We start from the raw sequence: 461,373 nt of genomic DNA, 5'->3' as shown, positions 1-461,373 counted from the left end.
GGATTTAGCAAAGGATGACCCAGGTTTTCCGCTTTTATAACAGATTTGTCGCTATGGATCTCGGGAAAACTATAGTGCGCATGATTAAATGCAAAATTCCCAAGACTGTTGTAGGCATCTATAAATTCGATGACCTCAAACCATTTTTTTACATTTACATGATGCGCCAGGATCCATTTTTCAAGTCGCAGGGATTGCCTTAGGTCCCACAAAAGAAATCCATTCCCAATAGCGATAAAAATGGCATTATTCCGCTGATCCAAAGCATCGATAGCTTTGGAAAACGATTTTAATATTTTTGAAGCTTTATTTTCTTCAGATTTTACTGCTAATTGTTGCTCTTTTAAGATTTCCGATTTAAAAGTAACAGACTCGATCATTCCCAACAACTGATAATATTGATGAAAAGTATCCTGTACTTTTCCAACATTATTTGCCATCACATTTATTTTCTTCACATAGATTGCTGTAATCCCCCAGCCAACCAAAAACCAGCCAAAAACAAACCATCCATTGATACTTTGGGTATAATATGCAGCTATTAGCAGTAAGGAAATTGCCGTAAAGGTCCAACTTAGCCAAAACATTATTTTAGGAACAAAAGTCTTATAATCAGCGAGCCATGAAAGCACGTTGCTAGAAGTGTTTTCAGTTTTAACTAGCTTAGCAACGGCAGAAAATTCCTGCCTCCAAGTTGCCTTTTCTGCCAATTCTTTGATAGCTTCTTGCTTTTCATCAATATTTGCTATAGAGTTTTCGGTAAGGATACCAGCTAATTTTTTCTTTCCATCTTTTAAGGAAGTCCTGTTTAAATATTGAAAAAAAGAACCATTTCCAAATAAATCTATATCCTGACTAAAGGGATGGTCATGATCTTCAAATTCCTGTCCGGTCGCTAAATGAGAAAAATTCCTATTTAGAACTTCAAGTTCTGTTTCATTGAGCTTTACCAGTTCGTCGATCTTATTGCGTTTGTATTTAAGATCTGAATGGCGTGAAACCAAGTATAGAAATATCCCAAATCCCACCACGCCGATTAAAGCGGCGATCTTCCAATCTGGATAAAAGTAATAGATGCCAAAAGCAGTTCCTAGAAAAAGGATCAGGCGCATCATACTCGACACGTTTAGTTGCCTGTTTGCGTTGAATAAATGTTTTTTTTGGATTGCTTTTTCCTGGGTATAAAAATCGAATGCTGTCATGAAATTTAAACGCTATGGTTAGAGTAGGTCCAGCTCCTCTTTCAGTTTTTTGGTTAAGCCTTCACGTATCAAATTATACGAGTGATCTACAAGCTCGAAGATAAGCGTTTTTTGAAGACTGCCATCTATGATCAAGGTATTCCAGTGAACTTTATTCATATGATAGCCCGGTAGAACAGTTTCAGGATACTCATCGCGCAAACTTATGGCTCTTTCCGGATCGCATTTTAAATTCACTCTTAATGGCACCTCATCTAAAGAAGCAATGGTAAAGATCTTGCCCATTAACTTAAGAACAAGGTTATCTGGTCCAAAAGGCAAACCTTCGGTCACGCCTTTCTTGGAAAGACAATAATCTCTATAAGTTTCGATGTCCATAGTTCCTAAGATTGTAGTGCTCTTTTAGAGCATGTAGAAATACCAAGATTTCTCTGCTCCGCTACCATTGACGTGTTTTTATGTATTTGTGAATCCAAGACCCTGAAACCAGTTCAGGCTGACGATGCGGAATTGTCGTCATGCTGAACTTGTTTCAGCATCCCATCAGCTTATATAAAAAACACGTCAATTTCCTACGCTGGATAATTTTTTTATCACGGATCTCGAAATGACATTCTTACTTCTTCATTTGTCATCCCGACGGCAGGAAGGATCTTTTAAAGAAGGTGTAATATTATTAAACTTCTAAGTTAGGCTCAGTTTGACAAACCTATTTCGAAATCTTCACCGGTTCTTTTGAAGAAACTTCCAAAGCTGAATAATCCAATTTCCAGCCAATAGTTTCTACGATTTTTTCCATTAGTAGAATAGTTCCCACTGCCTCTTTTTCAGCTTTTTCAAGCAAACCACTTTGAGGGATCTTATCTACAATATGCTTTTTTGAATCCCTGCTAATATCGGTAAGGTCTGAAGTTGTAAAAGGATTTGCCCAACCTTCGCGCTTGTCGTAATATTTAAAATCGGTTTCTACGGTAAGCAACTCGGGTTTTGGAAAATTGGTGAGAATAATCTTCTTGTTTTCTACATCGCTATCCATTCGCACTTTGCTAAGATCAAAACCTATATGTGCTTTCGCGGTAATAAGAATGATCGCTTTTTTCTTCCCTAAAAGCAAGCTTACATATTTATCTTTTAAATTTTCATAATGATAGATTTCAGAAAAATCTCCTTCCACAGAAATAAATTTACAAACACTCTTAATTTTATCCATTAAAATAACAGATTGCTCATCTGCCCGTGACCTGTTTTTGTTCTTATGGAGCCTGGCAAAAATAAAATACGCCAAAATAGCTCCAACTCCCAATCCAATTAAAAGATACTCCATATATCAAATATACTTAAATGTCATTTAATTATTTGCTCTTAAGACTAGCCAACAATATTCACAATCTTCCCGGGCACTACAATTATTTTCTTAGGATCTCTACCATCCATTTGTTTTTGGGTCCTTTCATCTGCCATTACTGCTGCCTCTATTTCATTTTTTCCCAGTTCCAAAGATAGTTCCATGGTAAATCGCATTTTTCCATTGAAAGAAATTGGGTATTTTTTCGTGCTTTCCATCACATATTTTTCTTCAAAAACAGGATAGATCGCAGTTGTTATAGAGCTATTATGTCCTAATTTATTCCAAAGTTCTTCGGCAATATGTGGGGCATAAGGAGCTATTAAAATAACAAGTGGCTCCAATACTTCCCGCTGATCGCATTTTTGAGCAGTTAACTCATTTACACAGATCATGAATGTTGAAACCGACGTATTAAAACTAAATTGTTCAATATCCTCAGTTACCTTTTTAATGGTTTTATGCAAGGTTTTCATGGAATCGGCTGAAGCTTTTTCTTCTGAAACATGAAAAGATGCCTCCCCTCCATTGGAGGGGTCGGGGGAGGAATGATACAATTTCCATAGCTTCTTCAAGAAGCTGTGAACTCCCGTAATTCCAGCGGTATTCCATGGTTTAGCTTGTTCCAATGGTCCCAAGAACATCTCGTACATACGCAATGTATCTGCGCCGTATTGAGAACAGATCTCATCTGGACCCACAACATTGTATTTGGATTTGGACATTTTTTCGACCTCTCTTCCAACAGTATATTTTCCATTCTCTAAAATAAATTTGGCATCTGCGAATTCTGGCCTCCAGTTCTTGAAAGCTTCCACATCCAATTCATCTGAAGAATTTATCATTGAAACATCGGCGTGTATTGGTTGTACATTTTTACCCCCAATCAAACCTTGGGAAACAAAGGTATTCTCACCTTCAATTCTATAAACCATAGCGCTCATTCCCAAGATCATCCCTTGATTGATGAGTTTTTTGAAAGGTTCTTTTACCGTCACCATTCCGCGATCGTATAAAAACTTCACCCAAAATCTGGAATATAATAAGTGACCGGTTGCATGCTCACTTCCACCGATATATAAATCTACGTTTTCCCAATATTTCTGGGCTTCTTCTGAAACAAATCTATCTTCATTATCGGCATCCATATATCTAAAGAAATACCATGAACTTCCCGCCCAACCTGGCATTGTATTCAGTTCTAAAGGATAAATATCCTCCCCTGACCCCTCCAAAGGAGGGGAAACTACTTTATTTAGCTTAGTATTCCAATACCAATCTTTGGCACGACCTAATGGTGGCTCGCCTTCTTCGGTTGGAAGATATTTTTCTACTTCTGGTAATTTTAATGGCAAATGTTCCTCTGCGATCATTTGCGGCAAACCATTTATATAATATACAGGAAATGGCTCTCCCCAATACCGTTGTCGGGAAAATACTGCATCCCGTAATCTATAATTGATCTTTCCTTTTCCGGCATTCACTGCTTCCAAGGCTTCAATTGCTTTTTGAGTAGCTTCTTTATAGCTTAATCCGCTAAGGAAATCACTATTTGCAATGATAGTCCCATCTTTTCCGGCATAAGCCTCTTCAGAAATATCTATTCCTTCAAAAATATTAGGAATTGGCAATCCAAAATGCTTCGCGAAATCATAATCCCGCTGATCCCCGCAAGGAACCGACATTACTGCCCCTGTTCCATAACCCGCCAATACATAATCCCCGATCCAAACCGGGATTTTCTCCCCACTTAGCGGATGAATAGCATAAGCACCCGTAAAAACGCCACTTATCGTCTTTACATCTGCCATGCGTTCACGTTCGCTGCGTTTGGCCGACTTTTCTATATAGGCAGCAACTGCCTCTTTTTGTGCAGAGGTAGTTATTTCCTTGACTAATTCATGTTCGGGCGCAAGCGTCATAAAGCTCACTCCAAAAATGGTATCTGGACGGGTGGTGAAAACTTCTATCCCTTTTTGGTTATCCAAATTGTTCTCATCCTCTCCCCAGCCCTCTCCAACGGAGAGGGAGTTTAGCGTGTTCACTATTTTATTTGTTACTTCATCAATATCTTTTAGTACTTGCTGATTCGTGAATCTCAGAATTTTATATCCAAGTTTTTGAACTAGCTTAAGATCACGTTCTTCATCTTTCCCTTTTTGTTGAAGATGAACTTCACCATCTACCTCAATTATCAATTTTTTAGAAAGACATACAAAATCAACTATATAATTATCAATTGGATGTTGTCTCCTAAATTTGCAATCCAGTTGTTTTGCTCTTAATTTTTGCCATAAAATAGTTTCCTCCTTTGTGGGGTTTTTACGCATTTCTTTAGCACGATGTAAAAGTTCTCCAGAAATTTGAGGATTCCCTGTAAGGTATTTTGGCTCCCTTCCCTTTGGGAAGGGTTGGGGAAGGGATGAGGTTAAGAGGGGGAACTTTACAAGCGCCCCTTTGGATCTCCCAATCCAGTTGGTTTGGGAGTCTTTTAGCGGTTGTGGCCAATCAATATCTGAAAGGTCATCCAATAATCGCTGTGCATACGCTGAAATACGCATGCTCCATTGGGTCATCTTTTTTCGAACTACCGGATATCCTCCACGTTCCGATACTCCATTTACAATTTCGTCATTTGCCAACACGGTCCCCAATTCCGGACACCAGTTCACTTCGGTTTCAGCTAAATAGGTAAGCCTGTATTTTAAAAGAATCTGTTGTTTTTCTTCAGAAGAAAAAGCAATCCACTCTTCAGCCGAAAAAGTTTCCACCTCATCATCGCAAACTGCATTTACCTTCGAATTTCCTTCAGAAGAAAATATAGTTTCCAAGTGTGAAATTTCGCGGGCTTTGTCTTCATTTCTATCATACCAGGAATCAAACAGTTGAATAAAGATCCACTGTGTCCATTTATAATATTCGGGATCACTAGTACGCACTTCCCTGCTCCAATCGAACGAAAAACCTATTTGATCCAGTTGCTCCCTATACCGTTTTATATTATCTTCTGTAGTAATCGCAGGATGCTGCCCTGTTTGAATGGCATACTGCTCTGCAGGCAACCCAAAACTATCGTAACCTTGAGGGTGCAATACATTAAAACCTTTATGGCGTTTGAACCTTGCATAAATATCGCTGGCAATATAACCTAGAGGATGCCCTACGTGCAATCCGGCTCCTGAGGGATATGGGAACATATCCAACACATAGAATTTTGGCAGATCGCTTTTATTCTTTGCTTTAAAAGTTTGGTTGTTTGCCCAATATTTTTGCCACTTGGCTTCAATCTCATTAAAATGGTAACTCATCCTCGATATTTTCTGATTACGCAGTAATATTTAACTGTAATGCGCGCAAATTTACAATATTAAACTTCTTTATAAGTCCTATTTTAGTTAGATTCTATCTGCATTCTAGCTTGTTTCTCCATTGGCAGCAAACATTCGTAGATAAATTGATTCACTGGAGTGGGAACGCCAAGTCGATTTCCTTCATTTACGATATATCCATTAAAATTTTCCAATTCCGAAGGTTTCCCTTCCATAATATCGCGCTGTGTAGAGGCGGTTGTTTTTGAGTCTAGCTTATTTATCACTTCAAAAACTGCTTTAATGTGTTCTTCATTTAAGAGCATGTTTAAAAACGATTCACAAGAATCATTCGATTCTATTGAGGATAATCTGACAATTCTGCCACAATACCCAATATTCCTGACTTTCCGGTGTTTTTTCATAATCCTTGTCCAGTCGCCTGAAGAAATTGAAGATCCCGAAGGTCCTTTCGGTGACCCATCTCCACTTTACCGGGACAAAGCCTTTCGAGGATGGCGGGCATGACGAGATCTCCACTTCCAGCCCTATTACCGTCCTCTCGACCCACTCCATGAACACCTTCTTGTAGGCATGGTCGGCCAGTATCTTTTCCATCCGGTCCAGATAGCCCAACAGGGGCTCCACCACCCTCTCGGCCACCGCCCCGTCGGCCTGGTTCGCCGCGCCTACCACAACGCCCCATACCAGGCCGAGGGTATCGGTGATCGCGTGCCGTTTCCGTCCTTTTATCTTCTTGTTCCCGTCGATGCCCTTCGACTCCGAGGTCATCGGCCCCGCCTTGACGGACTGGCTGTCGATCGACAGCATACTGGGCGTTGCCCCCTTTCCCTGCCGCTTCCTCTCCATCATGTTCAGCCCTGCGTTCAGCCTTGAAAGGGTGCCGTCCCGGCCCCACTTCCTGAAATGGTAGTAGACACTCTCCCATTTGGGAAAGCATTCCGGTAGGTTCCGCCATTGGCAGCCGGTGCGAAATATCCAAAGGATGGCGTCGGCAATGTCGCGCAACTTATAGTGGCCCTTGATTTTAACGGGAAGGAATTTTTTCATAATTTCCCACTGTTGGGCAGTCGATCGGGTGTATCTCGATTTCATAAACTCTGTTTTATTTGTGAACTACAAAGTTTATACTGCCCAACTTTTTTTACAAACTTTCACCCAAATTTGTTTTTAAACATGCTCTAATTATATATCCAATAATAAAAACACCGCATTTAAGTTTCAATAAAAAATTTCCAATAAATCACTTTCGACCTTTAAAATTCTAAAAGTAAATAATTTAAAAACCTCATAAACAACACCTAATTCAACACCCCTAAAAACAAAGCCCCGTAAACACTAGTGTTACGGGGCTTTTCAGCGGAGAATGAGGAACTATCCAAATTTTTATTTTTTGAGGTTTTACAGGACTTAAAACGACCCTCTAAAATTAGTGACACCGAATTAGCCCCTTTTTAACAAAAATTTGTGAGTTTTGGGATATTTATGCGAGTTAGGTATACAAACCCACATAAATGAGTTCAAATAAAATTATTAAGAGCGAGTTTTAGTAAATTTTCGAGTAAAGTACCAATTTTTAGTGTTTTTCTCGAAAGTTTACTAAGGTATGTAGTTGAACAATCTCAAATCGGACGAAAGTTAAAAAACCATTATAATGGTATATATGATGCTTTTTAGGAGTTTTTTACCACTATAAAGGTAGTTTTAGAAAGACACCTTCTCTTCCAAAATCGTGATCAAATCAGCATCATAGTATTTGTAGATATCTGGAATATCTAACACCTTAATTTTTGAGTAATACTTTGAGCCTGTATGCTTCTTAATTTGGTCTAAATGTTTCTTTTCCATAACATAGACCTTGTCGGCCCATTTTAATAAATCCTCAGTCAGTTCAGTTGTTCCTTCTTTTCTACAAATTTTAATATTAGTGCCTGCACTTAGAAATTCGTGCCCTGGATATTTTGAAGCCAAATAGTCTTCAGCCGTTTTTGAGCGTTGTTTGTTTGCGGAACAGATGAAGAGCGTTTTCATATAAAATTGATACTAATAGCCTTTATGGAAATCCTTTGGCAAAATTAAAAATTTTTATAGTAGAATAACGAGATAATTACCGTAAAATGGTATCTTTCTCGAAAATTTACTTTTAAGTGGATATTTCAGACTATATAAAGCAACTACAATCCTTTGAGGAATACTCGTTTTCTTGGGATGAACTTGTAAAAAAGTGTCATAAAACTGATACTGCTTTAAAGCAAGAGCTTTCACGTTTGGTAGCCAAAAAGGAAATTGTAAACTTAAGAAAAGGGTTTTATTTAATCATTCCACCAAGATATTCCAAACAAGAACAGCTACCTGTGCAGTTATTTGCACATAAGCTTTTTGATTATTTGGATAGTAATTATTACTTAGGCTTTTATTCTGCTGCAAAGTTTCACGGCGCAGGACATCAACAAGTGCAACGGGAATATGTAATGACAGATAAGTCATTCCCTAATATTAAAAAATCATCGATAGATATTCATTTTTTTACAACTTCAAAATGGCCAACAAAAAACATTTTAGAGAAAAAATCGGATGCAGGTATTTTTAAAATTTCAAGTCCAGCGTTAACAGCTGTAGATTTAATCCATCATCAAAGCAAGTTGGGAGGTATCAATAGAATGTTAGCCATTCTCGAAGAACTGTCAGAAGAAATAAACGTTCAAGATATAGAAGACTTACTTAGTTGGTATCCTCACAAAAGCACCTTACAACGTTTGGGTTTTTTGCTAGAAGACGAACTACAAGTTGAATCGAATTTGTACGATCCCATAAAAGAGTACTTAAAGACATCAAAATACTATCCGGTGTTATTGAGTCCAAAATCAAAAGAGAGACCTGGAGCCATTCATAATAATTGGAAAGTGGATGTGAATATAAAAATAGAGAGCGATTTATGATTCCGAAGCCTTATATAGCGAAATGGCAAGAACAAGCACCTTGGAAACAGTTTTATCAAGTAGAACAAGACCTTGTCATTAGTCGTGCATTGGTAGAAATTTTTTCAGATGAATTCTTAAATGAAAACTTAGCCTTTAGAGGCGATACCGCCCTTCACAAATTGTATTTGAATCCAGCGCCAAGATATTCTGAAGATATAGATTTGGTCCAAATAAAACCAGGTCCTATAAAACCAATAATGCAACGTCTTAATGAAGTAATCACATTTTTTGAGGAACCAAGAAAAACACAAGTTAAAGGACACGGAGCAAAAGCACTATATCGTTTCAATTCTGAATATGAAGAAATTAGATTGCGCTTAAAATTGGAAATCAACTGTAAAGAGCATTTTAACGTGTTGCCTTGGGTAGAGTTTCCTTTTGAAATAAAGAGTGATTGGTTTGAAGGGAAAGCCAATATCCGAACTTATAATATCAATGAATTACTGGGCACAAAATTACGAGCATTATACCAACGCAGTAAAGGCAGGGATTTGTTCGATTTGGATTACTCAAGGTTGAAAATGGAATTGAATATAGAGCAGATCATTAAATGCTTTAAAGAGTACACAACATTTTCAACAGGAAATAGACCGCCAAGTCAAAAAGAGTTTCTACTAAATATTGAAGAAAAAGAGCAAGACCCAAATTTCACCGGAGATATGGAGGCTTTATTGAGAACGGGAATAGCATATAATCAAGAAAAAGCTTTTGAATGGCTAAAGAATAAAGTAATTGCGAAAATTTAAAAAATGAAAAGTATATAGGAATTTGAAAATTCTTGAAAAAATAAAATTTGATGAATAAAAAAGACTTTTCCGAATCTGATATAAAAGCGAAATTCATTACGCCTGCAATACTTAATTCAGGTTGGGATGAGCAAACTCAAATTGGAGAGGTATATGATACCTTTAAACTCTATTTTAATAACCATAAAGATAAATTAGGAACAGAAAATATTGTAAAAAGCCTTTACGAATATTCTCAATACTATGTCGCGATTGCTTTACAGAAAGAAGAAGATAAAACCCTAAAATCTGTATACAAAGAAATTACCAAATTACGAATGGATACTTCATACCCATTCTTATTAGCAGTTTATGGCGATTACAACAATGAGCTAAGAGCATGTTTAAAAACAAATTTGGGTGAAAGTTTGTAAAAAAAGTTGGGCAGTATAAACTTTGTAGTTCACAAATAAAACAGAGTTTATGAAATCGAGATACACCCGATCGACTGCCCAACAGTGGGAAATTATGAAAAAATTCCTTCCCGTTAAAATCAAGGGCCACTATAAGTTGCGCGACATTGCCGACGCCATCCTTTGGATATTGCGCACCGGCTGCCAATGGCGGAACCTACCGGAATGCTTTCCCAAATGGGAGAGCGTCTACTACCATTTCAGGAAGTGGGGCCGGGACGGCACCCTTTCAAGGCTGAACGCAGGGCTGAACATGATGGAGAGGAAGCGGCAGGGAAAGGGGGCAACACCCAGTATGCTGTCGATCGACAGCCAGTCCGTCAAGGCGGGGCCGATGACCTCGGAGTCGAAGGGCATCGACGGGAACAAGAAGATAAACGGACGGAAACGGCACGCGATCACCGATACCCTCGGCCTGGTATGGGGCGTTGTGGTAGGCGCGGCGAACCAGGCCGACGGGGCGGTGGCCGAGAGGGTGGTGGAGCCCCTGTTGGGCTATCTGGACCGGATGGAAAAGATACTGGCCGACCATGCCTACAAGAAGGTGTTCATGGAGTGGGTCGAGAGGACGGTAATAGGGCTGGAAGTGGAGATCTCGTCATGCCCGCCATCCTCGAAAGGCTTTGTCCCGGTAAAGTGGAGATGGGTCACCGAAAGGACCTTCGGGATCTTCAATTTCTTCAGGCGACTGGACAAGGATTATGAAAAAACACCGGAAAGTCAGGAATATTGGGTATTGTGGCAGAATTGTCAGATTATCCTCAATAGAATCGAATGATTCTTGTGAATCGTTTTTAAACATGCTCTAAGGAAATTCCTTTGGCATTGGCTACATTTTTAATTTCCTCGGCAGTCTTCCTCATAACATCCATCAAATATGCGCTTTCCCTCATTTTTCCAAGACTAACTCTTGTTAATCCGCCTAATGCACTTATGGTGGATATGAACAAGAACTTCTTCCAAATTTCAAGATCAATAGCTTCGGGGATTATATTGGTGATTTTGGCATCTATAAGTACCTTTTCTAATTTTAGAACTCTAGCAGATTTGGAATTATCCAATTCCCCAAAAGTGATCTTTGGTTCAAATCCTGCATGCACGATCTTTCCTGGAGCTGATACAAAACTTACGATATGACAAAGTCCGCCCAGAATATTCTTTTTAGACAACACTTTCAATAAATTCTCCACATTATTTGCGCCATTTTGAAGTGGCAATACCATCGTGTTTTCATTAATAATGGATTTTACCTCCCTAGCTGCATCAGGGATTTGCCAAGATTTTATTCCCAAAATAATCAATTCGGGAGTTTCCACTTTCTTTACATTATCTGTGGCTAAAGTTGGGGTAACTGTAAAATTCCCATTGATGCTTTCTACTTCTAATCCGTTCTTTTTAATTGCTTCCAAATGTTTTCCACGGGCAATAATACTAACAGAATTACCTGCTTGCGCCAATCTACCCCCAAAATACCCACCTATTCCACCAGCACCATATATCAATATTCTCATAGTTTTAATTTTTTACTAAATTAATCTAATAAGAATAATTTGGAAAGTTTGAACGTTTTAAAGAAAGTGAACGCTTAACTTTCTTATTTTTACACCAAAATCTATCATTGCTATATGAGTACATCTTTTGAAAGGTATCAAAAACGCCGATTGATCTCGTCTTATTTTTCTGTAGTTATAAGTATTTCGCTAGTATTATTTTTATTGGGCCTTTTAGGCCTATTAGTCTTGAACACCAAGAAAGTAGCTGACCATTTTAAGGAACAAATCGCCTTAACAGTCTATCTTAAAGATACTGCCAAAGATGTAGAGATCGAGCAGTTAAAAAAGAGCTTGGCATTGGCAGAATATACCAAATCCAGCGTATTTGTTTCTAAAGAAGAAGCTGCCGAAGAGCATAGCAAGGAGATAGGAGAGAATTTTATGGAGTTCTTGGGGTATAACCCTTTACAAAATTCTATAGATATTCACATGAAAGCAGATTATGTCTCTTCAGATCAAATAGATAAAATTGCTGAGGATTTGACGGCTAAAGGATATGTAGATGAAGTGGTTTATGACAAACCTTTGATCTCTCTCCTAAATGACAATGTTAAGAAAATAAGCTTTTGGATTTTGGTGATTAGTGGGATCTTCACTTTTATAGCGGTGCTTCTAATCAATAGTTCCATTAGATTGGCTGTATATTCCAAGCGTTTTATAATTAAGACTATGCAAATGGTGGGAGCTACAAAAAGCTTTATCCGCAGGCCATTTATTTGGCAAAGTGTGAAATTGGGAATTATTGGAGCAGTATTGGCCTTAATTGGAATGGCAGGAGTGCTTTATTATTTGAACAATAGCTTTCCGGAATTGGAATTATTGAACGATAAAAAAATATTGACCGCCTTGTTTGTAGGGATCTTTTTAATGGGAGCGCTCATTACTTGGTTAAGCACCTTTTTCGCCACTTCCAGGTTCCTGAACCTTAAAACGGACGAATTATATTATTAAAATAACTACTGATGAACAAAAACAAAAAACCACTTCATAAACAAGACCTGAATTTTGTCTTCGGGAAACCCAACTATACTTTTATGTTTATTGGCCTAGCCGTGATTGCTCTTGGTTTTATATTGATGTCTGGCGGAGGTAGCGACGATCCTAATATATTTAATCCCGACATCTATAATTTTCAGAGAATCCGATTGGCACCGGCGTTGGTCTTGATAGGTTTCGCAATAGAAGTCTACGCCATCTTATTGAATCCCAACAAAAAATAATCTGCTTTGAACGAATTTGACGCCGTAATCCTTGGTGTTATTCAGGGACTTACCGAATTTTTACCTGTTTCCTCCAGCGGGCATTTAGAACTTGGAAAAGCCATTCTTGGAGACAACAGCATTCCTAGTGAATCTTTACTCTTTACAGTAGTATTGCATTTTGCAACCGCACTTAGTACCATTGTGGTTTTTAGAAAAGATATTATAGAAATCTTTAAAGGACTTTTTCAATTTAAATGGAATGAGGAGACCCAGTTTTCTTTAAAGATCATTCTTTCCATGATCCCGGCAGCATTAGTGGGAATCCTATTTGAAGATGAAATGGAAGTGCTTTTTGGAGGTGATTTATTATTGGTTGGTTTTATGCTAATTATAACCGCTTTATTATTATGGTTGGCAGATAAAGCCAAAAACACCGAAAAACCTGTAAGCTTTAGAAATGCATTTGTAATTGGGATCTCTCAGGCAATTGCAATATTACCGGGAATTTCGAGATCTGGCGCCACAATTTCTACTTCTGTTTTATTGGGTAACGACAAAGCAAAAGCAGCACGATTTTCATTTTTAATGGTAGTGCCATTGATCTTAGGAAAAATTGCCAAAGACGTTCTTAGCGGAGACCTTTCTGAAAGCTCTACAGAATCCTCTATTTTAGTAATTGGATTTGTGACTGCATTCTTAGCAGGAGTCGCTGCGTGTACTTGGATGATAAAATTGGTAAAGAATAGCAAACTCTCCTATTTTGCTATTTATTGCCTAATTGTTGGAATAATCGCCATTGGCTTTGGATATGCAAACTAAAATTTTCACCCCGGAAGAATTTAAAGATGGACAAATCCTATTATTTGATAAACCTTTGGGCTGGACTTCTTTTCAACTGGTAAATAAAGTGCGCTGGCTTATTCGCAAAAGTTGCGATATAAAAAAAATTAAAGTAGGCCATGCAGGAACCTTGGATCCATTGGCTTCTGGATTACTTATAATTTGTACAGGAAAATTCACCAAGCGAATAGAAGAATTACAAGGGCAAGAAAAGGAATATACCGGCACCTTTAATTTAGGGGGGGCCACACCTTCCTATGATCTGGAAACAGCAATTGATCAAACTTTTCCTACTACTGATATTTCCGAAGAAAATATTCATGAAGCAACAAAGAATTTTCTCGGGGAAATTTCACAAGTTCCCCCAGTATTTTCAGCATTGAAAAAAGATGGAAAACGCCTGTACGAATACGCCAGAAATGGAGAAGATGTGGAAATTCCATCCAGAAAAGTAACTATTTCAGCTTTTAAAATCACAAATATTGAAATGCCAAAAGTAGATTTTAGAGTGACCTGCAGCAAAGGCACCTATATTAGAAGCCTTGCCCATGATTTTGGGAAAGCGCTAAATTCTGGAGCACATCTTTCTACATTAAGAAGAACTAAAATTGGCACTTTTAATGTAGTAGATTCGCTGGATCTTGATTCTTTTGAAAAATTGCTACCTTGATCGCAGAATAATTTTAAGTTTTCGAAGTTTAAATTCTATGGATTTTTTTGACAGACATAAAGCCCTGATCATCACGCTGTTGTTTTTTGCCGTATTATTATTGAGTTTATATAATTTAAGCCTCTCCAATAATATTCAAAAAGAACGTGAGTTTTTGGTTGATCTTGATAGTTTTAAAGTGGAAGAAGTGGTTGAGGAAGAAAAGGAGCCAGAGGAATTGGCGCCCTCCAAAGCTCGAGAGAATATTGAAACCCATCAGGCCTTCAATCAAAATCAGGAGGCCAGAGATGCCAATTTCAATGAACAATTAAATGAGATCTTTCAGAAGAACAGCGCTGCCGAATTAGAATCTTCAGATGAAAATGCTTCCAACACTGTGGGTAGTTACAATCTCGCTTCAGCAAATAAAAAAGAACCCAAAAAACAATCTGATGGGGATAAATCTTCGGAAAAAGTGTCGACTCAGAAAGGTGGGATAGATAACAGTTCTATTTCTTATTCACTTAAGGGACGCACCGCTATCGAGATTCCAAATCCTATTTATACCTGCGATAGATCGGGAAAAGTGGTGATTAATATCACTGTTAATGAAGACGGACGAGTTATATCTACTAGTGTAAATAAAAGTAGTTCCTCTACCAATAATGAGTGTTTGACCGACCAAGCTGAGGAATATGCAAATCAGGCATATTTCAGCTCGATGCCGGGGCGTTCTTCCCAACCCGGAACAATTACCTATAATTTTAAGCCTTAAGCAGTATGAGCGAGAAAAAACGTTGTGGATGGTGCGAGGGCGATGCATTATATGAAGCCTATCACGATGAAGAATGGGGAGTTCCCGTTTATGATGATGCTACCCTTTTTGAGTTCTTGGTCTTGGAAACTTTTCAGGCGGGATTAAGCTGGATCACTATCCTTCGGAAAAGGGAAAATTTTAGAAAGGCCTTTGATGCTTTCGACTATAAAAAGATTGCAAACTATCCTGAAGAGAAAATTCAGGAGCTTTTGCTAGATGCCGGGATTATTCGAAATAAGTTAAAAGTAAGGGCCACGGTGACAAACGCGCAGTTGTTTATGAAAGTGCAACAAGAGTTTGGGAGCTTTAGCAAATACATTTGGGGATTTGTAGATGGAAAACCGGTAACAAATACTGTTATCGATTATAAAAAAGCGCCACCAACTACCCAAATAAGTGATGCACTAAGCAAAGACCTTAAAAAACGTGGATTCAAATTTGTGGGCTCTACCGTTATGTATGCTCATATGCAAGCCACGGGAATGATCAACGATCACGAAGCCGATTGTTTTAGATATTCGGAGGTTCAAGAGTTATAGTATATCCATTTTTCGTCCACCCGTATCGTCAGTGTGTGACCAGTAATAAAAACAATTATTGAGTTATACGTTTAGCATCTGTTTAATTTGATTTTGATAAATTGGGTTGCCATCTACCATTCTGTTGATCGTTTTATGAAAACCACGATTTTAAACAAATAGGAGAAGGATATTTGGAAGATGGAATTCCGCATATTGGTATGATAAGATCATAACGTCACCCTGCTCCGAAGCATCGGGAGTTCCAGTTCCATAAAAATATATAATTGAGATGCTGAACCAAGTTCAGCATGACGTTAATTCCGTATCGTCACCCTGAACTGGTTTCAGGATCTATGTTCACAATTAAATAAGAAAATGTTAATGGGTTACTTGGTTAAGCGTCTTACATATTATATGGAAATGAGATGCTGAAACCTCCAGGGCGCAATGTAACTTTACCCAACCATGTTTTTTACTTTAAAATCCCAGAATATCTAGAAGTATTTTTTAAAATCGCTTGAGCTTCAATAATTTCAGGATTTTCAAGTATATAATGCTGATATAAACCTTCCTGATAGAAATATCTTCTAATTATTTCATCTGTTAATAGAGTGGTTATTTCTGCTTTCTTAACATCTAGATCTGCTTTTTTAGCAACTTCAATTTCAGTTAAGGTTTGCTTATAACTATCCAATATATTTTCACTAAAGCCTTCCTCTTCAGCAGTAATTAATGCTTCTTCCAAGTCTTTTTCGGCACGGGTCTGGTAGCTAAAATCACTTGTGTTCAAATACGTTTTAAAAGCCTTATAATCTTCATCTGTAAATTTAAAAACCCGTGGACTTTCCAATTTATGGGTATAATAATATTGGGTAGCAAAATCGAAAATAGCATTGCTGGCCAACAATGCATTTGTAATAGCGCTAAATTCTGAAGTTTCTAAAGTGATATCCGGCAATACTCCTCCACCATCAAAAACGCTTCTTCCGTTCTTGGTTTTAAATTCGTTGTAATCTTCTAATTTCGTTCTAATCGCTTTTCCTTCTTCGTCCCGTTCTCTATAATTCAAAGCTTGAATGCAGCGTCCGCTTGGTGTATAATATCTGGAAATAGTGAGTTTTAATTGAGTACCATAAGCCAACTCCTTTGGCCGCTGTACCAGACCTTTTCCAAAACTTCTAGCACCTACGATTACACCTCTATCAAGGTCTTGTATGGAGCCCGCAACAATCTCACTGGCCGAGGCACTTCGTCCATTGATGATTACCACCAACGGAATTTTAGTGTTTATTGGTTCTTTCTGGGTGAAATATTCCCGGTTGTATTTTTCTATTACAGATTTTGTAGTGGTTATTAATTGCCCTTTATCCAAAAAAATATTGCTTACATTAATAGCTTCACTCAGCAAACCTCCTGGATTTCCCCTAAGATCGAGAATTATTTTTGTAGCTCCTTTTGCCTCAAGGTCCTTTAAAGCCTTTATGGTTTCTGGAGAGGCATTTTCATTAAAGCGCGAGAGCACGATATATCCCGTATTATCACTTAATAATTCATAAAAGGGAACAGCTTTTAAGGTAACCAGACCCCTTGTTAAGGTAGTAGATAGTTTTTTTCCTTGTCTTAAATAAGTAAGGGTGATTTGTGAATTAGGAGCGCCATTAAGCAAATCTGAAGCATTATCGGTAAAATCGGCTACAGGGAGCCCTCCAATGGCTATTATTTCGTCCCCCGGCTTTAAACCCGCCTTGTCCGCTGGAAAATCTTTATAGGTTTCAACAATCACAAAACTTTTTTCTTGAATTCTCACTGTCGCACCAATACCTTGATATTCGCCAGCGGTGTTCATTCTGGCAGCTTCCACATCCTGTTCGTTGTAATAATTTGTATAAGGATCCAGATCTGCCAACATCGCTTTAATAGCGGTATCCATCAATTCTGCAGGGTTGGTTTCATCCACATAATTCATGTTCAGCTCCTTAAACAGGGTAGTGAAAATTTCCAATTGTTTGGCGATTTCAAAAAAATCGGTTCTAAAGGAACTTGCCCCAATAAAGAGGGTTATGGCTATAAATACTATAGAAATTCTTTTAATGATCCTGGTTTTCATGAGCGGCCTCCTTTTCTTTTAATTTGTTCAAAAGCTGAATAATGCAATCTGAGATCTCTTGAGCTTCATATTTTTTACGTGCGGTAAATATGAACATCAACGCGTATTTCTGACTTAAGTTGCTTTCTACAAGGTACTTATTTTTCCTGAAAGCTTCCCGCATAAGCCTTTTCAAATAATTGCGCTCTACGGCTTTTTTAAAATTCCTTTTCGGAACCGAAACACCGGTCTTGCCAGTAGTAATTTCTGGGTTTTCAATAGGATGATAGAGCAGTTTAATGGGAAACTGTTTAATGGAATTCCCTTCCGTAAAAAGGGTATCTATTAAAATTTTGCTTTTCAGTTTTTCTGAAGCAGGAAAGGTTTCACTCATTATTAGCGGTTGATTTTGCTAAATTAAAAAAATCCGCTTCGGGAATTCCCAAAACGGATTTTCTTTTATTTTAAAAAGATTAAAATAGTTAAGAAATACTATTTCTCTTCTGTCGCAACTGCTTGTTTTAACGCATTATTTTCTCTGTTGATATCTGCCATTAAACCAGTAGGATCTATCTGCACATTGGAAATGGCACTTTTTGGCTTAGCGATACTTAGTTTATAAGTAGGATATGCCCAAGCCCAGTCTTTCACAACTGTTCTTTCCATGCCATCATCTTCAGCTGGTTTGTTCCAACGCATCATCTGCAATGGAATATAGATCATTTCTGAAGTTCCATCGGTATACGTAACCTTCACATCCAAAGGCATTGGCATTAATCCTTTGCGCTCAAGGTTCACTATAGTAGTTTCTCCTTCTTCAGTAAGACCTGTAACCGCATAATCTATAGTATTGGTGGTTTGTGTCCAGTCTATTAAATACCAATCCAGTTCTGCTCCGGAAACTTTCTCGGCAATTCTAATAAAATCGTTTGGGGTTGGATGTTTGAATTTCCACTCATCATAATATCTTTTCAATGTTTTTTGAAGGTTTTCCTGTCCAATGATATATCCCAACTGGGCCAAGAAAACAGATCCTTTTGTATATGCAGCAGCACCATAAGCGCCGTTAAGATTATACCTGTCTGCATGCGTGCTTTGTGGTTGCTCCACTCCAGATTTTGCCAAACCAACATAGCCTCTAAAAGAACCAGCAAAAATATTTTCATCTTTAGAATCGCTGATCTCATTTTCTGCCAAGGTTGAAATGTAGGACGTGAAGCCTTCATCCATCCACTCGTGCACACTTTCGTTGGTGGCCAATAAATGCTGAAACCAAGCGTGGGCCAACTCATGGGCGGTAACCCCAACCAAACTTCCAAAACTGCGTTTTCCGGTAATTAAGGTAGCCATTGCATATTCCATTCCGCCATCTCCACCTTGGATCACAGAATATTGCTCCCAAGGATAAGGACCAATATGTTTGTTGAAAAACAACAATAATTCTTCTGTTTTAGGCTGAAGATTTTTCCAATTTTCCTTTATTTCGGGATCGTTTTTGTACAAGAAATGCAAAACAGTACCGTCTGCAGCAGTTCTTTTATCATGAACAAACTCTGGATCTGCAGCCCAAGCGAAATCATGCACCATCGGAGCTATAAAATGCCAGGTTAACTTCTCCCCATTGGGTTGTTTTACTTTAGTGCCTTCAGCTTCATACCCATATCCAATTTCTTGTGGGTTTTGAAGATATCCGGTTCCACCTATGGTAAATTTTTTATCGATAGAAATTTTTACATCAAAATCCCCCCATACCCCGTGAAATTCACGACCTATATAAGGATCTGCATGCCATCCCTGGAAATCGTATTCTGCCAGTTTAGGGTACCATTGCGTCATGGAAAGTGCTACTCCTTCGGCATTGTTTCTACCAGACCTTCTAATTTGCTGAGGCACCTGCCCTTTAAAATCCATTTTAAAAGTCGCTTTTTCGCCAGGTAAAATCGGCTTGCTAAGTTCCACTTCCAATATGGTTCCAACCTCTTCAAAAGAAAGTGTTGCTCCATCTTGGGTTAAGGAATTCACTTTTAAATATCCTTGTTCTGCTTCGGTTAATTTAGAAATCCTGTCTCCTACCCTGCTATCTGGATCTTTAATGGTTCTAGATCTCACATCCATTTCGCTTCCCGGTTGGAAGGCATTAAAGAACAAATGATAAAAAACACGGTTTAAGGTATCTGGGGAATTGTTGGTGTATACCAGCTCTTGCTTTCCTGTGTATTGATAATTCTTCACATTCATATCAACTTCCATCTTATAGTCAACTTTTTGTTGCCAGTAGGAAGTGTTGTTTTGAGCTTGCGCCCAAACACTTGTGAAAATTGTTATTGCTAGAAATATGCTTTTCATAATTTATTGTTTGGATTCTCTTTCGGCTAAAATAAGCGCATTATATAAGTTGACCATCTTCCCGGAAACGGAAAGATCTGTGAACTTTTTGTTTAAGCTATTTTCACTAACAACTACCGATGCTTTTGTTGACACCCCACTGTTCATAATAACATTTTTAACCTGGGCAGCGGTTAATTTTGGATAAAAAGAACGAATGATCGCCGCTACCCCAGCTACCGCAGGTGCAGCCATAGAAGTTCCCTGTAAATATTCATACGTGTTATTTGGAGTGGTAGACCAAATCTTGGTTCCCGGTGCAAAAACATCTACATTCGATTTTCCATAGTTTGAAAAGCCTGCAACCAGACCAGAACCATATTCATAATTAAGAGCTCCAACCGTCAATACATTATCTACTATTTCAGTTGAATTTTGAGGGGTTTGATCGTTTGGATATACCATTTTAGTGTCCAGATCCAGTCCTTCGTTTCCTGCTGCATTTACGATTAGCACATCTTTGGAAGCGGCATATTTTAAGGCGTCTGTCACAAATTCAGGATTTGGGGAAAAGTATTTCCCAAAGCTGGTATTGATCACTATTGCGCCGTTATCTACGGCATAACGAATCCCTAACGCGATGTCCTTATCATATTCATCCCCATCTGGTACAGCACGAATTGCCATTATTTTTACATTATTGGCCACTCCATTAATTCCGATATTGTTATTCCTTTTTGCGGCGATAATTCCCGCTACGTGCGTTCCATGCTTTATATCTTCTTTATCTTTTGATGGTCCAGAGACTTTATTGTTTCCATATTTATTGTCTGTGATATCGTAAGGATTATCCCCTACAATCGCTCTGCCATCTAAATTCAAATTAAAGTGCGTATCTATTCTATTTGCATAATATTCTATTGCCTCATCCAGTTCTTTTAATGCCGTTGGAATATTTTCATCTACATTATTCTGAATTTGGGAAAGCATCGCCTTATACTGCTGCATTTCCTGCGTAGTAGCAGTCATGGCCGCTAATTCTTTCTTGGTATAATCTTCTTTTCCAAGTTTTGCTGAAACCGCTTTATGCGCAATGGTAAGCTGTTGTTTTATTTGATCGTACTGATCCTTATTTTGAAGCGTTTCATTATATTCCTTTTCGTATTCTGCCTTTGCACTTACATAAACATCATATTCTGCCTTATCTCCAGCGCTTATTGCGCTTGCCGGTTTTCCATCATATTTGGATTTTAAGCGCTTATAAATACGGGTATATTCCATATTCTCTTTTACCGCATCCCCAAGAAAATTCCAACCATGTACATCATCTATATACCCATTTCTATCATCGTCTTTTCCATTGTTGGCCACTTCTCCCCTGTTTACCCAAACAACACTTTTTAGGTCTTCGTGCCCTATATCTACTCCGCTATCCAAAACTGCAACGATCACTTGTTTCCCGGTCTTATTTTTAATAATCTGGCTGTAGGCCTTATCTATACTCATTCCAGGAATGGTATCTGTAACCAAATCGTACTGGCCCCAATTTTTTAGTTGGATATCTGTAAGGGGCATGATTTTTAAAGGAATCTCATCTATATTTTCTATCGGGGTAGAGACAAGAACAGGGTTTGTGGTACCACAGGCTGCGAACGTAAATGCAATTCCTGCAATAAATAGGGGCTTAATAAAGGGTATTTTCATTTTGGTAATTTAGTTAAAGAGTTCGTTAAAAGTAAAAGTTTTGTCCAATCGCACACTTTTTTCTGTGTTTTTCACGGTTATAATTTGGTTATGGGCATCATGTTCCAAAAATAAATAGAGGTTTTCATCTGCCGCTTTTTTCATGAACAATTCTTTTTCACCTAGTGTCAACAGAGGTCGCGTATCATAGCCCATTACGAAGGGAATTGGGACATGCCCAGCTGTTGGTAAAAGATCTGCCATAAAAACCAAGGTTTTGTCTTGATATTTGATATGCGGGATCATTTGTTTATCTGTATGTCCATCTACAAATAACACACCAAAACCAAGTTGCCCTGCTGTGATAAAACTTTCTGAGGGATCTTTTTCCAGAAAATGAAGCCTTCCGCTTTGTTCCATGGGGATGATGTTTTCTTTTAAAAACGAAGCTTTTTCGCGGGCGTTTGGCTGTGTAGCCCAAGCCCAGTGTTCTTTATTGCTCCAAAATCCAGCGTTTTTAAAAGCAGGTTCATAGCCCGTTCGTTCCTTGTTCCATTGAACGCTTCCTCCACAATGGTCAAAATGTAGGTGGGTCATAAAAACATCGGTGATGTCATCTCTATGAAAACCATGTTGTTTAAGGGATTTATCTATTGAATGTTCGCCCCATTGGTAATAGTGTCCAAAGAACTTCTCACTTTGCTTATCCCCCATGCCCGTGTCTATCAGGATAAGCTTATCGCCTTCCTCTATCAATAAACATCGAGCGGCGATATCTATCATATTGTTTTCATCTGCAGGATTGGTCCTATTCCATAACGATTTTGGAACCACGCCAAACATGGCACCCCCATCCAACTTAAAATTTCCGGCTTCTATAGGATATAATTTCATTTTACTAAATTTAAGCATGCAAAGTACTAAAAGCGCAAAACTTACTAGAGAGCTCCTCTTCAGAATTTGGCGTTTTTAACAAAAAATTGAGTATTGGAATAGGTATTATCGTTTTTTTTGGGGTTGTATGCGGTTCAAACAATTTTATTTACCAGAAACATCCTATTTTTGCAATTTTAATTCTATTTTACAAACATGCCGTAATCCGACATGGGAACCATCTTTTTGAAATAAAAAGGGATATGCTCTCTATAATGCGCACAAAAAAATAGTTGAATGTTAGAACTCGCAGGTATAATTATATTGGGAATATTGGCCCAATGGACAGCATGGAAATTAAAGATTCCAGCCATTTTACCCCTTATTTTAATCGGGCTTTTTGTAGGGCCTATTTCTACGTTGCTTTCTGAAGATGGGACAAAATGGATAGAACCCATTTGGAATGGGCAAGAAGGCCTGTTCCCGGGAGAAAGTTTGTTTTACTTTGTTTCTTTGGCCATCGCAATTATTCTTTTTGAAGGTGGGCTGACCCTGCGGAAAAGCGAAATTGGAAACGTAGGCCCTGTGATTGTGAAATTGATTAGCATTGGGGTAGTTGTTACCTTTTTTGGCGCAGCGCTTGCCGTACATTTTATCTACGATTTCTCGTGGGAAATCTCTTTTCTGTTTTCTTCCTTGATTATTGTAACCGGCCCTACAGTAATAACACCTATTCTTAGAAACATCCCTCTTAAAAAACATGTTTCTTCCATCTTAAAATGGGAGGGAATTTTAATAGACCCTATTGGAGCCTTGGTTGCCGTATTGGTTTACGAATTTATTTTGGTTGAAGGCGGACAAGATTTCACCCAAACAGCGCTTATAGAATTTGGAAAGATCGTATTGTTCGGATTCACTTTTGGATTCACTTTTGCCCATATTTTAGCATTTTCAATAAAAAAAGATATAATTCCGCATTATTTGCTGAATGTATTTACCCTAGCCACTGTGTTGGGTGTTTTTGTATTGTCGGATATTTTTGCACTTGAAAGCGGACTATTAGCGGTGGTAGTAATGGGAATGGTGATGGGAAATACCAAATTACCAAACCTAAAAGAACTATTATATTTTAAAGAATCATTAAGTGTATTGCTAATATCCATACTTTTTATCCTATTGGCGGCAAACATGGACATGAACGATTTGTTGCTTATTTATAACTGGAAAGCCTTGATCTTATTTGGAATTGTAATGCTTATAATTCGACCCTTGGGCGTGACATTAAGTTCTTTAGGTTCGGGATTAAAAATCAATGAAATTGCATTTATAAGTTGGGTGGGGCCACGCGGTATTGTAGCTGCCGGTATTGCTTCATTATTCGGATTAAAATTAGCCAGCGAGGGCGTGGAGGGAGCCGAATATATCACACCTTTGGTTTTTATGATCGTATTATGTTCCGTTTTGCTGAATGCAACCACTGCACGGTTATTTGCTAAACTTGTAGGAGTATTTATCACGGATTCTGAAGGGATACTCATTGTTGGAGCTTCTTCAGTATCTAGAATTATAGCAAAATATTTGAAGGAAAATAAAAGGCATGTCGTACTTGTAGATAATAACGCTTCAAATATTAGAAAAGCAAGGGCCCTGGGAATTGAAGCTTTAGAAGGAAGTGTATATTCCGACGATCTGTTAAATAATATCGAATTAAGTGATATTGGATATTTAATGGCAATCACAGGAAACAGTGATATCAATAAAACAGCTATCAATAAATTTAAGAAGCAATTTGGGGAACAGGGATCCTTCAGGCTTATCTCTGCCGATGAAATGAGTGATCCGGAAAGAAACCCGGAAGAAGGGCTGTTCTCTCACACAGACGATTTTATCAAGCTTACAGAAGTATCTAGAAGGTATCCAAACATTCATGAGATCGTTTTAAACAGCAGGGATCATTATGAAGGTATTATAGAGATTTCCAAAACAGAATCGGAAATGGTGCCACTATTTGTGAAGAGTGACACTGGAGACCTAAAAATCATTCCGTCGCACAGCCAGGAAGTAGAAATTAAAGAAGGTTATATTTTGGTGTATCTAGGAAAAGAAATCCCAACAAAAGAGGAACAGAAAAAAGAAGATGTAGAGCGATCGCTTTAAGCATTCCGGTGGTCGTATTTAAGAGCATGCTTTTGATCCTAATTTTGTCTAGATTTCTTATAATAATCACACAAATTTCATATTATTTATCGGTTACTCACAGTCAAGTCTGGCCCTAGTTTAGGCAAGCGGCCAATAGGCGGGCTTCCCCTGCGGGGAGTACTTCAAAACAACACTATTTTAAACTAGAGCCTTAAGTCTTTGTTCTTTTCTCTAGCAGGGAAGCGGTCTTTAATCTTTAACGGGATACTAATGATTTTAAAACTCCCAATTAAGTATAGTTGTCTTTTAATCGTTCAGTTTAAGAACTGCCATAAACGCCTCTTGGGGAATTTCTACATTTCCTACCAATCGCATACGTTTTTTACCTTTTTTCTGTTTTTCCAATAATTTTCTCTTTCTGGAAATATCACCACCATAACATTTCGCGGTAACATCCTTTCTCAAGGCTTTCACAGTCTCTCTAGAAATGATCTTTGCACCAATAGCGGCCTGGATAGGGATATCAAATTGTTGTCTTGGTATTAATTCCCTCAACTTTTCGCACATCTTCTTACCAATATCATAAGCGTTATCAGCATGTAGCAAAGCAGAAAGTGCATCAACAATACTTCCGTTAAGCAAAACATCCACTTTTACAAGTTTGGATGCCCTCATTCCTATTGGAGAATAATCAAAAGAAGCATATCCTCTGGAAACGGTTTTGAGCCTATCGTAAAAATCGAAAACAATCTCAGCCAAAGGCATATCAAAAGTCAATTCTACGCGTTCTGGAGTAAGATAGGTTTGGTTGGTGATTTGTCCCCGTTTATCAATACATAAGGACATTACAGACCCCACAAAGTCGGCTTTTGTAATAATGCTAGCCTTTATATAAGGTTCTTCCACCCTATTTAAACTTGATGGGTCTGGAAGATCAGATGGATTGTTTACCAGTATCTTTGTCTCTGGGTTTTTATGGGTAAATGCATGGTAAGATACGTTGGGGACAGTTGTAATAACCGTCATATCAAATTCACGCTCCAGTCTTTCTTGAATAATTTCCAGGTGAAGCATTCCCAAGAATCCACATCTAAATCCAAAACCTAGAGCTGCAGAGCTTTCTGGAATAAATACCAAGGAAGCATCATTTAGCTGAAGTTTTTCCATAGAAGAACGCAAATCCTCATAATCTTCGGTATCTACAGGATATATCCCCGCAAATACCATCGGTTTTACATCTTCGAACCCGGCAACGGCTTCCGTGGTTGGGTTTTTCGCATCGGTAATCGTATCTCCTACTTTTACCTCGCGGGCTTCTTTAATTCCGGTAATTAAATATCCAACATCTCCCGCTTTAATTTCTTTTTTTGGATCCTGTTTCAATCTTAAGGTACCAACCTCATCTGCGAAATAATCTTTTCCTGTAGCAACAAATTTTATGTGTTGTCCTTTTTTGATCGAACCATTTATAACTCTAAAATACGTTTCCACACCTCTAAACGGATTGTAAACAGAATCGAAGATCAATGCCCTAAGTGGGGCGTCTATTTTGCCGGTAGGCGCAGGAATACGCTCGATAATTGCAGAGAGGATCTCCTCAATTCCTATCCCGGTTTTAGCACTGGCGGGAATTACATCTTCTATTTTACACCCTAATAATTCTACTATATCATCGGTTACCACTTCCACATTTGCACTTGGAAGGTCGACTTTGTTAAGAACAGGGATAATCTCCAGGTCGTTTTCCAAAGCCAAATATAAATTCGAAATTGTTTGCGCTTGGATACTTTGTGCTGCATCTACAATCAACAAAGCACCCTCACAAGCTGCGATGGATCGCGAAACTTCATAAGAGAAATCCACATGTCCGGGAGTATCAATAAGGTTCAATACATATTGTTCCCCTTTATATGTATAATCCATCTGGATCGCGTGACTTTTAATTGTTATTCCCCGCTCTCGTTCCAGATCCATACTATCCAGTAATTGAGCCTGACTTTCACGATCGGTCACAGATCCTGTAAACTCCAACAATCTATCTGCGAGGGTGCTTTTCCCGTGGTCTATATGGGCAATTATACAAAAGTTACGTATGTTCTTCATGGGTCATTTCAAAGTAGGTATTGCCTGTAATGGGCAATTTTATTTAAGCCTACAAATATAGTTTTTTTAGAAAGCTTAAAAGAATTTATCTTAAATAGATAATTAGCACGCTGTTAGCAGGTTGACTTTTATGGAATATTCCCTTTTGTACTTTTTTCTTCGGAAAATAAACAGATGGATTTTAAGCTTTATGGCTTAAATGTATATCTTGGTTTAAATTTTAATTGTATATCCGTTTTTTGTCCTATAGTAATTTCGTCACGCTGAATTTATTTCAGGGTATCATTTACTATATTGGTTCTTGGTGTTATGCGTTTTTGAAACCCCCCCGAAGTGTCCTATCGTGTGGACACAATTATTTAATATTTTAAGGGATTAGCATTAATTTTACTCAAAAAATGAGAAGGGGGTTCACAGGCTTAGGGGATAAACGGTTGGTTTATCGGGGCAACAAGATTTTATCGGACCTGTTCAGCAAGAGCGTCCATTCGATCCGTCAGCTCAGCAGGAACGAATCAGACGCAAAGGCCGTTTACCGTTTTTTGCAGAACGATAGGGTCAGTGAAGGAGATATAGTAGAGAACTTGGTACATAATTGCCAGATGGCTTGTGCGGGCAAATTTGTTGTCTGTATCCAAGATACCACGGAGGTCAACCTAAGCAGCCATGGTAATAGGATCAATAAAGATGGCTTTGTGGGCACGACCAATGCGAAGAATTCCCAGGGACTGGGGTTCTTCATCCACCCAAGTTTGGTCTTGGATGCCGTGAGCGGCACCCCCTACGGCTATTCTGATATAAAGATCTGGAACAGGCCCTTGGAGTTCGCATCAAAGCATGAAAGACAGTACGGCAAGCTGCCCATAGAAGAAAAAGAGTCCTATAAGTGGATAGAAGTTTCCAAAAACACACAGGCCTCGCTAAGGGGCGTGGTAGCGGGAATGGTGATCGTACAAGATAGGGAAGGCGATATCTACGAACAGTTTGCAACCATACCAGATGCACAAACAGATCTATTGATAAGGGCCCGTACGGATAGGACCTTGGCGGATGGGTCAAAATTGTTTAGCTGCCTGGCGGACCAACCCTATCAAGGATCCTATGAGGTACAGGTGGATGCCTGTGCAAAGACCAGAAGAAAAAAAAGGATTGCAAAAATTGAAATCAGATATAAAGAGGTGGAACTTAAAAGGACCAGGGCGGCAAGCAAAGCAGTGGCACCCAGCATAAAACTATACCTGGTAGAGGCCAAAGAGGCGAACCGTACCGGGCCGGACAGGGTGTGCTGGAGGTTGTTGACAAGCCTGCCCATAGAGACTCTGGAAATGGCAGAAATGTGCGTGGAATGGTATAAGTGGAGGTGGACCATAGAAGAGGTGTTCAAGATATTAAAAAAAGAGGGCTACAATATCGAGGCGTCAGAGCTGGAGTATGGGTCATCGGTAAGAAAACTGAGCTTGTTGATAATGGAGGTCATCATCAAACTGTTCTTGATGCGGCTGGCGTATGCGGTACCAGAAGGAGAGATGAGCGCCGATAGCTGTTTCACGGAAGAAGAACAAACGTTTTTAGAGCACCAGATAATAAGACTGGAAGGTAGGACAGAGAAACAAAAAAACCCGTACAAGGAAAAAGGGCTAAAGAGATATGTTTGGGCGATAGCAAGACTTGGCGGATGGAAAGGCTATGAAAGCAAAAGGCATCCGGGCATAACGACCCTATGGATAGGATTGAAATATTTTAAGGCTGCCATGGAAGGGTGGACCATTCATAAAGATGTGTCCACACGATAGGAAGTGTCGGGGCAGAATGATGCTATTTATCATTTTATGATACTTTACGCAAATACATAAATTTTAAACACCTTGTTTTAAAATCATATTTTTCTGGAGATATATCTAAAAAACAACAACAAATTTATAAATGAAAGACGCTATTAATCCCAATCCCACCGAAGTAAATCCTGCCTCGCAAACCAATAGATCAATCATCATTATTGGTGCTTTGTTTTTCATTTTTGGATTTGTAACCTGGCTGAACTCGGTGCTTATCCCGTATTTAAAGATTGCTTGTGAGCTGAATAATTTTGAAGCGTATTTGGTGGCTTTTGCATTCTATATTTCCTATTTGGTAATGGCTTTGCCTTCTGCTTGGATCCTAAAACTCACGGGTTTCAAAAATGGAATGTCCTTAGGTTTGCTGGTAATGGCCGTGGGAGCTCTTATTTTTGTACCTGCAGCCTATTCCAGAACCTACGAATTGTTTTTAATAGGACTTTTTGTTCAGGGAACAGGATTAGCAATTCTTCAAACGGCTGCTAATCCATATGTCACCATTCTTGGACCTATAGAAAGTGCGGCAAAACGAATTAGCATCATGGGAATTTGCAATAAGATTGCCGGTGCTATTGCTCCAATTATTTTGGGAGCTATTGCACTTAAGGACGTGGATGCTTTAGTTGAAAATCTTAAAGTGATGCCCGCGGCTCAAAAAATAGCAGAATTGGACCTGCTTTCAGAAAGGGTGATCGTGCCTTATTTAATTATGATGGGCGTTCTTATCATACTTGCTATTATGATCTATTTTTCCTCTTTGCCCGAAATAGATACAGAGCAGGAAGATGAAGAATTGGCTCATACAAACAGTAAAAAAACAAGCATTTTTCAATTTCCACACTTATTATTGGGGGCATTGGCACTTTTTTTATACGTTGGAGTAGAGGTAATTGCGGGAGATACCGTGATAAGTTATGGAGTGGCACAAGGCATTTCTTTTGTCAATGCAAAATTCTTTACTACCTACACCCTGATTGCTATGTTGGTGGGTTATATAATTGGAATTGTAACTATTCCAAAATACCTCTCTCAGGAAAAAGCATTGAAGATCTCTGCTATTATAGGAATCATATTCGGGTTGGGAGCTATCTTCTCAGACGGTTTTGTTTCGGTATTATTTATTTCATTATTAGGATTAGGTAATGCATTGGTTTGGCCGGCAATCTGGCCAATGTCGATAGCGGGATTGGGAAGGTTTACCAAAATTGGATCTTCATTCTTAATTATGGCAATTGCCGGAGGCGCGATCATGCCGTTGGTTTATGGATATTTCGCCGATCTTTCTTCGCCACAACAAGCGTACTGGGTGGTAATTCCATGTTATTTGTTTATATTATATTTTGCTACATCGGGTTATAAAATAAGAACAAATTAAATTTGTCTAAAATAATATGCTCGGGGCAAGCCTCGGCGAATTTAATACTCCAAGAGGTATAGAAATCAATATCATGAATCAGAAAACCACAGAGCAAAGTTCTAATTACGAGGATCTGGACAAAATGAGCACTTCAGAATTGTTGAAAAACATAAATGCTGAAGACAAAAAAGTTCCGGAGGCGATCGAGAAAATAATTCCGAAGATAGAGGAGTTCGTGAACATCACTGTTTCAAAAATAGCAGAAGAAAATGGAAGGCTTTTCTATATAGGTGCAGGAACTAGCGGAAGATTGGGGGTATTGGATGCATCAGAATGTCCACCAACTTTTGGAGTATCAGACGATGTGATAATAGGTTTGATAGCAGGGGGAGATGTTGCTTTAAGAAAAGCGGTAGAAAATGCAGAAGATAACGACAATCAGGCCTGGGAAGACCTTCAAAAATTCAATATCGATAAAAATGATGTTTTAATAGGGATCGCAGCATCTGGAACAACCCCTTATGTTATTGGAGGAGTAAAGAGGGCAAGGGAGAACGGATTGGTTACTGGTTGTATTACAAATAACGCAAACTCCCCACTTTCTAAAGCAGTGGAATTTCCAATAGAAATAGTGGTAGGGCCCGAATTTGTTACCAGCAGTACCAGAATGAAATCCGGAACTTCCCAAAAATTGGTTCTAAACATGATCTCTACTGCTGTTATGATAAAACTAGGCAGGGTAAAAGGCAATAAAATGGTAGATATGCAGCTTTCCAATAATAAGTTGGTAGATCGCGGAATTAGAATGATTATGGCAGAAATGTATGTAGATCACGCAACAGCAGCAAAATTATTGAAAGAGCACAAAAGTGTAAGAGCAGTCTTTAGAGATCACAAAACCAATTTGTAAGAATAATATATGTTATTAAAAAATGGTATACCCATTTTTTGTCCTATAATTGTTTTGTCACCCTGAGACCTATGATAAAAAATTATCTAGCGTAGGGAATTGACGTGTTTTTTATATAAGCTGATGGGATGCTGAAACAAGTTCAGCATGACGACAATTCCACATCGTCACCCTGAACTGGTTTCAGGGTCTCAATTTACTGTATTGATTCTTATTGGTATGGGATTCTGAAATAATTCCGATAGCTACTTTAGGTTTGTATTTTAAAAAATTTATTTTTAAAAGCTTCAATAAAAATATATGAACAAGAACAATTTTATAATAACAGCACTGCTGTTTTGTATAATTCTTATAAGCGGTTGTGCGGCCAAGAAAAAGGGCGTTAACCCTAAGCCTAAAGCCTCCACGGAAATCAAAAATGAAATTCCGAGAGCTGCGCATCCTGAAAATAAAACTGAGGATTTGGAAGGAGGGGCGCCAGTTAGAAATCCAGCTGAAAAAGCTCCTTATCTAATGCGCGAATTTCGTGCAGCTTGGATTGCCACTGTAGCAAATATCAATTGGCCAAGTAAGTCTGGTTTGTCTACACAACAGCAGCAGGATGAAGCAATAAAATTATTGGATTTTTTAAAAGATCATAATTATAATGCTGTGATCTTCCAGGCAAGACCTCAGGCAGATGCTTTGTATCAAAGTGATTTGGAACCATGGTCTTTCTTTTTATCCGGAGAGGTTGGCAAAGCTCCAAGCCCGTATTACGACCCTCTTGATTTTTGGATAGAAGCGGCGCATAACAGAGGTATGGAACTACATGTGTGGCTGAATCCTTATAGGGCACATCATACTACCGGGGGGCAAATTAGTGAAAAATCCTTGGTTAAAAAGCACCCGGAATTTGTAGTGGAATTGAAAAATGGAATGTGGTGGATGGATCCTTCTAAACAGGCAACCCAAGATCATTCTACAGCCGTGGTTATGGATATCGTGAAAAGATATGATATAGACGGAATCCATTTCGACGATTATTTCTATCCATATGCATCTTATAATAATGGGCAGGATTTCCCAGATTCAGAAAGTTATCGAGCCTATTTAAAAACGGGAGGAAAACTTACTAAACCAGACTGGCGAAGAGATGAAGTAAATGGTTTTGTGAAGCGTATTTACAAAGAAATTAAAGCTGAAAAACCAGAAGTAAAGTTTGGGATTAGTCCCTTTGGAATATGGAGACCGGGCTACCCAAAATCTATTTCAGGAATGGATCAGTACAACGAGCTGTATGCCGATGCTAAATTGTGGCTCAACAAAGGTTGGATAGATTATTTTACTCCGCAGTTGTACTGGAAGATCAATCAAACTGCACAAAGTTTCCCTGTATTATTGGGTTGGTGGGACACCGAGAACACTCAAAAAAGGCATTTATGGCCTGGCTTGAATATAGATTATGGGGGCGATGCCGAAAACATAGATGAAACCATCAACCAAATTATGTTGACTCGAGGGATGGTTGCAGAAAGTAAGGGAACAGTTCATTGGAGTATTGGTCCGTTATTGAAATACCCAAATCTAGCTAAGGCTTTGATAGATGGTCCATATAAAAAGCAAGCCTTGGTTCCTGCGAGTCCGTGGTTGGATGAAGTCTTGCCGGAAGCTCCTTCCGTCTCATTAAAAATTGAAGGGAATACAGTAAAAATTTCTTGGAATCATTCAGAATCAGAGGAGGTAGCTAATTGGGTGGTTTTCTATAAATATGGAAATAATTGGGATTATAAGATTCTTGACAGAATGAAAAACTATATCGAATTCTCTCATTACTCAAAGGAAAAAGAGAAAAAAGATCCGTTAACCTTTATTGGTGTTACCGCGGTAAATAGAGCTGGAAACCAAAGCACTTTCAACGAAATTAAGATTGAAGCTAAATAGCTAGGAAAATATTTACAATATGACCCCATTATTGGTTTTTGGCGTAATAGCAGGATATTTTGTTTTATTACTTATTATCAGTTATTTTACCTCTCAAAAGGCAGATAATACCACATTTTTCACCGCTAACAGAAGGTCTCCTTGGTTTCTAGTAGCCTACGGAATGGTGGGTGCCTCTTTGTCTGGAGTAAGCTTTATTTCGGTGCCTGGAGAAGTGGGGAATTCCAATTGGACCTATTTGCAGTTTGTAATGGGTAATATGGTGGGATATGCCGTGATTGCCTTTGTACTTATCCCTTTGTTTTATAGACTTCAACTGGTTTCTATTTATGAATATCTCAGGGACAGATTTGGCAAGAACTCTTATTTGGCAGGTGCTTCCTTCTTTTTGATCTCACAAACGATCGGGGCTTCTTTTAGATTGTTTTTGGCAGCAGTGGTATTACAAATCGCCTTTTTTGATGCCTTTGGAATTCCATTTTTTGTCACGGTCCTAACCACTATTCTCCTTATCTGGTTGTATACTTTTAGAGGCGGAATTAAAACCATTGTATGGACAGATACGCTTCAAACCACTTTTCTATTAGCCGCTGTAATTATCAGTATCATTGTGATTATTAATCATATGGATCTCAATATAGGAGAGGTTTTTAGTTTGGTTTCAAAAAATAAAATGTCTACCGTTTTTGATTGGGACTGGAGATCTAACCGTAATTTCTTTAAAACCTTCTTGGCAGGGATATTTATTACTATTGCTATGAACGGGCTGGATCAAAATGTGATGCAGAAAAACCTTACATGCAAAAGCAAGAAGGATGCCCAAAAAAATATTTTCTGGTTCTCTTTAATTTTCTTTTTTTCAACTTTATTATTTTTAGCTTTAGGGGTATTGCTTTATCAATATGCCATAGATCAAAATATATTATTGCCAGAAAGTACAGATGAACTATATCCAACGCTAGCTCAAAATTATTTTGGCACTTTCGCCGGAATTGTATTCTTAATTGGTATTGTGGCAGCAGCTTTTTCCAGTGCAGATTCGGCATTAACTGCGCTTACCACTTCCTTTTGTGTAGATATTTTAGATATATCCAAACGAAAGACCAATCAGAAAAAAACAAGATCTTTGGTACACATAGGTTTTTCATTATTGATGTTCGTGGTGATCATAATTTTTAATTCCTTAAATGATAGTAGCGTTGTAAGTGCTGTTTTTAAAGTGGCAGGTTTTACATATGGACCGTTATTAGGCTTGTTTGCTTTTGGTTTATTATGTAAGCGTGAAGTAAAGGATAAATGGGTACCCCTTGTATGTGTGCTTTCACCAATCCTTTCTTTTATACTAGATCAAAATTCAGAAATTTGGTTTTACGGCTATAAATTCGGATTTGAAATATTGTTGGTAAATGCCGCAATTACTTGTTTGGGTCTGGCGCTTTTATACAAGAGAGAACCTGGATTTTTGTAATTTTAAACTGAAATTCATTTTATGAAAATTGAATTCTACACATATAACCTGGAGCTTAAAAACACCTTTACCATAAGTCATGGTTCCAGGGATTTTCAGGAGACCTTAATAGTTGCTTTATCCGAAGGTGAATTTACCGGGTATGGAGAAGCTGCGGCAACGGTTTATTATGGAGTTTCTACAAAGGCAATGATAGCTTCCATCAAATCTGTAGAAACTATCATTGCAGGAAATATTCATTTAAAACCCGAAGAACTTTGGGAACTCACCTTTCCACATTTACAGGACAATCCATTTGCCCAATGTGCACTGGATATTTCCATGCATGATCTTCATGGAAAAAGAAATAAACAACCACTTTATAAATTATGGGGTTTAAATCTTAAAAATATCCCCCTTACCAATTATACCATCGGAATAGATTCTGTTGAAAAAATGGTCGAAAAGATCGAGGAATTTCCATGGCCTTTATATAAAATTAAATTAGGGACAGAAGATGATGTTGCAATTATCAAAGAACTTAGAAAACATACCAATTCTGTTTTTAGGGTAGATGCCAACGGCGCTTGGACGGCAGAGCAAACCATTAAGAATTCGGAATTGTTGAAAGATCTAAATGTAGAATTTATAGAACAACCTTTAAACCCAAAAGATCTGGAGGGAATGGCAGAGGTGTATAAAAATTCGGTCTTACCATTAATAGCAGATGAAAGTTGTATTGCAGAGACCGATGTTGCAAAATGTAAAGATTATTTTCATGGGGTCAATATTAAATTGACCAAGTGTGCAGGATTAACTCCGGCACGACGAATGATCGCCGAGGCCAAGAAATTGAATATGAAGGTGATGGTTGGATGTATGACCGAATCTACAGTAGGTATTTCGGCAATTGCACAATTATTACCTTTGTTGGATTATGTAGATATGGACGGCGCACTTTTATTAAAAACGGATATTGCCGATGGGGTAAAAGTATATGATGAAAAAGTGCATTTTCCAGAGAGAAATGGAACCGGAGCAAAATTATTAATCCCTCGTTGAGGGTTTTATGTCATGAGGCTTGCCTCTAATTTTTTATGAATTTTTAGATTCATAACTTCTGTTGTTCCTCTGAGACTATAGATTTAAATAATAGAATAAAACTCAATACTATGAACGTATTTAAAAAGAGCAATTTATTAGCCTTAATAGGGCTTTTAGCAATTGCTTCCTGTAATGAGAAAGCAGAAGAAAAAAAAGACAATAAAGCTGAAGCTTATATTGCAGAGGTAAAACAGGAATATGCTCCAGATAAAAGAGTCGCCTTATTCGATGTGGAAGCCATGCAATCTAACGACACCTATATTTTAAAAGGGGAATCAAATTTACCAAATGCAGTAAAGGCCTTAAAGGAAAAATTAAATTCGGAAGGAATTTCTTTTACAGATAGTATTCAACTACTTCCTTCAGCAAATGTAGAAGGGAAGACTAACGGACTGATAAAAATATCTGTAGCCAATTTAAGGGGAGAAGGAAAACATTCCGCAGAGCTTGTTACGCAGGCTACATTGGGAACCCCAGTAACAATCTTAAAAAATAATGGTGGCTGGAGTCTAATTCAAACCCCAGAAGGATATATTTCTTGGGTAGACAACGGAGGAGTAATTGAATTGACCGATGCTGAGTTTTCTAAATGGAAGGCTGCAGATAAGATCATTTATTTAAACCCTTATGGGAAATCTTTTGAAAATGCAGATACGAAGAGTCAAGTTGTTTCAGATCTTGTGGCTGGAGACATTTTGGAAGTTTTAAGCAATAAAAATGGGTTTTTTGAGGTAATGTATCCAGACGGCAAAAAAGCTTTTGTAGACAAAGCCGATGCGACACCTTATCTTGATTGGGTGGCTTCCGTAGATCAATCTGGGGAAGATTTGGTAGCTACGGCAAAAAAAATGATGGGATTACCTTATTTGTGGGGTGGCACTTCTCCTAAAGGAGTAGATTGTAGTGGTTTTACCAAAACAATATTTTTCTTGAATGGGTTGATAATTCCACGAGATGCTTCACAACAAGTGCATACTGGTAAATTAATAGATTCTACTAAGAACTTTACAGATCTTGTTGCCGGAGACCTTTTATTCTTCGGAAGAAAAGCTACAGACTCTACTTCAGAAAGAGTAATCCATGTAGGTATGTGGATTGGAGATCAAAAATTCATTCATTCTATGGGAAATGTTCATATAAGTACTATGGATACTACTGCCGCAGATTTTGATGAATATAATTATAATAGATACTTAAGAACTAAAAGAATAACTGATCAGGAAGGAAATGGGCTATTATATCTATCCAAAAAGGATATTTTCATGACCAAAAATGATTCTACTTTGGTTAAAGGATAATTTTTAGACTTAACAAGATAAAAGAGATTATCCCATAGTATTTCTAACAGTCAAGCTGAACTTGTTTCAGCTTCAAAATAGTATAGTAAATTAATTCGTAAAGATTCTGAAATAAATTCAGAATGACAGTTCATTACTATTGAGATTACTTTTTTATTGGTCTCTTTATAAATACTTCTTATACAGATTATTCAACACTTTTAGATCATGATCTGTTAAAGTGGAGTTTACTTCCGATTGAATAAAATGCAGTTTAAAAGCCTTGATAGCTGCTGGCATATCACTTACGTCTCGGATTATGGAATAAACGTAAAGTTCTTTTAATATAGTGTGTATCATTATACCCGCCACCTTCAATGGTTTTTTTTGCCGGCTAATGATAATTTCCGAACTTAAGCGTAGTTGAAATTTTCCATTTTTCTGTTTTTATTCGTTATAACTTTTATTTTACGATATCATCCCAAAACCTATCTATAATAACTTCTACATCATCATCCCACCACCTTTTCAAAGGGGGTGTTTCAACCACATCCCCACCGTCTGTTTCAATCTTACTACGAATATCTAATTCCACTAATTGTAAACCTTCTAAATTTTTCATAACCATATATTTTAAATTTTAAAAAAATAACTTTACAAACATTTTCTATACGCATAGTAGTGTTTTGTTATTGCTAATATACTTATGCCCACTGCACAAACCTTTCAGTTGGCTTTGATTAGGATATTATATACCTTAATTCAAAAAATTCTCCAGCACCGGCAATTGTTGCTGCCATAGTTGGTAATATTTTTCTTCTTTTTTAAATAATTCTGAGTGACTTCCTTCTTCGATCAACTTTCCTTCCTCCATTACCACTATTTTATCGGCATTAATTACAGTGCTCAGTCTATGTGCAATTATAACAATCGTTTTATCATCATCTCTAAGACTTTGTACAGCCTTTTGTATATAATTTTCAGAGTTGCTATCCAAGGAAGATGTAGCTTCATCCAAAACTAAAACTTCGGGTTGTTTATAAAGCGCTCTCGCAATTGCTATGCGCTGTTTTTGTCCTCCAGATAGCGTGGCTCCATTTTCTCCTAGGTATGTTGTAAAGCCTCCAGGAAGTTTCTCTACAAAGCCCAATATGCCTATTTTTTTACATATGCCTATTACTCGCTCCATATCTGGGTCAAATTCTCCTACGGCGATGTTCTCAATAACGTTTCCAGCGAAGAGGTCGATTTTTTGGGGAACTACTGCAACCAAATCCCTCAAACTACTATTTTCAATATACTTTAAATCTGAATCCCCTATTAAAATATTCCCTTTTTGAATAGGATATATATTTTGAAGCAAGGAAATTAAAGTTGATTTTCCAGAACCACTCTCCCCAACAATAGCTGTTATTTTACCTTTGGGTATTTTTAAATTGAAATCTTTAAATACCTCTACACGACTTCCATATCTAAAATCGACATTTTTGAATTGGATATCTCCAATGTTTTCCTTTTTTAACTTCATTTTATTTTCAGATTCTTCTCTGTCTAGATCCATTATTTCGAAAAGACGATCTGCTGCAATAAGCGCATTTTGTATTTGTTTATTTGCTCCAATTAGTTGTGCTATTGGCCCAGTTAAATATCCTAGAATGGCATAAAAGGATAATAATTCTCCTGGAGTAATTTCCCTGGCTATAACAAAATAAGAACCACTCCATAAAAGGATAATTGTAAATAGGCGGGAAATTGTTTGAGAGGAAGTTCCTGAAAAAACACTATTTAAAGCCGATTTATAACCCACATGCAACAAACTTATAAATCTGGTTTCGGTTTGAATATTTGCAAAACCTTCAAGTCCGAAGCTTTTTATAGTTCCAACACTATTTAGAGATTCTACAAATTGACTTTCTAAATCCGCAGAACGCTCCATGATACTCCGCTCTGTTTTTTTATTGAGTTTATTGGTGATGTAATAAATTACTGAATAGAAGGGGATTATTAAAAGCATAATAAGTGCAAGCTTCCAATAAAATGAAAACATAAGCGCAAAGGAAAAAACAACTATCAGTATGTTTACCGTTAAACTTAATGCGACCCCATTAATGAAATTTCGAATCTTCACAGCGTCATTAATTCTTGAAATAATTTCTCCAACCCTCATAGTATCAAAAAACTGCTGAGGTAGCTTGAGAAGGTGTTTATAATACCCCAAAATTAGTCTCACATCTATTTGTTGTCCTGTTTTTATTAAAAATATATCTGTATATCCGTAAACATTCCTAATTAGTGGAAATATTCCTATATTTGATTGAATTTAAATTGATTGGATATGAATATATTTTCTTTCGGAGTTCATTTTACTGATGAGGAGAGCTGCCGCCTACATTTCAAGGAGCAACGTGATAAGGAAGGAGTTGTCTGTCATCGCTGTGGGTCAATAGATCATTATTGGCTCAAAAACAAATGGAGTTATCAGTGCAAATCCTGTAAGGCGAGGATGTCCTTGCGAAGTGGAACAATTATGGAAAGCTCCAAATTATCTTTTATGAGCTGGTATAAGACCATCTTTCTTTTGAGCACGACAAAGAAAGGTTTTTCCAGCAAGGAAATACAGCGGCAGCTGGGCCTAAAGCGCTATGAGCCGGTTTGGGCAATGGTGCACAAGTTACGCAAAGCCATGGGGCAGCGAGATGACCGCTATACGTTGGAGGGGATGATCGAGATGGATGAAGGTTATTTCACCATTGAGGCAAGCCAAAACGATCACCAAACCCAAAAGGCCGGTCGTGGCAGCAAGACCAAATCCAACGTTATGGTTCTGGCCGAGAGCACTGTCTTGGAAGATATAAAAACAGGGAAAGTGGAGCGGCATTGCAGGTATTTTAAGGCAAAAGTCCTTGACAACCATGAGGCCGGTCAAACCAGCAATATGCTCAAAAGCGCAATTGCTGATGAACACATTATCATCTTTTCCGACCAGAGCACATCCTACGTTGATATCGCAGATTACGTAGAGCTACATATTACTGAAAAATCAAGTGCAAAGACCACCAAAGAAACCCTAAAATGGGTACATATAGCTATAAGCAATGCCAAAAGGAATTTTGTGGGAACCTATCATAAGATCAAGAAAAAATATCTGCAATTATACCTCAATGAGTTTGTATACAAGCTTAATCGGAGGTATTTTGGAGATAAGTTATTCGATAGGTTAGTAATAGCAAGCATTACAGCGAGTGGACATTAAACGGATATACAGAAATATATCCTTAAAAATGCTGATCAATATTTGAAGTACTAGTAAAATGAGCATGATGATACTCAAAAGATTTAACAAATTAGTATTTCCTCCTATAAGCACATAATCTGTTATTTTTTGGATATAAATAGACGTGGAAAATCCTAATAAGGTATATATTATAGAACCTACGAAAGCTTGTACTAAAACAAATTTATGGGGTTTTAGTAAAAACCAAAATCTTTTGTAGACCGATACCTTTTCATTTCCCGTAGTAAATTCTTCTTCTGGTAACAGTAGAACTAAAACTCCGGTCCACTCTTTTTTGAATTCTTCATGGGATTTTTTGTGCATTTTACCATCCCCGGGATCCATAACTTTTATATGTTGCTTTGTAACCTCATAAATAACCACATAATGTTGTAATTTTTCTAGTACAATTATATGCGCTATGGCTGGTTTTGGAATCTTATATAGACTTTCAAAATCCCCACGCACCCCTTTGGCTTCAAAGCCTAATTTTTTTGCAGCTTCTAATAATCCTAATACATTCGTCCCTTTTTTATCGGTACTGGCATATTGTCGGATACGGGCTATTGGTAATTGTAATTTATAGTGGGCAGATATAGAGGCTAAGCATGCGGCGCCACAATCCGTAATATCGTGCTGTTTTATTTTTATTTTGGACATATAATATAATTATAGCGCATAGATACAAAACCTCTCTGCAAATATATTGCAGGGAACAAAATGATATATTTATTATTGCTTAGTTAAATAAACTGCAGAAGAAATGCAGGGAGTTTATTGTAGCTAAGCTATATTATTAATTCAAAAAATATTTATTATGAAAAATTTAAAAGAAATTTCCTTAAAAGAGCTAATAACAATTAATGGAGGAGCAACAACTCCTGGAGTTATGAGCGAACCTGGTAATGAAGGTTGTATAGTGCCAAATCCTTTAGATGATATTTTAAAAAATTAGGAGCTTAGTGATTTAATTAGTTCTTAATAAAATAAAAAAGCCATTAGAAATTCTAATGGCTTTTTTATTTCCCCTACTAAAGCGATTGAGATTCTAATTTTAGAATCGAATGACAAATTTAATCTATTTATTTTTAAATTTCCTGACTAGAGATTTTAGCTAAGAGATATTTGGCAGCTAGGGTTTTCTAGTTATAATAGTAATTGAATATTTCTGGTATGCTTACTAGAAAATTATAGAAAACATGGAGGATTAGACCTAGAAAAAACCCAAATTTTATTCTAATAAAACTAATATAACTACCTATTAGTAATGGGGGTAGGGTCAATATAGGGATGAAAAGATAGTTTAAATAACTATTGAAACTATAATTAAATATATGTAATGTTGTAAAAAATAAAATATTGAAATAAAAATAGCTACGATAATTCTTTTTTAAAAAATTTATAAATCTTCTGTATATCCGTAAACATTCCTAATTAGTGGAAATATTCCTATATTTGATTGAATTTAAATTGATTGGATATGAATATATTTTCTTTCGGAGTTCATTTTACTGATGAGGAGAGCTGCCGCCTACATTTCAAGGAGCAACGTGATAAGGAAGGAGTTGTCTGTCATCGCTGTGGGTCAATAGATCATTATTGGCTCAAAAACAAATGGAGTTATCAGTGCAAATCCTGTAAGGCGAGGATGTCCTTGCGAAGTGGAACAATTATGGAAAGCTCCAAATTATCTTTTATGAGCTGGTATAAGACCATCTTTCTTTTGAGCACGACAAAGAAAGGTTTTTCCAGCAAGGAAATACAGCGGCAGCTGGGCCTAAAGCGCTATGAGCCGGTTTGGGCAATGGTGCACAAGTTACGCAAAGCCATGGGGCAGCGAGATGACCGCTATACGTTGGAGGGGATGATCGAGATGGATGAAGGTTATTTCACCATTGAGGCAAGCCAAAACGATCACCAAACCCAAAAGGCCGGTCGTGGCAGCAAGACCAAATCCAACGTTATGGTTCTGGCCGAGAGCACTGTCTTGGAAGATATAAAAACAGGGAAAGTGGAGCGGCATTGCAGGTATTTTAAGGCAAAAGTCCTTGACAACCATGAGGCCGGTCAAACCAGCAATATGCTCAAAAGCGCAATTGCTGATGAACACATTATCATCTTTTCCGACCAGAGCACATCCTACGTTGATATCGCAGATTACGTAGAGCTACATATTACTGAAAAATCAAGTGCAAAGACCACCAAAGAAACCCTAAAATGGGTACATATAGCTATAAGCAATGCCAAAAGGAATTTTGTGGGAACCTATCATAAGATCAAGAAAAAATATCTGCAATTATACCTCAATGAGTTTGTATACAAGCTTAATCGGAGGTATTTTGGAGATAAGTTATTCGATAGGTTAGTAATAGCAAGCATTACAGCGAGTGGACATTAAACGGATATACAGTTTTAATTTTAACTACAATATTATAATTCTTCTTCCCTACTATTAAGTTTTAAAATATTGATTCTAAATTTTGAATTAAAATTCAAAATATTTTTTAGCCCTAGTAAATTTTAAAGGCACTCTAGATTGTCTGAGATTTTACAATAAAAAAAGAATCTTATTAAATGAATATTTTTCCAAAAGAAATTATTGAAAACTCAGCCGAAGTTTTCAAATTTAAGCACACAACTAATAGCAAAATCATTTATAGTATATTACTTGTGGTAATTTTAGGCGCCTTAATTTCGCTTCCATTCATTAAAGTAGATGTTTACACATCCTCCACTGGACTTGTAAAACCAAATAAAGATAGAGTCCCAATATCCTTGATTAATTCCGGTAGAGTTAAATTCTCAGCAATTAAAGATAATAAAGAAGTTAATGTTGGCGATACTGTATTTATCATAGAAAATAAAATAATAGACGAACAATTAAAATTTTCAAATTCTCAATCAGAGGAGATCCAATATTTTCTTAAGGATCTTTATTATCTAGTAAATAGTCAGACCCCGAACTTTAATTCAATAGCATCTGCTAAATATAAAGCTAGCTATTTAGAATATGAGCAAAAACTAAGAGAGTTAGGAACACGTTATAGTCAAAAGAAACAAAATTTCGATCGAAGCCAAAAATTATTTGAAAAAAGGAGTTATTGCAGCGGCTGAATTTGAACCTGTGAAATCTGAATATGATTTATCTCAAAGCGATATCCATTCTTTTAAGAAGCAACAGAATAATAGATGGCAAACCGAACTTATAAAATACCAAGATGAATTAGAAGAACTATCAAGCAATAAAACCCAATTAATAGATAATAAATCTCAATTTTTTATAACAGCACCAATTTCTGGTACTCTTATTAATACAGCTCAATTTGGAGAAGGCAGCTTTGTATCTCCCGGTACACTAATCGCTGAGATTTCACCAAATACAGATTTGATTGCAGAATGCTACGTGAGCCCAGCAGATATTGGCTTACTTAAGGCTAACCAAAAAGTTGTTTTTCAAATAGATGCTTACAATTACAATCAATGGGGATTTGCGGATGGAGAAATTCTGGAGATAAGTAAAGATGTAGAACTTTTAGAAAACACCCCTGTATTTAAAGTTAGATGTTTAATTAACCAAGATCATTTAAAATTGAAGAATGGTGTTAAAGGCCAAATTAAAAAAGGAATGACCCTCAATGCCCGTTTTCTATTAACAGAACGCTCACTTTTTGATCTCCTATATGATAATGTAGATGATTGGCTTAATCCAAGTAGAGTATAATATAATGCACCCCAATAAAATTTATTAACAATGAGCACATTAAAAAATTTAGAAAGATTACAACAATTGCATAATTTAATAAATACCGAAACCACAGGCTCTCCTAGCGAGCTTGCCAATAAAATGAATATTAGCGAACGTTTGGTCTATAATTTAATTGAACAATTAAAAGATTTTGAGGCAGCAATTTGTTATAGCCGAAAAAGCAAGACCTATTATTACTGCGAAGATTTCCAATTAGAAGTAAACATATCGGTAACCGTAATGACTAATAATGAACTTACAGAAATTTTTGCAGGAAGTTATTTTTTACAGGAAAACACTTCCCTGCAAACTTTTTACAGTGAGCAGAAGTATATTAGCAATAACAAAACATTAATATGCGCATAGAAAATGTTTTTTAAAAACTAATATTAAATAATTAAAATCTTAAATTTATGAAAAATTTAGAGCTTTTTGGAGTACAAGAATTAGAAAAAAAATGCCTTATTAGTGTAGAAGGCGGCGTCGATTCAATCTCTGAGGGATTCGGTTATGTTATTGGAGCAGTTGTCGGCACGGCGTTTGGTTTTATAGTAAACGCGGGGAAGCTTGCAGCCAGAGTAATTTAATCATTATAAATTAAAACTAGAAATTATGAAAAATTATCATATTGCAGAATTATCATCAGCCGAAATAAACCAGATTAATGGAGGATATACCTTTTGGCAACCAGCCCTTTATGTAAAGGAGAGTATAGACTTTTATGTGGGATTCGTTGATGGATTTAGAAGAGGATTGGACCGGGTGGTTAATCCTTAGTAGTTTGAAGGAATTTTTAATTTTTTTGAGTAATCCAAGGGAGAGAATTGAGAAAAAGAAAACATATTCCAATTTTAGAATAATTAAAAAATTTATTTTTTATTGTTTATTCATTTCTCTTCTTTCTGGATTATTAATATTAATAATGAATCAGTTTACTAATAGCATTAATGAGATATTAGAAAGTGAAAAAACATCTAAAAATGGCATTTTAGATGTTTTCTATTTGATAACTATTTATCCAATAATAGAAGAGTTAGGATTCCGGTTATCATTAAAAATTAGAAAAGATTTCTTATCTATTTCTTTAGCCATTCAATTAACATACCTGTGCTTGATAAGTTTCGATTCCAAATTAAGTATTGCCACAATTTTTATAACCATTCTTTTTTCTTTAATATTATGGCTTTTTATTATTAAAAAAAGATTTACTGTATATCCGTTTAATGTCCACTCGCTGTAATGCTTGCTATTACTAACCTATCGAATAACTTATCTCCAAAATACCTCCGATTAAGCTTGTATACAAACTCATTGAGGTATAATTGCAGATATTTTTTCTTGATCTTATGATAGGTTCCCACAAAATTCCTTTTGGCATTGCTTATAGCTATATGTACCCATTTTAGGGTTTCTTTGGTGGTCTTTGCACTTGATTTTTCAGTAATATGTAGCTCTACGTAATCTGCGATATCAACGTAGGATGTGCTCTGGTCGGAAAAGATGATAATGTGTTCATCAGCAATTGCGCTTTTGAGCATATTGCTGGTTTGACCGGCCTCATGGTTGTCAAGGACTTTTGCCTTAAAATACCTGCAATGCCGCTCCACTTTCCCTGTTTTTATATCTTCCAAGACAGTGCTCTCGGCCAGAACCATAACGTTGGATTTGGTCTTGCTGCCACGACCGGCCTTTTGGGTTTGGTGATCGTTTTGGCTTGCCTCAATGGTGAAATAACCTTCATCCATCTCGATCATCCCCTCCAACGTATAGCGGTCATCTCGCTGCCCCATGGCTTTGCGTAACTTGTGCACCATTGCCCAAACCGGCTCATAGCGCTTTAGGCCCAGCTGCCGCTGTATTTCCTTGCTGGAAAAACCTTTCTTTGTCGTGCTCAAAAGAAAGATGGTCTTATACCAGCTCATAAAAGATAATTTGGAGCTTTCCATAATTGTTCCACTTCGCAAGGACATCCTCGCCTTACAGGATTTGCACTGATAACTCCATTTGTTTTTGAGCCAATAATGATCTATTGACCCACAGCGATGACAGACAACTCCTTCCTTATCACGTTGCTCCTTGAAATGTAGGCGGCAGCTCTCCTCATCAGTAAAATGAACTCCGAAAGAAAATATATTCATATCCAATCAATTTAAATTCAATCAAATATAGGAATATTTCCACTAATTAGGAATGTTTACGGATATACAGAAAAATTTATAAAAAACCTAACGCAATCTGGAAATTGTCAATAAATATTTGATTAATGTCAATTTTAAATACTTCTAAGTAATTTTTATTTTCAAGGAGTGGAGATCCTAAAATGAATTCAGGATGACCATGTTATTAACTCTAAGTGCTAATTTGATCCAAAATAAAATACTGAAAACCAATAAAAAAACTCCCTCATAAATAAAAAAGACCTAACAGGTTTTGAAAACCTGTTAGGTCTAATAGATTTTCTCCGGGATCTTAAATACGAAAAAATTACGTTATTATGATGCTTAAAAATTCTATTTATTTTATTCACTAATATATAAACCAATTAAAAAAGCTCCCTCATAAATTAATATGAAGGAGCTTTTTTAATTAATGTGCCTATGGCACTAGTATCTGTAATACTCAGGTTTAAATGGTCCTTCTACAGTTACTCCAATATATTCGGCTTGATCTTTAGAAAGTTCTGTTAGTTCTACCCCAATTTTTTCCAAGTGAAGCTTAGCTACTTTTTCATCTAAATGCTTCGGAAGCATATAAACTTCGTTTTTGTAGTTATCGGCATTTTTCCAAAGCTCGATTTGCGCTAAAGTTTGGTTGGTAAATGAATTGCTCATTACAAAACTTGGGTGACCAGTGGCACAACCAAGATTTACCAATCTACCTTCAGCAAGTAAGATAATGTCTTTCCCGTTTATGGTATACTTATCTACTTGTGGCTTGATGGTGTCTTTTGTATTGCCATGGTTTTCATTTAACCAAGCAACAGCTATTTCATTATCAAAGTGGCCAATGTTACAAACGATGGTTTTATCCTTCATCGCTTCAAAGTGTTCTCCTCTAACAATATCCTTATTTCCGGTGGTGGTGATTACGATATCAGCTTTTGGAAGTACGGTTTCCAATTTTTTAACCTCAAAGCCGTCCATTGCAGCTTGTAAAGCACAAATAGGATCGATTTCCGTAATAGTTACAATAGATCCAGCTCCTTTAAAGGAGGCAGCAGTTCCTTTTCCAACATCTCCATATCCACAAACAACTACTCTTTTCCCGGCAAGCATGATATCTGTAGCTCTTCTAATAGCATCTACAGCACTTTCCCTACACCCGTATTTATTATCGAATTTAGATTTTGTAACCGAATCGTTAATATTAATAGCCGGCATTGGAAGGGTTCCGTTTTTAACCCGCTCATACAATCTATGTACTCCAGTTGTAGTTTCTTCGGAAATTCCTCTTACACCTTCAGCTAATTCTGGATATTTATCCAAAACCATGTTGGTAAGATCCCCGCCATCATCTAGAATCATGTTAAGTGGCTTACGGTCTTCCCCAAAAAACAAGGTTTGCTCGATACACCAGTTAAATTCTTCTTCATTCATCCCTTTCCAAGCATATACAGGAACACCTGTAGCTGCAATTGCTGCAGCAGCCTGATCTTGAGTAGAAAATATATTGCAAGAACTCCAGGTAACTTCAGCACCTAAAGCGGTAAGCGTTTCAATTAAAACTGCGGTTTGGATGGTCATATGCAAACAACCCGCAATACGTGCTCCTTTTAAAGGTTGTTCTGCCCCAAATTCTTCACGTAGGGACATTAAACCTGGCATTTCAGCTTCAGCCAATTCTATTTCTTTTCTTCCCCAATCTGCAAGGGAAATATCTTTAACTTTATAGGCCGTATAAGGCACTGTTTTAGTCGACATATTATTATATTTGATTTTTAGCAATTTTTCAGTCGCAAAAGTACGTAATATCTAACAGAATTTCATGCCACTTTACAAAACAATAACAGTTGATGAAGGCACTAAAGTGCTCATTTGGAAGATCGAAGAAACCCTGGATTGGCTTGTTGATGATATTCAATTGACCCCTCATTGCCAGGAACGCGTGAACGGAATGAAATCCATACTTCATAAACGTGGGTTCATGAGTATTAGACATTTATTCGCCGAAATAGGGTACACAGATCATGATCTTTACTACGATGAAAATGGAAAACCACATCTTAAAGACGGGAAATGCATTTCTATTACTCATTCCTTTAATTTCACGGCAATAATAATTTCTGAAGATGAGGTTGGGATAGATATAGAAAAACAGCGGGATAAAATCTTAAAAATCGCAGAAAAATTTACGCCATTAAAAGAATATCATACCGTTGCCAATGAAGATGCTCTTATAAGAAAATTAACCATTGTTTGGGGTGCCAAGGAATCTATTTATAAATTATATGCACAGCCAGGTTTAGGATTTTTGCAGCATATTAATATCGCTGATTTCGATTTTGATGATAAAAGAACTACCGGGAAAGTTTATTTTAAAGGTGAAAAATCTGATTATAATTTAGAGTTTTTGGAATTTGAAGGCTTTACATGTGTGTATGCAAAGCCAGTTAAAGTTGCAGTTAAAAAATAAGCTATGCACACAGCAACTATTTATGAGAACCTATCGCTCTTAAAAGACCTCGGTCAAAAGCAACTTACGGTTCTTATAGATCCCGATAAATTTGATGAATCTCAAGCTGAAAATTTTTTATATGCTCTTCCGGATGAAGTTACTCACATATTTGTGGGAGGAAGTACTGTTGAAGCTAACATGACAGATAGAACAGTAGCTGCAATAAAATGTTTTTCTGATTTACCTATTATAATTTTCCCTGGTGACTATACCCAAATAACTTCAAAAGCCGATGGCATACTTTTTTTAAGCTTGCTATCTGGCAGAAATCCGGAGTATTTAATAGAACAACAAGTAAAATCTGTGACGAGACTTAAGAATTCCAATCTGGAAATTATCCCAACAGGCTATATTCTAATAGATGGGGGTAATGAAAGTGCAGTACAGCGAATTAGCAACACTAAGCCGATGCCTCAAAATAATGTGGAAGCAATTGTAAATACAGCACTAGCAGGGCAGTATTCTGGGAAACAATTAATTTATTTGGAAGCGGGAAGTGGCGCAACTAATCATGTTTCGGTAGCAATTATCAAGGAAGTCAAAAAAGTGCTTTCAATTCCCTTAATCGTTGGTGGAGGAATTAAGAACTCGACCCAACTTAACACTATTTACAAAGCCGGGGCAGATATGGCTGTAATTGGAACCGCATTCGAAAAAGGGGCTTTTCACTGATGAGCAATTTGTATCTTCAAATTGAAACAGTTAAAGTTTAGTTCACTCAACTTTCGGTTTTTATTTTTTCAAACAAACGTTCTAGTTTAGAGAACCATTGTTGTAAGAAAATATTTGCTCCCTTCCATGGGGAAGGGCTGGGGATGGGATGATTTATATAATTTATCTTCTCATCCCCTCCTAAATCCTCCCCCTACGGGAAGGACTTTAATACAACGCAGTGCTATTATAAGCTTACAAAAGCTCCTGATGATCTTTAAGATAACGTATAGCCGATTAGTTAGCTCGTCACCCTGAATTTATTTCAGGGTCTTTATTTATTACAATGATTTACCTTGTTATAAGATGCTGAAACGAGTTGAGCATGACGGTAATTCCACATCGTCACCCTGAGACCCGTGATAAAAAAATATCCAGCGTAGGAAATAGACGTGTTTTTATATAAGCTGATGGGATGCTGAAACAAGTTCAGCATGACGACAATTCCGCATCGTCACCCTGGACTGGTTTCAGGGTCTTGGATTCACAAATAAATAAAAATCCGTCAATGGTAATTTGCTTCAGGGTCTCATTAATTGTAATGATTTTCTTTGTTATTAGATTCTGATACTCCCGAACGGTCGGGACAGAATGACGTCCTTTGTCATTATATGATACTTAACAGACAATCAATTAAAATATCTCTAAATTTGATTGGTATAAAATCAAACCTATGAAAATTTCAGTAGAACTTACCTTAACACCTTTGCAAGACAATTATGAACCTTCAATTATCAATTTTATAAAGAAATTAAGAGCTTCGGGTTTAACCGTTTTGGAAAATCCTTTAAGCACTCAGGTGTATGGGGACTATGAGGAAGTAATGGGAGTTTTGAACAAAGAAATGAAGACCGCGTTGGAATCTTTAGAACGCGGACTGCTCTATATTAAAATTGTAAAATCTGACAGAAGCGAATATGCAGCCGATTTTTGATTTCTTCTTCGGGCAATACTACGAGTACCCTACCTTATTTATATATTTGGAAATTATTGCGGTAATTTTTGGATTCCTGTCTGTTTGGTATTCTAAACAGGAAAACATTTTGGTATACCCAACGGGGATTATAAGCACCCTGATTTTTGTATATCTATTATGGCAATGGGAATTGTTGGGCGATATGATGATAAATGCCTATTATTTTTCCATGAGTATTTATGGCTGGTATATATGGACCAGAAAAGTAGATGCAACCCATTTTACCCCGGTTACAAAAATGACCAAAAAAGAACATATTTGGTCCATTTTAATATTTGTTGCCACCTTATTGTTTGTTTTTGGGGTTTATGAGTATTTTGAAAAATGGAACAATTGGACAGCGTATATAGATACCATCACCACCGCTGTATTTTTTGTTGGAATGTGGCTAATGGCAAGAAAGAAAATTGAAAATTGGATCTTTTGGATCATTGGTGACATCATTTCGGTGCCACTGTATTTTTATAAGGGCTTGACCCTAACAAGCTTTCAGTATTTACTATTCACAATCATAGCCATTTTTGGTTATTTCGCATGGAAGAAAAGCTTAAACAAAAACCTTCGGCCTGTTTTAAAGTAGTCTTGTTTGGGCCGGAATCTACTGGAAAAACCACAATGGCAAAAAAACTTGCTGCGCATTTTAATACGGAATGGGTTGCAGAATATATGAGGGAGTATCTTCAGGAAAAATGGGATGCCAAAAAAGAATTGTGCGAACCAGAGGATCTTATAAAAATTGCTGAAGGACAAATAGAACAAGAGAACCAAAAAGCGAAAACAGCCAATAAAGTGCTTTTTTGTGATACAGATTTACTGGAACTAACCGTCTATTCCAAGGCTTATTATAACGGGTTTTGCGAGCCTGCTATTCTTAAACATGCGTTAAACAATTGGTACGACCTCTACTTTTTAACTAATATTGATGTTCCTTGGGTTCCAGACGATCTTCGGGACAAACCCTACGATAGGGAACGAATGTTTAATAAATTCAAAAACGCCCTGCAGTTTTATGAAAAACCTTTTATTGAATTAAAAGGTAATGAGAACGAACGGTTTGAAACTGCGGTTTCAGCAATTAATGAACTATTAAAGTCAAAAAGTTGAAGTTTAGTCAGAAAGATATAGCCCAGATTCAAGAAAAGGGGCTTAGTGTAAAGGAAATAGAAGGTCAAATCGCCATTTTTGAGCGAGGTAATAAAGCTGTTAACATATTGGCTGCTGCTACCTTGGGAAATGGAATTACGAAGGTAGATAGCAAACAAGCTGAAAAGTTTATTGGCATTTATGAGGATCTAAAACACAATCTCAAGATCATCAATTTTATTCCGGCATCCGGTGCAGCCACTAGGATGTTCAAAGAGTTATATGTTTTTGTTGAAAATTTCAATCCCGAGACAGATGCCTTAAAGGAATACTTCGGAAGAAATGAACATAGAAAATTAAAGGAATTTTTTAAACATTTGGAGAAATTGCCTTTCTATGAAGCAGCGCTTTCTTCAGCAAAAAAAAATCATCCAAATTTTGAAAACAGTTCGGAAGCTCTTCAAAAATATGTTTTGGTTAAGGCAATGCTTTTTAACCCTGGATTAGAACTCGGGAATTTTCCTAAAGGACTGGTACCTTTCCATAATTATAAAGAAGCCACAGCTACGGCTTTTGAGGAACATCTCTACGAGGCTGGAACTTATGCTGAAAAAAACAATAAAGCCAACCTTCATTTTACGGTTTCCAAGGAACATTTGGATAAATTTAAAAAGGAATATGAGGCTATAAGAACTCGCGTAGAGGAGCAAACAGGAACAAGCTTTCAAATTGGTTTTTCTTTCCAAGATCCAAAAACAGATACTATTGCCGTGGACAATTCTAATGAAGTGTTTAGGACTGTGGATGGGGAACTGTTTTTTAGGCCGGGAGGGCATGGGGCGCTTATTGAAAACCTCAATAAGTTAAATGCCGATCTTGTTTTTATTAAGAACATAGATAACCTAGTAACGGCATCTAATAGAGATGAAGTGGCATTTCATAAAAAAATGCTCGCCGGGAATTTATTAAAGGTACAGCAAGAATGTTTTTACTATTTGGAAATTTTAGATACTGCGAATTTTTCTGAGATCAGCCTTCAACAAATCACTAAATTCTTAAAAAATAAATTATCGCTTAACTTTTCGGGCAATTTTGAATTGCTTCCACAAGCGGAACAAATCCATAAATTAAAACAACAATTGAATAGGCCCTTACGTGTTTGCGGAATGGTAAAAAATGAGGGAGAACCTGGTGGCGGGCCATTTCTTGTAGAGTTTGAAAATGGGGAGTCTTCCCTTCAAATAATTGAAGGAGCGCAAATTGATACTAAGAACCCACAACAAAATGAGATAGCACAAAATGCTACTCATTTTAACCCAGTAGATTTGGTATGTGGATTAAAAGATTATAAGGGAGGGAAATTCGATCTCAATGAATTTGTAGCTCCGGAGATGAGCTTTATTTCCTCAAAAACCAAAGACGGAAAAGCCTTAAAAGCATTGGAGCTTCCCGGTTTATGGAACGGTGCAATGGCCAAATGGAACACTGTTTTTGTAGAGGTTCCGGTTTCTACATTTAATCCGGTTAAAACAGTTGCCGATCTTCTAAAACCAAGTCATCAGGCTAAATAACTTATGCCTAATTTAGAAATTATAGCAACTGAAATAACTTACAAAGCAGTAAGAAGTTCTGGCGCAGGTGGGCAGCATGTAAATAAAACATCCTCTAAAGTGATCCTCACTTTTAATGTTGAGCAATCTTCTGGCCTTTCAGAAGAAGAAAAACAATTGTTGAATATAAATTTGAAGAGTAGATTGACCCTCCATAATGAATTGATCTTGGAATGTAGTGAAACGAGAAGTCAGCATAAAAACAAGGAACTGGTTTTTGAAAGATTTAAAGAGATCATTTTAACAGGACTTAAAAAACCCAAAAAGAGAAAAAAAACGAAGCCAACCAAAGCTTCAAAATTTAAACGGCTTCGCAAAAAGAAGATACATTCAGAGAAAAAAACCAACCGCCGTAAGCCAAAACTTTGATCCTTTTCTCATAAAACTGGGGAAAACATCCCCAAAACTGAAATAAAAATCCACACTTTTTATAAATCTCCACAAAATAAAAAGATGCTTAATGTTAAGATTTAGAGGTTGTTGCGTTAAATCTTACATAAATGGTATAATTATTCGTTAAGGTTTATCACTAAAGCTTGATATTAACTTTAAATTGTTGATTAATATGAAAAGGTTAGGATTAACATTGGCAGTAATCGGATTGTTTTTCACTGCTGCGCAAGCGCAGGGAGAAGGTGAAGTGCAAACAGAGGTTGAGGTAGAAAAAGAATTGATTGTTGAAGTAAATGAATTTGAGCAAATAGAGGTTTCGGATTTACCTGAAGCGATAAACGCAGCAATTTTAGCTGAATTTCCAGAAGCTATCCCCACAATGGTTTTTGTAAAGCAAGATGGTGAAGAAGCGATCTATAAAGTTAAATTAGATCTTAAAGGGCAAAAGAAAAAAGTTTATTTGGATGCCGCTGGCAACTGGATAAAAAAAGAAGACAAGAAAGAGGAGTCTAACTAACCAACCATCTTTCTAAATAAAAAGAGCTGACATTGTGGTCGGCTCTTTTTTGTTTTAACAAGTACCGCTCTAAAAAGAACCATAATTCGTAAATTTGAGAGATATTAAAACCAAAGCCGAATTATGGTATCCATTCTTATTGTAGAAGACGATGTGGCATTTGCCACAATGTTAAAGACATTTTTTGAAAAAAGGGGCTATAAGGTGGAGACTTCTTTCTCTGCTGCAGAAGCCTTCAAAAAAATAATAGCGAGTCCCTTTGAAGTCGTTCTTACCGATGTTAGGTTGCCAGATAGTGATGGCTTGGAAGTACTATTTGAAGTTAAAACCAATTATCCCACAACACAGGTTATTGTAATGACCAATTATGCTGAAATAAATATGGCTGTAAAGGCCATGAAAAATGGAGCTTTCGATTATGTTTCGAAACCTTTTAGACCAGAAGCCATTCTTCAGACCATTGAAAATGCTTTGGATCAAAGGAATTTAAATGGAAATAAGATCGCTCAGAAAAAGGTTCTTCCAAAGAAAAAGCAAAAGGTAAAAGTTTTGGATTCTTCTTCAGAATTCGTGAAAGGGGTGAGTGATGCTGCCAAAAAATTAAACGATTATATAGAGCTTGTGGCACCAACCAACATGTCGGTCTTGATCATGGGAGAGAGCGGTACCGGAAAAGAGCAGGTTGCCAAAAGTATCCACGATAAAAGCAAGAGGCAAAGTGCGCCTTTTATTGCAGTAGATTGCGGGGCAATTCCAAAAGAAATCGCCTCCAGTGAATTCTTCGGGCATGTAAAAGGATCTTTTACGGGTGCTATACAGGATAAAACGGGGCATTTTGAAGCAGCCACCGGCGGAACTCTATTTCTGGACGAAATAGGGAATCTAAGCTATGGATTGCAAGTACAATTGTTACGTGCATTGCAAGAACGAAAGATTAAGCCTGTAGGTAGCAACCATGAAATAAAGGTTGATATTAGAGTGGTGACGGCTACCAACGAAGATTTAACCAAAGCGGTTAAAGAAGGGAATTTTAGGGAAGATCTTTATCATAGGTTGAATGAGTTTTCCATTCAGGTTCCAGCCTTGCGCGAGAGACGTGAAGATTTGATGCTGTTTGCTGATTATTTTTTAGACGAAGCAAACGAAGACCTGGAGAAGGAAGTTGTTGGCTTTAGTGAAGAAGCTACCGATGCATTTAAAAACTATAGTTGGCCGGGAAATTTAAGGGAGCTCAAAAATATGGTAAAAAGGGCCGTATTGCTGGCACAAACCAATATCATTCCGCTTAAAGTATTGCCCCATGAGATCTCTGTTGCCAAAAGCAGCGATGAATCCTACGGGTTGTTCAAGAATAAAAATGAAGAGTCCTTGATACTTGATGCTCTGGAAAAGGCACAGGGCAATAAGAGCAAGGCGGCAAGGCTTCTAGATATCGATAGAAAAACCCTTTATAACAAACTTAAGCAGTATAATATCAAACTATAATTTCTCTCTCTAGCTTTGCTAAAAGCACTTCTATTTCGGTTATCAATCCTTGGATTTTATAATCTTCAAAAGAACCTGGCACTTCCTTTTCTAACTGCTGTAATTGAAATACAATATCTCGAGTATTTAACTGCTTGTACATTGGCAGCATTTTGTGCGCAATTGCAGCAATTCTACTTTTGTTGTTCTTTTTAGTTGCTTTTTTTATCTCTTTCAGGTTTTTTTTGCTTGCATCTATAAAGACTTTCAAAATAGTGTTTAACGCATTTTTATCATCCCCAGCAAATAATAAGATCTCCTCTAAAGAGAACTCTTCTAAACTTTCCTCTGTTTGGGTTTTGATTCCAGAGTTCGTTTCTAATTCCAGATGAAGAACATCTCCAATTTTTTGCAAGAGTTCTTGTGGTTTGTAAGGTTTCAATAAGTTCCCGGAAAACCCGGCATTTAAATAATCCTTGGTTGTAAGTGTAGTCCTGCCAGAAGCAGCAATTACTGGAATATGTTTTAGATTTTTTTTGGATTGAATTTCTTTAAGTAGTTCAAAACCATCCATTGTGGGCATTTGAATATCTGTAAGTACCAGATCATATTCTTTTCCTTCCAGTTTTTTTAGAGCTTCTTTTCCATTTTGCGCTATATCGCAATTCATCCCAATAGATTTTATGAGTTCCCTGGAAAGAGCCAGTTGAGAGGATTCATCATCTACTGCAAGTATGTTTTTCGCGTTTAGTTGAAGAGTGTTGAAAAGTGTTTCGGGAACTACTTCTAATTTGTCCGTAAGTTTTATAACGGGAATTATTAAAGTAAAAACACTTCCTTTTCCATGTTCACTTTCTAAGGAGAGTTCCCCGTTTAGTAGGTTGGTGATTCGTTGGGAAATCGCTAGGCCAAGTCCGGTCCCACCATATTTTTTTTCGATTTGCCGATGTTCTTGAGAAAACTCTTCGAAGATCTCCTTCTGTTTGTCTTTTGAAATTCCTAGACCGGTATCTTTTATTTTATAGGTCAAGATATAGCTGTCCTCAATTTGTTTTTCTAGGCTAACAGAGACTGTTATACTTCCTTCTTCGGTAAATTTATAAGCGTTATTAATAAGGTTGGAAAGTATTTGTTTAATTCTAAAGGGATCGCTTAAAACATTTACATCTGCACTTTCGTCAGCCTCCACAAAAAGTGCTAGTTTTTTGGGATCGTCTTCAGGAACAATATTATAGAAGGTTTCTTCCAGTAAATTTTTAGCATTGAAAGGCAACTTTTCAATCTGCATTTTACCTGCATCCAGTTTAGAGAGGTCCAAAAGGTCATTTACCAAATGGAGAATATATTCTGAACTCTTTCTAAGATGCCCCAAATAATGTTCTTGCTTGTTGTTAAGTGGTGTTTTGCCAATCAGCTCTGTATACCCTAAAACCGTATTAAGAGGAGATCTAAGATCGTGGGTGATGGTCGCCATAAATTGCTCCCTTCGAGCCATTAGGGACTCTGTAAACGATTTAGCCTCTTCCAACTGAATCCTGTATTGCTGACTTCTGGAAACATCCCTTATAATAAGAAACAAGAAAAATAGCACGATAAGCACACTGCTACCACCCACCAAAAGGAGTATTTGCCACACTTCATTCAGCATTTCTTGGGACCCTTTTGCCCTATTAAACGTGGTAACCCTTTCCTCTTGCTCTACTGATGCCAATAAATTTCTTAATTGATCATTTAAAGTGATATCATTGTCCAGTAATTCGTTTTCTTTTTTATTGATGATAGACCTAAACCTTTGGTTTTGACGCTCCAATTCATTTAAAACTTTTTTTACTGAAGTAACCAAAGAATCTGCACTTATGCTGGAAAGTTGTTCTTGATTTTCGTCTTTCGAGAATTCCAACAATCGTATTAAAACCCTTCGTTGATGAGGTTCTAAATTCGGAAAGCGGTTTTCGTTGTTTTGATCTTTAAAGGATTCATCAACTTTTTCCAATTCCTGAATCACTTCGGTATAAAAACTCGTGTTCCTATCCCTGGATCGTAGTTTTAATAATTCCTCTAAATTTTCGCTTTTTCTGGACAATAAGTTGGAAATACTATCCAATTCAATTTTCATAATAGAATCGGCATAGGTCATCTTAAGCACATTGATGCTTTCCTGAATTCCATCTATTTGCCTGCTATATCTATTAAGATCTGTAGTGTCGCCTGTTTGAATAAATTGGCGACCCGTACTTTCTGTTTCATAAAGAGCGGTGGCTATTTCGCTTACCAGCACCAATTGCTGATTGTTTAGATTATTGGACTGATTTATAGAAGAGAATTTCACCACCTGCGCATAGCTAAACCAAACTGCCACAGCGGCAACCGCAGCTACCATTAGATACCCGATAATTACCTTAAAAGTTATGGAGCGCTTCGTATTCTTCATCAGCAAAATATCGCTAAAATTACGCCAATTCTTTTAAAATTTGGTAATGACGTAGGAAATCAAAAAAACCTTGCTACATTTGTGCCACATCTCAAAGGGGGTGCTATTTTAAGGTTTATTTCTGAAAATAGCTGAGATTATACCCAACGAACCTGGGCAGGTAATGCTGCCAAGGGAACCGATACTCGAAAGGGCATCAAAATGGTATAGATCCCTTATTAAATCTTCAGGATAGATTTATTAAGGGTTTTTTTATACATGAATTTTAACATAAATATTAAACCAAGAATAATCGCCCCCTTTATTCGTAACAAGATCAATGTAACGAATGAAAATTTTATCTCTATTACCTACAGCACTATTAATAACCGCATTTGGTTATGCTCAACAAGAAAACGACACGCTAAGAAAGCCCGTGGAAACCTTGGATGAAGTCCTCGTTCAAGCTATCAGGGTAAATGCAGATTCCCCAGTGACCCACTCTGATCTTTCCAAGAAAGAACTCGAAAAGCGAAATTTAGGGCAGGATATTCCTTACCTATTAAATTATTTGCCATCTGTAGTAACGACCTCAGACGCTGGTGCTGGTGTAGGCTACACGTACATTAGGGTTCGTGGAAGTGATGCCTCGCGCGTAAATGTGACCCTCAACGGAATTCCATTTAACGATTCTGAAAGTCAAGGTTCCTTCTGGGTTAATTTGCCAGATTTCGCCTCTTCAGTTGAGAATTTGCAATTGCAAAGAGGGGTGGGAACCTCTACCAATGGATCTGGAGCTTTTGGAGCTAGTTTAAATTTGCTTTCCGATGCTGTTTCCGAAGAAGCTTATGGAGAAATCTCGAATTCATTTGGGTCTTTTGGGACTAGAAAACATAATGTAAAATTAAGCACTGGTTTGTTAAATGATCATATTGAAATTTCTGGAAGGTTATCCAACATAGTTTCCGATGGATATGTAGACCGTGCTTCTTCCAATCTAAAATCTTATTTCCTACAGGGTGCTTATGTAGATGATAATACCTTGATAAAAGCTATTGTTTTTGGGGGCGAAGAAGAAACCTATCAATCTTGGGAAGGGATCGATAAAGAAACTTTGAAGGAGAACAGGACCTTTAACCCTGCGGGAAAGTATACCGATGAAGAGGGAAATCCCCAATTTTATGATAATGAAGTAGATCACTATAATCAAGATCATTATCAACTTCACTGGAATCAGCGTTTTAATAATAATTGGTCTACCAATCTTGGTTTAAATTATACCTATGGAAGGGGGTATTTCGAGCAATACAAAGAAGATGAGGATTTTGAAGATTATAATTTTGCACCCCTGGAAATTGGCGGGGAAACCATTAATTCCACAGATCTTATAAGAAGAAGATGGTTGGATAACGATTATTATGTGGTAAATGCCAATGCTACCTATAAAAACTCGAATTTGGAAGTGACTTCCGGAGCATTTTATAGCCTTTATAAGGGAGATCATTTTGGAGAGGTGATTTGGGCCAGATTTGCCAGTGATTCTGAAATTCGTGACAGATATTATTTTAGCGATGCTACTAAAAATGAATTTACCGTATTCTCTAAAGCCACTTTTAAGCTTGATGATAAATGGCAATTTTTCGTTGACCTTCAGGGAAGGTTTTTGGATTATAAGACCGGTGGAATCACCTCAGATCTTGTTGGAATAGATGTAGATGAAAGCTTTGAATTTTTTAATCCAAAGGCTGGGATCACGTATCAGTTAGATTTAAACAATCAGTTTTATGGCTACTACGGAAGGGCAAATAGGGAACCCACAAGAAACGATTTTGAAGAGGGAATCAATACTGCCGAAAAATTGAATGATTTCGAATTGGGCTGGAGATACAGCAAATCTAACTTCAAGGTGAATTCGAATGTTTATTTTATGGACTATAAAGATCAGCTGGTGCTTTCAGGAGCTTTGAACGATGTTGGTGCCCCGTTAAGAACTACCAGCGGGAACAGCTATAGGTTAGGGCTGGAAATAGATGCCGATTGGGAATTATCCGACAAATGGAGGTTGATGCCAAATATTGCTTTGAGCACCAATAAAAACAAGGATTTTGTTGCTTCCATAGATGGAGGTTTGGCAAACTTGGGAAACACCAATATTTCTTATTCCCCGGAACTTGTTGCTTCTAATATGCTTGTATTTTCGCCTAAAGAAAACATACAAATAGGTTTGCTTTCTAAATATGTAGGGGAGCAGTATATGGGAAATATAGATAGCGATGCTTCCAAACTGGACAGTTTCTTTGTAAACGATCTAAATGTGGTATATGAACTAAAAAACATACCAGTTTTTAAATCCATTGTTTTGAACGCTTTGGTAAATAATATTTTTGATGTGAAATATGTTTCCAATGGCTATTTCTATACCTATGATGATGATTTCTCAACCCCAGGAATAATTACTACCGTGGAAGGGGCGGGTTATTATCCGCAATCGGGCATTAATTTCTTAGCGGGAGCAACCTTGAAATTTTAAACCCTCTTGAGGGTTTAATGAAAAGAACTTTGTGGGTTAAGGTTCAATTTTCAAGATTGAAGCACAAAAAAAGTCGCCATTCGTAGGATAGAACGGCGACCTAATTTTTTCGGAAAATAAGTTTAATTAAACACCTCTAGCACATTCCCATTTTTACTGACCCTATAAGGTTTCATCGTATATTGGCCGCTACCGTTGGTAAGCTCCCCCGTTAGAATATTATAGCTGTTGCCATCATTGCAATCACATGTTGCGATAACGCCTTGTACTCTCAATGAGGAACATTCGCTTAAAGGGTGGTTGGGATCACTTAGTTCAAAAGCAGTGAACTGGGTGTTATTAATATTATATACAACCACGCCGTTGATCCCGGTATTATAGGTAGAATAACTGTTTCCCGGAAAATTCAAACTGTTGTACTCGGGTAAGTTCAGCTCTAGGTTCAATCTAAAACTTACATTTGTTAAATTCGGGTTATCTATTCGGTCGTTGTCATTGGTGCTACAAGAACTAAATACTAAAAGAAGCATTAAGAAACTAGAAACTTTTTGGATCATTTTAAATGGCTTTTGGGCTTAAGAAATATATTGCTTTCAAAATTTAAATTTATTATATTTGTGTATATAAATCCCATATTATATGGGGTTTTTTGTATTTATTATCATGGTTTTAAAATTTAAACGCATATAAAACAGACCTAATTAGGTTTTCCAAATCCTGTTGCTTTTGGAGTTTGGAATTTATAAAATCACAATACAGTTATAGGTAATGGGGAGTGTGAGGTTAATTCCTGTAACTATTATTGATAAACGAGAAAATTATGAGTAAAGTATCTTATTATACAATTGAAGGCCTAAAAAAGCTGAAAGATGAACTTAATCAATTAAGGGATGTAGAGCGCCCTAAAGCATCCCAAGCAATTGCTGAAGCCCGCGATAAGGGGGATTTAAGTGAAAATGCAGAATATGATGCGGCAAAAGAAGCTCAAGGGCTTTTGGAAATGAGAATTTCCAAGATGGAAGAAGTGGTTTCCAATGCCCGTGTAATAGATGAATCCCAGTTGGATACTTCAAAAGCTTTGGTGCACTCCTTGGTTAAAATTAAAAATAAGACCAACGGATCGGAAATGACCTATAAACTGGTAGCCCAAAGTGAAGCCGATATCAAAACCGGTAAGATTTCTGTTGAATCACCTATTGGAAAAGGATTATTGGGAAAACAGGTTGGAGATACTGCAGAAATCAGTGTCCCTAACGGCACCATGGAATTTGAAGTGCTTAAGATCTGGAGGGAATGATTTTATATTTAAATAAAAAGTATTTAAACCTTTTTTGCGGCTGGTAATAGATGTCAGAAAAAGGTTTTTTAACCCCTCGTTGAGGGCCTGCCCCGATGTTTCCGATTTTAAATTAATACAACAGCTATGTCTACAATATTTTCTAAAATCATCAGCGGGGAACTTCCCTCCTATAAAATTGCCGAAACCGATAAATTTCTAGCTTTCCTGGATATAAATCCAAATGCCAAAGGTCATACGTTGTGTATCCCGAAAGTGGAGGTCAATAAATTGTTTGATCTGGATGATGAAACCTATCAAGGATTAATGAATTTTTCTAAAAAGGTGGCGATAGCCCTAGAAGAAGCTGTTCCTTGTAAGCGTGTGGGAATGGCAGTGATCGGGTTGGAAGTGCCACATGTGCACGTTCATTTAATTCCGTTGAACAAGATGAAGGATATGGATTTTGGCAAGAAGTTGAATTTTTCGCACGATCAATTATCAAGATTGGCAGAAGAGATCAAGGAAAATTTATAATGGATTATTCAGATTATAAACTTAGTATAGGCCTAAGGATAGATTGGAGCGATCTGGATATGTACAAGCATGTAAACAATCTTGCTTTTATTAGATTCATGCAAACAGGAAGATCACTCTTTTGGGAAGCAACTGGATTAACCAAAATTTTTGAAGAATCCAACAAAGGCCCAATGGTGGTTTCTACACACTGTGATTTTAAAAAATCCTTATACTATCCTGGGACTGCAATCGTAAAAACAAAACTGGCATTCATCAAAAATAGCAGTTTTGGACTGGATCATATTATTCTGAATAAAGCTATGGAAGTGTGTGCTGAAGGTCGTGATGTTGCTGTGTTTTACGATTTTAATACAAATAAAACCTATACAATCCCGGATGATCTTAGGGAAATAATGAAGGATTATTGAAGCTTTCTTAAGGCAATTTGGAAAGTTGTTCCCTTGTTAAGTTCACTTTCATAAACCTTGATCTTTCCATTGTGATATTCTTCAATAATCCGTTTGGAAAGGGAAAGCCCTAGTCCCCAGCCTCTCTTTTTTGTGGTAAACCCAGGATTAAAAATAGTATGGTACTTACTTTTTGGAATGCCTTTACCGCTATCTTTAATATAAATATATACCCAATGTAGATCTTGCTTTATCTCTATGCCAAGATTTCCTTTGCCCTTCATGGCATCTATCGCATTCCTCACTAAATTCTCTATGGTCCAGCTGTATAAGGACTCGTTTAAATTCACAAAAACAGGAGTGTGTGGTGTAGAAAGTTTAAAGTCGATTAGACGGGAGCTTCGGGTAAATAGATAGTTATAACTCTCTTTTGTGGCAATCACAATATCGGTTTCAGAAAGGATAGGGATGGAACCAATTTTCGAGAACCTATCGGTAATGGTTCTTAATCTCTCTATATCCTTTTCAATTTCAGAAATATAGGACTTATTAACATTTTCTTCTTTCAGAATCTCTGTCCATCCAATTAAAGAGGATAATGGGGTTCCTATTTGGTGTGCGGTTTCTTTTGCCATTCCCGCCCATAATTTGTTTTGCTCACTGGATTTCGTGGTGGTATAAAAGAAATATACCACCCCGATAAACAAAAATATTATAAGTAACAATCCTATAGGGTAATATTTGATCTTTGTTAGCAGCGGCGAATCCCCATAGTAGATCTTATGAACTTGGTTTTTTCCCAAAACCATTTCTATCGGCTCGTTTTCCGACTTTAATTCTGCGAAATATTCGTCCAACTTCTCTTGATCCCCTCTTGTTTCTATTGGAATATTTAAACCATCCACAATTTTCCCTTTTTCATTTATCCAGATGGTGGGAATGGTGGTATTGGTATTAAGGATTTTTAAAGTGAGATCGATATCCGTATCCCCGGTGGCTTTATCCAGGAATGCTTGTGCCGCAGTCCATAATTCCATTTTATCGCGCTCATCTTGTTTTAAGCGCTCAAAAAAGATGGAGGTGTTCCATAAAATAAGTGCTACAATGAGCAGGGAAGAGATAATAATGAACCAACGTGCAAAGTTTCGTTCGTTTGTAAAATTCATGAAGCCTTATTTAGAAGGATTTAAATATAACCGTTTTCTGTTGATATTATTGTTGAAATACGGTTTTTCATTCCTAGGGCTATTCGTTACCTTTGTGAAAAATTGCTGAATGCTATCTATAGATCCAAAGGAAATTAGTACTGGGAAAAGACATCAATACTTACTGGGAGCGATAGGGCCAAGACCCATTGCGTTTGCCAGTACTTTAGATGAAAATGGCAGACCAAACTTGTCTCCATTCAGTTTTTTTAATGTGTTTAGCGCGAACCCACCTATCTTGATCTTTTCTCCTGCGAGAAGGGGTCGCGATAATACTGTTAAACATACTTATTTAAATGCAAAAGCAATCAAGGAAGTGGTGATTAATATTGTAAATTATAGGATCGTACAGCAAATGTCACTTTCCAGCACAGAATATCCTGAAGGAGTTAATGAGTTTGAAAAAGCTGGTTTTACGATGTTGCCTTCAGATAAAGTAAAGCCTTTTAGGGTTGGGGAGTCTCCTGCGCAGTTCGAGTGTAAGATCTTAGAAGTAAGAGAGCTGGGAGAAGAAGGAGGAGCCGGGAATTTGGTGATTTGTGAAGTGGTGAAAATGCATTTTGACGAAGCTATTTTAGATGCTGAAGGGTTTATAGATCAGCATAAAATAGATCAGGTAGCAAGAATGGGGGGGAACTGGTATACTCGCGCTAAAAAGGGACTTTTTGAAGTGCCTAAACCTTTATCAACTCTTGGAATAGGTGTAGATCAAATTCCGGAAGAGATTAGAAACAGTAGCATTTTAACTGGGAATGACCTTGGTAGACTTGGGAATGTAGAAGTTTTACCTTCTACAGAAGAAATAAATGAATTTATAAATGAGGATAACAATGCCTGGGGCTTGGTGAAATCTGGAGATATTAAAAAGATCCATTTACAAGCACATGAATATTTAGAGAAAGAAGATCCGGCAAAAGCCTGGAAAATATTATTAGCAAAATCAAATTAAAATGGAAGTAGAAGGAAAAATCAAAATGATTGGTGAAACCCAAACATTCGGAAGTAACGGATTTAGAAAAAGAGAAGTTGTTGTGACAACTGAAGAGCAGTATCCACAACATATTATGGTGGAATTTGTACAAGATAAAACAGATCTTTTAAATAACTACCAAGTTGGGCAACCAGTAAAAATTGGAATTAATTTAAGAGGTCGGGAATGGGTGAATCCTCAAGGAGAAACCAAATATTTTAATTCTATTCAAGGTTGGAGAATAGAGAATTTGCAAGCTGCTAGTGCGGCTCCAGGGCAAACACCTCCACCTGCAGATCAATTTGAGCCTGCTCAAGATCTTAAAGATGAAGATTACGACGATTTGCCTTTCTAAGGTTTAAGGCCTAAAGAATTTTATAAAATGAAAGCTTAGCATCTTAAATTGAGAGGCTAAGCTTTTCTTTTTATTTGCTAAATTGAAGGAAGTTCCCATTAATAGTATCCTAAAATCTTGAAATCTTCAACGCCATATCAAAAATTTCCACCAGTGGAATTTGCAAACCCAGACGGTCTTTTGGCAATGGGAGGAGATCTTTCTGTGGAACGTCTATTAGATGCTTATAATAACGGCATTTTTCCTTGGTATGATGAATCGGAGCCTATTCTTTGGTGGAGCCCAAATCCAAGAATGGTCTTGTTTCCAGAGAATTTGAAGGTTTCCAAAAGTATGTGGCAACTGCTTAAAAAGGAAGCTTTTCAGGTCACCTATAATCAGGATTTTATTGCTGTAATCGAAAATTGTGCGGCTATCAAGCGAGATGGGCAAAACGGAACTTGGATCACCCAGGAGATCAAAGATGCATATTTGGACCTACATCACTTGGGAATAGTGCAATCTGTTGAGGTTTGGCAAAAAGATGAGCTGGTTGGTGGGCTTTATGGCATTTACCTAAAAGAGAAGAAAATCTTCTGTGGAGAAAGTATGTTTGCTAAAGTGAGCAATGCCTCCAAATATGGATTTATCAAGTATGTTAGAAAATTAAAAGTCGAAGGAGTTTCTTTAATAGATTGCCAGATTTATACCGAACATTTAAATAGTTTGGGAGCAGCTGAAATTCCTAGAAATGAGTTTTTGAAGTATTTGGAATAAGCACTGTTCATCTAGAATGGATACTATTAAATTTCAAATTTTCTGTTTTTCGTTTAAGATTGCCTGTAACTAGCTATAGTTAGATTTTTTGGCATGCTAAACTTGTTTCAGAATCTCAGTGAGCCCTAAGGAAACCCTGTAACCAGTTCAGGATGTCGATGCGGGATTACCGTCATTATGAACTTGTTTCAGAATCTCATAACACTAAGAATCAATACCGTAAATAGAGATCCTGAAATAAATGCAGGGTGACAAAATAACTATAGGACAATAAACGGATATACAAAGATTTAATTATGAAATTTTATTCTAAATATGGGAAACTAAAAGAGATACAATAACCGCAATCTTTTGAGTACTATTCAAATTATAAAAGTACTTATACGGGAATGGAATTTATTTCCAGAGTAGCGCAGGAAATACACTGAATGGGATTGGAAATGTGAGAGCATAAAAAACCTCCTTAACCGGAGCAAGAAGGTTTATTCATTATTTATTAAATTGTTTATTTTTCCTTTTTTAATGCCAACTGGTATACGCACGGAATCACTACCAAATTCAAAATTGTAGCCGATAACAACCCACCCAAAATAACAACTGCCATTGGACTTTGAATTTCACTACCTGTCTCGCCTCCTTTTAGGGCCAGCGGTATTAATGCCAAACCTGTGGTAAAGCTGTCATTAAGATAGGGTTTAAACGGTCTAACGCTCCATTTTTTATCGACTGAAACCCTTGCACCCCTTCCTTTCTTAAATCCTCATAATGCGAAACCAATAAAATACCGTTACGCGTAGCAATTCCAAAAAGACTGATAAACCCTATTGTTGCCGCAATACTGATGATTCCCGATGTAAAATACACAATCAAGATTCCCCCAATTAATGCCAACGGCAGATTTATCAACACTACAAAGGCCAGTTTTACATCTTTAAATTCATAATACAGTAGCAGAAAAATAATAGCTATTGCAATGATTGCAGTAAACATAAGTAATTGTGATGCTTTGGATTCGCTTTCAAACTGTCCGCCATATTCCACTCGGTAGCCCTCTGGCATATTCACATTGTTTGCTACAACTTCCTTTATTTCATTTACGGCACCACGTAAGTCCCTACCTTGAACATTGGCAGCAACCACAATTTTACGTTGCACATCTTCACGATTAATAGTGTTTGGACTGCTAACGGATTGAACGGTTGTCAATTCGCCCAAAGTGGTTTGACCCCATTTGGAAGACTGATTAAGGTGTTCCCGATGTTCTCAATATTATCTCGAAACGGTTTTTCATAACGGATCACCAAATCAAAATACTGTTGCCCTTCATAAATCTCCCCCGCTTCTTCACCTGCAAAGGCAATATCTACTTGCTCCATTAAATTGCCAACGGTCATTCCATAAGCCGAGAGAATTTGACGTTTGGGTTTGATGCGTATTTGTGGCACTTCAATTTGTTGGTCAACCGCAACATCTGCCAGTCCGTTGATATCCTTAATGTTCTGCTCTACGCTTTTACCAACTTCAAACAAACGTTGTAAATCTGAACCAAAAATCTTAATCGCAATATTGGCACGTGTACCCGAAAGCATATGGTCTATACGGTGAGCTATGGGCTGTCCCAATGTAATATTCACACCTGGTGCGATGCTCAATTTATTTCGGACTTCTTCAAAGAATTCTTCTTTGGTTTTGTCTTCGAGGACAAATGGCACATCAATTTCCGAAGCATTTACGCCTTGTGCGTGTTCGTCCAGTTCGGCTCGGCCTTGTCTTCAGGTTACGACTTCCGCTTCGGGCATATCCAATAGTATAGTCTCAATTAATTTACCAGTCTTATTGCTCTCTTCCAAGGACATTCCCGGTGGACCAACCACACTAATTACCAATGAACCTTCATTAAATTCTGGCAGAAAACTTCGTCCTAATTGCGTGACTACCAATAAACTTAATACAAATGCAATGACAGTTACGCCTATAATTGTTTTAGGTATTTTAGTCGCACGTTCCAAAAGGATGCCATAATGTTTCTGTAACCAACGGTCTACACGTGTGCCTTCTGCTTGTTTATTGAGTAGTTTTTCATTGTTCAATAAATAGGAACACAAAATTGGGGTTACCGTTACAGCGACAATCAATGAAGTTAAGACCGAAGTCACAAAGGCTATTCCCAGGGTTGTAACAAACGACCCTCCATTCCACTTAAAAAGAATAAGGGAACAAATGAGACAATAATAATCAGCGTTGCGATTATTATAGAACTTCGAATTTCAACTGATGCATCGCGCACCACAGTAATTGTCGATTGACGTTCTGCTTTTGGTTTTCTGATATTTTCACGTAAGCGTTTATATGCGTTTTCCACATCGATAATTGCGTCATCCACCAATGCTCCTATGGCAATTGCCATCCCTCCCAGACTCATTGTATTTATGGTGTAACCCAGCCATTTTAAAATGATAATGGACACCAATAATGAAATAGGAATTGCCAACAAGGAAATTAAGGTCGTTCTCCAATTCATTAAAAAGATGAAAAGGACAATCATTACAAAGAATGCCCCTTCCAATAAGGTCTGATTCAAATTGCTGATGGAAGCATCTATACAATCGGACTGCCTAAAGATTTGACTTTTGATATGGACACCTTTAGGTAAGGTTTTTTCTAAATCGGCAATCGCTTCATCCAATCTCTCAGTCAATTCCAAAGTATTGACATCGGGTTGTTTTGAGATGGTTAAAATAACTGCCGGTTTTGCATTTAATGAACCACCCCCAATTTTATCTGCAGCTCCTATTTGAACCGTTGCTACATCTTTTATTTTGATGGTTTGACCATTCACTTCCTTTAGAACAGCTTCTTGTAAATCTTCCAATGCATAGGCTCTACCGCTTCCCTTAATGATGTATTGATTTCCATATTGGTTTATCACGCCACCTGGCGCATTTTTGTTTGCTTGCTTAACGTGTTCTACCAATTCTGATAGGCTCACGTCGTAATACTTCATCTTTTCAGGATTGGCAAATACTTGGTATTGTTTATAATCGCCACCAATGACCACCACATTTGCAATCCCACCAATGGCTTTTATACGAGGCCTGATCGTCCAATCAGACAAGGTACGTAATTCCATTGGGGACAAACTATCCGAAGTCACACCCAAAAGCATTATTTCTCCCATTATGGATGAAATAGGTGCCATAGTAGGTGCTCCAACACCTTCGGGCAAATTCTCCCTTACCATCGGGATACGTTCGCTTACAATTTGACGCGCCCGATAAATATCGGTTCCCCATTCAAGTTCTACCCAAACAATAGAAACACCTGCTGCTGATGACGAACGAATTCGTCTCACGTTTGGCGAACCGTTTAAGGCAGTTTCCAGTTGATAGGTTACTAATTTTTCTACTTCTTCAGATTCCATTCCGTGCGCTTCGGTAAGAATGGTTACCGTAGGCGCTGTAAGGTCTGGGAATACATCCACGTTCATTGTGCGAGCATAATATACACCCAGCACGCTCAAGGCAACCGCTCCCAATAGAATGAGCAATCTATTTTGAAGTGAAATTGATAATATTTTGTTTAACATCTAATTCAATTTTAAATTATTAGTGTTTAGGTTTTAGTTGTTGAAGTTGTTTTCACAATTGATGTAAGTAAGCGGATGAGCTCAATACATTTTTTAGAGCTGTCTACCTAAATACTTATATTTTGTTAGGTAAAATAAAAGGAAAATGGAAAAATCCAAGGGCCAAGGGATGCTGGAATATTTTGATAAATTTAAAACCGATTTGGATTGTTTGGAATATTCAGCAAATCCTAAATGGAAGGATGGCTTCCTTTGTGTAAAATGTGAACATACAAAATTCACGATCCGTAAAGCTAATTTAGCCAGGGATTGCAATAGATGCCACCATATTGAAAGCCCAACTGCCAATACCTTGTTTCACAAAGTTGAAATTGGTGTAAGAAAAGCATTTATGATCGTCTTTGAAATGAGTGCCACAACAAAAAGCATGTCTTCAAGCCAAATGGCAAAACGATTAAATGTTAGCAGGAGCACAACTTGGTTGTTTATGCATAAAGTTCGGAGTGCTATGAAAAGCAGTGAATGCTACCCAATTACAGCCACTGTTATCGTTGATGAATTTGTGTTTGGGGGAAAAGAAGATTTAAAACCCGGAAGAAGTACAAATACCAAGAAAAAAAAAGTAGTGGCAGCTGTTGAAATCGACAAAAAAGGTGGTGTTAAAAGAGCCCATTTCAAAAGTATCAAAGATTATTCATCTACATCATTAGAAAAAATATTCGATGCCCATATTTCAACAACAGCAAAGGTGGAAACAGACCAATGGACAGGGCATGAACCATTAATGGGCTTGTATGACATAACTCAAACAAAGAGTAATAAAGGTGCTACATTTTTTGAAATGAACACGATAACCCATCACGTGAAATCTTGGTTAAGGAGCACTTTTTCATGGATGCATGAGGGGCATATTGAAAAGTATTTAGATGAGTACAGTTACCGACTTAACAGATCGAACAGCAAGGAAACAATATTTGATAATCTAATTACAGGAGGATTGAATCCAAACCACTGACTTATGAACAAATTTCAATAAGAAGTTAATTGGACACCTCTAAAAATTCATAACTTTATCCAACGCATCGTCCTACCCCATCTTGCATAAAATTGGATTGGTAAATAAGAGTTGATGTTACTGGAGAATGCCTATAAAGTTTCTGTAACATCTGAATCGGAATTTTGCTTCCTAAAATATTTCCAGCTGTGACGTGCAATATGCATGCTCAGGTTTTTTGTAGTTCCCAGCTCTAAAGATAAGAGGTTTAAAAAAACTTCGGAATTGTTGTCCAAATACAAGGAATGTATTTAGAAGTAATCTGGTCTGACCTTGCAGAAAAGCAACTTGATGAAATTTTTGAATAGTATGAAGAAAATGCTAGTCTGGGAATTGCAAAGGAAATGGTTCAAGGTTTACTGAATAAACTTAAAAGATTAGAAAAAGATCTATTTATCGGACAAACAGAAGGATTACTAAAAGGAAGAAAAATCACCTATAAATCAATACGATAACTCACATAAGAAAGGAATTACGCTATTATTATTCTTTACCCAGCATGTGGTGGATGAATTTTCGCTGATTTCGGGAGTTAATTTTCTCCTGATCGTTTTTCCAAGAGGAAAAACTAGTCTTTAAGGTGTTTTCTTTAAGCGCTTCCCCGTTCATTACAAAAGAATTAATAAGCAATTGAAAGAAGTGTTTTTTCCGATCACCATTAAACCCTTGAATACCTCCCACCAGTACTTCATCGAACAATACAAAAAGGATTCGATGATTGGCAGATTCTCCACTTTTGTTGCCTATTGTGAAATTGATGTGGGCTTGGACATTTCTCCCTTGAAGCAGTCTATTAAATTCCTTCTGAGAATTAGCATCAAGATCGAGAAGATCGTACTGAATTTTAGATTTCTTAACCCGTGTTATGGTAAAAGGATGCCGATCCTTTTGAAGATGTCTATCTGATTCATGGCGTATGGCAGGCCACAATAAAGTGATGGCCAAAAGAAAAATCAGTACTATTAAAGCAAAAGCGTTTTCTATTAATAAGGAGAATCCGAAAACCACAGATCAGTAAAACATACAGAATGAAAGAGCCATCAAAAAATAAATAATATAGCTCGAATTGCCTTGCAACTTATCTTCCACGAAATAGTTGATGCTGGATCGTATCCTGGCCAAGGCCTTGCCAGCATTGAGAATAAATTTTTTGATGGCGGCATTTGCTTCAATCTAATAAATATAACAAAAGGAAGATAAAAAGGTAATGCCCAAAATATTGTGCCCGTCGTAAACTAAGAAGGCTCCCGATCTCTCGGAAGCCTTTGTTTATTAGTGGTCCCACCTGGACTCGAACCAGGGACCACCTGATTATGAGTGCAAATTTTAGTATATCATATCATTCAAATAACCTCATATATTATTGATAATCAGTGTTTTAATAAAATTTGATCTCAATTGAAATCATCCGAAATCAAGATATTATGTGCAAATTATGTGCAAATTTTTTATGTATATTTACCTGATGCAGACCAGTTTAACCCTCAGTTTGGATAAAAGGAGACGTCGGAAAGACGACAAATTTCCGATCATAATTCGTCTTGGCCACTACCAAAAAACCACATCAATAACTACAGGAAAGGCAATTCCAGAAGAATGTTGGGACGAAAGAAAGAAAAAGATCAGGGGGTCTTATAAAGGGACTGATTCTCTCTTCCATTTAAACAATCTTATCCTTAAAGAACTCGTTTTATATCAAGATAAAGTAAACAAGCTTCAGGAAAGTGGAGAGCTGGAATTTCTCTCCATCAAGCAATTAAAAAACTGTCTGGTTGGGAAAAATAAGTATGATTCATTCTTTGAATTTGGGGAATCTAAAGTTGTTGAACTAAAAGCAACAAAACGATTTGGAACTGCTCGAAGTTATCATGGTTTAATTGGAATCTTAAGAAAATTCACAAAAGGAAGAGATGTTAAATTTAATGAAGTTAACTATGAATTTTTAGTTGATTTTGAGCGCTTTCACCTCTCTAAACCCGGTAATAGTATAAATGGTGTCGCTTCTTATATGCGTACACTTAGATCTTTATATAATAGAGGAATAAAAGAAGGTATTATTAAACGGGAAGCTTATCCTTTTTATAATTATCAAATAAAAACAGTGCCTACGGCAAAAAGAGCTATTAACCAAGGATCCATCAAGAAAATACTGCAAATAAAGTTAGATCCTTCCGACTTTATGGTTCATTATCGAAATTATTTTATTCTTTCCTATATGCTCTTCGGTATGTCCTTCGTTGATATGGCATTTTTAAAAGTAGAAAATATTAAGAAAGGCCGTGTCCAGTTCCAACGGAAGAAAACATCAAAACTCTATGATATAAAGATCACTGAACCTTTACAAAAAATTCTAAGCTTTTATACCAAAAACAAGAAACCGGATGATTTTATTTTACCCATTATTAAAAGAGATGATCTAGAGTTACAATATAAAGATGCTAAAGAGGCCTTAAAACGCTATAATAATGGATTGAGCCGTCTAGCAGATCGATGTGGTATTGATGAGAAATTAACTTCTTACGTCTCTAGACATAGTTTCGCCACTCATGCAATGTTAAAAAACATTCCCCTCATGGCTATCTCAGAAATGTTGGGCCATAGTAAATTAAGTACTACTCAAATTTATTTGAAATCTCTCCCATCTAATATAATGGATGTTTATCAAGAAGAAATGAATAAATTCTAAGCAACTATTTCAAAAATTGACATAATATCCCAAGTTGGTTCCTTTTTTACAAAATTTTACTCCTTCCTATCTAAATTTTAAACCCTCATTTCATATCAAATGATAGCTTTTAGCGTTAAATAAAAAATTACAAACATCAAATTACACTATTCTTATTCAAAACTTATTATTTGTGTTTTTTATTCAATTATTAAAAGCTTTTTGTAAATTTAATTGATAATAAATTGCAAATCACTATTAATTTTTAAAATCTAAAAATGACGAGTGCGGGCTCATATCTTAGAGTAGGAACTCAATATTATAAACTGGTAAAAACGCCAAGTATTTCCGGACAGTCAAATGAATCCTTGGTTTCTTGGAACATTGAAACCATTCGACAAGACCATGGCAAAACATTTCTAGCTAGTATTCCGAAATTCGATGGCTTTACCTGTATTCCAGACCATCTAAACTTTAAATCCACCTATAACAACTTTTACAATACCTACTCCCCACTGAGCCATAGGGTCTCGAAAGGGACTTGTACTACATCTTTAGAATTTGTAACACATATTTTCGGGGATCATTTCGAACTAGGCCTGGATTATCTTCAGCTTTTATATACCAAACCCATTCAGATACTTCCCATTCTTTGCTTAGTATCCCGGGAACGCTCCACGGGTAAAAGCACCTTCTTGAAATGGCTCAAGCAGATTTTTGAAAACAATCTGACCTATCTCACCAATGATAGCTTCAGCAGCCAGTTCAATGCTGATTGGGCGAATAAGTTGTTGATCTGTATCGATGAAGTGCTGTTCAATAAAGAAGAGCTCACCGAGCGGATCAAATATTTAAGCACGACCAATTTCAATAAACTGGAAGCAAAGGGAAAGGACAAGCGCGAAGTAGAATTCTTTGGGAAGTTTATCCTTTGTAGCAATAACGAAGAGAATTTTATTAAAATAGATCATCATGAAACCCGGTTCTGGGTGTTGAAGGTTCCCTCGATCAAAAAGGAATATACGGGATTTTTGGAGGCACTGGAAAAAGAGATTCCTGCGTTTTTGTATTTCCTTCAGAATCGATCATTGCATAGCCCGCATCAAACTCGGATGTGGTTTACTCCGAAACAGATTGAAACACCCGCCCTGACCAAACTGGTTCAGAACAATCGGAATAGGGTGGAGAAGGAGCTGGCTAGTATGCTACTTATGGTGATGGAAAATCACGATCTCGAAGAAATCAAGTTTTGTCCATTGGATATACTAAACGCCTTGAGTAAAACAAGGTTGAGAACCGATTTGACCCAGATCCGTAAAATTCTAAAGAAAGATTGGAAGCTTGAAAATATAACGAACTCGAACCGCTACCAAAAGTTCACATTGTGGGGAGATGGCAGTATGAACCTTTCAGATGCCAAAGGACGCTATTTCACCATAAATAAAAGTTACCTCTTGGAGAATTTCGAAGATCATAAATCGGACTGAATTTTAGAGAAATTGAGGAAAACGATGAAACGATGACAAAGTGATGACACGGAAACCCTTGGTTTTATAGGGGGTTTGGCGAGTTGTCATCGTTTCATCAAAATGAAACCGGTTTTTCAGGAAAAACCCCTCTTAATTCTTCATTTTTTTGATGAATGATGACAGAATCTTGTTAGGCCAGTAATAGTAAGGGATAAGGCCGTCATCATTTTGTCATCAAACTGTCATCACTTTTATTTTTGATGACAAAAAAGTTGAGAATATGGAAACTATCAAAGAGGCATAAATGCAGTTAAAAAAAATGCTGATGAAAGAAAAAAGATTAACCTGTGAAATAGCCCGTAGTATTTGCATCGTGAAAACACTCGCAAAACTAGGGCACTTTCCAAACAGGACAACGGAGAAAGAAGCTTGGTTTCTGAGTCCCCTGCGGTCAGAAACCCAAGCCTCTTTCAAAGTTTCTTTAAAACTGAATCGATGGTATGATTTCGGAATGGGCAAAGGTGGAAATGTGATTGATCTGGTATGCCTTATTTCCAATTGTTCGGTGGCTGAGGCGCTTCGATATCTTTCTGATGAATTACCTATTTTTTCATTTCAACAGCCTTCTAATATTCTGGATAATGATATCGATAAGAACATCGTTCTCGAGGCCAGAACAATTACCCAAGGCCTTTTGAAGAAGTATTTGTATAGTAGGGGTGTTTCGCTCCAGATATCACAGAAATATTGCAAGGAGGTATGGTACACTTGCAAAGGAAGGAAATATTACGCCCTCGGACTTCAAAATAATGGGGGTGGCTGGGAACTTAGGAACCCTTATTCCAAAACTTCCACCTCACCGAAAACCTACGCCTATATAAAAAACCATTCGGATAGTCTCATTCTAGTAGAAGGAATGTTCGACCTGTTATCCTTGGCTGAATTGTTTCCGAATGAATTGGAGAACAAAGATGTGATTGTTTTAAACTCGCTCTCTTTTTTAGAACAAGTAGGCCTGCTTTTTAAGAAATATAAAAGGGTTGAGCTGTATCTGGATAATGATCAATCGGGAAATAACTATTCAGAAGAGTTGATCCAAAAGTATAAGAACATCATAGATAAGAGTAACCATTTCGAAGGTTATAAGGATCTTAATGAGAAATTGATTTCAATTAAAGAAGAAAAGAAGTTTAATGAAGAAGTATAATAAGACCGGGTAAATTCCACAAGGGAGGATTTCATATTGAGTAGCAAAGCAAGATGTGTCATTGTCATGACAATCTTGCTTTGCTCCCGGAGGTTGCAAAGATTTAAAAGAAAAAATGAAACGGGAATATATCCAAATACGCTGCTCGATCTACGAGAAAAAGCTGCTCAAAAAAAGAGCGGCCAAGGCGGGAATTTCCCTTTCAGAATATCTACGTACTACTGCATTTGAAAGAAATATTGTAGAGCGGATTACCCCGGAACAGTTGGAGTGTTACCAGCTTCTGATTCAATATAAAAACAACTTTAGCCGAATCGGTAATATGTTTAAAAAGAACAATCCACAACTGACTAAGGAAGTAATTCAATTGGCGGAAGAGATTAGAGGTCATTTAAAAAACTTCAGAAAATGATAGGGAAAGGTCATTCCATAGCAAGAACGGGGGCATCTATTGATTATGGGTGGAACCAAGAGAAAGATGCGGAAGTGGTTTTTAAAGAGCACCTAGCTGGTGACTCCCCTAAAGAGATCACTGAAGAATTTAAGATCATTCAGTCGCAAAACGAGCGATGTGTCAATAATACGCTCAGTTTTATTCTAAGTCCTACCGTTGAAGATGGGCAGCAGATGAGCAAAGCACAACTACAAGAGATCACCAAACTATTCCTGAAGGAAATGGAGTTAAAAAATAGACAAGCCATTGCTTTTGTACATCGGGATAAGGCACATACCCACGTTCATGTATATGTCAATAGGATTGGTTTTGATGGTAAAGCCTATAACGATAGTTTTATTGGCAAACGAAGTCAGCTAGCTGCAGACAATGTTGCAAAACAGCTCGGACTTACAAGAGTCCGCGAAGTGCAGCAAGAAAAACTACAAGAATTAAAAGGGCAGCGATCGGCCATCAAACATATTAGTGACCGGGTTCTGGAAACCAGACCTAAATCTATAGATGAATATATCAGCAAGATGAAGCTGAACCAAGTAAAAGTGATTCCAAGTATCAACAAGTCAAATCAATTACAAGGCTTTCGGTTTGAATATAAGGGAGTGAATTTGAAGGGAAGCGACGTTCACAGATCGATGACTGGGGGTAAACTCATTGGGGAGATCACTCAAAATTCAGGATATACAAAAATGAATGAAGTTCCTAGCAGTTTGAAGCTCCTAGATAAAACAGTACAATTAAGTGCTAATATGGCAGCAGGAATAGCCAAAAACTTAGTGAAACAGGTAATAAAAAGAAGCTTAGATGTGGGAATAGGATTTTAAATTAATAAAACAATGAAAAAGCTAGACGAAATAATGGAGCTCATGACCGATGAGATGGCAGATTTTAAAGCAGCTATTATAAGACTTGAAGAGCTTTCAAAACAACTATCCAATTTTAGTATTCCCATTAGTACCGAGGCTTTGGATAACAACCTGAATGCCTTTTTGGAAAAACAGGAAGAAGAGAATAGGTTGAAAGATGACGTTCTCAAAGAGATAGAGAAGAAATTAAAATATGCACGGATAATTCCTAATTACCTTTTGATTCTGTTTTGTTCACTGGGTCTCATTTTATTAAGTCTCTTGGGTTATTTTGGATATTCCTTGAAAGAAAGACAGAACGAAAATTTTGAACTCTATCAAATCCTCATGGAAACTAACAATGAAAAATATCAAGAATATTTCTCAAAAAAACCGGAAGTACAAGATGATTTTAAGCAGTGGTTAAAGGAGAAAAAATAGGCGTTGTCATGACAAATGGCTTTGCCGCAAATCATTCTAATTTTACAGTAAATGGCTTTGAAACCCCAGTAAAATCATCATATTTTACTGTAACTAATGCGGCATAAGCATGTTGCGCCCTATGCTGTTTTTACTTTACGCTTAACTTCCCGTACGCTATAAAAACAGCACAGGAACCTCGCGCAGATTAGTTATGGTAGATTTGGGGGCAATAATGTTTATGGTATTTCTTAAAACTTATTTTCATAGGTAGATGCTCAAAAACCTGAGGTAGTGATGACCTTGCACCGTTACCGTAAATAAATGTGGCCTTTTTCAAAAATGTTACCCTACCCTTAGTCCTCCTTATTTCTTATCTCCTGTAATTTAGGTCTATCAAAATAAGAAAGCTCACGCCGTTGTATATGCTATGCGCATTCAGTGAGTGTGATTTTCCACCTCACCTTGCGGGTGTACAAGCACCCTCTTAATTAAATCATCAATCTGTTATAATCTCAGTGTAAAGAATGGTTTTATTTCCGGCCAAAATATTGGTTTCTCTCTTGGACGTTTTTAAAAGTAAGATAGACACGCCGTTGTATATGCTATGCGCATTCAGTGAGTGTGATTTGCACCTCACCTTACGGGTGTACAAGCACCCTCATATTAATTTTAATCTACAATAAGTTCAATGCCTGCCTTTTCTGCCTTGTATTTTATTTTGGTCATCAGCTCATAATAGCTCCAGTTTCTAAGAACAAATTCCTCTTCTTTAGCAATCCCAATCTTATCTTCTTGATTTAATAAAATGAGCGTCCCGGCCCGGTGTTTAATGCAAAAATCGATTAATTTTCGGCTGTATACGTGCAGGCGATGACTCACATAATTTCTTTCCAATTTGTGGTACTTGTCCACTGCTTTTGTTTTCCGTTTACGCCCTTTACCTGATTTTGTATAGGTGGCACCTTCCTGCGCCCTTTTTCGGGAGGCTTGTATGGCCAGCCTTCGATATAGAAACTCTTCCCTAGTGCCGATGGTGAGTTTGGCTTTACCGGTTTTTGCTATAATAGGAAATTCCAAGGACAAGGAAGCCTCAGCGATCACTTCCGGTTTTAGGATATGCTTTTCTTTTTCAATTTCAAATACCGCTAACAAATAGGTTTTGCCATTTTTCAACTGGATATGTGAGGCACAAAGCTTAGTTTCTCCTGCTATTACCCGCTCCAACAACCTTCGTTTATCGGTATAATCCTTTCCTAAATACGTTTTAAGGGGAATTGAAAATAAACGAAAGCAAAAAGCCTTCTTCTCTTCATTATAAGATAATCCACTAACACCTTCCATGTCAAATGGAAATGCTATATCTCTCCTGAAGTTCATTAATGAGCGTTCCCCCTTCCAGTATTGTGGCTTATTTTTATTGAAAGTACTAATTAGAGTGTGGTTCAGGTTGCCCAAAATGTTAGTAGGGATTTCACCTTTAAACCGATCGGATATGACCCGATAGGTGGAATTGATCCGGGAACGATTCAGGATGCCGTCTTCATCTTTCTTTTCATCGGACAGTTTATATTTTATTCCTTCCGTTAAATAAAAGAACTCCTTGATCATTTCCTGTACGTAGAGATGGGAAACAATAAGATTGGCTGCCTTAAAGCACCGGTTCTGCCATTGGTAAAGTTTATCCAAGGCCTCCTTCCTTTCTTCCTTGCTTGGCAGATCTACCAATAGCTGGATCTTTCGGGTTAGTTTTAGCGTATCCTTTTTCATAATTAAGCCGATTGTTGTTGCTCGTGTTTCTGCTGCATTAGCTTATAGGCTGCCATAAATTCTTTGTGTACTTCTTTTTTGGAGAGCTTAAGCTCATTGGCGATAGCGTCAAAGGAATACTTTTTTTCATAGCGTAGCTGCAATACCTTTTCCTGTTCCACAGTCATTTCGCCCTGGATCTTTATGGCAATAGCCAGCTTTTGTTTTGTTACAAGCACACTACCCTGGTGGATGATGTTTTTAATATCCTCAATAGCCCTCTTTACTTCGTTACTGGTTTCGGTGATACTGGTTCCCATCACTTGGGCAATCGCTTTATACTTAAAACCATATTTTAAACAGAGTTCAATCAGGCGTCTTCTTTCGGCACTGAGCAAAGGAAAAACGCTTCTAATCCGGTCAAAGGCTTTTTGATCTGCTTCCTGATCAATTGTATGCTCATCATCTTTTTCAGGATCATAGCCATGCATATATTCCTGATAGTTTTCATAATATTCTAACCTGTTGATGTTTCTGAAGAATTTATTTTTAGGCCGGCAATAGTAGTAGGTACATTCCCTTTTCATGACAAAACGTAGGAAAAAGTAAATATGTTCCGGTCTTTCTATCCTGTCTCTTTTCTCCCATAATTTTAAAAAGGCATCCTGAACCAGAGTTTCTATAACAAATTCATCACTGATCAACCGCTTACCCACCCAAAAGATATTTCGGTGATAACTGGCGTGGATATTCATCAAACCAGTGGGATCGCCTTTTTTTAACAATTCGAAATTAAGCTGTGACATATGAGAACTCATTTAAATTGGTGATACCTTCCACAAGAATTAAATTGGATTTATATTGAATAAATGGGCGAGTTCTTATAAATTTTAATGAGAAGATAGCTTTTGATTCAAAGCGAATGATTCTAATATTTATTTTAAGAAGTTTCGCAAAAATATTAATATGAGGTAAATATAATAATTCAAAATCACATATTACCGAATTCGGTAATGATTTTTTTTAAGTGATACTTCAAATTGCAAAAAAAGCGATTATGAAGGATGACAAAACGGAAGAAATTAAAGCACTGATAGCAAAGAGATTAAAAAATATTAAAGGAGATACTCCATATGACAAGATATCAGGAAAATGCCAAACCACCTCAGCAAGAATAAGTGATGTTGCTAATAATAATATTGATTGTCAACTTACAACCTTTATAAATATTGCAATTGGCTTGCGTGTTCATCCAAAGGAATTATTAAGTATTGACTTTGATTTTGAAAAATATTATGATGAACTAGACGGAAAATAATTTATCTCATGGTTCCGTAATCTTTTTTACATTATAATTATCTCATTAGCTATAAGTTGGGAAAATTGTTTATTGAAAGAGTAGATGAGCAAGGTTTATGTGGCGGGTGAATATAAAGAAATATATAACTACGCACACCTTACAACATTCTTATGCGACCCATATGCTGGAAAATGGCATTATCTAAGGAACATTCAGGACTTGTTGGGTCATTCCCGACCAGAAAAAACTAGGATTTACACACATGTTAGCCAGCATGATCTATTGAAAATCAAAAGCCCGTTGAATGTAGTATTAAAGCAGTTAGGAATCCAATAAAAAACCTGAAAACCTGCGTTTATCCCGGAATATTTTCGATTAAAAGTGTATATTCGATTCGATATAACACGTTGCCAACAAGCTAAAAAAAAAAACAAGAAATCCAATAATCTATCTAAATGACAAAAGTAATTACCCAACTTTCAACTAAAATAAAATCGGAATTTAAAAAAGCAGATGAAATTTGGGTAGCTGTAGCTTTACTAAATAATAGCGGATTGGAGTTAGTTTTGGATAGCCTGAAAGAAAATTGCAAAAAGAATTTTTTAGTTGGTATTGATTTACCAACTGACCCTAAAGCATTACGAAAATTATACGAACTACAATTGACTTCGGAATTTAACGTGCGCATTCATACGGACAAACAATACTTTCATCCTAAACTCTATCTATCAAAATATAAATACGACTTTACAGCATTTATTGGTTCTGCAAATTGTACAAATGGAGGATTGAATTCCAATGTTGAACTTTCATTAATGACAAAAGAAAGTCAAACGTGTGAGGATTTAAAAAATTGGTTCGAGAAAATTTTTGATTTAGGGAAACCTTTGACTTTAAAATTTCTTGCTAAATATCAAGCGGATTATGATGAGCGATTAAGAAGAAAAAAAGAAGACGAGAAAATCGCAAAAAAAGAAAAGAGAGATCTTAAAAAAGAAGTTGAAGCGACTTTTATTGAAAGAAGAGAATTTATTAAGGTTTTAAAATCATATAAGAAAAGTAAGGACTACAAAACAATTGTTTCTGACCGAAAAAAAGCAATTAAAGAGTTACGTCGCTCAATAGATTACCCGAATTTCAAAAATATCGATGTCGACTGGTTTTTCAAAATTTGGGATTTAGGACATTTAATTTCAATCCCAAAACCGACAATAAAAAGAGAGATTACAAAATTCAGAGAATTGTTGATAATGCTTTGTGATGATAAAATTGATTTAGCTCTTCGATATAATTCAGCATTGGAAGGGAAACTTAAAATTAGGGGAATCGGCGAAGGTTTGATTTCAAAGATTTTGATAATTCACAATTCAAATGACTACTATGTTAAAAATGATAAATCTACGTTGGCTTTACAAAAATTCGGAATTGAATTACCTAAAGGTTTATCCAAAGGTGAGAAGTATAAAATAACTATAAAAGTGTTGAAGGAAATAAGCGAAGAAACTTTAATAGAGGACTTGGCAGTTTTGGATTATTACTTATACGTCATTGGAAATGAGGAAACATCTGAAAAAAGCCAGTTGGCAACATCGGTTAAGCGCAAATAGCGGGTATTCTGGTGAAAAGTGCTATTTTAGACACCAAGTAAAAAGCAACTAAGCCGACAAGTACGAGACCCTACTCCACGCTACTTGCCTTAACCAAGACCGTTGGCAACAAGCTAAAAAAAATCGATGAATATTAAAAATTACGTTTTAAGTATAATAATCCTGACTTCTTTCATCAGTTGTGGGCAGGAAACATTTGAATTTAAAAGTGAAATTAATCCTGAAAAGACTTATTCACTTACTATGAATATGTCATCAACGAATAGAGTAAATTATTTGACTGAAAACTCAGAATTAAAAGGTAAAACGGCAGAAAGTAATAATTCGACCAAAATGACGCGAATTACTACTACAAAGGAAATAATGAACAATGATAGCTTTCCAGCAATAATAGAATATGGGCAAATCATAACCACAATAAATGGAAGTAAAACAACCAATCCGATTTCTGGAACAATTGTAAAAGGCACTTATTTTGACAATAAGCTCAACGTAAAAGAAGTTCTATCAAACGATTTAGATGAAAAAACGAAGAACGGAATAAAATACGCATTAGAAAATGTAAAACCTGACATTGATTTCCCCAAAAAACCTTTAAAAATCGGAGACAGTTTTGAGCATAATATGCCAATGACTATTCCAATAGAAGGAGCTAATCCAGTTAAAATTGAAATTATAAAAACCTTTACTCTCAAAAGTGTAAAAGAAAATATTGCAATTTTTATTTTGAAGGAAACAATTCAATTAAGTACTCAAATTGAACAAACAAATGTTACGGCGAATGGTGATGGAAATGGAATCGTAGAATTTGATATTAATGAAAATCAAATAATTAAAAATAATGCTTCCTTTACAATTGAGGTCAATGTAAAAATTAACGACGACATAACCGTTAATTCAATCGTCAATTCAAATTCGGAAGTTGAAACAAAGATTGAATAAAGCCAGTTGCCAACATCGGTTAAGCGCAAATAGCGGGCATTCTGGTGAAAAGTGCTATTTTAGACATCAAGTAAATAACAATAAAGCCGACAAGAACGTGTCCCTACTCCACGCTACTTGCCTTAACCAAGACCGTTGCAAACAAGAAAAACTGAATGATTTTTTATTTAGAAGAAAAGGAAAAAAGAGACCGGAAAAAAAATATAAGTACTAAAAATTGACAAAATGAGCAGTTGTTTGCTAACTAAAACTTTCATGAAAAAAATCCTGCTCCGATTCATAAAAAACAAGAATGTTTTCATTTAAAATTGCATGATAAATGACAAAAAAAGCGGACTGTTCCAAAATGATAATTTCACTTCACTATTAAGAAAAAAATCAAATAAAGTTTCTCGATAATTGACAAAATTACCCCGACTATTTCAAAGAAAAATTAAATTTAAGAAAACAACTTTTAAAAGATAAAAAAAAGAAGGAAATCTAAAAATGAGAATTTTGAACTTTAAAAACTGATTCTACTCGGATCCAAAATATTGAAAAAATGGAGAAAGATTATTTTTAGAAAGTTCAAAAAACGCTTCCTAAACTCACAAAAACTTTTAAAAAATGATCGATAAAAACAAAAATTGAGCTAATTTGTTAAGGTTTTCAAAACATCAATGGTGGAGTTTTTCCTGTTAGCAACATCGTTTAACAGCAAATAGCGGGCATTCTGCTGAAAAGTGTTATTTTAGAGACCAAGTAATAAACAACTAAGCCGACAAAAACGAGTCCTTACCCCACGCCACTTGCGTTAAACAAGACCGTTGTAATTCATGGCTCAGAATGAAAATACGCAAAAAAAATAACGGCAAATCTGAATTTAAAAACCGATCATTCGCAACTGTTACGCTGACTTTTTTAAGATTTTAGTTAAAACAAAAAACACTCATGCTTAATTTTTATGGAAAATTAAAAAGAACGAAAAATGTGAAAATTGGATGCTCTTAAAATCAGTCCGCGGATTTTGATTAGATAAAAAATAAATGAAAAGAAGAAGAAATACTCGAGAATTTTTAAAATCTGTACGCAAACTTTTACTCGGGCGTAAAAAAAAATAAAAATAGATGCCTCCAGCTTATTATTCCGACTTTTACTCAAGCATGAAAAATGGAAAAAATGAATACCTTTAGATTTACAATTCTGACATTAACCAAGACGTGAAAAATGACAAAAATAAGTAAGAACAAAAAAATTAAAAAACTGGGTCTTGCTCGGACGTGAAAAATAAAATCAAAATTCAGAAAAGAACAAAATGACTTAAAAAGGCTGGCGACAAAACAACATATTCCGAGGATCGCCACGAAATACAACATCGTTTAACAGCAAATAGCGGGCATTCTAGTGAAAAGTGTTATTTTAGAGACCAAGGAAAAAACAACAAAGCCGACAAGTTCGCGTCCTTACCCCACGCCACTTGCGTTAAACAAGACCGTTGTAACTCATGGCACAGAATGAAAATACGCAAAAAAACACTGTTGGAAATCTGAATGAAAAAACCAATCTCCCGCAACTGTTGCGCTGACTTTTTCAAGCTTTTAGACAAAAACAAAAACCACTGAAGCGCGAGTTGTATGGAAAAGTTTAAAAAAGATGAAAAATGTAAAAATTGGATGCCCTTAAAATCATTACGCGGATCCTTAAGAAATGAAAGCGAATTTGAAATGAAATGAAGAACGAAAAATCGATGATTTTTAAATGCAGGAAGCTGAATTTCTTATTCGGGTGTGAAAAATGTAAAATTTTAATGCCTTTAGATTTTTAAATCTGACTTTCTATGAAACCTAAAAAATGACCAAAAGAATTTAGAAGAAAAGAATTCAAACTGATTCTTACTCAGACGTGAAAAAAATGAATATTCAGAAAAGAAAAAAAGGCACACAACAAAATAACATAATTTCGTAGTGCCACGAGGTACAACATCGTTTAACAGCAAATAGCGGGCATTCCAGTGAAAAGTGTTATTTTAGAGACCAAGTAAAAAACAACAAAGCCGACAAAGACGCGTCCTTATCCCACGCCACTTGCGTTAAACAAGACCGTTGTAAAGCAGTGTTTAGAATGAAAAGCGCAAAACATCACGGCAAATCTGAATGAAAAAAAACCACTCTTTCGCAACTGTTGCGCTGACTTTTTCAAGATTTTTGTAAAAATAAAAACCACTCAAACGCAAGGTTTATGGAAAAGTTTAAATGATGAAAAATGTGAAAATTGAATGCCCTGAAAATCAGTGCGCAAATCCTTACGAAAAGGAAGGGAATTTGAGTTGAAATGAAGAACTAAAAATTTATGATTTTAAAGCAGTGCGCTGAATTTCTTACTCGGGCGTGAAAATGACAAAATGATAAAGAACAAAAGAATTCAAACTGATTCTTACTCAGACGTGAAAAATCGATTTGAGATTTAGAAAGAAGAAAACAAAAAAAGGCAGACAACAAAATAACATATTTCGGAGTAAACACCGCTATACAACATCGTTTAACAGCAAATAGCGGGTATTTCAGGAAAAAGTAATATTTTAGAGATCAATTAAAAAACAACAAAGCCGACAAGAACGCGTCCCTATTCCACGCCACTTGCGTTAAACAAGACCGTTGCCTATCATTGCAAATTCTGGAAAGTAGAAAATTTTTAGTCAAGAAGAATGATCTGTAAAGACTTAAACAAAATTGTAACTCGGATTTAGAAACTGACTGAAATGAACAAAAACTTTTAAGTGAAAAAACTTGAAAAACAGACAAATTTAAGAGCAAATAAATTAGCCAAAAAAAACATACCAAAAATCCTTTAATTACAAGATCCTGCTCTGACCACCAAACCGACTTAAAATTTTTGAAAATTTGACTTTAATAACAAAAATAAGATAGGAGAAAAAAGAAAATTATTGCTCTGACTAAAAAAGAAAATAGATCAAAAAAAACTTGAAAAACAAAATTTCACTCTGACTAAAAGCTAGACAGAAAAATAGCTAAAAATCAAAAATTCGAGAAAACAGAAAATTTCACAAAAATGTCTTGATCATAATTTCGCCTTCGACAAAAATATTTTCCAATCAAAATTTTATAAAAAAAGAATGATTTCAATTAATTCCGGGTAATTTCATGTTTTACCCCTACCCTATATGTGCTGCCGGAAAATCACACGTTTTCACTCATGCCGAGCAACGATAGGCAACATCGCATATTCGCAATTGCGGCCATTCTGGTGAAAGAATGTTTTTAGAAATCAACAAACAATAACCTAAACCGACAAATCCGTATATTTACTACCACAACTGACGAATATACGGGACCGTTGGCATTCATTGTTTAGAAAAATACAGATCATTATGAATTTAGAATCCGGGAATTATATTGAATTATACAATCCCTTAAAATATAATTTTTTTCCAGTACGCATTTTAGAATCGGATTCTAACAGGATAAAGGTAAAAATATTATCTACCGAAAAAGATCGATATTTCGACAATTATTATCTAGATCAATTTGGTTTTCGTATACCATTTATTTCTGAAAAATTAATAAATTATTGCGGTTTTAATAGAATTGATAAAAGCCCAATATTTAATAACAAAGATTATGATCTCTCAATTATTGAATGTTATCAGGGAAAAATAGATAGAAATCAATTTTTAAGAACTCTGGATATTGAAACTCGGTTTTTAGGATTTAAGATTTTAGAAAAAAATAAAGAAGAAGAATTTATAGAAATTTTGAAAAAACTACCATTTAATTGCGATTTTAAATCTTTTCAAAAAGAAAATAAATTAATTAATAGTGGAAACGCAAATATTCTTTTCAAAAAGTTAAATGAATTTGGGATTAATGACATCAACACCGATAAAATAATTTTGGAATCTAAATCCGAATAATATGAAGCAAGCGAAAATCACATTTATATTATTAACAGTTGCCATATTGGTTTTTAGTTGTAATAACAATCGTACTTCCAAAGACAAAACTTTGAATCAAAATATTACGAGTATTAAGTTACCCTCCACAAATTCTGATAAGGGAATTATAAAAAATTTGGAAAGTGGATGCTCTTATAATGAAGATAGCAAAGGTGATGAGATCGAGATTTATTTAGCAGATAAGAAAGAAATTGATGTAATTCAAAATATAACTTCATTTTCTGGTATTCCATTAAATTTTAAAATTTACCAAGCAGATATTGAAAATGCTGTAGCAACCATAATTAATAACGAAAGATTTATACTTTACGATAAACGACTTCTAGATTTTGCCGATTCAGAAACAAATTCCTATTGGAGTTCAATATCAATCTTGGCTCATGAAATTGGTCATCATTTATCTGGTCATACATTAAAAGAGTTGGAAGATAGTCACAAGGCAGAATTAGAAGCAGATAATTTTTCTGGTTTTGTTTTATATAAAATGGGAGCTTCACTAGATCAAGCAACTAAGGCTATTAAAAAACTTGGATCAAACGTAGAATCAGCAAGTCATCCTAAAAAGGAAGATAGAATCCGCGCAATCAAAGAAGGTTGGGAAAAAGCATATAATTTAGATTACAAATCTGCTATTCCTCCACCTTTAAGCGAAAATCCTAATGATTTTTACGAGTATACAATGGATATGCTATATAACCAAGAAAATTTAGAGTTCTATTCCAGAATCTCAGATGGTTATGATTTTATGTATGGAGTTATAACCGATTCAAATTTAGAAGATCAAATGGTGGAAAATGTTGTTATGGAAATAATAAAAACTGGTAAGAAATGGGAAACTAATTATGGGAGTTTAAATGGCAAGAGAATAAAATTTAATCTAGATTATGGTTATGGTCCAAATATGTGTAGTGCTTGTATGCGACAATTACCTGAATTATTAAAGGCTGGTCGCAGAGTAAAATTTGCTTTTGATGAAGGTCGACCAGATGGGGGAAGTTCATTAAATGGAGTATTCTTCTTATCATATGTTAAAGCAGTTGAACAAGAAGAAATTGATTTCTATTTGCGAAACAGTAATAATCTAGGTTTCAAGAAAGTTATTGAAGATTTCCTTTTAGCAGAGGAAAATCGAAGTTTTGAAAAAATAAATCAATACTACTCTAGTAATCTAAAAAGATATTGGAACACTAATTATCCAACTTCTAAAGAACTCTATACACAATACCAAAACGCTTGGAGCAATACTAAATTTGCTCAAAATATCATTCAAAAAATTCAAATAGTTAATCCTACCACATATATTCTCTACACCAATTTTAGATTTTTTGATCTTAAAGCTGGCACGTATAAAGACATTAAAAGTGAAGTGAAATTTGTATTTAACAAAGAGGGTAAAATTGTTGAAATATATGGAGTATAGAAAAACAACGAAATGCCAACATCGTATAACAGCAAATAGCGGGTATTCTGCTCAAAAGTGTTATTTTAGGGATCAAGTAAAAAACAACAAAGCCGACAAAAACGTGTCCGTACCCACGCCACTTGCGTTATACAAGACCGTTGCCCACAATAATATTTTGAAAAATTTTATTAAACAACAAATGCTGAAAAAATTCCTTCTTACAATAATGCTTATTGGATTAATATCCTGTACTCAGGAAAAAAAATCTGAGTTAGACTATGAAATAATTACCGTTGATATTGATAACTTTTGGAATGCATATGATGCTTTAGAAGAAAGTCAAGACAGTATTAAAACTTTTCAAAACCTTTATATTGACAAAGCAAGCCCTGAATTTGAAAAGTTCTTGGAATTGAGAAATTTTACTGCAAAACAGTATGTAAATTGGATAAAAGGAGCTCCAGAATTTTGGAAAACGATTAGACCTCTCACATTAAAAGTTAAGAATAAAAAGAAAGAAATTGATTCCATTTACTATAAAATGGAGGAATACTATCCTAATTTTCAAGCCCCAAATATTTGTTTCGCAATTTCTCCAATTCAATCTGGTGGCACAACGGATAAAGGATTGATTTTAATAGGTACAGAAATAGCCACAGTAAATCCCAAAACAGTAGATATTTCAGAAATAAATGGATTTATGAAAAAAGTTTTTGAAAATAGTTTCGGAGATATTAAATCCTTAATCGCTCACGAATTAGTACATACTCAACAACCTAATGGCGATAATGAGAATGAATCTCTGCTATCCCAAGCAATAACAGAAGGTTCTGCCGATTTTATTGCCACACTATTGTTAGAAAAACAATCTATGAATTCAGCTATATTTAATTATGGACAGAAAAACCAGAGAAAATTATGGTTAGAATTTAAAAATGATGTGGACGCTGGCAAAACTTTTGAAGAAACAGATTGGTTTTATAATTACAATTCTAAACGTCCAGCTGATCTAGGATATTATATTGGGTATAAAATAGCAGAATCTTATTACAAAAATTCTGATAATAAAGAACAAGCTATCAAAGACATTATAAATATGAATGAGCCGAAAGAATTTTTGGAAGAGAGTTCTTATGGTAAATCTTTCTAAGAATGTTTAGGTATAATATTACAGTGGGCAACATCGTTTAACAGCAAATAGCGGGCATTCTGGTGAAAAGTGTTATTTTAGAGACCAAGAAACAAACAACAAAACCGACAAGTTCGTGTCCTTACTCCACGCCACTTGCGTTAAACAAGACCGTTGTAGCCAATAGCCTAAAAAACAAAATTTAGGAAAGAACATATTTGTCAATTAAGTTTTGGTGAAAATTAAAATGAAATAAACTAAAGAATTATAAAATGGAAAAGATTTAGGTAATAGTAATAGCAATATCGATTTTCTTAATAGTCTCTCTAATTTATTGGAAGTTTACTCGTAGTACATCAAAACAAAATAAGGTAAATTTATAAAATATGGGGAGCAAGAACTTTTGATTGGCAAGATGCTATATATATTATTGCTGGAACTACATTTCTAATATTGGTTATTTTAAAATAGACAAATGTTTTAGATTTATAGAAGCTAAAAAAATAACCACAGAGATTAGTTGTAGACTACAACGGATTTGTATAAGAATAGTTGCGGGTTTGCGTACGAGTATTTTCCCAAGGAAAATCAGATGTAGCAAAAACGCAACTACCTTTGCTTTAGCACTTAATTGCAATTGATTTTATACGTTGTTGAACGAATCCTCCCTACTGTCGGAAGCCTGCCTAAACTGTGGCAAATAGGATCTTGTATGCATAAAAGTAAAGGATTTATTAATTTGTAGCTAAACTATAAATCCTTTAACATGTTTAAAAAAAAGTAAGACCCTTGCTGAACAAGCCTTTTTAGAGGTAGAAGGTTTTAGCACACTTCAAAACAAATTAGCACAAAGCTTTTCCATCAATGGCAAGGCAAAGAGCACCCTGAACAATTACCTCAGATGCCTGGCTCACCTTGCCCTGCACTATAATCAAAGCCCAGAAAAACTCTCGGTGGAAAATATTGAAGATTACCTTTATTATTGCCAAAAACTCCACAAGACCCCTTCTGAAAGCTTTTTTAAGCACACCATTTTTGGCCTTAGGGCCGCCTACAAAGTAATGGGCATGGAGGCCAAGCGAGTGGCCTTGCCGCAGATCAAAAGGAACCTCAAACTGCCCACTGTGTTGAGTCAGGAAGAAGTCAAACGCCTTCTAAAAGCACCAAGGTACCTCAAGCACCGATTAATCATTGGCGTGCTTTATGGCTGTGGACTCCGCAGCTACGAACTGTGCAACCTAAAATTGGCCGACCTGGACTTTGATCGCAAAACGGTCTTTGTTCCCAAGAAAAAAGGTAAGATCGATCGTTATGTTCCCTTGAGCAAACATTTGATCAGAGGACTAAAAAAGTACATTAAAACAGAAAATCCCCAAATCTATCTTTTTAACAGTCAGGTATCCAAAGATGGAAAAGCTCGGGGACTGACCACCAATGGAATCCATTGGGTGATCAAGGAAAACCGAGGCAAGATAGGCAGTTCCAAAAAGATTACCGCCCACACCTTGCGGCACAGCTTTGCCACGCATTTGTTGGAATATGGCGTTGACATTGTCAGCCTAAAAGAACTTTTGGGGCATGCGCACATCGAGATGACCCTGACCTACCTCCATGTGGCCAATTTGCCCAGTGGCTCGAAGTTTTCTCCCTTGGACAAGCTTTACCGGTAATGCGCCCCAAACATACGGTAGCTGACGTTCTGGAAATGGAACAGCTACAGCTCAAAAGTTTGAGTCTGACTTCATGGCATTACCGTGCGCTGCAGGCCATAAGAAGGTGCCGGACAAAAGCGATGGGCGGGCACATTGACAAATGCAATTGTTGCCACGGGCTGCACATTAGTTACAACAGTTGCCGGAACAGGCATTGCCCAACATGCCAAGGGCACAAGCGCGAAGAGTGGATCAAAGCCAGGGAAGGTGAACTCTTGAACATTCCCTATTTTCATTTGGTGTTTACCCTTCCAAGTGAGTTCAATAGCTATGCCCTTGGCCACGGCAAAATAGTGTACGGGAGTTTATTTAAAGCTGCATGGCAGACCTTGCAGCAGTTTGGGGACAACCCAAAACACCTGGGAGGCAGAATGGGCATGATTGCGGTGCTTCATACTTGGGGCCAGAATTTGAGCCTGCATCCGCATCTGCACTGTATTGCACCAGGAGGCGGCTTGGGCAAATCAGGGAAATGGAAAAAGGCAAAGAACGATGGTAAATATTTGTTCAATGTAAAATCCATGAGCCAAGTGTTTAGGGCAAAGTACGTGGCTGAACTTAGAAGGAGTGGGTTGAAAATCCCGCAAAAAATTTACAATAAGGTATTCAACAAAAAGTGGGTCGTGTATGCCAAACAGCCTTTTAGAAGCCCGAAATATGTCATTGAATACTTGGGCAGGTACACTCATAAAATAGCCATTAGCAATCATCGAATTGTTGCTGTCGATCGCAACAATAGACAGGTGGTGTTTGCTGCCAAAGAATATCGGCACGGGGGCAGGAAAACCAGCTTAACGTTATCAAGCCAAGAATTTATCAGGCGGTTTGCTTTGCATATCCTGCCCAAAGGATTTACTCGCATACGGCATTATGGCATTTTGAGCAGCAGCTGGAAAAAAGAGAAGTTGCCAAAACTACAAGCCGAACTGGCCACTAATAAGATGGAGCCTATCAAAACAGGGCAACCACTCTTGCACCGTCAATGTCCTACGTGTAAAAAAGGAAGACTGCATACAGTCCTGGTGTTTGATAACCGTGGGCCTCCCGTAAAGTGGAGGGTACTATTGAAAGATGAAAAATTGAGTATAGGCAGCTAAAAATTGATCTGCAAAAGCGGACAGACCGTGCTATGCCCTAACTTTTGAAATGAACGATCAAATCCAAAGATTGTAAAGGGAAATATAAAAAAACAAAAATACCGTTAGAAATTGCGTGAGTTCGATACATCTTGACAGCTTAATAATAGTTTTCTCTCCAATTATCCTACCTTAACTCCATCGTTTTACCCATAGGACAATATCCACCGGATTCGTCAACACAATATTCAGCTCTTGCCTATCGGCGAGCCGAATACTTAGTTATTACCTTTAGTTTTTTTCCTTAATTTTCATATTTGATTTATTCAACTTTTTATTTTTTATAAGTTTTTTATCTAGTTTACCGTCATTGTCAGAAGATGAGTCGTTTTCATAAATACTAATATCAATACTACCTGCTATCTTATTTACAGTGTAAGTGTTTGAGTCAATTCCACAATCAATGTAACAACCAGCCATACAAAAAACTTCACTCCATCCTTCGTAATCCTTACAAGGTGATTCGCCACCTGTTTTACAATTCTTAACACATTGTCCATAACCTTGGTCTTTCATTTGAATATACGGATTATTTGTTTCAATGCTAATAAGTTCAAAATCAGAGTTTAACCCAACGATAAAGAGTGTCTTATTTTTTACAATAGCTACTTTTTTAACGTCTATATTTTTTTGAACCTTTTTGGTTTGATAAATAGTTTTTATTTCAAAGCTATTTTTTTGGTTCTCTTGACTATTACCTTTTAAAGAAATAAAAGATAAAACTAATAATACAATAATTTGTCTCATAATAATTTGATTAAAATATGCTTACTCTATTCAGTTTTCAGCTTCCCTGCTTTTTGATATTAAATTTCTAATAATTATATTATTTGCCTTCTTAATTTCACTAATTGATGATTTCAGTCAAAATTAAAGGTAACATATTTTAAAATGATGTATTTATACTTTTGGCTCCGAGTTTTACTCGAACCTAAATGATTTGAGTTCTTTTTCTGACTTTTACTCAAGAATGTATAAAAGTTTAAATAATTTTTAATTTGAACACTAACCTTACTCAACCGTGAAAAGTGAGAAAATTAATATGGTTTAAATTGATAATTAACAACACTAGATTGCTAAAAAAAACTCTTACTCGGATAAAAGCTACTGGCCACAACATCGGTTAAGCGCAAATAGCGGGTATTCCGATGAAAAGATATATTTTAGACACCAAGTAACAAACAACTAAGCCGACAAGAACGTGTACCTACTCCACGCCACTTGCCTTAACCAAGACCGTTGTAGCCAATAGCCGAAAAACGAAATTCTGGAAAGAACATATTTTGTAAACAATTATTAGTGTAATTTCAAATTGTAAAAATTATAAATTCGACAAATGGGAAAAATTTGGATAACTGTAATAGCAATATCGATTTTTTTAATAATCACTCTAATTTATTGGAAGTTTACTCGTGGAACTATTAAAACAAAATATGACCATAATTGGAAAATATGGGGAGCGAGAACTTTTTATTGGCAAGATGCAATATACACCATTACAGGAATTACATTTCTAATACTGGTTACTTTAAAATGGACAGATATTTTAACTTTTTAGCTTGAAAATATACTCGAACTTAAAAGATTTGAGTTCTTATTCTGACTTTTACTCAGGAATGTTAGCTACAAAAAAATGAATGATTTTAAAGATAAATCGCTGAATCTACTCGGGCGTGATAACGTCAAATTAAAATGAGAATTAAAGAACAAAAATGATTTAAAAGCAGTTCGCTGAATTTTACTCAAACCGAAGATTTTAGTTCTTATTCTGACTTTTACTCAGGATTGTTAGACACAAAAAATTGAATGATTTTAAAGATATAACTAAAATCAATCAGACGATAAAAGTGAAAAATCAATGAGATTTTAAAATAATAATTTTTCAAATAAGAACGCTAAAAAAAGTTCTTACTCGGATAAAAGCTACTGGCTACAACATCGTTTAACAGCAAATAGCGGGCATTCTACTGAAAAGTGTTATTTTAGAAACCAATTAACAAACAACAAAGCCGACAAGTTCGCGTCCTTAATCCACGCCACTTGCGTTAAACAAGACCGTTGTAATGCATTTTATAAGAAAAACCTGAGTTCAATAACTTAACGCAACAAATCTAAAATCCTGATTACAAAATCAAACATGAAAAAATTATTACTTCTTATTTGTCTTATCTCTGCATTTAATATTAATGCACAAACTGAGAAAGATTCATTACTAAAGCGTGATGCTGATAATATAATTTCTGAACTAAGATTCATGTATAATCTTGATCAAGGAATACGTAAATATCTCGATTACGGAACTTTAGATAAACATTTAACAGATAGTATTGAAAGTTTATCAGAAGAGCAATTAAAAAAAGCTGAAAAGGAATTAAGCCTAACAAAACCTGTACGAAATGAAATATTTAAAAATTTTTTAAATCCAATTGACACTTTAAATACAGATCGAATGATTGAAATTATTGAAAAATATGGCTTTCCATCTTTAAAAAGATTAAAAAAATATAGCGATCAAAAGATTGAATTTTCACCATATATAATTTTAATTCATACTCCTTTTAGTTATAAAAATAGAATGATAGAAATAATTGAAAGAGAATATAAAGCTGGAAACATGAAGAATATTTGTCAGTATGGATATATACTTTGGCATCTGAATGGGAGATCTGATTTTAGTTATATGACAAATAATGGTTATAAGATGAGTCGAAAAGATGATGGTACGTTTTCATTAGAAAGTTCCTGCAAATAAAACGCATAACAACATCGTTTAACAGCAAATAGCGGGCAGTGTGGTGAAAAGTGTTATTTTAGAGATCAATTAACAAACAACAAAACCGACAAAAACGTGTCCTTACTCCACGCCACTTGCGTTAAACAAGACCGTTGTAACTCATGGCACAGAATGAAAATGTGCAAAAAAACACTATTGGAAATCTGAATGCAAAACCAATCTCCCGCAACTGTTGCGCTGACTTTTTCAAGCTTTTAGACAAAAACAAAAACCACTGAAGCGCGAGTTGTATGGAAAAGTTTAAAAAAGATGAAAAATGTAAAAATTGGATGCCCTTAAAATCATTACGCGGATCCTTAAGAAATGGAAGCGAATTTGAAATGAAGAACGAAAAATCGATGATTTTTAAATGCAGGAAGCTGAATTTCTTATTCGGGTGTGAAAAATGTAAAATTTTAATGCCTTTAGATTTTTAAATCTGACTTTCTATGAAACCTAAAAAATGACCAAAAGAATTTAGAAGAAAAGAATTCAAACTGATTCTTACTCAGACGTGAAAAAAATGAATATTCAGAAAAGAAAAAAAGGCACACAACAAAATAACATAATTTCGTAGTGCCACGAGGTACAACATCGTTTAACAGCAAATAGCGGGCATTCCAGTGAAAAGTGTTATTTTAGAGACCAAGTAAAAAACAACAAAGCCGACAAGTTCGCGTCCTTACCCCACGCCACTTGCGTTAAACAAGACCGTTGTGCGCAACCCGAGAAAAACTTCGATTGATATTCTCAATTACATTTAAAAAGTTTGTATTTTCGATATATGAAAATAATCGATAAAAATAGAGACAAGATTAAAGCTTTGTGCAATAAACATAAAGTGTCCAGATTATTTGTATTCGGATCGATACTAACGGATAGATTTAAAAAGACAAGTGATGTTGATTTTATAGTGGATTTCGAGGGAATTGAATTATATGACTACGCAGACAATTATTTTGATTTAAAAACATCGCTTGAAAAACTATTGAAAAGACAAGTTGATTTGCTTGAAGATAAAGCAATTAAAAATCCATATTTGAGACAATCTATCGACTCTTCAAAACAAATGATTTATGGATGAAGAATTAAAGACTTGGCTGTATGATATTTTACAGTCGATTAATGAGATTGATAGTTATTTTGAGGGCAGACCAAAAATTTTTGAAGATTATGTTTCTGACGTAAAAACGAAAAGGGCTACTGAGCGTGATCTAGAAATTATTGGCGAAGCTGTAAACCGAATACTTAAAAAGGATAAAAACTTCAAACTTGAAAATGCTCAAAAGATTATTGGAACACGAAATAGAATTATCCACGGATATGATATGATTTCCGATGATTTAATATGGAGTATAGTTATAAACCATCTCCCAAAACTAAAAAAAGAAGTAGAAGTTTTGTTGAATATATAATGAGGGCAGCGCACAACATCGTTTAACAGCAAATAGCGGGCATTCTGATGAAAAGTGCTATTTTAGAGACCAAGTAAAAAACAACAAAGCCGACAAGAACGTGTCCCTATTCCACGCCACTTGCGTTAAACAAGACCGTTGTAACTCATGGCACAGAATGAAAATGCGCAAAAAAAACTGTTGGAAATCTGAATGAAAAACCAATCTCCCGCAACTGTTGCGCTGACTTTTTGAATATTTTAGTTAAAAAATCACTCAACTCTGACTTATGAAACTGAATTTAAAAAGATGAAAAATGCAAAAATAAAACAGCTTTAATATCAGCGCGCAGATTCTTACTCAGATCTAAAAAAAGTCAAATGAGAAATAGGAATTAAGAACAAATAATCAAATAATTTCATTGACTTTGACTCGGATGTGAAAAAAGTAGAAAAACAGGCATTTAGATTATTATTCCGATTTTTACTCAAGCATGAAAAATGGATAATTTGAGTACTTTTAATTAAGAAGATTTATTTTAACTCAGACTTGAAAAACGGCAAAAATGATTTAGAATCAAAAAATAGAGGTTGACTCTTACTCAAACGTAAAAAAAATGAAAATTCAGAAAAGAAAAAAAAGGCATACAACAAAATAACATAATTGCGTAGTGCCACGAGGTACAACATCGTTTAACAGCAAATAGCGGGCATTCTGGTGAAAAGTGTTATTTTAGAGATCAAGAAACAAACAACTAAGCCGACAAGTTCGCGTCCCTACTCCACGCCACTTGCGTTAAACAAGACCGTTGCAAACAAGAAAAAATGAATGATTTTTTATTTAGAAAAAAAGGAAAAAAGAGACCGAAAAAAAATATAAGTACTAAAAATTGACAAAATGAGCAGTTGTTTGCTAACTAAAACTTTCATGAAAAAATCCTGCTCCGATTCATAAAAAACAAGAATGTTTTCATTTAAAATTGCATGATAAATGACAAAAAAAGCGGACTGTTCCAAAATGATAATTTCACTTCACTATTAAGAAAAAAATCAAATAAAGTTTCTCGATAATTGACAAAATTACCCCGACTATTTCAAAGAAAAATTAAATTTAAGAAAACAACTTTTAAAAGATAAAAAAAAGAAGGAAATCTAAAAATGAGAATTTTGAACTTTAAAAACTGATTCTACTCGGATCCAAATATTGAAAAAATGGAGAAAGATTATTTTTAGAAAGTAAAAAAAACGCTTCCTAAACTCACAAAAACTTTTAAAAAATGATCGATAAAAACAAAAATTGAGCTAATTTGTTAAGGTTTTCAAAACATCAATGGTGGAGTTTTTCCTGTTAGCAACATCGTTTAACAGCAAATGTCGGGCATTGTGCTGAAAAGCGTTATTTTAGAGAGCAAAAAGAAAACAACAAAGCCGACAAGTTCTCGTCCCCATTCCACGCCACTTGCGTTAAACAAGACCGTTGCAAACAAGAAAAACTGAATGATTTTTTATTTAGAAGAAAAGGAAAAAAGAGACCGGAAAAAAAATATAAGTACTAAAAATTGACAAAATGAGCAGTTGTTTGCTAACTAAAACTTTCATGAAAAAAATCCTGCTCCGATTCATAAAAACAAGAATGTTTTCATTTAAAATTGCATGATAAATGACAAAAAAAGCGGACTGTTCCAAAATGATAATTTCACTTCACTATTAAGAAAAAAATCAAATAAAGTTTCTCGATAATTGACAAAATTACCCCGACTATTTCAAAGAAAAATTAAATTTAAGAAAACAACTTTTAAAAGATAAAAAAAAGAAGGAAATCTAAAAATGAGAATTTTGAACTTTAAAAACTGATTCTACTCGGATCCAAAATATTGAAAAAATGGAGAAAGATTATTTTTAGAAAGTTCAAAAAACGCTTCCTAAACTCACAAAAACTTTTAAAAAATGATCGATAAAAACAAAAATTGAGCTAATTTGTTAAGGTTTTCAAAACATCAATGGTGGAGTTTTTCCTGTTAACAACATCGTTTAACAGCAAATAGCGGGCATTGTGGTGAAAAGTGTTATTTTAGACACCAAGTGAAAAACAACTAAGCCGACAAGTTCGCGTCCCCATTCCACGCCACTTGCGTTAAACAAGACCGTTGCCATTAATACTGACCATTCTAACTAAATAAGAGCTTTATCATCATATTATTTACTAAAAAAACACACTAAACTGTCATATTTATCAAACTATGGTAACTAAAATAGTAAAGGGAAGTATTAAAAATGGAAAAACAGAAAACCATATTTCTTTCTGCTTTGCAAGAAAATCAGGATAAGTTATATAGAATTTGCTCTATTTATTCAGTTAGTAGTGAAGATTCGAAAGACCTTTTTCAGGAAGTTTTAGTTCACATATGGAAGTCGATGAGTTCATTTAAAGGTAATTCTTCTATTGCCACTTGGATGTTTAGAATAGCATTAAATGTTTGTCTTCGTTTTAAATCTAAATACGCAAAGACCCAAAATCGATTTATAAGATTAGATAGTATGACTATTTCTAATTTAGGTTCGGAAGAGGGTAATGAAAAAAATAATGAAAAAATAATAGCTTTAAGAAAGTGTGTCAAAAAATTGAATGAAGGAGATAAAGCAATAGTTGCTCTGTACTTGGAAGGATTAGCATACCGAGAAATTTCAGATATACTTGGATTATCTGAAAATCACATAGCCGTAAAAATCAAGCGGATAAAATCAAAATTATTTAACTGCATAAATGAAATATTATGATTGAAGATGAATTAATTAAAATCTGGCAATCGTCCAGTAATCAAGAGCGTATAAAATTTGAGAAATCAAAATTAATGATTGAATTACAATCAAGTTTAAATCGTTTACACAAATGGTGGAACTATCTAGAACTTTCCGAATCGATTTTAGCTGTATTTGGAGTTTTAGTATCTATTTTTTTATTATTCAAGATTCCATTCATTCTGACAAAAATGGCAATAGCATTGATAATGATTTGTGCAGTTTATTTAATAATTAAATATCAACGTATTAAAAAATTTAAGCATAGCGATTTGGAAGAAAATTACCTAAATTATCTCAAAAAAAACAAGGAATATCTTTTAGTACAAAAAAAGTTTCTTAAAACATATTTTTATTGGGGCATTTTGCCAGTTTTCCCAATTATGATACTATTTAATATCAGTATTTGGAATAAGATACCAGAAAACTTTATAATAGGTTTAATCTTTATAAATATAGCTACAATCGGAATAGGAGTTTATGGATATTTCACAAATAAAAAAAGAGTAAAAAAAGAAATAACCCCAAGAATATCTAGAGTTAATGAATTAATAAATAAATTAGAACAATAGCCATATGATATCCAAATATAGACCTTCAAAAATTTCAAAAAACTTCTTAGAACAATTGTCAAAAATTCTGAGCTTTTCAACTTCAAAAACAAGAAGAGAAACAATCAAACAAAAGAGAAGACAAAATAGGAATAAAAAGTACTAATGGCAACATCGTTTAACAGCAAATAGCGGGCATTGTGATGAAAAGTGTTATTTTAGAGACCAAGTAACAAACAAAAAAGCCGACAAGTTCGCGTCCCCATTCCACGCCACTTGCGTTAAACAAGACCGTTGTGGTGCATTATTCAGCATGTTCAGAAAACCTAATTAAATTTTATTCATTCAAAAAAATAATGTAAATTTGTATCCAAGTAGATACAATATTTATGTTCTTTATTGAAAAAACAATTGAATTTGATAAATGGCTGAGAAAGCTAAAAGACTTAAAAGCTAAATCAAAAATCTTATTCAGAATTCAAAAAATAGAAAATGACGAGCATTTTGGCGATTGCAAACCTGTAGGCGATGGAATAAGAGAAATGCGTGTGAATTTTGCGAAAGGATATCGTGTTTATTTCAAAGAAAAGGACGGTAAAATAATTGTTTTGCTAATTGGTGGAGATAAGTCATCTCAAGAAAATGATATAAAGAAAGCAAAAGAAATCTGGAAAAAACTAAACAAATAGAAAATATGGGAACTTCAAAATTTGACATTGCAGATTATTTAGACAGCAAGGAGATGATCGCTGAATATCTCAATACTGTTTTAGAAGAAGGAGATAATGCAGATGTAATTAATGCAATCGGTCATATTGCAAAGGCGATTGGGATGACTAAAATATCAGAACAAACAGGATTGAGCAGGCCAAGTTTATACAAAGCTTTATCAGATGGAGCAAAACCTCAATTTGCAACAATAATGAAAGTTTTAAAAGCGATTGGAGGACAAATTCAGGTCAACCCAAAAATGTCTGCTTAATAAATAACGCACCACAACATCGTTTAACAGCAAATAGCGGGCAGATTGCTGAAAAGCGTTATTTTAGAGAGCAAAAAGAAAACAACAAAGCCGACAAAAACGTGTCCCTACTCCACGCCACTTGCGTTAAACAAGACCGTTGCCCACAATGGGAGCATTCTACAAAGTAGAATTTTAGTCGTATAAAATAAATAATCCGGTAACTGAAAAATATCCAACTGAATTATGAAAAAGTAGATTTTGAACATCAACTAAAAAAAATCAAGATAATTTAATTGAATAAAATTCAGCGGTGCGGAAAAGAACCAAAAAATTCAAAAAAAGATCAAAACTAAAAAAAATATAAAAAATGAAAAATGGAAAAATTTGAGATCCTTAAAATCAGAACGCGGATTCTTTAGAAAATGAGTGAAATTTGATTTGAAAAAAATAGTAATAAATAATATTCACTCGGGCGTGAAAAAAAGGTAAAAACAAACATTTTCAGTTATTATTCTGACTTTTACTCAAGAATGAAAAATGGCAAAATTGAATGCCTTTAATTTCAAAATAATGATTTTTTACTCATGCGCAAAAAAATGTAAAAATCGAGAGATTTTCAATTTAGATTATTGACAAGTATTTGATTTGAAAATGGCATTTTTGAATGTTATTAGTAAAAATAAGAAAATCAGAGCGGAACAAAACCCAGAACGGAAACCACGATACGCAAAAACCACTGTGGGCAACATCGTTTAACAGCAAATAGCGGGCATTCTGGTGAAAAGTGTTATTTTAGAGATCAATTAAAAAACAACAAAGCCGACAAGTTCGCATCCTAACCCCACGCCACTTGCGTTAAACAAGACCGTTGCAACGCATAGCTCGGAAACAAAATCTCGTAAAGAACATATTTGAAGTTTTAATTGATAAAAACCAATCTTCCGCAACTGTTGCGTTGACTTTTTCAAGATTTTAGTTAAAAGAAAAACCACTCAACCGCAAGGTTTACGGGAAAAATTTAAAAAGATGAAAAACGTGAAAATTGGATGCTCTTAAAATCAGTCCGCGGATTTTGATTAGATAAAGAATAAATGAAAAGAAGAAGAAATACTCGAGAATTTTTAAAATCTGTACGCAAACTTTTATTCGGGCGTAAAAAAAAATAAAAATAGATGCATTCAGCTTATTATTCCGACTTTTACTCAAGCATGAAAAATGGATAAAATGAATAGCTTTAGATTTACCACTCTGACAATAACCAAGACGAGAAAAATGACAAAAATAATCAAGAACAAAAAAATTAAAAAACTGGCTCTTGCTCGGACGTGAAAAATAAAATCAAGATTTGGAAAAGAACAAAATGACTTAAAAAGGCTGGCAACAAAACAACATATTCCGAGGATCGCTACGCGGTGCAACATCGTTTAACAGCAAATGGCGGGCATTCTGGTGAAAAGTGTTATTTTAGAGACCAATTAAAAAACAACAAAGCCGACAAGTTCGCGTCCCTATTCCACGCCACTTGCGTTAAACAAGACCGTTGTGGTGCATTATTCAGCATGTTCAGAAAACCTAATTAAATTTTATTCATTCAAAAAAATAATGTAAATTTGTATCCAAGTAGATACAATATTTATGTTCTTTATTGAAAAAACAATTGAATTTGATAAATGGCTGAGAAAGCTAAAAGACTTAAAAGCTAAATCAAAAATCTTATTCAGAATTCAAAAAATAGAAAATGACGAGCATTTTGGCGATTGCAAACCTGTAGGCGATGGAATAAGAGAAATGCGTGTGAATTTTGCGAAAGGATATCGTGTTTATTTCAAAGAAAAGGACGGTAAAATAATTGTTTTGCTAATTGGTGGAGATAAGTCATCTCAAGAAAATGATATAAAGAAAGCAAAAGAAATCTGGAAAAAACTAAACAAATAGAAAATATGGGAACTTCAAAATTTGACATTGCAGATTATTTAGACAGCAAGGAGATGATCGCTGAATATCTCAATACTGTTTTAGAAGAAGGAGATAATGCAGATGTAATTAATGCAATCGGTCATATTGCAAAGGCGATTGGGATGACTAAAATATCAGAACAAACAGGATTGAGCAGGCCAAGTTTATACAAAGCTTTATCAGATGGAGCAAAACCTCAATTTGCAACAATAATGAAAGTTTTAAAAGCGATTGGAGGACAAATTCAGGTCAACCCAAAAATGTCTGCTTAATAAATAACGCACCACAACATCGTTTAACAGCAAATAGCGGGCAGATTGCTGAAAAGCGTTATTTTAGAGAGCAAAAAGAAAACAACAAAGCCGACAAAAACGTGTCCCTACTCCACGCCACTTGCGTTAAACAAGACCGTTGTAATTCATGGCTCAGAATGAAAATACGCAAAAAAAATAACGGCAAATCTGAATTTAAAAACCGATCATTCGCAACTGTTACGCTGACTTTTTTAAGATTTTAGTTAAAACAAAAAACACTCATGCTTAATTTTTATGGAAAATTAAAAAGAACGAAAAATGTGAAAATTGGATGCTCTTAAAATCAGTCCGCGGATTTTGATTAGATAAAAAATAAATGAAAAGAAGAAGAAATACTCGAGAATTTTTAAAATCTGTACGCAAACTTTTACTCGGGCGTAAAAAAAAATAAAAATAGATGCCTCCAGCTTATTATTCCGACTTTTACTCAAGCATGAAAAATGGAAAAAATGAATACCTTTAGATTTACAATTCTGACATTAACCAAGACGTGAAAAATGACAAAAATAAGTAAGAACAAAAAAATTAAAAAACTGGGTCTTGCTCGGACGTGAAAAATAAAATCAAAATTCAGAAAAGAACAAAATGACTTAAAAAGGCTGGCGACAAAACAACATATTCCGAGGATCGCCACGAAATACAACATCGTTTAACAGCAAATAGCGGGCATTCTAGTGAAAAGTGTTATTTTAGAGACCAAGGAAAAAACAACAAAGCCGACAAGTTCGCGTCCTTACCCCACGCCACTTGCGTTAAACAAGACCGTCAGACTGTCTAAAAACCCCTTGCTTTCTTAATAACTATGTTGATTTCTTATTTGCTGAGCTGTTTCCTATTGTTAGGCTTAACCGTATCTTTTAGGTATGAAATTCATTATACCCAAAGACCGTAAACAAGCCAGCCTGTTCCCAGTTTCCCTGGATGAAGCCATTGACCAAGAAAACGAAGTCCGAGCCATTGATGTGTTCGTTGATGGCCTCGATCTTGAAAAGATGGGCTTCAAGGTACATTTCCCCGAAGGCGGAAGGCCGGCCTATCATCCAGCAACGCTCCTGAAATTGTTCCTATATGGATATATGAACCGCCTGCGTTCTTCCAGGATCCTCGAGCGCGAGTGCAAACGAAATATGGAGATGATGTGGCTCCTTGGCCAACTTGCCCCCGACCACAACACCATTGCCAATTTCAGAAAAAACAACCCCAAGGCCATCAAACACGTGTTCCGCGCCACGGTGGAACTGGCCATGAACTTCAAACTGATCGGCGGTAGGATCATTGCCGGGGACAGTACCAAACTGCGTGCACAGAACAGTAAAAAGAACAATTTCAACGAAAAGAAGATAAAACGCCACCTGGAATATATCGACAACAAACTCGATCAGTACAACCAGGACCTGGCAAAGGCCGATGGGGAGACTGAAAAACAAGAGGTCCAAAAAGAAATACGAAAGCATGCCCAGCGAAGGGAAAATTATACAAAGCTCAAAAAACAACTGGAGCAGACCGGGGAAGAACAAATTTCAACTTCCGATGGGGAAAGCCGCCATATGGTCCTGCGGGGGAACATTACCGAGGTGGCCTATAACGTACAGTCCACTGTGGACGGCCTGCACTGCATCCCTATTGATTACCAGGTCACCAACCGAAATGACTCCAAGGCCATGGGCGATATGATAAGAAGGTCCAAGGCCATACTCAGGAACAATACCTTTACAGCACTCTTTGACAAAGGCTACCACACAGGATCGGAACTCGAAACCGCTCAAAAGCTCGGTATCAAAACAATGGTGGCCATTCCCGCGCCCGCATCCACGGCACCACACCCGGATTACAACCTACAGAATTTCATTTACGACCAACAACAGGACCAGTATACCTGCCCACAGGGACACGCCCTGAAGACCAACGGCAACTTTTATACAAACCATCAAGGCAAGCCCAACCAAAGTAAGTTCAAACAATACAAAACAAAGGCCTGTAAGGGGTGCCCCGTGCGAGACCTGTGCACCAGGGCAAAAAATGGAAGGCTCCTTGCCCGGAATGTCTTTGCGCCATTCTACGAGGAGAACCGAAAAAACATGGAACAAGAAAAAGAACTCTACCGCCGCAGGCAGGCCATTGTGGAACACCCATTTGGAACCATGAAAAGGCAATGGGGGTTTGACCATATCCTTACCAAAAAAGGAAAGAAAAGGGCCTCTGCAGATGTAGGCTTCATCTTTATTGCCTACAACCTCAAAAGGATCATTAACCTGATAGGCCATAAAGCCCTACAAGAAGGTAGCAATACCTTGTTTGATAAAATTTTGGGCTTAATAGCGCGATTTTACCGCTTTTTAAGAACTAGTTTCCTTTTCCAATATAACGCAAAGTTTTGCTGGCACCATGCCATACAGCCTTAAAAAACGTATTTTAGGACAATAAAACCATTGTCAACCATGTTTTTAGACAGACTGCCGTTGTAACGCATTGCTCAGAATGAAAAACGCAAAACAGTACGGCAAATCTGAATGAAGAAAAACCACTCTTTCGCAACTGTTGCGCTGACTTTTTCAAGATTTTAGTAAACAATCACTCAAACGCAAGGTTTTTGTAAAAGTTTAAAAAGATGAAAATTATGAAAAATGGATGACCTTAAAATCAGTACGCGAATCCTTAAGAAAAGTTGGAAATTTGAATTGAAATGAAGAACCTAAAATCGATGATTTTTAAATGCAGGACGCGGAATTTCTTACTCGGGCGCGAAAAATGTATAATTTTAATGCCTTTAGATTTTTAAATCTGACTTTCAATAAAACGTAAAAAATGACAAAATTGATTAGGAACAAAAGAATTCAAACGGAATCTTACTCAAACGTGAAAAAAATAATTTGAGATTCAGAAAAGATCAAAAACAAAGAAAAAGGCAGACTGCAAAACAACATGTTCCGAGGATCGCAACGCGGTACAACATCGTTTAACAGCAAATAGCGGGTAATCTGCTGAAAAGTGTTATTTTAGAGACCAATTAAAAAACAACAAAGCCGACAAGTTCGCGTCCTAATTCCACGCCACTTGCGTTAAACAAGACCGTTGTAGCCAATAGCCGAAAAACGAAATTCTGGAAAGAACATATTTTGTAAACAATTATTAGTGTAATTTCAAATTGTAAAAATTATAAATTCGACAAATGGGAAAAATTTGGATAACTGTAATAGCAATATCGATTTTTTTAATAATCACTCTAATTTATTGGAAGTTTACTCGTGGAACTATTAAAACAAAATATGACCATAATTGGAAAATATGGGGAGCGAGAACTTTTTATTGGCAAGATGCAATATACACCATTACAGGAATTACATTTCTAATACTGGTTACTTTAAAATGGACAGATATTTTAACTTTTTAGCTTGAAAATATACTCGAACTTAAAAGATTTGAGTTCTTATTCTGACTTTTACTCAGGAATGTTAGCTACAAAAAAATGAATGATTTTAAAGATAAATCGCTGAATCTACTCGGGCGTGATAACGTCAAATTAAAATGAGAATTAAAGAACAAAAATGATTTAAAAGCAGTTCGCTGAATTTTACTCAAACCGAAGATTTTAGTTCTTATTCTGACTTTTACTCAGGATTGTTAGACACAAAAAATTGAATGATTTTAAAGATATAACTAAAATCAATCAGACGATAAAAGTGAAAAATCAATGAGATTTTAAAATAATAATTTTTCAAATAAGAACGCTAAAAAAAGTTCTTACTCGGATAAAAGCTACTGGCTACAACATCGTTTAACAGCAAATAGCGGGCATTCTACTGAAAAGTGTTATTTTAGAAACCAATTAACAAACAACAAAGCCGACAAGTTCGCGTCCTTAATCCACGCCACTTGCGTTAAACAAGACCGTTGTAGCGCATTAAACAAAAATCGGAACTAAGAACAAATTGCTAAAATAGCTCTGATAAAGATTAAAAATGTTCAAGTTTTGAGTACAGAATCTAAAGAGAAATGCAAATATTATTTACAAGGAGGAAAGAGAGAAGTTGGAGAGTTAATTAGAGAAATACGTGAAGAATTGAGTGTTGAAATCATACCTGACTCTTAAAAATATTTCGGAACTTTCAAAACTCGAGCCGACAGAATGGAAGAAAAACAGTAATTAAAATGATTTATTATTCTTAAAACCTAATAATGAAATTGAGAATATAAAATGGTTGAATTGCGCTAATATAAATACAGTTTCCGCAGTTGACAAAATAATATTTGATTTTCTAAAATTAAAAAAATAACAATGAAAATATATCTGACAATAATTATAATATTTCTATCAAATATGAGCTTTGCTCAAAATGCAAAAGTGGAAAAATTTGATTTTTGTGCAATAATAACAGAAATGTTTGAAAGTGATCAGAAATATCGATCAATGAATAAAATTAAAACTTTTGAGAAACAGAAGTCGACTAAAGTATATGATTCATTAATGAAGCTTCAAACTGTAATTGATAATATGAACACTGAAAAGCTTTTAAAATTGGTTAAAGAAAAAGGTTGGCCAGACCAGAGAAAACTGAATTGCGAACGAGAAATTTTTCCAATGATAATATTTCGACATTCTCAAAGACAATATTTTGATGAGATTGCAAATATTTTAGAAGAAGAATTAAAAGAAAATAGAATTAGTGATTGGGAATACAAAATGATAAATAATCATTTAAACGGAAGACCAAAAAAAATAAATTGAGTAACATAACGCGCCACAACATCGTTTAACAGCAAATAGCGGGCATTCTGCTGAAAAGTGTTATTTTAGAGACCAATTAAAAAACAACAAAGCCGACAAGTTCGCGTCCCTACTCCACGCCACTTGCGTTAAACAAGACCGTTGTAGCCAATAGCCGAAAAACGAAATTCTGGAAAGAACATATGTGATAAACATAATTAGTGTAATTTTAAAGTGTAAAAACTATAAATTCGACAAATGGAAAAAATTTGGGTAATTATAATAGCAATATCGATTTTTTTGATAATCACTCTAATTTATTGGAAGTTTACTCGTGAAACTATCAATACAAAATATGGTAAAATTTATAAAATATGGGGAGCACGAACTTTTTATTGGCAAAGCGCGATATACACCATTACTGGAATAACATTTCTAATACTCGTTATTTTAAAATGGACAGATATTTTAACTTTTTAGCTTTAAAATATACTCGAACTTAAAAGATTTGAGTTCTTATTCTGACTTTTTCTCAGGAATGTTAGCTACAAAAAATTGAATGATTTTAAAGATAAATTGCTGAATCTACTCGGGCGTGATAATGTCAAATGAAAATGAGAATTAAAGAACAAAAATGATTTAAAAACAGTACGCTGAATTTTACTCAAACCGAAGATTTTAGTTCTTAGTCTGTCTTATACTCAGGATTGTTAGACACAAAAAATTGAATGATTTTAAAAATATAACTAAAATCAATCATACGAGAAAAGTGACAAAATCAATGAGATTTTAAAATAATAATTTTTCAAATAAGAACGCTAAAAAAAAATCTTACTCGGATAAAAGCTACTGGCTACAACATCGTTTAACAGCAAATAGCGGGTATTCTGGTGAAAAGTGTTATTTTAGAGATCAATTAAAAAACAACTAAGCCGACAAGAAAGCGTCCCTACTCCACGCCACTTGCGTTAAACAAGACCGTTATACCGCATTAAAAACAGTGAGAATTGAACTTAAATTTATTTAATATTCATTATTTTTGTTAGAAATGACTTGCTTATGAATATTCAAGCTGAAAAGATAGAGTTGGCAAAATTGTTATTAAATACTGATAATCCTAAGATCATTAAGTCTATTCAACAAATTTTTAAAAAAGAAAAAACTACCGATTTTTGGGAGGATTTATCTTCTGACCAAAAAAAGGAAATAAAAGAAGCAAGGAAACAAATAGAACAAGGAAAAACCACTGACTACGAATCATTTATGGCCAAACATAGATAATGAGTAGAACTGTAGTTACATCAGATATTGCGAAAGAAAAACTAGAAGACCTATTTGAATATTTGATTAAAAAATGGTCTTACAAAGTAAAATCTGAGTTCGTTCAAAAATTAGATAGAAATATTGAAATCATAAAAGAGCAACCAGAAATATTCCCGGAATCCACAAAAGAAAAGGGGTTAAGAAGATGTGTAATAACAAAACAGACAACTCTATTTTATAGTTTCAACGAAGAAAAAATAAATATTGTTACAATATTTGACACCAGAAAAGATCCCGAAAAATTAAAGAGAGATTTGTAATTTAACGCGGTATAACAACGTATATCGCAAATGGCGGGTTTAATAGAAAAGTACTAAATTAGTTTCCATAACAAACAAAACAGTTAAGCCGACAAATCCGCATCCATAATTCCGCGCCACTTGTCGATATACGAGACCGTTGGCAACAAGCTAAAAAAAATCGATGAATATTAAAAATTACGTTTTAAGTATAATAATCCTGACTTCTTTCATCAGTTGTGGGCAGGAAACATTTGAATTTAAAAGTGAAATTAATCCTGAAAAGACTTATTCACTTTCTATGAATATGTCATCAACGAATAGAGTAAATTATTTGACTGAAAACTCAGAATTAAAAGGTAAAACGGCAGAAAGTAATAATTCGACCAAAATGACGCGAATTACTACTACAAAGGAAATAATGAACAATGATAGCTTTCCAGCAATAATAGAATATGGGCAAATCATAACCACAATAAATGGAAGTAAAACAACCAATCCGATTTCTGGAACAATTGTAAAAGGCACTTATTTTGACAATAAGCTCAACGTAAAAGAAGTTCTATCAAACGATTTAGATGAAAAAACGAAGAACGGAATAAAATACGCATTAGAAAATGTAAAACCTGACATTGATTTCCCCAAAAAACCTTTAAAAATCGGAGACAGTTTTGAGCATAATATGCCAATGACTATTCCAATAGAAGGAGCTAATCCAGTTAAAATTGAAATTATAAAAACCTTTACTCTCAAAAGTGTAAAAGAAAATATTGCAATTTTTATTTTGAAGGAAACAATTCAATTAAGTACTCAAATTGAACAAACAAATGTTACGGCGAATGGTGATGGAAATGGAATCGTAGAATTTGATATTAATGAAAATCAAATAATTAAAAATAATGCTTCCTTTACAATTGAGGTCAATGTAAAAATTAACGACGACATAACCGTTAATTCAATCGTCAATTCAAATTCGGAAGTTGAAACAAAGATTGAATAAAGCCAGTTGCCAACATCGGTTAAGCGCAAATAGCGGGCATTCTGGTGAAAAGTGCTATTTTAGACATCAAGTAAATAACAATAAAGCCGACAAGAACGTGTCCCTACTCCACGCTACTTGCCTTAACCAAGACCGTTGGCAAATATTATATAAACAAAATATGACTTACATAAAAAAGCTTCTAATACTAGTTTCTATATTTTTAATCTCTTGTAATAATAAAAATAGTTCTAGTTCAAAAGAAACTCATAGTGAAAATTATAATCTTGAATTTCAGAAAAACTTTAAAAATAAACCTAAAATTTTTTCAGCATTCTGGATTGATATGAATGAGAGGGATTTTAACAGGGTTGTAGACACTTTAATTAAACAAAGAAAAATTAGCCAAACAGAAGATTCTTTATTTTATGATCTTGATGGTTTCTCAATGTATTTCAAAGAAACTTTTGAAAATAACAAATTAAGAAAAATTACTCTTTTAGCTAAATTAGAACCGTTACTAGCCACTCAGGAATATTCACCATATAATCTTTTTTACACAAAATATAATTTACCCGCTCTAGTTCAAAAAGATAAATATTATCAAAAACAGACGGTTCCAAATTCCGATTATGATCCAGTCCATTATCTGTATCTTAACAATGGCGTTCCGGAAAATGTTCCATCTTCATTAATTGATAATGGAGTAAAAAAATACAATTATGAGCAAAATAAAGGTGAAAAAACTACTCGTTTTGGTTTAGCAAAAAAGATAGAATTAAATAAAGATGCTAGGACTAAGATTATTATAAATGAAGTTCCATCTCAAGATGAGGAGATTAATAAGGATTTAGTCTATTCATTAGAAGATTGGGAAAATTATATTCCTTCAAGAATTAAAAATAAATTCCGAATTGGCCGAAGTGAAATGGGATTATTTGCTGGAGATTATAAAAATTTTAAAGATCAAAAAACTAGAGAAACTATTGGAAATTATCTCATCCGTAAAAATTCCAAATATGTCACATATTGTTATTTTCAAAATTATGATTTAAAAATAACTTATGTGGATAAAAACTATTACGAAGATGAGATAAGGAGGCAAAAGAATTCTGAAAATTCCAAAACGGAATTCAAAGAAGAGATGGAAGAATTAAATAGAAAGGCTAGAATACAGAGTAAAGAAGAAGCTCTTGAGGATATATAACATTTGCCAACATCGTTTAACAGCAAATAGCGGGCATTCTGCTGAAAAGTGTTATTTTAGAGACCAAGTAAAAAACAACAAAGCCGACAAGTTCGCGTCCCTACTCCACGCTACTTGCGTTAAACAAGACCGTTGCCACCAATATTAAAACAGTGATTTCGGTTCAAATAACAAAATAATCTTTAAATTTGAAGTAAAAAGATGATAGTTGAACGACAAAATAATGAAATTCTAGTAAGATTTTCGGCAGGAGCGAAAGCTTCAAAGATTCAATCTATTCTTGATTATCTGAGATATGAAGAGTTGACCTCTAAGTCAACAGCTACAAAAGATGATTTAACAGATTTATTAAAAGATGCCAAAAAAGGAAGAACGGATAAAATAAAAAAAGAGCTCGGATTAAATGACTAAAATAATCGTTGACTCTAATATAATTTTTAGCACATTATTGAATATTAATAGCCGAATCGGGCAAATATTGATTAATGGAAAAAAGAATTATGATTTTTATGCACCAAAGTATGTGCGGACTGAAATCCTTGAACATCAGGAGAAAATAAAGAAAATAGCAAAGCTAAATAACGATGACTTTTTCGAGGTTTACGAATTGATATTAAGAAATATTATAATTCTTAATCATTCAATCTTACCAATTGAAAATTTCAATAAAGCGACTGAACTTTGTAAAGATATTGATGTTGATGACACCTTATTTGTAGCTTTCTCTGAATACTTAAAAGCTGATTTATGGACTGGCGATAAAAAATTATTATCAGGACTTACTAAAAAGGGTTATAGAAAAACAATTACTACCGAAAAATTATATCAAGATTTTCGCAAAAAGAACAAACTTTAGGATTTAATACTGGAGGCAACATCGGTTAAGCGCAAATAGCGGGCATTCTGGTAAAAAGTGTTATTTTAGACATCAAGAAAAAAACAACAAAGCCGACAAGTTTGCGTCCCTACTCCACGCTACTTGCCTTAACCAAGACCGTTGGCAGCAAGCAAAGAAAAAATCGAATAAAGAAGATACTTTGGAATCAAAGTTCAATTGTATTAACTTAGAAGTCGATTGGAAAATATATTTTCTAAATGAGGAAAATTTGATTTTAGTTGGAAGTGATGATTAATCTGTTTATAGAGTTTATAAAAAAAATTAAAAAAGATAATTATGAAACTAAAGTTTTTAATCTGCTTCGGAGTTTTAATTATAGCATTTGCTTGTAGTAAAGAAAACAATTCCGAATTAAATATTGATGGTAAGTATGTTGGAACTTTTGAAAGAGATGAGTTGATAACAAACGTCCAACTTGATTTGAACAAAAACAAATTTTCAGGAGAAAGTGATAGAATTAATTTTCCAGCTATTTATTTTGGAGAATTTTCAGTTCTAAATAAATCGCTAATTTTTGATAATAAACGACAAATTATTACGGCTGAATTTGATCCGAATCTTGTGTTAGATGGAAGTTGGAATTATGAATTTCAAGATAGTAAGTTAACCTTGACGAACTCTATCGGAGACATTTATATTTTAAGAAAAGAATAAAATGCCAGCTGCCAACATCGTTTAACAGCAAATAGCGGGCATTGTGGTGAAAAGTGTTATTTTAGAGACCAAGTAAAAAACAACAAAACCGACAAGTTCGCGTCCCAACTCCACGCCACTTGCGTTAAACAAGACCGTTGTAAAGCAGTGTTTAGAATGAAAAGCGCAAAACATCACGGCAAATCTGAATGAAAAAAAACCACTCTTTCGCAACTGTTGCGCTGACTTTTTCAAGATTTTTGTAAAAATAAAAACCACTCAAACGCAAGGTTTATGGAAAAGTTTAAATGATGAAAAATGTGAAAATTGAATGCCCTGAAAATCAGTGCGCAAATCCTTACGAAAAGGAAGGGAATTTGAGTTGAAATGAAGAACTAAAAATTTATGATTTTAAAGCAGTGCGCTGAATTTCTTACTCGGGCGTGAAAATGACAAAATGATAAAGAACAAAAGAATTCAAACTGATTCTTACTCAGACGTGAAAAATCGATTTGAGATTTAGAAAGAAGAAAACAAAAAAAGGCAGACAACAAAATAACATATTTCGGAGTAAACACCGCTATACAACATCGTTTAACAGCAAATAGCGGGTATTTCAGGAAAAAGTAATATTTTAGAGATCAATTAAAAAACAACAAAGCCGACAAGAACGCGTCCCTATTCCACGCCACTTGCGTTAAACAAGACCGTTGTAAAACATTTTATAGAAAGATCCGATGTCAAAAATAGAAGAAATAGTTCATGCAATTAACATTGAATTGATCAAACAGAATAAAAATTATATAACATTAGGTCAAGCTAATAAGATTTTGTTTGAAGAAGGGATAATTTCAGAAAAAGAAAAAACGTCAGGATTTTTAAAAAGTTTATTAGAGGAAAAGAAGATTGCACACGCTCAAAAAACACAATCTGCACCGAGACAATGGCGAATTTTCTCATCCGATAAAAATTGGAAAAAAGAAAAAAATCTAAATAAGGAAAAAAACAGGATTAGAAAAAGCAAATTAAAAAAGGAGGATAATCAATTCAAGGTCTCGTCTAAAGCTATTACAATTGGAATTATTGTAATCATAATTATCGGGTTTACATTTTTGGATGATGGTAAATCGAATTCAATTTTAGCTTACAATGTTGCATCACTTCAAGTTGAGCAAAGATTAAAATCGCCCTCAACAGCAGAATTCCCTGGCACTTTCGAAAAGAAAAATCATATTGAAAATTTAGGTGAAAACAATTATCTTATTAATTCTTGGGTAGATTCTCAAAATGGATTTGGTGCCACTGTGAGGAGTTATTGGTCTTGTGAAGTTTATGCTGATGGTGAAAATTTCTATGTCAATAATTTAATTATACGATAACAAGATTTACAATTTTAATAAAAATTATCCAATGAATAAATTTAAGCCCATTATAATAATAACCATTATTTCAATATTATTAATTAGCTTTAGTAGTTACGGCAATAGTGGCAATACTTTTTTAATAAAAAATAAAGCTATTAAGGATTCTATATTGATATTTAAAAGTGGAGCAACAGAGATAATAAAAATTGATTCTAATAAAAATATTGAATCTAAAACTGTTGAGACAATCAACTATCATTTTATAAATTTTGATACAAAAAAAATAATCCTTTTATTTAAACGTAAAGGAATGGAATGGAAAAGTCAATCATTTCAGTTTTATTCAACTAATGTAAGTTCCGAAACGATTGAATTTATAGCAACTTCAGCCGTTGATAATAAAATATATTTAGATATCAACCCATTTAATACAATTGTATATTCATTAAAAGATGCACCTATATTGTCTTTTAGTGGATTAAAACAAATTGATATTAAAGAATTTGATAAGCTTGGGATATATAATTGGAAAGATTCAAATGAGCAAGTTGAATCTTCAAAACAAATAATTATAAAGGAACGTATCACAGATTTTGAATATTCGGAGTATTGGAGAAAAGAATCATTCAAAAAAGCAATAGATTATATCAATCAAATTTTGAGTCAGCAAGACCCAAAATGTGAGCTGGTTAGAAGAAGTACATATAATCCAAGTATTGTCCGTTATTTAGGAAATCAGGGATTAAGAATAAAAATATACGCAGAATATGACTGCAACCAAAGCTATGTAAATGAAGCTTATTTTTGGATAGATGCATATTATTTAGGCTATGGCAAATGGAGTTTAGAATTAGAAAAACATAAATTAACCCATTAAAATTATCCTTTATATTTTCAAAATAAGTTTTGTGTAATAAAACGTTTTACAACATCGTATAACAGCAAATAGCGGGTAATCTGCTTAAAATTGCTATTTTAGAGACCAAGTAAAAAACAACAAAACTGACAAATACGCATCCTAACCCCACGCCACTTGCGTTATACAAGACCGTTATACCGCATTAAAAACAGTGAGAATTGAACTTAAATTTATTTAATATTCATTATTTTTGTTAGAAATGACTTGCTTATGAATATTCAAGCTGAAAAGATAGAGTTGGCAAAATTGTTATTAAATACTGATAATCCTAAGATCATTAAGTCTATTCAACAAATTTTTAAAAAAGAAAAAACTACCGATTTTTGGGAGGATTTATCTTCTGACCAAAAAAAGGAAATAAAAGAAGCAAGGAAACAAATAGAACAAGGAAAAACCACTGACTACGAATCATTTATGGCCAAACATAGATAATGAGTAGAACTGTAGTTACATCAGATATTGCGAAAGAAAAACTAGAAGACCTATTTGAATATTTGATTAAAAAATGGTCTTACAAAGTAAAATCTGAGTTCGTTCAAAAATTAGATAGAAATATTGAAATCATAAAAGAGCAACCAGAAATATTCCCGGAATCCACAAAAGAAAAGGGGTTAAGAAGATGTGTAATAACAAAACAGACAACTCTATTTTATAGTTTCAACGAAGAAAAAATAAATATTGTTACAATATTTGACACCAGAAAAGATCCCGAAAAATTAAAGAGAGATTTGTAATTTAACGCGGTATAACAACGTATATCGCAAATGGCGGGTTTAATAGAAAAGTACTAAATTAGTTTCCATAACAAACAAAACAGTTAAGCCGACAAATCCGCATCCATAATTCCGCGCCACTTGTCGATATACGAGACCGTTGCAACGCATAGCTCAGAAACAAAATCTCGTAAAGAACATATTTGAAGTTTTAATTGATAAAAACCAATCTCCCGCAACTGTTGCGTTGACTTTTTCAAGATTTTAGTTAAAAGAAAAACCACTCAACCGCAAGGTTTACGGGAAAAATTTAAAAAGATGAAAAACGTGAAAATTGGATGCTCTTAAAATCAGTCCGCGGATTTTGATTAGATAAAGAATAAATGAAAAGAAGAAGAAATACTTGAGAATTTTTAAAATCTGTACGCAAACTTTTATTCGGGCGTAAAAAAAAATAAAAATAGATGCATTCAGCTTATTATTCCGACTTTTACTCAAGCATGAAAAATGGATAAAATGAATAGCTTTAGATTTACCACTCTGACAATAACCAAGACGAGAAAAATGACAAAAATAATCAAGAACAAAAAAATTAAAAAACTGGCTCTTGCTCGGACGTGAAAAATAAAATCAAGATTCAGAAAAGAACAAAATGACTTAAAAAGGCTGGCAACAAAACAACATATTCCGAGGATCGCTACGCGGTGCAACATCGTTTAACAGCAAATAGCGGGCATTCCAGTGAAAAGTGTTATTTTAGAGACCAAGTAAAAAACAACAAAGCCGACAAGTTCGCGTCCTTACCCCACGCCACTTGCGTTAAACAAGACCGTTGGCAGCAAGCAAAGAAAAAATCGAATAAAGAAGATACTTTGGAATCAAAGTTCAATTGTATTAACTTAGAAGTCGATTGGAAAATATATTTTCTAAATGAGGAAAATTTGATTTTAGTTGGAAGTGATGATTAATCTGTTTATAGAGTTTATAAAAAAAATTAAAAAAGATAATTATGAAACTAAAGTTTTTAATCTGCTTCGGAGTTTTAATTATAGCATTTGCTTGTAGTAAAGAAAACAATTCCGAATTAAATATTGATGGTAAGTATGTTGGAACTTTTGAAAGAGATGAGTTGATAACAAACGTCCAACTTGATTTGAACAAAAACAAATTTTCAGGAGAAAGTGATAGAATTAATTTTCCAGCTATTTATTTTGGAGAATTTTCAGTTCTAAATAAATCGCTAATTTTTGATAATAAACGACAAATTATTACGGCTGAATTTGATCCGAATCTTGTGTTAGATGGAAGTTGGAATTATGAATTTCAAGATAGTAAGTTAACCTTGACGAACTCTATCGGAGACATTTATATTTTAAGAAAAGAATAAAATGCCAGCTGCCAACATCGTTTAACAGCAAATAGCGGGCATTGTGGTGAAAAGTGTTATTTTAGAGACCAAGTAAAAAACAACAAAACCGACAAGTTCGCGTCCCAACTCCACGCCACTTGCGTTAAACAAGACCGTTGTAACGCATATGAGAAAAATCCTAACTATAACTTTAATCGGACTAATTATATATTCATGTTCATCTTCGAAACAGGAATACATATACTTCGACATAGATAACCAAGAAATAACAAAATCAAAATTTCGACAAAAAAGATCCACTAATGAATATCTTGATATTCAAATTGATTCATTAAATCATAAGAAATTGATTGAGAGAAATGAATATGGGAAAATTGAAAAAATTGAAGTTTATCAATCATTGATTTCAAATAAATCTTTAATAAAAATTGACTTTTCTAAACCAATTATAATTGTCTACTATCCAGGAAAAGATCCCTGTAATTCAGGTGGACATGCAACAAAAGAATCACTTAAAAACTGGTTTTCTACATTAGAAAAAGGTGTTTTACAATTAAATGCAAATTCTCCTATTTATCTATATAAAGATAAAGATGGGTTAGAGAAATATGAGGGAATTATAAAATGGTTTAAAGATCCAGAAGGATTAACAGAAAAGTTGTTTTTTGAACATCATTATCCTTGTTCAAGTTTTGTTGTCATTTCACCAAATGGAGAATATGTTTCATTTTTTGGTGAATTCAGTAAGGAGTATGTTTGGAGAATAATAAATACCGTTTCGAAATAACATACGCGTTACAACATCGTTTAACAGCAAATAGCGGGCATTGTAGTGAAAAGTGTTATTTTAGAGACCAAGTAAAAAACAACAAAGCCGACAAAAACGTGTCCCTACTCCACGCCACTTGCGTTAAACAAGACCGTTGTAAACAATAGCTCTACAGAAAGTTTCGTTAAAAAGACCAATCTCCCGCAACTATTGCGCTGACTTTATCAAAATTTTTGAATAAACAAAACTTAATCAATTCCGACCGTTTTGAATAAATTTAAAAGATGAAAAATGCATAATTTTGAAGGCCTTAAAATTGGTTGGGAAAATCTCAAGCGGACGCAAAAAAGTAAATTCAAGATTAGAAAAAAGAATAAAAAAGAATAAAAACTGAACTTTACGCAGATATGAGAAAACAAAATTTGGTGCTTTTAGATTAAAAAGACAATTCTCACTCAGATTTGGAAAAGTAAATATGGAAAAAAGAAGTTAGGATTGATGATGTTTAAATGCAAAAACCTGAATTTCTTACTCGATCGTGAAAATTAAAAATAGGCATTTCAAGTTATTATTCTGACTTTTACTCAAGTATGAAAAATGACAAAAATTGAATGCCTTAAATTCTTTTTACTGACTTAACTTGGACTTCATAAAACTCTAAAAGCACGAAAAATGACAAAAAAAGGCAGTCAACTAAATAACAAATTTAGAAATATCGCTAAAGTTTACAACATCGTTTAACAGCAAATAGCGGGCAATTTGGTGAAAAGTGTTATTTTAGGGATCAAGTAAAATACAACAAAGCCGACAAGTTCTCGTCCCCATTCCACGCCACTTGCGTTAAACAAGACCGTTGTAGCCAATGCAATCAGAAATAATGAAGAATAATCCGTGGTTAAATTTAAATCTTAAAAACAAGAATAAAATACTTGAAATAGATCAGAGTGTTATTACCCAACACAATGAACAATATTCCGATAATGTCAAAAAACAAATATCAGAAATTGATTATCCCGAACCTTTTCTAGGAAACCCAGAGTCTCCGATATATTTTCTGCTCGGAAATCCAGGGAAAAGCGGAGAAGAAAAAAATGATATCAAAACTATTGAAAACGGTTTAGAGGAAATTATTGAGAAAAATCTTAAACACGATTCTGAAAATTTAGAATATCCATTATATTTTTTAGATCCGAAATTCAAAAATCACTCGGGCTACAATTGGTGGAATGAGGTATTTAAAAATCTTATTTTCGATGAGGATAAAAATAAAAATCTTTTAAAAAGGAAAACTTTATCTAAGAATATTTTTATTGTTGAACTCTACGGTTATCATTCTGAAAGTTCTGAGAAAAGGATAATTACTAATAAGGAACGATTAAAATCGATTGAATACTCATACTTTCTAATAGATAAGGCTATAAAAGAAAAGAAAACCATAATAATTGCTAGATCTATAAGTACTTGGTTGGAGAAAGTTGAGAAATTAAAAGAATATAACAACTGCTATTATTTAGGTGTCAATAGGGGAATCAAATTTTCAATAAGCACCATTCCACCGAAACCTTATAAGTTGATAAAATCTTTACTTACCAAAGCACTGGCTACAACATCGTTTAACAGCAAATAGCGGGTATTCGAACAAAAAGTGATATTTTAGAGACCAATTAACAAACAACAAAGCCGACAAGTTCGCGTCCCTATTCCACGCCACTTGCGTTAAACAAGACCGTCAGACTGTCTAAAAACCCCTTGCTTTCTTAATAACTATGTTGATTTCTTATTTGCTGAGCTGTTTCCTATTGTTAGGCTTAACCGTATCTTTTAGGTATGAAATTCATTATACCCAAAGACCGTAAACAAGCCAGCCTGTTCCCAGTTTCCCTGGATGAAGCCATTGACCAAGAAAACGAAGTCCGAGCCATTGATGTGTTCGTTGATGGCCTCGATCTTGAAAAGATGGGCTTCAAGGTACATTTCCCCGAAGGCGGAAGGCCGGCCTATCATCCAGCAACGCTCCTGAAATTGTTCCTATATGGATATATGAACCGCCTGCGTTCTTCCAGGATCCTCGAGCGCGAGTGCAAACGAAATATGGAGATGATGTGGCTCCTTGGCCAACTTGCCCCCGACCACAACACCATTGCCAATTTCAGAAAAAACAACCCCAAGGCCATCAAACACGTGTTCCGCGCCACGGTGGAACTGGCCATGAACTTCAAACTGATCGGCGGTAGGATCATTGCCGGGGACAGTACCAAACTGCGTGCACAGAACAGTAAAAAGAACAATTTCAACGAAAAGAAGATAAAACGCCACCTGGAATATATCGACAACAAACTCGATCAGTACAACCAGGACCTGGCAAAGGCCGATGGGGAGACTGAAAAACAAGAGGTCCAAAAAGAAATACGAAAGCATGCCCAGCGAAGGGAAAATTATACAAAGCTCAAAAAACAACTGGAGCAGACCGGGGAAGAACAAATTTCAACTTCCGATGGGGAAAGCCGCCATATGGTCCTGCGGGGGAACATTACCGAGGTGGCCTATAACGTACAGTCCACTGTGGACGGCCTGCACTGCATCCCTATTGATTACCAGGTCACCAACCGAAATGACTCCAAGGCCATGGGCGATATGATAAGAAGGTCCAAGGCCATACTCAGGAACAATACCTTTACAGCACTCTTTGACAAAGGCTACCACACAGGATCGGAACTCGAAACCGCTCAAAAGCTCGGTATCAAAACAATGGTGGCCATTCCCGCGCCCGCATCCACGGCACCACACCCGGATTACAACCTACAGAATTTCATTTACGACCAACAACAGGACCAGTATACCTGCCCACAGGGACACGCCCTGAAGACCAACGGCAACTTTTATACAAACCATCAAGGCAAGCCCAACCAAAGTAAGTTCAAACAATACAAAACAAAGGCCTGTAAGGGGTGCCCCGTGCGAGACCTGTGCACCAGGGCAAAAAATGGAAGGCTCCTTGCCCGGAATGTCTTTGCGCCATTCTACGAGGAGAACCGAAAAAACATGGAACAAGAAAAAGAACTCTACCGCCGCAGGCAGGCCATTGTGGAACACCCATTTGGAACCATGAAAAGGCAATGGGGGTTTGACCATATCCTTACCAAAAAAGGAAAGAAAAGGGCCTCTGCAGATGTAGGCTTCATCTTTATTGCCTACAACCTCAAAAGGATCATTAACCTGATAGGCCATAAAGCCCTACAAGAAGGTAGCAATACCTTGTTTGATAAAATTTTGGGCTTAATAGCGCGATTTTACCGCTTTTTAAGAACTAGTTTCCTTTTCCAATATAACGCAAAGTTTTGCTGGCACCATGCCATACAGCCTTAAAAAACGTATTTTAGGACAATAAAACCATTGTCAACCATGTTTTTAGACAGACTGCCGTTGGCAAATATTATATAAACAAAATATGACTTACATAAAAAAGCTTCTAATACTAGTTTCTATATTTTTAATCTCTTGTAATAATAAAAATAGTTCTAGTTCAAAAGAAACTCATAGTGAAAATTATAATCTTGAATTTCAGAAAAACTTTAAAAATAAACCTAAAATTTTTTCAGCATTCTGGATTGATATGAATGAGAGGGATTTTAACAGGGTTGTAGACACTTTAATTAAACAAAGAAAAATTAGCCAAACAGAAGATTCTTTATTTTATGATCTTGATGGTTTCTCAATGTATTTCAAAGAAACTTTTGAAAATAACAAATTAAGAAAAATTACTCTTTTAGCTAAATTAGAACCGTTACTAGCCACTCAGGAATATTCACCATATAATCTTTTTTACACAAAATATAATTTACCCGCTCTAGTTCAAAAAGATAAATATTATCAAAAACAGACGGTTCCAAATTCCGATTATGATCCAGTCCATTATCTGTATCTTAACAATGGCGTTCCGGAAAATGTTCCATCTTCATTAATTGATAATGGAGTAAAAAAATACAATTATGAGCAAAATAAAGGTGAAAAAACTACTCGTTTTGGTTTAGCAAAAAAGATAGAATTAAATAAAGATGCTAGGACTAAGATTATTATAAATGAAGTTCCATCTCAAGATGAGGAGATTAATAAGGATTTAGTCTATTCATTAGAAGATTGGGAAAATTATATTCCTTCAAGAATTAAAAATAAATTCCGAATTGGCCGAAGTGAAATGGGATTATTTGCTGGAGATTATAAAAATTTTAAAGATCAAAAAACTAGAGAAACTATTGGAAATTATCTCATCCGTAAAAATTCCAAATATGTCACATATTGTTATTTTCAAAATTATGATTTAAAAATAACTTATGTGGATAAAAACTATTACGAAGATGAGATAAGGAGGCAAAAGAATTCTGAAAATTCCAAAACGGAATTCAAAGAAGAGATGGAAGAATTAAATAGAAAGGCTAGAATACAGAGTAAAGAAGAAGCTCTTGAGGATATATAACATTTGCCAACATCGTTTAACAGCAAATAGCGGGCATTCTGCTGAAAAGTGTTATTTTAGAGACCAAGTAAAAAACAACAAAGCCGACAAGTTCGCGTCCCTACTCCACGCTACTTGCGTTAAACAAGACCGTTGTAGCGCATTAAACAAAAATCGGAACTAAGAACAAATTGCTAAAATAGCTCTGATAAAGATTAAAAATGTTCAAGTTTTGAGTACAGAATCTAAAGAGAAATGCAAATATTATTTACAAGGAGGAAAGAGAGAAGTTGGAGAGTTAATTAGAGAAATACGTGAAGAATTGAGTGTTGAAATCATACCTGACTCTTAAAAATATTTCGGAACTTTCAAAACTCGAGCCGACAGAATGGAAGAAAAACAGTAATTAAAATGATTTATTATTCTTAAAACCTAATAATGAAATTGAGAATATAAAATGGTTGAATTGCGCTAATATAAATACAGTTTCCGCAGTTGACAAAATAATATTTGATTTTCTAAAATTAAAAAAATAACAATGAAAATATATCTGACAATAATTATAATATTTCTATCAAATATGAGCTTTGCTCAAAATGCAAAAGTGGAAAAATTTGATTTTTGTGCAATAATAACAGAAATGTTTGAAAGTGATCAGAAATATCGATCAATGAATAAAATTAAAACTTTTGAGAAACAGAAGTCGACTAAAGTATATGATTCATTAATGAAGCTTCAAACTGTAATTGATAATATGAACACTGAAAAGCTTTTAAAATTGGTTAAAGAAAAAGGTTGGCCAGACCAGAGAAAACTGAATTGCGAACGAGAAATTTTTCCAATGATAATATTTCGACATTCTCAAAGACAATATTTTGATGAGATTGCAAATATTTTAGAAGAAGAATTAAAAGAAAATAGAATTAGTGATTGGGAATACAAAATGATAAATAATCATTTAAACGGAAGACCAAAAAAAATAAATTGAGTAACATAACGCGCCACAACATCGTTTAACAGCAAATAGCGGGCATTCTGCTGAAAAGTGTTATTTTAGAGACCAATTAAAAAACAACAAAGCCGACAAGTTCGCGTCCCTTCTATGTTGTATATCAAATTTTAGACAACTTTTTTCTTATATTTAACATGTTAGCCTGAAGGGGAAGTGAGCGCTGCTGGAGAGCAACTCAACAGCAATAAGGCTTTCGACAGTGAATACGGTTCCTTCTCTAAAAAGGGACCTTTTTAAATTTATTCATTGTCCTCCATGGCTAAGAAAACTCAAGGTCTTATAGCTTTATCTTAATCAGTAATTGTAATATTATAAAACAGCCTTCTATTAACAGACTCTAAGGAGCTGCATCGTCTTGTTTAGTTTATATAAATAAGTGCGCCGCAGTCTACTAAATGACAGTCGTGAACGCTGCAGGGACGCGGAAACGGTCACACTTGAAGATAGCTGTTTTATAAATTACTCTTTTAATATTATTTATATCCCAGTTCATATCGGGTTTGGTTATTCAGGACGAATCTCATCCTGCTCAATATTTTTTTGGTAATGCGTATGATCGCCTTATTGGGTTTCATTCTATGGCCAAGTTTTGAATAGGTGGCTCCCAGGGCCGGATCTTTTCCTATTGCCTTCCAGGAGGCTTCTATCATAATATCCCTGAGAATACGATGCCCTCTGGGAGTGATTTCTCCGATTCTTTCGTTTCCTCCGGAAGAATTGGTAGACGGTACCAAACCTATAAAACTGCATAGCCTGTCCAGGCTTTTGAACCTTTTTATGTTTTCTATCTCTGTGAGGAAAGTTATGGCCGTGATATAACCTACTCCCGGTATGGATTGTAGAAGTTCCATATTTTCCCTATACCGGGCAGTGACAGAAAGTGCCTTGACTTTTCGGTTTATATCGAGCTTTTGCGCATAAAAGTAATGGTACTTAGCTAAATGACCATCCAGGGTTTCCCTGAAAGGGCCAATCTCCATTTCTGTAAGCCATTTGATGAATTTCCTGGTCCAGTTATCCTTGCTCAACTCTTCCGGAATATCGATCCCGTTGCAATAAAGGAAAGATTTGATCTGCGTCTTTGTTTTTGCCAGGTCCCTGGCAATCGTTTTTCTCAAGCGAACAAGGCTCCTATCCGCCAGGGTCTGGAGCGAGGGAACATAAATTGGGGTCAATTCACCGTTCTTTAGCGAACGGGCGATTTTTTTACTATCCCTCGAATCATTCTTTTGAACCTTTTCTTTTCCGGTCGTGGGAATATCTGCAGGGTTCACCACAATAGATTCAATACCCAGGCCCATTAAACGGTAATGAGGCATAAAACCCGCAAAGCCAGCTTCATAAGCACTAAAGTAACTACCTCCGGGATAATTCTCCTGTAGATGGTTGAAGAGGGTTTTAGCATTCGCATTTTGTGAAAAGGTTTTCTGGTAATAAGGATCCATCATAACCGTTACATTCCAGCTCTTAAGGTGCGTGTCGATGCCTACATAAATTTTTTGGCCGGTGAAGTCGAATTGTGTACTTTGTGTCTGCATAGGTTTTGGATTTTAAAGTAATTAAGTGACTAGATATTACTATGTTATAATAAATATCTGAAACTTATGCTTTATCCTTTATACAAACATAGGGCCTACTCCACGCCACTTGCGTTAAACAAGACCGTTGTAGCGCATTAAAGAAAAATCCAATAAAGAAGATAAATCTGAAAAAAATAAGTGTAAAATGGAAGATAATTCATTCTGGAAAACCATTAAAAACTATATCCATTTTAAAATTTTTATTGGTGTTATAGCTTTAATTATTTTCATTATACTTTTGATAATTAAAATAATCACGGGTTAATGAAAAGTTCTGAGAAGTCTATAATTGATAAAATTGCACTTATAATAATAAAAGACGGTCAAGTTTTGAGCACTAAATCCAAAGGAAAAAGTAAATATTATTTTCCTGGAGGTAAAAGAGAAATCGGAGAATCAGATGAACAAACTTTGATTAGAGAAATTCGTGAAGAATTGAGTGTTGAAATCGTGCCAAACTCTCATAACTACATCGGAACATTTAAAGCTCAGTCTGACGGAATGAAAGACGGGATAATAGTAAAAATGACTTGTTATTCAGCAGACTTTAATGGTACTCTGAAAGAGAATAATGAAATTGAAGAAATTAAATGGTTGAACTACGCAGACATAAATACAGTTTCCGCCGTTGATAAAATAATTTTTGATTTTTTAAAGAAAAAAGGAGAGTTAGAGTAATAACGCGCAACAACATCGTTTAACAGCAAATAGCGGGTAGTGTGCTGAAAAGTGTTATTTTAGAGACCAAGTAACAAACAATAAAACCGACAAGTTCGCGTCCCTACTCCACGCCACTTGCGTTAAACAAGACCGTTGGCAAAAATGTAAAAACATCCGAACTCCGAAAGAAATTCCTTAAATTGCATAAAAATTGAAAATGGGGAGCTTAACTATTTCAAATAAAATTTTAGACAAGTACTTTGGCTACTTAAAGAATTTAGATAATACTGCTAAAAAAAATCTAATCATTAAGCTGACCAAATCCATTGAAACCAAATCAAGAAAAAAACTTGATTTAAAATCATTATTCGGTGCCTGGGAAGATAATCGGGATTCAGATGAGATTATCTCAGAAATTAAAGCATCCAGAGTAAATAAAATAAACACAGAAAGCTTCGAATGAAATATCTCTTGGATACTAATATTTGTATTCACTTCTTCCGTGGAAAGTTCAATTTAATTGAGAAATTTCAAGAAGTTAATCTTGATAATTGTGCTATTTCAGAAATAACGTTAGCAGAATTGATTTTCGGAGCTGAAAATAGTTCGAACTCAAAAAAGAACTTAAAACTAATCGATAATTTTTCGGAACAGGTAAAAATTTTACCAATTTTCAACTCGATTAATATTTATGCAAAAGAAAAAGTTCGGCTGAGAAAGAAAGGAGAAATGATTAGCGATTTTGACTTACTTATTGGTTCTACTGCGATTGCAAATGAACTGATAATGGTTACAGAAAATACCAAAGAATTCAAAAGAATAAAAGAGATCAAAATTGAGAATTGGATTAATCGTTAGCACACTTTTGCCAACAACGTATAACGCAAATGGCGCGTTTCATAGAAAAGAAGTAAATTAGTTTTCCATAGTAAACAAAATCGTTAAGCCGACAAATCCGCATCCATAATTCCGCGCCACTTGTCGTTATACGAGACCGTTGGCAAAAATGTAAAAACATCCGAACTCCGAAAGAAATTCCTTAAATTGCATAAAAATTGAAAATGGGGAGCTTAACTATTTCAAATAAAATTTTAGACAAGTACTTTGGCTACTTAAAGAATTTAGATAATACTGCTAAAAAAAATCTATTGACTTAGGCACTTTGTTATTAGTAATAAAGTCATTAAATTAGGGCAAACAACTGTTGAAATTATGGAGCAAAGATTTAAAAGCCTATCTCTTTTCGAGTTTCAGGAACGGTATTCCTCGAAAGGAGACTGCCTCGCCTATTTGGCAGAGCTAAAATGGGGCAACGGTTTTTTATGCCGTAAATGCGGGCATGGGAAATCCTGTAAGGGCGTGCCAGCTGCTTCGCGGCAGTGCACCAGTTGCAATTATACGGAGTCCCCGACTGCCAACACACTTTTTCATATGGTCAAGTTCGATCTTGTCAAGGCGTTCTACATAGTCTATTTCGTGGCCACAAACAAAAAGGGCATCACCTCTACCGAACTCAGCCGAAAATTGGAGCTTAGGCAAAAGACCTGCTGGTCTTTCAAGCGCAAGGTCATGAAGGCCATGAAAAGCTCTGGAGACCACCCCATAACCGGAACCGCCGAAGTGGACGAAACAGTCTTTGGTGGACAGGAAGAGGGGGTGCGTGGAAGAAAAAATGGGAGCAAAAAGCTCGTGGTAGTTGGTATTCAGAAAAAGAAAAAGGGCGTTTCAAGGCTCTACGCCCGAGAGATATCCCATGCCGATGCAGCATCGCTGGGTGATTTCATGAAGCATCATATCGCTGTAGATGCCAATGTGACCACTGACCAATGGTCAGGTTATGGCCCCTTGGCCAAGGTCTTCGAGAATCTAGTGCAGATCCCGTCGGGAAAGAAAGGACCCAATTTCCCCGATCTCCATAGGGCTATAATGAACCTCAAGGGATGGCTCAGGGGAATGCACCACCACGTCTGGGACCTTCAGGACTATTTGGATGAGTACTGCTATAGGTTCAACCGAAGCTTCATGAAGGAAGGAATATTCGAAAATCTTATGATACGAATGGTAAACGCATCGCCATGTCTTATAAAAAATATTAGTAATTAAGTGCCTAAGTCAAAAAATCTAATCATTAAGCTGACCAAATCCATTGAAACCAAATCAAGAAAAAAACTTGATTTAAAATCATTATTCGGTGCCTGGGAAGATAATCGGGATTCAGATGAGATTATCTCAGAAATTAAAGCATCCAGAGTAAATAAAATAAACACAGAAAGCTTCGAATGAAATATCTCTTGGATACTAATATTTGTATTCACTTCTTCCGTGGAAAGTTCAATTTAATTGAGAAATTTCAAGAAGTTAATCTTGATAATTGTGCTATTTCAGAAATAACGTTAGCAGAATTGATTTTCGGAGCTGAAAATAGTTCGAACTCAAAAAAGAACTTAAAACTAATCGATAATTTTTCGGAACAGGTAAAAATTTTACCAATTTTCAACTCGATTAATATTTATGCAAAAGAAAAAGTTCGGCTGAGAAAGAAAGGAGAAATGATTAGCGATTTTGACTTACTTATTGGTTCTACTGCGATTGCAAATGAACTGATAATGGTTACAGAAAATACCAAAGAATTCAAAAGAATAAAAGAGATCAAAATTGAGAATTGGATTAATCGTTAGCAGTCGAGTAGGTAAAGGGGAATTGCACCCCTAAACCTCTCTCAGAACCGTACGTGATGCTCTCACATCATACGGCTCTTCTTAACAAGTCTAAGGCGTAAAACCATATTGCCAATGCACAAATAGATTGGGAAACTGCTTGGCAGTCTCCTGTAACCATTTGTAGGCAAAGAACCAATGTTTACGCCTAAATCGCCGATATTTGTTGCGTACCCATTTAGCCAGTCGCATATTCAAAAAGCGGAACACATAATGTAGTTCGCTCATTCGCACCTTGCCGTAATAATGAATCCACCCTCGTACTTTGTTCGCTATAATGCCTGCCAAATCGGGCAGGCGCAAGTGAACCATACGGTGCAGTTTCATCTTGAACAAGGTTTGATTGATTCGCTTTTGACTTTGGCGGCTGATGGCGGGCGTGAAACCCAAATGAAAGTTCCCGTAGTAGCCCTTTACCATTCTTGGTTTGAATGTAAAACCTAAAAAACTGAAGGTTACATAGTGGACCTTGAACGGTGGGTGCTTCTTTTGGTTGCGCTTGCAATAAACAATATTGCTCTTGCCTTTCTTTATCTGCAACTTGCATTGCTCAAATCTGGCTTTTACCGCTTCCAAAGTCCGCAGGGCTTGTTTGAAGTTTGCACAATGGATGATAATATCATCTGCATATCGTTCAAACTTTACTTCGGGATGGTGCTGTTCAATCCATTTGTCAAAAACAACGTCTAGGAAAATGTTTGCCAATAATGGGCTTATAACACCTCCCTGTGGTGTGCCTTTGCTACGGGGATGAACACTCCCATCTTTCTTTTGGACACTGGCTTTTAACCAACGTGTCACGTACAAGTGAATGTGCTTCTCTTTGGTAAAGTGACCCAATGCTTTGAGCATTAAATCGTGGTCTATCTCATCAAAAAAACTCTTGATGTCCAAATCTATTGCCCAATCCATCGCCATACAGTTTTCCCTGCATTGCTTTATGGCTTGGTGCGCCGATTTGTTCGGTCGATAGCCAAAGGAACTTTTGCTGAACCGCTTATCTGCAAGCTGCTCCAGCTCCTCTCTAATTACCATTTGAGCCGTTCGGTCTTGTACCGTCGGGATGCCCAGTTTCCGTATCCTGCCATCTGCTTTGGGTATTTCTACTTCGCGAACGGGCTTGGGAAAGTAACTTCCACTCGCTAACCTGTTCCATACGGGATAAAGGTATTTCATAGGGCGAGCGGACACTTCGGAAATCGATACTTTATCGACACCCGATGCACCCTTGTTACTGCGTACCTTCTTAAAGGCTTCCATTACCTGTCGCTTATCTATCGGTTGCGACTTTTGTTTCTCTTTGAAAATCATCCTAATCTACATTAGTTGTAATACAAGTTAAAACTGTTAAGTCAGCCCCTTCGCTCCCATCCCATTACAGGATGCTCATCGCTACTACGGGATAATCCGTCACTAATGGCACGTATGGCTAATTTCTTCCTTGCCCTTCGGGGTTGTGGAATTTTCGCACCTGCCATTAGCTTCTCCTGTTCCGTAATTGAGCCGTAAGTAAAGCTCCTGCCCTCTTTATGCCGATTGCCACTTGACCAGTAAATAGGTTACTCCCGTCAAGTCCTGTCTCTCGGGACCGCCCATCCCTCGATTTTGACAATACTAAAGTTGTTTACGACACTTCTACAAGGGTTCACTCACATCTCGTTCAGCTTCTTTACCCCCACCATAGCAAACTACATTACCCTACAAGTGGCAGTAGCGCCTTTGACCTTATCGCTCAAGACCAACCCGTGAAAGGTAAGCCCCATAAGGCGGTTTGACCGGTATGCCTAAACATCCCAGCCGAGAGACCAATCCCCAAAACCTTCTTGCGTGTTTCCACCCGAAACAAATGCCGGGGTCGTTTCCAGAAAATTATGAGACTCTCATCTCAATTACAGTTTTGTTGCTCCTCAATTTTACTTAAATTGTATCCCGAAGCAACACAGGACACACCACTTTTGCCAACAACGTATAACGCAAATGGCGCGTTTCATAGAAAAGAAGTAAATTAGTTTTCCATAGTAAACAAAATCGTTAAGCCGACAAATCCGCATCCATAATTCCGCGCCACTTGTCGTTATACGAGACCGTTGCAAACAAGAAAAAATGAATGATTTTTTATTTAGAAGAAAAGGAAAAAAGAGACCGAAAAAAAATATAAGTACTAAAAATTGACAAAATGAGCAGTTGTTTGCTAACTAAAACTTTCATGAAAAAATCCTGCTCCGATTCATAAAAAACAAGAATGTTTTCATTTAAAATTGCATGATAAATGACAAAAAAAGCGGACTGTTCCAAAATGATAATTTCACTTCACTATTAAGAAAAAAATCAAATAAAGTTTCTCGATAATTGACAAAATTACCCCGACTATTTCAAAGAAAAATTAAATTTAAGAAAACAACTTTTAAAAGATAAAAAAAAAAAGGAAATCTAAAAATGAGAATTTTGAACTTTAAAAACTGATTCTACTCGGATCCAAATATTGAAAAAATGGAGAAAGATTATTTTTAGAAAGTAAAAAAAACGCTTCCTAAACTCACAAAAACTTTTAAAAAATGATCGATAAAAACAAAAATTGAGCTAATTTGTTAAGGTTTTCAAAACATCAATGGTGGAGTTTTTCCTGTTAGCAACATCGTTTAACAGCAAATGTCGGGCATTGTGCTGAAAAGCGTTATTTTAGAGAGCAAAAAGAAAACAACAAAGCCGACAAAAACGTGTCCCTACTCCACGCCACTTGCGTTAAACAAGACCGTTGCCATTAATACTGACCATTCTAACTAAATAAGAGCCTTATCATCATATTATTTACTAAAAAAACACACTAAACTGTCATATTTATCAAACTATGGTAACTAAAATAGTAAAGGGAAGTATTAAAAATGGAAAAACAGAAAACCATATTTCTTTCTGCTTTGCAAGAAAATCAGGATAAGTTATATAGAATTTGCTCTATTTATTCAGTTAGTAGTGAAGATTCGAAAGACCTTTTTCAGGAAGTTTTAGTTCACATATGGAATTCGATGAGTTCATTTAAAGGTAATTCTTCTATTGCCACTTGGATGTTTAGAATAGCATTAAATGTTTGTCTTCGTTTTAAATCTAAATACGCAAAGACCCAAAATCGATTTATAAGATTAGATAGTATGACTATTTCTAATTTAGGTTCGGAAGAGGGAAATGAAAAAAATAATGAAAAAATAATAGCTTTAAGAAAGTGTGTCAAAAAATTGAATGAAGGAGATAAAGCAATAATTGCTCTGTACTTGGAAGGATTAGCATACCGAGAAATTTCAGATATACTTGGATTATCTGAAAATCACATAGCCGTAAAAATCAAGCGGATAAAATCAAAATTGTTTAACTGCATAAATGAAATATTATGATTGAAGATGAATTAATTAAAATCTGGCAATCGTCCAGTAATCAGGAGCGTATAAAATTTGAGAAATCAAAATTAATGATTGAATTACAATCCAGTTTAAATCGTTTACACAAATGGTGGAACTATCTAGAACTTTCCGAAACGATTTTAGCTGTATTTGGAGTTTTAGTATCTATTTTTTTATTATTCAAGATTCCATTCATTCTGACAAAAATGGCAATAGCATTAATAATGATTTGTTCAGTTTATTTAATAATTAAATATCAACGTATTAAAAAATTTAAGCATAGCGATTTGGAAGAAAATTACCTAAATTATCTCAAAAAAAACAAGGAATATCTTTTAGTACAAAAAAAGTTTCTTAAAACATATTTTTATTGGGGCATTTTGCCAGTTTTCCCAATTATGATACTATTTAATATCAGTATTTGGAATAAGATACCAGAAAACTTTATAATAGGCTTAATCTTTATAAATATAGCTGCAATCGGAATAGGAGTTTATGGATATTTCACAAATAAAAAAAGAGTAAAAAAAGAAATAACCCCAAGAATATCTAGAGTTAATAAATTAATAAATAAATTAGAACAATAGCCATATGATATCCAAATATAGACCTTCAAAAATTTCAAAAAACTTCTTAGAACAATTGTCAAAAATTCTGAGCTTTTCAACTTCAAAAACAAGAAGAGAAACAATCAAACAAAAGAGAAGACAAAATAGGAGTAAAAAGGTCGAGTAGGTAAAGGGGAATTGCACCCCTAAACCTCTCTCAGAACCGTACGTGATGCTCTCACATCATACGGCTCTTCTTAACAAGTCTAAGGCGTAAAACCATATTGCCAATGCACAAATAGATTGGGAAACTGCTTGGCAGTCTCCTGTAACCATTTGTAGGCAAAGAACCAATGTTTACGCCTAAATCGCCGATATTTGTTGCGTACCCATTTAGCCAGTCGCATATTCAAAAAGCGGAACACATAATGTAGTTCGCTCATTCGCACCTTGCCGTAATAATGAATCCACCCTCGTACTTTGTTCGCTATAATGCCTGCCAAATCGGGCAGGCGCAAGTGAACCATACGGTGCAGTTTCATCTTGAACAAGGTTTGATTGATTCGCTTTTGACTTTGGCGGCTGATGGCGGGCGTGAAACCCAAATGAAAGTTCCCGTAGTAGCCCTTTACCATTCTTGGTTTGAATGTAAAACCTAAAAAACTGAAGGTTACATAGTGGACCTTGAACGGTGGGTGCTTCTTTTGGTTGCGCTTGCAATAAACAATATTGCTCTTGCCTTTCTTTATCTGCAACTTGCATTGCTCAAATCTGGCTTTTACCGCTTCCAAAGTCCGCAGGGCTTGTTTGAAGTTTGCACAATGGATGATAATATCATCTGCATATCGTTCAAACTTTACTTCGGGATGGTGCTGTTCAATCCATTTGTCAAAAACAACGTCTAGGAAAATGTTTGCCAATAATGGGCTTATAACACCTCCCTGTGGTGTGCCTTTGCTACGGGGATGAACACTCCCATCTTTCTTTTGGACACTGGCTTTTAACCAACGTGTCACGTACAAGTGAATGTGCTTCTCTTTGGTAAAGTGACCCAATGCTTTGAGCATTAAATCGTGGTCTATCTCATCAAAAAAACTCTTGATGTCCAAATCTATTGCCCAATCCATCGCCATACAGTTTTCCCTGCATTGCTTTATGGCTTGGTGCGCCGATTTGTTCGGTCGATAGCCAAAGGAACTTTTGCTGAACCGCTTATCTGCAAGCTGCTCCAGCTCCTCTCTAATTACCATTTGAGCCGTTCGGTCTTGTACCGTCGGGATGCCCAGTTTCCGTATCCTGCCATCTGCTTTGGGTATTTCTACTTCGCGAACGGGCTTGGGAAAGTAACTTCCACTCGCTAACCTGTTCCATACGGGATAAAGGTATTTCATAGGGCGAGCGGACACTTCGGAAATCGATACTTTATCGACACCCGATGCACCCTTGTTACTGCGTACCTTCTTAAAGGCTTCCATTACCTGTCGCTTATCTATCGGTTGCGACTTTTGTTTCTCTTTGAAAATCATCCTAATCTACATTAGTTGTAATACAAGTTAAAACTGTTAAGTCAGCCCCTTCGCTCCCATCCCATTACAGGATGCTCATCGCTACTACGGGATAATCCGTCACTAATGGCACGTATGGCTAATTTCTTCCTTGCCCTTCGGGGTTGTGGAATTTTCGCACCTGCCATTAGCTTCTCCTGTTCCGTAATTGAGCCGTAAGTAAAGCTCCTGCCCTCTTTATGCCGATTGCCACTTGACCAGTAAATAGGTTACTCCCGTCAAGTCCTGTCTCTCGGGACCGCCCATCCCTCGATTTTGACAATACTAAAGTTGTTTACGACACTTCTACAAGGGTTCACTCACATCTCGTTCAGCTTCTTTACCCCCACCATAGCAAACTACATTACCCTACAAGTGGCAGTAGCGCCTTTGACCTTATCGCTCAAGACCAACCCGTGAAAGGTAAGCCCCATAAGGCGGTTTGACCGGTATGCCTAAACATCCCAGCCGAGAGACCAATCCCCAAAATCTTCTTGCGTGTTTCCACCCGAAACAAATGCCGGGGTCGTTTCCAGAAAATTATGAGACTCTCATCTCAATTACAGTTTTGTTGCTCCTCAATTTTACTTAAATTGTATCCCGAAGCAACACAGGACACACTACTAATGGCAACATCGTTTAACAGCAAATAGCGGGTATTTTGATGAAAAGTGTTATTTTAGAGACCAAGTAACAAACAACTAAGCCGACAGGTTCGCGTCCCTACTCCACGCCACTTGCGTTAAACAAGACCGTTGTAACCCATTTTTCAGAAAACTTAAAATCCAACACATAATTTTGAATTGAAAGAACTAAAGATTTTTAAAATATTAATATTAGAGCATTTTCTGACAAGTTGTATTGATAACATTAATTATTTGGATTATTTAAATTTCAAAATTAGTTCAAACTAAATTTAAAGTTATATTTGAACTTAATCTATCCGTGAATAAATCAAATTGATAAGATTATTTAGAAAATATTTTTTTTAATGCTTATTAGTTACAAAACAAAAACTTAAACACCTAAAAATCAGATTTTAATGAAAAAATTATCAATTCTAGCACTTTTAGCATTATTTTCAATTACTTCTTATGGACAAGAGAAAAACACTTATAATACTGAAAAAGTTTGGAGAATTAATTTTCTAAATCCAGCAGTTGAATTAGAAATTCCGACAGGAAATTATTCAACCTTTTCCTCTGCTATTGGAATAGGTTACGGAGGAGCATATCCAGACTTAGAGTTTGGTGGAGGATCAGGACTAATTTATATTATTGCTCCTTTTCTTGATTTACAGCAAAAGTGGTTTTATAATTTAAATAAGAGGCTTAGTAAAGATAAATCGGTTAATAATAATTCTGGAAATTTTATTTCTTTGAGAATGATTACAAGAGGGAATTCAATTGCTGACAATGTAAATCGGACATCTGACTTTGATTTTGCAGTTGGACCGACTTGGGGGTTTCAAAGAAAATATGGAGAAAATTTCCATTTATTATTTGATGTCGGACCTCAATACTATTTTGATACAGAAGGAAACGGAAATATTTTCCCAATCATGTTTCAGCTAAATCTAGGTTTCGACTTATAAATACTAAACTAACAAAATAAGCTATTTTAAACATTTGTTATTATAATATCTGTAGTAAAAGTCGAGTAGGTAAAGGGGAATTGCACCCCTAAACCTCTCTCAGAACCGTACGTGATGCTCTCACATCATACGGCTCTTCTTAACAAGTCTAAGGCGTAAAACCATATTGCCAATGCACAAATAGATTGGGAAACTGCTTGGCAGTCTCCTGTAACCATTTGTAGGCAAAGAACCAATGTTTACGCCTAAATCGCCGATATTTGTTGCGTACCCATTTAGCCAGTCGCATATTCAAAAAGCGGAACACATAATGTAGTTCGCTCATTCGCACCTTGCCGTAATAATGAATCCACCCTCGTACTTTGTTCGCTATAATGCCTGCCAAATCGGGCAGGCGCAAGTGAACCATACGGTGCAGTTTCATCTTGAACAAGGTTTGATTGATTCGCTTTTGACTTTGGCGGCTGATGGCGGGCGTGAAACCCAAATGAAAGTTCCCGTAGTAGCCCTTTACCATTCTTGGTTTGAATGTAAAACCTAAAAAACTGAAGGTTACATAGTGGACCTTGAACGGTGGGTGCTTCTTTTGGTTGCGCTTGCAATAAACAATATTGCTCTTGCCTTTCTTTATCTGCAACTTGCATTGCTCAAATCTGGCTTTTACCGCTTCCAAAGTCCGCAGGGCTTGTTTGAAGTTTGCACAATGGATGATAATATCATCTGCATATCGTTCAAACTTTACTTCGGGATGGTGCTGTTCAATCCATTTGTCAAAAACAACGTCTAGGAAAATGTTTGCCAATAATGGGCTTATAACACCTCCCTGTGGTGTGCCTTTGCTACGGGGATGAACACTCCCATCTTTCTTTTGGACACTGGCTTTTAACCAACGTGTCACGTACAAGTGAATGTGCTTCTCTTTGGTAAAGTGACCCAATGCTTTGAGCATTAAATCGTGGTCTATCTCATCAAAAAAACTCTTGATGTCCAAATCTATTGCCCAATCCATCGCCATACAGTTTTCCCTGCATTGCTTTATGGCTTGGTGCGCCGATTTGTTCGGTCGATAGCCAAAGGAACTTTTGCTGAACCGCTTATCTGCAAGCTGCTCCAGCTCCTCTCTAATTACCATTTGAGCCGTTCGGTCTTGTACCGTCGGGATGCCCAGTTTCCGTATCCTGCCATCTGCTTTGGGTATTTCTACTTCGCGAACGGGCTTGGGAAAGTAACTTCCACTCGCTAACCTGTTCCATACGGGATAAAGGTATTTCATAGGGCGAGCGGACACTTCGGAAATCGATACTTTATCGACACCCGATGCACCCTTGTTACTGCGTACCTTCTTAAAGGCTTCCATTACCTGTCGCTTATCTATCGGTTGCGACTTTTGTTTCTCTTTGAAAATCATCCTAATCTACATTAGTTGTAATACAAGTTAAAACTGTTAAGTCAGCCCCTTCGCTCCCATCCCATTACAGGATGCTCATCGCTACTACGGGATAATCCGTCACTAATGGCACGTATGGCTAATTTCTTCCTTGCCCTTCGGGGTTGTGGAATTTTCGCACCTGCCATTAGCTTCTCCTGTTCCGTAATTGAGCCGTAAGTAAAGCTCCTGCCCTCTTTATGCCGATTGCCACTTGACCAGTAAATAGGTTACTCCCGTCAAGTCCTGTCTCTCGGGACCGCCCATCCCTCGATTTTGACAATACTAAAGTTGTTTACGACACTTCTACAAGGGTTCACTCACATCTCGTTCAGCTTCTTTACCCCCACCATAGCAAACTACATTACCCTACAAGTGGCAGTAGCGCCTTTGACCTTATCGCTCAAGACCAACCCGTGAAAGGTAAGCCCCATAAGGCGGTTTGACCGGTATGCCTAAACATCCCAGCCGAGAGACCAATCCCCAAAATCTTCTTGCGTGTTTCCACCCGAAACAAATGCCGGGGTCGTTTCCAGAAAATTATGAGACTCTCATCTCAATTACAGTTTTGTTGCTCCTCAATTTTACTTAAATTGTATCCCGAAGCAACACAGGACACACAACGGGTTACAACATCGTTTAACAGCAAATAGCGGGCATTCTGCTGAAAAGTGTTATTTTATAGACCAAGTAACAAACAACAAAACCGACAAGTTCGCGTCCCTACTCCACGCCACTTGCGTTAAACAAGACCGTTATGCTTTATATGTAAAAATCATCCAGCTATAAACAAATTGAACTGAAAAAAGGTTAAATTTGAAAATAAACATTAAAAAGATGAATTATCAAACCATATCTGTAGATTTCCCGAACGATATTCTTTTGGCGTTGAATGAATCAGAAAATGATTTAAAAAAACGCATCAAAATCATGTTGGCCATTCAATTATATAAAATTCAAAAATTGACAATTGGTAAAGCCGCTCAACTTTCGGGACTTTCTCGATTAGAATTTGAGACTGAACTTTCCAAAAATAAAATTTCAATATCTAGCTTGACAGAAAAAGATGTACTAAAAGATATTGAAAAATTAAAATAGAAATGAAAAACGGACTTGTAATTGCCGATGCAGGACCTATTTTTTCCCTTGCCATTATTGATAAGCTGGAAATTTTAAATAGTTTGTTCGATGAAATCAAAATACCAAATGCAGTTTGGGAAGAAATAACTTTAAAGAAAAACACTGAATATTATAAGAAAATCAAAAGATTTTTTGAGCCGAAAGTTGTCAAAATATCCAGTTTCAACGAATTGACTTTTATAATGGATTATGGAGAATCGGAATCATTAATCCTTTATAAAGAACTGAATGCTCAATTCCTTCTAATAGATGATAAAAAAGCACGGACAATAGCTGAAAATTTCAATATTGAGTGTATTGGAACTTTAGGTTTATTATCAATAGCAAGATCTAAAGGATTGATAGATAATTTAAGACCTTTATTTGTAAAGTTTATCCAGAACAATAGATATTATTCTATAAAATTATTAAACAAATTATTAGAGAATCACAAAGAGCAGAAGATAACATACAAAGCATAACATCGTTTAACAGCAAATAGCGGGTAATCTGCTGAAAAGTGTTATTTTAGAGACCAATAAACAAACAACTAAGCCGACAAGTTCGCGTCCTCACCCCACGCCACTTGCGTTAAACAAGACCGTTACCACACATAGCGAAAAAAACCTGCAAAACAACATCATTTTTATTGATATATCAATTATATTTGTATCAATAATCTAAGTTATGCAATTTCAGGATCCTTCAAAAACAATATTCTATCAAATTGAAAGAGCCATTAAGCAATACCGCACAATGGCACAACGGAATTTGAACGAACTCAATATTAAAGTAACAATAAATCAAATATTACTTATGATTCAAATCAGCGATAAACCGGATATAAGTCAAGTTGATTTATCAAAACTTTTGTTCAAGGACGTCGCATCAATCGCAAGAATGATAGAAATATTAGTCCAAAATAAATTAATAGAACGAGAAGAGAATAGCTCTGACCGCAGGAAAAAGGATCTGAAAATAACTAACAAAGGAAAAAAATTATTGAATGCGGCGATTCCGATAATATCCAAAAATAGAGAAACTGCTCAGAAAGATATTAGCGAAGAAGAGATAAAAACACTTTTCAGAATTTTAAATAAAATAAACAAAAATACATCGAAATGAAAAAAATCACAGTTTTAATAATGATTTTGTTGACCATAAGTTGCAAAAACAATAAAAACAAACCAAGTTTTAATGAGGATGGAAAAAAGCAGATATCTTTAAAAGAAATAGATTCATTTTTGACTTCTCAAGCTGTTAAGGATAGCCTTAATGGCGTTATTCTTATAGCAGATAATGATGAAGTTCTTTTTAAAAAAGCTTATGGATTTAAAGACCTTTCACATACAGAAAAACATTCCCTTGAAAGTAAAATAGGTCTGGCCTCTATGCCAAAAATGTTTACAGCTATTGCCATTATAAAACTTGCAGAAAGTGGAGAAATAAAACTAAATAATACAGTAGGGAACTATTTACCAGAGATTAAAAATCAATTTTTAAAAGATAGCGTAACTATCAGACAACTTTTAAGCCACACAAGTGGATTGGGGAATTATTGGGATTATACCAATGAGTCCGACCAAGAAGACTTAGACAAGCTATACCATTTAATTGTGATGAATGATTCTTTAAAGAGCCACAGAAAATTCCGATATAGTAATTCTGGATTTATAGTATTGGGAAAAATTATTGAGTCAGTTAGTAAAGTACCTTATAATGAATTTGTTGAAAATAATATTCTTACACCTTTAAGTATGAATAATACACAGTCTGTTTTACCAGATGGTGGTAGTAGTTCGACAGTAGATGATTTAATGAAATTTTCAAAAGCACTAAGAAATTTTGAATTGATTTCTAAAAGTGATTTTGACGAGATGATAACTAAACAATCCGATGCCAACTATGGGTTGGGATTTCAACTCAATGACAAAAATGATAAGGAAATTTACGGTCATCCAGGTGGTTATTTCGAAGAGAATACAATACTTGGAGTTGCCTCTGCAATGGACATAATTGATAACCGATATACTGTCATAGTTTTGACAAACCGTAACCCATCGATGGGTGGAGTTAATGCACGAAACTATATTTTAAATGATTTAACGAAACAACTTTCAGAATAACTACGTGTGGTAACATCGTTTAACAGCAAATAGCGGGCAATTTGGTGAAAAGTGTTATTTTAGAGACCAATTAACAAACAACAAAGCCGACAAGTTTGCGTCCCTACTCCACGCCACTTGCGTTAAACAAGACCGTTAGGCACTATAAAAAAACAGCGACAATGAAAAACTATATACTAATTATACTGACAATTTCAGCTTTTAATTGCAATGCACAAAATGACGTCACATTTGAATATGACAATTTCGAAAAACAATTTCTTTCATATAAACCAACTCAAAGTCCTAATATTACAGAAAAAGATTTTGATTATGCCAATATGATTTTGAAAGAAACTAAATCTAGGACAAAGAACAATCCTGAAAATTTTAATCTTGCAGATTATTTTAATATACTTTCAGCATTTCTAACATTAAAAGAAAGCGAAAAGAATATAAAAACGGCTTTTGAAAAATTTAAAAATGCTGATGATAGCTGTGAATACGTTTTGTCATTTGAAAATTCAATCACAACAAATCCAAAATATGATATAATTCGAGCAGATTATTTAAACAAATTAAAAGAATGTAAATCAAGATCAATCACAGAAACAAAATTTATAATTGAAGAATATTGTAAATCAAATTCATTGAATATTGATTTAGTCAAAAAAATCCAACAAGTTAACATTGATGATCAAAAATATAGAAATCAGTCGTCAAGAGAATTGTCAGTCGAACAAAAAAAAATGGATTTAAAAAATCAAAAAATCATTAATTCTCTTTACAAGGAATACAAAACTTATTTAGGTAAAAGTTTAGTTGGAGAAAAATTTGAACACGTGATGTGGGCAGTCATTCAACATTCAAACACTGAAATGATGTCTGATTATTTACCAATTATCCAAAAAGCCGTAAAAGAAAAAGAATTAGATCAAGCTCCTTTAAAAATGATGATTGACAGATATTATGGATTGAAATATGGTTATCAGATTTTCGGAAGTCAAAGTGGATTTGGATTTGAACTAGCTGACGAAAAGACTCGTAAAGCAATAGAAGAAAAATACAAGATTCAGTAATTTTACAGTGCCTAACATCGTTTAACAGCAAATAGCGGGTAGTTTGCTGAAAAGTGTTATTTTAGAAACCAATTAACAAACAACAAAGCCGACAAGTTCGCGTCCTAACCCCACGCCACTTGCGTTAAACAAGACCGTTGCAAAGCATTACTCAGAATGAAAAACGCAAAAAAATAACGGCAAATCTGAATGAAAAAAAACACTCTTTCGCAACTGTTGCGCTGACTTTTTCAAGATTTTAGAAAGAAACAAAAACCATTCAATCGCAAGTTGTACGGAAAAGTTTAAATGACAAAAAATGTAAAAATTGGAGCCCCTTAAAATCAGTACGCGGATCCTTACGAAAAGGAGGAACTTTGAATTGAAATGAAGAACTAAAAATCGATAATTTTTAAATACAGTACGTTGAATTTTTTACTCGGACGCGAAAAATGTAAAATTTTAAAGCCTTTAGATTTTAAATCTGACTTTCAATCAAACGTAAAAAATGAGCAAAAGAATTTAGATGAAAAGAATTCAAACTGATTCTTACTCAAGCGTGAAAAATTGATTTAAGATTTAGAAAGAAACAAAAATAATTAAAAAGGCAGTCAACAAAATAACATGTTCCGAGGATCGTAACGCTATGCAACATCGTTTAACAGCAAATGGCGGGCGTTCTAGTGAAAAGTGCTATTTTAGACAACAATTAAAAAACAACTAAGCCGACAAGTTCGCGTCCCTACTCCACGCCACTTGCGTTAAACAAGACCGTTGGCTACAATGGGAGCATTCAGCAAAAAAGAATATTAGTCGTTTCAAATTAACAATCCAGTAACTGAAAAATACAAAACTGAATTACGAAAAAGTAGATTTTAAACATAGACTTAAGAAAAATCAAGGTGATCTAATTGGAAAAAAACCAGCGGTGCGGAAAAGAATGAAAAAAACTAAAAAGATCAAAACTTCAAATAAAAAGTAAGAAATGAAATAAAATTTAAAAGATGAAAAATGTAAAAATTGGAGGTCTTTAAAATTTAGATCTTGAACTCTTACTCAAACGTGAAAAAGGCATTGAAAGTTATTATTCTGACTTTTACTCAAGTATGGTAAATGTAAAAATTGGATGCTCTTAAAATCAGTTCGCTGACTCTTACTCGAGCGTAAAAAATATAAAAATTCAATACTTTCAGTTTAAAATACTGGATTTTAATCGAATAGGAAAAAAGCTTTTTTGAAAATTATTGATAAGAACAAGAAAATCAGAGCGGAACAAAACGCAGGATAGATAAACACTTCGCAAAAACCACTGTAGCCAACATCGTTTAACAGCAAATAGCGGGTATTTCAGGAAAAAGTAATATTTTAGAGGCTAATTAAAAAAGAATTAAGCCGACAAGTTTGCGTCCCTACTCCACGCCACTTGCGTTAAACAAGACCGTTACCTGTAATATTTCAACAAAAATTAGTTTCCATATATTGAAACATTTGATTATCTTTGAATGTTTAAAACGGACAAAATAAAGAATGGAAAAGAAATTTGAGGTTATATTTTTGGACCAAGCGATTGAGTTTATGAACAATTTAGATCCGAAAACACAGAATAAAATTTATTACAATATTGATAAGGCAAAATTGATAAATGATCCCAAACTGTTTAAAAAATTGGATGATGATATTTGGGAATTTAGAACAAAATTTAGCGGACTTCAATATCGATTATTGGCTTTTTGGGATAAAACAGAGAAAACAGAAACCCTTGTTTTGGCAACGCACGGAATAATTAAGAAAGTAGATAAAGTTCCAAAAAAAGAAATAGAGAAAGCCAAGAAAATTAGAGCTGAATATTTTGAACAGTAAAATATGAAAACGATGGAAACTAAAAAGAAAAAAATGAAAATGATGACGCTCGACCAGATGAAAGATGTTCACATTGGAGAGATTGGAACAAATGATAGAGATAAATATGAATTTGACCTAAGATTGGATATCTTAGGAGAAATGATAAAATCTGTTAGAAAAGAAAGACATTTGACCCAAGAGCAACTTGGAGAATTAATAGGTGTCCAAAAAGCTCAAATTTCAAAACTAGAACGGAACGCAAAAAATGTTACGATAGAAACCATTTTAAAAGTTTTTAGAGCATTAAAAGCGAACATAAAATTTAGTGTAGTAATGAATGATTCGGAGTTTAAAGTAGCTTAGAACAAGAAATACTACAGGTAACATCGTTTAACAGCAAATAGCGGGCAATTTGGTGAAAAGTGTTATTTTAGAGACCCAGTAAAAAACAACAAAACCGACAAATTAGCGTCCCTACTCCACGCCACTTGCGTTAAACAAGACCGTTGCAAAGCATTACTCAGAATGAAAAACGCAAAAAAATAACGGCAAATCTGAATGAAAAAAAACACTCTTTCGCAACTGTTGCGCTGACTTTTTCAAGATTTTAGAAAGAAACAAAAACCATTCAATCGCAAGTTGTACGGAAAAGTTTAAATGACAAAAAATGTAAAAATTGGAGCCCCTTAAAATCAGTACGCGGATCCTTACGAAAAGGAGGAACTTTGAATTGAAATGAAGAACTAAAAATCGATAATTTTTAAATACAGTACGTTGAATTTTTTACTCGGACGCGAAAAATGTAAAATTTTAAAGCCTTTAGATTTTAAATCTGACTTTCAATCAAACGTAAAAAATGAGCAAAAGAATTTAGATGAAAAGAATTCAAACTGATTCTTACTCAAGCGTGAAAAATTGATTTAAGATTTAGAAAGAAACAAAAATAATTAAAAAGGCAGTCAACAAAATAACATGTTCCGAGGATCGTAACGCTATGCAACATCGTTTAACAGCAAATGGCGGGCGTTCTAGTGAAAAGTGCTATTTTAGACAACAATTAAAAAACAACTAAGCCGACAAGTTCGCGTCCCTACTCCACGCCACTTGCGTTAAACAAGACCGTTGTGTGCAATTAATCATGACCCAACAAAGAAGAATATTTCTGACTTTAGCTTTTATAACAGGGTTTATAAATCTTAGTTATGGACAAGTTTGGCCATATACTCCTATGATCCGATATGGAAATGCCATTTATCTCGACATAGAAAATAAGGCGTTAATTGAGCGAGAAAAAACTCCTCTCATATTTGAAAAAGGTTTGAAAAATAGATTTTTTGATATTCTAACGTCTAAAGATAGTATTGGAATTCAATTGAAAGATGAAGTTGTATTCTTTCATCAAAAAGAAAGAAATGAACCTAAAGATTCTAAAACAATTTTGTTTTATTCAAGAAGAAAACTTAAGAATCAAAAAATGACAATCAATTACTTAAAAATAATAGATGTAACTGATAAAATAATTGTCGCTGAAGCTTCTATAAAATATAAGGAATCAAAAAATAAAAAAGAAAGAATTGAAATCAACATAACTGATCTTGAAGGAATATTTATCGGTCCGGGTAAAAACTTAAGAACGGGAACATTAATTACAAGTTTGATTGCGGGAACATTATTGGTAATAGTTCTTTAGTCGAGTAGGTAAAGGGGAATTGCACCCCTAAACCTCTCTCAGAACCGTACGTGATGCTCTCACATCATACGGCTCTTCTTAACAAGTCTAAGGCGTAAAACCATATTGCCAATGCACAAATAGATTGGGAAACTGCTTGGCAGTCTCCTGTAACCATTTGTAGGCAAAGAACCAATGTTTACGCCTAAATCGCCGATATTTGTTGCGTACCCATTTAGCCAGTCGCATATTCAAAAAGCGGAACACATAATGTAGTTCGCTCATTCGCACCTTGCCGTAATAATGAATCCACCCTCGTACTTTGTTCGCTATAATGCCTGCCAAATCGGGCAGGCGCAAGTGAACCATACGGTGCAGTTTCATCTTGAACAAGGTTTGATTGATTCGCTTTTGACTTTGGCGGCTGATGGCGGGCGTGAAACCCAAATGAAAGTTCCCGTAGTAGCCCTTTACCATTCTTGGTTTGAATGTAAAACCTAAAAAACTGAAGGTTACATAGTGGACCTTGAACGGTGGGTGCTTCTTTTGGTTGCGCTTGCAATAAACAATATTGCTCTTGCCTTTCTTTATCTGCAACTTGCATTGCTCAAATCTGGCTTTTACCGCTTCCAAAGTCCGCAGGGCTTGTTTGAAGTTTGCACAATGGATGATAATATCATCTGCATATCGTTCAAACTTTACTTCGGGATGGTGCTGTTCAATCCATTTGTCAAAAACAACGTCTAGGAAAATGTTTGCCAATAATGGGCTTATAACACCTCCCTGTGGTGTGCCTTTGCTACGGGGATGAACACTCCCATCTTTCTTTTGGACACTGGCTTTTAACCAACGTGTCACGTACAAGTGAATGTGCTTCTCTTTGGTAAAGTGACCCAATGCTTTGAGCATTAAATCGTGGTCTATCTCATCAAAAAAACTCTTGATGTCCAAATCTATTGCCCAATCCATCGCCATACAGTTTTCCCTGCATTGCTTTATGGCTTGGTGCGCCGATTTGTTCGGTCGATAGCCAAAGGAACTTTTGCTGAACCGCTTATCTGCAAGCTGCTCCAGCTCCTCTCTAATTACCATTTGAGCCGTTCGGTCTTGTACCGTCGGGATGCCCAGTTTCCGTATCCTGCCATCTGCTTTGGGTATTTCTACTTCGCGAACGGGCTTGGGAAAGTAACTTCCACTCGCTAACCTGTTCCATACGGGATAAAGGTATTTCATAGGGCGAGCGGACACTTCGGAAATCGATACTTTATCGACACCCGATGCACCCTTGTTACTGCGTACCTTCTTAAAGGCTTCCATTACCTGTCGCTTATCTATCGGTTGCGACTTTTGTTTCTCTTTGAAAATCATCCTAATCTACATTAGTTGTAATACAAGTTAAAACTGTTAAGTCAGCCCCTTCGCTCCCATCCCATTACAGGATGCTCATCGCTACTACGGGATAATCCGTCACTAATGGCACGTATGGCTAATTTCTTCCTTGCCCTTCGGGGTTGTGGAATTTTCGCACCTGCCATTAGCTTCTCCTGTTCCGTAATTGAGCCGTAAGTAAAGCTCCTGCCCTCTTTATGCCGATTGCCACTTGACCAGTAAATAGGTTACTCCCGTCAAGTCCTGTCTCTCGGGACCGCCCATCCCTCGATTTTGACAATACTAAAGTTGTTTACGACACTTCTACAAGGGTTCACTCACATCTCGTTCAGCTTCTTTACCCCCACCATAGCAAACTACATTACCCTACAAGTGGCAGTAGCGCCTTTGACCTTATCGCTCAAGACCAACCCGTGAAAGGTAAGCCCCATAAGGCGGTTTGACCGGTATGCCTAAACATCCCAGCCGAGAGACCAATCCCCAAAATCTTCTTGCGTGTTTCCACCCGAAACAAATGCCGGGGTCGTTTCCAGAAAATTATGAGACTCTCATCTCAATTACAGTTTTGTTGCTCCTCAATTTTACTTAAATTGTATCCCGAAGCAACACAGGACACACTACTGTGGCTAACATCGGTTCCTATGAAAAGCAATAATCTTCTCTCTTAAAGATAATATTTTAATTTCTCTTATTTCATTCTTATAAAATTTTAACGTGTTGAATTTTTGATGAAGCTTCGCTTCAGTAAGAATTCAACACAAAAATAACCTGCTCAGCATCCTATTTGTGGTCACTTCCTGAGCGCCACCAGCATCACTATGATCATGGTTAATAAACCTGCCCACTGGCTAACAAAAAATGTGGTCCAAGATGGCCACCACCGATGTTTTGTGGTACAGGCTTGATATTTAGTTTGAGCTTGGTCATTGTATTGATTTTTATTTATGCGATCACCCCTACCTCATAAGGGATTTCGGTTTTTATCACTGCTAAAGTGCGGCTCAATAATTTATGGGCCACCTTCACTATTATTTTCTTCACATCTTTGCCCATATGCTTGCGGTAATACGCCTGAATCACAGGGTCTGTTCTTATCGCCTGCCAGGAAGCCTCCACAAAATACGATCGGATAAGCCGATGGCAACCTATCGTGTGGACACATCTTTATGAATCGTCCACCCTTCCATGGCCGCCTTAAAATATTTCAGTCCTATCCATAGGGTCGTTATGCCGGGATGCCTTTTGCTTTCATAGCCTTTCCATCCGCCAAGTCTAGCTATCGCCCAAACATATCTTTTTAGCCCTTTTTCCTTGTACGGGTTTTTTTGTTTCCCTGTCCTACCTTCCAGTCTTATTATCTGGTGCTCTAAAAACGCTTGCTCTTCTTCCGTGAAACAGCTATCGGCGCTCATCTCTCCTTCTGGTACTGCATACGCCAGCCGCATCAAGAACAGTTGGATGATGACCTCCATTATCAACAAGCTCAGTTTTCTTACCGATGACCCATGCTCCAGCTCTGACGCCTCGATATTGTAGCCCTCTTTTTTCAATATCTTGAACACCTCTTCTATCGTCCACCTCCACTTATACCATTCCACGCACATTTCTGCCATTTCCAGGGTCTCTATGGGCAGGCTTGTCAATAACCTCCAGCACACCCTGTCCGGCCCGGCCCGGTTAGCCTCTTTGGCCTCCACCAGATATAGTTTTATGCTGGGCGCCACTGCCTTGCTGGCCGCCCTGGTCCTTTTCAGTTCTACCTCTTTATATCTGATTTCAATTTTTGCGGTCCTTTTTTTCCTTCTGGTCTTTGCACAGGCATCCACCTGTACCTCATAGGACCCTTGACAGGGCTGGTCCGCCAGGCAGCTGAACAATTTTGACCCATCCGCCAAGGCCCTATCCGCACGGGCCCTTATCAATAGATCTGTTCGTGCATCTGGTATGCTTGCAAACTGTTCGTAGATATCCCCTTCCCTATCTTGTACGATCACCATTCCCGCTACCACGTCCCTTAGTGAGGCCTGTGTGTTTTTGGACACCTCTATCCACTTATAGGACTCTTTTTCTTCCATGGGCAGCTTGCCGTACTGTCTTTCATGCTTTGATTTGAAGTCCAAGGACCTGTTCCAGATCTTAATATCAGAATAGCCGTAGGGGGTGCCGCTCACGGCATCCAAGACCAAACTTGGGTGGACAAAGAACCCCAGTCCCTGGGAATTCTTCGCATTGGTCGTGCCCACAAAGCCATCTTTGTTGATCCTATTACCATGGCTGCTTAGGTTGACCTCCGTGGTATCTTGGATACAGACAACAAATTTGCCCGCACAAGCCATCTGGCAATTATGTACCAGGTTCTCTACTATATCTTCTTCACTGACCCTATCGTTCTGCAAAAAACGGTAAACGGCCTTTGCGTCTGATTCGTTCCTGCTGAGCTGACGGATCGAATGGACGCTCTTGCTGAACAGGTCCGATAAAATCTTGTTGCCCCGATAAACCAAACGTTTATCCCCTAAGCCTGTGAACCCCCTTCTCATTTTTTGAGTAAAATTAATGCTAATCCCTTAAACTAGTAAATAATTGTGTCCACACGATAGGATGGCAACGGGGGTTCATGCCAAGTGCCTTAGAAGTAGCCCCGCTTTGATAGATCCCAGGAGCCAATCCAACATAACCCGCTAAATGTTTAAGCGTGTTGAAGCGCCTTAGATCCCCTAGTTCAGCCAAAATACCTACGGCTACAATGCCTCCAATGCCCGGCACACTCCTTAACAGATAGTAATCTTTTTTGAAGTGTTTTCGGCAATAGGCTCTCAACTGACTTGAGACTTCCCGAAGCTCTTTATCAATAAACCGGAAAGTCCGCATTTTGCTAGCCATCGTTTCCTGTGCGGTGGGATAATGGAACTCTTGGCTATCCACCCAGTGACGAAAAGCATGGCTCCAATGATCATTATCGAACTCTGCAGGAATTTTAATCCCGAAATAAAGCAAGTGCATCTTGATCCTACTTTTGATCCGACGAAAGTCCTTGACCAGTTCATTGCGACGGCGAAACAGACTACGTAATCCTTCTCGTTCTATATCTGGAACAGTGATACCATCCAGACGGCCATCTTTAAGCTCTCTGCTAATGAGTTGCGCATCGATACGGTCTGTTTTAGTATAGCGCTCCTTTCCTTTACGGTGGATATCAGCTGGGTTCACAACCAGGGATTTCCAACCAAAGACCTCAAAACTGCGATGGGCAGAATAACCACAGCAACCAGCCTCATAAGCAGTAGTTACTTGGTGATCACAGAAATGTTTCTGAACGTACTCATATAACTTCTCAGGTTCTGGAGGCATCGTAAAAGATTTACCTCCAAAGAGATCGGTGCTGCAATGTATTTTCCAGCTTCTCTTGTGAATATCAATTCCTATGAATAACTTTGGTAATGCAGTAACTCGGGTTTCCATATCTTTAGTTTTTATCGTGATTATTAAAGATACTCGATTACTGCTTTTTCATGGATGCTAAGCGCAAATAGCGGGCTTAGTCGAAAAAGTGTTATTTTAGAGACCAAGTAAAAAACAATATAGCCGACAAGTTTGCGTCCCTTCTATGTTGTATATCAAATTTTAGACAACTTTTTTCCTATATTTAACATGTTAGCCTGAAGGGGAAGTGAGCGCTGCTGGAGAGCAACTCAACAGCAATAAGGCTTTCGACAGTGAATACGGTTCCTTCTCTAAAAAGGGACCTTTTTAAATTTATTCATTGTCCTCCATGGCTAAGAAAACTCAAGGTCTTATAGCTTTATCTTAATCAGTAATTGTAATATTATAAAACAGCCTTCTATTAACAGACTCTAAGGAGCTGCATCGTCTTGTTTAGTTTATATAAATAAGTGCGCCGCAGTCTACTAAATGACAGTCGTTAACGCTGCAGGGACGCGGAAACGGTCACACTTGAAGATAGCTGTTTTATAAATTACTCTTTTAATATTATTTATATCCCAGTTCATATCGGGTTTGGTTATTCAGGACGAATCTCATCCTGCTCAATATTTTTTTGGTAATGCGTATGATCGCCTTGTTGGGTTTCATTCTATGGCCGAGTTTCGAATATGTTGCTCCCAAGGCCGGATCTTTTCCTATTGCCTTCCAGGAGGCTTCTACCAGTATATCCCTGAGAATACGGTGGCCCCTGGGAGTGATTTCTCCTATTCTTTCGTTTTCTCCCGAGGAATTTGTAGACGGTACCAAACCTATAAAACTGCATAGCCTGTCCAGGCTTTTGAACCTTTTTATGTTTTCTATCTCTGTGAGAAAGGTTATGGCCGTGATATAGCCTACTCCCGGTATGGACTGCAGAAGTTCCATATTATCCTTATACTGGGGAGTGGCAGAAAGCATCTTGACTTTCCGATTAATAGCTAGCTTTTGCGCATAAAAATAATGGTACTTAGCTAAATGACCCTCCAGGGTTTCCCTGAAGGGTCCGATCTCTATTTCTATAAGCCATTTGATGAATTTCCTGGTCCAGTTTTCTTTGCTCAAATCATCTGGGATATCGATCCCGTTGCAATGAAGGAAAGATTTGATCTGCGTCTTTGTTTTTGCCAGGTCCCTGGCAATCGTTTTTCTCAAGCGAACAAGGCTCCTATCCGCCAGGGTCTGGAGCGAGGGAACATAAATTGGGGTCAATTCACCGTTCTTTAGCGAACGGGCGATTTTTTTACTATCCCTCGAATCATTCTTCTGAACCTTTTCTTTTCCGGTCGTGGGAATATCTGCAGGGTTCACCACAATAGATTCAATACCCAGGCCCATTAAACGGTAATGAGGCATAAAACCCGCAAAGCCAGCTTCATAAGCACTAAAGTAACTACCTCCGGGATAATTCTCATGTAGATGGTTGAAGAGGGTCTGGGCATTGGCATTCTGTGAAAAGGTTTTCTGGTAATAAGGATCCATCATAACCGTTACATTCCAGCTCTTAAGGTGCGTGTCGATGCCTACATAAATTTTTTGGCCGGTGAAGTCGAATTGTGTACTTTGTGTCTGCATAGGTTTTGGATTTTAAAGTAATTAAGTGACTAGATATTACTATGTTATAATAAATACCTGAAACTTATGCTTTATACAAACATAGGGCCTACTCCACGCCACTTGCGTTAAACAAGACCGTTGGCTACAATGGGAGCATTCAGCAAAAAAGAATATTAGTCGTTTCAAATTAACAATCCAGTAACTGAAAAATACAAAACTGAATTACGAAAAAGTAGATTTTAAACATAGACTTAAGAAAAATCAAGGTGATCTAATTGGAAAAAAACCAGCGGTGCGGAAAAGAATGAAAAAAACTAAAAAGATCAAAACTTCAAATAAAAAGTAAGAAATGAAATAAAATTTAAAAGATGAAAAATGTAAAAATTGGAGGTCTTTAAAATTTAGATCTTGAACTCTTACTCAAACGTGAAAAAGGCATTGAAAGTTATTATTCTGACTTTTACTCAAGTATGGTAAATGTAAAAATTGGATGCTCTTAAAATCAGTTCGCTGACTCTTACTCGAGCGTAAAAAATATAAAAATTCAATACTTTCAGTTTAAAATACTGGATTTTAATCGAATAGGAAAAAAGCTTTTTTGAAAATTATTGATAAGAACAAGAAAATCAGAGCGGAACAAAACGCAGGATAGATAAACACTTCGCAAAAACCACTGTAGCCAACATCGTTTAACAGCAAATAGCGGGCAGTTTGCTGAAAAGTGTAATTTTAGAGATTAATTAAAAAACAACAAAGCCGACAAGAACGTGTCCCCATTCCACGCCACTTGCCTTAACCAAGACCGTCAGACTGTCTAATAACCCCCTTCGCTTTTAATAACTTTGTTAATTTCTTCTATTATTGTTTTATAGCACAATGAGCTACTGTTGTATCTTCATGCCATGAGATTTATAGAAGGAAAAAATCGCAAACAATCCTCGTTGTTCCCTGTGTCCCTAGAGGACGCCATTAATCAGGAAAACGAGGTCAGGGCCGTAGATATCTTTGTAGATAGCTTGGATTTAGAAGACATGGGGTTTCGAGTAAATTTCCCAGAAGGAGGTCGTCCTGCTTACCACCCAGGTGTGTTGCTCAAGTTATTTATCTATGGATATTTGAACCGACTGCGTTCCTCCCGAAATTTGGAGCGCGAATGCAAACGAAATATCGAATTGATGTGGCTCCTTGGGCAACTCTCCCCAGACCATAACACCATTGCCAACTTTAGAAAGGACAATCCTGAGGCTATAAAGAAAGTTTTTCGTGCCACAGTAGCACTGGCCAAACACTTCAATCTCATTGGAGGGAAACTTATTGCAGGGGATGGCACCAAGCTAAGAGCCCAGAACAGCAAAAAGAACAACTTCAATAAAAAGAAGATCGACCGTCACCTTCGATATATCGATAACAAGCTTCAGGAATATAACCAAGCGCTAGAACAAGCCGATGGTACTGTAGAAAAAGAAAATATCCATAAGCAGATGGATACCCAGAACAAGCGCAAGGATACGTATCATAAACTCGAGCAGGAATTGGATCAAACCCAAGAAGACCAGATCTCAACCTCGGACAACGAGAGCAGACATATGGTCTTGAGGGGCAACATTACAGAGGTAGTCTATAATGTCCAGTCCACCGTAGATGCCAAGCACTGCATCCCCATTGATTATGAAGTCACCAACAATAATGATAAAAAAGCGATGGGAGCCATGATCAGAAGAGCAAAATCCATTATAGGGAACAATGATTTCACCGCTCTTTTTGACAAAGGATATCATACTGGATCTGAATTGGAAATTGCCCAGGGTTTAGGGATCAAAACCCTGGTTGCTATTCCTGCCCCCGGTTCCAATGCACCGGATCCCCTGTACAATGTTAAAAATTTTACCTACGATACGGGGAACGATCACTACATATGTCCCCAAGGTAATTTTCTGAAAACCAACGGCACCTTTTACGTCAACCACCGAGGGAAATCAAACGAGTCAAGGTTCAAACAGTATAAAACAAGAGCTTGTAAGGGATGCCCGGTGCGGGAGTTATGCACCACGGCCAAAAACGGGAGGCTCCTGGCTAGGAACCTATACACTCCTGTTTATGAAGAAAACAAAAGAAATATGGAAGCTGATCCTGAATTGTACAGACGCAGGCAGGCTATTGTAGAACATCCCTTTGGAACCATGAAAAGGCAATGGGGATTTGATCATATCCTTTCTAAAAAAGGCAAGAAAAGGGCTTCTGCAGATGTTGGGTTTATTTTCATTGCCTACAATCTCAGACGAATTTTGAACTTGATTGGCAAAAAGGCATGGAAGGAGTTATTGAACACCTTATGTGCTTGTTTTTATACCTTTATAAGAGCGTATAAAGTCATATTAAAGCTAATACCCATCTTTAATTTCAACATCTCTGATTCGCGTTTTATTCCTCAGCATACCATAAAAAGCCTTATTTTAGTCACAAATCGGTAAATAACCTAAGTTATTAGACAGACTGCCGTTGCAACGCATAGCTCAGAAACAAAATCTCGTAAAGAACATATTTGAAGTTTTAATTGATAAAAACCAATCTCCCGCAACTGTTGCGTTGACTTTTTCAAGATTTTAGTTAAAAGAAAAACCACTCAACCGCAAGGTTTACGGGAAAAATTTAAAAAGATGAAAAACGTGAAAATTGGATGCTCTTAAAATCAGTCCGCGGATTTTGATTAGATAAAGAATAAATGAAAAGAAGAAGAAATACTTGAGAATTTTTAAAATCTGTACGCAAACTTTTATTCGGGCGTAAAAAAAAATAAAAATAGATGCATTCAGCTTATTATTCCGACTTTTACTCAAGCATGAAAAATGGATAAAATGAATAGCTTTAGATTTACCACTCTGACAATAACCAAGACGAGAAAAATGACAAAAATAAGTAAGAACAAAAAAATTAAAAAACTGGCTCTTGCTCGGACGTGAAAAATAAAATCAAGATTCAGAAAAGAACAAAATGACTTAAAAAGGCTGGCAACAAAACAACATATTCCGAGGATCGCTACGCGGTGCAACATCGTTTAACAGCAAATAGCGGGCATTCCAGTGAAAAGTGTTATTTTAGAGACCAAGTAAAAAACAACAAAGCCGACAAGTTCGCGTCCTTACCCCACGCCACTTGCGTTAAACAAGACCGTTGCCTGCAATCCCCCTACTAAAAAATCGAGTTGAGTTTTTCTGCTAACGGGCGTATCTTTGTTTCGGCTCCTTGTTAAGGCCGGTTTCAGCATTGGTGTTTAAAAAGCCCGACCGCAATCAAGGTTTGAATGTAAAAAGTAATAGGTCATCATTACTTGCGTTTGAGTTTAGTGGCGATACTTTCATAGTAATCCCGATTGGAATAATTTCAAAATCAGTAGTTACATTTCTTGGAGCTTATTTTATAATCTTTAAAAACAAACTATTATGAAAAAAAAGCAGATTTCACTAGAAGTGGTCAATCCCAATGCGGCAGGTATTGATATTGGAAGTAGAAGCCATTGGGTTGCTGTTGGCCAAAATGCCCAGGACGTAAAAGAATTTGGTGTTTACAGCCAAGACCATCAAGAGCTTTGTGAGTGGCTCAAAAAGCACAAGGTCACGACCATTGCCATGGAAAGCACTGGAACTTACTGGCAAAATTTATTTTCTTCATTAGTCGTCTTTGGTTTTGATGTCATTTTGGTGAATGGCCGTCAAACAAAAAACATAAAAGGAAAAAAAACAGATATTTTAGATTGCCAATGGATACAAAAACTGCACACTCTAGGATTGCTCAGCAGTAGTTTTTTGCCCGATAGCACAACAGCAGTTATCAGGACCTACTCTCGCCATAGACAAAACATTTTAAAACAATCTGCCAGTGCGATCTTAAAAATGCAAAAATACCTGAGATTGATGAACATGAGACTGGATGTGGTGGTAAAAGACATCGTAGGGCTTACGGGAACAAAAATTATCACGGCATTTATCGGTGGCGAAAAATCAGGAAAAGTATTGGCTCAGAACAGACATTATAATTGCCGAAAATCGGAAGATGAAATTTCCAGAGCATTACAATATAATGGCCGTGAAGATTATTACTTTGCCCTAAAACAAGAATGGGAAACCTATTTGCACCTTCAAAAACAAATAGACCAAGTAGATATTCAAATTAAAAAACACCTCGAAGAAGTCATCAATAATGACGATGATAAAAAACAGCACATTGCAAGTAAAAAACCATACAAAAGAAAAAACAAGAACACCATTAGAAATGCCGATATGAACCAGCTCTCCTATCAGTATTTTGAAGGAGTGGATTTAATGGCAATTGAAGGTGTGAACGACGCAACACTAATGGCCTTTATAAGCGAAATAGGTTTAGAGGGAATCAACAAATTTGAATCAGCAAAGCAATTTACCTCCTGGCTCAGGCTTGCCCCAAACAATAAAATCAGTGGAGGAAGGGTATTGAGCCATCACTTGCCAAAAGGAAGCAATCGTTTAAAAGTAGCCCTCAGGCAAGCCGCAAATACAATTGGAAATTTAAAGGATGGGCATTTATCCGATTTTTTCAGAAGAATAAACTACAAAAAAGGACGGGCAACCGCCATAAGTGCCACAGCACGAAAACTAGCAGTCATTATTTGGAATATGCTCACAAGAGGAATTCCTTATCACCCACCAACAGAATATCTGTTCCTTGACCAAAAAAGAAAACTAAAACTGGTCAATAGAATTAAAAGGAATATTGCTAAATTTGACATTAAACCCGAAGATATCGGATTAACTAAAATACTGAATATCAGTACTTAATATTTGACGTTAGTTGGAATACTTTAGGAAAATTCTGCTAAAATTTTTAATTCAAAAACTTCCAAATAGTAAACTAATTAGTTAACTTTGTTTTGTGGTAAGAGAAATAATAAATTATAAAAGAAATTTCGTTGATTTCTACAATTCCCAAGATGATAAAATTCAACGAAAAATTGAATATGTTTTGGATCTGGTACGTTATGAAAAACGAGTTCCAAAGAAGTTCTATAAATTACTGACAAATACAGATGGAATTTATGAAGTGATAGTTATAACAACCTTTAAAAGTATTAGAATCTTAGGTTTTCAAGACGAGGGGAATTTAGTAGTTTTGACAAATAGCTTTATTAAGAAAACTCAAAAAACCCCTAGAAAAGAAATTAAACTTGCTGAGAAACTAAAGAAAGAATATTTAAAAGAAAAAAATGGCTGAGATGAAAAATATAACAAAATTTGAAGATTTACTTGTTGCTAAATATGGCAATAAAGGAACAGAAAAAAGAGAAAAATACGATGCGGAATCTCTTTCATTTCGACTTGGAGTAATGCTAAAAGAAGCAAGAAAATCAGCTCAATTAACACAAGAACAACTTGCGGAACGCACCGGTACAAAGAAAAGCTATATTTCAAGAATTGAACGTGGATTAAGTGATATTCAAATTACCACTTATCAAAAACTAATTGAGATCGGACTTGGAAAAGAATTAAATATTTCAATTGGATAAGGTAAAGTACAGCAGGCAACAACGCATATTCGCAATTGTGGCAATTCAAATAAAAGTGTATTTTTAGTAGTGACCAGGAATATTTAAATTAAGCGGACAAATCCGCTTACTGACCACCACAACTGACGAATATACGAGACCGTCAGACTGTCTAAAAACCCCTTGCTTTCTTAATAACTATGTTGATTTCTTATTTGCTGAGCTGTTTCCTATTGTTAGGCTTAACCGTATCTTTTAGGTATGAAATTCATTATACCCAAAGACCGTAAACAAGCCAGCCTGTTCCCAGTTTCCCTGGATGAAGCCATTGACCAAGAAAACGAAGTCCGAGCCATTGATGTGTTCGTTGATGGCCTCGATCTTGAAAAGATGGGCTTCAAGGTACATTTCCCCGAAGGCGGAAGGCCGGCCTATCATCCAGCAACGCTCCTGAAATTGTTCCTATATGGATATATGAACCGCCTGCGTTCTTCCAGGATCCTCGAGCGCGAGTGCAAACGAAATATGGAGATGATGTGGCTCCTTGGCCAACTTGCCCCCGACCACAACACCATTGCCAATTTCAGAAAAAACAACCCCAAGGCCATCAAACACGTGTTCCGCGCCACGGTGGAACTGGCCATGAACTTCAAACTGATCGGCGGTAGGATCATTGCCGGGGACAGTACCAAACTGCGTGCACAGAACAGTAAAAAGAACAATTTCAACGAAAAGAAGATAAAACGCCACCTGGAATATATCGACAACAAACTCGATCAGTACAACCAGGACCTGGCAAAGGCCGATGGGGAGACTGAAAAACAAGAGGTCCAAAAAGAAATACGAAAGCATGCCCAGCGAAGGGAAAATTATACAAAGCTCAAAAAACAACTGGAGCAGACCGGGGAAGAACAAATTTCAACTTCCGATGGGGAAAGCCGCCATATGGTCCTGCGGGGGAACATTACCGAGGTGGCCTATAACGTACAGTCCACTGTGGACGGCCTGCACTGCATCCCTATTGATTACCAGGTCACCAACCGAAATGACTCCAAGGCCATGGGCGATATGATAAGAAGGTCCAAGGCCATACTCAGGAACAATACCTTTACAGCACTCTTTGACAAAGGCTACCACACAGGATCGGAACTCGAAACCGCTCAAAAGCTCGGTATCAAAACAATGGTGGCCATTCCCGCGCCCGCATCCACGGCACCACACCCGGATTACAACCTACAGAATTTCATTTACGACCAACAACAGGACCAGTATACCTGCCCACAGGGACACGCCCTGAAGACCAACGGCAACTTTTATACAAACCATCAAGGCAAGCCCAACCAAAGTAAGTTCAAACAATACAAAACAAAGGCCTGTAAGGGGTGCCCCGTGCGAGACCTGTGCACCAGGGCAAAAAATGGAAGGCTCCTTGCCCGGAATGTCTTTGCGCCATTCTACGAGGAGAACCGAAAAAACATGGAACAAGAAAAAGAACTCTACCGCCGCAGGCAGGCCATTGTGGAACACCCATTTGGAACCATGAAAAGGCAATGGGGGTTTGACCATATCCTTACCAAAAAAGGAAAGAAAAGGGCCTCTGCAGATGTAGGCTTCATCTTTATTGCCTACAACCTCAAAAGGATCATTAACCTGATAGGCCATAAAGCCCTACAAGAAGGTAGCAATACCTTGTTTGATAAAATTTTGGGCTTAATAGCGCGATTTTACCGCTTTTTAAGAACTAGTTTCCTTTTCCAATATAACGCAAAGTTTTGCTGGCACCATGCCATACAGCCTTAAAAAACGTATTTTAGGACAATAAAACCATTGTCAACCATGTTTTTAGACAGACTGCCGTTGGCGGTAATTTTAACTGTAACAATTATAACAGAAATTGGTCTTTAATTGAAAACAAGATTAATGAAAAAAACTATTTTTTTAATTTTATTGATTTCTACTTTCTGTTTTGGACAAAAGGAACAAATTGATAGTATTATAGATAAAGAGTACGAATTGGGTCATTTTAACGGTTCAATACTTATAGCAAAAAATGGAAAAGTAATTACCAAATTAAATAAAGGATTTGCAAATTTACAATTTAAAGTTCCAATCAATAACAATACAAAATTTCCAATTGCATCAACCACCAAACTATTTACTGCAATTTTAATTTTAAAACTTCAAGAAAAAGGAGAACTCCAGTTTAATGATAAAATTACAAAGTATATTGATAGTTTACCAAAAAGATTCGGAGACATTACTGTTTCTGACCTTTTACTTCATAAATCAGGATTGGCTAACGAGCCTATAAAAGCTTATCTTTCTAAATATAAAATAGATGATTTTATTAAAAATTTTGTCAAAAAAAAGCAATCATTAGATACAATCGATTTTAATTACAACAATGTGGATTATGTTCTACTTTCCAGAATCATAGAAAAAATCACAAATGAAAACTTTTCAAAGGCAATAGAAAATTTGATTCTAAAACCTTTAAAGTTAACCAACACAGGTTTTGTTAATGAAAGTGAGGTCATTAATAACCTTGCTTACGGATATCATAATTATACTTTTGGAAGTGGAAAACCAGAGGACAAAATTTATAATGATAGGAGATTCATATCTAATTATTTCGGAGCAGGTCAAATCTATTCTACTACTCAAGATTTACATATATTAATTAAAGCATTAAGTAATGACCAATTGATTTCGAGAAAAACTCGTATTAAATATTTAACTACAAAACAGAATGAGATTTATATAGATTGGTTACAAGGTTATTCAACATATGGATTTTTCTTGGATAATAAAACTTATTCTTTTCCTGTTATAAGACGAGGAGGAAATATCGACGGTTTTAATTCAGAAATTATAATGGATAAAGAATTTAATAGAATATTGATTATTCTCTGCAACACAGACACCGCAGATTTAAAAGAAATAAGTAATAAAATATTCTGTATATCCGTAAACATTCCTAATTAGTGGAAATATTCCTATATTTGATTGAATTTAAATTGATTGGATATGAATATATTTTCTTTCGGAGTTCATTTTACTGATGAGGAGAGCTGCCGCCTACATTTCAAGGAGCAACGTGATAAGGAAGGAGTTGTCTGTCATCGCTGTGGGTCAATAGATCATTATTGGCTCAAAAACAAATGGAGTTATCAGTGCAAATCCTGTAAGGCGAGGATGTCCTTGCGAAGTGGAACAATTATGGAAAGCTCCAAATTATCTTTTATGAGCTGGTATAAGACCATCTTTCTTTTGAGCACGACAAAGAAAGGTTTTTCCAGCAAGGAAATACAGCGGCAGCTGGGCCTAAAGCGCTATGAGCCGGTTTGGGCAATGGTGCACAAGTTACGCAAAGCCATGGGGCAGCGAGATGACCGCTATACGTTGGAGGGGATGATCGAGATGGATGAAGGTTATTTCACCATTGAGGCAAGCCAAAACGATCACCAAACCCAAAAGGCCGGTCGTGGCAGCAAGACCAAATCCAACGTTATGGTTCTGGCCGAGAGCACTGTCTTGGAAGATATAAAAACAGGGAAAGTGGAGCGGCATTGCAGGTATTTTAAGGCAAAAGTCCTTGACAACCATGAGGCCGGTCAAACCAGCAATATGCTCAAAAGCGCAATTGCTGATGAACACATTATCATCTTTTCCGACCAGAGCACATCCTACGTTGATATCGCAGATTACGTAGAGCTACATATTACTGAAAAATCAAGTGAAAAGACCACCAAAGAAACCCTAAAATGGGTACATATAGCTATAAGCAATGCCAAAAGGAATTTTGTGGGAACCTATCATAAGATCAAGAAAAAATATCTGCAATTATACCTCAATGAGTTTGTATACAAGCTTAATCGGAGGTATTTTGGAGATAAGTTATTCGATAGGTTAGTAATAGCAAGCATTACAGCGAGTGGACATTAAACGGATATACAGTAAAATATTTAGCATTATCGAATAAAAAAACTACCGCCAATAACTAAGTATTCGGCTCGCCGATAGGCAAGAGCTGAATATTGTGTTGACGAATCCGGTGGATATTGTCCTATGGGTAAAACGATGGAGTTAAGGTAGGATAATTGGAGAGAAAACTATTATTAAGCTGTCAAGATGTATCGAACTCACGCAATTTCTAACGGTATTTTTGTTTTTTTATATTTCCCTTTACAATCTTTGGATTTGATCGTTCATTTCAAAAGTTAGGGCATAGCACGGTCTGTCCGCTTTTGCAGATCAATTTTTAGCTGCCTATACTCAATTTTTCATCTTTCAATAGTACCCTCCACTTTACGGGAGGCCCACGGTTATCAAACACCAGGACTGTATGCAGTCTTCCTTTTTTACACGTAGGACATTGACGGTGCAAGAGTGGTTGCCCTGTTTTGATAGGCTCCATCTTATTAGTGGCCAGTTCGGCTTGTAGTTTTGGCAACTTCTCTTTTTTCCAGCTGCTGCTCAAAATGCCATAATGCCGTATGCGAGTAAATCCTTTGGGCAGGATATGCAAAGCAAACCGCCTGATAAATTCTTGGCTTGATAACGTTAAGCTGGTTTTCCTGCCCCCGTGCCGATATTCTTTGGCAGCAAACACCACCTGTCTATTGTTGCGATCGACAGCAACAATTCGATGATTGCTAATGGCTATTTTATGAGTGTACCTGCCCAAGTATTCAATGACATATTTCGGGCTTCTAAAAGGCTGTTTGGCATACACGACCCACTTTTTGTTGAATACCTTATTGTAAATTTTTTGCGGGATTTTCAACCCACTCCTTCTAAGTTCAGCCACGTACTTTGCCCTAAACACTTGGCTCATGGATTTTACATTGAACAAATATTTACCATCGTTCTTTGCCTTTTTCCATTTCCCTGATTTGCCCAAGCCGCCTCCTGGTGCAATACAGTGCAGATGCGGATGCAGGCTCAAATTCTGGCCCCAAGTATGAAGCACCGCAATCATGCCCATTCTGCCTCCCAGGTGTTTTGGGTTGTCCCCAAACTGCTGCAAGGTCTGCCATGCAGCTTTAAATAAACTCCCGTACACTATTTTGCCGTGGCCAAGGGCATAGCTATTGAACTCACTTGGAAGGGTAAACACCAAATGAAAATAGGGAATGTTCAAGAGTTCACCTTCCCTGGCTTTGATCCACTCTTCGCGCTTGTGCCCTTGGCATGTTGGGCAATGCCTGTTCCGGCAACTGTTGTAACTAATGTGCAGCCCGTGGCAACAATTGCATTTGTCAATGTGCCCGCCCATCGCTTTTGTCCGGCACCTTCTTATGGCCTGCAGCGCACGGTAATGCCATGAAGTCAGACTCAAACTTTTGAGCTGTAGCTGTTCCATTTCCAGAACGTCAGCTACCGTATGTTTGGGGCGCATTACCGGTAAAGCTTGTCCAAGGGAGAAAACTTCGAGCCACTGGGCAAATTGGCCACATGGAGGTAGGTCAGGGTCATCTCGATGTGCGCATGCCCCAAAAGTTCTTTTAGGCTGACAATGTCAACGCCATATTCCAACAAATGCGTGGCAAAGCTGTGCCGCAAGGTGTGGGCGGTAATCTTTTTGGAACTGCCTATCTTGCCTCGGTTTTCCTTGATCACCCAATGGATTCCATTGGTGGTCAGTCCCCGAGCTTTTCCATCTTTGGATACCTGACTGTTAAAAAGATAGATTTGGGGATTTTCTGTTTTAATGTACTTTTTTAGTCCTCTGATCAAATGTTTGCTCAAGGGAACATAACGATCGATCTTACCTTTTTTCTTGGGAACAAAGACCGTTTTGCGATCAAAGTCCAGGTCGGCCAATTTTAGGTTGCACAGTTCGTAGCTGCGGAGTCCACAGCCATAAAGCACGCCAATGATTAATCGGTGCTTGAGGTACCTTGGTGCTTTTAGAAGGCGTTTGACTTCTTCCTGACTCAACACAGTGGGCAGTTTGAGGTTCCTTTTGATCTGCGGCAAGGCCACTCGCTTGGCCTCCATGCCCATTACTTTGTAGGCGGCCCTAAGGCCAAAAATGGTGTGCTTAAAAAAGCTTTCAGAAGGGGTCTTGTGGAGTTTTTGGCAATAATAAAGGTAATCTTCAATATTTTCCACCGAGAGTTTTTCTGGGCTTTGATTATAGTGCAGGGCAAGGTGAGCCAGGCATCTGAGGTAATTGTTCAGGGTGCTCTTTGCCTTGCCATTGATGGAAAAGCTTTGTGCTAATTTGTTTTGAAGTGTGCTAAAACCTTCTACCTCTAAAAAGGCTTGTTCAGCAAGGGTCTTACTTTTTTTTAAACATGTTAAAGGATTTATAGTTTAGCTACAAATTAATAAATCCTTTACTTTTATGCATACAAGATCCTATTTGCCACAGTTTAGGCAGGCTTCCGACAGTAGGGAGGATTCGTTCAACAATGGCTATAAGTAATTGCTAATGATTGTTAAAGAATGTCTCGGAAATCCTAGCGGTTTTCCTTACTGCTGTCCTTTTTTGCTATCTTAGTAGATTACGCAACTAACCATACACAAACCGTTGTGGGTAATTATGACTCGTCCGGAATAAAGGCTACATAATTCTAAACAGTTATGTATAAAAATGACAGAGTAACCAGACAGACGTCAACATGACAATAAGAAAACTCCTGGAAATACGCCATCATTAAACCCTCACAAGCATAAGAAAGGTCAATAATCACCATGACCAAGTCTAACCAACAACAATTGAGCTTAATTCATAATATTTGACTTTAATTATTGTTTTTCGATGTTAAAATAAAGTTAAACAATTAGTATGTGCAAATTATGTGCAAATGAAAAAAGGCTTCACAAGTTAAAACTCGTAAAGCCTTTGTTTATTAGTGGTCCCACCTGGACTCGAACCAGGGACCACCTGATTATGAGTCAGGTGCTCTAACCAGCTGAGCTATAGGACCGGCTCAATAGGTGTAATGAGGGCGCAAATTTATGTAATTGCTTTTTAGTGAACAAGCATTTTTAAAAGAATGTTTTTTGGCAATCCCCGCCAAAAGCACTAATCCATTTAGGTTCAGTTTAAGAATGGAAAAACTTGAGCTTTTTTCCCCGTATTTATGAACTATTCAGGGTCTTTTTCCTGACATAATTCCACTAACACCCCGTTTGCCGATTTTGGATGCATAAAAGCCACTAGTTTATTATCTGCTCCAGACTTCGGGAAATCGTTCAGCAAAACAAAGCCTTCTCCTTTCAAACGTTCTATTTCAGCTTGAATGTCCTCCACATTAAAGGCGATATGGTGGATCCCTTCCCCCCGCTTTTCCAAAAATTTCGCAATAGGGCTTTCTGCATTGGTGGCTGCCAACAACTCTATTTTACTGTCTCCTACTTTAAAGAACGAAGTATCCACTCCTTCGCTTTCTACTTTTTCTGTTTTATAACTTGCTACACCAAGAATTGCTTTGTATGTTTCATTGGCTTCCTCTAAATTTTTTACAGCAATACCAATGTGTTCTATTTTGTTCATTTTTTGATCTTTAGCTCCTATAATTACTGCTGAATTTAAGTTTCAAATTGCGGTTGACCCACGTTTTGCTTTTTCGTAACTTCTTTCATATTTCCAATTATAAAAATACTATAATCTTTAAATATGCTACTTTTGCAAGATGGAAACAAATAGACAAAAAAAAATAGGTGGGGTTTTGCAACAGGATTTAGCGGAGATCCTTCAAAATCACTTGAGGGATTCTGGTATAAAGGGTGTTTTGATCTCGGTTTCCAAGGTAAAAGTGACAACAGATCTTTCCATTGCTAAAGCATATTTAAGCGTTTTTCCTTCAAAAAATGCCGAAGGAATTCTGTATGACCTTAATGAAATTAAATATAAAATTAAGCATGAATTGGCACAGCGCACCAAAAATCAGTTGCGAAGAATGCCAGATCTGGACTTTTTTATAGATGATTCTTTGGAGTATATAGACAAAATTGAAAAATCCATGAAAGGGGAAGACAATCCCATTACGAAGCCAGATCTTTTGGACAAAAGGAAAAAATCTTAAATTGAATTTCCCTTTTTATATCGCAAAACGTTATTTGTTCACTAAAAGTTCCAATAACGCCATAAATATAATTACCATCATCGCTGCGATTGGGGTTTTTGCCGGCGCCTTCTCATTATTTATAGTGCTTTCGGGGTTTTCGGGCCTAAAGGATTTCAGCCTTTCCTTTATAAATGAATTCGACCCCGATCTTAAAATACTGCCAGAAAGCGGAAAAACTTTTTCTTTTTCTGAAGATGAAAAAACAAAATTGCTTTCTATTGAAGGGGTTCAGGCCTATTCCGAAATTGTTGAAGAACGGGTTTTTTTGGATTATAAATCTAAAAACCATACCGCCTTTATAAAAGGGGTCGATGCCAATTACCAAAAAGTAAACTCTATTGATAGCGCCATTGTTTTTGGAACTTGGCTAACGCAAAGCGAATTCCAAGTGGTTGCGGGAAATGGCATTTCCAGACTGCTTTCCCTAAACACTTTCGACTATAACAACCTTTTGGACATCATGGTGCCTAGGCCCGGAAAAGGGCAAATTACCAATGCCGCACAGGCTTTTAATAAAGAAAGTGTAATCGTTACCGGGATTTATAGCGTTAATGAAGAATTGGACAATAAATATGTATTTACAAATATCCAATTCGCTCGCGATTTATTGGAAATAGATGAAGATGAAGTTTCTTCAGTAGAGCTAAAAGTAGACCCGGCTGTGGATCAGGAATCCCTGAGAGTTAAAATTGAATCTTTGTTCAAGAATAAAGTAATCACAAAAGATCGCGCCCAATTAAATGAGACGCTCTATAAAATGCTGAATACCGAAAATCTTGCGGTATACCTCATTTTTACCTTGGTTTTGATTATTGCATTGTTCAATGTAGTTGGATCTATTATTATGGTAATTCTCGATAAAAGGGAGAATATCAAGACGCTTCACAATCTTGGTGCTACCAAAAAATCGATTCGGAATATCTTCTTTTTGCAAGGTTCCCTTATGACAATTGTAGGTGGCTTATTAGGATTGTTTTGTGGATTGATCCTGATTTATCTTCAGCTTCGGTACAATTTTGTGATGATTACTCCCAGCCTGCCCTATCCTGTAAAGATCAAGGTTGAAAATATTATATTGGTGTTCCTAACTATTAGCATTCTTGGGGTTTCAGCTTCGTATATTGCGGCAAGTAGAAGTAAAAGCGCGCTAGGGTTTTAAGCGAATTCAAATCCGGAAAATTCCCTTTCCACCTCCTCAAAAGCAGCAAAAACATCTACAGCATCATCACTGGTCACCATTTTCATGCGGAATTCCTTAAAGTGCGGAATACCCTTGAAATAATTGGTATAGTGTCTTCTGGTTTCAAAAACTCCTAGCTTTTCACCTTTCCAATCAATCGCCATTTGCAAATGACGTCTTGCAGCATCCACACGTTCTTCCAAAGTTGGAGGATCTAAATGAGTTCCTGTTTCAAAGAAATGTTTTACTTCCCTAAAGAACCACGGATAACCAATACTTGCCCTCCCGATCATCGCGCCATCCAAACCGTATTTATCGCGCATTTCCATCGCTTTTTCCGGAGTATCCACGTCTCCATTTCCAAATACCGGAATATGCATTCTCGAATTCTCTTTCACTTTGGCAATTGGAGCCCAATCTGCATTCCCTTTGTACATCTGTACCCTGGTACGCCCATGAATGGAAATAGCTGCACAACCCACGTCTTGCAAACGCTCTGCAACCTCCACGATTTTAATGGAATTGGTGTCCCAACCCAAGCGGGTTTTTACAGTAACAGGAAGATTCGTATGCTCCACCATGGCTTTGGTAAGGGAAACCATTAAATCTATATCTTTTAAAATCCCTGCCCCGGCACCTTTGGAAACCACTTTTTTTACAGGGCACCCAAAATTAATATCTATAATATCCGGACTGGATTTCTCCACGATTTCTACAGACTGGAGCATAGATTCCAAGTTGGCACCAAAGATCTGGATCCCAACTGGGCGTTCTTTTTCGTAGATATCCAACTTCATCATGCTCTTCGCGGCATCGCGAATAAGCCCTTCCGAAGAAATGAATTCGGTATATACCACATCTGCCCCCTGCTCTTTGCACAACGCACGAAAAGGGGGATCACTCACATCTTCCATTGGAGCAAGCAACAACGGAAACTCTCCTACATCTATATTTCCAATTTTTGACACTTCTATTTATTTTAAGTTGTGCAAAATTAAGAAATTAGATCGAGTTTGCTGATTATTATAAAATGAAGGAGAAGAATGTCTTTTCAGAAAAAAGAATTTCTACATCATCTTTTGTGCTTCTAACCGCTCTTTTTCTTCGGCATCCATGGCGCGCTGATTATCACGCAATTTAAAGTTTCCAAACTTGTACAAGACTCCAAATCGAATGCTTCTGGACTCTGGCTTTGCAAAAAACGAATTATCCTGATTTAAGTAGTTGGAACGTAAAGGAATATTGTAGGTATCAAAAAGGTCTTCTACATTCACCGTTGCGCTTAACCTATCATTAAAAAAGGTTTTTCTCAAGCCAAATGAAACTCCGTATTGCGGTTCTTCAAAATCGTAAGATCCCGCTATAAAATCTGGGGAATAGGTTGCTGTTATATTACCTGAAAAAGTACCATCCTTAGAAATGGTTAAATAATTGGACGCGCTTAAATAAATACTTGTGGTTTCATTTTGAACAATTTGATTATTGCTTTCATAGGCTATAAATTCATTTTCCAGTTTAAAAACCGAAGCATATAAATCTACAAACCACCAATCCTTCACATAATCGTAATATGAAACATCCAAGCTGAACTGTTGGTCGTACCTCAAATTATCTGTAACAGATCTTAAAGTTCTGTTCTGGTTGTTCTGAAAAGGCAATACAGCATTGGCATTATCTGTTCTATCCCAATAAAGGTCAAAAGACAATTTGTTTTTAAACGTATAGTTCAAACTGATTTTATTCGCGATTCCCGGCTGTAGATTAGGGTTTCCTAATTGAAAATTATTCTCGTTCAGGAAATATCTATAAGGATTTAAGCTCTGAAATCTCGGCCTTGTGATCCTTCGGCTATAGTCCAATCCAAATGAGTGATTTTCACCCACCATATGCATCAAATAAAATGTTGGGAACAATTCAAAATACTCTTGCGTATTTACTATTCCCAAGGAATTGGATTGCCCTTGAATATCTGTGTATTCCCCACGCAAGCCGGCCTTGATACTCCAGGAATCCCAGTCTTTAGATAAACTTACATAACCTGCGAAGATGTTTTCATTATAATCAAATTCATCTGAAAGGGAGTTTACAAATTGCCTGGAACCAGAATTGGTATCAAAAAAGTCCAATCCGCTCCTGGAATCTATCCCAGAATATTTAGCTCCATATTCAGAAGCAACTTTGCCAATTGTTGAAGTAAAATCCAACTGACCGGTATAGATATCGGTATTCTGATTGGCAACCGTGTAAAAAGAATTATCGTTCAATAAATTTCCGGCACTGGAAAAATATTGGGTCATTAGATCTTGAGTTTGATCATCGTTATATTTTATATAGTTGGCTTGAGCTGAGAAAGTGCTCCCGTTCTCTCCCAAACTTGTGGAATAGTTTGCATTGAACAAGAAGTTATCACGATTGTTCTCCAGCCTACTGTCTGTTGTGTACAAGGAATCCAGTTGCCTTTGCGCATTAAAGATCTCTGTTCTTCCATCGATATCAGAATCTGACTTTGGCGTTAGTAAAATATTGGCACTTAAGCTGAGGAGGCTTTTTTCTGAAAGCGTAAAATCCAAAATAGTACTTAAACTATGGGATTCTCTTTGGGTTTCTTTATTAAATTCATCGTCCCATCTGGAAACCACATTCCCGGCAGGATCAAAATAGTTGATTTCTCCTAGGTCTTGCTTCACATCTATCCTCGAATTGTAATTATAACTCGCAAAAGCATTTAGCCAATCGGTTTTGTAATATTGACTGGTTCCAACAGAATATTTCGGTTTTATTGCTAGGGTGTTGGATGCATTTATACTTCCTTTATAACCTACAGATAAGTTTTTGGAGGTAATTATATTCAATATAGATCCTCCTTCAGCATTGTATTTTGCAGGCGGATTTGTGATCACTTCCACAGATTTCACGTTCTCTCCGGAAAAGCCTTCCAATAATTGCTGAAGTTCCTGTGCGGTTAAATAAACTTTCTTGTCGTTTATATAAACATCTGCCGGCCTATTTTTTATAAGCAGTTGCCCTTGGCTCACAATAACACCTGGAGTTCGTTTTAAGATCTCGTAGGAATTCCCAGAGGAAAGCACCGAATTTTCCACATTAAAGGTGATCCGGTCTATACTTTTTGAAACCGTTGGCCTTTTTGCATTTATGGTGACTTCACCCAGTCCGGAAGCCGTTTCGATCAAAACAATTTTGTTGAGATTGACATTTCCCTTAACCTCAATTTGCTTTAAATAATTCTCGTAACCCACAAATCTAACTTCCAAGACATAGGTGTTCCCTTCTACATCTTCCAGTAAAAAACTTCCGTCTTCATTAGAGACGGCGCCTTTATAAACCGTGGTGGAATCTGTGGCCTGTAGCAGGATCACATTGGCAAATGGAACAGGGTTTTGTTGTTCGTCCATTATAATTCCTTTTATGGAATTTTGGGAGTAACTTGTGAATGATAGTAGGGGGATCAAACAAAGAAGAGCGGTAAAATAAAAATTTTTCATTCTTAAATTTTGATGGATTTCTTTGAGGATTATGTTGAATATATAAGCAAATATAACATTTCATTTAAAATACAAACCGATTTATAATTAGATTTCGCCTTATTCAAACCTTGATTTTAAAGAACTTGTTGCAAAATCTAATTTTTTAAGGGAGTCATAAAGCACTTGCTGAATCTTGGTGCGCGTATTTAATTTATACAATAACGTATTCTCCCTGGTGGGCAGCACCCGATTGGCCAGAAAGACATACAATAGCCCCTTTTCCGGATCCATCCACACCATGGGGCCCGTATATCCGGTATGTCCATAACTGGCATCGCTGGCGGAAATGGCCGTGTTTCCATTAATAATTCGCTCTCCCAAAGATGGTTTATCAAAACCCAGCCCTCTTCGATTTCCATTTTCCAAAAACTGGTATTTAGTAAATTCTTCAACTGTTTCTTCTAAAATAAACCTTTCTCCTCCATAAATTCCTTTGTTCAAATACAGCTGCATCAATTTTGCAAGATCATTGGCACTTGCAAACAATCCCGCATTACTTGAAACCCCGTTCATAAGGATGGCGCCTTCATCATGTACAGTCCCGTGAATTTCCGTTTTTCTAAAGAAATAATCGTTCTCTGTGGGAGCAATTCTGGAAATAGAAAAGCGGGCAAGAGGATTATAAGTAAGCGTAGAAGCTCCTAAAGGCTTATAAAAACTATCCCCTATATAGTGCTGAAAGTCTTCTTGGGCAATGTTTGCAACAATATCCGGAAGTAGATAAAAGGCCAAACCCGAATAGAGATATTTCTGTTCGTTCTCCAATTCAGATTTTTTGATCTGTTTTAAGATCTCTTTTTTATAGTCCTTGTAAAGCCACATGTTTTCTGAAATCTTCATAGGAAACCTAGCTGAAGAATCCCTTTTTATAGTCTTCCATTTGTAGGTGCCATTTTTTCTTGACATGGTTTTCCAATAAGGGATCCAAGCCTTAAATCTAGCTTGATGGGCCAAAATCTGCCTGAAAGGAACCCCGGCTTTATTGGAATTTCTGAAATAAGGCAAATAAGTATCTATTCCTGCATTTAAATCGAATTTGCCTTCGTCTTTTAATTTCATAAGTGCAGGCAATGCCGAGGAGATCTTTGTAACCGATGCCAGGTCGTAAAGATCGTCCAATTTCACTTTTGTGGTGTCCGAATAACTTTGGAAACCATAGGCCTTGTGAAAAACCACTTTTTGATCTTTTGCCACCAAAATCTGCCCGCCCGGGATGGCTTTTAGCTCCATTGCCTGTTGCATCAAGGAATCTATTTTTCGGTTCAACAATTCCGAATCCATTCCTGCATCTTCCGGTAGCGTATATTTAAACCGGATTCCTCCCTCTACTTCCAGTCCATCACCTTCTTTAAACTTATTCCCAACACTTACCGGCAATTTCCCATTGGCTCCTACCCCTCCAAAGATCAATTGTGCGGCTAGATCTTCAGAATTATCACTATCCTGATAAGTCAAAATTATAGCCTTGGTGTTTTCGGTAAACTCAAGGTTTTCTAATGAGTATGGATTTTTAAAGTAGGTGAGAATCGAGTTTTTTTCTTCTGAAAGTGTTTTTAGAAAGGATTGAATTTCTGTTGAAATCTTTAAATTGTTCCGAGGGTATTTACTGTCGTCATGAATTCCTATAATTAGCAGATTATAGGCTTCGAATTCAATTTTAAGACTATCCAAAACTTTAGGATCTTGCGTGTTTGAAATATTGAAATGATGGATTTCTGTATATAATTCCAGGGATTCTTGAAAAGTGGTTTTCTTTTCTTTCCCCACAGAAATATTGGCGATTTTAAGGCTTTCTAAATTTTTTAATGGCAATAGCCCGCCTTTGTTTTTTAATACGGTTAAAGATGCTTCCGTCAGGTTTCTATTTAATAAATCTGCCGTTGGAGTATTCAACTCCCCAATAATATTTTTTAGGGGAGTTGGTTGATATGTACTCAAACCTGCCCATTGTTTTAATGCCAATAGTTTGCGGCACCTCGCATCGATTTCTTTTTGAGGGATCAAACCTTTTTTGATCGCTTTTTTGATCTCTAGAATCGCTTTGGGAACATCTTCGGTAAATTCCAAGAGATCGTTCCCGGCTAGGATCGCGTCTTTATCCACTATGCCGGGGGAATTATCTTTGGTAACACCTTTCATGTTCATAGCATCGGTCACAATTAATCCCTGAAATCCCAATTCTTCCTTTAAAAGTCCTGAAATTATCGGTTTAGAGAGGGTAGAAGGAACTCCGGTGGAATCCAATGCCGGAATATCCAAATGTGCCACCATTACGCCACCAATACCAGCTTTAATAATTTCCCTAAAAGGATATAGCTCTGTTTCGTCCAGTCTTGCCCTGGAATGGGTGATTTGCGGAAGCGCATAATGCGAATCGGTATCGGTATTTCCATGTCCGGGAAAGTGTTTTGCGGTGGGCAGCACCCCATTTTCCTGCAATCCAAGCATATAGGCAATTCCCTTTTCGGCTACTTTTATCTTATTCTCTCCAAACGATCTATAATTAATTACGGGATTTGCAGCATTGTTGTTCACATCGACCACCGGGGCAAAATTTAGGTGCAACCCCACTCTTTTTATCTGCCTTGCCACCTCAGCACCCATTTTATGGATCAAGCTATCATTTTGGATTGCTCCCAAAGTCATTTGAAAAGGATAACTCACGGTACTATCCAAGCGCATCCCGATCCCCCATTCGGCATCTATGGCACCCAATAATGGCACTTTTGATGCTTCCTGATACTCATTCATCAATTTCACCTGTCTCACCGGCCCTCCCTGAAAAAAGATCAAGCCTCCAATTTTTTGATCCTTTATCAGTTTTAAAATTTCCTTCCTGTGCCCGTCTTCCTTATTGGAATAAGCGGCTACCATAATAAGTTGGGCAATTCGCTCCTCTGGGGTAAGTGATTTCATGAGAGAATCTACCCAAACGCTGTGCGTGAATTTTAAAAATTCAGGTAATTTTACCTTAGTTTCCTGCGCAGAAACATTAGAACAGATACTGATGAGGAGGAAGAGTGGGGCGTAAAATTTGATTAATTTCATATTTAATAATTTATGATTAAAGTAAACCAATGATTTTCAAAATTTAAACTTTTATATAGATCTTTTTTTTGTCTAGAATATAGCCAATAATCCACATGAACAACATAAAGCTAACGGCAAAAGCTATTGATGCATCGTAGAGAGTAAGCCAGCTTAAAAAAGCATTGTTATAAATCCAAGGCTTTATTGATCCTCCATCAATCCAAATAACGCTCATTAGCATTGCTATTAAGCCTGATAGGACAAAAATAAAGAGCGGATTTCTTCCAAAAACCACAAAGAAATAGCCCCATTTTTTTAATTTCCATATTTCTATAATCAGAATTAAAGCTGCAATAAGAAGAAGATCCCAACCTATTGAATATAGCACATAAGAACTTGTCCAGATTCCTTTAATTATTGGGAAATATAGATCCCAGAATTTTGCGACGATCACTAATAACAATCCGCTTAAGACTAATTTCCATACGGTGGGAATTGTATTTCCAGAACGTTGAATGAAAATTCCAGCTATAGCGACTACATTTACAACGGCTGGCAAAGTACTTAACAAGCCTTCAGGGTCAAATGTTATCCCGAAACCTTTCCATAGATTATTGGGATGGAATATTAAAAGATCGAATTTTAGTGCTGTATTTCCTTCTAAGCTATAAGGATCTGGTGGTGTTCCAAATCTATACATGATCCACCAATAGAATAATAAAATATTTATACTTATTAAAAGTGTAGCTTGGATTTTAATATAATGAAGCATTAAACTGGCCACTAAATAACAAAGAGCGATTCTCTGTAGCACTCCCATGATCCGTATTTGAGTAAGATCTTTAAAAATGAACTCCCCCGCTTCGTTTCTATAAACAAACGGGAAAGCACTCATAAAAAGACCTATAAAAAATATAAGTAGACTTCTTGTAAATATTTTTCGTAGAAAAAACATTTCCGGCTTCTCTTCATATTTTCTAAGACTAAAGCTCATGGCATTTCCAATTACAAATAAAAAGGTAGGAAAAACTAGATCTGTAGGCGTAAATCCTTGCCAAGAGGCATGTTTGAAAGGGGTGTAAATATTTGACCAACTACCAGGATTGTTAACTAGAACCATCAGAGCAATAGTTAATCCTCTTAACACATCTAAGGCTAAATATCTTTGTGACCTGTTTAACATAGAATGTCTATCATATTGTTAAAATATCTAATGAAATAATATTTTTTTGTATATCCGTTTATTGTCCTAATAGTATCTCGTCACCCAGAATTTACCTGCCCGTACCGTTCGGGCGGGTTTCAGGGTCTCTGTTTAATATATTCACATACAGTATTATGAGATTCTGAAACAAGTTCAGAATGAACTTATTTTAGTCAGTTTAGGATACTTTACGGACAAACACTATATTTTTTAATCTCAAAAGAATAAAAAAATCGAAGTCTCCTTATATTGAGAAAACTTAAAATATTTATTTTTTGGTTATCGTTTTAAGTTGAATTACTTTATCTCACGTAACGTCGTATTTAATTGAAGTTATTGCAGATAAAATGTGGCCAGCTATCCGTCCATAAAGTTTAGGAGTAACTAATTTTGAGAGCAATTCACAATTCACAACTCAAAAATCATCCCACTGCTATGATTTTTTCTTGCGCCTGTGACACTTTTTAAACAGTTGATTTTTCCTTCGTCTTTTAAAAAACCAAGCAGCGCAAAAACTAAGGCTTCCTTATAATTGATAATGGTTTCTTCTGGAATTTCTGGAATTATCAATTGTGTTTTTGTATACGCTTGTAACCTTTCCATGAGAAATGTATTGAAAGCCCCACCACCTGTAACCAACATTGTTTTTCCTGAATTTGAATTCATTTTTCTTGAAATTTGTATAGCAACGTGCTCTACAAATGTTCTTAGAATATCTCTTATGGTAAGATTGCATTTATCAATAATTGGAAAAATTGTGTCAACTACAAATTCGTATCCTAATGATTTTGGTTTAGCATCGCTGTAAAATACCAAAGAATTGAGTTCTTCTAGTAAATTTTTATCTAAGTTTCCTGTGGAAGCGAGTGCTCCTTTGTCATCATATTCCATCTTCAAAGGTGCAACATAGTGATTCAAGACAATGTTTACTGGACAAATATCATAAGCAATTCGTTGCTCCTTCTCAGAGAATGAAATATTTGAAAATCCGCCAAGATTTAAGCAATAATCATATTCAGAAAACAACAATTTATCGCCAATAGGAACCAGAGGCGCACCTTGTCCACCCCTAGCCACATCCTGAACCCTAAAATTACAAATTGTTTTTATGCCGGTAATTGAAGATATATAAGGTCCATTCCCAATTTGGAATGTGTAATTTTCAGCAGGATTATGGAAAATGGTATGACCATGAGAAGCTATAAAATCAAGTTTCTGAACGCTGTTTTCTTTAATAAAGTTTAGGATCGTATTTGCTAAAAATATCCCATAATCTGCATCTAATTTCACCAATTTTTCACCCGATAAATGAAAAACCTTCTTTTAACTTTAATTTCCATTCATTGCTATACGGAATTGTCGCAGCATTCAATATTTCGAAACTATAATTTTCAGTATAATTAATTTTTACATAAACAATGTCAATTCCGTCTAATGAGGTTCCGCTCATTACCCCAATGACATATTTAGTAGAATTTATCATACAGCACAAATTAATTTTTATAATTATCTAAAACATTTTTTACACTTTGATGTTTTTCTAAAAGTTTAGAAGCTAAAGCTTGATCTATATTTAGTTCATCCATAAGCATAAGGACACCCCGATTCACTAATTTTTTATTGGACAATTGCATGTTTACCATTTTATTATCTTTCACTCTCCCTAATTTAATCATCACAGCAGTAGAAATCATGTTTAATACCAGTTTCTGAGCAGTACCTGCTTTCATCCTGGTGCTTCCGGTTAGAAACTCAGGGCCTACTATTAGTTCAATTGGATATTTTGCAGCTAAGGATAAGGGACTGTTTTTGTTGCAAACAATACATCCAGTAATAATATGGTTTTTATTGGCTTTTTCGAGTCCGCCAATTACATAGGGAGTAGTTCCGGAAGCGGCAATACCAATTAAAACATCTTTTTCAGTAATTTTATATTTTAGCAAATCCGTCCAAGCCAAGTTTTCATCGTCTTCTGCATTTTCAATTGCTTTTCTTAGAGCAGAATCTCCACCTGCAATAAGTCCAATAATCTTATTATCTGAAACACCAAATGTAGGAGGACATTCAGAGGCATCAAGAACTCCTAACCTTCCGCTTGTTCCTGCACCAATATAAAATAACCGGCCTCCTTTATCCATTTTATCAAAGATAACATCTACTAATTTTTCAACTGAAGGAATTGCTTTTTCTATTGCAAATGCAACAGTTTTGTCTTCAGCATTTATATTTGAGAGCAACTCAAAGGTGTTCATTTTTTCAAGATTATTATAACTTGAAGATTGTTCGGTTGTTAGTTTGTTTTTCATTTTTGGTTTGTACAGTAATTAAACTTAAAATTGTTAATAATGCGTTTACTAAGATATTCATAAAACCTAAATCGAATGAGAACTTGGTTATAAAAATAGGTTGTGTTTTAGAATAATGTGGGAATTTATTATTTATACATCGATCAAATTTACGACAAATGGATTTACGCAATATTTTAAACGATCTGGATCGAGCCGAGAAGATCGAGCTGGCGCAGCTTCTCCATCGGGAGCTCAACGTCCCCGACCTAGGGCTTGTGGGCAGGGACATCGGCAACGACCGCCCGGTGTATTGCCCTCACTGCGAAGACTCGGACATATACGGTCACGGGCACTACAAGGGGCGCAGGCGCTACAAGTGCAGGCCTTGCCACAAGACCTTCAACGACTTTACCGGTACTGCCGTTGACGGCATAAAGAAGCTGGAAAAGTTCCAAGAATACCTGTTGTTGGTGGTGGAGAGCGTCACCATCCGGAAGGCTGCGGAAAAGATCGGGGTGAACGTCAAGACAATATTCGACTGGAGACATAAATTGCTCTCTTCTCTGGAAGTGCTCAACGGGACGGGATTTTCAGGAATCGTGGAGTGCGACGACAAGCAGTTAGACATCAACGACAAGGGGCGGCGGAACCTGGGAAGGGATCCTACAAGAGGCCCAGCGACAGGGAAGCCAAAAGGGGCGTGAGCAACGACAAGGTCTCGGTGGTGGTCGCCTCGGGCAGGAACGGCGGGAGGACCATGCTTGTGGCAAAGATCGGCAGGATAGATGCGGAAAGCGTCCAGAGCACGATAGGTGGGTTCATCGCACCGGGCAACGTACTGTGTTCCGATTCCCATCCCTCGATAATCAAATGGGCAAGAGACAACCAACTCGAGCACCATACCTTTGTGGCGTCGCGCCAACATGTAAAGGACAGGTGCTATCACGTACAGCACGTCAATTCCCGAGACAACCGCTATGAGAGATGGGTCAAGAAGTTTTATGGGGTTTCGACCAAGTACCTTCAGGGCTACTTGAACTGGTTTGTCTTTCTGGAAAAGATAAAGAAATCCGCCCTACAGGGCTTGGAACTTGCAAGGTGCGTCGCCAAGAACATCGGTGCAATAAAAATCTATAGCTCTATCGAAAGGAAGTATGAGAAATTGATAGTTCCACAACTTTCTAAAAGATAACCTTTTCAAAAAACAACCCCTGTATGTATTTTTAGAGGTGTACAATTAACTACTTATTGAAATTTGTTCATAAGTCAGTGGTTTGGATTCAATCCTCCTGTTAATTAGATTATCAAATATTGTTTCCTTGCTGTTCGATCTGTTAAGTCGGTAACTGTACTCATCTAAATACTTTTCAATATGCCCCTCATGCATCCATGAAAAAGTGCTCCTTAACCAAGATTTCACGTGATGGGTTATCGTGTTCATTTCAAAAAATGTAGCACCTTTATTACTCTTTGTTTGAGTTATGTCATACAAGCCCATTAATGGTTCATGCCCTGTCCATTGGTCTGTTTCCACCTTTGCTGTTGTTGAAATATGGGCATCGAATATTTTTTATAATGATGTAGATGAATAATCTTTGATACTTTTGAAATAGGCTCTTTTAACACCACCTTTTTTGTCGATTTCAACAGCTGCCACTACTTTTTTTTTCTTGGTATTTGTACTTCTTCCGGGTTTTAAATCTTCTTTTCCCCCAAACACAAATTCATCAACGATAACAGTGGCTGTAATTGGGTAGCATTCACTGCTTTTCATAGCACTCCGAACTTTATGCATAAACAACCAAGTTGTGCTCCTGCTAACATTTAATCGTTTTGCCATTTGGCGTGAAGACATGCTTTTTGTTGTGGCACTCATTTCAAAGACGATCATAAATGCTTTTCTTACACCAATTTCAACTTTGTGAAACAAGGTATTGGCAGTTGGGCTTTCAATATGGTGGCATCTATTGCAATCCCTGGCTAAATTAGCTTTACGGATCGTGAATTTTGTATGTTCACATTTTACGCAAAGGAAGCCATCCTTCCATTTAGGATTTGCTGAATATTCCAAACAATCCAAATCGGTTTTAAATTTATCAAAATATTCCAGCATCCCTTGGCCCTTGGATTTTTCCATTTTCCTTTTATTTTACCTAACAAAATATAAGTATTTAGGTAGACAGCTCTAAAAAACGAATAACAGAATTTTTTTATTGACTTAGGCATTTAATTACTAATGTTTTTGATATAGCAGGGTGCTGTTTTGACCATACGGTGCATCAGGTTTTCGAATATTCCTTCTTGCATAAAACTACGGTTGAAGCGATAGCAGTATTCGTCCAGATAGTCCTGCAGGTGCCATACGTGGTGATGCATGCCCCTGAGCCATCCCTTCAGGTTCATTATTGCCCTGTGCAGTTCAGGAAAATTGCTTCCCTTCTTGCCCGAGGGGATGCGTACAAGGTTGGCAAAGTCCTTTTCCAATGGGCCATAACCCGCCCACTGGTCGGTGGTGACCTTGGCGGAGGTATCGATATGATCCCTCATGAACCCTCCAAGGGATGCAGAGCTTGCATCAGGGATAACCCATAGAGCCGGAACACGCCTTTTTTCTTCTTCTCGATACCTACTGCCACGAGCCTCTTGTTGTTGTTCTTCCTGCCGCGCACGCCCTCCTCCTCACCTCCGAAAACGGTCTCGTCCACCTCGGCCGTACCGGTTATAGGATGGTTCCCCGAGCTCTTCATCGCCTTCATTACCTTCCGCTTAAAAGCCCAGCAGGTCTTCTGCCTAAGATCCAGTTTACGGCTAAGCTCAGTAGAGGTGATACCTTTCTTGTTGGTAGCCACAAAGTATACGATGTGGAAAGCTTTAACAAGGTCGAACTTGACTTGGTGGAACAGCGTATTGGCCGTAGGACTCTCGGTATAGTTGCAACTGGTACATTGCCGAGAGCCTGCCGGAACGCCCTTGCACGAATTGGTGTGGCCGCATTTACGGCACTGAAAACCATCGCCCCACTTGAGCTCTGCCAGATAGGAAAGACAGTCCTCCTTGCTGGAGAACATCCCCTGGAACTCGAACAGGGATGGGCTTTTAAATCTTTGCTCCATGATATAGATTATTGTTTGCCTGAATTTATTGCTTTTAGCTTTAATAACAAAGTGCCTAAGTCAATTTTTTTATATAACTGTAGGATCTTTCAAAGTGGCACTATTTGACCGAAATCAGTGGCCTGGTCCCACCGAAATATCCATCTTCTTCTATTACTTGAACTCTCATCCCGGTAATTCCAAGTCCCCCAATACCAGCAGCACTATCCAAAAATTCATCTGGAATCCTATAGTTAATGTTTTCATTATCGAATAAATTCTTCACAATGGCGATTTGAAAAGATTGATTGCTATTATAAACAGTAATAAAATTCATGTTTTATATCTTTTAAAAATAAGATACAAAAAAAGCCCTTTCTGTTTCCAGAAAGGGCTTTTTAATAAGTATAAAAAGATAAACTATGCTTCAAACGGTTCAATAGAAACGTAAGATTTGTTATCTCTCTTTTTTGTGAATTTTACAAGACCATCCACTTTAGCATGTAAAGTATGATCTTTTCCTCCATACACATTCTCACCTGGATTGTGTGTATAGCCTCTTTGTCTAACGATGATATTTCCGGCGATTGCGGCTTGTCCTCCAAATATCTTCACACCTAAGCGTTTTGATTCGGATTCCCTACCATTCTTGGAACTACCAACACCTTTTTTGTGAGCCATGGCTTAAAGTTTTTCTAGTTAGTATGTTATTTTTTGTTCTTAAGCAATTCTTTAGCTTGCTTTACCCATTCTTCAGATTCGATCTTCTCACGGGTAATACCATCGATAGCAGAAAGTTCCTCTCTATCGGCAGCTTTGAGCTTACTAATTTGCCCATAAGTATAAATACCTATTTCGTTCAATTTGGTTTCGTAAGCAGGTCCAATTCCGTTAATTTCTTTCAAGTCATCAGCATCAGCTTTAGTAGCAGTCCCGATACTGTGAAGAAGTTTATCGATATTGATCTCCATTCCTTCAGTTCTGTTCTCGGCACGAGTTACTAAATTTTCACTTACTTCCACTTCTTTTTTTGCTTTTGCCTTAGGAGCAGCTTTTGGAGCTTCTTTCTTAGGTTCAGCTTTGGCAGAAGAAGATTTCTTTCCCCCTGGAAGTGTAATTCCTACAATCGAAATTTCAGTCAAGGATTGGCGGTGACCATTCTTCACACGGTATCCTTTTCTTCTTTTCTTTTTAAAGACAATAACTTTGTCTCCTTTAACGTGCCTGGTGATTTTAGCATCCACCAAAGCTCCGTCTATAGCTGGGGCGCCTAAAGTAATATTGTCACCATCGCCTGAAAGAAGAACTTTATTAAAAGAAACTTTGTCTCCTTCTTCTCCCGCTAAACGGTTTACAAATACTTTTTGGTCTTTTGCAACTTTAAATTGCTGCCCTGCTATCTCTACAATTGCGTACATAGCGTATTTATTAGTTAATTATTTTAAAACAAACAACTTGCGAATTTCTCACAAGCGGGTGCAAATATACTTCTAAATAATTAATTCACAAAGTCTTTGGTTAATTTCCTAAAGTATGCTTTTTTGCATCTTTAGTATTCCAAGAATCTTTGAAGAGCTGCATATATGCTAAGGTAAGAATGAAACTGGTTGCGAATCCCATTATAGCAACCACAAATAAAATAAGCCCCACACTGGTATCGTAATCGCTACGCCACATGCTAAGCAGTTCATTAAGGAAGTCCGGATTCCATTCAGTAGAATAAAGTCCGAAGAAAATCGTGAAAATTATAGTTGCATTAAAACCGGTAAGAAGCCCGGTCATAAAGCCTTTTTGATATTTAAATTTTGTTCCACTTTTCAATCTGTATTTTTTAATGGCCTCATACATTCCAAACGCCATAATTACCCCATTGAATAAGCTGAAAACCGGATTTCTATGGGCACCAAATAGAGAAAGCACCAAAAAATAGGCAATTAACCCTGCAGCTATTGCAATGCCGTATTTAATAGGAATACTGAACTTTTTCATTGTTCCGGGGTTTTATGTTTCTAGTAAAGTTCCAAAAAAACACGCAGTATTGTCCCTTAAAAGCTGTTAATTTTAACAATTAATTGGGTATTTTTATTAAACTTAATATAACATCCAGTGTTTTATGGGTTTTCACGTAACAAAAATGCAATTTGTAATACTTATAGAGCACATTAATAAAAACCATTAAAAAATGATCAACAAAATTAAATTATCAGCCTGTGTGCTATTTCTGGGGATAACCGGATTTGCACAAGAAGTTGAATTTACAGAATACGATCTGGATAACGGCCTGCACGTTATCTTGCATCAAGACAAAACCGTACCAGTTGTAACAACCGGAGTAATGTATCACGTGGGAGCTAAAGACGAAGAAGCTGGTCGCTCAGGTTTTGCTCATTTCTTTGAGCACCTATTATTTGAGGGTACCGAAAATATTGAACGAGGAGAATGGTTCAAAATTGTTTCGGCTAATGGCGGGCGCAATAATGCAAGCACTACTCAAGATAGAACATATTATTACGAAACTTTTCCTTCCAATAATTTGGAACTAGGTTTATGGATGGAGTCTGAAAGGATGTTACATCCAATTATCAATAAAATTGGTGTGGATACCCAAAATGAAGTTGTTAAAGAGGAAAAGCGATCACGTATAGACAATGCGCCTTATGGAAAGATTATTTATTCTACAGGAATCAACAAATATGTATTTGATAAACACCCATATAAAAATTCTGTCATAGGAACTATGGAAGATCTTGATGCTGCAGAATTATCAGAATTCAATGATTTCTTCGATAAGTACTATGGACCTAATAATGCAACTTTAGTTGTTGCAGGAAATATTGAACTAGATAAGACCAAAGATTTAATAGAACAATATTTTGGGGACATTCCAAAAGGTGAAAAAGTAGAACGTATTAACATTACTGAGGAACCAATTACAGAAACTATCGTTGCTACAGAATATGATAGTAATATTCAAATTCCAGTTAAATTATTTGTTTACCGTACTCCTTCCATGAAGGAAAAAGATGCCTACGTATTAGAAATGATCTCCTCGATACTTACTGACGGAAAGAGTTCTAGGATGTATAAAAAAATGGTAGATGATGAAAAAATCGCATTACAGGTGATAGCTTTTTCCAGATCCCAAGAAGATTACGGCACCTATGTTATGGGAGCCTTAGCTTTAGGAGAAACTCCTTTGAGTGATCTTGCAACATCTATGGATCAAGAAATCGAAAAATTGAAATCTGAAATTATTTCAGAAAAAGAATACCAAAAACTACAAAATAAATTTGAAAACAATTTTGTTAATTCAAACAGTAGTATTCAAGGCATCGCTTCATCATTAGCCACTTACAACATGCTGTATGGCAACACTGATTTAATTAACGAAGAAATTAAAATCTACCAAGATATTACACGTGAGGATATTCAAAGAGTAGCCAAAGAATATTTGAATAAAAATCAAAGATTGGAATTAGATTACTTAGCTGAAAGCGCTAAAGAATAAACTTAAAATTAAAAGAAATGAAAACCAATATATTTACAATGCTATTAATTTGCTTAATGACCACCAGTGCCATTGCGCAAATAGACAGATCGAAACAACCCGAGCCTGGCCCTGCGCCTTCGATTGATCTTGGAGAACCAGAAACCTTTCAGTTAAAAAATGGGCTACGTGTTTTAGTGGTAGAAAACCATAAATTACCTAGGGTTACTGCTAATTTAATTATAGATAACAAACCTCATACTGAAAAAGATAAACCAGCAACATCAAGTCTTGTATCTGCCTTATTAGGTAGTGGTACTCAAAAAATGTCCAAGGATGCGTTTAATGAAGAGGTAGACTTTTTAGGTGCAACTATTTATTTCGGTTCAGAGAGTGTATCGGCTAGGGCTCTCTCTAAATTTTTTCCGAGAATAATTGAATTAATGGCTGATGGATCTTTAAATCCAAAATTTGACCAAAAAGAATTTGATTCAGAAAAAACCAAACTAATAGAAAGTTTAAAATCAAACGAAAAAAATGTTGGGGCGGTTGCTAATAGGGTAAGTTCAGCTTTAGCATATGGGAAAAGACATCCTTATGGAGAGTTCTCTACTGTTGAGAATACAGAAGCTGTAACCTTAAAAGATGTTGAAACTTATTATAATACATACTTCGCTCCAAAAAATGCTTACTTAGTAATTATAGGAGATGTAAAAACTTCAGAGGTTAAAGAGCAAGTTAAAAAAGAATTTGGAAAATGGAATAGAGTTGCACCAAAAGATCAACAACTTCCAGAAGTAGCTAATGTTTCTTTAACTGAGATCAACTTTGTGGATATGCCCAATGCTGTTCAAAGTGAATTAAAAGTTCAAAATACCATCAATCTTAAAATGAATGATGAAGATTACTTTGCAGCGTTAGTTGCCAACCAAATACTTGGAGGTAGTTTTGGAAGTTATTTAAACATGAACCTAAGAGAGGGTAAAGGCTACACTTATGGAGCTAGAACGTCCACTGGAGCTGATAAATATGCGTCAAGATTCATTGCTTCTGCTAGTGTAAGAAATGCTGTTACCGATAGTGCAGTGGTAGAAACAATGAAGGAGATAAATAGAATTAAATCTGAATTAGTAGATCCTCAAACATTGAAAGACGCAAAGAGTCAGTTTGCTGGAGATTTCATAACAAGATTGGAGAGACCGGAAACAATTGCAAACTATGCTCTTGATATTCAAACAAATGATCTTCCTAAGGATTTCTACGAAAACTATTTAAAAAACATAAATGCCGTTACTGCAGAGGATGTTAAACGAGTAGCAAACAAATATTACAATACTGATAATATGCGAATTGTAATTGCAGGAAAAGGAGCTGATGTTGCTGCAAATCTTGAAAAGGTGAAATTAAATGGAGTTAAAGTACCAGTTAAATATTACAATTCTTACGGTGAAGAAATAGACAGACCAGAATTCAACAAGGCAGTTGATGCTTCAGTAACACCAAAATCTATTTTCGACAAGTATATCAAGGCAATCGGCGGAAAAGAAGCTGTATCTACAGCAGAAAGCGTTTATATGGTTGCACAAGCAGATATTCAAGGTCAGAAATTGGATCTTGAAGTAAAAACTGCCAAAGGAAAGTCATCCCAAAAAATTTCTATGAGCGGTAATGTTCTAAGCAAGCAGGTTTACAACGGGGCAACTGGATTTACAATGGCACAAGGTCAAAAAATAGACTTTACCGAAGAGCAATTGATGGCCGCAAAAGCCGATGCCAACCCGTTCCCAGAATTGGATACCAAAGATGCAAAAGTAATGGGGATTGAACCAGTAGATGGTAAAGATGCTTATGCCGTTGCACTTACAGAGGACAAAACTGCTTACTACGATGTAGAAAGCGGATTGAAAGTAAAAGAAGTAAGTAAAGTTTCCCAAGGAGATCAAACCATGGAAGTTCCAATTACTTACAGCGATTACCAAGAAGTAAACGGGATTAAATTTCCATTTTCGATATCCCAATCCATGGGGCCTCAAACATTCGATTTTAAGGTGCAAACCCTTAAAGTGAATGAAGGAGTAACCGATGAGGATTTTATGGAATAATTTTTTTGTTAATGTTGAAAAAGCCGGCCCTTATTGGTCGGTTTTTTTGTTTTTAGAATATAGGTTTCTCGATCTGTTCACCAGAAAAACGCCCAATAAAATAATCAACATGGAAACTAACTGGAGGCCAGTAAACACCTCTCCATCCAAAAAGCCCCAACCCAATGCCACTACCGGAATGGTATAGGTTACAGAGGTTGAAAAGACAGGGTTTAAGATCTGGGTAAGTCTAAATCAAGAACCTCGGGGCAAGCCGTGGAGAACCTGTCCTTCCTATCAGGCGGGGTTAAGCCTTTAATACTTCAATAAGGGATTAAAACTAAAAAACAGCAAAAAAATTAAAGACAAAGGGAATTGTACATCCAATAGGAGCTATTAAAAATTTCCATTTATTGCCACCTCAACGATTCCATCAACCTCTTAATGTCTGATTTAATGTAAGATGCAGCAGGCATAATAGAATCAAAATTAGGTTTCTGATTAAAATATAGCGAGCCCGTCATAAAGTGCTTTACACTATCTGTAACATAAAATTGTGCTTGAGAAGCGGCATCCCCGTCTATTGCGTAAAACATTCCGTAGGTCTTATTCACGGGATTCACATACACATCCCCTTCTATAAAATCGGCTTTTATTGTATGCTGTAAAGGTAATTTTTGAGAGTCCATCAAGAGGGAATCCAAATTGTTATGCACTTCCTGATAGGTAATAAAAACAGAGGCATTTAATTTAGGGTAATTTAGATTGATCCAACAAGGGCTGTTCCCTTTGGGCTTCACGATTTTCGCGGTAGAATTATACTCAAAAACAAATGGACAATCCAAGTTTGTTTCCTCATAATTTACAGCAGGAAATTCCAAATCCAAAAAAGCCTTTGGCTTGGGCAGCACTTCATCTTTACACGAAACAACAACTGCAAAAACTATTAATATGAAACTTATTTTTTTCATCCTGAAAGATTATGAAACAAATTAAATGATCAAAACCTTAATCTACTCTTCTGAAGAGATTTCTGGCTCTATACTTAATTTGATTTGCTTTATTCTTTTATCATCTATAACCTCAATGGTAAAGTGATAATTCTGAAAAGATATAGTTTCGTTCTTCTTTGGAAATCCACCCGATATTTCAAGTAAAAAACCAGCAAGGGTATCAGATTCCCCTTTGTTTTCCTCAAAATTTGAAGAATCTTCCAATTTTATAATTTTGTAGAAATCCTTTAGTGGAGTTTTTCCCTCGAAAATAAAATTGGACTCATCCAATTTGGAAAACACCAAATCTTCATCATCAAATTCATCGCTTATATCTCCTACAATTTCTTCGATTATATCTTCCAAAGAGACCAACCCGCTTGTACCACCATATTCATCCACAACGATTGCCAAATGGATTTTCTTGTCCTTAAATTCATTTAAAAGATCATCCAATTTCTTGTTCTCCGGAATAAAATATGGCTCCCGCAAGAGAGAAGTCCATTCAAACTCTTTTTGATCCAGAAAAGGCAAAAGATCCTTAACGTAGAGGATTCCACTAACCTGGTCTATATTCTCCTTGTACACGGGAATTCTGGAAAACCCATGCTCTACGATCTCGGGAATTATCTCTTTATAGGTTTGATTCTCATTTAAGGCAAAAATATCCATTCTTGGATGCATGACCTGTTTAGTGTCTGTGTTTCCAAAAGAAACAATTCCCCTTAAAATCTTCTGTTCTTCATGTGTGGTATCCTCTTCCCTTGTCATTTCTAACGCCTGGGAGAGATGATCTACACTTAAAAACCCTTTTTGCTTCCCTAACTTATCATGGATATAAATAGTAACCGCCCTCATGGGGGTACTAAGTGGCGAAATCAAAAAGTCCAAAACATTTAATGGATACGCCATAAAATTGCTGAATTTCACATTGTTCCTACTTGCATAAACTTTCGGCAAGATTTCGCCAAAAAGCAAAATAAGAAAGGTTACAATTCCAACTTCAATAATAAATTTAAAATTTATCCCTAAGAAAACAGCGTTCATGTTTCCAAAGAACTCATCGGTAAGCGTATCAAACAGCAACACAATAGCAATATTTATAGTGTTATTTGCAACTAAAATTGTCGCCAATAATTTCTTGGGCTTTTCCAACAATCTGGTCACAATTTTTTGGGCATTGGTGCGCTTTCCATTATCTCCCAGAAAATCCGAAGGCGTAAGAGAGAAAAAAGCAACTTCTGCACCAGAGATAAGTGCAGAGCAAATTAATAGTGCAACAAGTATAACAAGACTTACTACTTGTGAAAATTCTAGAGAGATAAACGATAAAATTAAACTGGGAGGATCTGGATCCAAATGCTTATATTTTAGTTAGACTTAGAAAGGTAAATCATCTTCTTCCTCGTTGCCCTTGGTTTGATCGGCAAAAGTATCATTTTTAGTATTGGAAACCGGTTTTGCAGAAGCTGAATTTTGTGCTGAATTCCCGGTGGTTTCATTTTTAGGGGTCAAAAAGGTAAAATCTGTACATTGGATTTCAACCGAATAACGTTCGATCCCTTTATCGTCTGTCCATTTTCTGCTCTTCAACCTACCCTCCACATAAACCTTGTCACCTTTTTTAAGGTACTTCTCGCAAATTTCGGCAGCTTTGTTTCGAACTATAACGTTGTGCCACTCGGTATTTTCCACCCGTTGGCCCGTAGATTTATTTGTATAAGCTTCATTGGTAGCCAAAGGAAAACGTCCAATTGCCCCGCCTCCTTCAAAATAATGCATTTTTACGTCGTCTCCTGTATGCCCTATTAGCATTACCTTATTAAGTGTGCCAGTCATTATTTTTTATTTAAATTTTAGCTCGTTCTATAGTTTAAAATTAAAGAAATTTATCCAGTATCACGTCCTATTAATGTCAATATTACCAGTCTCACAATTTTTTGTTGATCCGTATAGCATCCTAAACTGATAAAGGACTTCATTCTGTTCCGATAGCTATAGGAATTGTTTTAGATTCTTATAACACTAAGAATCAATGCCGTAATAGAGACCCTGAAACCAGTTCAGGGTGACGATGCGGAATTGTCGTCATGCTGAACTTGTTTCAGCATCCCATCAGCTTATATAAAAACCACGTCAATTTCCTGCGCTAATTTTTTTTTCTTATGGGTCTACCATTGACGTATTTTGAATACTTTGTCATCCCGACGCTAGGAGGGATCTCTGGTTAAATTGATTCTGTTGTATTGAGATCCTTCAGTCCACTGCGATTCCTTCAGAATGACAATCCTTTTTTATTGTCTTCCCCACCTAGGAGGGATCTGCTCTGAGATCCTTCAATAGGCTAAATTTGAGGTAATTTTTAAACACGTCGATTTCCTGCGCTAGATATTTTTTTATCACGGGTCTCAGGGGGACGAGATAGCTATTCTGTCAAAAAAAAGACGTCCATAAATTATCTCAACTAAATTTAATATCCGCTCAATTCAAATTCATTTATAAAGTTGGCTATCAAGACCGGAACCGGATATTCTTGAATTTTGGATAAAGGAATCGCTTTTTCAAGCAAATCGGCATTTTCTATGATCCAAAATTGGGTATAAATATGTTGATGGGAAAGTTTATGTACAATAGGAGCATCATTATACAAACTAATCCCCTTTTCTGAAGCTTCATTATACTGAAGGAGTTTGGGTTCCTTTAATAATTGGTCTATTGTTATTAAAGATCCTGTTTCCAACAGGGGGAATTGGTACAAACCTTCCCAAATTCCTTGTCCAATCCTTTGTTCCAAAAGAGTTTCATTTTCTTCTGAAAGAAATACCAAATAATTAAAGAAGCGTTTTTTGACCTTGGCCTTTTTCAACTTCACAGGAAGCAAAGCGACCTTATTATTTTTCAGCGCTAAACAACTACCAGAAAGTGGACAACTCTCACACAAAGGGTTTTGGGGCTTACATTGCAGGGCGCCAAACTCCATAATAGCTTGATTATAAGTGGCAGGGTCTTCTTTATCTATCAACTCGGTTGCCAAGGCTTTAAATTCTTTAATTCCTGCAGTACTATTAATAGGGGTGTCCATATCAAAATATCTTGCCAGCACTCTATAAACATTTCCATCCACCACGGGAGCAGCTTCATTATAGCATATAGAGGCAATTGCACTTGCTGTATAATCTCCAATCCCCTTCAATTTTAATAAATTTTTGTAGTTGTCTGGAAACTTACCGTCTAATTCTTTAGCAATATATTTTGCGGTTTCATGCAAATTTCTGGCCCTGGAATAATAGCCCAAGCCCTGCCACAACTTTAAAACCTTTTCTTGGGAAGCATTGGCAAGATCAAAAACACTTGGAAAAACCTTGATAAATGCCAAATAATAAGGCAGTCCTTGCTCTATTCGTGTTTGTTGAAGCATAATTTCACTTAACCAAATACGATAGGGATCGCTGGTTTTTCTCCAAGGCAATTCCCTCTTATTGTTTAAGTACCAATTAATCAATATTTTATGAAAAATCATGAATAGCATTGTTTGCTTGCAATAATAATTCTTTATTTGGTTACTATTTAATGAATTAGGATTGAAATATTGGAGATTTAATTCTTATATTTGCCCCCTTGAAAATTAAGAACCCCAATTATAATATTAAATAGTACGAAAATGACGAAAGCAGATATCGTAGCAAAGATTTCAGAGAAGTTAGGAATGGAAAAAGGTGATGTTCAAGCTACTGTTGAAACATTTATGGAAGAAGTAAAAACTTCTTTGGAAAGTGGAGATAATGTTTACTTAAGAGGATTTGGAAGCTTTGTAATTAAAACAAGAGCTGAAAAAACCGGAAGAAACATTTCCAAGAATACTACAATAAAAATCCCTGCACACAATATCCCTGCATTTAAACCAGCACGTGTTTTTGTAGATGGTGTAAAGACTAATGTTGAAGTAAAAGAATAACTTCCTTGACCAGAAGTTTAAAGTATATTATTAATTTTAAAAAAAAGTAACACTATGCCAAGTGGTAAAAAAAGAAAAAGACATAAGGTAGCTACTCACAAGCGCAAAAAGAGAAGCAGGGCCAACCGCCATAAGAAAAAGTAGTGCTCCCACTACTTTTTTTAGTAAAAGACGTTCTTTGAAATTGAAACCGAATTTGCTTTAAAGTTTAATTCAGGTTTCTCCAGGCTTAAAAACCCTGTGAAAATTTATTGTTTAATCCATCCCGATTTCCGGGATAAAAATCTAAAAGAGTGGACAAAGAATTGATTATTAGATCTGGTTCCTCTGCTATAGATTTTGCCTTAATTAAAGATGGAAAACTAGTCGAATTAAACAAGGAAGAAGACGATAGCAACTTTGCTGTAGGTGATATTTTTATTGCCAAAATCAGGAAAGCTGTTCCAGGATTAAATGCCGCATTTGTAAATGTTGGCTATACAAAAGATGGTTTTTTGCACTATCATGATCTTGGCCCTCAAGTCCAAACTTTGTTGAAGTTCGTAAAACGTGTAAGCACAGGTAAATTAAAAGATTATTCTTTACAGAATTTTACTTTTGAACAAGATATTGATAAAGACGGCAGTGTTACTGAAGTCTTAAAATCAAATCAGTCGTTACTGGTTCAAGTAATGAAAGAACCAATCTCCACAAAAGGCCCAAGAATAAGCTCCGAGCTTTCCTTGCCAGGCCGTTATATTGTATTGGTCCCTTTTTCCAACAGGGTTTCAGTTTCTCAAAAAATTGAAAGCAAAGAAGAAAAGGATCGATTAAAGAGATTGGTAAAAAGCATTAAACCCAAGGGGTTTGGTGTAATTGTTAGAACCGTAGCAGAAGGCAAAAAAGTAGCAGAGCTAGACAGAGATCTTCAGAATTTAATGAGTCGCTGGACAGCAATGTGCAAAAAATTATATAAAGCACCCCATCCATCCAAGGTATTGGGAGAGTTAAATAGGGCATCTTCCATTTTGAGGGATATCTTTAACGACACTTTCACCTCTATTACGGTAGATGACGAAGAGCTTTATGCGCAGCTAAAAGATTATGTGGCAGAAATTGCTCCAAATAAAGAATCCATAGTAAAGCTGTACCAATCCAATGTTCCAATTTTTGAAAAATTCGGTATCGAAAGACAAATAAAAACTTCCTTTGGTCGCACCGTATCGATGAGCAAAGGAGCTTACCTGATTATTGAGCACACAGAAGCCATGCACGTTATAGACGTGAACAGTGGAAACCGTTCCAATAAAGCTAAAAACCAGGAAGAGACCGCCTTAGAAGTGAACCTTATAAGCGCCACAGAAATAGCCCGACAATTACGATTACGTGATATGGGTGGAATTATTGTGGTTGACTTTATAGACATGAACAAGGCCGAAAACAGAAAAGCACTATTTGATCATTTACGCGAAGAAATGAGCGATGATCGTGCTAAACACAAAATATTGCCCCCAAGTAAATTTGGGTTAATACAAATTACAAGACAACGCGTAAGGCCGGAAACAAATATCAAGACCCGTGAGGTAAACCCGAACGGAACAGGAGAGATTGAGGCTCCTATTATTGTTATTGATAAAATAAAAACCGATCTAGAAAGACTGATCAAGAAGAATCATAAAAAGATCACCTTAAGTGCGCACCCATTTATTGCGGCCTTTTTAACAAGAGGCTTTCCATCGCCCCGCTCCCAATGGTTTTTTGACCATAAGCGCTGGGTAAAAATTTTACCAAGAGACGCTTACACGTACATGGAATATCACTTTCACGACAAAAACGGGGAAGTATTAGAATAAACTTATTATTCTTAAAACCAACGCCTTTCATTCATTTGGGAGGCGTTTTTTGTTGATGAAATTTTGAAGAGTGACGAATTGATGAAGTAGGCCAAAATATTCAAAAGATCATAAGAAACATGCCAGCCTATAAATATGAAGGCGTTGCTTATAGAATATTTGCCGATGGAGGTTTACAACGTGGAACTATTATGGATGTAAACACATTACTTCTCGATGCGTACCAACCAATTGAAACTTCTGTTGAAAAATATCTTTTAGCCACTAAGGTTTATAATCTTGACAGATCAGATTGGGTAAAACAGCTTAATAAGCTTGACCTTAGCGCGATCAAAGTAAATTAGATTTTCATATTATAAAGCCGAGTGTATTTCAGAAATACTTCACCATATAAGGAATTGTGTGCAATTCCAGAAAAATTTTGCTAAAATACCTATTTTTGGTATATTTGAAGCAAATAGTTTTAAAATGAACAAAAACACATCAATATCACTCGGAAATTATTTTGACCAATTCGTGCAAAGTAGCATAAATGAAGGTAGATTTAAAAACGTTAGCGAAGTTATTCGAGCAGGATTAAGGCTTTTAGAAGAAGAAGAAAGTAAAGTAATTGCTTTAAAAAATGCTATTCAAGAAGGAATAGATAGCGGAATAGCTCCCGATTTTGACCCAAAAAAGCATCTTCAATCATTAAAGGCGAAAAAACACTCGAATGGCTGAATATAAGTTGACATACAAAGCTGTTGAGGATTTATCTAAGATTTGGAATTATACATTTGAGATTTGGTCGGAAAGACAAGCTGACAAATATTACGATGAATTAATTATCAATTTTCAAGAAATTGCTGAAAATTCAAATTTAGGAAGAAATTACGAAGGAATATCAAAGCGACTTGTCGGAATGAAAGCAAATCGACATATAATTTTCTACAGAACTTTGAGCGAAAATTATGTAGAAATAACTAGAATTTTACACGAAAGAATGGACTTGAAGAGAAGGATAGAGGAATAGAGCTGCACACAACATCGTAACAGCAAATAGCGGGTATCCTGGTGAAAAATGTTATTTTAGAGACCAAATAAAAAAGAACAAAGCCGACAAGAAAGCGTCCCCATTCCACGCCACTTGCGTTAAACGAGACCGTTGCGCAAAAACTATTTTTAACACCTTGCTAGATAAACAATCAAGAACCTCGGGGCAAGCCCACGAGGGATGCATTGAAAAATATTTTTAAAAATTCGAGGCAAGCCTCGGGGAATTAAACCCTCAATGAGGGATTAAATTCATCTTAAGTTTGAGTGGCAGTGTTAAAGGCTCAGCTCTATTTGTTTTTTAACACCGCTTTTGTACGCTGGCAAAAACCAAATATGTTTGACGAGATGGTTTTTTATCTTGTTTATAATAGGTTTTAAAAAGTCCTTTTCACCTTCATTATCCCGTTAACAAAAGACCTTATTTCCTTATAAGTAATCTTATAACCTATCCCTTCACTCATTACCTAATCTAAATACGGCCCATTAAACAACCCGAGAGATCTCCAGCTTTAGCCTAATTTTCATTTTCTGCTTCCTGTTCCCAACCTTTTGGGCGTTTCCATCTTACAGGAGGGGCAGGTTCTTTTTTCAGCTCTACAGGTGTTTTTTTTAGGAGTCTTAATGCTTCCTGAACAGAACGCTCCAACTGTGGGTCTCTTCCCGAAACAACATCTGCCGGAGTCATCTGTACTTCAATATCGGGGGCTACCCCTTCTCCTTCTATAGCCCAGTTCCCTTCCACATCGAAGAATCCTCCACGCGGCGCCACCATTCTCCCTCCATCTACAAAAGCAGGAGTGTCCCAAGTGCCAACAAGCCCGCCCCAAGTACGAGTACCTACAAGGGGACCTATTTCCATCTCTCTAAATAGGTAAGGTAACAGATCTCCTCCAGATCCTGCTCTTTCGTTAATAATCATCACTTTTGGCCCCCAAATTCCAGCCATAGGGGTCGTAAAGGGCTTATTCCCCTCCACCCTGCTATTAAAATATCCATGAAGTTCCCTTGCGAGCACGTCCACAATATAGTCTGCGGCAGAACCTCCGCCGTTGTTTCTTTCATCTATAATGGCTCCCTGCTTATCTTGCTGGGCAAAATAATATCTATTAAAATACTGATAACCTTGTTGCCCTGTATTAGGAACATACACATACGCCAGTTTCCCATTGGACATTTCATCAACTTTCCTTCTGTTGTCCTCGATCCAGGCAAAACTTCTCAATTGATATTCATCATCAACAGGAACAACTGTGATCAATCTTGCTCCATCTTTCGAAGGTTTATCATTCACTAATATATAAGTTTGTCTTCCTGCGGTCCCTTCAAAATAAGTATAAAGATTTTGGGAAGCTTTTACTTCTTTTCCATTTACCTCTAAAAGAAAATCCCCTTCGTTAACATTCAGCCCTGAAAGGCCTAAAGGAGCCTTTACTTCTGGGTTCCAGCTTTCACCGTTATAAATCCTGCTGAAATAATATCTGTTCGATCTCACAGCGTAATCTGCTCCCAACAATCCTACCGCAACTTCTTTGATATCTGGAAAATCTCCTCCTGAAGTATATGAATGCCCAACAGACACTTCACCTCCCAGTATATCTACCAAGTAATTGAGATCTGATCTATGGTGCACGTGCTCTACCCAAGGGGTATACCATTCCAGGATTTTATCCCAAGGAGCTCCGTGAATATTGTCCACATATAAAAAATCTCTTTGATACCGCCATCCTTCTCTGAATATTTGTTTCCATTCTTCTGTAGGATCAATTTTCAATCTTAGATTGGAAACCACCAGTTTATTGTCTTCTTCCTTAGGAGCTCCATTAGAGGTGGGGACAATCCCCCAATTAATGCCATTGCGATAGAGCATATTTTTCCGGTCATGGGAAACAGAAGCCTCATTTACTTTAGAAAGGAATGGGATAGATTCCCGCTCTTCCAGGCTATACCGACTCATTGAGAATTCAGATTCGTTTGGGATGTCTTCCATATAGAATACATAACCTTCTGGTCCTGATAACAAATTGGTATAACTTTTATCTGGAGCACCCAACACTTCAATTCGATTTTCCAATCCGTCAAAATCGATTTTTACACGTGCGACATTCTTTTCAGGTTCCTTTTTGCCCGAAGATTTCTTTTTCTCTTCCTTAGCTTTGTTATCCTCCTCTTCCTTTTGCTCCTTTTCATCAAAAAGCCTGGGCATAAGGGGAGATGGAGTATCTTTTGAAAGTACCATCATATAAAGGCTCCTTGTTATGGGCCTTTCATAACTTGTCATATCCAACCAGCCGGTATTGAGCCCGTAATTAGTAGTAGCAAGAAAGTAAAGATACTTCCCACTTGCATCCCATACCGGCGAAATGGCATCGGCCATGGAATTGGTCAGTTGATGGTTTTTACCGGTTTCAACATTATGCACTTTCACCGATTTGAACAGATTATCCATGATTCGTACATATGCAATCCACTGGCTATCTGGAGACCAAACCGGGTTAAGTGAACGATTAGGATGAGCATAACCCTCTACGTCGGCTTTGGTGATCTTTTCGCTTTCTACATTTATATACCACAGGTTATAATTTGTATCAGTAAATGCAATATACTTTCCATTTGGAGACCATTCTGGTTTAAAGAAAAAGGTTGGATTTGGTATCTTTATACTTCGGATATCTCCTAATCCTTCTTGGTTGCCAATCATAAGCTTATATTCTCCGGAAGCATCAGAAAACCATGCTATTTTAGAACCATCAGGAGACCAGACAGGAAATCGATCTGCCGCCCCGGATGAGTTGGTGATGTTTCTCCAGTTCCCTTCTTCTTTTGAAACAGTAAAGATCTCCCCGCGGTATTCAAATAATGCACGTTGCCCAGTTGGACTTAGGGACGAATTGGAAAGCCTCGTGGTTTCAACATCTTCCCATCTTGGCCTGGCCCAGTTAAAATCTCCGTTCACGTTTATTTCAAGTTGTTCACTCGTTCCGTTGGATGGGTCGAGCAAATGAAGATATCCTCCCTGTTCATAAACGATCCTTCCACCGCCTGCATCAAGGCTTTTAGCATCAAATTGCTTGTGAAAAGTTATCTGTTTAACATCTTCGGAAGCAGGATCATAAGACCAGATATTGTTGGCATAATCCCTTTCAGATAGAAAGAATATTTTACCGCTAAGCCAAACAGGATCGGTATGCCTCTCATTATCAGTTCGTAAAGTTTGTTTGAGTGAGTAATTTTTTAAATTCAGGATCCATATTGGCTGTGCCTGTCCGCCACGATAGTTACGCCATTCAGGATCCCAAAAGGAGATTGGAGTATAGGCCAGAAAATTACCATCTTCAGACAATTCTCCGTTCGCAGCTCTTGGAACTTTGAGAGCTAATGGCATACCCCCATTCGTAGCGATAGTATATAATTTAGAAACTGCCGTTGGATACCCTTCCCTTCCGGAAGAAAATAAAACCGATTTTCCATCAGGGGCCCAACCCATAACAATGTCGTTTCCCGGATGCCAGGTAAGCCTTTTTGGCTGTCCACCTTCAGTCGGAATAATATATACATCTACATTTCCATCATACTCCCCGGTAAAAGCTATCCATTTTCCATCCGCGGAAAAATGCGGATTGGTTTCAGCTCCTTCATTTGAAGTGAGGCGACGGGCATTACCAAGATTGGTCTCTCCCTGCCGTTGCTCAACGATCCAGAGATCATTGGCATGAACAAAAGCAATATGTAAATCACTAATGGTTGGCTGGCGTAACAGCCTCGTACCCTGAGCATTTACATCTACAGGACAAAATCCAAAAAAACAACAAGAAAGAAAGAAAAGCGAAAGTATTTTTGATGTCATAGAACGAATAGCTTAAATAATAAGTAGTAATATAAGGAAAAATCTTGTTGGGTTATTTACAAAATTTAGCCCCTCTCTATTAAAGTGTTGGTTTTAGACTAAAATTTTAAACCGCTATTCATTTATTTGAGTAGCGGTTTTTTTGTTGATGAAATTTTGAAGAGTGACCAAGGGACGAAGTGATGAAGTGATGAAGTAACCGAGTAACAGTCTAATAATGTCCCAGCAGCACAACGTCACATCAGCACAACATCATAACTTCATAACTTCCCAAGTTAAACCTATTTCTTATTTTTGATCTCATGAATTCAGATCCCTCCGAAAAATCCTACACCATACAAGAAGCCACAATAAAGCTGATACAGTATTGTGCGTATCGTGATCGCTCTCAAAAGGAAGTTCAGGAAAAACTTAAAGAGATGAGGATGATTCCTGAAGCTTGCGAGCAAATCACCATTCAGCTAATGCGGGAGAATTTCCTGAATGAAGAGCGTTTTGCCAGAAGTTTTGTTCGAGGGAGGTTCAGAATAAAAAAATGGGGAAGGATCAAGATCAAGCAGGAACTAAAAAAAAGGGAAATTTCTGAGCCCCTAATAAAAATCGCATTTTCTGAGATCGAGCTTTCAGAATATTACTCTACGCTAAACGAACTGGCCGAGAAAAAAATCCCACTTATCAAAGAATCCAATCCTTATAAAAAGAAGCAAAAACTGGTTTCTTTCCTACACCAAAAAGGCTATGAATTCCCCATAATCCTGGAAGTGATCGCGCAACTTAAACTTTAATATTGTTCTTTTTATGGGTTTTAATAAGGGCTTGTTCATTTTTATAATCAATCCATTTCTGCCCCCTCAACTTCCGCATATAATTATCGAAATAACGCATAAAAGCTAGATTGTACACTGCTTTGGAAAAATTGGTGATATTTCTGGAAGTCGCGCGAAGGCTCATGGAAAACCCCGGGGTCAAATAGGTCATTTGGTGCCAATAGCCTTCCGGCATATATAAGGTCTCCCCATGGTTTAGCTGCGTAATATAACCTTCGGCTTCTTTTAAAGCCGGGAATTTTTTAAAATCTGGATTTGTAAAATCGATGTCTTCCCTAGAAATCAACGCGTGTGGCACTTTATAAAGGTATTTGCTCTGTGAAGGCGGATAAAGAATACATTGCTTTTTTCCGTGGAAATGGAAATGGAGGATATTGGCAAAATCTATATCGTAATGCATAAACACCTTGGAGTTTTCTCCCCCAAAGAACAACATGGGCAATTGTTTTAAAAATAGCAGTCCCATATCGGGAAACTTAAAGTCTTTTTGCAAAGCAGGCACTTCCCTCATTAAATGATATAAAAAGATCCTGTAATTAGTAGGTTCCGATTTAAGAAGGGCGATATATTCGCTCATTTTCATCTTTAAATGAGGCTCATTGAATTTGAACTCGGGACTTATTGGCCGGTCATCGTACAAAGGCACCGTTTTTTCGCCGGCAACTTCATCTATATATTCCAAGGACCATTTTTTGTATGCCGGCCAATCTTCAATTAAATGCTCTATCACCACAGGTTTTTGCGGTTTTACATAGCTCTCAACAAAATCTGTTTTAGAGATATTTTTAATCCGTGGTATTTCAACTAATCGAAGTCTTTCTGTCATCATCCAATCCCAGCATTTTTATGCGTATTCTCCACAGCACGCTTATTTTTATAATCTATCCATTTCTGCCCTTTTAGCTTACGCATTAGATTGTCGAAATTTCTAATCACCACCACATTATTCAATACCTCCAAAATAGTTGTAGGTTTTGTTGGTAGCGAGCGAAGGGTTAAAGATAAGCAAGGAGTTTCATATTTTACAAAGTGCCACCACTTACTTGGAATAAACAATGCATCTCCGTGATTCAAGGTTACCTCAAAACCCTTTGCTTTAGCCAAGGATGGAAAATCTTCGAAATCTGGGTTATCCATATCTATAGACTCCATACTCACTATGGAATATGGAACTTTATATAAATATTTTGTTTCTGAAGGCGGGTAAAGAATAAATTTTTTAGTGCCAGCGAAATTGAAATGAAAATTGTTGGCAAGATCCATATCGTAATGCATCAAGACCTTTGCTCCTTCCCCTCCAACAAATAAAACAGGCAATTTTTTAAAGAATTTTACCCCAAGCTCCGGATACCTAAAATCTTTAATAAGATCTGGGCAATTATTAAGTAGGTTAAAAAAGAACATTCTCAAGTCTGTGGGTGCAGTTTTTAAGATGTCTATATATCTGGACAGCTTCATCTTTTGGGCTACAATATGGCTTTTCTGATTTCCCTTTGCCGGTTTTCCATCATATAGCGGAACCACAATATTCCCAGCCATTTTTCGAAAGTATTCAAAATCCCAATTCTCCCTTGCTGGCCAATCTTCACTTAAATTCTCCATGACCACAGGTTGCTGCGGAATAAAATACTCCTTTAAAAAAGTGTTTTTATCTATCGTATTAACGCGCGGTATGGGTTTTAAGTTAAGCTGCACATTTTAAAGAGATTGTTTTATGAACTGGTTTTGGATTTTTTTTGAGCTTCTAGGTTTCTCTCAATTTTATGGCCTGGCCTGGACCATTTTGGTTTTTCACCTAGGTTCTGAAATTTAGATTCGGTAGCTTCCACACTTTCAGGTTGCGATTTTTTCACAAATGGTTTTTGTGGTTGTAGGCCCAAAGCGTTGAACATTTCCATATCCTCACCAACATCGGGGTTTGGAGTGGTCAATAATTTGTCTCCTGCAAAAATGGAATTTGCTCCTGCAAAGAAACACATGGCCTGGCCTTCTCTACTCATTTGTGTTCTACCTGCAGAAAGTCTAACCTGGGTTTCTGGCATTACAATTCTGGTTGTGGCCACCATCCTTACCATATCCCAAATAGAAACCGGTGCTTGCTCTTCTAAAGGCGTTCCTTCTACGGGAACCAAAGCGTTGATGGGCACAGATTCCGGCTGCGGACTCAAAGTGGCCAAAGCAACCAGCATTCCTGCACGATCGTTGTTGGATTCCCCCATTCCAATTATTCCTCCGCTACAAACCGTAACATGGGTTTTTCTAACATTTCCAATGGTATCCAATCTATCCTGATACCCTCTGGTGGAGATCACTTCTTTGTAATATTCTTCTGAAGAATCCAAGTTATGGTTGTATGCATACAAGCCAGCTTCTGCCAATCGTTGTGCCTGATTTTCGGTAATCATACCCAACGTGCAACATACTTCCATATCCAGTTTATTGATGGTCCTCACCATTTCCAAAACAGAATCGAATTCCTCCCCATCTTTCACATTTCTCCAAGCCGCTCCCATACAAACCCTGGAACTCCCAGATGCTTTTGCTCTTAAAGCCTGAGCCTTCACTTGGTTTACACTCATAAGATCGTTCCCTTCAATAGCTGTGTGATATCTTGCCGCTTGCGGGCAATACCCACAATCTTCGGGACATCCTCCTGTTTTTATGGAAAGCAAGGTAGAAACCTGAACCACATTTGGATCGTGATTTCCCCTATGCACAGATGCTGCTTCGTAAAGCAGGTCCATAAAGGGTTTGTTGTATATTTCAAGAATTTCTTCTTTGGTCCAGTCGTGTTTAATCGTCATGAAATTGTATTTGAATTCAAAAATAGCTAAAACTAAGCTTTCTTGGATAGTTACTTTTTAAAAGTTTTTGAGTTGGTGCTAACCAGAAGCCAGAATGTATCAATTTTTATGCATATCCGTTTTCTGTCCTAAAAGCTCTTTCGTCACCCTGAGACCCGTGATAAAAAAATTATCCAGCGTAGGAAATTGACGTGTTTTTTATATAAGCTGAGGGGATGCTGAAACAAGTTCAGCATGACGACAATTTCGCATCGTCACCCTGAACTGGTTTCAGGGTCTTGATTCACATCATAGAGATGCTGAACCAAGTTCAGAATGACGACGTACTTTATCTACTTATTCCGCTTTACAACTATTAAAAAGATTTATTTCCAATTCTGCTTAAAATAAGGGGAAGGTATAAATTTAACTATTATTGATTAATATTGAAACCGCATTTCCTCCAAAACCTACGGCATTTACAAGGATGTTTTTTAATCTTTTTGGTGCTTTACTTAGTGCTGAAAATGGAACCGGTACAAACTCATCGTGCTGAAGCATTAAAATTGCCAATTCCATACTTAAAATCCCCGAAGCTCCAAAGGTGTGACCAATCTTCCATTTATTGGAAGTTATTGCCGGAAGCTCCTTGCCAAAAATGGCATTTATCGCATATAGTTCCGCTTCATCTCCCTTAATCGTTCCTGGCGCGTGCATTACAACTGCATCAATTTCGCTCAATGCCAATTCGCCAATTGCCATTTTCATGGATTTTTGAAAACAGGTTCCGTTTGCTGAAATAGAAACCGGGTGTTTCAACTCTTCGGTGGCATAACCAATCCCCGAAATCTTTGCAATACTATTTTCAGCAGAATTAGAAATACAAGCCACGCCTGCTGCTTCCCCCAAAACCATGGAATTCCTTTTCTTTTCCATATTGAGAGCTTGGCAAGGAAAATCCAAATCTTCTGAAGCATAGATCTTCATCGCGTTCATCTGTGCGATCGTAAAAGGGGTTAGAGCGGCCTCACTCCCTCCGACGATAAACTTATCTGCAAATCCAGATTGAAGCCAAACAACACCGTTTAAAACCGCATGTAAGCCAGTAGAACAGGTTACGCTGTGCGAAATGTCCGGGCCGGAAGTACGTAGATCCTGCGCCACCCATGAAGAAATATTTCCCAAAGTTGTACTTGGGGAAGCCAAAACCTCAACTTTTCCGTTTTCAATAAATTCTTTATGATGCTTTTCAAAAAGCTGAGTTGCACCACGGGAGCTTCCTATATTTATTCCGATGGAATTATTCTTTGCCCAGCCAGCTTTTTTAAATGCGCTTCGGGCTGAGAAAATGGAAAATAACACTGAGTTGTCCAAGCCTTTAAATCTGGAATCAGAATTTCTTAAGTTGGCTAATGTCTCCTTTAAGTCTGAGGACAAAAAAGCAGCAAAGGCTTCAGTTCCTGAAAAATCGTGCTTGGAAATAAAATGTTTATCGGTTTTGTAATTGTTCCAGATCTCTTCCCTTGAAGTTCCCAAAGGAGAAATAGAGGCTATGGAGTTTATATAAACGGGATTTTTCAAGAAATATACTTTTCAGCAAAAATAAAGCCTTGAAAATATTTATTCAGGTTTTTTATCTTAAAGTTAGCCGAATTATTAGGCAAGTTTTACTTAACATCTTCAGAATAATAAAGGTTCAAAATAGAATCCAATTCCTTTTTCCCAGCAAGAATTTGATTTACAATATTTCTGATATTTAGAGGAAGCAAGGTTTTTAAAGGCTGAGGAAGTTGTTTTATTTTTCTAAAGGAATTCAATAATTTGGCATCCCATTCTTTATGAAAATTCAACAAATCATCTGGATATACAGTGGTTCTGGAAGTCCCTTCATCTTTGGCTTTAAAGGCATCGGTAACATTTAAATACCCATAATCGTCGGTTAATTCTTCTCCCGGATGAATATCGCGAATGGCAATTTCAAAATCGTAAGGGGTGGAAAGGCAATTGGAATTAAAACTATGATTCACATATTTGGCGGTATCCCAGCACATCACAAAATTTCCCTTGTTATTTCTAAAGGTAAATTTATCTATCATTTCCTGAGTAAACGGCAACATGTTGGCTATTTGCTCAGCAGTATAAATTTGATCCAATTCATCCTGAACCCAAGTAATAGTGCCTTCCGGAATTAATTTTGTGGCTACAATCCCGTAACCAATTTCTTTACCTATAAATTTAACCTCGGTGTCTGGATGTATCATATAGAAATTATAACTAACTAATTTAGGAATAATAACTACTCAATTATTTCAAAAATTCGTTAAAATATATCTAGTGCAGCGCATATTGAATTGTACACTTTTCGTAATTCTTCTTGTGAAATAACATAAGGCGGCAAGATATAAATGGTATTTCCCAATGGTCTTAGAAACACGCCATCTCCCATGAAATGCTGAAAAAGCTTATTTCTTAGATTCCCATAGCGTTCCATTTCCACATTCAGTTCAAAAGCGAGGATAACGCCCAATTGCCGGGGATTTCTCACTTTTGGATGAACTTTGATCTCTTTTAAAAATTCAGAATGCGATTGTATTACTTTCTGGATGTTTTGCTGGATTTCTCCTGAATTCAACAGTTCTATTCCCGCCAAAGCAGCGGTACAAGCCAGTGGATTTGCAGTATACGTATGCCCATGGAACAAGCCTTTTGCAATATCTTCAGAATAAAATGCATCATAGATTTTTTGTGAACAAGAAGTAATCGCCATAGGAAGCAATCCTGCCGTTAAAGCTTTGGACATGCACATAATATCCGGCTGCTCGTCCATATATTCTGAAGCGAAATTTTTTCCTGTTTTGCCAAACCCTGTCATTACCTCATCTGCAACGGTTATTATTCCATTTTTTTGACAAACTTTTAATACCGCATTCAAGCCATCTACATCATGCATTTTCATTCCCGCAGCGCCTTGTACTAAAGGCTCATAAATGAATCCTGCAATGGCGTTCTCCTTTATTAATTGCTTTAACTTCTGAAGGACTTCGGTATTGTTTTTTCCATTTGGAGTTGGAATGCGAACCACTTTCAAAAAATGATGTTCGAAAGCACCATTATAAACCGAAAGCCCAGAAACCGACATCGCACCAAAAGTATCTCCATGAAAACCTTCTTCAAAAGCCAACATTACTCTCTTGTCGTTCCCGAGATTAAAATGATACTGTAAAGCCATTTTAATCCCAATTTCAGTAGCAGTAGAGCCATTATCGCTAAAAAACAATTTTTCTTGGTTCGCTGGTAAGATTTTTATCAACTCTTCAGAAAGTTGAATTGCGGGTTCATGTGTAAATCCGCTAAAAACCACCTGGTCCAGTTGCTGCATTTGCGCTGCCACCTTATGGGTAATGTAAGGGTTGCAATGTCCATACATAGCGGTATACCAACTGGAAATCCCATCTATATATTCTTTCCCATTTTCATCCCAAAGTTTCGCTCCTTTCGCTTTCACAATTGCAAGTGTGTCTGGAGAAGTTTTATGTTGGGTTAAGGGATGCCAAAGATGTTTTTTGTCTCTATTGGATAATGTCATACTATTTCTTCTGAATTTATTTTTTTGTTATCTAGGTTTTCACCCAACTCATTTTCGTCATGCTGAACTCGATTCAGCATCCCATTTACGTGGGGATGAGACCCTGAAACAAGTTATCATTGACGTATTTTAAAGATACACAAAACACTCCCTTTGGTCGATAAAGCTTCATGTAATCTTTATCATTGTTCATTTTTTTGCTTGTCCAAAAAAACGAACCAAAAAAAGGAGTTCTTAAGAAAATAAATTTGCAAGGAATCACAATATGTCAATTTCCTACGTTAGGTAAAATTTTTTATCACGGATCTCAAGGGGACCGTACGTCGTCTGGTCGCGCGAAGTCGAGACCTCTGTGAACCTAATTATTATTTAAGGACCTGAAGTTGATCCCGAAAACGATCTGCATATTCCTTGATCACATTTCTATCGAAATATGGCTCCTTATCTATTCTTCCAATGAATTTAATTCCAGTCATTTCCAAAACCACTTTTTCAGTAGTCTTGTTTTCATCACCATTAAATAGGATGCCGGCAATGCTGAATCCTTTACTTTTTAGGACTTCAATGCTAAGTAAGGTGTGGTTAATACTACCCAAATAATGCTTGGAAACCAGAATGACCTTATCTGTAGGCAGAATTAAATTTGCTATGGTTTCTTTTGAATTTATTGGCACTAATAATCCGCCAGCTCCTTCTATAACAAGATCTTTAGAAGTGTCTGGGCGTTGGATCTTTTTAGCAATTAGCTTAACTCCATCCAATTCTGCCGCCGCATGCGGGCTCATTGCCGATTTCAGTTTAACTCCTTCAGGGTAAACAAAGCTTTCTTCATTGGAAATAAGATTTTCCAGCTTCATAGAATCGCTATTCTCCAAATCTCCTGCCTGAATTGGCTTCCAATAGTCTGCTTTTAAAGATTCAGTAATAATGGCTGCGGCAATAGTTTTACCCACATCTGTCCCAATCCCGGTTATAAAATAAGTGTTATTCATTGAAATTAAATTTTTGTTTACAGGTTTCGCACCTGTATTCGTAACGTGTATAAATTGGCAAGGCCGTAGTTAAAAATGAAACCAGAAAAAAGAACATAGATTTAATTATTTGCACTCCTAAAGAGTATTGAAATACCGCTATTTTAGAGAAGGTTTCTTTCATTTTATAAAAGTAGCCAATAGTTCAAGAAGACTCTTTATCTCTTCTTTGGAATTGAAGCTATGCAAACAAAACCGAAGTCGCTCTGCCCCTTTTGGAACCGTGGGACTTAAAATCGGCTTTACATTAAAACCTTTTTTCTGAATTTTATTCGCAATTTCTTTCACCTCACTATTCCCGGAAACAATACAACAATGTATGGCAGAATCGCTTGGTATAAATGACTTCTTAAGATCCAGTCGGTTTACTTCAGCATTAAAAAATTGAATATTTTCATGAAGTTCTATCAATATTGAATTTTCTGAAAATTCCATGTTCTCCATAAATTGATATGCGGTAAAAATTGATGCGACCGAATGTGGAGCAAGTGCGGTGGTATAAATAAAACTTCTACAGAAATTCACCAAATACTGAATAAGCAATTCGCTCCCTAAAATTACAGCACCATGAATTCCAAGTGCTTTGCCAAAAGTGACAATTCTGGCAAACACCTTTTTCTCCAATTCCAATTCCTGTACCAACCCCTTTCCTTTTTCACCATACACTCCAATTGCATGCGCTTCATCTACCACCAAATGATAATTTCCCTCCTCAGCAAAATTTGCTAATGCAGTTAGGTCCGGGCTATCGCCATCCATAGAAAATACAGACTCTGTAACTATATACATTTCTGAATTTGCTTCCAAAGTAAATAAATTCAGCTTTTTTTGAAGATCTTCGAGATCATTGTGCTTGAATTTATAGCCTTTTGCATTGCTCATTTTTATTCCATCCCGAATAGAAGCATGCACCAATTCATCGTAAAAAATGAAATCCCCTTTTTGGGGAATGGCCGAGAAAAATCCAATATTCGCATCATAACCGGAATTAAAGATCAAGGCGCCTTCAGCATTATGAATGTCTGCGATCAGTTTTTCGGCAAGTGGAAACAATTTATGATTTCCAGATAGCAATCTGGAACCTGTTGCGCCATTAAGAAGCATATCCTGTTCCTCTAAAATTTGCTGGCTCTTAAAAAACAATTCTGAATTTCCTGCAAATCCCAGATAGTCGTTAGAAGCAAAATCTATTAAATTATTGTCATCGCCCAATTCCCTAAAAGCATTTTGCTGCTTTCTATTTTCAAGTCTTTTTTCTAATTTTAATGGGAATTTATGCATCGTGCTAAATTACAATATTCGTAATTCTTACATCCTTTAACCGTCATGCTGAACTCGTTTCAGCATCTATTTAATATTGATTGCTGCTCTTAAAATGAGACCCTGAAACAAGTTCAGGGTGACGATGCGGAATTGTCGTCCTGCTGTTCCCGATATACCAAGGATCTGAAAACAATACCTTTTGCCCATCAAGACCTATTTAATTTTCAAGATCGTTCATTTTTTTGCTTGTCCCAAAAAACGAACCAGAAAAAAGACACTTTTTGTAGGTGTTTCCAATTATACCAACGTATAATTTGAAATGAAAAATAACTGCTGGTCCCTGAACAAGAAATTGAGATGATGGTAGGGATCGTCTTATTTTGAGGGCTTCTTCTTAATCAACATTACTTTCTTTTTTTCCTGCTTTTTTAATTCCTCTACATCTTCACTTTTTAATTCCTGGGTGGCTTTATGGTATTTCCCTTCCAAATCGTCCATAATAGAGTTTTTCCATAATTTTATCCCAGAAAAATAACTTGCCCTTCCTATCAAATGCCCACTAATTGGAGCAGTGAGCAAAATAAAGAGTATAATGGCCAAAACCCTGGTAGTGATTGCAAAATTCTGGAAATGAATGGAGGCAGCTAACAATAATAATCCTACTCCCAAAGTAGCAGCTTTTGTGGTAACCGAAATCCTTAAATAAGCATCTGGCATTCTTAGTACGCCAATGCTAGCAAACAGAATAAAGATAGCTCCGGATAGGGAAAATATTGCAACAAGAATATCTGTCATTTTTTATTTCTTTTTTGAATATAATACGAAAATGCCACAGTACTTAAAAAGGCAATAAGTGCTACAATCATTGCAACATCTAAAAAAGAGGATCGATTGGTAAGCATACTATAACCTGCAATAAATCCTATTCCTGTTGTAACAATTAGATCCAAGGCTATAATTCTATCCACAATACTTGGCCCCTTTAAGAACCTTATCAAAATTAGCAATACCGAAATTGATAGGATAGGAAGTACGATGTAAAAAATAAATTCGTGTAATGTCATCTTAATATCTCTAGTATACGTTTTTCAAATCCGTTTTTAATACCATCTATAAATTTTTCCCTGGAAGTGATATACATGGAATGCACATATAACACTTTTCTATCGTCCGACACATCTAAACTTAGGGTTCCAGGAGTAAGGGTAATCATATTTGCAAGAAGTGTGATTTCCACATTTGTTGTTGCTGTAAGCGGCACTTTGACAATCCCCGGGCTCATATTATAATGAGGTGTCATTACCTCGTACGCTACTTGTAGATTTGCCTTTACAAGTTCATATAAAAAGAAGAATATAAATCCAATCACTTTTGGCAAGATCTTAAAATACTTTGCATTTCCCGAACCTGTGGTAATCATTCGCATCGTGAAGAAACTAAAAGCAAATCCAAAAATATAATTGGCAAGGGTGAAATCTCCCGTAAGAGCCACCCAAATACCCATTAAAATGATGTTGGATAAAAATCTATTCTTCATGACATCTAATTTATTATTTGCCCAAAACAGCTTCTATATATTGTTTATTGTTTATAAGTTCACTTGCTACTCTAGAGGATACCTGCTGTATGTGCTCTGCACCAAATCCAATATACAAAGATACTAACGATAAAAATATCATGGGCGCAATCATTTGTGCCTTTCTAACCGTTTTTAATTTATCGAAATATCTAAAATTCAACTTAACAGGTAATTCTTTCTTTTCTTTCCAGACAACTCCTGCCCAAACCTTTGCAATAACTATGAGCGTGATTAAACTCGCAAAGATAACAGCTCCTACAACCCACCATTGTTCAGCTTCGAAACCAGCTATGAGCAATGAAATTTTAGGCCAAAAGCCAGAGAGTGGAGGAATACCAACTAGCGAAAATAATGGAATAGCTATTAATAAACTTAACTTTGGATGATCTGCATACAAGCCTCCTAAATCCCTTATACTATTAATCCCCCGTATTCTATAGATCAAGCCGCTTACCATAAAAAGATTTGTTTTTACAATAATGTCATGAATTAAATAAAATATGGTTCCCGCTATAGCAACTTCAGTAAATAAGCCTAAGCCTGCTATCATGTACCCAATATGGCAAATAATAAGATAAGAGAAAACCTTGCGTATATTGTTCTGTACCATTGCACCCAATGCACCACTAAAAAGGGTGAGTACAGCAACTATTAAAATGATGCTTTCCAGAAATAGATCGCCCACAAATATCAATGTAAAGACCCTAATGAGGGCATAAACTCCAACCTTGGTCAATAAACCTCCAAATATCGCTGCAATAGCAGATGGTGGCGTATGGTAAGAATCTGGCAGCCAGAAATACAGTGGAAAAACCGCAGCTTTAATCCCAAAGGCAACAAAAAAGAGGATCGCAGTAATTTCAACTAAACCACGATTTTCTATAGCTGCAACCTTAAGGGCGAGATCTGCCATATTTAAAGAACCGGTAAGACCATACAATACCGCAATAGCAGTAAGAAAGATCATCGAAGCTAAAATATTTAATGTAAAGTATTTAACCGATCCTTCCAATTGTGCTTTTTCTCCACCAAGAGTAATAAGCACAAAGGAGCTAATTATAATAATCTCGAACCAAACATATAGGTTGAAGATATCTCCCGTTAAGAATGCGCCATTTAACCCCAATAACAGAAAATGAAAGATCGGGAAATACCCGAATTTTAATCTTGCCGTTACTACTGAGGCAGATGAAAAACTAGACACCGCCAATCCCGAAATTGCTGTTAACAGCACTAGGGTAGCAGAAAGCGTATCGGCAACAAAAATAATCCCGAAGGGCGGCTTCCAATTTCCTGCCAATACGATTTGCGTTCCATTTTCCCAAATGTGGCTGAACAACCAAATGGAAACCCCAACATTAATTACGCTTCCTACAATGCTAATAACGCGCTGCCAAGAAATTTTTCTCCAGCAAAACATCAACACGATGCTTAGAAACATTTGAAGCAATAGGGGGTATAATACTAACTGTTGTGTCATGAATCTTTATCTATTGCGTTCATTTCATCTAAATCGTCTGTTTTTACCACTTTATAAGCTCTTTTAACCAAAATAATGGCAAAAGACTGTAATCCAAAACTAATTACAATTGCAGTCAAGATAAGTGCTTGTGGAACCGGATCTGCATATACAGATCGAAAAACATCTGAATCTGCGGGAATAATTGGCGGACTTCCCTTTACTATTCTCCCTAAAAGAAATATGAGCAAATTTGCACCATTCCCTAAAATTATAATTCCGAGTATCAGCTTTACAAGGCTTCTACGCAAAATCATGTAGATGCCTGCCGCATATAAAACCCCGATCATTATCGCTAATATTACTTCCATAAATTAAGCAGATTCTGAAATTGTAAATATTATAGTCAAGGTTACCCCAACAACAACAAGATAAACCCCGAGATCAAAAAATAGGGCAGATCCTAAAGCACCTAATACAGGTAAATGGTCTGGGTACCATAAACCTGTCATAAATGGAAGATCAAAAAACAAGACTGGGGTTACTCCTGCAAGAAAAGCCAAAGCTAAACCTACTGGCATCAAAAATCCTGGGTGTATCTTAAGCAATGCTTTTGTGTTTTCCAGACCTCTGGCAAAAGAATGCAATACAAAGGCTATAGATGCTATTAAGCCGCCTACAAAACCTCCTCCTGGATTATAATGGCCTCTAAGAAGGATAAATATTGAAAATAGAAGCAATAGTGGCAAAAGATACGTAGATGCTGTTCTTAAAATTATTGTTTTCATCTTTATTGATTTTTATCTATTTTCAGAATATTACCGCTCGTCAGATTTTTTTAACCTTAATTTAAGCAATGCAAAAACACCTATAGCAGCAATTGCCAGCACTGAAATTTCCAACAAGGTATCCGAACCCCTAAAATCCACTAAAATAACATTCACTACATTTTTACCATGTGCCAAGATATATGCGTTTGCCGCATAATAATCACTCACTTCACTACTTTTAGGTTCTGCTAAAACTTCTAAAATTAGAAGTGTAATAATTGTTCCAAATGCCAGGGAGAGCACTCCATCCCTAATCCTCATCTTATAATCCGACAGTTTCAGGTATTTAGGTAATTTATAAAGTACCAATACAAAAAGTATCACCGTAAGGGTATCTATAGAAAATTGAGTCATTGCAAGGTCCGGTGCACTATATACCACAAATAAAATACAAATAGTATATCCAATTATACCCATGGAAGCAACCGCAGCCAATCTAGACCTTGTAAATACGGTATATATAATTGCTATAAGCATCACGAGGGAGGTCGCGGCCTCATACACAGTAATTGGTGAAAAAGTACTGAAATCTACCGAATAAGTCGCCGTCCTAAACAAGGCATAGCCTATTAATACGATAGTGAACACCATGATTGTAGCGACGTAGTTTCTTAGATATCCATTTTGAAACAAATTGGTCCAACCATTAGAAAATTTATAGAAAAAAGCCCATGAATTGGTTATGATGCTTTGTGGGGAAAGCTTTTCGAATTTAGCAATCCATATTTCCAATTTTTTTGTTGGCTTAAGGGCAAAATACAAAACTGTCCCTATTGCTATGGTTATCACACTTAGCAATAAGATAACATTGAAGCCCTGAAATAATTTTAAATGAATGTCCCCATTGTTCAATCCCATAGAACCAACCATGGGTTTAACCAATGAACCTTCTATAAGCCCCGGGAAAATCCCAAAAACAATACAACCAAGGGCCAAAAGCACTGGCGGGAGCCACATTAAAAAACTGGGCATTTTGGTGTTCTCAAATCTTTCTGGGAGCGTTCCAGTAAATGGTTTGATACCCGCAACAAAACCAGCATAGAGCAACAATATTTTTGTGACCACAATTAATGCCGTAAGTAGGAGCGCCACGTTTCCAAAATGGAAAGTAGATTCATAGATGAGCTCTTCTCCTATAAATCCAATTGTAGGAGGAATTCCTGCACTGGAAAGTGCGGCTAAAAATCCAGCGATCGCAACAGGCAACAACACTTTTCTTAGTCCGCGTAAAACGGTGGTGTCTCGAGTCCCGGTTTGATGATCTATAATACCAGTAACCAAGAAAAGTGTAGCTTTATATAAGGCATGCACAATAATAAATACCGCTGCAGCTGTAAGTGCATCCACAGTACCTTGCCCAATTAAAAAAACTAAAATTCCTAGTACTGAAATGGTAGAGTAAGCTAAAATCCCTTTCAGATCTGTTCTGAAAAGGGTGTGTATAGCAGAATAAACCATAGTAATTGCCCCCACAATAATTAAGCTGGTATTCCAAAATTCATGATCACCCAATACAGGGGTCAACCGCATCAAAAGATAGATCCCTGCTTTTACCATCGTGGCAGAATGCAAATACGTGGAAACCGGAGTTGGTGCCTTCATGGCTCCAGGCAACCAGAAATGAAATGGAAATTGAGCCGACTTTGTAAAGGCAGCGCCAAAAATTAGGAGCACAATTAAAATATAATATGGGTTCGAAGCGATCTCCGGGTTCATTGTTAGCATTTCGGCGATGCTATATGTTCCGGTTATCGATCCTAAAAACAATGCTCCAACCAACAAAGAAAGCCCTCCAATTCCAGTAATTGCCAGTGCTATTAAAGCCGATTTTCTTGATTCCTTACTGGTATTGTTAAACCCGATTAGGAAAAAAGATGTTATACTGGTTAGTTCCCAAAAAACAAAAAGAGAAATAAGGTTATCGGACAGCACAAGGCCAAGCATTGCAGCCATGAACATACTTAAATACCCAAAAAACCGATCCAAATATTGATGGTCCTTTAAATATGCCGATGTATACATAAAGACCAAAAAACCAATCCCTGTGATCATTAAGGAGAATAAAAGGGATAAACCATCCAAGGTAAACCCAAGGTTTACCCCAAAAGCCGGGATCCATGTATGAAATTGCGAGATAACCTCTCCATTGGAAATTCTACCAATGAACTGGGCAAAATATATAAAGAGCGCCAAGGGAATCCCTGCTGCCAGAATAGAAAATTTTCCTTTAAAAAATTTCCCGGTAAATACCAGGAACAAAGAAAATGCAAACCCTAAAAGTATAGCTACAAGCATAGATAACTTTAAAATTCAGTTTCATGCAAATATAATAGTTATTATTGAGGAATGGTAGAAGGAGATTTAGTTTAATATTTAATTACTTGGATTTTTATTTACCTATTTTAGAACCTAAAATCTAATATTACTATGCCTAAATTTATTTTTTTCTTTTTAATTTCTGCTTTTTCTTTTGCACAAACCAACACCTATGAGATCTCATTTGAAAATGCGGTACCCCATGAAGCAAAGATTAAAGCCAGTTTTCCAAATGTAAAATCCCATTCCCTTACTATCAACATGAGCAGGACTTCTCCCGGAAGATACGCATTGCACGAATTCGCAAAGAATGTTTATGGTTTTAAAGCAATAAACAGCAAGGGAAAGGAATTAAAAGTCACTCGCAACAACCCATATTCTTGGAGCATTTCCGGTCATGATGGAACGGTCAATATCGAATATGTTTTATTTGCAAATCGTGGAGATGGTACTTATTCCCAAATAGATAACACACATGCCCATCTCAACATTCCAGCCACATTTATATTTGCTGAAACATTAAAACATAGACCTATAGAAGTGAAATTTATACTACCTGACACATCAGACTGGAAAGTTGCAACGCAGTTAAAAAAACTAAATACAAATAGATACACAGCTCCCAATTTATATTATTTTATGGATAGCCCAATGGAATTGAGTGATTTCAGTTTAAGGGAATTCAGAATGGATGGCAAGAATATAAGATTTGCATTGCACCATGATGGAACAGAGGCTGAGCTAGATGCCTATTTTGAGCAGGTAAAACGAATTGTAGAGCAGGAAAAAATGGTTTTTGGAGAATTACCAGAATTCGATTTTAACGAATATACTTTTATCGCCTGTTATCTCCCAAATGTTTCGGGCGATGGCATGGAACATAGGAACAGCACCATTTTAACCGGTACCGAGAGCTTGGCGGATGGAGGAATGAAAGGAAACATAGGAACTGTTTCCCATGAATTCTTTCACGCATGGAATGTGGAAAGAATACGGCCAGCAGATTTGGAACCTTTCGATTTTTCTAAGGCAAATATGTCCGGATCTTTATGGTTTGCCGAAGGTTTTACGAGCTATTACACAAACCTTATCCTGTGCAGAGCTAATATTTTGACCCCTGATGAGTATGTGAAGAGCTTAAATGGCACTTTTAACTACGTTTGGAATTCTCCAGCGCATGCCTATTTTAACCCGATAGGGATGAGCTACCAAGCTCCCTTCGTGGATGCCGCAAAATCTGTAGATCCAGTAAACAGGGAAAACACCTTTATCTCCTATTATTCCTACGGAAGCGTTTTGGGATTGGCTTTGGATTTAAGCCTAAGAGAGCAAGGACTAAACCTGGATGACTATATGCAACAAGTTTGGAACACCTATGGAAAAACAGAGGTTTCTTATACCATTAAAGATCTTAAGGAAAGTTTATCAAAATATGCCGGGAAGCATTTTGGTTCAGAATTTTTTGAAAATTATATTTACAAAAGCGAAATGCCCAACTATGGTGAACTTTTTAAATCGGTTGGACTACAACTTACACAGGATGGCGAAAAAGGGCATTTTGGGGCATCCTTAAAAGAAACTGAAAATTCAGTACAAATAAGCAGTAACCCTAAAATTGGTAGCCCGGCGTATAAAGCAAATTTAAACAGAGGGGATAAAATTACTGCGGTAAATGGAAAAGGCATTACCACTATGAAAGAGTGGGAAGCTATTATAAATGAAAGCAAACCTGAAACCAGTTTAGATGTAACTTATTCAAGAAATAACAAAGAAGGGAAAATGAAAGTAACGCTTTCTCAAGATCCAACTTACGAAATAAGTATCGATGAGAATGCCGATAAAAAAGCTCAAAAAGCAAGAGCGGCTTGGTTGGCAACGAAATAATTTTTATTATTATAATGTCAATTTTTTTAGGACAAGTGGGGGAATAGAAAATACATACTGAGACAAGTACCAGGGCGAAAAGAAGAAAACATCAAATTGAAAGTCCAACAAATGCGTGATCGAAAATCTGCGGGAGAATTTTCAAAAAAAATTCAAATCAAAAATCAATAGCCTTTGAACGCACTTTGGGCATTGGCAAAAGAAATAGAACCAAAATAAGGCCATGAACAATAAGTTTAATGCATTAAAAAAAAAGGAATGAAAAAAAAAGTGATTGATTTATTTGGAAACAAAGCAGCTCAAGATAAGGAAGTTAAATATTCTAAACTATTGGAACAATTTATTGCACCATTTTCCAATGATTTTACCGATACGGAATATCTTGAAGATATATTTGAATTTGCCATAAATGCTTGGAATTTTGGAAATATGAAAGCTCTTATGCCAAAAGAGGAATTTCAAAAAACAACCCATTTAATGGACCAAGCACAAGACGTGAATGCTGTGCTACTGAAAAAAATGATCGATTATAAAATACTTAAATTTAAACAGCATCCCAATTTTATTGTAGATTTTGAACTAACCCAAACAAATGCCGACCCAATATTAACGGTAGTTACCAAACTTGAAGAAGATTATTTATCAGAGATGATGGATATTATGGATGATGAACTTTCCCCCGATAATTTTGAAGAGAATTATATTAACCGCACCGCAATTCTCCTTAAGCCAAAACAAGCCTTCCTTGATTGGTATTCCAATTTGAATCCCGATGATGAATTTCAAGCAGGTATAACTGAAACCAATATTTATTTAATAGATGATTCCATGAAGGATTTGGAAGAATGGCTTAAAAAGAAATTTGACAGGTTTTTCACTATGGAATTATATGAATGGCATACCAACAAGAAAGAATGGCCACAAAACCGTAATTATAAAATGTTCAAAGAATGGTTTCATGTGGAAATATCCAGTATGATCTACGATCTAGAAAAAAAACCAGTTCTAAAATCAGGATATTGATAAAGTGCCGCAACGATAAGAAATTCTATTTGCGGGAAAAGTCAACATAAAAATTTCCCGCAGGTTCCGCAGAAAAACCTGCATCAATGTAAATTGATGATTTCCCCGGCGAAATGCACAATGAAAAAAAATCCGCATAAAACGAAAAAAATAATCTGCGAATTTCTGCGGAATCCGCGGGAGAAAAAAAAGATACTATGCAAATACCATTAACCGAATTTGAACAACTCATTGATGAAAAAATCCTTAAAAGGGGCATCTCCTATTTTAAGGCTGGTGCAATAACCGATTTTTTGGAAATTTCAGCGGGAGAATATGAAGCCGTTGTTTCTGGTACTAATGAATATATCGTTAAGTTGGAGGTTAGCAACAATACCATTGTAGGGCATAATTGCGATTGTCCTTATGATATGGGCCCGGTTTGTAAACACGTGGTAGCAGTAATATTCCATTTGCAACAAGATGAACTGGAATTAAACCTACCGCCATCTGGGAAATCTTCAAAAAAAACCAAGAAAAAAACAAAGTCGGTTTCCCAACAAGTAAGGGAATTGTTAAAAGCGATTTCACACCAAGAGTTAATGGATTTTGTAAAGGAAAACAGCCAAAAAGACAAGAAGTTCAGAAATTATTTTTTGGCGTCATTTGGACATTTAAGTCAAAATCAGTCGAAGGAATTTTATCAAAAACAAATTCATTCCATTTTACAAACCGCAGCAGGTAGGGAGGGTTGGATTGGATGGACAGACATGAAATATGTAGTAAACACCACCACCCCCTTTATAGAAAATGCCGAAAAGTATTTGGTGAACAATAATTTTGAAAACGTATTTTTTATTAGCACCGCACTATTGGAAGAAATGACGGAAGCATTTCAATATGGGGATGATAGTAATGGGGATCTGGGCTTTTTTATAGAATCTGCGATGGAATTGCTTTCAAAATTGGTACAATCCGAAATCCCCATTTCATTAAAACAAGAAATTTTTGAATATTGTATTACTTCCTTCAAACAAAAACTTTTTGAAGGTTGGGACTGGCATTTGGGGATGCTTCACATTGCTTGTGATTTAATCGAAAAAGAAAGTGATGCCGATATTATAATGAATTGCTTGGATACGGTAACTGGGAGCTATCAAATAGAACAAGCTCAATCTTTTAAACTGGATTTATTAAGAAGGTTCAAGGATGAAAAAGAAGTAGAAGCCTATATCAACAAGCACATTTCAAATTCATCAATTAGAACAAAAGAGATAGAAAAAGCCTTTAAAGCCAAAGACTTTGAAAGAGTTGTAAAACTATCAATGGACGGAATTACATGTGATGAAAAAGACAAACCGGGCTTAGTGAAGGTATGGTACAATTGGTTGCTAAAAGTTGCTCAAGCTAAAAAAGACACGGCTAAAATTATTAAGTATTCGAGGTTCTTATTTATTGATAATTCTTATCCCGAACAAGATTATTATCAAATTTTAAAGGACAACATTGAAGAGGAAAATTGGCAAGCTTTTTTAGAAGAAATAATAAAAGAAATCACTCCCAAACAAAGATGGGCCTACACAGAATTAATTCGAAAAATTTACATAAGGGAAGAATGGTGGGACAGGTTGTTTTTAATGCTCAAACAAAATCTTTCTATGGAGAATATTCAGCATAATGAACAGTATTTGGCAAAAGACTATTCAGCTGAATTGATAGAAATGTACAGTGAAAGAATCATAAATTATGTTGAAAAATTTGTTGGGCGAAAGCATTACCAAACAGCTTGTAGATATTTGCGTAGAATGAAAAAATTGGGGGGAAATGACAGGGTCATTGAATTAATAGAATTGTTTAGAAAGCAATATCCACAACGTAAAGCGCTAATGGACGAATTAACCCGAGTGTAAATACCAATCAAGAGCCCCGGGACAATCCCGCGGGGCATGAACTCGAAAATATTTTTAAAAATTCGAGGCAAGCCTAGGGGAATTAAACCCTCTATGAGGGATTAAAAGTCCTACAACCCGAAAGATTTCAGGGCCAAGTCGTTCAAAAAAGTCAATCCCATGAGCCAATTTTTATGATAGATAAGTGTAGGGTCAACGTGTAGACCTCATGGAACCAGCAGCTGGCCAGGGGGTTTAAACTTACACCCTCAATAAGGGATTAATCGGCCAGTACGATCGCTTTGTTGTCTTTCATTTCAAGCACCCCACCTTTAATAGGGTAGAAAAGGACATTGTTGGCTTCTTTTCTAAAAGCTGAAGGAAGGTTTTTCAACATTTTCGGGGTTGCCGAAGCCAGATCGATCTTTACTTCCCCTTCGACTAAAAGTGAAACAATTGCAGCATGGTGATTTAACATCTGAAATTCGCCATCCATTCCAGGAACCCTTACCGACACTACTTCTGCACCAAATACAACTGCTTCCGGAGTAACTATTTCTAAATACATATTCTTTTAGTATTGAGTAGTGAGTATTGAGATGTGAGTTAAAGAGTTATTTCTCAATACTAACATCTCAATTCTCACTACTATTTTATGATTCAGCCAACATTTTTTCTCCTGCCTCGATAGCCTCTTCAATAGAACCTTTAAGGTTAAATGCAGCTTCAGGATATTTATCCAATTCCCCATCCATGATCATGTTAAATCCTTTGATGGTTTCTTTAATGTCTACCAATACTCCTTTTAGTCCTGTAAATTGTTCAGCAACATGGAAAGGCTGAGATAAGAAACGTTGTACACGCCTTGCTCTATAAACCGCTTGCTTATCTTCTTCAGAAAGTTCTTCCATCCCAAGAATAGCAATGATATCCTGTAATTCTTTATAACGCTGTAACAACTCTTTTACTCGTTGTGCACAGTTATAATGTTCATCACCTAAAACTGCAGCGGTAAGAATTCTTGAAGTAGAATCCAAAGGATCTACGGCAGGATAAATACCCAACTCGGCAATTTTACGGGAAAGTACGGTTGTAGCATCCAAGTGAGCAAAGGTTGTTGCTGGTGCTGGATCTGTTAAATCATCTGCAGGAACGTAAACCGCCTGTACAGATGTAATAGATCCGTTTTTTGTTGAAGTAATACGTTCCTGCATCGCTCCCATCTCTGTTGCCAACGTTGGTTGGTAACCTACCGCAGATGGCATACGTCCAAGAAGTGCCGACACTTCAGATCCCGCTTGTGTAAAACGGAAAATATTATCTACGAAGAAAAGTACATCTTTCCCTTGTCCATCTCCTGCCCCATCACGGAAAAATTCAGCAATGGTAAGTCCAGAAAGTGCAACTCGTGCACGTGCTCCCGGGGGCTCATTCATTTGTCCGAATACGAAAGTTGCTTTAGATTCTTTCAAAGCAGCTTTATCTACTTTGGAAAGGTCCCATCCACCTTCTTCCATAGAGTGCATGAATTCGTCTCCGTATTTAATAATACCAGACTCCAACATCTCTCTTAAAAGGTCATTTCCTTCACGGGTTCTTTCTCCAACTCCAGCAAACACTGAAAGTCCACCGTGACCTTTTGCAATATTGTTGATTAATTCCTGAATTAATACGGTCTTACCTACTCCGGCTCCACCAAATAATCCAATTTTACCACCTTTTGCATAAGGCTCGATTAGATCTATTACTTTAATTCCTGTATATAATACTTCTGTAGAAACAGATAAGTCTTCAAATTTTGGAGAATCACGGTGAATTGGCAAACCAGCTTCGCCCGCTTTAGGCAAAACATCCAATCCATCGATAGGATCACCGATCACGTTGAACAAACGCCCGTAAACATCTTTTCCTATAGGCATTTGTATTGGAGCTCCAGTTGCAACAACTTCCACACCTCTACTCAATCCATCTGTAGAATCCATAGATACAGTTCTTACCGTATTTTCACCAATGTGTGATTGTACTTCAAGAACCAAAATAGAACCATCTTTTCTGGTAATTTCTAGGGAATCGTAAATATTTGGCAAATCGGCGTTATCTGTGTTGAAAACTACATCAACTACAGGGCCTATAATTTGTGCAACTTTACCTGTGATTTTAGACATTATCTAATTCTTTATGTTTAATATTGAAATCTTTAAAATATGTTGGATAAAAATGAATCAATCTTAACCTATTTTCAGGCTGCAAATATAGTTTTTTCTTTATAAAATCATATAGCCTAAAGCGCAAGTTTTTTTGAAGAATCCAATTTTAATGAAGTTGAAAGAAGGAAAGCCCTGTACACGGCTTTATTTAGCTATAATTTATTGAACGTCAGTACTTATTCCTGAACCAAAAAAGCTCTTTAGCTTTATATGCTAAAGAGCTTTTACATCAAATTGATTCCGTATTAACTGCTATATCCTTAGTTATTGAATGTTATCGATAGGTAGTACTGCTGGCCAATTAATCCGGTGCCATAGGCAGTAAAATATTCGTTCCCTCCAATGTTGGTGGCTCCCAACTTAAAAATGGATTTAATAGAAGGCACTTTGTAATTTACCTGTGCATCTACTACAGAGTATGCCGGCACGGTTCCATCCCCAAAAGTACTTTGCCATAAATAGGTATCGCTCCATCTATAATTTACATTGAATCCGAAGTTGGTGAACACCTCTGTATTTCCGAAGGAAATCTTCACTTTGTGCTTGGGTGTATTAAAGCTGGTCCTAAAATCTGGAGCCGAAGATTGATCGAAATCCTCTTCGGAATAGGTATAGTTCCCATCCAGATCAAAATTCCCAAAAACCTTTGTTCCCAGCCCAATTGTTGCTCCATAGGATTTTACATCTGCCGAAGAATTTGTATAGGTTTGATATGCTTTAAAATCTCCTTGTTGAAGCGCCAATAAAGAAAGGTCGTCAACCCCAACCTCTCCATACAACGGAACTAAAACGGTTTCATTAGAAATAAAATCTTTGTAGGTGTTGTAATAGGCATTTAAGTCTATAATCACTTTTCCAGTCCTTCCACGATATCCAACTTCAAAAGCTGTTACTTGTTCTGGCTTTACAATATCTACATCCGATTTAGCCGGAGCTCCAGTTAATACAGAATTCAAAGAAAATGAATTTTCATAGGCTGCTCTTCCCACTACAGTGGCATTTGGACTACCAGTTACCGCTGCCCCAACTCCGCTTAATGGGAAGGTTCTAACATCGCGATCCAAATTAGATTCAGCCGAACCTACTAAAATTGCTCTTCCGGCATCCAAACCAATAAATAAATCCTGAGTAGTTGGATATCTAAAACCTGTTTGTACAGATGCTCTTAAATTGTGAGATCTTCTAGCACCCGCAGTATACCCTACAGAAAGTCGTGGAGAGAAGTTTCCATCAAACAATTCGGATTTATCATATCTAATAGATCCAGTTAATTTCAATCTTTCTGCCATTAATTTTTTCTGAATTTGCGTATAGATACCATATTCAGAATATTTTATTGGACCATCTACATCAGTAAAAATAGTTCCAAAGGAATTCAGTTTGTATTGCCTGTACGATCCTCCAACCTGAATATCAGCAAAATCTTGAGTAATGTGGGAAAAATTATAATTTGCATCTGCATGCCTTAATTGAGTTTCATCTTGGAATTTAGATCCTGTAGCAAGACTTGGGTCGGTGGTTACCTGCTCAAAGGCATTCTGAAATTCTGGTGTTCCCGGTTCCAATCTTCCCGTATCTGCCGTTTGTCTTGCAACAGCATGCGCCTCTTCTGTAGAAGCGCCCACCATAGTTGCACCTAAAAATGCTCCGGTGTATTGTCCAAACCACTGCTCATCTGATTTCCAACGCCTATTAATGTTGATCGCTGTAAAACGGGTATCATAGGAATCACCGGCGTCTTCATCGGTGATATAACCCCTCACGAAAAAGTTGTCATTCCCAATTTCCAATTTATGCTGTTGCAAAAAAAAGTCCTTCAATGCATATCGATTGGCACCTTGATAAATTGTAGATCCAATGCCCACTTTTCCTAAATAACTGATTTCAAAATCATCTGCAAAAGGCCTGTAGTGCAGGGCAGCATCAAATTTTATACTTTCTGCCTCATAATCGGTAAGACTGGTTTCAGCATAACCTGTTCTAGTTACATTTTCATTAGGTATAAAGTCTACTGCCTCCAAAGGGATTATCCCTGCAGCAGCCAGGGATTGGCCAACTCCTTTAATGTTTACACTAAAGTCATCCCCATAAGTGTTTAAACCATCATAGTTTGGATCGGCTCTCGTATTTCCCGGACTTAGCACATCTACCTCACTTACGGCATACCAGTCTGTTCCTTTTAAATAAGAGAAATTGACCTTGGCTGCAAATTTATCGGAGAATTTGTGGGCAACCCGAACACCAAGATCATAAACCGGATTGGTGCCAGCAGCCTCTTGCGAAGTGATTCCCTGCTTATAATACGCGCTTATTCCCGGAAAATCAAACGGATTTTTACTGGTCATAAACAAGATTCCATTAAAAGCATTTGCGCCATATAAAGCGGAAGAAGCTCCAGGGAGGAGTTCTATACTATGCACGTCGAGCTCTGTCATCCCAAGCAAATTACCAAGAACAAAATTCAAGGCTGGAGAGGAATTATCCATTCCGTCTACCAATTGTACAAATCTGGTATTGGCAAAAGTGGCAAAACCACGTGTGTTTACAGATTGGAACGTTAAACTACTGGTGTTTATATCTACTCCTTTTAGGTTTTCAAGTCCGCCATAGAAGGAGGCGGCGGTAGTATTCTTTATTTCCTTGATCCCAAAACGCTCTATGGTTACGGGAGATTCAAAGATTCGTTCCGGAGATCTGGAAGCTGAAACCACTATTTCATCCAAGGCATTTCCTTCTAGTAGCGTAACATTGATTACCTGATTATTGGAAGTAACAGAAACCAATTGGGTTTCATATCCCACACTACTAATTTGAATGTTGAATGGTGGGGCTTGGGAAACGGAAAGACTAAAATCTCCATTGAGATCTGAAACCGTACCTTGTGAAAGATCGGGAACCAGTATATTGGCTCCCGCAACCGGGGTGCTGTTGTTATCTACAATACGACCGGTAACCGTAGTTTGGGCGTGGGAAATAAGGCAACACAAAAAAACAATAAGGAGGATCGATTTTTTCATATTCTGATTTTAAGTTAATTTCATTAACAATATAGTTAATTAAATGACTAAAAATAAGAATATAGCAAAAAACCTGTTAACAGAATATAAACTATTCTACCGTTACAGATTTGGCCAAGTTTCTTGGCTGATCTACATTTTTACCCAGCATCACTGCAATATGATAAGAAAGCAATTGCATTGGGATTGTAGTTAACAATGGCGTTAAGGATTCTATAGTATCTGGCACCTCGATCACATAATCTGCCAGTTCCTTCACTTCTGTATCGCCTTCTGTAACAATCCCTATAATTTTTCCTTTTCTGGATTTTATTTCTTGAATATTACTCACAACCTTATCGTAATGCCCAATTTTGGTAGCAATAACCACAACCGGCATTTGCTCATCGATCAAGGCAATAGGCCCGTGTTTCATTTCGGCAGCAGGATATCCTTCAGCATGGATATAGGAGATTTCTTTTAATTTCAAGGCTCCTTCCAGCGCCACCGGGAAATTATAACCTCTTCCCAAATAAAGGCAATTTGTTGCTTCTTTATATTTAAAGGCGATTTCTTTAATATGCTCGTTCGTTGTTTCTAAAACCTTAGAGATCTTGACAGGAATGGCTTCCAATTGCTGTAAATGATGTCTAAAATCTGTATCGGATATGGTGCCCCTATGTTTTGCCAGTTTTAAAGCCATTAAAGTAAGTACCGTGATCTGGGTTGTAAAAGCTTTGGTTGAAGCAACCCCTATCTCTGGACCTGCATGCGTGTAAGCTCCCGCATGGGTTTCCCTGGATATTGATGACCCTACGACGTTACATACCCCAAATACAAAGGCTCCTTTTTCTTTAGCAAGCTTTATTGCGGCCATGGTATCTGCAGTTTCCCCACTTTGAGAAATGGCAATTACAACATCGTTTTCATGAATTACGGGATTTCTATATCTAAATTCTGAAGCATATTCAACTTCTACAGGGATTCTTGCAAGGTCTTCGAAAATATACTCGGCTACCAATCCCGCATGCCATGAAGTTCCACAGGCAACAACAAGAATTCTCTTTGCCTTTGCAATACGCTCAATATTATCGTCTACCCCAGCCATTCTAATTATGCCCTTATCCACCAACATGCGCCCCCTATAGGTATCTGTTATGGCATTAGGCTGCTCATAGATCTCTTTAAGCATAAAATGATCATAGCCTCCTTTTTCAATCTGCTCTAAATTCAATTGTAATTCCTGAATATATGGATCTACTAAAGAGTCATCATGTATTTTTCTAACTTTAATTTCTTTATCAAGTCTCACCACGGCCATTTCACCATCTTCAAGATAAATAGCATTATTGGTGAACTCAATAAATGGAGAAGCATCAGATGCTATAAAAAATTCATTTTCTCCAATCCCTATTGCTAATGGACTCCCTAACCGGGCAACCACCAGTTCATTTTCTTTTCTTTTATCAAAAATGGTAATAGCGTAGGCCCCGATAGTTTGGTTAAGTGCAATTTGCACTGCTTTCCCCAACATCACATCTTCATTGATCATTACATCTTCAATAAGGTTTACCAACACTTCCGTATCGGTATCAGATTGAAAAGTATAGCCCCTTTTAATCAACTCCTTTTTAAGGGAAGAATAATTTTCTATAATCCCGTTATGGATTATCACCAAATTTCCAGAATTGGAATAATGTGGATGCGAATTTACATCATTTGGCACCCCATGTGTTGCCCATCTTGTATGCCCTATCCCAATATTTCCTTTAGTGGAAGTGGTAGCATTAAACTTGGCTTCAAGATCTGCTACTTTCCCTTTGGTCTTACAAAGATTAAGTTCTTCCCCGTCAAACAATGCAATCCCAGCACTATCATACCCTCTATACTCTAATCTATGCAATCCTTTTAACACTATAGGATAAGCTTCTCTATGCCCTATATAACCTACAATTCCGCACATACTCTAATTGTTTGTTTCTGTATAATAAATATTAAATTTTAATCTTTTATCCACATTTGGAGATAAATTCCCATGCAACACCGTTCCTTCTGGAGAAATAACAGATGCTCTAGGAACTCTTGTAATACTATCTATGACAGTTTTTAAAGCTGAATTTCCAACCAAATTAATGTTTTGCGTAACTACCAGCCCTAGCTTTACATTTGTAGAGTCTTTGTTTAAAACGTTCTTTATATGCTCGGTAATCCTTATTTTATAACTAACTCCTGCACCGCTTTCATCTCTTTCCAATCTACTGGAATGTGAGATGAGAGAATTTAAAGGACTTTCAGTATTTAAGGTGGGATCTATTAGATAATCGAACAATTGCTCGTTGGTTTTTAAATTGTATAAGTAAATTCTTTCTGGTTCAGATTCCCCAATTTCAACTCTATCCTGATCTACAAAAAAGGTTAGGTTTGCTTCGTTGATCAACCAGTTATTAGCTCTCAATTCTGCTAATTCTGCTTCATCTTCGAACAATCTAATGACTGAAACCACGCCTTCTCCTCCTTTTAAAAACAAATTCTTAGCTCCTGCCTCAGAATTTGTTTCCGTAATTTCTGAAGCTATCCCCGCTGGAAAATCTTGTGAAAACGTGTTTACGGTATTTGTTCCAAAATTCAATTTATAAGATGCCGGTTGTCCTATCATTTCAGTAGTATCCCCATCCCCATCAGAATCGGAAGAATCTTCTACTTGGGAAGTATAATAAATCATAATTCCTACATCTGGATTAGTAAGATAACTGAAATCCAGCAATAACATATTACCGCCTCCATTTAAAGGTTCAGCCTTAAAATAGAGTCCTCTAATAAAGTTATTGAAGTTGTTATTATTGAAAAGCTCTATAGAACCTTCTTTATTAATAATATTCTCTTGAAAAAATTGTACTGGTAAATTAGCTCTAAGTCGGGGAGTAGTACGAATGGTGTCCACTTCATTTTGCTCATTGAACCCTTCATAAACCACCTCATTGTTTGATGGTAAAAAATTCTCGTTCGTATACAAAGGAGCTCCAATTAAATTATTTTCGAAAACAGGCCCTTGGTTAGAGTAATATTTTTGAACGCTAGCAAAATCGGCTTCTGGATCAAAATTATTAAGGAAAAAATTAGATCTACTAACCGTTAATTTATACGGAGAATCACCAAAAATAGAATCCAATTCATAAACCGGATTTCCATCTTCTCCCGTTTCAACTACCGTACTATAATAGGCGAGTGTTAATACAACACTGTCCACAACAGGCTGATCCCCGAACTCGGGGCTAGTTGTAGACAAGGATAATTGGGTTAAAACACTCGCTACTTGTTGCCCATAAACTGGATCATTATAAATTCCTAACAAATTTATAGCAGTTCCATCTGTAGTCCGCCCATTGGTTTGAACTGGCCCAATTTTATTGCTATAACCAATCACTCCAGCTTCATAAAGGGGGATGGAATCAAACTGTCCCACAAGCCTGCCGCCAATGGTATTAAAATCGTCATCACATGAGGTAAATGCCAACACCAATAGCATTGCTACTGAAACCAGGCGTGCTCTTTTCAAAAAATTCATTCGGTATAAATTACTTATTGTGATAATACTTGAGTATCGTAAAAATCTTGGTATGCAGTAGAAAATTCTTCTGGTGTTTTATAATCCAAAACCGGAATTTCCTGCTTATTTAGGTATTTTGATAATTCTGCCGGAATATTATTTCCACCAATAATCACCGCATCAGAATTATCTATTGCGGTTTTCATCAAATTAACATAGGTAGGTTTTTTCAAATGCTTTACATTATTATTTTCCAACCCATCAAAAAGAATTTTCTTGTGCATTCCTGCATCTAACGATTCATCGAAACTTTGATTGTATATAGAGGTAACAATTTTTGCGCCAGAAAATAATGGCTCGTTTCCGTAGTAGTTCCTTAGGTATAATGGCAATAATGAAGATAACCAACCATGAACGTGTATAATATCTGGGGACCAGTTTAATTTCTTTACTGTTTCAATTACTCCTTTGGCAAAGAAAATTGCACGTTCGTCGTTATCTGGAAACAAATTCCCGTCCTCATCTGTAAGTGTTGCTTTTCTCTTGAAATAATCTTCGTTATCTATAAAATAAACCTGCATCCGTTCTTTTGGAATAGAGGCAACCTTAATAATTAACGGCATATCCAGATCGTCTATCACCAAATTCATCCCAGACAACCTAATCACTTCATGCAACTGATGCCTTCTTTCATTGATGTTGCCATAACGTGGCATAAATATCCTAATTTGTCCTCCTAAACCATTTACCATTCTGGCAGCTTCAAAAGACATAGATGATATATCGGTTTCGGGCAGGTAAGGAATAACTTCAGATGATACGTACAATATCCTCTTATCTTTCATAAATGTTTTGCTTTTGCGAATAAAAAACACGCAAAATTACAAAATTTTATGCAGTTTGCCAGTAATATATTAAGTTTGCACGCTGTTAATTTTATAATAAAATGCAGATTATTAAAGAGAAAGCGACCTTGACAGAGGTTATTTCCAAATTAAAATCCAAAGATTCCTCCATAGGATTCGTGCCTACAATGGGCGCATTGCATGAAGGGCACTTGTCTTTGATTAGGCAAGCTGCTGCTGTTTGTGATGTCGTTGTAGTGAGTATTTTTATCAATCCCACCCAGTTCGATAATGCAATAGATTTGGACAAATATCCCAGAACATTGGATTCTGACATCCAAAAATTAGAAGAATTGAACCTTAATGTGATTGGTTTTACTCCCTCTGCAGCCGAACTTTATAGTAACAATATCCAGTCTGAACATTTTCAATTTGACGGTTTGGAACATAAAATGGAAGGAAAATACAGAAACGGACATTTTGACGGAGTTGGTACGGTTATAAAAAAACTTTTCGAGATGGTACAGCCCGATAAAGCGTTTTTTGGGGAAAAAGATTACCAACAGTTACAAATAATAAAAAAACTCGTGCAGTGCTACCAGCTTCCCGTAGAAGTAATAGCCTGCCCCATTAATCGGGAACATAACGGGTTAGCAAGAAGTTCCAGAAATGAACGACTAATCCCAAAAATTCGTCTTGAGGCATCGTTTATACATGAAACACTGTTAAAGGCAAAGGATAAATTTGGCATAGAAAGTGCAAATCAGATAACACAATGGGTGGAAAATGAATTTAAAGCACATCCCTATTTCAAATTGGAATATTTCGAGATTGCCGATAGCGAAACATTGAAGCCAATAACAAATGATGTTAATGGTAAACTTGTTCGAGCGTTTATCGCGGTGTATTTCGAAGACATTAGGCTTATAGACAACATAGCCTTAAATTATTAAATAAATTGTATGTTGATTCACGTAGTAAAATCTAAAATTCATCGCGTAAAATGTACTGGCGCCGATCTTAATTACATTGGAAGCATTACCATAGATCAAGACCTTATGGATGCTGCCAATATAATTGAAGGCGAAAAAGTTCAAATAGTAAACAACAATAACGGGGAGCGTTTAGAAACTTATGCCATCCCAGGCCCTAGAAATTCTGGGGAGATAACTCTTAACGGTGCAGCAGCAAGAAGGGTTGCAAAAGGGGATATTCTTATTCTTATTACGTATGCCATTATGGAGCTGGAGGAAGCTAAATCCTTTAAGCCTGCTTTGGTTTTTCCAAATGAAGAAAACAACCTTTTACATTAATACTTGAAGAAAACCACCATTAAAATTTTAAAGATCATACTCCCGCTTTTGTTGGGAGTTTTTTTGATCTGGTTTTCAATAAGAAACTCCACTCCCATAGAAAGGGAAGAGCTCCTGAACAATATCAAATCTGCGAATCCAATTTTTATAATAATTTCTATGATTTGCGGTTTGTTATCCCATCTCTCTAGGGCCTATAGATGGAAGTTCCTTCTCGAGCCATTGGGGTACAAGCCCAAATTTCCAAACAGTTTCATGGCTGTGATGGTAGCGTACCTTGCAAATTTCGGAATCCCAAGATCGGGTGAGGTACTTAGAGGCGTCACTATTTCGAGTTATGAAAATGTTCCTTTTGAAAAAGCCTTCGGAACCATAATTTCTGAAAGGATTTCCGATTTCATTATGCTTTCACTGGTAATTACAATTACCATGATCCTTCAAACAGAATATCTTCTTGCTTATTTTGAAGAGAACAATATCAATCCGTTTATTACAATTGCAATTCTTTTAGGCCTTCTCGCGGTAGGGATTTTGATTTTAAAATTGATTAGATCTTCAAAAATCGGGATCTTCAAAAAAATTAAAAAATTTGCCAAAGGCCTACTGGAAGGAATGCGAAGCATCCTTAAAATGAAACAAAAAGGAGCATTTTTGTTTCATACCCTCTTTATTTGGGGAATGTACATTTGCATGTTCTACGCCTTGATATTTACGGTTCCCGAAACATCTGGGCTTCCTTTGGGAGTGGTTTTATTGGCATTTGTAGTGGGTTCCTTTGCTATTTCGGCAACCAACGGCGGAATCGGGGTATATCCTATAGCTATTGGGGCTAGCCTTATGCTTTTTGGAGTTAGCAAACAGGGCGGTGAAGCCTTTGGTTGGATTACTTGGGGAACTCAAACCCTGCTCGTAATTATCGTGGGGGGACTATCTTTCTTGTTCCTTCCCATTTATAACCGTAAAAAATAAAAAGCTATATTGTGCGTGACAATTAAAACCTCACCTATGCACAAAACATTATTTTTAATTTGTCTGTTTATTGCCCCTAACCTATTTACAGCACAAACCATTTACAAATCTTTAAAGTCCTCAAAACTAGGCGAAGAACGAGAGTTAAAAATCCAACTTCCCCGAAATTACGACAAGAACAAAGAAAAATCCTATCCTGTCCTCATCGTTCTGGATGGCGATTATTTATTCGAACCTGTTGCAGGAAATGTAGATTTCTATTCTTATTGGGAGGATATCCCGGAGATGATCGTTGTTGGAATTAAACAAAACAACACCCGAGATTCAGATGCTTTTTATGACGACGAACGCTTTTTACCCTCAAAAACCGGGGCGAAATTCTTTGAGTTTATAGGCATGGAATTAATGACCTATTTAGATGCTCAATATCGCACAGCGCCATTTAGAGTAATTGTGGGGCATGATTATACCGCGAATTTCATCAATTATTATCTGCTTAAAGAAAATCCGCTTTTTCAAGGTTATATAAATATTAGCCCAGATCTTGCACCAGAAATGGCAGATAGGGTTACAGCCGCTTTAACCAAATCCAAAAATAAGATCTGGTATTATCTTGCCACTGCCGAAGAGGATATCCCGTCTCTAAAAGAGGACATTTTAAGTTTCGATAATCAATTGAAAAACATCAAAAATGAAAATTTAAAATACAATTTCGATAATTTTCCCGATGCATCCCATTATACATTGGCCGGAAACGCCATCCCAAAAGCTATAGAGCAAATTTTCGAGGTTTACAGGCCAATTTCTATCTTCGATTATAATAGGATTCTTCTACAAACATCGGTATCGTCTTATAATTTTTTGGTCGAAAAATATGAGAGTATCAAGACCTTGTTTCATGTTAACAAGCAAATAAGATTAAACGATTTTATGGCAGTATACAATGCTATAGAAAAAACCGAAAAATGGGAAGAACTTCATGATCTCTCAAAACTTGCAGGAAAGCATTATCCAACAACTATGCTCGCTACGTATTTCGAAGCCAGGTACGAGGAAGAAACCGGGAATCCCAAAAAAGCCATGCGTATTTATCAAAGAGGCTATGGACAAGAACCTATTTCCTTTTTAACAACAGATTTTATGCTTGATAAAGCAGATAAAATCAAGCAAGATTTCGGATATTAAGCCTTTCTAATAATAAATTGAAATTTCATCATAATCGCACTATGGCAAAGGTAAAAACCACTTTTTATTGTCAGAATTGTGGCACCCAACATTCCAAATGGCAAGGACAATGTTCGGCTTGTAAGGAGTGGAACACGCTGGTGGAAGAAGTTATTCAGACTCCAGATAAAATAGATTGGAAATCCCCCACAACTCGAGAGGTTAAAAAAACTTCCAAACCTTTAAAAATTGCAGAGATCGAAGTTTCTTCAGAAACGAGATTGGATACCAATAATGCCGAACTGAACAGGGTCCTAGGCGGGGGAATTGTTCCTGGATCCCTAACGCTATTGGGTGGGGAACCGGGAATTGGAAAGAGCACTTTATTATTGCAGATCTCGCTTCATCTAAGTCATAAAACTTTATATGTTTCAGGAGAAGAAAGTCAGCAACAAATTAAAATGCGGGCAGAGCGAATAAATCCAAATCCTGCCAATTGCTATATTCTCACGGAAACCAAAACCCAGAACATCTTTAAGCAAATTGAAGCCTTACAACCGGAAATTGTAATTGTGGATTCCATTCAAACCCTGCATAGCGATTATATAGAAAGCTCTCCCGGGAGCATCTCCCAAGTTCGGGAATGTACTGCAGAATTAATAAAATTCGCAAAGGAAACCGGAGTGCCTGTAATTTTGATTGGGCATATCACAAAAGAAGGAAGCATAGCTGGTCCCAAGGTGCTGGAACACATGGTGGATACGGTTTTGCAGTTTGAAGGTGACAGGAATCATGTATATAGAATTTTACGTGCCAATAAAAATAGATTTGGATCTACCCATGAATTGGGAATCTATGAAATGTTGGGCAGCGGATTACGGGAAGTCTCTAATCCCTCTGAAATATTGATCTCCAAGAATGACGAAGGCTTAAGCGGAACCGCAATTTCTTCGACCTTAGAAGGCGTACGCCCTTTAATGATCGAAATCCAGGCATTGGTAAGCTCTGCGGTATATGGAACGCCACAGCGCTCTACAACGGGCTATAACGCAAAGAGATTGAACATGCTATTGGCTGTTCTAGAAAAACGCGCCGGATTTAGGTTAGGGGCAAAGGATGTTTTCTTGAACGTTACCGGTGGAATCAGTGTAGACGATCCTGCGATAGACCTTGCTGTGATTGCTGCTATACTCTCGTCCAATGAAGATATAGCGATACCCAAAGACATTTGTTTTGCTGCTGAAATTGGCTTGGCAGGAGAAATTAGACCGGTCACCAGAGCAGAGCAACGTATTATTGAAGCCGAAAAATTAGGCTATGCAACGATCATGATCTCTTCACAAACCAAGCTTCCAAAAACAAACTATGCCATTACAATTCAAAAAGTAGCAAAAATAGAAGATGTGGTAAGCTATTTATTTGGCTAACATGGCATAATTACTGTGATTTAAAACTCAAAAATTGAAGAATGCACGGTAGGATTATATACTTGTTTTTACTCCTTTTAGTTCTAGAAGGCTGTTCCAAAATCGATAAAGCTAGGGATTTTTTGACAAATCCTACGGCACGTGAAGTTTACCAAAGGGATTTAAAAATAAGTGATGAGTTGTTTGCAATCTGGGAGTCAGAAAAAGATAAGTCGCTAAAGAATGACAGTATATCCATCGGTTTACCTTATCGAGAATCTGGTAGATTTTTCCCTAAAAGTTTTTTGGTTTATTCTTATTTAATGGAACTTCATGGGGGAGATTTGCTTTCGGTAAAAATCAAGCAGGATTCTACCTCATCCCTAACTTTTATCGATATTTTTTCGGTGGAGGATTCAGCTTATAAAAATATTAAAAGTTCAGGATTTGGAGAGCAAACACTACAAGTTGAAATTGAAGAAGACAATATTTATAAAATTGTGGTTCAGCCAGAAATTGATGCCAGTTCATTTTTTACCATAGAAATAAAAAGGTCTCCGTTATACCATTTTCCGGTTGCAGGTGGAAAAAACAGTGATGCGCAAAGTTTTTGGGGTGCCCAGCGGGATGGCGGAAAAAGGTCGCACAAAGGGGTGGATATTTTTGCTAAACGCGGCACGCCAGTAATTGCGGCCGTGGATGGAAGGATAACTTCTAGCGGTGAGAAAGGTTTGGGAGGAAAACAAGTGTGGTTGCGCGATCCCAAAAGGGGGCAATCCTTATATTATGCACATTTGGACAGTATTGCAGCTATTAAAAAGTATCAGGTTAAGGCTGGGGATACCCTGGGTTTTGTGGGAAATACGGGAAACGCCAGAACCACTGCCCCGCATTTACATTTTGGAATTTATCGCAGGTTTGGCGGCGCAATAAATCCCTACCATTTTATTAAACAGGAGGAAAATGAACCCCCTAAAAAAAGCCCTTTTTTACCCGGGAATCAGTTAGGGGTTGTTAAAAACAAAGCGAACATACGAAACTCGAATTCAATTAAAAATTCTGAAATTATTCAAAAGATTCCTGCCGGGGACACGATCCAGATTTTAGGAAAAACCGATGACTGGTATCATATTAAAGCCCCAAACTCCAAGATTCCATCCTTTCTTCATTCTTCTTTGGCAGCCCCAATAAATTAAGGGGCAGGATTAGGGATGGACTCATGCACTTCATTGATCTCTTCAAGAACCTTTTTGGAAAGATGAACTTTTATGCTCCCAATATTTTCCTTTAACTGTTCTAAAGTAGTAGCTCCAATAATCGTGCTTGTAACAAAGGGCTGCATATTTACAAAAGCCAATGCCATTTGTGAAGGATTCAATTGATGCTTTTCAGCTATCTCTGTATATTTTTCAATTGCCTTGACTGCCTGAACATTTCCATATCGGGAATATTGTGGAAATAAGGTCAGTCTGCCTTTTGCATTCTTATCCTTTAAATATTTCCCACTTAGGGAGCCCATTCCCAAAGGCGAATAAGGGAACAAGCCAACATCTTCCCGATGATAAATTTCGGTAAGGCCTATTTCATCCTTTCTATTGAGCAAGCTGTACGGGTTTTGAACCGTACTTATTCTTGGAGCGCCGTTTCTGGCCTCTTCCAAGCAGCGCATCACTCCGAAGGGCGATTCATTGGAAAGCCCAATTTTTCTTATTTTTCCTTCTTTGATAAATTCATTTAAATTGAAAAGGATTTCCTTGAAATTATCTGCCCATTCTTCAGAAGGATCGTCTTCAAACCCACGTTTTCCGAAGAAATTGGAATTCCTTTCCGGCCAATGTAATTGATAGAGATCTATATAATCTGTCTGTAACCTTTTTAAACTCTTTGTGAGCGCATCGTTTAACGCGGCCTTGGAAAAGCCCAGATTTGGTCTAATATGAGCCATGGCACTGCCCGGACCTGTGATTTTGGTAGCTAATACTACTTTATCCCTATTTCCAGTTTTTTGGAACCAACTCCCTATTATTCTCTCTGTGCTTCCCTGCGTATCTTTATGTGCAGGCGTAGAGTACATTTCGGCAGTATCTATAAAATTCACTCCTTCATTTAAAGCATAATCCAGTTGGGCATGCCCTTCTTCTTCTGTATTTTGTTGTCCCCATGTCATGGAGCCTAAACAGATCTTGCTTACTTTAATATCGGAATTTGGAAGAGTGGTATATTTCATTTTAAAAATTTTGTATTCTTCAGAAGTTTATTTCTGAAGGAATTAAAAAAGTTTGAATTATTTTTTGAAACTTTAAATATTGGTGTAAGCCGAGTCTATTTCCAATAAGACCGGGCAATGGTCGCTATGCATCGCATCGGGCAAGATAACCGCACGTTTTAATTTAGATTCCAAAGTTCGAGAAACCAAGTTATAATCTATGCGCCAGCCTTTATTATTTGCACGAGCACCCGCTCTATAGCTCCACCAAGAATATTGATCTGTCGCTTCTTTATTAAAATGTCTGAAAGAATCAATAAATCCGCTTTTCATAAACCCATCTATCCACGCTCTTTCTACCGGAAGAAACCCAGAGGTGTTTTTTAGCCTAACGGGATCATGAATATCTATAGCTTCATGGCAAATATTATAATCGCCACAAATTATTAAATTTGGGATTTGCGTTTTTAAATTATCAATATATCGCTGAAAATCTGCCATATATTGAAGCTTATGTTCCAATCTATTAATATTGGTCCCTGAAGGCAGGTAAAGGCTCATCACCGAAAAACCCTCAAAATCCACTCGAATGTTCCGACCTTCAAAATCCATATAATCGATCCCCGTACCGTACTCAACATGTTTTGGCTCGTGCTTGCTCAAAATTGCGACGCCGCTATAGCCTTTTTTTTTGGCGGGGTACCAGTAATTATATTTATATCCAGCATTCGCAAACACACTAAGATCCAATTGATCTGGGGACGCTTTAATTTCCTGTAAACACACAATATCGGGATTAGCAGCAGATAGCCATTCTATAAATCCTTTTCTAATTGCTGCCCTAATTCCGTTTACATTGTAGGATATTATCTTCATAAATTTTTAATATTTTCCAAAAATAAAAAAATAGCAAATACCTTCTATTATTTTGAAGATAGAAACCCTCAATGAGGGTTTAATCAACAGAGGCTTGCCCGAAAAATTAAGGCAAACTAGTGTCCAAGTATCTGATTATTGAATAGCTTTAGAATTTTACCTTACTATAAACCTCTTCACTATTCCTACATCCCTGGTTCCAATCCTCAAAAGATAAACTCCCCTTGCTGCGTAAGACATATCGAAATCATATTGATATCCCCGTCCATTTAAATTATTGACCTCATTTTCGATCATTTTTTGACCTAGTAAATTATGAACGGTAATTCGCAAAGGTTGGTCAAATTGAGTTTCTAGGAATACCCTATAAATGCCGTCCCGCGGTATTGGGTTTTGTTCCACGATCTCTAGATTGGCCTCATTCAAAAGGAAATCATCGATTTTTAAGGTAGAATCTGTAATCCTAACAGTATAATCATGTGTAGTTCCAAAATCCATCACGCTACATGGATTGTTTAGATCGCCCCCAAAGGAAGTATCCCCAGCACGGACCCTTAATAAATGTTGTCCCAAAGGAGCATCATTTGGCAATGTAAAATCGAAAGAAAAAGCAGTATTGGCAGCAGGAATATTCTGTGAAGAAATCAAAATTTCAGAATCATCGAAGGCGCCATTATCATTAAGATCTATCCACAAAGAGAATTTTTCATCTTGGGGATTGTCAAACAATGTTTTAACAGTAACCGTATAATTACCTATGGATCTATCTAAATCGGTAGAAAGTCCAATATAATCGGCATATCCATTTGTACATGGGATTCGCTCGTTCAAGATATCGCCTAATTCAAAATAAGATAATCCGTCTCCAAAACTAGCACAGTCCGATCCTTCGGGAATACAGCTTAAGTTGGCAACAGACTTGTTTTTGGAATTATTGGTATTGTCTTGATCTCCTTCCAAATTTGTTTCTGCATATATTAAAAACCGTCCAGAAGTTGATAGATTAGCTGTTTGGGAAAAGGTGTACACTGCATTTTCTCCCACTGGAATGGTTCCTGGGAAAACTTCATTTATTTTTCGGTTATTTTCTATTCTATATGCTACTGGGATATTGGATTGTGGCTCCCCGCCAAAATTTTCAATCGTAACTGTAACTTCTTCCGAAGCGGTTAAATTGAGATCTGTTCTTGGGGAATCTATGGACGTAATTCCTACATCTTTTGGAAATAAGTTTTTAACCTCTATAGTGAAAGAATCGTTGTTCTCATTCTCATCGGTATCTAAATTTGTGGCTGCAACAAAGGTATAGATTTGCCCAATTGTTCCAACATTCGCAGGTGTTGCAAATGTAAAATCCACAGAACTTGTTCCAGGAATAGTCCCCGTAAAAGTTTCGGTAACCACAGCTCCACCATCTACAGAGTAACTCACCGGAATATTGGTGTGGGAAGCAATCCCAAAATTTCTAATGGTTACGGTAACTACTTCCGAAGAGGTTAAGGTGGCATTGGTAGGACTTACCAATGCAACAATTCCAACATCATTTGTAAAATCTGGAGCAAGTTTAAAGACCCCAACCCGGTTCTTTCTATCTGGACCATCAAAATATTCTCCATTGTGCCAAAAGGTTAAATCGTCTGCAGGATCTACCGTTAAATGGGCATAATCTCCATATCTTGAGGAAGGATCGGCGCTAATTCCATTAACGATCACCTCTTCCTTTACGGTCATTTGTCCTTTAGGATCATTATTATACCTGCCCGTATATCTAATAGAAGGAAAAATAGGGGTTTCGGGACTGTCATCCAATACCGTAAAACCTAGACCTATGTTGCCATTGGCATCCATACCAATACTTCCAGAATACCTATCGCTTTTGTCTGGCGCATAGGTTCCTTCCTGAAAAACTGCCCAAAGACCCCCATTGGAAGGCTGCCTTAGCTCGTACCAACGAATTCCGGCATGCTCGGCTGCTGTGGCATCTACATCCACCACAAAATTCAACACCGCTGCATTATACGTTGAAAATCGTCTATACTGCGTCATGTACATCATTGTAGCCTGCAAAACATCTAAATCTGGAGCACCTTCTGGCTGTGCAAGATTAGAAAATGCACCACCATCAAAAGTGGCAATAAATGGGGTCACCCCATTGCTTGTCCCCAACTCTTGAGATTCAGCTATTGTGGAATTTCCAGGCGAATTCCAATTTATATTAACGTTCCAGAATTTTAAATGATCTTCGAAAACACCTGCCCAAGCATCATCCTGTAAAAAGATAATGGGAGAATTTCCTCTTGGCGGAAGCTCGCCCCCCATTGCATGAAACCCTGCCGGGCTATAAAACCCATTGGTTCTAATACCTGGTAAGGGAAAAGAGACAACTTTTGCACTTTGCCCCACCAACATTTTGTCCCGTTCAAAAACATAGACAACTTGACTAGTACTGGCGGTGTTCGAATTTTTATTGGTTGTTACATAATACCCATCGCTCCAAACAGAGATTTTTGGATAATCTGGCAATGCTTCATTAGTTGGAAATCTATAGGTATTCCATCCTCCATTTACTGGATCGGAAGTTTGCGAAACTGCAACTAAAAAACTTTCTGGGGTATCACTGAACTGGGTTATCAAAAAGCGATCTGCAAATTCGTCATATAAAATGATTGGATCCCCTAACGTTTCGTTTGTAAATTCTCCTCCGATACTCGAAAGGGAAGCTGGAGGCACAATTTGATTTCCACTTTTATCGAATATAGAAAATGCCGAGTTCCACCCGTTCACATAATGATTTGGGCCCGCAGCCCCTGTTGGGTCCGATGGCGTAGATCTTGTTACTGCTGCATCAAAGGTGAAAAGTGGCGCTTTTGCAGGTAATTCTCCCATTTTGGATTGCAATGCAGCATCTTGTGTTTTTGGCAGACCTTTACCCGGAACCACTTTGTTAATTCCCCTATTCCTTGGGTTCACCAATTTATATTCTGTAGAGGGCGCCTTCATTTTTCGGTTGGAAATTGCTGTTACAGGAACAGCAACTGCAGAATCTATATACACAGGTCCCGATGTTTCTCTTTTTTGTGCTATTATTTGTAAAGAAAAAAGAAGGAAGAACAGCGTAAAGTATGGTATAGTTTTGATCATATTATGGTTCAAGGAGAGCATCTTATTTATTAAAGCCCTAAAAATAGTCAATTATAAAATTATATAAATAAATGAGGCAATTAATATATTCAATTGCCTCTTAATCATTTGTTAAACAAAAAGGAATAATATTATTATTTTGAATATCTGTTTTTTATCCTAATAGTTGTTTCGTCTCCCTGTCCCAAAGTGTCGAGGTTTTCAGGGTCTCAATTTACTGTATTGGTTCTTCATGTTATGAGATTCTGAAACTCTACCATTGACGTGTTTTTATTTATTTGTGAATCCAAGACCCTGAAACCAGTTCAGGGTGACGATGCGGAATTGTCGTCATGCTGAACTTGTTTCAGCATCCCATCAGCTTATATAAAAAACACGTCAATTTCCTACGCTGGATAATTTTTTTATCACGGATCTCGAACGGTCGGAACGGAATGACGTTATTTATCATTTTATGATACTTTCCGATTACACAGTTATTCTTTCATCCAGTGTTTAAAATCTATTTCTTCCTTTATAAGCTTTGACAATTCTAAAATATTGACACGTTTTTGTTCCATAGTGTCCCTATATCGTATGGTTACAGAATTATCTTCTAGCGAATCATGATCCACCGTAATGCACAAAGGTGTTCCAGCAGCATCTTGTCTTCTATATCTTCTTCCAATAGCATCTTTTTCGTCATATTGAACGTTGAAGTCCCACTTAAGATCATCTATGATTTTCTGAGCCAATTCTGGCAAACCATCTTTTTTAACCAGCGGTAAAATCGCCGCTTTTGTAGGTGCTAAAATTGCCGGTAATTTCAATACTGTCCTGGAGGAACCATCTTCTAAGGTTTCTTCCTGTAAAGTTGAAGAAAGGACTGCCAAGAACATTCTATCGAGTCCTATTGAAGTTTCTATCACATAAGGAACGTAATTTTCATTTATTTCCGGATCGAAAAACCTAAGTTTTTTACCAGAAAATTCTTCATGTGCTTTTAGATCGAAATCTGTTCTGGAATGGATCCCTTCCAGTTCTTTGAAACCGAACGGAAAATCAAATTCAATATCTGCTGCAGCATTCGCGTAATGAGCCAATTTCTCATGGTCGTGAAACCTATAGTTCTCTTCTCCCAAATTCAAAGAATAATGCCATTTTATGCGTTGTTCTTTCCAATGTTCATACCATTTCATCTCATCTCCGGGACGCACAAAAAATTGCATTTCCATTTGTTCGAATTCCCGCATTCTAAAAATAAATTGTCTTGCAACAATCTCATTTCTGAAAGCTTTTCCTATTTGAGCAATTCCAAAAGGGATTTTCATCCTTCCCGTTTTCTGAACATTTGCAAAGTTCACAAAAATTCCTTGTGCTGTTTCTGGTCTTAAATAAAGATCTGTAGAGGAATCTGCAGAAGCCCCCATTTTGGTCCCGAACATCAAGTTGAATTGACGAACTTCTGTCCAATTACGGGAACCAGTATCTGGATCGGCGATTTTCAATTCTTCAATTAAAGCCTTAACATCTGCTAGATCTTCTTTGGTCAAGGAGCTAGCCAACCGCTGTAAAATTCGTTTTTTTTCTGCTAAATAACCTACAACCCGACCGTTGGTGGTGACAAACTCGTCTTCATTAAAAGCCTCCCCAAATCGTTTTTTGGCTTTAACGATCTCTTTTTGTGCTTTGATGTTCAATTTTTCAGCATAATCCTCCACCAAAACATCTGCTCGATATCTTTTTTTAGAATCCTTATTGTCTATTAAAGGATCGGTAAACGCATCTACGTGACCAGAAGCCTTCCATGTTTTTGGATGCATCAAGATCGCAGAATCCAACCCAACAATGTTTTGATGTAGCTGTACCATGCTTTTCCACCAGTATTCTTTGATGTTTTTTTTAAGTTCAGCTCCGTTCTGACCATAGTCATAAACCGCACTTAACCCATCGTATATCTCACTGGATGCGAAAATATATCCATACTCTTTAGCATGGGAAATTACATTTTTGAATAAATCTTCTTGTTTTGCCATAGCGCAAAAATAAAAAAACCGCCTTGATAAAACTCAAGGCGGTTTGTGAATTTTGTTATTTTATTAATTTAGGTTGAAAGATGAAGTTCCAATAAGTTGTGCGCCTTCATAAACATATACCTTATACGTGCCTTCGATTAGTTTATCACCTTCAGTTTTAGAAAGGATACATACGTCCAATTCTTCATTTTCATAAAACACTGTTGAAGTCGCACTATACATCATTACTCCTCCTTCATGCTTTACAGCAATTTGGTCTCCTACCAATTCATTTTCGGGATTGTAAACCTGTACATACATTGTTTTTTCCCCAGATGGAGCAAGATCATTGGAACTAACTGTGAAACAGGTTCTAATTTGATCTATTCTTCGCGTCTTGTCGTTCTCTATCAATTTCCCACTATTCCGAACGATGACACCTTCTCCTTTAAGGGAAGTGATCTTTAATTGTGAGGCCTTGTCTACTTTGGTAGAAAGACTTTGGTTATTTACTTGTAAAGAATCGGATAAACGAACTTTTTGAGCAAGCACGGTATTTGTGCTATCTATAGTCATCGCCATCATTCTATTTTGATTGCTCAAGCTATCCACCACTCTAAATAGCCTGTCCTTTTCACTTTTTAAAGTTCCTATTTCTCTTCTATATCTAGAGATCAATACAAGATTAGCTTCAGAATCTTTAACGGAATCCAGCAATCTAGAGATACGCTCTCTTGCATTCACCATATCCTGGTCCATTACTTCGTTGGTTGCAATGGCTTCATCGTATTTTACGATTAGATCATTCAACTCATCTTCAATAACCGTTTTTTCCTTCTGTAGTATTGCCTTGTTTTCTTTTTCCTCATTATAAAATTTAACCGTATAAATACCCAGTGCCACAAGGGCAACAGCCAAAATACCGGTTAAAATCTTAAGGGCGGTATTACTTTTTGTTTCGGTCATCATAAATGTGATTTAGTTTGTAAATTATTGGTTTAATTAGCGAAATTACAATACATTAACTAATGTTTCAAGATTTAATCAATTTATTTTATCCCAATATCTGCCAGATATGCGATACCGAATTGTATAAAAATCAAACTATCCTCTGCACTCATTGTGCAAATGAACTTCCCATTAGCAATTTCCATCTAGATAACGAGAATCCTGTTAAAAAAGTATTTTACGGGAGGCTTCCTTTGGAAAATGCGGCTTCTCTCTTAATATTCAAAAAGAAAGGCAGCGTTCAAAAATTAATTCATCGCTTAAAATATAGGGGGCACCAGGAAATTGGCACGTATCTAGGTGCTTGGCTAGGCGCAGAACTTGCTAAAACAGATTCTTATAGGGGTATCGACCTTATAATTCCCGTGCCGCTACATAAAAAGAAACTTCGCTCCAGGGGTTTTAATCAGGTAGAAAAATTTGGAAAAGAAATCGCAGCCGCATTGAATATTGAGTATGTGGACGATGTTCTTTTAAAAACATCATTCTCCACTACACAAACCCTGAAAACCAGAATTGCAAGATGGGGAAATATCGAGGAGAGTTTTGTCTTGATGAATTCTGAAAGAATTAAAAACAAGCATATCTTGCTTGTGGACGATCTTATTACTACCGGTGCTACCCTGGAAGCTTGTGCAGATGTCCTTTTGGAAGCCAGAAATGTTAAACTAAGCATTGCTACTATGGCATTCACGGGATGACAGAAACAAAAAATAATTGTTTCTTTGTTTAAAATTTCGGGTTAAAATGAAAAAATATTTTTCAGGATTATTGCTGATACTTCTTTTGCTCACATTTGTGCAATGTGCAAAAAAAGGAACTCCACAAGGTGGGGAATTGGATACCGAACCCCCAAAATTTTTAAGGGCAGCGCCTGAAAATTATTCCACTCAGTTCAACAAAGAAGAGATAAGGATCTATTTTGATGAATTTATTAAACTGGACGATGCCCAAAAACAGATCATTATCTCCCCACCAATGGCCAATAAACCTACGATCACACCTTTAGGCTCGCCCAGTAAATACATAAAGATCAAGCTAAACGATACGCTTAGGCAAAACACTACCTATGCCATTAATTTCGGCAAAAGTGTTGTAGATAATAATGAAGGGAATCCCTTGCCTTATTTTAAATATGTGTTTTCCACAGGAGATTATATCGATTCTTTATCGGTTTCGGGCACAGTGAGCGATGCACTATTAAAAGAGGCAGATCCCTTTATATCTATCATGCTTTATGATGCAGATGAAACTTATAATGACTCTTTAATATTTACCACTCCGCCAAGATATATCACCAATACCTTGGATAGCCTTAAAACCTTTAAACTTACCAATATTAAAGAAGGCACTTACCATTTGGTTGCAGTTAGGGATTTAAACAATGACTATAAATATAATCCCGGGAAAGAAAAAATAGCATTTTTGCAAGAGACAATTACAGTCCCAATGGATACTTCATATAACTTGCAATTATTTAAAGAAGACCTTGCTTTTAAAGTTGAGCGGCCCAAACAAGTTGCCAAACAAAAAATCTTGATTGGATATAAAGGAAAAACGAAGTTGGATAGTATTTCCATAGATCCTATAACAACAGTTCCTAAAGAATTTGAATATCGATTTACCAAGGTCGTAGATAAAGATAGTTTGCATTTATGGTACAAACCTGTGATAGAAACAGATAGCTTGCGGTTCAAATTCAATTCCCAAAAAGACACCACCAGTTTAATGGCCAGAATTTCTGATATGAAAGCAGATACGTTGGTAATTGCTACAGAGCCTTCGGGAAATATAGAGTTCAACAAAAATTTCATCATAAAAGCGAATACCCCTCTTGTCTCAAAAGATGATTCTTTGATAAAAATATTGGACAAAGATTCTGTTGATGTTCCTTTTTCTTCGGAATTAAAACGTTTGGAAAACACCCTCCAACTTAATTTCAATAAAAATGAAAATGATACGTATCGTATAAAAATTCTGCCAGGAGCAATTACAGATTTCTTTAATGCTACAAACGATACAATATCTAAGACCTTGAAGACAAAAACCTTGTCTGATTATGGGAATGTGCGGTTGAATTTGCAAAATGTACGTAGCTATCCGATCATTATTCAATTAACCGATGAAAAAGGCGTTATTAAGGCTGAAGAAAAATCTGAAGATCAAAGCAATATCGCTTTTGAACTAGTTTCGCCGGGGCAATATTTTATTAGGGTGATCTATGATTCCAATGCAAATGGCCAATGGGATACGGGTAATTTTTTATTGAAAACCAATCCGGAAGAGATCATTTATTTTCCGGATTTATTGGAGGTAAGACCAAACTGGGATATCAATCAGACGTTTACCCTAAAGTAAATTTATCGCGATCCTGTAAGAATTTCAGCTTTTTACGGGTTTCATTTAAATGATTTTTGTTCAGGGTTACCACTTTAGTGAATTCTGCTTCAGTCTCTTGATCGAACAAGGGGTTGCCTAAACTATCGTACACTGCGGAGTGGCCTGTATATTGATATTTATTACCATCCAGACCCGTTCTGTTCACACCTGCACAATAGGCCATGTTTTCTATAGCCCTGGCTTGTAAAAGCACGTCCCAAGCTTTAATTCGGGTTTTTGGCCAATTAGCAACATAGATCAAGAGATCATAATCTACCGTATTTCGAGCCCAGACCGGAAATCTAAGATCGTAACAAACAAGAGGGCATATTTTCCATCCCTTATATTCAACGATCAAACGCTTTGTACCAGCTGTATAGGTCTCGTGCTCCTTCGCTAAGGTAAAGGTGTGGCGTTTATCATATTTTTTGAAGGTCTTATCTGGAAACACAAAATAGAGCCTATTAAAATAGTTGTTGTCCTCTTTAACGATGACACTCCCTGTTACCGCAGCATTTTTTTCGTTGGCAAGCCGTTGCATCCATTTTAAAGTTGAACCATTTTTGGGTTCCGCCAATTTTTCAGCATTCATGGAAAAGCCCGTACTAAACATTTCCGGAAGAATAAATAGATCTACTTCGGCATTTGTAGCGGTTATTTTTTCCTCAAATTGCTTCAGGTTTTTTTTGGTACTTTCCCAAGCAAGGTCTGCTTGGATTAAGGCGATGTTTAAATTTTCCATGTCCAGTAAAATTATAAAAAATAAAGGGACCGTTATTAAATACGTGTTAAAAGGTTGGAAGGAAAATAGATTATAAATAGCTTTATTCCCTAAATAAAATCCTATGAACCTAGATACTTTTTTACGAAAAGATACTTATTTTTCGAACACCTCACGCGGACTTATTTCGGGCTTTGTCGGAGGATTGGCGGGTACTGCGGTAAAGTCCTTAATAGAACATTTTCTTCCCGTGAGGAAGATCGAGCAAAAATCGGCGCAACTTAAAATTGTAGATGATCTTTCTACCAAGATCACCGGAACTCCCATAAGTGTAGAAAATGAAGCCCTGGCAGAGCAGTTGGTAAACTTCCCTTTTGGAGCTAGTATTGGAGCCGCTTACGGCTATGGCAAAAAAGACAAGGATGTTATGAACATTGCCGACGGAGTGATCTTTGGGGCCACTACTTGGGTTTCTACCCACGAAACCTCTTTGCCATTGGCGGGACTGGAAGCTAAACCTACAGACATTCCTTTAAAAATGCAAGCGAATGAACTTTTCGCACATATCGCTTTTGGTATTACCACCGAGTTTGTGCGAAGCTTTATAAATGAACGAATGAAGCGATCTCAAAACAATCTATAATAAAAAATCCCGAAACAAAATTTCGGATTTTTATTTTGTGTTTGAATCCAAATGCTTTAAAACGGTTTCAAGACAAGATTGCAAGTCTTTTTTAATTTCACTCTCCCAAAACCTAAAAACCGTATATCCATTTTCTTTAAGGAACGCATTTACCTCTCTGTCCCGTTGCATATTTCGCTCTATTTTAGGAATCCAAAAACCCCTGTTACTCTTGATTTTTTCGCGTTTTTCATTCCAGTTGAAACCATGCCAAAAGTCACCATCTATGAATATTATGGTTTTATGCTTATTCATTACAATATCCGGTTTTCCGATCAATTTCTTATAATTGATCCTATACCGATAGCCCGCTTTCCATAAAGCTTTTCTGAACATTATTTCCGGCTTGGTGTCTTTCCCGTGAATTTTGGACATGTGCTTGGACCTGGTCTTTGTGGTGTAGAACCCAGATTCTTCATTAAACCTTGGGACTTTTATTTTATTATCTTCGTAATTCATAACTTCTATTTAAAATATGAATAATATTTCCAACCCAAAAAATAAATATGTGGATTTTGTTGAAGATGAACATTTATTAAAGTGTGTTTCAAATTTATTCAACTCATATTTAGAGGCTAAAAAAGAATTTACCAAAAAGAAATTTTACAGTAATAAAGTAGATGTTTTCAAATTAATATTCGATTCGAAGTTTAATGACCTTACTGAAGATGACCTAATAAAACTTGAAATGTCAAGGCAAATCGACAAATCGGTGAATAATGCAATCGGCACATTTCACGAAGAAATCCTTGGTGGAATTAAGGGGTATGAAAGTGGCTATGATATTAAGGCCAATGATGAATCTATTTTTGCAGAAATAAAAAACAAGCATAATACAATGAACAGTAGTTCTGCTGAAAGTGCATTTCAAAAACTTGCTAGATTTGCGGATGACCATAGAAAAGCCAACTGCTATTTAGTACAGATATTAGCCAAAAAAAGTTTTTCTAAAAAATGGGAGGCTATTATAAATGGAAAAGAATATAGTCATAGTAGGGTGCATATAGTTTCTGGAGATAAATTCTATGCCCTTTTAAGCGGTGACCCAGATTCTTTTTTCAAACTTTACGAAGCACTACCAAGGGCAGTGGAAGATTTCTTAAAAGGGATTGATCCAAAAACTGAAAAGGAAAATTCTATCATAGAGGATATTTCAACAAGTGCAGAAACCACAAAAAGGAGTATTCTAGATGAAATTGCTTTTGAAAATTTCTATTATTATCAAGGTTTTAAAAATCTATAGTTCAAAAATTAACAGTTTGCTGTTTTGGTTCAGCTGAAATGGCTGCTTGATCACTCAATAATTCTTCATTTAAAAACCTTATAATAGAATATCCGATTTCTTTTGCCAAATTAACTGGTACTGCGTTTCCTATTTGCTTGTATTGTTGGGAAATTGACCCTTCAAACTTCCATTCATCTGGAAAAGTCTGAATTCTAGCATATTCCCGGACAGTGAAAGGTCTGGTCTCATCTGGATGGCACCGTTCGGTTTGTTTTTGCGCAGGACTGCACGTTAAAGTCAAACAGGGCTCATCCCAACCAATCCTTCTTGCCATTCCTGTTTTTCCCCCTCCAAGATAAAAGCTTTTTTGCATATATTCTTTTTGAATAGCTATGGGCAAATCCCGCCAATATCCCTTTGGTGGTATTAAATCCAAGACCTCCTTTTTATGCTGTGGGTATTTTGATCCTTCAGATTTTGGAACTTTTTTAGAAAACAAATCTCCCTTTTTTAAGGCATCCTTTAAAGTATATATTTCGGAAAATGGTTTCGGGTAGTGATATTCTACATCTATGTCCTTTCTAATTGCTACAAGGATCAATCGTTCCCTTTTCTGCGGTACATTGTAGTTTATGGCTTTTAAAACCCGCACTGGGGCAACCACGTTATAGCCTATTTCATCAAGGATTGAAATCATGCCCTCTAGGGTTTTACCATTTTCATGATTCAATAAGCCCCTTACATTCTCTCCAATACATATTTTAGGCTTTACTTCTTGAACAACCCTTGCAAATTCATAAAACAATGTTCCCCTTGCGTCTTTTAATCCCAATTTTTTACCGGCATAGCTAAAAGCTTGACAAGGAAAACCTCCAGTGACTACATCTATGTCATTTTTATATTCAGAAAAATCCATTTCCCTAATATCGCCTTCCAGCACTTGCCAATTGGGCCGATTACTACGTAAAGTTTTACATGCCCATTTATCTATTTCATTTAATGCCTTACATTTTAATCCAGCTTTTTCCAGACCAATCGCTAAGCCGCCAGCTCCTGCAAATAGCTCTAAAACCGAAAATTCCTTGGATGGTTCCAAATAATTCCCTTTATCAACCTTTTCAAAATAGGTCTTGAATTCAGGAAAAATTTCAAGTTGCTCTTTGGAATATTTCCTATAATTGCTAATGGGCTCCCTTACGGCAGAAAGCTTACCTTCATTATCCCAACGACGGAGAGTGTCTGGGTTCTTATCTAAAATTTCAGCGGCTTCAGAAACCGTATAATAATCTTTTATAACCATGTTGTGCAACCTTGTATATGGTTACAAAAATAATGGTTTTTATGACTTAAAAAAGTATTGTTAATAAAAAATCCCGAACTCTAAATAGAATCCGGGATTTGAAATATGTTTTTAAAAAGGTGGTTTAGCCCTTGGTACTTGCAGACATATATTCCCTATTCATTCTTGCGATGTTCTCTAAAGAAATTCCTTTGGGACATTCGATCTCGCAAGCCCCGGTATTCGTGCAATTTCCAAAACCTTCTTTATCCATTTGCTCTACCATTGCAAGCACACGTCTATCTGCCTCTACTTCCCCTTGAGGTAATAATGCAAACTGACTTACTTTGGCTGAAGTGAACAACATGGCGCTTGCATTTTTACAAGCTGCAACACAGGCTCCACATCCAATACAAATAGCTGCGTTAAAGGAAGTATCGGCATTTTCTTTTTCAATAGGGATAGAGTTTGCATCGATAGTGTTTCCCGAAGTATTAACGGAAATATACCCATAAGCCTGCTGAATTCTATCGAAAGCGGTACGGTCTACAATTAGATCTTTAATTACCGGAAAAGCTTTTGCCCTAAAAGGCTCTATTACGATAGTATCCCCATCCTTAAAAGTACGCATGTGCAACTGGCAGGTAGTTATTAATCTATCTGGTCCGTGTGGCTCTCCATTGATCTGTAAAGAACATGCCCCACAAATTCCTTCACGACAATCGTGATCGAATTCTATCGGCTGCTCACCTTTATTAACCAAATCTTCATTTAGTACATCCAACATTTCAAGAAAAGACATATCACCCTCTATTCCGTCAATGATATAATCTACCATTTTCCCCTTAGCTTCGGCACTTTCCTGACGCCATATTTTTAATGTAAGCTTCATCCCTTTATAATGTTAATTGATTAAAAGTTAAATGTTATTGGGTTTGAGTTGCGCTTGTTAGATACTTTATATACCCATTCAAAATTGCAATACATTCAACAACCTTTATTTTCAATTTTTTGTAATAATCTTCTTCTATATAACCTTCGTCCAATGCAGTGATTAACTGATCTGATAACTCGTATAGTGACCCTCTAGAAATTCTACAAAACTGTGCATTTTCTTTAAAATGAAACCTCCCATAACCTTCGGCAATATTATGCGTTACAGACCTTGAGGCCCTTCTCATTTGTGATATCAGCTCAAATTTTTCATGGCTTGGAAATTTTAGAATCAAAATTGAAATCTCTTTTCTCAATTCCCTTGCCGTTTTCCAACAATTAAGATCTTCAAAAGATTTTATTTTATCCATCTCAATTCACCACTAACCATTAACCCTTAACTTTTGAACTTCTATTTATAACTTCTCGTTTTCAATTCAATGTTTTCGAATATCAGTTCTTCTTTATGAAGGACTGCATCACTTGGTCTTCCCGTGTATTCCCAAGCAGCTACATACTTAAAGTTCTCATCGTCCCTAAGCGCTTCTCCTTCCGGGGTTTGATATTCTTCCCTAAAATGCCCTCCACAAGATTCCTCTCTATGCAATGCATCTTTAGCAAAAAGCTCTCCCAATTCAAGGAAATCTGCCACTCTTCCTGCTTTTTCCAATTCAGAATTCTTAGTATTCGCAGTTCCAGGAACTTTTACATTTTTCCAAAAATCCTCTCGTAATTCGGCTATCTCATGAATAGCTTCTTCAAGTTCTTTGGCATTTCTGGACATTCCACATTTGTTCCACATGATCTTACCTAATTTCTTATGGTAAAAATCTACAGAATGTTGTCCCCCGGCATTCATCAATTTATTGATCCTATCGCTCACTTCTTTTTCAGCAGAATTGAATTCAGCAGAATCTGTTGGGATCTTTCCTGTTCTAATTTCTTTGGAAAGGTAATCCCCAATAGTATAAGGCAGTACGAAATAACCATCTGCAAGCCCTTGCATCAAGGCAGAAGCTCCAAGTCTGTTAGCACCGTGGTCTGAGAAGTTAGCTTCTCCAGTAGAGTAACATCCCGGAATAGTGGTTTGAAGATTATAATCTACCCAAAGACCACCCATGGTATAGTGAACCGCAGGATAGATCATCATAGGGGTTTTATATGGGTCTTGATCGACGATTTTCTCGTACATCTGGAATAAATTTCCATACTTGGACTCTATAACGTCCTTACCCAATTTTGTGATTTCTTCTTTCGAAGGATCTTTATGTCCGGAAGTAAATGCTTTTTCCTTTCCGTAGCGCTCTATGGCACTAGCAAAATCCAAATACACTGCTTCCCCTGTTTTATTTACCCCAAACCCAGCATCGCAACGCTCTTTTGCAGCCCTGGAAGCTACATCTCGTGGAACCAAGTTTCCAAAAGCAGGATATCTTCTTTCTAAGTAATAGTCTCTTTCTTCTTCTGAAAGATCTGTTGGCTTTTTCTTCCCGGTTCGAATTGCTTCAGCATCTTCTAATTTCTTCGGAACCCAAATCCTACCATCATTTCGAAGCGATTCAGACATCAAAGTCAATTTGGACTGATGATCTCCTGAAACCGGAATACATGTTGGGTGAATTTGTGTGTAACAGGGATTTGCGAAATATGCACCTCTACGGTGTGCTCTCCAGGCAGCCATCACATTACTTCCCATGGCATTGGTAGACAAGAAGAACACGTTTCCGTATCCACCTGAAGCCAATACTACCGCATGGGCAGAGTGACGCTCGATTGCGCCGGTTACCATATCCCTGGCAATAATGCCTCTCGCTTTTCCATCTACAAGAACCACATCCATCATTTCATGACGGTTATAAGCTGTGATTTTCCCTCTATTTATTTGTCGGTTCATTGCCGAATATGCCCCCAACAATAATTGTTGACCTGTTTGACCTTTTGCATAAAAAGTACGAGAAACCAATACCCCTCCAAAAGAACGGTTATCCAACATTCCACCATACTCGCGCGCAAAAGGAACTCCTTGCGCAACACATTGATCTATGATATTTCCTGAAACTTCTGCCAATCGGTATACGTTTCCTTCACGAGAACGGTAATCCCCTCCTTTTATAGTATCGTAGAACAACCTATAATTGGAATCTCCGTCTCCTTGATAATTCTTTGCAGCATTAATTCCTCCTTGAGCCGCTATAGAATGCGCTCTTCTTGGGGAATCCTGATAGCAAAACGTTTTTACATTATATCCAAGTTCTGCTAAAGTAGCTGCAGCGCTTCCTCCGGCCAAACCGGTACCAATCATAATAATATCAATGTTACGCTTATTTGCAGGGTTAACTAGGTTGATGTTATTCTTATAGTCGCTCCACTTATTTTCTAGTGGCCCTTTTGGTATCTTTGAATCTAAAACTGACATGAATTTTACCTTTTAAGCGTTATTAAAATAATGAAAGAGAGCTATAAAAATAAACCCTAGCGGAATTACTATCGCAAAGCCCTTTGTCAATCCATATACCCAACGAGAAGCACTACTTTGAAATCCTTCCAATCCTTTTTGATATTTGTTTTTGACACCCATGGATTGAAATGAAGATGCAAACCCATGCAACAAGTGAAGCATCAAAAATATAAATGAGATCACATATAATCCAGTTCTCACCGGGCTCACGAATTTCGCAACCAACTCCCCATAGTATCTAGTAGCATCTGCTGGATGGGACTCAATATATTTATGTACTATTTCCGGGACCCAGAAATCATAGAAGTGAAGGCCCAAAAATGCCAAAACCACTGCTCCCGAATAAATCATGTTTCTGGACATCCAGCTAGAGTTAGCACTTCCGTTATATCTTACATAGCTTTTCAGCCTTGCATTTCTGTTTTGAATTTCTAAAACAAAACCCATAATAAAATGAAATATCACACCCAAAATAAGTATAGGCTGTAAAATTCCCTGTACTAAAATGTTGGTTCCCATAAAATGAGACCAGCTATTAAAAGTGTCTGGGCTTATTACCGAAGTTAAATTAATAGTGAAGTGTTGTGCTAAAAATAGGACTAAGAAAAGTCCCGATAAGGCCATAGCAAACTTTTTTGCTACTGAAGATTTAAGTAATCCACCCATTGGTTTGATTATTTTATAAAATTTTAACAGCAAAAATACACTTGAAAATAGTTTCCCGCAAACTTTCCAGCGTATTTCAACACCAATTTAGAACTAAACCAAAGTACTTTAGGATTTATTGAATCTTCATTTTTACAGAAGTTTGTAAAATGATCATTCAAAAACCTTAAAAACCTTTTCCCTAAATTAAAACTTCAGAATAAGCATGTTTAATTGGCTTTTTAGAAAAACTTAACTCGTTGTAAGGTTCATTTTTAGTAATTTCATTGCTTCATAATCTATCTCAGTACTTATTCAATTTTCAAATGGAATTTATAGACTATTATAAAACCTTAGGATTAGACAAATCTGCCACTAAAGCAGCTATCAAAAAAGCATATAGAAAACTTGCTCGTAAGTATCACCCAGACCTCAACCCCGATGACGATAGCGCCAAAAAGCGTTTTCAGCAGATAAATGAGGCCAACGAGGTGCTAAGCGATCCCGAAAAGCGCAAGAAATATGATGAGTACGGGAAAGATTGGCAACATGCCGAGCATTTTGAACAACAAAAACAACAACAAAGGAGCTATGCCGGTGGGGGGTTTGGAGGGGGTCAAAGACAATCCTATTCCGGTAGTTTTGATGATGATAATTTCTCCGATTTCTTTGAACAAATGTTTGGAGGTGGCGCAAGATCCCGTGGAACAGGAAGATCTCCGCAATTTAAAGGGCAGGATTTTAATGCCGAACTTCAATTAAATCTAACCGATGTTTATACCAGCCACAAACAAACCCTTACCGTAAATGGCAAAAACATTAGACTTACCATTCCCGCAGGAGTAGAGAATGGGCAAACCATTAAAATTGCAGGACATGGTGGTCCGGGGGTACAAGGTGGGCCAAAAGGGGATCTTTTTATCACCTTTAAGATTGCCAACAACACTAAATTTAAAAGGGAGAAAGAAAATCTTTACAGCAGTGTCGATCTGGATTTTTACACCGCACTACTTGGTGGAGAGGTCACTGTAGATACTTTTAACGGAAAAGCAAAACTCACCGTAAAACCAGAAACCCAAAATGGCACCCGGGTAAAATTGAAAGGAAAAGGCTTTACTAAATACAAGAAAGAAGGTCACTTTGGAGATCTGTTTATTACTTATGATATTAAAATTCCGACAAATCTATCTTCAAGAGAAAAGGAATTGTACACCGAATTACAAAAATTACGCTCATGAATTTAGAAGAATTAATTGCAACCGAAGAGCTTTGTGAACGCTATAGCGTAGCCCACACTTTTATAAGGTCATTAAACAATAGCGGTCTATTGGAAGTGATCACCGTGGAAAAGAGGGAATATGTACACTGCGATAAAATGGCAGATTTCGAAAAGATGCTACGTTTGCATTTCGATCTAAAGATCAACTTGGAAGGCTTGGAGGCTATTAAGCATTTACTGGACAGGTTTAGCGATTTAAAGGAAGAAAATCTAGCACTAAGAAATAGGCTGGGCCTTTATGAATAATCGAATTGTTAAAGAAAACCCAAGTCTTTTACCCTTGGTTTAACAAGATTTGACTTTATCTTTTTTAATTTTGAACTTTTCCAAAGCTGATTGGAATTTGCTTTTTATCGATTCAGCAAAAACGAAATATATTTTTATGAAATACGATTTAATAGATAATTCACTTTATACCAAAAACCGCAAAAACTTCATGTCCAAAATGAAGCCCAATAGTCTGGCGGTTTTTAACTCCAATGATATTTACCCAGTAAGCGCAGATAGTACGATGCCATTTCAACAAGCTCGTGATATTTTCTATTTAAGCGGGGTAGACCAAGATAAAAGCATTTTGGTTTTATTTCCGGATGCTCCAAATAAAAAGCACAAGGAGATCCTTTTCTTAACAGAAACCAATGATCACATCGCGGTTTGGGAAGGTGAAAAATTGACAAAAGAAAAGGCATTTGAGACCAGCGGAATTAAAACAGTGTACTGGTTAAAAGAATTCGAAAAGGTGTTTTTCGAGATCATGACGCAAGCTGAAACCATTTATTTTAATACCAATGAGCATTACCGTGCAAATGTGGAGACTCAAACCAGGGAAGCCAGATTTATAGAGTGGTGCAAGCAAAAATATCCTGCACATCAGGTTGCCAAAAGCAATCCGATCCTTCAGAGGTTGCGTTCTGTTAAAGATCAAATTGAACTGGATCTAATGCAAAAGGCATGCGATATTACTGAAAAAGCCTTCCGAAGAACTTTAGGTTTTGTGAAACCAGGCGTTTGGGAATATAATATTGAGGCAGAAATGATGCACGAATTCCTGAACAATCGTTCTCAAGGTTTTGCCTACACTCCAATTATTGCAAGCGGGAACAATGCAAATGTGTTGCATTATATCGAGAACAATCAGCAGTGTAAAGCCGGAGACCTTATTTTATTGGATACCGGGGCAGAATATGCCAATTATTCCAGCGATATGTCCCGAACGATCCCAGTTTCGGGAACTTTTACCAAACGACAAAAAGAAGTGTACAATGCGGTAAATCGTGTTAAAAAAGAGGCTCAAAAAATGTTGGTTCCAGGAACCATCTGGGCAGATTATCATGTGGAAGTTGGAAAATTAATGACTTCGGAATTATTAGGACTTGGCTTATTGGACAAAACCGATGTTAAAAATGAAGATCCAGATTGGCCAGCGTACAAGAAGTACTTTATGCACGGTACCTCCCACCATATCGGGTTAGACACACATGATTACGGAATATTAACTGAGCCAATGGAAGCCAACCAAGTGTTTACTGTAGAACCGGGAATCTATATTCCTGCGGAAGGCTTTGGAATTAGATTGGAAGATGATTTGGTGCTTCAAGAAAAAGGGGAACCTTTTAATTTAATGCGCAACATCCCTATTGAAGCCGAAGAGATCGAAGATCTTATGAACTCTTAGGGTTTTTATTATATTTTCATTGAGCCTGTTGAACATATTTTCAACAGGCTCAATAGCTTTATACTGCCATACTTGTTCACACGGATTGAGTTCTGGAGTGTAAGGCGGAATTCTCAACAAATATATATTCTCGGGAACATTAATGTTTTTTGTCGAATGAAAACCAGCATTATCAATTATCACAATTTTAAATTCTTGAGGTTTGTATTTAGAGAAGTTCTCTAGATAAGCTTCGAAAACAGTAGTATCTACTCCATCAATTTCCCAGACAAAACTATTTCCGTTTATTGGGAAATAACTACCATATAGATAAGTTGTTTTAAATATGTGTTGATATTTGACAATAGGTTTGATCCCGCAGGCTGTTAAGTGTTTGCCGGTATGGGTCATCATACCAAATCGAGCTTCATCTTGAAAGTACAAATTTACTTGCTTATACTTGTTTTTATTTAGACTTGTTCTAATGTTGTCTAGGTCATTAGGGAGTTTTTAAAAAAGCTTTTCCAGCTTCTTCATCTTTTTTATAATGAGATTTACGGGGGCTTTTAAGCTTGGTCTTAAAATGCTTTATCAAATATTTGCGCAACCAATGGTATTGTATATCTATGTCAAATTCATTATTTACCCACGCTTGCGCATCCCAATATCCTAAAAATCCCTGGTCGCTAGAATTCAAACGTTTTTCAAGTTCCTTATGTATTTCAGGAGTGATTATTTTTGACTTTTTGTTCTTGGGCAAATCAGTCAATAAAAACGATATTCCATTTTCAAGATACTGTTTTGTCCAGCGTTGTTGGGTTCGTGGATCAATACCTAAATAATCGCAAAGCTCGTGGCGTGTTTTAAATTTGTTCTCTTTTAGATAGATTAAAAACATAACACGCTTTTCATGCTTTATATTAGTTTGACTTTTGCGGAGTGCCCTAAGCTCTTCAACGCTTTGGGTTATTGTAAATTCCTGTGGTTTTGCCATTAGTAAATATACAAAAAAAATAGCGACATTGTATAAGTAAATTGGTATTAGACCCTTCGACTGCGCTCAGCAAGGCGAAATAATTATGTCAGGTTGAACTTGTTGAAACCGAGTTATAAAACTAGCATATTTCGGCAAGCTCAATATGACAGTTCTTCAAAATAAAGACATCATCCTGAACTCGTTTCAGGAGCTAGTATAAGATATATTGCAAAATAAATAATCCTCGAGGCAGAGCCGTCGAGGTATTCAACGGAAGAAAGTTATAACATTTTATGAAAACCATCCGTTTTCAAACTTTCCTCTAAAACCTCCGAGGCAGAGCCATCGGGGAATTCTAATGATTAAAGCTGAAACAACTTCAGCTTGAAAACTTTATCATTTTAAACTTGCGCTCGTAAAAATAACTTCCAAAAAATGTCAAAGTTGCAGGGATCAACCATCCCAATCCATATTTGGACAAAGGGATATATAATTGAATATTCGAGAACAATTCTTCGGAAACCACGTATTTTAAAGCATCGGGAAGGCTAAAAATTGAAGTTGCAATCACGACCGATGACATTATTAATTTTGTTCTAAAATTAGCAGGCATTACATTCAGTAAAATCAAGATGATAGTTAATAGGCCTTCTTTTGTGAATTTCATTTAGCTAATTAAAATATTATAATATATTGTGAAAATGATACAAATGTATAAAAATACCCCGCTCTTTTACAGATCTGTAGGAGCTGGAAATCCATTAGTGCTTTTACATGGTTTTTTAGAGAGCAGTGCTATCTGGGACCCATTTATAGAAGAGCTTTCGAAAAAAAGACAGGTGATTACTATAGACCTTCCCGGTCATGGAAAATCGGGTAGTATAGGCGAATGTCACAGTATGGATCTCATGGCAGATGCGGTTCATGAAATACTCATGCAGCTTCAAATTGAAGAGGCCACTTTTATTGGTCATTCCATGGGCGGCTATGTTAGTTTGGCTTTCTGTAAAAATTTTCCTAAATTAACGAAAGGACTTATGCTTCTTAACTCTACCCCAGAGCCAGATAATAAAGAACGCAGACAAAACAGGGATCGTGCCATTGAAATTGTAAGAAAGAGCAAGGACACCTATATAAACACGGCTATTTCCAAGTTGCTAAGTAAAAAAAACAGGGAGTTATTTCCTCAGGAGCTGGAAACATTAAAAAAAGAGGCCTTAAGTTTTTCTGAACAAGGAATTATAGCTGCACTAAAAGGTATGAAAATTCGTACAGACAATAAAACCATATTAAGCCAGTTTACCGGTCCGAAATATATTGTAGCAGGAAACCAAGATCCTGTCCTTAAATTTTCTGAAGCTAAAATAGTTGCATATAGTACAAACTGCAATTTCTTATCACTTTCTGGTGGGCACTTATCCTTTATAGAAAACAAAAATGAAACAAAAAAGCTTATGCATTTAATCGATTAAATAGTGCTTATTGTCGATTTGTTAATTTTTTTTAATACATTTAATTCTTACAACCATAAAAATTATCCCATTATGAGTTCAAAATCCCCAAAATCATTCTCGTTCTCAGAGGTGTATTGCAGCATTTTCGGACATCAGTTAAAAGTGTCCAAGAACGTTACCAATCACATACATGAATATGAATGCGCAAAGTGCGGCATGGAAATGACGGATACTGCACATGGATTTTTAGCCAAGCTAACCCCTAAGTTTAAAGAGACAAATGCCTATTTAGCCAGTTTTCACGAAAGAAGAAGACGCAGAAGTAGGCAGCGTCAGGTTGTAAACGCTTCTTAGTTAAACTATAATAGTTTTCTGAATAAACTTTGAATATGTTTCCATATCATAAAGAACCTTTAAGGTTTATTTTTTACCAATATGTATTAAATACAGGATATCCAATTAATCTTCCACAAACGGGGCCTAAGTCAGATAATATAAAACATATATCTCCTACATTCTCTACAGGATAAAATTTCAAACCGTTTTGTCTATAATCTTTAACCGTATTAAGCTGGTTAGCAAAAAAATATTCACCTTAAAAAACACAACTATGCAAAAACAAATCTTCCGGTTTTTATTAGTAACTTTAGTTGGAATTTTAATTTATTCCTGCCAAAAAGAAGATGATTTTTACCTTGAAAGCCAAGGAGACCGAAATGAACCTGACATAAGTAACAGCAGAGTCTTAGGAAAAAAATTGGAAAATCCTTATTCTGTTACCAACATGAAAAAAGCATACGACAATTTAAAAAATAAATCCAAAAACGCTAACAATTTTAATTTGGATATTAAAGCTACTCACTTATACATAAAGTTTATTCCAAAAAGCGAAGAGGAATTATCGATACTTAAAATGGACTCAACGCTAATACTCTACACTTACCCATTGGACTATGAAATTATTGAAGGCAGTGGTTATTACAGAGACCCTAATGTTCCAGAAGGGTAACCAACTTACCAGTATTGTGCTGTTAAAATTGATAAGATACTCCCAACAGAGGTTGAAAATAAAATCCTTGAAGAACTTTTCATCCCAGATGAAAATAAAGACAATGTAGTTAGTAAAGAAAAAAACAAATTATCTAATCAAAATATCGATGCTTTAGTTAATGAATCTTTAAGAATAACCAATAATTTGAATGAATCTGAAAATAGCGAAAATCTACTTGCAAGTAAAAGTAGTTCTTGGAGACCTGCAGGAACTATTAAGGTTTGGGATGACAATATTGGGACAAGCACATCTACCACGAGAGTGTTCAGTCATTGGGAATACTATGACTGTGAAATTAATGGTGACTTACCTATCAATCAGTTAAGATTAGTACCAATCGAATAGTGCAAAAGGGCCATCTATACATATGTAACTACATCAATTAACGGAAGCTATGTTGGTGTGGAAGGTGTTAAAGTAAGAGCAAGAAGATGGTTTACAACCTACAGAGGAATTGCTGATGCCAATGGAAACTACTCTTGTGATGGAACATTTAGAAACCCCGCAAATTATAGTATAGATTGGGAAAGATATGATTTTGCTTTACAAGATGGATGGCTAAATGGAGCAACCTACAATAGTCTAAAAATAACTGGAAATTGGAATTTAAATTTAAATAGCGGAGAACAAGAATATTATGCTACTATTTTTAGAGCAGCCTACCATTATTACTATAAAGATATTAACGGTTTAAGAAGACCCCCAGGAAATAGTTTTTTTAGAACTCAATTAAAAATAAGAGCATATCCGCAAAATTTATATGATGGAAACGTTCTAGGTAGACATAAAGAAGAAAGACGTTTTCTTGGAGCTCAAATAAAAATCTACACATATACTAGACTAGCAGAGGACACTTACAGTACAGTGATTCATGAACTAGCTCACGCTTCACATTGGAATATGTGGAGAGAGGCAGATGATTTTGATGATACTGAATCAAGAATAAAAGAATCTTGGGCAGCTGGTGTTGAATGGAATTTATCTAGATCAGTATACCCTAATTACAGTAGAGGATTCGGCAATGTATACACTGGAGTAGTTGTTGATATGATAGATGGGTTGGGTGGGACTGATCAAGTTGAAGGCTATACAATCAGACAAATTGAAGATGCCTTACGAGGAAAAAAATCTTGGATTAATTGGAGAGATAACATAAAAAACAAATATAACAATGGTACAGAAAACAACTTGGATGCACTCTTTAATAGGTGGGATTTTTAGCGTCCTCTTATTTAGTATAAATACATCTTGCTCTCAGGAACAGAAAGATTGTCTTGCAATTTCAGAATTTACCTACATAAATAATACAGAATATAGTTTGGAAACACCTATTGGATTAATTTTACCAAACTCTGTGCTAATAAAAAAATATAATGATATTGGTCCATGTGAATTAACTTCTGAAGACTTTTTACCACCCTTCCGAGATATATTAACAATTATAGTTGATGAAATTTATTGTAAAACATATAATAGTACTTCATTAACTGTTGGTGAAGGACCATTGGATATGGATAATTATATTTCAGAAAAAGTTGAAGTCAATAGTTTTAAATTCACTTACACTTTTGAAAGTAATGAATTTGAGAATCTTGAAGAATGTAATTAATCACTTTAACACGTATATAAAAATAGCAGTCAAGAACTAAACAATTTGCTTAGTTCTTGACTGCTATAGTTGTTATTATACGCCGCAATTAATCATCTTTTTCCATTGCATTCCAACCTTTGGCAATTAAAGGAATTTTAGTATTGCTTCTGGTCACTAAATGCATTCCTTCATTTTCTTGGGTCATGTGACCTATAATTGAAAAATTGGGATTCGCCTTGATCTTTTCAAAATCGGTTTGAGAAACCGTGAAAAGCAATTCGTAATCTTCACCACCACTTAAAGCAATTGTGGTGCTATCTATATTAAATTCCTCACAAACAGCAATAACAGAAGGATCTAATGGGATTTTATCCTCAAATAAATTCACTCCAGTCTTGGAATTTTTACATAAATGCATAATTTCAGAAGATAATCCGTCACTAATATCAATCATCGATGTTGGCTTAACTTCCAAAGATTTGAGCAATCCAGAAATATCCCGCCTTGCTTCCGGCTTTAACTGTCTTTCAATCAAATACGTATAGGCATCAAGATCCGGCTGCGAATTGGGATTCACCTTAAAAACCTCTTTTTCACGTTCTAAGATCTGTAATCCCATATAGGCTGCCCCGAGATCTCCAGTTACCACTAACAGATCGTTTGGTTTTGCACCGCTTCTATAAACCACATCTTCTTTATCTACAACTCCAACAGCGGTAATACTTATTAAAAGGCCTTTTGTGGATGATGTCGTGTCGCCACCAACAACATCTATACTATATAATTTCGCAGCCAACTCTATCCCGGCATATAATTCTTCTAAAGCTTCCACCGGAAACCTATTGGAACAAGCAATCCCAACGGTTATTTGAGTTGCTACGCCATTCATGGCATACACATCTGAAAGGTTTACCATCACTGCTTTATATCCTAAATGCTTCAGTGGCATATAGGCAAGGTCGAAATGCACTCCTTCCACCAACAAATCTGTAGTAAGGATCGTTTGCTTTCCTACAAAATTTAAGACAGCAGCATCGTCACCAATCCCTTTGATGGTGGATGGCAATTTACTTTCAAGATTTTTGGTTAAAAGGTCTATCAAACCAAATTCCCCCAATTCTGAAAGTTTTGTTCTACTTTGTTGACTATCTTCTAGCATGATTGTTTGAATTTTGAATGTACAAAATAACTGAATATTCTTTCAAAAATTATTGTTTTGATAGCATTTATGATTTTAAGATGACTTAAAAGCACTTTTGATTATGCGATATTTTTTCAGTAGAATTTACTAAAAAACTCATTGGAATTGCCTATAGCCCCATTTTTAAAACAAATCCCACAACTATGGTAAAACGCTTGTTTATTAGTATATTTGTTGCCAATTTAGAATGAATCTTTTTAAGTATGATAAAGGTAAGCGAAGACGCGAAAAAAAGGATAGCATTGCTTATGACCGATGAAGGCTATAATGCTCTTACAGACTTTGTGCGCGTTGGTGTGAAAAGTGGGGGTTGTTCTGGATTATCCTACGAACTGAAATTTGATAAATCCCAACAAGAAACCGATAAACTTTTTACAGATAATGATGTGAAAATTGTTGTCGACAAGAAAAGTGTTTTATATCTGGCAGGAACAATCCTTGAATATTCCGGCGGACTAAACGGCAAGGGTTTTGTGTTCAATAACCCGAACGCGCAACGCACTTGTGGCTGTGGGGAAAGTTTTTCGCTCTAACTAAATTCAAAATTTCGAATCCAAAATTCAAAATTGAATATGGGGACTATAAAACAATTTGAAGATTTAGAAATTTGGATAAAATCTAGAGAAATCTGTAACAAGATTTTTGAAATAAGAGAAAAGTCAGATTTAAAAAAGGATTATAGGCTTTTTGATCAAATTAACGGTTCTTCGGGATCAATAATGGATAATATAGTCGAGGGATTTGAGAGGAATGGAAATAATGAATTTCGTCAATTTCTTTCTATTGCCAAGGCATCCTGCGGTGAGACTCGCTCACAATTATATAGAGTCTTAGATAGAAATTATATTACGCGAGAAGAATTTGATACAGAGCATGAGAAACTAATAATGCTTAGCAAACAAATTGGAGGCTTTATGAATTACTTGCAGCAAAGTGATTATAAAGGAAGTAAGTTTAAATAATTTTAAACTTTGAATTAAGAATTTTGAATTTCAAAACATGGCATATACTGAAGACGATTTAAAAAAGGAGCTTGAAACCAAAGAGTATGAGTATGGCTTTTATACCGATTTCAAATCGGATACGTTCCCTAATGGCTTAAATGAAGATATCGTTCGGGCTATTTCCAAGAAAAAAGAGGAACCGGAATGGATGACCACTTGGAGATTGGAATCATTTAGGGAATGGGAAAAAATGATAGAGCCGGAATGGGCAAACGTAAAGTACGTTAAACCAGATTTTCAGGCCATCTCTTATTATTCGGCACCCCAAACTGTAGACCCAAATAAAACATTGGACGATGTAGATCCAGATCTCTTAGCCATGTACAAAAAACTGGGAATTTCTGTAGACGAGCAAAAGAAGATGAACAATGTTGCCATGGATGTTGTGGTAGATTCCGTTTCGGTTGCAACTACTTTCAAAAAGACCTTAGGTGAAAAGGGAATTATATTTATGAGTATTTCTGAGGCTATTAAAGAGCATCCAGAGCTCGTTAAGAAATACCTGGGGACGGTTGTTCCGCAGAAAGATAATTTTTACGCAGCATTAAATTCAGCTGTATTTAGTGATGGTTCTTTCTGTTATATTCCAAAAGGCGTAAGATGCCCAATGGAACTTTCTACATATTTCAGGATCAATCAGGCTGGAACAGGACAATTTGAAAGAACCCTTTTAATCGCAGATGAAGGTAGTTATGTGAGTTACTTAGAAGGATGTACTGCTCCTTCCAGGGATGAAAACCAACTGCACGCTGCGGTTGTGGAACTAATTGCCTTGGATGATGCCGAGATAAAATATTCCACGGTACAAAACTGGTTCCCTGGAAATAAAGAAGGAAAAGGTGGGGTTTATAATTTTGTGACCAAACGCGGACTTTGCGAGAAAAATGCAAAGATCTCCTGGACACAAGTGGAGACAGGATCGGCGATCACTTGGAAATACCCGTCTTGTATTTTAAAAGGGGACAATTCCATTGGGGAGTTTTATTCCATTGCGGTAACCAACAATTTTCAGCAAGCAGATACTGGGACTAAAATGATCCATTTAGGCAAGAATACCCGAAGTACCATTATCTCGAAAGGGATCTCTGCTGGGAAATCCCAGAATTCCTATAGAGGATTGGTCCAAATAAACAGTAGGGCAGAAAATGCGAGAAATTTTTCGCAATGTGATTCCCTTTTAATGGGGAATGAATGTGGAGCGCATACCTTCCCATATATTGAAGTAAAAAATAAAACCGCTCAAGTAGAGCATGAAGCAACTACCAGTAAAATTGGGGAAGACCAAATTTTCTATTGCAACCAAAGGGGGATAGACACGGAGAAAGCAATCGCGCTTATCGTGAATGGTTTTAGTAAAGAAGTATTGAACAAGTTGCCAATGGAATTTGCTGTAGAAGCACAAAAATTATTGGAAATATCCCTTGAGGGATCTGTTGGATAAAATTAAAAATGAAGAAATTTCTACTTTTAACAAGCCTTGTTCTATTTGCTGTAGCATGCGATAATGAGACTGAAGGGCAACCAGAGAAGGAGATCGCTGAAAAAGTTGTAGATAGTGTTCAGGTATATCAAGGGAATTTTATATCTGTTGGAAAATCGGCAGTTTTAAAAGGCGACACCTTTGTTTATCAAGTAAAAATGGATTCGGTTGCATTTCAACTTACAGATAGCTTAAGTGCTTTCAAAAAAGATGAAAACAGCATTGTTCCAATTAAAGTAAAAGGACAGGTTAAAAAGAACATACAAGCCACGGGCTATTCGCAATTGATTGAAATAACCGAGGTGGTGGATATCATGGCGAAACCCATTATAAAAATGAATGAATAATTTATCCGGTTTTCACGGAAAAAATATAATAAACACATGCTTAAAATAAAAAATTTACGGGCCAATATAGAGGATAAAGAAATCCTTAAAGGAATAAATCTGGAAATTAATCCGGGAGAAGTCCATGCTATCATGGGACCTAATGGTTCTGGAAAGAGTACGCTCTCTTCTGTAATTGCTGGTAAGGAAGAGTACGCGATGACAGGTGGGGAAATCTTGTTTGAAGGAGAAGATCTTTCAGACCTCGATCCTGAAGAAAGGGCTCACAGAGGTATTTTCTTGTCTTTTCAGTACCCAGTTGAGATTCCTGGCGTTTCAGTAACAAATTTCATTAAGGCATCTATCAATGCGCATAGAAAAGCTCAAGGATTGGATGATATGCCTGCAAAGGACATGTTGAAATTAATTCGTGATAAATCTGAATTATTGGAAATAGACCGTAAATTCTTGTCCCGATCCCTAAATCAAGGGTTTTCTGGAGGAGAGAAAAAGAGGAATGAGATTTTCCAGATGGCAATTTTAAATCCTAAGTTGGCAATTTTGGATGAAACCGATTCAGGATTGGATATCGATGCGCTCAAAGTTGTCGCCAACGGTGTGAACAAACTTAGAAACGAAGATAATGCGGTTTTATTGATCACGCATTACCAACGTTTATTGGATTACATAGTTCCAGATTTTGTACATGTAATTGTAGATGGTAAAATCGTGAAATCCGGCACAAAAGAATTGGCTTACGAATTGGAAGAAAAAGGGTATGACTGGGTGAAACAAGAAAAAACGGTATAAAAAGGTTTGAGGATTGAGGCCTGAGAACGTTAAAACTCATATCGATAAATTTATAAAATCATGGCTGCCAATCAAAAAATTCGAATCACCCCAATAGCTATTGAAACTGGGAACCTGCCCAGCTGTTCTGGTGGGTCAAGCTCTCAATGAGTGATTAAAAAATGATTGTGAAAGGCTGAGCAAAAAATTGCCGGTTTCATATCATATTTAAAAAAAAAAAATTCAAGGTGCAACGTTTAAAACTTGACCCTTGATACCTGCCAAAGGCAGAGAAAACTTGAATTGTACACAATGGAATTAAAAGATAAATTAGTATCCTCTTTTATGGCTTTTGAAGAGGCTTTCGATGTGGATACAGATATACATCAATTAAGGAGCAATGCTATTAAGGAATTTGAAACCATAGGCTTTCCCTCTAAAAAGGATGAAGCTTGGAAATACACTTCTTTAAATTCGGTATTGAAATATGATTATAGCGTTTTCCCAAAAAAGGAAGATGTTATAGAATATAAGGATATTAAAAAGTACCTGATTAACGATATAGACTCCTATAAATTGATCTTTATAGATGGTATACACTCCTCCCATCTATCGGAAACCACACACGATAAAATAGATGTTTGCTTAATGTCCTCGGCATTGAACATATCTAAGTACAAGCCAATTATAGACACCTATTTCAACAAGATAGTGCCCAAAAACAGTGGGCTAAATGCGCTAAACACCGCTTTTTCCAAGGAAGGTGCATTTATTCATATCCGCCAGAATAAATCGGCAGACAAGCCCATTCAAATAATCAATTTTTCAACAGGGAACGAATCGGCTTTACTGGTTCAGCCCAGAAATTTAATTGTGGTGGGAGAAAATTCCCAAGTTCAAATTATAGAAAGGCATCAAAGTTTAACAGACCACCCGGTACTCACCAATTCTGTTACCGAGATCTATGCTGAAAAACGTGCCATTGTAGATTATTACAAGATCCAGAACGACAGGGATTCTGCTTCGTTGATAGACAATACCTTTGTAGAGCAGAAAGAAGAAAGTAATTGCTTTATGCATACCTTTTCTTTCGGGGGAAAATTGACCCGGAACAATTTGAATTTTTATCAAAAAGGAGAACGTGCTGAATCTACGTTAAAGGGAATAACAATAATTGAAGGGAAGCAACATGTAGATCACAACACCTTGGTTCATCATACTTCGCCCAATTGCGAAAGCCACCAAGATTATAAAGGCATTTTCGCCGATACTTCTACCGGAGTTTTTAACGGAAGGGTCCTAGTGGATAAAGAAGCACAAAAGATCAATGCGTTCCAGTCCAACAACAATATTCTAATGGACAATAAGGCAACTATCAACTCTAAGCCCCAATTGGAGATTTTTGCAGATGATGTTAAATGTAGTCATGGTTGTACTATTGGGCAATTGGATGAAGAATCATTGTTCTATTTGCGTTCCAGAGGAATTCCTTTAAAAGAAGCTCGTGCCCTTCTAATGTACGCTTTTGCCAATAATGTTATGGAAAGTGTGAAAATTCCGGAAATAAAAAAAAGAATAACACATCAAATCGCACTTAAGTTAGGAGTGAATTTAGGTTTTGATCTTTAATCCCTCATTGAGGGTTTAATTCAGCGAGGCTTGCCTCAAATTTTTAAAAGTGTTTTCCCATTCTTAGCTCGTGGGCTTGCCCCGAAGTTCTCTAATTGGGAACAAACTTTAAGTTTTGAATTCTTAAGAATAAAATTGTGTCCTGTATGAAAGCTGTTGCCAGTAAATTGCCATTAGATATAGAAACTATCCGTTTGGATTTTCCAATCTTGAAAAGAGAAGTAAATGGATACCCTTTGGTTTATTTAGATAACGCAGCTACTTCGCAAACCCCACAGCAGGTGATAGATGTAATTGTAGATTATTATTCCAATTACAACGCGAATATCCACAGGGGAGTGCACAGTCTTTCTCAAGAAGCTACAGATAAGTACGAGACTGCCAGAAAGAAGATCCAGCAGCATTTTAATGTGGCCAATTCCCACGAGATCATCTTTACATCGGGTACAACTCATGGAATTAACCTGGTAGCTAATGGATTTGCACAAGAGTTGAAAAAAGGAGATGAAGTAATAGTTTCAGCATTGGAACACCACTCCAATATTGTGCCCTGGCAGATGCTTTGTGAAAAAACTGGAGCTAAACTTCAAGTAATTCCCATGACCCAAGATGGCGAATTGGATATGGTTGCTTTTCATAAATTACTTTCTGTTAAGACGAAAATGGTTTTTGTGAACCATGTCTCCAATGCACTTGGAACCGTTAATCCTATTGAAGAAATAATTGAAGCCGCCCATAAAGCGGGTGCCGCTGTTCTTGTTGATGGAGCACAAGCTGCTCCACATATTAAAGCTGATCTACAAGCTTTAGATGTCGATTTCTATGTGGTTTCTGCCCATAAAATGTGTGGCCCAACAGGAATTGGAATATTGTACGGAAAAGAAAAATGGCTAAATAGACTGCCTCCTTACCAAGGGGGTGGCGAAATGATAGCAACGGTTTCTTTTGAAAAAACAACCTACGCCGAGCTTCCGCATAAATTTGAAGCCGGAACACCCAATATCTGTGGCGGAATCGCTTTTGGAGCTGCACTGGATTACATGAATGCAATAGGATTTAAGAACATTGCTTCCTATGAGCATCAGTTGCTTGAATATGCCACCAAAGAACTTCTCAAAATTAAAGGAGTAAAGATTTACGGGACTTCAAAAAATAAAACCTCGGTAATTTCTTTCAATATTGAAGGACTTCACCCTTACGATATAGGCACAATCGTAGATAAATTGGGGATTGCCGTTCGTACCGGTCACCATTGCGCACAGCCAGTTATGGATTTCTACAAAATTCCCGGAACCGTTCGCGCAAGTTTCTCTTTTTACAATACTTTTAAAGAGGTGGATTCCTTTATTGCAGCCGTGAAAAAGGCAAAAATGATGCTTCAGTAGCATTAATGGCAGCAATATTTAGCAATTTTTTGTGTATCCGCTTTATGTCCTATAGTTGTTTCGTCACCCTGAGACCCCTGATAAAAAAAATTAGCCAGCGTAGGGAATTAACGAATTTTTCATAGAAGCTTATGAGATGCTGAAACAAGTTCAGCATGACGACAATTCCCCATCGTCACCCTGAACTGGTTTCAGGGTCTTGGATTCACAAATAAATAAAAATACGTCAATGGTAATTTATTTCAGGGTCTCAATTTACTATATTGCTTAGTGTTATATGATTCTGAACCAAGTTCAGAATGACGTTATTTATCATTTTAGGATACTTTACGGATATACATATCAATTTTATTATTAGCCTTAAACAGCCCTGTTTCAAAATATTTAAATAGCGGTAATCAAACATCTTAAGTTTTCGTATTTTACCTCTTCAATTTTAACGATTTCTACTCAAAACCATATATTATGAAATTTATATTCATTCTTCTATTCCCCATTTTAATTGCTGAAACCTGTTCTCAAAACAATGAGCAGGAGAAAGACATCAGTTTCACATATGAAACGATCACTCGTGGCTCTAGAACTAGTTGCACGTTGAACAAAGAAGAGGTAAAAGTGGTTAAAAATATGGGCACAGAAACCAAGGCTTCAGAAAAAACGACCTCTAAGGACTGGGAAAACCTCATGGAAAAAATGGAAGAAATAGATGTCCCTAATATCAATAAGTTAAAACCACCAAGTAATAAAAGAACCTTTGATGGAGCTGCACATGCGATTCTAACTATTAAGATGGGGGACAAGGTTTACAAATCCAATTCCTTCGATCATGGCAACCCTCCAAGCGAGATCAAACCATTGGTTAAAGCTATACTAAGATTGGGGGAAACAGTTGAATAGCACATCTTGTTATTGTACTTTTGCATAAAATCACAGGAATGACCATAAAGGAAATACAAGAGGAGATCGTAGATGAATTTTCCATGTTCGACGACTGGATGCAGCGTTATGAATATATGATCGAGCTAGGAAAGTCGTTACCTTTAATAGATGAAAAATACAAAGTTGAAGAAAATTTGATAAAAGGTTGCCAAAGTAAAGTTTGGGTTCATGCCGTATTAGAAGGAGATAAACTTGTTTTTACAGCAGATAGCGATGCTATTATTACCAAAGGAATTGTGGCTATTCTTGTTCGTGCCTATTCCAATCAGCATCCTTCAGATATTTTAGATGCAGACACTAAGTTTATAGATGAAATAGGGCTAAAAGAGCATCTTTCGCCCACAAGAGCAAATGGTTTGGTTAGTATGATAAAGCAATTAAAAATGTATGCAATCGCATATCAAACACAATTAGATTAAGATGGAAACAGAAATAAACACTCAGGAATTGGGGGAAACAATAGTGCGGGTTTTAAAAACGATCTACGATCCAGAGATCCCGGTAGATATTTACGAATTGGGACTTATCTACGACGTGATGGTAAATACAGATTACGACGTTAAAATTTTAATGACGCTTACCACTCCTAATTGTCCAGTTGCAGAAAGTTTGCCAAAAGAAGTAGAAGATAGGGTGAGGTCTTTGGACACTGTCAAGGACTGTGAAGTGGAGATCACTTTCGATCCGCCCTGGACTCAGGATTTAATGAGTGAGGAAGCAAAACTAGAGTTGGGAATGCTTTAAGCCTCATTGAGGGTTTAACCCGCCTGAATGTTAAAAGTATTCCTCCCACATTAATTATTCTCGGGGACTTCTTTTCAGGTTTGTACCTAGGTACATGATTCCTTTATTTTTAATATCGAATTTTATAATAAAGACCATGTCTACAGAAATAATAAATAGAGTTGCAAATAGCAAGCTGGTAACCTTCGATCTCGAGGATTTTTACCCGCAGGGTGAACGCGTCTTATTAGACATTAAAGATTGGTTACTGGAAGGTTTGGTGTTAAGAGAAGCTGTTTTCAGGGAAAAGGCGCTAGCACACGATTGGAGCCAATATCAGGATAAATTTGTGGCTTTAACTTGTACTACCGACGCTATAATTCCGGCCTGGGCATACATGCTGCTTTCTACTTATTTAAGCCCTGTTGCAAAAAAAGTAGTAACCGGAGATCTGGACATATTGGAAACTATCCTTTATACTGAAATTATCAAAGATCTGGATGTTTCAGCATTGAAGGGAAAGCCGATTATTGTAAAAGGTTGTTCCCATAAACCAGTACCTCAAAACGCATATTTATTATTGATTGAAAAATTGCAACCTATTGCAAAAAGTATCTTATATGGGGAAGCTTGCTCTTCTGTACCATTGTTCAAAAACAAAAACGCTTAGATAGAATGAAGAAATTATTACTTGCTTTAACAGTATTTGTATTTGTTACTGCTTCAACTGTAAACGCTCAAGACAAAAAAGAACAAGATGTGCCACCTAATGGTTGGTCCAAAAATGGGAATATCCAATTGTTGTTTAACCAGTCTGCTTTCAACAAAGAATGGACAGGGGGTGGAACATCCAGTATCTCAGGGAATTTAACCCTGAATTACGATTTCAACTATAGAATGAACGATTTTACTTGGGACAATAGGATTCTTGCCAATTATGGCCTTACTAAAGTGAAAGATGACGAATTTACAAGAAAGACCAGTGATAGGATAGAATTCAATTCGATTGCTGGAAAACAGATTCAAGAATCAAAATGGTATTATTCCTATTTCTTGAATTTCAGGTCACAATTAGCCAAAGGATATGATTTTAGCGAAGATGCTGAAACAGGTGAAACCATAAGAACTGAAACCACGCACTTTTTATCTCCCGGATATTTGCAAACGGGCCCCGGAATGCTTTGGAAATATAACGAACACTTAAGTGTGAATATAGCTCCGGCAACTGCCAGACTTATTTTTGTAGACGATAAATTCACAACCGTTCCAGGATATGTAGATGGAGATTATTTTGGAGTAGATGAAGGAAAATCTACCCGGTTTGAGTTTGGAGCATCTATTGGGGTGTATGCAAAAATGTTCTTGTTAGAGAACGTAACCGCAGAGCATACCTTAAATTTATACTCTAATTACCTTGATAAGCCTGAAAATGTTGATATCGACTATTTATTGAATATAGAAATGAGCATCAACAAATATCTTTCTGCAAACGTGATCTTCCAAGCGATTTATGATGACAATACCGTTGGTGCTTTTCAAATTAGAGAAGTATTCGGACTTGGGATCAACCATAAGTTTTAAAAAGTCCTAGCTCATTTTAGGTTGTCATATTGTGTTGAAGTTTGGAACTGAAAAGCTACGTTTTCAGCCATATTGAACCAATAAATTTAATGGAGGTCAGTAGATAGTTAATTTATCAATGTCGCTATCTGTCAGGTTGAGCGTAGTCGAAACCTTTATTTAGAGGACGAAGAGTTCTCGACTGCGCTACCATTGACGTGTTTTTATTTATTTGTGAATCCAGGATCCTGAAACCAGTTCAGGGTGACGATACGGAATTGTCGTCATGCTGAACTTGTTTCAGCATCCCATCAGCTTATATAAAAAACACGTCAATTTCCTACACTGGATAATTTTTTTATCACGGATCTCGAACTGACATTGTGGTAAAGATTAAAATACTGATTATTAACAGGATAATCATCTTATTTAGATATGTGTTTGTCTACTGACCTCTGAAATTTAATATGGAATATATCCGTTAAAAAGGATATTTTCCATATTTTTGATTTATGGCTTTTGAAAAGGAATATATAAAGGGAAGAGGTGCTCAATTAAATGTTTCGAACAAATTTGATGCGCATAGTCACGAGCTACGCTCAGATTTTCTTAATTATTGTGCTGTTGAAGGAGATGAAGCAACCAATTCCAAAACAGTCCTCATAGATACTTTTCCAAAAACGATCGTGAATAAAGTGATGAGCCCAGATGTTGGAATGGGCTATTCTTTAAATCCGTATCAAGGGTGTGAACATGGTTGTATCTATTGTTATGCAAGAAATTCCCACGAATATTGGGGCTTTGGCGCCGGATTGGATTTTGAACAAAAAATTCTGGTAAAAAGAAATTCGGTAGAACTTCTGGCAAAAAAACTACAAAGTCCAAGATGGAAGGCGGCTCCAATTGTATTATCGGGAAATACAGATTGCTATCAGCCTATCGAAAAGAAATTGGAGATTACCAGACAACTTCTTAAAACGTTCTTGAAATTCAAACATCCAGTGGGGATAATCACCAAAAACTCCTTGGTGCTTCGGGATTTGGATTTATTGAAGGAATTGGCAAAAGACAATTTAGTCCAAGTACATCTTTCCATCACCTCTTTAAATGAAGAAACTCGAAGGCTCTTGGAACCAAGAACAGCAACTATCAAAAAAAGATTGGAAACCCTTAACCTATTAGCCTCAAATGATATTCCTGTAAATGTAATGATGGCTCCCATTATTCCGGGAATTAATAGTCATGAAATTATTCCACTTGTAAAAACCATTGCTGAAAACGGCGCCTTAGGAGTTGGATATACCATAGTTCGTTTGAACGGAGCGATCGGAGGAATATTTACAGATTGGATTAAAAAAGCAATGCCGGATAGGGCAGAAAAAGTATTGCATCAAATTGCTGAATGCCATGGGGGGAATTTGAACGATAGCGAGTTTGGTAGACGAATGAAAGGTTCCGGCAATATAGCAGAACAGGTATCACAGCAATTCAAGATCGCTCGAAAAAAGTATTTATCGGGCAGGGCGATGCCAAAACTTAATTGTGAACTTCATGAGCAATATAAGGATGGGCAAATGAAGCTGTTTTAATTCGAGATGGAAACCAAATATACAAACACTGGAAAATGATCTGAAAACCCTCCTGTGTACCCACTGTAATCATAGCTTCTAAAAGGATACCCACGGTATTGCCCATTCTGGGTAATGAGATAATGTGAGTTAAATATTCCAGCTTGGTAAAACTGAAGTCCGTTAGGGCTACCCAATAGAGATTCCGAAACCAAAATTTGGTCGAATAAATTCCAACTATCCCTATAGGCCAAAGAACCTTTACCTTGCTTTACCATGCTTTCCATAGGGTTGAATAGCTCTTGAGCCATGATGGTTTTCCGGTTATTGTTGGTTTTTAAAATTTTTTTAAAGCTCTTATCGGTTGGATCGTCATTAAAATCGCCCATGCTTAGGATTTTGGCGAATGGATCTTTTTTATAAAGCGAATCCATGATCTGTTTGTTTAGGTAAGCAGCTTTTTCCCTTCTATAATTGGTTTTTGCTTCTCCTCCACTTCTGGATGGCCAATGATTCACGATTATATTAATTTGCTCTCCATTAAGTTTGCCGGAAACTACCAACTGATCCCTGGTAAATATCCTTTTTGTAGGTTCATCCAGATCATATAATAGCAACCTTCTGGATTGGGACTCATCTGGAATAAATAATGATTTTTGATATAACAGCGCGACATCTATGCCACGCATATCTGGAGAATCATAATGTATTATTTGATAGTTGAATTTTTCTAAAAAGGGATGGCTGACCAGATCTTCTAAAACCCGCAGATTTTCGATCTCGCATAAACCAATAATGGCAGGAGATGTTTTGGAATTAGCAACGCCAATTTCGGAGATCACCCTAGCGATGTTCTTTATTTTATCCTCGTATTTTTCCTGGGTCCAAACATCTTTTCCTAGAGGAGTCCTGTCATCATCGAATGTTAAGGGATCATCTTCGGTGTCAAAAAGGTTTTCAACATTGTAAAACGCAATAGTATAGATATTGTAATCTTTTCTTTCCTGAGCCAAGGAACTATCTGTAATTAAAACAACTGCAATCAGAAAAATTACAATTGTTTTCAAATTTATACAATTACTAGTAGTCTGTATCATTAATGGCTAAAAGTTAAATTATTAGTGAATTTACATTTTTTATTAGTTCGATTTAATAAAAATAGTATCTTAAATGCTGAAATTGAGTTGTTTATAATGAAAGGCAGAAAGCTTTTATTATTTCTGATGCTTCTTGGCATCCTCAAGATTTCTGCTCAAAATACCGCCCTTACAGGTTCCGTAGTGGACGCCTTGTCTAATGATCCTATTGCAGGGGCTCGCCTGAAATTGGAGGGAACTGCCTATATAAAAACTTCAGGACAAGATGGGAGTTTTGCATTTGCCGATAGTTCCTTGGAAAGTGGTTCTTATATCTTGGAAGTTTCAAAAGCAGGATATATACTACTAAGAATTTCTGTAAATCTAGTTGGCGGAACAGCTAAAAGCTTAGAATTAATCCCATTGCAACCCGATTTTATGAAAGAGCAAGTTCAATTGGCGACCATAAGTTTGTCAGAATCTGAGTTAAATGAAGATCAAGGGGAGACCGATAATATTACTGGATTACTTTACGCAACCCGCGATGTGTTTCTAAATGCAGCAGCCTTCGATTTCAGCCAAACTTTCTTCAAGCCACGCGGATTGGGAAGTGAATATGGAACTGTTTCTATCAACGGAGTGGAGATGAACAAGTTCTTCGATGGAAGGCCACAATGGAGCAATTGGGGAGGATTAAATGACCTGCAGCGGAATCAGGTTTTTGCCAATGCTTTGGTTCCTGGGGAAACCACCTTTGGGAATTTGGCGGGAAACACCAATATCATAATGCGTGCATCCCAGTATGCGAAAAATGGCAAACTTTCCTATGCGTCTGCAAATAGAAGTTATTCTGGGAGGCTTATGGCAACGTATAGCTCTGGGGAAAAGCCTGGGGGCTGGTGGTATGCCTTGGGTTTAGCAAGAAGATTTGCCAAAGAGGCTTATGTGGAAGGCACTTTATACGATGCAAACTCTTTTTTTATTTCAGCAGAAAAAAAATTGAACAATGCACATAGCATAAATTTCACGGGATTTTATACTCCAAATATTCGAGGGAAATCTTCAGCAAACACTCAGGAGGTTTACGATCTAAAAGGCAGGAAATATAATTCATTTTGGGGCATTCAGAATGGGGAGATCAGGAATAGCAGGATCAAGGAAGTAAAAGAGCCCATTTTAATGCTGAACCATTTCTGGAAACTTTCAGAAAAATTAAAAATAAACAATAATGTGGCCTACCAATTTGGATCGATTGGAAATACTCGTTTGGATTTTGGTGGAACCCGTTTGGTGACCCAAACAGATGGACAACAAAGTTTTGTAGGTGGCGGGAGCAACCCAGATCCCTCCTACTATCAAAAACTACCTAGTTATTTTTTGAGGTTTTTTGACAATCAGAATTTTGAAGCGGCCTATCGGGCTCAAAAGGATTTTCAACAGAATGGACAAATCGATTGGCGGGAGCTATATAAAGCCAATAGTTCTTCCCTAAACAATGGTGGAAATTCAATTTATGTAAGCGCTGAAGATAAAGTGGAAGACAAGCTGTTAAATGTAAATTCAATTTTAACTGCGAATATCAATTCCTCATTAATGCTAACCGCCAAGCTAAAGTTTTCCAATCTAAATAGCGAAAATTATGCTGAAGTAAATGACCTTTTAGGCGGAACGGGATATCTGGATGTAGATTTCTTTTCTGAAGGGGACAAGGCACAAAGTGATCTTTTGAACCCAAATAGGATCGCCAAATTAGGAGAACGATTTAAATACAATTTTAAGTGGAAAGCAGCTTCTGCTGAAGCATTTATAAATGCATTGATTAGGACCGAAAAGTGGGATTCTTATGCAGCCTTCAGTTTATCTCAAACCAATTACCAGCGTGAAGGATTATATAAAAACGGAAATTTCCCGGAAAGTTCATTTGGAAAAAGTAAAGCGCTAGACTTTACAGATTATGGGGCAAAGGCCGGGACTGTATGGAAAATTACCGGGAAGCATTTGTTGGAATTTAACGCGGGCTATTTCACAAAGGCTCCCGCTCTTAAAAATTCGTTTTCTAATTCGAGGCAAAACAACAATGTAGTAGAGGGGATAAACAGCGAACGTATTTATTCTGGGGATGCCAGTTACATTTTTCGAAGTTCCTTTTTAAAAGCTAGGCTTACGGGATATTTTACCCAGATCAACAATGCCACCGAAATCTCCTTTTATTATGCCGATGGGCTTTCTGGTTTGGGAAGAAATAGCACCACAGCTTTTGTACAGGAGATATTAACAGGTATAGATAAACAACACCTTGGTTTAGAAATGGGAGCCGAGGCGCAAGTAACCTCCACTTTAAAGTTGAAAACAGCTGTTGCCATGGGACAATTCACCTATAACAACAATCCCAACTTAAAACTTACCTCCGACGATTTTATTGAAGCCCAAGATTATGGGGAATCGAATTTAAAAAATTACAGGATCGCGGGTGGCCCGCAACGAGCCGCACAAATAGGATTTGAATATCGTGATCCCGATTTCTGGTGGTTTGGCACGACGCTCAATTATTTTTCCCATGCTTTTGCAGATGTGAGTCCGCTTGCTAGGACCAGCAATTTTGCGACAGATTCTGATGGCTTGCCACTTTTAAATTATGACGAGAATATGGCACGAGACCTCTTAAAACAAGAACAATTTGACGATTATTTTTTATTGAACACCGTGGGCGGAAAATCTTGGCGAATAAAAAATTATTATATAGGATTTTTTGTGAGCATCAACAATATTTTGGACGAATTGTATAAAACCGGAGGTTTCGAGCAATCTCGAAATGCAAATTTTAGAACCCTTAAGGCAGATAGGGATCGGGAACAACCAGTATTTGGATCTAAATATTGGTATGGAACGGGAGCTTCCTATTATGGGAATGTATATATAAGATTTTGAAAAATATAAATGGAAAGAAGATGAAGAGATTTAAAATTATTGAGTTGGTAGGGCTATTATTTTTAGTCTTTTTAATGAATGCTTGCGTAAAAACCGATGATTTTGAAGTGCCTAAAACCACGGAAGTTGATGATGGTTTCGATGGGAATCTGACCAGTATTTCAGGCATAAAAGGCAATTATAACCCTACAACGGGTGAGATATATACCTTTCAAAATACAGAGGATTTTATTGAAGGCTATGTGATTTCCAGTGATGAGGCTGGGAATTTTTACAAGAAACTCATCATACAAGATCGGGCTGCCAATCCTTCTTCAGGAATTCAAATTTTGGTGGATAATACCTCCTTATTTTCAACGTATGAATTTGGTAGGAAAATTTATATAAAGTTGGACGGATTGAGTTTATGGTTTAACAATGGCGTATTTCAACTGGGAATTCAGAATAGAGGAGATGTCGTTGCAATTCCAGCATCTTTAATAGATGAGCATATTATGAGGTCTGGAATTTCTTCAGAAATAGAACCACTACCGCTGGATATAAAGGATTTTTCTGAAGCCTATAGAAACCTGTATGTACGTTTGGAAAGGGTGCAATTCAATAGAAATCTGGTAAGAGAGGAGAAGCGATTTACATTTGCTGCTGAGGTAACCGATAGATTCGATGGGGAACGACAAATAGAGAGCTGTACAACTGGCAGCACAAGTTTTTTGAGCACTAGCACCTTTTCAGATTTTAAATCTTTGTTGTTGCCTCAATTATCAGGAAACATTGAAGGAGTTTTAACCCGAAATTTTTACGATGATCAATTTGTGGTAATTCTTAATTCTCCAGAAGACCTTCAATTTGAAGCTGATGCCAGATGCGATCCAGCCTTTTTGAAATGCGGCGAAAATGAAACAGAAGGCTCAAAAGTATTATTTCAGGAGAATTTTGTTGGAGTGAGTAATGAGAATATTTTGGATGGCCGGGGATGGACCAACGTAAACGTAAATGGGGGAAACGAGCGTTTTGAAGATGGGATCTTGAATAGCGATCGGTATATTAGGATTTCGGCATATGAGACTTCAGAAAATCCTTTGGAAGCTTGGCTGATAACTCCTGGAATTAATTTTAACAACTCCATTAATGAAGTGCTGAGTTTTGATTTGAAATCTTCTTACGATAATGGGGTGTTGCTATCTGTGCTTATTACAACAGGTTTTACAGGAAATCCACTTACTACAGAATGGCAACTTTTGGATGCCAAGATCCCTGTTGGGCCAACCAGCCAGTTTGGTAAAAACTTCAAAAACTCCAAAATTGATGTTTCTTGTTTGGAAGGGACTGTACATGTGGCATTTAAATATCTCGGGGCGGCACCAGATAAAACAACCACTTATGATATTGATAATATTAGGGTTACGGGAAAGTAACAAGCCTGCTACTAAAAAGCAACAGGCTTATTTGAATTATATTTATAACAACTTATTCCTTCTCCTCAATCTCCTCGTATTCTGGATAGAGAAAGTTATTGTAAGGAAACCTGGTAACGTGGATCTCTCGAACCACGTCGTAAACTTTTTTCCTGAATTCTTCTATATTATCCTTATTCAAGGCAGAGATAAATAGTACATTATCCCCCATTCTGTTCATCCAAGTTTTTTTCCACTCTTCCAAAGAATAGTTCGCTTCGGTACGCTCAGTGATTAGATCGTCTTCTTCTATTTTTTCTTCAACAAAGGCATCGATCTTATTGAACACCATAATAGTGGGCTTGTTATTGCTCTTGATATCTGCCAATGTTTGGTTCACAGATTCAATATGATCTTCAAAATTTTGATGCGATATATCTACCACATGCAATAATAAATCTGCTTCCCTTACTTCATCTAGTGTAGACTTAAAGGATTCTACCAATTGAGTGGGAAGTTTTCTGATAAACCCAACGGTATCGGTTAATAGAAAAGGCAGGTTCCTGATAACCACTTTTCGCACGGTGGTGTCTAGAGTGGCAAATAATTTGTTTTCAGCAAAAACCTTGCTCTTACTTATCACATTCATCAAAGTAGATTTCCCCACATTCGTATATCCAACCAAGGCAACACGAATAAGGGATCCACGATTTCCTCGTTGTACGCCCATTTGCTTATCGATGGTTTCGATCTTCTTCTTTAATAGGGCAATTTTATCACGTACAATCCTTCTATCTGTCTCGATCTCTGTTTCCCCGGGACCACGCATTCCAATACCCCCACGCTGACGTTCCAAGTGCGTCCACATACCCGCTAGACGAGGTAATAAGTATTGATATTGAGCCAACTCTACTTGTGTTCGCGCATTACTTGTTTGGGCTCTTTGGGCAAAAATATCCAGAATTAAATTCGTTCTATCCAGAATTTTACAATCCAAGATCTTTTCTATATTTTTTTGTTGCGCAGGAGAAAGTTCATCATCAAAAATGGCAGTTCCAACATCATTGGCTGCAATAAAAGCCCTTACATCTTCAATCTTACCAGTTCCAATAAATGTTTTTGGGTTAGGCTTTTCCATTTTTTGGGTAAAGCGCTTTAAAACCTCACCCCCGGCAGTATATGTTAAAAACTCTAGTTCGTCTAAATACTCATTAAGTTTATCTTCGCTTTGCTGCTGGGTAACAACCCCAATGAGCACCGCTTTCTCGTATGTTAAATCATTCTTTTCTATCATAATCACAAAGTTACACAATAGATTGTAACCTAAATCTTAGAGTGCTGTATTCAACAAAAGTTTAACTAAGTGAAAATTTAATTTTAAAACTGATATTATGTTGATTTAGTGTCATCCCGACTTAAGGAGGGATCTCTAGTGCCAAAGATTCTACTGCATTGAGATCCTTCAGTCCACTATGTTCCCTTCAGGATGACATTCGTATTAAATTCTAATATTTCTTTAAGCTAAAAGATCCAAAACAACAACTGCTCTGGATCTTTATATTATAACTTCACATTTCGACCTTAGTTTGGCAATCAAAAGGTAATTTTACCTACTTCCCGGGAAAATCTGCTTTTCGTTTGTTTAAAAATGCTGCGGTTCCTTCTTTAAAATCGGCCGTACCAAAGCACCAACCAAACTCATCTATTTCAGTTTCAAAGCCATTTACCCCAGATTCATAATTTGCATTCACAGCTTTAATCGCAGAGCTTATTGCAACCAAGGAATTTCGCATGATCTTTCCAGCCATTTTTTCAGCAAAATCAATCAACTCTTCCTGAGAAACGACATGGTTCACCAAATTGTACTGCAATGCCTGATTGGCATCTATCATCCCAGCCGTCATGATCATTTCCATGGCACGTCCTTTTCCCACCAATTGAGGCAATCTTTGCGTACCACCATAACCTGGAATTACTCCAAGCGAAACTTCTGGAAGGCCCATTTTTGCATTATCGCTGGCTACCCTAAAATGTGCAGCCATGGCAAGCTCCAATCCACCTCCAAGTGCAAATCCATTTATAGCGGCAATTACAGGCTTCGGGAAATTAGCAACATAATCGAATAATTTCGCCTGGCCTTCGGCAGCAAGCACTTTTCCCTCTTCCGGGGAAAAATCTGAAAACTCACTAATATCCGCTCCTGCAACGAAAGCTTTCTCCCCGCTACCGGTTAAAATAACCACTTTTACATCAGTGTCTTCTTCTGCATCTTCAAAGGCATCATGCAATTCACCTATAGTCGCTTTGTTCAAAGCATTCAATTTTGAGGGTCTATTAATCATTATTTGAAGGATGCCTTCGTTATTTTCAACTATTATATTTTCAAAATTCATTGTTTATGGGTTTTTTAAATTCTTATAATATGTTTTCCCTATTCTCTGTCCAGATTCATAATGTCTCATCGAGCGAAGTCGAGATGTTTTAGATCCTGAGACTCCCGATGCTTCGGGACAGGGTGACAATGCTATTTCCTAAAGTTGGCGTCATACTGAAACGAGTTCAGCATCCCGTTAAAGATGCTAATAAATATACCTTTTTTCAAGTCGCTTGTTTTGGAAACTTTACGGTAAAGATAGTGCCTTTATTTTTTTCTGAAGCAAAGGAAATATCCCCATGGTAGGTTTCCACAATATTTTTAACCATCGCCAGTCCCAGTCCCATTCCGCTGGATTTGGTGGTAAATTTAGGCTCAAAGACCTTTTCTTTATCTTCTTCCAGAATCCCAAGTCCGTTGTCTGATACTTGTATTATGACCATTCCTGCTTCTTCCTTTACCTCCACCAATATTTTGGGGCCTGCTTCTTCATTTAAGGCTTGGGTAGCATTTTTAACCAGATTGGTAACCACTCTAATCAGTTGGGTCCTGTCAAACTTTGCGAGAATTTCTTCTTTTTCTGAATAAAAAACAATGTAGTTCTCGTTGAAAATATCCAGCGCCAGTTTAACGATCTTTGGAACATTCAGGATCTCATTTTGTTGTGCCGGCATCTTTGCAAAATTGGAAAATGCAGAAGCAATTGCGCTCATGGTATCAATCTGATGAATAAGGGTGTTGGTATATTCGTCTACTTTTTGATGCACATTTGGATCGTTAGGATCAAATTTTCTTTGGAAGCTTTGCACGGTTAAGCGCATTGGCGTTAACGGGTTTTTAATTTCATGCGCCACCTGTTTTGCCATTTCGCGCCATGCTTGTTCCCGTTCCCCTGTTGCAAGTTTTACTGCACTTTCCTCCAGCTCGTCTATCATACTGTTATAGGCTGAAACCAACGCATAGATCTCTTCGGAAGCATTGTCAATTTGAATCTTCTGAAGGCGTTTGTCCAATCGGGTCTCTATGATCTTTTGTGATACTATTTTAAGCGATTTCGTAATGTATTTGGAAAGGAAATAGGACATTAAAATCGCAATTAGGAACATAAAGAGATAGATTTCTCCCAACTTCATTAAAAAATCATTCAAATCTTTCTGAAGCAAATCATCATCCTGCAGATATGGCAAATAAAGGATTGCCAAAGGCTTAAATTTATTGTCGGTTATATACGTATAAGAAGACTGGAATTTCTGATCATTTACCTGAGACCTCTTTAAATATCGCTTATTAGGCGAATTTTCCAGTTCCTTGATAATATGTTTTGGGATCTGGACATTGGTAGTATCCCTAAAAAAAGATTCGCTGGATTTTATAAGCAGTTTTCCATTAAGATCGTACACATTAAGCTGCATGTCGTGCACCTGTGAGATCTCATAAATTTTATCGTGTTGCTGAAGGATTACAGGCATATTCTCTGTATTCACCAAATAACTAGTTCCCTCTAAAACAAATTTTATGTTCTCCCTAATTGCCTGCTCTTTTCGTTCCAGACGTTCGCGGTGATAATCTTCAGACTCCTGTTTATATTGAAAAACTGTAACCCCGGCAATAAGTATGGAAGCTACAAGAACCAGCAACATCATGGAAATGAAAATCCGGTTTCTTAAAGACAGTTTTAAAAGCTTCATAAAATATTTCGAGTACGTATTCTGAAATAATCAATTATCACACCACATTAAGCATTGGGATTTTTAGAGCGAATACGCTTATATATCTTGATTCCAAGCATTAACATAGCGGCCAACAGAAATATTCCAAGCACTCCGTAGATCCAGTTAATGGCATCCCGAACGATCACCAAAAAAATCACTGAAAAAAGGATCAGCGTAGAGCCTTCATTCCAAAGTCGCATTTGGTTGGAAGTCCATTTTATAACATCGTTTTGCATTTCCTTAAAGATCAAATGACATTTAAAATGATAGGCATACAGCAAAACCACAAACCCCAATTTTACCTGCATCCAATCTTGTTCTACCCAAACCGGCATAAGAAATAGCATCCAAAATGCAAAGATACTGGTTAAAATTGCCGAAGGCCAGGTGATGATATACCAAAGCCTTTTAGTCATCAGTTTTAATTGTGTGGTCAAGATAGACCGATCTGGTTCTGACTTCGCGGCTGCTTCTATATGATAAACAAACAGCCGCGGAATATAGAACAGTCCCGCAAACCAGGTAACTATAAAAATTAAATGCAGGGCTTTAATATAATTGTAATATTCCATGGATCTTATTGAGCGTCCAAAAATAGATAATTAAGGTTCTTGGCGTTAAATTGTCTATTGAATTCTTCAATTTCTTTGTCTATCAAAGCGTCAAAAGCAGTCAGTTGTTTTTTTATTGCTGAAGACAACTCGTTTTTCACCGCTAAGTCCTGATCTGTAGGTGGGAAATCCCCCATTCCTACCAAGGAGTTTAAATGTGCCAATTTATTGGTGAGTTTAATCGGGAAATTCAAAGGGTCTTGCCCGCTCTTGTTTTGGGTTTGGTAAAGCGCCTTCTCTATCTCTCCAAATTCCTCCTCCATTTGCTTCGCTTTTTCAACCAGGTCTTTTACATTTTCGTTCCCTTTATATTGAGTTTGAAAAGATTTAAGTTGCTCGTTGATCTTTCTGATCTTTTTGATGGATTTATGAGCCTCGTCCACCGTTGCATTCACATCTGCAATAAAATCATATTGCTTTTGTAATCCTGCTTTATCGGTTTCTGCATTGGGATTTGGTAATACCTTAAAGTTTTTGCGCTCTTTTTTTCCATTCACATTTAGTTCCACAACATACTCTCCAGGAAGGATCCTTGGGCCTTCCAAATCTGCCCACCAAAGGATCATTCCATCCAATTTTTCGGCACCTTTTTCATACATATTCCAAACAAACATATTGGAACCCTTTTTCACTTTTAACTTATCTTCTTTAGCTTGATTCCCGAAGGATTTTAAAGTATCATTTGCTTGATTAAAATAGGTAAGATGAATGGTATCTTTCTTTTCGTCCAGATTTTTTATGTTGAAATAGGTCACCACTCCATTCGGAAGATTGGTGCCCTCAGTCTTGGAATTTTCCCGTGCTCCTCCACTTATTCTATAAGTAGCTTTAGGCTGATAAAGGAATGAGTCTTTTTTAGAGTTTTCAGGAGTATATTGATGCAGGACGCTTAAATCATCCAAAATCCAAATACTCCTTCCCTGTGTGGCCACAATTAAATTGTCCTCTTTAATAGCAAGATCTGTTATAGGAACTATAGGTAAATTCAATTGAAATTCCTGCCATTGTTTTCCTTGATTAAAGGAGATGTACATTCCATTTTCAGTTCCTGCATATAACAAGTTTTTATCGGTTGGGTCTTCACGAATTACACGGGTAAAATGTTCATTTCCTATCCCATCGGTGATCTTTGTCCAGCTTTTTCCAAAATCTGTAGTTTTGTATAGATACGGTGCAAAATCCCCCAGTTTATATCTGGTTGCAGCAATATAGGCAGTCCCCGCATCATGATCACTGGTTTCCAGTGAATTTATCTGCGCCCATTCCGGCAATCCTTTTGGAGTGATATTTTCCCAATTCTTTCCTCCGTCCTTGGTTACATGCACCAATCCGTCGTCACTTCCCACCCAGATCAAACCTTCTTGCAAGGCAGATTCTTCCGCAGCAAAAATAGTGGCGTAATATTCTACTCCTGTATTGTCTTGGGTAATTGGTCCTCCACTGGAACCGAGTTTTGACTTATCGTTTCTGGTAAGATCTTCACTAATGGTTTCCCAGGACTGACCTTCATTGGTAGTTACATGTACATGGTTGGAAAACGTATATAATTTGTTGGGATCATGTTTGGAAAATATGATCGGGAAATTCCATTGAAACCTATATTTCATATCCTCTGCACCATGCCCCATAGGATTATCTGGCCAGACGTTAATTGCACGTTGGGTGTTCTTTTCGTGATTTACACGAGATAAAAATCCACCGTAGCTTCCTCCATAAACAATGTCATCATTTTCTGGATCTACTGCAATATGTGCCGATTCCCCGCCTGCGGTAGATTCCCAGTTCTCTTCGGAAATTGAATAATCGGTACTTCTGTGGTCTATCCTAATCGTGGAATTATCCTGTTGTGCGGCATAAATCCTGTACGGAAAGTGATTATCTGTAGTCAATCTATAAAATTGTGCTGTAGGCTGATTGTGATACGTGCTCCAAGTTTTCCCACCATCGTAAGTTACCTGTGCACCACCATCATCTCCCATAATAATCCGATTGGGATTTTCCGGAGCTATCCACATATCATGATGATCCCCATGAGGCGCCCTTGCTGAAGTAAAATTCTCCCCCCCATCTTTGGATTTATGATAAGAAACATTCACCACATATACCACATCTTCATCTTTGGGATCGGCATAGATTCGAGTATAATACCAAGCCCTTTGACGCAGGCTCCGGTCGCTATTTATGTTCTTCCAGGTTTCGCCAGCATCTTCACTTCTATAAACGCCACCTTTTTCCTTATTCTCGACAATTGCCCAAAGCCTGTTGGAATTAACCGGTGATACCGTAATTCCCATAATTCCCAAGGTGTCTTGAGGAAAATCTTTATTTTTTGAAATCTCTTTCCAGGTTTCCCCACTATCTGTACTCTTCCAAAGCGCCGATCCTTCTCCACCACTGCTCAAACTATAAGGAGTTCGTTGCACTCTCCAAGTGGAAGCATATAAAATTCGCGGATTATTGGGATCCATAATAAGATCTACTGCTCCCGCTTGCTCATTAACGAAAAGTGTTCTTTTCCAAGTTGCTCCCCCATCGGTACTTTTATAAATACCACGTTCTTGGGTTGGTTTGTAAATATTCCCCAATACGGCGGCATATACGATCTCTGGATTGGTTGGGTGAATGGAGATCCTTGGGATATGCCTGCTTTTCTCCAAGCCCATGGATTTCCATGTTTTCCCGGCATCTACAGATTTCCATATTCCCGACCCGGAAGAGACATTTCCCCTTAGGGTTTTTTCCCCTCCTCCGGCAAATAGTATATTATGATCGCTATTGGCAACACTTATCGCTCCAATGCTTCCTCCAAAAAATCCGTCAGAAATGTTCTCCCAGGTTCGTCCGCCATCAGTAGTACGCCATATTCCTCCACCTGTGGCACCAAAATAAAACAAGTTTGGCTCTCCGGGAACTCCCACTACGGCCGCAGAACGCCCTCCTCTAAAAGGCCCTATCAACCTATATTTTAAAGCCCCGAAGGCAGATGAATCTATAGTTGTTTCGGCAGATTTCTTGTTCCGCTGTGCATTGGTTTCTGTATAAATTCCGAAGAAAAAAAATACAAGAAGAAGTTTAGGTAAAAATGTCCTCATAGAATAAGATATAAATGCATTAATAAGTACTTCACTAATAGGTAATTCAAAAGAAAAATAAAGATACCAATTTCTATGAAACCTTTTCAGGGAGTGATGGTTTTAACCTCAACCTAATTTCCCGATTTAAAAAATAAGCGGTTACAAGGGTGGAAAGCACGTCGGCAATGGGAAATGCGATCCAAACCCCTATTTCACCATAATAAATTGGCAATATCAAAACCAACGGGATAAAGAAAAAACCTTGTCGGGAAAGGGTGAGCAATAATGCGGGAACCGCTTTCCCGATGGCTTGAAAGTAAGCTGAACCAATAAGCTGTAACGCGATAATTGGAGTTGCGGCAAATACCCAACGCATGGCACTTGGGGTATCCCGGACCACCACGGGATTATCTGTAAAAACCCGTACTATATTTTCTGAAAAGAACATGATCCCGGCAAAGACCAACAATCCCAACCCACAAGCATATAATATTGCGGTATTGATGCTTTTTCTCACTCGGTCCCAATGCCCCGCTCCATAATTATATCCTGCAATTGGCAGGAACCCCTGAGTTACTCCTAGCACTGGGAAAAGTGCGAACATGAGCATTCTCCCAATAATTGCATATACTGTTACCGAATCTTCTCCGCCAAGTTCGAATAAAATGTTGTTCATCAATAAATAAGTAACACTTACCACAGCTTGTCTCGCCAAAGTAACAAAGCCAAGAGAAGATATTTCTTTTAAAATTGGAAAATCAAACCCAAAATGTGGCCAATTGATCTTTAATTCTGAATGATTGGAAAGAAAGAACCATAAAACATAAGAAAAGCAAAAGAAGTAAGAAACACTTGATGCGATAGCCGCTCCCAACATTCCCATATCCAATACATTGATGAGGATATAATCTAAAAAAAGGTTGGCAACAGAGGGAATAATCATGGCGATCATCGCAAACTTTGGCTTGCCTTCTGCCCTAATCACATTGTTCCCCATCATACAAAGCGCCAAGAAAGGCACTCCATACAACACAACTTTATAGTAGATCTTGGCGGGAGCGAAAATATCGCCTTTTCCTCCAAATGCAGGGATAATGGAATCGATAAATGTTAATCCCACCAATACCAAAAATACCGATAAGATAAGGGTGAGCGTGATCTGGTTTCCGAAGGTTTTTAAAGCTTTAGGTTTATCGCCAGAACCCAAAGCCCTGGAAATAATGGAAGAACCTCCAATTCCTATTGCCATTCCCAAAGCAGCGATAAAGAAAGAAACCGGTAAAACCACATTTATTGCGGCAATTGCTATAGAACCTATCCAGTTCCCAACAAAGATGGTGTCCACTAAAATATTTAGGGACATAACCAAAATTCCAATAGAAGCAGGCAAGGCTTGTTTAATAAGCAGTTTCCAAATTGGATCCTTCCCAAGTGCCGCTGAATTAACGTGAGCCATTATGCCTCTACCTCTTTAGCAAGAGCCCATTCGTCTACCCATCTGGAAAGCACTTCTACCCAATCTTCCCGAGTATTCAAGCAAGGGACAACCGTAAATTTTTCTCCTCCAACTTCGTGAAAGATCTCTTCCCCTTCCATGGCAATCTCTTCCAAGGTTTCTAAACAATCACTCACAAAAGCGGGAGTTACGATTGCCAGGTTTTTCATGCCTTGTTTTCCAAACCGTTCGATGGTCCTATCTGTATAAGGTTGCAACCAAGGATCGAAACCAAGCCTGGATTGAAATGAAACACTATAGGTATTTTCTTTTAATTGAAGATATTCTGCTACCAACCTAGTCGTTTCAAAACACTGATGCCTATAGCAGAATTGATGTGCTTCAGATGCTGTGTTGCAACAACTGCCATCTATTTGGCAATGGGATTTAGTGATATCGCTTTTTCGAATATGTCTTTCAGGCAGTCCATGATAAGAAAATAAAATATGCTGATATTCAACATCTTTTAACTTCTCCTGAATACTATTGGCCAAAACCCTAATGTAATCTGGATGATTGTAAAAAGCCGGAATAGAAGTGAATTGCATTTTCGGAAAAAATCCTTGTCTCAATTCTTCTGCCAACACTAAAATAGTTTCGGTAGTAGCCATCGCGAACTGGGGATAGAGCGGAAAAATTAGCACCTCATCTACTCCTTGGTCATGCAATTCCTGTAAACCCGATTTTATATTTGGAGTACCATAGCGCATTGCCAAAACAATGGGCACAGAGGTGTTTTCATCTATCTTATCTCTTAACCTTTCAGAGAGGACAATAAGAGGAGAACCCTCATCCCACCAAATCTTTTTATAGGCTGCGGCAGATTGTTTTGGGCGTGTATTTAAAACAATTCCCTTGACCAAAATTGTTCGCGCCCAAAGGGGAACATCGATCACCCGCTCGTCCATTAAAAATTCCCCTAAATATTTTTTTACATCTTTTGGGTCGGTACTATCCGGAGAACCCAGATTTACCAAGAGTACACCTTTACTCATTCTCTTTTCTTTTTCAGCAATTTTTCAGAATTTAAAAATACGATTATAAATATTTTAAAATTGCGTTTAAACTAAGATTAGCTCAATTGGATTATTAATAAAATCAATACATTAAGAATTGTTTGGCAACGTCAAGGACATCACATACTTCTTTGGAGTAGTTCCAAATTTCTTTTTAAAGGCCGCAATAAAATGGCTCGCCGTGCTATACCCTACTTTCAGACCAACTTCATTCACATTAAACTCCCCAGAATCCAATAGTTTTCGGGCAAATTCCATTTTATAGTCGAACAAAAAACTATAAACAGAATCTCCATAAATTTGTTTGAAACCTTCCTTCAGTTTTTTTAAACTCAAACCGATCTCTGTAGCAAGATCCTGAAGCGAAGGGGGCTCTGCCATATGGGCTATCACGATGTCTTTCGCTCTCCTGATTTTCATCACATTGTCTTCATCTACCAAGAACGGACATTGCTCCACGTTGTTATCGCCAGATCTATTAAAGTACAAACTCAACAATTCGTAGGCTTTGGCTTTAAAATACAGGGATTTAATGGAGGGCATCAAATTGAAGTTCATCAACTGATTGAGGACAATTGCCATAGAAGGGGTAATTTCACCATCCTTGTAATATTTTTTGTCGCTATTTTCAGAACTTAAAAAAGGAATATAACCCGCTTCCTGCGAGAACATGGAATGAAATTTTTTAATGGAGATCACCATCGAGATAAGCCACGACTTTGCATGTAAATCCAAATTTAAAGGCAAATCTTGCTGCGGATTGTATAAAAGCAACGAATATTCTTCTTTTAACGGTAATTCATAGCTGCTGTTATTGAATAAAAATTTCCCTTCACCTTTCACACAAAAATGAAATTGAATATAACTGCTGTCTATTTCCCTGGTGATTCTTTGTTGCTTAATTTCTTCATTTTGAAACTTTAACAGGAAGAATCCATCTTCAATTTTAGTCTCATCCACAAACCCTCCAGCGACGTTTTTTTCTTCAGAATTCATTTTGATTTTCATTTTTTTATTTAGAATCAGTCTAAATTAATTTGACCTAAGCATTTGAAATCACTGCAAATTTAGTGCATTTCACTTAATTTAAGGATGTTCTTATCATAAATCCCATCAAACGACACATTTAGTACTTTGAGCGTTACTTTTTAAAATACCAATCAATTACCTTTGTTCCTGAACACCTAAATAGGTTCATGGAAAAATATCACATCTCCAGAGGGAAACATTTTTATACCATAGGATTAAGCTACAAAAAAGCCGACGCCGATATTAGGGGCCACTTTAGCCTTACTGAAGAAGGAAAAATAAATTTGCTGAACCAGGCAAAAATTGAAGGCATAGATGGCTTAATAGTTACTTCTACCTGTAACCGTACAGAAATTTACGGGTTTGCCCAACATCCATATCAGTTAATTAAATTGCTTTGCGAACACACTCATGGTACCGTGGAGGAATTCGAAAAAGTAGCGTTTGTTTACAAGAACCGTGAAGCCATATCCCATATGTTTATAGTGGGAACCGGTTTGGATAGTCAGATTCTTGGGGATTTCGAAATTATAAGCCAGCTTAAACTTGCATTTATCGCCTCTAAGAAAGTGGGTGTTGCCAATCCGTTCTTGGAACGATTAATAAATTCTGTAATTCAGGCGAGCAAGCGTATTAAAAACGAAACCCAGCTTTCATCGGGAGCTACTTCGGTTAGTTTTGCTTCTGTTCAGTATATTTTAAATGAAGTTGAAAATGTTACCGATAAGAATATTCTTTTGTTCGGAACAGGAAAAATTGGAAGGAACACCTGTGAGAATTTGGTAAAGCACACCAAGAACAGTCATATTACCCTTATTAATAGAACCAAGGACAAGGCTGAAAAAATCGCAGGAAAATTCAATTTAAGGGTAAAAGATTACGCCGATCTACAATCGGAAATTCGTCAGGCCGATATTTTAGTGGTTGCGACTGGCGCCCAAAACCCAACCATTTCCAAGGAATTGATCTATGCGAAAAAGCAGTTGTTGATCCTCGATCTTTCTATTCCCAAAAATGTTGCCGATGATGTTGTGGGAATGGAAAATGTAACTTTAATTCATTTAGACCAACTTTCCCAAATGACCGATGCTACCTTGGAAAAAAGGAAGGAATTTATTCCGCAGGCACAAGAGATCATCAAGGAGGTTGAAGGAGATTTCATAAAATGGCTGGAAATGCGAAAATTTGCACCTACCATTAAAGCGTTAAAGAAAAAGCTGAAAACGATGAAAGATGCCGAATTGGATTTCCAAAGCAAGAAAATCACCGATTTCAATAGCGAGCAAGCAGAGATTGTAAGCAATAGGATTATTCAAAAAATAATGAATCATTTTGCCAATCACCTTAAAGATGATTCTAACACCTCAGATGAAAGTTTGGAACTTATCCAAAAGGTATTTCAACTGGAAGATTCCATGTAATGAACAAAGTTATTAGAATTGGCACCCGCGATAGTGAACTTGCACTTTGGCAGGCGAAGACCGTACAAGCTGCATTGGAAAATCTAGGCCATAAAACCGAATTACTTCCCGTAAAATCCACTGGAGATTTAAACCTGGACCAACCTTTATATGAAATGGGCATTACAGGTATTTTTACCAAGACCTTGGACATTGCCATGTTAACAGGGAAAATAGATGTTGCCGTGCACTCCATGAAAGACGTGCCAACAGCGCTTCCAAAGGGAATTGTTGAGGCTGCGGTATTAAAAAGGGCAAATTCAATAGACGTACTCATTCATAAAGGATTGGATTTTTTAGATGCAGGAGGGGTTATTGCCACCGGAAGTTTAAGAAGGAAAGCCCAATGGCTAAATAAATATCCCTCCCATACCTGCGTAGATCTTCGTGGAAATGTAAATACCAGAATGCAAAAGCTAAAGGATAGCGATTGGAACGGAGCGATATTTGCCGCTGCCGGACTAGAGCGCATCAATTTGACACCGGAGAATTCCTTAGATCTGGACTGGATGCTTCCTGCTCCTGCTCAAGGCGCCATGTTAGTGGTTGCTATGGAAAAAGACAGCGGGACGAGAGAGGTTTTAAAAGCATTGAATCATAGAGAATCTGAAATTTGTGTACATATAGAACGTGATTTCCTACAGGTTCTGGAAGGTGGATGTACTGCTCCCATTGGCGCTTTAGCTACTATTGAAGGGAACGAAATCACTTTTAAGGGAGCTTTATTCAGTTTGGATGGAAAGAAAAAAATTTCCGTGGAAAGAAAGATCGCCATAAAAGACGCCCCTAACTTTGGGAAAGAATGTGCGTTAAAAGTACTTAATAATGGAGGAAGTGTTTTAATGGAAGAAATTAAAAAAGTCCTGAATTAAATAACATGGCTACCTTACTTTCCACCAAAATTCTAACAACACCCCAGAAACAATTACTTCTTAATTCAGGAATTGGACTTGTGGAATACAATGCGATTACTATTGAATTCGATAATTCTTCATTGGATGCACCTATACCCAGAAACCTCATCTTTACCAGCCAGAACGGAGTAAAAGGTTTTTTTACGCAATATCCGGAATTCCAAACCCGCGATCTCAACATTTTTTGTGTTGGTGAAAAGACCAAGGCTCAAATTGAAAAAGAAGGCTATAGTGTAATTGCTTCAGCAGATTATGGCGAAGAGTTGGCAAACTTGATCGTAAAGGATTTTAAAGAAAAAGAATTCCTTCATATTTGCGGTTCCATGCGCAGGGAGGAACTATCCAAGATTTTGAAAGCAGAAAATTTTTCTATTAAAGAATTGGTGGTATATAAAACAACCTTAAATCCCAAAAAATTCAACCGTACTTTTGAAGGGGTTTTATTTTTTAGTCCCAGTGGAGTGCAAAGCTTTTGCCAGAAAAATAGTTTAAATTCGAGCACCGCATTTTGCATTGGGGAAACCACCGCAGCTGAAGCTAAAAAACATACACAACATATAGTTATAGCAAATAAGCCTAGTATTGAAAATGTGATCGTACAGGCAGTTAAAAAATATAAGAAATGATCAAGAACGACTTATTTTTAAGAGCATTAAAGGGTGAAACCGTAGACAGGCCACCAGTGTGGATGATGCGCCAGGCAGGAAGGTATTTACCGGATTTCATGAAATTGAAGGAAAAACACGATTTCTTCACACGTTGCAGAACCCCAGAACTGGCTACAGAAATCACCATAATGCCTATAAATCAAGTTGGACCAGATGCAGCCATATTATTTAGCGATATTTTGGTGATCCCTCAGGCAATGAACATCAAGGTGGAAATGAGACCAGGTGTGGGACCTTGGTTGCCAAATCCCGTGAGAACCAGCAAAGATGTGGAGAAAGTTTATGTTCCTAATGTACATGAAGAGTTAGGTTACGTGATGGATGCCATTAAAATGACCAAACAAGCCTTGAACGATGAGGTCCCTTTGATAGGGTTTGCCGGTTCTCCATGGACCATTTTGTGCTACACGGTACAAGGACAAGGTTCCAAGAATTTTGATATCGCAAAGAAATTCTGTTTTACCAATCCAGCTGCTGCGCATACTTTGCTTCAAAAAATCACCGATACTACCATCGCATATCTTAAAGCTAAAGTTGCTGCGGGCGTAGATGCAGTACAAATATTCGATTCTTGGGGAGGAATGTTGTCCCCAACAGATTATCAAATCTTTTCATGGCGATATATGCAACAAATTATAGATGCCCTAAAAGATGAAGTTCCGGTTATCGCTTTTGGAAAAGGTTGTTGGTTCGCATTGGATGAAATGTCAAAATCCGGGGCTTCTGCTTTAGGAATAGACTGGACATGTTCTCCACGAAATGCGCGTTATTTAACGGGCGGAAACATTACGTTACAAGGAAATTTTGATCCTTCAAGATTGTATTCGCCACCTGCCGAGATCAAAAAAATGGTTCACCAAATGATCGATGAATTCGGAAAAGATAAATATATCGTGAACTTAGGTCACGGAATTCTACCAGATATTCCCGTAGAAAATGCACGTGCTTTTATAGATGCAGTTAAAGAATATTCAAAATAACCCGTAATGCTTAGCAAAGGTTTAAGAGACGAAGAAAATCAGAAGATCAACGAGCTTGTGGGTAGGTTGATCGACTTGGAATTTGTTCCTGAATTTTATGAAACTGAACAGCGTTCCAAGGCAAACGGACTCTTATTTGAGCATTTGGGTTTTAAAATTTCAGATCTTGAAAGTTGGTCTTCTGAAGAATTGCTGGTAAAATTAAAAGAGCTGGATTTCGATTTTTCCAATCTGGAGCAATTTGGGGATTTTCTTTTAAAAATCATTCCTTTTGAAGATGAGCAACACGAATCTCATTTAGCAGCTTCAGCAGTAGCTATTTTTGAGTATATCCAAGAGGAGAGCAAAACCTTCTCCTTTAATATTATTCAGAAAATCAATGAGGCAAAATCTTTCTTATAAACACCCATGAAAAATAAATTCCTTCATTATATAGAGCAACTTCAAGACAGCATTACTTCTAAATTGGAAGAAGTTGATGGTTCCGTAAAATTCAAGGAAGATTTATGGGACAGGCCAGAAGGCGGTGGTGGAAGGACAAGGGTTATAGAAAACGGTGCCGTTTTCGAGAAAGGCGGGGTCAATATTTCTCAGGTTCATGGTTCACTTCCTCCTGCAATGCAGCAATATTTTAAGGTGGGAGAGGTAGATTTTTTTGCCTGTGGCTTAAGTTTGGTGCTTCATCCAAAAAACCCGATGGTGCCGACCGTACATGCAAATTGGCGGTATTTTGAAATGTATGATAAAAGCGGAACCGTTATAGATAGTTGGTTTGGTGGAGGGCAAGACCTTACTCCCTATTATTTATTCGATGAAGATGCCACCCATTTTCATAAAATCTGTAAAAAAGCATGTGATGCCCATGATCCAGATTTTTATGCGGAATACAAGCAGAAATGCGACGAATATTTCTGGAATTCGCATCGGGAGGAAGCCAGAGGAATTGGCGGATTGTTTTTCGATTATTGCAAAGCTTCAGAAGAAATGAGCATGGAAGATTGGTTTGAATTTGTAACCGAAGTGGGAAATAGCTTTTTAGCATGGTATGTTCCTATTGCCGAAAAACGAAAGAATTTACCCTATTCCGAAGCACAACGAACCTGGCAGGAAATAAGACGTGGACGGTATGTGGAATTCAATTTAGTGCATGATAAAGGCACTCTTTTTGGCCTAAAGACCAACGGAAGGATAGAAAGCATCTTGATGAGTTTACCGCCACATGTGCAATGGGTTTACGACCATCATCCCGAAAAAGGAAGCGAAGAAGAGCGACTTTTAAAGGTATTGGCGAAGCCTAAAGATTGGGTGTAAGTTTAAATCCGTTTTGTTTCATCTTAAGGTATTATAATCTGATAAAAAACGTCATTCTGAACTTGTTTAAGAATCTCACAAAACTGTAAATGGAGACCCTGAAATAAATTGAGGGTGACGAATTCCAAAAAAATTGTTCACAGTTCAAAAGGCTCAATGCGACCTAAGAGGCTCTACTTGTCATCCTGACGAAGGAAGGATCTCTTTTTTTGATACTGCTTCTTTGAGATTCTTCACTGCGTTCAGAATGACAATAGTACTATCATCTCGAACGTGTTTCAGAATCTCATAAAATTTAATTTTTCTACCTATTCCTCAATAGATTTCAAATTATCATCTGAGTTTCTGTCTATCAATTTATTGTAGGGATCTATCCCCGCTTTAATTGGTTTTTTATCGGTTATAATTGTGAACGTATTGTCGCCTGGTTTCAACCATTTCAATTCAAAGTAAAAAGGATCTTTAATTGTCACTTGTTCATCATTTACCACATCTTCACCAAACAATCCTATATCTACCAAGTTCTTTTTGGTATCTATTTCGCGTTCTCTTCCGGCATCATCATAATAGATCTTTTTGGAATTAACCGTAAAAGCAGTTTCCCATTTACCGGTCTTCAACTCTTTGGTTTTCGCGCTAATAACCCTGTTTTCATAAAGCACGATTTCCTTAAAGCCATCCTCTAATTTATATTTAAGGGAATCTGGGGTTACTTTATATAATGCTTTATAAAGATCTTCTGAAGTCGCATAATAGCCTTTTTCGTTGTATTTAAATTCTTCCAAAAAGCTGCGAAGTCCTGCATTTACCTTCTCTTCTCCCATAGCATCCTGAAGATCGTACATAATCATAGAGCCTTTCTCATACCAGATATATTGCCCTGTTTCAACATCCAATAAAGTGCGCTCCGGTTTAAAGCTGAATTGTCTCCCAGACAAGTATCTATCCAGAGAATTCTTCAAAAATGCTTTGATCCCGTTTTCTCCATACTCCTTTTTCATGGTCATGAGTGAAACATACTCGGCCAAAGTTTCAGAAATAATATTCGCTCCGGAGGTTTTACTTGGAGTTACAATATGTCCCCACCACTGGTGCGCTACTTCGTGAGAGGTTACCCTAAACGCATAATTATAATCTTCTGCTTTAGAAAAATCTGCAACGAAACCAAAGTCTTCAGAATAGGGGATGGTGGTAGCAAAAGACTGAGCAAAAGTAGAATGCGCAGGAAATTCAATGATCCTGATCACAGAATAAGGATACTCAAAAAAGTTTTTGGAGTTATAATCCAATGATATTTTAATTCCCTTAATAAAGTATTCTAAATTCCTTTTATGTTTTGGAGAATGGTAGATCTCAATATTAACCTTCTTGCCACTGGGGGCGATCCAGAAATCCTTCTCCACCTCATATTCTGCGGAAACAAAACTGAAGAAATAATCGGTTTTACCCTCCAACTTATAATTGAAATAACTCCGATCGTTTTCTTCCCATTTCTTGGTGAGCACACCTGGAGCAAGCGCTGTTTGACCTTTCGAAGTACTAACAGTTGCTTCAAAAGTCATATAATCCCCATCCTCGTTAAAAAGGTTCTTTTTAAGCGCAATACTATCTGTTCTTGGAGGATACAAGAAATCCAGTTTTTCCAATCCGTGTTTTATACGAACGCCATTATCACTTAGTACCCGGTCATAATGAAATGAAGGGAAGATTGCATCTCTAAAAAAGGTTCCATTCCCTAAAACAGCGGTTTCTGGATCTACAGTAAATCCTTTGGTGATCGCTTTGGTTTCAATAACCAGCGATGCCGCATCTTTTGGTTGCAAAGGCTTCGGTAACTTATACATAAAAAGGCGGTATGCCGTATCCTTTAAAAATGGCTTCAACTCTACATTGTTATAAACCACTTTTGTGATCCTAGTTTCGGCAATAGGAAATTTCACCTCCATTAAAAGCGTATCCAAGGCAACATCGAACTTGTTAACCACTTTGAATTCACCTTTAGCCTCTATCCTTCTGTCTTCTGGAAAAATATCTATAAATGCCTTGAGATCCACCACTTGGATATGAGGCTTCCCTATATATTTACCATATTTTTTCTCTGCTTCCGCATTGACATTCTCCCCATAATTTCCATCTTCCAACTGGTTAAGAACTTTAAGGTTGTAGTAACTATAAGCCCCAACCGAAATAAATGCGAACACAAAAAACAAGGTGTAAGCAATGGTCTTACCTGTAAACCGTTGCTTTGCTAGGCGCAAACGCTCCTTCCCTGAAGAGAAGAATCCGCGGTTCCAAAAGAGCTTTCCTATAACAGCCAGAATGCAGGTAAGCAAGATCCAATAAGCATTCAGCCAAAATTCTCCTATTAAATAATGCCCAAATCCATTTAGGTCGCTTAAAAAGCCGCTAGGACTTTCTCCAAAGATCAATAATGGGTTAGACGTTTTAAAAGCCAAGGTAAACAACAAAGGCAAACCTATATAAATTACCACTACTATAAAATGTCCCAAAAATTTATTGTTGACCAACACATGAATGAAAAATGCCAATAGCAATGTCATTATATAAGTTGGGAAGATCTTGACAAAATTATATATGAAATACATTCCCAGTTCGTAATCGAAATACCCATTAAAGGTTTGGTATATAATCCCAACCAGGATACTTATTAAAGTAAGCACTACCGCAACCCCGATAAGTGAAATTATTTTAGAAAGGTATAAGGTGTTATTGCTAACCGGAAGGGCATCGTAAAACTCAAAGGTTTTATTTTTTCTGGTTCTATGGACTGCTTCTCCTGCATAGATGATAAGGATTATCACAGAAAACAATGAAATTCCACCAGCGATCTGGGCTACCATATACCTAGTTAGCGGAAGTGAAGGAGTGCCATATATTTGATTGGATTGATATGCCACAAAACCAGCGATCACGATCCCAATTACCATTAAAATTATAAAAACCGTTTCCTTAACGATAGATAGAAATTCTATTTTGCTAAGTGACCATAAATTTTCCCTTCTCGCTTTGCTATTAAAAACCTGAACGACATTTCCAAGAACATGGCTCCCGTTATATTCCTCTTTATTTTCTTTGGTATTTTGCTTCTTTTTTGAAGATAAAAATCCTTTGTAAGAAAATCGTAATAAAGTGAATATGAAAATGCCCATAGCTAAGCCTAACCAAATCATCCTGTTGATCAAAAACTTGCCTGTAAGAGATAGCTGCGTGGTATTAAGTTCGTGTACAGACCAATATTTATCTATAAAATTTTGAGCCTTGGATCCAAAAGGATCTACGTAAACACTCAACCATTCGGTATCCAAATTGGCCAAAAGCCTTGAGGAAACTATGGTAAGGATAAAGATCACGATTCCTCCCAGGTATAAAATAGGCATGCGTTTAAAAAACGTCATCAACCCAAAAAACAAACTTCCAATAAAGAACGCATTAAAAGTGAGCAAATAAACAAATGGATAAAAATAAGACACAAAATTGAAAGTCGTATAGGTTCCGTAATCCGGCCTATCTAAAAATACCCCAATTGCAAATCCGGACATTGCACCAAGGACTGCGGCAATGTTCATAAAGGTAACTATCGTAAAACTTCCCCAGAACCTGCCTAGAATATAATTTTTTTCAGAAATAGGAAATGTAAAATACGTTTGGGCGGTTCTATGCTCTTCGTCCCTGTAAACAGCAACCCCCATAATTGCCGCATAAAAGAAAAGCGCTAGCACGCTCATGCTTCCCAAAACACCCATAATGGCATTCGGACTGTTTGTAAATTGTGCCGTGTTGGATTTTTCAAATACTCCTATCAATAACGGAATGAGAAACATGATAAATAGGTAGATATAGGTTGCAGGCCTGCGCATTCTATATTTCAACTCAAATAAGTAGATCTCTTTCATGATTATACAGTTTGAGGTTGGTTGATACTGTAGAAATAAAAATCTTCCAAAGTATTGTTAACTACTTCGAAACCATCCCCAGGGTGAGATTCATCGTAAACATTCACGTTTAACTGCCCGCTTCTTAAATAAGCAGAGAGCACACTGTATTCTTCCTGATATTTTTCTAACTCTTCTTTATCAATTTTCTTTCTATAAATCCTGCCGTTCAGGGAATTTGTCAACTCCAAAGGATGTCCTTGAACCACTACAGAACCTTCATTGAAAACCGCCATATTGGTACATAAATTAATTACATCGTCTACGATATGGGTAGATAAAATAACCACGGCATCTTCTCCCAGCTCGCTCAACAAATTATGGAATCGGTTGCGCTCCAAAGGATCCAATCCCGCTGTGGGCTCATCTACAATTATCAATTTAGGATTTCCAATTAGAGCTTGAGCAATCCCAAAACGCTGACGCATCCCACCGGAATAATCCCCTAAATTTCTTTTTCTGAATTTATAAAGGTTCACTTTATTCAAAAGATCTGCTACATAAGCAGTTCTATCGGACTTATTATGAATTCCCTTGATCTTTGCAATATGGTTCAGCATCATCTCTGCAGAAACTTTTGGATATACCCCGAAATCCTGAGGCAAATACCCTAAAACCTTTCTGAGTTCTTCCGGCTCGTTAAAAACATCTATTCCATCAAATTCTATGCTACCAGTATCACTTAGTTGCAAGGTGGCAATTGTGCGCATTAAGGTAGATTTTCCGGCACCGTTTGGGCCTAATAAGCCAAACATGCCTTTATCGATTTCTAAATTAACATTGTTAAGCGCCTGTGTTCCGTTTGGATACGTTTTGTTCAAATTTTTGATGGAAAGCATAGTTGGGTGGTTTAGTTGGATTTTGTCTTTAGTTCTATTAGTAAGTAATAAGCAGTAACGTTACAATTTTATCTTGATATTTGAAAATATAACTGATTGTCCGGTTTTGTAACTGTAAGTGCTTTTAACCAACTATTCAGGTTTATTGTCATTCTAAAAGGAGCGCAGCGAAGTGAAGAATCTCGATAGAGTAAAATTTCGTGTTAGGGATTCCTCCTTCGTCGAAATCATAAAAATAACAAATGTCTTGCTGGACAAAAAACGGATATACATAAATATAATCCTTCCTATCAAACACCAAAAAATTCTTAAGCATGCTTTATATTTGCAAATGCTCAATTTCAGGATAGGTTTTAAGTTTAAAGATCTAATGAGCATTAAAAAAGTACTCCTGAGGAGTTTAATAAAAAAAGACTTTTTCCTATGTATCCATTAAGAAGAAATAGAAGATTACGCACCTCCGAAGCTGTTAGAAGCTTGGTACGTGAAACCATTATAAGCCCGAACGATTTTATTGTCCCTTTATTTGTTGTTGAAGGAAAAGGTGTGAAAGAGGAGATTGCCTCCATGCCAAATTATTTCAGGTTTAGTCTGGATCTATTGGATAAGGAGGTGAAAGAACTTTGGAAAATGGGACTCAAGTCGGTTTTGCTTTTTGTGAAGGTACCGGATAATTTAAAAGACAATGCAGGAACCGAAGCCTTGAATGCTGAAGGTTTGATGCAGCGCGCCATAAAAACCGTGAAAAACGCAGTTCCCGAAATGTTGGTGATGACAGATGTTGCCCTAGATCCTTATTCTTCTTTTGGTCATGATGGGGTGGTTGCAGACGGAAAGATCATTAACGATGACACAACTGCGATCTTAGCTGAAATGTCCCTTTCTCACGCTAGTTCCGGAGCAGATTTTGTGGCACCCAGCGATATGATGGATGGAAGGATCTTCGAAATTAGAAGTTTGTTGGAAGGGGAAGGTTTTCATGATACTGGGATTATGAGCTACTCCGCAAAATATGCCTCTGCATTTTATGGCCCTTTTCGGGATGCATTGGACTCTGCTCCCGGGTTTGGCGATAAAAAAACCTATCAAATGGATCCTGCAAATAGGGAAGAAGCAATTCGTGAAACCTTGATGGATATTGAAGAAGGAGCAGATATCGTAATGGTAAAACCGGGATTATGTTATCTAGATATTGTTAGGGATATTAAAGAAGCAGTAAATGTCCCTGTAGCTGTATATCAGGTTAGTGGCGAATATGCCATGATAAAAGCTGCTTCAGGAAAAGGATGGCTAGACCATGATGCGGTGATGATGGAGCAATTAATTGCGATTAAACGTGCAGGCGCGAATGTGATTGCCAGTTATTTTGCAAAGGATGCCGTAAAATTGATATCATAATCTAATCAAAAACTTCGGGGAAAGCCCACGAGACATGTCCCGAAGTATCGAGAGAAAAATATTTTAAAAATTGGAGGAAAACCTCGGGGGATTTAAACCCTCAATGAGGGATTAAAATTTATAATTGTTTTTTAATTGCGGATTCACTTTTAATGTACATTTGTTGAGTGAAAATGAATAAATTAAATACTGTTTCTTTATTGTTGCTGATTGCATTTTTGAATGCTTTCAGCAGTGGTGCATTTTCATATCCTTCTGAAGGCCTGGACCTTGATTCCAGAAATTTTGATTACCTACAAGCAGGTCAGAATAAAAAAGCGGTCTTTTTTGAAGAAACGAGTATTTCTAGCTCATACGAACAAGAATTTAGCAATGAGCTATCTTCTTTTGGTCGTATTTCTGAGCTTCAATTTTCTCTAGGTACATTAATCAAACATTTTGGCCAAACTACTTCTTGGGCTTATTTAAGAGATAGTCGACAATTACTTTCCCAACATATATTTCCATTTCAATTTTTTTGGTGATCAGAATTTATGCTGAATTTTAAGTAGGGATTATCTCAAATATAAATTTGAGAATAACATCTACTACTTCAGTCATTCCTAAAATTTTGAAATCAAATAAATTTTGAAAATCCTTAGTTGCTATATCTAAAGGGGTTTTCATATTCACAACTTAATATTATATTAAAATGGAAAATGCATCAGTCCTTATGGGCATCGGCTTACTAGCTCTTTTTGTAGGCCCAATACTTTACATGATCGTAGCTCACGCTGCTAAAGAAAAAAGAACCCTTAAATTATTGAATAAGCTAGCGGCTCAACATCAAATGAAGCTGGATCAAATAGAAGTTACCAACTCCCTGCTTTTAGGCCTGGATAGTAGCTCCAAAAAGTTTTTAGTGATAGATCCAAAAGATCACTCAAAATATGATGTGATCGATCTAAAAAATGTTAGTCAAAGCACAGTATCTAAATCTGGACATCAGCAAAAAATTGGAAATAAAAGCAAATTGGCATTAACGCATATCGGATTGGAGTTACTAAAGAATAATTCCAAAGAAAAAATAAAAGAAGTGGTCTTTTATGATGAAAACGATAATGATAGCATGGATGCCGATGCACAGCTTTTTATCGCCAATAAATGGGATAATTTGATCCGTAAAAATTTATCTGCTTAATTTTTTTTGTTAGATTTTTTGCTAATGCTGTTGAGAGAATTCTTTCAGCAGCATTATTTTTTATTATCTCCACTCTCCCTAATACAAATTATATGAAAGAATTCTTAATTTAGAGTTCTAAAATGAAATCGAACTATGGAATTACTTATTCTTTATGCTGTTTTGGCAATTTTCTTTTCATTTTTATGCTCTATTCTAGAAGCGGTTTTACTTAGCATCACCCCTACCTATATTCGCGTTAAAAAAAGGGAAGGGAAAGCCTATGCAAACACCCTAAAGCATTTCAAACAAAATATCGACAAACCACTCATCGCTATTCTTACTGTAAACACTATTGCTCACACCGTTGGAGCAATCCTAGTAGGAGTACAAGCAGAGAAAGTTTTTGGTGGCGGAGGAAATTCGGTAGGGATCGTATCTGCTATTATGACCCTTGCAATCCTGATTCTGTCAGAAATAATACCCAAAACAATTGGAGCAACTTATTGGCAATCGCTTGGGAAATTTACAGCAATAATTTTGAAAATTTTACTTTTCCCATTGAAATACACCGGTATACTTTGGTTAATGTTGCTCACCACCAAATTAATAGGGAAATCGGCACATGTAAGTACCATGAGTAGAGAAGAGTTTTTGGCAATTACTGATGCCGCTGAAGAAGAAGGCTTTTTTGAAGAAAATGAAACTACTGTAATCAAAAACCTACTTGTGTTTAAATCGGTTATGGCAAAGGATGTAATGACACCATTTACTGTGGCTACCATTGAAAATGAATCTACCACCATTGAAAAATTTCACCGAACTCATAAAAATTTAAAATTCTCCAGAATTCCGGTTTATAAGGATAAGCCCAATAATATCTCCGGATTCGTGCTCAAAGATGATATTCTTGAGGAAATTATAGACGAAAAAGGCCAGCAACCTCTAAGCATCTTAAAAAGAGAGGTTTTTATCACAGACCGCAACACCCCGATTCCGGAGCTTTTTGAGATTTTTATTAAGCGTAAAGCGCATATATCAATAGTAGCCGATGAATTCGGTAATACTATTGGGTTGGTAACAATGGAAGACATTATTGAAACGCTCTTAGGACTTGAAATCATGGATGAGAGCGATCATATTGAAGATATGCAACTCATGGCTAGGCAAAACTGGGAAAAGCGCGCCAAAAAACTTGGTCTTATTCAGCAAAATGATTCTGAGACAAAATCTACAAAGAATGACGACCTTACTTAAAACACCATTAGGAATTGCTGAAGTCTCTGGTGATGAACTGGGCATCAGCAAAATTGAGATTTTAGATCAAGAAGAATTTCAACAGGAAGAGGTCCCAAAAGAATTAGAAACTGCGGTAGATCAATTAAAGGGATACTTTTCTGGCGAACTAAAAAATTTCACTCTTAAGATGAATCCGGCTGGCACCAATTTTCAGAAACAAGTCTGGCAAGCCTTAAATAAGATCCCTTATGGAGAAACCCGTTCCTATTTAGAACTTTCCAAAGAACTTGGAAATGTAAAAGCCATTCGTGCAGTTGCCGCAGCAAATGGAAAAAACCCTTTATGGATTGTAATTCCTTGTCATCGGGTAATAGGTAGCGATGGTTCCTTAACTGGATATGCCGGAGGGTTATGGAGAAAAAAATGGCTTTTGGATTTCGAAAACCCTCCACTACAGCAAGAACTTTTTTAAAATTTTATTTTATATTTAAAAGCCCTAATTTTAATAACTATGAAGTTACTCTTAAAAATTATAGGCGGGTTTTTGGCAACTATTCTGTTAATTGTTGTGCTCTTGTTCTTGTTCGATTACGATTATCTCTTGAAGGGAATCCAGGTGGTCTATTTTCAAGGTCATAAAACCGCTTATATAGATGATTATACAGAATTTGAGAATAGAGTAATTGAATCGGGAGAAAATTTTGATGAATGGCCTTTGAGCCCAGATTACAATAAGACAACCCCCGCAGGACGCCTTCAGAAAACAAATGAGGAACTGGGAACCGTTGCGTTTTTAATTATCAAGAATGACAGTATCTGGTATGAGAAGTATGCGCCAAATTATGGCATAGATTCCAAAACCAATTCTTTTTCAATGGCAAAATCCATTACGGTGGCACTTTTAGGGAAAGCAATTAAAGATGCATATATTAAGAGCTTAAATCAGCCGGTAGGAGATTTTCTACCGGAATTCAACAAGGATAAACAGGCAGCCTTGACAGTTGGGGATCTTGCTTCCATGTCATCTGGCCTTAATTGGGATGAGGATTATTACAATCCGTTCTCTCAAACAGCAAAAGCATATTTTGGGGACGATATTAGAAAAGAGGCCTTGAATTTAAAAGTGATAGAAGAGCCCGGGAATGCCTTTAAATATTTAAGCGGAAACACCATTTTACTGGGAATGGTAATAGAAAAAGCTACAGGGCAGGAGCTATCAACCTATTTAAGTGATAGTTTTTGGAAACCCTTAGGGATGAAGGAAAACGCTTTTTGGCAATTGGACTCTGAGGAAAGTGGGATGGAAAAAGCCTATTGCTGCATTGCCTCCAATGCCCGCGATTTTGCACGTTTCGGGAAACTTTTCAAGGACAACGGAAAATGGAATGGGGAACAACTATTAGACTCGGAATTCGTAGAAACAGCCACCAAAGCAAGGTTTGAGGATTCGCCACAATATGGATACGGATTTTGGTTAAGCGATTACAAGGGAAAAGAGATCTTTTATATGCGAGGGATATTGGGGCAATATGTAATTGTTGTTCCCGAAGATGACCTTATAATCGTTAGATTAGGACATGAATTAATACCCAGGAAAGAGGGAGAAAATCACGCAAAGGATTTCTTTATATATATAGATGAAGCCTATAAAATGTTAGCCAATGGTTCGAAAACTGCACCTTGAAAACGTTCTGTTTCTGGATATAGAAACGGTTCCCGAAGAAAAGGATTTTAATAACCTCTCAGAGGTGAAACAAAAACTTTGGGACGATAAATCGAAATACCAGCGAAAGGAAGATTTTACAGCTGAAGAATTTTACGATCGTGCAGGAATTTGGGCCGAATTTGGAAAAATCGCTTGCATTTCGGTGGGTTATTTCACATTCAAAGATGAAAAAAGGGCTTTTAGGATCACTTCGTACAAAGGAGAGGAATTAGCACTGCTACAGGAATTCTCTCATTTATTGAACACCCATTTTTATAAACCTCAGCATTTGCTCTGTGCGCATAATGGTAAGGAATTCGATTTTCCTTTTCTAGCCAGAAGAATACTTATTCATGGATTACCGCTGCCATCCAAATTGGACCTTTTCGGAAAAAAACCTTGGGAAGTGCCACATTTGGACACTTTGGAATTATGGAAGTTTGGCGATTATAAGCATTATACTTCCCTAAAACTTCTCACCAACGTTCTGGGAATCCAAACTCCAAAAGATGATATCGATGGTTCGGAGGTGAGAGACGTTTATTATGAAGAAGGGAACATCGATAGAATTGTCACTTATTGCGAAAAAGATGTAATCGCTATCGCACAAATTATTTTAAAGTTCAGGCAAGAAAAACTTTTGGAGGATTTTGAGATTACTTCTGTTTAGAGCGAAGCTTCGAAAAGTTGTTGAACTTGACTCCATTTATCTCAGTTTGGACTTGGACAGACTTAGCCTGACAATTCAAAATGTCATTCCGACAAAGGAGGAATCTCTTGCCACTGTGAGATTCTTCACTCCATTTCATTTCGTTCAGAAAGATACTAGAAAGCTCATAGAAGCCTTATTTTAATCACTACTACTACCATAAACAAAAAAACCGCCCTGAAAAGGGCGGTTTTTTCAAACTATTCTTTAAATAATATTCTACAAATCAAACTTGATCCCTTGCGCCAATGGCAATTCCGTAGTATAGTTAATGGTGTTGGTTTGTCTTCTCATATACACTTTCCATGCATCAGATCCAGACTCTCTCCCTCCACCGGTTTCTTTCTCACCTCCAAAGGCTCCACCAATCTCAGCACCACTGGTTCCAATATTTACATTGGCAATCCCACAGTCAGATCCGTTAACAGATAAGAAGTGTTCTGCTTCCCTTAAGTTATTGGTCATAATTGCAGAAGAAAGCCCTTGATTTACCCCGTTTTGCACTTCCAAAGCATCTTCAACAGTTCCAGAATATTTCATCATGTACAATACCGGAGCAAAAGTTTCATGCTGTACGATCTCGTAAGAGTTCTTTGCTTCAGCAATTGCCGGTTTTACATAACATCCACTTTCAAATCCTTTACCTTCCAACACACCACCTTCAACGATGATATTTCCACCTTCTTCAACAACTTTGGTCAAAGCGTTCTGGTAATTTTTAACCGCATCTTTATCTATAAGTGGTCCCACGTGATTATTTTCATCCAAAGGGTTTCCAATACGCAATTGCCTATAAGCCGCAAGGATCGCATCTTTTACCTTATCGTAAATAGAATCATGAATTATAAGTCTTCTGGTAGAAGTACAACGTTGTCCTGCAGTTCCTACAGCACCAAATACAGCACCAATAACGGTCATTTTAATATCGGCATCTGGAGTTACAATAATCGCATTGTTCCCTCCTAATTCCAATAAAGTTTTTCCAAGACGTTCTGCTACTTTAGAAGCAACGATCTTACCCATTCGGGTCGATCCGGTAGCAGAAATAAGCGGAATGCGCTTATCTGTAGACATCATTTCCCCTACTTTATAATCTCCTGTTACGAGACAAGAAATTCCTGCCGGCACATTGTTTTCTTCAAAAACCCTGGCAGCAATTTTTTGGCAAGCTACAGAGGTAATTGGTGTTTTTTCAGAACCTTTCCAAACACAAGCATCTCCACAAACCCAAGCCAAAGCGGTGTTCCAGGCCCAAACGGCCACTGGGAAGTTAAAAGCAGAAATAATCCCTACTACCCCAAGTGGATGGTATTGCTCGTACATTCTATGTCCTGGACGCTCAGAATGCATGGTAAGTCCGTGCAACTGGCGGGACAATCCCACAGCAAAGTCACAGATATCTATCATTTCCTGTACTTCTCCCAAACCTTCTTGGTAAGATTTTCCCATTTCGTAAGAAACCAATTTCCCTAAAGGCTCTTTCAACCTTCGAAGTTCTTCGTTGAATTTTCTAACTACTTCACCACGTAAAGGAGCTGGCATTGTTCTCCAGGATTTAAATCCTTCGGTAGCAGCGTTCATAACTTTTTCATAATCCTCTTTTGAGGTAGTTTTCACCTTTCCTATTAAAGAACCATCTACAGGAGAATAAGATTCAATAATTTCACCACTCCCAAAAAAATCTTTTCCGGTAGAAGTTCCTTCATTAATATCTTTAATCCCTAAGGCTTTTAAGGCTTGTTTAATCCCAAACTTTTCTGCTATATCACTCATTTATTCGTATTTTAATCTTTAATTATAACTAATTGTTGCGAAAATAATAAATATTAAAGGAAACAACTCCTTAATCTACTTTCATTCCCTACGAATTAATAAATCGCTCGTCTACAGGCATCACCGTTCCACAGTTATCACAGGTGCGCAACTCTTTACTGCCATAAAAATTTTTAAAATGGCCCAGAAAATCTTTTTCTATATCGTGCAACGGAAAATAAACTTCGTGCAATTTGGTATTGCAATTATCGCAAAACCACAACAAGCCATCCTTCCCTTCTTCCCCAAAGCGTTTGCGCTCTACCACAAGCCCAATAGAACCTTCATGCCTTACCGGGGAATGTGGCACTTTTCCAGGGTGAAGATACATATCGCCAGGCCCCAGTTCCATCGTTTTTTTCTCGCCATTGTCCTGCACATGAATTTCTATGTTGCCTTCCAACTGAAAGAATAGTTCCTCCGTCTCATTGTAATGATAATCTTTACGAGCGTTGGGACCCGCCACGATCATCACAATATAATCGTCACTTTCCCTATATAAATTCTTGTTCCCCACCGGCGGCTTCAGCAAATCCCTATTTTGTTCTACCCATTTAGTAAGGTTAAAAGGCTTGTTTATTGACATAATCTCTCAGTTTAAAAAAGTTGTATAAAATTAATCAATCTCCCACACAAAGTTGTAAAGCTAATCTAAATGTTTTGGGCGTATGCCCTTAACGGGCACCGCGCTATTCGTTGCAAGTCCTCGTCCCAATCACGATAAATATCACGATCGTGACTGCGGGCTTTCCACTGCTATCGCTTACGCAAAATTTACATTTTTTATAAATTTGGAGCGCACATTCAAGACCTGTACTTAATTTTAGTACTTTTAATTCAAACATCTCAACATCCAAATTCATGAAAAAATTAGTACTTCTCTTCTCTCTTTCACTCTTGTTTGCATGTAATTATGCTTCCGAAGAAAAAAAACCTATAAACCAGCCCATCGAAAAACCAAAATCAGATAAAGTAGAAACCGACAATTTTGGAATTGTGATCCATGGGGGCGCAGGAACTATCCTAAAAGAGAATATGACCGATTCTTTGGAGGTCGCGTATAAGGAAAAACTTGAAGAAGCAATCCGGGTAGGACATGAAATTCTTGCAAATGGAGGAACGGCTATAGATGCCATCCAATCTACCATAAACGTCCTAGAAGATTCCCCGCTTTTTAACGCAGGAAAAGGAGCTGTATTTACCAACCAAGGAACCAACGAAATGGATGCTGCCATCATGGATGGGGAAACATTGAATGCCGGGGCGGTCGCGGGAGTTACCACTGTAAAAAATCCAATAAATTTGGCATTTCAGGTAATGGAAAATTCTCCGCATGTGTTGCTTTCTGGAAAAGGAGCCGAACAGTTTGCCCAAGAACGCGGGCTAGAGATCGTAGATCCTTCCTATTTCTATACCGAAAATAGGTTTCAATCCCTTCAAAAAATGAAAGAAGCAGAGAAAATGAAAGCAGACAGTGCCGATAATAGAACGGCTTTTTACGACCCATATATCAAAGAATCCAAGTTCGGGACCGTGGGTTGTGTTGCTTTGGACAAAAATGGAAATATCGCCGCAGGAACTTCCACTGGGGGAATGACCAACAAAAAATGGAACAGGATCGGGGATGTGCCAATTATTGGTGCTGGCACCTATGCAAATAATGCCACCTGCGCTATTTCTGGAACCGGATGGGGAGAATATTTTATGAGAGGCGTTGTGGCTTACGATATTTCAGCAATGATGGAGTATAAGAAAATGAGCTTACAAGAAGCGGCAAAAAAAGTAATCCAAGCAAAATTAACAGAGCTGGGTGGCGAGGGAGGAATTATAGCCATAGATCATAAAGGAAATATTGCAATGGAATTTAATTCCGCAGGAATGTACCGCGCTGCGATGAACAAAAAAGGGGAATTATCTATTGGGATTTATAAAGAAAATGAGAAAGTTACAGCAGAAAAAGAGTAAGCTCATAGCCAGATAACAATTTAAGCTCCAATAATTTGGGGCTTTTTTTATGCTAGTATTTACTAGATGGAGTTAGAGTTTATAGGTTCCTTAGAAAGTAAGAAGTATCTTTGCCGACTTAAATTTTCGCTGCCCTTACGGCAATAAACCCTAATTATGAAGAGAATACTATTTACCTGCCTTATCTTTTTTGCTTTTTTTATCCACTCTACAGCATTTGGCCAACGTCTAACGAGAAAACAGGTGTATGATACCATTAAGGAAATGCCGGCCTTTTCCAGCTATCAGGATAATTATTTTATTACCGGGGTACCAACTAACAAAGCCATTACAAAAAACAATTCAGATATTAAATACCAGATCAGTTTTAAGCAATTGGTGAGCAGGGCGACTTTACCTCTAAACAGTTACTTATTCCTAACCTATTCCCAAAAAGCTTTTTGGAACGTATACAGCTTGTCCAGTCCTTTTGAAGAGATCAATTTTAACCCGGGCATTGGTCTTGGAAAACCGGTTTTTAATAAGGAGGGATATATCTTTGGGCTTGCTGAATTAAAATTTGAACACGAATCCAATGGAAGGGACAGTTTAGATAGTAGGAGTTGGAATAGGATCACTGGAGCTTTCCATACTCCAATTGGAAGAAGGACTTTACTTAGTGTTAAAGCTTGGGCACCGATAGCATATAAAGAGAACCATCCAGATATTTTAGACTATGTGGGACTTGGTGAAATTAAAGTAGAACAAACCATTATCCGCAACAGGTTAATCGCCGATCTTACAGTTAGAAAAGGTTTAGAAGGTTGGAAAGGGGCTGCTTCTAGTCGTCTTCTTTATAAACTGTTCAACAATTCCGGAAACCAATATTTAATGCTGGAATGGTTTGTGGGATATGCAGAAAGCTTAATAGACTATGATAAATACACGAGCATGGTACGCCTTGGATATGTAATAAAGTCGTCTGCTCTAGACATCCTGAAATCCCAATAAGTTGTTTTATTTCCGCATTTGACTTATTGTCGACAAATAAGGTGTTTACTACCAGCGTAAAGAATTGCTTTTTTCATAATTTTCTATTTTCCCCAGTTTTTAAATGGATTTTTACTGAGTTGCGAATTATAATATCTCAAATCTCCGGTGACTTCTTCTCCAAGCCACTCTGGTTTATCAAAAGTGTCATTTTCAGACTTCAATTCGATTTCTGCCACTATAAGACCCTTATTATCCCCCGAGAATTCGTCAATTTCAAATGTAAATTCTTTGGATTTCACGAAATACCTCACCTTCTTAATTACTCCCGGCTCACAAAGTTTTAAAAGCTCCAAAGCTTCATCGGCTGGGATCTCTTTTTCCCATTCAAATCTGGATAAACCACTTGCTGATGACTTCCCCTTAATGGTAATAAATGCTATTTTACCCTGAACCCGGATCCTGGTGGTCCTTTCTGGATGGGAATTCAAATAGCCTTGTTTTATTTCTGAAGTTTTAAATGCTTCTGTCTTATATTTATCTGAGGTCACTAAAAATTTTCGTTCTATTTCCATCATAAATTTTAAAGATTATTCTGAAGCCAATTTCTGGATCTCATCAGATTCTATCAATATTTTTGGATAACCAGAGTTTGCGCAAATATGCATTGCTTTGGCAATAGTCTCCGGGTGTATAGATCTATATTTTTTAAAGGAACCAATCAAAAGGTTATTGAATACCTTCATTCCTTCGATGCCAAGTTTTTCAAAAAATCGCTCTTCTTCCCTATTCCCTGCAATTAAGGAGGGCTGAAAAATATAGGTGTTCTTAATACCTTGCTCCAATACTTGATGCTGCATTTCGCCTTTCACTTTATTATAAAAAATACTGCTGTTAGCATCGGCGCCCAGCGCGGAGATCACCAAAAAGGTATCGATATTATTTTTCCTGCAAAGTTTAGCTGCGGCCACCGGAATTCCGAAGTCGATTTTTTTATACGTTTCCTTATCCGGGGTTTTACTTTTAGTGGTTCCAATACAGCAGTACACTTCATCTGCATGAAAACTGTCTTTATAATCATCCAGCTTTAGTAGATCGACCAAATGCTCTTCCAATTTCTCATGTTTAACACCCACACTAGATCTTGAAAAAACCTTTACCTTATCATATTTAGGGTCATTCAATACTATTTTTAGTAAGTGCCCTCCGGTCAATCCTGTTGCCCCTAATAATATCGCTGATTTCATAAAGTGATATTTACTTTAATTTTTTTGCTGTTTAAATAATTCGTCATCCTGAGACCCGTGATAAAAAATTTTATCTAGTGTAGGGAATTAATGTATGTTTTAGAATATCTAAAAAGATGCTGAAACAAGTTCAGCATGACGGCAATTCTAAAAAACATCATTGTCACCCTGAACTGGTTTCAGGGTCTATAATGCATAAATAAAAATACGTAAATGGTAGCTTATTTCAGCATCCAATAAATAAACTTATGCTAAACCGTTTCGCTAGTTATTAAATTATTGACTCTTCAAAAATAACGGATTCCAAACGATCCAAAAATCTTAGTTAATAGTCCCACTAAGCCTTGGAGTAATTCAAGTTTCCCTAAATTTACGTTGTGAAAACCCAGTTCCCAATTCGAAAGATAATTCATATAGACATGGATGCATTTTACGCATCTGTAGAGCAATTGGACAATCCCGACTTGCGGAACAAACCAGTGGCTGTTGGAGGAAGTTCAGATAGAGGCGTGGTTTCTGCAGCGAGCTACGAAGCCCGGAAATTTGGCGTAAAAAGTGCGATGAGCAGTGTAATTGCCAAAAGAAATTGCCCAGGGCTCATCTTTGTAAAAGCCAGATTCGATCGATACAAAGAAATATCAAGTCAAATTAGGACAATCTTCCTGGAGTATACAGATCTGGTGGAGCCGCTTTCTTTGGATGAAGCCTATTTGGACGTCACCGAGAATAAAAAAGGGATTCCCAGTGCTACTCTAATCGCGAAAGAAATTCGGGAGAAAATAAAGGAGAAGACTGGATTGAATGCTTCCGCAGGGATTTCCATCAACAAGTTTATAGCGAAAGTTGCCAGTGACATCAACAAACCCAACGGCCAAAAAACAATAAACCCGGAAGAGGTTGAGGAATTTTTGGAACAACTTCAAATTAGAAAATTCTATGGTGTTGGAAAAGTGACCGCAGAGAAAATGTACCAATTGGGAATCTTTAAAGGACTTCAACTAAAAGAAAAATCTGAAGAATTCTTAACCGAGAATTTTGGGAAAAGCGGCAAGTATTATTACAATGTGGTTCGTGGCATTCATACCAGCGAAGTAAAAGTAGACAGAATACGAAAATCCCTTGGTGCAGAAAGGACTTTTAATGAAAACATAGCTTCAGAGATCTTTATGATGGAACGCTTGGAGAATATCGCCGAAGAAATCGAACGCAGGCTAAAAAGGAGCAAAGTTGCAGGGAAAACGGTTACTTTAAAGATAAAATATAGTGATTTTACCTTGCAAACCAGGAGCAAGACCCTGCCTTATTTTATTGCGTCAAAAGAAGTGATCCTGGATACTGCGAAGGACTTATTATATCAAGAAAGGATGAAAAATTCGGTTCGACTGTTGGGAATTACTCTTTCAAATTTAAATACTGAGAAAAAGCAAACTATAGAGAAAGTACAGGAAATTGCAGTACAGTTGAAGTTTGAGTTTTAAATAAGAATGAAACTTTTAATTAAATTAAAAAAAACATAAAAATAGATGTTTATATGAAAATAAAAACGGATGTTTGATAAAATTATAGACGAGACCGTTTATAATCTAAATCAACTTTTTAATCAAGCAATTTATTATGAAAAAAATTACAATGTTTTTTGTTTTTTAGTTGTCAAACAGAAAATTTCGATGAAAGTCTACCTAATGATACTAATTCAATCGAAAAAATAAATGCAAATGGAGTAGTAGAAAATGGTAGGTTTATTTTTAATTCAAGTGAAAATTTGAAAACTACTATTTCCAATATGAAAAAAAATCAAGACAAAGTTGATTTTTATAAATTTGAAGAGTATTATAAGAAAGGTTTTCGCTCTTTAGAGCCTTTTGTAGACCCAAGTAATAAAAACCTTATATCCAAACTTTCAGAAGAAATTAATAAAAAAAGAAAATCCAGTAAAAATACAGATACTGAAAGTGAAGAACAAAACAACATTGTTGCTGATCCTTATTTAGCTGCATTTATTAATGAGAACAATGAAATAGTTGTTAATGATTCTCTATACAAGTTTACCGAAAATGGTTTGTTTTTCGTTGCAGTAAAAGATTCAACACATCTATTCACTTATTTAGCAAACAACAAAAAATCGACAAATAAATTAATTGCTCCTGATCCTTGTTATATCAGAGCGGAATCTGGAGGATATACTCAAATAGATACGCAAATAACACAATATATTATGCCAATTGATGGTGATTGTGGTTACGGAGGTGGAGGTGGTGGATCGACCCCACCACCGATATCGCAATTATCCTCAGAAGAAAAACTTCAAAATATTATTCAAAATTTACCTATATGTGACGGTAACGCCTCTGGTAATTGGGTTCAAAATCTTTTTGGAAAAAGTTATGTTTGTAGAAGTTATTATAATGACGGGGATAGAATAAAAACTGAATTTTGGGATCAATCTTTTGGTTTTTATAAATCTGTTGGAATACAGGTTAAGACCCAGACTAAAACACTTGGCATTTGGTGGGCTTCAGAATCTGATGAAATTCATCTAGGAATAAATCGTATTTTATTAAAATATGATTTTCCTCAACCTCAAATAAATGCTTACACACCTACAGGTGGTTTAATTAGTAATCCCTATAAAGCCCCAATATATATGTATGCTGGTAAATTTAGTGTGAGATCACCTTCGGCAAGTACTTTTGGGGTTAGTTATTATTACAGTGACATTAAATTGAAAATAACTAAAAACGTATTACCGTTTTTTAGATTAGACAATGATCCTATTTTGAATATATATATTCCCAACATACCTTTAATAGGAGATGTTGGTTTTAATTATTATTCGAGCGATATTACTAGTAATTCAAATATTAAAGCTCTCTATAAAATGGGTATAGACTTTTTAAAATCCCAAGCTAATGCTGGTGATCCTAAAGTTTTCTCCGTGACCTATCAAAGAAGTTACGATAAAATTGAAACATTATACTTTGGTGAGCACTTTTACAATACCAATGATAATAGTATAGAAAAGAAATTTTACCAAGATGTCGGTTTTAAAATTTCAATAGGTAAAAATGGTAATAGTGATTGGCAATATCAAGTAGAACCAGATACTGATTATTTCCGAAATTATACACATTACGAAGTAGACTTTTATGGAGCTGCTAGAAGAGGCAGCACGTGGAAGGGAAATAGAATGATTAGAAATTAATATATAATTATGAAAAATTTATTGCCCCTGATTTTAGTATGCTTATTTCCAATATTTGGAAATGCACAAGAAACAAATAAAGCTGATAGATGGTACTCAACGGCAGAATTGGAACTAATGATTCCTACCAAAGCCCGTTATGACTACAGTATTGATAATATAGGAAGCGATGTTGAGATTAATTCCAAAATAGCCTTGGGCGCTCAATACACTCTAAATTACTTACTGTTTAAAAAGTTTAGTGTGGGTGCTCTTGCGGGGTATGAGCAGCAATTTAAACCCGATTTTTCTATGTTACGGCTAGGAGGGATTATAAAATTCTTCTTTGTAGATCCTGATAATGTCTATATCTATTTACAGGAAGCTGGTAATATCTCTTTGGATAAATCTAATTTTAAAAGCGGGAATAATATTAGGATAGGTCTTGGATTCCCAATTTTGAAAAGAGAAAGTTTTAATATAAATACAAATGTATTTCTTGAGCAAAATTATTTAGACCTTAAAGGCGCTGACGCCCTACTTTTTGAAACCGAAGAGCCTGCCGATATTTATCTCAATTCTATAGGGATAAGTTTGGGAGTACAATTTTAAAATTAGTCTCAAAAAAAACCCGCGAATCCACTAATAATATTAGAGTGTTCGTGGGTTTTAACTAATGTTAATTATTCTATTTCAGAAATTCTCAAGGTATTAACCATTCCTTTATTTGCAATGGGCATGGAAGCTAGATTGATCATAAAATCCCCAACTCCGGCATATCCGTTGTCACGGGCGATGTTGTTTATATCTTCTATGGTTTCATCTGTACTGGAAAACTTGTCGTAGAAAAACGCCTTAACACCCCAAAGCAAACTCAACTGGGATAAAATTCTATGGTTGGAGGTAAAAACCAAAATATTGGATTCTGGTCTCCAGGCAGATATTTGAAATGCCGTATACCCACTATTGGTCAAGGTACAAATAGCTGTTGCCTTTATTTCATTTGCCATGATAGCCGCATGATAACAAACAGATTTTGTAATGTACCTATTGGTTCTAACATGGGGTGGATCGTGAGGCACCTTGATTAACGGTGAGTTTTCTACGCTCTTTATAATTTGCGTCATTTTTTCTATCACCTGTACTGGATAATTTCCAACCGAGGTTTCCCCGCTTAACATTACGGCATCTGCCCCGTCCATCACAGAATTTGCCACATCATTTACCTCTGCCCGTGTAGGGGTAAGGCTAGTGATCATGGTTTCCATCATTTGAGTGGCGATGATCACGGGAATTCGTGCTTTTTTAGCGATAAGCACCAATTGCTTTTGGATAAGTGGTACTTCCTGGGCAGGGATCTCTACACCAAGATCTCCTCTAGCCACCATTAAACCATCGCAATACGCTACTATTTTATCGATGTTCTCTACGCCCTCTGGTTTTTCAATTTTTGCAATGATTGGAATTTTATGCTCGCTGTGTTCCTTGATCAAGTTTTGTAATTCCAACAGGTCTTCAGCATTTCTCACGAAAGAAAGTGCGATCCAATCCACTTCTTGTTCGCAGGCAAAAATGGCATCTTTAATATCCTTAGAGGTAAGTGCTGGCAGCGAGATATTTGTGTTGGGTAGGTTTACACCTTTTTTGGACTTTAAAGGCCCGCCTTGAATTACTTTTGCAACCACTTCGTTTTCCTTATTGGTGCTTACAATTTCAAACATCAACTTACCGTCATCCAACAATATGCGTTCTCCCGGCTGCACATCTCTTGGAAATTGCTCATAGTTCATATAAACCCGGGCAGCAGTTCCTTTAAATTCCTTTCCGGTAGCAAAAATAATCTGATCTCCTGGGCTTACAACTATTTCTTCCTTCATTTTTCCCACCCTTAATTTAGGGCCTTGAAGATCGGCCAGTATTGCTGCGGCATATCCAAATTCTTCATTAAGGTCCCGGATCATTTTAATTCGTTCTTTCACATCTTCATAGTCTGCATGTGAAAAATTAACCCTAAACACATTTACTCCTGCTTCCAGCATATCTTTTAAAACAGATTTTTCGATGGTTGCGGGTCCTAAAGTGGCTACAATTTTTGTTCTTTTATTTGTTGGCATTGTTAATCTACAATTAAATTGTTTCTTGATTTTAGCTGATTTACATCAACTACGAATGTTGTGATAACCTTCGGAATTCTGCTTATGGCATTCAATAAATCTTGAATAACCCCTTCCTCCAGATCATCTTCTATCTTTAAAAAATAATCCACCTTTTTATACTCCGGAATTAAATAGGTGAGTTGGGTAGAGATTTCTTCTTCTACGAACAACGACCCCGAACTAACCACCTTTTTCACAAATCCTTTGTACTTGTTCTTAAATAAGTAATAGGTGCGGTATTCCGCAGGTTCTTTAAAAAAATAAAGTGGATATAAAGCTTGTATTTCCCCGTGATTAAAATCTACATCGAATGGAGCACGCCTAAGGCTTAATTGCAGATTCCTATTCAATAGAAAAGCCATTTTAAATTCTTCTAAAGAACTATGGATGGCCAATAAATGATAACTGTCCTCTACATCATCCAACGGTAATTTATGGGATAACATACTCTTAATCTTTAAGGTTAAAGATAAAATAAGAATGCAGAATTCTAAGAAATTTATAAGGTTTTTTGATAAATATTTACGAAATCGTTATAGTGGGAAGATATTGATTGTTAGATATCTATCCTAGTTTGAAGTGCATAATAGGCTCTTTTAGAAGCCTTTTCTTCTGCCTTCTTTTTTGAAGTAGCTCTTGCTTTTGCCACCACCTTGTCGTCTATCCTAAGTTTTACTGCAAAGTGTTTTACTTCATCTTGCCCAGAATCGTCGTAAACCTCGTAGCTGAATTCCTTTTTTGTCTTTTGGCACCATTCTATAAGCAGGCTCTTATAACTAATCACCTTTCCTTCCAGCTGCTCGATATCCACATAGGGGATTATCACCCTATCATAAATGAATTTTTTGCAATACTTATAACCACGGTCCCAATAAATGGCTCCTATAAGTGCTTCAAAGAGATTTCCATGAATATTGGCGCCAAATTGTTCTTTTGGAATGTTTGTTTGCACATGTCCTATAAGGTTCAAGTCTTTCCCGAGTTCGTTTAAATGCTTTCGGCTTACCACCTTGGAACGCATTTTGGTAAGATAACCTTCGTTTCCTCCTGGAACTTTCTTAAATAAAAAGGCGGCAATTACAGCGCTAAGCATTGCATCGCCCAGAAATTCCAGCCGCTCAAAATTTATAGCGTTTCCTTCTTCATCTCTTTGGTTTAAAGACCTATGAGTAAATGCTTTTTTATAGAGATTGATGTTCTTCGGGCTAAAACCCAAGATCTTTTGCATAGCTATAAAAAAATTCCCGTCTTTAGAAGAACGGGAATTTAATATGTTTCGAATAACACTCATTGCGATAGGTTATTCATCCAATTTTTTAAACAGTACACATGCGTTATGACCTCCAAATCCAAAAGTGTTGCTCATTACCACGTTCACTTTGCGTTTTTGCGCTGTGTTCAAGGTAAGATTTAACTCTGGATCTATGTTTTCATCCCGATGTTCGTGATTGATCGTTGGGGGAACAATTCCATGTTTCATAGAAAGTATCGAAGAAATAGCTTCAATAGCTCCTGCAGCTCCTAAAAGGTGGCCTGTCATGGATTTGGTTGAATTTATATTGATTTTCTTCGCATGCTCTCCAAAAACTTTGGAAATTGCTTTAAGCTCTGCTACATCCCCTAGAGGTGTAGAAGTTCCATGCGTATTAATAGCATCTACATCTTGCGGCTTTAAACCTGCATTTTGCAAACAATTCTCCATTACTGCCACAACCCCTGTTCCTTCTGGATGTGGCGCCGTCATGTGGTACGCATCAGAAGAAAGTCCACCGCCAATAAATTCGGCATAGATCTTAGCTCCACGAGCCTTTGCATGTTCATACTCTTCTAAAACCAAGGCACCTGCTCCTTCTCCTAACACAAAACCATCCCTGGTAGCATCAAAAGGCCTGGAAGCTGTTTCCGGGCTCTCGTTTCTGGTAGACAGCGCATGCATAGCATTAAATCCTCCCATTCCCGCTTTGGTTACCGCAGCTTCAGATCCACCAGAAATAATGATATCGCTATATCCCAAGCGAATATTATTTAAAGCATCGAACATCGCATTGGCAGCAGAAGCACAAGCTGAAACCGTGGTATAGTTAGGGCCCATAAAACCATGACGGATCGAAATGTTGCCTGGGGCAATATCTGCGATCATCTTAGGGATAAAAAATGGATTAAAACGAGGGGTTCCATCTCCTTCAGAGAAATTGATCACCTCATCTTGGAATGTTTCCAGTCCTCCAATTCCTGCTCCCCAAATTACCCCAACCCTATGTTTATCCACAACATTTAGGTCTATCCCGGAGTCTTTAATGGCTTCATCGGACGCAACAATTGCGTATTGCGCAAACCTATCTAGTTTCCTAGCTTCTTTACGGTCGAAAAAATCAAGAACATTAAAATTTTTGAGTTCACAAGCGAATTTTGTTTTGAACTTTTCAGCATCAAAATAGGTTATAGGTGCACAACCGCTTTTACCGGCCACCAATGCGCTCCAATATTCTTCAACATTGTTCCCAATAGGTGTAAGGGCCCCCAAGCCTGTAACTACTACTCGCTTTAACTCCATATAGTACTATTCTTTTTTATTTTGCTTTTTCGATATAAGAAATTGCTTGACCAACTGTGGCAATGTTTTCTGCTTGGTCGTCTGGAATCTGGATATCGAATTCTTTTTCAAATTCCATGATCAATTCCACAGTGTCTAATGAATCAGCGCCTAGGTCGTTCGTGAAACTTGCTTCTGTAACAACTTCGTTCTCGTCTACGCCCAATTTGTCAACGATAATCGCTTTTACTCTTGATGCAATGTCTGACATAATATTTTATTTTAATTTTGATTAAGTGGCAAAAATAAAAAACTTTATTTTAAAACCGGTTTTTACTTTAAAAATGTGACGGGAATTTACGGAATTTTCATTTAAACCCTTTATTTTTACACTTAATAATTGTTAACAGCGAAGTTTTGAGCGCATCAAAAAGAACATCCCCAAAAAAAATTGTTGTCTTCGCATCCGGCTCAGGCTCTAATGCTGAGAATATTATACATTATTTTAGAGCTTCCGGTACCGCACAAGTGGTATCAATAATGTCCAATAAACCAACAGCAAAGGTTTTAAAGAGGGCCCATAAGTTAAATATTACCGCACTTTGCTTTGATAGGGATGCGTTTTATAACTCAAATGACGTTTTACATATCTTAGAAGACACCAATCCAGATCTTATTGTACTGGCCGGTTTTTTGTGGTTGTTCCCCCCCTCTATCCTAGAAAAATTCCCAAATAAGGTTATAAACCTCCATCCCGCTTTGTTGCCAAAATTTGGTGGTAAAGGAATGTTTGGTGTCAATGTGCACCAAGCAGTGCTGGATAATAAGGAAAAAGAAACGGGTATAACCATTCATTATGTGAATGAAAAGTATGATGATGGTCAAATAATATTTCAAAAAGCATTTCCAATTTCTTCTGGAGAAACCCTTGAAAGCCTTGCTGAAAAGATCCATGAACTGGAACATCGCCATTTTCCAGAAGTGATCGAGAATTTATTAGAATCTTCTACTATTGACTAATCCTGTAGTTCACATTTATACAGATGGTGCCGCTCGTGGCAATCCTGGCCCCGGAGGTTATGGAATTGTAATGGAATGGGTTGGCAAACCCTATAGAAAGGAATTTTCCAAAGGCTTTAAGCACACCACCAACAATAGAATGGAATTGCTAGCAGTTGTCGACGCACTAAAAAAGCTTAAAAAACAAGATGTTTCAATATTGGTGTTCACAGATTCCAAATATGTGGCAGACTCGGTTAAAAAAGGTTGGGTGTTTGGTTGGGAGAAGAAAGGCTTTAAAGACCGTAAAAATGCAGATCTCTGGAAGGAATTTCTTGTGGAATACCGAAAACACAAGGTGGATTTTAGATGGATTCGGGGACATAACAACCATATACAAAATGAGCGATGCGATGCCCTTGCCGTGGCTGCTTCAAAAGAAAAACGACTACATATCGATGAAGGCTTTGTTGAATAAATAGGGTTCCACAATTTGATTTTCTAAAATTTCAAAATTGCTGAGGGTCTTGAGAAACAAACCGTATATTTGCAGCAAATTATTGAAATTAAACTATGAGCAAATTATTGATAGTAGGCACAGTAGCCTTCGATGCAATTGAAACCCCATTTGGAAAAACCGATCAAATTTTAGGTGGCGCTGCCACATATATAGGTTTATCTGCTTCCCAGTTCAATGTTAATTGTGCAATTGTATCTGTGGTGGGAGAGGATTTCCCTCAAGAACATATGGATTTGCTAACTCGTAACGGGATAGATATTCAAGGAATAGAAGTTGTAAAAGGTGGCAAAACCTTCTTTTGGAGCGGAAAATATCACAACGATCTAAACACCAGGGACACGCTGGACACACAGTTAAATGTATTGGCAGATTTTAATCCGGTGGTTCCTGAAGAGTTTAAAGATTCTGAAATTGTAATGTTGGGAAACCTGCATCCTTTGGTTCAATTAAGCGTTTTGGAGCAAGTTACAAACCCAAAGTTAGTGGTATTGGATACCATGAACTTTTGGATGGACAATGCTTTGGAAGATCTTAAAAAAGTGATTTCCAAAGTAGATGCAATAACCATAAACGATGAAGAAGCACGCCAATTGACAGATGAACATTCCTTGGTGAGAGCAGCTAGAAAAATCGGGGAAATGGGCCCAAAATATGTGGTGATCAAAAAAGGGGAACATGGAGCTCTATTGTTTCATAAAGACCAGATCTTTTTTGCCCCCGCATTGCCATTAGAAGAAGTTTTTGATCCAACCGGGGCAGGAGATACTTTTGCAGGTGGGTTTACTGGCTATTTGGCCAAAACGGAAGACATTTCTTTTGAAAACATGAAGAATGCAGTAATTTATGGTTCCAGCTTAGCTTCCTTTTGTGTGGAAAAGTTTGGTACCGAGCGTATGGAACATCTGGACAATGAGGATTTAAAACTCCGTTTGCAAGAATTTCAGAGCTTAACACAATTCGATATAGAATTAACGCCTACCAAAACCCTGTAATGTCAGGGTTTTTTTTGTGACTAAAATTTTTTTGAACCCTATTGAAACCGAAAGGTACCAGTTATGAGTGACGCATTAAAACACGAGTGTGGGATTGCACAAATCCGACTATTAAAACCCTTGGAATTCTATAAAGAAAAATACGGGAGTGCCTTTTACGGAGTGAACAAAATGTATTTAATGATGGAAAAGCAGCATAACCGTGGACAAGACGGGGCGGGCTTTGCCAGTATTAAATTGAATACAGAACCTGGGGATCGATATATAAGCAGGTTACGCTCCAACGCTGCACAACCCATTCAGGATATATTTGCTCAAATCAACGAGCGAATTAATTCTGAACTGAGCGAACACCCAGAATACGTTAATGATGTTGTGCTTCAGAAAAAAAACATCCCTTATATAGGAGAATTATTTCTTGGTCACGTGAGGTATGGAACTTTTGGGAAGAATAGTATCGAGAGCGTTCATCCTTTCTTGAGGCAAAATAACTGGATGCACCGAAACTTAATCGTTGCCGGGAATTTTAATATGACCAATGTTTTTCAACTTTTCGATAATTTGGTGGAGCTGGGACAACATCCCAAAGAAAAGGCAGATACCGTTACGGTAATGGAAAAGATCGGGCATTTTCTGGATGATGAAGTCAGGAAATTATATAAAAAATTAAAGAAGGAAGGCTATACCAAGGTAGAGGCATCTCCTTTGATTGCAGATAGATTGAATGTTGCGAAGATCTTGAGGAAATCTGCCAAGAACTGGGATGGCGGCTACGCGATGGCCGGTTTATTAGGGCATGGCGATTCTTTTGTCCTAAGGGATCCTGCAGGAATACGCCCAGCTTATTATTATCAAGACGACGAAGTTGTAGTAGTAGCTTCAGAAAGACCTGTAATTCAAACAGTTTTCAATGTAAAATTTGAAGATGTAAAAGAATTGGAGCCTGGACATGCCATCATCACCAAGATGGGCGGGGAAGTCTCCATAAAACAAATTTTAGAGCCATTGGAAAGAAAAGCATGTTCCTTCGAGCGCATCTATTTTTCTAGGGGAAGTGATGCAGAGATCTATAAAGAACGAAAAATGCTAGGGCGTTTGTTAATGCCAGAAGTATTAAAGTCCATAGACCACGACACCATTAACACGGTGTTCTCCTTTATACCAAATACTGCAGAAACATCTTTCTATGGAATGGTGGAAGCAGCCCAGGACGAATTGAACAAGCAAAAGAACGAAACAATCCTTTCTGAAAAAGAAAACCTTACAGATGAAAGACTTCAGCAAATTTTGGCCTACAAGTTAAGGACAGAGAAAGTTGCGATAAAAGATGTAAAGCTAAGAACATTTATTACAGAAGATAGCAGCAGGGACGATCTAGTGGCGCACGTTTACGACGTGACCTATGGAGTTGTAAAACCCGAGGACAATTTGGTGATCATCGACGATAGTATTGTTAGGGGCACCACTCTTAAAAAGAGTATCATTAAAATGTTGGACAGGTTAAATCCGAAGCAATTGGTAGTTGTTTCCTCTGCACCACAAATAAGATATCCAGATTGTTACGGGATAGACATGGCCAGGCTTGAAGGATTGGTTGCATTTAGGGCTGCATTGGAACTTTTAAAAGATGCTGGAAACTATGATCTTATAGAAGAGGTTTATAAAAAGTGCAAATTACAGGAGCATCTGGAGGATAAGGATGTAAAGAATTTTGTAAAAGAAATTTACGAACCTTTTACCTATCAAGAAATTTCTGATAAAATCGCTGAATTATTAAGTGAGCCAGAAGTAAAAACCAAAGTGAAGATCATTTATCAAACAGTCGAAAATCTGCATAAAGCATGTCCAAAGCATTTAGGGGACTGGTATTTTACTGGGGACTATCCAACTTTTGGAGGAAATCGTGTGGTAAATAGGGCCTTTATAAACTTTTATGAAGGAAACGAAGGAAGATCTTATTAAGTCATTCTTCGGTTTTTAAAGCAGATGTTGCCGTTTAACTAATATCTGGGTTGTTCGTCTAAAAGTGTTTGCGCGACTGCTTTAATTATATATATTAGCAGAGCCATAGCATAAGTAGGTTAAGTTCATGGTAGATTTGGGGCAAAAAAAGGTGGATTCTCATCCACCTTTTTTTATGCGCAATAGTGAACAAAAAAAAGCCGAGTTTCCTCGGCCATTTTTATTCTAGAATGTTGAAACCTATTTTTCTTTCTCTTGAGCATATCTTGCAGCAACCTCTTTCCAGTTAATCACATTAAAGAATGCATTAATATAATCTGGACGTTTGTTCTGATATTTTAAGTAGTAAGCATGTTCCCAAACATCCATGCCCAAGATTGGTGTTCCGCCACATCCTGTTTCTGGCATTAATGGGTTGTCCTGGTTTGGAGTAGAGCAAACTTCTACCTTTCCACCTTTATGAACACATAACCATGCCCATCCAGATCCAAACTGCGTAGCACCTGCTTTAGAGAATTCATCTTTAAAAGCATCAAAAGAACCAAAAGCCGCATCAATAGCTTTTGCCAATTCTCCATCTGGTTTTCCTCCACCATCTGGCGACATGATCTCCCAATACAAATTGTGGTTGTAGTAACCCCCACCATTATTGCGAACGGCTTTGTTGGACATATCCAGATTTTTAAGGATATTTTCTATTGTTTTTCCTTCGTTATCGGTGCCTTCAATAGCATCATTTAGTTTGCTGGTATATCCTGCATGATGTTTATCATGATGGATTTCCATTGTTTTCGCATCTATATGTGGTTCTAATGCATCAAAAGCATAATTCAATTTTGGTAATTCAAAAGCCATAATTATATGTTTTTTTAATTAATATTTATTCAAGAGTTTCAAATTTAGGCATTAAGGGTTTTAATCTAAATCTTTTTGTGTTATAAAATACTTAAAGATTGTGTTCTAATGAGAGTGATTTATTATCATATATCTTTAATTTAGATCCACGAACTTTCACAAAATATCTTTTAATTGACCAATTCCAATACCTTTACAATCTACAACGCATCGGCAGGTTCCGGTAAAACTTTTACGCTTGTAAAAGATTATCTGGTATTGCTTTTAAATAGTAGCCGTGATGATGCCTATAAAAACATCCTTGCTATCACCTTTACCAACAAGGCCGTGGGAGAGATGAAATCCAGAGTGATTCTTGGATTGAGTTCTTTGGCCAAAGAGGAAACTCCTGCTAGTAGCGAACCTCTTTTGGCGCTTCTTATTAAGGAAACAAATTTGAAGAAGGATGAAATTCAGAAACGATCAAAAAGAATACTGAAGAATATACTTCATAATTATGCCGCTTTCGATATTTCCACGATAGATAGGTTTACACATAAAATAATAAGAACTTTTGCCAAAGATCTTGGGATCCCTACTAATTTTGAAGTAGAACTCAATGTAGATCTTATTCTACAAGAGGCCGTAGACCGGGTTATAAATAGGGCCGGAGAAGAAAAAGAACTCACCAAGGTGCTACTGAAGTTTACTTTGGATAAAACCGACGATGACAAAAGCTGGGATATTGGCAGGGACCTATTCTCTTTCTCTAAATTGCTTATTCGGGAGAACCAGCAGCAATATGTGCAACAATTAAAAGGAAAAAACCTTCAGGATTTCGCTGATTTTTCTGAAAAAGTAAAATTGGGAATCGTTTTAATTGAAGAAGATATTACTGGAGCTGCCAACTCTTTTTTTGATCTTCTAGCTAAATTCGATCTCACCGAAAAGGATTTCAACGGTGGATATTTGTTTAAATATTTCATTAAAATAAAAAACCGAAATTTTATAAAACTATTTGGGGCTAAATGGCAGGATAAACTAGAAGATTCCGCTCTTTACCCACAAAGATTAAGTGATGACAAAAAAGCCGTTTTAGATCAACATCAATCGGAAATCGCAGCACTTTTCAATAGCTCCAAAAAGGCCATTCTTAAACGGGACTATTTAAAAGCTATAGATAAAAGCATTATTCCGCTTTCTTTGTTAAGTGAAATTTCCAATGAAATAGATAAGATAAAGAAAGAACGCTCCCTGGTTTTGATCTCCGATTTTAATCCAACCATCGCCAAAGAGATCAACAATCAGCCAGTTCCCTTTATTTACGAGCGACTTGGAGAACGCTATAAAAATTATTTTATAGATGAATTTCAGGATACTTCAGAAATGCAATGGACAAATATAATCCCGCTGGCAGATCACAACCTTAATACCATTCAATCTGATAGCGAACCAGCGGCGAACCTCACCTTGGTTGGAGACGCAAAACAGTCTATTTATAGGTTTAGGGGCGGGAAAGCAGAACAGTTTATCGATTTGTGTATGGCTGAAAATCCATTCCAGGTGAAAAAAGAGGTAATAGACCTTCCTTCCAACTATAGAAGCGCAAAAGAGGTGGTTGAATTTAACAATTCTTTCTTCCAGTATATTTCCAATAAATTTGAAAGTGATACTTATAAAAGCCTTTTTCTAAAAAGTGCACAAGAACCCATCAAGCAAGTAGGCGGTTATGTGAATATTTCTTTTCTTAAAGCTAAAAAGAAGGAGGAGGAATTAGAACTGCACCCAATAAAATCTCTGGAGATAATCAAAGATCTAGATGAACAAGGTGTCTCCAGAAGTGATATTTGTATTTTAACCCGGACTAGAAAAGAAAGTTTTGCGATTGCAAACTATTTAAATGAGCAAGGTGTAGCCATAGTTTCTTCGGAATCGTTGCTGGTATCCAACTCTCCTGAAGTTCGTTTTATCAATAACCTTTTAAGTGTTTCTTTAAATCCTCACGATAAAAATATAAAATGGGAACTGCTTAATTATCTGGTTCAGAAATTAGAGATCAAAGATGCCCATAAATTGATCCTAGAAAATTTAGAAAAGGAACATCAGGGGTTTTTTGCTTGGCTTACAGAGCATGATATTTATTTCGACCTAAAAAAGATCCAAATTTTATCCATTTATGAAGCTGCGGAATATATTATAAGAGCCTTTTCATTAATTAAAGATTCCGATGCCTACCTCCAGTTCTACTTGGATTTTGTTTTTGATTCCTTAAATAATAAAAACATTGGTATCTCCGAATTTTTGGAACTCTGGAGCCAAAAAAGTGAAAAATTAAGCATCCTCGCTCCTGCATCGAATGATGCGGTCCAAATCATGACTATCCATAAATCCAAAGGGTTGGAATTTCCAATCGTCATTTATCCTTTTGCGAATTCTGCATTACAGGACGTCTCCCGGGAATCTATATGGCTCCCCCTTCCAGAAGGTTTGAACGAGATTCCAATTGGGTATTTAAAAGCTTCAAAAGGAATGTTGGATTGGGGAGAAACAGAAGCGAATGCCTATCAAGAGCTCTTGTATAAAACAGAGTTCGACAGCATCAATATTCTATATGTTGCCTTTACCAGAGCGGCCCAACAGTTGTATATAATTTCCAACTTGGACATTAACGCCAAAGGGGAAATAAACGAAAACAAAGTATCCGGTTTACTTATTGGGTTTTTAAAGGCCAATCATTTATGGGAAGATGGCCAAGATATTTTCGAGTTTGGTTCGAAAAATATTGAAAATTATAAAGCTTCAGATGTAACTAGCAACCTTAAAAACAATCGTTTTTTCTCCTCTTCCACTCAAAATAATGCGGTTCAAATAATGACAAAATCCGGGTTGTTGTGGGGTTCGCTTCAGGAAAAAGCGATTATAAAGGGGGATTTGTACCACGATATCTTTTCAGAAATAGATACTATGGAAGATATGCCCTCAGCAATTAAGAAATTTACGCAAGATGAAGATATACCAGAAAGCGAACTTCAGGAATTGGAGCAATTAATTTCAGAAGTTATTCTTCATCCGGAACTGTCAGAATATTATACTGCTAAAAGTATAGTTGTGAAAGAAAGGAATATTCTAAGCCCAAATGGAGAGGTTTTGCGTCCTGATAGATTGAATATAAAAGACAAGTTTGTTACAATTATAGATTATAAAACGGGAGCATTCCAAAAGACACATCAGCTCCAAATGGAGCAATACGAAAATATCCTAAATGAAATGGGATATAGCGTTATTAAAAAAATACTGATATATATTAATACAGAAGTGAACCTCACATTTGTTTAAAAGATGTTTATTTTTGAAAAAAAATGAAATTATGTACGGATCAATAAAGGAGCATTTACAAGCAGAAATTAAAGAAATAAAAGAAAACGGACTTTATAAAAAAGAACGGATAATTACCTCTCCTCAAGGAGCTGCCATAAAAATTTCTACTGGTCAAGAGGTTATAAACTTTTGTGCGAACAACTATTTAGGACTTTCTTCTCATCCAGATGTAATTCAGGCCGCTAAAGATACCATGGATTCGCATGGATTCGGAATGTCCAGTGTTCGTTTTATTTGTGGAACCCAGGATATCCATAAGGAATTGGAGCTAAAAGTGGCAGATTTTTATGGTACTGAGGACACTATCTTATACGCTGCCTGTTTCGATGCCAACGGTGGGATTTTTGAGCCATTGCTTTCTGTAGAAGATGCAATAATATCAGATTCTTTGAACCATGCTTCTATTATAGATGGCGTAAGGCTTTGTAAAGCCGCTAGATATAGATATGCAAATGGCGACATGGAAGATCTTGAAAAGCAATTGCAAGCTGCCAATGAAAAAGGTACTAGGTTCAAGTTGATCGTTACAGACGGGGTATTCTCTATGGACGGCCTGGTTGCTCCTTTAGATAAAATATGTGATCTAGCCGATAAATATGATGCCATGGTCATGGTAGATGAATGTCATGCCACAGGTTTTATTGGCAAGACAGGGATTGGCACCATGGAAGAAAAAGGTGTTTTAGGCAGGATAGATATTATTACCGGTACCTTTGGAAAAGCCCTGGGAGGCGCTATGGGTGGATATACAACTGGTAAAAAAGAGATCATTGACCTATTGAGACAACGTTCCAGGCCATATTTATTTTCGAATTCCTTGGCGCCTTCTATAGTGGGTGCTTCTATCAAGGTTTTTGACATGCTTAAAAACGATACTAGTTTACGCGATAAATTGGAGAGCAATACGAAGTATTTTAAAGAGAAAATGAAAGCGGCAGGCTTTGATATTATAGATGGGGATTCTGCAATTGTACCCGTAATGTTGTACGATGCAAAATTATCCCAGGATATGGCAGATAAGTTGTTAGAGGAAGGAATTTATGTGATTGGCTTCTTTTTTCCCGTTGTTCCCAAAGGTAAAGCAAGAATTCGAGTACAACTTTCTGCTGCTCATGAACAAGAACATTTGGATAAAGCTATAGCCGCTTTTACAAAAGTTGGAAAGGAACTAAAAGTGGTATAAATAACCACCCTTGCCGGTATATTATCAAAAATATTGATATTCTCTTAAAATTTATGGTTTATTCTGTTAATTTCATAGCTATAAAATACGTGAAAACACCTTGCTTTTATACATTAAAACAAAGTAAAACCCTTTAAATACGGTGTATATGGTGGTCAATTAAGAAAACTTTATTAATTTTATCTTTGTTAATATCGAATTAGCACATACTTTTGCTTCAATTAACACTTAAAACTAAATCAACAAATATGAAACATCTTAGCAGATTTTTATTAGCTTCATTATTTGTTTTGGGCTTCTCTTCCATGCAAGCACAAGACGAAAATAACCCATGGGCCATCGAAATTGGTGTAAATGCGGTTAACTATTTTGGTACTGGTGACGACACCCCAGGAATGATTGGTAACGGCGTGGCCGGAGGAGAATTTGGAGACAGATTTTTCGATACTGACAAATGGAACATCCTTCCTTCTGTTTCTAGACTTTCTGTTTCTAGATACGTGGGTGGTGGATTCGTTTTTGAGGTTGCAGGTTCTGTCAACCAAATAGATACTTTTGGAGATCAAGGTGTAGACGATTTATCTTACTATGCTCTTGATGCTATGGCCAACTATAGTCTTAGAGCTTTATTGAACGACGGATGGTTTGACCCACAACTTGGAGTTGGTGGTGGTTACAACTGGTTAGATTCAGAAGGTAACGGAACTTTAAACGGTAAAGCTGGTTTCAATATCTGGTTTTCAGACAATATCGCTTTAAATTTACAATCTACTTATAAATATGCTTTTAAAGATGAAGCAGATTCACATTTCCAACATGCTGCCGGTATTAAATTTATCTTCGGAGGAAAAGATACTGATGGAGATGGGGTATATGACAAGGATGATGAATGTCCTGAGGTTGCTGGTTTAGCTGAATTCAACGGATGTCCTGACACTGACGGTGACGGAATCGAAGATCGTAAAGATGAATGTCCTAATGAAGCTGGTTTAGCTGAATTTAATGGATGTCCTGATACTGACGGTGATGGAATTTCAGATAATAAAGATGAATGTCCTACTGTTGCTGGAACTGCTGCAATGAATGGATGTCCTGATGCTGATGGCGATGGAGTAAAAGATAGTGAAGACGAATGTCCTAACGAAGCTGGTCCAAAAGAAAACAAAGGTTGTCCTTTTAAAGATAAAGATGGCGACGGTGTATTGGACAAAGATGATGAGTGTCCAGATGTTGCAGGAACTGTTGCTAACAATGGATGTCCTGAACCAACTGCTGAAGCTATCAAAGAATTGAACGAATACTCTAAAACTGTATTGTTCGATCTTAACAAAGCTACTATTCGTCCTGACTCTGGTAATGCTTTGAAATCTATCGCAGACATCATGGAAGAATATTCAAATACAATTTTCCATATTGAAGGTCACACAGATTCTCAAGGTAGCGATGCTTACAACTTGAAATTATCTCAAGAGCGTGCTGCTTCTGTAAGAGAATTTTTAATCTCTGCCGGAGTACCTGCAAACAGATTGACTTCTGAAGGATATGGTGAGTCCAGACCAATTGCAACGAACAAAACTGCAGCTGGAAGACAAGATAACAGACGTGTTGAAATTTCTTTGGATAAAGACAAAGAAATGAAAGAAACTAAAAAAGATTCTACAGATAAAATGTAGTATAAAAAAGCTTTAAAGTTTTTTAAAAAACGCCCCGATTCTTCGGGGCGTTTTCTATTTTTAACCCATGACGTCTTTTATCTCCCAAATCCTTGAACAACTCCTTTCCCAAGAAAAGGATATTTCCACATTGATCTTTGTATTGCCCAGCAAACGTGCTGGTGCCTATCTTAGAAAAGAACTTGGAAACTTGGTGGATAGGCCCATCATTTCTCCCAAGGTTATAAGTATTGAAGAGTTTTCAGAAAAGGTATCTGGATTAAAAGCTATAGATTCCGTACATACGCTCTTCGAATTATATGCGGTTTACAAAGAACTTACCCCAAAAGAACAACTAGAAGATTTCGAGAGTTTTGGCAACTGGGCACAAACCCTCATCCATGATTTCAACGAAATAGATAGGTATTTAATAGATCCAATGAAAATCTTTAGTTACCTATTCGAAATTCAGGATAAGAACCACTGGTCCCTAGGGGAAAACCAAACAGACATCGTAAAGAACTATTTGACCTTTTGGAAAAAACTTCCAGAATATTACAGTTTACTTAAACGCAATCTATTAAGCAAATCTAAAGGGTATCAAGGTTTAATATATAGGCATGCAGCAGAGAACATTGAGGAATTTGCTAAGCTGAATGCCGAAAACTATGTGTTTCTAGGGTTCAATGCATTGAACAATGCCGAGCAGCATATTATCCAATCTATGTTGGCGAACAAGGCAAGGATCTTTTGGGACATAGATGAAGTCTTTTTAAAAGACGATAATCACGATGCCTCTTTGTTTATAAGACAATATCACGAGAATTGGCCCTATTACAAAACCAATAAATTCGAATTTGCTTCCAATACCTACAATACCGAAAAAGAAATTGAAATTATTGGGGTTCCAAAAAATATTGGACAGGTTAAATTTGTAGCAGAAACCTTATCAGAATTAACGAAGGATCAATTGAATTCTACCGCATTGGTACTAGGAGATGAATCGCTTTTGCTGCCAATGCTTAATTCTATCCCTCCAAATATTGAAGACCTGAATATTACCATGGGATATCCCTTAAAATACAGTGTATTCTCAAGTTTCTTTGAAAAACTGTTCGAAATATATCAAATAGAAAACAATAAAATCTATTACAAGGATGTAATTGCTGTTCTAAATTCTCCACTTGTTATCAAGGCGACCAATTTTGGATCAGAAAAGGTTATAAATAAGATTAAAACTGAAAATTTACTTTATTTAAGCAAACAGCAAATAGAAGGCTTTTTCCCCGCAGAACATTTAGAATTGATTTCGACCTGTTTCCATGATGTTAAACTTAAACCAGCACAGGTTTTACAACGCTTTGAAATCATAATACAGCATTTTAAAGCACTATTAAATAAAGACGAGGATAGCTTATCCCTTGAGTTTTTATATCACTATCATCTAGTGGTACAAAGACTAACAGAATTAATCACCGAATTCCCACATTTTACCTCTTTGGTTTCCCTGCTTCAGTATTTCCGGGAACTTAGTAGTCAGCAATCCTTGGATTTTCAGGGGAAACCTTTTCAAGGCTTACAGCTAATGGGAATGTTGGAAACCCGTGGTTTGGATTTTGAAACCATTATTTTAACTTCAGTAAACGAAGGGATTCTGCCGGCAGGAAAAAGCAATAATTCTTTTATCCCTTACGACCTTAAAAAAACCTTCAATCTTCCAACCTATAAGGAGAAAGATGCCATTTATACCTATCACTTTTATCATTTATTACATAGGGCCAAGAAAATTTATCTTCTCCATGATACCGATACAGAAAGTCAAATGGGAAGTGAAAAAAGTAGGTTTTTATTGCAATTGCTGCACGAACAACAACCTGCACATAAAATAACTACATCCATAATTTCTCCTGAAGTTCCGGTGGTTAATAATGAACTTCAAAAGATTCAAAAAACTCCTGAAATTCTAGAAAAATTAATGCAATTAGCCGGGCGCGGATTTTCACCTTCGGCCCTTACCACTTATATTAGAAATCCTTTAGACTTTTATAAGCAATACATCCTGGGGATTAGAGATAATGAGGAAGTGGAAGAAACCGTTGCCTACAATACTCTGGGCACTGTAGTTCATGATACTTTGGAAGCGTTCTATAAGCCTTTTATAGGAAAACCTCTTAGAATAGAAAAACTGAAGGATCTCAAAAAATCAACTGCAAAAGAAGTGAAGGTTCAGTTTGAGAAAACCTATAGCAAAGCTCCCTTAAATTTAGGAAAGAACCTCTTGATCTTTGAGGTTGCAAAGCGTTATGTCATTAATTTCCTGAATATGGAAATCAAACAATTGGAAGCGGGAAAGAACATCATTGTCAAAGAAGTGGAATCCGACCTAAGCTTAGCACTTTCGATCACTGGTCTCGATTTTCCTGTTCATGTTAGAGGAAAAGTAGATCGGGTAGATTTATTGGATGGAGTTTTAAGGATCGTAGATTATAAGACGGGGAAGGTGACGCAAAATCAGTTAGAAATAGCAGATTGGGATTTACTCACTACAGATTATGATAAGTATTCCAAACCTTTTCAGGTCCTAACCTATGCTACTATGCTTTTAAACAGTACTGAAAACAATGGAGAAGTAGAAGCCGGAGTCATCTCCTTTAAAAATTTAAAAGAAGGCTTTATGAAATTTAGTTTGAAAGAAAAACAAGCTGGTAAACCGATTAAAAACTCAAAGATTACAGAAGAAATTCTGAACGATTTTCATAAGCAATTATCACAATTGATTTTGGAAATCTGCAACCCGGAAATCCCTTTTATAGAAAAAGAAATAAAACCCGCTTATGGAGCTTATTAAGAAGAACAATATTCAAATCACAGGAAAGCATGATAAACCAATTTTAACGGATGTGGTCTATTCTAAAGATACCAAACCTAATCCAATCGTGATCTTTTGTCATGGTTATAAAGGTTTTAAAGATTGGGGTGCGTGGGACTTGATGGCCGAAGAATTTGCCAAAAAAGGAAATTTCTTCTTGAAATTCAACTTTTCTCATAACGGAATCACTAAGGAAAATCTCACCGAGTTTTTAGATATTGAAGCCTTTGGGGATAATAATTACAGCAAGGAACTAGATGACCTGCAATCGGTGATAGATTGGTTGTTCCAGTATAATTCCGAATATTTAAAATACCTGGACACTTCAAATATTACCCTCATCGGGCATTCCCGCGGCGGTGGAATCAGCATTATAAAAGCTTCCGAAGAAAATAGGATCACAAAATTAGTGACTTTTTCATCAGTTAGCGATTTTGCCTCAAGGTTTCCTTCTGGAGATGTTTTACATGGATGGGAAAAGAAAGGTGTAAGCTATATCGTAAACACACGGACCAAACAGCAATTACCTCATCATTTTCAATTTTATAAAAATTTTAAAGCAAATGAGGAACGCTTAACCATCTCAAGAGCTGCAAAGGCGCTTCAAATTCCGCACTTAATAGTTCATGGAAGCAAAGACACCTCGGTGCCTTTAAGCGAATCTGGTAAATTATTTAAATGGAGCCCAGATCCAGAACTTTTACTGGTTGAGGGAGCGGACCACGTTTACGATGTTTCTCACCCATGGAAGGGCAAGGAATTACCGATAAATTTTCAATATGTTTTGGATGGTACCTTAAAGTTTATTGCTGAAAAAGGGCAAAAATCAGTATAGATGGATTTCTAATTTGATTGTCAAAATATTTTTCGTTCATTTAAATAATTGTTTAACTTTGAAACCGAATTTGGGGGATTAGCTCAGTTGGCTAGAGCGTTTGGCTGGCAGCCAAAAGGTCATCGGTTCGACTCCGATATTCTCCACAAACAAGACCTCAGGGCAAGTCCATGAGGCATGTATTTGGAAATTGCTTTTAAAAGTAGAGACAAATCTATTTAAATTAAAACCTCGATGAGGGAAACCATCCTTTTTAGGATGGTTTTTTTATTTTATCATCTTAACTTTATGCGATCATGAAAATTCGCCAAGCATATCAAGAAGATCTTTTAAAAGCAAAGGCTCTTACAAGGGTTTGCGCGACTGCCATGCAGGAAAAGGGCATCTTTCAATGGAACGAGCCTTATCCTTCAGTAGAAAAGTTGCAGCAAGACATAGCCTGCAAAGAGCTTTATGTATTGGAAGAAAACAATCAAATCTTAGGGATCGTTGTACTTTCCAACATCATGGATGAAGAATATGTTCCAGTTTCATGGTTAACCCCTTCAGAAAAAAATCTTTACATCCACCGGCTGGCAACACATCCGGATACTTGGGGAAAAGGATACGGGCAAAAACTGATGGATTTTGCCGAAGAATTCGCCAGAAACTTCAATTTTACATCTGTTCGTTTGGATACTTTCAGTCTTAACAAAAGAAATCAGAAATTCTACGAAACCCGGGGGTATAAAAAATTAGAAGATATTTACTTTCCAAAGCAAAGCGCTGCGCCGTTTCATTGTTATGAGCTGGTATTAAAAAAGGACACGCTCTAAATATATAAACCTCTTTTGTCTACTACTTCCGCAATAAGTTTTAAGAATATCAATAGACTTGCTATTCCGGCAATTATCGCCGGGATTGCAGAACCGCTTATTTCGCTAACCGATATCGCAATTATTGGGAATGTAGATACAAATCCTATTGAAGCATTGGCAGCAGCCGGAATTGTAGGTTCCTTTCTCTCAGCTATTGTTTGGATCGTGGCACAAACAAAAACTGCGATCTCATCAATCGTTTCACGACATTTGGGCTCCAATAGGCTTCATGCAGTAAAGACCTTGATCCCGCAAGCCATAGCCTTCAACTTTCTATTTAGTTTGGTTATTTATGCGGTTACTGCCTTTTTTGCCAATAGCATCTTTAGTGCATACAATGCAGAGGGATTAATTTTGAACTATGCTGAAGAATATTACCAAATACGAGCAATAGGCTATCCATTGACCTTGGTGACCTTCGCTATTTTTGGGGTTTTTCGTGGATTACAAAACACGCTCTGGGCAATGAAATGCAGTCTTACGGGAGCGTTGGTAAATGTTGGATTGGATTATTTATTGGTTTATGGAGTAGAAGGTTATATTCCTGCCATGCATTTAAAAGGCGCTGCCATTGCCAGTTTGGTCGCACAGGCTGTGATGCTCATCATGGCCTTATGGTTCTTCTTTAAAAAGACTCCCTTTCATTTAAAACTGAGTTTTAATATCAATCCACAATTAAAAGGCTTGTTGTTAATGGCAGGCAATCTTTTTATTAGAACAGCTGCACTTAATTTTGCCATATATCTCGCAAACGCATATGCAACAGGTTATGGCAAGAATTATATCGCGGCGCAAAGTATACTTATGAATATCTGGTTGTTCTTTGCCTTTTTTATCGATGGTTATGCCAATGCCGGAAATGCCATTGGAGGAAAATTATTGGGAGCCAAAGATTATGTAAGCCTTTGGGAACTCAGTAAGAAGATAAGCAAATACTCTGTGTTAATTGCCCTTATTTTAATGGGTATTTGTGCATTGTTCTATAATGAGATCGGTCTTATATTCAATAAAGAAGCGAGTGTCTTGGTATTGTTCTCATCTGTGTTTTGGCTGGTACTGCTCATGCAACCCATAAACGCCATTGCCTTTATGTTCGATGGAATCTTTAAAGGGCTGGGAGAAGCAAAGTATCTAAGAAACCTCTTATTGGTAGCCACTTTCTTGGTATTTACTCCAATTCTATTGATTGGGGATTATTTCGGCCTGAAATTGTATGCCATCTGGATCGCTTTTTTTGCGTGGATGCTCATTAGAAGTAGCGCACTGGTATTTCAATTCCGAAGAAAATATTTGAAGAAAGAAATTTAAATCTAAAATAGATGGCTGCACTCACAAGCCATATTGCTTAAAAGAACCTTCCCTTTGCATGGAGATATCTTTTATTAAATTACGGATTATCCTCAGTCTCCGGTAGCTCCCTATATATTTAAGGCACGGGAAATGTGTTTCCTGTGCCTTCCTGTTCTAATGAACATCAGTGTATGAGTATTTTAGTCTCACCATGATAATGATTTCATTCTTCCAATTGTGTGCCTTATTCAGCTGCTTCTACGCCAGCACTACCAGGATCCCCTACAGGTACAACCACCTCAGTGAAGATGTTGTCGTCATTTTCATCTAATCCTGCCCAAAGGTAGAACGTATAAGGTTCATCTTCATCGGAGGCAATGCTCATCGTAAAAGTACTTTCCTTTATAAGCTCCTCGTCCTCTGCCTCTTTATCACATTCAGTAAGATTGGCATCGAAAGACGACACACCAGTAACGTAGATTTGACGGAATTCCTCTTCCCCATTGCTAATACTTCCGCGTTGGGCCTTTACCCCTGCGGCAGTGTGACATGCGTCTGGCAATAAATAGGTAACATCAATATCATAGGTTTTTCCCGCCTCAAAGAATTCAGGAACATCAATGTTAGTAACGATAGAAGCTGCTAAAAGGGTTTTTGGGCCCTCGTCATCGATATTACAGCTTATAAGTGCCAATGCACTCACAAATACTAAAATTAATTTTTTCATTTTTTAAAATTTTAAGGATTAAATAGCTATTGTTTCTATACTTATATGACCTATCATTCTTAAAAGGTTGCGTATGAATAAGATTATTTATCTATTTATTTTTCGATTGATCCTTATATGCCGATTATCAGCTACTTATGATTATGATATAGATGGAGCCTGCTCTCATGTGTTCTGAAATTGTGAAATTTTATACATTATCTTTACATTTGATAAAATCTTATTCTTATGGTCACTACCCGCCAAAACGGAAGTTTATATACCAACATTCAAAATAAAATTGCAACGATAGAATTTGGACATCCTGCCAGCAACTCCTTTCCTTTGGAATTACTGAAAAGGCTCCAAAAGGAGTTTCAAAAACTTTCTGAAAATGAGCAAGTAAATGTGATCATCCTTAAATCTGAAGGTGAAAAAGCATTCTGTGCCGGAGCATCTTTTGATGAGTTGGTGGCAATTGAGAATTTGGAACAAGGAAAACAATTCTTCTCAGGCTTCGCCGATGTGATAAATAGCATGAGATCTTGTAAAAAATTGATTCTCGGGCGTGTTCAAGGAAAAACCGTTGGCGGTGGAGTTGGTTTAGCTGCAGCTTGCGATTATACCATGGCTATCGAAGCAGCAGCCATCAAACTTTCTGAACTAACTATAGGAATAGGCCCTTTTGTGATCGCTCCGGCAGTGGAGCGAAAAATGGGATTGGCCGCTTTATCTGAATTAAGTCTTGCTGCCCACGAATGGAAGAACGCCTATTGGGCACAGGAAAAAGGACTTTTTGCTAAGGTGTTTGAGTCAATTTCAGAAATGGATAAGGAAGTAGCGCTTTTAGCAGAAAAATTAGCCTCTTACAATCCGCAGGCCTCACAAGAAATGAAAAGCATCCTTTGGGAGAATACTTCTCATTGGGATAAATTATTGATGGATCGAGCTGCCGTATCCGGAGAGCTTGTGCTTTCGGCATTTACAAAAAATGCCTTGAAAAAATTCAAAAAATAGATGAGACCAATAAATATAATGAGTATATTTCTATAAAAATCACAAAGATGCCATTTCAATTGGAAATTCCGAAAGACAAACAACCCAGACCAGAACAGGAATGGGGATTTACCATCTGGGAATTTATCTTAGAGAATAAATGGTACATTTTAGCCATTGTACTCATTGTAGGGATATTTTTATATTCTAGGAATTATATCAAAAAACACTAACTAAATGACTCAGAATGATGTGCCCGTAAGCGAAGAAACTTACGATATATTGAGTTTTTTAAGCGGAATGGGTTTTTGGATTATCGTGGCGGTTGCTCTAATTGTGCTGGTTCTTTACAAGAAATTCAAAAAATAACTAACGCGTTTTTAACCAGCCCGTAATGCTCAATCTCATGGTGTTTACCGGTTTTACCTCGTGCTCTAGAATCTGACTTTCAAAAACCACCACTCTTCCGGGAAACGGATAAATAGTTATTGGGTTTTCTGCACCCTCTATATCCCTATAGATCACTAATTCCCCGCCATTTTCGGGTTTCCAATCTTCAGCATTTAAATAGCAAACCAAGGAAAGCTTGCGCCTATCATCATTCTGGAAAGTATCCAGATGCCTTTTATAAAAAGTGCCTTTTGGATATAAAGCATAATGAAACTCCTTAAATAGGATGCCCAAAAAACAAGTGGTGTTCAAATAGGAAATAAACGGATTGATCTTATCAAAAAAGATCTTCTCATTTTCCCCCGCATCAGCCTCATTAAGCCAAAGAATAAAATCTCCACGAACAGATTTTTCTATTACCTCATTTATCCTATTTCCAATTGCAGCTTTTTTAAAATTATCCTCTTCGTACTCCCGCAATAGGTTGGTTCGCAACTTACTAACTTCTTCAAGATCAAAAAAGTTGTCCACAATGCTGTATTGCTTTTCAACCAAATCTTTAATTATACGCTCATAAAGGGGATTTTCTTGAAACTCCAACTGCTCAAATAATTCAGCTTCCAACATCTTCACGGTTTAATGATCCGGTGAATTTACATATTTCCGGTTTGCTTAAGAAATTTTGTGAAGACCTCCTTCTAAATTGTAAAAAATTTTCTGCGGAAAAATTTTCTGCAGTATCGAAATGGCCGTTGCACTCCGTTTTCCCGAAGCGCAATAAACCAAAAAATTATCTTCAGCCTCCAATTCCTGAAAGCAGGTATTTAATTCGGAAAGGGGGATGTGAAAACCACCCATATCAAAAGCAGCCCTTTCTGCTGAAGTACGCACGTCCAGCAAAGTATAATCATCGGGATTTGCCTGATATTCCCGATAGGACAGTGAGGCCAGGTTGGTGGTTTTGCAGGAAAAATCAAATTCTTCGAGTTTATCTATGGCCACATCAGGATTTTTTAAAAATGGAAGGATTTGTGTTTCCATTTCAAGTGCATTGAACAGAAGCAGCTTTCCCGAAAGCACCTCCCCAATTCCCAATACGATCTTTAGCACTTCATTGGCCTGCAGGCTTCCTATAATTCCCGGTAAGATTCCCAGCACACCTGCTTCGCCGCAATTGGGCATTTCTTCGGGAGCACCAGGTTCAGGAAAAAGGCACCTATAGGTTGGTCCATTATGGTAATTTAAAACCGAAACCTGACCCTCAAACTTAAAAATAGCACCAAAAACCAAAGGTTTCCCCGTAAGGACCGCCGCATCATTGGCCAGATATTTCGTGGTAAAATTGTCGCTGCCCTCTACAATGAGGTCATACCGGGAAAACAGTTCTTCTGCATTTTCTGCTTTCAACCGTTCATTATAAGTCACGATTTCAATAGAGGAATTCATTTCCTGCAGGCGGTTTCTGGCCGCCAGCACTTTGGATTGTCCCACATTTTTTTCTGAAAAAAGTACCTGTCGCTGTAAATTGGAAATATCAACTATATCATCGTCTATAATCCCGATTTTTCCTACTCCGGCAGCGGCCAGATATTGTAAAACAGGACATCCCAGACCGCCGGCGCCAATGACCAGGACTTTGGCTTTTTTTAGTTTTAACTGCCCTTCTTCCCCTATTTCTTCCAGAAGGATATGCCGAAGGCAGCGTTGCTTTTCATTGGTTGTCAACATTTTTACCAGCTTTTTTCCCAGTCTTTCCACACCGGTTCAATTCCATTTTTGGAGAGCATTTGTGTGATAATTTCCGTACTTCGCTCATCAGAAATTTCAAATTGCTCCAAAGATTCGGGCGCTACCACATAGCCCCCAGGATTGGTTTTGGATTCTGCACTCATCGATGTAATTCCCAAATGCACAATATGATCCCGAAAAATTTCCCTTTCCCGGGTGGAAATGGACAATTCCACCTCTTCATCCAGCAATCTATACGCACAGATCACCTGCAGCAAATCGGGATCGGTCATCTCAATCTTAGGTTCGAGCCCGCCGCTAAAGGGGCGTAACCGCGGAAAAGAAATAGAATATTTGGTCTTCCAGTAGGCCTTTTGAAGGTGCTTAAGGTGCAAAGCCGTAAAAAAACTATCGGCCCGCCAGTCTTCCAGTCCAAACAGCGCGCCTATCCCAATTTTGTGGATTCCCGCCCTTCCCAATCTGTCGGCTGTTTCCAGGCGGTAATCGAAATTTGACTTTTTCCCCCTGGGATGATGGAGCTTGTAAGTTTCCCGGTGATAAGTTTCCTGATAGACCAGGGTGGCATAAAGCCCTTTTTCAATCAGTTTCTCATACTCATCCTGGTTCAGCGGCTGGATTTCAATGGAAATATTGGAAAAATATTCCTTTAAAAGCTGCACCGCATTGCACATATAATCTATCCCCACCGTTCTGTTTGCCTCTCCTGTTACCAGTAAAATATGCTCGTACCCCTTTGCTTTTAAAAATTCGGCTTCCCTTATTATTTCTGCATCGGTCAAAGTTTTACGCGGAATTTTATTGGTCATACTAAACCCGCAATAAGTACAAATATTCTGGCACTCATTGCTCAAATAAAGCGGCGCGTACATTTGCATGGTATTCCCAAACCGCTTTTTGGTGATGGCCCTGCTCTGCTGCGCCATTTCTTCCAGAAAAGGGCGGGCGGCAGGAGAGATAAAGGCTTTAAAATCTTCCAGGCTCCGCTTCTGTTTTTGTAAAGCAAGCCGAACATCGGCTTCTGTCTTGGAGGAGATGCTTTGTAAAACTTCCTCCCAAGAATACGCTGCTAAAGTATGCTTGAAACTAGTCATATAAAAATTTGGTTAGCGGGCTACTGGCTTCTGCCTGTTGCTTTTGGGGAGCAAGTTGCGCGTTAAAAGCCATTCTTCCGGCTTCCACCGCCATTTTAAAGGCCTTGGCGATTTTCACCGGCTTGGGCGAAACTGCAATTGCCGTATTTACCAGCACGGCATCAGCTCCCATTTCCATAGCCTGTGCAGCGTGCGAGGGGCTCCCAATTCCCGCATCTATAATAACCGGCACGTTGCTTTGCTCCATGATGATCTCTAAAAAATCCAGCGTTTTGAGCCCTTTGTTACTTCCTATTGGTGCGCCCAACGGCATAACGCACTGTGCGCCCACCTCTTCCAGCCGTTTGCACAAAACAGTGTCGGCGTGAATGTAGGGCATCACCACAAACCCCTGTTTTACCAGTTCCTCACAGGCTTTTAACGTCTCCACAGGATCGGGGAGCAAATATTTGGGATCGGGATGTATTTCTACTTTTACCCAGTTTGTTCCCAGGGCCTCCCTGGCCATTTGGGCTGCAAACACGGCTTCCCTGGCGTCACGTACCCCGTAAGTGTTGGGCAATAAATTTATACGCGGATGGTGCAATTTTGAAAGCATTTCATCCTCATCATTTCCCGGCTCCACCCGTTTTAACGCGACGGTCACCAGTTCACTCTCGGAAGCAAGTATTGCCCGAAGCATTATTTCTGAAGAGCTGAATTTTCCTGTTCCCGTGAACAGGCGGGAGGAAAATGTCTTTCCTGCTATTACTAATTGATCTGTCTTGTTCATAATTGTTTTTTTTAAAATTGATTAAAGATCTCCTGAAACATTTTTTCAGGCTGCCTGCCGGAAGTAAGCCAGCCCGAAATGGCCACCCCGTGCACCCCGCACTGTGCCAGCAGCGGGATATCGGCTGGCGTTATCCCGCCAATTGCGATCACAGGAACCAAACTTCCGTTTTTCGCCAGCTTTTCTAAAAGTTCCCGATAACCTTCCACTCCCAGCACCGGGCTCAAATTATTCTTTGTGGTGGTAAACCGAAACGGCCCCAGCCCGATATAGTCCACCTTTTTTTGGAGTAGGACCTGGCAATCTTCCAGTGTGTTTGCCGTCCCCCCGATGATCTTATTTGCTCCAAGGGCTTTCCTGGCCTCCAAAGGGCAGCTATCTTCTTTTCCCAGATGCACGCCGTGGGCGCCTACCTGTTTTGCCACTTCCGGAAAATCGTTAATGACCAGTTTTGCCTGAAAACTATCGCAAATTTTCTTTGCCGTTTCTGCGGTTTTTAGCATAGTGCCAAAAGACTCGTTTTTGAGCCGTAGCTGGATCCAGTTGGCCCCTGCAGAACACATCCTGTGAATGTTTTTCAAATGTTCTTCAGGAGTATTCCCCTGCGAAATATAATGTAGCTTTGAGATCATAGGTGGTGGTATCCTAGTAGGGTTGTGTTTGATGCCAATACTCTTTCAGTATAAGATTTGGCTTTTTCAGCAGCTTCCGGAAGGGAAAAGCCAAATACCAAATATGCGGCAAGTGCCGAGGATACTATGCAACCGCTCCCGTGTTTTTCGGTACAATCATTTCTGCCGGGGGCCAGTGAAAAATAATTGCCTCCTGTGGTAAACAATTCATCCAGTCCCGGTGCTTCCGTGCGATGCCTGCCTTTTAGATAAAGGTTTGTCTTCATTCTTATCGCGCCAATTTTCTCTTCCAAATCGAACCCAGGGTAGAACATTTTTATCTCTTCAAAATTCGGGGTGACCAGAAACACCTTCTCCAGCACCTCATCCAAGTGCTCCTGAAATTCTTGCGGGCCCTGAAAGGCATATCCGCTGGTGGATTTCAATACCGGGTCCCAAATGACCCTGATATTTTTATTTCTGTTCAAGAGTTTATCGATCACTTTGTTCAAAATTGAAAGGTTCTCAATAATGCCAATTTTCACCACTTTCACAGAAAACCGATCTAGTAGCATCTCCAGTTGCTGAAAAATCAAGTCCTTCGGGATCCAATGGCAGGCTTGAAAAGTCACATCATGCTGAATGGTATTGGCCGTGTTAATTGCGAGCCCGTAGCATCCCAAAGTCTCTAAGGTTTTAACATCGGCCAGAAAACCAGCCCCGGCAGACGGATCGAACCCGGCTATGCTCAATACAAATGGCCTTTTAGTTGTATACATTTTGATATTCGTTATAGATTTCAACAAAAGCCTTCGGCTTGTTTTTCTTCAGCCAAACGGCTCCCAATACTGCTACCCCGGCATAGCCCAATTCCTTTGCCTTTGAAATATTTTCTGCCTCAATTCCGCCTAAAGCAACTATTTTTTGCTGCAATGCTTCCACATTATAGCCCCTGCCTTTATAACCGCTTTTGGAAATAGAAGAAAACAGGGGGCTTAAAAATACATAGTCAAACAAAGAAGTTTCTGTGGACACTTCTTTAGGATCGTGAAAAGAGGCACTTACCGTACATCCTTTTATATTGAACTGCTTTATATATTCAGGTACATCCTTCAGGTTTCTTCGGAAACTTTCCTTTAGATGAACCCCCTTCAGAAGAAAAGCTTCAGCTAAATGATGATGTTGGTGCAGCACCATTTTTTTTTGTTGTTCCGCTTCAAATTGGGCCAGCCAGGCCTTTAGCTCTTTCTCCTTTATTTCAGGTTTGCGCACGTGCAAAAGCTGCAGCCCGTTTTCAAAAAATTGAATGAGCTGCTCTTTTTCAACATTATTGCTTTTTTCCGAAGTAAGGAGAATGAGCATAATTGAGATGTTACAGATACACTTGGCTTCCTTTATCTTTAAATTCTTCCGATTTTTTCTTCATGCCCTCTTCAATGGCTTCCTCGGTATCCAGCCCGTGCTCCTGTGCGTAATTACGAACGTCCTGCGTGATTTTCATCGAGCAGAAATTGGGCCCGCACATAGAACAGAAATGGGCGATTTTGGCATTTTCTGAAGGTAGCGTTTCATCGTGGTAAGACCGGGCCGTATCGGGATCCAGTGCCAGGTTGAACTGATCTTCCCAGCGGAACTCGAAGCGGGCCTTGCTCATCGCATTGTCACGGTGTTGTGCTCCCGGATGTCCTTTGGCCAGATCGGCCGCGTGGGCAGCGATCTTGTAGGTAATAACCCCTTCTTTTACATCATCGCGATTGGGCAGTCCCAGATGTTCCTTGGGGGTCACATAACACAGCATCGCACAGCCGAACCAGCCAATCATAGCCGCGCCAATGCCGCTGGTAATATGGTCGTAGCCGGGGGCAATATCGGTAGTAAGCGGTCCCAGCGTATAAAAAGGGGCTTCGCCACATACTTCCAGTTGCCTGTCCATATTTTCTTTGATCATGTGCATGGGAATATGCCCTGGGCCTTCGATAATACACTGTACATCGTGTTTCCAAGCAATTTTGGTGAGCTCGCCCAAAGTCTCAAGTTCGGCAAATTGCGCATAGTCATTGGCATCGGCAATACTTCCCGGGCGCAAGCCATCTCCCAGCGAAAATGAAACATCATAGGCCTTCATAATTTCACATATCTCCTCAAAATGCGTGTATAAAAAACTTTCTTTATGATGCGCCAGGCACCATTTGGCCATAATGGAACCTCCGCGGGAAACAATCCCGGTGAGGCGTTTGGCGGTATGCGGCACGTAGCGCAGGCGCACCCCGGCGTGAATGGTAAAATAATCCACCCCCTGCTCGGCCTGCTCGATCAGGGTATCCCTGAAGATTTCCCAGGTAAGGTTTTCGGCTTTGCCGTTTACTTTCTCCAAAGCCTGGTAAATAGGCACTGTCCCAATAGGTACGGGGGAGTTTCTAAGGATCCATTCCCGGGTTTCGTGGATGCTTTTCCCGGTAGAAAGGTCCATAATAGTATCGGCTCCCCAACGGCAGGCCCACACGGCCTTTTCCACTTCTTCCTCAATAGAAGATGAAACGGCAGAATTTCCGATATTGGCATTGATCTTTACCAGGAAATTACGGCCAATAATCATAGGTTCATTCTCGGGATGGTTGATATTGGAAGGGATAATGGCCCTTCCGCGGGCTACTTCGTCCCTTACAAATTCCGGGGTAATAACTTTTGGGATACTTGCCCCGTAACTGTGGCCGGGGTGCTGTGCCGCAATTTCGTTGACTTCCTCCAGCTTTTGGTTCTCCCGGATAGCTATATATTCCATCTCGGGCGTGATGATCCCTTTTCGGGCATAATGCATTTGGGTGACATTCCTGCCCGGCAGTGCTTTTAAAGGTTTCCGGTTTCTTTTGAACCGCAATTCGTCCAGTTGGGGATCGCTTTCCCTTTCCCTTCCGTAAGCCGAAGAAAGTCCTTCCAGCTGCTCCACATCATTACGGCCTATAATCCAGTTTTTCCGAATGGGTTCCAGGCCTCTTTTAACGTCAATATCTACAGCGGGATCGGTGTAGACACCACTGGTATCGTACACCAGGACAGGGTCATTTTTTGTCACTTTCCCATTGAAATTATCAGTCGTATCGCTAAGGTTTATCCTGCGCATGGGAACTTTGATTTCCGGGTAGATTTTTCCGCTTACATAGACCTTTTCTGAATTAGGGAAAGGGGCGCGACTAATGGCTTGCTCATTTGGGGTCTGTTTCTTTTTCATACTTACTTAGTTTATTGATTTATAATTTCCTTCCGTAGAAACTTTAAAACCTATCCTCCCTGGGTTGCTTTGATAATGAGCACCTTTTCACCTTCGGCCAATTCGTGCCGGCCCCATTCCGTTTTAGAAATAATTTGATTGTTTACGGCTACAGCAATCCCATTTTGGGAAATATCAAGCTGAGCCAACAGATCCTGCAGGCTGGAATGTGAATTACAGGTATGGGCGGTGTTGTTTACGTTTACAGTTATCATTATTTCGATATTTAATAGCTGTAAACAACAGGGGGATTCCCTAAGAAAAAGTAATTAAAACCAAAACTCCCAAAAGTGGATATTGATTTAAATAGTAGAAACACTTTTCCCTTCGCTGGTATTAACCGGATCAGGTTCAACGGGTTTTATCTCAGCCGGATTAAAAAAAAACCAGCACCCCTAAAGTTTACCTTTCAAACTTAAAAGAAATTTTTTAGAATAAAAATAAAAAAACAGAATCTTTTTTTGCCCGCTTAATTAATACCTTTGCAGCAAATTGTAGTTATGAACAAGATTAGGATCACCAAACAATTTTCTTTTGAAACCGGGCACGCACTTTATGGCTACGACGGGAAATGCAAGAATGTGCACGGCCATAGTTATAAGCTGAGCGTGACCGTTATTGGATCACCCATAACAGATACTTCCAACGTAAAATATGGGATGGTGATAGATTTTACCGACCTTAAAAAGATCGTGAAATCGGAGATCGTGGATAAATTCGATCATGCTACGGTTTTCAACAAGAACACTCCACATATCCAATTAGCTAAAGAATTGGAGAGCAGGGATCATAATGTGATCCTCGTAGGTTATCAGCCAACCAGCGAAAATATGGTGCTGGACTTTGCCGATAAGATCAAGAATCGGTTGCCACCACAAATCAAGTTGTTCTCCCTTAAACTACAGGAAACAGGCACCTCATTTGCCGAGTGGTTTGCCAGTGATAATTCTTAGGGCGCAACCTTGCGAAAAAGCAAGGTCGGGCTGTACGCTCTATCCCCGATAAAAATCGGGGGATGCCGCTGCCATCCCTTGCGCAGTAATCCAGCTTCTTTCCTAAATTAGTTATATTTACACGTCCAAACCCGAAACATGAACATTCCTGAAGGCAAAAAAATATACTTTTCAAGCGATAATCATTTAGGTGCACCTACTCAAGAAGAAAGCAAACCTAGGGAAGCAAAGTTCGTAAAGTGGCTGGACGAGATCAAGGAAGATGCTGCCGCAATTTTCTTATTGGGAGATCTTTTCGATTTCTGGTTCGAATATAAACATGTGGTCCCAAAAGGTTTTGTACGTACTCTGGGCAAACTTGCCGAAATTAGGGATAGTGGGATCCCTATCTATTTCTTTGTGGGAAATCACGATCTCTGGATGCACGATTATTTTGAGAAAGAACTCAATATCCCCGTGTTTCACGAAGCAAAGGAATTCGAATTCAACACAAAAAAATTCCTGATAGGTCATGGGGATGGGTTAGGTCCAGATGATCTAGGCTATAAACGTATGAAAAAGGTCTTTACCAACCCAGTCTCTAAATGGCTTTATAGATGGTTACATCCAGATATTGGTGTGCCTTTAGCAAAACATTTATCGGTAAAAAATAAAATGATCTCTGGTGTGGAAGATCAAAAATTTTTAGGGGAAGAGAAGGAGTGGCTTATTCAATATTCCAGAAAAAAATTGGAGACCAAACATTATGATTATTTTGTGTTTGGGCATAGGCACCTACCAATGGAAATAGACCTCAACGGGACTTCTAAATATATCAACCTGGGAGACTGGATCTCACATTACACTTTTGGGGTTTTTGATGGGGAAGAATTGAAACTTAAAAAGCTAGATTAAAGTAAATTTTATTGTCTTTAGGATTCATCACCCTGAGCTTGCCGAAAGTTCTTATAGAAAACTCACATTTCGACATCCCGAAGCTTCGCGGAATGTGACAAGTACCATTTGTCACTCCAAGCGGAGTCGAGAAGTCATTTAAACCTTAATATCCTTCAGTTTTAACTGCAAACTCACATTCCCGTTCCACTCATTCTCATCTATGGAATACACAGCATCAAAAGATTGTGAATTTGTGATCAGCTCTTTTTTAGGTCCTAAATTAAAACCGATAGCTCCTATCTGACTCTGATTGTTTTCTTGTTTAATAGTGCATTTTAAATGAAGATCGTCTCCCCCAACACATTTTCCGTATCCAGTATCTTTTAGATTGGTACTTAAGAATACCGGCGACATATTTCCCGGGCCATGGGGTGCAAATTGCTTCAATATCCTATGAAATTTTGGGGTGATGTCTGCTAATTTTATTTCAGCATCTATAGATATTTCAGGGGTTAGCATATATTTTTCGATACTTCCAGATACCACTTCTTCAAATTTTCTCTTGAAATCTTCATACTGATATTCAGCTAAAGTCAGTCCTGCGGCATACATATGTCCGCCAAATTGCTCGATATGATCTGTACAAGCTTCCAAGGCATTGTACACATCGAACCCTTTCACAGATCTAGCCGAGGCCGCTAGTTTATCGCCACTTTTGGTGAACACCAAGGTAGGGCGGTAATAGGTTTCAATCAATCTACTCGCTACAATCCCTATTACCCCTTTATGCCAATCTTCCTGATAGACCACGGTTGTAAAACGCTCTTTTTCATCCAGGTCTTCTACTTGCTGTAGGGCTTCAACGGTAATACTTTTATCGGCTTCCCTCCTTTCTGAATTATAAGCTTCAATTTCTGAAGCGAACTGCCTTGCCTTTTCTATGTCTTCTTCTACTAAAAGGTTTACAGCATGCAACCCATGTTTCATCCTCCCTGCCGCATTGATTCGTGGTGCCAGGATAAAAACCACATCGGTTATTGTTAGGGTTTCTTTTTTTACCTGCTCCAAAATCGCCTTAAAACCAGCTCTGGGCGCAACATTTATAACATGCAAACCATGATAGGCCAAGATCCTGTTCTCACCAGTAATTGGAACAATATCTGCTCCAATTGCCGTTGCAACCAGGTCCAAATAGGGCAATAAATTATCTAAAGGAACGTCATTTTTAATGTTCCAGGCTTGCAGCAATTTAAATCCCACTCCGCACCCACACAATTCTTTATAAGGATAACCGCAATCTTCCCTTTTTGGATCCAAAACTGCGACAGCTTTTGGGATTTCTGCTCCCGGCCGGTGGTGATCGCAAATAATGAAGTCTATTTTTTTCTTTGAAGCGTAAGCCACTTTTTCAATAGCCTTGATTCCGCAGTCCAAAGCAATGATCAGGGAGATATCATTATCTGCCGCAAAATCGATTCCCATATAAGAAACCCCATAACCTTCCTCATATCTGTCTGGGATATAAGAAACCACATTGGGGTAAAAAGTTTTTAAATAGGAAGAAACCAAGGCAACGCTGGTGGTTCCATCTACATCATAATCCCCAAAAACCATGATATTCTCTTCACGTGCTATGGCTCGCTCTATACGCTCTATGGCTTGCTTCATATCCTTCATTAAAAAAGGATCATGCAGGTCTTCCAAAGAAGGCCTAAAGAATTTTTTAGCTTCTTCAAAGGTTTCTATCCCCCGTTGCACCAGCAACGAGGCAATTGGAATTTCTACCCCAAGCTGTGAAGATAGCTTACTTACAGTATCACGATTAGGTTTTGGTTTAAGCGTCCAGCGCATATTTTTTTAATATTGAAAGCTGTTTACAAAGGTATTATTTAAGATTAAAGACCGCTTTGCTGTTAGAGACAAGAAAAAAGATTTGACTACAGTTAACAGGGAAGCATGAAATTTAAGTAATTTATTAAAATGGATCTAATTAAAAAAGTATCACAAGCATATTCTAAATAGGATCACCTAAATGCCATGGTTGGGCAGGTTAACTTCATCTTAATCATTGTTATTAATTAGTTCTGACATATTCTAAAATATTCATTAAACGTAGATTTCAAAAACACCCTTAATAAGAAATCAAGAGGTGCTTTTAGCTTTTAGAATAACTGCTTTTCTAAAATTAAAGCAATTTTTTCCTGAAGCTTTGGTACCACAGTTTCTTCAAACCAAGGGTTTTTCATTCTCCAAAACCTATTTACAGGGGATGGGTGTGGTAAAGTCCAGAATTTAGGAAGATGCTTCTCAAAATCTGCCGCTTTTTCGGTAAGAGTGGATTTTTCCTCAGACAAATAGTAGGCAGAGGCATAGGAACCTATCAATAGAATTAGTTTCAAGCTATTCAGTTCAGAAAAAACCTGATCATGCCAAAGAGGAGCACATTCTTTTCTAGGTGGCATATCCCCTGTCTTTGCTTTGCCCGGATAACAAAATCCCATTGGGAGAATGGCGAAATTTGAGGTGTTGTAAAAAGTGTCTTCATCTACCCCAAGCCATTCCCTTAATTTCTTGCCGCTTTGATCGTTCCAAGCAATCCCCGATTCGTGCACTCTCCTACCCGGCGCCTGGCTAATCAATAATATCTTGGAATCTTTGGAAGCCTCGATAATAGGGCGAGTGCCTTTTGGCAAATGATTTATACAAACTTCACACTTCCTTATGGTGTCTAATAGATTTTGCATTTATGCCTTCCCATTGACCACAATAACAATTTCACCTTTTGGGGGCTTATTGGTATAATATTCCAACACTTCTTTGGCGGTGCCCCTAATAGTTTCTTCATGAAGTTTGGTAATCTCTCTAGAAACGGAAACCAATCTATCTTCCCCAAAATATTCCATAAAACCAGCAAGGGTTTTTAATAATTTATGAGGAGATTCGTAAAATATAATGGTTCTGGTTTCTTCTGCCAACATCTTAAACCGGGTTTGTCGACCTTTTTTTGGAGGTAAGAAACCTTCAAAAACAAATTTGTCATTGGGGAACCCACTGTTCACTAAAGCAGGAACAAAAGCTGTGGCACCTGGCAAACAATCTACCTCCACTCCTTCTTGTACACAAGCGCGAGTGAGCAAAAAACCTGGATCGCTTATTGCAGGAGTTCCTGCGTCACTTATCAGAGCAAAGGTTTCCCCATTTTTAATTCGGTTTACAATGTTTTCCACCGTTCTATGCTCATTGTGCATATGGTGGCTTTGCATTGGGGTCTTAATTTCGAAATGCTTCAACAACTTCCCACTAGTGCGGGTATCCTCTGCAAGTATAACATCTACCTCCTTTAATACACGAATTGCCCTAAGAGTAATATCTTCCAAATTACCAATAGGTGTGGGTACTAAATATAATTTTGCCATAAAGTAAAACCTTGATCCCTCATTGAGGGTTTAATTCCCCGTCCCGATAGTTATCGGAATACCTCGAAATTTGAAAAGTATTTTTTCTCCCGATAATTATAGGGACATAACTCATTTCCCCCGAGATTCCTGATTCTGGAAAAGATCTAGTGATTGAATTTATTTTCTACAAGTGCCATAAATCGCTCTTCATAATCTTCTTTGCCAACCCAGTTTTTATAGTCTGGTTTTACGACTTGCTGAATAAATTTATGTGCATCGTCCAGGTTATCGAAAGTGTTCAATTGCGAGATCACCCGGTTGTAATCGTTTGTGTGCCCTTCAAATAAATGCTTTATAAAAGATAAACGCTCATTAAGTCCGATGTTGATTCCTTTTTTAAGTCGGTCGTTTAGGGATCTTGGCTTTTCTTTTTCCTGATTTTTTACAGATTCAAAACTTGGAAGATTATCATAATCTACTCCAATATCCCTAAAATCGTTCTTTTTAAAATTCGATGAATTCTCAGGGAGCTTACCGTTACTGCTTTTGGAAATTATGCTATCTACCATAGTATCCATATGCTCTGTTTCCGGAGGCATTTGGGCAACGATATCTTTTATTTTTTCGGTATTGGGTTCTGTGATCGCTTCGGAGTCATTGTATTCTGTACCATCAGGTAAATACTCATCTTTAGCGGATTCTTTCTCCTTTTTCGGCTGACTGCTTTTAATTTTTACAGAAGAAGATTCTTCCATTTTAGACAAGTTTTCTTCAGTAAACGCTAGGATAGTCAATTTTTCATAGAGCTTTTTCGCCTTCTTTTTTAAGTTAGCGGTAGAAGACCCAGAAGGAGCTTCCAGTATGTTGGTTGCAAGGTTTTTTAATTCAAATTCCAATTTCTTTTTCATCACAAGTATTATTTTTATTTAGAAGATAGATACTATAAAGTGCAATAATGCTACCAAGTTTAATTTATCTTAGCTTCCATAAGTATTAATTGGTTTACAAATTTACTTTAACCAACGGCCACCTAGGTTGTATTTTTAATAAATTTGTTTCAACTTTATGCCGATTAGGTATAAATCCTAAACTGCACTGAAAATTACAAAATGTTTCTCGAAAATACAGTAAATCATAAGGAGCAATTTGGCTGGATAGAAGTAATTTGTGGCTCGATGTTTTCCGGAAAAACCGAAGAACTGATCCGCCGACTGAAACGAGCCACGTTTGCAAAACAAAAGGTAGAGATCTTTAAACCTGCCATAGATAAACGTTACCATGAAGAAATGGTGGTGTCTCATGATTCCAATGAAATTAGGTCCACTCCCGTTCCCTCTGCGGCGAATATCCGCATTTTGGCCGATGGCTGCGATGTGGTAGGAATAGATGAGGCACAATTTTTTGATGATGAAATAGTGACCGTTTGCAATGATCTCGCAAATAACGGAATTCGGGTGATTGTAGCCGGATTGGACATGGATTTTAAAGGAAACCCATTTGGACCCATGCCTAGTTTGATGGCAACTGCCGAATATGTTACCAAGGTTCATGCGGTGTGCACAAGAACTGGGAACCTTGCCCAGTTTAGTTATAGAAAAGCAGTCAATGACGATTTGGTTTTTTTGGGGGAAAATGAAGAATACGAACCTTTAAGCAGGGCTGCCTATTTTAAGGCGATGCTTAAAGAACGAGTAAAACACTATTCTGTAAAAGATGCAGAAACCATAGACCCGGGAAAATCTGCTACATAATGCCACCAGTACATGAAACTACCCTGGAGATCAATCTAAAATCCCTGGAACATAATTATAATTATCTACGATCTAAACTTGCCAAAGGCTCAAAAATAATGGCCGTTGTGAAGGCGTTTGGATATGGAAGCGAATCTGTTGAAATAGCTAAAAAACTAAGTGAACTAGGGGTTGGTTATTTTGCGGTCGCCTATACCAAAGAAGGGGTTGCTCTTAGGGAGGCAGGAATAACAGCACCTATTTTGGTACTGCACCCGCAATCCATCAATTTTGAAGAAATTATCGAAAGATGTCTGGAACCCAGCATTTATAGTGAATTTGTTCTTAAGGCATTTATTAAAACCGCTGAAAAGCTCGAACAAAACGAGTATCCCATTCATTTAAAATTAAATACAGGACTTAACAGGCTTGGATTTATAGCTCCAGAATTAAATACTGTTTTTGAATATCTGGCAAAATCGGATGCTGTTAAAGTGAAATCCATTTTCTCTCATCTCGCTGCAAGTGAAGATTGGAAGGAACGTGAATTCACACTACAACAATTGGACAAGTTCAGGAAAATGGCATTCAGATCGTTCCAAAACCTGGATTATAGACCGCTGCTTCATATAAGCAATACCTCAGCAATAATAAATTATCCGGAAGCAGCTTTCGACATGGTTAGATGCGGAATTGGCCTTTATGGGTTTGGAAATGATGAAAACATCAATAAGCACCTAAAGCCAATTGGCACCTTAAAAACGATTGTTTCACAAATCCATCAACTTGTACCGGGAGAAAGCGTAGGATATAAAAGGGCCTTTACGGCAACAGAAAAAATGAAGTCCGCTACTTTACCAATTGGGTATGCAGATGGCATTAACAGGCAATATGGAAACGGCAGGGGCGGAGTTTTTATAAACGGAAACTATGCGCCCATCATTGGAAATGTGTGCATGGATATGCTTATGATAGACATCACTGGAATTGACTGTAAAGAAGGTGATGAAGTCATTGTTTTTGGTGGGCCTCATCATGCTACGCAATTTGCTGCTTCAGGAAATACGATTTCGTATGAATTGATTACGGGAATTTCACAAAGGGTAAAACGAGTGATCGTTCAAGAATAAAAACACCCTTGTTTAATTTTTCTGTAAATTGCACTTTCTAACCAAAACCCTAACATTTATGTCGTTTTTCGCCGATTTTAAATCTTTTTTACTAAAAAAGGATATTGTTGCCCTAGCCACTGCTGTAGTAATTGGTGCTGCGTTTAACAAAGTAATATCTTCTGTGGTTGCAGATATATTTATGCCTGTAATAGGCGTGTTAACAGGTGGAACAGATTTCACTCAGAAATTTATCGCTTTGGATGGTCAAAAATATGGCACATTGGAAGCAGCTCAAGAAGCTGAAGCTGCTGTTCTTACCTATGGAAACCTTATTCAGGCAATTATATATTTTATATTAGTTGGACTTTTCGTCTTCCTATTTTTAAAGGCCTACGAAAAGACCAAGAAGAAAGAAGAGGAAGCTGCACCAGCACCAAAAGGACCTTCTCAAGAAGAATTACTTATTGAGATCAGGGATGAATTGAAAAAACAAAATTCTTAAATAAATTTAGCTCGATCACCGCTACATTATATATTCCCAACCTAAACCCTTCACCAAAGTGGAGGGTTCTTTTTTTAACCAATATTAGAAATGTGTGCAATTTGATTTATTTCCTTCAAATTAACCCGCTTAAATTCCCGGGATATTTTTTTGTGTAATACATTTGCAAAAGAATTATAGAATTCAACTTTTTAAAAAATATCAAATGAGAATAGCAGTAGTTGGTGCAACCGGAATGGTAGGACAAGTAATCTTAAAAATTTTGGAAGAACGAAATTTTCCAATTTCAGAATTATACCCTGTAGCTTCCCAAAAATCTATCGGAAATAGCATAACATTCAATAATAAAGAGTTTAAAGTAATCGGTCTGGAAGAGGCAGTGGCCTTAAAACCAGATCTTGCACTCTTTTCAGCAGGTGGGGATACTTCTTTACAATGGGCTCCAAAATTTGCTGCGGTTGGAACTATAGTGATCGATAATTCTTCGGCCTGGAGAATGGATCCTGAAAAAAAATTAATTATTCCGGAGATCAATGCCGAAGAAATTTCTTCAGAAGATCTAATTATAGCAAATCCCAATTGCTCTACTATCCAAATGTTAATGGCGTTAAAGCCATTGCATGATACATATAAAATAAAGCGGGTGGTTGTTTCTACGTATCAGTCTATAACAGGGACTGGTGTAAAAGCTGTACAGCAATTGGAAAATGAATATCAGGATGCAAAAGGAGAAATGGCATATCCCTATCCTATCCATAGAAATGCGATCCCGCATTGCGATGTTTTTACTGAAAATGGTTACACTAAAGAAGAAATGAAACTTTCCAACGAAACCAAAAAGATTCTGGGAGATCAATCTATTCAGGTTTCGGCAACGGCAATCAGGATTCCTGTAGTAGGTGGACATAGCGAGTCCATAAATGTGGAATTTGAAGCTGAGTTTGATGAAAACGATGTTCGCAAATTACTAAGTGATTTCCCTGGGGTGACCGTACAAGACAACCCATCGGTCAACACCTATCCTATGCCGATTTATGCCGAAGGAAAAGATGATGTATTTGTAGGAAGAATAAGAAGGGATTATTCTCAACCAAAAACCTTAAATATGTGGGTGGTAGCCGATAATTTACGTAAAGGAGCTGCTACCAATGCCATTCAGATTGCAGAATACCTAGTGAAAAAAGGTTTTGTAAAATACGCGGTGAACTAAATCATTGAAAAAATGTAACTTAGGGTTCTTATTTGCTACATATATCACATAAAACATCTTGGAATCATTATGAAAAAACTACTAATCGGAATTATCGCAGCTGGAGCCCTTTATCCTTGTGAAGTATATTCCCAACAAGACGAAGCAGAAGTATTGAAATATCCAGAAACCAAAAAGGTAGATACCGTAACCAATTATTTTGGAACCGAAGTAAAAGACCCATATCGATGGTTGGAGGACGACAGAAGCAAGGAAACCGAAGATTGGGTAAAGGCTGAAAACAAGGTTACCTTCGATTATTTAGCTAAAATCCCATACAGGAAAGAACTCAATAAACGATTGACCGAGCTTTGGAACTACGAAAAACTTGGAGCACCTTACACTGAAGGGAATTACGATTATTTCTATAAAAATGATGGGCTTCAAAATCAGTATGTAGTTTATCGAAAAAAAGGAGATGATGGAGATGCCGAAGTGTTTTTGGATCCCAATAAATTCAGCAAAGACGGGACCACGTCTTTAGGGGGATTGAGTTTTTCCAAAGATGGAATGCTGGCCGCTTATTCAATTTCTGAAGGAGGTAGCGATTGGAGAAAAGTAATCCTAATGGATACGGAATCCAAAAAAGCAATTGAGGACACGCTGATAGATGTTAAATTTAGCGGGATTTCTTGGAAAGGGAACGAAGGTTTTTACTATTCCAGCTACGAAAAACCAAAAGGGAGTGAGCTTTCAGCAAAGACAGATCAGCACAGGCTTTTTTATCATAAACTAGGAACCAAGCAAAGCGAGGATAAATTGGTATTTGGTGGAACCCCCGAACAGAAACATAGATATATTGGTGGTTATGTAACCGAGGATGACCATTACTTATTCATTTCTGCTAGGAATTCTACTTCCGGTGGTAAATTGTTCATGATGGATCTCACCAAACCAAATCCAGAATTGGTCAGCATACTGGATAATGAAGATACAGATACGTATGTGATCGAGAATGATGGCAGTAAATTATTTATTGTAACCAATATGGATGCACCAAATAAAAAGATCGTAACGGTAGATGCTTCCAATCCAAGTTCCGATAACTGGAAAGATTTTATCCCTGAAACCGAAAACGTATTAACTCCATCTACGGGTGGTGGCTATTTCTTTACAGAATATATGGTAGATGCCGTTTCCAAAGTAAAACAATACGATTATAAAGGGAAATTGGTCAGGGATGTAGATTTGCCTGGGGTAGGATCGGTTGGTGGTTTTAGCACAAAAAAGGAAAAAGAGCACTTATATTACTCTTTTACCAATTATGTGACTCCGGGAAGTATCTATAAATATGATATCAAGAAAGGGACTTCAGAATTATACAATAAGCCAACTATAGATTTTAATCCTGAAGAGTACGAAAGCAAGCAGGTTTTCTTTGCTTCTAAAGACGGTACAAAAGTTCCAATGATCATCACCCATAAAAAAGGAATCGAGCTAAACGGAAAGAACCCGACCATTCTTTATGGATATGGAGGCTTCAATATCAGTTTAACACCTTCTTTTAGCATCGCAAATGCGGTTTGGATGGAGCAGGGTGGTATTTATGCCGTACCTAGTTTACGTGGAGGTGGGGAATATGGAAAAGAGTGGCACGATGCAGGAATCAAGCTGAAAAAACAAAATGTTTTTGACGACTTTATAGCTGCAGCAGAATATCTGATAAAAGAGAAATATACTTCTAGTGACTACTTAGCAATTCGCGGTGGTTCCAACGGAGGATTATTGGTTGGTGCTACAATGACGCAGCGTCCGGAATTAATGAAGGTAGCATTGCCTGCTGTTGGGGTGATGGATATGTTGCGTTACCACACATTTACTGCCGGAGCAGGATGGGCGTATGATTATGGAACTTCTGAAGATAACAAGGAAATGTTCGAGTATCTATATGGCTATTCTCCCGTTCAAAATGTAAAAGAAGGGGTAAAATATCCTGCAACGATGGTTACTACCGGAGATCATGATGATCGTGTAGTACCAGCGCATTCCTTTAAATTTGCGGCAGAACTGCAAGAAAAACAAGCCGGGAACAATCCCGTGCTTATTAGAATTGAAACCAAAGCAGGTCATGGTGCCGGGAAACCAACTGCGATGATCATAGATGAATATGCCGATATCTTTTCATTTACCCTTTACAACATGGGATTTGAAGTTTTGCCTGAAAAGGTAAGCGACAAAGTGAAAGGATAAATCTCAAAATTATATAATTTTAATAAAGTCGGAAATAATTATTTTTCCGACTTTACTTTTTAAAAAAGTCTGAATTTAAAATATGTTGAAACTAAAAAATATCTCTTTTGGTTACAATGAAAAACCGGTATTAAAGAAAATTTCATTACAAATTGCTGAAGGAGATCACGTTTCACTGATCGGGGAAAGCAGTTGTGGGAAAAGCACCTTGCTTCAATTGATTTACGGGCTTCATCATACCGATGGATCTGTGATCTGGAAAGGAAATAAATTGAAAGGTCCAAATCATAATTTAGTTCCCGGAGAGCCATTTATTAAATATTTAGCCCAGGATTTCGACCTCATGCCACCACTCAGCGTGGTCGAAAATGTTGGGAAACACCTAAGCAATGCATATCCCAGAAAGAAAAAGAAGCGCATAATGGGGCTTCTGGAAGTTGTGGAAATGAAAGAGCTTGCCCATGTAAAAGCGGGACACCTTAGCGGTGGACAACAACAACGAGTGGCTTTGGCCAGAGCTTTGGCAAACACACCGGAACTATTATTACTGGATGAACCTTTTAGCCATATAGATCATTTTAGAAAAAACAATCTTAGACGGAAACTGTTTGCCTATTTAAAAGAGAACAAGATTACCTGTATTATTGCAACCCATGACAGCACCGATGCGTTATCTTTTGCAGATAGAACCATAGTCCTTAAAAATGGGAAAATCTACGCGAATGATACTCCTCAGGAATTATATAATAACCCACCAAATAAGTACATTGCGGCTCTCTTTGGAGATATCAATGAAGTGATGTTAAGATCGATCTCTCCTAAAGAGACAAGCCGAAAAATGATTTTATTATACCCCCATGAAATAAGACTGGTAAAAACTTCGGATATAAAAGTTAAGGTCTTAGCGTCCTATTTTAAAGGATCGAACTTCCTTATAAAAGCATCCTTAAAAAATCAGATTATTTATTTTGAAAATTCTGAAGAAATTGGAATAGGTTACACCGTGAATATTGCAATAGATAAAAACCTGATAGCGTCCAGGACTCGAAACTAATTAATAGAAACGATTGTTCCAGATACTGCATTGAAGCTAAAAGGATCTCCTACAGATTTACCTATTAAAGCCTGCGCGATGGGAGAACCAGCGCCAATTACATATGTTTTTTTATCGCCTATTTCTACCTCCCCTATTGGAATACATATAAAATAAACAGCATTGGTGGCTTTTACCAAACTTCCCATTTTTACTGTGTCGGCAGTTGCACTTCGCTTTGCCACTTCTAAAGTAACCTGTAGTTGTTGAAACTGTTGCAGCTGAGTGGAAAGCTTATGGATTTCGATATTGATCATTTCCCGGCTGGTTTCATATTTATCCCCTGCGCTGCTCTTGGATTCATTGGTTAAAGCCGCTTCCAGATCTTGTATGGAATGGGAGATCCTTGCTATTTTTTCTTCTAAATAGCTTTCACATTTTTTATATAGCTCCTCTTTCATTTACTAATTTTTAATGCTGAAAGGTCCATAATTCTGCATTTGCCCAACGATCCAGGTTTTTCTTTGCGCGATATAACTGCTTGCGGGATTGGCTCTATAAACCCTTGGATTTGGAAGTACCGCCGCAATGGCAGCAGCTTCGTATGTGGTTAATTTTGAAGCAGGTTTTTGAAACCAATATTGGGAAGCGGTTTCCGCTCCATATACACCTTTCCCCATTTCTATGCTGTTTAAATATACTTCCATTATGCGTTCTTTGCTCCACAAAGTCTCTATAAGCAAGGTGAAATATGCTTCCATTCCTTTCCTAAACCAATTACGGTGAGGCCATAAAAACACATTTTTCGCCGTTTGCTGTGAGATCGTACTTGCACCACGAACCCGCTTTCCGTTTTTATTGTTTTCAATGGCCTTTTCTATGGCTTTCATATCGAAACCAGAATGATTCAAAAAATTCTGATCTTCACTGGAAAGCACCGCAAGAGGTAAATATCCCGAGATTTCATTATAAGAAACCCAATCGTGTTTAATGGGTTCTTCAGGATTTTCAAAATATCTTATTACCATAAGCGGCGTAGCAGGAACCGGCACCCATTTATAAAGCAACACTATAAAAATGCTAAAGGCAATTAAACCAAGGATTAGCTTTAAAAGGAACCTGAAAAATTTCTTCATATAATAGTTTAAAGTCAACTCCCTTAATGAGTGATCAAATCTGCTAATTCCCTACCCACCAAACTGCCAATGGCAACACCCATTCCTCCCAACCTAACTCCGCAAAAAGTATTATCGGAAAGTTGTTTTACGATAGGTTTCTTTTGAGTTCCTACCCCCATGATCCCGCTCCAACGCCTATCTATTTCAAAATCCATGTTTGGTAAGATAGTTTCTTTTAGCAACTCTTCTAATTTATCCTGAATAAGTGCTGTTTCACCTAACGTGGTTGTTTCTTCTGTTTTAAGATCCAGATTTCTTCCCCCGCCCAACAAGATACGCTTATCTATATTTCTGAAGTAATAATAGCCCTTATGCAAGTGAAAAGTCCCTTTTATTTGAAGGTTTTCAATCGGTTTGGTAATAAGGACCTGTGCTCTTGCCGGTTTCACCGATTCCAAACCTAACTGAACGGCAAATCCGTTGGTTGCAATTAATAACTTTTTTGTAGTGAATTCAAATTGATCGGTCTTGATTTTTACTGAAGTATTTCCTTCTGAAAACTCTTCAACACTTATATTATTCAAGATCTTGATTCCTGTATTTGCAGCCTTTTTAAGCAAGGCTTCCATCATTTTTCCGGTATTGATCTGGCCTTCAAACTTGTTAAAAATCACCGTTTCCTTGATCTTTTTAAAATTGAATTTATTGGGGCCGGTGCTAAAAACGTTTTCTTTAAAAATTGGAAATAGTAGTTTATTTACATATTCTATTTTAGATTCACACTCCTCCAATAGCGCTTTATCTTCGGGAGTAAAAAGTTCATAACCTCCCCATCGATTAAAATCTATGGTTCCATCTCCTAGAGTCTTGCGCAAAAGTGCCAACCCATCTACTCTTTTTTGAACCAGTTGTACCACTTCTTCTTCTGAATGTGTATTTAGATCGTCCAGCATTTCTGAAAGACTCCCAAAACAAGCAAATCCTGCATTCTTGGTACTTGCACCATTTGGCAGGAAACCACGTTCCAGAATTAGAATATTGGTTTTTGGAAATTTTTCCCTTAATCTGAGAGCAGTATTAAGACCTACAATTCCGCTCCCAATAATAGTATGATCTATATTAGACAGCCAAGACTTATGCTCCCAGTAGGATAAGTTCATGTGATGGATTTAGGGGTGAAATTACGGAAAGTTTTGGAGAAATGTTGGGAATTAAAGGACTTCCAACCCCTAGACTTCTCGACTCCGAAATCGAAGGGACAATTGGCTTTTCTTTGTCATCCCGCCGGCAGGAGGGATCTTTTTTAATAGCAGGAATGTTGCTCCATTGAGATCCTTCACTGCGCCCGATGGCGATCGGGACTGAATGGCATTTAAATACTAAGCTATGGTTATGAAGTAATGGAAGACTTCTCGACTCCGCTCGAAGTGACACATAGGATTGATTAGATTTTAAAAAAGAAAGGGTTAGGGATAGCAGCGGTTAGCTCTCGAGACACTTTTGTGGCTCGGGACTAAAAGCGGATAGCCCGACCGCTCTTTTTGGAGCGGGAACCCCATAAAAAAGCCCCGAAAATTCGAGGCCTATATATTATTCTTCTTTAATGGCATCCATTTTCCAGGACTCCATGAATTTGGTGGTGTAGTTTCCATCCAAATAATCTGGATGATCCATTAATTGCCTATGGAACGGAATCGTGGTTTTAACCCCTTCTATCACGAACTCATCCAAGGCGCGTTTCATTTTATTGATAGCTTCTTCCCTGGTTTGAGCAGTGGTGATCAATTTAGCGATCATGGAATCGTAGTTTGGAGGAATGGAATAGCCGCTGTAAACGTGCGTATCTATTCTTACACCATGCCCTCCTGGAGCGTGTAAATTGGTGATCTTCCCCGGGGAAGGCCTAAAGTCGTTATAAGGATCTTCTGCATTGATCCTGCATTCTATGGAGTGCAGTTTTGGAAAGTAATTCTTTCCCGAAAGCGGAATTCCAGCCGCGACCAAAATCTGCTCGCGAATAAGATCGTAATCTATTACCTGTTCTGTTATTGGATGTTCTACCTGGATACGAGTGTTCATCTCCATAAAGTAGAAATTTCTATGTTTGTCTACCAAGAATTCTATTGTTCCTGCACCTTCATATTTAATGAATTCTGCTGCTTTTACGGCGGCATCTCCCATTTGCTTTCTCAACTTATCTGTCATGAAAGGCGAAGGGGTTTCTTCGGTAAGCTTTTGATGCCTTCTTTGGATTGAGCAATCCCTTTCTGAAAGGTGACATGCTTTTCCTGTGCTATCCCCTACAATTTGGATCTCGATATGGCGTGGCTCCAAAATGAGTTTTTCCATATACATCCCATCATTTCCAAAGGCAGCACCCGCTTCTTGACGAGCAGAATCCCATGCTGCCTGAAGATTTTCCTCCTTCATTACGGCACGCATTCCTTTTCCTCCACCACCGGCAGTAGCTTTAAGCATTACCGGGAAACCCATTTCTTTTGCAGTCTTTAAACAATCTGCATAATCTTTGAGCAGTCCTTCAGATCCTGGGATACAAGGAACACCTGCAGCAGTCATTGTTGCACGGGCAGAAGCTTTATCCCCCATTTTATCTATCATTTCTGGGGATGCACCAATAAATTTGATATTGTGCTCCTGACAGATCTTGGAGAATTTAGAATTCTCTGCTAAAAACCCATATCCTGGATGTATGGCATCTGCATTGGTAATCTCTGCAGCGGCAATGATATTTGATATTTTTAAATATGAAAGGTTACTGGGTGGTGGGCCTATACAAACCGCTTCGTCTGCAAAACGTACATGAAGACTTTCTGCATCGGCAGTAGAATATACCGCTACGGTTTTTATGCCCATTTCCCTACAGGTACGGATAATTCGCAGTGCGATCTCACCCCTGTTGGCAATTAATATTTTTTTAAACATACCTTATATATTTTTTACTGAAACAGCAAAATTAAATCTAATGTGAAGGTCAATTTATGACGGATCTACCAAGAATAATGGCTGATCGAATTCTACAGGGGAAGAATCGTCTACTAATACTTTTACTATTTTTCCTGAAACTTCACTTTCAATTTCGTTGAAAAGTTTCATCGCTTCGATCACGCAAAGAACATCACCTACTTTAATGTTATCTCCCACTTCAACAAAAACATCTTTATCTGGAGATGGTTTACGGTAAAAAGTCCCAATAATTGGAGACTTTACCGTGATGTATTTTGAAGATTCCTCTGGTGCAGATTGTTTAGTATCGCCTGCCGCAGTTTGTGGAGCTTCTTGCCCAACAGCAGGAACTTGTTGTTGTGGGATTGCTTGTTGCATTTGCCCTTGCATCGGGACTTGCTGAATATATGTTGGCTCTGCATCGCCAGATCCTGTTTTAATGGTGATCTTTATATCATCCATTTCAAGTTTTACCTCACTGGCACCAGACTTAGCTACAAACTTGATTAAATTCTGAATTTCTTTTATATCCATAATAAAAATATTAGGGTGTTGGTTTATTAAGAATTATATGCCCATTTAAGATAGATGGATCCCCATGTGAATCCGCCTCCAAATGTCGCAAATATTAAGTTATCTCCTTTTTTAAATTGTTTTTCGTAATCGCTTAGCAATAGTGGTAAGGTTGCAGAAGTGGTATTACCGTATCGCTGAATATTCATCAACACTTTTTCCTCTTCAAGGTTCATTCTACTTGCTGTAGCACCAACGATGCGTTTATTGGCTTGATGTGCAATTAACCAGTTAACATCTTCATTGGTAAGATTATTCTTTTTCATGATTTGTTCACTTACATCGGCCATATTGGAAACTGCATATTTAAATACTGTTTTCCCGTCTTGCTGAACAAAGTGCCTTTTGCTTGCTACAGTTTCTTCGGAAGGTGGCATCAAAGAACCACCGGCTTCGATCTTTAAGGAATGCCTTCCTATCCCGTCACTGCGTAAAATTTCATCCTGGAATCCCAATCCTTCAGTGTTTGGTTCAAATAGAACAGCTCCTGCACCATCTCCAAAGATGATACAAGTGGTCCTATCTGTATAATCAATTATAGAAGACATTTTATCTGCTCCTATAATAAGGACTTTTTTATATCTTCCCGATTCTATGTAGGCGCTCGCTGTAGACATTCCGTAAAGAAATCCAGAACAGGCTGCTTGTAAATCGTAAGCAAAAGCATTTATAGCTCCTATTTCTGTAGCTACATAAACAGCGGTAGCTGCTACCGGCATATCTGGAGAAACAGTGGCCAGTACAACCAGGTCTATTTCTTTGGGATTAATATTTGCTTTGGCAATAAGATCTCGGGCGGCTTTTATAGCCATAAAAGAAGTTCCTAAAGTAGGGTCTTTAAGGATGCGGCGCTCTCTAATTCCTGTACGTGAAAAAATCCATTCATCATTGGTGTCCACCATTTTCTCCAATTCTTTATTGGACAAAATATCGTTAGGGACATAAGCACCTACAGCGGTAATTGCTGCTGTGATTTTATTCATAAAAATCTAATTTTAAACTCTTTGCAATAGTCAAGAACTATTTCTTGGAGGAAGAAAAGTACTGAAAATTCTTTGAATCGGGTTGCAAAATAAGACCTTTTTAGGACTTATTCAACTTAAAACAAAAAACTCCCACAATGTGAGAGTTTGTATTCTAGCAAAGCTCTATAATTAGGCTTGTACCTCTTCAGTATTATCTATTAAAACCTGACCACGATAGTATAATTTACCTTCATGCCAATGAGCCCTGTGGTACACATGTGCCTCTCCTGTAGTAGGATCTTTAGCAATTTGTGGAACAGTAGCTTTATAATGTGTTCTTCTCTTATCTCTTCTCGTTTTGGAGATTTTTCTCTTAGGATGTGCCATTGCTACGTATTATTTATCGTTTAATAAGTTTTTTAATTTATTCCAGCGAGGATCTATATTTTCCCCGTTGTCATTATCTTCATTAGTTCCTTTCGGACTTAATTCTTCTAGTTTATCGAGCACATCAGACTTTAATGTTCCATCTGCTATCCCTGGATGAATCCTTTTTTGTGGAACTGCCAATACGATAATCTCATACACATATTGTGCGATATTTATCTCGTATTCGCCATGGGGCAATATTAGGATTTCCTCATTCTCATCGTTAAATTCATCTCCAAAATTTACCACCAATCTTAAACTACCAGAAATTGGCATATCAAAAGGTTCGTTTGTGAGATCACAATTAACGTTTACGGTTCCCGAAGTTTCAAAAAAAAGCTCCATCATTGTTGCTTTTTTTTCCAGCACCATATCTAAATGCAGATTAGCACTATTGAAATCTTCGTATTCAAAATGGTCAAAGAACTCTTTGTCTATCTCGTATTTAAAGTCGTGGCTTCCAATTTTAAGCCCCACAAAAGGGATTGTGTATGCCGCAAATTTCCTCATAACATCATCGTTTTCATCCGCCTGCCCTCGAGCTAAGGCAGGTGCAAAGATATAAAATATAATGAATTAACTATTCGTTATAAACAATATTTTGTTTATATCTTTTTTCCTTGTTTTTTCAGGGGGTTTCGAGTGATTTTTTGATATTCTTCCCGCGTTTTATAAATTTCCAATGCTTTAAAAACCGCTTCTTTAAACGAATTAATGTTCGCACAATCTTTACCGGCAATTTCAAAAGCTGTTCCATGATCTGGAGATGTCCGAATCTTTCTTAAGCCAGCAGTAAAATTCACACCCTCCCCAAAGGACAAGGTTTTAAAGGGAATTAGCCCTTGGTCGTGGTAGGATGCCACAACAGCATCAAAATTCGCATGGTTTTTTGTGCCAAAGAAACTGTCGGCAGCATAAGGACCATATACCAAATTTCCTTTATCCCTTATTTTTTGAAGCGTAGGCTTTAATATTTCTTCATCCTCATTCCCTATTAATCCATTATCTCCGCTATGTGGGTTTATGCCCAGAACCGCTATTTTTGGTTTTGATATTCTAAAATCCTGCTTTAAGGTTTTGGTTATAGTAGCTATTTTCTTTTCTATCAATTCGGGAGTGATCACGTTTGCTATGTCCTTTAACGGAACATGATCTGTTAACAAACCAACTTTTAAGGTATCGGTGATCATGAACATCAAGCTATCTCCTTTTAGTTGTTTTGCTAAATAATCTGTATGGCCCGGGAATTTAAAATCTTCAGACTGAATGGTATTCTTATTAATAGGTGCTGTTACCAACACGTCTATCTCATCGCCAACCAAGGAATTTGTTGCAGCTTCTAGGGATTTGAAGGCATATTTTCCGCTTTCCATATCTTCTTCCCCAAAGTTTATTGCTACATTCCCTTTCCAAACGTTTACCACATTGATCTTGCCCTCAATCGCATTAGAAACAGATTCCACTCCTTGAAAATTTAAGGAAAGCTTAAAATGTTTTTTATAGAAATTTAAAACTTTAACCGAAGCGAAAATAACTGGGGTACAAAAATCCAGCATTCTGGAATCTTCAAAAGTCTTTAGTACTACTTCTCCCCCAATCCCATTTAGATCCCCTATGCTAATTCCCAGTTTTATCTTTTGAACGGACTTCATAATAATTCCCCTTTTTATTTATATTTTTACACCACAAATGTAACAATAATCTACCACCATGTTTACCGGAATTGTTGAAGAAGTAGGAGAGATCCTCGAAATAAAGAAAGATAAAGGCAATCTTGATATTTTTGTAGCAGCATCCATTACTTCAGAATTAAAAATAGATCAGAGCGTGGCACATAATGGGGTTTGTTTAACAGTGGTTGCTATCAATGACAATTCATATCAGGTGACAGCCATTCAAGAAACTTTGGAGAAATCCAATTTAGGAAATTTGACTATTGGAGACCCTGTAAACTTGGAACGCGGAATGAAGCTGGGAGCAAGATTGGATGGGCATTTAGTTCAAGGCCATGTAGACCAAACCGCGGAATGTCTGTCTGTGAAAGAGGAAAACGGAAGTTGGATCTTTACTTTTAATTATGACCCAGGCTTAGGAAATGTTACTATAGAAAAAGGTTCTATCACCATAAGTGGCGTGAGCCTTACGGTAGTGAATTCTGAAATCAATCGCTTTAGTGTAGCTATTATACCTTATACATACGAGCATACAACATTTAAAAACTTAGAGGAAGGTGATACTGTAAATCTGGAATTTGACGTTATAGGAAAGTACGTAAAGCGATTGACGCAAATGGATTAAGTGGTCTTTTTCGATTTTAAATAATAGATCCCCAGTCCAAGCCCAGCAATTAACAAATAAGGCAATTTAGAATCTATTGGCAGTCCCGGTGGTGGTGATATTGGACCCCGACAATCTCTTGCAGGTCTACAATCACCTCTACAATAACGTTGCCCTGGAGGGCAGTTATTTCCTTGTGCCAAAACCTCAGAATTGAAAGAAGATAAAATGATAAGTGCTACAACAAAAGTGCGCAGCAGAAATTTGGATGGTTTTGAAACAATCTTCCAGAAAGCCTCGCAAAGATTCACTCCGAATAAAAAAACCGCTCTTATTGCTAAGACCATATAAATAAAGGTTTTTCTCATCATAATTGTGTGCAATTTACTTTATATATAAATCACTTAAAAACTTGTGGCGTAATATTAACGTAATAAACGTCCTGTAAGTTTTAAAAATAGTAAAAATCACACCTTCTTAGAAGGTGGCTTTGGATAGCCCCCATAGGGGGCGGCAAGGCGATGGTCAGAAATCAAATCTTTGTTGCTGCTCCTCAACCCGCTTTTCTTCTTTCTCTTGGAACTTGACGTATTTTTTAATCATTTCCTCATCCAGTCCAACTGTGCTCACAAAATAACCTCGAGACCAAAAATGATTGCCCCAATAGGGTTTCTTTTTCAATTTCGGGTAACTCTTAAAAAGTTTTATTGCAATCTTCCCTTTCAATGTACCCATCAATTTTGAAATAGAAACTTTGGGGGGAACAGACACCAGCAAGTGAACATGGTCCTCTTGAACGTTCAGTTCCTCAACCTCACAACTTTTCCATTCACAAAGCATTCTTATATCTTGCTCGACCAATTCCTTCACCGCGCCCTTCAATATCCGGAGGCGATATTTTGGAACCCAAACAATATGATAGTCACACTTATAAACAACGCGACTAAGTTTCTTATATTTACCCATAGTGCAAATATAAGGCACAGCCATCAGAACATTACCACCTGCAAAGCAGGTGGATTTTTAAGGTAAATTAAATTAATCTACTAAAAAATCCAATTACTTATTTCGAAAATCTGGGTAAAAATAGTGAGATTACACTTACAATAGTCAATTCCTAGACTTTTTTATGAGTCAATTTATGTATGTTAATAAAAGTTTAGGGATCTTAATATATTCAACCTTAATAGATAAGGGCAATATAAAATAGGAAAGAATAAAGATACATATCTAAGTGCCATTTCAAAAATTAATTTTAGAACGCCATGGCTTATGGAAGTCTCCTGTAGGGGATCAATGAGAATATGTCGTGAATTTCTTCGAGGCAAGCCATAGAGGTGTTTCGCCCCCTCGATATTCTATCGAGGTCATTTTGGCCTCAGAACCAAAAATTTCAATTTTGTATTTTACCTCACATACGCTTTAATCACTTCTTCATTTGAGTAGTGACCAACTGTATTTGCATAAAAACCACTTGTCCAAAATTTACCACCCCATAGCTTCGCTTTTATCTCTGGGTACCTCATGAATAATTGCTTTGCCGTAATACTTTTCAACATTGTCATCATTTTGGAAACTGAATAACTGGGGACACTTTGAACTAAAAAGTGTATATGGTTAGACTCATAGCCTATCTCAATAAAGTGTACCTCATAACGCTCCGATATTTCAATACAAATTTGTTTTAAACCTTCCCCTATCTCCTCGTCTACAACTGATTTCCTATACTTCAACGGAAAAACCAAATCGTACATCAACAATGTTTTATTATGCCTTTTGAAAATATGCTCTCCCATAAATCGAAAATACACTTTTTCAAAGTGTCATGAAAAACTCTCCGTTTTTCAAACTTTTCAGCATAACCCCGAGGCAGAGCCTCGAGGAATTCTTTAGATTAAACGGATGCTAAACGTATAACTCAATAATTTTAAATCATGATGAAACCAGCTAAGATCTTATCATACCAATATGCGGAATTCCATCTTCCAAATATCCTTCTCCTATTTGTTTAAAATCGTGATTTTCATAAAATTTAGTAAGATATTTTTGAGCAGAAATTTTGATACTGTTTACTTGAAATCTTTCTTCAACCTCCTTAATAGAGGCGTCGAAAATAACATGTCCGTAGCCATATTTTCGTTGGTCTTCTTTTACTAAAACCCTACCGATAGAAGCGTCTTCAAAATACAAGCCTTTATTAAAACATCTGGTATAGGCTACGAGTTGTCCATCTTTATATCCCAAGATATGTAGGGCTTTTTGATCTTTCCCGTCGATATCCTGATAAACACAATCTTGTTCTACCACAAAAACCTCAGACCTAAGAGCCAGCATTTCATATAATTCGTCCAAGTTTAACTCGTGAAATTTCTTTACTTTAATTTGCATAATTTTTATTTTTATTATCCATAAAGCATCATAAACTGATAAAGGATGGCATACTGTCCCGACCGTTCCTATCGTGTGGACACATCTTTATGAATGGTCCACCCTTCCATGGCAGCCTTAAAATATTTCAATCCTATCCATAGGGTCGTTATGCCCGGATGCCTTTTGCTTTCATAGCCTTTCCATCCGCCAAGTCTTGCTATCGCCCAAACATATCTCTTTAGCCCTTTTTCCTTATACGGGTTTTTTTGTTTCTCTGTCCTACCTTCCAGTCTTATTATCTGGTGCTCTAAAAACGTTTGTTCTTCTTCCGTGAAACAGCTATCGGCGCTCATCTCTCCTTCTGGTACCGCATACGCCAGCCGCATCAAGAACAGTTTGATGATGACCTCCATTATCAACAAGCTCAGTTTTCTTACCGATGACCCATACTCCAGCTCTGACGCCTCGATATTGTAGCCCTCTTTTTTTAATATCTTGAACACCTCTTCTATGGTCCACCTCCACTTATACCATTCCACGCACATTTCTGCCATTTCCAGAGTCTCTATGGGCAGGCTTGTCAACAACCTCCAGCACACCCTGTCCGGCCCGGTACGGTTCGCCTCTTTGGCCTCTACCAGGTATAGTTTTATGCTGGGTGCCACTGCTTTGCTTGCCGCCCTGGTCCTTTTAAGTTCCACCTCTTTATATCTGATTTCAATTTTTGCAATCCTTTTTTTTCTTCTGGTCTTTGCACAGGCATCCACCTGTACCTCATAGGATCCTTGATAGGGTTGGTCCGCCAGGCAGCTAAACAATTTTGACCCATCCGCCAAGGTCCTATCCGTACGGGCCCTTATCAATAGATCTGTTTGTGCATCTGGTATGGTTGCAAACTGTTCGTAGATATCGCCTTCCCTATCTTGTACGATCACCATTCCCGCTACCACGCCCCTTAGCGAGGCCTGTGTGTTTTTGGAAACTTCTATCCACTTATAGGACTCTTTTTCTTCTATGGGCAGCTTGCCGTACTGTCTTTCATGCTTTGATGCGAACTCCAAGGGCCTGTTCCAGATCTTTATATCAGAATAGCCGTAGGGGGTGCCGCTCACGGCATCCAAGACCAAACTTGGGTGGATGAAGAACCCCAGTCCCTGGGAATTCTTCGCATTGGTCGTGCCCACAAAGCCATCTTTATTGATCCTATTACCATGGCTGCTTAGGTTGACCTCCGTGGTATCTTGGATACAGACAACAAATTTGCCCGCACAAGCCATCTGGCAATTATGTACCAAGTTCTCTACTATATCTCCTTCACTGACCCTATCGTTCTGCAAAAAACGGTAAACGGCCTTTGCGTCTGATTCGTTCCTGCTGAGCTGACGGATCGAATGGACGCTCTTGCTGAACAGGTCCGATAAAATCTTGTTGCCCCGATAAACCAACCGTTTATCCCCTAAGCCTGTGAACCCCCTTCTCATTTTTTGAGTAAAATTAATGCTAATCCCTTAAAATATTAAATAATTGTGTCCACACGATAGGACCGTTCGGGAGTTTAAGAATCTCATAACACTATAAATTGAGACCCTGAAATAATCCCGAAAGCTTTCGGGACAGGGTGACGAGATAACTATTATGAAAAAAACGTATATATATTTTATTTTTCAATCCTGAACAATTAGATCTTTATTTTCACACTTTCCAAATTCCGGTTGAATGTTCACATGATTGATTCCGAAGGAATGAAAAGCCAATTCTTCAATTTCAGATAAAATAACCTCGAATTTTGAAAGTGATATATCTTCAGTGAAATCCACATGTGCTTCCAGATGGATTTCCGCTTCATTTAATTGCCACACATGGACATGATGTACGTTTTTTATTTTTGGAAGAGAGCAAATTTTTTCAGCTATATCTTCCAATGCAAGATCGCTTGGCGTAAAAAGCATGAGCACCTTGGTAGCCGATTTCAATAAATCGTAGCCAACAATAATAAGATAAACGGCAATGGCCAATGTAAGCACACTATCTACCCAGAAAATTTTATAATATTTCATCAATAAACCTCCGGCCAGTACAGCGACAGAAGCCATCATATCTGTTAACAAGTGTAAATATGCCGAACGCATATTGAGGTTGGCTTTACTGTCTTTTTTTAAAAGCAAGACACTTAAACCATTCCCTGTAATTGCCAAAAGGGATAACCAAATAACAAGATTGGAATCTATGGTTTCTGGATTCTTAAATCTTTGAAAAGCTTCAACAATAAGAATAACAGCAACTACAATAAGGGTAGAAGCATTTACAAATGCCGCAACAACTTCTGCTCTTTTATATCCAAAAGTGTGTTTTAACGAAGCATCCCTTTTAGATAAAATATTGGCAATATAACTTACCAATAAAGAAAGTACATCACTAAAATTATGGAGCGCATCCGATAGCAGCGCAAGACTTCCACTTAACAATCCACCAATTACTTGGGCAAGTGTAATCCCTATATTTAGAAATATAGAAAATAAAAGATTTTTACCTTTTACTATATGGGTGTGATCATGACCGTGGTTATGTGCCATTAATTATTCACCGGTATTTTTTCAACACGATTTTGATGCCGTCCACCTTCAAATTCTGTATTTAGAAAAATATCCACCATATCCACTGCTTGAGTTTGAGATACAAACCTGGCAGGAATGCTTAAAATATTTGCATTATTATGTTGTCTTGCCAATTTGGCAATCTCTCCTGTCCAGCACAGTGCACAACGTACACCTTGGTGCTTATTGGCGGTCATGGAAGCTCCATTCCCGCTACCACATATAATAATTCCTATGTCTACCTTGTTACCTTCCACATCGCTCGCAACAGGGTGCACAAAATCTGGATAATCCACACTTTCTTCACTATTGGTACCATAGTTAATAACTTCTATTCCTTTAGATTCCAGAAAGGCAACAATAGTTTCCTTGTATTCAGTTCCAGCGTGATCATTTCCAATTGCTATTTTCATAAGTTTATTTTTAAGGTTGAACAAAGGTAAAAAATGGCTTGTTAACTATTATAATATCCATTGTTAATTACTATTTCTAAATGTCCTGTTTTTAAAGGGTTAAGATTTTTTATAAAATGTGAATAACAATATGCTGGAATTTAACAAAAAAATTTGCTTTTAAGTTCAGAATTTACAATAGCAATATAAATTCCTTTTCTCCTAATTATAACTATAGAATTTCTAGGGAAGTTATGAGCATAAAAATGTAGATTGTGAACAACGGATTGGGATATAGTTTTTAATAATTTCTATTAACATTTATTTGTTAACCATTGTTAAGTAAATCTTAAAATAACAAGAGTATCAATGGCTTATAAATATATTGAACTGTTAACAAGTCAATCTAAAATGTTGGTATCTCAAAATCCTATTTTTATTGAATAAAGTTATGCTAGAAGTTAACAAGCTATAATAACCAATAGTTTTAATTTTTTAATAAGAAGAAAAAAGATAAATATAATATAAGTGTTTATAACTTCAATTTTTAAAGCCCTCTCCTTAAAAAGTATTATAAATAATTAATTAAATTTGAATAAATTTTTTAGCTATTATTATCTATTTAATAATCTGTAAATAAGATATTTACAATTAATAATCAAATTTTGAAGACAAATAAATAAAGACTGATTTTACTATAAGTATTTGACTTCTAGTCTTTATTGTACGCTATATTAGTTGATATAATCTTGGTGGAATAGTGAAGATCCATATTACTTTTTTTGTTTAGGGTTTTACTAACAACAGCAAATACTCCTAAAATTCCCAAGAGAAATATAAGATAGAATAAAAGCGAGATTTTAGTTGATTTATTCATTAAAATCACTTTTTCTTACAAATTTGTGGGGAAATTATGAAAGGGATATTAATTTAAAATTAAGAAAACTTTAATAAAATAAAAATTAATTTTAAGACTTTATGATTATTAAGTAGCTGATTATCAAAACAAGTTAAAAAGAAACTCTTTACTGGCTTGTAGTTAGAGGCTTAACAAAACTTTATTGATAGATTATTTTAAAGTCACATTTTAGCTGTAATTTTATAGCTTATTAAGATTTATGAATAGAAAGAATAAAGGGTCAAAACCTAGGAACGAAGGAAATCTTTCCAAAAGTATCCTAGATATATTAAGAAAATCCCCAAGCACAAGCTTTAACTACAAACAAATTGCTGCTAAACTAGATCTAACAGATGCTAGTTCCAGGAATAAAATAATTAAAAATTTAGCACAATTAGCAGCTAAAAAACAAATTGAAGAGGAAGGAAAAGGAAAATTCAAAATGGGCGGAAACCCAGAATATTATCAAGGCAAACTTGATATGACAACCAAAGGCTTCGGTTATGTTGTAGTGGAGGATATGGAAGAGGATATTTTTATTCCTGCCAATGCTTTGAACAAGGCCTTGAACGGGGATGAAGTGGAAGTTTATATTTACAATAAACGAAGAAAAAGAAAATCTGAGGGAGAGATAGTAAAGATCATTAAAAGGAAAAAAACAGAATTTGTAGGGGTTTTACAAATGCAACCAAACTTTGGGTTTGTTGCCATACAGGATCCTAAAATGTATACAGATATTTTTGTCCAAAAGAATAAAATGCTGGATGCACAAGATGGGGATAAGGTTGTGGTAACCATGGAAGAATGGCCGGAAAAAGCAGATTCCCCCTTTGGTAGCATCAAACAGGTATTAGGTAAACCGGGAGAACATCAAACAGAAATGCATGCAATTCTTGCCCAGTATGGATTGCCACATGAATTCCCTAAGGAAATAGAGGATTTTGCAAATAATATAGATACCTCTATTCAGGAGGATGAGATTAAGAAACGTCGAGATCTTCGTGAAATCTTAACTTTTACTATAGATCCAAAAGATGCAAAGGATTTTGATGATGCCTTGAGTTTTAAAAAGTTGGAAAATGGCAATTTTGAAATAGGAATTCATATTGCAGATGTTTCCCATTATCTAAAGCCCGGGACAATTCTGGACGATGAAGCTTATGAAAGGGCCACATCGGTATATTTGGTAGATAGGGTAGTACCTATGTTGCCAGAAGTATTATCCAATAATGCATGTTCTTTGAGACCCAATGAAGAAAAATACACTTTTTCTGCATTGTTCGAAATAGATGGAAAAGGCCACGTCATTAACGAGTGGTTTGGGAGAACAGTAACTTTGTCTGATGAGCGTTTTGCATATGAAGAAGCGCAACATATTATTGAGACTGAAAAAGGAACTATTCCAACGGAGATCTCTATTCGTGAAAACGGATATAATGTGGGAGAAAATGTTGTGGACGCGGTTATAACCCTAAACGATCTTGCAAAGCAAATGCGGATAAGACGTATGAATGAGGGTGCTATTTCTTTTGATAAAGTTGAAGTAAAATTCAATTTAAATGAAGAAAATGAGCCGGTGGGAGTATTTTTTAAAACTTCCGAGGAAGCCAATAAGTTGATTGAAGAATTTATGTTGCTGGCAAATAAAAGGGTAGCACAATTCATTGGAAAGCAAACTCCAAAGAAGACCTTTGTATATAGATGTCATGATGAGCCAGATGATTCTAAATTAAATACGCTGCAAACGGTGATTGCTAAATTTGGATACAAGATCAACTTAAAGGATAAATCTTCTATTTCCATCTCTTTAAATGCACTTTTAAGTGATGTTCAAGGAACAAAAGAGCAAAATTTAGTAGATACCCTTACCATTAGAACAATGAGCAAGGCTTATTACAGCACTAAGAATATAGGACATTATGGTTTATCCTTCGATTATTACTCCCATTTTACGTCTCCAATTAGAAGATATCCAGATGTAATGACGCATAGATTGTTGCAAAGTTATTTGGATTCCAAACCTTCGGCTAAGGAAGATGAATATGAAGAAAAGTGTCATCATAGTAGTGAAATGGAAAGCTTGGCAACCAATGCAGAACGTGATTCCATAAAATTCATGCAAGTAAAGTTTATGCTGGATCACCAGGATGAAGAATTTTTAGGAGTAATTTCGGGGGTTACAGAGTGGGGAATCTATGTTGAAATTATTTCTAACAAATGCGAAGGAATGGTTCGCTTACGGGATATTAGGGACGATCATTACGATTTCGATGAAGAACAATATGCAATAATTGGTAGAAAAAGTAAGAATATGTACCAATTAGGCGACGAAGTATATATTTCTGTTAAGAATGCCGATTTGGTTAAAAGACATTTGGATTTTAATTTAATTGGAAAGAAAGAACGAATTGATTAATATTATTGGTGATGAAAAAAATTGTTTTATTAATGTTTTTATCCTGTGCACCCCTAACTTTTGCTCAGGAAATCACAGTGGAACTTGATAATTTTATCGAGGCCGAGATAACAAAAGGCCTTAAGGTAAATTTTACCCAAGCTGAAGAAAATAGGGCTGTTATAACTGGAAGTAGTCGTGATAAGGTAGATCTTCAGGTTAAAAATGGAGTTTTAAAGATAAGTATAAACATAGATTATTTGTGGAAGGAAGATAACACCATTGTAAACATCTTTTTTAAGCAATTTGTAAAAGTTGAAGCAAAGCAAAATGCAAGCATAGATCTCTGCGGAAAAATTTCGCAACCTATCCTTAATATTAGGGTTCAAGAAGGAGCAGATGTAAAAGCGAACGTAGAGGTGGAAAATTTATATGCCAGTGTTGTAACTGGTGGGAACCTCATTATAATTGGCAGTGCAACAAAACAAGATATAGATGTAAAAGCTGCCGGCGATTTTAAAGGGGAGAACCTTATAGGATCAGATGTTAAGGTAAGTATTGCTGGTGGAGGAACTGCTAGTATTTTTTCTAAATCTTATGTAAATGCTAAGGTGAGGGCAGGTGGAACAATCTATGTTTATGGAAATCCTAAAAAGATAGATGAAAGAACCACTTTTGGCGGAACCATTAAAAAGATAAACTAGAAGGTTATATTTGTGGAAATCAAATAATTGTATGGTGCAAGATATTTTGGCAGCAATACCAATGGGAATATTTTTAGCATTCCTTTTAGGTCCGGTTTTCTTTGTATTACTGGAAACTGCGGCACTTAAAGGGTTTAGAGCAGCAATTGCTTTTGATTTAGGTGTTATTCTTGCAGATGTGGTTTTTCTTTTAATTGCCTATTTAAGCACGTCCAAACTCTTAACCAGTCTAAAAGATGATCCCGGTTTATTTATTTTTGGTGGGATGATCCTTAGTACCTATGGGATAATGTCTTTTATACAAACCAAAAAATCTATTTTGCTAGAGGCTGATACCCCAGAGGTTCGAAAATTAAGCAGAAGGGATTACTTTGGTCTTGCCGCTAAAGGTTTTCTATTGAATTTTATAAATATTGGAGTGCTGGGCTTTTGGCTTGGACTTATAATTGTATTTGGTCCTACCTTGGACATGGAGCCAAACCGTATCACTGTTTTCTTTTCTACAGTACTAGGAACCTATCTTTTCCTTGATATCTTCAAAATCCTGCTAGCCAAAAAACTAAATAGAAAACTTACTCCTGGGCGTATCTTTAAGATGAAAAGAGGAATAAGTTTGCTAATGATGATATTTGGTGGAATTTTAATTACTAGAGGGATATTTCCTAAAAAAATTGAACGCCTTCAAGATCAAATAGAAATCTTGGAGCCCGAAAACGTGGTTTTTTACCTAGATACAAAGAAAGCAACTAAGAGCTAAGTTTAGGTTTTCATTTGAACTGTTATTTTTACTAAATTCCATAAAAAAAGCTTCCTGTTAGGGAAGCTTTTTGAGGCATCGAGCGGATTCGAACCGCTGTACGAGCTTTTGCAGAGCTCTGCCTAGCCACTCGGCCACGATGCCATTAAATTAGGATGGCAAATGTAATAAAAAATATCTGTTCATCCACAAGTTTCTATCTCGATTTAGAACTGGAAACGGTGACCATACCAACATCACCACCAATAGGAGGATTTATCTTTGACACATCTACACGGGCTTTTTCCACTAATTCCAGTTCCTTAAAAATCCTATTAAGAATTCGATCTGCAACGGTTTCCAACAGCTTTGTCCGTATTGCCATTTCTTCCTTAACAATCTTATTTAGATGTACATAGTCTATCGTATCACTCAAAGAATCTGTTTGTGCAGAGTGGGTTAAATTCCCTTTTACCATAAGATCTACGCGGTAATTGCTTCCTATTTTGCCCTCTTCATCAAGGCAACCATGATAGGAGAAAACCTTGATATTCTTTAATGTTATTTTTCCCAAAATATTTTTTTACAAAGGTAAACTTGCAACTTCTATTATTCAGTATTTCCGAATAAAATTCTGCTTTGCTTGAAATTAGGGTAACTGATGGGTTAATTTTGGCAAAAGAGTTCTGTTTATGCAGATATTCATATATTGTTGCACCGTAATCGATGGAGTTGGTAAAAATTTTAAATGAAACTAATTTTAATTTCTTTTTTTCTGTTACTCTTTACTTCCTGCATTCCTGTAAGGATTGCTCCAGAAATAAAGGAGGACAAGGTTATGGTTGCAAAAAAATTTAAAAGAAAACTTCCAAAAAAATATTCCTATATATTCGTGGATCCAAAAGATGCCGATGAATTTTATAACTACATAAACACCAAATACCAGTTAGATCACGATAATGTAGGCTATAATGTGCCGGTTTTAATCAATAAGAAGGAGTATTTTCTATCGTTTCATGAAGTAGAAATCCCTACAAAAACAATCAATTTAGTTCCCCTGTTTATTGATGCTGGGCTAAAATCAAAAGATTATGACCCACTATTTGAAGGTTCCCATATTACCCGTATTGGAAATTGGTATTTGGTTTTGACCATAGCAGATTCAGAATTGAACGATTGTTTAGATCCAAGTGCTACAAATAGAAAGCAAGTTTTAAAATTTCTTAAAGAGACGAGATTGGAATATTTGGCTACTACAAATTATTTCGATGCACTATTTCGAAAATAAACACCAAAACTGTTATCAAAAATGAATGCTGACAGATTTTGGATATACCGTGGTAATTTTTGATAACTTTGCGGGATATTTTGAAATTGAATTATGTCTGAAGTAAAAAAATCACTCAATTTTATTGAGCAAATTATAGAAGAAGATCTAAAAGGGTCTTATACTGAACAAGAACTTAAATTTCGTTTTCCACCCGAACCTAATGGATACCTTCATATTGGTCATGCTTCTTCCATTTGTTTGAATTTTGGTTTGGGAGAACGATACGATGCCCCGGTAAACCTGAGGTTCGACGATACAAATCCTATAAAAGAAGAGCAGGAATATGTGGATGCCATAAAAGAAGATGTGGTGTGGTTAGGTTTTAAATGGGATAAGGAGTGTTATGCTTCAGATTATTTTCAACAATTATACGATTGGGCAGTAGAACTAATTAAGTCTGGGAATGCGTATGTAGATACTCAGTCTTCCGCAGAGATTGCCGAACAAAAAGGAACTACCACAGTTCCCGGTACAGAGAGTCCTTATAGAAACAGGCCTATTTCAGAAAACCTGGAACTTTTCGAGAAGATGAAAAATGGGGAAACCCCGGAAGGAGCCCATGTTCTAAGAGCCAAAATAGATATGGCTTCCTCCAACATGATCATGAGAGATCCTGTGATGTATAGAAGCTTGCATAAGAAGCACCATAGGACCGGGGATGCGTGGAAGATTTACCCAATGTACGATTGGGCGCATGGACAAAGTGATTTTATAGAAAGCGTATCCCACTCTTTTTGTACCCTGGAATTCTTGCCACATCGTGAATTATATAACTGGTTTATAAGTATGATCAGTAGCAATGGAGATTTTATTCCGAGACAGACAGAGTTTGCCAGAAGAAATTTGAGCCATACCATTGTAAGCAAGCGTAAACTGCTACAATTAGTAGAAAACAAGGTGGTGAATTCTTGGGACGACCCTAGAATGCCCACTATTTCTGGTTTTAGAAGAAGAGGCTATACTCCAACTTCAATCAGGAAATTTGCAGATACTATCGGGATTGCCAAAAGAGAGAATATTATAGATGTTTCGCTCTTGGAATTCTGTATTAGAGAAGACCTTAATAAAATTGCTCCTCGTGTAATGGGAGTATTGGATCCTGTAAAACTTATTATTACTAATTATGAAGACGGAGAAGAATGGTTGGAAACCGAGAACAACCCGGAAGATGATGATGCAGGAACTCGAAAAATACCTTTTTCAAAAGAGCTTTATATAGAACGTGAAGATTTTAAAGAAGAGGCAAATAGAAAATTCTTTAGATTAACACTGGGAAAAGAAGTTCGCCTAAAAAGCGCATATATCATAAAAGGGGAAAGTGTAGTAAAGGATGATGACGGAAATATCCTAGAAATTCATTGTACCTACGATCCTAAAAGTAAGAGCGGGAGTGGCACAGAGGAATCTTTACGCAAGGTGAAAGGAACCTTGCATTGGGTTTCTATACCTCACGCAGTTAAAGCCGAAATAAGGCTGTACGATCGCTTATTCACGGTAGCTGCACCAGATGCCGATAAAGAAAAGGATTTTATGGAGTTTATAAATCCAGGTTCCCTTAAAGTTATAACTGGATATGTGGAACCTAGTTTAAAGGAAGCAAGCGTAGCAGATAAATTTCAATTTCAAAGGATAGGATATTTTTGTATAGATAAAGAAAGCACCAAGGAAAATCTTATCTTTAATAGAACGGTTGCCTTAAGGGATTCTTGGGAAAAACTGAGTTAATGAATTATTGCTGTTCGATAAAAAATTCAGTAAGGGTTTTTTTCGAATCATTAAAGTAAAGACACAGAAGGAGACCATTCAAGGAGAACTAACAATTGAAAATCTAGCACTAATTAGCAATGAGGTTTTCGTTATTGGGGATCAAAATAAAACGGAAGCTAGTATCGGAGGAATTTAGGGGGAATTTACTTTAACTCGAACCCTTATTTGAGGAGGAATATGTTTTGCGTTGGTAGAATGCCCTAATGCATTAACTTGGGCCATTACAACTGGGAGTTATCCAGATCCAGAAGTTATAGTCATTCATATCACAATTAATCGTCAACAACAAAAAGAATCATTTATTGAAGAAATTGAAGAGTTTTTAGATGACCAAAGTATTTGCTTGCAACGACACTTCAAATAAAAAAAATTACTAAAGAAGAATTAACGAAAGGCTAACAACGTATTCAAATTTATGGCTTAACTTGTCAATAAGTGAATAATTTAAACAAATAACAGTAAATTGGACTTAGGAAAAACACGAACTCACTTGCCTTGCTGATTCGCACGCAGCTCAATTAATTTGGAGGAAAGAGAATGCTGGTCGGTTTCGCCGCTTCAAGTTGTGCCACAAGCCACAAGTCTTATACAACTCGCTTGTTATGTTCAAGTCTTTGTGCTGGTCTCTTTTCGCGAAACGGTCTTTAAGATTTAACCAAAAACTATTGTTAATAAATTAATTTTATAGAGATTCATTAAGAATACTTTAATAAAGCAACTTTACATATTAACCGGTTATTAACAAGAATATCTTGTGGTTTAACTTAAATTTGTGGGATTAATTATAAAAACCAAAAAATCATGGCAAATACAGGGAATACACTTTTAGCATTGGTAACAGGAGCTGCAATAGGAGCGGCAGTAGGATTGTTATATGCTCCAGATAGTGGAGAACAAACAAGAAAGAAATTGAATAAGGATGCTAAAAAGGCTCAAGATAAATTCAATAAGAAATATAAAGAGACAAGTTCTAATCTTTCCTCTAAAGCTAGACAAGCAAAATTGGATTTCGAATCTCGTTTGGAATCTACGTTATCTTCAGCTAGTTTTAAAGCGGACGATATTTTATCTGCATTGGAATCTAAGTTAGAAGACTTAAGAAAGCAAAACGCCAAATTACAAAAAGACGTTAAAGTAGAGCAAGCTAAGACGACAGCTAACAAAGCAGTAGTATAAGCATATGGCATTTGAAAAACTAACCAACAGCATACACGATCTTAACGAAAATATTCGTGACCTTGCCAAAAGCACTGCCGAATATTATAAATTAGATCTTTATAAAAAGATAATTATGGGAGTGATCTCATTAGTTAATATGATGTTGCTTGGTTTTATATGTTTAATAGCCTTATTTTTTATCTCTATAGCTGTAGCATTAGCTATTGGAACTGCTTTGGAAAAGCCTAGTGCAGGTTTTTACATCGTTGGTGCATTCTATGCGTTGATATTTGTAGTAATCTGGATTTTCGGAAAAAAACCAATCGAAAAGATCATTTTGATCAAATCTTCGAGAACCTTCTTTAACGACTAAATAATTTTTATGAAAGAATATAGTTCATTTGAAGAAATAGACCGGGATTTGAAGATTTTAAAACTTCAAAATCAAATTGATAAAGAGGAAATTCGCCTAAGTATAGAACATACCAAGGAAAGTCTTTCCCCTATATCATTGGTTGGGGGTTTGGTGGGTTCCATACTTCAAAAAGCATTTGTTTTAAAAGCAGTTTCAAAAATATTTGGAGTTAAGAAGGTGGTTACCTCAAGATAATTCCATAAGAAAATAAAAAGGCGGATGTTCCAATGAGCATCCGCCTTTTTTATTTGTAAAAGTTTTTACTCAGTTTCTTCTTCACTATTGGGAGTATTCCGTCTTCTTTTTGGCTTGGGTTTAGCGGCCAGGATTTTGGCGTTCTTTTCCTTCATAGCTTCCCCAATCTGGTTGGAAGCGGTAAATGATGCGATCATATTATTCAACATATCACTACCTGCTTGCGGGGAATTGGGAAGTAATATCAAATTGCTGTTGGTGTGTTCTCCAATGGACTGAAGCGTATCGTAATGCTGTGTTACCACAATTAACGCTGAAGCCTCTTGGGAATTAATCCCTACATTGTTCAATACATCTACACTTTCTTCCAAACCTCTGGCAATCTCCCTACGCTGATCTGCGATCCCTTGCCCTTGTAAACGCTTGCTCTCTGCTTCTGCACGCGCCTTGGCAACGATTTTTATACGTTCGGCCTCCGCAACGTACTCCGCAGCGACTTTCTCTCTTTCAGCGGCGTTAATTCGGTTCATCGCAGATTTTACTTGAGAATCTGGATCTATATCTGTCACCAAAGTTTTAATGATATCGTATCCATAATCGGACATCGCTTGATTTAGCTCTCTTTTAACCGCAATAGCTACATCATCCTTTCTTTCAAATACATCATCTAGTTTCATTTTTGGAACTTCGGCACGAACAACATCAAATACATAAGAAGTGATTTGATCGTGCGGACTTTCTAGTTTATAGAAAGCGTCATACACATTGGTTTTTATAACTTGAAATTGTACAGAGATCTTCAGTTTCACAAAAACATCATCTTTGGTCTTTGTCTCTACCAAGACATCCAATTGTTGCACTTTCAAATTTATTCTGCCTGCAATTTGGTCTATAATTGGAATTTTAAACTGTAAACCGGAATTCCGAATGGTTCTAAATTTTCCGAAACGCTCTAAAACGGCAGATGTTTGTTGTTTTACCGTAAATATCCCTGTAAAGAGAATTATTAAGCCAAAAACGACTAAAATTGGGATTAAAATTGTTGTTATCATAATAGGTTATCTAAATTTTTGAATGCTTAAGATAGTAATATTTAGGCTACATTTACTTTTAAAGTAATTTATCATGCGCTATTTTCACCTGTTTTTCTTCCTTTTAATTTGTTCCCTTTATAATCCACTTTTAGCTCAAAGACGTAATTATGGTGGGGATAGTTATAATAGGTTAGGAGCACAGGCTGGAGTTACCTATGGTGGAATTGATAGTGACAATTTTAATACTACCAAAACAACAGGATTTACAGGTGGTTTAACCACACGAGCGAATGTTTGGAATAATTTTTTGGTGGTGTACGGAGTAAATTTTTATTCCATGAAAACGGGAATCATGGGACATGCACTAAACAGCAATAAATTCGAAAATATTGAATTTAAAACCACCGGAGTGCAATTAAACTTATTTGCTGGGCATAAAATTATAAAAGAATATTTAAGTATAGAAGCTGGTCCGGTTCTTCAAATAAACAGTAAATGGGAAATCGATAGCCAGTTTATCTGCGGGGATTGCAGATGTAAAATTTTGGGTGCAATACCAATATGGCGTAACTAATTTTCTAAATAATTTAAATGATGGAGACCTTAAAAACATAGACCCCCGCGCAGCAGATCTAGAAGGTCACCTAGGAATGGCAGCAGCAGGGGTTGTATATTATTTTTAAAGAAAGCTTATTGATTATTTAAGAGAGACTCTAACCTCTTAATTGTTTCTTCTTTTCCTATAAAAGCTGAAATTTCAAAAACATCTGGTCCTTGTAGAGACCCAACCAAAGCAAGTCTAAAAGGCTGCATTACTTTTCCAAAACCTATTTCATTCGCAGTGATCCAACCTTTAATGTTGTCCTGAACATTATCTTTTGTGAAATCTGAAGTTTCAGACACTAATTGAATCAATTTCTCTATAATTCCGGGAGTATCTTCTTTCCATGACTTTTTTAAAGCTTTTTCATCATAAGAAGTAGGAGCAACAAAGAAATAACTTCCCAACTCCCAGAAATCGGTTACAAATACAGCTCGTTCTTTTAAAAGACTAACTACTGAAGTTGTATATTCTAAATTCGCTGAAACATCCTTGCTTTCCAAGATTTTTATAAATTCTTTAGCCAATATTCCGTCTTCGGTTTTCTGAAGGTAATGAGCTTGAAACCATTTGGTTTTTTCAGGATCGAACTTAGCTCCGGATTTATGAACCCTGGAAATCTCAAAAGCTGTAATTAATTCATCTAATTCGAAGAATTCCTGCTCTGTTCCTGGGTTCCAACCTAAAAAGCTCAACATATTAACCACCGCTCTGGGATCATAATTTTCTTCTCTATATCCAGAAGAAATTTCACCCGATTTCGGATCTTTCCATTCCAAAGGAAATACAGGAAAGCCCATTTTATCTCCATCTCGCTTGCTTAACTTTCCTTTTCCCTGTGGTTTTAAGATTAATGGCAAATGTGCGAATTTTGGAGCCTCCCAATTAAAGGCACGATAAATCAAATAGTGCAATGCCAAAGAAGGTAACCATTCTTCTCCCCGAATTACGTGGGTGATCTCCATTAAATGATCATCTACAATATTTGCTAAGTGGTATGTCGGCAAACCATCGCTCTTAAAAAGCACTTTATCGTCCAGAATGCTGGAATCTACCTGCATATTTCCTCGAATTTCATCAGACAAATGCAATGTTTCAGATTCTGGAGTTTTAAATCGAATTACGTAATTCTCATTGGCATCCAATCGCTTCTGAACCTCTTCAGAAGAAAGTGCCAGGGAATTCTGTAGTTTCAATCTATTATGCCAGTTATAGATAAAGGTTTTTCCTTTTTCTTCGTGATCTTTCCTGTGTGCGTCTAAAGCTTCTGAAGTGTCAAAAGCATAGTAAGCATCACCACTGGAAATCAACTTTTCGGCATATTCTTTATATAAATGTGCTCGCTCACTCTGTCTGTAAGGCCCATATCCACCATCTTTTCCCGGTCCTTCATCAAAAGGAATCCCACACCAGTTTAAAGCTTCAATTATGTATTGCCCTGCACCCTCTACAAATCTATTCTGATCTGTATCTTCAATACGCAACAGGAAATCCCCCCCATGTTTCTTGGCAAACAAATAATTATATAAGGCTGTTCTTACTCCTCCAATATGTAAAGGCCCTGTTGGACTTGGCGCAAAACGAACTCGTACTTTAGCAGACATAAAATTGTAATTTTAGCCGCAAAGATAGTAGATTCTCAACGGAAAACCCACCAATTTAAGCCTGTCCTGGTATTTGATTTTGGAAATAAGAAATGCACAAAACACCACTAGATAAAGTAAAATGAAATTTGTAGTTTTAATAACAGGAAAAGAAGGGGGTTATCATGGGGGAATTTGATGTTATAAAACAAAAACTGAAGGCATTTATTAGGCGATTTTACCTAAATAAATTGTTGAAAGGAAGTATTTTGTTTTTCTCTGTTTGGTTGTTATATGGCATTCTTATTTTGCTAATCGAATATTTTTTCTGGCTCTCTCCTCCTTATAGAAGTTTATTGTTTTGGGTCTTTATCCTCTTTTCTGGGATTCTTCTTTTTAGATTCATCCTATGGCCACTGGCTAAACTCTTTAAGTTATCCAAGGGTTTAGACCTAACAGATGCTTCCATTCTTATTGGAAAACATTTCCCGGAGGTGAATGATAAGCTCCTGAATGTACTCCAGCTTAAAAGCTCATCGGAGCAATCGGATTTGTTGCTTGCAAGCATCTCTCAAAAGTCTAAAGAATTGAGTCCGGTTCCTTTTAAAACCGCCGTAAATTTTAATTCTAGCTTAAAATATTTAAAATATGCTGCCTTCCCGGTTTTAATAATCTTGGCGATCATTTTTACTGGAAATTCTTCCATTTTTTCTGAAAGCTATACTCGGGTTGTGCATTATAATACGGCCTATGAGCCACCTGCACCATTTTCTTTTATAATTAATGCAAATGAACTGGTTGTTGAAGAAGGCAAAGATTTTAATCTGGACGTGCAAACCCTCGGAAATTTAATTCCTGAAACTGTAGCAATTCACTTTAATGAGGAGGAATATTATTTAAGGAATTCCTCACCAAATTTTTTTCAATACTCTTTCGAAGGATTAAAAAAGGATGTTGAATTTTATCTTACGGCAAATAATGTCATTTCCAGGCCTTATAAAATAAGTGTTATTCAGGTCCCTAAATTATTGGATTTTGAGATGAATCTTGATTTCCCTAATTACCTCAAAAAAGCTAATGAGACGATAAAAGGAACTGGAAATACTACGGTACCGGAAGGAACCAAGGTTTCTTGGGTTTTAAAAACGAGGACTACAGATGAGGTATTATTTAAAACAGATGACACCATTGTGAATTTTGATAAAAATGCTTCACAATTTGAATATTCAAATAAGATTTTATCAGCCTTGCAATATTCTATAAATACCTCTAATAGCAATGTAAAGGATTATGAATCTTTAAAATATGGGATAGATGTTATAAAAGATCAGTATCCGCAAATAAATGTTCAGCATAAACAAGATACGGTGGCAACAGATGTCAATTATTTCTTCGGAAAGGTGTCCGATGACCATGCTGTTACTAAGGTGAATATAGTTTATTACCCTGAAGAAGATATCGATGGCCGCAAAAAAGTTGCTATTCCTATTGAAAACCAGAATATTGGTGATTTTTTATATACGTTTCCCGGAAACCTGGAATTAGAGCAGGGAACAAATTATTCTATTTATTTTGAAGTGTTTGATAATGATGGGGTTAGAGGTTCTAAATCAACTAAAACTGAAGTGTTTAACTTCAGAATTAAATCTGAAAAGGAGTTGAGTTCAGAAAAGTTAAAACAACAAGGGGAGTCTATTCAGGGAATTTCTGAAAGCCTTGAAGAGATGCAAGAATCAAATAAGGAATTGGAAGAATTGTCTAGGTTGAAAAAGGAGAAAAATCAGCTTAATTATAACGACAAGAAAAAACTGGAAGAGTTTCTGAAAAGACAAAAGCAACAATCGGAAATGATGAAAAATTATTCTGAAAAGTTGAAAAAGACTTTGGAAGAGAAATCAGGTTCCGAAGAGAATAAGGAATTGGAAGAGGAGCTGAAGGATAGGTTGGAAAGAAATGAAGAGCGTTTACAAGAAAACGAGGAATTATTAAAAGAGCTTCAGGAATATGCCGATAAAATTAGTGAGGAGGACTTAATGGATAAGTTGGAAAAACTTTCAAAGCAAAACACATCTGAGCAAAAGAATCTAGAACAGCTTCTGGAACTCACAAAGCGCTATTACGTTCAGGAAAAAACTCAAAAACTAGCAAGAGATCTTGAAAAATTAGGCGAGGAGCAGGAGAGTTTGTCAAAAGAAGACTCTTTGAATTCTTTGAAAGGACAAGAAAAGGTATCTGAAAAATTCAAGGAATTTAAAGAGGAAATGGATTCTTTGGAGAAAGAGAATGATGTTTTAAAAAAACCTTTTGACATGGACAGGGAACAAAATGAGGAGCAAGAAATTCAAGAGGAGCAAAAGAAGGCAGAAGAGCAATTAGAGCAGGATAATAAAAAAGGCGCGAAATCACCTCAGAAAAAAGCAGGGGAGAAGATGAAGGAAATGAGCATGAAAATGAAATCTGCCCAAGCAGGCGCACAGGGAGATCAGCTTAATGCCAATATCCAAACTATGCGCCAGATTTTGGATAACCTTATGGTATTTTCATTTGAACAGGAAAACTTGATGCTGGATTTTAAGGGAATCAGGATCAATAATCCTGCATATCCTAAAAATTTGAGAAAACAACAGGTTTTAAAAGAACATTTTCAGCATATAGATGATAGTTTATTTGTGCTTGCCATGAACAATCCAATGATTTCAGAAGGGATTACGGGCAAACTAACCGATATTGAATTCGATATAAATAAAGCCCTGGAAAGGTTGGCTCAAAATGAGTTGCCACAGGGAACTGCTAGTCAGCAATACGTCATGACCAATACTAATGAATTGGCAAATATGTTAAGCGAGGTGTTGGGCAATATGCAAGAAATGGCAAATCTCAGTCTCTCCCCAAGCGGGAACGGTGAGGGAATGCAATTGCCAGATATTATTAAAGCTCAGGAGGGCTTAAACAAGGAAATGGAAGATGGAATTAAGGAAGGTGAAGGTAATTCCCAAGAAGAGGGCAAAGAGGAGCCTGGTGAAGGAGATAAAAATGCACAAGGGGAAAGAGAAGGCAAGCTAGGGGAGGAAGGAAGCGCAAAGCTATATGAAGTCTTTAAAGAGCAACAGCAATTAAGGCAGCAATTGGAAGATAAATTAAGGGAAGCAGGTCTCGACAAAAACAATACCAATGTGTTGAATGAAATGGAGCGTATAGAACGGGAACTTTTGGAAAAGGGTTTTAATAAGGAAACGCTAAGAAAAATGAATCAAATTCAGCATAGATTGCTTCAGTTGGAAGAAGCTGTTAGAGAACAAGAAAAAGAGGATCGGAGAACTTCAAAAACAAATCAGCAAAACTTTAAAAACACTGCTCAGGATCAAAATCTTAGAGCCAAAGAATATTTTAATTCTACTGAAATTTTAAATAGACAAAGCTTACCTTTGCGGCAAATTTATAAGACTAAAGTAAAGCGGTATTTTGAATCTGTCGAAAATTAATTTTTATTCTGAAAACGAATTCATCCTCCAAGATGAAGCACAATATGTTTCATGGATAGAGAATGTAATAGCTTCTGAAGGAAAGTCTCTGGAAGAGATCAGTTACATTTTTTGCGATGACGAATATCTCTTGAAGATCAACATGGAGTATTTAGATCACGAAACGTATACAGATATTATCACTTTTGATTGTTCTATAGGCAAGATTTTACAAGGCGATATTTATATAAGTACCGAGCGCGTTCGTGAAAATTCCGAAAGCTTTAATGTAAAGTTTGAGGACGAATTACGACGAGTATTAGTTCACGGGGTGTTGCACCTTTGTGGCTACAAGGATAAAACTGAAGAGGAAGCGGCTCGTATGAGAAGCAAAGAAGAGGAAAAAATGAAATTGTTCCACGTGGAACAATCTTAAAAAGTAGAAGTTTATGTTTAGTGAAATATATGATGTAATTGTTGTTGGTGCAGGTCACGCTGGAAGTGAGGCCGCTGCTGCCGCTGCTAATATGGGTTCTAAAACCCTATTGGTAACCATGAACTTACAGAATATTGCTCAAATGAGTTGCAACCCAGCTATGGGTGGTATTGCAAAAGGACAGATAGTTCGCGAGATTGATGCCTTGGGCGGTTATAGCGGATTGGTTAGTGATACGAGTGCAATCCAATTTAAGATGCTGAACAAATCCAAGGGGCCAGCAATGTGGAGCCCCAGGGTGCAAAGTGATAGAATGATGTTCGCAGAGCATTGGAGATTGCGTTTGGAACGAACCCAAAATCTGGATTTTTATCAAGAAATGGTTGCCGGTTTAATTACAGAAAGTGGTGCAGTTGTGGGGATTAAAACTTCGCTTGGATTAAAAATAAAAGGAAAATCTGTTGTGCTTACCAATGGTACTTTTTTAAATGGATTGATCCATATTGGAGACAAGAACTTTGGCGGAGGTAGATCTGGAGAAAGAGCTTCTACGGGAATTACGGAAGAACTTATTCAATTAGGTTTTGAGTCTGGTAGGATGAAAACGGGAACCCCTCCAAGAGTAGATGGAAGATCGCTGGATTATTCTAAAATGGTGGAACAACCAGGTGATGAAAAGCCCTCTAAATTTTCTTATTTGGATGAAACAAGTCCGCTTAAAAAACAACGCTCTTGTTATATGACTTATACTTCTCCGGAAGTTCATGAATTGCTAAAAGAAGGTTTTGATAGATCCCCGATGTTCAACGGGAGAATACAAAGTATCGGCCCAAGATATTGCCCATCTATAGAAGATAAGATCAATAGGTTTGCAGACAAAGACAGGCATCAGTTATTCGTGGAGCCTGAAGGTTGGAATACGGTGGAAATGTATGTAAATGGTTTTTCCACTTCCTTGCCGGAGGATGTCCAATTTAAAGCTTTAAGTTCTGTAGCTGGTTTCGAAAAAGTGAAATTTTTCAGACCGGGTTATGCAATAGAATACGATTATTTTCCACCTACACAATTAAAGCACACTTTGGAAACGAAGTTGGTGGACGGCTTGTATTTTGCAGGCCAGATTAACGGAACCACCGGATACGAAGAGGCAGCTTCCCAAGGATTAATGGCGGGAATAAATGCGGCATTGAAAGTTCAGGAAAAAGAATCGTTTATTTTAAGAAGGGACGAGGCTTATATTGGAGTGTTGGTTGATGATCTTATAACGAAAGGGACAGAAGAGCCTTATAGAATGTTTACTTCCCGAGCAGAATATCGCACTTTATTAAGACAAGATAATGCTGATTTTAGGCTTACCCAAAAATCTTTTGATCTAGGTTTAGCTTCAGAAAAGCGTCTTCGTAAGATGGAGGAGAAGAAGGAAAAGTCTCTAAGTTTTGTAGATTATTTACATGAAACCAGTGTTACGCCAGAATTTTCTAATCCTGTTTTAGAGGCTAAGGATTCAGCTCCCATGAAACAAAGCGATAAGATATTTAAGATCTTTTCTAGGCCAAATATTACCATGGAAGATGTGATGGAATTTCCTGGAGTAAATGAATTTATCACAGAAAATGAATTGAATGAGGAAATGCTGGAGCAAACCGAAATTCAGGTGAAATATGCTGGTTATATAAATAAGGAAAAGAACAATGCAGATAAATTGCATCGGTTAGAAGATATTAAAATCCCACAAAACTTCGATTATACCAACATAAAATCCATGTCTTTTGAAGCGAGGGAGAAATTAAATAAAGTACAACCAGTTACTGTTTCTCAGGCTTCAAGAATAAGCGGAGTGAGTCCAAGTGATATTTCCGTGCTTCTTGTATATATGGGGAGATAAATTGTTTCACGTGGAACAATGTGATTTTTCAGCTATATTTAGTATTTAAAATATTTTAAACAATCTCCTTATTTGTGAATAGTTCCACTCAAAAAAGCTCCAACACTATTTATATTACCTGCAAAGATCATACTGTTTCTGGAGAGGAATTTATACTGATGTTAGACCCAGAAATGGATCTTTTGATTACTACTCCAAAACCAGATCTGGATAAATTGCCCTCTTATTATAAGAGCGAAGATTATATCTCCCATACCGATTCTAAAAATTCTATTACCGATAAAATTTACCAAAGCGTCAAAAAAAGGATGCTTGTTAAAAAGTTAAATTGGATAGAATCGCATTTTCCGAAAAAAGGAAAACTACTGGATATTGGAGCGGGGACCGGAGAGTTTTTATTGACTGCAAAAAACAACGGTTGGAAAGTCAAAGGGATAGAACCAGATGAAAATGCCAGGGAACTTGCTAAGCAAAAAGGAGTAAAATTGGTTCCAGATTCTTCAAAGTTTAAAGCGGAGAAATTTAATGTCATTACGATGTGGCATGTTTTTGAACATGTTTATGATTTAAAAAATCAAATTATAGAATTGGAGCAGTTGCTTAAAAAGGATGGGTTGTTGATTATTGCCGTTCCAAATTTCAAAAGCTATGATGCTTTATATTATAAAGAGCATTGGGCAGCTTTTGATGTGCCAAGACATTTATGGCATTTTTCCCGTAAGAGTTTTGAAAAGCTTTTTAATGGCACCTCTTTTTCTCAGTTCGATGAAAAACCCCTTTTGTTCGATTCATTTTATGTGAGCCTTCTTTCAGAAAAATACAAGGTCAAAAAGAACAATTTTTTAAAAGCCTTTTTTATAGGATTAAAATCCAATCTAAAAGCAAAAAAGTCTTCAGAGTATTCTTCTATTGCTTATTTCTTTAGAAAATCGGGCTAAAACCTAATTTCAGGCTGAATTGGATGATATTTTAGGTCCAGCGGGGATTTGTGTGCTAAAAATCAAGAACAAGTCTTAAATCCTCTTAAAGCACCCCTTTTTATATTGATTTAATTGATTTTAAACGATATTTCCATAAGATTTTCTTATTATATTTTAATAGAGAATATTTTTTTGTTTTTTTCCATATTAACTTTATTACTTTTGCGCCAAACAAAATTTATATTATGAAGAAGTTATTATTGGTTGTTTTAATTGCAGCCGGGCTTACAAGTTGTACTGAACAAAAAACAGCTTATGTAGATACAACCAAAATTATTAAGGAGTATCGCGAAATGAAAGAAGTGGAAGAGGAATTCACTTCAAAATCTAATAAGGTTAAAGGTGAGTTGGATTCTTTAGCTGCAAGTTTTCAGAAAGAAGTGCAGGAATACCAAGCAAACATGAATGGGATGTCTACTGCGCAAAGACAAGAAAAGGAACAAGAATTGATGGCGAAACAACAAAAAATACAACAACAACAACAAATGATGGGGAACCAACTTCGTCAAGAAAGTGATGTTGTGATTGATTCTATCGTAACTAAAGTGAAGGCATACGTAAAAGAATACGGTAAGGATAACGATTATACTTACATTTTTGGATCTAACGAGTCTGCAAACATCATGTATGCAAAAGAAGGATTGGATATCACCGATGAAATTCTTGAAAAACTTAATGAGGGTTACAAGAAATAGGAAATGGAATTTCTTAAAATGAAAAAGCATCGATCTTTATGAAATCGATGCTTTTTTATGTAAATGATTTATTAAGAAAATTTGTTCGTAAGTCAAGTATCCCAAACTGAAAAATGACGTCATTCTGAACTTGTTTCAGAATCCCATTTCAATGTAAAAGCCATGCAAGATTGAGACCCTGAAATAAATTCAGGGTGACCAAAGAACTTTTAGGACAAAAAACGGATATACAAATTAAGACAATAATGTCACCCCTAAAATTACCACGATAAAATATCCTACTATGGTAAAAGCTCCTGCATAATCCTTGGCTACGCGCTGTCCAAATAACAACATTAACAAAGTAATTGCTGCCAACACGTTGGCATAAAGGGCAATTTCGGTTTGTCCGCTGCTTATAATAAAGAAGATGCCAACCAAGGCCATAAACCCGACTATGACTTCTAAAACCAATATGATGGCAACCATTAAAGGTACTTGCCCCGCCAAAAAAGTTTTCGAAAAATGACCTTTTAACCATCCAATATTACCCTTCCAATCGGTGATTTTATCCAAGCCCGATTGCAAAAAAGTAATTACTATAAATATAAGGATGAGGAGTTCTGTAATATAATTGGTAATGTTTTCCATAGGTGTTTTTTAAGCTGCTTTTTTATGAATTAATCTTGTGAGTTTTATGGATAGGTCTGTAAAAATGATCTTGGAATTCCCATTGCGTTCTATGTGGTAAATGGCATCTTCTAGTTCTGATGTGATCCCCAATATATTTGCTCCTGTTATAAATGGCGCAAATTTATCTAATTTAAAATTGGCGGTTTTGGGCTGAATATACACTAATTTTTGGGCCTTGTAATTATGTAATAGAGCTTGACGAAAAAAGTCCAAACAATAGTGCAAAAAGCTTTTTTGTGTCTCCCTTCCTGAAGCTGCAATGGCATCGCTCCATGAAATCAGCTCTAAAATGGAGGCTTTATTTCCCTTTGCTTTAAAAGCGGTTCGAACCCAAGTAATAAACCAATTTTCAAATTGTTCATCGCCAGAATCGTTTTTTAGTATATGTTGAGCCTGGGAATAACTTCCATTTGCCTGAACCGCGATTTTCTTTGCAGATAAAGCATCGACTTTTTCGGTTGCCATCAATTTTTCTTCGATAATATTTTCAGAAAGGGGCGGGAACCGAAGGATTTGGCAACGGGACTTAATAGTTTGTATTATTTGCTCCTCGTCTTCAGCTATAAGGATGAAAAGTGTCTTATTTGGAGGCTCTTCTATTAGCTTCAATAATTTATTGGAACAGGCAGTATTCATTTTATCTGCCATCCAGATCAGCATTATTTTATAACCACCTTCATAAGATTTTAAAGAAAGGGATTTTAAAATTTCCTGCGCTTCATCTACTCCAATTTGTCCTTGCTTATTTTCTATTCCAATTTCTTGGTACCAGTCGAATAAACTGCCATACGGGTTATTATTGATGAATGTTCTCCAAGCTTCCATAAAATGATTGGAAACCGGATGCGATTTTACCTTATCGTTTGTGGCTACCGGAAATGCAAAATGAAGATCTGGATGAGAGAGGTGATTAAATTTTAAATTACACGCCGTATTACCCGTATTGTTCTCAGAATTTGTATTTCCACATAAAACATACTGCGCATAAGCAACCGCCATTGGCAATAATCCGCTCCCGTGATTTCCCACAAATAACTGCGCATGCGGAATACGCCCCCTGTCGGCGGTCGTGGTTAAGTGGTTTTTAATATGAGGTAAACCTAAAACTTCAGAAAAGAGCATAGGCAAAGATAAAATTAATCTTCACTTTATATCTTTAGAAAAATTTATATTTGTAGCATACACATTGCTTATGAAAACAGTAGACGACTACAATTTTAAAGACAAAAAGGCACTTATTCGGGTAGATTTTAATGTTCCGTTGGATGATGAAGGGAATGTAACCGACAGCACTAGAATAGAAGCTGCCAAGCCTACCATAATTAAAGTTTTAGAAGATGGCGGAAGCGTCGTCTTAATGACGCATTTAGGAAGGCCCAAGAACAAAGAAGCTAAATTTTCTTTGCAACAAATTGTTCCCAAGGTCTCCGAAATTATGGGAGTGGAAATAAAATTTGTGAACGATTGCGTGGGTGATGTTGCTACTAATGAAGCAAAAAACTTAAAACCTGGCGAGATCCTTTTGCTTGAAAATTTGAGATACCACAAAGAGGAAACGGAAGGAGATTCCGGTTTTGCCAAGCAATTATCGCAGCTAGGGGATATTTATGTAAATGACGCATTTGGAACTGCCCATAGGGCACATGCTTCAACAACGGTTGTGGCAAAATATTTTGAAGAGAAATGCTTCGGATACTTGCTAAAACAAGAAATAGACAGTTTAAACAAGGTATTGAAATCTGCTGAAAAACCCGTTACTGCAATTATCGGTGGTGCGAAAGTGTCTTCCAAGATCACGGTTCTGGAAAATATTCTGGATAAAGTGGATCATTTAATAATAGGCGGCGGAATGGCTTTTACATTTATTAAAGCTCAAGGAGGGAAAATAGGAAGTTCCCTTGTAGAGGACGACAAGCAGGAATTGGCTTTGGAAATCCTTAAGAAAGCGGCTAAAAAGGGAGTGGAGGTACATCTGCCGGTAGATACTATTATTGCAGATAGTTTCTCAGAAATGGCAAATAAAGATGTTTGCCCTATAGACGATATTCCCGATGGATGGATGGGTCTGGATGCGGGCCCTAAATCTATAGCGCTTTTTTCTGAAGTTATTTTGAAATCAAAAACGATACTTTGGAATGGACCTATTGGAGTTTTTGAAATGGAAGCTTTTGCTGAAGGAACCATGAAAATTGGAGAAGCTATTGGAAAGGCAACTTCAAATGGTGCATTTTCACTAGTTGGTGGAGGGGACTCTGTAGCCGCTGTCAAAAAATTTAATTTGGAAGATGAAGTAAGTTACGTTTCTACCGGTGGTGGGGCGATGTTGGAAATGCTGGAAGGGAAATCCCTTCCCGGAATCAAGGCAATCTCTGAAGCTTAAACAAGAAACCAGAATATTAAACGTTTCTAAACAATATAGTTGTAGAAATATGAAAAAAATAATCACACTTTTAACGCTGCTGGTTTTTTTTGGCTCTATGGGTCAGGAAAATCCAGCAAAAAGCAACTCCAAACCTGAAGTTGAACCTAAAAAAGCAAATTTTAGGGTTCAAGTTTTCAAAAAATCCGATAGTGCTAAAATAGAATTGAAAAATCCCGATCCGGAATTCAAGGATAGGTTGCCAATTTCGGCAAAAATAAATAACGCCTCTATTAAAGACCTTAAAGATCTACCGCATGCTGCGGTGATAGATTCGGTTTGGAAAAAGGAGTTGTTGAATTCTGATCTTTTTGATGAAATGCAGGAAGAGATCCTAAAGCAGGATTATTCTGAAGTTGTATATAAAGAATTACCTACAGATACCCTAAAAGCCAGGCTTGCCAAATTAAATGCCCGTACCCCTTTTAATATTGAATACAACCCAATTCTAGAAAGTGTAATTAAATCATATTTAAAGCGCAACAAGAAATCCATGGAACGCTTAATGGCGTTAAGCGAATATTATTTTCCAATGTTCGAGCAGCAATTGGACAGGTATGATGTTCCTCTAGAGATAAAATACCTAGCCATAGTAGAATCTGCACTTAATCCTCGGGCAAGGTCCAGGGTAGGAGCCACGGGATTATGGCAATTTATGTTTGCTACGGGTAAAATGCAGGGCTTGGACGTGAGTTCTTATGTAGATGAGCGCATGGATCCTATAATGTCTACGGAAGCAGCCGCAAGATACCTAGCGAGTTTATATAAGACTTTTGGGGATTGGGACATGGTTCTGGCTTCTTATAATTCTGGTCCTGGAAATGTGGCCAAAGCGATTAGAAGAAGCGGCGGTTCTACCAATTATTGGACATTACGTAATTATTTACCACGGGAAACTGCAGGGTATGTTCCCGCTTTTCTTGCCACGCTTTATTTGTTCGAATATGCAAAAGAACATGATTTTCAGCCAAATAGGCCAGAAGTTGCATTTTTTGATACAGATACACTTCATGTAAAGCAAATGCTCACTTTCGACCAGATCAACAAAGTATCTGGGGTGGATAAGGAAATGTTGCAATTTTTAAATCCTAGTTATAAGCTGGATATTATTCCATTTGTGGAAGATGAAGCCTATGCACTAAGGTTGCCCAGCAAAGGGATTGGCTTATTTGTGAACAATGAAGAGGCAATATACAATTTTGCAAAAACGGAGCTAGCAGAAAAAGAAAAGGAATTACCTCGATTTGTAGAGGCAGAAGATAAAGTAAGATATAGGGTTAAAAGTGGAGATTATCTTGGAAGGATAGCTAGTAGATATGGGGTAGGAGTAAGCAGTATTAAAAAATGGAACAATTTAAGAAGCAACAATCTCAGGATAGGACAATATCTTACCATATACCCAAGAAAATCGGTTACAATAGCAAAGAGCACTGTAAGCAGTTCTAAAGCCCCAACAGATGCTAAAACCTATACCGTAAAAAATGGAGATTCACTTTGGAGTATTTCCAAAAAATTTCCGGGGATAACGGTACAGAATTTGAGAGCATGGAATAGGATGTCCAATACATCGCTTAAGCCCGGAATGAAGTTAAAGCTTTCTGGAAGCTAGAACAATTTAAATTATAATCATGAAGAATTTTCTATTCCTAAGTTTATTTATCGCTTTATTGTTTACCGGATGTAAGGATGCCGAGTCTAAAGATCCTATATTATTGGCTACTTCTTCAGGGAATATCAACAATATCTCTGTGGTTATAGACAATGAAATGTGGGAAGGTTCCATTGGAGAAGCACTTAGAAAATCTTTGGCAGCACCCGTAGACGGATTGCCTCAAGAAGAACCAATGTTTTCCCTAAACCAAATGCCTCCAGAGGCTTTTTCTGGGTTTGTACGCAAAAACAGGTTGTTTGTAAAGATTGAAAATGGTCAGGCCGGAAATTTTAAAATTTTCAACGATCCTTTTGCACACCCACAAACAGGCGTGGTGATTACAGGGAAAAATTCTAATGAGATTATCAGTCAGATCAATAAAAATTCAGAAGAAATTGTAGAAGCCCTTCGGAATACTGAAATTAAGGAGAAGCAAAGAAGGATCAATAAGTCTTTGAAAGATGACAAAAAGCTAAAAAGGACCATAGGAGTTTCTCTTAAATTTCCAACAGCTTATCGTTATGCTATGGAAAATGATGATTTTTTTTGGATTCGTAAAGATATTCCAAAAGGGAATATGGAAATTTTGGTCTATACAGTGCCCTTAAACCAGATTGATGGGGATACCAGTGTGATTGCAAATATTATTAAAATGAGGGATTCTATTGGGAAAGCCCATATTCCGGGACCTTTGGAAGACAGTTATATGATCACAGAGGAAGCGTACGCACCCTATCTCTTTAACTCTAAAATAGACGGAAAATTTGCTTATGAAACAAAGGGGACCTGGGAAGTGAAGAATGCTTTTATGGCGGGACCTTTTATTAATTATGCCGTTAGGGATAGCGTTAACAACAGGTATATTATTCTTGAAGGATTTACCTTTGCTCCCGCAACAGCGAAACGAGACAATATGTTTGAATTGGAAGCTATATTAAAATCTGCAAAAATAGACTAAAAAAAAGGCTCAATTTTATTGAGCCTTTTTAGGAATTTTATAGGAAATATTATTTTTTGTCTTCAGGAATTGTTTTGTCCTTGTCATCATCTTCCTTAGAGGCATCTTTAAATTCTTTAATACCACTACCTAAGCCTCTCATCAGTTCAGGTATTTTTCGTCCTCCAAATAGCAATAATATTACAACGACAATTAATATTATTTGCGGAGCACCTATCACTAATGGTAAAAACAATGCATTCATAATAAAAAAGTTTTGTTGTTACAAACTTAACAAGAAATCATTAATATAAACGTTTATGAGCATTAAAATAGTATAAATTTAACTTTATGCTATCTTTGTGATAGCAGCATAAATTATGTCTCAAACAAAAAAAAATAAAAAGAAATTCACCAAGAAACTACTGCATAAGTATAGGTTGGTGATTTTAAATGAAGACACTTTCGAAGAGCGGCTTTCTTTTAAATTAACAAGGTTGAATCTATTTGTGGCTATTACCTCTAGTGCTATCTTGCTCATTGCGCTAACAACCTTCATCATAGCTTTTACAGGTTTGAGGGAGTATATCCCTGGATATTCTTCAACAAAACTGAAAAGACAGGCTACGGAATTAACTTATAAAACAGACTCCCTGCAAACCGCTTTAATGTTGAATAACCAATATTATGAATCTATAAGAAAAGTGCTTACAGGAGATTTGGAAGTAGGCGACCTTAATAGGGATTCATTATTGAATACCCAACGAATAGATTCGGAATATATAGATCTATCCCCTTCTAGGGCAGATTCGTTGTTAAGGGAAGAAGTGGCTTTAGAAGATAAGTATAATGTACTGCAAACAGCAGGATCTGATATTGAATTTGCGCTATTTCCTCCTGTTAAAGGACCAATTACCGAAGGCTACAATATCAAGACAAGGCATTACGCGATAGATATTGTGGTTGCCAAAAATACCCCTGTTAAAAGCGTAGCAGATGGGCGGGTGATCTTTGCTGAATGGAGTGCCGAAACAGGATATGTGATGATCATAGAGCATAATTACGGCTTGCTTTCTGTTTACAAGCATAATTCGTCACTAACAAAAGAACAAGGAGATTTCGTGAAGTCTGGAGAAGTGATCGCTGCTGCCGGGTCTGCTGGGGAACTCACAACAGGTCCACACCTTCATTTTGAATTATGGAATGAAGGAAATCCCGTAAATCCACAAGATTATATTGATTTTGATTAAACTTTTATGTCTATAAAATCCATTGCCGCAAAGATTTTTGCACAATACATTCGCAATAAAATCGATAAGTGGGCATCTAATCCAGAAGCTACGCAGAAAAAAGTTTTTAAAGAACTTTTGGAAAAAGCGAAAAACACACAGTTTGGATTAGACCATTCTTTCAAGGACATCACCAATCATAAAGAATTTGCATCTAAAGTTCCTGTTAGGGATTATGAAGAACTAAAGATGTACGTGGATAAAATGGTGGCAGGTGAAGAAAACATACTGTGGCCTGGAAAACCACTTTATTACGCCAAAACCTCAGGAACCACAAGTGGTGCAAAATACATTCCGCTTACCAAGGAATCTATGCCTACCCACATCAATGCGGCTAGAAATGCTATTTTATGCTATATAGCCGAAACTGGGAAGTCTAAATTTGTAGATGGAAAAATGATCTTTTTGCAGGGTAGTCCAGAGCTTACAGAGAAGAACGGAGTGAAATTGGGCAGGTTATCTGGAATTGTTGCACATTTTGTTCCTTCCTATCTACAGAAGAATAGATTGCCGAGTTTAAAAACCAATTGCATTGAAGATTGGGAAACCAAGGTAGATGCCATTGTGGGTGAAACAAAAGATGAAGATATGACCGTGATTAGCGGGATTCCATCTTGGGTACAAATGTATTTTGAAAAGTTGCAGCAAAACACTGGAAAAGAGGTAGGAGACTTGTTCAAGAATTTCGACCTGTTTATTTATGGTGGGGTAAACTACGAACCCTATCGTGCTAAATTTGAAAATCTAATAGGAAGAAAAGTAGATAGTATAGAACTATATCCTGCTTCTGAAGGGTTTTTTGCCTTTCAGGACAAACAAGGGGACAAAGGAATGTTGCTTCAGCTGGATTCTGGAATCTTTTATGAGTTTATAAAGTCTGAAGAGTTTTTTGATGAAAATCCAACCCGGTTAACAATTGGAGAGGTAGAAGTGGGAGTGAACTACGTGATTATTGTCTCTACAAACGCTGGATTATGGGCATATAATTTAGGTGATACCGTGCAGTTCACCTCAGTAAAACCATATAAAGTGATCGTTTCTGGAAGGATCAAACATTTTATTTCGGCATTTGGGGAACATGTTATTGCGAAGGAAGTAGAGCAGGCAATGCAGGAAGCTACCAAACAAACGGGGGCTAGGATCACAGAATTTACAGTAGCTCCACAAATTACCCCGGAAGGAGAACAATTGCCCTATCATGAATGGTTTGTAGAATTTGAAAAAGAACCTCATGACCTTCAGAAATTTTTAGAGATCTTGGACCGATCTATGCAAGAGCAAAATTCTTATTATCTGGATTTGATAGAGGGAAAAATCCTTCAGCAATTAAAAATTAAACAAATTCCCGAGAATGGATTTCAGCAGTATATGAAATCTATTGGAAAATTGGGAGGACAAAATAAATTACCAAGACTCTCCAACGATAGAAAGATCGCAGAGGTTTTGGAAAAAATATAAAGCAATAATATATGGTGAATTTGAAATTGATGGGAAGAACCCGGGCACAAGAAAGCACAAATGCGATAGAACGTATGTATATAACAATGCGCCATCTATTTAACCGCGGATTTTACAAGCCTATGGGAATTTCTGGAGAAACCCTTAGGGAATCTTTGCTCACCCTAAGACCGGAGATTTACGGAACTATTGCAGAGGAAAAAGTAGAACTGGACGGCCTTTTGTATGTAATTGAACGCTTGCCTGTTGGAATAGAACAATGTAGGTTTATAAATCTAACAAGCGATGAAGGCTATGCGAATTCTCATTTTAAGCCAATTGTTCCTCCAAAAAGAAGAAGAAATTGCTACAGGATAGATGAAGAGCAAATGAATATTGAAGTAACCCGTGGCAGGTCTGAAATCTATGACATCCTTACCCACCTTACTTTCTTGTTCATAGAATCGCATAAAATTATGCGACGCGTAATTATAGATGAAGAAGGAAGTGTTACAAGAGATTGGATGAAGCTGGAAGCGGCGGTTTTAAAACCTAGTTTAACTCAAAATGAGCGCGAAATAGCACTTACACATACAGCTAATATCCTGGGAAGAACCTTTAAAGAGGTTACCACTATGTACCCTAAATTTATGATCCCTGAGAATGAAGAGCGTTTTCTAGAGATCATATATTGGTTAGGGAAATTGGCAATAGACGAGACCATCAACAACAATAAACGCATTGTGACCTTTAGCCCTGTGCTTAGAGAGCGTTTAGGGCATCACATACACGGTGAGATCTGGGCAGATGCTATCAAGCAATATTTGGTGGAAAATAATTTGGTGCACCGTCCTATCCATATAATTAGTGCCAATATGCACAGTGTTATGAACACCTTATTTTCTCCTATAGCTTTAAAAGAGGAATTAATGGAAAAGAAACCTATGGAGGTTTATGAAGAATTGAGCAATAGCGGGAATGGGCAGCTTAGAAACAAGGTGATGAAAGTAGCTTTGGATAATGGAATGAAGTTTATTGAGGATGCCAGTGGCACCAATATAGATGTGCAGGTATTTGATACCGCTAAGATTAAAAATGGTTTTAGAAGTCCAAAATTCAGTGCAAAGAAAAATGAGGAAAAACCAGTAATCGTAGTGATGGATTACGCCTTTGGGGAACAGGCTTATGAAACGATGGATGAGCTGCTGAAGCCTTATAGATATGAAGAGAAGGAAATTCATTTAAATGTAGATTCGGTTTCTATAATGGGGAAAGCCGGAATTTTGGATGGAGGAAAAGGGGATATTATGATCCCTACCGCCCATTTGTTTGAAGGTACGGCAGATAATTACCCGTTTTATAACGAGCTTAAAAAAGAAGATCTTGAAGGAAATGGCATCAAGGTCGTAGATGGCTCGATGATCACAGTACTTGGTACATCCCTTCAAAATAGGGATATATTAAAGTTTTTTCAAGAATCTACTTGGGATGTAGTTGGATTGGAAATGGAGGGAGTGCATTACCAAAAAGCAATTCAGGCTGCCTCTAGGTTACGGGGAAACATCAAAGAAGATGTCAAGGTGAGATATGCTTATTATGCTTCGGACAATCCACTAGTAACGGGCAGTACCCTAGCATCTGGAGGATTGGGAACTACCGGTGTAAAACCCACCTATTTGATCACCGAAAAAATCTTGGAACAAATTTTTAATTCTTAATTAATGAAGTTTGAAAAGACACCTTTAAAGGATTGTTTTATTTTAACTCCAGAGGTATACCCAGATCATCGAGGTATATTTTTAGAAAGCTACCATAAAAAGAAATTTAATGAGATTACAGGCTTGGATTTGGAGTTTGTACAAGATAATCAGTCGGTTTCCAAAAAAGGGGTATTACGGGGTTTGCATTTTCAATCTGGGAAGTTTGCCCAAGCGAAGTTGGTAAGGGTAATTTACGGAGAAGTGTTGGATGTGGTGGTAGATCTAAGACCAGAATCTCCAACTTTTAAACAGTCTTATGAAATAATATTATCCGATAAGAATCAGCATCAATTATTTATCCCACAAGGCTTTGCACATGGGTTTGTCACCTTGTCTGAAACTTCTGTTTTTTCTTATAAATGCGATCGGTTTTATTATCCTGGCTCAGAATCTGGAGTGATTTACAATGATCCAGATCTTGCTATCGATTGGAAAATTCCGGAAGAAGCGTTCATTCTATCAGAAAAAGACACTAAATTACCAACGCTCAAAGAATTATTTCCATGAAAACGGTATTGGTAACTGGAGCATCTGGGCAGTTGGGGAAGTGCATTCAAAAGATTGCCGCAAATGAAGAAACGATTGATTGGCTCTTCATGGATTCTTCAGAAATTGATGTTACCTCAAAATGCGATTTGGAGATGTGCTTTGCCAGTAAGCAAATAGATTACTGTATAAATTGTGCTGCTTATACCAATGTTGAAAAAGCAGAATCCGAGAAGGAAAAAGCCTATAAAATTAATGCTGATGCAGTCAAGGATTTGGCCGAGATTTGTAAAAAGCATTCCACGGTTCTTATGCATATTTCCACAGATTATGTATTTGATGGGAGCAGCAATATTCCATATAAAGAAAATGATAGGACAAATCCAATGAACGTGTATGGCGCCTCAAAATTAAAAGGCGAGCAACACATCCAAAATACGATTGGATACTATTTTATATTTCGCACATCTTGGTTATATTCAGAATTTGGACATAATTTTTATAAAACCATTTTAAGAAAGGCAGGAGAAAATGCTACCTTGAATATAACAACATCCCAAAAAGGGACACCCACCAACGCAAATCATCTTGCCAATTTGTTAATACAAATCATAAAAGAAGAAAATGAGCACTACGGTTTGTATCATTTCAGCAATAGTGGGGAAACCACCTGGCACGGATTTGCAGAAGAGATTTTAAGAGTGTCCAATAAATATGAGGAGGTTACTTTAATTGAAGATAATTCTTATAAAACAATTGCGAAAAGACCGGAATATAGTGTTTTGGATAAAACTAAATTGGAGATGAATTTGGAGGTGGAGGTTGCTTCATGGCAGGATGCAGTATTGGAACTATACAATTACAATTATTAATTAAATAAAATTTTTAGATGCCTAAAAGGATATTGATTACCGGAGCAGCTGGGTTTTTAGGCTCTCATTTATGCGATAGGTTCATTAAAGAAGGATATTTGGTTATTGGAATGGATAATCTGATAACTGGTGATATGAAGAACATCGAGCATCTTTTAAAGCTCGAAAATTTTGAGTTCTATCATCATGATATTACCAAATATGTGCATGTAGCTGGAGAATTGGATTATATATTACATTTTGCATCACCGGCCAGTCCAATAGATTATTTAAAAATCCCAATTCAGACCTTGAAAGTGGGCTCTGTGGGAGTTTTGCATTTATTAGGTTTGGCGAAGGAAAAAAAAGCTCGGATTTTAATTGCTTCCACTTCAGAAATTTATGGTGATCCCTTGGTGCACCCTCAAACCGAAGATTATTATGGGAATGTAAATTCTATAGGACCTCGTGGTGTCTATGATGAAGCAAAGCGTTTTCAGGAATCCATGACCATGGCTTATCATCGTTTTCACGGACTTGAGACTAGAATTGCCAGAATATTTAATACCTATGGCCCAAGAATGCGTTTAAATGATGGCCGTGTGATTCCTGCATTTATCGGTCAGGCATTAAGGGGAGAAGACCTCACGGTATTTGGGGACGGTTCTCAAACACGTTCTTTTTGTTATGTAGACGATCAAGTAGAAGGAATTTATAGATTGCTTTTAAGTGATTATTCAGATCCTGTGAATATTGGGAATCCAGATGAAATTACAATCCGGGAATTTGCAGATGAAATAATAAAGCTCACCAATACCAATCAGAAAGTAATTTGTGTGCCTTTGCCAGAGGACGATCCAATGCAACGGCAACCAGATATTACCAGGGCCAAAGAAATATTGGGATGGGAACCCAAGGTTTCCAGGGAAAAGGGTATGAAGATCACCTATGATTATTTTAAAGGGCTTACCCAAGAAGAATTGTTTAAAAGTGAGCACAAGGATTTCGCAAAGCACATAAGACGCTAAATACAGCTAAATGGAAGAATTGCCATTGGTATCGGTAATAATGCCCGCTTATAATTCGGCCGCCTATATTGCTGATGCCATTCAATCTGTTTTACAACAAACGCACCTCAACTGGGAATTATTAATAATTGATGACGCTTCAGAAGATTTAACAATTTCAGTAGTCAATAAATTCCAATTAGCAGATCCCAGAATTCAACTTTTTCAGAACAAATCAAATCTGGGCGCAGGTGTAAGTAGAAACGTAGGCATAAAAGCCGCTCAGGGCGCCTATATTGCGTTTTTAGATGCCGACGACCTTTGGCTTCCCAAGAAGCTAGAAACTCAGCTGCAATTCATGAAGAGCCATAATCTGGCGATGACCTTCTCCAGTTATTATTTGGTAGATGAATCCGGCCAAGAGCTTCCTAAAAAAGTTCAAGCTTTGCCTGTGCTCTACTATAAAAAGCTTCTGAAATCCAATTATGTGGGGAATCTTACTGGAATTTATAGCGTAGGGAAACTGGGTAAAATTTACAGTCCCACACTCAGAAAAAGGCAAGATTGGGCATTATGGTTAACTATTTTGAAAAAGATCGAATCTACAAAAGGAATAAGCGAACCACTTGCCAAATACCGAATTAGAGAAAATTCGATTTCCAATAACAAGACGGCGCTATTGAAATACAACTTTTTGATCTACAGTGAATTTTTGAAGTATAACAAACTGAAGAGCTTGTTGAGAATGGGAGTGTTTTTAAAAGAACATTTCTTTGTTAAGAAAAAGCAGGTGGTTTCTAAATGAGGGATGTGAACTGCTTCAATTTTCCGCTTTTATTCCTTTTTAAAATCGGCATTTTTGCAAATTCTACTTGAAGATTTTTCCCAACGAAAGTCTCGATCGCGGTTAATATTTGTTGAACCTGCCCATCGGAAAGCACTTTTTCACTAACATACTCTATTTTAAATCTATCCAAAGCGGTTTGCACGATTAGAAATTCTTTAATGCTTCCAGCATCTTCAATAATAGATTTGGTCACATAATAAAAAGTAAGCCCCGGCACTACCTTTCCATCTGCCAAACGTGCCACATCGTTGGTTCGGCCGGTAAGATTTAAAAGTACAGGATGCTTAAAAGTGCTTTTCTTTGCCAAGGTGCCGGTATCCCCAATATCGTATCGAATCATGGGATGTGCCTTGTTATATAAAGAAGTAATCACAATCCTTCCTTCTTCGCCGTATGGCAAGCTTCTATTGTTATCATCCAAAATTTCTATAAATAAGCTCTCTGCATTCACAATCCATTCCCCATCGGGATTTTCAAAGGCGATGAGCCCAACTTCGCTTGCGCCGTATTCGTTTACTACCGGGATCCCAAATGCTGCCTCAATAAGCTTCTTATCATTCTCAAAAAGTTTTTCTGAAGTAACAATGCAAACCTTTAGCGAAGGACAGGTTTCTTTTAAAACCACTTTTTGTTTTTTTAAATATTTTGCAAAAAGTAAAATGGCACTGGTATATCCATTGATATAATCGAATTCAGATTTTTTAAAGCGTGTTAAAAACTCTTCCATTTTTTCTTCGCTTAAATCGAAGACATTGAATCTTCTACGTAAGCTTACCTGATCTTTGAAGCGTTCCGTTAAATTTCCGTAGAAATCCAGGGGAATTCCATAAAACCTGGCCTGAAGGGATTTGTTGAGGTCTATATGAATCCATTTATATCTATCTATAAACTCGGCCCAAGTTACCGCATGGCAAAATCTATCTTTTGCAAAAATAAAAGGATGCCCGCTAGAGCCGGAAGTCTTCCCTATATAGCTGTTTTTTTTGTTGTAATTTTTACTGAGCCTTTCTTTTAAAGGTCTTTGTAGATCTGATTTTTGCATTACCGGAACTTCTTCCCAGTCCTCAAACTCCTTGTTTCCAAAGAACTTTTTATAATAGGAATTGTGGGATAAATGGTAGTTTACAATCGCCTTTCTTCTATTGAAAACATAACCTTCAAATTCGACTTCTGGAATGTCCTGAATTTCGCGCAATAATCTTTGCGCCCTGTTTATAGGGAATTTATTAAGCTGAAGAGAAATTTTAAACCAATTCAAAGGTTAGAGTAACTTTATTTTATTCGAAATTATTAGCGCTTCAATTTACAAACAATTATTTTTGGCGCAAGAACTTAAAATAACTTCTACATGAATATTTTGATATTGGGTGCCGGTGGCCGGGAACATGCTTTTGCTCATAAAATCCTGGAAAGCAAGCAGTGCGACCAACTTTTTGTTGCTCCTGGGAATGCCGGGACAGCTCAAATTGCTAAAAATATCGATTTGAAGGTAACTAATTTTGAAGCAATCAAAGACTTTGTTCTTAAAGAAAATGTGGAAATGCTAATTGTAGGTCCAGAAGACCCTTTGGTTCTGGGAATCACAGATTTTTTTAATAACGATTCAGCTTTAAAAAACATTTCGGTTGTGGGCCCATCAAAACGAGGTGCATTATTGGAAGGAAGCAAGGAAAGAGCGAAGGAATTTATGGCAATTCATAATATTCCAACAGCAGCTTATCAAAGTTTTACTGCGGAAAGTCTGGAGGCAGGAAAATCTTTTTTAGAAACATTAAAAGCACCTTACGTACTTAAAGCAGATGGGTTGGCAGCTGGAAAAGGGGTCTTAATCTTAGAAGATCTGGAAGAAGCTAAAATGGAGTTACAGCACATGCTGGTAGACAGCAAATTTGGAGATGCAGGGGAAAAAGTGGTGATAGAAGAGTTTTTAGATGGTATAGAATTGAGTGTTTTTGTGCTAACCGATGGGAAAAACTATAAGATCCTGCCTACAGCTAAAGATTATAAGAGGATTGGAGAAGGAAATACAGGCTTAAACACAGGTGGAATGGGAGCGATCTCCCCTGTCCCTTTTGTGGATGAGGTATTAATGGATAAGATTGAAGAACGAATTGTAAAACCTACAATCAATGGACTTCAAAAAGAGAATATAGATTATAAAGGTTTTGTGTTTATTGGATTGATTAAAGTAGGTGAGGAGCCTTACGTGATTGAATATAACGTGAGAATGGGAGATCCGGAAACAGAGGTAGTACTGCCAAGAATTGAAAGTGATCTGGTCGAACTCTTCAAATCTTTAAAATCGCAAAAGCTAAATGAAACCAGCTTAAAGATATCTCCCAAAACTGCAACCACAGTGATGTTGGTGTCTGGTGGGTACCCTGAAGCTTATGAAAAGGGAAAAGAAATCAGCGGATTGGAAAACGTTGAGGGATCCTTGGTGTTTCATGCTGGAACTTCAGAAAAAGAAGGAAAAGTGGTTACCAATGGCGGAAGAGTGCTTGCGGTGACCTCATTTGGGGAAGATTACAAACAGGCACTAAAAAAATCTTATCAAAATGTAGATAAACTTCATTTTGATAAGATGTATTATAGAAAGGATCTAGGTTTTGATTTAGCCTAAGAATGAATGTGCTTTGGGATCACGATCTTCCTCATCGTTATCGTTGAATTTTTTCAATTGCATCATCCAATAAACGAAAGCTGCAAAAGCTACGATCATAAAGATCCAATTCATAATATTGGCGAGAAACCAATACTCATCTTGTAATTCTCTAAGAGCATCAAAGGGAATAAATAATATTTCTGTAAAAAGCCAAGCGATTCCTTCAAAAAAATCTTTCATTGTATAACTTTGTTATATTATGGCACAAAAATATAAAAAACCAACATGCTAACAAGCTTTTTTAGCAAATCTAAACCAGTAATTTTTCTAACGGTTGTGATATTCATGGCTGTTTTTTATGTTTCGGCAAATGTGCAAGCACTGTTTCAGGAATTTAGCACTTATCTTTTATTTACTAAAATTGGAGTTTTAGCTAGTTTTTTAGTGAGTGTTTTAATTTTAGATTTTATTGCAAAAAAGAATGAACTCACCAAGCGAAGTGGTTTTAAGATCTTGATATTTGCCTTATGTGCAGTTTCTTTTTCAGGAATTTTAAAGGACAATCAGGTAATTGTAGCCAATCTATGTGTTCTCCTTGCACTTAGAAGAATTATTAGCCTTAAATCCAGGAAAGATGTGGCTTTAAAAATCTTTGATGCTACTTTCTGGATCTGCATCGCTTCGCTCTTTTATTTCTGGGCAATACTCTTTCTTATAATTGTCTATGCTGGGATTATTTTTCATGCCGTAAATTATTTTAAAAATTGGCTTATCCCTATTATAGGTTTATTAATTGTATTTGTACTGGTTACCACTTTTCATTTGGTGTTTCATGACGATTTTTATAGTTGGAGCGCATGGTTTCAGGAAAGCTCTTTTAATTTTGAAAATTATCAAAACCTATCACTTTTAATCCCACTCAGTGTTCTCTTGGCAATTACTTTTTGGACCTTGTCCCATTATTTTAAATTGTTTCAAAAATCTGGAATAAGATCCAGGCCCACCTATATGTTGGTGTTTATTACACTTCTTATATCCTTATCAATAGCCATATTTTCACCGGTAAAAGATGGGAGTGAATTGTTGTTTTTCCTTGTTCCATTGTCTATCATAACTTCAAATTATTTTGAAAACAAAAAAGACCGTGGTTTCAAAGAAACGCTTCTTATCCTTTTGATTTTAATGCCAATTTTGATGCCCATATTTTTTTAAGCCTATCCAAGATTTAATAAATCTCATGGTTTTCCACTATTTCAAAATATAATACCTTTGTTTTTAATTAGGAGTTTCGGGGATAGAGGCAGTAGTTATATTAAGATCATGATTCTACTATGAAGAAGGGACGTTAGGTTGGGGCACCCCGATGTCTTGTGGGAATCCTATTTTTTATGCTAAAAAGATCTCGACTCCGCTAGAACAGACAAAACGAAATGTTTTAATTATTTGAAAATCAATAAAAATTATATGTGATATCTAATGGTCTCTATTAAATTAAATTGATAATTCCTGAAAGAAGTTGCATTTTTCAAAAATAAAATAACAAATAAATATGTTTTCAGCAAAAGCAAATAAGATTTTTAAAGAAGTAATAGATAAATATCACTTAAATAATTCTGTAGATCAGTCATTTGAAAATCCATACAACAAGGAAACTCAACTTATAGAGCACCTTTTATTCAGAAAATGTTGGATAGATACTGTACAGTGGCATTACGAAGATATTATTCGCGATCCTAAAATAGATCCAGTGGCAGCCTTAACTTTAAAGAGACAAATAGACGCTTCTAACCAAGACCGCACAGATATGGTAGAGTTTATAGATAGCTATTTTTTAGAGAAATATAAAAATGTGTATGTAAAACCTACTGCTACAATTAATTCTGAAAGCCCTGCTTGGGCAATAGATAGGCTTTCTATTTTAGCACTGAAAATCTTTCATATGGATGAAGAGGTGAGAAGAAAAGATGCTTCTATGGATCATCGAAATAAATGCGAAGTTAAGCTGAACGTATTATTGGAGCAACGAGTAGATCTTTCCTCAGCAATAGATAGATTGCTTGAAGATATTGAAAATGGGGAGAAATACATGAAAGTGTACAAACAAATGAAGATGTACAACGATGACGAATTAAATCCTGTTTTAAGAAAGAAAAACTAGTTGTGAGCAGTAATTCCAATATATCCAAGTCTTCTAAAAGTAACTTTAAAAAGGGGGAACACTCTGAAGCAACTATATTGGTTATTAGATTATCTGCTTTGGGAGATGTGGCAATGTTAGCGCCGGTACTAAGAGTTGTTTCTGAAACTTATCCCAAACTTAAGATTACCTTGCTTACCAGAGCTTTCTTTGCTCCTATTTTCAAGGATATCCCAAATGTGACTATCTGCGAAGCCGATGTGAATGGAGAACATAGCGGTGTTTTTGGATTAAGTAGGTTGGCTAAGGATTTAAGGGATCTTGGGATAGATGCAGTGGCAGATTTGCATGATGTTTTAAGAAGCAATGTGTTACGATCTGTTTTTTATTTCTACGGAATTCCAGTGAAGCAAATAGATAAAGGTAGGGCTGAAAAAAAGTCACTAACCGCAGCCAACAATAAAATATTTAAACAGCTAAAGTCAACTCATCAGCGCTATGCAGATGTTTTTGCGAAATTGGGTTATCCAATAGACCTAAACCGACATAAATTCCCAGAAAAGCAAAAAATTTCTCCCAATACCAGAGAAATTACTGGAACCAACCCTTTAAAATGGATTGGAATAGCTCCATTTGCTCAACACACCTCTAAGGTTTATCCTTTAGATCTAATGGCTGAGGTATTGTCTCTGCTAAACCAATCTGGAAAAATTCAGATTTTTCTTTTTGGCGGTGGGAAAAAGGAGTCAAAACTGTTAGAAGAATTAGCAGCGAATCATGAACATGTTATCTCTCTTGCCAAAAAATTAAAATTCAATGAAGAATTGGCGCTGATTTCCAACTTAGATGCCATGGTTTCTATGGATAGTGGGAATGCACATCTTGCGGCGATGTATGGCATACCAGTGATTAGCCTTTGGGGTGTAACACATCCCTATACCGGATTTGCGCCGTTTAATCAGCCAATAGAAAATAGTATTCTGCCGGACCTGCATAAATATTCACAAATACCGACTTCAATTTATGGGAATAAAGTTCCAGCAGGCTATGAAGATGTTATGCGTAGCATTTCCCCCGAAACAGTGGTTTTAAAGATCAAATCTATCTTAAATCTAAAGTAGGTTCTTGTATATTAAACCCCTCCATGAGGGTTAAACATCGTCGTAGTCTACCTTTAGGGTGGGAGTTGTTGGGTGTGCCTGGCAAGTAAGAATTAAACCTTCGGCGATTTCACTATCGGTAAGGATCTGGTTTTTTGCCATTTCTGCTTTTCCTTCTTTAATTCTGGCGATACAGCTACTGCAAATGCCGCCTTGACAAGAGTAAGGAACATCCAGATCATGCTCTAAGGCAGCATCTAGAACGGTATCTTTTTTGTCCATGGAAAAAGTGGTTTCCTCATCGTCTACCAAAACGGTAAGTTTGGTTTCCCCATCTAAATCGGCTTCAATTTCTCCAGAATCGCTAGAGGTAAAGAGCTCGAATAAGATCTTTTCTTTTTTTATTCCATTTTTCAGCATGATTTCAGAAACACTATCTATCATTATTTCTGGCCCACATAAATAGAATTTTTCAAAATCCAAAGCGTCGAATTTATTTTTCAGGACATAGTTTACCGTACTGTTTTCTATTCTTCCAAAGTGGGCATTATCTTCTTGGGTCCTACTGTAAACAAATTCAACAAATAAACGTTCAGGATACTCAAGCTGAAGTTTTAAAAGCTCCTTGAAGAAAATAGTGTCATCTGGGGTTTTATTGCCATAAACCAACACGAATTTACTGTCGGTCTCCTTTGTAAGCGCTGTTTTAATTATGGATAGAACAGGCGTGATCCCGCTTCCTGCAACAAATGCAGCATAATTTTGTTTAGAATTGCTAGGCTCAAAAATGAATTTTCCTTCTGGGGGGTGTACTTCCAATATATCCCCGGATTTCAGTTTATTGTTGGCTAAAACCGAAAAAGTTCCACCTTCCACTTCTTTAACTGTTACTTTATATTCGTTGGTATTAGGGGCAGAACATAAAGAATACGCTCTTCGTACTTCTTTCCCTTCTAGGGTGGTTTTAAGCGTAATATATTGGCCTGCTTTAAAAGAAAAAAGCGCTTTAAGATCATCTGGCACCTCAAAAGAGATGCTTACCGCTTGCTCGGTTTCCCGGATAATTTCTTTTATTTTCAGGCTATAAAATTTATTCATCACTTGCAGTTTGGCTGCAAAAATACAAAGTCTATCCTTTTTTATTTGTAACAATTTGGTAAATTTCGGCACTTCTAAGTATAAACATCAAGTATTATGTTCAAGCGCTTATTTTCGCTAGAGTGGAAATCATTTTTTAGATCGGCAAGTTTAGGGAAAAGTATAGGCTTAAAAATCTTAATGGGGTTTTTGGGACTGTATTTTACCGTGGCATTTTTAATGTTCGGGATTGGTTTGTACCCTATTATTACCGAACATTTTCCTGGAGAACAACCTTTATATTTAGTGAATAGATTTGTTCTGGTGTGGTTGGTCATGGAGCTCGTATATCGATTTTTACTTCAGAATTTACCCATCATGGATATAAAACCACTGATGCTGCTTCCCATTAAGAAGGAAAAAGTGGTAAATTTTGTGCTATTAAAATCTTTATATTCCTTCTTCAATTTTCTCCCGCTGCTTATTATTGTTCCCTTCGGAATTTATAATATTTACAAACAAACTTTTAGTACAGTGGCAATTCTAGCATGGACGATCTCCATGATAGGTCTAACCCTTTCTGTGAATTATGCGAATTTTATAATAAAAAAAAATTTTACCGATAATATAAAAGCATTAATCCCGGTAGTTGGAAGTATTGCCATCATTGGACTTCTAGATTATTTCAAGGTTTTTGAAAGCAGTGTTTGGTTTGGAAAGGGACTTAATGCCATCCTGGAGTTTCCATTACTTGCCAGTATTCCTGTCCTTATATTCCTCTTTTTCTATAAATGGAACCAAAAAGACCTAAAAAACAAGTTTTATTTGGATGCAACCTTAAAAGAACAAGTAAAGGATGCAAACACAAAAGAATTTCTTTGGACAGATCGTTTTGGGGAGTTAGCTCCTTATTTGCAATTGGACCTAAAAATGATCTGGAGGAACAAAAGGCCTAAAACTACCATTTATATTTCCATTTTATTTTTGGCTTATGGCTTGATTTTTTACCCGAATGAAACGTATCAAGACATGCCGGCATTTTATGTATTTATAGGAATTTTTATAACTGGGATTTTCATGATCAATTTTGGGCAGTTTATTCCAGCTTGGGATGCGGGATATTATCCGCTTATGATGGCGCAGAACATCCCATTAAAGAAATACCTGACTGCAAAAGCGGGATTGATAAGCTTTAGTGTGGTCGTGCTTGCAATTCTCTCAACCCCCTATTTATATTTTGGTTGGAAAATTTTAGTGATCAATATGGTGTGTGCGGTATATAACATAGGTATCAACATACCCATTTTGCTTTATGCCGGCTCTTTCAACAGAAAAAAGATAGATCTGGATAAAAGCCCATTTTTGAATTATCAGGGAACCGGTGCCACGCAATGGGTAGTTAGTCTCCCGCTTATGGTTGTTCCAATTCTTATCTTTTGGATATTCAATAAATTCTTATCTTTTGAAAGCGCCCTTACTGTTTTATTTGTCTTGGGAATATTGGGGTTGATCCTTAGGAATCGCGCCATCGGTTTCATTGCGCAACGTTATAAAAAACAAAAATATGCCATGATTGAAGGTTTTAAGCAATCTGGACAATAAAATTACAAACATGATAACAGCTACAAACCTTACAAAGGTATATAATGGAACTTCGGTCCTAAATATAGAACATCTCGATATTCCAACAGGGCAAAGCATGGGGTTGGTGGGAAATAACGGTGCCGGGAAAACGACATTTTTCAGTATGTTATTGGACCTTATTCAACCAACAACAGGAAATATCTTTAACCACGATATCACGGTGAGCCAAGATGAAGAGTGGAAGGAATTCACAAGTTCTTTTATAGACGAAAGTTTTTTGATAGGCTATCTTACCCCAGAAGAATACTTTTATTTTATTGGAGACCTCCGGGAGCAAAACAAAGCTGATGTGGATGCATTGCTTTTAACCTTTGAAGACTTTTTTCATGATGAGATCCTAGGAAAGCGCAAGTACCTGAGAGACCTTTCCAAAGGGAACCAGAAGAAAGTTGGAATTGTGGCGGCACTTATAGGAAGCCCAAAAGTGATCATTTTGGATGAGCCTTTCGCCAATCTGGATCCAACCACTCAAATTCGGCTTAAAAAGATAATAAAAGACCTTACCGCTCAAAAGGAAACCACTATTTTAATCTCCAGTCACGACCTTATTCATATCACAGAGGTTTGTGAGCGAATTGTGGTCTTGGATAAAGGAGATTTGGTAAAGGACATCATAACTTCTCCCGCAACCCTCGCCGAATTGGAAACTTACTTTTCCATGGATTTGGCGAAGCAGCAAGAATCCTGATTTTTTGATTGCTTCCTGAAGAGCCCGGTTTCTAAAAAGAAACGTATTTTAGCATACTAAATGTTAAGCATTTCAGTTATTTATTATATCAAGAACTTATTTGATTTTGAATAAATTTACGCACGTAGTTGGATGCCTGTTTTTGGTGATCGCACTATCTGGTTGTTCCAGAAAAAAAGATAAGTTCATCAACAGGAATTGGCATGCCGTGGGCACGGAGTACAATATTTTGTACAATGGAGGCCTTGCACTGCAACAGGGCAAAAAAGAAGTTGCAGATTCTTATAACGAGAATTTTTGGGATATCCTGCCAGTGGAAAGAATGCAGATTTCTGAGGAGATCTCTTTACCCGGTACTGTAAAAAATGAATCTTTTAAGCTTGCTGAAGAAAAAGCCACCAAGGCCATTCAAAAGCACTCCATGCTCATAGGGGGAAAAGAAAAAAACCCTCAGATTGACGAAGCCTATTTACTGCTTGGAAAAGCCCGATATTTCGATCAGCGGTTTTTTCCTGCTTTGGAAGCCTTCAATTATATCCTTCATAAATATCCCGCCAGCAGCACGATCAACCATGCACAAATCTGGAGGGAAAAGACCAATATCAGGCTTCAGAACAACAAATTGGCCATAAAAAACCTTAAGCGGATCCTTAAATTTGAAACATTAAAAGATCAAGATCGGGCAGATGCAAATGCAATGCTGGCACAGGCATATATCAATTTAAACCATCCAGATAGTGCCATTGTTCCTATTAGAACTGCAGCAAAATACACTAATGATAACGACGAAAAAGGACGATTTTACTATATTCAAGGACAGTTGTACAATTTACTGGAACAACGTGATAGCGCAAATTATGCTTTTGATGAAATTATAGCGCTCAACAGGAAAACGCCAAGGGAATATTTGGTAAATGCGCAAATTGAGAAGTACAGGAATTTCAATTTTGACACCAAAGATCCAGCGCTATTATTGGCAAACTTAAAGGAAATGGAAGAGAACCGTGAAAACAGGCCTTTTTTGGATAAGATCTATTTTCAGCTAGCCGAATATTACAGTCATATCGATTCTACAAACCAAGCAACAGCCTATTATAATAAATCCTTGAAAGAACCTTCCAAAGACAATTATTTAAACTCCCTTAATTATGAAACTTTGGGGAATATAAATTTTGATAAAGCTTTATATAGGGAGGCCAGTGCTTATTATGACAGCACCTTAACCAAGATCCCGAATACTTCCCGTGATTATTTCTTTGTTGAACGCAAACGGGACAACCTTAAAGAGGTCATATTTTATGAAAGCATAGCCGAAGAAAATGACAGTATTTTGCGTTTTGTGGCAATGCCAGAAGACGAACGCGTAGATTATTTTACCAGATATGCCGAACAATTAAAAGAAGCAGCTATAGCCGAAGCTAAAGAAGGAACAGTTCCAGAGGCTACTCCGCCCACACTACCTTCGTCACGCAATACGCCGGGTGCACCACCGGCCTTAGGAGGAAACGATCCTGCAAATACTTTTTATTTTTATAACCCTAGAAGGGTGTCCTCAGGTTTGGAAAGCTTTGTTAGAACTTGGGGTGCAAGAGAATTAAGGGATAACTGGAGATTGAATTCCAGTAATTTTGCCACTATGGCAAAAGATAGTTTAGATGAGGTTTCCGGACTTATAATTTCCAACAACCCAAAATTTGTGGCTCAAACTTATCTGGATCAGATACCAAGTGACCCAATTCGAATTTCAGAATTGGAAAAGGGGCGCAATGATGCCTATTACAGCTTAGGATTAATTTACAAGGAGAAGTATAACAAGCCCGAGTTGGCTTCAGAAAAACTCACAGCTTTATTGGATTTCACAAAAGAGGAGCGGTTAGTGATCCCTGCAAATTATTATTTGTACAGAATAAACCTCGAAAGAGGAAATAATGCTGAGGCCGAAAGATTTAAACAAGTCGTTTTAACCAAGTATCCAGATTCCAGATATGCCTCTAGGATCAATAATCCGGATCTTGCCATCGCCCAGGAAGATGAAGCTGAAAACAAGTACAAAGAATTATATACACTTTTTGAAAATGCTGAATTTTTAAAGGTGATCGAAGAGGGAAGAGCTTTTATAAATGAATATCCAGAAGAAGAGCTGCTGCCTAAAATAGAACTTTTAAAGGCCAGGGCAATGGGAAGAATTTATGGGGTGAGTGCCTATAAAGAAGAGTTGTCTTCGCTAGTTTCTAATTATCCGCAAACCCAGGAAGGGGTTACGGCTTTGGACTTATTGAACACTACCATTCCCGCACTGGAAAAAAGTACTTTTACGACAGATATCAACTCTACCACCAACCTAAAATTGCTTTATAAAGTTGGAATTGCAGAGGATCAAAAAACCACTGCTTTAAAAGAAGTGCTGGAAAAAGCTGTTTTGGAACTGGATTATGCCGAACTTACGGTTTCCCAGGACATCTATAATGACAAAGAAATATTTGTTGTAGTGCATGGGTTAGAGAACTATAGCAAAGCTGAAGGTTTTGCAGAATTGCTTAACATCAATAAAAAACATAAAGTTCAAATAATTCCGGTTATAGTTTCTTCAGAAAATTACAGGGTAATTCAGCTAAAGAAAAACCTGGACGATTATATAGCATTTATTAATAAACAAGAACCCTAGATCTATGTTTAACAACCCAACCAAATCAAAAGAGAAAACAGAAACCAGCAAAGAGCAAAATCGAATTTCATCAGGAACCGTTATTACCGGGGATATCGAAGCCAAAGGTGGTTTTAGAATAGAAGGAACCCTTATTGGAAATTTAACTACCTCGGGAAAAGTGGTGATTAGTAAGGGAGGCTTAATTAAGGGAAACTTAACTTGCCAACATGCCGATTTTGAAGGAAATTTCGATGGAAAATTGAATATTGAAGAAACCTTGTCTTTAAGATCTTCTGCAGTTGTTGATGGAGAAGTAAATGCGGGAAAACTATCTATAGAGCCTGGCGCTTTGTTTAATGCTTCCTGCGAAATGAAAGGTTCCTTAAAAGCTATTAAAAAAGATGACCAAAAACAAAAAGAACGCTCCGCTTGATAAGTACCTGGAGTTTGTAAACATCGCTTTTCAGATGGCAATTATTATTGGCGCAGCTTTGCTTCTGGGAATGTGGCTGGATAAAAAATTTCCGAATAAATTTTCAGGTTTTACTATTGGAATAACGCTTTTAGGAGTGTTTGTAGCCCTATTTCAGGTAATTAGAAAAGTGAGCAGAATGAGTAAAGAACAGTAAACCCTATCATGAAACAAAAACTACTTGATTTTTTAAAGATATTTGTCCTTTTCTCAATAATTCTGTTTGTCCTCCATTTTATCATCAATCGGCTGTTCTTAGAAGAAATTATTTTTTATTACAGTATCTGGAGTATTTACGCCTTCCACATCATTTCCACATTTTTTATTTATTTCTTACTGGTTTATATCCACTTGAATTTTAGTGACAAGACAGGATTTGCTTTTATGGGTGCCAGTCTTTTTAAAATGCTGGCAGCAGTTTTGTTTTTACTGCCTATGCTGATAAATAATGAAAACAGTCCTTTTATTAATTTACTTTCTTTTTTTATACCGTATTTTCTATATCTTATTTTAGAAACTATATTTTCTGTAAAGCTTATTAATTCAAGATAACTAGTTGAATCTCAAATAAGTTTATAAATGTGCGAAAAGGGACAAAAAAAAGAATTATTGGCTTTTAGATGTAATTAAAAAGCATACCTTTGCACCGAAATTTTGAGCCCACCCTTATTAGTTTAACAGGATTATGACAGCACAAAAATCTTTTAAGATTGTAATGAGATTTGCCCTGGCTTTTCTTCCTTTGTTTGCTTTTTCTCAGAAAGAATCATCTGTAGAGGAATTTGCAGAAGAGTTTAACGCCACAGATTTTATCTTGAGCCACATAGGTGATTCCCATGGGTGGCATTTTTTTGGAGAAGGAGAGAATTCCTTTACACTGCCTTTACCGGTTATACTTTATACAGATAATGGGCTGGTAACTTTCATGTCCAGTGAATTTCACCACGATACTGAAGGTAAGTATATTGTTGAAAAAAACGGGATGCGGTTTGTAAATTATCACGAGAAAATTTACCAGCTGGAACCTGGGGCAGAGACGGTGGAATTTGATGAAGAGCAGCAACCTGTAAATGCGACTACTCCATGGGATTTTTCAATTACCAAGAATGTGGCAGCTATGTTCCTTACGGTTATATTGATGCTGTTATTCTTCATGTCCCTCGCCAATTATCATAAAAAGAGCACTAAGGCTCCTTCCGGATTTAATAATGCTTTGGAGGCGCTTGTTTTATTTGTAAGGGATGAAATAGCGATTCCTCAAATAGGGGAAAAACAATATATGAAGTTTATGCCATTTTTACTCACGGTATTCTTCTTCATCTTGATCACGAATTTATTAGGTTTACTGCCGGGAGCAGCAAACGTAACCGGAAATATTGCGGTTACAGTTTCCCTTGGGTTGTTTACCTTGGCCCTTATTATTATCAACGGGAATAAAGCATACTGGAAACACACCTTCTGGATGCCGGGAATTCCTACTTGGGTAAAGCCTATTCTTGCTATTGTTGAAGGTGCGGGGGTAGTAATTAAGCCTATAGCACTAATGATTCGTTTATTTGCGAACATTACCGCAGGGCACATAATTATCTTGAGTTTAATTGGATTGATATTTATTTTAGAAAATGCTGGAGTTGCAGGTATCTCTGTTCCTTTTGCATTATTTATAACGGTTTTGGAATTGCTGGTAGCATTCCTTCAAGCGTTTATTTTTACGATACTGTCTGCCCTGTTTATCGGGATGGCGGTTGAGGAACATGAACATCATTAATTATTTTTAATTATTTAATTTATTTACTATGGAATTATTGTATGTAGGCCTTTCGGCATTAGGAGCCGGTCTTGCGGTTTTAGGAGCTGGAGTTGGTGTTGGTAAAATTGGTGGTTCTGCTATGGACGCTATTGCCCGTCAACCAGAAGCTTCTGGAAAAATCCAGACAGCTATGATTATTGCCGCTGCACTTGTAGAAGGGGTTGCTCTTTTTGGAGTTGTTGCCTCTTTACTAGGTGTTTTAAGGTAGTTAATTTTAAAACCCATTCGTAACGGTTGGTTGCGAATGGGTTTTTAAAAATGATGTTTTAAACTTTTATTTAATATACTATGGATTTAATTACTCCTGAAATAGGTCTGTTTTTTTGGCAAACCATCGTCTTTTTAGTGCTGTTATTCGTTATGGCAAAATTTGCCTGGAAACCAATATTGGGTGCTATAAAACAAAGAGAGACCTCTATTAATGATTCTATGGAATCTGCAGAAAATGCAAGAAAGGAAATGCAAAACCTTCAGGCCGATAATGAAAAATTATTGAACGAGGCAAGAGCTCAAAGAGATGTGATGCTTAAAGAAGCTCGGGAGATAAAAGAGAAAATCGTTAGTGAAGCTTCTTCTGAAGCGCAAGCAAAAGCAGATAAAATTATGGCCAGTGCTCAAGTAACCATAGAGCATGAAAAGAACGCAGCAATGGTCGATCTTAAAAATCAGGTTGCTACTTTATCTATAGAGATCGCAGAAAAAGTAATTCGTGAACAATTATCTACTACAGAGAAACAACATAGATTGGTTGAAGACATGTTGGCAGATGTTACGTTAAAATAAGTTTATGAAAAGTACCAGAGCTGCACAGAGATACGCAAAAGCAATTTTAGATTTGGCAAAAGATCAAAATGCTGCTGAAGTTGTGAATACGGATATGATAGGTATTTTCAATACTATCGAACATAGTGAAGACCTTCAAGAGCTCTTAGCTAGTCCTGTAGTAAAAGCAGCGGTAAAGAAAAGCGCTTTAAAGGAGATCTTTAAAGATGCACACACTATAACTTTGGGAGCTTTCGATGTTCTTGTAGACAATAACAGAATCATTCAGCTACAGGCTGTAGCTCAAAAATATACTGCTTTATTCAATGAAATGAACCACGTGCAAGTTGCAAAAGTAACTACGGCGGTTCCTTTGGATGCTCGTTTAGAGGCTAAGATACTTGAGAAAGTAAAAGAGCTTACAGGAAATACAGCAACTTTGGAGAGTATAGTAGACCCAAGCATTTTAGGAGGCTTTATCCTTAGGATAGGGGATCTTCAATACAATACCAGTGTTGCGAAAAGTCTTAGTAATTTAAGTAGGGAGCTAACCAACAACACATATATTTCAAAAATTTAATGAAAACAGATACGCTTTAGGCGTATCAATTTTATTCTAAATAATTATGGCCGAAGTAAATCCAGCTGAAGTTTCAGCAATATTAAAAAAACAACTTTCAGGTTTTGAAGCAAAAGCTTCTTTAGATGAAGTAGGAACAGTACTAACCGTAGGGGATGGTATTGCACGTATCTACGGATTAGCGAATGCTCAATATGGGGAATTGGTTGAGTTTGAAAGTGGATTGGAAGGAATTGTACTTAACCTAGAGGAAGACAATGTTGGGGTAGTACTTTTAGGACCCTCTAAACAAATTAAAGAAGGATCTGTTGCAAAAAGAACGCAACGTATTGCTTCCATCAAAGTAGGTGAAGGAATTACAGGTAGGGTTATAGATACATTGGGAGCTCCAATAGATGGAAAAGGTCCTATTCAAGGTGAAACTTATGAGATGCCATTGGAGCGTAAAGCCCCAGGGGTTATTTACCGTGAGCCGGTTACAGAGCCTATGCAAACAGGGATCAAGGCTATTGATGCTATGGTACCAGTTGGTAGAGGACAAAGAGAACTGGTTATTGGTGACCGCCAGACTGGTAAAACTGCCGTGTGTATCGATACTATCTTAAATCAGAAAGAATTTTACGATGCCGGGGTACCGGTACATTGTATATATGTTGCTATAGGGCAGAAAGCTTCTACTGTTGCGGGAATTGCACAGAAATTGGAAGAAAGAGGTGCTTTGGCTTATACTACCATTGTAGCTGCAAATGCATCAGATCCTGCTCCAATGCAGGTGTATGCTCCTTTCGCAGGTGCTGCAATTGGTGAGTACTTTAGGGATACTGGTCGTCCTGCACTTATTGTGTTCGATGATTTATCCAAACAAGCAGTAGCTTACCGTGAGGTTTCTTTATTGTTGCGTCGCCCCCCGGGACGTGAAGCATATCCTGGAGATGTATTTTTCTTGCACTCTAGATTGTTGGAGCGTGCTGCAAAAGTGATAAACAACGATAAGATCGCTTCAGAAATGAATGATCTTCCAGATTCTATCAAGCATTTGGTAAAAGGTGGTGGATCTTTAACAGCATTGCCAATTATTGAAACTCAGGCAGGAGATGTTTCTGCATATATTCCAACCAATGTAATTTCGATTACAGATGGTCAGATCTTTTTAACATCAGATCTTTTTAACTCTGGGGTACGTCCAGCGATCAACGTAGGTATTTCGGTATCTCGAGTTGGTGGTAACGCACAGGTCAAAGCGATGAAAAAGGTTGCAGGTACTTTAAAATTGGACCAAGCTCAATTCCGTGAATTGGAAGCATTTGCCAAGTTTGGATCTGATCTTGATGCTGCTACCCTTAATGTTATTGAAAGAGGAAAGCGCAACGTAGAGATCTTGAAACAAGCAGAGAACGATCCTTATCCGGTAGAAGAGCAAATTGCAATTATCTTTGCAGGTGCCAAGAACCTTTTAAGGGATGTGCCTGTTAACAAGGTAAAAGAATTTGAAACGGATTATTTAGAATACTTGAATGTGAAGCATCGTGCAACCTTGGATGGTTTAAAAGCTGGAAAACTTACAGATGAAATTACAGATACCTTGGTGATGGCTGCAAAAGAGCTTTCTTCAAAATATAAAAACTAATTTAGAATTCAGAATTTTAAATTCAGAATTTATAATTAAATAATATGGCAAACTTAAAAGAATTACGCAACAGGATTACCTCGGTTTCATCAACCATGCAAATTACCAGTGCCATGAAATTGGTATCGGCTGCAAAGTTGAGCAAAGCGCAGGATGCCATTACTGCCATGCGACCTTATTCTGAAAAGTTAACAGAATTGCTACAAAGCCTTAGTGCTTCTTTGGATGACGATAGCGGAAGCGCTTTCGCCGAACAAAGAGAAGTTAAAAAGGTCTTGATAGTCGCTATTTCTTCCAACAGGGGATTGGCTGGCGCTTTTAACACGAATATTGTTAAAGGTGCTCGCGCGGTTGCTGCGTCAAAATACAGCGACAAGAACGTGGAAATCTTGACTTTAGGGAAAAAAGCGAATGATGTGTTAAGTAAGACGTATACAGTTACCGAGAACAACAATGCTATTTTTGATGATCTTAAGTATGATAACGTTGCCGCAATAGCAGAAAATATCATGCAATGGTTCTTGGATGGCAGGTATGATGAGATCTCCCTCGTATACAATCAGTTTGTAAATGCGGCCACTCAAGATGTAATTACAGAGCAGTTTTTACCTATTGAAAAGTTTGAAACTGAAACGAATGTAAACCTAGATTACATTTTTGAACCAGAAAAAGAACAGATCGTAAAAGATCTTATTCCTAAGTCCCTTAAAATGCAGTTGTTCAAAGCGATGAGCGATTCGTTGGCATCAGAGCATGGAGCTCGTATGACGGCGATGCACAAAGCAACAGATAATGCAACAGAGCTAAGGGATGCACTTAAATTGTCTTACAACAAAGCAAGACAAGCCGCTATTACCAACGAGATCTTGGAGATTGTAGGTGGAGCGGAAGCATTGAATAATTAAAAAGTAGCTGTCACACTTAGTCTCTGATGGTGTCATTCCGACACAGGAGGAATCTCTTTATCAACTTGAGATTCTTCACTGCATTTCATTCCGTTCAGAATGACAATGGAAAGAAAATATCACACTACTGGGGTTGTTGAAGAGTGATTATATAATCTAAAATTTTCTTCAAGCTGAGACTGACTTAAAAGATATTCAAAAACATATAAAAAACCCTTCAAATTCTGGAGGGGTTTTCTTTTGGCACTCATTTTGTTTTAAAACTAGGCATAAAACAATCATCATGAAACATCTCTACCTATTTTTCAGCATTTCACTTGTAACTATTTTATTTGCTAGCTGCGCTGGCAATAACGGACTACAGGAAAAAGAGCCTGCCACTATGGATTCTGCATATTATACCACAAAAGGAGAAGAAATTACATTCTATATTCCCGTTACCGCTATTCAGTCGAACAGGGTGAGTCTAGACGAAGTCTATTTCAGAAATAAAAAAGCGAACCTAACAACTAGTCCAGATAAGCCAGGAGTGTATATGGCCACTTTTCAAATGGCCAAGCCGGATATGATCATGAGTTCCGATCCTAAAGAGGAATACGGTAACAAATTGCCGCAGAAAACAGAGAAAATGGACTTCGAACTGAAGGATGATGAAGCCATTTTGATATTCACCCAGAATTCCAAAGTGAAATATTACAAACTTACAGGCGTTAAAGAAAGAGTATAATCTTACATTTATTAACCATTAGAAACGGGGCGATGTTTTTTCATTCCGTTTTTTTTATATTACTAGCCAATTTGTTGTTGAAAACAATAGGGAAATATTAATTTTTGATTCCAGTTGTTAGCTGATAAATTAAGATATTTATACCCTAATTCAAGCCGCTTTTGAGCACCTTAAAACGTTTCTTTCAGGATACCATTATTTATGGTTTTGCAACAGTTTTGCCAAGGCTCATGAATTTTATCTTGGTACCCTTGCACGTAACGGCGCTTTCTACAGTTGGGTATTCTGTAAATACCACCTTTTACGTTTGGGCAGCATTCTTTAATGTGATCCTTACCTATGGTATGGAAACCGCATTTTTTAGGTATTTCAGCCATTCAGATAGGAAAAAGCAGGTGTTTTCTACAGCATTTATTAGTCTTACCGCGACCACAATAGTTTTCTTTACACTGGTTTTTCTTTTTAAAGATCAGCTTATAGAACTTGTTGATCTTAACCCAAAATATTTTAATATGCTTTTAGCAATCTTAGCTTTGGATGCTTTGGTTGTAGTTCCCTTTGCTTATTTAAGAGCTTCGAATAGGCCTATAAAATTTGCAGGAATAAAGATCTTTAATATTGCCATAGTGGTTTTGGTGAATTTCTTCTTTTTATGGTTAGTTCCCGATCATCCAAGTTTTGTCCCAGATTTTATTTTGGAAAGGTATTCTTCAGAAGATCAAGTGCAATATATATTTCTAGCAAATCTCTTGGCAAGTGGAGCGACCTTTTTAATCTTGCTACCCTATTTTTTCCGCTCTAAGATCGAATTCAAATTTGGCATTTTTAAACAGATGTGGAACTATGGATGGCCAATTATGATTGCTGGAATTGCATTTGTAATTAATGAAATGCTCGATAAGATCTTGTTAAAGGAAATGATTTCTGAAGATATTATGGGTGCCTATGCAGCTTGCTATAAACTGGCAATTTTCATGACCATATTTGTCCAAGCCTTTAGAATGGGGGCGGAGCCTTTCTTTTTTAACCATTCAAAAAATGAAAATGCGAAACAAACCTATGCCAATATCCTTAATTATTTCGTGATTTTCGGAAGCCTGATCCTTCTAATTATGATTTTATTTTTGGATTTTTTCAAAATGCTTATTATTCCAAACCCTGAATATTGGGTAACTATTTCGGTAGTGCCAATAATATTGCTTGCAAATCTGTTTTTAGGGATTTATCATAACTTGGCAATTTGGTATAAACTTACAGATAGGACCAAGGCGGGAATGTACATCTCGATAATTGGGGCATTGATCACTATCGTCATGAATATTTTGCTTATTCCGGTTATTGGCTTTATGGCTTCAGCCTATACCACCTTAGCGGCATACGGCGCAATGATGCTTATATCCTTTTACTTCGGAAGAAAATATTACCCGGTGCCGTATAATGTAAAACGCATTATGCTCTATCTTTTGTTGGCAGTTGGATTGTCTGCAATATCATTTATCTATTTCCGCGAAAATTATTTTATAGGTACGCTCTTCCTGGGAATATTTTTAACTACTGTATTTTTAAATGAGCGTAAAGATTTTAAACAAATTCTGGATCAATGAAAGTAAAAATCATCAATAAGTCGGCGCACGATTTACCAAATTATGAAACTGCATTCTCTGCAGGGATGGACCTAAGAGCCAATATTTTAGAACCTATCACGTTAAAACCTTTGGAGCGGGCCATCGTTAAAACGGGACTTTTCATGGCACTGCCCTTGGGTTTTGAAGCTCAGGTAAGACCAAGAAGCGGACTCGCTGCAAAAAAAGGGATCACCGTTTTAAATTCCCCGGGAACCATAGATGCAGATTATCGTGGAGAAATAGGCGTAATTCTTGTAAACCTTTCCAATGAAGATTTCGTTATCGAAAATGGCGAGCGAGTGGCACAAATGGTAATTGCAAAGCACGAACAGATCACTTGGGAGCAAGTAGAAGTTCTGGAAGACACCAGTAGAGGAGCCGGTGGCTTTGGAAGTACCGGGAATAAATAATTAGTATAATTTTAAGTTAGGACAAGAGCCGTCAAGCTGAACTTGATTCAGCTTCTAGTATAATTTTGCACTTATTAAGATCCTGAAATGAATTCAGGATGACGAAATTATAATTCTAACTGAATCAAAATAAAACATAAAATGAAAATAATAGTACCAATGGCCGGTCGCGGCTCAAGATTAAGACCACATACCTTAACCGTTCCAAAACCTTTAATTCCAATTGCAGGAAAACCAATAGTTCATAGATTGGTAGAAGACATCGCGAAGGTGTTGGATGAAAAGGTAGATGAAGTTGCATTTATCATTGGGCAGGATTTTGGTGAAAAGGTGGAAACCGATTTAAAAGCGATTGCAGAGAGTTTGGGGGCTAAGGGAACTATCTATTACCAAGATAAGCCTTTAGGAACTGGGCACGCCATAATGTGCGCTAAGGAATCCCTTTCCGGTCCGGCAGTTGTCGCATATGCCGATACACTTTTTAAGGCTGATTTCACACTGAATAAGGATGCCGATGCCGTGATCTGGGTAAAGCAGGTGGAAAACCCGAATGCCTATGGAGTAGTTAAACTGAATGAAAAGAACGAGATCACCGAATTGGTTGAAAAGCCGGAAGAATTCGTTTCAGATCTAGCCGTGATTGGGATCTACTATTTTAAAGATGTAGCGGTTCTAAAAACCGAGCTTCAAAAAGTATTGGACCAAAATATAATTCGCGGTGGAGAGTACCAAATAAATGATGGTATTAAGGCGATGCAGGCCAGTGGCAATGTTTTTGTCCCGGGGAAAGTAGATGAATGGATGGACTGCGGGAATAAGCAGATCACTGTGGAGACCAATGGAAGGATGTTGAGTTTCTTGCACCAAGATGGCGAAAAATTGATCTCGGATTCTGTAAAGATCACCAATTCTGAAATCACCGAACCATGTTTTATCGGAGAAAATGTCGTGCTTATAAATGCCAAAATAGGACCGAATGTTTCTATTGGGAAGGGCACAAAAATTGAAAATTCAACTATCAAAAATAGTTTAATTCAAACTGAGTCTGAGGTGAAAAATGCAAATTTAGACAATGCCATGATTGGTAATTATGCAAAATTCGATGGAAACTTCACACAGATCAGTATCGGGGATTATACGGTTTTAGAATAATATAACTAATAGCAATGATACGCAAGCTTGTTTATTTCCTGCTTTTTGGCATGATTTTCACTTCGGGGCTAAATGCTCAAGAAGGGCAAAATCCGTTGCAAGAAGTTGCGGTAGACGATCTTGGGGAGGTAAACGATGCGTTTCGGGAATATTTTTTTGAAGCCTTGAAACAAAAGGCAATCGAAAATTACGAAAAGGCGATAGTTGCTCTTCAAAAAGCCGAAAAAATTCAGCCTAACAATGCGGTGATTTATTTTGAATTAGGAAAGAATTATAAATCCCTCAATGATCTGGATAATGCCATAAATAATTTTCAAAAGGCAAACAGGTTACAACCAAATAGGGAGTGGATCCTTCAGGCACTTATGGAATCTTATTATTTGAACAAGCAGTATGAGCAGGCTATTTTGGTCAATAAAAAGCTGGTTGCTTATAATGAGAAGTATTACGACGATTTGGCGAAAATGTATTTTGAACTTCAGCAGTTCGATAAATTGATCGCTTTATTGGATCAGTTGGATATTGAGCTTGGTATAACCGAATATAGAAATAGCTTAAGGCAACAAATATATGCGCTTACCAATAATACTTCGGCTCAAATAAAAACCCTTGAGGAGTCTATTACATTGAACCCAGAGAATGAGATGAACTACCTAAATCTTATTTATGTGTACAGCGATGAAGGTCTGGAAAAAGAGGCTTTCGAGACCGCACAGAAAATGCAACAACTCTTTCCTACTTCAAAAGTGGTACATCTGGCACTTTATAAGTTTTACTTAAATAATGATAGAACCGATGAAGCACTCAGCTCTATGAGATTGGTGTTGGAGTCTGAAGAAATAGATGCTACTTCAAAATTCAAGGTGTTAAATGATTTTCTGTTATTTGTAAATGAGCACGCAGGATATGATGAAGAACTTAAACAAGTAGCGGCACTGTTTTCAAAAAGCGAGAACAATCCAGGGATCTTTCAGAAATTCGGAGATTATTTCCTTCAGAAAAACGAAAAAGAACAGGCGCTTTCTTTTTTTGAGATGGGAATCGGATCTAATATTGATAATTATGAGTTGCTTAGAAATACGTTATTGCTTCAGTTGGATCTCTTAAAATTTAAAGAAGCTTCAGAATTAAGCGGTTCCGGATTGGAGATCTTTCCCGCACAAGCCTTATTATACCTTATAAAAGGAGCAGCTTTAAATAATTTAAAGAAGTACAACGAAGCACTGGAAATACTTACATTTGGGCTGGATTATTTGATAGACGATATAGATATGGAGCGCGATTTTTATGCGCAACTGTCGGTTGCGCATTCGGGATTGGGAAACACACCTAAAGCCACCGAATTTAAAGAGAAGGCCAATTCAATTAAAAAAACAGAAAACTAAATGATCAAGAATATATGTACCCTAACGCTCGTTTCCTTTCTAATTATTGGATGCGGAAGCAGAAAAAAAGCCTTGGTTATAGAGGATGCGGCAGTAAACAAAGTCGTGGCGATGCATTACAGCAACGAACCTGACTTTAAAACTTTGAACAGCAGACTGAGATTGCAGTATCAAGACGAGGAGCGCTCACAATCGCTTACCGTGAGTTTTAGGATGCAAAAGGACAGTGCTATTTGGATGAGCGCCCAATTATTGGGAATTCCTTTAGCAAAGGTGTTGATCACCAAAGACAGGGTAAGTTATTACGAAAAAATAGGGAAGACCTATTTTGATGGAGACTATAGTTTGGTGAGCAAATGGCTGGGAACTCCGCTGGATTATAAAAAACTTCAGAATTTATTAATCGGTCAAGCCATTTATGATCTTAGGGAAGATAAATATGTGTTATCTGAATCTACTCAAGGCTATCAATTAGTCCCTTCAAATGAATTGGAATTAGTAAAAAAGCTGTTTTTATTGGATGCCAAAAGCTACAAAGCACTTGCGCAGCAGTTAGCCCAAGAAAAAGAAAACAGGAACGTAACGGTTACCTATCCAAAATATCAAAAAGTAAACAATCAGAACTTTCCTGAAGAAATCAAGATTGTAGCTAATAGTGAAGGTAAGGGCACGCAGGTAGATATCGCCTATAGATCGGTTACGTTTAATGAATCGGTTAGTTTTCCTTTTGAGATCCCTTCAGGATACGATGAAATTCAGATAGAATAATGAAGTTACAGACCTACTCCAAACATATTTTCATAATTGCATTCCTGTTTTTTGGATGCACCCAAGCTTATTCCCAGAATACTCGCGAGAGCCTCGAAGAGCGCAGGATAGAACTGCGTGAAGAGATTCAAAAAATAAATAGTTTGCGATCTTCCAATAAGAAAAAGGAAAAATCGGTGCTTACAGAAGTGGAAGATTTGGATAGACAGATAAGGACTACAGAGAATTTGATAAAAGTCACCAACCAACAAGCCAATATACTTACGCGTGATATAAACTCCAACACCAATAAAATTCAGACCCTACGGAAGGAATTGGAGAGTTTGAAAGAGGATTACGGGCAAATGATCCAGAAATCCTATAAGAGCAAGTCGCAGCAGAGCAGGATTATGTTCCTGCTTTCTTCCCAAAACTTTTTGCAAGCCTACAAGAGGCTTCAGTATATGAAGCAATATGCCAATTATAGAAAGAAGCAAGGGGATGAGATCAAGATAAAATCTGAAGAATTACAGGTGTTGAACACGAATTTACTGGAGCAAAAGAAAGTAAAGGAAAAGTTGGTAATAGAGAACAGGGCAACCAGGGCACAACTGGAACAAAACAGAAAATCGCAACAAGTTCTAATACAAACTATCCGTAAGAAAGAAGGGGATTTTGCCTCTCAAATAAAGAAAAAACAACAAGAAATAAATGCGATAGATAAGCAGATAGACGAAATTATACGAGCTTCTATTGCAAAAGCAAATAAGGAAAGCGGTTCCAAATCCCGGGATACTTACGAGCTTACCCCAGAAGCTAAAGCCTTAGCTGCCAATTTTGCAAGCAATAAAGGGAAATTGCCATGGCCTGTCCGTTCAGGTGTGGTTACCATGCGATTTGGGACACAACAACACCCCATAGTAAAATCCACTACGATAGAAAGCAATGGAGTTCGTATAGAAACAGATAAAAGCGCAAAGGCAAGAGCTGTATTTGGTGGAACAGTTAGTGAAGTGCAAGCAGTAAAAGGAGCCAACAAAGCCATTATGGTGAGACACGGGGATTATATTACGATTTATAACAACCTATCCAACGTTTATGTTTCCAAAGGAGATGTGGTTTCTTTAGGACAAGATATCGGGGAAGTTGCCACGAGCAGCAGCTCCGGAAAAACCACGTTACACTTCCTGATCTATAAGAATACTGAAAAAATGGATCCTGCAGCTTGGATCTTGAAAATGTAACTCCAAAGGGGTGCTTTAACACCTCATTTAGAGTTTAATTTCTCCGTCTTGATAATTATCAGGACATATCTCGCGGCCTTTCCCTCAGGTTTTTTGATTCAATTTTATAGATCCGTAGATGTGGTATAGTAGGGATGTGAGGTTGAGCGCCCCGATGCTTCGGGGGAAACCTCCTTTTTAAGCTAAAAAGTTCTCGACTGCGCTACCATTGACGTGTTTTTATTTATTTGTGAATCCAAGACCCTGAAACCAGTTCAGGGTGACGATGCGGAATTGTCGTCATGCTGAACTTGTTTCAGCATCCCATCAGCTTATATAAAAAACACGTCAATTTCCTACGCTGGATAATTTTTTTATCACGGATCTCGAACAGACTTTACTGTATAAAAATTGTATATAGTTATCTAATGAGCTCTATTCTGTTTTAAGAAATATTGAAATTAGGAAAAGACTTATTCAAACAAGGCCTTGAGTTCGGTAGCTTCAGAAGGTTTCATTTTACCTGCTAGTACCAAGCTCAATTGTTTTCTTCGCAAAGCAGCTTCAAATCGCTCTGTTTCCAACTTTGTTTCAGGAATTAACTCGGGTACAATTACAGGAGTTCCTGTTTCGTCTACCGCTACAAAAGTGTAGATAGCTTCATTGGCCCTAGAACGTTTTCCGCTTTCGCGATCCTCCACCCAAACATCTATAAAGATCTCCATAGAAGTCTTAAAAGCTCGGGACACAGCAGCTTCTACAGTTACAACACTTCCTAGTGGGATTGCTTTATTAAAGGCAACGTGGTTTACAGAGGCGGTTACCACAATTCTGCGGCTGTGTCTACGGGCAGCAATACTTGCAGCTCTATCCATACGAGCTAAAAGTTCCCCTCCAAAAAGATTGTTTAATGGATTGGTTTCACTTGGAAGTACCAAGTCGGTAAGAATAGTTCTGGAATCTTTAGGGTTTTTTGCTTGCATTTCGCCAATTTGGGGCAAAGGTACAGCGCTAAACTAGCCTAAACAAGTTAATAGATCCTTAAAGTTCTTGGATAAGCAACCAGGAGCCAGCGTTGGTTTTTTGAACAGCATATAGCGCATTGATAGCTTCCCTTCTTGTTTGATAACTGCTGTATACTACTTGATGCAAGCCATATTTGTTCTCCCCGATGTATCTTGCTTTATGACCATCGGCACGCAAATCTTTTACTTTTTGATGCGCATTTTCTTCCACACGGAAGGCTCCGGCAACAATATGATAATCCCCGCTCTGGTTGGTTACTGTAAAAGTGATTTCCGGCAGCGGATTGTCTATAATAAAAGTGGCTTGTTGTATTTTTTGCTGAAGTTGGGATTCCGCAGCTTGTTGCTCTGCAATATTATGGTTGGTTACCTGATTGCTATATAATTTTAATCCGGTAAAGCCTGTTAATCCTAATGCAAGGATTCCAATTGCAGCATATTTTAAGTAAGATGAAGCGCTTCTTTTTTCGGGGGTGAACAAAATAGGTGCTTTTTCTTCTATGTCTTCAACTTGCTTTTTAAGAACTTCCCTGGAAACTGAAATTGCAGGGATTGAAGATAAACCAAAAGCATCTGCTAAAAAGTTACTTGCGATTAACGGCTCGAATTGTAGTTTTCCTTCTTCAGTTATCTGGAAAGTCCCTATGTTTTTGACCGTAAAATTTTTGTCTTTTTCTATCTGTAATTGAAGTTGTTGAACATATTCTTCAATTTTGTAGACAGCCTGTTTGTATCCAAGATTCTCTACTTCCGCAATATAGTTGGCCAATAGGCCATCATTTTTCTTTAACTGCGAATTAAAGGAAAGTTGCTTTTTTGGAGGATAGAAATTTTGCTCTTTTTCATTGAATTCAGCAGAAACCTTTTGAGATAGAAAGGCGCCGAATCCAGGCAAAATCACACACTCGTATCTATAAAGTAAATCGGAAATATAGGTTGCTATAGTCATCAAAACAAAAATAAGGATTTATGCGACACCCTAAAAATAGCCAAAGATATCTTATTAACAAATCTTTTTTTTATGTAATTTTTGACTAATATTAAATTGAAATTCAACTATTTACCTCCTTATGGTTTTTAAAAATATGAAATTCAGTCTCAATTTATCTTTTATCGAAATTCCTTTTATATGAATGATCCTGAATTACTTTCGGTTTTAGCACTTCATAATGCCCCCAACCTCGGGGACAGCACCGCCAAGAAGTTAATTCGTCATTTTGGGTCTGCGGAAGCAATTTTTAAGGAGAAGCCAGCCAGTATATTAAAGATTGATGGCATTGGTAAAATTAGGTTGGAAGGGTTGTTCGATTCTGAGCGATTTAAAGCCGCCGAAGGGGAACTAAAATTCATAAAAAACAATAAAATCGATTGCCATTATTATCAGGATCCAGATTATCCCGAAAAACTGAAGCATTGCATCGATGGTCCTATTTTGCTTTTTTCGCGGGGAACTATCGATCTAAAAAACAGGAAAATACTGAGTATTGTTGGAACTCGAAAGATCACCTCCTCTGGTATTGAATTTTGCGAAAAACTTATTGAAGAGCTTTCACCTTTGGATCCTGTTATAGTTTCAGGCTTTGCCTATGGTGTGGATATCACCGCACAAAAGGCTGCGATTAAAAACCAACTGCAAACTATTGGCTGTCTTGCACATGGCTTAAACCAGATTTACCCTAAGTCACATGCCAGATATATTTCTCAAATCGAAGAGAATGGGGGTTTCTTTACCGATTTTTGGAGCAGCGACACTTTCGATAGAAATAATTTCTTGAAACGAAACAGAATCATTGCCGGTCTAAGCGAAGCAATAGTGGTTATAGAAAGTGCCGAAAAAGGAGGCTCCCTTGTAACAGCTGATATTGCCAATTCGTATGACAGGGAAGTGTTTGCGGTTCCTGGGAGGCCTTCAGATCTTCAAAGTGCCGGGTGCCTTAATTTAATAAAATCCCAGAATGCTCATGTATTAACCTCCGCCGCCGATTTACTATATATTCTAAATTGGGAGCTCAAGCCTACGGTAAAGGAAATTCAGAAACAGTTGTTCATAGAGTTGGAACCTCATGAACAATTGATTTATGATTTTCTTCAAGATAAGGGCAAACAACAATTAGATCATATTTCCCTAAATTGTAAGATGCCCACATTTAAAGCCGCGGGAATTTTACTGGAAATGGAACTAAAAGGAGCCATTAGGCCTTTGCCCGGAAAACTCTTTGAAGTTATTTAATATCCTAACCGGGTTCTTACCTTATCCAAAACTGTAGTGGCCACTGCAGTGGCTTTGATCGCACCTTTTTTTAAAGCGGCATCAATTTGGGCAGGGTTGTTCATGTAATATTCATATTTCTCACGTTCTTTCGAGAACTTCTCAACAATTAATTCGAAAAGTGCCTGTTTTGCATGCCCATACCCATAATTTCCACCAAGATAGTTTTGCTTAAGCGCTTCCACTTGATCTTTGGCTCCCAGTAATTTATAAATAGCAAACACATTACAAGTATCGGGATCCTTAGGCTCTTCCATAGGAGTGCTATCGGTTTGGATACCCATGATCTGTTTCCTTAATTTTTTATCTGTCTGAAATAAGTTGATCACATTATCCTTGGACTTGCTCATCTTGGTACCATCGGTACCTGGAATATACATAATATGTTCCTCTGCTCTTGCTTTTGGGATCACAAAAGTTTCCCCCATTTGAGCATGAAATCTCGTTGCCACATCCCTCGTCATCTCTATATGTTGTAATTGATCTTTTCCAACCGGAACAATTTCAGCATCGTATAAAAGAATATCTGCAGCCATTAGCATTGGGTAAGTGAATAAACCGGAGTTAACATCTTCTAACCTATCTGCCTTATCTTTAAAAGAATGTGCAAGTGTAAGTCTTTGGTAAGGAAAAAAACAGCTTAAATACCATGAAAGCTCCGTTACTTGCGGGATATCACTTTGCCTATAGAAAACGGTCTTTTCAATATCCAGTCCAAATGCCAGCCAAGCTGCCGCAATAGAATATGTGTTTTCTTTTAGTAGTGCTGCGTCTTTGATTTGCGTAAGCGAATGCAGGTTGGCAATAAACAAAAACGAGTCATTTTCGGGCTTATTAGCCATTTCTATCGCTGGAATTATTGCTCCAAGTAAATTTCCTAAGTGTGGGGTTCCCGTACTTTGTACGCCCGTAAGTATTCTTGCCATGGAATTTTTTAAATTTTCACAAAGGTACTTCTTTTGTTGAACTCGCTTAATTCATTTTAGTATTTTTGGAGACTATGAACATATTAAAAGTTGGTTTAATCGCATTGTGGAGAATCTGGTTCTATATTCTAATGGGACTTCCTATTTTAATTATGCTGCCTTTTTTACTGATATTTTCATCTTCTGAAAAATTTTATCCTCAGTATTTTTTCTGCACGCGAATATGGGCGAAATCAATTTTATACGGAATGGGTTTTATTCCAAAAAAATTGAACGCAGCGAATCTTGGAAATGGAAGCAGTTATATGTTTGTTGCGAATCATACCTCAATTATAGATATTATGATGATGCTTGCGGTGATAGACCATCCCTTTATTTTCGTCGGGAAAAAGGAGCTTACCAAAATTCCACTTTTTGGGTTTTTCTATAAACGCACCTGTATAGTAGTGGACAGGGGCGACCAGAAAAGCAAATTGCGAGTATTCAAGGAGGCCCAAAGAAGGTTAAATCAGGGAAACAGCATTTGTATTTTCCCCGAAGGCGGGGTGCCAGACGATAAAACAATAGAGTTGGTTGCCTTTAAAGATGGTGCATTTAGATTGGCAATAGATCATCAAATTCCAATTGTGCCCATTACATTTCATGATAATAAAAAACGTTTTTCCTATACGTTCTTTTCTGGAAGTCCTGGGATTATGAGGGCGAAAGTACATGAAATAATCCCAACCGTGAATAAAGTGCAAGAGGATAAAAGGGAATTAAAGAAGGAGGTTTACGAGGTGATCCTTCAAGAATTGAGAAATCCTTCGTTATAATCTTTAAAATTTAAAGCTAAACCCAGAATACACCCCAAAATAATAAGGGTTTACATTTCCGGTGGTATTACTAAACGTGTTTAATTGATACTTGAATATTGGTTCAAAATTCAATTGAAACTGGGGAGAGATATTATAATCAAAGCCAACTCCCAGATTGGTGGTAAAACTTACATTATTTAAATTGTTGGCTTCCCCAAGGTTTGTAGAAAAATCTGTAGCCTTAAGAGAGATCATATTGTCATTAAGGAATAAAGTACTTCCTCCACCAATAATATTCAGCCCAATCTTTTTGTCTATAATTACATATTCTATTTCCAAGGGAACTTCAATAAACCCTAATTTCTGGTTTAAATACCCAGCGGTAGGAGACGCTAAACTTGCTCTATCAAATTCTGCGGAAGCACTTAAATTGCTGAATTGCCGTACCGTTCTATTTTCTATCCTAAAATTAGGGATATTCCCTTCGGCATAATTTATTCCGCTTAGTGTGGTTGGATTCACCGCTACTGTAAATGCAATGTTTTTGGTGTTATAGCTTAGATCTACCTTGCTAATACCAGATCTAAGCTTGATTTTTTCTGAAATTTGATATGCTAAGTTTATTCCATAGGAAATCGATACCTCACCACTACTTTCATTATTTGCGAATTGAGAATCAATAGAAGAACCAGTTCCAAAATTGTCGTAATAAATAGGAGCTGCCATAGTGGAAACTCGAAGTTTCTTAGATGAAATAGTGTTTTCCGCAATTGCCTTTTCTTCACTTACCAAAGAAGGAATAGGAAGGTCCTTCTTGTTTTTCAATGAAGTTTTACGTTCTTTATTTTCCTTCGGGATTTCATTTACAACTGCGTTGTTATAATCGCTGAAGGTATATTTATCGCTCGTGACCATAGAGATCACTTTTGTATTTCTCTGATTGCCACCGGTATTTGAGGTTGGTATTATTGAATTCTTCAGCGTCTCGTCTCCTTCCATATTTTTGGTGTCCTGCATGATTGCTTTCAATATAATTGAAGATCTAATCATGTTTTGAGTGTATTGCTGGGAAGCTAAACTAAAGTTTAAAGAATCATCATCTACTAGAGATAATACAGATTGTGCATTGGTAGAAGTGTTCTTGAATAGGTCACTGGCATAATTTATAAATAAAGCGAGCAGAGCCGCAACTCCCGCCATTTTATACCATAAAGGCAAAATGCGTCGTTTTCTCTTATTCTCCTTTAAGCGAGAGGATATATTATCCCACACCACATCGCGTGGGGCAGCTTCGAAATCCTTGAATTTCTCTTGAAAAACCCTATCTATGTGCTTTCTTTCTTCCATTCTTAATAAGATTGTGCCACTCCCATAACTTGGCTGGCCTCAATCTTTTCTTTTAGTATAATTCTTGCTCTTGCCAAATTAGATTTGGACGTACCTACCGATATTTGCATCATCTCGGCTATCTCCTTGTGGGAATATCCATCCAATGCATAAAAATTAAAAACTTGCCGATACCTATCTGGCAACTCCTGTATAATCTTCAATAAATAATCTACAGATACTAGTTCATCATCAATTTCAACTTCCGGTTCTTTTAATTGTTCTTCGTTTACAAGTTCAAAAACAGTCTGTTTTCTGTATTTCTGGAGGGTGTTATTGATCATTACACGTTTCATCCAACCTTCAAACGAACCTTTGTCTTGGTACTGTTTGATTTTACTGAATATTATAATAAAGCCATCCTGCAGGTTGTCTTCAGCCTGCTGGTAGCTATTGGAATATTTTAAGCAAACAGCGAACAATTTATTGGCATACAGCCTATACAATTGTTCCTGCGCTTTTATATCCTTTTTTTTACAGTTATGTATGAGTTGTTCTAAACTCAATCGCCGGGGTAATTTTGGTTAATATTAATTTCCTGACGGAATAACGGGAACCTCTTTTGTTAAAAACTCATCTTCACCTACTGAAGATTTTCCCTGCCAGAATCTAAAGGTATAAAAATCCTCCCGTTCTACAACAAAATTTAATTTTGCTGTTTGCTGTAAATTCCCGGTAGAGTTACAATTAGTATTGCCTGAACGATAACTGTTTACCACTCCAACCACAATTGTATTTTCATTTTTCGAAACATCAAATCCCGAAAAATAATGACAACTCGTGGTTTTTTTATAAAGAACATCAAACTCGTACGCTTGCCCAGATTTTAAACTATCTGGGAGGTTTACAGACACTGTGGGAGCTAATTCTTGATTTAGGGAATCATTATCGTTTTTGGAACAACCTAAACTTAGGCAAGTAACAAGTAACCACAACAATCTTTTCATTTCAATAAATATCAAACCTTACAGGTTCTGTAATTTACAGATGCATTTTTAACCAAAGGGTTGCGTATAAACATTAAAAAAACCCGCAATTGCGGGTTTTTTTAATGTTCGGGAAAAACCTTCAAGGGATGAAACCCTCAACGAGGGGTAAAAACCTTTAAAAAGGGCTTATTGCTCTTTTGCTACTTTAATGGCATTGGTGATCTTTTCTTCCAATTCATCCATTAGATCTGGATTATCTTTAAGAATGGCTTTTACGGCATCGCGGCCTTGTCCCAGCTTGGTGTCTTCGTAACTAAACCATGAGCCACTTTTTTTAATGATCTCATAATCCACTCCAATATCTATAATTTCCCCGATTTTGGAGATTCCTTCGCCGTACATGATATCAAATTCCGCCATTCTAAAAGGTGGGGCAACTTTATTTTTCACAACCTTAACACGGGTTTTATTGCCCATTACGTTGCTGTTGCTATCTTTTATTTGAGTGGACCTTCTAATGTCCAATCTCACTGAAGCGTAAAATTTAAGGGCATTTCCACCAGTGGTGGTTTCTGGATTTCCAAACATTACTCCAATTTTTTCTCGAAGTTGATTAATAAAAATTACCGTACAATTGGTTTTGCTAATACTCGCTGTAAGTTTTCTTAAAGCCTGGGACATTAGCCGTGCGTGCAATCCCATTTTAGAATCCCCCATTTCCCCTTCGATTTCACTTTTAGGGGTAAGTGCAGCTACAGAATCTATTACAATAATATCTATTGCACCAGAACGAATCAAATTATCGGTAATTTCCAGCGCTTGTTCTCCGTTATCTGGTTGTGAAATAATTAGGTTTTCAATATCTACCCCAAGATTCCCAGCATAATACCTGTCAAACGCGTGTTCTGCATCAATAAAAGCCGCAATTCCCCCAGCTTTTTGGGCTTCTGCAATTGCATGAAGGGTAAGCGTGGTTTTTCCAGAAGATTCTGGCCCGTAGATCTCGATCACTCTACCTCTTGGATATCCGCCAACACCTAAAGCAACATTAAGACCTAAAGATCCTGTGGAAATAGCTTCTACATCTGAAACCGCTTGGTCGCTCATTTTCATTACCGTTCCCTTTCCATAAGTTTTGTCCATCTTATCCAAGGTTAGTTTCAAGGCTTTTAACTTTGCTTCTTTTTCTTTTTCGTTGCTCATTTCTTCTTTTTTATTTGCGTGCTGCTAAAATAGTACAAGTTTTCCTTCACTACAATTTTAACACGCAACCTTTTTGGATTTTTTGCATCTAATTTATAGTAAAACCAATAAGTATGCGTTTTATAAAAATAAGTTTAATCTTGAATGGGGTTGATTCTGGTATAACCATCCTTGGGATGGGAAATATTAGAATTGATGGCGGCTAACGTTATTTGATTGTTTTAACGAAAAATTTAAAATAATAAATAACGAATTAGCCATTCGAAAAAAATGCTTTGAAATTCATTTTTCAAGGCATTTTTTTGTGCTTGAAATTAAAGGCTTATCTTTGCCCTCCTGAATTTTATGATGTTATGACCAGTACGGGAAAAATCGAATTAATGGCTCCGGCGGGGAACTTTGAGTCTCTCCAGGCAGCCTTGGATAATGGGGCAGATTCCATTTATTTTGGGGTGGAACAATTAAATATGCGGGCCCGGGCGAGCATTAACTTTACACTTAAGGACCTTTCCGAAATCACACGAAGATGTAAGGGAAAAAATGTAAGGACTTACCTTACCCTCAATACTATTATTTACGATCACGATTTATCTCTAGTTAAAACCTTGCTGGACGCTGCCAAGAATGCAGGCGTAACAGCAGTAATCGCGATGGATCAGGCGGTGATAGCTTATGCACGCCAAATAAACATGGAGGTGCATATTTCTACCCAGATCAATATAACAAACATAGAGACCGTTAAATTCTATTCCCTTTTTGCCGACACTATGGTGATGAGCAGGGAGCTTAGTTTGCGACAGGTCAAGAAGATTTGTGACCAAATAAAGAAGGAGGAGATTAAAGGACCTTCCGGTAATTTGGTTGAAGTAGAGGTTTTTGGCCACGGGGCTTTGTGCATGGCGGTTTCGGGGAAATGTTACCTGAGTTTGCATTCCTATAATTCTTCGGCCAACCGGGGTGCCTGCAAGCAAAATTGCAGAAAGAAATATACGGTTACCGATCAGGAAACAGGTTTTGAAATAGAATTGGACAATGAGTACATGATGTCCCCAAAGGATCTATGTACGTTGGATTTTTTGGATCAGGTGATAGATACGGGAGTAAAAGTTCTAAAGGTTGAAGGTAGGGGAAGATCACCGGAATACGTGGCTACGGTAATTAAAACTTACCGGGAGGCTATAGATGCCTATTACGATGACACATATACCAAAGAAAAAGTAGTCACCTGGATGGGGGAGCTGGAGAAAGTATATAACCGTGGTTTCTGGAGCGGATATTATCTTGGGCAAAAGTTGGGGGAATGGAGTGATGGATCTGGTTCTCAGGCTACCCAAAAGAAAGTTTATGTAGGGAAAGGGGTACATTATTTTCCAAAAGCGGGTATTGCCGAATTTAAAATTGAGGCCTACGATATTATGTTAGGCGATAAATTATTGGTGACCGGGCCAACTACCGGGGCCAAAGAATTTCATTTAACCGGGATAATGGTAAATGATAAGAATTCTGAAAATGCTAAAAAAGGGGATTCCTGTACTATTCCTTTGGATTTTAGAATACGTCTTTCAGATAAATTATATAAAATAGTACCCTCATAATGGTTATTGTTACTTTACAGAGAAACAAATGCATAGGTTGTAATTATTGCGTGGAAATGGCATCGTTACAATTTCAGATGTCTAAAAAAGACGGAAAAAGTGTTTTGTTGAATTCAATTGAAAAAAAGGGGTTTTTCACACTTAAATCCCATGATAACAGTATTTTTGAAGATTGTTTACAAGCACAAAAAGCTTGTCCGGTTAAGATTATCACCGTGAAACAAGTATGATTTTATAGTATTCTTTAACCTTAAAATATTGGTATAGCATGCAACTGTACAATAAACTAAGCGCAAAGGAAAGAGCAACTCTTATCGAGGAAGCCGGGGAAGACCGGTTAACACTTTCCTTTTACGCCTACGCCAAAATTGGAAACCCAAAATTATTTAGGAATTATTTGTTCCTTGCCTGGGATGCGATGGAGGTTTTAGGGAGGATTTATGTCGCCCATGAGGGTATAAATGCTCAACTTTCAGTCCCGGCGAAGAAATTCAACGAATTCAAAAACTTCTTGGACAGCATTTATTTCCTTGAAAAAATACGATTGAATATCGCAATAGAACATGATCTAAAATCTTTTTTGAAGCTAAAAGTGAAAGTTAGGGATAAGATCTTGGCAGATGGTCTGGAAGACGAAAGTTTTGATGTCACCAATAAAGGGGTACATGTTGATGCCGACAAATTTAATGAGCTTCTGGATGATCCCAATACCATTTTAGTGGATATGCGTAATCACTATGAGAGCGAAATAGGGCATTTTAAAGGTGCTATCACTCCAGATGTGGATACTTTTCGGGATTCTTTATCAATTATTGAAGAAGATCTTAAAGAGCATAAGGAAGACAAGAACCTGGTGATGTATTGCACAGGGGGGATTCGATGTGAAAAGGCCAGTGCCTATTACAAGCACAAAGGATTTAAAAAGGTTTTTCAGCTAGAAGGCGGAATTATAGAATATGCCAGACAAGTTGAAAACCGCTCTTTAGAGAACAAATTTGTGGGCAAAAACTTCGTGTTCGATCATAGACGGGGAGAACGGATTACAGGTGAAGTTATTTCCAATTGTCACCAATGCGGAAAAGCCTGTGACACCCATGTAAATTGTGCAAACGAAGCCTGTCATTTGTTGTTTATTCAGTGTGAAGAATGTTCCAAAGCAATGGACACGTGTTGTTCTGCTAAATGTAAAGAAATAAATGCACTTCCTTATGAAGAACAAAAAGCACTTAGAAAAGGGATACCAAATAGCAACAAGATCTTTAAAAAAGGAAGGTCTGAAGTATTAAAATACAAGCATTAAGTAATCTAGGGGAAATCCCACGGTACCAATAAATATTGGTATATTTACTTTTTTAGAATTAATAATAACTCCAAATCCAACAAGCTTTGTTTTGTTAGGATTTTCAATATATATAATATGGGATGCAGTACTTGCGCGACCGGGAAAGATGGTCAGCCTAAAGGATGTAAAAATAATGGTACCTGTGGTACCGATGGGTGCAATAAATTAACTGTTTTTGATTGGCTTGCCAACATGTCTTTACCCAATGGGGTAGAGCCATTTAACTGCGTTGAGGTTCGATTTAAAAACGGTAGAAAACAATTTTTTCATAATCCCGAAAATTTAACCTTGAGCATTGGAGATGTGGTAGCTACAGAAGCTGCACCGGGCCACGATGTTGGTGTGGTAACGCTTACCGGGGAATTGGTTAGGGTTCAGATGAAAAAGAAGAAGGTTAAAGAGGATAGTGAAGAAGTACTTAAAATATATAGAAAAGCTTCCCAGCGGGATATAGATGTATGGCAGGAAGCTAGGGACAAAGAAGATAAAATGAAGGTTCGTGCCAGGGAAATAGCTATTAGGCTAGATCTACGCATGAAGATTAGCGATATCGAATTTCAAGGAGATGGTTCTAAAGCCACTTTTTATTATACCGCAGAAGAACGAGTGGATTTCCGTCAGTTAATTAAGGAATTTGCCAGGGAATTCAATACCCGTATTGAAATGCGCCAAATCGGTTTCCGGCAGGAAGCAGCCAGACTAGGCGGAATTGGATCCTGCGGAAGGGAATTGTGTTGTTCTACTTGGTTAACAGACTTTAGATCTGTAAATACTTCGGCAGCAAGATATCAGCAACTTTCATTGAATCCTCAAAAATTAGCGGGCCAATGCGGAAAGTTGAAGTGCTGTTTAAATTATGAGTTGGACACGTATTTAGATGCATTGAAAGATTTTCCGAAGACAGATACCAAACTATACACTAAAAAAGGTACAGCGGTATGTCAAAAAATAGACATTTTTCAAGGAGTATTATGGTACGCTTATGAAGGGGAATGGATGAACTGGCATAAACTAACGGCAGAGCAGGCTTCTAAAATTGTTAAAGCAAACATTGCGAAAGAACCTATTGCCAGTTTAGAGGAATATGAAGTATTTGTAGAGGTTGCAAAAGCATCCAAAACAGATTATACCAACGTGGTGGGGCAGGATAGTTTAACGAGGTTTGACACCCCAAAGGCTAAAACCAATAAACGTAGAAAGAATAAACGTAGGAAAGGTAAACCTTCTAAAAATGCCTAGATCGTTTTTTTTTATTCTATCCCTAGTTTGTCTTTTTATTGCCTGTGATGAGGATCGGGTATTCGACGAATATAAAAGTCTGCCCAATCAATGGAATAAAGACTCGATTATTACGTTTAATCTTCAAAATATAGATTCTGTACAGCGTTACAATTTATTTTTCAATATTAGAAACAACAACGATTTTCAATACAGTAATTTGTTTTTAATTTCGGAGATCCAGTTTCCAGAAGGCAAGGTGATTACAGATACTTTGGAATATGAAATGGCGGCTCCGGATGGTAAATGGCTGGGCACGGGATTTGGCGATGTAAAAGAAAATAAACTTTGGTACAAAGAACAAGTTCAGTTCCCAGAGTCGGGAAAATACAAGGTTTCCATCCAACATGCAATGCGCAAGAATGGAAACGAAAAAGGAATAGAAAACCTTAAAGGGATCACAGAAGTAGGTTTTCGAATAGAAAAGATCCCTAATTAATGTAATGGCACCCATGGCAAACCCTTCGAAAAAGACAACCGCTAAAAAATCAACTGGTTTTAGAAAATATATTGTAGGATTCTGGACCCTTTTTGGTGCCGGAATTTTATTGATCATTGTTTTGTTCTTGCTTGCCGGATGGGGGGCATTTGGAAAAATGCCAAAATTCGAAGAACTGGAAAACCCAGAAACCAACTTGGCGACAGAAATATTTTCTTCAAATGGAGAAACTCTTGGGAAATATTATAGCGAGAACAGAACTCCTATTAAATATGATGACCTTCCAGATCATTTAATAGAAGCCCTTGTTGCCACTGAAGATGAACGTTATTATCAGCATTCTGGAATAGATGCTCAAGGGACTTTAAGGGCTGCAGTGTTTTTAGGGACTCGTGGCGGGGCAAGTACCATTACACAGCAATTGGCAAAACTATTGTTTACAGAAGATGTTTCTAAAAACTTTCTTGAAAGGGTGATTCAGAAGTTCAAGGAATACATCATCGCCATCCGCTTGGAACGTCAGTATACCAAAGAAGAGATTATAACCATGTACTTTAACAAGTACGATTTTATTTATCAGGCAGTAGGAATTCGTTCTGCCGCAAAGATTTATTTTGACAAAGAGGCAAAGGACTTAAAACTGGAAGAAGCCGCCGTGTTGGTCGCCATGCTAAAAAATTCAGCATTATATAATCCCGTAAGAAGACCAGAACTTGTAGAGCAAAGAAGAAACCAGGTTTTCAAACAAATGGAAAGAAACGGGTTTCTAACAAGGGAGGAAAAGGACTCTTTACAGCAAATCCCAATGAAAATCACCTTTACTCCACAGGGACATGATGAAGGAATTGCTACTTATTTTAGGGTATATCTACAAGGCTTTATGAAAAATTGGATCGAGAAAAATCCAAAAGTAGATGGTACCAATTATAACATTTATCGCGATGGATTAAGGATCTACACCAGTATAGATTCTAGAATGCAAGAGTTTGCCGAAGATGCTGTAGCGAAGCACATGGCTAACCTTCAGAAAGAATTCGACCGACAAAATAAGTCCAATAAAACGGCCCCGTTTAGGGATATAGATGAAGATGAGGTTGCAAATATTATGAAAAATGCCATGAGGGTTTCTGAAAGATGGCATAAAATGGAAGCCCAAGGAAAATCTAGGGAGGAGATTGTAAAATCTTTCGATGTGAAAAGCGAAATGAGGGTCTTTAGTTGGAAAGGTGCCAAGGATACCATCATGACACCAAGAGATTCTATTTTATATTACAAATCTTTCTTACAGGCCGGAATGATGTCCATGACCCCACAAACTGGGGAAGTTAAAGCTTGGGTAGGAGGAATAGATTTCAAGAGCTTTAAGTATGAGCATGTTAAGCAAGCAAAAAGGCAAGTAGGCTCCACTTTTAAGCCTTTTGTATATGCTACAGCGATAGATCAGTTAAAATTATCCCCTTGCGACACCTTGCCAAGAAACCATTTTACTATAGAAGCCGGTAAAATGGGAACACAAAGTGATTGGTCCCCAAGAAATAGTGATGGTAAATATGAAGGCATGCTGACCCTTAAAAGCGCTCTTGCAAATTCTGTGAATACCATTTCGGCAAGATTGATCGCTCAAACCGGACCTCGCCCGGTTATAGAATTATTGAATAAGCTAGGAGTAGATACCAAAGATATTCCTGCCGTGCCTTCCATTGCCTTAGGAACTGCAGATATGAGCTTGTTCGAAATGGTTTCAGCCTATAGCACTTTTGCAAATGAGGGAGTGTATGTAAAACCTGTGATTGTAAATAGAATAGAAGACAAGAACGGTACGGTACTTTATCAGCATGTGCCGGAAGCCAAGGATGTAATGAGCAAGGAAACCGCTTATGTTACGGTAAACCTTATGGAAGGAGTTACTCAAGGTGGGTCTGGTACCAGATTAAGAGGGAATTGGGCAGTAAACAATGATTTTTATAAAAGAGCGATGACGGGTTATCCATATGATTTCAAGAATCCGATTGCAGGTAAAACGGGTACTACACAAAATCAAAGTGACGGATGGTTTATGGGAATGGTACCTAATTTGGTTACCGGAGTTTGGGTTGGTGGAGAAGATCGTGCGGTACACTTTCCTGGAATTACTTATGGGCAAGGAGCTACCATGGCATTGCCTATTTGGGGAATGTACATGAAAGATGTTTATACTGAAAAAGATCTTGGTGTTTCCAGTGGAGCTTTTCCAAGGCCAGAAAATTTATCCATTGAAATAAATTGTGATGAATACAAGCAGAATCAAAATGGTTCTCAAAGGATCCCAGACGAGCTGGAATTTTAATTTTTTTCACTTTTTAAGAATATCAAATGCCACATCAAGTATAGCTTAGATGTGGCATTTGATATTTGTTTTATAGAAGCATACCTTCAGAAATAATACAAGTTCATACCCTTTCAATTTAAATTCAAGCATTTAAAACGTTGTAGTAAGATCAAACTTTTTGTAAATTTCGGCAAATGAAATTTCAATGATCAAAAAAACCGTAAAGAACGTTCAGGAAGCACTAGATGGTGTAAAGGATGGGATGACAATGATGCTAGGGGGCTTCGGACTTAGTGGTATCCCAGAAAACTCTATTTCAGAATTAGTAAAACTCAATCTCAAAGATCTTACTTGTATTTCCAATAATGCAGGGGTAGATGATTTTGGTTTAGGATTGTTGCTTCATAAAAAGCAAATCAAGAAAATGATCTCTTCTTACGTTGGAGAAAATGCTGAATTCGAAAGACAAATGCTAAGTGGCGAACTGGATGTAGAGTTAACTCCTCAAGGAACCTTAGCAGCAAAGTGCCAGGCAGCCCAGCAAGGATTTCCTGCGGTCTATACACCGGCCGGTTTTGGAACCGAGGTTGCCGAAGGAAAGGAAACCCGCGAATTCGATGGTAAAATGTATGTTTTGGAGCATGCATACAAAGCCGACTTTGCTTTTGTAAAGGCATGGAAAGGGGATGAAGCTGGGAATCTTATTTTCAAAGGAACAGCGCGAAACTTCAATCCTTTAATGTGCGGTGCAGCAACAATCACCGTTGCCGAGGTGGAAGAATTGGTGAAGCCGGGTGAGCTGGATCCAAATCAAATTCATATCCCTGGAATATTTGTTCAGCGAATCTTTCAAGGAAAGAATTATGAAAAAAGAATTGAACAGAGAACGGTACGTAAGTCAATGGATTAAATTAACAATGTACCAATGATAGAAAAAAGAAATCCAGTCTTGGAAAAGTCAATTGATTTTGCGTTAATCGTTATGGAGTTTTGCGAACTTCTAGAGCAGAATCGCAAATTTGTAATCGCAAATCAATTACTAAAGGCTGGGACGAGTATTGGTGCCAATATACATGAATCTCAAAATGCAGAGAGTAGGATAGATTTCATTCATAAAATGAAGATTGCATTAAAGGAATTGGAAGAAACAAAATATTGGTTAATACTTTGTGATCGAGCAAAATCTTATCCTTTCAATCCAGCCCTAAAAACCAGCGTTGATGAATTAGGCTTAATCATGTATAAAATTGTAAGTACTAGTAAAAGAAACTTAGCTAAATAATTGATTCATTTTTACATTAATTAATTACCACATTAAAATATGTTAGACAAAAACGGAATTGCAAAAAGGATTGCGCAAGAAGTTCAAGATGGTTACTATGTTAACCTTGGGATTGGGATCCCCACTTTGGTTGCCAATTTTGTTAGGGATGATATAAACGTAGAATTTCAGAGCGAGAACGGGATTTTAGGAATGGGACCATTCCCTTTTGAAGGAGAAGAGGATGCCGATCTTATTAATGCCGGAAAACAAACCATCACAGCCTTGCCTGGAGCTAGCTTTTTTGATTCTGCCATGAGCTTCGGGATGATTCGTGGGCAACATGTGGACCTTACGATCCTTGGAGCTATGGAAGTAGCGGAGAATGGAGATATTGCCAATTGGAAGATCCCCGGAAAGATGGTGAAAGGAATGGGTGGCGCAATGGATCTCGTAGCATCTGCTGAAAACATCATAGTTGCTATGATGCATACCAATAGGGCTGGAGAATCCAAATTATTGAAAAGGTGTTCTTTACCCTTAACAGGAGTTGGTTGTGTCACCAAAATAGTAACAGAATTGGCGGTGATCGAGGTTGCTGACAAAGGCTTCAAATTGTTGGAACGAGCTCCCGGGGTAAGTGTGGAAGATATTAAAAAAGCAACTGAAGGAACATTGATTGTTGAAGGTGATATTCCTGAGATGAAATTGAATTAATATAAAATTTTTAGGCTCTAGTTTAGAGAAGCCTTGATAATGAGACACTATTCGCTCCCTTCCCTTTCTAATCCTCCCCCTGTGGGGAGGGCTTCAAAATAACCTTGGAGTAAACTACAGCTAATTTTTATGTAAAAAGAAGGTCCTTTTCCTATAAAGCGTGAATCTCCCTTAATTTAACAGGTCCCATTTCGTAGCCTGCTTCCAGTAATTCTTCCTTAATATCTATAACCATATCGGGCATCATGTTAGCTTTGTAAATCTTTGCCATGGTAAGTAAGGCAGTAGGCTCAAAAGTTTTATCAACAACATGATCGTTTATTATTGCCAAAGCTTTTTCTTTATTGCCATTTGCCAAATTGGCCAAAGCCAATAACTGATACGTCTCGGGAGTTGCCCTGTTCTCGATTTCTTGTTCCGCCAAAGCCAATGCTTCTTTTTTAGTTGCAGCATGTTCAGTTAATGCTTCAATTTTGTAGGTATTATACATATTTCCATAAGCTGGATCATTTGCCAATTTCCAAAAAGAGTCCATTGCAGATTTCTTTGCTTTTTTGTCGTTTTCAAATTCTACTATTTCAGCTTTTAGTAAATAATAATCTGGGGATACATGTCCTGTTAAAACGGAATCAAGAATTCTTTGTGCTTCTACACTATTATTATCTTTTGAATATGCTATCCATGCAATTCCTTTTTTAGCGTAGGCATTGGAACTGTCTATTTCCAAGGTTTTTAAATAGTGCTCATAACTATCCTGAATTCTTCCATCATGGCCATAATAATCGGCTATGTTGGAATACACCCATAAAAGTTGTCCTCTATTTTTACTGGCTTCAGCTTTTTCTTTAGCTCTTTCCATGAACATAATGGTCATGTCCAGCTTCCCTTTATAATCATTCCATTTTGCAGCTCTAATAATATAATCGAAATCCTCTGGGTCTGCAAAAAGCTTCTTGATGCTATCTGCTTTGCCATAATTTCCTAATTCCATGTGAACATCAAAAAGCAAATGCTGGGTAGCAGGTATATTTTTAGATAATTGAGCCGCAGAATCGGCATAAACCATTGCTTCTTTAAATCTATGCTGGGAAATGTAATTTCTGGCCAAAGCCCTGTAATATTTTTCTTTGTCAATATTGGCTACTTGAACGGCTTTTTCTAAAGCTTGCTCCGCCTTTTTAAGATAAGCAATGTCTCCAGTAGATTCGAAAAACATATTATACTGGCCGGCTACGGCAGTAAAACTTGAAAGTTCCATACTATCTGCAGTGATCTTGGAATTCCATAATTCAAAATAAGGAGATGTAGATCTTGCTTTTTGAATAGCTAGAAAATTATTGTAATCTTCAGCTTTGGTTATCTTATTATCTTTTTCCTTTTCTGATGTTGAATCCTTACAGCTTATTATTAGCAAAAATGCTAACAATAAAATTAAATTGATTTTCATGGTGGTTAATTTTGTGTACAAAAAAGCCCTTTTTACAGGGCTTTTGAATATTGTTAAATAAAATTATTCTGGCGCTCCAATATAAGGAAAGCTAGTTGTAATATTATCGGCGGTAATAGCAACCCCATCTGTAACTAATTGTGGAAATCCATCTTGCCCATTAAAACGAGCTCCGGTTTCTCCACCAAAAAGCAAGATAAGTGAAACATCTATTACATCATCTTGCAATGTTCTACCGGTAAACCCAATAGCTCCATCAAACCCTGGATATCCAGATCCCGGGTTGAAATAAGTAGTGGGTGCATTTGGTGCAACTTCCAAAACATCATTTGAAAGGACGGTGGTTAATACAGCAGCAGAAACCGGGTTGGGATTGTCTTCCGAAGTTTCCATCCCTCCATTAAGTATAACCCCCAAAATATTTGGCTCGTAATTTACCTGCTCAGCAGTAAAACCTAAAAGTACGGCATAAGCATCATGCAAACCTTCTAATTGTGCTTCAAAATCGGCTTGAAAAGTTGCTTGCATCATTGAAGGGATTGTAACATTGTGCATGTTCTTGATATCTGCACTACCGCTTAAAACAGTGTTTATTCCAGGTCTTCCCATATGATCTACCTGACTATAAGTTCCGGTAAAATCCACTTCAGCAGGTGGAGGTGTTCCGCCTCCATTATCGTCATCATCATTACTACATCCTACCACCAAGAAGCTGGCACACAATGCTGCGAATAAAAATTTTATATTGTATATTTTCATAATTCTATGTTTTTAAGATTGATATATTATTGTTTCCTGTTCGTAGTCACCCAAGTTTTATACACAGGTACATTTATTACATTCATGGCAGTAGGGGTTCCCAATAAAGAATTTGGCACTTCCAATGCAATAGATAAAGTATTGGCACCATCAAAAGTATCTATGCCAGGAACATTAAATCCTGAATGATCTTCTTCTGTAGGGGCAATTACTTGATTGAAACGATTAAAGTCAAAATAGAAAGCATCTTGTCTTGGTCCAGCAAATAAGGAAACGCCATTACTAGTGGTAGTTGTAATTGCAGTATTAGAAGAAATTTCTACAGATCCTAAAGCATTTCCAGTTGCTACTTGACTATCTAATCCAGTAGACGATGGAGCGAATGGCCCAAAGAAATACATAATTCCATCTCTAGGAATAGCTTGAATAACTTGATCTTCTACCAAGTCACCATCTAAATCTATATTGATCTCGATAAGCACATCTTCATCGAAAGCGCCATATGTTAAATCTGGTAAAACATTGGATTGGACATTTACTATAAAGACAGTATTGTCTGAGCCTATTGTGGGCTCGAAAGCATAGAAGTCTGCAATATCAGCAGAAGTTCCCGCTACTCCTGGAGCATCAACGTGATCGGCGGCAATAAATACTGGCACGGCCAATATTATTCCTAAAACCGCAAAAATTTTAATCTTTTTCATAAGGATTGGTTTATTGTTTTTTAAATAATTTAAGAAAGACCATTGTTGGTCTACATTTTTATATACGGGAAGAAGAGGGGGGCGGTTTTTGGTTTCTAGTTAAGGTTTTGTTAAACGAAAACCCTCTAGACTATTGAATTGGAACGAGATCAATTATTTAAAACGAAAAAACCCCGATCTGTCGGATCGGGGTTTAATTAAAATATGTAAAGGCAATATTATAACATTCCGTTGGGTGCTACCCATTTAAATTGGTGTTGATCTTGAGGAATAGCAATCCTGCTTGCAATACGTGTCATTCTATCTGGTAAAGCCATTAAATAATCCCTAGCTTTTTCAGCGTCATCTGTAAGAGAGGTGAATTTATCTATTTGCCAGTATTCATTAAGCTTTTTTAAGATGTCTATATAATCGTAAGTTGTGTAAACACCTAAACGCTGTGCCGCATTGGAGAAATTTTCAAAGGCTGTTGCAATTCCTTCCCCAGATTCCCTTATAAATTGTGCAGGCATTACAATTTTCTTTTTCATCATATCCTGAAAAGCCAACATCATCTCGCTTGGGTCATGCTCAAAAATGATGTTTACAAATTCTCGATAGGCTAAATGATGCCTCATTTCATCCCCGGCAATAACATTGCACATTTTGGCAAGCATTTTATTTCCTTTGTTCTTGGCAAGTTGACCCACCCGCTTATGGGAAATGTTGGTGGCCAGCTCTTGGAAGCTGGTATATATAAAGTTTTTATAAGGATCACGCCCGGTTCCAATATCAAAACCATCATTAATTAAATATTGAGTAGTCTTTTCTATTTCTTTCATATCTACCCTTCCAGATAGGTAAAGGTATTTGTTCAAGGTATCACCATGCCGGTTTTCTTCTCCTGTCCAATGTCTAATCCATTTGGACCAACCATCATGTCTCCCATGTTGTTGCACCCCTTCCATATCCATTAACCAAGATTCGTAAGTGGGTAAAGCCTCTTCTGTAACCATATCGGCTACCAGAACAACCCAGAAGTCATAGCCTAATTCTTTAGACTCTTCACGGATCTGTTTAATTTCGTCTATATAATTTTCACTTTGTAGGTTTGGCAAAAGGTCTGTAGGTTGCCAAATTTCTTCTACCGGAATTAAATACTTATCTACAAAGCTGTCTACCTGCTTCTCGACAGTTTTCATTACTTCTAACCGGATATTGCTTAATGCCATAGCTTACTTTTTTTAGGGTTTCCATACATTACAAAAATGAATTCTGCAAAGCGCTGGCTTAATTCTTTTTAACATCAAAAATGATGCTTAACCTATTAATAATTTCAAATATATGAAGTTATTAAGGTTTGCATGCCTAAATTTTTATTAATTTCTCCCGTCCTCATTCGGATAGAGTTCATGAACAGGGTCACTTTGCCAAATCTTTTTGGTTGTGACCTCTATCGCAGAGATTTTTCCTTTGAATGCTGCCCCAGTATCCACATTCCAAACGTTTGCAATATTCACTGGTTTTTCTTTCCCAATGCGTGTTACGGGCGTATGTCCTATAAAGATCTCTTCAAAGAGAAGTAAGCGTTTTGGATAATAATCATTACTTCGATCTAGCTTTTTATCTAGCGAAAGCAGCATTTCCCATAGGGTTCTATCCCAAAATACGGTTTTTGGATGATATTCCTTTTCCGGACCATGAATATTTGTAAATCCGGCATGCACAAATAGGTTGTTATCTTGATCTATATAATAATTTACCATTTGAGAATAGAAATTTAAATGTTCCTCTATTTCTTCGGAAGAAAAATTTCTATACGCATCTATACTCGATTGCCCCCCATGTTGCAGCCATTGTTCATTTAAATCTCCTGTTTTCAACCATTCTTCCGTAAGATCATCATGATTTCCTCTTAAAAAAATACAGGAATTCTGTTTTGCAAGGTCAATTAAATAGGAAACCACATTGGCAGAGTCGCTCCATCCATCTACATAATCTCCCAAGAAAATGAGTTTATCACTTGGTAAAAGATCAATCCTCTCAAGAAGCTGGATAAGCGCTTTAAGCCCCCCATGAATATCGCCAATGGCAATTGTTCTGTTCATATTAGTTATATTTTACCTTTCTAAGGATTCTCATGCTTTCTTTATAAGATTGATATGCCTTCTTGCTATGGATCTTCAAATATTCCTTTGCTTCTTCCAATTTATCCATGGATGCATCAAATTCATTAAAATAACATATTAAATAGGAAGCGGGCATTTTAAGTAAATCCTTTTCCTCATTTTTAGTGAGCTTGGATCCTTTTTTCAGTTTTTCAAGCAACGCATTATTGGAATTATAGATATGATAAAGAATTTTTTTATCGAATTGGGGCGGTTTAAATAGCAGTTTGCTTTCCATATCGTAGCCTGCATTATCTTTAAAACTTATACTCACCTCTTCCAGCGGATAATACTGATACTTATCCTGAAGCCCTAAATGCATATATTCGATAATTTTGAAATAATCTTTGTCTATACGTATACTTACTACATCCAGTTCTGAATAAAACAATTTAACCTGTTCATTTATCAACTCGATATCCAATCGGGAATAGTAGGTTTCTCCCTTTATTTGCTTCGTTTTTCCTGCCCAGCAAACCACGAAATATTCTTTAAAGACTTTGTAGGACGGATGAAAATCCTTTCGTTTGTTCATAAAATCGAAAACGCCATCTAGGGTTAGCTCGATATTATTCTGCGCATGGTTCTCTATCGAAGCGACAATTTTAGAGTTGATATCTTTTAATTCTATCCCGAAATTCTTGGGCATGCTAATACTGCCTTCCCGAATATAAACTGCTCCCCCATAGTATTTCCAAATATTTTTTCGGAGGGCACAAACCTTTCCATTATTGGGTCTAATGGTAACCAATCCCACCACTAAATGATCTGGTAAATGTGGAAACGGAATATTCTCATAGGAAACCAAGGGAGGGTTTTCCAAATAGGCATTTATTAAGTTTTGGATCTTGCTATCATCAAAAAAATCTACCCCGGTAATAAAGTTGTCTTCATCTTCTACCCCAATCACTATGTAAGAATTATTCTTGGGATTGGAATTTGCAAGCGCACATACATGTTTTAAGAATTTAGCTTTGCCTTCCTTTTGGCCAATATTCAACGTCCGTTTTTTATCATAAAAGCTGTTCTCGTCGTTATGGGCGAGCAGGTTTTTTATTAATAGGCGTTTGTTGATCATTTCAGTATTCCTTATTCTCGATTATTTATTATCAAATTTATGGATGTTCGTTTTTACTCATAAAATCAAAATTATGAATAAATCATCATGCTGTCCCGAAATCTTTCGGGATGGTTTTAGCACCTAACATGAATAGTACTATACACTCAACTTAGACCCAGAAACAAGTTAATGGAGACGTCCAAATTTTAAAGTTTGACTTTTTTACTCTTTTCTTGTTTAACTTGAGTTTACGGAATAAACTCATATCTAAATCTTCAAATTTATCATAATGAGCCATAAATAATTATTAATTAAGAATCTTTGTTTTTATTAAGAATAGTACTGCTGGCTTGGGCTGATGGCATCACCGTAAGGTCTGCAATATTTACATGATAGGGCCTGGAGACCACAAAAGAGATAATATCTGCAATATCTTCTGGCTGAAGCGCCTCGAAACCTTGATAGACTTTTTCTGCTTTCTCGTTATCTCCCTTAAAACGCACTTTGCTAAAATCGGTTTGGGTTAAACCTGGATTTACGGCACCTACTTTAATCCCTGTTTTATTAAGGTCTATTCGCATTGCTTGGTTTAGGGCATCTACCGCAAATTTACTGGCGCAATACACATTTCCATTGGGATACACTTCTTTGCCCGCGGTAGAACCAATATTGATGATATGCCCGGATTTTCTTTCGATCATTCCCGGAATTACCGCTTTACTTACATAGAGCAATCCCTTTACATTAATATCCAGCATGGCATCCCAATCATCTAAGTTTCCATCCTGAATAGGATCCAAGCCGTGAGCGTTTCCGGCATTGTTGATTAGAATATCGATATTTTTAAAGGATTCGGGCAAACTTTCTATTTTTTTAAATACTTCATTTTTATCTCGGACATCGAAATTCAAGGTGGTTACAACTACTTGTTTGGACAGTTCTACTTCCAATTCTTTCAGAATCGCTGTTTTTCTTCCACATAAGATCAAATTCATGTTCTTTTTAGCAAATGCAAATGCGGTTGCTTTTCCAATTCCGCTGGTGGCTCCTGTGATTAAGGCAATTTTTGTCATATTATTGGTTTGGAATTTTAAAAATCGGTTGAAGTTATAAAATGTATCAAGAATAAGATTGGTATCAATTGTAAAACGAACGTTAAGACTTGTTAAAAATAGTTAATTGTGATCGCACCATAAAATCTATTATATAATGTACCGTTATCCACATCAAAACCAAATCAATTTTAATATGAAAAAGCGATCAACAAATATGAGAATGAAGAAATTTACAGGATTTTTAGTGGCTATACTTGCTGTAACCTTATTGTTTAGCTGTAGTGATGATGATTCCAATGGAGAGAATTCTGCTAGAGTAAAAGTGAGAATGACCGATGCCCCGGGTGATTACAAAGCAGTCTTTGTAAATGTGGTAGATGTTATGGTAAAATCTGACGCTTCAGTTTCTGAAGAAGGTTGGGTGAGTCTATCTGGTGTGCAAACAGGCGTGTATGATCTTTTAGAGCTTACAGGTGGAACAACACAATTACTGGCAGATGCTGAGGTGGAAGCTGGATATCTTAGTCAGATTAGACTAGTACTTGGTGGAGACAATTATTTAATTTTAAATGATGGTTCAAGACAAGAACTAAGTACTCCAAGTGCACAACAATCTGGATTAAAAATTAAAGTAGATCAAGAATTAGAGGCAGGACTAGAGTATGAGTTTTTGTTAGATTTTGATGTAGATCAATCAATTGTATCTGCTGGTAATTCAGGTGGTTTTATTTTAAAGCCTGTGATTCGTGCTACTGCAACTGCTGAAACTGGAACTATTGTAGGAGCAGTTCACCCAACAAATTTTCAATATGAGATTACTGCACAAAATGCAGCTAACAAAATTTCTGCTTTTACAAATGCCAATGGAGAATTTGCATTAAACGGAGTTCCTGCAGGAGTTTATAAAATTACCATTACACCTTCTTCATTGTCTGGATTCCAAGTGAAAACAATGAATAACATTGAGGTTACTGCTAACGGAACCATAGATTTGGAAACGATCTTTTTGAATTAGAGGTTAGATTTCTTTTTTAGAAGGGCTCATTAAAATTAAAAAATTTTAGTGAGCCCTATTTTTTTCTTGTCATTTTAACGTTTATGGTTCAATAATTGCTCTATTTGCACCTTTCGTAATTTGTAAATATCTTCACATATTAAATATAATATCCATGATAGAAAATAATGCGCCGGTAGACATTTCAAGTCTTAATGAGAAAATAGAAAGAGAGAGTGCCTTTGTAGATATTCTTACGACCGAGATCAATAAAGTGATCGTTGGGCAAAAGGAAATGGTAGAGCGTTTATTAATTGGTTTATTGGGGCAAGGGCACATCCTTTTAGAAGGTGTTCCCGGTCTTGCAAAAACCTTAGCAATTAACACGCTTTCACAAGCGGTACACGGAAGTTTTAGTAGAATCCAGTTTACTCCGGATCTTTTGCCCGCAGATGTTGTGGGAACCATGATCTATAATATGAAGGTCAATGATTTCAGCATTAAAAAAGGGCCGATTTTCGCCAATTTTGTATTGGCAGATGAGATCAACCGTGCACCGGCAAAAGTGCAATCGGCACTTTTGGAAGCAATGCAGGAAAAGCAAGTTACTATTGGCGACGAAACCTTTATTTTAGATAGGCCGTTTTTGGTAATGGCTACACAAAACCCGGTGGAGCAAGAAGGAACATATCCGTTGCCGGAAGCTCAGGTAGATAGGTTCATGCTGAAGACGGTGATCAAGTATCCAGAAATGGCGCATGAACAACTTATTATAAGGGCCAATTTAAAGGATGGGTTCGAGAAAGTGAACCAGGTGGTGAGCTTGGAGCAAATTGCCAGAGCGCAAGCTGCAGTGCGTGAAGTGTATATGGACGAGAAGATCGAAAAATATATTTTGGATATCGTCTTTGCTACCAGAAATCCTGAGAAATATAATCTACCAGAATTAAAACCACTTATAAACTTTGGAGCTTCTCCTCGGGGAAGTATCAATTTGGCCATCGCAGCCAAATGTTATGCTTTTATAAAACGAAGGGGCTATGTGATTCCTGAAGATGTTCGAGCCATTGTTTACGATGTGTTGAGACATAGGATTGGAATTACTTATGAAGCCGAGGCAGAAAACGTAACTTCCGAAGATATTATCCAGAAGATCATCAATGAGGTAGAAGTGCCCTAGCATGATTTCCCAATAATTAAACTTCCAAAAAATAATCTTATTCCACATTCATCAGAGCTTTAAAAGCTATGGATACCAAAGAACTACTTAAGAAAGTCCGAAAAATTGAGATCAAGACCAAGCGTTTGAGCAATCACGTGTTTGGTGGAGAGTATCATTCTACATTCAAGGGTCGTGGAATGACTTTTAGTGAAGTACGGAGTTATCAATTTGGGGACGATGTTAGAAGTATAGATTGGAATGTAACCGCCAGATATAATGAGCCATTTGTAAAGGTTTTTGAAGAAGAAAGAGAGCTGACCATGATGTTGGTGGTGGATATTTCAGGATCCGAATTTTTTGGAACCAAATCTCAATCTAAAAAGGAAATTATTACAGAAATCGCAGCGACTTTGGCATTTTCAGCAACTCAAAATAATGATAAAATAGGCCTGTTGTTATTTTCAGATCAAATGGAATTATTTATTCCGCCGAAAAAGGGCAGATCTCATGTGCTTCGAATTATCAGGGAATTGCTGGAATTCGAACCTAAAGGCAAGAATACAAATCTTGTTGAAGCCCTGAAATATGTGAGCAGTGTAATGAAGAAGAAAGCGATCGTCTTTGTGCTTTCAGATTTTATGGACGATGGCTATCAGCAAACATTGAAAATCCTCAGTGGAAAGCACGATGTTACAGGAATTCGTATTTACGATGAGCGGGAAGAAGAAATTCCTAACCTTGGGTTGGTACAAATGTTGGATAGTGAAACTGGTGAAATGATGATGGTGAATACAGGAGCCAAATCTGTTAGAACCAACTATGCAAAATATTTCAGGGAACGGGAAGTTTATTTTAAAGACAGCTTTAATAAAAGCGGCGCAGGCACTATAAATACACGTGTGGATGAAGGTTATGTAAAAAAACTGTTGGGTTATTTTAAAAGAAGAGGCTAAGGATTTATAATGACACAAAAATTTTCAACATTTAGAAATTTGGGTTTGCAAACAATGCAACTTGCTTATATTTTTAATTTATCTAGTTACGTGAAAGGCATAGGAAAAATGGCACTTTTCGCACTGTTATTGTTTACATCCCTAAATAGTTTTGCTCAAACCCCAAAAATTTCTGCGGAAATAGATTCTGCTTCAATAAAAATTGGAGAACAAATAAAATATAAAATCTCTGTTGAGGCCGATTCTACAGTGTTGGTAGTCTTTCCGGAAGGTGCAACCTTTAATCCTTTGGAAGTGGTGGAATCTCTATCTACCGATACTTCCAGGATAGAAAATAGGTTTAGATTATTAAAAGAGTATTATTTAACCCAGTTTGATTCGGGGAGTTATACCATTCCGCAGCAGCGGGTTTTAATAAATGAGCGTGCATTTTTAACAGATTCTTTTCGGGTGGAAGTTGCCGATGTGGTGGTAGATACCACCAAACAAAAAATGTTTCCCATAAAACCAGCTATGGAAGTGCCTTCTGGTTTCGAAATTCCGAATTGGGTGTGGTGGGTTTTAGGTTTCCTTATAGTTGCTGGGATTGTTTTTTATTTTATCCGAAGAAAAAAGAAAAGGGATGCCGCCATCAAACAATTGCCTCCTTATGAGCGGGCTTTGTTCGAGTTGGAGCAACTCGATAAATCCCATTTATTGGAAAAAAGGCAAACCAAGGAATACTATTCAAAATTAACCGAAGCGGTTAGAAGATATATAGAAGATGAGGTGCATTTAAGGGCCATGGAAAGTACCACCTCAGAGCTTATTCATTTCTTGGAACTCAAAAAAGAAACAGGAGAGCTTAAGCTAAGTGAGCAAACTATCACAGATCTTCAAGTGATTTTACAACGTGCCGATCTCGCGAAATTCGCCAATACCAAGCCAGATATTATTACCGCAAAATCTGATAGGTCTAAAATTGAACACGTAATTATAGATACCAAAGCTGCAATTCCCGAGCCGACAGAAGAAGAATTGTTAAAAGATGAGGAATACAGGCAACTTCAATTAAAAAAGAAAAAAAAGAAAAAGATCATCACGGCTTCGCTGGTTGGATTAATTCTGATTTTCATTATAGGAACCGTACTTGTAAATACTAAAGGTTACGACTATTTGGTAGACCTATTTGGCGGGAATCCCACAAAGGAATTGTTGGATGGCGAATGGATACAAAGCGAATATGGAGATCCATCGGTTAGCATTATTACGCCGCGGGTTCTAAAACGCGGGGAGCTGGATATGCCAAATGAAGCCAAGGAAATGTTGGTGGGCAATGAAACTTTTATCGACGGTGATCTAGATGAAGAGCTGTATGTGGTTTTAAGTACGGTAAGGTTTCAGCAGGGTGTGAAATTTGAATTGGATACTGCTGTAGATGGTGTTTATGCCAATTTGGAAAAGAAGGGTGCTAAAAACATCATTACAAAAGATGAAGAATATAGCACCTTGGAAGGGGTGAAAGGCGTTAAAGTTTTCGGCACCCTAGAAATGGAAATCCCGAAAAAGGATAGGAGCATCAACAAGAAATATATGATCCTGAATTTTGCCGTAAATGGTGGTTTTCAGCAAATAACAGTGCTCTATAATGAGCAAGATGAATATGCCGATGAGATCGCAAATAGAATAATCAATTCCGTTGAATTTGAAAAACCCATTAATTAATGTTTGACAATTTCACATTTGAAAGCCCTCAATTTTTTTGGCTTTTGGTTTTACTGCCGATTGCAGCGGTTTGGTATTTTTGGAAACGGGACAAACAGCAAGCATCTTTGAAGATGTCCAGCACCCAAGGTTTTAAAAAGAATCACAGCGTACTGCCTTATTTAAAACATGGGTTATTCCTATTGCGCTTAGTTGCTTTGGCCTTGCTTATTGTGGCAATGGCAAGACCTAGAACCACAGATATTTCAACAAAAACCACTTCTACAGAAGGAATAGATATTGTGCTTGCCATAGATGTTTCCGCAAGTATGCTAGCTCGCGATCTAAAACCCAATAGGCTTGAGGCCTTAAAGGAAGTGGCAAGTGAATTTATCAAGGGTAGACCTACGGACAGAATTGGACTGGTGCAATATGCGGGAGAAAGCTTCACTAAAACCCCTATCACCAGTGATAAAGCGGTTGTGTTGAGTTCTCTTAAAGATATAGATTACAGTCCGGTTTTGGTGAATGGAACCGCTATTGGAATGGGTTTGGCAACATCTGTTAACCGAATTAAGGATAGTAAGGCTTTGAGCAAAGTTATTATTTTATTAACAGATGGGGTAAACAACGCTGGCTTTATAGACCCTAAGATCGCAAGTGAATTGGCAGTTGAATATGGTATTAAAGTATATACTATTGGAGTTGGGAGCAACGGGATGGCACTTTCCCCAATAGGGATTTTACCAAATGGGAATTTTCGATATGGAAACCAGAAAGTAGAAATAGATGAAGATTTGCTAAAGGAAATTGCCAGGACCACCGGAGGGAAATATTTTAGGGCCACCAATAATAAGAAGTTGGAAGATATCTATGAAGAAATAGATAGTCTGGAAAAAACCGAAGTAGAAGAATTTAAATATTATAATTATCAGGAGAATTTTAGAATGCTGGTATTAATCGCCGGATT

At 37.1% G+C, this 461,373-nt stretch carries 430 protein-coding genes, 3 tRNA genes, 4 pseudogenes and 2 riboswitches (2 of these 439 running past the window's edge); of the genes and pseudogenes, 261 read left to right on the top strand and 176 right to left on the bottom strand.

The features are described 5' to 3' along the window. The 7 genes from JM83_RS07960 to JM83_RS07930 all read right to left on the bottom strand — a co-directional run. Window positions 1–1,202, bottom strand: partial view of a MutS-related protein gene (locus JM83_RS07960; protein ID WP_144960972.1) — the 5' portion only. The gene continues 568 nt to the left of window position 1, outside the view; the window shows 1,202 of its 1,770 coding nt (coding positions 1–1,202); its start codon is at window positions 1,200–1,202; the stop codon falls past the left edge of the window. A gap of 18 nt (window positions 1,203–1,220) precedes the next feature. Next, window positions 1,221–1,580 carry an MmcQ/YjbR family DNA-binding protein gene (locus JM83_RS07955; protein WP_144960970.1) on the bottom strand — a complete coding sequence of 120 codons (360 nt, stop codon included), beginning with the start codon at window positions 1,578–1,580 and terminating at the stop codon, window positions 1,221–1,223. A gap of 331 nt (window positions 1,581–1,911) precedes the next feature. Further along, window positions 1,912–2,526, bottom strand: a complete 615-nt coding sequence (locus JM83_RS07950; protein ID WP_144960968.1) for a DUF4230 domain-containing protein — start codon at window positions 2,524–2,526, stop codon at window positions 1,912–1,914. Window positions 2,527–2,570: 44 nt separating this feature from the next. Beyond that, on the bottom strand, window positions 2,571–5,855 hold the full coding sequence (gene leuS / locus JM83_RS07945; RefSeq protein WP_144960965.1) for a leucine--tRNA ligase: 3,285 nt from the start codon (window positions 5,853–5,855) through the stop codon (window positions 2,571–2,573). Between the two features lie 83 nt (window positions 5,856–5,938). Next, on the bottom strand, window positions 5,939–6,181 hold the full coding sequence (locus tag JM83_RS07940) for a ketopantoate reductase family protein (protein ID WP_261376398.1): 243 nt from the start codon (window positions 6,179–6,181) through the stop codon (window positions 5,939–5,941). A 22-nt stretch (window positions 6,182–6,203) separates the two neighbouring features. Further along, window positions 6,204–6,971 carry an IS5 family transposase gene (locus JM83_RS07935; RefSeq protein ID WP_144960962.1) on the bottom strand — a complete coding sequence of 256 codons (768 nt, stop codon included), beginning with the start codon at window positions 6,969–6,971 and terminating at the stop codon, window positions 6,204–6,206. 609 nt (window positions 6,972–7,580) lie between these two features. Beyond that, window positions 7,581–7,907: a phosphotyrosine protein phosphatase gene (locus tag JM83_RS07930; protein WP_144960960.1), complete on the bottom strand. Its 327-nt coding sequence runs from the start codon at window positions 7,905–7,907 to the stop codon at window positions 7,581–7,583. Window positions 7,908–8,023: 116 nt separating this feature from the next. Here JM83_RS07930 and JM83_RS07925 point away from each other — a divergent pair, with 116 nt between their 5' ends. Genes JM83_RS07925 through JM83_RS07910 form a run of 4 tightly spaced genes read left to right on the top strand, consistent with a single transcriptional unit; the run spans window position 8,024 to window position 10,833 of the window. Then, window positions 8,024–8,815 (top strand): type IV toxin-antitoxin system AbiEi family antitoxin, encoded by a 792-nt coding sequence (locus JM83_RS07925; protein ID WP_144960958.1) that lies wholly within the window; start codon window positions 8,024–8,026, stop codon window positions 8,813–8,815. Next, window positions 8,812–9,603 (top strand): nucleotidyl transferase AbiEii/AbiGii toxin family protein, encoded by a 792-nt coding sequence (locus JM83_RS07920; RefSeq protein ID WP_144960956.1) that lies wholly within the window; start codon window positions 8,812–8,814, stop codon window positions 9,601–9,603. The genes JM83_RS07925 and JM83_RS07920 overlap by 4 nt, the downstream gene beginning before the upstream one ends. 50 nt (window positions 9,604–9,653) lie before the next feature. After that, the gene (locus tag JM83_RS07915; RefSeq protein ID WP_144960954.1) at window positions 9,654–10,016 is read left to right on the top strand and encodes a hypothetical protein; all 363 of its coding nucleotides are present in this window, start codon (window positions 9,654–9,656) and stop codon (window positions 10,014–10,016) included. Window positions 10,017–10,065: 49 nt separating this feature from the next. After that, on the top strand, window positions 10,066–10,833 hold the full coding sequence (locus tag JM83_RS07910; RefSeq protein ID WP_144959460.1) for an IS5 family transposase: 768 nt from the start codon (window positions 10,066–10,068) through the stop codon (window positions 10,831–10,833). Window positions 10,834–10,849: 16 nt separating this feature from the next. Here the strand turns inward: JM83_RS07910 and JM83_RS07905 are convergent, their stop codons facing one another. Continuing rightward, window positions 10,850–11,566, bottom strand: a complete 717-nt coding sequence (locus tag JM83_RS07905) for a ketopantoate reductase family protein (RefSeq protein ID WP_261376397.1) — start codon at window positions 11,564–11,566, stop codon at window positions 10,850–10,852. Between the two features lie 114 nt (window positions 11,567–11,680). On the opposite strand from JM83_RS07905, the gene JM83_RS07900 reads away from it, so the two are divergent. From JM83_RS07900 to JM83_RS07875, 6 genes are read left to right on the top strand one after another with little or no spacing between them, the layout of a single operon-like run. Further along, on the top strand, window positions 11,681–12,559 hold the full coding sequence (locus tag JM83_RS07900) for a cell division protein FtsX (protein WP_144960952.1): 879 nt from the start codon (window positions 11,681–11,683) through the stop codon (window positions 12,557–12,559). Window positions 12,560–12,570: 11 nt separating this feature from the next. Continuing rightward, a complete protein-coding gene (locus tag JM83_RS07895) occupies window positions 12,571–12,828 on the top strand; it encodes a DUF3098 domain-containing protein (RefSeq protein ID WP_144960950.1) in 258 nt (85 codons plus the stop codon). 6 nt (window positions 12,829–12,834) lie between these two features. Further along, complete coding sequence (locus JM83_RS07890; protein WP_144960948.1) at window positions 12,835–13,629, top strand: undecaprenyl-diphosphate phosphatase; 795 nt, start codon at window positions 12,835–12,837, stop codon at window positions 13,627–13,629. Continuing rightward, window positions 13,619–14,320 (top strand): tRNA pseudouridine(55) synthase TruB, encoded by a 702-nt coding sequence (truB, locus tag JM83_RS07885; RefSeq protein WP_144960946.1) that lies wholly within the window; start codon window positions 13,619–13,621, stop codon window positions 14,318–14,320. Before JM83_RS07890 ends, truB begins: the two co-directional genes overlap by 11 nt. 37 nt (window positions 14,321–14,357) lie before the next feature. Continuing rightward, entirely contained in the window at window positions 14,358–15,074 is a 717-nt protein-coding gene (locus JM83_RS07880) for a TonB family protein (protein ID WP_144960944.1), read from the top strand. Window positions 15,075–15,079: 5 nt separating this feature from the next. Next, a complete protein-coding gene (locus JM83_RS07875) occupies window positions 15,080–15,655 on the top strand; it encodes a DNA-3-methyladenine glycosylase I (protein WP_144960942.1) in 576 nt (191 codons plus the stop codon). A gap of 454 nt (window positions 15,656–16,109) precedes the next feature. Here the strand turns inward: JM83_RS07875 and JM83_RS07865 are convergent, their stop codons facing one another. The 5 genes from JM83_RS07865 to JM83_RS07845 all read right to left on the bottom strand — a co-directional run bounded on the left by JM83_RS07865 (window position 16,110) and on the right by JM83_RS07845 (window position 22,625). Next, on the bottom strand, window positions 16,110–17,744 hold the full coding sequence (locus JM83_RS07865; RefSeq protein ID WP_144960940.1) for a S41 family peptidase: 1,635 nt from the start codon (window positions 17,742–17,744) through the stop codon (window positions 16,110–16,112). Continuing rightward, complete coding sequence (gene rnpA / locus JM83_RS07860; protein ID WP_144960938.1) at window positions 17,725–18,117, bottom strand: ribonuclease P protein component; 393 nt, start codon at window positions 18,115–18,117, stop codon at window positions 17,725–17,727. The genes JM83_RS07865 and rnpA overlap by 20 nt, the downstream gene beginning before the upstream one ends. A 98-nt stretch (window positions 18,118–18,215) precedes the next feature. Continuing rightward, window positions 18,216–20,069, bottom strand: a complete 1,854-nt coding sequence (locus JM83_RS07855; RefSeq protein ID WP_144960936.1) for a M1 family metallopeptidase — start codon at window positions 20,067–20,069, stop codon at window positions 18,216–18,218. Window positions 20,070–20,072: 3 nt separating this feature from the next. After that, window positions 20,073–21,752 carry a S8 family peptidase gene (locus JM83_RS07850; protein WP_144960934.1) on the bottom strand — a complete coding sequence of 560 codons (1,680 nt, stop codon included), beginning with the start codon at window positions 21,750–21,752 and terminating at the stop codon, window positions 20,073–20,075. Between the two features lie 9 nt (window positions 21,753–21,761). Further along, window positions 21,762–22,625 (bottom strand): MBL fold metallo-hydrolase, encoded by an 864-nt coding sequence (locus JM83_RS07845; protein WP_144960932.1) that lies wholly within the window; start codon window positions 22,623–22,625, stop codon window positions 21,762–21,764. Window positions 22,626–22,901: 276 nt separating this feature from the next. Here JM83_RS07845 and JM83_RS07840 point away from each other — a divergent pair, with 276 nt between their 5' ends. Further along, window positions 22,902–24,761: a cation:proton antiporter gene (locus JM83_RS07840; RefSeq protein WP_144960930.1), complete on the top strand. Its 1,860-nt coding sequence runs from the start codon at window positions 22,902–22,904 to the stop codon at window positions 24,759–24,761. 288 nt (window positions 24,762–25,049) lie between these two features. Here the strand turns inward: JM83_RS07840 and lepA are convergent, their stop codons facing one another. Beyond that, a complete protein-coding gene (gene lepA / locus JM83_RS07835) occupies window positions 25,050–26,846 on the bottom strand; it encodes a translation elongation factor 4 (RefSeq protein WP_144960928.1) in 1,797 nt (598 codons plus the stop codon). 398 nt (window positions 26,847–27,244) lie between these two features. On the opposite strand from lepA, the gene JM83_RS07830 reads away from it, so the two are divergent. The 7 genes from JM83_RS07830 (at window position 27,245) to JM83_RS07800 (ending at window position 36,720) form a co-directional block, all read left to right on the top strand. Continuing rightward, complete coding sequence (locus JM83_RS07830) at window positions 27,245–28,639, top strand: IS4 family transposase (RefSeq protein ID WP_144959452.1); 1,395 nt, start codon at window positions 27,245–27,247, stop codon at window positions 28,637–28,639. 130 nt (window positions 28,640–28,769) lie between these two features. Further along, window positions 28,770–30,056: a sugar MFS transporter gene (locus JM83_RS07825; RefSeq protein ID WP_144960925.1), complete on the top strand. Its 1,287-nt coding sequence runs from the start codon at window positions 28,770–28,772 to the stop codon at window positions 30,054–30,056. Between the two features lie 73 nt (window positions 30,057–30,129). Continuing rightward, window positions 30,130–30,948, top strand: a complete 819-nt coding sequence (gene murQ / locus JM83_RS07820; RefSeq protein WP_144960923.1) for an N-acetylmuramic acid 6-phosphate etherase — start codon at window positions 30,130–30,132, stop codon at window positions 30,946–30,948. Window positions 30,949–31,248: 300 nt separating this feature from the next. After that, window positions 31,249–32,871, top strand: coding sequence for a glycoside hydrolase family 10 protein (locus JM83_RS07815; RefSeq protein WP_144960921.1), 1,623 nt, complete (start codon window positions 31,249–31,251; stop codon window positions 32,869–32,871). 19 nt (window positions 32,872–32,890) lie between these two features. Further along, entirely contained in the window at window positions 32,891–34,339 is a 1,449-nt protein-coding gene (locus JM83_RS07810) for a sodium:solute symporter (protein ID WP_144960919.1), read from the top strand. Between the two features lie 21 nt (window positions 34,340–34,360). Beyond that, window positions 34,361–35,380 carry a dipeptide epimerase gene (locus JM83_RS07805; RefSeq protein ID WP_144960917.1) on the top strand — a complete coding sequence of 340 codons (1,020 nt, stop codon included), beginning with the start codon at window positions 34,361–34,363 and terminating at the stop codon, window positions 35,378–35,380. A gap of 110 nt (window positions 35,381–35,490) precedes the next feature. Beyond that, a complete protein-coding gene (locus tag JM83_RS07800) occupies window positions 35,491–36,720 on the top strand; it encodes a C40 family peptidase (protein WP_144960915.1) in 1,230 nt (409 codons plus the stop codon). A 442-nt stretch (window positions 36,721–37,162) separates the two neighbouring features. On the opposite strand, the gene JM83_RS19125 is transcribed toward JM83_RS07800, so the two are convergent. Together JM83_RS19125 and JM83_RS07790 are read right to left on the bottom strand one after the other, a co-directional pair. Beyond that, entirely contained in the window at window positions 37,163–37,321 is a 159-nt protein-coding gene (locus JM83_RS19125; protein ID WP_186434966.1) for a hypothetical protein, read from the bottom strand. A gap of 135 nt (window positions 37,322–37,456) precedes the next feature. After that, window positions 37,457–38,953, bottom strand: coding sequence for a peptidase domain-containing ABC transporter (locus tag JM83_RS07790; protein WP_315897859.1), 1,497 nt, complete (start codon window positions 38,951–38,953; stop codon window positions 37,457–37,459). 81 nt (window positions 38,954–39,034) lie between these two features. On the opposite strand from JM83_RS07790, the gene JM83_RS07785 reads away from it, so the two are divergent. Beyond that, window positions 39,035–39,952 (top strand): IS1595 family transposase, encoded by a 918-nt coding sequence (locus JM83_RS07785; RefSeq protein WP_144960911.1) that lies wholly within the window; start codon window positions 39,035–39,037, stop codon window positions 39,950–39,952. Here the strand turns inward: JM83_RS07785 and JM83_RS07780 are convergent. Continuing rightward, window positions 39,917–40,633 carry a cysteine peptidase family C39 domain-containing protein gene (locus JM83_RS07780; protein ID WP_261376394.1) on the bottom strand — a complete coding sequence of 239 codons (717 nt, stop codon included), beginning with the start codon at window positions 40,631–40,633 and terminating at the stop codon, window positions 39,917–39,919. The genes JM83_RS07785 and JM83_RS07780 overlap by 36 nt on opposite strands. Before the next feature lie 157 nt (window positions 40,634–40,790). Between JM83_RS07780 and JM83_RS19120 the strand changes: the two genes are divergently transcribed. From JM83_RS19120 to JM83_RS19110, 7 genes are all read left to right on the top strand, one after another. Beyond that, window positions 40,791–40,928, top strand: coding sequence for a hypothetical protein (locus JM83_RS19120; protein WP_186434965.1), 138 nt, complete (start codon window positions 40,791–40,793; stop codon window positions 40,926–40,928). Window positions 40,929–41,453: 525 nt separating this feature from the next. Further along, window positions 41,454–42,371: an IS1595 family transposase gene (locus tag JM83_RS07775; protein WP_144960911.1), complete on the top strand. Its 918-nt coding sequence runs from the start codon at window positions 41,454–41,456 to the stop codon at window positions 42,369–42,371. A 176-nt stretch (window positions 42,372–42,547) separates the two neighbouring features. Further along, window positions 42,548–43,087 carry a hypothetical protein gene (locus tag JM83_RS19430; RefSeq protein ID WP_261376393.1) on the top strand — a complete coding sequence of 180 codons (540 nt, stop codon included), beginning with the start codon at window positions 42,548–42,550 and terminating at the stop codon, window positions 43,085–43,087. Beyond that, window positions 43,059–43,694 carry an HlyD family secretion protein gene (locus JM83_RS19425; RefSeq protein ID WP_261376392.1) on the top strand — a complete coding sequence of 212 codons (636 nt, stop codon included), beginning with the start codon at window positions 43,059–43,061 and terminating at the stop codon, window positions 43,692–43,694. Before JM83_RS19430 ends, JM83_RS19425 begins: the two co-directional genes overlap by 29 nt. Window positions 43,695–43,724: 30 nt before the next feature. Then, window positions 43,725–44,084, top strand: coding sequence for an HTH domain-containing protein (locus JM83_RS07765; protein ID WP_144960913.1), 360 nt, complete (start codon window positions 43,725–43,727; stop codon window positions 44,082–44,084). Between the two features lie 47 nt (window positions 44,085–44,131). Next, a complete protein-coding gene (locus JM83_RS19115) occupies window positions 44,132–44,305 on the top strand; it encodes a hypothetical protein (RefSeq protein WP_186434964.1) in 174 nt (57 codons plus the stop codon). A gap of 25 nt (window positions 44,306–44,330) precedes the next feature. After that, complete coding sequence (locus JM83_RS19110) at window positions 44,331–44,495, top strand: hypothetical protein (RefSeq protein ID WP_186434963.1); 165 nt, start codon at window positions 44,331–44,333, stop codon at window positions 44,493–44,495. 443 nt (window positions 44,496–44,938) lie between these two features. Here JM83_RS19110 and JM83_RS07760 read toward each other — a convergent pair whose 3' ends face one another. Further along, window positions 44,939–45,856, bottom strand: a complete 918-nt coding sequence (locus JM83_RS07760) for an IS1595 family transposase (RefSeq protein WP_144960911.1) — start codon at window positions 45,854–45,856, stop codon at window positions 44,939–44,941. A 465-nt stretch (window positions 45,857–46,321) separates the two neighbouring features. Beyond that, window positions 46,322–47,638 carry an adenosylhomocysteinase gene (gene ahcY / locus JM83_RS07755; protein ID WP_144960909.1) on the bottom strand — a complete coding sequence of 439 codons (1,317 nt, stop codon included), beginning with the start codon at window positions 47,636–47,638 and terminating at the stop codon, window positions 46,322–46,324. A 64-nt stretch (window positions 47,639–47,702) separates the two neighbouring features. On the opposite strand from ahcY, the gene JM83_RS07750 reads away from it, so the two are divergent. The 9 genes from JM83_RS07750 (at window position 47,703) to JM83_RS07710 (ending at window position 55,167) form a co-directional block, all read left to right on the top strand. Beyond that, window positions 47,703–48,350, top strand: coding sequence for a 4'-phosphopantetheinyl transferase family protein (locus JM83_RS07750; RefSeq protein WP_144960908.1), 648 nt, complete (start codon window positions 47,703–47,705; stop codon window positions 48,348–48,350). Window positions 48,351–48,353: 3 nt separating this feature from the next. Further along, window positions 48,354–49,064 carry a geranylgeranylglyceryl/heptaprenylglyceryl phosphate synthase gene (locus JM83_RS07745; protein ID WP_144960905.1) on the top strand — a complete coding sequence of 237 codons (711 nt, stop codon included), beginning with the start codon at window positions 48,354–48,356 and terminating at the stop codon, window positions 49,062–49,064. Between the two features lie 712 nt (window positions 49,065–49,776). After that, window positions 49,777–50,037 (top strand): thiamine-binding protein, encoded by a 261-nt coding sequence (locus JM83_RS07740; protein WP_144960903.1) that lies wholly within the window; start codon window positions 49,777–49,779, stop codon window positions 50,035–50,037. Then, window positions 50,021–50,659: a nicotinamide riboside transporter PnuC gene (gene pnuC / locus JM83_RS07735; RefSeq protein ID WP_144960902.1), complete on the top strand. Its 639-nt coding sequence runs from the start codon at window positions 50,021–50,023 to the stop codon at window positions 50,657–50,659. The genes JM83_RS07740 and pnuC overlap by 17 nt, the downstream gene beginning before the upstream one ends. Continuing rightward, on the top strand, window positions 50,614–51,183 hold the full coding sequence (locus tag JM83_RS07730) for an AAA family ATPase (RefSeq protein WP_144960900.1): 570 nt from the start codon (window positions 50,614–50,616) through the stop codon (window positions 51,181–51,183). The genes pnuC and JM83_RS07730 overlap by 46 nt, the downstream gene beginning before the upstream one ends. Next, on the top strand, window positions 51,180–52,733 hold the full coding sequence (locus JM83_RS07725) for a DUF4301 family protein (protein ID WP_144960898.1): 1,554 nt from the start codon (window positions 51,180–51,182) through the stop codon (window positions 52,731–52,733). The genes JM83_RS07730 and JM83_RS07725 overlap by 4 nt, the downstream gene beginning before the upstream one ends. A 3-nt stretch (window positions 52,734–52,736) precedes the next feature. Continuing rightward, window positions 52,737–53,141, top strand: a complete 405-nt coding sequence (gene arfB, locus JM83_RS07720; protein ID WP_144960896.1) for an alternative ribosome rescue aminoacyl-tRNA hydrolase ArfB — start codon at window positions 52,737–52,739, stop codon at window positions 53,139–53,141. A 196-nt stretch (window positions 53,142–53,337) separates the two neighbouring features. Then, window positions 53,338–53,682: a hypothetical protein gene (locus JM83_RS07715; protein ID WP_144960894.1), complete on the top strand. Its 345-nt coding sequence runs from the start codon at window positions 53,338–53,340 to the stop codon at window positions 53,680–53,682. Window positions 53,683–53,805: 123 nt separating this feature from the next. Further along, window positions 53,806–55,167, top strand: coding sequence for a sigma-54-dependent transcriptional regulator (locus JM83_RS07710; RefSeq protein ID WP_144960892.1), 1,362 nt, complete (start codon window positions 53,806–53,808; stop codon window positions 55,165–55,167). Here the strand turns inward: JM83_RS07710 and JM83_RS07705 are convergent. Next, window positions 55,157–57,577 (bottom strand): hybrid sensor histidine kinase/response regulator, encoded by a 2,421-nt coding sequence (locus JM83_RS07705; RefSeq protein ID WP_144960890.1) that lies wholly within the window; start codon window positions 57,575–57,577, stop codon window positions 55,157–55,159. The genes JM83_RS07710 and JM83_RS07705 overlap by 11 nt on opposite strands. An 86-nt stretch (window positions 57,578–57,663) precedes the next feature. Next, window positions 57,664–57,771, top strand: a riboswitch (TPP riboswitch). A 134-nt stretch (window positions 57,772–57,905) separates the two neighbouring features. Between JM83_RS07705 and JM83_RS07700 the strand changes: the two genes are divergently transcribed. Beyond that, complete coding sequence (locus JM83_RS07700) at window positions 57,906–60,086, top strand: TonB-dependent receptor (protein ID WP_144960888.1); 2,181 nt, start codon at window positions 57,906–57,908, stop codon at window positions 60,084–60,086. Window positions 60,087–60,208: 122 nt separating this feature from the next. Here JM83_RS07700 and JM83_RS07695 read toward each other — a convergent pair whose 3' ends face one another. Further along, window positions 60,209–60,643, bottom strand: a complete 435-nt coding sequence (locus tag JM83_RS07695) for a hypothetical protein (protein WP_144960886.1) — start codon at window positions 60,641–60,643, stop codon at window positions 60,209–60,211. 263 nt (window positions 60,644–60,906) lie between these two features. On the opposite strand from JM83_RS07695, the gene greA reads away from it, so the two are divergent. The 3 genes from greA (at window position 60,907) to JM83_RS07680 (ending at window position 62,309) form a co-directional block, all read left to right on the top strand. Then, window positions 60,907–61,383, top strand: coding sequence for a transcription elongation factor GreA (gene greA, locus JM83_RS07690; RefSeq protein ID WP_144960884.1), 477 nt, complete (start codon window positions 60,907–60,909; stop codon window positions 61,381–61,383). Window positions 61,384–61,509: 126 nt separating this feature from the next. Further along, the gene (locus tag JM83_RS07685) at window positions 61,510–61,899 is read left to right on the top strand and encodes an HIT family protein (protein ID WP_144960881.1); all 390 of its coding nucleotides are present in this window, start codon (window positions 61,510–61,512) and stop codon (window positions 61,897–61,899) included. Next, complete coding sequence (locus JM83_RS07680; protein WP_144960879.1) at window positions 61,899–62,309, top strand: acyl-CoA thioesterase; 411 nt, start codon at window positions 61,899–61,901, stop codon at window positions 62,307–62,309. Before JM83_RS07685 ends, JM83_RS07680 begins: the two co-directional genes overlap by 1 nt. Here JM83_RS07680 and JM83_RS07675 read toward each other — a convergent pair. Further along, window positions 62,303–63,454, bottom strand: a complete 1,152-nt coding sequence (locus JM83_RS07675) for a sensor histidine kinase (protein WP_144960877.1) — start codon at window positions 63,452–63,454, stop codon at window positions 62,303–62,305. The two genes, JM83_RS07680 and JM83_RS07675, sit on opposite strands and share 7 nt — an antisense overlap. A gap of 109 nt (window positions 63,455–63,563) precedes the next feature. On the opposite strand from JM83_RS07675, the gene JM83_RS07670 reads away from it, so the two are divergent. The 3 genes from JM83_RS07670 to aat all read left to right on the top strand — a co-directional run bounded on the left by JM83_RS07670 (window position 63,564) and on the right by aat (window position 65,574). After that, window positions 63,564–64,442, top strand: a complete 879-nt coding sequence (locus JM83_RS07670) for a flavin reductase family protein (protein WP_144960875.1) — start codon at window positions 63,564–63,566, stop codon at window positions 64,440–64,442. A 1-nt stretch (window position 64,443) separates the two neighbouring features. Next, the gene (locus JM83_RS07665) at window positions 64,444–64,818 is read left to right on the top strand and encodes a DUF3127 domain-containing protein (RefSeq protein WP_144960873.1); all 375 of its coding nucleotides are present in this window, start codon (window positions 64,444–64,446) and stop codon (window positions 64,816–64,818) included. Window positions 64,819–65,004: 186 nt separating this feature from the next. Next, window positions 65,005–65,574, top strand: coding sequence for a leucyl/phenylalanyl-tRNA--protein transferase (gene aat, locus JM83_RS07660; protein ID WP_261376886.1), 570 nt, complete (start codon window positions 65,005–65,007; stop codon window positions 65,572–65,574). Window positions 65,575–66,079: 505 nt separating this feature from the next. Here aat and JM83_RS19420 read toward each other — a convergent pair. Beyond that, a pseudogene (locus tag JM83_RS19420) lies at window positions 66,080–66,780 on the bottom strand (efflux RND transporter permease subunit). Then, window positions 66,777–69,160: pseudogene (locus tag JM83_RS07655) on the bottom strand (efflux RND transporter permease subunit). The pseudogenes JM83_RS19420 and JM83_RS07655 overlap by 4 nt, the downstream one beginning before the upstream one ends. Before the next feature lie 145 nt (window positions 69,161–69,305). Here JM83_RS07655 and JM83_RS07650 point away from each other — a divergent pair. Next, window positions 69,306–70,175 (top strand): IS1595 family transposase, encoded by an 870-nt coding sequence (locus tag JM83_RS07650; RefSeq protein WP_144960869.1) that lies wholly within the window; start codon window positions 69,306–69,308, stop codon window positions 70,173–70,175. A 522-nt stretch (window positions 70,176–70,697) separates the two neighbouring features. On the opposite strand, the gene JM83_RS07640 is transcribed toward JM83_RS07650, so the two are convergent. After that, the gene (locus JM83_RS07640) at window positions 70,698–71,222 is read right to left on the bottom strand and encodes a hypothetical protein (RefSeq protein ID WP_144960867.1); all 525 of its coding nucleotides are present in this window, start codon (window positions 71,220–71,222) and stop codon (window positions 70,698–70,700) included. A 481-nt stretch (window positions 71,223–71,703) separates the two neighbouring features. On the opposite strand from JM83_RS07640, the gene JM83_RS07635 reads away from it, so the two are divergent. From JM83_RS07635 to JM83_RS07610, 6 genes are all read left to right on the top strand, one after another. Continuing rightward, window positions 71,704–72,900 (top strand): site-specific integrase, encoded by a 1,197-nt coding sequence (locus tag JM83_RS07635; RefSeq protein WP_261376389.1) that lies wholly within the window; start codon window positions 71,704–71,706, stop codon window positions 72,898–72,900. 257 nt (window positions 72,901–73,157) lie between these two features. Further along, window positions 73,158–74,366 (top strand): primase-helicase family protein, encoded by a 1,209-nt coding sequence (locus JM83_RS07630; protein WP_144960863.1) that lies wholly within the window; start codon window positions 73,158–73,160, stop codon window positions 74,364–74,366. A 307-nt stretch (window positions 74,367–74,673) separates the two neighbouring features. Continuing rightward, on the top strand, window positions 74,674–75,555 hold the full coding sequence (locus JM83_RS07625) for a toprim domain-containing protein (protein WP_144960861.1): 882 nt from the start codon (window positions 74,674–74,676) through the stop codon (window positions 75,553–75,555). 115 nt (window positions 75,556–75,670) lie between these two features. Beyond that, complete coding sequence (gene mbpA, locus JM83_RS07620; protein ID WP_144960859.1) at window positions 75,671–75,967, top strand: mobilization protein MbpA; 297 nt, start codon at window positions 75,671–75,673, stop codon at window positions 75,965–75,967. Continuing rightward, window positions 75,964–76,830: a relaxase/mobilization nuclease domain-containing protein gene (locus tag JM83_RS07615; protein ID WP_144959938.1), complete on the top strand. Its 867-nt coding sequence runs from the start codon at window positions 75,964–75,966 to the stop codon at window positions 76,828–76,830. Before mbpA ends, JM83_RS07615 begins: the two co-directional genes overlap by 4 nt. Before the next feature lie 12 nt (window positions 76,831–76,842). Further along, a complete protein-coding gene (locus JM83_RS07610) occupies window positions 76,843–77,292 on the top strand; it encodes a DUF6730 family protein (protein WP_144959936.1) in 450 nt (149 codons plus the stop codon). A 651-nt stretch (window positions 77,293–77,943) separates the two neighbouring features. Here the strand turns inward: JM83_RS07610 and JM83_RS07605 are convergent. Together JM83_RS07605 and JM83_RS07600 are read right to left on the bottom strand one after the other, a co-directional pair. Next, window positions 77,944–79,041: a hypothetical protein gene (locus tag JM83_RS07605; RefSeq protein ID WP_144960857.1), complete on the bottom strand. Its 1,098-nt coding sequence runs from the start codon at window positions 79,039–79,041 to the stop codon at window positions 77,944–77,946. 2 nt (window positions 79,042–79,043) lie between these two features. Further along, window positions 79,044–79,826, bottom strand: a complete 783-nt coding sequence (locus tag JM83_RS07600; protein ID WP_144960855.1) for an RNA polymerase sigma factor — start codon at window positions 79,824–79,826, stop codon at window positions 79,044–79,046. Between the two features lie 251 nt (window positions 79,827–80,077). On the opposite strand from JM83_RS07600, the gene JM83_RS07595 reads away from it, so the two are divergent. The 9 genes from JM83_RS07595 to JM83_RS07555 all read left to right on the top strand — a co-directional run bounded on the left by JM83_RS07595 (window position 80,078) and on the right by JM83_RS07555 (window position 92,161). After that, complete coding sequence (locus JM83_RS07595) at window positions 80,078–80,338, top strand: hypothetical protein (protein WP_144960853.1); 261 nt, start codon at window positions 80,078–80,080, stop codon at window positions 80,336–80,338. An 84-nt stretch (window positions 80,339–80,422) separates the two neighbouring features. Continuing rightward, complete coding sequence (locus tag JM83_RS07590) at window positions 80,423–80,656, top strand: hypothetical protein (protein WP_186434962.1); 234 nt, start codon at window positions 80,423–80,425, stop codon at window positions 80,654–80,656. Window positions 80,657–80,775: 119 nt separating this feature from the next. Further along, window positions 80,776–81,927, top strand: coding sequence for a phospholipase D-like domain-containing protein (locus tag JM83_RS07585; RefSeq protein WP_144960851.1), 1,152 nt, complete (start codon window positions 80,776–80,778; stop codon window positions 81,925–81,927). Between the two features lie 126 nt (window positions 81,928–82,053). Then, the gene (locus JM83_RS07580; RefSeq protein WP_144960849.1) at window positions 82,054–82,869 is read left to right on the top strand and encodes a hypothetical protein; all 816 of its coding nucleotides are present in this window, start codon (window positions 82,054–82,056) and stop codon (window positions 82,867–82,869) included. A 3,367-nt stretch (window positions 82,870–86,236) separates the two neighbouring features. Continuing rightward, window positions 86,237–86,779 (top strand): hypothetical protein, encoded by a 543-nt coding sequence (locus JM83_RS07575; protein ID WP_144960847.1) that lies wholly within the window; start codon window positions 86,237–86,239, stop codon window positions 86,777–86,779. A 1-nt stretch (window position 86,780) separates the two neighbouring features. Next, entirely contained in the window at window positions 86,781–88,241 is a 1,461-nt protein-coding gene (locus JM83_RS07570) for a hypothetical protein (RefSeq protein WP_144960845.1), read from the top strand. Continuing rightward, entirely contained in the window at window positions 88,231–89,373 is a 1,143-nt protein-coding gene (locus JM83_RS07565; protein WP_144960843.1) for a DUF2268 domain-containing putative Zn-dependent protease, read from the top strand. The genes JM83_RS07570 and JM83_RS07565 overlap by 11 nt, the downstream gene beginning before the upstream one ends. A 932-nt stretch (window positions 89,374–90,305) precedes the next feature. After that, the gene (locus JM83_RS07560; protein WP_261376385.1) at window positions 90,306–91,022 is read left to right on the top strand and encodes a tyrosine-type recombinase/integrase; all 717 of its coding nucleotides are present in this window, start codon (window positions 90,306–90,308) and stop codon (window positions 91,020–91,022) included. Beyond that, the gene (locus tag JM83_RS07555) at window positions 91,022–92,161 is read left to right on the top strand and encodes an IS91 family transposase (protein ID WP_144960752.1); all 1,140 of its coding nucleotides are present in this window, start codon (window positions 91,022–91,024) and stop codon (window positions 92,159–92,161) included. The genes JM83_RS07560 and JM83_RS07555 overlap by 1 nt, the downstream gene beginning before the upstream one ends. Window positions 92,162–92,431: 270 nt before the next feature. Here the strand turns inward: JM83_RS07555 and JM83_RS07550 are convergent, their stop codons facing one another. Beyond that, window positions 92,432–92,947, bottom strand: coding sequence for a hypothetical protein (locus JM83_RS07550; protein ID WP_144960841.1), 516 nt, complete (start codon window positions 92,945–92,947; stop codon window positions 92,432–92,434). 1,390 nt (window positions 92,948–94,337) lie between these two features. Between JM83_RS07550 and JM83_RS07540 the strand changes: the two genes are divergently transcribed. The 28 genes from JM83_RS07540 (at window position 94,338) to JM83_RS07385 (ending at window position 123,509) form a co-directional block, all read left to right on the top strand. Next, window positions 94,338–94,952, top strand: coding sequence for a hypothetical protein (locus JM83_RS07540; RefSeq protein WP_144960839.1), 615 nt, complete (start codon window positions 94,338–94,340; stop codon window positions 94,950–94,952). Window positions 94,953–95,757: 805 nt separating this feature from the next. Continuing rightward, window positions 95,758–96,057 carry a nucleotidyltransferase family protein gene (locus JM83_RS07535; RefSeq protein ID WP_144960837.1) on the top strand — a complete coding sequence of 100 codons (300 nt, stop codon included), beginning with the start codon at window positions 95,758–95,760 and terminating at the stop codon, window positions 96,055–96,057. Next, window positions 96,050–96,388: a DUF86 domain-containing protein gene (locus tag JM83_RS07530; protein WP_144960835.1), complete on the top strand. Its 339-nt coding sequence runs from the start codon at window positions 96,050–96,052 to the stop codon at window positions 96,386–96,388. The genes JM83_RS07535 and JM83_RS07530 overlap by 8 nt, the downstream gene beginning before the upstream one ends. Before the next feature lie 2,252 nt (window positions 96,389–98,640). Next, window positions 98,641–99,144: an RNA polymerase sigma factor gene (locus JM83_RS07525; RefSeq protein ID WP_144960833.1), complete on the top strand. Its 504-nt coding sequence runs from the start codon at window positions 98,641–98,643 to the stop codon at window positions 99,142–99,144. Further along, complete coding sequence (locus tag JM83_RS07520) at window positions 99,141–99,737, top strand: hypothetical protein (protein ID WP_144960831.1); 597 nt, start codon at window positions 99,141–99,143, stop codon at window positions 99,735–99,737. The genes JM83_RS07525 and JM83_RS07520 overlap by 4 nt, the downstream gene beginning before the upstream one ends. Window positions 99,738–100,105: 368 nt before the next feature. Further along, window positions 100,106–100,405, top strand: coding sequence for a type II toxin-antitoxin system RelE/ParE family toxin (locus tag JM83_RS07515; protein WP_144960829.1), 300 nt, complete (start codon window positions 100,106–100,108; stop codon window positions 100,403–100,405). A 5-nt stretch (window positions 100,406–100,410) separates the two neighbouring features. Further along, window positions 100,411–100,698, top strand: a complete 288-nt coding sequence (locus JM83_RS07510; RefSeq protein WP_144960827.1) for an addiction module antidote protein — start codon at window positions 100,411–100,413, stop codon at window positions 100,696–100,698. A gap of 1,617 nt (window positions 100,699–102,315) precedes the next feature. Next, window positions 102,316–102,615, top strand: a complete 300-nt coding sequence (locus tag JM83_RS07505) for a type II toxin-antitoxin system RelE/ParE family toxin (protein ID WP_144960829.1) — start codon at window positions 102,316–102,318, stop codon at window positions 102,613–102,615. 5 nt (window positions 102,616–102,620) lie between these two features. After that, window positions 102,621–102,908, top strand: a complete 288-nt coding sequence (locus JM83_RS07500; protein WP_144960827.1) for an addiction module antidote protein — start codon at window positions 102,621–102,623, stop codon at window positions 102,906–102,908. Between the two features lie 905 nt (window positions 102,909–103,813). Next, window positions 103,814–105,352: an IS1182 family transposase gene (locus JM83_RS07495; RefSeq protein WP_144960757.1), complete on the top strand. Its 1,539-nt coding sequence runs from the start codon at window positions 103,814–103,816 to the stop codon at window positions 105,350–105,352. Between the two features lie 1,874 nt (window positions 105,353–107,226). Then, window positions 107,227–107,676, top strand: coding sequence for a hypothetical protein (locus JM83_RS07480; protein ID WP_144960798.1), 450 nt, complete (start codon window positions 107,227–107,229; stop codon window positions 107,674–107,676). A gap of 1,038 nt (window positions 107,677–108,714) precedes the next feature. Next, entirely contained in the window at window positions 108,715–108,936 is a 222-nt protein-coding gene (locus JM83_RS07470) for a hypothetical protein (RefSeq protein WP_144960811.1), read from the top strand. Continuing rightward, window positions 108,936–109,238 (top strand): type II toxin-antitoxin system RelE/ParE family toxin, encoded by a 303-nt coding sequence (locus JM83_RS07465; RefSeq protein WP_144960809.1) that lies wholly within the window; start codon window positions 108,936–108,938, stop codon window positions 109,236–109,238. The genes JM83_RS07470 and JM83_RS07465 overlap by 1 nt, the downstream gene beginning before the upstream one ends. A 163-nt stretch (window positions 109,239–109,401) precedes the next feature. Beyond that, window positions 109,402–110,217: a hypothetical protein gene (locus JM83_RS07460; RefSeq protein WP_144960821.1), complete on the top strand. Its 816-nt coding sequence runs from the start codon at window positions 109,402–109,404 to the stop codon at window positions 110,215–110,217. Window positions 110,218–110,377: 160 nt separating this feature from the next. Further along, on the top strand, window positions 110,378–111,403 hold the full coding sequence (locus JM83_RS07455) for a hypothetical protein (RefSeq protein ID WP_144960800.1): 1,026 nt from the start codon (window positions 110,378–110,380) through the stop codon (window positions 111,401–111,403). 201 nt (window positions 111,404–111,604) lie between these two features. Next, window positions 111,605–111,814 carry a hypothetical protein gene (locus JM83_RS07450; RefSeq protein WP_144960819.1) on the top strand — a complete coding sequence of 70 codons (210 nt, stop codon included), beginning with the start codon at window positions 111,605–111,607 and terminating at the stop codon, window positions 111,812–111,814. Next, the gene (locus tag JM83_RS07445) at window positions 111,807–112,259 is read left to right on the top strand and encodes a PIN domain-containing protein (RefSeq protein ID WP_144960817.1); all 453 of its coding nucleotides are present in this window, start codon (window positions 111,807–111,809) and stop codon (window positions 112,257–112,259) included. The genes JM83_RS07450 and JM83_RS07445 overlap by 8 nt, the downstream gene beginning before the upstream one ends. A gap of 318 nt (window positions 112,260–112,577) precedes the next feature. After that, the gene (locus tag JM83_RS07440; RefSeq protein WP_144960807.1) at window positions 112,578–112,955 is read left to right on the top strand and encodes a hypothetical protein; all 378 of its coding nucleotides are present in this window, start codon (window positions 112,578–112,580) and stop codon (window positions 112,953–112,955) included. A gap of 716 nt (window positions 112,956–113,671) precedes the next feature. Beyond that, the gene (locus JM83_RS07435) at window positions 113,672–114,313 is read left to right on the top strand and encodes a hypothetical protein (protein WP_144960815.1); all 642 of its coding nucleotides are present in this window, start codon (window positions 113,672–113,674) and stop codon (window positions 114,311–114,313) included. A gap of 31 nt (window positions 114,314–114,344) precedes the next feature. Beyond that, window positions 114,345–115,175, top strand: a complete 831-nt coding sequence (locus JM83_RS07430) for a hypothetical protein (RefSeq protein WP_144960813.1) — start codon at window positions 114,345–114,347, stop codon at window positions 115,173–115,175. 252 nt (window positions 115,176–115,427) lie between these two features. Continuing rightward, entirely contained in the window at window positions 115,428–115,649 is a 222-nt protein-coding gene (locus tag JM83_RS07425; protein WP_144960811.1) for a hypothetical protein, read from the top strand. Beyond that, complete coding sequence (locus JM83_RS07420) at window positions 115,649–115,951, top strand: type II toxin-antitoxin system RelE/ParE family toxin (protein WP_144960809.1); 303 nt, start codon at window positions 115,649–115,651, stop codon at window positions 115,949–115,951. The genes JM83_RS07425 and JM83_RS07420 overlap by 1 nt, the downstream gene beginning before the upstream one ends. A 988-nt stretch (window positions 115,952–116,939) precedes the next feature. Continuing rightward, complete coding sequence (locus tag JM83_RS07415; RefSeq protein ID WP_144960807.1) at window positions 116,940–117,317, top strand: hypothetical protein; 378 nt, start codon at window positions 116,940–116,942, stop codon at window positions 117,315–117,317. Between the two features lie 328 nt (window positions 117,318–117,645). Further along, the gene (locus JM83_RS07410) at window positions 117,646–118,086 is read left to right on the top strand and encodes a hypothetical protein (protein ID WP_144960804.1); all 441 of its coding nucleotides are present in this window, start codon (window positions 117,646–117,648) and stop codon (window positions 118,084–118,086) included. A gap of 844 nt (window positions 118,087–118,930) precedes the next feature. After that, window positions 118,931–119,695, top strand: coding sequence for a hypothetical protein (locus JM83_RS07405; protein ID WP_144960802.1), 765 nt, complete (start codon window positions 118,931–118,933; stop codon window positions 119,693–119,695). 200 nt (window positions 119,696–119,895) lie between these two features. Then, a complete protein-coding gene (locus JM83_RS07400) occupies window positions 119,896–121,434 on the top strand; it encodes an IS1182 family transposase (protein WP_144960757.1) in 1,539 nt (512 codons plus the stop codon). Between the two features lie 82 nt (window positions 121,435–121,516). After that, the gene (locus JM83_RS07395) at window positions 121,517–122,542 is read left to right on the top strand and encodes a hypothetical protein (protein ID WP_144960800.1); all 1,026 of its coding nucleotides are present in this window, start codon (window positions 121,517–121,519) and stop codon (window positions 122,540–122,542) included. A 517-nt stretch (window positions 122,543–123,059) separates the two neighbouring features. Next, entirely contained in the window at window positions 123,060–123,509 is a 450-nt protein-coding gene (locus JM83_RS07385) for a hypothetical protein (RefSeq protein ID WP_144960798.1), read from the top strand. Between the two features lie 497 nt (window positions 123,510–124,006). Here JM83_RS07385 and JM83_RS07380 read toward each other — a convergent pair whose 3' ends face one another. Then, window positions 124,007–125,071, bottom strand: a complete 1,065-nt coding sequence (locus JM83_RS07380) for an IS110 family transposase (protein WP_144960796.1) — start codon at window positions 125,069–125,071, stop codon at window positions 124,007–124,009. A 306-nt stretch (window positions 125,072–125,377) separates the two neighbouring features. Between JM83_RS07380 and JM83_RS07375 the strand changes: the two genes are divergently transcribed. The 5 genes from JM83_RS07375 to JM83_RS07355 all read left to right on the top strand — a co-directional run bounded on the left by JM83_RS07375 (window position 125,378) and on the right by JM83_RS07355 (window position 128,451). Then, a complete protein-coding gene (locus JM83_RS07375; RefSeq protein WP_144960794.1) occupies window positions 125,378–125,791 on the top strand; it encodes an NUDIX hydrolase in 414 nt (137 codons plus the stop codon). Window positions 125,792–125,990: 199 nt separating this feature from the next. Beyond that, the gene (locus tag JM83_RS07370) at window positions 125,991–126,236 is read left to right on the top strand and encodes a hypothetical protein (protein WP_144960792.1); all 246 of its coding nucleotides are present in this window, start codon (window positions 125,991–125,993) and stop codon (window positions 126,234–126,236) included. Then, window positions 126,233–126,631 carry a type II toxin-antitoxin system VapC family toxin gene (locus JM83_RS07365; RefSeq protein ID WP_144960790.1) on the top strand — a complete coding sequence of 133 codons (399 nt, stop codon included), beginning with the start codon at window positions 126,233–126,235 and terminating at the stop codon, window positions 126,629–126,631. The genes JM83_RS07370 and JM83_RS07365 overlap by 4 nt, the downstream gene beginning before the upstream one ends. Window positions 126,632–126,985: 354 nt before the next feature. Next, the gene (locus JM83_RS07360) at window positions 126,986–127,876 is read left to right on the top strand and encodes an IS1595 family transposase (RefSeq protein ID WP_144959476.1); all 891 of its coding nucleotides are present in this window, start codon (window positions 126,986–126,988) and stop codon (window positions 127,874–127,876) included. Window positions 127,877–128,052: 176 nt separating this feature from the next. Next, window positions 128,053–128,451, top strand: a complete 399-nt coding sequence (locus JM83_RS07355) for a type II toxin-antitoxin system VapC family toxin (RefSeq protein WP_144960790.1) — start codon at window positions 128,053–128,055, stop codon at window positions 128,449–128,451. Window positions 128,452–128,541: 90 nt separating this feature from the next. Here the strand turns inward: JM83_RS07355 and ltrA (JM83_RS07350) are convergent, their stop codons facing one another. Both ltrA (JM83_RS07350) and JM83_RS19415 read right to left on the bottom strand, forming a co-directional pair. Next, window positions 128,542–129,801, bottom strand: a complete 1,260-nt coding sequence (ltrA, locus tag JM83_RS07350; protein ID WP_144960768.1) for a group II intron reverse transcriptase/maturase — start codon at window positions 129,799–129,801, stop codon at window positions 128,542–128,544. A 41-nt stretch (window positions 129,802–129,842) separates the two neighbouring features. Then, window positions 129,843–129,968: a hypothetical protein gene (locus JM83_RS19415; protein WP_261376330.1), complete on the bottom strand. Its 126-nt coding sequence runs from the start codon at window positions 129,966–129,968 to the stop codon at window positions 129,843–129,845. 1,404 nt (window positions 129,969–131,372) lie between these two features. On the opposite strand from JM83_RS19415, the gene JM83_RS07345 reads away from it, so the two are divergent. Together JM83_RS07345 and JM83_RS07340 are read left to right on the top strand one after the other, a co-directional pair. Next, entirely contained in the window at window positions 131,373–131,876 is a 504-nt protein-coding gene (locus tag JM83_RS07345; protein WP_144960788.1) for an RNA polymerase sigma factor, read from the top strand. Continuing rightward, the gene (locus tag JM83_RS07340) at window positions 131,873–132,469 is read left to right on the top strand and encodes a hypothetical protein (protein ID WP_144960786.1); all 597 of its coding nucleotides are present in this window, start codon (window positions 131,873–131,875) and stop codon (window positions 132,467–132,469) included. Before JM83_RS07345 ends, JM83_RS07340 begins: the two co-directional genes overlap by 4 nt. Window positions 132,470–132,696: 227 nt before the next feature. Here the strand turns inward: JM83_RS07340 and ltrA (JM83_RS07335) are convergent, their stop codons facing one another. Together ltrA (JM83_RS07335) and JM83_RS19410 are read right to left on the bottom strand one after the other, a co-directional pair. After that, complete coding sequence (ltrA, locus tag JM83_RS07335; protein ID WP_144960768.1) at window positions 132,697–133,956, bottom strand: group II intron reverse transcriptase/maturase; 1,260 nt, start codon at window positions 133,954–133,956, stop codon at window positions 132,697–132,699. A 41-nt stretch (window positions 133,957–133,997) separates the two neighbouring features. Further along, a complete protein-coding gene (locus JM83_RS19410; RefSeq protein ID WP_261376330.1) occupies window positions 133,998–134,123 on the bottom strand; it encodes a hypothetical protein in 126 nt (41 codons plus the stop codon). Between the two features lie 893 nt (window positions 134,124–135,016). Here JM83_RS19410 and JM83_RS07330 point away from each other — a divergent pair. Continuing rightward, on the top strand, window positions 135,017–135,568 hold the full coding sequence (locus JM83_RS07330; RefSeq protein WP_144960784.1) for a hypothetical protein: 552 nt from the start codon (window positions 135,017–135,019) through the stop codon (window positions 135,566–135,568). A gap of 148 nt (window positions 135,569–135,716) precedes the next feature. On the opposite strand, the gene ltrA (JM83_RS07325) is transcribed toward JM83_RS07330, so the two are convergent. Beyond that, on the bottom strand, window positions 135,717–136,976 hold the full coding sequence (ltrA, locus tag JM83_RS07325) for a group II intron reverse transcriptase/maturase (protein WP_144960768.1): 1,260 nt from the start codon (window positions 136,974–136,976) through the stop codon (window positions 135,717–135,719). Between the two features lie 41 nt (window positions 136,977–137,017). Next, window positions 137,018–137,143 carry a hypothetical protein gene (locus JM83_RS19405; protein ID WP_261376330.1) on the bottom strand — a complete coding sequence of 42 codons (126 nt, stop codon included), beginning with the start codon at window positions 137,141–137,143 and terminating at the stop codon, window positions 137,018–137,020. Between the two features lie 688 nt (window positions 137,144–137,831). Between JM83_RS19405 and JM83_RS07320 the strand changes: the two genes are divergently transcribed. The 8 genes from JM83_RS07320 (at window position 137,832) to JM83_RS07285 (ending at window position 144,808) form a co-directional block, all read left to right on the top strand. Next, window positions 137,832–138,092, top strand: a complete 261-nt coding sequence (locus JM83_RS07320) for a UPF0175 family protein (protein ID WP_144960782.1) — start codon at window positions 137,832–137,834, stop codon at window positions 138,090–138,092. Between the two features lie 2 nt (window positions 138,093–138,094). Next, the gene (locus JM83_RS07315) at window positions 138,095–138,595 is read left to right on the top strand and encodes a DUF3368 domain-containing protein (RefSeq protein WP_144960780.1); all 501 of its coding nucleotides are present in this window, start codon (window positions 138,095–138,097) and stop codon (window positions 138,593–138,595) included. 205 nt (window positions 138,596–138,800) lie between these two features. Further along, window positions 138,801–139,238 (top strand): MarR family winged helix-turn-helix transcriptional regulator, encoded by a 438-nt coding sequence (locus tag JM83_RS07310; RefSeq protein WP_144960778.1) that lies wholly within the window; start codon window positions 138,801–138,803, stop codon window positions 139,236–139,238. Further along, window positions 139,235–140,239 (top strand): serine hydrolase domain-containing protein, encoded by a 1,005-nt coding sequence (locus tag JM83_RS07305; protein ID WP_144960776.1) that lies wholly within the window; start codon window positions 139,235–139,237, stop codon window positions 140,237–140,239. The genes JM83_RS07310 and JM83_RS07305 overlap by 4 nt, the downstream gene beginning before the upstream one ends. 161 nt (window positions 140,240–140,400) lie before the next feature. After that, window positions 140,401–141,297 (top strand): hypothetical protein, encoded by an 897-nt coding sequence (locus JM83_RS07300; RefSeq protein ID WP_144960774.1) that lies wholly within the window; start codon window positions 140,401–140,403, stop codon window positions 141,295–141,297. A 1,506-nt stretch (window positions 141,298–142,803) separates the two neighbouring features. Beyond that, entirely contained in the window at window positions 142,804–143,136 is a 333-nt protein-coding gene (locus tag JM83_RS07295; protein ID WP_144960772.1) for a type II toxin-antitoxin system RelE/ParE family toxin, read from the top strand. 12 nt (window positions 143,137–143,148) lie between these two features. Beyond that, window positions 143,149–143,481: a helix-turn-helix domain-containing protein gene (locus tag JM83_RS07290; RefSeq protein ID WP_144963703.1), complete on the top strand. Its 333-nt coding sequence runs from the start codon at window positions 143,149–143,151 to the stop codon at window positions 143,479–143,481. Window positions 143,482–144,256: 775 nt separating this feature from the next. Further along, on the top strand, window positions 144,257–144,808 hold the full coding sequence (locus tag JM83_RS07285) for a hypothetical protein (protein WP_144960770.1): 552 nt from the start codon (window positions 144,257–144,259) through the stop codon (window positions 144,806–144,808). 87 nt (window positions 144,809–144,895) lie between these two features. Here JM83_RS07285 and ltrA (JM83_RS07280) read toward each other — a convergent pair whose 3' ends face one another. From ltrA (JM83_RS07280) to JM83_RS07260, 6 genes are all read right to left on the bottom strand, one after another. Continuing rightward, a complete protein-coding gene (ltrA, locus tag JM83_RS07280) occupies window positions 144,896–146,155 on the bottom strand; it encodes a group II intron reverse transcriptase/maturase (RefSeq protein WP_144960768.1) in 1,260 nt (419 codons plus the stop codon). Window positions 146,156–146,196: 41 nt separating this feature from the next. Next, entirely contained in the window at window positions 146,197–146,322 is a 126-nt protein-coding gene (locus JM83_RS19400) for a hypothetical protein (protein WP_261376330.1), read from the bottom strand. A 796-nt stretch (window positions 146,323–147,118) separates the two neighbouring features. Further along, window positions 147,119–147,292, bottom strand: coding sequence for a hypothetical protein (locus JM83_RS07275; protein WP_186434961.1), 174 nt, complete (start codon window positions 147,290–147,292; stop codon window positions 147,119–147,121). Between the two features lie 29 nt (window positions 147,293–147,321). Next, entirely contained in the window at window positions 147,322–148,716 is a 1,395-nt protein-coding gene (locus tag JM83_RS07270; RefSeq protein ID WP_144958496.1) for an IS4 family transposase, read from the bottom strand. Between the two features lie 19 nt (window positions 148,717–148,735). Then, window positions 148,736–149,638: an IS110 family transposase gene (locus JM83_RS07265; RefSeq protein ID WP_261376387.1), complete on the bottom strand. Its 903-nt coding sequence runs from the start codon at window positions 149,636–149,638 to the stop codon at window positions 148,736–148,738. A gap of 528 nt (window positions 149,639–150,166) precedes the next feature. After that, window positions 150,167–151,231, bottom strand: coding sequence for an IS110 family transposase (locus JM83_RS07260; protein ID WP_144960766.1), 1,065 nt, complete (start codon window positions 151,229–151,231; stop codon window positions 150,167–150,169). Between the two features lie 884 nt (window positions 151,232–152,115). Between JM83_RS07260 and JM83_RS07255 the strand changes: the two genes are divergently transcribed. From JM83_RS07255 to JM83_RS07225, 7 genes are all read left to right on the top strand, one after another. Further along, window positions 152,116–153,684 (top strand): IS1182 family transposase, encoded by a 1,569-nt coding sequence (locus JM83_RS07255; RefSeq protein WP_144960764.1) that lies wholly within the window; start codon window positions 152,116–152,118, stop codon window positions 153,682–153,684. 969 nt (window positions 153,685–154,653) lie between these two features. Beyond that, window positions 154,654–156,024: an IS110 family transposase gene (locus tag JM83_RS07250; protein ID WP_144960762.1), complete on the top strand. Its 1,371-nt coding sequence runs from the start codon at window positions 154,654–154,656 to the stop codon at window positions 156,022–156,024. A gap of 94 nt (window positions 156,025–156,118) precedes the next feature. After that, window positions 156,119–156,457, top strand: a complete 339-nt coding sequence (locus tag JM83_RS07245) for a type II toxin-antitoxin system RelE/ParE family toxin (protein WP_144960760.1) — start codon at window positions 156,119–156,121, stop codon at window positions 156,455–156,457. After that, window positions 156,450–156,749 carry a helix-turn-helix domain-containing protein gene (locus JM83_RS07240; RefSeq protein WP_261376386.1) on the top strand — a complete coding sequence of 100 codons (300 nt, stop codon included), beginning with the start codon at window positions 156,450–156,452 and terminating at the stop codon, window positions 156,747–156,749. Before JM83_RS07245 ends, JM83_RS07240 begins: the two co-directional genes overlap by 8 nt. 240 nt (window positions 156,750–156,989) lie before the next feature. Then, window positions 156,990–158,528 (top strand): IS1182 family transposase, encoded by a 1,539-nt coding sequence (locus JM83_RS07235; RefSeq protein ID WP_144960757.1) that lies wholly within the window; start codon window positions 156,990–156,992, stop codon window positions 158,526–158,528. A gap of 120 nt (window positions 158,529–158,648) precedes the next feature. Next, the gene (locus tag JM83_RS07230; protein WP_144960756.1) at window positions 158,649–159,713 is read left to right on the top strand and encodes a serine hydrolase domain-containing protein; all 1,065 of its coding nucleotides are present in this window, start codon (window positions 158,649–158,651) and stop codon (window positions 159,711–159,713) included. A 42-nt stretch (window positions 159,714–159,755) separates the two neighbouring features. Continuing rightward, the gene (locus tag JM83_RS07225; protein WP_144960754.1) at window positions 159,756–160,673 is read left to right on the top strand and encodes an IS1595 family transposase; all 918 of its coding nucleotides are present in this window, start codon (window positions 159,756–159,758) and stop codon (window positions 160,671–160,673) included. Between the two features lie 316 nt (window positions 160,674–160,989). Here the strand turns inward: JM83_RS07225 and JM83_RS07220 are convergent, their stop codons facing one another. The 4 genes from JM83_RS07220 to mce all read right to left on the bottom strand — a co-directional run bounded on the left by JM83_RS07220 (window position 160,990) and on the right by mce (window position 164,235). After that, the gene (locus JM83_RS07220; RefSeq protein WP_144960752.1) at window positions 160,990–162,129 is read right to left on the bottom strand and encodes an IS91 family transposase; all 1,140 of its coding nucleotides are present in this window, start codon (window positions 162,127–162,129) and stop codon (window positions 160,990–160,992) included. Further along, entirely contained in the window at window positions 162,129–162,845 is a 717-nt protein-coding gene (locus JM83_RS07215; RefSeq protein WP_261376385.1) for a tyrosine-type recombinase/integrase, read from the bottom strand. The genes JM83_RS07220 and JM83_RS07215 overlap by 1 nt, the downstream gene beginning before the upstream one ends. Before the next feature lie 747 nt (window positions 162,846–163,592). Next, window positions 163,593–163,666, bottom strand: a tRNA-Ile gene (locus tag JM83_RS07210). A 161-nt stretch (window positions 163,667–163,827) separates the two neighbouring features. After that, window positions 163,828–164,235, bottom strand: a complete 408-nt coding sequence (gene mce, locus JM83_RS07205) for a methylmalonyl-CoA epimerase (RefSeq protein WP_144960748.1) — start codon at window positions 164,233–164,235, stop codon at window positions 163,828–163,830. 139 nt (window positions 164,236–164,374) lie between these two features. Here mce and rbfA point away from each other — a divergent pair, with 139 nt between their 5' ends. Both rbfA and JM83_RS07195 read left to right on the top strand, forming a co-directional pair. Then, window positions 164,375–164,767 (top strand): 30S ribosome-binding factor RbfA, encoded by a 393-nt coding sequence (gene rbfA, locus JM83_RS07200; protein WP_144960746.1) that lies wholly within the window; start codon window positions 164,375–164,377, stop codon window positions 164,765–164,767. Between the two features lies 1 nt (window position 164,768). Beyond that, entirely contained in the window at window positions 164,769–165,968 is a 1,200-nt protein-coding gene (locus JM83_RS07195; RefSeq protein ID WP_144960744.1) for an ABC transporter permease, read from the top strand. On the opposite strand, the gene dusB is transcribed toward JM83_RS07195, so the two are convergent. The 7 genes from dusB to murQ (JM83_RS07165) form a co-directional block, all read right to left on the bottom strand. Then, on the bottom strand, window positions 165,965–166,957 hold the full coding sequence (gene dusB, locus JM83_RS07190; RefSeq protein ID WP_144960741.1) for a tRNA dihydrouridine synthase DusB: 993 nt from the start codon (window positions 166,955–166,957) through the stop codon (window positions 165,965–165,967). The genes JM83_RS07195 and dusB overlap by 4 nt on opposite strands. Window positions 166,958–167,056: 99 nt before the next feature. After that, window positions 167,057–169,492, bottom strand: a complete 2,436-nt coding sequence (locus tag JM83_RS07185; RefSeq protein WP_144960739.1) for an outer membrane beta-barrel protein — start codon at window positions 169,490–169,492, stop codon at window positions 167,057–167,059. A 99-nt stretch (window positions 169,493–169,591) separates the two neighbouring features. Next, window positions 169,592–172,582 (bottom strand): glycoside hydrolase family 3 N-terminal domain-containing protein, encoded by a 2,991-nt coding sequence (locus JM83_RS07180; RefSeq protein WP_144960737.1) that lies wholly within the window; start codon window positions 172,580–172,582, stop codon window positions 169,592–169,594. Between the two features lie 43 nt (window positions 172,583–172,625). After that, window positions 172,626–173,684 carry an acyltransferase family protein gene (locus JM83_RS07175; RefSeq protein ID WP_409994693.1) on the bottom strand — a complete coding sequence of 353 codons (1,059 nt, stop codon included), beginning with the start codon at window positions 173,682–173,684 and terminating at the stop codon, window positions 172,626–172,628. A gap of 492 nt (window positions 173,685–174,176) precedes the next feature. Continuing rightward, window positions 174,177–175,058, bottom strand: coding sequence for an anhydro-N-acetylmuramic acid kinase (locus tag JM83_RS07170; RefSeq protein WP_315897842.1), 882 nt, complete (start codon window positions 175,056–175,058; stop codon window positions 174,177–174,179). Between the two features lie 7 nt (window positions 175,059–175,065). Further along, window positions 175,066–175,251 carry an anhydro-N-acetylmuramic acid kinase gene (locus JM83_RS19715; RefSeq protein ID WP_315897841.1) on the bottom strand — a complete coding sequence of 62 codons (186 nt, stop codon included), beginning with the start codon at window positions 175,249–175,251 and terminating at the stop codon, window positions 175,066–175,068. Window positions 175,252–175,261: 10 nt separating this feature from the next. Further along, on the bottom strand, window positions 175,262–176,074 hold the full coding sequence (gene murQ / locus JM83_RS07165; RefSeq protein WP_144960733.1) for an N-acetylmuramic acid 6-phosphate etherase: 813 nt from the start codon (window positions 176,072–176,074) through the stop codon (window positions 175,262–175,264). A gap of 158 nt (window positions 176,075–176,232) precedes the next feature. Here murQ (JM83_RS07165) and JM83_RS19105 point away from each other — a divergent pair, with 158 nt between their 5' ends. Both JM83_RS19105 and JM83_RS07160 read left to right on the top strand, forming a co-directional pair. Further along, complete coding sequence (locus JM83_RS19105; protein ID WP_186434960.1) at window positions 176,233–176,760, top strand: IS1 family transposase; 528 nt, start codon at window positions 176,233–176,235, stop codon at window positions 176,758–176,760. Next, the gene (locus JM83_RS07160; RefSeq protein ID WP_261376383.1) at window positions 176,757–177,248 is read left to right on the top strand and encodes an IS1595 family transposase; all 492 of its coding nucleotides are present in this window, start codon (window positions 176,757–176,759) and stop codon (window positions 177,246–177,248) included. Before JM83_RS19105 ends, JM83_RS07160 begins: the two co-directional genes overlap by 4 nt. 45 nt (window positions 177,249–177,293) lie before the next feature. On the opposite strand, the pseudogene JM83_RS07155 reads toward JM83_RS07160, so the two are convergent. The 6 genes and pseudogenes from JM83_RS07155 to JM83_RS07130 form a co-directional block, all read right to left on the bottom strand. Next, window positions 177,294–178,193, bottom strand: a pseudogene (locus tag JM83_RS07155) (IS1595 family transposase). An 89-nt stretch (window positions 178,194–178,282) separates the two neighbouring features. Then, a pseudogene (locus JM83_RS07150) lies at window positions 178,283–179,124 on the bottom strand (IS1595 family transposase). A 145-nt stretch (window positions 179,125–179,269) separates the two neighbouring features. Then, window positions 179,270–179,485: a DUF2007 domain-containing protein gene (locus tag JM83_RS07145; RefSeq protein WP_144960729.1), complete on the bottom strand. Its 216-nt coding sequence runs from the start codon at window positions 179,483–179,485 to the stop codon at window positions 179,270–179,272. 83 nt (window positions 179,486–179,568) lie between these two features. Then, window positions 179,569–179,829 carry a 50S ribosomal protein L27 gene (gene rpmA, locus JM83_RS07140; RefSeq protein WP_144960728.1) on the bottom strand — a complete coding sequence of 87 codons (261 nt, stop codon included), beginning with the start codon at window positions 179,827–179,829 and terminating at the stop codon, window positions 179,569–179,571. Between the two features lie 26 nt (window positions 179,830–179,855). Then, window positions 179,856–180,566, bottom strand: a complete 711-nt coding sequence (gene rplU, locus JM83_RS07135) for a 50S ribosomal protein L21 (RefSeq protein WP_144960726.1) — start codon at window positions 180,564–180,566, stop codon at window positions 179,856–179,858. Between the two features lie 100 nt (window positions 180,567–180,666). Beyond that, window positions 180,667–181,137 (bottom strand): DUF4199 domain-containing protein, encoded by a 471-nt coding sequence (locus tag JM83_RS07130; protein WP_144960724.1) that lies wholly within the window; start codon window positions 181,135–181,137, stop codon window positions 180,667–180,669. Between the two features lie 193 nt (window positions 181,138–181,330). Here JM83_RS07130 and JM83_RS07125 point away from each other — a divergent pair, with 193 nt between their 5' ends. Both JM83_RS07125 and JM83_RS07120 read left to right on the top strand, forming a co-directional pair. Next, the gene (locus JM83_RS07125; RefSeq protein WP_144960722.1) at window positions 181,331–182,656 is read left to right on the top strand and encodes a M16 family metallopeptidase; all 1,326 of its coding nucleotides are present in this window, start codon (window positions 181,331–181,333) and stop codon (window positions 182,654–182,656) included. 17 nt (window positions 182,657–182,673) lie between these two features. Further along, window positions 182,674–184,737, top strand: a complete 2,064-nt coding sequence (locus JM83_RS07120; RefSeq protein WP_144960720.1) for a M16 family metallopeptidase — start codon at window positions 182,674–182,676, stop codon at window positions 184,735–184,737. 389 nt (window positions 184,738–185,126) lie between these two features. On the opposite strand, the gene gldD is transcribed toward JM83_RS07120, so the two are convergent. From gldD to mutY, 4 genes are all read right to left on the bottom strand, one after another. Further along, window positions 185,127–185,687, bottom strand: a complete 561-nt coding sequence (gene gldD, locus JM83_RS07110) for a gliding motility lipoprotein GldD (protein WP_144960718.1) — start codon at window positions 185,685–185,687, stop codon at window positions 185,127–185,129. Between the two features lie 42 nt (window positions 185,688–185,729). Further along, a complete protein-coding gene (locus tag JM83_RS07105) occupies window positions 185,730–187,067 on the bottom strand; it encodes a gliding motility-associated protein GldE (RefSeq protein ID WP_144960716.1) in 1,338 nt (445 codons plus the stop codon). 21 nt (window positions 187,068–187,088) lie between these two features. Next, entirely contained in the window at window positions 187,089–187,547 is a 459-nt protein-coding gene (locus JM83_RS07100) for a single-stranded DNA-binding protein (RefSeq protein WP_144960714.1), read from the bottom strand. A gap of 631 nt (window positions 187,548–188,178) precedes the next feature. After that, complete coding sequence (gene mutY / locus JM83_RS07095; protein WP_144960712.1) at window positions 188,179–189,228, bottom strand: A/G-specific adenine glycosylase; 1,050 nt, start codon at window positions 189,226–189,228, stop codon at window positions 188,179–188,181. 123 nt (window positions 189,229–189,351) lie between these two features. Here mutY and JM83_RS07090 point away from each other — a divergent pair, with 123 nt between their 5' ends. The 5 genes from JM83_RS07090 (at window position 189,352) to JM83_RS07070 (ending at window position 192,507) form a co-directional block, all read left to right on the top strand. Further along, window positions 189,352–189,663, top strand: a complete 312-nt coding sequence (locus JM83_RS07090) for an HU family DNA-binding protein (protein WP_261376885.1) — start codon at window positions 189,352–189,354, stop codon at window positions 189,661–189,663. 293 nt (window positions 189,664–189,956) lie between these two features. Beyond that, complete coding sequence (locus JM83_RS07085) at window positions 189,957–191,495, top strand: ribonuclease E/G (protein ID WP_144960710.1); 1,539 nt, start codon at window positions 189,957–189,959, stop codon at window positions 191,493–191,495. A gap of 119 nt (window positions 191,496–191,614) precedes the next feature. Further along, entirely contained in the window at window positions 191,615–191,839 is a 225-nt protein-coding gene (locus tag JM83_RS07080; protein ID WP_144960709.1) for a hypothetical protein, read from the top strand. Window positions 191,840–191,963: 124 nt separating this feature from the next. After that, window positions 191,964–192,215 (top strand): type II toxin-antitoxin system ParD family antitoxin, encoded by a 252-nt coding sequence (locus JM83_RS07075; protein WP_144960707.1) that lies wholly within the window; start codon window positions 191,964–191,966, stop codon window positions 192,213–192,215. Further along, complete coding sequence (locus tag JM83_RS07070) at window positions 192,208–192,507, top strand: type II toxin-antitoxin system RelE/ParE family toxin (protein WP_144960705.1); 300 nt, start codon at window positions 192,208–192,210, stop codon at window positions 192,505–192,507. Before JM83_RS07075 ends, JM83_RS07070 begins: the two co-directional genes overlap by 8 nt. A gap of 537 nt (window positions 192,508–193,044) precedes the next feature. Here the strand turns inward: JM83_RS07070 and JM83_RS07065 are convergent. Continuing rightward, window positions 193,045–196,374 carry a S41 family peptidase gene (locus JM83_RS07065; RefSeq protein WP_186434958.1) on the bottom strand — a complete coding sequence of 1,110 codons (3,330 nt, stop codon included), beginning with the start codon at window positions 196,372–196,374 and terminating at the stop codon, window positions 193,045–193,047. Window positions 196,375–196,676: 302 nt separating this feature from the next. Here JM83_RS07065 and JM83_RS07060 point away from each other — a divergent pair, with 302 nt between their 5' ends. Continuing rightward, a complete protein-coding gene (locus tag JM83_RS07060; RefSeq protein WP_144960703.1) occupies window positions 196,677–197,159 on the top strand; it encodes a regulatory protein RecX in 483 nt (160 codons plus the stop codon). Here the strand turns inward: JM83_RS07060 and JM83_RS07055 are convergent. The 16 genes from JM83_RS07055 to JM83_RS06985 all read right to left on the bottom strand — a co-directional run bounded on the left by JM83_RS07055 (window position 197,149) and on the right by JM83_RS06985 (window position 212,027). Beyond that, on the bottom strand, window positions 197,149–198,030 hold the full coding sequence (locus JM83_RS07055) for a cupin-like domain-containing protein (RefSeq protein WP_144960701.1): 882 nt from the start codon (window positions 198,028–198,030) through the stop codon (window positions 197,149–197,151). The genes JM83_RS07060 and JM83_RS07055 overlap by 11 nt on opposite strands. After that, window positions 198,027–198,896: a cupin-like domain-containing protein gene (locus JM83_RS07050; RefSeq protein ID WP_144960699.1), complete on the bottom strand. Its 870-nt coding sequence runs from the start codon at window positions 198,894–198,896 to the stop codon at window positions 198,027–198,029. Before JM83_RS07050 ends, JM83_RS07055 begins: the two co-directional genes overlap by 4 nt. Before the next feature lie 17 nt (window positions 198,897–198,913). Continuing rightward, window positions 198,914–200,005 carry a biotin synthase BioB gene (bioB, locus tag JM83_RS07045; protein WP_144960697.1) on the bottom strand — a complete coding sequence of 364 codons (1,092 nt, stop codon included), beginning with the start codon at window positions 200,003–200,005 and terminating at the stop codon, window positions 198,914–198,916. A gap of 405 nt (window positions 200,006–200,410) precedes the next feature. Beyond that, window positions 200,411–201,565: a beta-ketoacyl synthase N-terminal-like domain-containing protein gene (locus JM83_RS07040; protein WP_144960695.1), complete on the bottom strand. Its 1,155-nt coding sequence runs from the start codon at window positions 201,563–201,565 to the stop codon at window positions 200,411–200,413. Between the two features lie 86 nt (window positions 201,566–201,651). Beyond that, the gene (locus JM83_RS07035; protein WP_144960693.1) at window positions 201,652–202,245 is read right to left on the bottom strand and encodes an SET domain-containing protein; all 594 of its coding nucleotides are present in this window, start codon (window positions 202,243–202,245) and stop codon (window positions 201,652–201,654) included. Window positions 202,246–202,304: 59 nt separating this feature from the next. After that, on the bottom strand, window positions 202,305–203,570 hold the full coding sequence (bioA, locus tag JM83_RS07030; RefSeq protein WP_144960691.1) for an adenosylmethionine--8-amino-7-oxononanoate transaminase: 1,266 nt from the start codon (window positions 203,568–203,570) through the stop codon (window positions 202,305–202,307). Between the two features lie 365 nt (window positions 203,571–203,935). Further along, window positions 203,936–204,562, bottom strand: coding sequence for a dethiobiotin synthase (gene bioD, locus JM83_RS07025; RefSeq protein WP_144960689.1), 627 nt, complete (start codon window positions 204,560–204,562; stop codon window positions 203,936–203,938). After that, entirely contained in the window at window positions 204,555–204,725 is a 171-nt protein-coding gene (locus tag JM83_RS19100; RefSeq protein ID WP_186434957.1) for a hypothetical protein, read from the bottom strand. Before JM83_RS19100 ends, bioD begins: the two co-directional genes overlap by 8 nt. Continuing rightward, window positions 204,722–205,882 carry an aminotransferase class I/II-fold pyridoxal phosphate-dependent enzyme gene (locus JM83_RS07020; protein WP_144960687.1) on the bottom strand — a complete coding sequence of 387 codons (1,161 nt, stop codon included), beginning with the start codon at window positions 205,880–205,882 and terminating at the stop codon, window positions 204,722–204,724. Before JM83_RS07020 ends, JM83_RS19100 begins: the two co-directional genes overlap by 4 nt. 357 nt (window positions 205,883–206,239) lie before the next feature. Next, window positions 206,240–206,659 (bottom strand): monovalent cation/H(+) antiporter subunit G, encoded by a 420-nt coding sequence (mnhG, locus tag JM83_RS07015; RefSeq protein ID WP_144960684.1) that lies wholly within the window; start codon window positions 206,657–206,659, stop codon window positions 206,240–206,242. Further along, window positions 206,656–206,928 carry a cation:proton antiporter gene (locus JM83_RS07010; protein ID WP_144960682.1) on the bottom strand — a complete coding sequence of 91 codons (273 nt, stop codon included), beginning with the start codon at window positions 206,926–206,928 and terminating at the stop codon, window positions 206,656–206,658. Before JM83_RS07010 ends, mnhG begins: the two co-directional genes overlap by 4 nt. Beyond that, a complete protein-coding gene (locus JM83_RS07005; protein WP_144960680.1) occupies window positions 206,925–207,401 on the bottom strand; it encodes a Na+/H+ antiporter subunit E in 477 nt (158 codons plus the stop codon). Before JM83_RS07005 ends, JM83_RS07010 begins: the two co-directional genes overlap by 4 nt. 13 nt (window positions 207,402–207,414) lie before the next feature. Next, complete coding sequence (locus JM83_RS07000) at window positions 207,415–208,923, bottom strand: proton-conducting transporter membrane subunit (RefSeq protein WP_144960677.1); 1,509 nt, start codon at window positions 208,921–208,923, stop codon at window positions 207,415–207,417. Then, window positions 208,920–209,273, bottom strand: a complete 354-nt coding sequence (locus JM83_RS06995; protein WP_144960675.1) for a Na+/H+ antiporter subunit C — start codon at window positions 209,271–209,273, stop codon at window positions 208,920–208,922. Before JM83_RS06995 ends, JM83_RS07000 begins: the two co-directional genes overlap by 4 nt. Before the next feature lie 3 nt (window positions 209,274–209,276). Continuing rightward, window positions 209,277–209,690: a Na+/H+ antiporter subunit B gene (locus JM83_RS06990; protein ID WP_144960673.1), complete on the bottom strand. Its 414-nt coding sequence runs from the start codon at window positions 209,688–209,690 to the stop codon at window positions 209,277–209,279. A 30-nt stretch (window positions 209,691–209,720) separates the two neighbouring features. Beyond that, window positions 209,721–212,027, bottom strand: a complete 2,307-nt coding sequence (locus tag JM83_RS06985) for a putative monovalent cation/H+ antiporter subunit A (RefSeq protein ID WP_144960671.1) — start codon at window positions 212,025–212,027, stop codon at window positions 209,721–209,723. Between the two features lie 132 nt (window positions 212,028–212,159). Here JM83_RS06985 and JM83_RS06980 point away from each other — a divergent pair, with 132 nt between their 5' ends. The 3 genes from JM83_RS06980 to JM83_RS06970 all read left to right on the top strand — a co-directional run bounded on the left by JM83_RS06980 (window position 212,160) and on the right by JM83_RS06970 (window position 216,844). Further along, the gene (locus tag JM83_RS06980; protein WP_144960669.1) at window positions 212,160–213,932 is read left to right on the top strand and encodes a M61 family metallopeptidase; all 1,773 of its coding nucleotides are present in this window, start codon (window positions 212,160–212,162) and stop codon (window positions 213,930–213,932) included. Window positions 213,933–214,190: 258 nt separating this feature from the next. Next, window positions 214,191–214,955 carry a hypothetical protein gene (locus JM83_RS06975; protein WP_144960667.1) on the top strand — a complete coding sequence of 255 codons (765 nt, stop codon included), beginning with the start codon at window positions 214,191–214,193 and terminating at the stop codon, window positions 214,953–214,955. A gap of 197 nt (window positions 214,956–215,152) precedes the next feature. Next, window positions 215,153–216,844 carry an SWIM zinc finger domain-containing protein gene (locus tag JM83_RS06970; RefSeq protein WP_144960665.1) on the top strand — a complete coding sequence of 564 codons (1,692 nt, stop codon included), beginning with the start codon at window positions 215,153–215,155 and terminating at the stop codon, window positions 216,842–216,844. Window positions 216,845–217,103: 259 nt separating this feature from the next. Here the strand turns inward: JM83_RS06970 and JM83_RS06965 are convergent, their stop codons facing one another. The 6 genes from JM83_RS06965 to JM83_RS06940 all read right to left on the bottom strand — a co-directional run bounded on the left by JM83_RS06965 (window position 217,104) and on the right by JM83_RS06940 (window position 226,418). Then, entirely contained in the window at window positions 217,104–217,391 is a 288-nt protein-coding gene (locus JM83_RS06965) for a FoF1 ATP synthase subunit delta/epsilon (RefSeq protein ID WP_144960663.1), read from the bottom strand. 85 nt (window positions 217,392–217,476) lie between these two features. Continuing rightward, window positions 217,477–218,988: a F0F1 ATP synthase subunit beta gene (gene atpD, locus JM83_RS06960; protein ID WP_144960661.1), complete on the bottom strand. Its 1,512-nt coding sequence runs from the start codon at window positions 218,986–218,988 to the stop codon at window positions 217,477–217,479. Between the two features lie 302 nt (window positions 218,989–219,290). Next, entirely contained in the window at window positions 219,291–222,047 is a 2,757-nt protein-coding gene (locus JM83_RS06955; protein WP_144960659.1) for a TonB-dependent receptor, read from the bottom strand. A gap of 91 nt (window positions 222,048–222,138) precedes the next feature. Then, window positions 222,139–223,989, bottom strand: coding sequence for a glutamine--fructose-6-phosphate transaminase (isomerizing) (gene glmS, locus JM83_RS06950; protein WP_144960657.1), 1,851 nt, complete (start codon window positions 223,987–223,989; stop codon window positions 222,139–222,141). Window positions 223,990–223,992: 3 nt separating this feature from the next. Beyond that, window positions 223,993–225,591, bottom strand: a complete 1,599-nt coding sequence (locus tag JM83_RS06945; protein ID WP_144960655.1) for a DUF4270 domain-containing protein — start codon at window positions 225,589–225,591, stop codon at window positions 223,993–223,995. 14 nt (window positions 225,592–225,605) lie between these two features. After that, the gene (locus tag JM83_RS06940) at window positions 225,606–226,418 is read right to left on the bottom strand and encodes a glycogen/starch synthase (protein ID WP_144960653.1); all 813 of its coding nucleotides are present in this window, start codon (window positions 226,416–226,418) and stop codon (window positions 225,606–225,608) included. A 101-nt stretch (window positions 226,419–226,519) separates the two neighbouring features. Between JM83_RS06940 and panC the strand changes: the two genes are divergently transcribed. From panC to JM83_RS06910, 6 genes are read left to right on the top strand one after another with little or no spacing between them, the layout of a single operon-like run. Continuing rightward, on the top strand, window positions 226,520–227,371 hold the full coding sequence (panC, locus tag JM83_RS06935) for a pantoate--beta-alanine ligase (RefSeq protein ID WP_144960651.1): 852 nt from the start codon (window positions 226,520–226,522) through the stop codon (window positions 227,369–227,371). Between the two features lie 9 nt (window positions 227,372–227,380). Beyond that, a complete protein-coding gene (panD, locus tag JM83_RS06930) occupies window positions 227,381–227,731 on the top strand; it encodes an aspartate 1-decarboxylase (RefSeq protein WP_144960649.1) in 351 nt (116 codons plus the stop codon). 3 nt (window positions 227,732–227,734) lie between these two features. Beyond that, entirely contained in the window at window positions 227,735–228,700 is a 966-nt protein-coding gene (locus tag JM83_RS06925) for a YbhN family protein (protein ID WP_144960647.1), read from the top strand. Between the two features lie 36 nt (window positions 228,701–228,736). Continuing rightward, window positions 228,737–229,885 carry an alpha/beta hydrolase gene (locus tag JM83_RS06920; protein ID WP_144960645.1) on the top strand — a complete coding sequence of 383 codons (1,149 nt, stop codon included), beginning with the start codon at window positions 228,737–228,739 and terminating at the stop codon, window positions 229,883–229,885. Between the two features lie 41 nt (window positions 229,886–229,926). Continuing rightward, window positions 229,927–231,291, top strand: coding sequence for a DNA repair protein RadA (gene radA / locus JM83_RS06915; protein WP_144960643.1), 1,365 nt, complete (start codon window positions 229,927–229,929; stop codon window positions 231,289–231,291). A gap of 41 nt (window positions 231,292–231,332) precedes the next feature. After that, entirely contained in the window at window positions 231,333–232,466 is a 1,134-nt protein-coding gene (locus JM83_RS06910; RefSeq protein WP_144960640.1) for a M23 family metallopeptidase, read from the top strand. Here JM83_RS06910 and JM83_RS06905 read toward each other — a convergent pair. The 5 genes from JM83_RS06905 to JM83_RS06885 all read right to left on the bottom strand — a co-directional run bounded on the left by JM83_RS06905 (window position 232,463) and on the right by JM83_RS06885 (window position 240,456). Beyond that, window positions 232,463–233,497, bottom strand: a complete 1,035-nt coding sequence (locus JM83_RS06905; RefSeq protein WP_144960638.1) for an aldo/keto reductase — start codon at window positions 233,495–233,497, stop codon at window positions 232,463–232,465. The two genes, JM83_RS06910 and JM83_RS06905, sit on opposite strands and share 4 nt — an antisense overlap. A 72-nt stretch (window positions 233,498–233,569) precedes the next feature. Then, window positions 233,570–234,352, bottom strand: a complete 783-nt coding sequence (locus tag JM83_RS06900; protein ID WP_144960636.1) for an exodeoxyribonuclease III — start codon at window positions 234,350–234,352, stop codon at window positions 233,570–233,572. 156 nt (window positions 234,353–234,508) lie between these two features. After that, window positions 234,509–237,493: a T9SS type A sorting domain-containing protein gene (locus JM83_RS06895; protein WP_144960633.1), complete on the bottom strand. Its 2,985-nt coding sequence runs from the start codon at window positions 237,491–237,493 to the stop codon at window positions 234,509–234,511. Window positions 237,494–237,969: 476 nt separating this feature from the next. Further along, entirely contained in the window at window positions 237,970–239,508 is a 1,539-nt protein-coding gene (locus tag JM83_RS06890) for a glycine--tRNA ligase (RefSeq protein WP_144960631.1), read from the bottom strand. Window positions 239,509–239,571: 63 nt separating this feature from the next. Continuing rightward, on the bottom strand, window positions 239,572–240,456 hold the full coding sequence (locus JM83_RS06885; RefSeq protein WP_261376381.1) for a hypothetical protein: 885 nt from the start codon (window positions 240,454–240,456) through the stop codon (window positions 239,572–239,574). A gap of 59 nt (window positions 240,457–240,515) precedes the next feature. Between JM83_RS06885 and JM83_RS06880 the strand changes: the two genes are divergently transcribed. After that, window positions 240,516–241,196 (top strand): ComF family protein, encoded by a 681-nt coding sequence (locus tag JM83_RS06880; RefSeq protein ID WP_144960629.1) that lies wholly within the window; start codon window positions 240,516–240,518, stop codon window positions 241,194–241,196. A gap of 46 nt (window positions 241,197–241,242) precedes the next feature. Further along, window positions 241,243–242,853 (top strand): Ig-like domain-containing protein, encoded by a 1,611-nt coding sequence (locus JM83_RS06875; protein ID WP_144960627.1) that lies wholly within the window; start codon window positions 241,243–241,245, stop codon window positions 242,851–242,853. Here JM83_RS06875 and JM83_RS06870 read toward each other — a convergent pair. Then, window positions 242,840–243,616 carry an amidohydrolase gene (locus tag JM83_RS06870; protein ID WP_144960625.1) on the bottom strand — a complete coding sequence of 259 codons (777 nt, stop codon included), beginning with the start codon at window positions 243,614–243,616 and terminating at the stop codon, window positions 242,840–242,842. The genes JM83_RS06875 and JM83_RS06870 overlap by 14 nt on opposite strands. Window positions 243,617–243,719: 103 nt before the next feature. Here JM83_RS06870 and JM83_RS06865 point away from each other — a divergent pair, with 103 nt between their 5' ends. After that, window positions 243,720–244,238 carry a DUF1440 domain-containing protein gene (locus tag JM83_RS06865; RefSeq protein ID WP_144960623.1) on the top strand — a complete coding sequence of 173 codons (519 nt, stop codon included), beginning with the start codon at window positions 243,720–243,722 and terminating at the stop codon, window positions 244,236–244,238. A gap of 30 nt (window positions 244,239–244,268) precedes the next feature. Here JM83_RS06865 and JM83_RS06860 read toward each other — a convergent pair whose 3' ends face one another. Next, window positions 244,269–244,736 (bottom strand): very short patch repair endonuclease, encoded by a 468-nt coding sequence (locus JM83_RS06860; protein WP_144960621.1) that lies wholly within the window; start codon window positions 244,734–244,736, stop codon window positions 244,269–244,271. Between the two features lie 16 nt (window positions 244,737–244,752). Here JM83_RS06860 and JM83_RS06855 point away from each other — a divergent pair, with 16 nt between their 5' ends. Further along, entirely contained in the window at window positions 244,753–245,520 is a 768-nt protein-coding gene (locus JM83_RS06855) for an Eco47II family restriction endonuclease (protein ID WP_144960619.1), read from the top strand. A 1-nt stretch (window position 245,521) separates the two neighbouring features. Here JM83_RS06855 and dcm read toward each other — a convergent pair whose 3' ends face one another. From dcm to JM83_RS06830, 5 genes are all read right to left on the bottom strand, one after another. Beyond that, a complete protein-coding gene (gene dcm, locus JM83_RS06850) occupies window positions 245,522–246,802 on the bottom strand; it encodes a DNA (cytosine-5-)-methyltransferase (RefSeq protein WP_144960618.1) in 1,281 nt (426 codons plus the stop codon). 124 nt (window positions 246,803–246,926) lie between these two features. Next, complete coding sequence (locus JM83_RS06845) at window positions 246,927–247,673, bottom strand: succinate dehydrogenase/fumarate reductase iron-sulfur subunit (protein ID WP_144960616.1); 747 nt, start codon at window positions 247,671–247,673, stop codon at window positions 246,927–246,929. A gap of 34 nt (window positions 247,674–247,707) precedes the next feature. Then, the gene (locus tag JM83_RS06840) at window positions 247,708–248,085 is read right to left on the bottom strand and encodes a four helix bundle protein (RefSeq protein WP_144960615.1); all 378 of its coding nucleotides are present in this window, start codon (window positions 248,083–248,085) and stop codon (window positions 247,708–247,710) included. Between the two features lie 41 nt (window positions 248,086–248,126). Then, window positions 248,127–250,130 (bottom strand): fumarate reductase/succinate dehydrogenase flavoprotein subunit, encoded by a 2,004-nt coding sequence (locus JM83_RS06835; protein WP_144960613.1) that lies wholly within the window; start codon window positions 250,128–250,130, stop codon window positions 248,127–248,129. Window positions 250,131–250,142: 12 nt separating this feature from the next. Then, window positions 250,143–250,838 carry a succinate dehydrogenase cytochrome b subunit gene (locus tag JM83_RS06830; protein ID WP_144960611.1) on the bottom strand — a complete coding sequence of 232 codons (696 nt, stop codon included), beginning with the start codon at window positions 250,836–250,838 and terminating at the stop codon, window positions 250,143–250,145. Between the two features lie 305 nt (window positions 250,839–251,143). Between JM83_RS06830 and JM83_RS06825 the strand changes: the two genes are divergently transcribed. The 3 genes from JM83_RS06825 to JM83_RS06815 all read left to right on the top strand — a co-directional run bounded on the left by JM83_RS06825 (window position 251,144) and on the right by JM83_RS06815 (window position 253,771). Next, the gene (locus tag JM83_RS06825; protein ID WP_144960609.1) at window positions 251,144–252,055 is read left to right on the top strand and encodes a DnaJ C-terminal domain-containing protein; all 912 of its coding nucleotides are present in this window, start codon (window positions 251,144–251,146) and stop codon (window positions 252,053–252,055) included. After that, window positions 252,052–252,342 (top strand): chaperone modulator CbpM, encoded by a 291-nt coding sequence (locus JM83_RS06820; protein ID WP_144960608.1) that lies wholly within the window; start codon window positions 252,052–252,054, stop codon window positions 252,340–252,342. The genes JM83_RS06825 and JM83_RS06820 overlap by 4 nt, the downstream gene beginning before the upstream one ends. Before the next feature lie 136 nt (window positions 252,343–252,478). Continuing rightward, window positions 252,479–253,771: an aminopeptidase P family protein gene (locus JM83_RS06815; RefSeq protein ID WP_144960606.1), complete on the top strand. Its 1,293-nt coding sequence runs from the start codon at window positions 252,479–252,481 to the stop codon at window positions 253,769–253,771. Here the strand turns inward: JM83_RS06815 and JM83_RS06810 are convergent. The 3 genes from JM83_RS06810 to JM83_RS06800 all read right to left on the bottom strand — a co-directional run bounded on the left by JM83_RS06810 (window position 253,715) and on the right by JM83_RS06800 (window position 255,393). Beyond that, window positions 253,715–254,194, bottom strand: a complete 480-nt coding sequence (locus JM83_RS06810) for a transposase (RefSeq protein ID WP_261376380.1) — start codon at window positions 254,192–254,194, stop codon at window positions 253,715–253,717. The two genes, JM83_RS06815 and JM83_RS06810, sit on opposite strands and share 57 nt — an antisense overlap. A 55-nt stretch (window positions 254,195–254,249) precedes the next feature. Then, complete coding sequence (locus JM83_RS06805; RefSeq protein WP_186434943.1) at window positions 254,250–254,648, bottom strand: winged helix-turn-helix domain-containing protein; 399 nt, start codon at window positions 254,646–254,648, stop codon at window positions 254,250–254,252. A 457-nt stretch (window positions 254,649–255,105) separates the two neighbouring features. Then, complete coding sequence (locus tag JM83_RS06800) at window positions 255,106–255,393, bottom strand: branched-chain amino acid transport system II carrier protein (RefSeq protein ID WP_261376379.1); 288 nt, start codon at window positions 255,391–255,393, stop codon at window positions 255,106–255,108. A gap of 43 nt (window positions 255,394–255,436) precedes the next feature. Here JM83_RS06800 and JM83_RS06795 point away from each other — a divergent pair, with 43 nt between their 5' ends. The 5 genes from JM83_RS06795 to JM83_RS06775 all read left to right on the top strand — a co-directional run bounded on the left by JM83_RS06795 (window position 255,437) and on the right by JM83_RS06775 (window position 258,840). Beyond that, window positions 255,437–256,198 (top strand): alpha/beta fold hydrolase, encoded by a 762-nt coding sequence (locus JM83_RS06795; protein ID WP_144960604.1) that lies wholly within the window; start codon window positions 255,437–255,439, stop codon window positions 256,196–256,198. A 72-nt stretch (window positions 256,199–256,270) separates the two neighbouring features. Beyond that, window positions 256,271–256,534 (top strand): hypothetical protein, encoded by a 264-nt coding sequence (locus tag JM83_RS06790; RefSeq protein ID WP_144960602.1) that lies wholly within the window; start codon window positions 256,271–256,273, stop codon window positions 256,532–256,534. Between the two features lie 256 nt (window positions 256,535–256,790). Further along, a complete protein-coding gene (locus JM83_RS06785; protein WP_144960600.1) occupies window positions 256,791–257,189 on the top strand; it encodes a hypothetical protein in 399 nt (132 codons plus the stop codon). Window positions 257,190–257,633: 444 nt separating this feature from the next. Next, window positions 257,634–258,452, top strand: coding sequence for a hypothetical protein (locus tag JM83_RS06780; protein ID WP_144960599.1), 819 nt, complete (start codon window positions 257,634–257,636; stop codon window positions 258,450–258,452). After that, on the top strand, window positions 258,424–258,840 hold the full coding sequence (locus tag JM83_RS06775) for a hypothetical protein (RefSeq protein WP_186434956.1): 417 nt from the start codon (window positions 258,424–258,426) through the stop codon (window positions 258,838–258,840). Before JM83_RS06780 ends, JM83_RS06775 begins: the two co-directional genes overlap by 29 nt. Window positions 258,841–258,928: 88 nt before the next feature. On the opposite strand, the gene thiL is transcribed toward JM83_RS06775, so the two are convergent. Beyond that, window positions 258,929–259,981: a thiamine-phosphate kinase gene (thiL, locus tag JM83_RS06770; protein ID WP_144960595.1), complete on the bottom strand. Its 1,053-nt coding sequence runs from the start codon at window positions 259,979–259,981 to the stop codon at window positions 258,929–258,931. A 245-nt stretch (window positions 259,982–260,226) separates the two neighbouring features. On the opposite strand from thiL, the gene JM83_RS06765 reads away from it, so the two are divergent. The 13 genes from JM83_RS06765 to JM83_RS06705 all read left to right on the top strand — a co-directional run bounded on the left by JM83_RS06765 (window position 260,227) and on the right by JM83_RS06705 (window position 271,447). Continuing rightward, window positions 260,227–260,556, top strand: a complete 330-nt coding sequence (locus tag JM83_RS06765; protein ID WP_144960593.1) for a HesB/IscA family protein — start codon at window positions 260,227–260,229, stop codon at window positions 260,554–260,556. A 39-nt stretch (window positions 260,557–260,595) separates the two neighbouring features. Beyond that, window positions 260,596–260,985, top strand: coding sequence for a four helix bundle protein (locus JM83_RS06760; RefSeq protein WP_186434955.1), 390 nt, complete (start codon window positions 260,596–260,598; stop codon window positions 260,983–260,985). Between the two features lie 37 nt (window positions 260,986–261,022). Further along, window positions 261,023–262,468 (top strand): Fe-S cluster assembly protein SufB, encoded by a 1,446-nt coding sequence (gene sufB / locus JM83_RS06755; RefSeq protein ID WP_144960589.1) that lies wholly within the window; start codon window positions 261,023–261,025, stop codon window positions 262,466–262,468. An 8-nt stretch (window positions 262,469–262,476) separates the two neighbouring features. After that, a complete protein-coding gene (locus JM83_RS06750; RefSeq protein ID WP_144960587.1) occupies window positions 262,477–262,854 on the top strand; it encodes a hypothetical protein in 378 nt (125 codons plus the stop codon). A 36-nt stretch (window positions 262,855–262,890) separates the two neighbouring features. Further along, a complete protein-coding gene (gene sufC, locus JM83_RS06745) occupies window positions 262,891–263,643 on the top strand; it encodes a Fe-S cluster assembly ATPase SufC (protein WP_144960585.1) in 753 nt (250 codons plus the stop codon). 291 nt (window positions 263,644–263,934) lie between these two features. Further along, window positions 263,935–265,251 (top strand): Fe-S cluster assembly protein SufD, encoded by a 1,317-nt coding sequence (sufD, locus tag JM83_RS06740; RefSeq protein ID WP_144960583.1) that lies wholly within the window; start codon window positions 263,935–263,937, stop codon window positions 265,249–265,251. Window positions 265,252–265,397: 146 nt separating this feature from the next. Further along, window positions 265,398–266,636, top strand: coding sequence for an aminotransferase class V-fold PLP-dependent enzyme (locus JM83_RS06735; RefSeq protein WP_144960580.1), 1,239 nt, complete (start codon window positions 265,398–265,400; stop codon window positions 266,634–266,636). A 465-nt stretch (window positions 266,637–267,101) separates the two neighbouring features. Further along, the gene (locus JM83_RS06730; protein WP_144960578.1) at window positions 267,102–267,533 is read left to right on the top strand and encodes a hypothetical protein; all 432 of its coding nucleotides are present in this window, start codon (window positions 267,102–267,104) and stop codon (window positions 267,531–267,533) included. A gap of 38 nt (window positions 267,534–267,571) precedes the next feature. Continuing rightward, entirely contained in the window at window positions 267,572–267,994 is a 423-nt protein-coding gene (locus JM83_RS06725; RefSeq protein WP_144960576.1) for a SufE family protein, read from the top strand. 1 nt (window position 267,995) lies between these two features. After that, complete coding sequence (locus JM83_RS06720; protein ID WP_144960574.1) at window positions 267,996–268,319, top strand: SUF system Fe-S cluster assembly protein; 324 nt, start codon at window positions 267,996–267,998, stop codon at window positions 268,317–268,319. Between the two features lie 136 nt (window positions 268,320–268,455). Next, on the top strand, window positions 268,456–268,968 hold the full coding sequence (locus JM83_RS06715) for a DUF2480 family protein (RefSeq protein WP_144960572.1): 513 nt from the start codon (window positions 268,456–268,458) through the stop codon (window positions 268,966–268,968). A gap of 5 nt (window positions 268,969–268,973) precedes the next feature. Beyond that, the gene (locus JM83_RS06710; protein ID WP_144960570.1) at window positions 268,974–269,879 is read left to right on the top strand and encodes a DUF3078 domain-containing protein; all 906 of its coding nucleotides are present in this window, start codon (window positions 268,974–268,976) and stop codon (window positions 269,877–269,879) included. 491 nt (window positions 269,880–270,370) lie between these two features. Continuing rightward, a complete protein-coding gene (locus JM83_RS06705; RefSeq protein WP_144960568.1) occupies window positions 270,371–271,447 on the top strand; it encodes a PA0069 family radical SAM protein in 1,077 nt (358 codons plus the stop codon). Here JM83_RS06705 and JM83_RS06700 read toward each other — a convergent pair. After that, window positions 271,444–272,493, bottom strand: coding sequence for an endonuclease/exonuclease/phosphatase family protein (locus JM83_RS06700; protein WP_261376378.1), 1,050 nt, complete (start codon window positions 272,491–272,493; stop codon window positions 271,444–271,446). The genes JM83_RS06705 and JM83_RS06700 overlap by 4 nt on opposite strands. A 126-nt stretch (window positions 272,494–272,619) precedes the next feature. Between JM83_RS06700 and JM83_RS06695 the strand changes: the two genes are divergently transcribed. Continuing rightward, on the top strand, window positions 272,620–275,430 hold the full coding sequence (locus tag JM83_RS06695; protein WP_144960566.1) for a carboxypeptidase regulatory-like domain-containing protein: 2,811 nt from the start codon (window positions 272,620–272,622) through the stop codon (window positions 275,428–275,430). Window positions 275,431–275,450: 20 nt separating this feature from the next. After that, entirely contained in the window at window positions 275,451–276,845 is a 1,395-nt protein-coding gene (locus JM83_RS06690; RefSeq protein WP_144960564.1) for a DUF5689 domain-containing protein, read from the top strand. A gap of 52 nt (window positions 276,846–276,897) precedes the next feature. On the opposite strand, the gene hflX is transcribed toward JM83_RS06690, so the two are convergent. The 8 genes from hflX to JM83_RS06650 form a co-directional block, all read right to left on the bottom strand. Beyond that, a complete protein-coding gene (gene hflX, locus JM83_RS06685; protein WP_144960562.1) occupies window positions 276,898–278,118 on the bottom strand; it encodes a GTPase HflX in 1,221 nt (406 codons plus the stop codon). Between the two features lie 316 nt (window positions 278,119–278,434). After that, on the bottom strand, window positions 278,435–279,217 hold the full coding sequence (locus JM83_RS06680) for an enoyl-CoA hydratase/isomerase family protein (protein ID WP_144960561.1): 783 nt from the start codon (window positions 279,215–279,217) through the stop codon (window positions 278,435–278,437). Between the two features lie 205 nt (window positions 279,218–279,422). After that, window positions 279,423–280,886, bottom strand: coding sequence for a sensor histidine kinase (locus tag JM83_RS06675; RefSeq protein WP_144960558.1), 1,464 nt, complete (start codon window positions 280,884–280,886; stop codon window positions 279,423–279,425). 47 nt (window positions 280,887–280,933) lie between these two features. Further along, complete coding sequence (locus JM83_RS06670) at window positions 280,934–281,482, bottom strand: CopD family protein (protein ID WP_144960556.1); 549 nt, start codon at window positions 281,480–281,482, stop codon at window positions 280,934–280,936. 5 nt (window positions 281,483–281,487) lie between these two features. After that, window positions 281,488–284,613: a VPS10 domain-containing protein gene (locus tag JM83_RS06665; protein ID WP_261376377.1), complete on the bottom strand. Its 3,126-nt coding sequence runs from the start codon at window positions 284,611–284,613 to the stop codon at window positions 281,488–281,490. Window positions 284,614–284,686: 73 nt separating this feature from the next. After that, window positions 284,687–286,051 carry an MATE family efflux transporter gene (locus tag JM83_RS06660; RefSeq protein WP_144960554.1) on the bottom strand — a complete coding sequence of 455 codons (1,365 nt, stop codon included), beginning with the start codon at window positions 286,049–286,051 and terminating at the stop codon, window positions 284,687–284,689. After that, on the bottom strand, window positions 286,051–287,085 hold the full coding sequence (gene hemH, locus JM83_RS06655) for a ferrochelatase (protein ID WP_144960552.1): 1,035 nt from the start codon (window positions 287,083–287,085) through the stop codon (window positions 286,051–286,053). The genes JM83_RS06660 and hemH overlap by 1 nt, the downstream gene beginning before the upstream one ends. 111 nt (window positions 287,086–287,196) lie before the next feature. Next, window positions 287,197–288,102, bottom strand: coding sequence for an AraC family transcriptional regulator (locus JM83_RS06650; RefSeq protein WP_144963698.1), 906 nt, complete (start codon window positions 288,100–288,102; stop codon window positions 287,197–287,199). A gap of 200 nt (window positions 288,103–288,302) precedes the next feature. Between JM83_RS06650 and hemA the strand changes: the two genes are divergently transcribed. Genes hemA through hemF form a run of 6 tightly spaced genes read left to right on the top strand, consistent with a single transcriptional unit; the run spans window position 288,303 to window position 293,468 of the window. Further along, window positions 288,303–289,556: a glutamyl-tRNA reductase gene (hemA, locus tag JM83_RS06645; protein ID WP_144960550.1), complete on the top strand. Its 1,254-nt coding sequence runs from the start codon at window positions 288,303–288,305 to the stop codon at window positions 289,554–289,556. Continuing rightward, complete coding sequence (hemC, locus tag JM83_RS06640) at window positions 289,556–290,467, top strand: hydroxymethylbilane synthase (RefSeq protein WP_144960548.1); 912 nt, start codon at window positions 289,556–289,558, stop codon at window positions 290,465–290,467. The genes hemA and hemC overlap by 1 nt, the downstream gene beginning before the upstream one ends. A 5-nt stretch (window positions 290,468–290,472) precedes the next feature. Then, window positions 290,473–291,135: a uroporphyrinogen-III synthase gene (locus tag JM83_RS06635; RefSeq protein WP_144960546.1), complete on the top strand. Its 663-nt coding sequence runs from the start codon at window positions 290,473–290,475 to the stop codon at window positions 291,133–291,135. Next, on the top strand, window positions 291,132–292,157 hold the full coding sequence (hemE, locus tag JM83_RS06630) for a uroporphyrinogen decarboxylase (RefSeq protein WP_144960544.1): 1,026 nt from the start codon (window positions 291,132–291,134) through the stop codon (window positions 292,155–292,157). The genes JM83_RS06635 and hemE overlap by 4 nt, the downstream gene beginning before the upstream one ends. A 6-nt stretch (window positions 292,158–292,163) precedes the next feature. Then, window positions 292,164–292,559 carry a hypothetical protein gene (locus JM83_RS06625; RefSeq protein WP_144960542.1) on the top strand — a complete coding sequence of 132 codons (396 nt, stop codon included), beginning with the start codon at window positions 292,164–292,166 and terminating at the stop codon, window positions 292,557–292,559. Between the two features lie 6 nt (window positions 292,560–292,565). After that, window positions 292,566–293,468: an oxygen-dependent coproporphyrinogen oxidase gene (gene hemF, locus JM83_RS06620; RefSeq protein WP_144960540.1), complete on the top strand. Its 903-nt coding sequence runs from the start codon at window positions 292,566–292,568 to the stop codon at window positions 293,466–293,468. 308 nt (window positions 293,469–293,776) lie between these two features. Here hemF and JM83_RS06615 read toward each other — a convergent pair whose 3' ends face one another. Both JM83_RS06615 and JM83_RS06610 read right to left on the bottom strand, forming a co-directional pair. After that, on the bottom strand, window positions 293,777–297,382 hold the full coding sequence (locus JM83_RS06615) for an ABC transporter permease/M1 family aminopeptidase (protein WP_144960538.1): 3,606 nt from the start codon (window positions 297,380–297,382) through the stop codon (window positions 293,777–293,779). A gap of 2 nt (window positions 297,383–297,384) precedes the next feature. Beyond that, complete coding sequence (locus JM83_RS06610; RefSeq protein ID WP_144960536.1) at window positions 297,385–298,260, bottom strand: ABC transporter ATP-binding protein; 876 nt, start codon at window positions 298,258–298,260, stop codon at window positions 297,385–297,387. A gap of 423 nt (window positions 298,261–298,683) precedes the next feature. Between JM83_RS06610 and hemB the strand changes: the two genes are divergently transcribed. The 7 genes from hemB (at window position 298,684) to JM83_RS06575 (ending at window position 304,431) form a co-directional block, all read left to right on the top strand. Continuing rightward, window positions 298,684–299,658 (top strand): porphobilinogen synthase, encoded by a 975-nt coding sequence (gene hemB / locus JM83_RS06605; protein ID WP_144960534.1) that lies wholly within the window; start codon window positions 298,684–298,686, stop codon window positions 299,656–299,658. 173 nt (window positions 299,659–299,831) lie between these two features. Then, complete coding sequence (locus JM83_RS06600; RefSeq protein ID WP_144960532.1) at window positions 299,832–300,182, top strand: hypothetical protein; 351 nt, start codon at window positions 299,832–299,834, stop codon at window positions 300,180–300,182. A gap of 167 nt (window positions 300,183–300,349) precedes the next feature. Beyond that, window positions 300,350–300,838 (top strand): hypothetical protein, encoded by a 489-nt coding sequence (locus JM83_RS06595; protein ID WP_261376376.1) that lies wholly within the window; start codon window positions 300,350–300,352, stop codon window positions 300,836–300,838. A gap of 135 nt (window positions 300,839–300,973) precedes the next feature. Next, window positions 300,974–302,074 (top strand): CNNM domain-containing protein, encoded by a 1,101-nt coding sequence (locus tag JM83_RS06590; protein ID WP_144960530.1) that lies wholly within the window; start codon window positions 300,974–300,976, stop codon window positions 302,072–302,074. Then, entirely contained in the window at window positions 302,058–302,528 is a 471-nt protein-coding gene (locus JM83_RS06585) for a methylated-DNA--[protein]-cysteine S-methyltransferase (RefSeq protein ID WP_144960528.1), read from the top strand. Before JM83_RS06590 ends, JM83_RS06585 begins: the two co-directional genes overlap by 17 nt. A 39-nt stretch (window positions 302,529–302,567) precedes the next feature. Continuing rightward, entirely contained in the window at window positions 302,568–303,740 is a 1,173-nt protein-coding gene (locus tag JM83_RS06580; RefSeq protein WP_144960526.1) for a serine hydrolase domain-containing protein, read from the top strand. Next, on the top strand, window positions 303,718–304,431 hold the full coding sequence (locus JM83_RS06575; protein ID WP_144960524.1) for a 3'-5' exonuclease: 714 nt from the start codon (window positions 303,718–303,720) through the stop codon (window positions 304,429–304,431). The genes JM83_RS06580 and JM83_RS06575 overlap by 23 nt, the downstream gene beginning before the upstream one ends. Window positions 304,432–304,689: 258 nt before the next feature. On the opposite strand, the gene JM83_RS06570 is transcribed toward JM83_RS06575, so the two are convergent. Together JM83_RS06570 and JM83_RS06565 are read right to left on the bottom strand one after the other, a co-directional pair. Continuing rightward, window positions 304,690–306,243: an aldehyde dehydrogenase family protein gene (locus JM83_RS06570; protein WP_144960522.1), complete on the bottom strand. Its 1,554-nt coding sequence runs from the start codon at window positions 306,241–306,243 to the stop codon at window positions 304,690–304,692. 88 nt (window positions 306,244–306,331) lie between these two features. Then, entirely contained in the window at window positions 306,332–306,868 is a 537-nt protein-coding gene (locus JM83_RS06565; RefSeq protein WP_144960520.1) for a 3-hydroxyanthranilate 3,4-dioxygenase, read from the bottom strand. Window positions 306,869–307,143: 275 nt separating this feature from the next. Here JM83_RS06565 and JM83_RS06560 point away from each other — a divergent pair, with 275 nt between their 5' ends. Further along, on the top strand, window positions 307,144–308,247 hold the full coding sequence (locus JM83_RS06560) for an isoaspartyl peptidase/L-asparaginase family protein (protein WP_144960518.1): 1,104 nt from the start codon (window positions 307,144–307,146) through the stop codon (window positions 308,245–308,247). 156 nt (window positions 308,248–308,403) lie between these two features. Continuing rightward, a complete protein-coding gene (locus tag JM83_RS06555; protein WP_144960516.1) occupies window positions 308,404–309,237 on the top strand; it encodes a phospholipase A in 834 nt (277 codons plus the stop codon). Window positions 309,238–309,320: 83 nt separating this feature from the next. Here the strand turns inward: JM83_RS06555 and JM83_RS06550 are convergent, their stop codons facing one another. Both JM83_RS06550 and JM83_RS06545 read right to left on the bottom strand, forming a co-directional pair. Further along, window positions 309,321–309,794 (bottom strand): CYTH domain-containing protein, encoded by a 474-nt coding sequence (locus tag JM83_RS06550; RefSeq protein ID WP_144960514.1) that lies wholly within the window; start codon window positions 309,792–309,794, stop codon window positions 309,321–309,323. A 12-nt stretch (window positions 309,795–309,806) separates the two neighbouring features. After that, window positions 309,807–310,463 carry an NAD-dependent epimerase/dehydratase family protein gene (locus JM83_RS06545; RefSeq protein WP_144960512.1) on the bottom strand — a complete coding sequence of 219 codons (657 nt, stop codon included), beginning with the start codon at window positions 310,461–310,463 and terminating at the stop codon, window positions 309,807–309,809. A gap of 377 nt (window positions 310,464–310,840) precedes the next feature. On the opposite strand from JM83_RS06545, the gene dinB reads away from it, so the two are divergent. The 3 genes from dinB to JM83_RS06530 all read left to right on the top strand — a co-directional run bounded on the left by dinB (window position 310,841) and on the right by JM83_RS06530 (window position 314,256). After that, window positions 310,841–311,941 carry a DNA polymerase IV gene (gene dinB, locus JM83_RS06540; protein ID WP_144960510.1) on the top strand — a complete coding sequence of 367 codons (1,101 nt, stop codon included), beginning with the start codon at window positions 310,841–310,843 and terminating at the stop codon, window positions 311,939–311,941. A gap of 158 nt (window positions 311,942–312,099) precedes the next feature. Then, window positions 312,100–313,665, top strand: coding sequence for a hypothetical protein (locus JM83_RS06535; RefSeq protein WP_144960508.1), 1,566 nt, complete (start codon window positions 312,100–312,102; stop codon window positions 313,663–313,665). 9 nt (window positions 313,666–313,674) lie between these two features. Next, window positions 313,675–314,256: a hypothetical protein gene (locus JM83_RS06530; RefSeq protein WP_144960506.1), complete on the top strand. Its 582-nt coding sequence runs from the start codon at window positions 313,675–313,677 to the stop codon at window positions 314,254–314,256. A 71-nt stretch (window positions 314,257–314,327) separates the two neighbouring features. Here JM83_RS06530 and pyk read toward each other — a convergent pair whose 3' ends face one another. From pyk to JM83_RS06505, 5 genes are all read right to left on the bottom strand, one after another. Continuing rightward, window positions 314,328–315,758: a pyruvate kinase gene (gene pyk, locus JM83_RS06525; protein WP_144960504.1), complete on the bottom strand. Its 1,431-nt coding sequence runs from the start codon at window positions 315,756–315,758 to the stop codon at window positions 314,328–314,330. 2 nt (window positions 315,759–315,760) lie between these two features. Continuing rightward, window positions 315,761–316,246 carry an IPExxxVDY family protein gene (locus JM83_RS06520; protein ID WP_144960502.1) on the bottom strand — a complete coding sequence of 162 codons (486 nt, stop codon included), beginning with the start codon at window positions 316,244–316,246 and terminating at the stop codon, window positions 315,761–315,763. Between the two features lie 110 nt (window positions 316,247–316,356). Next, window positions 316,357–317,091 (bottom strand): ribonuclease III, encoded by a 735-nt coding sequence (gene rnc, locus JM83_RS06515; RefSeq protein ID WP_144960500.1) that lies wholly within the window; start codon window positions 317,089–317,091, stop codon window positions 316,357–316,359. A gap of 9 nt (window positions 317,092–317,100) precedes the next feature. Next, window positions 317,101–318,354, bottom strand: a complete 1,254-nt coding sequence (gene fabF, locus JM83_RS06510; RefSeq protein ID WP_144960497.1) for a beta-ketoacyl-ACP synthase II — start codon at window positions 318,352–318,354, stop codon at window positions 317,101–317,103. Window positions 318,355–318,370: 16 nt separating this feature from the next. Continuing rightward, entirely contained in the window at window positions 318,371–318,604 is a 234-nt protein-coding gene (locus JM83_RS06505) for an acyl carrier protein (RefSeq protein WP_010227409.1), read from the bottom strand. A 146-nt stretch (window positions 318,605–318,750) separates the two neighbouring features. Here JM83_RS06505 and purN point away from each other — a divergent pair, with 146 nt between their 5' ends. The 4 genes from purN to JM83_RS06485 all read left to right on the top strand — a co-directional run bounded on the left by purN (window position 318,751) and on the right by JM83_RS06485 (window position 322,806). After that, window positions 318,751–319,353 carry a phosphoribosylglycinamide formyltransferase gene (purN, locus tag JM83_RS06500; RefSeq protein ID WP_144960495.1) on the top strand — a complete coding sequence of 201 codons (603 nt, stop codon included), beginning with the start codon at window positions 318,751–318,753 and terminating at the stop codon, window positions 319,351–319,353. Beyond that, on the top strand, window positions 319,346–319,810 hold the full coding sequence (rnhA, locus tag JM83_RS06495) for a ribonuclease HI (RefSeq protein WP_144960493.1): 465 nt from the start codon (window positions 319,346–319,348) through the stop codon (window positions 319,808–319,810). The genes purN and rnhA overlap by 8 nt, the downstream gene beginning before the upstream one ends. Window positions 319,811–319,905: 95 nt before the next feature. Continuing rightward, window positions 319,906–320,844, top strand: coding sequence for a PfkB family carbohydrate kinase (locus JM83_RS06490; RefSeq protein WP_144960491.1), 939 nt, complete (start codon window positions 319,906–319,908; stop codon window positions 320,842–320,844). Between the two features lie 63 nt (window positions 320,845–320,907). Beyond that, entirely contained in the window at window positions 320,908–322,806 is a 1,899-nt protein-coding gene (locus JM83_RS06485; protein ID WP_144960489.1) for an amidophosphoribosyltransferase, read from the top strand. Between the two features lie 240 nt (window positions 322,807–323,046). Here the strand turns inward: JM83_RS06485 and JM83_RS06480 are convergent, their stop codons facing one another. Then, on the bottom strand, window positions 323,047–323,661 hold the full coding sequence (locus JM83_RS06480) for a superoxide dismutase (RefSeq protein WP_144960487.1): 615 nt from the start codon (window positions 323,659–323,661) through the stop codon (window positions 323,047–323,049). 174 nt (window positions 323,662–323,835) lie between these two features. Between JM83_RS06480 and JM83_RS06475 the strand changes: the two genes are divergently transcribed. The 8 genes from JM83_RS06475 (at window position 323,836) to JM83_RS06440 (ending at window position 335,722) form a co-directional block, all read left to right on the top strand. Further along, on the top strand, window positions 323,836–326,976 hold the full coding sequence (locus JM83_RS06475) for a UvrD-helicase domain-containing protein (protein WP_144960485.1): 3,141 nt from the start codon (window positions 323,836–323,838) through the stop codon (window positions 326,974–326,976). A gap of 31 nt (window positions 326,977–327,007) precedes the next feature. Then, on the top strand, window positions 327,008–328,201 hold the full coding sequence (gene kbl / locus JM83_RS06470) for a glycine C-acetyltransferase (RefSeq protein WP_144960483.1): 1,194 nt from the start codon (window positions 327,008–327,010) through the stop codon (window positions 328,199–328,201). 248 nt (window positions 328,202–328,449) lie between these two features. Continuing rightward, window positions 328,450–329,874: an OmpA family protein gene (locus JM83_RS06465; protein WP_144960481.1), complete on the top strand. Its 1,425-nt coding sequence runs from the start codon at window positions 328,450–328,452 to the stop codon at window positions 329,872–329,874. Between the two features lie 67 nt (window positions 329,875–329,941). Next, entirely contained in the window at window positions 329,942–332,701 is a 2,760-nt protein-coding gene (locus tag JM83_RS06460; protein WP_144960479.1) for a PD-(D/E)XK nuclease family protein, read from the top strand. Beyond that, window positions 332,688–333,557, top strand: coding sequence for an alpha/beta hydrolase family protein (locus JM83_RS06455; RefSeq protein ID WP_144960477.1), 870 nt, complete (start codon window positions 332,688–332,690; stop codon window positions 333,555–333,557). The genes JM83_RS06460 and JM83_RS06455 overlap by 14 nt, the downstream gene beginning before the upstream one ends. Before the next feature lie 72 nt (window positions 333,558–333,629). Then, a tRNA-Ala gene (locus JM83_RS06450) sits at window positions 333,630–333,703 on the top strand. A 150-nt stretch (window positions 333,704–333,853) separates the two neighbouring features. Beyond that, window positions 333,854–334,372, top strand: coding sequence for a GNAT family N-acetyltransferase (locus JM83_RS06445; RefSeq protein ID WP_144960475.1), 519 nt, complete (start codon window positions 333,854–333,856; stop codon window positions 334,370–334,372). A gap of 15 nt (window positions 334,373–334,387) precedes the next feature. Next, window positions 334,388–335,722, top strand: coding sequence for an MATE family efflux transporter (locus JM83_RS06440; RefSeq protein WP_144960473.1), 1,335 nt, complete (start codon window positions 334,388–334,390; stop codon window positions 335,720–335,722). Between the two features lie 226 nt (window positions 335,723–335,948). Here the strand turns inward: JM83_RS06440 and JM83_RS06435 are convergent, their stop codons facing one another. Further along, window positions 335,949–336,431 (bottom strand): hypothetical protein, encoded by a 483-nt coding sequence (locus JM83_RS06435; protein WP_144960471.1) that lies wholly within the window; start codon window positions 336,429–336,431, stop codon window positions 335,949–335,951. A gap of 228 nt (window positions 336,432–336,659) precedes the next feature. Here JM83_RS06435 and JM83_RS06430 point away from each other — a divergent pair, with 228 nt between their 5' ends. Genes JM83_RS06430 through JM83_RS19395 form a run of 3 tightly spaced genes read left to right on the top strand, consistent with a single transcriptional unit; the run spans window position 336,660 to window position 337,775 of the window. Next, entirely contained in the window at window positions 336,660–337,427 is a 768-nt protein-coding gene (locus tag JM83_RS06430) for an enoyl-CoA hydratase/isomerase family protein (RefSeq protein WP_144960469.1), read from the top strand. 47 nt (window positions 337,428–337,474) lie between these two features. Next, the gene (locus tag JM83_RS19095) at window positions 337,475–337,639 is read left to right on the top strand and encodes a hypothetical protein (RefSeq protein WP_186434954.1); all 165 of its coding nucleotides are present in this window, start codon (window positions 337,475–337,477) and stop codon (window positions 337,637–337,639) included. Between the two features lie 4 nt (window positions 337,640–337,643). Beyond that, window positions 337,644–337,775: a hypothetical protein gene (locus JM83_RS19395; RefSeq protein WP_261376373.1), complete on the top strand. Its 132-nt coding sequence runs from the start codon at window positions 337,644–337,646 to the stop codon at window positions 337,773–337,775. On the opposite strand, the gene JM83_RS06425 is transcribed toward JM83_RS19395, so the two are convergent. Genes JM83_RS06425 through thiS form a run of 9 tightly spaced genes read right to left on the bottom strand, consistent with a single transcriptional unit; the run spans window position 337,776 to window position 345,502 of the window. After that, window positions 337,776–338,423 (bottom strand): 2OG-Fe(II) oxygenase, encoded by a 648-nt coding sequence (locus JM83_RS06425; protein ID WP_144960467.1) that lies wholly within the window; start codon window positions 338,421–338,423, stop codon window positions 337,776–337,778. A 45-nt stretch (window positions 338,424–338,468) separates the two neighbouring features. Next, on the bottom strand, window positions 338,469–339,524 hold the full coding sequence (gene moeB / locus JM83_RS06420; RefSeq protein ID WP_144960465.1) for a HesA/MoeB/ThiF family protein: 1,056 nt from the start codon (window positions 339,522–339,524) through the stop codon (window positions 338,469–338,471). Between the two features lie 2 nt (window positions 339,525–339,526). Further along, window positions 339,527–340,636 (bottom strand): 2-iminoacetate synthase ThiH, encoded by a 1,110-nt coding sequence (gene thiH, locus JM83_RS06415; protein ID WP_144960463.1) that lies wholly within the window; start codon window positions 340,634–340,636, stop codon window positions 339,527–339,529. Continuing rightward, a complete protein-coding gene (locus JM83_RS06410) occupies window positions 340,629–341,408 on the bottom strand; it encodes a thiazole synthase (protein ID WP_144960461.1) in 780 nt (259 codons plus the stop codon). Before JM83_RS06410 ends, thiH begins: the two co-directional genes overlap by 8 nt. An 11-nt stretch (window positions 341,409–341,419) precedes the next feature. After that, window positions 341,420–342,040, bottom strand: a complete 621-nt coding sequence (gene thiE / locus JM83_RS06405) for a thiamine phosphate synthase (RefSeq protein WP_144960459.1) — start codon at window positions 342,038–342,040, stop codon at window positions 341,420–341,422. After that, on the bottom strand, window positions 342,037–342,798 hold the full coding sequence (locus JM83_RS06400; protein ID WP_144960457.1) for a hydroxymethylpyrimidine/phosphomethylpyrimidine kinase: 762 nt from the start codon (window positions 342,796–342,798) through the stop codon (window positions 342,037–342,039). The genes thiE and JM83_RS06400 overlap by 4 nt, the downstream gene beginning before the upstream one ends. Next, on the bottom strand, window positions 342,785–343,381 hold the full coding sequence (locus JM83_RS06395; protein ID WP_144960456.1) for a thiamine phosphate synthase: 597 nt from the start codon (window positions 343,379–343,381) through the stop codon (window positions 342,785–342,787). Before JM83_RS06395 ends, JM83_RS06400 begins: the two co-directional genes overlap by 14 nt. A gap of 10 nt (window positions 343,382–343,391) precedes the next feature. Then, window positions 343,392–345,248: a phosphomethylpyrimidine synthase ThiC gene (gene thiC, locus JM83_RS06390; protein WP_144960454.1), complete on the bottom strand. Its 1,857-nt coding sequence runs from the start codon at window positions 345,246–345,248 to the stop codon at window positions 343,392–343,394. Window positions 345,249–345,298: 50 nt separating this feature from the next. Beyond that, on the bottom strand, window positions 345,299–345,502 hold the full coding sequence (gene thiS / locus JM83_RS06385) for a sulfur carrier protein ThiS (protein WP_144960452.1): 204 nt from the start codon (window positions 345,500–345,502) through the stop codon (window positions 345,299–345,301). A gap of 90 nt (window positions 345,503–345,592) precedes the next feature. Next, window positions 345,593–345,694: riboswitch (TPP riboswitch) on the bottom strand. A gap of 93 nt (window positions 345,695–345,787) precedes the next feature. On the opposite strand from thiS, the gene JM83_RS06380 reads away from it, so the two are divergent. After that, window positions 345,788–346,240: a 6-pyruvoyl trahydropterin synthase family protein gene (locus JM83_RS06380; protein ID WP_144960449.1), complete on the top strand. Its 453-nt coding sequence runs from the start codon at window positions 345,788–345,790 to the stop codon at window positions 346,238–346,240. Between the two features lie 138 nt (window positions 346,241–346,378). Next, entirely contained in the window at window positions 346,379–347,134 is a 756-nt protein-coding gene (locus tag JM83_RS06375) for a UDP-2,3-diacylglucosamine diphosphatase (protein ID WP_144960447.1), read from the top strand. A gap of 138 nt (window positions 347,135–347,272) precedes the next feature. Here JM83_RS06375 and recJ read toward each other — a convergent pair whose 3' ends face one another. From recJ to JM83_RS06355, 4 genes are all read right to left on the bottom strand, one after another. Further along, window positions 347,273–348,967 carry a single-stranded-DNA-specific exonuclease RecJ gene (recJ, locus tag JM83_RS06370; RefSeq protein ID WP_144960446.1) on the bottom strand — a complete coding sequence of 565 codons (1,695 nt, stop codon included), beginning with the start codon at window positions 348,965–348,967 and terminating at the stop codon, window positions 347,273–347,275. Between the two features lie 311 nt (window positions 348,968–349,278). Next, window positions 349,279–349,860 (bottom strand): uracil-DNA glycosylase family protein, encoded by a 582-nt coding sequence (locus JM83_RS06365; protein ID WP_144960444.1) that lies wholly within the window; start codon window positions 349,858–349,860, stop codon window positions 349,279–349,281. Continuing rightward, the gene (gene rsmI / locus JM83_RS06360) at window positions 349,861–350,532 is read right to left on the bottom strand and encodes a 16S rRNA (cytidine(1402)-2'-O)-methyltransferase (protein WP_144960442.1); all 672 of its coding nucleotides are present in this window, start codon (window positions 350,530–350,532) and stop codon (window positions 349,861–349,863) included. A 146-nt stretch (window positions 350,533–350,678) separates the two neighbouring features. Continuing rightward, a complete protein-coding gene (locus JM83_RS06355; RefSeq protein ID WP_144960440.1) occupies window positions 350,679–351,422 on the bottom strand; it encodes a hypothetical protein in 744 nt (247 codons plus the stop codon). Between the two features lie 201 nt (window positions 351,423–351,623). On the opposite strand from JM83_RS06355, the gene JM83_RS06350 reads away from it, so the two are divergent. The 6 genes from JM83_RS06350 (at window position 351,624) to JM83_RS06325 (ending at window position 358,351) form a co-directional block, all read left to right on the top strand. Beyond that, window positions 351,624–352,265 carry a thymidine kinase gene (locus JM83_RS06350; protein ID WP_144960438.1) on the top strand — a complete coding sequence of 214 codons (642 nt, stop codon included), beginning with the start codon at window positions 351,624–351,626 and terminating at the stop codon, window positions 352,263–352,265. Further along, entirely contained in the window at window positions 352,265–353,374 is a 1,110-nt protein-coding gene (gene alr, locus JM83_RS06345) for an alanine racemase (protein ID WP_144960436.1), read from the top strand. The genes JM83_RS06350 and alr overlap by 1 nt, the downstream gene beginning before the upstream one ends. Window positions 353,375–353,432: 58 nt before the next feature. Continuing rightward, window positions 353,433–353,858 carry a large conductance mechanosensitive channel protein MscL gene (gene mscL / locus JM83_RS06340; protein WP_144960434.1) on the top strand — a complete coding sequence of 142 codons (426 nt, stop codon included), beginning with the start codon at window positions 353,433–353,435 and terminating at the stop codon, window positions 353,856–353,858. Between the two features lie 205 nt (window positions 353,859–354,063). After that, complete coding sequence (locus tag JM83_RS06335) at window positions 354,064–355,068, top strand: aspartate-semialdehyde dehydrogenase (RefSeq protein WP_144960432.1); 1,005 nt, start codon at window positions 354,064–354,066, stop codon at window positions 355,066–355,068. A gap of 69 nt (window positions 355,069–355,137) precedes the next feature. Continuing rightward, the gene (locus JM83_RS06330) at window positions 355,138–357,297 is read left to right on the top strand and encodes a prolyl oligopeptidase family serine peptidase (RefSeq protein ID WP_144960431.1); all 2,160 of its coding nucleotides are present in this window, start codon (window positions 355,138–355,140) and stop codon (window positions 357,295–357,297) included. Window positions 357,298–357,379: 82 nt separating this feature from the next. After that, window positions 357,380–358,351 carry an ABC transporter ATP-binding protein gene (locus JM83_RS06325; RefSeq protein ID WP_144960429.1) on the top strand — a complete coding sequence of 324 codons (972 nt, stop codon included), beginning with the start codon at window positions 357,380–357,382 and terminating at the stop codon, window positions 358,349–358,351. On the opposite strand, the gene JM83_RS06320 is transcribed toward JM83_RS06325, so the two are convergent. The 9 genes from JM83_RS06320 to pdxA form a co-directional block, all read right to left on the bottom strand. Next, on the bottom strand, window positions 358,348–358,791 hold the full coding sequence (locus JM83_RS06320; RefSeq protein ID WP_144960427.1) for a GreA/GreB family elongation factor: 444 nt from the start codon (window positions 358,789–358,791) through the stop codon (window positions 358,348–358,350). The genes JM83_RS06325 and JM83_RS06320 overlap by 4 nt on opposite strands. Before the next feature lie 3 nt (window positions 358,792–358,794). Then, a complete protein-coding gene (gene mtgA, locus JM83_RS06315) occupies window positions 358,795–359,466 on the bottom strand; it encodes a monofunctional biosynthetic peptidoglycan transglycosylase (protein ID WP_144960425.1) in 672 nt (223 codons plus the stop codon). Between the two features lie 23 nt (window positions 359,467–359,489). Continuing rightward, window positions 359,490–360,608 carry an NAD(P)/FAD-dependent oxidoreductase gene (locus JM83_RS06310; RefSeq protein ID WP_144960422.1) on the bottom strand — a complete coding sequence of 373 codons (1,119 nt, stop codon included), beginning with the start codon at window positions 360,606–360,608 and terminating at the stop codon, window positions 359,490–359,492. 430 nt (window positions 360,609–361,038) lie between these two features. Next, on the bottom strand, window positions 361,039–362,391 hold the full coding sequence (gene accC, locus JM83_RS06305) for an acetyl-CoA carboxylase biotin carboxylase subunit (RefSeq protein WP_144960420.1): 1,353 nt from the start codon (window positions 362,389–362,391) through the stop codon (window positions 361,039–361,041). 54 nt (window positions 362,392–362,445) lie between these two features. After that, window positions 362,446–362,946 (bottom strand): acetyl-CoA carboxylase biotin carboxyl carrier protein, encoded by a 501-nt coding sequence (accB, locus tag JM83_RS06300; protein ID WP_144960418.1) that lies wholly within the window; start codon window positions 362,944–362,946, stop codon window positions 362,446–362,448. Window positions 362,947–362,972: 26 nt separating this feature from the next. Further along, window positions 362,973–363,968 carry a beta-ketoacyl-ACP synthase III gene (locus JM83_RS06295; RefSeq protein WP_144960416.1) on the bottom strand — a complete coding sequence of 332 codons (996 nt, stop codon included), beginning with the start codon at window positions 363,966–363,968 and terminating at the stop codon, window positions 362,973–362,975. A gap of 171 nt (window positions 363,969–364,139) precedes the next feature. Further along, window positions 364,140–364,337, bottom strand: a complete 198-nt coding sequence (gene rpmF / locus JM83_RS06290; protein ID WP_010228148.1) for a 50S ribosomal protein L32 — start codon at window positions 364,335–364,337, stop codon at window positions 364,140–364,142. Window positions 364,338–364,346: 9 nt separating this feature from the next. After that, the gene (locus JM83_RS06285) at window positions 364,347–364,889 is read right to left on the bottom strand and encodes a YceD family protein (protein ID WP_144960414.1); all 543 of its coding nucleotides are present in this window, start codon (window positions 364,887–364,889) and stop codon (window positions 364,347–364,349) included. Window positions 364,890–364,984: 95 nt separating this feature from the next. Then, window positions 364,985–366,031, bottom strand: coding sequence for a 4-hydroxythreonine-4-phosphate dehydrogenase PdxA (gene pdxA, locus JM83_RS06280; protein ID WP_144960412.1), 1,047 nt, complete (start codon window positions 366,029–366,031; stop codon window positions 364,985–364,987). Between the two features lie 58 nt (window positions 366,032–366,089). Here pdxA and JM83_RS06275 point away from each other — a divergent pair, with 58 nt between their 5' ends. Next, window positions 366,090–366,677, top strand: a complete 588-nt coding sequence (locus JM83_RS06275; RefSeq protein ID WP_144960410.1) for a riboflavin synthase — start codon at window positions 366,090–366,092, stop codon at window positions 366,675–366,677. Here the strand turns inward: JM83_RS06275 and JM83_RS06270 are convergent. The 7 genes from JM83_RS06270 to rpiB all read right to left on the bottom strand — a co-directional run bounded on the left by JM83_RS06270 (window position 366,674) and on the right by rpiB (window position 372,033). Beyond that, window positions 366,674–367,027 (bottom strand): hypothetical protein, encoded by a 354-nt coding sequence (locus JM83_RS06270; RefSeq protein WP_144960408.1) that lies wholly within the window; start codon window positions 367,025–367,027, stop codon window positions 366,674–366,676. The genes JM83_RS06275 and JM83_RS06270 overlap by 4 nt on opposite strands. A 154-nt stretch (window positions 367,028–367,181) precedes the next feature. Next, the gene (tnpA, locus tag JM83_RS06265; RefSeq protein ID WP_144960405.1) at window positions 367,182–367,622 is read right to left on the bottom strand and encodes an IS200/IS605 family transposase; all 441 of its coding nucleotides are present in this window, start codon (window positions 367,620–367,622) and stop codon (window positions 367,182–367,184) included. Between the two features lie 440 nt (window positions 367,623–368,062). Next, window positions 368,063–368,452: an IS200/IS605 family transposase gene (gene tnpA, locus JM83_RS06260; RefSeq protein WP_144960403.1), complete on the bottom strand. Its 390-nt coding sequence runs from the start codon at window positions 368,450–368,452 to the stop codon at window positions 368,063–368,065. 151 nt (window positions 368,453–368,603) lie between these two features. Then, window positions 368,604–369,044 carry a GNAT family N-acetyltransferase gene (locus JM83_RS06255; protein WP_144960401.1) on the bottom strand — a complete coding sequence of 147 codons (441 nt, stop codon included), beginning with the start codon at window positions 369,042–369,044 and terminating at the stop codon, window positions 368,604–368,606. Window positions 369,045–369,112: 68 nt separating this feature from the next. Next, window positions 369,113–370,507 (bottom strand): IS4 family transposase, encoded by a 1,395-nt coding sequence (locus tag JM83_RS06250; protein ID WP_144959452.1) that lies wholly within the window; start codon window positions 370,505–370,507, stop codon window positions 369,113–369,115. Window positions 370,508–370,690: 183 nt separating this feature from the next. Then, entirely contained in the window at window positions 370,691–371,599 is a 909-nt protein-coding gene (locus JM83_RS06245; protein WP_144960399.1) for a cation diffusion facilitator family transporter, read from the bottom strand. Next, complete coding sequence (gene rpiB, locus JM83_RS06240) at window positions 371,599–372,033, bottom strand: ribose 5-phosphate isomerase B (RefSeq protein WP_144960397.1); 435 nt, start codon at window positions 372,031–372,033, stop codon at window positions 371,599–371,601. Before rpiB ends, JM83_RS06245 begins: the two co-directional genes overlap by 1 nt. Window positions 372,034–373,130: 1,097 nt before the next feature. On the opposite strand from rpiB, the gene rnr reads away from it, so the two are divergent. From rnr to JM83_RS06225, 3 genes are read left to right on the top strand one after another with little or no spacing between them, the layout of a single operon-like run. Further along, the gene (gene rnr / locus JM83_RS06235; RefSeq protein ID WP_144960395.1) at window positions 373,131–375,326 is read left to right on the top strand and encodes a ribonuclease R; all 2,196 of its coding nucleotides are present in this window, start codon (window positions 373,131–373,133) and stop codon (window positions 375,324–375,326) included. Window positions 375,327–375,337: 11 nt separating this feature from the next. Further along, the gene (locus tag JM83_RS06230; RefSeq protein ID WP_144960393.1) at window positions 375,338–376,009 is read left to right on the top strand and encodes a head GIN domain-containing protein; all 672 of its coding nucleotides are present in this window, start codon (window positions 375,338–375,340) and stop codon (window positions 376,007–376,009) included. Between the two features lie 31 nt (window positions 376,010–376,040). Further along, window positions 376,041–376,766, top strand: a complete 726-nt coding sequence (locus JM83_RS06225; protein WP_144960391.1) for a LysE family translocator — start codon at window positions 376,041–376,043, stop codon at window positions 376,764–376,766. A 73-nt stretch (window positions 376,767–376,839) separates the two neighbouring features. Here JM83_RS06225 and JM83_RS06220 read toward each other — a convergent pair. Together JM83_RS06220 and folB are read right to left on the bottom strand one after the other, a co-directional pair. After that, window positions 376,840–376,910 (bottom strand) — tRNA-Cys (locus JM83_RS06220). A gap of 52 nt (window positions 376,911–376,962) precedes the next feature. Then, the gene (gene folB / locus JM83_RS06215; protein ID WP_144960389.1) at window positions 376,963–377,319 is read right to left on the bottom strand and encodes a dihydroneopterin aldolase; all 357 of its coding nucleotides are present in this window, start codon (window positions 377,317–377,319) and stop codon (window positions 376,963–376,965) included. Window positions 377,320–377,493: 174 nt separating this feature from the next. On the opposite strand from folB, the gene JM83_RS06210 reads away from it, so the two are divergent. The 5 genes from JM83_RS06210 to JM83_RS06185 all read left to right on the top strand — a co-directional run bounded on the left by JM83_RS06210 (window position 377,494) and on the right by JM83_RS06185 (window position 381,610). Further along, window positions 377,494–378,033 (top strand): hypothetical protein, encoded by a 540-nt coding sequence (locus JM83_RS06210; protein ID WP_144960387.1) that lies wholly within the window; start codon window positions 377,494–377,496, stop codon window positions 378,031–378,033. A gap of 93 nt (window positions 378,034–378,126) precedes the next feature. Next, the gene (locus JM83_RS06205; RefSeq protein WP_144960386.1) at window positions 378,127–379,800 is read left to right on the top strand and encodes a glutamine--tRNA ligase/YqeY domain fusion protein; all 1,674 of its coding nucleotides are present in this window, start codon (window positions 378,127–378,129) and stop codon (window positions 379,798–379,800) included. Window positions 379,801–380,643: 843 nt separating this feature from the next. Further along, the gene (locus tag JM83_RS06195) at window positions 380,644–381,018 is read left to right on the top strand and encodes a YtxH domain-containing protein (protein WP_144960384.1); all 375 of its coding nucleotides are present in this window, start codon (window positions 380,644–380,646) and stop codon (window positions 381,016–381,018) included. A gap of 4 nt (window positions 381,019–381,022) precedes the next feature. Next, a complete protein-coding gene (locus tag JM83_RS06190; RefSeq protein ID WP_144960382.1) occupies window positions 381,023–381,373 on the top strand; it encodes a phage holin family protein in 351 nt (116 codons plus the stop codon). Window positions 381,374–381,382: 9 nt separating this feature from the next. Then, window positions 381,383–381,610 carry a DUF6327 family protein gene (locus JM83_RS06185; protein ID WP_144960380.1) on the top strand — a complete coding sequence of 76 codons (228 nt, stop codon included), beginning with the start codon at window positions 381,383–381,385 and terminating at the stop codon, window positions 381,608–381,610. Window positions 381,611–381,675: 65 nt separating this feature from the next. Here the strand turns inward: JM83_RS06185 and JM83_RS06180 are convergent, their stop codons facing one another. Next, window positions 381,676–382,662 (bottom strand): SPFH domain-containing protein, encoded by a 987-nt coding sequence (locus tag JM83_RS06180; protein ID WP_144960378.1) that lies wholly within the window; start codon window positions 382,660–382,662, stop codon window positions 381,676–381,678. A gap of 73 nt (window positions 382,663–382,735) precedes the next feature. Here JM83_RS06180 and JM83_RS06175 point away from each other — a divergent pair, with 73 nt between their 5' ends. Further along, the gene (locus JM83_RS06175) at window positions 382,736–383,218 is read left to right on the top strand and encodes a hypothetical protein (RefSeq protein WP_144960376.1); all 483 of its coding nucleotides are present in this window, start codon (window positions 382,736–382,738) and stop codon (window positions 383,216–383,218) included. Between the two features lie 116 nt (window positions 383,219–383,334). On the opposite strand, the gene gltX is transcribed toward JM83_RS06175, so the two are convergent. Next, window positions 383,335–384,849 (bottom strand): glutamate--tRNA ligase, encoded by a 1,515-nt coding sequence (gene gltX, locus JM83_RS06170; protein ID WP_144960374.1) that lies wholly within the window; start codon window positions 384,847–384,849, stop codon window positions 383,335–383,337. 164 nt (window positions 384,850–385,013) lie between these two features. Here gltX and JM83_RS06165 point away from each other — a divergent pair, with 164 nt between their 5' ends. The 5 genes from JM83_RS06165 (at window position 385,014) to JM83_RS06145 (ending at window position 392,285) form a co-directional block, all read left to right on the top strand. Continuing rightward, window positions 385,014–388,310, top strand: a complete 3,297-nt coding sequence (locus JM83_RS06165) for a DUF4175 family protein (RefSeq protein WP_144960372.1) — start codon at window positions 385,014–385,016, stop codon at window positions 388,308–388,310. Then, window positions 388,291–388,725, top strand: a complete 435-nt coding sequence (gene ybeY, locus JM83_RS06160; protein WP_144960370.1) for an rRNA maturation RNase YbeY — start codon at window positions 388,291–388,293, stop codon at window positions 388,723–388,725. Before JM83_RS06165 ends, ybeY begins: the two co-directional genes overlap by 20 nt. 13 nt (window positions 388,726–388,738) lie before the next feature. Continuing rightward, the gene (mnmG, locus tag JM83_RS06155; protein ID WP_144960368.1) at window positions 388,739–390,610 is read left to right on the top strand and encodes a tRNA uridine-5-carboxymethylaminomethyl(34) synthesis enzyme MnmG; all 1,872 of its coding nucleotides are present in this window, start codon (window positions 388,739–388,741) and stop codon (window positions 390,608–390,610) included. 74 nt (window positions 390,611–390,684) lie between these two features. Beyond that, window positions 390,685–391,548, top strand: coding sequence for a class I SAM-dependent methyltransferase (locus JM83_RS06150; RefSeq protein ID WP_261376370.1), 864 nt, complete (start codon window positions 390,685–390,687; stop codon window positions 391,546–391,548). 227 nt (window positions 391,549–391,775) lie between these two features. Beyond that, window positions 391,776–392,285, top strand: a complete 510-nt coding sequence (locus JM83_RS06145; RefSeq protein WP_144960366.1) for an OmpH family outer membrane protein — start codon at window positions 391,776–391,778, stop codon at window positions 392,283–392,285. A gap of 234 nt (window positions 392,286–392,519) precedes the next feature. Here the strand turns inward: JM83_RS06145 and JM83_RS06140 are convergent, their stop codons facing one another. Both JM83_RS06140 and JM83_RS06135 read right to left on the bottom strand, forming a co-directional pair. Beyond that, window positions 392,520–392,915: a DoxX family protein gene (locus JM83_RS06140; RefSeq protein ID WP_144960364.1), complete on the bottom strand. Its 396-nt coding sequence runs from the start codon at window positions 392,913–392,915 to the stop codon at window positions 392,520–392,522. A gap of 9 nt (window positions 392,916–392,924) precedes the next feature. Continuing rightward, window positions 392,925–394,079: an ATP-binding protein gene (locus tag JM83_RS06135; RefSeq protein ID WP_144960362.1), complete on the bottom strand. Its 1,155-nt coding sequence runs from the start codon at window positions 394,077–394,079 to the stop codon at window positions 392,925–392,927. Between the two features lie 70 nt (window positions 394,080–394,149). Here JM83_RS06135 and JM83_RS06130 point away from each other — a divergent pair, with 70 nt between their 5' ends. The 3 genes from JM83_RS06130 to JM83_RS06120 are packed head-to-tail and all read left to right on the top strand — an operon-like array spanning window position 394,150 to window position 397,985. Then, a complete protein-coding gene (locus JM83_RS06130) occupies window positions 394,150–395,337 on the top strand; it encodes a phosphoglycerate kinase (protein ID WP_144960360.1) in 1,188 nt (395 codons plus the stop codon). Window positions 395,338–395,386: 49 nt separating this feature from the next. After that, a complete protein-coding gene (locus JM83_RS06125) occupies window positions 395,387–396,985 on the top strand; it encodes a lytic transglycosylase domain-containing protein (protein ID WP_144960358.1) in 1,599 nt (532 codons plus the stop codon). Between the two features lie 19 nt (window positions 396,986–397,004). Continuing rightward, window positions 397,005–397,985, top strand: coding sequence for a DUF4837 family protein (locus JM83_RS06120; protein WP_144960356.1), 981 nt, complete (start codon window positions 397,005–397,007; stop codon window positions 397,983–397,985). Window positions 397,986–398,034: 49 nt separating this feature from the next. Here JM83_RS06120 and tatA read toward each other — a convergent pair whose 3' ends face one another. Next, the gene (gene tatA, locus JM83_RS06115) at window positions 398,035–398,229 is read right to left on the bottom strand and encodes a twin-arginine translocase TatA/TatE family subunit (RefSeq protein WP_144960354.1); all 195 of its coding nucleotides are present in this window, start codon (window positions 398,227–398,229) and stop codon (window positions 398,035–398,037) included. Window positions 398,230–398,344: 115 nt separating this feature from the next. Between tatA and JM83_RS06110 the strand changes: the two genes are divergently transcribed. The 7 genes from JM83_RS06110 to JM83_RS06080 are packed head-to-tail and all read left to right on the top strand — an operon-like array spanning window position 398,345 to window position 405,599. Next, window positions 398,345–399,214, top strand: coding sequence for a M23 family metallopeptidase (locus JM83_RS06110; RefSeq protein ID WP_144960352.1), 870 nt, complete (start codon window positions 398,345–398,347; stop codon window positions 399,212–399,214). 6 nt (window positions 399,215–399,220) lie between these two features. After that, window positions 399,221–400,711, top strand: coding sequence for a GH3 auxin-responsive promoter family protein (locus JM83_RS06105; protein WP_144960350.1), 1,491 nt, complete (start codon window positions 399,221–399,223; stop codon window positions 400,709–400,711). Between the two features lie 11 nt (window positions 400,712–400,722). Next, window positions 400,723–402,408 (top strand): DUF6909 family protein, encoded by a 1,686-nt coding sequence (locus JM83_RS06100; protein WP_144960348.1) that lies wholly within the window; start codon window positions 400,723–400,725, stop codon window positions 402,406–402,408. A gap of 3 nt (window positions 402,409–402,411) precedes the next feature. Beyond that, window positions 402,412–402,957, top strand: a complete 546-nt coding sequence (gene rfbC / locus JM83_RS06095) for a dTDP-4-dehydrorhamnose 3,5-epimerase (protein ID WP_144960346.1) — start codon at window positions 402,412–402,414, stop codon at window positions 402,955–402,957. After that, window positions 402,954–403,808 (top strand): dTDP-4-dehydrorhamnose reductase, encoded by an 855-nt coding sequence (rfbD, locus tag JM83_RS06090; protein ID WP_144960344.1) that lies wholly within the window; start codon window positions 402,954–402,956, stop codon window positions 403,806–403,808. Before rfbC ends, rfbD begins: the two co-directional genes overlap by 4 nt. 17 nt (window positions 403,809–403,825) lie before the next feature. Next, on the top strand, window positions 403,826–404,815 hold the full coding sequence (locus JM83_RS06085) for a UDP-glucuronic acid decarboxylase family protein (RefSeq protein WP_144960342.1): 990 nt from the start codon (window positions 403,826–403,828) through the stop codon (window positions 404,813–404,815). A 10-nt stretch (window positions 404,816–404,825) separates the two neighbouring features. After that, complete coding sequence (locus JM83_RS06080) at window positions 404,826–405,599, top strand: glycosyltransferase family 2 protein (RefSeq protein WP_144960340.1); 774 nt, start codon at window positions 404,826–404,828, stop codon at window positions 405,597–405,599. Here JM83_RS06080 and JM83_RS06075 read toward each other — a convergent pair. Then, window positions 405,592–406,899 (bottom strand): phenylacetate--CoA ligase family protein, encoded by a 1,308-nt coding sequence (locus JM83_RS06075; RefSeq protein ID WP_144960338.1) that lies wholly within the window; start codon window positions 406,897–406,899, stop codon window positions 405,592–405,594. The two genes, JM83_RS06080 and JM83_RS06075, sit on opposite strands and share 8 nt — an antisense overlap. Before the next feature lie 90 nt (window positions 406,900–406,989). Between JM83_RS06075 and purD the strand changes: the two genes are divergently transcribed. Beyond that, window positions 406,990–408,264: a phosphoribosylamine--glycine ligase gene (purD, locus tag JM83_RS06070; protein WP_144960336.1), complete on the top strand. Its 1,275-nt coding sequence runs from the start codon at window positions 406,990–406,992 to the stop codon at window positions 408,262–408,264. Here the strand turns inward: purD and JM83_RS06065 are convergent. Next, on the bottom strand, window positions 408,256–408,486 hold the full coding sequence (locus JM83_RS06065; protein WP_144960335.1) for a DUF6341 family protein: 231 nt from the start codon (window positions 408,484–408,486) through the stop codon (window positions 408,256–408,258). The two genes, purD and JM83_RS06065, sit on opposite strands and share 9 nt — an antisense overlap. 45 nt (window positions 408,487–408,531) lie before the next feature. Between JM83_RS06065 and JM83_RS06060 the strand changes: the two genes are divergently transcribed. From JM83_RS06060 to JM83_RS06050, 3 genes are all read left to right on the top strand, one after another. Next, window positions 408,532–409,458 carry a DUF6427 family protein gene (locus JM83_RS06060; RefSeq protein WP_144960332.1) on the top strand — a complete coding sequence of 309 codons (927 nt, stop codon included), beginning with the start codon at window positions 408,532–408,534 and terminating at the stop codon, window positions 409,456–409,458. 337 nt (window positions 409,459–409,795) lie between these two features. Continuing rightward, the gene (locus JM83_RS06055; RefSeq protein ID WP_144960330.1) at window positions 409,796–410,404 is read left to right on the top strand and encodes a DUF4254 domain-containing protein; all 609 of its coding nucleotides are present in this window, start codon (window positions 409,796–409,798) and stop codon (window positions 410,402–410,404) included. Window positions 410,405–410,406: 2 nt separating this feature from the next. Further along, window positions 410,407–411,504, top strand: coding sequence for a glycosyltransferase family 9 protein (locus JM83_RS06050; protein WP_409994692.1), 1,098 nt, complete (start codon window positions 410,407–410,409; stop codon window positions 411,502–411,504). 30 nt (window positions 411,505–411,534) lie between these two features. Here JM83_RS06050 and JM83_RS06045 read toward each other — a convergent pair whose 3' ends face one another. Further along, the gene (locus JM83_RS06045; RefSeq protein WP_144960328.1) at window positions 411,535–412,581 is read right to left on the bottom strand and encodes a ferredoxin--NADP reductase; all 1,047 of its coding nucleotides are present in this window, start codon (window positions 412,579–412,581) and stop codon (window positions 411,535–411,537) included. A 96-nt stretch (window positions 412,582–412,677) separates the two neighbouring features. On the opposite strand from JM83_RS06045, the gene JM83_RS06040 reads away from it, so the two are divergent. From JM83_RS06040 to JM83_RS05950, 18 genes are all read left to right on the top strand, one after another. Continuing rightward, complete coding sequence (locus JM83_RS06040; protein ID WP_222430216.1) at window positions 412,678–414,162, top strand: DUF5687 family protein; 1,485 nt, start codon at window positions 412,678–412,680, stop codon at window positions 414,160–414,162. Window positions 414,163–414,172: 10 nt separating this feature from the next. After that, on the top strand, window positions 414,173–414,892 hold the full coding sequence (locus JM83_RS06035) for an ABC transporter ATP-binding protein (protein ID WP_144960326.1): 720 nt from the start codon (window positions 414,173–414,175) through the stop codon (window positions 414,890–414,892). Window positions 414,893–414,998: 106 nt separating this feature from the next. Further along, window positions 414,999–417,557, top strand: coding sequence for a hypothetical protein (locus JM83_RS06030; protein WP_144960324.1), 2,559 nt, complete (start codon window positions 414,999–415,001; stop codon window positions 417,555–417,557). 4 nt (window positions 417,558–417,561) lie between these two features. After that, window positions 417,562–417,972 (top strand): polymer-forming cytoskeletal protein, encoded by a 411-nt coding sequence (locus JM83_RS06025; protein WP_144960322.1) that lies wholly within the window; start codon window positions 417,562–417,564, stop codon window positions 417,970–417,972. Next, window positions 417,941–418,168 carry an AtpZ/AtpI family protein gene (locus tag JM83_RS06020; protein ID WP_144960320.1) on the top strand — a complete coding sequence of 76 codons (228 nt, stop codon included), beginning with the start codon at window positions 417,941–417,943 and terminating at the stop codon, window positions 418,166–418,168. The genes JM83_RS06025 and JM83_RS06020 overlap by 32 nt, the downstream gene beginning before the upstream one ends. Before the next feature lie 528 nt (window positions 418,169–418,696). Beyond that, the gene (gene atpB, locus JM83_RS06010) at window positions 418,697–419,779 is read left to right on the top strand and encodes a F0F1 ATP synthase subunit A (protein WP_144960316.1); all 1,083 of its coding nucleotides are present in this window, start codon (window positions 418,697–418,699) and stop codon (window positions 419,777–419,779) included. Between the two features lie 28 nt (window positions 419,780–419,807). Further along, on the top strand, window positions 419,808–420,029 hold the full coding sequence (gene atpE / locus JM83_RS06005; RefSeq protein WP_026836899.1) for an ATP synthase F0 subunit C: 222 nt from the start codon (window positions 419,808–419,810) through the stop codon (window positions 420,027–420,029). 80 nt (window positions 420,030–420,109) lie between these two features. Beyond that, on the top strand, window positions 420,110–420,604 hold the full coding sequence (locus JM83_RS06000) for a F0F1 ATP synthase subunit B (protein ID WP_144960314.1): 495 nt from the start codon (window positions 420,110–420,112) through the stop codon (window positions 420,602–420,604). A 4-nt stretch (window positions 420,605–420,608) separates the two neighbouring features. Continuing rightward, window positions 420,609–421,163, top strand: coding sequence for an ATP synthase F1 subunit delta (gene atpH / locus JM83_RS05995; RefSeq protein ID WP_144960312.1), 555 nt, complete (start codon window positions 420,609–420,611; stop codon window positions 421,161–421,163). 46 nt (window positions 421,164–421,209) lie between these two features. Then, window positions 421,210–422,790, top strand: coding sequence for a F0F1 ATP synthase subunit alpha (atpA, locus tag JM83_RS05990; protein ID WP_144960310.1), 1,581 nt, complete (start codon window positions 421,210–421,212; stop codon window positions 422,788–422,790). Window positions 422,791–422,834: 44 nt separating this feature from the next. Next, entirely contained in the window at window positions 422,835–423,695 is an 861-nt protein-coding gene (gene atpG / locus JM83_RS05985; protein ID WP_144960308.1) for an ATP synthase F1 subunit gamma, read from the top strand. 283 nt (window positions 423,696–423,978) lie between these two features. Beyond that, window positions 423,979–424,422, top strand: coding sequence for a hypothetical protein (locus JM83_RS05980; protein WP_144960306.1), 444 nt, complete (start codon window positions 423,979–423,981; stop codon window positions 424,420–424,422). 161 nt (window positions 424,423–424,583) lie between these two features. Then, a complete protein-coding gene (locus tag JM83_RS05975; RefSeq protein ID WP_144960304.1) occupies window positions 424,584–426,026 on the top strand; it encodes an oligosaccharide flippase family protein in 1,443 nt (480 codons plus the stop codon). Further along, window positions 426,023–426,457, top strand: coding sequence for a dUTP diphosphatase (gene dut / locus JM83_RS05970; protein WP_144960302.1), 435 nt, complete (start codon window positions 426,023–426,025; stop codon window positions 426,455–426,457). The genes JM83_RS05975 and dut overlap by 4 nt, the downstream gene beginning before the upstream one ends. 141 nt (window positions 426,458–426,598) lie before the next feature. Further along, window positions 426,599–427,609 (top strand): sugar phosphate nucleotidyltransferase, encoded by a 1,011-nt coding sequence (locus tag JM83_RS05965; protein WP_144960300.1) that lies wholly within the window; start codon window positions 426,599–426,601, stop codon window positions 427,607–427,609. A 14-nt stretch (window positions 427,610–427,623) separates the two neighbouring features. Then, entirely contained in the window at window positions 427,624–428,994 is a 1,371-nt protein-coding gene (locus JM83_RS05960; RefSeq protein ID WP_144960298.1) for a tetratricopeptide repeat protein, read from the top strand. Next, window positions 428,995–429,762: a DUF4292 domain-containing protein gene (locus JM83_RS05955; RefSeq protein WP_144960295.1), complete on the top strand. Its 768-nt coding sequence runs from the start codon at window positions 428,995–428,997 to the stop codon at window positions 429,760–429,762. It abuts the gene before it with no gap. Beyond that, complete coding sequence (locus JM83_RS05950; protein ID WP_186434953.1) at window positions 429,762–430,985, top strand: murein hydrolase activator EnvC family protein; 1,224 nt, start codon at window positions 429,762–429,764, stop codon at window positions 430,983–430,985. The genes JM83_RS05955 and JM83_RS05950 overlap by 1 nt, the downstream gene beginning before the upstream one ends. Before the next feature lie 452 nt (window positions 430,986–431,437). Here the strand turns inward: JM83_RS05950 and JM83_RS05945 are convergent, their stop codons facing one another. Together JM83_RS05945 and JM83_RS05940 are read right to left on the bottom strand one after the other, a co-directional pair. Next, window positions 431,438–431,947, bottom strand: coding sequence for an acyl-CoA thioesterase (locus tag JM83_RS05945; RefSeq protein WP_144960293.1), 510 nt, complete (start codon window positions 431,945–431,947; stop codon window positions 431,438–431,440). A gap of 58 nt (window positions 431,948–432,005) precedes the next feature. Then, on the bottom strand, window positions 432,006–432,938 hold the full coding sequence (locus JM83_RS05940; RefSeq protein ID WP_144960290.1) for an SPOR domain-containing protein: 933 nt from the start codon (window positions 432,936–432,938) through the stop codon (window positions 432,006–432,008). Between the two features lie 180 nt (window positions 432,939–433,118). On the opposite strand from JM83_RS05940, the gene dprA reads away from it, so the two are divergent. Further along, on the top strand, window positions 433,119–434,219 hold the full coding sequence (gene dprA, locus JM83_RS05935) for a DNA-processing protein DprA (protein ID WP_144960288.1): 1,101 nt from the start codon (window positions 433,119–433,121) through the stop codon (window positions 434,217–434,219). Here the strand turns inward: dprA and trpS are convergent. Further along, a complete protein-coding gene (trpS, locus tag JM83_RS05930) occupies window positions 434,216–435,184 on the bottom strand; it encodes a tryptophan--tRNA ligase (protein ID WP_144960286.1) in 969 nt (322 codons plus the stop codon). The genes dprA and trpS overlap by 4 nt on opposite strands. A 74-nt stretch (window positions 435,185–435,258) precedes the next feature. On the opposite strand from trpS, the gene JM83_RS05925 reads away from it, so the two are divergent. Beyond that, complete coding sequence (locus tag JM83_RS05925) at window positions 435,259–435,999, top strand: lysophospholipid acyltransferase family protein (RefSeq protein WP_144960284.1); 741 nt, start codon at window positions 435,259–435,261, stop codon at window positions 435,997–435,999. 3 nt (window positions 436,000–436,002) lie between these two features. Here the strand turns inward: JM83_RS05925 and JM83_RS05920 are convergent, their stop codons facing one another. The 4 genes from JM83_RS05920 to recA form a co-directional block, all read right to left on the bottom strand. Then, a complete protein-coding gene (locus JM83_RS05920; RefSeq protein ID WP_144960282.1) occupies window positions 436,003–437,328 on the bottom strand; it encodes a hypothetical protein in 1,326 nt (441 codons plus the stop codon). A 2-nt stretch (window positions 437,329–437,330) separates the two neighbouring features. Next, entirely contained in the window at window positions 437,331–437,873 is a 543-nt protein-coding gene (locus tag JM83_RS05915; RefSeq protein ID WP_144960279.1) for an RNA polymerase sigma factor, read from the bottom strand. Between the two features lie 24 nt (window positions 437,874–437,897). After that, on the bottom strand, window positions 437,898–438,314 hold the full coding sequence (locus JM83_RS05910) for a hypothetical protein (protein ID WP_144960277.1): 417 nt from the start codon (window positions 438,312–438,314) through the stop codon (window positions 437,898–437,900). A gap of 168 nt (window positions 438,315–438,482) precedes the next feature. Next, window positions 438,483–439,499, bottom strand: a complete 1,017-nt coding sequence (gene recA, locus JM83_RS05905; protein ID WP_144960276.1) for a recombinase RecA — start codon at window positions 439,497–439,499, stop codon at window positions 438,483–438,485. Between the two features lie 353 nt (window positions 439,500–439,852). On the opposite strand from recA, the gene JM83_RS05900 reads away from it, so the two are divergent. The 9 genes from JM83_RS05900 (at window position 439,853) to JM83_RS05860 (ending at window position 448,439) form a co-directional block, all read left to right on the top strand. Further along, a complete protein-coding gene (locus JM83_RS05900; RefSeq protein WP_144960274.1) occupies window positions 439,853–441,094 on the top strand; it encodes a peptidase U32 family protein in 1,242 nt (413 codons plus the stop codon). Beyond that, window positions 441,094–441,324, top strand: coding sequence for a ferredoxin (locus JM83_RS05895; RefSeq protein ID WP_144960272.1), 231 nt, complete (start codon window positions 441,094–441,096; stop codon window positions 441,322–441,324). The genes JM83_RS05900 and JM83_RS05895 overlap by 1 nt, the downstream gene beginning before the upstream one ends. Window positions 441,325–441,362: 38 nt before the next feature. Then, complete coding sequence (locus JM83_RS05890; RefSeq protein WP_144960270.1) at window positions 441,363–442,394, top strand: rhodanese-related sulfurtransferase; 1,032 nt, start codon at window positions 441,363–441,365, stop codon at window positions 442,392–442,394. Window positions 442,395–442,511: 117 nt separating this feature from the next. Then, a complete protein-coding gene (locus JM83_RS05885) occupies window positions 442,512–443,675 on the top strand; it encodes a stage 0 sporulation family protein (protein WP_144960268.1) in 1,164 nt (387 codons plus the stop codon). After that, complete coding sequence (locus JM83_RS05880; protein ID WP_144960266.1) at window positions 443,668–444,153, top strand: gliding motility lipoprotein GldH; 486 nt, start codon at window positions 443,668–443,670, stop codon at window positions 444,151–444,153. Before JM83_RS05885 ends, JM83_RS05880 begins: the two co-directional genes overlap by 8 nt. Before the next feature lie 13 nt (window positions 444,154–444,166). Further along, window positions 444,167–446,479 carry a penicillin-binding protein 1A gene (locus JM83_RS05875; RefSeq protein WP_186435055.1) on the top strand — a complete coding sequence of 771 codons (2,313 nt, stop codon included), beginning with the start codon at window positions 444,167–444,169 and terminating at the stop codon, window positions 446,477–446,479. A 187-nt stretch (window positions 446,480–446,666) separates the two neighbouring features. Beyond that, window positions 446,667–447,371, top strand: a complete 705-nt coding sequence (locus JM83_RS05870; protein WP_144960262.1) for a CoA transferase subunit A — start codon at window positions 446,667–446,669, stop codon at window positions 447,369–447,371. A 15-nt stretch (window positions 447,372–447,386) separates the two neighbouring features. Continuing rightward, complete coding sequence (locus tag JM83_RS05865) at window positions 447,387–447,743, top strand: four helix bundle protein (RefSeq protein ID WP_144960260.1); 357 nt, start codon at window positions 447,387–447,389, stop codon at window positions 447,741–447,743. A gap of 39 nt (window positions 447,744–447,782) precedes the next feature. After that, window positions 447,783–448,439 (top strand): CoA transferase subunit B, encoded by a 657-nt coding sequence (locus tag JM83_RS05860; protein ID WP_144960258.1) that lies wholly within the window; start codon window positions 447,783–447,785, stop codon window positions 448,437–448,439. A gap of 151 nt (window positions 448,440–448,590) precedes the next feature. Here JM83_RS05860 and JM83_RS05855 read toward each other — a convergent pair whose 3' ends face one another. From JM83_RS05855 to JM83_RS05825, 7 genes are all read right to left on the bottom strand, one after another. Continuing rightward, a complete protein-coding gene (locus JM83_RS05855) occupies window positions 448,591–449,886 on the bottom strand; it encodes a tetratricopeptide repeat protein (protein ID WP_144960256.1) in 1,296 nt (431 codons plus the stop codon). A gap of 63 nt (window positions 449,887–449,949) precedes the next feature. Continuing rightward, window positions 449,950–450,645, bottom strand: coding sequence for a DUF4331 family protein (locus tag JM83_RS05850; RefSeq protein ID WP_144960254.1), 696 nt, complete (start codon window positions 450,643–450,645; stop codon window positions 449,950–449,952). 26 nt (window positions 450,646–450,671) lie between these two features. Continuing rightward, window positions 450,672–451,349 (bottom strand): DUF4331 family protein, encoded by a 678-nt coding sequence (locus JM83_RS05845; protein ID WP_144960252.1) that lies wholly within the window; start codon window positions 451,347–451,349, stop codon window positions 450,672–450,674. A 218-nt stretch (window positions 451,350–451,567) separates the two neighbouring features. Further along, complete coding sequence (locus tag JM83_RS05840) at window positions 451,568–452,560, bottom strand: acyl-ACP desaturase (RefSeq protein ID WP_144960250.1); 993 nt, start codon at window positions 452,558–452,560, stop codon at window positions 451,568–451,570. Window positions 452,561–452,707: 147 nt separating this feature from the next. Beyond that, window positions 452,708–453,436 (bottom strand): metallophosphoesterase family protein, encoded by a 729-nt coding sequence (locus JM83_RS05835; RefSeq protein WP_144960248.1) that lies wholly within the window; start codon window positions 453,434–453,436, stop codon window positions 452,708–452,710. A 1-nt stretch (window position 453,437) separates the two neighbouring features. Next, window positions 453,438–454,574, bottom strand: coding sequence for an ATP-binding protein (locus tag JM83_RS05830; protein ID WP_144960246.1), 1,137 nt, complete (start codon window positions 454,572–454,574; stop codon window positions 453,438–453,440). A 293-nt stretch (window positions 454,575–454,867) separates the two neighbouring features. Beyond that, a complete protein-coding gene (locus JM83_RS05825; protein ID WP_144960244.1) occupies window positions 454,868–455,629 on the bottom strand; it encodes an SDR family NAD(P)-dependent oxidoreductase in 762 nt (253 codons plus the stop codon). A gap of 175 nt (window positions 455,630–455,804) precedes the next feature. On the opposite strand from JM83_RS05825, the gene JM83_RS05820 reads away from it, so the two are divergent. The 5 genes from JM83_RS05820 to JM83_RS05800 form a co-directional block, all read left to right on the top strand. Continuing rightward, window positions 455,805–456,626, top strand: a complete 822-nt coding sequence (locus JM83_RS05820) for a DUF4382 domain-containing protein (protein ID WP_144960242.1) — start codon at window positions 455,805–455,807, stop codon at window positions 456,624–456,626. A 154-nt stretch (window positions 456,627–456,780) separates the two neighbouring features. Then, window positions 456,781–457,785, top strand: a complete 1,005-nt coding sequence (locus JM83_RS05815) for an AAA family ATPase (protein WP_144960240.1) — start codon at window positions 456,781–456,783, stop codon at window positions 457,783–457,785. 68 nt (window positions 457,786–457,853) lie between these two features. Continuing rightward, window positions 457,854–458,720 carry a DUF58 domain-containing protein gene (locus JM83_RS05810; RefSeq protein ID WP_144960238.1) on the top strand — a complete coding sequence of 289 codons (867 nt, stop codon included), beginning with the start codon at window positions 457,854–457,856 and terminating at the stop codon, window positions 458,718–458,720. Between the two features lie 54 nt (window positions 458,721–458,774). Then, window positions 458,775–460,424: a BatD family protein gene (locus tag JM83_RS05805; protein WP_261376368.1), complete on the top strand. Its 1,650-nt coding sequence runs from the start codon at window positions 458,775–458,777 to the stop codon at window positions 460,422–460,424. Next, window positions 460,424–461,373, top strand: the 5' portion of a protein-coding gene (locus tag JM83_RS05800) for a vWA domain-containing protein (protein WP_144960234.1). The gene runs 55 nt beyond the window's last position; the window shows 950 of its 1,005 coding nt (coding positions 1–950); its start codon is at window positions 460,424–460,426; the stop codon falls past the right edge of the window. The genes JM83_RS05805 and JM83_RS05800 overlap by 1 nt, the downstream gene beginning before the upstream one ends.

It is taken from the genome of Gillisia sp. Hel_I_86 (assembly GCF_007827275.1).
Classification (GTDB): Bacteria; Bacteroidota; Bacteroidia; order Flavobacteriales; family Flavobacteriaceae; genus Gillisia.
The sequence above is the reverse complement of the archived record's forward strand: the minus strand, read 5'-3'. Positions and strand labels throughout refer to the sequence as shown.

Excerpts from the sequence above, each read along its gene's own strand:
- JM83_RS07955 (WP_144960970.1), bottom strand. The coding sequence starts at position 1,580 with ATGGACATCGAAACTTATAGAGATTATTGTCTTTCCAAGAAAGGCGTG.
- JM83_RS07950 (WP_144960968.1), bottom strand. The coding sequence starts at position 2,526 with ATGGAGTATCTTTTAATTGGATTGGGAGTTGGAGCTATTTTGGCGTAT.
- leuS (WP_144960965.1), bottom strand. The coding sequence starts at position 5,855 with ATGAGTTACCATTTTAATGAGATTGAAGCCAAGTGGCAAAAATATTGG.
- JM83_RS07940 (WP_261376398.1), bottom strand. The coding sequence starts at position 6,181 with ATGCTCTTAAATGAAGAACACATTAAAGCAGTTTTTGAAGTGATAAAT.
- JM83_RS07935 (WP_144960962.1), bottom strand. The coding sequence starts at position 6,971 with ATGAAATCGAGATACACCCGATCGACTGCCCAACAGTGGGAAATTATG.
- JM83_RS07930 (WP_144960960.1), bottom strand. The coding sequence starts at position 7,907 with ATGAAAACGCTCTTCATCTGTTCCGCAAACAAACAACGCTCAAAAACG.
- JM83_RS07920 (WP_144960956.1), top strand. The coding sequence starts at position 8,812 with ATGATTCCGAAGCCTTATATAGCGAAATGGCAAGAACAAGCACCTTGG.
- JM83_RS07915 (WP_144960954.1), top strand. The coding sequence starts at position 9,654 with ATGAATAAAAAAGACTTTTCCGAATCTGATATAAAAGCGAAATTCATT.
- JM83_RS07910 (WP_144959460.1), top strand. The coding sequence starts at position 10,066 with ATGAAATCGAGATACACCCGATCGACTGCCCAACAGTGGGAAATTATG.
- JM83_RS07905 (WP_261376397.1), bottom strand. The coding sequence starts at position 11,566 with ATGAGAATATTGATATATGGTGCTGGTGGAATAGGTGGGTATTTTGGG.
- JM83_RS07900 (WP_144960952.1), top strand. The coding sequence starts at position 11,681 with ATGAGTACATCTTTTGAAAGGTATCAAAAACGCCGATTGATCTCGTCT.
- JM83_RS07895 (WP_144960950.1), top strand. The coding sequence starts at position 12,571 with ATGAACAAAAACAAAAAACCACTTCATAAACAAGACCTGAATTTTGTC.
- truB (WP_144960946.1), top strand. The coding sequence starts at position 13,619 with ATGCAAACTAAAATTTTCACCCCGGAAGAATTTAAAGATGGACAAATC.
- JM83_RS07880 (WP_144960944.1), top strand. The coding sequence starts at position 14,358 with ATGGATTTTTTTGACAGACATAAAGCCCTGATCATCACGCTGTTGTTT.
- JM83_RS07875 (WP_144960942.1), top strand. The coding sequence starts at position 15,080 with ATGAGCGAGAAAAAACGTTGTGGATGGTGCGAGGGCGATGCATTATAT.
- JM83_RS07865 (WP_144960940.1), bottom strand. The coding sequence starts at position 17,744 with ATGAAAACCAGGATCATTAAAAGAATTTCTATAGTATTTATAGCCATA.
- rnpA (WP_144960938.1), bottom strand. The coding sequence starts at position 18,117 with ATGAGTGAAACCTTTCCTGCTTCAGAAAAACTGAAAAGCAAAATTTTA.
- JM83_RS07855 (WP_144960936.1), bottom strand. The coding sequence starts at position 20,069 with ATGAAAAGCATATTTCTAGCAATAACAATTTTCACAAGTGTTTGGGCG.
- JM83_RS07850 (WP_144960934.1), bottom strand. The coding sequence starts at position 21,752 with ATGAAAATACCCTTTATTAAGCCCCTATTTATTGCAGGAATTGCATTT.
- JM83_RS07845 (WP_144960932.1), bottom strand. The coding sequence starts at position 22,625 with ATGAAATTATATCCTATAGAAGCCGGAAATTTTAAGTTGGATGGGGGT.
- JM83_RS07840 (WP_144960930.1), top strand. The coding sequence starts at position 22,902 with ATGTTAGAACTCGCAGGTATAATTATATTGGGAATATTGGCCCAATGG.
- lepA (WP_144960928.1), bottom strand. The coding sequence starts at position 26,846 with ATGAAGAACATACGTAACTTTTGTATAATTGCCCATATAGACCACGGG.
- JM83_RS07830 (WP_144959452.1), top strand. The coding sequence starts at position 27,245 with ATGAGAAGGGGGTTCACAGGCTTAGGGGATAAACGGTTGGTTTATCGG.
- JM83_RS07825 (WP_144960925.1), top strand. The coding sequence starts at position 28,770 with ATGAAAGACGCTATTAATCCCAATCCCACCGAAGTAAATCCTGCCTCG.
- murQ (WP_144960923.1), top strand. The coding sequence starts at position 30,130 with ATGAATCAGAAAACCACAGAGCAAAGTTCTAATTACGAGGATCTGGAC.
- JM83_RS07815 (WP_144960921.1), top strand. The coding sequence starts at position 31,249 with ATGAACAAGAACAATTTTATAATAACAGCACTGCTGTTTTGTATAATT.
- JM83_RS07810 (WP_144960919.1), top strand. The coding sequence starts at position 32,891 with ATGACCCCATTATTGGTTTTTGGCGTAATAGCAGGATATTTTGTTTTA.
- JM83_RS07805 (WP_144960917.1), top strand. The coding sequence starts at position 34,361 with ATGAAAATTGAATTCTACACATATAACCTGGAGCTTAAAAACACCTTT.
- JM83_RS07800 (WP_144960915.1), top strand. The coding sequence starts at position 35,491 with ATGAACGTATTTAAAAAGAGCAATTTATTAGCCTTAATAGGGCTTTTA.
- JM83_RS19125 (WP_186434966.1), bottom strand. The coding sequence starts at position 37,321 with ATGAAAAATTTAGAAGGTTTACAATTAGTGGAATTAGATATTCGTAGT.
- JM83_RS07785 (WP_144960911.1), top strand. The coding sequence starts at position 39,035 with ATGAATATATTTTCTTTCGGAGTTCATTTTACTGATGAGGAGAGCTGC.
- JM83_RS07780 (WP_261376394.1), bottom strand. The coding sequence starts at position 40,633 with ATGTCCAAAATAAAAATAAAACAGCACGATATTACGGATTGTGGCGCC.
- JM83_RS19120 (WP_186434965.1), top strand. The coding sequence starts at position 40,791 with ATGAAAAATTTAAAAGAAATTTCCTTAAAAGAGCTAATAACAATTAAT.
- JM83_RS07775 (WP_144960911.1), top strand. The coding sequence starts at position 41,454 with ATGAATATATTTTCTTTCGGAGTTCATTTTACTGATGAGGAGAGCTGC.
- JM83_RS19430 (WP_261376393.1), top strand. The coding sequence starts at position 42,548 with ATGAATATTTTTCCAAAAGAAATTATTGAAAACTCAGCCGAAGTTTTC.
- JM83_RS07765 (WP_144960913.1), top strand. The coding sequence starts at position 43,725 with ATGAGCACATTAAAAAATTTAGAAAGATTACAACAATTGCATAATTTA.
- JM83_RS19115 (WP_186434964.1), top strand. The coding sequence starts at position 44,132 with ATGAAAAATTTAGAGCTTTTTGGAGTACAAGAATTAGAAAAAAAATGC.
- JM83_RS19110 (WP_186434963.1), top strand. The coding sequence starts at position 44,331 with ATGAAAAATTATCATATTGCAGAATTATCATCAGCCGAAATAAACCAG.
- JM83_RS07760 (WP_144960911.1), bottom strand. The coding sequence starts at position 45,856 with ATGAATATATTTTCTTTCGGAGTTCATTTTACTGATGAGGAGAGCTGC.
- ahcY (WP_144960909.1), bottom strand. The coding sequence starts at position 47,638 with ATGTCGACTAAAACAGTGCCTTATACGGCCTATAAAGTTAAAGATATT.
- JM83_RS07750 (WP_144960908.1), top strand. The coding sequence starts at position 47,703 with ATGCCACTTTACAAAACAATAACAGTTGATGAAGGCACTAAAGTGCTC.
- JM83_RS07745 (WP_144960905.1), top strand. The coding sequence starts at position 48,354 with ATGCACACAGCAACTATTTATGAGAACCTATCGCTCTTAAAAGACCTC.
- JM83_RS07740 (WP_144960903.1), top strand. The coding sequence starts at position 49,777 with ATGAAAATTTCAGTAGAACTTACCTTAACACCTTTGCAAGACAATTAT.
- pnuC (WP_144960902.1), top strand. The coding sequence starts at position 50,021 with ATGCAGCCGATTTTTGATTTCTTCTTCGGGCAATACTACGAGTACCCT.
- JM83_RS07730 (WP_144960900.1), top strand. The coding sequence starts at position 50,614 with ATGGAAGAAAAGCTTAAACAAAAACCTTCGGCCTGTTTTAAAGTAGTC.
- arfB (WP_144960896.1), top strand. The coding sequence starts at position 52,737 with ATGCCTAATTTAGAAATTATAGCAACTGAAATAACTTACAAAGCAGTA.
- JM83_RS07715 (WP_144960894.1), top strand. The coding sequence starts at position 53,338 with ATGAAAAGGTTAGGATTAACATTGGCAGTAATCGGATTGTTTTTCACT.
- JM83_RS07710 (WP_144960892.1), top strand. The coding sequence starts at position 53,806 with ATGGTATCCATTCTTATTGTAGAAGACGATGTGGCATTTGCCACAATG.
- JM83_RS07705 (WP_144960890.1), bottom strand. The coding sequence starts at position 57,577 with ATGAAGAATACGAAGCGCTCCATAACTTTTAAGGTAATTATCGGGTAT.
- JM83_RS07700 (WP_144960888.1), top strand. The coding sequence starts at position 57,906 with ATGAAAATTTTATCTCTATTACCTACAGCACTATTAATAACCGCATTT.
- JM83_RS07695 (WP_144960886.1), bottom strand. The coding sequence starts at position 60,643 with ATGATCCAAAAAGTTTCTAGTTTCTTAATGCTTCTTTTAGTATTTAGT.
- greA (WP_144960884.1), top strand. The coding sequence starts at position 60,907 with ATGAGTAAAGTATCTTATTATACAATTGAAGGCCTAAAAAAGCTGAAA.
- JM83_RS07685 (WP_144960881.1), top strand. The coding sequence starts at position 61,510 with ATGTCTACAATATTTTCTAAAATCATCAGCGGGGAACTTCCCTCCTAT.
- JM83_RS07680 (WP_144960879.1), top strand. The coding sequence starts at position 61,899 with ATGGATTATTCAGATTATAAACTTAGTATAGGCCTAAGGATAGATTGG.
- JM83_RS07675 (WP_144960877.1), bottom strand. The coding sequence starts at position 63,454 with ATGAATTTTACAAACGAACGAAACTTTGCACGTTGGTTCATTATTATC.
- JM83_RS07670 (WP_144960875.1), top strand. The coding sequence starts at position 63,564 with ATGCTATCTATAGATCCAAAGGAAATTAGTACTGGGAAAAGACATCAA.
- JM83_RS07665 (WP_144960873.1), top strand. The coding sequence starts at position 64,444 with ATGGAAGTAGAAGGAAAAATCAAAATGATTGGTGAAACCCAAACATTC.
- aat (WP_261376886.1), top strand. The coding sequence starts at position 65,005 with ATGGGAGGAGATCTTTCTGTGGAACGTCTATTAGATGCTTATAATAAC.
- JM83_RS07650 (WP_144960869.1), top strand. The coding sequence starts at position 69,306 with ATGGAAAAATCCAAGGGCCAAGGGATGCTGGAATATTTTGATAAATTT.
- JM83_RS07630 (WP_144960863.1), top strand. The coding sequence starts at position 73,158 with ATGACGAGTGCGGGCTCATATCTTAGAGTAGGAACTCAATATTATAAA.
- JM83_RS07625 (WP_144960861.1), top strand. The coding sequence starts at position 74,674 with ATGAAAGAAAAAAGATTAACCTGTGAAATAGCCCGTAGTATTTGCATC.
- mbpA (WP_144960859.1), top strand. The coding sequence starts at position 75,671 with ATGAAACGGGAATATATCCAAATACGCTGCTCGATCTACGAGAAAAAG.
- JM83_RS07615 (WP_144959938.1), top strand. The coding sequence starts at position 75,964 with ATGATAGGGAAAGGTCATTCCATAGCAAGAACGGGGGCATCTATTGAT.
- JM83_RS07610 (WP_144959936.1), top strand. The coding sequence starts at position 76,843 with ATGAAAAAGCTAGACGAAATAATGGAGCTCATGACCGATGAGATGGCA.
- JM83_RS07605 (WP_144960857.1), bottom strand. The coding sequence starts at position 79,041 with ATGAAAAAGGATACGCTAAAACTAACCCGAAAGATCCAGCTATTGGTA.
- JM83_RS07600 (WP_144960855.1), bottom strand. The coding sequence starts at position 79,826 with ATGTCACAGCTTAATTTCGAATTGTTAAAAAAAGGCGATCCCACTGGT.
- JM83_RS07595 (WP_144960853.1), top strand. The coding sequence starts at position 80,078 with ATGAAGGATGACAAAACGGAAGAAATTAAAGCACTGATAGCAAAGAGA.
- JM83_RS07590 (WP_186434962.1), top strand. The coding sequence starts at position 80,423 with ATGAGCAAGGTTTATGTGGCGGGTGAATATAAAGAAATATATAACTAC.
- JM83_RS07585 (WP_144960851.1), top strand. The coding sequence starts at position 80,776 with ATGACAAAAGTAATTACCCAACTTTCAACTAAAATAAAATCGGAATTT.
- JM83_RS07580 (WP_144960849.1), top strand. The coding sequence starts at position 82,054 with ATGAATATTAAAAATTACGTTTTAAGTATAATAATCCTGACTTCTTTC.
- JM83_RS07575 (WP_144960847.1), top strand. The coding sequence starts at position 86,237 with ATGAATTTAGAATCCGGGAATTATATTGAATTATACAATCCCTTAAAA.
- JM83_RS07570 (WP_144960845.1), top strand. The coding sequence starts at position 86,781 with ATGAAGCAAGCGAAAATCACATTTATATTATTAACAGTTGCCATATTG.
- JM83_RS07565 (WP_144960843.1), top strand. The coding sequence starts at position 88,231 with ATGGAGTATAGAAAAACAACGAAATGCCAACATCGTATAACAGCAAAT.
- JM83_RS07555 (WP_144960752.1), top strand. The coding sequence starts at position 91,022 with ATGCGCCCCAAACATACGGTAGCTGACGTTCTGGAAATGGAACAGCTA.
- JM83_RS07550 (WP_144960841.1), bottom strand. The coding sequence starts at position 92,947 with ATGAGACAAATTATTGTATTATTAGTTTTATCTTTTATTTCTTTAAAA.
- JM83_RS07540 (WP_144960839.1), top strand. The coding sequence starts at position 94,338 with ATGAAAAAATTATTACTTCTTATTTGTCTTATCTCTGCATTTAATATT.
- JM83_RS07535 (WP_144960837.1), top strand. The coding sequence starts at position 95,758 with ATGAAAATAATCGATAAAAATAGAGACAAGATTAAAGCTTTGTGCAAT.
- JM83_RS07530 (WP_144960835.1), top strand. The coding sequence starts at position 96,050 with ATGGATGAAGAATTAAAGACTTGGCTGTATGATATTTTACAGTCGATT.
- JM83_RS07525 (WP_144960833.1), top strand. The coding sequence starts at position 98,641 with ATGGAAAAACAGAAAACCATATTTCTTTCTGCTTTGCAAGAAAATCAG.
- JM83_RS07520 (WP_144960831.1), top strand. The coding sequence starts at position 99,141 with ATGATTGAAGATGAATTAATTAAAATCTGGCAATCGTCCAGTAATCAA.
- JM83_RS07515 (WP_144960829.1), top strand. The coding sequence starts at position 100,106 with ATGTTCTTTATTGAAAAAACAATTGAATTTGATAAATGGCTGAGAAAG.
- JM83_RS07510 (WP_144960827.1), top strand. The coding sequence starts at position 100,411 with ATGGGAACTTCAAAATTTGACATTGCAGATTATTTAGACAGCAAGGAG.
- JM83_RS07505 (WP_144960829.1), top strand. The coding sequence starts at position 102,316 with ATGTTCTTTATTGAAAAAACAATTGAATTTGATAAATGGCTGAGAAAG.
- JM83_RS07500 (WP_144960827.1), top strand. The coding sequence starts at position 102,621 with ATGGGAACTTCAAAATTTGACATTGCAGATTATTTAGACAGCAAGGAG.
- JM83_RS07495 (WP_144960757.1), top strand. The coding sequence starts at position 103,814 with ATGAAATTCATTATACCCAAAGACCGTAAACAAGCCAGCCTGTTCCCA.
- JM83_RS07480 (WP_144960798.1), top strand. The coding sequence starts at position 107,227 with ATGAAAATATATCTGACAATAATTATAATATTTCTATCAAATATGAGC.
- JM83_RS07470 (WP_144960811.1), top strand. The coding sequence starts at position 108,715 with ATGAATATTCAAGCTGAAAAGATAGAGTTGGCAAAATTGTTATTAAAT.
- JM83_RS07465 (WP_144960809.1), top strand. The coding sequence starts at position 108,936 with ATGAGTAGAACTGTAGTTACATCAGATATTGCGAAAGAAAAACTAGAA.
- JM83_RS07460 (WP_144960821.1), top strand. The coding sequence starts at position 109,402 with ATGAATATTAAAAATTACGTTTTAAGTATAATAATCCTGACTTCTTTC.
- JM83_RS07455 (WP_144960800.1), top strand. The coding sequence starts at position 110,378 with ATGACTTACATAAAAAAGCTTCTAATACTAGTTTCTATATTTTTAATC.
- JM83_RS07450 (WP_144960819.1), top strand. The coding sequence starts at position 111,605 with ATGATAGTTGAACGACAAAATAATGAAATTCTAGTAAGATTTTCGGCA.
- JM83_RS07445 (WP_144960817.1), top strand. The coding sequence starts at position 111,807 with ATGACTAAAATAATCGTTGACTCTAATATAATTTTTAGCACATTATTG.
- JM83_RS07440 (WP_144960807.1), top strand. The coding sequence starts at position 112,578 with ATGAAACTAAAGTTTTTAATCTGCTTCGGAGTTTTAATTATAGCATTT.
- JM83_RS07435 (WP_144960815.1), top strand. The coding sequence starts at position 113,672 with ATGTCAAAAATAGAAGAAATAGTTCATGCAATTAACATTGAATTGATC.
- JM83_RS07430 (WP_144960813.1), top strand. The coding sequence starts at position 114,345 with ATGAATAAATTTAAGCCCATTATAATAATAACCATTATTTCAATATTA.
- JM83_RS07425 (WP_144960811.1), top strand. The coding sequence starts at position 115,428 with ATGAATATTCAAGCTGAAAAGATAGAGTTGGCAAAATTGTTATTAAAT.
- JM83_RS07420 (WP_144960809.1), top strand. The coding sequence starts at position 115,649 with ATGAGTAGAACTGTAGTTACATCAGATATTGCGAAAGAAAAACTAGAA.
- JM83_RS07415 (WP_144960807.1), top strand. The coding sequence starts at position 116,940 with ATGAAACTAAAGTTTTTAATCTGCTTCGGAGTTTTAATTATAGCATTT.
- JM83_RS07405 (WP_144960802.1), top strand. The coding sequence starts at position 118,931 with ATGCAATCAGAAATAATGAAGAATAATCCGTGGTTAAATTTAAATCTT.
- JM83_RS07400 (WP_144960757.1), top strand. The coding sequence starts at position 119,896 with ATGAAATTCATTATACCCAAAGACCGTAAACAAGCCAGCCTGTTCCCA.
- JM83_RS07395 (WP_144960800.1), top strand. The coding sequence starts at position 121,517 with ATGACTTACATAAAAAAGCTTCTAATACTAGTTTCTATATTTTTAATC.
- JM83_RS07385 (WP_144960798.1), top strand. The coding sequence starts at position 123,060 with ATGAAAATATATCTGACAATAATTATAATATTTCTATCAAATATGAGC.
- JM83_RS07380 (WP_144960796.1), bottom strand. The coding sequence starts at position 125,071 with ATGCAGACACAAAGTACACAATTCGACTTCACCGGCCAAAAAATTTAT.
- JM83_RS07375 (WP_144960794.1), top strand. The coding sequence starts at position 125,378 with ATGAAAAGTTCTGAGAAGTCTATAATTGATAAAATTGCACTTATAATA.
- JM83_RS07370 (WP_144960792.1), top strand. The coding sequence starts at position 125,991 with ATGGGGAGCTTAACTATTTCAAATAAAATTTTAGACAAGTACTTTGGC.
- JM83_RS07365 (WP_144960790.1), top strand. The coding sequence starts at position 126,233 with ATGAAATATCTCTTGGATACTAATATTTGTATTCACTTCTTCCGTGGA.
- JM83_RS07360 (WP_144959476.1), top strand. The coding sequence starts at position 126,986 with ATGGAGCAAAGATTTAAAAGCCTATCTCTTTTCGAGTTTCAGGAACGG.
- JM83_RS07355 (WP_144960790.1), top strand. The coding sequence starts at position 128,053 with ATGAAATATCTCTTGGATACTAATATTTGTATTCACTTCTTCCGTGGA.
- ltrA (WP_144960768.1), bottom strand. The coding sequence starts at position 129,801 with ATGATTTTCAAAGAGAAACAAAAGTCGCAACCGATAGATAAGCGACAG.
- JM83_RS19415 (WP_261376330.1), bottom strand. The coding sequence starts at position 129,968 with ATGGCAGGTGCGAAAATTCCACAACCCCGAAGGGCAAGGAAGAAATTA.
- JM83_RS07345 (WP_144960788.1), top strand. The coding sequence starts at position 131,373 with ATGGAAAAACAGAAAACCATATTTCTTTCTGCTTTGCAAGAAAATCAG.
- JM83_RS07340 (WP_144960786.1), top strand. The coding sequence starts at position 131,873 with ATGATTGAAGATGAATTAATTAAAATCTGGCAATCGTCCAGTAATCAG.
- ltrA (WP_144960768.1), bottom strand. The coding sequence starts at position 133,956 with ATGATTTTCAAAGAGAAACAAAAGTCGCAACCGATAGATAAGCGACAG.
- JM83_RS19410 (WP_261376330.1), bottom strand. The coding sequence starts at position 134,123 with ATGGCAGGTGCGAAAATTCCACAACCCCGAAGGGCAAGGAAGAAATTA.
- JM83_RS07330 (WP_144960784.1), top strand. The coding sequence starts at position 135,017 with ATGAAAAAATTATCAATTCTAGCACTTTTAGCATTATTTTCAATTACT.
- ltrA (WP_144960768.1), bottom strand. The coding sequence starts at position 136,976 with ATGATTTTCAAAGAGAAACAAAAGTCGCAACCGATAGATAAGCGACAG.
- JM83_RS19405 (WP_261376330.1), bottom strand. The coding sequence starts at position 137,143 with ATGGCAGGTGCGAAAATTCCACAACCCCGAAGGGCAAGGAAGAAATTA.
- JM83_RS07320 (WP_144960782.1), top strand. The coding sequence starts at position 137,832 with ATGAATTATCAAACCATATCTGTAGATTTCCCGAACGATATTCTTTTG.
- JM83_RS07315 (WP_144960780.1), top strand. The coding sequence starts at position 138,095 with ATGAAAAACGGACTTGTAATTGCCGATGCAGGACCTATTTTTTCCCTT.
- JM83_RS07310 (WP_144960778.1), top strand. The coding sequence starts at position 138,801 with ATGCAATTTCAGGATCCTTCAAAAACAATATTCTATCAAATTGAAAGA.
- JM83_RS07305 (WP_144960776.1), top strand. The coding sequence starts at position 139,235 with ATGAAAAAAATCACAGTTTTAATAATGATTTTGTTGACCATAAGTTGC.
- JM83_RS07300 (WP_144960774.1), top strand. The coding sequence starts at position 140,401 with ATGAAAAACTATATACTAATTATACTGACAATTTCAGCTTTTAATTGC.
- JM83_RS07295 (WP_144960772.1), top strand. The coding sequence starts at position 142,804 with ATGGAAAAGAAATTTGAGGTTATATTTTTGGACCAAGCGATTGAGTTT.
- JM83_RS07290 (WP_144963703.1), top strand. The coding sequence starts at position 143,149 with ATGGAAACTAAAAAGAAAAAAATGAAAATGATGACGCTCGACCAGATG.
- JM83_RS07285 (WP_144960770.1), top strand. The coding sequence starts at position 144,257 with ATGACCCAACAAAGAAGAATATTTCTGACTTTAGCTTTTATAACAGGG.
- ltrA (WP_144960768.1), bottom strand. The coding sequence starts at position 146,155 with ATGATTTTCAAAGAGAAACAAAAGTCGCAACCGATAGATAAGCGACAG.
- JM83_RS19400 (WP_261376330.1), bottom strand. The coding sequence starts at position 146,322 with ATGGCAGGTGCGAAAATTCCACAACCCCGAAGGGCAAGGAAGAAATTA.
- JM83_RS07270 (WP_144958496.1), bottom strand. The coding sequence starts at position 148,716 with ATGAGAAGGGGGTTCACAGGCTTAGGGGATAAACGTTTGGTTTATCGG.
- JM83_RS07265 (WP_261376387.1), bottom strand. The coding sequence starts at position 149,638 with ATGGAAACCCGAGTTACTGCATTACCAAAGTTATTCATAGGAATTGAT.
- JM83_RS07260 (WP_144960766.1), bottom strand. The coding sequence starts at position 151,231 with ATGCAGACACAAAGTACACAATTCGACTTCACCGGCCAAAAAATTTAT.
- JM83_RS07255 (WP_144960764.1), top strand. The coding sequence starts at position 152,116 with ATGAGATTTATAGAAGGAAAAAATCGCAAACAATCCTCGTTGTTCCCT.
- JM83_RS07250 (WP_144960762.1), top strand. The coding sequence starts at position 154,654 with ATGAAAAAAAAGCAGATTTCACTAGAAGTGGTCAATCCCAATGCGGCA.
- JM83_RS07240 (WP_261376386.1), top strand. The coding sequence starts at position 156,450 with ATGGCTGAGATGAAAAATATAACAAAATTTGAAGATTTACTTGTTGCT.
- JM83_RS07235 (WP_144960757.1), top strand. The coding sequence starts at position 156,990 with ATGAAATTCATTATACCCAAAGACCGTAAACAAGCCAGCCTGTTCCCA.
- JM83_RS07230 (WP_144960756.1), top strand. The coding sequence starts at position 158,649 with ATGAAAAAAACTATTTTTTTAATTTTATTGATTTCTACTTTCTGTTTT.
- JM83_RS07225 (WP_144960754.1), top strand. The coding sequence starts at position 159,756 with ATGAATATATTTTCTTTCGGAGTTCATTTTACTGATGAGGAGAGCTGC.
- JM83_RS07220 (WP_144960752.1), bottom strand. The coding sequence starts at position 162,129 with ATGCGCCCCAAACATACGGTAGCTGACGTTCTGGAAATGGAACAGCTA.
- mce (WP_144960748.1), bottom strand. The coding sequence starts at position 164,235 with ATGAACAAAATAGAACACATTGGTATTGCTGTAAAAAATTTAGAGGAA.
- rbfA (WP_144960746.1), top strand. The coding sequence starts at position 164,375 with ATGGAAACAAATAGACAAAAAAAAATAGGTGGGGTTTTGCAACAGGAT.
- JM83_RS07185 (WP_144960739.1), bottom strand. The coding sequence starts at position 169,492 with ATGAAAAATTTTTATTTTACCGCTCTTCTTTGTTTGATCCCCCTACTA.
- JM83_RS07180 (WP_144960737.1), bottom strand. The coding sequence starts at position 172,582 with ATGAAATTAATCAAATTTTACGCCCCACTCTTCCTCCTCATCAGTATC.
- JM83_RS07175 (WP_409994693.1), bottom strand. The coding sequence starts at position 173,684 with ATGGTTCTAGTTAACAATCCTGGTAGTTGGTCAAATATTTACACCCCT.
- JM83_RS19715 (WP_315897841.1), bottom strand. The coding sequence starts at position 175,251 with ATGATAAATTCTACTAAATATGTCATTGGGGTAATGAGCGGAACCTCA.
- murQ (WP_144960733.1), bottom strand. The coding sequence starts at position 176,074 with ATGAAAAACAAACTAACAACCGAACAATCTTCAAGTTATAATAATCTT.
- JM83_RS19105 (WP_186434960.1), top strand. The coding sequence starts at position 176,233 with ATGGATTTACGCAATATTTTAAACGATCTGGATCGAGCCGAGAAGATC.
- JM83_RS07145 (WP_144960729.1), bottom strand. The coding sequence starts at position 179,485 with ATGAATTTTATTACTGTTTATAATAGCAATCAATCTTTTCAAATCGCC.
- rpmA (WP_144960728.1), bottom strand. The coding sequence starts at position 179,829 with ATGGCTCACAAAAAAGGTGTTGGTAGTTCCAAGAATGGTAGGGAATCC.
- rplU (WP_144960726.1), bottom strand. The coding sequence starts at position 180,566 with ATGTACGCAATTGTAGAGATAGCAGGGCAGCAATTTAAAGTTGCAAAA.
- JM83_RS07130 (WP_144960724.1), bottom strand. The coding sequence starts at position 181,137 with ATGAAAAAGTTCAGTATTCCTATTAAATACGGCATTGCAATAGCTGCA.
- JM83_RS07125 (WP_144960722.1), top strand. The coding sequence starts at position 181,331 with ATGATCAACAAAATTAAATTATCAGCCTGTGTGCTATTTCTGGGGATA.
- JM83_RS07120 (WP_144960720.1), top strand. The coding sequence starts at position 182,674 with ATGAAAACCAATATATTTACAATGCTATTAATTTGCTTAATGACCACC.
- gldD (WP_144960718.1), bottom strand. The coding sequence starts at position 185,687 with ATGAAAAAAATAAGTTTCATATTAATAGTTTTTGCAGTTGTTGTTTCG.
- JM83_RS07100 (WP_144960714.1), bottom strand. The coding sequence starts at position 187,547 with ATGACTGGCACACTTAATAAGGTAATGCTAATAGGGCATACAGGAGAC.
- mutY (WP_144960712.1), bottom strand. The coding sequence starts at position 189,228 with ATGATTTTTCATAAAATATTGATTAATTGGTACTTAAACAATAAGAGG.
- JM83_RS07080 (WP_144960709.1), top strand. The coding sequence starts at position 191,615 with ATGCCAGCCTATAAATATGAAGGCGTTGCTTATAGAATATTTGCCGAT.
- JM83_RS07075 (WP_144960707.1), top strand. The coding sequence starts at position 191,964 with ATGAACAAAAACACATCAATATCACTCGGAAATTATTTTGACCAATTC.
- JM83_RS07070 (WP_144960705.1), top strand. The coding sequence starts at position 192,208 with ATGGCTGAATATAAGTTGACATACAAAGCTGTTGAGGATTTATCTAAG.
- JM83_RS07065 (WP_186434958.1), bottom strand. The coding sequence starts at position 196,374 with ATGACATCAAAAATACTTTCGCTTTTCTTTCTTTCTTGTTGTTTTTTT.
- JM83_RS07060 (WP_144960703.1), top strand. The coding sequence starts at position 196,677 with ATGAATTCAGATCCCTCCGAAAAATCCTACACCATACAAGAAGCCACA.
- JM83_RS07055 (WP_144960701.1), bottom strand. The coding sequence starts at position 198,030 with ATGATGACAGAAAGACTTCGATTAGTTGAAATACCACGGATTAAAAAT.
- bioB (WP_144960697.1), bottom strand. The coding sequence starts at position 200,005 with ATGACGATTAAACACGACTGGACCAAAGAAGAAATTCTTGAAATATAC.
- JM83_RS07035 (WP_144960693.1), bottom strand. The coding sequence starts at position 202,245 with ATGATACATCCAGACACCGAGGTTAAATTTATAGGTAAAGAAATTGGT.
- bioA (WP_144960691.1), bottom strand. The coding sequence starts at position 203,570 with ATGACATTATCCAATAGAGACAAAAAACATCTTTGGCATCCCTTAACC.
- bioD (WP_144960689.1), bottom strand. The coding sequence starts at position 204,562 with ATGAATAACACTTATTTTATAACCGGGATTGGGACAGATGTGGGTAAA.
- JM83_RS19100 (WP_186434957.1), bottom strand. The coding sequence starts at position 204,725 with ATGAAAGAAACCTTCTCTAAAATAGCGGTATTTCAATACTCTTTAGGA.
- JM83_RS07020 (WP_144960687.1), bottom strand. The coding sequence starts at position 205,882 with ATGCATAAATTCCCATTAAAATTAGAAAAAAGACTTGAAAATAGAAAG.
- mnhG (WP_144960684.1), bottom strand. The coding sequence starts at position 206,659 with ATGACAGATATTCTTGTTGCAATATTTTCCCTATCCGGAGCTATCTTT.
- JM83_RS07010 (WP_144960682.1), bottom strand. The coding sequence starts at position 206,928 with ATGACATTACACGAATTTATTTTTTACATCGTACTTCCTATCCTATCA.
- JM83_RS07005 (WP_144960680.1), bottom strand. The coding sequence starts at position 207,401 with ATGAAGAATAGATTTTTATCCAACATCATTTTAATGGGTATTTGGGTG.
- JM83_RS07000 (WP_144960677.1), bottom strand. The coding sequence starts at position 208,923 with ATGACACAACAGTTAGTATTATACCCCCTATTGCTTCAAATGTTTCTA.
- JM83_RS06995 (WP_144960675.1), bottom strand. The coding sequence starts at position 209,273 with ATGGAAGTAATATTAGCGATAATGATCGGGGTTTTATATGCGGCAGGC.
- JM83_RS06990 (WP_144960673.1), bottom strand. The coding sequence starts at position 209,690 with ATGAAAACAATAATTTTAAGAACAGCATCTACGTATCTTTTGCCACTA.
- JM83_RS06985 (WP_144960671.1), bottom strand. The coding sequence starts at position 212,027 with ATGCTTGTAGCTATACTTTTAGGGTTTGCATTTTCTTTGTTCCTGGTA.
- JM83_RS06980 (WP_144960669.1), top strand. The coding sequence starts at position 212,160 with ATGCCTAAATTTATTTTTTTCTTTTTAATTTCTGCTTTTTCTTTTGCA.
- JM83_RS06975 (WP_144960667.1), top strand. The coding sequence starts at position 214,191 with ATGAAAAAAAAAGTGATTGATTTATTTGGAAACAAAGCAGCTCAAGAT.
- JM83_RS06970 (WP_144960665.1), top strand. The coding sequence starts at position 215,153 with ATGCAAATACCATTAACCGAATTTGAACAACTCATTGATGAAAAAATC.
- JM83_RS06965 (WP_144960663.1), bottom strand. The coding sequence starts at position 217,391 with ATGTATTTAGAAATAGTTACTCCGGAAGCAGTTGTATTTGGTGCAGAA.
- atpD (WP_144960661.1), bottom strand. The coding sequence starts at position 218,988 with ATGTCTAAAATCACAGGTAAAGTTGCACAAATTATAGGCCCTGTAGTT.
- JM83_RS06955 (WP_144960659.1), bottom strand. The coding sequence starts at position 222,047 with ATGAAAAAATCGATCCTCCTTATTGTTTTTTTGTGTTGCCTTATTTCC.
- glmS (WP_144960657.1), bottom strand. The coding sequence starts at position 223,989 with ATGTGCGGAATTGTAGGTTATATAGGGCATAGAGAAGCTTATCCTATA.
- JM83_RS06945 (WP_144960655.1), bottom strand. The coding sequence starts at position 225,591 with ATGAATTTTTTGAAAAGAGCACGCCTGGTTTCAGTAGCAATGCTATTG.
- JM83_RS06940 (WP_144960653.1), bottom strand. The coding sequence starts at position 226,418 with ATGAAAGATAAGAGGATATTGTACGTATCATCTGAAGTTATTCCTTAC.
- panC (WP_144960651.1), top strand. The coding sequence starts at position 226,520 with ATGCAGATTATTAAAGAGAAAGCGACCTTGACAGAGGTTATTTCCAAA.
- panD (WP_144960649.1), top strand. The coding sequence starts at position 227,381 with ATGTTGATTCACGTAGTAAAATCTAAAATTCATCGCGTAAAATGTACT.
- JM83_RS06920 (WP_144960645.1), top strand. The coding sequence starts at position 228,737 with ATGCACAAAACATTATTTTTAATTTGTCTGTTTATTGCCCCTAACCTA.
- radA (WP_144960643.1), top strand. The coding sequence starts at position 229,927 with ATGGCAAAGGTAAAAACCACTTTTTATTGTCAGAATTGTGGCACCCAA.
- JM83_RS06910 (WP_144960640.1), top strand. The coding sequence starts at position 231,333 with ATGCACGGTAGGATTATATACTTGTTTTTACTCCTTTTAGTTCTAGAA.
- JM83_RS06905 (WP_144960638.1), bottom strand. The coding sequence starts at position 233,497 with ATGAAATATACCACTCTTCCAAATTCCGATATTAAAGTAAGCAAGATC.
- JM83_RS06900 (WP_144960636.1), bottom strand. The coding sequence starts at position 234,352 with ATGAAGATAATATCCTACAATGTAAACGGAATTAGGGCAGCAATTAGA.
- JM83_RS06895 (WP_144960633.1), bottom strand. The coding sequence starts at position 237,493 with ATGATCAAAACTATACCATACTTTACGCTGTTCTTCCTTCTTTTTTCT.
- JM83_RS06890 (WP_144960631.1), bottom strand. The coding sequence starts at position 239,508 with ATGGCAAAACAAGAAGATTTATTCAAAAATGTAATTTCCCATGCTAAA.
- JM83_RS06885 (WP_261376381.1), bottom strand. The coding sequence starts at position 240,456 with ATGATGACCGAAACAAAAAGTAATACCGCCCTTAAGATTTTAACCGGT.
- JM83_RS06880 (WP_144960629.1), top strand. The coding sequence starts at position 240,516 with ATGTTTCAAGATTTAATCAATTTATTTTATCCCAATATCTGCCAGATA.
- JM83_RS06875 (WP_144960627.1), top strand. The coding sequence starts at position 241,243 with ATGAAAAAATATTTTTCAGGATTATTGCTGATACTTCTTTTGCTCACA.
- JM83_RS06870 (WP_144960625.1), bottom strand. The coding sequence starts at position 243,616 with ATGGAAAATTTAAACATCGCCTTAATCCAAGCAGACCTTGCTTGGGAA.
- JM83_RS06865 (WP_144960623.1), top strand. The coding sequence starts at position 243,720 with ATGAACCTAGATACTTTTTTACGAAAAGATACTTATTTTTCGAACACC.
- JM83_RS06860 (WP_144960621.1), bottom strand. The coding sequence starts at position 244,736 with ATGAATTACGAAGATAATAAAATAAAAGTCCCAAGGTTTAATGAAGAA.
- JM83_RS06855 (WP_144960619.1), top strand. The coding sequence starts at position 244,753 with ATGAATAATATTTCCAACCCAAAAAATAAATATGTGGATTTTGTTGAA.
- dcm (WP_144960618.1), bottom strand. The coding sequence starts at position 246,802 with ATGGTTATAAAAGATTATTATACGGTTTCTGAAGCCGCTGAAATTTTA.
- JM83_RS06845 (WP_144960616.1), bottom strand. The coding sequence starts at position 247,673 with ATGAAGCTTACATTAAAAATATGGCGTCAGGAAAGTGCCGAAGCTAAG.
- JM83_RS06840 (WP_144960615.1), bottom strand. The coding sequence starts at position 248,085 with ATGGATAAAATAAAATCTTTTGAAGATCTTAATTGTTGGAAAACGGCA.
- JM83_RS06835 (WP_144960613.1), bottom strand. The coding sequence starts at position 250,130 with ATGTCAGTTTTAGATTCAAAGATACCAAAAGGGCCACTAGAAAATAAG.
- JM83_RS06830 (WP_144960611.1), bottom strand. The coding sequence starts at position 250,838 with ATGGGTGGATTACTTAAATCTTCAGTAGCAAAAAAGTTTGCTATGGCC.
- JM83_RS06825 (WP_144960609.1), top strand. The coding sequence starts at position 251,144 with ATGGAATTTATAGACTATTATAAAACCTTAGGATTAGACAAATCTGCC.
- JM83_RS06820 (WP_144960608.1), top strand. The coding sequence starts at position 252,052 with ATGAATTTAGAAGAATTAATTGCAACCGAAGAGCTTTGTGAACGCTAT.
- JM83_RS06815 (WP_144960606.1), top strand. The coding sequence starts at position 252,479 with ATGAAATACGATTTAATAGATAATTCACTTTATACCAAAAACCGCAAA.
- JM83_RS06805 (WP_186434943.1), bottom strand. The coding sequence starts at position 254,648 with ATGTTTTTAATCTATCTAAAAGAGAACAAATTTAAAACACGCCACGAG.
- JM83_RS06800 (WP_261376379.1), bottom strand. The coding sequence starts at position 255,393 with ATGAAATTCACAAAAGAAGGCCTATTAACTATCATCTTGATTTTACTG.
- JM83_RS06795 (WP_144960604.1), top strand. The coding sequence starts at position 255,437 with ATGTATAAAAATACCCCGCTCTTTTACAGATCTGTAGGAGCTGGAAAT.
- JM83_RS06790 (WP_144960602.1), top strand. The coding sequence starts at position 256,271 with ATGAGTTCAAAATCCCCAAAATCATTCTCGTTCTCAGAGGTGTATTGC.
- JM83_RS06785 (WP_144960600.1), top strand. The coding sequence starts at position 256,791 with ATGCAAAAACAAATCTTCCGGTTTTTATTAGTAACTTTAGTTGGAATT.
- JM83_RS06775 (WP_186434956.1), top strand. The coding sequence starts at position 258,424 with ATGCACTCTTTAATAGGTGGGATTTTTAGCGTCCTCTTATTTAGTATA.
- thiL (WP_144960595.1), bottom strand. The coding sequence starts at position 259,981 with ATGCTAGAAGATAGTCAACAAAGTAGAACAAAACTTTCAGAATTGGGG.
- JM83_RS06765 (WP_144960593.1), top strand. The coding sequence starts at position 260,227 with ATGATAAAGGTAAGCGAAGACGCGAAAAAAAGGATAGCATTGCTTATG.
- JM83_RS06760 (WP_186434955.1), top strand. The coding sequence starts at position 260,596 with ATGGGGACTATAAAACAATTTGAAGATTTAGAAATTTGGATAAAATCT.
- sufB (WP_144960589.1), top strand. The coding sequence starts at position 261,023 with ATGGCATATACTGAAGACGATTTAAAAAAGGAGCTTGAAACCAAAGAG.
- JM83_RS06750 (WP_144960587.1), top strand. The coding sequence starts at position 262,477 with ATGAAGAAATTTCTACTTTTAACAAGCCTTGTTCTATTTGCTGTAGCA.
- sufC (WP_144960585.1), top strand. The coding sequence starts at position 262,891 with ATGCTTAAAATAAAAAATTTACGGGCCAATATAGAGGATAAAGAAATC.
- sufD (WP_144960583.1), top strand. The coding sequence starts at position 263,935 with ATGGAATTAAAAGATAAATTAGTATCCTCTTTTATGGCTTTTGAAGAG.
- JM83_RS06735 (WP_144960580.1), top strand. The coding sequence starts at position 265,398 with ATGAAAGCTGTTGCCAGTAAATTGCCATTAGATATAGAAACTATCCGT.
- JM83_RS06730 (WP_144960578.1), top strand. The coding sequence starts at position 267,102 with ATGAAATTTATATTCATTCTTCTATTCCCCATTTTAATTGCTGAAACC.
- JM83_RS06725 (WP_144960576.1), top strand. The coding sequence starts at position 267,572 with ATGACCATAAAGGAAATACAAGAGGAGATCGTAGATGAATTTTCCATG.
- JM83_RS06720 (WP_144960574.1), top strand. The coding sequence starts at position 267,996 with ATGGAAACAGAAATAAACACTCAGGAATTGGGGGAAACAATAGTGCGG.
- JM83_RS06715 (WP_144960572.1), top strand. The coding sequence starts at position 268,456 with ATGTCTACAGAAATAATAAATAGAGTTGCAAATAGCAAGCTGGTAACC.
- JM83_RS06710 (WP_144960570.1), top strand. The coding sequence starts at position 268,974 with ATGAAGAAATTATTACTTGCTTTAACAGTATTTGTATTTGTTACTGCT.
- JM83_RS06705 (WP_144960568.1), top strand. The coding sequence starts at position 270,371 with ATGGCTTTTGAAAAGGAATATATAAAGGGAAGAGGTGCTCAATTAAAT.
- JM83_RS06695 (WP_144960566.1), top strand. The coding sequence starts at position 272,620 with ATGAAAGGCAGAAAGCTTTTATTATTTCTGATGCTTCTTGGCATCCTC.
- JM83_RS06690 (WP_144960564.1), top strand. The coding sequence starts at position 275,451 with ATGAAGAGATTTAAAATTATTGAGTTGGTAGGGCTATTATTTTTAGTC.
- hflX (WP_144960562.1), bottom strand. The coding sequence starts at position 278,118 with ATGATAGAAAAGAATGATTTAACATACGAGAAAGCGGTGCTCATTGGG.
- JM83_RS06680 (WP_144960561.1), bottom strand. The coding sequence starts at position 279,217 with ATGAATTTTGAAAATATAATAGTTGAAAATAACGAAGGCATCCTTCAA.
- JM83_RS06675 (WP_144960558.1), bottom strand. The coding sequence starts at position 280,886 with ATGAAGCTTTTAAAACTGTCTTTAAGAAACCGGATTTTCATTTCCATG.
- JM83_RS06670 (WP_144960556.1), bottom strand. The coding sequence starts at position 281,482 with ATGGAATATTACAATTATATTAAAGCCCTGCATTTAATTTTTATAGTT.
- JM83_RS06665 (WP_261376377.1), bottom strand. The coding sequence starts at position 284,613 with ATGAGGACATTTTTACCTAAACTTCTTCTTGTATTTTTTTTCTTCGGA.
- JM83_RS06660 (WP_144960554.1), bottom strand. The coding sequence starts at position 286,051 with ATGGCTCACGTTAATTCAGCGGCACTTGGGAAGGATCCAATTTGGAAA.
- hemH (WP_144960552.1), bottom strand. The coding sequence starts at position 287,085 with ATGAGTAAAGGTGTACTCTTGGTAAATCTGGGTTCTCCGGATAGTACC.
- JM83_RS06650 (WP_144963698.1), bottom strand. The coding sequence starts at position 288,102 with ATGAATTCTGAAGAAAAAAACGTCGCTGGAGGGTTTGTGGATGAGACT.
- hemA (WP_144960550.1), top strand. The coding sequence starts at position 288,303 with ATGGAAAAATATCACATCTCCAGAGGGAAACATTTTTATACCATAGGA.
- hemC (WP_144960548.1), top strand. The coding sequence starts at position 289,556 with ATGAACAAAGTTATTAGAATTGGCACCCGCGATAGTGAACTTGCACTT.
- JM83_RS06635 (WP_144960546.1), top strand. The coding sequence starts at position 290,473 with ATGGCTACCTTACTTTCCACCAAAATTCTAACAACACCCCAGAAACAA.
- hemE (WP_144960544.1), top strand. The coding sequence starts at position 291,132 with ATGATCAAGAACGACTTATTTTTAAGAGCATTAAAGGGTGAAACCGTA.
- JM83_RS06625 (WP_144960542.1), top strand. The coding sequence starts at position 292,164 with ATGCTTAGCAAAGGTTTAAGAGACGAAGAAAATCAGAAGATCAACGAG.
- hemF (WP_144960540.1), top strand. The coding sequence starts at position 292,566 with ATGAAAAATAAATTCCTTCATTATATAGAGCAACTTCAAGACAGCATT.
- JM83_RS06615 (WP_144960538.1), bottom strand. The coding sequence starts at position 297,382 with ATGAAAGAGATCTACTTATTTGAGTTGAAATATAGAATGCGCAGGCCT.
- JM83_RS06610 (WP_144960536.1), bottom strand. The coding sequence starts at position 298,260 with ATGCTTTCCATCAAAAATTTGAACAAAACGTATCCAAACGGAACACAG.
- hemB (WP_144960534.1), top strand. The coding sequence starts at position 298,684 with ATGTATCCATTAAGAAGAAATAGAAGATTACGCACCTCCGAAGCTGTT.
- JM83_RS06600 (WP_144960532.1), top strand. The coding sequence starts at position 299,832 with ATGAATAAATTAAATACTGTTTCTTTATTGTTGCTGATTGCATTTTTG.
- JM83_RS06595 (WP_261376376.1), top strand. The coding sequence starts at position 300,350 with ATGGAAAATGCATCAGTCCTTATGGGCATCGGCTTACTAGCTCTTTTT.
- JM83_RS06590 (WP_144960530.1), top strand. The coding sequence starts at position 300,974 with ATGGAATTACTTATTCTTTATGCTGTTTTGGCAATTTTCTTTTCATTT.
- JM83_RS06585 (WP_144960528.1), top strand. The coding sequence starts at position 302,058 with ATGACGACCTTACTTAAAACACCATTAGGAATTGCTGAAGTCTCTGGT.
- JM83_RS06580 (WP_144960526.1), top strand. The coding sequence starts at position 302,568 with ATGAAGTTACTCTTAAAAATTATAGGCGGGTTTTTGGCAACTATTCTG.
- JM83_RS06575 (WP_144960524.1), top strand. The coding sequence starts at position 303,718 with ATGGTTCGAAAACTGCACCTTGAAAACGTTCTGTTTCTGGATATAGAA.
- JM83_RS06570 (WP_144960522.1), bottom strand. The coding sequence starts at position 306,243 with ATGAGTGATATAGCAGAAAAGTTTGGGATTAAACAAGCCTTAAAAGCC.
- JM83_RS06565 (WP_144960520.1), bottom strand. The coding sequence starts at position 306,868 with ATGTCAATAAACAAGCCTTTTAACCTTACTAAATGGGTAGAACAAAAT.
- JM83_RS06560 (WP_144960518.1), top strand. The coding sequence starts at position 307,144 with ATGAAAAAATTAGTACTTCTCTTCTCTCTTTCACTCTTGTTTGCATGT.
- JM83_RS06555 (WP_144960516.1), top strand. The coding sequence starts at position 308,404 with ATGAAGAGAATACTATTTACCTGCCTTATCTTTTTTGCTTTTTTTATC.
- JM83_RS06550 (WP_144960514.1), bottom strand. The coding sequence starts at position 309,794 with ATGATGGAAATAGAACGAAAATTTTTAGTGACCTCAGATAAATATAAG.
- JM83_RS06545 (WP_144960512.1), bottom strand. The coding sequence starts at position 310,463 with ATGAAATCAGCGATATTATTAGGGGCAACAGGATTGACCGGAGGGCAC.
- JM83_RS06530 (WP_144960506.1), top strand. The coding sequence starts at position 313,675 with ATGAAAAATTTATTGCCCCTGATTTTAGTATGCTTATTTCCAATATTT.
- pyk (WP_144960504.1), bottom strand. The coding sequence starts at position 315,758 with ATGCCAACAAATAAAAGAACAAAAATTGTAGCCACTTTAGGACCCGCA.
- JM83_RS06520 (WP_144960502.1), bottom strand. The coding sequence starts at position 316,246 with ATGTTATCCCATAAATTACCGTTGGATGATGTAGAGGACAGTTATCAT.
- rnc (WP_144960500.1), bottom strand. The coding sequence starts at position 317,091 with ATGAGTGTTATTCGAAACATATTAAATTCCCGTTCTTCTAAAGACGGG.
- fabF (WP_144960497.1), bottom strand. The coding sequence starts at position 318,354 with ATGGAGTTAAAGCGAGTAGTAGTTACAGGCTTGGGGGCCCTTACACCT.
- JM83_RS06505 (WP_010227409.1), bottom strand. The coding sequence starts at position 318,604 with ATGTCAGACATTGCATCAAGAGTAAAAGCGATTATCGTTGACAAATTG.
- JM83_RS06490 (WP_144960491.1), top strand. The coding sequence starts at position 319,906 with ATGAGCAAATTATTGATAGTAGGCACAGTAGCCTTCGATGCAATTGAA.
- JM83_RS06485 (WP_144960489.1), top strand. The coding sequence starts at position 320,908 with ATGAGTGACGCATTAAAACACGAGTGTGGGATTGCACAAATCCGACTA.
- JM83_RS06480 (WP_144960487.1), bottom strand. The coding sequence starts at position 323,661 with ATGGCTTTTGAATTACCAAAATTGAATTATGCTTTTGATGCATTAGAA.
- kbl (WP_144960483.1), top strand. The coding sequence starts at position 327,008 with ATGTACGGATCAATAAAGGAGCATTTACAAGCAGAAATTAAAGAAATA.
- JM83_RS06465 (WP_144960481.1), top strand. The coding sequence starts at position 328,450 with ATGAAACATCTTAGCAGATTTTTATTAGCTTCATTATTTGTTTTGGGC.
- JM83_RS06460 (WP_144960479.1), top strand. The coding sequence starts at position 329,942 with ATGACGTCTTTTATCTCCCAAATCCTTGAACAACTCCTTTCCCAAGAA.
- JM83_RS06455 (WP_144960477.1), top strand. The coding sequence starts at position 332,688 with ATGGAGCTTATTAAGAAGAACAATATTCAAATCACAGGAAAGCATGAT.
- JM83_RS06445 (WP_144960475.1), top strand. The coding sequence starts at position 333,854 with ATGAAAATTCGCCAAGCATATCAAGAAGATCTTTTAAAAGCAAAGGCT.
- JM83_RS06435 (WP_144960471.1), bottom strand. The coding sequence starts at position 336,431 with ATGAAAAAATTAATTTTAGTATTTGTGAGTGCATTGGCACTTATAAGC.
- JM83_RS06430 (WP_144960469.1), top strand. The coding sequence starts at position 336,660 with ATGGTCACTACCCGCCAAAACGGAAGTTTATATACCAACATTCAAAAT.
- JM83_RS19095 (WP_186434954.1), top strand. The coding sequence starts at position 337,475 with ATGCCATTTCAATTGGAAATTCCGAAAGACAAACAACCCAGACCAGAA.
- JM83_RS19395 (WP_261376373.1), top strand. The coding sequence starts at position 337,644 with ATGACTCAGAATGATGTGCCCGTAAGCGAAGAAACTTACGATATATTG.
- JM83_RS06425 (WP_144960467.1), bottom strand. The coding sequence starts at position 338,423 with ATGTTGGAAGCTGAATTATTTGAGCAGTTGGAGTTTCAAGAAAATCCC.
- moeB (WP_144960465.1), bottom strand. The coding sequence starts at position 339,524 with ATGTTGACAACCAATGAAAAGCAACGCTGCCTTCGGCATATCCTTCTG.
- thiH (WP_144960463.1), bottom strand. The coding sequence starts at position 340,636 with ATGACTAGTTTCAAGCATACTTTAGCAGCGTATTCTTGGGAGGAAGTT.
- JM83_RS06410 (WP_144960461.1), bottom strand. The coding sequence starts at position 341,408 with ATGAACAAGACAGATCAATTAGTAATAGCAGGAAAGACATTTTCCTCC.
- thiE (WP_144960459.1), bottom strand. The coding sequence starts at position 342,040 with ATGATCTCAAAGCTACATTATATTTCGCAGGGGAATACTCCTGAAGAA.
- JM83_RS06400 (WP_144960457.1), bottom strand. The coding sequence starts at position 342,798 with ATGTATACAACTAAAAGGCCATTTGTATTGAGCATAGCCGGGTTCGAT.
- JM83_RS06395 (WP_144960456.1), bottom strand. The coding sequence starts at position 343,381 with ATGCTCATTCTCCTTACTTCGGAAAAAAGCAATAATGTTGAAAAAGAG.
- thiC (WP_144960454.1), bottom strand. The coding sequence starts at position 345,248 with ATGAAAAAGAAACAGACCCCAAATGAGCAAGCCATTAGTCGCGCCCCT.
- thiS (WP_144960452.1), bottom strand. The coding sequence starts at position 345,502 with ATGATAACTGTAAACGTAAACAACACCGCCCATACCTGTAATTCACAT.
- JM83_RS06380 (WP_144960449.1), top strand. The coding sequence starts at position 345,788 with ATGAACAAGATTAGGATCACCAAACAATTTTCTTTTGAAACCGGGCAC.
- JM83_RS06375 (WP_144960447.1), top strand. The coding sequence starts at position 346,379 with ATGAACATTCCTGAAGGCAAAAAAATATACTTTTCAAGCGATAATCAT.
- recJ (WP_144960446.1), bottom strand. The coding sequence starts at position 348,967 with ATGCGCTGGACGCTTAAACCAAAACCTAATCGTGATACTGTAAGTAAG.
- JM83_RS06365 (WP_144960444.1), bottom strand. The coding sequence starts at position 349,860 with ATGCAAAATCTATTAGACACCATAAGGAAGTGTGAAGTTTGTATAAAT.
- rsmI (WP_144960442.1), bottom strand. The coding sequence starts at position 350,532 with ATGGCAAAATTATATTTAGTACCCACACCTATTGGTAATTTGGAAGAT.
- JM83_RS06355 (WP_144960440.1), bottom strand. The coding sequence starts at position 351,422 with ATGAAAAAGAAATTGGAATTTGAATTAAAAAACCTTGCAACCAACATA.
- JM83_RS06350 (WP_144960438.1), top strand. The coding sequence starts at position 351,624 with ATGTTTCTCGAAAATACAGTAAATCATAAGGAGCAATTTGGCTGGATA.
- alr (WP_144960436.1), top strand. The coding sequence starts at position 352,265 with ATGCCACCAGTACATGAAACTACCCTGGAGATCAATCTAAAATCCCTG.
- mscL (WP_144960434.1), top strand. The coding sequence starts at position 353,433 with ATGTCGTTTTTCGCCGATTTTAAATCTTTTTTACTAAAAAAGGATATT.
- JM83_RS06335 (WP_144960432.1), top strand. The coding sequence starts at position 354,064 with ATGAGAATAGCAGTAGTTGGTGCAACCGGAATGGTAGGACAAGTAATC.
- JM83_RS06330 (WP_144960431.1), top strand. The coding sequence starts at position 355,138 with ATGAAAAAACTACTAATCGGAATTATCGCAGCTGGAGCCCTTTATCCT.
- JM83_RS06325 (WP_144960429.1), top strand. The coding sequence starts at position 357,380 with ATGTTGAAACTAAAAAATATCTCTTTTGGTTACAATGAAAAACCGGTA.
- JM83_RS06320 (WP_144960427.1), bottom strand. The coding sequence starts at position 358,791 with ATGAAAGAGGAGCTATATAAAAAATGTGAAAGCTATTTAGAAGAAAAA.
- mtgA (WP_144960425.1), bottom strand. The coding sequence starts at position 359,466 with ATGAAGAAATTTTTCAGGTTCCTTTTAAAGCTAATCCTTGGTTTAATT.
- JM83_RS06310 (WP_144960422.1), bottom strand. The coding sequence starts at position 360,608 with ATGAACTTATCCTACTGGGAGCATAAGTCTTGGCTGTCTAATATAGAT.
- accC (WP_144960420.1), bottom strand. The coding sequence starts at position 362,391 with ATGTTTAAAAAAATATTAATTGCCAACAGGGGTGAGATCGCACTGCGA.
- accB (WP_144960418.1), bottom strand. The coding sequence starts at position 362,946 with ATGGATATAAAAGAAATTCAGAATTTAATCAAGTTTGTAGCTAAGTCT.
- JM83_RS06295 (WP_144960416.1), bottom strand. The coding sequence starts at position 363,968 with ATGAATAAAATCACAGCAGCAATTACCGCTGTAGGTGCTTATGTCCCT.
- rpmF (WP_010228148.1), bottom strand. The coding sequence starts at position 364,337 with ATGGCACATCCTAAGAGAAAAATCTCCAAAACGAGAAGAGATAAGAGA.
- JM83_RS06285 (WP_144960414.1), bottom strand. The coding sequence starts at position 364,889 with ATGAGGAAATTTGCGGCATACACAATCCCTTTTGTGGGGCTTAAAATT.
- pdxA (WP_144960412.1), bottom strand. The coding sequence starts at position 366,031 with ATGAAGTCCGTTCAAAAGATAAAACTGGGAATTAGCATAGGGGATCTA.
- JM83_RS06275 (WP_144960410.1), top strand. The coding sequence starts at position 366,090 with ATGTTTACCGGAATTGTTGAAGAAGTAGGAGAGATCCTCGAAATAAAG.
- JM83_RS06270 (WP_144960408.1), bottom strand. The coding sequence starts at position 367,027 with ATGATGAGAAAAACCTTTATTTATATGGTCTTAGCAATAAGAGCGGTT.
- tnpA (WP_144960405.1), bottom strand. The coding sequence starts at position 367,622 with ATGGGTAAATATAAGAAACTTAGTCGCGTTGTTTATAAGTGTGACTAT.
- tnpA (WP_144960403.1), bottom strand. The coding sequence starts at position 368,452 with ATGGGAGAGCATATTTTCAAAAGGCATAATAAAACATTGTTGATGTAC.
- JM83_RS06255 (WP_144960401.1), bottom strand. The coding sequence starts at position 369,044 with ATGCAAATTAAAGTAAAGAAATTTCACGAGTTAAACTTGGACGAATTA.
- JM83_RS06250 (WP_144959452.1), bottom strand. The coding sequence starts at position 370,507 with ATGAGAAGGGGGTTCACAGGCTTAGGGGATAAACGGTTGGTTTATCGG.
- JM83_RS06245 (WP_144960399.1), bottom strand. The coding sequence starts at position 371,599 with ATGGCACATAACCACGGTCATGATCACACCCATATAGTAAAAGGTAAA.
- rpiB (WP_144960397.1), bottom strand. The coding sequence starts at position 372,033 with ATGAAAATAGCAATTGGAAATGATCACGCTGGAACTGAATACAAGGAA.
- rnr (WP_144960395.1), top strand. The coding sequence starts at position 373,131 with ATGAATAGAAAGAATAAAGGGTCAAAACCTAGGAACGAAGGAAATCTT.
- JM83_RS06230 (WP_144960393.1), top strand. The coding sequence starts at position 375,338 with ATGAAAAAAATTGTTTTATTAATGTTTTTATCCTGTGCACCCCTAACT.
- JM83_RS06225 (WP_144960391.1), top strand. The coding sequence starts at position 376,041 with ATGGTGCAAGATATTTTGGCAGCAATACCAATGGGAATATTTTTAGCA.
- JM83_RS06210 (WP_144960387.1), top strand. The coding sequence starts at position 377,494 with ATGAAACTAATTTTAATTTCTTTTTTTCTGTTACTCTTTACTTCCTGC.
- JM83_RS06205 (WP_144960386.1), top strand. The coding sequence starts at position 378,127 with ATGTCTGAAGTAAAAAAATCACTCAATTTTATTGAGCAAATTATAGAA.
- JM83_RS06195 (WP_144960384.1), top strand. The coding sequence starts at position 380,644 with ATGGCAAATACAGGGAATACACTTTTAGCATTGGTAACAGGAGCTGCA.
- JM83_RS06190 (WP_144960382.1), top strand. The coding sequence starts at position 381,023 with ATGGCATTTGAAAAACTAACCAACAGCATACACGATCTTAACGAAAAT.
- JM83_RS06185 (WP_144960380.1), top strand. The coding sequence starts at position 381,383 with ATGAAAGAATATAGTTCATTTGAAGAAATAGACCGGGATTTGAAGATT.
- JM83_RS06180 (WP_144960378.1), bottom strand. The coding sequence starts at position 382,662 with ATGATAACAACAATTTTAATCCCAATTTTAGTCGTTTTTGGCTTAATA.
- JM83_RS06175 (WP_144960376.1), top strand. The coding sequence starts at position 382,736 with ATGCGCTATTTTCACCTGTTTTTCTTCCTTTTAATTTGTTCCCTTTAT.
- gltX (WP_144960374.1), bottom strand. The coding sequence starts at position 384,849 with ATGTCTGCTAAAGTACGAGTTCGTTTTGCGCCAAGTCCAACAGGGCCT.
- JM83_RS06165 (WP_144960372.1), top strand. The coding sequence starts at position 385,014 with ATGGGGGAATTTGATGTTATAAAACAAAAACTGAAGGCATTTATTAGG.
- mnmG (WP_144960368.1), top strand. The coding sequence starts at position 388,739 with ATGTTTAGTGAAATATATGATGTAATTGTTGTTGGTGCAGGTCACGCT.
- JM83_RS06145 (WP_144960366.1), top strand. The coding sequence starts at position 391,776 with ATGAAGAAGTTATTATTGGTTGTTTTAATTGCAGCCGGGCTTACAAGT.
- JM83_RS06140 (WP_144960364.1), bottom strand. The coding sequence starts at position 392,915 with ATGGAAAACATTACCAATTATATTACAGAACTCCTCATCCTTATATTT.
- JM83_RS06135 (WP_144960362.1), bottom strand. The coding sequence starts at position 394,079 with ATGCTCTTTTCTGAAGTTTTAGGTTTACCTCATATTAAAAACCACTTA.
- JM83_RS06130 (WP_144960360.1), top strand. The coding sequence starts at position 394,150 with ATGAAAACAGTAGACGACTACAATTTTAAAGACAAAAAGGCACTTATT.
- JM83_RS06125 (WP_144960358.1), top strand. The coding sequence starts at position 395,387 with ATGAAAAAAATAATCACACTTTTAACGCTGCTGGTTTTTTTTGGCTCT.
- JM83_RS06120 (WP_144960356.1), top strand. The coding sequence starts at position 397,005 with ATGAAGAATTTTCTATTCCTAAGTTTATTTATCGCTTTATTGTTTACC.
- tatA (WP_144960354.1), bottom strand. The coding sequence starts at position 398,229 with ATGAATGCATTGTTTTTACCATTAGTGATAGGTGCTCCGCAAATAATA.
- JM83_RS06110 (WP_144960352.1), top strand. The coding sequence starts at position 398,345 with ATGTCTCAAACAAAAAAAAATAAAAAGAAATTCACCAAGAAACTACTG.
- JM83_RS06105 (WP_144960350.1), top strand. The coding sequence starts at position 399,221 with ATGTCTATAAAATCCATTGCCGCAAAGATTTTTGCACAATACATTCGC.
- JM83_RS06100 (WP_144960348.1), top strand. The coding sequence starts at position 400,723 with ATGGTGAATTTGAAATTGATGGGAAGAACCCGGGCACAAGAAAGCACA.
- rfbC (WP_144960346.1), top strand. The coding sequence starts at position 402,412 with ATGAAGTTTGAAAAGACACCTTTAAAGGATTGTTTTATTTTAACTCCA.
- rfbD (WP_144960344.1), top strand. The coding sequence starts at position 402,954 with ATGAAAACGGTATTGGTAACTGGAGCATCTGGGCAGTTGGGGAAGTGC.
- JM83_RS06085 (WP_144960342.1), top strand. The coding sequence starts at position 403,826 with ATGCCTAAAAGGATATTGATTACCGGAGCAGCTGGGTTTTTAGGCTCT.
- JM83_RS06080 (WP_144960340.1), top strand. The coding sequence starts at position 404,826 with ATGGAAGAATTGCCATTGGTATCGGTAATAATGCCCGCTTATAATTCG.
- purD (WP_144960336.1), top strand. The coding sequence starts at position 406,990 with ATGAATATTTTGATATTGGGTGCCGGTGGCCGGGAACATGCTTTTGCT.
- JM83_RS06065 (WP_144960335.1), bottom strand. The coding sequence starts at position 408,486 with ATGAAAGATTTTTTTGAAGGAATCGCTTGGCTTTTTACAGAAATATTA.
- JM83_RS06060 (WP_144960332.1), top strand. The coding sequence starts at position 408,532 with ATGCTAACAAGCTTTTTTAGCAAATCTAAACCAGTAATTTTTCTAACG.
- JM83_RS06055 (WP_144960330.1), top strand. The coding sequence starts at position 409,796 with ATGTTTTCAGCAAAAGCAAATAAGATTTTTAAAGAAGTAATAGATAAA.
- JM83_RS06045 (WP_144960328.1), bottom strand. The coding sequence starts at position 412,581 with ATGAATAAATTTTATAGCCTGAAAATAAAAGAAATTATCCGGGAAACC.
- JM83_RS06040 (WP_222430216.1), top strand. The coding sequence starts at position 412,678 with ATGTTCAAGCGCTTATTTTCGCTAGAGTGGAAATCATTTTTTAGATCG.
- JM83_RS06035 (WP_144960326.1), top strand. The coding sequence starts at position 414,173 with ATGATAACAGCTACAAACCTTACAAAGGTATATAATGGAACTTCGGTC.
- JM83_RS06025 (WP_144960322.1), top strand. The coding sequence starts at position 417,562 with ATGTTTAACAACCCAACCAAATCAAAAGAGAAAACAGAAACCAGCAAA.
- JM83_RS06020 (WP_144960320.1), top strand. The coding sequence starts at position 417,941 with ATGACCAAAAACAAAAAGAACGCTCCGCTTGATAAGTACCTGGAGTTT.
- atpB (WP_144960316.1), top strand. The coding sequence starts at position 418,697 with ATGACAGCACAAAAATCTTTTAAGATTGTAATGAGATTTGCCCTGGCT.
- atpE (WP_026836899.1), top strand. The coding sequence starts at position 419,808 with ATGGAATTATTGTATGTAGGCCTTTCGGCATTAGGAGCCGGTCTTGCG.
- JM83_RS06000 (WP_144960314.1), top strand. The coding sequence starts at position 420,110 with ATGGATTTAATTACTCCTGAAATAGGTCTGTTTTTTTGGCAAACCATC.
- atpH (WP_144960312.1), top strand. The coding sequence starts at position 420,609 with ATGAAAAGTACCAGAGCTGCACAGAGATACGCAAAAGCAATTTTAGAT.
- atpA (WP_144960310.1), top strand. The coding sequence starts at position 421,210 with ATGGCCGAAGTAAATCCAGCTGAAGTTTCAGCAATATTAAAAAAACAA.
- atpG (WP_144960308.1), top strand. The coding sequence starts at position 422,835 with ATGGCAAACTTAAAAGAATTACGCAACAGGATTACCTCGGTTTCATCA.
- JM83_RS05980 (WP_144960306.1), top strand. The coding sequence starts at position 423,979 with ATGAAACATCTCTACCTATTTTTCAGCATTTCACTTGTAACTATTTTA.
- dut (WP_144960302.1), top strand. The coding sequence starts at position 426,023 with ATGAAAGTAAAAATCATCAATAAGTCGGCGCACGATTTACCAAATTAT.
- JM83_RS05965 (WP_144960300.1), top strand. The coding sequence starts at position 426,599 with ATGAAAATAATAGTACCAATGGCCGGTCGCGGCTCAAGATTAAGACCA.
- JM83_RS05960 (WP_144960298.1), top strand. The coding sequence starts at position 427,624 with ATGATACGCAAGCTTGTTTATTTCCTGCTTTTTGGCATGATTTTCACT.
- JM83_RS05955 (WP_144960295.1), top strand. The coding sequence starts at position 428,995 with ATGATCAAGAATATATGTACCCTAACGCTCGTTTCCTTTCTAATTATT.
- JM83_RS05950 (WP_186434953.1), top strand. The coding sequence starts at position 429,762 with ATGAAGTTACAGACCTACTCCAAACATATTTTCATAATTGCATTCCTG.
- JM83_RS05945 (WP_144960293.1), bottom strand. The coding sequence starts at position 431,947 with ATGCAAGCAAAAAACCCTAAAGATTCCAGAACTATTCTTACCGACTTG.
- JM83_RS05940 (WP_144960290.1), bottom strand. The coding sequence starts at position 432,938 with ATGACTATAGCAACCTATATTTCCGATTTACTTTATAGATACGAGTGT.
- dprA (WP_144960288.1), top strand. The coding sequence starts at position 433,119 with ATGAATGATCCTGAATTACTTTCGGTTTTAGCACTTCATAATGCCCCC.
- trpS (WP_144960286.1), bottom strand. The coding sequence starts at position 435,184 with ATGGCAAGAATACTTACGGGCGTACAAAGTACGGGAACCCCACACTTA.
- JM83_RS05925 (WP_144960284.1), top strand. The coding sequence starts at position 435,259 with ATGAACATATTAAAAGTTGGTTTAATCGCATTGTGGAGAATCTGGTTC.
- JM83_RS05920 (WP_144960282.1), bottom strand. The coding sequence starts at position 437,328 with ATGGAAGAAAGAAAGCACATAGATAGGGTTTTTCAAGAGAAATTCAAG.
- JM83_RS05910 (WP_144960277.1), bottom strand. The coding sequence starts at position 438,314 with ATGAAAAGATTGTTGTGGTTACTTGTTACTTGCCTAAGTTTAGGTTGT.
- recA (WP_144960276.1), bottom strand. The coding sequence starts at position 439,499 with ATGAGCAACGAAAAAGAAAAAGAAGCAAAGTTAAAAGCCTTGAAACTA.
- JM83_RS05900 (WP_144960274.1), top strand. The coding sequence starts at position 439,853 with ATGACCAGTACGGGAAAAATCGAATTAATGGCTCCGGCGGGGAACTTT.
- JM83_RS05895 (WP_144960272.1), top strand. The coding sequence starts at position 441,094 with ATGGTTATTGTTACTTTACAGAGAAACAAATGCATAGGTTGTAATTAT.
- JM83_RS05890 (WP_144960270.1), top strand. The coding sequence starts at position 441,363 with ATGCAACTGTACAATAAACTAAGCGCAAAGGAAAGAGCAACTCTTATC.
- JM83_RS05885 (WP_144960268.1), top strand. The coding sequence starts at position 442,512 with ATGGGATGCAGTACTTGCGCGACCGGGAAAGATGGTCAGCCTAAAGGA.
- JM83_RS05880 (WP_144960266.1), top strand. The coding sequence starts at position 443,668 with ATGCCTAGATCGTTTTTTTTTATTCTATCCCTAGTTTGTCTTTTTATT.
- JM83_RS05875 (WP_186435055.1), top strand. The coding sequence starts at position 444,167 with ATGGCAAACCCTTCGAAAAAGACAACCGCTAAAAAATCAACTGGTTTT.
- JM83_RS05870 (WP_144960262.1), top strand. The coding sequence starts at position 446,667 with ATGATCAAAAAAACCGTAAAGAACGTTCAGGAAGCACTAGATGGTGTA.
- JM83_RS05865 (WP_144960260.1), top strand. The coding sequence starts at position 447,387 with ATGATAGAAAAAAGAAATCCAGTCTTGGAAAAGTCAATTGATTTTGCG.
- JM83_RS05860 (WP_144960258.1), top strand. The coding sequence starts at position 447,783 with ATGTTAGACAAAAACGGAATTGCAAAAAGGATTGCGCAAGAAGTTCAA.
- JM83_RS05855 (WP_144960256.1), bottom strand. The coding sequence starts at position 449,886 with ATGAAAATCAATTTAATTTTATTGTTAGCATTTTTGCTAATAATAAGC.
- JM83_RS05850 (WP_144960254.1), bottom strand. The coding sequence starts at position 450,645 with ATGAAAATATACAATATAAAATTTTTATTCGCAGCATTGTGTGCCAGC.
- JM83_RS05845 (WP_144960252.1), bottom strand. The coding sequence starts at position 451,349 with ATGAAAAAGATTAAAATTTTTGCGGTTTTAGGAATAATATTGGCCGTG.
- JM83_RS05840 (WP_144960250.1), bottom strand. The coding sequence starts at position 452,560 with ATGGCATTAAGCAATATCCGGTTAGAAGTAATGAAAACTGTCGAGAAG.
- JM83_RS05835 (WP_144960248.1), bottom strand. The coding sequence starts at position 453,436 with ATGAACAGAACAATTGCCATTGGCGATATTCATGGGGGGCTTAAAGCG.
- JM83_RS05830 (WP_144960246.1), bottom strand. The coding sequence starts at position 454,574 with ATGATCAACAAACGCCTATTAATAAAAAACCTGCTCGCCCATAACGAC.
- JM83_RS05825 (WP_144960244.1), bottom strand. The coding sequence starts at position 455,629 with ATGACAAAAATTGCCTTAATCACAGGAGCCACCAGCGGAATTGGAAAA.
- JM83_RS05820 (WP_144960242.1), top strand. The coding sequence starts at position 455,805 with ATGAAAAAGCGATCAACAAATATGAGAATGAAGAAATTTACAGGATTT.
- JM83_RS05815 (WP_144960240.1), top strand. The coding sequence starts at position 456,781 with ATGATAGAAAATAATGCGCCGGTAGACATTTCAAGTCTTAATGAGAAA.
- JM83_RS05810 (WP_144960238.1), top strand. The coding sequence starts at position 457,854 with ATGGATACCAAAGAACTACTTAAGAAAGTCCGAAAAATTGAGATCAAG.
- JM83_RS05805 (WP_261376368.1), top strand. The coding sequence starts at position 458,775 with ATGCAACTTGCTTATATTTTTAATTTATCTAGTTACGTGAAAGGCATA.